This is a genomic window from Blastomonas sp. RAC04, from assembly GCF_001713435.1.
Taxonomy (GTDB): Bacteria; Pseudomonadota; Alphaproteobacteria; order Sphingomonadales; family Sphingomonadaceae; genus Blastomonas; species Blastomonas fulva.
The window spans coordinates 2,149,801-2,600,901 of the sequence record NZ_CP016460.1 but is presented as its reverse complement, the minus strand read 5'-3'; the positions used below and the strand labels follow the sequence as shown (position 1 = coordinate 2,600,901).

General features: G+C 64.1%; 437 protein-coding genes, 4 tRNA genes, 3 pseudogenes and 1 riboswitch (2 of these 445 cut by a window edge). Of the genes and pseudogenes, 228 read left to right on the top strand and 216 right to left on the bottom strand.

The window, feature by feature from the left end; translation table 11 throughout:
* Window positions 1–277, bottom strand: partial view of an MFS transporter gene (locus BSY18_RS13125; protein WP_054135507.1) — the 5' end (the start) only. It extends 1,001 nt beyond the left edge of the window; only the first 277 of its 1,278 coding nucleotides appear in the window; the start codon lies at window positions 275–277; the stop codon falls past the left edge of the window.
* A gap of 130 nt (window positions 278–407) precedes the next feature.
* Between BSY18_RS13125 and BSY18_RS13120 the strand changes: the two genes are divergently transcribed.
* From BSY18_RS13120 to BSY18_RS13110, 3 genes are read left to right on the top strand one after another with little or no spacing between them, the layout of a single operon-like run.
* Window positions 408–794, top strand: coding sequence for a nuclear transport factor 2 family protein (locus BSY18_RS13120; protein WP_054135506.1), 387 nt, complete (start codon window positions 408–410; stop codon window positions 792–794).
* A gap of 3 nt (window positions 795–797) precedes the next feature.
* Window positions 798–1,220, top strand: coding sequence for a limonene-1,2-epoxide hydrolase family protein (locus tag BSY18_RS13115; protein WP_054135505.1), 423 nt, complete (start codon window positions 798–800; stop codon window positions 1,218–1,220).
* An 11-nt stretch (window positions 1,221–1,231) separates the two neighbouring features.
* Window positions 1,232–2,884 (top strand): FAD-dependent oxidoreductase, encoded by a 1,653-nt coding sequence (locus BSY18_RS13110; protein ID WP_054135504.1) that lies wholly within the window; start codon window positions 1,232–1,234, stop codon window positions 2,882–2,884.
* A gap of 21 nt (window positions 2,885–2,905) precedes the next feature.
* Here BSY18_RS13110 and BSY18_RS13105 read toward each other — a convergent pair whose 3' ends face one another.
* From BSY18_RS13105 to BSY18_RS13075, 7 genes are read right to left on the bottom strand one after another with little or no spacing between them, the layout of a single operon-like run.
* Complete coding sequence (locus BSY18_RS13105; protein ID WP_054135503.1) at window positions 2,906–3,970, bottom strand: LLM class flavin-dependent oxidoreductase; 1,065 nt, start codon at window positions 3,968–3,970, stop codon at window positions 2,906–2,908.
* Complete coding sequence (locus BSY18_RS13100) at window positions 3,967–5,031, bottom strand: oxygenase (RefSeq protein ID WP_231683991.1); 1,065 nt, start codon at window positions 5,029–5,031, stop codon at window positions 3,967–3,969. The genes BSY18_RS13105 and BSY18_RS13100 overlap by 4 nt, the downstream gene beginning before the upstream one ends.
* A gap of 2 nt (window positions 5,032–5,033) precedes the next feature.
* The gene (locus tag BSY18_RS13095; protein WP_054135502.1) at window positions 5,034–5,993 is read right to left on the bottom strand and encodes a Rieske (2Fe-2S) protein; all 960 of its coding nucleotides are present in this window, start codon (window positions 5,991–5,993) and stop codon (window positions 5,034–5,036) included.
* Window positions 5,986–7,008, bottom strand: a complete 1,023-nt coding sequence (locus BSY18_RS13090) for an LLM class flavin-dependent oxidoreductase (protein WP_069050854.1) — start codon at window positions 7,006–7,008, stop codon at window positions 5,986–5,988. The genes BSY18_RS13095 and BSY18_RS13090 overlap by 8 nt, the downstream gene beginning before the upstream one ends.
* A gap of 2 nt (window positions 7,009–7,010) precedes the next feature.
* Window positions 7,011–7,388, bottom strand: a complete 378-nt coding sequence (locus tag BSY18_RS13085; protein WP_054135500.1) for a limonene-1,2-epoxide hydrolase family protein — start codon at window positions 7,386–7,388, stop codon at window positions 7,011–7,013.
* 2 nt (window positions 7,389–7,390) lie between these two features.
* Window positions 7,391–7,708, bottom strand: a complete 318-nt coding sequence (locus BSY18_RS13080) for a 2Fe-2S iron-sulfur cluster-binding protein (protein WP_054135794.1) — start codon at window positions 7,706–7,708, stop codon at window positions 7,391–7,393.
* 23 nt (window positions 7,709–7,731) lie between these two features.
* Window positions 7,732–9,003, bottom strand: coding sequence for a sulfotransferase family protein (locus BSY18_RS13075; RefSeq protein ID WP_054135499.1), 1,272 nt, complete (start codon window positions 9,001–9,003; stop codon window positions 7,732–7,734).
* A 136-nt stretch (window positions 9,004–9,139) separates the two neighbouring features.
* Between BSY18_RS13075 and BSY18_RS13070 the strand changes: the two genes are divergently transcribed.
* From BSY18_RS13070 to BSY18_RS13020, 11 genes are read left to right on the top strand one after another with little or no spacing between them, the layout of a single operon-like run.
* Window positions 9,140–9,913, top strand: coding sequence for an SDR family oxidoreductase (locus BSY18_RS13070; RefSeq protein WP_054135498.1), 774 nt, complete (start codon window positions 9,140–9,142; stop codon window positions 9,911–9,913).
* A 12-nt stretch (window positions 9,914–9,925) separates the two neighbouring features.
* Complete coding sequence (locus BSY18_RS13065) at window positions 9,926–10,429, top strand: VOC family protein (RefSeq protein ID WP_054135497.1); 504 nt, start codon at window positions 9,926–9,928, stop codon at window positions 10,427–10,429.
* Window positions 10,430–11,188 carry a tyrosine-protein phosphatase gene (locus BSY18_RS13060; protein WP_054135496.1) on the top strand — a complete coding sequence of 253 codons (759 nt, stop codon included), beginning with the start codon at window positions 10,430–10,432 and terminating at the stop codon, window positions 11,186–11,188.
* A gap of 14 nt (window positions 11,189–11,202) precedes the next feature.
* Window positions 11,203–12,060 (top strand): NAD(P)-dependent oxidoreductase, encoded by an 858-nt coding sequence (locus tag BSY18_RS13055; protein WP_054135793.1) that lies wholly within the window; start codon window positions 11,203–11,205, stop codon window positions 12,058–12,060.
* Between the two features lie 28 nt (window positions 12,061–12,088).
* Window positions 12,089–12,475, top strand: coding sequence for a carboxymuconolactone decarboxylase family protein (locus tag BSY18_RS13050; protein ID WP_054135495.1), 387 nt, complete (start codon window positions 12,089–12,091; stop codon window positions 12,473–12,475).
* A gap of 2 nt (window positions 12,476–12,477) precedes the next feature.
* Window positions 12,478–13,311 carry an SDR family NAD(P)-dependent oxidoreductase gene (locus BSY18_RS13045; protein ID WP_054135494.1) on the top strand — a complete coding sequence of 278 codons (834 nt, stop codon included), beginning with the start codon at window positions 12,478–12,480 and terminating at the stop codon, window positions 13,309–13,311.
* A complete protein-coding gene (locus tag BSY18_RS13040) occupies window positions 13,308–14,111 on the top strand; it encodes an SDR family NAD(P)-dependent oxidoreductase (protein WP_054135493.1) in 804 nt (267 codons plus the stop codon). The genes BSY18_RS13045 and BSY18_RS13040 overlap by 4 nt, the downstream gene beginning before the upstream one ends.
* A complete protein-coding gene (locus BSY18_RS13035; RefSeq protein WP_054135492.1) occupies window positions 14,108–15,277 on the top strand; it encodes a sulfotransferase family protein in 1,170 nt (389 codons plus the stop codon). Before BSY18_RS13040 ends, BSY18_RS13035 begins: the two co-directional genes overlap by 4 nt.
* Window positions 15,274–16,050 (top strand): SDR family NAD(P)-dependent oxidoreductase, encoded by a 777-nt coding sequence (locus BSY18_RS13030; RefSeq protein ID WP_054135491.1) that lies wholly within the window; start codon window positions 15,274–15,276, stop codon window positions 16,048–16,050. Before BSY18_RS13035 ends, BSY18_RS13030 begins: the two co-directional genes overlap by 4 nt.
* Window positions 16,047–17,300 (top strand): hypothetical protein, encoded by a 1,254-nt coding sequence (locus tag BSY18_RS13025; protein WP_054135490.1) that lies wholly within the window; start codon window positions 16,047–16,049, stop codon window positions 17,298–17,300. The genes BSY18_RS13030 and BSY18_RS13025 overlap by 4 nt, the downstream gene beginning before the upstream one ends.
* On the top strand, window positions 17,290–17,832 hold the full coding sequence (locus tag BSY18_RS13020; protein WP_236823364.1) for a VOC family protein: 543 nt from the start codon (window positions 17,290–17,292) through the stop codon (window positions 17,830–17,832). Before BSY18_RS13025 ends, BSY18_RS13020 begins: the two co-directional genes overlap by 11 nt.
* Here the strand turns inward: BSY18_RS13020 and BSY18_RS13015 are convergent.
* Window positions 17,829–18,644 carry an SDR family NAD(P)-dependent oxidoreductase gene (locus tag BSY18_RS13015; protein WP_054135489.1) on the bottom strand — a complete coding sequence of 272 codons (816 nt, stop codon included), beginning with the start codon at window positions 18,642–18,644 and terminating at the stop codon, window positions 17,829–17,831. The two genes, BSY18_RS13020 and BSY18_RS13015, sit on opposite strands and share 4 nt — an antisense overlap.
* A gap of 252 nt (window positions 18,645–18,896) precedes the next feature.
* Between BSY18_RS13015 and BSY18_RS13010 the strand changes: the two genes are divergently transcribed.
* Window positions 18,897–20,225, top strand: a complete 1,329-nt coding sequence (locus BSY18_RS13010) for a spinster family MFS transporter (protein WP_054135488.1) — start codon at window positions 18,897–18,899, stop codon at window positions 20,223–20,225.
* Window positions 20,222–21,088, top strand: coding sequence for an SDR family oxidoreductase (locus tag BSY18_RS13005; protein ID WP_054135487.1), 867 nt, complete (start codon window positions 20,222–20,224; stop codon window positions 21,086–21,088). Before BSY18_RS13010 ends, BSY18_RS13005 begins: the two co-directional genes overlap by 4 nt.
* Here BSY18_RS13005 and BSY18_RS13000 read toward each other — a convergent pair.
* Window positions 21,085–21,960 (bottom strand): alpha/beta hydrolase, encoded by an 876-nt coding sequence (locus BSY18_RS13000; RefSeq protein ID WP_171900234.1) that lies wholly within the window; start codon window positions 21,958–21,960, stop codon window positions 21,085–21,087. The genes BSY18_RS13005 and BSY18_RS13000 overlap by 4 nt on opposite strands.
* Window positions 21,961–22,087: 127 nt before the next feature.
* Between BSY18_RS13000 and BSY18_RS12995 the strand changes: the two genes are divergently transcribed.
* Together BSY18_RS12995 and BSY18_RS12990 are read left to right on the top strand one after the other, a co-directional pair.
* Window positions 22,088–23,275 carry a DUF1214 domain-containing protein gene (locus BSY18_RS12995; protein ID WP_054135485.1) on the top strand — a complete coding sequence of 396 codons (1,188 nt, stop codon included), beginning with the start codon at window positions 22,088–22,090 and terminating at the stop codon, window positions 23,273–23,275.
* Between the two features lie 12 nt (window positions 23,276–23,287).
* Window positions 23,288–24,517, top strand: a complete 1,230-nt coding sequence (locus tag BSY18_RS12990; protein ID WP_231683985.1) for a cytochrome P450 — start codon at window positions 23,288–23,290, stop codon at window positions 24,515–24,517.
* A gap of 3 nt (window positions 24,518–24,520) precedes the next feature.
* Here the strand turns inward: BSY18_RS12990 and BSY18_RS12985 are convergent, their stop codons facing one another.
* Window positions 24,521–24,967, bottom strand: coding sequence for a nuclear transport factor 2 family protein (locus BSY18_RS12985; RefSeq protein ID WP_054135791.1), 447 nt, complete (start codon window positions 24,965–24,967; stop codon window positions 24,521–24,523).
* 129 nt (window positions 24,968–25,096) lie between these two features.
* Between BSY18_RS12985 and BSY18_RS12980 the strand changes: the two genes are divergently transcribed.
* The 4 genes from BSY18_RS12980 to BSY18_RS12965 all read left to right on the top strand — a co-directional run bounded on the left by BSY18_RS12980 (window position 25,097) and on the right by BSY18_RS12965 (window position 29,113).
* Window positions 25,097–26,176, top strand: coding sequence for a TIGR03857 family LLM class F420-dependent oxidoreductase (locus BSY18_RS12980; RefSeq protein WP_054135483.1), 1,080 nt, complete (start codon window positions 25,097–25,099; stop codon window positions 26,174–26,176).
* Between the two features lie 3 nt (window positions 26,177–26,179).
* Window positions 26,180–27,310 carry a phosphotransferase family protein gene (locus tag BSY18_RS12975; RefSeq protein WP_054135482.1) on the top strand — a complete coding sequence of 377 codons (1,131 nt, stop codon included), beginning with the start codon at window positions 26,180–26,182 and terminating at the stop codon, window positions 27,308–27,310.
* Between the two features lie 67 nt (window positions 27,311–27,377).
* A complete protein-coding gene (locus BSY18_RS12970) occupies window positions 27,378–28,703 on the top strand; it encodes an MFS transporter (RefSeq protein WP_054135790.1) in 1,326 nt (441 codons plus the stop codon).
* A complete protein-coding gene (locus tag BSY18_RS12965; protein ID WP_054135481.1) occupies window positions 28,703–29,113 on the top strand; it encodes a VOC family protein in 411 nt (136 codons plus the stop codon). The genes BSY18_RS12970 and BSY18_RS12965 overlap by 1 nt, the downstream gene beginning before the upstream one ends.
* Here BSY18_RS12965 and BSY18_RS12960 read toward each other — a convergent pair.
* From BSY18_RS12960 to BSY18_RS12910, 12 genes and pseudogenes are all read right to left on the bottom strand, one after another.
* The gene (locus BSY18_RS12960; protein WP_054135480.1) at window positions 29,110–29,973 is read right to left on the bottom strand and encodes a MaoC/PaaZ C-terminal domain-containing protein; all 864 of its coding nucleotides are present in this window, start codon (window positions 29,971–29,973) and stop codon (window positions 29,110–29,112) included. The genes BSY18_RS12965 and BSY18_RS12960 overlap by 4 nt on opposite strands.
* Window positions 29,970–30,902, bottom strand: coding sequence for an alpha/beta hydrolase (locus BSY18_RS12955; protein WP_054135479.1), 933 nt, complete (start codon window positions 30,900–30,902; stop codon window positions 29,970–29,972). Before BSY18_RS12955 ends, BSY18_RS12960 begins: the two co-directional genes overlap by 4 nt.
* The gene (locus BSY18_RS12950) at window positions 30,902–32,059 is read right to left on the bottom strand and encodes an acyl-CoA dehydrogenase family protein (protein ID WP_054135478.1); all 1,158 of its coding nucleotides are present in this window, start codon (window positions 32,057–32,059) and stop codon (window positions 30,902–30,904) included. The genes BSY18_RS12955 and BSY18_RS12950 overlap by 1 nt, the downstream gene beginning before the upstream one ends.
* Window positions 32,060–32,074: 15 nt before the next feature.
* Window positions 32,075–34,201, bottom strand: a complete 2,127-nt coding sequence (locus BSY18_RS12945) for a 3-hydroxyacyl-CoA dehydrogenase NAD-binding domain-containing protein (protein ID WP_054135477.1) — start codon at window positions 34,199–34,201, stop codon at window positions 32,075–32,077.
* A gap of 27 nt (window positions 34,202–34,228) precedes the next feature.
* On the bottom strand, window positions 34,229–35,431 hold the full coding sequence (locus BSY18_RS12940; RefSeq protein ID WP_054135789.1) for an acetyl-CoA C-acetyltransferase: 1,203 nt from the start codon (window positions 35,429–35,431) through the stop codon (window positions 34,229–34,231).
* A gap of 221 nt (window positions 35,432–35,652) precedes the next feature.
* On the bottom strand, window positions 35,653–37,242 hold the full coding sequence (locus BSY18_RS12935; RefSeq protein WP_369814868.1) for a TonB-dependent receptor: 1,590 nt from the start codon (window positions 37,240–37,242) through the stop codon (window positions 35,653–35,655).
* 339 nt (window positions 37,243–37,581) lie between these two features.
* A pseudogene (locus tag BSY18_RS21665) lies at window positions 37,582–37,986 on the bottom strand (TonB-dependent receptor plug domain-containing protein); the annotation flags it as partial.
* 673 nt (window positions 37,987–38,659) lie between these two features.
* On the bottom strand, window positions 38,660–38,830 hold the full coding sequence (locus BSY18_RS21275) for a hypothetical protein (protein ID WP_156318146.1): 171 nt from the start codon (window positions 38,828–38,830) through the stop codon (window positions 38,660–38,662).
* A 135-nt stretch (window positions 38,831–38,965) separates the two neighbouring features.
* A complete protein-coding gene (locus BSY18_RS12925; protein WP_171900232.1) occupies window positions 38,966–39,235 on the bottom strand; it encodes a hypothetical protein in 270 nt (89 codons plus the stop codon).
* A gap of 55 nt (window positions 39,236–39,290) precedes the next feature.
* The gene (locus BSY18_RS12920) at window positions 39,291–41,870 is read right to left on the bottom strand and encodes a DEAD/DEAH box helicase (RefSeq protein ID WP_069050852.1); all 2,580 of its coding nucleotides are present in this window, start codon (window positions 41,868–41,870) and stop codon (window positions 39,291–39,293) included.
* Window positions 41,860–42,486 (bottom strand): hypothetical protein, encoded by a 627-nt coding sequence (locus BSY18_RS12915; RefSeq protein ID WP_150126288.1) that lies wholly within the window; start codon window positions 42,484–42,486, stop codon window positions 41,860–41,862. Before BSY18_RS12915 ends, BSY18_RS12920 begins: the two co-directional genes overlap by 11 nt.
* Window positions 42,483–43,214, bottom strand: a complete 732-nt coding sequence (locus BSY18_RS12910) for a tyrosine-type recombinase/integrase (RefSeq protein ID WP_054135471.1) — start codon at window positions 43,212–43,214, stop codon at window positions 42,483–42,485. The genes BSY18_RS12915 and BSY18_RS12910 overlap by 4 nt, the downstream gene beginning before the upstream one ends.
* A 1,284-nt stretch (window positions 43,215–44,498) precedes the next feature.
* On the opposite strand from BSY18_RS12910, the gene BSY18_RS12905 reads away from it, so the two are divergent.
* Complete coding sequence (locus BSY18_RS12905; protein ID WP_054135470.1) at window positions 44,499–45,293, top strand: site-specific integrase; 795 nt, start codon at window positions 44,499–44,501, stop codon at window positions 45,291–45,293.
* Window positions 45,290–46,093 (top strand): hypothetical protein, encoded by an 804-nt coding sequence (locus BSY18_RS21040; RefSeq protein ID WP_171900231.1) that lies wholly within the window; start codon window positions 45,290–45,292, stop codon window positions 46,091–46,093. The genes BSY18_RS12905 and BSY18_RS21040 overlap by 4 nt, the downstream gene beginning before the upstream one ends.
* 396 nt (window positions 46,094–46,489) lie before the next feature.
* Here BSY18_RS21040 and BSY18_RS12895 read toward each other — a convergent pair whose 3' ends face one another.
* The 5 genes from BSY18_RS12895 to BSY18_RS12875 form a co-directional block, all read right to left on the bottom strand.
* Window positions 46,490–47,281 carry an FkbM family methyltransferase gene (locus BSY18_RS12895; RefSeq protein ID WP_054135468.1) on the bottom strand — a complete coding sequence of 264 codons (792 nt, stop codon included), beginning with the start codon at window positions 47,279–47,281 and terminating at the stop codon, window positions 46,490–46,492.
* Window positions 47,265–48,485 carry a lipopolysaccharide biosynthesis protein gene (locus BSY18_RS12890; RefSeq protein ID WP_171900230.1) on the bottom strand — a complete coding sequence of 407 codons (1,221 nt, stop codon included), beginning with the start codon at window positions 48,483–48,485 and terminating at the stop codon, window positions 47,265–47,267. The genes BSY18_RS12895 and BSY18_RS12890 overlap by 17 nt, the downstream gene beginning before the upstream one ends.
* 95 nt (window positions 48,486–48,580) lie before the next feature.
* On the bottom strand, window positions 48,581–49,747 hold the full coding sequence (locus BSY18_RS12885; protein ID WP_082382359.1) for a hypothetical protein: 1,167 nt from the start codon (window positions 49,745–49,747) through the stop codon (window positions 48,581–48,583).
* A gap of 67 nt (window positions 49,748–49,814) precedes the next feature.
* Entirely contained in the window at window positions 49,815–50,474 is a 660-nt protein-coding gene (locus BSY18_RS12880; protein WP_069050850.1) for an HAD-IB family phosphatase, read from the bottom strand.
* A 44-nt stretch (window positions 50,475–50,518) separates the two neighbouring features.
* Window positions 50,519–51,394 carry an NTP transferase domain-containing protein gene (locus BSY18_RS12875; RefSeq protein ID WP_069051906.1) on the bottom strand — a complete coding sequence of 292 codons (876 nt, stop codon included), beginning with the start codon at window positions 51,392–51,394 and terminating at the stop codon, window positions 50,519–50,521.
* 58 nt (window positions 51,395–51,452) lie between these two features.
* Between BSY18_RS12875 and BSY18_RS12870 the strand changes: the two genes are divergently transcribed.
* A complete protein-coding gene (locus BSY18_RS12870) occupies window positions 51,453–52,295 on the top strand; it encodes a response regulator transcription factor (RefSeq protein ID WP_442856557.1) in 843 nt (280 codons plus the stop codon).
* Window positions 52,292–53,650, top strand: coding sequence for a sensor histidine kinase (locus BSY18_RS12865; protein WP_069050849.1), 1,359 nt, complete (start codon window positions 52,292–52,294; stop codon window positions 53,648–53,650). Before BSY18_RS12870 ends, BSY18_RS12865 begins: the two co-directional genes overlap by 4 nt.
* Before the next feature lie 681 nt (window positions 53,651–54,331).
* Here the strand turns inward: BSY18_RS12865 and BSY18_RS12860 are convergent.
* From BSY18_RS12860 to ybaL, 3 genes are all read right to left on the bottom strand, one after another.
* Window positions 54,332–55,351, bottom strand: coding sequence for an IS110 family transposase (locus BSY18_RS12860; protein ID WP_069050848.1), 1,020 nt, complete (start codon window positions 55,349–55,351; stop codon window positions 54,332–54,334).
* Between the two features lie 184 nt (window positions 55,352–55,535).
* Complete coding sequence (locus BSY18_RS12855; RefSeq protein ID WP_150126286.1) at window positions 55,536–55,859, bottom strand: hypothetical protein; 324 nt, start codon at window positions 55,857–55,859, stop codon at window positions 55,536–55,538.
* Window positions 55,860–55,940: 81 nt separating this feature from the next.
* Window positions 55,941–57,566, bottom strand: coding sequence for a YbaL family putative K(+) efflux transporter (ybaL, locus tag BSY18_RS12850; protein ID WP_069050846.1), 1,626 nt, complete (start codon window positions 57,564–57,566; stop codon window positions 55,941–55,943).
* Between the two features lie 947 nt (window positions 57,567–58,513).
* Here ybaL and BSY18_RS12845 point away from each other — a divergent pair.
* The 3 genes from BSY18_RS12845 to BSY18_RS12835 all read left to right on the top strand — a co-directional run bounded on the left by BSY18_RS12845 (window position 58,514) and on the right by BSY18_RS12835 (window position 61,373).
* On the top strand, window positions 58,514–59,293 hold the full coding sequence (locus BSY18_RS12845) for an NYN domain-containing protein (RefSeq protein WP_054135998.1): 780 nt from the start codon (window positions 58,514–58,516) through the stop codon (window positions 59,291–59,293).
* Window positions 59,294–59,745: 452 nt separating this feature from the next.
* Window positions 59,746–60,504, top strand: a complete 759-nt coding sequence (locus BSY18_RS12840; protein WP_150126285.1) for a hypothetical protein — start codon at window positions 59,746–59,748, stop codon at window positions 60,502–60,504.
* Between the two features lie 26 nt (window positions 60,505–60,530).
* Window positions 60,531–61,373, top strand: a complete 843-nt coding sequence (locus tag BSY18_RS12835) for a hypothetical protein (RefSeq protein ID WP_054136563.1) — start codon at window positions 60,531–60,533, stop codon at window positions 61,371–61,373.
* A 266-nt stretch (window positions 61,374–61,639) separates the two neighbouring features.
* On the opposite strand, the gene BSY18_RS21035 is transcribed toward BSY18_RS12835, so the two are convergent.
* From BSY18_RS21035 to BSY18_RS12810, 6 genes are all read right to left on the bottom strand, one after another.
* Window positions 61,640–61,804, bottom strand: coding sequence for a hypothetical protein (locus tag BSY18_RS21035; RefSeq protein WP_156318285.1), 165 nt, complete (start codon window positions 61,802–61,804; stop codon window positions 61,640–61,642).
* Window positions 61,805–62,109: 305 nt separating this feature from the next.
* Window positions 62,110–62,835: an alternative oxidase gene (locus BSY18_RS12830; protein ID WP_082382402.1), complete on the bottom strand. Its 726-nt coding sequence runs from the start codon at window positions 62,833–62,835 to the stop codon at window positions 62,110–62,112.
* A gap of 180 nt (window positions 62,836–63,015) precedes the next feature.
* The gene (locus BSY18_RS12825; RefSeq protein ID WP_054135839.1) at window positions 63,016–63,492 is read right to left on the bottom strand and encodes a globin domain-containing protein; all 477 of its coding nucleotides are present in this window, start codon (window positions 63,490–63,492) and stop codon (window positions 63,016–63,018) included.
* Window positions 63,493–63,556: 64 nt separating this feature from the next.
* Window positions 63,557–64,021, bottom strand: coding sequence for a hypothetical protein (locus tag BSY18_RS12820; protein ID WP_069050845.1), 465 nt, complete (start codon window positions 64,019–64,021; stop codon window positions 63,557–63,559).
* A complete protein-coding gene (locus tag BSY18_RS12815; RefSeq protein ID WP_054135841.1) occupies window positions 64,014–64,319 on the bottom strand; it encodes a DUF1971 domain-containing protein in 306 nt (101 codons plus the stop codon). The genes BSY18_RS12820 and BSY18_RS12815 overlap by 8 nt, the downstream gene beginning before the upstream one ends.
* Window positions 64,316–64,795, bottom strand: a complete 480-nt coding sequence (locus tag BSY18_RS12810; protein WP_054135842.1) for a group III truncated hemoglobin — start codon at window positions 64,793–64,795, stop codon at window positions 64,316–64,318. Before BSY18_RS12810 ends, BSY18_RS12815 begins: the two co-directional genes overlap by 4 nt.
* An 83-nt stretch (window positions 64,796–64,878) precedes the next feature.
* Here BSY18_RS12810 and BSY18_RS12805 point away from each other — a divergent pair, with 83 nt between their 5' ends.
* Window positions 64,879–65,304, top strand: coding sequence for an RrF2 family transcriptional regulator (locus tag BSY18_RS12805; protein WP_054135843.1), 426 nt, complete (start codon window positions 64,879–64,881; stop codon window positions 65,302–65,304).
* A gap of 77 nt (window positions 65,305–65,381) precedes the next feature.
* Here the strand turns inward: BSY18_RS12805 and BSY18_RS12800 are convergent, their stop codons facing one another.
* Genes BSY18_RS12800 through uraH form a run of 3 tightly spaced genes read right to left on the bottom strand, consistent with a single transcriptional unit; the run spans window position 65,382 to window position 67,254 of the window.
* Window positions 65,382–66,332, bottom strand: a complete 951-nt coding sequence (locus tag BSY18_RS12800; protein ID WP_069050844.1) for a DMT family transporter — start codon at window positions 66,330–66,332, stop codon at window positions 65,382–65,384.
* A gap of 47 nt (window positions 66,333–66,379) precedes the next feature.
* Window positions 66,380–66,853 (bottom strand): GlcG/HbpS family heme-binding protein, encoded by a 474-nt coding sequence (locus BSY18_RS20685; RefSeq protein ID WP_082382405.1) that lies wholly within the window; start codon window positions 66,851–66,853, stop codon window positions 66,380–66,382.
* A 2-nt stretch (window positions 66,854–66,855) separates the two neighbouring features.
* A complete protein-coding gene (gene uraH / locus BSY18_RS20680) occupies window positions 66,856–67,254 on the bottom strand; it encodes a hydroxyisourate hydrolase (protein ID WP_082382406.1) in 399 nt (132 codons plus the stop codon).
* Window positions 67,255–67,373: 119 nt separating this feature from the next.
* Between uraH and BSY18_RS12795 the strand changes: the two genes are divergently transcribed.
* The 6 genes from BSY18_RS12795 (at window position 67,374) to BSY18_RS21030 (ending at window position 72,015) form a co-directional block, all read left to right on the top strand.
* Window positions 67,374–67,955, top strand: a complete 582-nt coding sequence (locus tag BSY18_RS12795) for a LysR family transcriptional regulator (RefSeq protein WP_250637254.1) — start codon at window positions 67,374–67,376, stop codon at window positions 67,953–67,955.
* On the top strand, window positions 67,952–68,254 hold the full coding sequence (locus tag BSY18_RS21540) for a hypothetical protein (protein ID WP_250637253.1): 303 nt from the start codon (window positions 67,952–67,954) through the stop codon (window positions 68,252–68,254). Before BSY18_RS12795 ends, BSY18_RS21540 begins: the two co-directional genes overlap by 4 nt.
* 179 nt (window positions 68,255–68,433) lie before the next feature.
* The gene (locus BSY18_RS12790; protein ID WP_236823363.1) at window positions 68,434–69,288 is read left to right on the top strand and encodes an HPP family protein; all 855 of its coding nucleotides are present in this window, start codon (window positions 68,434–68,436) and stop codon (window positions 69,286–69,288) included.
* Window positions 69,289–69,553: 265 nt separating this feature from the next.
* On the top strand, window positions 69,554–69,964 hold the full coding sequence (gene rnk, locus BSY18_RS12785) for a nucleoside diphosphate kinase regulator (protein ID WP_054135847.1): 411 nt from the start codon (window positions 69,554–69,556) through the stop codon (window positions 69,962–69,964).
* A gap of 778 nt (window positions 69,965–70,742) precedes the next feature.
* Window positions 70,743–71,417, top strand: coding sequence for a hypothetical protein (locus BSY18_RS12780; protein WP_069050843.1), 675 nt, complete (start codon window positions 70,743–70,745; stop codon window positions 71,415–71,417).
* Between the two features lie 199 nt (window positions 71,418–71,616).
* Window positions 71,617–72,015 carry a hypothetical protein gene (locus BSY18_RS21030; RefSeq protein WP_150126284.1) on the top strand — a complete coding sequence of 133 codons (399 nt, stop codon included), beginning with the start codon at window positions 71,617–71,619 and terminating at the stop codon, window positions 72,013–72,015.
* A gap of 211 nt (window positions 72,016–72,226) precedes the next feature.
* Here the strand turns inward: BSY18_RS21030 and tnpC are convergent, their stop codons facing one another.
* The 5 genes from tnpC to BSY18_RS21025 form a co-directional block, all read right to left on the bottom strand.
* Window positions 72,227–73,870, bottom strand: a complete 1,644-nt coding sequence (gene tnpC, locus BSY18_RS12775; RefSeq protein ID WP_054135849.1) for an IS66 family transposase — start codon at window positions 73,868–73,870, stop codon at window positions 72,227–72,229.
* Window positions 73,871–73,931: 61 nt separating this feature from the next.
* Window positions 73,932–74,273, bottom strand: coding sequence for an IS66 family insertion sequence element accessory protein TnpB (gene tnpB / locus BSY18_RS12770; RefSeq protein WP_054135850.1), 342 nt, complete (start codon window positions 74,271–74,273; stop codon window positions 73,932–73,934).
* On the bottom strand, window positions 74,270–74,641 hold the full coding sequence (gene tnpA, locus BSY18_RS12765; protein WP_231684076.1) for an IS66-like element accessory protein TnpA: 372 nt from the start codon (window positions 74,639–74,641) through the stop codon (window positions 74,270–74,272). Before tnpA ends, tnpB begins: the two co-directional genes overlap by 4 nt.
* Window positions 74,642–74,804: 163 nt before the next feature.
* On the bottom strand, window positions 74,805–75,815 hold the full coding sequence (locus tag BSY18_RS12760; RefSeq protein WP_054135851.1) for a rod shape-determining protein: 1,011 nt from the start codon (window positions 75,813–75,815) through the stop codon (window positions 74,805–74,807).
* Between the two features lie 152 nt (window positions 75,816–75,967).
* Window positions 75,968–76,204, bottom strand: a complete 237-nt coding sequence (locus tag BSY18_RS21025) for a hypothetical protein (RefSeq protein ID WP_150126283.1) — start codon at window positions 76,202–76,204, stop codon at window positions 75,968–75,970.
* Between the two features lie 271 nt (window positions 76,205–76,475).
* On the opposite strand from BSY18_RS21025, the gene BSY18_RS12755 reads away from it, so the two are divergent.
* The 4 genes from BSY18_RS12755 (at window position 76,476) to BSY18_RS12740 (ending at window position 80,654) form a co-directional block, all read left to right on the top strand.
* Entirely contained in the window at window positions 76,476–77,108 is a 633-nt protein-coding gene (locus BSY18_RS12755) for a tyrosine-type recombinase/integrase (RefSeq protein WP_054135884.1), read from the top strand.
* 339 nt (window positions 77,109–77,447) lie between these two features.
* Window positions 77,448–78,953, top strand: coding sequence for a flavin-containing monooxygenase (locus tag BSY18_RS12750; RefSeq protein WP_054135852.1), 1,506 nt, complete (start codon window positions 77,448–77,450; stop codon window positions 78,951–78,953).
* A 58-nt stretch (window positions 78,954–79,011) separates the two neighbouring features.
* Window positions 79,012–79,923 carry an SDR family oxidoreductase gene (locus tag BSY18_RS12745; protein WP_069050842.1) on the top strand — a complete coding sequence of 304 codons (912 nt, stop codon included), beginning with the start codon at window positions 79,012–79,014 and terminating at the stop codon, window positions 79,921–79,923.
* Window positions 79,924–80,000: 77 nt separating this feature from the next.
* Window positions 80,001–80,654, top strand: coding sequence for a Crp/Fnr family transcriptional regulator (locus BSY18_RS12740; protein ID WP_054135854.1), 654 nt, complete (start codon window positions 80,001–80,003; stop codon window positions 80,652–80,654).
* A gap of 439 nt (window positions 80,655–81,093) precedes the next feature.
* Here the strand turns inward: BSY18_RS12740 and BSY18_RS20675 are convergent, their stop codons facing one another.
* Window positions 81,094–81,930, bottom strand: a complete 837-nt coding sequence (locus BSY18_RS20675) for a helix-turn-helix domain-containing protein (protein WP_083231648.1) — start codon at window positions 81,928–81,930, stop codon at window positions 81,094–81,096.
* Window positions 81,931–82,404: 474 nt separating this feature from the next.
* On the opposite strand from BSY18_RS20675, the gene BSY18_RS12730 reads away from it, so the two are divergent.
* The 5 genes from BSY18_RS12730 to BSY18_RS21015 all read left to right on the top strand — a co-directional run bounded on the left by BSY18_RS12730 (window position 82,405) and on the right by BSY18_RS21015 (window position 86,871).
* Entirely contained in the window at window positions 82,405–82,863 is a 459-nt protein-coding gene (locus tag BSY18_RS12730; protein WP_054135855.1) for a response regulator, read from the top strand.
* A gap of 298 nt (window positions 82,864–83,161) precedes the next feature.
* Entirely contained in the window at window positions 83,162–83,731 is a 570-nt protein-coding gene (locus tag BSY18_RS21020) for a hypothetical protein (protein WP_150126281.1), read from the top strand.
* Complete coding sequence (locus tag BSY18_RS12725; RefSeq protein ID WP_054135856.1) at window positions 83,731–85,107, top strand: 7-cyano-7-deazaguanine synthase; 1,377 nt, start codon at window positions 83,731–83,733, stop codon at window positions 85,105–85,107. Before BSY18_RS21020 ends, BSY18_RS12725 begins: the two co-directional genes overlap by 1 nt.
* On the top strand, window positions 85,104–86,285 hold the full coding sequence (locus BSY18_RS12720) for a helix-turn-helix domain-containing protein (RefSeq protein WP_054135857.1): 1,182 nt from the start codon (window positions 85,104–85,106) through the stop codon (window positions 86,283–86,285). Before BSY18_RS12725 ends, BSY18_RS12720 begins: the two co-directional genes overlap by 4 nt.
* Window positions 86,260–86,871 carry a hypothetical protein gene (locus BSY18_RS21015; protein WP_171900152.1) on the top strand — a complete coding sequence of 204 codons (612 nt, stop codon included), beginning with the start codon at window positions 86,260–86,262 and terminating at the stop codon, window positions 86,869–86,871. The genes BSY18_RS12720 and BSY18_RS21015 overlap by 26 nt, the downstream gene beginning before the upstream one ends.
* Here BSY18_RS21015 and BSY18_RS21660 read toward each other — a convergent pair.
* The 6 genes and pseudogenes from BSY18_RS21660 to BSY18_RS12700 all read right to left on the bottom strand — a co-directional run bounded on the left by BSY18_RS21660 (window position 86,801) and on the right by BSY18_RS12700 (window position 89,751).
* Complete coding sequence (locus BSY18_RS21660) at window positions 86,801–87,001, bottom strand: BsuBI/PstI family type II restriction endonuclease (RefSeq protein WP_054135858.1); 201 nt, start codon at window positions 86,999–87,001, stop codon at window positions 86,801–86,803. The two genes, BSY18_RS21015 and BSY18_RS21660, sit on opposite strands and share 71 nt — an antisense overlap.
* Before the next feature lie 26 nt (window positions 87,002–87,027).
* A pseudogene (locus tag BSY18_RS20670) lies at window positions 87,028–87,246 on the bottom strand (transposase); the annotation flags it as partial.
* A 98-nt stretch (window positions 87,247–87,344) separates the two neighbouring features.
* Complete coding sequence (locus tag BSY18_RS12710) at window positions 87,345–87,968, bottom strand: crossover junction endodeoxyribonuclease RuvC (RefSeq protein WP_171900229.1); 624 nt, start codon at window positions 87,966–87,968, stop codon at window positions 87,345–87,347.
* Complete coding sequence (locus tag BSY18_RS21655) at window positions 87,955–88,128, bottom strand: excisionase family DNA-binding protein (protein WP_353850131.1); 174 nt, start codon at window positions 88,126–88,128, stop codon at window positions 87,955–87,957. Before BSY18_RS21655 ends, BSY18_RS12710 begins: the two co-directional genes overlap by 14 nt.
* A 246-nt stretch (window positions 88,129–88,374) precedes the next feature.
* Entirely contained in the window at window positions 88,375–89,517 is a 1,143-nt protein-coding gene (locus tag BSY18_RS12705; RefSeq protein WP_054135860.1) for a tyrosine-type recombinase/integrase, read from the bottom strand.
* 141 nt (window positions 89,518–89,658) lie between these two features.
* A tRNA-Ser gene (locus BSY18_RS12700) sits at window positions 89,659–89,751 on the bottom strand.
* A 295-nt stretch (window positions 89,752–90,046) separates the two neighbouring features.
* Here BSY18_RS12700 and BSY18_RS12695 point away from each other — a divergent pair.
* Entirely contained in the window at window positions 90,047–90,835 is a 789-nt protein-coding gene (locus BSY18_RS12695) for a DUF1134 domain-containing protein (RefSeq protein WP_069050840.1), read from the top strand.
* A gap of 193 nt (window positions 90,836–91,028) precedes the next feature.
* Complete coding sequence (locus BSY18_RS12690) at window positions 91,029–92,204, top strand: amino acid aminotransferase (protein WP_069050839.1); 1,176 nt, start codon at window positions 91,029–91,031, stop codon at window positions 92,202–92,204.
* Between the two features lie 20 nt (window positions 92,205–92,224).
* On the opposite strand, the gene BSY18_RS12685 is transcribed toward BSY18_RS12690, so the two are convergent.
* Window positions 92,225–94,300, bottom strand: coding sequence for a protein-disulfide reductase DsbD family protein (locus tag BSY18_RS12685; RefSeq protein WP_069051904.1), 2,076 nt, complete (start codon window positions 94,298–94,300; stop codon window positions 92,225–92,227).
* 134 nt (window positions 94,301–94,434) lie between these two features.
* On the opposite strand from BSY18_RS12685, the gene BSY18_RS12680 reads away from it, so the two are divergent.
* A complete protein-coding gene (locus tag BSY18_RS12680) occupies window positions 94,435–95,505 on the top strand; it encodes a CNNM domain-containing protein (protein WP_069050838.1) in 1,071 nt (356 codons plus the stop codon).
* A 4-nt stretch (window positions 95,506–95,509) separates the two neighbouring features.
* On the opposite strand, the gene BSY18_RS12675 is transcribed toward BSY18_RS12680, so the two are convergent.
* From BSY18_RS12675 to BSY18_RS12650, 6 genes are all read right to left on the bottom strand, one after another.
* On the bottom strand, window positions 95,510–96,451 hold the full coding sequence (locus tag BSY18_RS12675; RefSeq protein ID WP_069050837.1) for a hypothetical protein: 942 nt from the start codon (window positions 96,449–96,451) through the stop codon (window positions 95,510–95,512).
* Between the two features lie 67 nt (window positions 96,452–96,518).
* Window positions 96,519–97,790 (bottom strand): cation:proton antiporter, encoded by a 1,272-nt coding sequence (locus BSY18_RS12670; protein WP_054135880.1) that lies wholly within the window; start codon window positions 97,788–97,790, stop codon window positions 96,519–96,521.
* A gap of 99 nt (window positions 97,791–97,889) precedes the next feature.
* Entirely contained in the window at window positions 97,890–100,487 is a 2,598-nt protein-coding gene (gene metH, locus BSY18_RS12665; protein ID WP_069050836.1) for a methionine synthase, read from the bottom strand.
* 144 nt (window positions 100,488–100,631) lie between these two features.
* The gene (locus BSY18_RS12660; RefSeq protein WP_069050835.1) at window positions 100,632–101,678 is read right to left on the bottom strand and encodes a homocysteine S-methyltransferase family protein; all 1,047 of its coding nucleotides are present in this window, start codon (window positions 101,676–101,678) and stop codon (window positions 100,632–100,634) included.
* A complete protein-coding gene (gene metF, locus BSY18_RS12655) occupies window positions 101,675–102,634 on the bottom strand; it encodes a methylenetetrahydrofolate reductase (protein WP_054133818.1) in 960 nt (319 codons plus the stop codon). The genes BSY18_RS12660 and metF overlap by 4 nt, the downstream gene beginning before the upstream one ends.
* Window positions 102,631–103,638, bottom strand: a complete 1,008-nt coding sequence (locus BSY18_RS12650) for an ArsR/SmtB family transcription factor (RefSeq protein WP_069050834.1) — start codon at window positions 103,636–103,638, stop codon at window positions 102,631–102,633. Before BSY18_RS12650 ends, metF begins: the two co-directional genes overlap by 4 nt.
* Before the next feature lie 217 nt (window positions 103,639–103,855).
* On the opposite strand from BSY18_RS12650, the gene BSY18_RS12645 reads away from it, so the two are divergent.
* The 8 genes from BSY18_RS12645 to BSY18_RS12610 all read left to right on the top strand — a co-directional run bounded on the left by BSY18_RS12645 (window position 103,856) and on the right by BSY18_RS12610 (window position 108,928).
* A complete protein-coding gene (locus BSY18_RS12645) occupies window positions 103,856–104,230 on the top strand; it encodes a hypothetical protein (protein ID WP_197275731.1) in 375 nt (124 codons plus the stop codon).
* A 24-nt stretch (window positions 104,231–104,254) separates the two neighbouring features.
* Window positions 104,255–104,458, top strand: coding sequence for a hypothetical protein (locus BSY18_RS12640; protein WP_117351469.1), 204 nt, complete (start codon window positions 104,255–104,257; stop codon window positions 104,456–104,458).
* A gap of 40 nt (window positions 104,459–104,498) precedes the next feature.
* Window positions 104,499–105,299 (top strand): tryptophan 2,3-dioxygenase, encoded by an 801-nt coding sequence (locus BSY18_RS12635; protein ID WP_069050832.1) that lies wholly within the window; start codon window positions 104,499–104,501, stop codon window positions 105,297–105,299.
* A gap of 181 nt (window positions 105,300–105,480) precedes the next feature.
* Window positions 105,481–106,389: a 4-hydroxybenzoate octaprenyltransferase gene (gene ubiA / locus BSY18_RS12630; protein ID WP_069050831.1), complete on the top strand. Its 909-nt coding sequence runs from the start codon at window positions 105,481–105,483 to the stop codon at window positions 106,387–106,389.
* A gap of 56 nt (window positions 106,390–106,445) precedes the next feature.
* Entirely contained in the window at window positions 106,446–107,243 is a 798-nt protein-coding gene (locus BSY18_RS12625) for a helix-turn-helix domain-containing protein (RefSeq protein ID WP_069050830.1), read from the top strand.
* A gap of 280 nt (window positions 107,244–107,523) precedes the next feature.
* Entirely contained in the window at window positions 107,524–107,769 is a 246-nt protein-coding gene (locus tag BSY18_RS12620; RefSeq protein ID WP_054133873.1) for a hypothetical protein, read from the top strand.
* 71 nt (window positions 107,770–107,840) lie between these two features.
* The gene (locus tag BSY18_RS12615; RefSeq protein WP_150126278.1) at window positions 107,841–108,668 is read left to right on the top strand and encodes an NUDIX domain-containing protein; all 828 of its coding nucleotides are present in this window, start codon (window positions 107,841–107,843) and stop codon (window positions 108,666–108,668) included.
* 92 nt (window positions 108,669–108,760) lie between these two features.
* Window positions 108,761–108,928, top strand: a complete 168-nt coding sequence (locus BSY18_RS12610; RefSeq protein ID WP_069050829.1) for a DUF1328 domain-containing protein — start codon at window positions 108,761–108,763, stop codon at window positions 108,926–108,928.
* A 79-nt stretch (window positions 108,929–109,007) separates the two neighbouring features.
* Here the strand turns inward: BSY18_RS12610 and BSY18_RS12605 are convergent, their stop codons facing one another.
* Complete coding sequence (locus BSY18_RS12605; RefSeq protein ID WP_054134317.1) at window positions 109,008–109,121, bottom strand: entericidin A/B family lipoprotein; 114 nt, start codon at window positions 109,119–109,121, stop codon at window positions 109,008–109,010.
* Window positions 109,122–109,380: 259 nt separating this feature from the next.
* On the opposite strand from BSY18_RS12605, the gene BSY18_RS12600 reads away from it, so the two are divergent.
* Both BSY18_RS12600 and BSY18_RS21270 read left to right on the top strand, forming a co-directional pair.
* Window positions 109,381–110,043: a sigma-70 family RNA polymerase sigma factor gene (locus BSY18_RS12600; protein WP_069050828.1), complete on the top strand. Its 663-nt coding sequence runs from the start codon at window positions 109,381–109,383 to the stop codon at window positions 110,041–110,043.
* Between the two features lie 169 nt (window positions 110,044–110,212).
* Window positions 110,213–110,374 (top strand): NepR family anti-sigma factor, encoded by a 162-nt coding sequence (locus BSY18_RS21270; RefSeq protein ID WP_156317951.1) that lies wholly within the window; start codon window positions 110,213–110,215, stop codon window positions 110,372–110,374.
* Between the two features lie 154 nt (window positions 110,375–110,528).
* Here BSY18_RS21270 and BSY18_RS12590 read toward each other — a convergent pair whose 3' ends face one another.
* A complete protein-coding gene (locus BSY18_RS12590; protein ID WP_054133874.1) occupies window positions 110,529–111,023 on the bottom strand; it encodes a Dps family protein in 495 nt (164 codons plus the stop codon).
* A gap of 191 nt (window positions 111,024–111,214) precedes the next feature.
* Here BSY18_RS12590 and BSY18_RS12585 point away from each other — a divergent pair, with 191 nt between their 5' ends.
* From BSY18_RS12585 to BSY18_RS12560, 6 genes are all read left to right on the top strand, one after another.
* A complete protein-coding gene (locus tag BSY18_RS12585; RefSeq protein ID WP_150126277.1) occupies window positions 111,215–111,550 on the top strand; it encodes a hypothetical protein in 336 nt (111 codons plus the stop codon).
* 55 nt (window positions 111,551–111,605) lie between these two features.
* Entirely contained in the window at window positions 111,606–112,034 is a 429-nt protein-coding gene (locus tag BSY18_RS12580; protein ID WP_069050825.1) for a hypothetical protein, read from the top strand.
* Between the two features lie 101 nt (window positions 112,035–112,135).
* On the top strand, window positions 112,136–114,271 hold the full coding sequence (locus tag BSY18_RS12575; protein WP_069050824.1) for a TonB-dependent receptor family protein: 2,136 nt from the start codon (window positions 112,136–112,138) through the stop codon (window positions 114,269–114,271).
* A 26-nt stretch (window positions 114,272–114,297) separates the two neighbouring features.
* A complete protein-coding gene (locus BSY18_RS12570) occupies window positions 114,298–115,836 on the top strand; it encodes a PepSY domain-containing protein (RefSeq protein WP_069050823.1) in 1,539 nt (512 codons plus the stop codon).
* 239 nt (window positions 115,837–116,075) lie between these two features.
* Complete coding sequence (locus BSY18_RS12565; protein ID WP_069050822.1) at window positions 116,076–116,681, top strand: hypothetical protein; 606 nt, start codon at window positions 116,076–116,078, stop codon at window positions 116,679–116,681.
* A gap of 119 nt (window positions 116,682–116,800) precedes the next feature.
* Window positions 116,801–119,251, top strand: coding sequence for a zinc-dependent metalloprotease (locus BSY18_RS12560; RefSeq protein WP_069050821.1), 2,451 nt, complete (start codon window positions 116,801–116,803; stop codon window positions 119,249–119,251).
* A gap of 44 nt (window positions 119,252–119,295) precedes the next feature.
* On the opposite strand, the gene BSY18_RS12555 is transcribed toward BSY18_RS12560, so the two are convergent.
* Window positions 119,296–119,745: a YaiI/YqxD family protein gene (locus tag BSY18_RS12555; protein WP_054133881.1), complete on the bottom strand. Its 450-nt coding sequence runs from the start codon at window positions 119,743–119,745 to the stop codon at window positions 119,296–119,298.
* A gap of 238 nt (window positions 119,746–119,983) precedes the next feature.
* Here BSY18_RS12555 and BSY18_RS12550 point away from each other — a divergent pair, with 238 nt between their 5' ends.
* Both BSY18_RS12550 and BSY18_RS12545 read left to right on the top strand, forming a co-directional pair.
* Window positions 119,984–120,166, top strand: a complete 183-nt coding sequence (locus tag BSY18_RS12550) for a hypothetical protein (protein WP_069050820.1) — start codon at window positions 119,984–119,986, stop codon at window positions 120,164–120,166.
* A 68-nt stretch (window positions 120,167–120,234) separates the two neighbouring features.
* Window positions 120,235–120,819, top strand: coding sequence for a hypothetical protein (locus BSY18_RS12545; protein WP_069050819.1), 585 nt, complete (start codon window positions 120,235–120,237; stop codon window positions 120,817–120,819).
* Window positions 120,820–120,919: 100 nt separating this feature from the next.
* Here BSY18_RS12545 and BSY18_RS12540 read toward each other — a convergent pair.
* A tRNA-Cys gene (locus BSY18_RS12540) sits at window positions 120,920–120,993 on the bottom strand.
* Window positions 120,994–121,263: 270 nt separating this feature from the next.
* Here BSY18_RS12540 and BSY18_RS12535 point away from each other — a divergent pair.
* From BSY18_RS12535 to BSY18_RS12505, 7 genes are all read left to right on the top strand, one after another.
* Window positions 121,264–121,935 (top strand): protein-L-isoaspartate O-methyltransferase family protein, encoded by a 672-nt coding sequence (locus BSY18_RS12535; RefSeq protein ID WP_069050818.1) that lies wholly within the window; start codon window positions 121,264–121,266, stop codon window positions 121,933–121,935.
* A gap of 52 nt (window positions 121,936–121,987) precedes the next feature.
* Complete coding sequence (locus BSY18_RS12530) at window positions 121,988–123,442, top strand: TolC family outer membrane protein (RefSeq protein ID WP_069050817.1); 1,455 nt, start codon at window positions 121,988–121,990, stop codon at window positions 123,440–123,442.
* 39 nt (window positions 123,443–123,481) lie between these two features.
* On the top strand, window positions 123,482–123,913 hold the full coding sequence (locus BSY18_RS12525) for a DUF2497 domain-containing protein (RefSeq protein WP_054133885.1): 432 nt from the start codon (window positions 123,482–123,484) through the stop codon (window positions 123,911–123,913).
* 61 nt (window positions 123,914–123,974) lie between these two features.
* Entirely contained in the window at window positions 123,975–126,035 is a 2,061-nt protein-coding gene (locus BSY18_RS12520) for a S9 family peptidase (RefSeq protein ID WP_069050816.1), read from the top strand.
* Between the two features lie 24 nt (window positions 126,036–126,059).
* Complete coding sequence (locus BSY18_RS12515) at window positions 126,060–128,861, top strand: valine--tRNA ligase (protein ID WP_069050815.1); 2,802 nt, start codon at window positions 126,060–126,062, stop codon at window positions 128,859–128,861.
* A gap of 39 nt (window positions 128,862–128,900) precedes the next feature.
* A complete protein-coding gene (locus BSY18_RS12510; protein WP_069050814.1) occupies window positions 128,901–130,142 on the top strand; it encodes a DUF2254 domain-containing protein in 1,242 nt (413 codons plus the stop codon).
* 265 nt (window positions 130,143–130,407) lie between these two features.
* A complete protein-coding gene (locus BSY18_RS12505; protein ID WP_069050813.1) occupies window positions 130,408–132,720 on the top strand; it encodes an ATP-dependent helicase in 2,313 nt (770 codons plus the stop codon).
* A 116-nt stretch (window positions 132,721–132,836) separates the two neighbouring features.
* Here the strand turns inward: BSY18_RS12505 and BSY18_RS12500 are convergent, their stop codons facing one another.
* On the bottom strand, window positions 132,837–133,043 hold the full coding sequence (locus BSY18_RS12500; RefSeq protein WP_069051901.1) for a hypothetical protein: 207 nt from the start codon (window positions 133,041–133,043) through the stop codon (window positions 132,837–132,839).
* A 183-nt stretch (window positions 133,044–133,226) separates the two neighbouring features.
* Between BSY18_RS12500 and BSY18_RS12495 the strand changes: the two genes are divergently transcribed.
* Complete coding sequence (locus BSY18_RS12495) at window positions 133,227–133,436, top strand: hypothetical protein (RefSeq protein WP_082382143.1); 210 nt, start codon at window positions 133,227–133,229, stop codon at window positions 133,434–133,436.
* 13 nt (window positions 133,437–133,449) lie between these two features.
* Here the strand turns inward: BSY18_RS12495 and BSY18_RS21005 are convergent, their stop codons facing one another.
* The gene (locus BSY18_RS21005) at window positions 133,450–133,722 is read right to left on the bottom strand and encodes a hypothetical protein (protein ID WP_150126276.1); all 273 of its coding nucleotides are present in this window, start codon (window positions 133,720–133,722) and stop codon (window positions 133,450–133,452) included.
* Between the two features lie 308 nt (window positions 133,723–134,030).
* Window positions 134,031–135,128 carry a DNA replication/repair protein RecF gene (recF, locus tag BSY18_RS12490; protein WP_069050812.1) on the bottom strand — a complete coding sequence of 366 codons (1,098 nt, stop codon included), beginning with the start codon at window positions 135,126–135,128 and terminating at the stop codon, window positions 134,031–134,033.
* Between the two features lie 255 nt (window positions 135,129–135,383).
* Between recF and BSY18_RS21560 the strand changes: the two genes are divergently transcribed.
* Window positions 135,384–135,512 (top strand): hypothetical protein, encoded by a 129-nt coding sequence (locus BSY18_RS21560; RefSeq protein WP_255352534.1) that lies wholly within the window; start codon window positions 135,384–135,386, stop codon window positions 135,510–135,512.
* 44 nt (window positions 135,513–135,556) lie between these two features.
* Window positions 135,557–135,745 (top strand): PspC domain-containing protein, encoded by a 189-nt coding sequence (locus tag BSY18_RS12485; RefSeq protein WP_054133892.1) that lies wholly within the window; start codon window positions 135,557–135,559, stop codon window positions 135,743–135,745.
* A gap of 22 nt (window positions 135,746–135,767) precedes the next feature.
* On the opposite strand, the gene BSY18_RS12480 is transcribed toward BSY18_RS12485, so the two are convergent.
* Window positions 135,768–136,520, bottom strand: coding sequence for a queuosine precursor transporter (locus tag BSY18_RS12480; RefSeq protein ID WP_236823360.1), 753 nt, complete (start codon window positions 136,518–136,520; stop codon window positions 135,768–135,770).
* Between the two features lie 83 nt (window positions 136,521–136,603).
* Between BSY18_RS12480 and BSY18_RS12475 the strand changes: the two genes are divergently transcribed.
* Window positions 136,604–136,680 (top strand) — tRNA-Arg (locus BSY18_RS12475).
* 159 nt (window positions 136,681–136,839) lie between these two features.
* Window positions 136,840–137,592 (top strand): ferredoxin--NADP reductase, encoded by a 753-nt coding sequence (locus tag BSY18_RS12470; protein WP_054133893.1) that lies wholly within the window; start codon window positions 136,840–136,842, stop codon window positions 137,590–137,592.
* A gap of 16 nt (window positions 137,593–137,608) precedes the next feature.
* Here the strand turns inward: BSY18_RS12470 and BSY18_RS12465 are convergent, their stop codons facing one another.
* The 6 genes from BSY18_RS12465 to BSY18_RS12440 all read right to left on the bottom strand — a co-directional run bounded on the left by BSY18_RS12465 (window position 137,609) and on the right by BSY18_RS12440 (window position 142,744).
* Window positions 137,609–138,043 (bottom strand): acyl-CoA thioesterase, encoded by a 435-nt coding sequence (locus tag BSY18_RS12465; protein ID WP_069050811.1) that lies wholly within the window; start codon window positions 138,041–138,043, stop codon window positions 137,609–137,611.
* Complete coding sequence (locus BSY18_RS12460; RefSeq protein ID WP_069050810.1) at window positions 138,040–139,584, bottom strand: hypothetical protein; 1,545 nt, start codon at window positions 139,582–139,584, stop codon at window positions 138,040–138,042. Before BSY18_RS12460 ends, BSY18_RS12465 begins: the two co-directional genes overlap by 4 nt.
* 217 nt (window positions 139,585–139,801) lie before the next feature.
* Window positions 139,802–140,524: a type II secretion system protein N gene (gspN, locus tag BSY18_RS12455; protein WP_069050809.1), complete on the bottom strand. Its 723-nt coding sequence runs from the start codon at window positions 140,522–140,524 to the stop codon at window positions 139,802–139,804.
* A gap of 7 nt (window positions 140,525–140,531) precedes the next feature.
* Window positions 140,532–141,011 carry a type II secretion system protein GspM gene (gene gspM / locus BSY18_RS21000; RefSeq protein WP_069050808.1) on the bottom strand — a complete coding sequence of 160 codons (480 nt, stop codon included), beginning with the start codon at window positions 141,009–141,011 and terminating at the stop codon, window positions 140,532–140,534.
* Window positions 141,008–142,120: a type II secretion system protein GspL gene (gene gspL, locus BSY18_RS20995; RefSeq protein WP_069050807.1), complete on the bottom strand. Its 1,113-nt coding sequence runs from the start codon at window positions 142,118–142,120 to the stop codon at window positions 141,008–141,010. Before gspL ends, gspM begins: the two co-directional genes overlap by 4 nt.
* A 93-nt stretch (window positions 142,121–142,213) precedes the next feature.
* A complete protein-coding gene (locus tag BSY18_RS12440) occupies window positions 142,214–142,744 on the bottom strand; it encodes a DUF4345 family protein (RefSeq protein WP_069050806.1) in 531 nt (176 codons plus the stop codon).
* A gap of 229 nt (window positions 142,745–142,973) precedes the next feature.
* On the opposite strand from BSY18_RS12440, the gene BSY18_RS12435 reads away from it, so the two are divergent.
* The 6 genes from BSY18_RS12435 (at window position 142,974) to BSY18_RS12410 (ending at window position 147,283) form a co-directional block, all read left to right on the top strand.
* Window positions 142,974–143,738, top strand: a complete 765-nt coding sequence (locus BSY18_RS12435) for an SDR family NAD(P)-dependent oxidoreductase (protein WP_069050805.1) — start codon at window positions 142,974–142,976, stop codon at window positions 143,736–143,738.
* 16 nt (window positions 143,739–143,754) lie between these two features.
* Window positions 143,755–144,393, top strand: coding sequence for a glutathione S-transferase family protein (locus BSY18_RS12430; protein WP_069050804.1), 639 nt, complete (start codon window positions 143,755–143,757; stop codon window positions 144,391–144,393).
* Complete coding sequence (locus BSY18_RS12425; protein WP_069050803.1) at window positions 144,393–145,364, top strand: thiamine pyrophosphate-dependent dehydrogenase E1 component subunit alpha; 972 nt, start codon at window positions 144,393–144,395, stop codon at window positions 145,362–145,364. The genes BSY18_RS12430 and BSY18_RS12425 overlap by 1 nt, the downstream gene beginning before the upstream one ends.
* Entirely contained in the window at window positions 145,361–146,398 is a 1,038-nt protein-coding gene (locus tag BSY18_RS12420; RefSeq protein ID WP_054133903.1) for an alpha-ketoacid dehydrogenase subunit beta, read from the top strand. The genes BSY18_RS12425 and BSY18_RS12420 overlap by 4 nt, the downstream gene beginning before the upstream one ends.
* Entirely contained in the window at window positions 146,386–146,628 is a 243-nt protein-coding gene (locus tag BSY18_RS12415) for a biotin/lipoyl-containing protein (protein ID WP_083231451.1), read from the top strand. Before BSY18_RS12420 ends, BSY18_RS12415 begins: the two co-directional genes overlap by 13 nt.
* A 235-nt stretch (window positions 146,629–146,863) precedes the next feature.
* Window positions 146,864–147,283 carry a hypothetical protein gene (locus tag BSY18_RS12410; protein ID WP_069050802.1) on the top strand — a complete coding sequence of 140 codons (420 nt, stop codon included), beginning with the start codon at window positions 146,864–146,866 and terminating at the stop codon, window positions 147,281–147,283.
* On the opposite strand, the gene crtY is transcribed toward BSY18_RS12410, so the two are convergent.
* Window positions 147,280–148,455: a lycopene beta-cyclase CrtY gene (gene crtY / locus BSY18_RS12405; protein ID WP_069050801.1), complete on the bottom strand. Its 1,176-nt coding sequence runs from the start codon at window positions 148,453–148,455 to the stop codon at window positions 147,280–147,282. The genes BSY18_RS12410 and crtY overlap by 4 nt on opposite strands.
* 88 nt (window positions 148,456–148,543) lie before the next feature.
* On the opposite strand from crtY, the gene BSY18_RS12400 reads away from it, so the two are divergent.
* The 5 genes from BSY18_RS12400 to BSY18_RS12380 all read left to right on the top strand — a co-directional run bounded on the left by BSY18_RS12400 (window position 148,544) and on the right by BSY18_RS12380 (window position 152,293).
* The gene (locus BSY18_RS12400) at window positions 148,544–149,335 is read left to right on the top strand and encodes a sterol desaturase family protein (RefSeq protein WP_054133907.1); all 792 of its coding nucleotides are present in this window, start codon (window positions 148,544–148,546) and stop codon (window positions 149,333–149,335) included.
* 1 nt (window position 149,336) lies between these two features.
* Window positions 149,337–149,774, top strand: coding sequence for a DUF2141 domain-containing protein (locus tag BSY18_RS12395; protein WP_069050800.1), 438 nt, complete (start codon window positions 149,337–149,339; stop codon window positions 149,772–149,774).
* A gap of 205 nt (window positions 149,775–149,979) precedes the next feature.
* Window positions 149,980–150,429: a GtrA family protein gene (locus BSY18_RS12390; protein WP_069050799.1), complete on the top strand. Its 450-nt coding sequence runs from the start codon at window positions 149,980–149,982 to the stop codon at window positions 150,427–150,429.
* A 23-nt stretch (window positions 150,430–150,452) separates the two neighbouring features.
* Window positions 150,453–151,748, top strand: a complete 1,296-nt coding sequence (locus tag BSY18_RS12385) for a glycosyltransferase family 87 protein (protein WP_069050798.1) — start codon at window positions 150,453–150,455, stop codon at window positions 151,746–151,748.
* A 95-nt stretch (window positions 151,749–151,843) separates the two neighbouring features.
* Window positions 151,844–152,293, top strand: a complete 450-nt coding sequence (locus tag BSY18_RS12380; protein WP_054133910.1) for a pyridoxamine 5'-phosphate oxidase family protein — start codon at window positions 151,844–151,846, stop codon at window positions 152,291–152,293.
* A gap of 188 nt (window positions 152,294–152,481) precedes the next feature.
* Here BSY18_RS12380 and BSY18_RS12375 read toward each other — a convergent pair whose 3' ends face one another.
* Both BSY18_RS12375 and BSY18_RS12370 read right to left on the bottom strand, forming a co-directional pair.
* Window positions 152,482–152,718: a hypothetical protein gene (locus BSY18_RS12375; protein WP_150126275.1), complete on the bottom strand. Its 237-nt coding sequence runs from the start codon at window positions 152,716–152,718 to the stop codon at window positions 152,482–152,484.
* A 121-nt stretch (window positions 152,719–152,839) separates the two neighbouring features.
* Window positions 152,840–153,259, bottom strand: a complete 420-nt coding sequence (locus BSY18_RS12370) for a hypothetical protein (RefSeq protein WP_150126274.1) — start codon at window positions 153,257–153,259, stop codon at window positions 152,840–152,842.
* Between the two features lie 289 nt (window positions 153,260–153,548).
* Here BSY18_RS12370 and BSY18_RS21420 point away from each other — a divergent pair, with 289 nt between their 5' ends.
* Both BSY18_RS21420 and BSY18_RS12365 read left to right on the top strand, forming a co-directional pair.
* Window positions 153,549–154,460 carry a DNA/RNA non-specific endonuclease gene (locus BSY18_RS21420; protein WP_236823359.1) on the top strand — a complete coding sequence of 304 codons (912 nt, stop codon included), beginning with the start codon at window positions 153,549–153,551 and terminating at the stop codon, window positions 154,458–154,460.
* Entirely contained in the window at window positions 154,457–154,879 is a 423-nt protein-coding gene (locus BSY18_RS12365) for a hypothetical protein (protein WP_150126273.1), read from the top strand. The genes BSY18_RS21420 and BSY18_RS12365 overlap by 4 nt, the downstream gene beginning before the upstream one ends.
* A 117-nt stretch (window positions 154,880–154,996) precedes the next feature.
* Here the strand turns inward: BSY18_RS12365 and BSY18_RS12360 are convergent, their stop codons facing one another.
* On the bottom strand, window positions 154,997–155,593 hold the full coding sequence (locus BSY18_RS12360; RefSeq protein ID WP_236823358.1) for a hypothetical protein: 597 nt from the start codon (window positions 155,591–155,593) through the stop codon (window positions 154,997–154,999).
* Window positions 155,586–157,490, bottom strand: a complete 1,905-nt coding sequence (gene thiC, locus BSY18_RS12355; protein WP_069050794.1) for a phosphomethylpyrimidine synthase ThiC — start codon at window positions 157,488–157,490, stop codon at window positions 155,586–155,588. The genes BSY18_RS12360 and thiC overlap by 8 nt, the downstream gene beginning before the upstream one ends.
* Before the next feature lie 46 nt (window positions 157,491–157,536).
* Window positions 157,537–157,642: riboswitch (TPP riboswitch) on the bottom strand.
* A 77-nt stretch (window positions 157,643–157,719) separates the two neighbouring features.
* On the opposite strand from thiC, the gene BSY18_RS12350 reads away from it, so the two are divergent.
* The 3 genes from BSY18_RS12350 to BSY18_RS12340 all read left to right on the top strand — a co-directional run bounded on the left by BSY18_RS12350 (window position 157,720) and on the right by BSY18_RS12340 (window position 160,647).
* Entirely contained in the window at window positions 157,720–158,355 is a 636-nt protein-coding gene (locus tag BSY18_RS12350; protein WP_069050793.1) for an ATP-binding cassette domain-containing protein, read from the top strand.
* Window positions 158,352–159,755, top strand: a complete 1,404-nt coding sequence (locus tag BSY18_RS12345) for a hypothetical protein (RefSeq protein WP_069050792.1) — start codon at window positions 158,352–158,354, stop codon at window positions 159,753–159,755. Before BSY18_RS12350 ends, BSY18_RS12345 begins: the two co-directional genes overlap by 4 nt.
* A 97-nt stretch (window positions 159,756–159,852) precedes the next feature.
* Complete coding sequence (locus BSY18_RS12340; protein ID WP_069050791.1) at window positions 159,853–160,647, top strand: TIGR00266 family protein; 795 nt, start codon at window positions 159,853–159,855, stop codon at window positions 160,645–160,647.
* A gap of 6 nt (window positions 160,648–160,653) precedes the next feature.
* On the opposite strand, the gene BSY18_RS12335 is transcribed toward BSY18_RS12340, so the two are convergent.
* Together BSY18_RS12335 and BSY18_RS12330 are read right to left on the bottom strand one after the other, a co-directional pair.
* Complete coding sequence (locus tag BSY18_RS12335; protein WP_069050790.1) at window positions 160,654–162,057, bottom strand: hypothetical protein; 1,404 nt, start codon at window positions 162,055–162,057, stop codon at window positions 160,654–160,656.
* Between the two features lie 65 nt (window positions 162,058–162,122).
* Window positions 162,123–163,112 (bottom strand): MipA/OmpV family protein, encoded by a 990-nt coding sequence (locus BSY18_RS12330; RefSeq protein ID WP_171900228.1) that lies wholly within the window; start codon window positions 163,110–163,112, stop codon window positions 162,123–162,125.
* Between the two features lie 295 nt (window positions 163,113–163,407).
* Here BSY18_RS12330 and BSY18_RS12325 point away from each other — a divergent pair, with 295 nt between their 5' ends.
* The 6 genes from BSY18_RS12325 to BSY18_RS12305 all read left to right on the top strand — a co-directional run bounded on the left by BSY18_RS12325 (window position 163,408) and on the right by BSY18_RS12305 (window position 169,553).
* Window positions 163,408–165,000: an isocitrate lyase gene (locus tag BSY18_RS12325; RefSeq protein ID WP_069050789.1), complete on the top strand. Its 1,593-nt coding sequence runs from the start codon at window positions 163,408–163,410 to the stop codon at window positions 164,998–165,000.
* A 145-nt stretch (window positions 165,001–165,145) separates the two neighbouring features.
* Window positions 165,146–165,532: a VOC family protein gene (locus tag BSY18_RS12320; protein ID WP_069050788.1), complete on the top strand. Its 387-nt coding sequence runs from the start codon at window positions 165,146–165,148 to the stop codon at window positions 165,530–165,532.
* Window positions 165,533–165,653: 121 nt separating this feature from the next.
* Window positions 165,654–166,472 (top strand): LytTR family DNA-binding domain-containing protein, encoded by an 819-nt coding sequence (locus tag BSY18_RS12315; RefSeq protein WP_069050787.1) that lies wholly within the window; start codon window positions 165,654–165,656, stop codon window positions 166,470–166,472.
* Between the two features lie 100 nt (window positions 166,473–166,572).
* A complete protein-coding gene (locus tag BSY18_RS12310; RefSeq protein ID WP_069050786.1) occupies window positions 166,573–168,732 on the top strand; it encodes a prolyl oligopeptidase family serine peptidase in 2,160 nt (719 codons plus the stop codon).
* A gap of 117 nt (window positions 168,733–168,849) precedes the next feature.
* Complete coding sequence (locus BSY18_RS21265) at window positions 168,850–169,020, top strand: hypothetical protein (RefSeq protein ID WP_156317954.1); 171 nt, start codon at window positions 168,850–168,852, stop codon at window positions 169,018–169,020.
* Window positions 169,021–169,148: 128 nt separating this feature from the next.
* Window positions 169,149–169,553 (top strand): DUF2177 family protein, encoded by a 405-nt coding sequence (locus BSY18_RS12305; protein WP_069050785.1) that lies wholly within the window; start codon window positions 169,149–169,151, stop codon window positions 169,551–169,553.
* Window positions 169,554–169,566: 13 nt separating this feature from the next.
* Here BSY18_RS12305 and BSY18_RS12300 read toward each other — a convergent pair whose 3' ends face one another.
* The gene (locus BSY18_RS12300) at window positions 169,567–170,550 is read right to left on the bottom strand and encodes a LacI family DNA-binding transcriptional regulator (protein ID WP_069050784.1); all 984 of its coding nucleotides are present in this window, start codon (window positions 170,548–170,550) and stop codon (window positions 169,567–169,569) included.
* A gap of 175 nt (window positions 170,551–170,725) precedes the next feature.
* Here BSY18_RS12300 and BSY18_RS12295 point away from each other — a divergent pair, with 175 nt between their 5' ends.
* The 3 genes from BSY18_RS12295 (at window position 170,726) to BSY18_RS12285 (ending at window position 172,983) form a co-directional block, all read left to right on the top strand.
* Window positions 170,726–171,490, top strand: coding sequence for a head GIN domain-containing protein (locus BSY18_RS12295; protein WP_171900227.1), 765 nt, complete (start codon window positions 170,726–170,728; stop codon window positions 171,488–171,490).
* Between the two features lie 108 nt (window positions 171,491–171,598).
* Window positions 171,599–172,255 (top strand): class I SAM-dependent methyltransferase, encoded by a 657-nt coding sequence (locus BSY18_RS12290; RefSeq protein WP_335617667.1) that lies wholly within the window; start codon window positions 171,599–171,601, stop codon window positions 172,253–172,255.
* Window positions 172,252–172,983: a GIN domain-containing protein gene (locus tag BSY18_RS12285; RefSeq protein WP_069050782.1), complete on the top strand. Its 732-nt coding sequence runs from the start codon at window positions 172,252–172,254 to the stop codon at window positions 172,981–172,983. The genes BSY18_RS12290 and BSY18_RS12285 overlap by 4 nt, the downstream gene beginning before the upstream one ends.
* A gap of 10 nt (window positions 172,984–172,993) precedes the next feature.
* On the opposite strand, the gene BSY18_RS12280 is transcribed toward BSY18_RS12285, so the two are convergent.
* Entirely contained in the window at window positions 172,994–175,087 is a 2,094-nt protein-coding gene (locus tag BSY18_RS12280) for a RelA/SpoT family protein (RefSeq protein ID WP_054134325.1), read from the bottom strand.
* Window positions 175,088–175,296: 209 nt separating this feature from the next.
* Window positions 175,297–175,635: a CC_3452 family protein gene (locus BSY18_RS12275; protein ID WP_054133929.1), complete on the bottom strand. Its 339-nt coding sequence runs from the start codon at window positions 175,633–175,635 to the stop codon at window positions 175,297–175,299.
* Window positions 175,636–175,807: 172 nt separating this feature from the next.
* On the opposite strand from BSY18_RS12275, the gene BSY18_RS12270 reads away from it, so the two are divergent.
* Window positions 175,808–176,338 (top strand): winged helix-turn-helix transcriptional regulator, encoded by a 531-nt coding sequence (locus tag BSY18_RS12270; protein WP_069051895.1) that lies wholly within the window; start codon window positions 175,808–175,810, stop codon window positions 176,336–176,338.
* 49 nt (window positions 176,339–176,387) lie between these two features.
* Here the strand turns inward: BSY18_RS12270 and BSY18_RS12265 are convergent, their stop codons facing one another.
* The 5 genes from BSY18_RS12265 to pheS form a co-directional block, all read right to left on the bottom strand.
* Window positions 176,388–177,191 carry a 3'(2'),5'-bisphosphate nucleotidase CysQ gene (locus tag BSY18_RS12265; protein ID WP_069050781.1) on the bottom strand — a complete coding sequence of 268 codons (804 nt, stop codon included), beginning with the start codon at window positions 177,189–177,191 and terminating at the stop codon, window positions 176,388–176,390.
* A 40-nt stretch (window positions 177,192–177,231) separates the two neighbouring features.
* Window positions 177,232–178,797 carry a peptide chain release factor 3 gene (locus tag BSY18_RS12260; RefSeq protein ID WP_054133931.1) on the bottom strand — a complete coding sequence of 522 codons (1,566 nt, stop codon included), beginning with the start codon at window positions 178,795–178,797 and terminating at the stop codon, window positions 177,232–177,234.
* Window positions 178,798–178,919: 122 nt separating this feature from the next.
* Window positions 178,920–179,801, bottom strand: coding sequence for an aldose 1-epimerase family protein (locus tag BSY18_RS12255; RefSeq protein ID WP_069050780.1), 882 nt, complete (start codon window positions 179,799–179,801; stop codon window positions 178,920–178,922).
* A complete protein-coding gene (pheT, locus tag BSY18_RS12250; protein WP_069050779.1) occupies window positions 179,794–182,205 on the bottom strand; it encodes a phenylalanine--tRNA ligase subunit beta in 2,412 nt (803 codons plus the stop codon). Before pheT ends, BSY18_RS12255 begins: the two co-directional genes overlap by 8 nt.
* Window positions 182,202–183,293, bottom strand: coding sequence for a phenylalanine--tRNA ligase subunit alpha (gene pheS, locus BSY18_RS12245; RefSeq protein ID WP_069050778.1), 1,092 nt, complete (start codon window positions 183,291–183,293; stop codon window positions 182,202–182,204). Before pheS ends, pheT begins: the two co-directional genes overlap by 4 nt.
* 168 nt (window positions 183,294–183,461) lie before the next feature.
* On the opposite strand from pheS, the gene BSY18_RS12240 reads away from it, so the two are divergent.
* From BSY18_RS12240 to BSY18_RS12195, 10 genes are all read left to right on the top strand, one after another.
* Window positions 183,462–183,842, top strand: coding sequence for a hypothetical protein (locus BSY18_RS12240; protein WP_054133935.1), 381 nt, complete (start codon window positions 183,462–183,464; stop codon window positions 183,840–183,842).
* A 10-nt stretch (window positions 183,843–183,852) separates the two neighbouring features.
* A complete protein-coding gene (locus BSY18_RS12235; protein ID WP_069050777.1) occupies window positions 183,853–184,794 on the top strand; it encodes a sterol desaturase family protein in 942 nt (313 codons plus the stop codon).
* A gap of 49 nt (window positions 184,795–184,843) precedes the next feature.
* Complete coding sequence (locus BSY18_RS12230) at window positions 184,844–186,466, top strand: GMC family oxidoreductase (protein WP_069050776.1); 1,623 nt, start codon at window positions 184,844–184,846, stop codon at window positions 186,464–186,466.
* A gap of 91 nt (window positions 186,467–186,557) precedes the next feature.
* Complete coding sequence (gene mutS, locus BSY18_RS12225) at window positions 186,558–189,170, top strand: DNA mismatch repair protein MutS (RefSeq protein WP_054133938.1); 2,613 nt, start codon at window positions 186,558–186,560, stop codon at window positions 189,168–189,170.
* Between the two features lie 84 nt (window positions 189,171–189,254).
* Window positions 189,255–191,552, top strand: coding sequence for a CHAT domain-containing protein (locus tag BSY18_RS12220; protein ID WP_069050775.1), 2,298 nt, complete (start codon window positions 189,255–189,257; stop codon window positions 191,550–191,552).
* Window positions 191,549–194,302, top strand: a complete 2,754-nt coding sequence (locus tag BSY18_RS12215) for a two-partner secretion domain-containing protein (protein WP_069050774.1) — start codon at window positions 191,549–191,551, stop codon at window positions 194,300–194,302. Before BSY18_RS12220 ends, BSY18_RS12215 begins: the two co-directional genes overlap by 4 nt.
* A complete protein-coding gene (locus BSY18_RS12210) occupies window positions 194,299–196,047 on the top strand; it encodes a ShlB/FhaC/HecB family hemolysin secretion/activation protein (protein WP_150126271.1) in 1,749 nt (582 codons plus the stop codon). Before BSY18_RS12215 ends, BSY18_RS12210 begins: the two co-directional genes overlap by 4 nt.
* Window positions 196,048–196,094: 47 nt before the next feature.
* Window positions 196,095–197,111, top strand: coding sequence for a threonine aldolase family protein (locus tag BSY18_RS12205; RefSeq protein ID WP_069050772.1), 1,017 nt, complete (start codon window positions 196,095–196,097; stop codon window positions 197,109–197,111).
* A complete protein-coding gene (locus BSY18_RS12200; protein WP_082382151.1) occupies window positions 197,111–198,067 on the top strand; it encodes a DMT family transporter in 957 nt (318 codons plus the stop codon). The genes BSY18_RS12205 and BSY18_RS12200 overlap by 1 nt, the downstream gene beginning before the upstream one ends.
* A gap of 152 nt (window positions 198,068–198,219) precedes the next feature.
* Window positions 198,220–198,510: a TFIIB-type zinc ribbon-containing protein gene (locus BSY18_RS12195; RefSeq protein ID WP_211337868.1), complete on the top strand. Its 291-nt coding sequence runs from the start codon at window positions 198,220–198,222 to the stop codon at window positions 198,508–198,510.
* Between the two features lie 76 nt (window positions 198,511–198,586).
* Here BSY18_RS12195 and BSY18_RS12190 read toward each other — a convergent pair.
* The 3 genes from BSY18_RS12190 to ygfZ all read right to left on the bottom strand — a co-directional run bounded on the left by BSY18_RS12190 (window position 198,587) and on the right by ygfZ (window position 200,217).
* Window positions 198,587–198,661 (bottom strand) — tRNA-Val (locus tag BSY18_RS12190).
* A gap of 83 nt (window positions 198,662–198,744) precedes the next feature.
* Entirely contained in the window at window positions 198,745–199,392 is a 648-nt protein-coding gene (locus BSY18_RS12185; protein ID WP_083231446.1) for a TetR/AcrR family transcriptional regulator, read from the bottom strand.
* 87 nt (window positions 199,393–199,479) lie between these two features.
* Window positions 199,480–200,217 carry a CAF17-like 4Fe-4S cluster assembly/insertion protein YgfZ gene (gene ygfZ, locus BSY18_RS12180; protein WP_069050770.1) on the bottom strand — a complete coding sequence of 246 codons (738 nt, stop codon included), beginning with the start codon at window positions 200,215–200,217 and terminating at the stop codon, window positions 199,480–199,482.
* A 47-nt stretch (window positions 200,218–200,264) separates the two neighbouring features.
* Here ygfZ and BSY18_RS12175 point away from each other — a divergent pair, with 47 nt between their 5' ends.
* Window positions 200,265–201,593, top strand: coding sequence for a dihydroorotase (locus BSY18_RS12175; protein WP_069050769.1), 1,329 nt, complete (start codon window positions 200,265–200,267; stop codon window positions 201,591–201,593).
* 90 nt (window positions 201,594–201,683) lie between these two features.
* Here BSY18_RS12175 and BSY18_RS12170 read toward each other — a convergent pair whose 3' ends face one another.
* Together BSY18_RS12170 and BSY18_RS12165 are read right to left on the bottom strand one after the other, a co-directional pair.
* Window positions 201,684–203,153 (bottom strand): ATP-binding protein, encoded by a 1,470-nt coding sequence (locus BSY18_RS12170; RefSeq protein WP_069050768.1) that lies wholly within the window; start codon window positions 203,151–203,153, stop codon window positions 201,684–201,686.
* A 158-nt stretch (window positions 203,154–203,311) separates the two neighbouring features.
* Complete coding sequence (locus tag BSY18_RS12165; RefSeq protein WP_054133948.1) at window positions 203,312–203,587, bottom strand: HU family DNA-binding protein; 276 nt, start codon at window positions 203,585–203,587, stop codon at window positions 203,312–203,314.
* Window positions 203,588–203,824: 237 nt separating this feature from the next.
* Between BSY18_RS12165 and BSY18_RS12160 the strand changes: the two genes are divergently transcribed.
* From BSY18_RS12160 to BSY18_RS12150, 3 genes are all read left to right on the top strand, one after another.
* A complete protein-coding gene (locus tag BSY18_RS12160) occupies window positions 203,825–204,250 on the top strand; it encodes a rubrerythrin family protein (RefSeq protein ID WP_054133949.1) in 426 nt (141 codons plus the stop codon).
* A gap of 229 nt (window positions 204,251–204,479) precedes the next feature.
* Window positions 204,480–205,823: a heterodisulfide reductase-related iron-sulfur binding cluster gene (locus tag BSY18_RS12155; RefSeq protein ID WP_069050767.1), complete on the top strand. Its 1,344-nt coding sequence runs from the start codon at window positions 204,480–204,482 to the stop codon at window positions 205,821–205,823.
* Between the two features lie 17 nt (window positions 205,824–205,840).
* On the top strand, window positions 205,841–206,434 hold the full coding sequence (locus BSY18_RS12150) for a DUF3501 family protein (protein WP_069051894.1): 594 nt from the start codon (window positions 205,841–205,843) through the stop codon (window positions 206,432–206,434).
* 24 nt (window positions 206,435–206,458) lie between these two features.
* On the opposite strand, the gene BSY18_RS21350 is transcribed toward BSY18_RS12150, so the two are convergent.
* Window positions 206,459–206,806 carry a hypothetical protein gene (locus tag BSY18_RS21350; protein ID WP_069050766.1) on the bottom strand — a complete coding sequence of 116 codons (348 nt, stop codon included), beginning with the start codon at window positions 206,804–206,806 and terminating at the stop codon, window positions 206,459–206,461.
* A 393-nt stretch (window positions 206,807–207,199) separates the two neighbouring features.
* Here BSY18_RS21350 and BSY18_RS12140 point away from each other — a divergent pair, with 393 nt between their 5' ends.
* From BSY18_RS12140 to BSY18_RS12100, 9 genes are all read left to right on the top strand, one after another.
* Window positions 207,200–208,597, top strand: coding sequence for a helix-turn-helix domain-containing protein (locus BSY18_RS12140; protein WP_069050765.1), 1,398 nt, complete (start codon window positions 207,200–207,202; stop codon window positions 208,595–208,597).
* Window positions 208,598–208,675: 78 nt separating this feature from the next.
* The gene (locus BSY18_RS12135) at window positions 208,676–208,975 is read left to right on the top strand and encodes a hypothetical protein (protein ID WP_236823357.1); all 300 of its coding nucleotides are present in this window, start codon (window positions 208,676–208,678) and stop codon (window positions 208,973–208,975) included.
* Window positions 208,976–209,154: 179 nt separating this feature from the next.
* Complete coding sequence (locus tag BSY18_RS12130; RefSeq protein WP_054133954.1) at window positions 209,155–210,540, top strand: TIGR03013 family XrtA/PEP-CTERM system glycosyltransferase; 1,386 nt, start codon at window positions 209,155–209,157, stop codon at window positions 210,538–210,540.
* Window positions 210,541–210,544: 4 nt separating this feature from the next.
* Window positions 210,545–212,665, top strand: a complete 2,121-nt coding sequence (prsK, locus tag BSY18_RS12125) for an XrtA/PEP-CTERM system histidine kinase PrsK (RefSeq protein ID WP_069050764.1) — start codon at window positions 210,545–210,547, stop codon at window positions 212,663–212,665.
* Window positions 212,666–212,667: 2 nt separating this feature from the next.
* On the top strand, window positions 212,668–214,077 hold the full coding sequence (prsR, locus tag BSY18_RS12120) for a PEP-CTERM-box response regulator transcription factor (protein WP_054133955.1): 1,410 nt from the start codon (window positions 212,668–212,670) through the stop codon (window positions 214,075–214,077).
* A complete protein-coding gene (locus BSY18_RS12115) occupies window positions 214,061–216,136 on the top strand; it encodes a tetratricopeptide repeat protein (protein WP_069050763.1) in 2,076 nt (691 codons plus the stop codon). Before prsR ends, BSY18_RS12115 begins: the two co-directional genes overlap by 17 nt.
* A 53-nt stretch (window positions 216,137–216,189) precedes the next feature.
* The gene (locus BSY18_RS12110) at window positions 216,190–218,235 is read left to right on the top strand and encodes a M3 family metallopeptidase (RefSeq protein ID WP_069051892.1); all 2,046 of its coding nucleotides are present in this window, start codon (window positions 216,190–216,192) and stop codon (window positions 218,233–218,235) included.
* On the top strand, window positions 218,232–219,314 hold the full coding sequence (locus BSY18_RS12105; protein WP_069050762.1) for a PLP-dependent cysteine synthase family protein: 1,083 nt from the start codon (window positions 218,232–218,234) through the stop codon (window positions 219,312–219,314). The genes BSY18_RS12110 and BSY18_RS12105 overlap by 4 nt, the downstream gene beginning before the upstream one ends.
* 2 nt (window positions 219,315–219,316) lie before the next feature.
* Window positions 219,317–219,643 (top strand): DUF423 domain-containing protein, encoded by a 327-nt coding sequence (locus BSY18_RS12100; protein ID WP_069051891.1) that lies wholly within the window; start codon window positions 219,317–219,319, stop codon window positions 219,641–219,643.
* A gap of 73 nt (window positions 219,644–219,716) precedes the next feature.
* On the opposite strand, the gene BSY18_RS12095 is transcribed toward BSY18_RS12100, so the two are convergent.
* From BSY18_RS12095 to BSY18_RS12080, 4 genes are all read right to left on the bottom strand, one after another.
* Complete coding sequence (locus tag BSY18_RS12095) at window positions 219,717–222,233, bottom strand: TonB-dependent receptor (protein ID WP_069050761.1); 2,517 nt, start codon at window positions 222,231–222,233, stop codon at window positions 219,717–219,719.
* 72 nt (window positions 222,234–222,305) lie between these two features.
* Window positions 222,306–222,704, bottom strand: coding sequence for a nuclear transport factor 2 family protein (locus BSY18_RS12090; protein WP_054133959.1), 399 nt, complete (start codon window positions 222,702–222,704; stop codon window positions 222,306–222,308).
* The gene (locus tag BSY18_RS12085; protein ID WP_069050760.1) at window positions 222,704–223,135 is read right to left on the bottom strand and encodes a nuclear transport factor 2 family protein; all 432 of its coding nucleotides are present in this window, start codon (window positions 223,133–223,135) and stop codon (window positions 222,704–222,706) included. The genes BSY18_RS12090 and BSY18_RS12085 overlap by 1 nt, the downstream gene beginning before the upstream one ends.
* Window positions 223,135–223,845, bottom strand: coding sequence for an aspartate/glutamate racemase family protein (locus BSY18_RS12080; RefSeq protein ID WP_236823356.1), 711 nt, complete (start codon window positions 223,843–223,845; stop codon window positions 223,135–223,137). Before BSY18_RS12080 ends, BSY18_RS12085 begins: the two co-directional genes overlap by 1 nt.
* 221 nt (window positions 223,846–224,066) lie before the next feature.
* Between BSY18_RS12080 and BSY18_RS12075 the strand changes: the two genes are divergently transcribed.
* Genes BSY18_RS12075 through BSY18_RS12055 form a run of 5 tightly spaced genes read left to right on the top strand, consistent with a single transcriptional unit; the run spans window position 224,067 to window position 230,933 of the window.
* Window positions 224,067–224,753, top strand: coding sequence for a GntR family transcriptional regulator (locus BSY18_RS12075; RefSeq protein WP_054133962.1), 687 nt, complete (start codon window positions 224,067–224,069; stop codon window positions 224,751–224,753).
* 53 nt (window positions 224,754–224,806) lie between these two features.
* Window positions 224,807–225,712, top strand: a complete 906-nt coding sequence (locus tag BSY18_RS12070; RefSeq protein ID WP_054133963.1) for a hydroxymethylglutaryl-CoA lyase — start codon at window positions 224,807–224,809, stop codon at window positions 225,710–225,712.
* Window positions 225,713–225,769: 57 nt separating this feature from the next.
* Entirely contained in the window at window positions 225,770–227,827 is a 2,058-nt protein-coding gene (locus BSY18_RS12065) for a hydantoinase/oxoprolinase family protein (protein ID WP_069050758.1), read from the top strand.
* A gap of 4 nt (window positions 227,828–227,831) precedes the next feature.
* On the top strand, window positions 227,832–229,709 hold the full coding sequence (locus BSY18_RS12060) for a hydantoinase B/oxoprolinase family protein (protein WP_069050757.1): 1,878 nt from the start codon (window positions 227,832–227,834) through the stop codon (window positions 229,707–229,709).
* 12 nt (window positions 229,710–229,721) lie between these two features.
* Window positions 229,722–230,933, top strand: a complete 1,212-nt coding sequence (locus BSY18_RS12055) for a CaiB/BaiF CoA transferase family protein (RefSeq protein WP_069050756.1) — start codon at window positions 229,722–229,724, stop codon at window positions 230,931–230,933.
* A 99-nt stretch (window positions 230,934–231,032) separates the two neighbouring features.
* Here BSY18_RS12055 and BSY18_RS12050 read toward each other — a convergent pair whose 3' ends face one another.
* From BSY18_RS12050 to ccoN, 12 genes are all read right to left on the bottom strand, one after another.
* Window positions 231,033–231,665, bottom strand: coding sequence for an isochorismatase family protein (locus BSY18_RS12050; protein ID WP_069050755.1), 633 nt, complete (start codon window positions 231,663–231,665; stop codon window positions 231,033–231,035).
* A gap of 65 nt (window positions 231,666–231,730) precedes the next feature.
* On the bottom strand, window positions 231,731–233,074 hold the full coding sequence (gene hemN, locus BSY18_RS12045; RefSeq protein WP_069050754.1) for an oxygen-independent coproporphyrinogen III oxidase: 1,344 nt from the start codon (window positions 233,072–233,074) through the stop codon (window positions 231,731–231,733).
* 131 nt (window positions 233,075–233,205) lie between these two features.
* Window positions 233,206–235,206 carry a putative bifunctional diguanylate cyclase/phosphodiesterase gene (locus BSY18_RS12040; protein WP_236823355.1) on the bottom strand — a complete coding sequence of 667 codons (2,001 nt, stop codon included), beginning with the start codon at window positions 235,204–235,206 and terminating at the stop codon, window positions 233,206–233,208.
* Window positions 235,207–235,315: 109 nt separating this feature from the next.
* Window positions 235,316–235,558 carry a hypothetical protein gene (locus BSY18_RS12035; RefSeq protein ID WP_069050753.1) on the bottom strand — a complete coding sequence of 81 codons (243 nt, stop codon included), beginning with the start codon at window positions 235,556–235,558 and terminating at the stop codon, window positions 235,316–235,318.
* Complete coding sequence (gene ccoS, locus BSY18_RS12030) at window positions 235,555–235,716, bottom strand: cbb3-type cytochrome oxidase assembly protein CcoS (RefSeq protein ID WP_054133970.1); 162 nt, start codon at window positions 235,714–235,716, stop codon at window positions 235,555–235,557. Before ccoS ends, BSY18_RS12035 begins: the two co-directional genes overlap by 4 nt.
* Entirely contained in the window at window positions 235,713–237,872 is a 2,160-nt protein-coding gene (locus BSY18_RS12025) for a heavy metal translocating P-type ATPase (protein ID WP_083231443.1), read from the bottom strand. Before BSY18_RS12025 ends, ccoS begins: the two co-directional genes overlap by 4 nt.
* Window positions 237,869–238,342 (bottom strand): FixH family protein, encoded by a 474-nt coding sequence (locus BSY18_RS12020; protein WP_236823354.1) that lies wholly within the window; start codon window positions 238,340–238,342, stop codon window positions 237,869–237,871. Before BSY18_RS12020 ends, BSY18_RS12025 begins: the two co-directional genes overlap by 4 nt.
* Window positions 238,339–239,793, bottom strand: a complete 1,455-nt coding sequence (gene ccoG, locus BSY18_RS12015) for a cytochrome c oxidase accessory protein CcoG (RefSeq protein ID WP_069050752.1) — start codon at window positions 239,791–239,793, stop codon at window positions 238,339–238,341. Before ccoG ends, BSY18_RS12020 begins: the two co-directional genes overlap by 4 nt.
* A complete protein-coding gene (ccoP, locus tag BSY18_RS12010; RefSeq protein ID WP_069050751.1) occupies window positions 239,786–240,733 on the bottom strand; it encodes a cytochrome-c oxidase, cbb3-type subunit III in 948 nt (315 codons plus the stop codon). The genes ccoG and ccoP overlap by 8 nt, the downstream gene beginning before the upstream one ends.
* Window positions 240,726–240,884 carry a cbb3-type cytochrome c oxidase subunit 3 gene (locus tag BSY18_RS12005; protein ID WP_069050750.1) on the bottom strand — a complete coding sequence of 53 codons (159 nt, stop codon included), beginning with the start codon at window positions 240,882–240,884 and terminating at the stop codon, window positions 240,726–240,728. Before BSY18_RS12005 ends, ccoP begins: the two co-directional genes overlap by 8 nt.
* A complete protein-coding gene (gene ccoO, locus BSY18_RS12000; RefSeq protein ID WP_054133974.1) occupies window positions 240,881–241,687 on the bottom strand; it encodes a cytochrome-c oxidase, cbb3-type subunit II in 807 nt (268 codons plus the stop codon). Before ccoO ends, BSY18_RS12005 begins: the two co-directional genes overlap by 4 nt.
* A gap of 2 nt (window positions 241,688–241,689) precedes the next feature.
* On the bottom strand, window positions 241,690–243,357 hold the full coding sequence (ccoN, locus tag BSY18_RS11995; RefSeq protein WP_069050749.1) for a cytochrome-c oxidase, cbb3-type subunit I: 1,668 nt from the start codon (window positions 243,355–243,357) through the stop codon (window positions 241,690–241,692).
* Window positions 243,358–243,530: 173 nt separating this feature from the next.
* Here ccoN and BSY18_RS11990 point away from each other — a divergent pair, with 173 nt between their 5' ends.
* Window positions 243,531–244,202, top strand: coding sequence for an OmpW/AlkL family protein (locus BSY18_RS11990; protein WP_054133976.1), 672 nt, complete (start codon window positions 243,531–243,533; stop codon window positions 244,200–244,202).
* A 104-nt stretch (window positions 244,203–244,306) separates the two neighbouring features.
* Here BSY18_RS11990 and BSY18_RS11985 read toward each other — a convergent pair whose 3' ends face one another.
* The 8 genes from BSY18_RS11985 to BSY18_RS11950 all read right to left on the bottom strand — a co-directional run bounded on the left by BSY18_RS11985 (window position 244,307) and on the right by BSY18_RS11950 (window position 250,839).
* The gene (locus BSY18_RS11985) at window positions 244,307–244,999 is read right to left on the bottom strand and encodes a Crp/Fnr family transcriptional regulator (protein ID WP_054133977.1); all 693 of its coding nucleotides are present in this window, start codon (window positions 244,997–244,999) and stop codon (window positions 244,307–244,309) included.
* Between the two features lie 56 nt (window positions 245,000–245,055).
* A complete protein-coding gene (locus BSY18_RS11980) occupies window positions 245,056–246,357 on the bottom strand; it encodes a M20/M25/M40 family metallo-hydrolase (protein WP_069050748.1) in 1,302 nt (433 codons plus the stop codon).
* A 51-nt stretch (window positions 246,358–246,408) separates the two neighbouring features.
* Window positions 246,409–247,182: a metallophosphoesterase family protein gene (locus BSY18_RS11975; RefSeq protein WP_069050747.1), complete on the bottom strand. Its 774-nt coding sequence runs from the start codon at window positions 247,180–247,182 to the stop codon at window positions 246,409–246,411.
* Window positions 247,183–247,327: 145 nt separating this feature from the next.
* Window positions 247,328–248,512, bottom strand: coding sequence for a saccharopine dehydrogenase family protein (locus BSY18_RS11970; protein WP_069050746.1), 1,185 nt, complete (start codon window positions 248,510–248,512; stop codon window positions 247,328–247,330).
* Window positions 248,513–248,553: 41 nt separating this feature from the next.
* Complete coding sequence (dcd, locus tag BSY18_RS11965; RefSeq protein ID WP_069050745.1) at window positions 248,554–249,108, bottom strand: dCTP deaminase; 555 nt, start codon at window positions 249,106–249,108, stop codon at window positions 248,554–248,556.
* Window positions 249,109–249,209: 101 nt separating this feature from the next.
* A complete protein-coding gene (locus BSY18_RS11960) occupies window positions 249,210–249,674 on the bottom strand; it encodes a cytidine deaminase (protein WP_335617689.1) in 465 nt (154 codons plus the stop codon).
* Window positions 249,653–250,345 carry a glycoside hydrolase family 25 protein gene (locus BSY18_RS11955; protein ID WP_069050743.1) on the bottom strand — a complete coding sequence of 231 codons (693 nt, stop codon included), beginning with the start codon at window positions 250,343–250,345 and terminating at the stop codon, window positions 249,653–249,655. The genes BSY18_RS11960 and BSY18_RS11955 overlap by 22 nt, the downstream gene beginning before the upstream one ends.
* 11 nt (window positions 250,346–250,356) lie before the next feature.
* The gene (locus BSY18_RS11950) at window positions 250,357–250,839 is read right to left on the bottom strand and encodes a UPF0262 family protein (protein ID WP_054133984.1); all 483 of its coding nucleotides are present in this window, start codon (window positions 250,837–250,839) and stop codon (window positions 250,357–250,359) included.
* A 136-nt stretch (window positions 250,840–250,975) separates the two neighbouring features.
* Between BSY18_RS11950 and BSY18_RS11945 the strand changes: the two genes are divergently transcribed.
* The gene (locus BSY18_RS11945) at window positions 250,976–252,538 is read left to right on the top strand and encodes a replicative DNA helicase (RefSeq protein WP_231683754.1); all 1,563 of its coding nucleotides are present in this window, start codon (window positions 250,976–250,978) and stop codon (window positions 252,536–252,538) included.
* Between the two features lie 82 nt (window positions 252,539–252,620).
* On the opposite strand, the gene BSY18_RS11940 is transcribed toward BSY18_RS11945, so the two are convergent.
* The 3 genes from BSY18_RS11940 to ubiG all read right to left on the bottom strand — a co-directional run bounded on the left by BSY18_RS11940 (window position 252,621) and on the right by ubiG (window position 254,337).
* On the bottom strand, window positions 252,621–253,022 hold the full coding sequence (locus BSY18_RS11940; protein ID WP_069050742.1) for a nuclear transport factor 2 family protein: 402 nt from the start codon (window positions 253,020–253,022) through the stop codon (window positions 252,621–252,623).
* Window positions 253,019–253,495, bottom strand: a complete 477-nt coding sequence (locus BSY18_RS11935; protein ID WP_171900226.1) for a nuclear transport factor 2 family protein — start codon at window positions 253,493–253,495, stop codon at window positions 253,019–253,021. The genes BSY18_RS11940 and BSY18_RS11935 overlap by 4 nt, the downstream gene beginning before the upstream one ends.
* Before the next feature lie 92 nt (window positions 253,496–253,587).
* A complete protein-coding gene (gene ubiG / locus BSY18_RS11930; RefSeq protein ID WP_069051888.1) occupies window positions 253,588–254,337 on the bottom strand; it encodes a bifunctional 2-polyprenyl-6-hydroxyphenol methylase/3-demethylubiquinol 3-O-methyltransferase UbiG in 750 nt (249 codons plus the stop codon).
* A 70-nt stretch (window positions 254,338–254,407) separates the two neighbouring features.
* Between ubiG and BSY18_RS11925 the strand changes: the two genes are divergently transcribed.
* Together BSY18_RS11925 and BSY18_RS11920 are read left to right on the top strand one after the other, a co-directional pair.
* Window positions 254,408–255,670, top strand: a complete 1,263-nt coding sequence (locus tag BSY18_RS11925) for an aspartate kinase (RefSeq protein WP_054133987.1) — start codon at window positions 254,408–254,410, stop codon at window positions 255,668–255,670.
* A gap of 110 nt (window positions 255,671–255,780) precedes the next feature.
* On the top strand, window positions 255,781–256,788 hold the full coding sequence (locus tag BSY18_RS11920) for an NAD(P)H-dependent flavin oxidoreductase (protein WP_069050741.1): 1,008 nt from the start codon (window positions 255,781–255,783) through the stop codon (window positions 256,786–256,788).
* A 60-nt stretch (window positions 256,789–256,848) separates the two neighbouring features.
* Here BSY18_RS11920 and BSY18_RS11915 read toward each other — a convergent pair whose 3' ends face one another.
* Both BSY18_RS11915 and BSY18_RS11910 read right to left on the bottom strand, forming a co-directional pair.
* The gene (locus BSY18_RS11915; protein ID WP_054133989.1) at window positions 256,849–257,067 is read right to left on the bottom strand and encodes a hypothetical protein; all 219 of its coding nucleotides are present in this window, start codon (window positions 257,065–257,067) and stop codon (window positions 256,849–256,851) included.
* Window positions 257,068–257,132: 65 nt separating this feature from the next.
* Window positions 257,133–257,735, bottom strand: a complete 603-nt coding sequence (locus tag BSY18_RS11910; RefSeq protein ID WP_236823353.1) for a LysE family translocator — start codon at window positions 257,733–257,735, stop codon at window positions 257,133–257,135.
* A gap of 96 nt (window positions 257,736–257,831) precedes the next feature.
* Between BSY18_RS11910 and BSY18_RS11905 the strand changes: the two genes are divergently transcribed.
* Window positions 257,832–258,320: a DUF2505 domain-containing protein gene (locus tag BSY18_RS11905; RefSeq protein ID WP_171900225.1), complete on the top strand. Its 489-nt coding sequence runs from the start codon at window positions 257,832–257,834 to the stop codon at window positions 258,318–258,320.
* A 37-nt stretch (window positions 258,321–258,357) separates the two neighbouring features.
* Window positions 258,358–258,762 carry a GFA family protein gene (locus tag BSY18_RS11900; protein WP_054133992.1) on the top strand — a complete coding sequence of 135 codons (405 nt, stop codon included), beginning with the start codon at window positions 258,358–258,360 and terminating at the stop codon, window positions 258,760–258,762.
* A 55-nt stretch (window positions 258,763–258,817) separates the two neighbouring features.
* On the opposite strand, the gene BSY18_RS11895 is transcribed toward BSY18_RS11900, so the two are convergent.
* Both BSY18_RS11895 and BSY18_RS11890 read right to left on the bottom strand, forming a co-directional pair.
* Entirely contained in the window at window positions 258,818–259,246 is a 429-nt protein-coding gene (locus BSY18_RS11895; RefSeq protein WP_069050738.1) for a cupin domain-containing protein, read from the bottom strand.
* Window positions 259,243–260,067, bottom strand: a complete 825-nt coding sequence (locus BSY18_RS11890; RefSeq protein ID WP_069050737.1) for an SDR family NAD(P)-dependent oxidoreductase — start codon at window positions 260,065–260,067, stop codon at window positions 259,243–259,245. The genes BSY18_RS11895 and BSY18_RS11890 overlap by 4 nt, the downstream gene beginning before the upstream one ends.
* A 156-nt stretch (window positions 260,068–260,223) precedes the next feature.
* On the opposite strand from BSY18_RS11890, the gene BSY18_RS11885 reads away from it, so the two are divergent.
* Both BSY18_RS11885 and BSY18_RS11880 read left to right on the top strand, forming a co-directional pair.
* Entirely contained in the window at window positions 260,224–261,363 is a 1,140-nt protein-coding gene (locus BSY18_RS11885; RefSeq protein WP_069050736.1) for a beta-ketoacyl-ACP synthase III, read from the top strand.
* A gap of 4 nt (window positions 261,364–261,367) precedes the next feature.
* The gene (locus BSY18_RS11880; RefSeq protein ID WP_069050735.1) at window positions 261,368–261,955 is read left to right on the top strand and encodes a GNAT family N-acetyltransferase; all 588 of its coding nucleotides are present in this window, start codon (window positions 261,368–261,370) and stop codon (window positions 261,953–261,955) included.
* A 110-nt stretch (window positions 261,956–262,065) separates the two neighbouring features.
* On the opposite strand, the gene BSY18_RS11875 is transcribed toward BSY18_RS11880, so the two are convergent.
* The 10 genes from BSY18_RS11875 to astD form a co-directional block, all read right to left on the bottom strand.
* Window positions 262,066–264,135 (bottom strand): amidohydrolase family protein, encoded by a 2,070-nt coding sequence (locus BSY18_RS11875; RefSeq protein ID WP_069050734.1) that lies wholly within the window; start codon window positions 264,133–264,135, stop codon window positions 262,066–262,068.
* Between the two features lie 125 nt (window positions 264,136–264,260).
* Window positions 264,261–264,731: a hypothetical protein gene (locus BSY18_RS11870; RefSeq protein ID WP_054133998.1), complete on the bottom strand. Its 471-nt coding sequence runs from the start codon at window positions 264,729–264,731 to the stop codon at window positions 264,261–264,263.
* Window positions 264,732–264,995: 264 nt separating this feature from the next.
* Window positions 264,996–265,403: a BLUF domain-containing protein gene (locus BSY18_RS11865; RefSeq protein WP_083231441.1), complete on the bottom strand. Its 408-nt coding sequence runs from the start codon at window positions 265,401–265,403 to the stop codon at window positions 264,996–264,998.
* Window positions 265,404–265,484: 81 nt separating this feature from the next.
* Window positions 265,485–266,318 carry a phosphoadenylyl-sulfate reductase gene (locus BSY18_RS11860; RefSeq protein WP_069050733.1) on the bottom strand — a complete coding sequence of 278 codons (834 nt, stop codon included), beginning with the start codon at window positions 266,316–266,318 and terminating at the stop codon, window positions 265,485–265,487.
* Complete coding sequence (locus tag BSY18_RS11855) at window positions 266,315–266,752, bottom strand: DUF934 domain-containing protein (RefSeq protein ID WP_069050732.1); 438 nt, start codon at window positions 266,750–266,752, stop codon at window positions 266,315–266,317. The genes BSY18_RS11860 and BSY18_RS11855 overlap by 4 nt, the downstream gene beginning before the upstream one ends.
* Window positions 266,745–268,379 (bottom strand): nitrite/sulfite reductase, encoded by a 1,635-nt coding sequence (locus BSY18_RS11850; protein ID WP_069050731.1) that lies wholly within the window; start codon window positions 268,377–268,379, stop codon window positions 266,745–266,747. Before BSY18_RS11850 ends, BSY18_RS11855 begins: the two co-directional genes overlap by 8 nt.
* Window positions 268,380–268,398: 19 nt before the next feature.
* Window positions 268,399–268,839, bottom strand: coding sequence for a hypothetical protein (locus tag BSY18_RS11845; protein ID WP_150126270.1), 441 nt, complete (start codon window positions 268,837–268,839; stop codon window positions 268,399–268,401).
* A gap of 24 nt (window positions 268,840–268,863) precedes the next feature.
* Complete coding sequence (locus tag BSY18_RS11840) at window positions 268,864–269,154, bottom strand: DUF2849 domain-containing protein (RefSeq protein WP_054134004.1); 291 nt, start codon at window positions 269,152–269,154, stop codon at window positions 268,864–268,866.
* On the bottom strand, window positions 269,151–269,960 hold the full coding sequence (cobA, locus tag BSY18_RS11835) for a uroporphyrinogen-III C-methyltransferase (RefSeq protein WP_069051886.1): 810 nt from the start codon (window positions 269,958–269,960) through the stop codon (window positions 269,151–269,153). Before cobA ends, BSY18_RS11840 begins: the two co-directional genes overlap by 4 nt.
* Window positions 269,961–270,072: 112 nt before the next feature.
* Window positions 270,073–271,482 (bottom strand): succinylglutamate-semialdehyde dehydrogenase, encoded by a 1,410-nt coding sequence (gene astD, locus BSY18_RS11830; RefSeq protein WP_069050729.1) that lies wholly within the window; start codon window positions 271,480–271,482, stop codon window positions 270,073–270,075.
* A gap of 250 nt (window positions 271,483–271,732) precedes the next feature.
* Between astD and BSY18_RS11825 the strand changes: the two genes are divergently transcribed.
* From BSY18_RS11825 to dut, 7 genes are all read left to right on the top strand, one after another.
* Window positions 271,733–276,274: a beta strand repeat-containing protein gene (locus tag BSY18_RS11825; RefSeq protein WP_083231440.1), complete on the top strand. Its 4,542-nt coding sequence runs from the start codon at window positions 271,733–271,735 to the stop codon at window positions 276,272–276,274.
* A gap of 95 nt (window positions 276,275–276,369) precedes the next feature.
* Window positions 276,370–276,831: a hypothetical protein gene (locus BSY18_RS11820; RefSeq protein ID WP_236823352.1), complete on the top strand. Its 462-nt coding sequence runs from the start codon at window positions 276,370–276,372 to the stop codon at window positions 276,829–276,831.
* An 82-nt stretch (window positions 276,832–276,913) separates the two neighbouring features.
* Window positions 276,914–278,122 carry a trans-sulfuration enzyme family protein gene (locus tag BSY18_RS11815; protein WP_069050726.1) on the top strand — a complete coding sequence of 403 codons (1,209 nt, stop codon included), beginning with the start codon at window positions 276,914–276,916 and terminating at the stop codon, window positions 278,120–278,122.
* A 147-nt stretch (window positions 278,123–278,269) separates the two neighbouring features.
* Window positions 278,270–278,692, top strand: a complete 423-nt coding sequence (locus BSY18_RS11810) for a hypothetical protein (RefSeq protein WP_069050725.1) — start codon at window positions 278,270–278,272, stop codon at window positions 278,690–278,692.
* A 67-nt stretch (window positions 278,693–278,759) separates the two neighbouring features.
* The gene (locus tag BSY18_RS11805; protein WP_150126269.1) at window positions 278,760–279,092 is read left to right on the top strand and encodes a hypothetical protein; all 333 of its coding nucleotides are present in this window, start codon (window positions 278,760–278,762) and stop codon (window positions 279,090–279,092) included.
* A 33-nt stretch (window positions 279,093–279,125) separates the two neighbouring features.
* The gene (gene coaBC, locus BSY18_RS11800; RefSeq protein WP_069050723.1) at window positions 279,126–280,340 is read left to right on the top strand and encodes a bifunctional phosphopantothenoylcysteine decarboxylase/phosphopantothenate--cysteine ligase CoaBC; all 1,215 of its coding nucleotides are present in this window, start codon (window positions 279,126–279,128) and stop codon (window positions 280,338–280,340) included.
* Entirely contained in the window at window positions 280,327–280,791 is a 465-nt protein-coding gene (gene dut, locus BSY18_RS11795) for a dUTP diphosphatase (RefSeq protein WP_069050722.1), read from the top strand. Before coaBC ends, dut begins: the two co-directional genes overlap by 14 nt.
* Before the next feature lie 57 nt (window positions 280,792–280,848).
* Here dut and BSY18_RS11790 read toward each other — a convergent pair whose 3' ends face one another.
* The 4 genes from BSY18_RS11790 to BSY18_RS11775 form a co-directional block, all read right to left on the bottom strand.
* Entirely contained in the window at window positions 280,849–281,550 is a 702-nt protein-coding gene (locus BSY18_RS11790; RefSeq protein ID WP_054134013.1) for a DUF4136 domain-containing protein, read from the bottom strand.
* Window positions 281,551–281,662: 112 nt separating this feature from the next.
* Window positions 281,663–282,667, bottom strand: a complete 1,005-nt coding sequence (gene trpS / locus BSY18_RS11785) for a tryptophan--tRNA ligase (protein WP_069050721.1) — start codon at window positions 282,665–282,667, stop codon at window positions 281,663–281,665.
* Between the two features lie 43 nt (window positions 282,668–282,710).
* Window positions 282,711–284,288 (bottom strand): murein biosynthesis integral membrane protein MurJ, encoded by a 1,578-nt coding sequence (gene murJ, locus BSY18_RS11780; RefSeq protein ID WP_069050720.1) that lies wholly within the window; start codon window positions 284,286–284,288, stop codon window positions 282,711–282,713.
* A gap of 28 nt (window positions 284,289–284,316) precedes the next feature.
* Window positions 284,317–284,823 (bottom strand): protein-export chaperone SecB, encoded by a 507-nt coding sequence (locus BSY18_RS11775; protein ID WP_069050719.1) that lies wholly within the window; start codon window positions 284,821–284,823, stop codon window positions 284,317–284,319.
* Between the two features lie 215 nt (window positions 284,824–285,038).
* Between BSY18_RS11775 and BSY18_RS11770 the strand changes: the two genes are divergently transcribed.
* The 3 genes from BSY18_RS11770 (at window position 285,039) to BSY18_RS21625 (ending at window position 287,671) form a co-directional block, all read left to right on the top strand.
* Window positions 285,039–285,701: a Tim44/TimA family putative adaptor protein gene (locus BSY18_RS11770; RefSeq protein ID WP_150126268.1), complete on the top strand. Its 663-nt coding sequence runs from the start codon at window positions 285,039–285,041 to the stop codon at window positions 285,699–285,701.
* Window positions 285,702–285,724: 23 nt separating this feature from the next.
* Complete coding sequence (gene mltA, locus BSY18_RS11765; protein ID WP_083231643.1) at window positions 285,725–287,038, top strand: murein transglycosylase A; 1,314 nt, start codon at window positions 285,725–285,727, stop codon at window positions 287,036–287,038.
* Between the two features lie 243 nt (window positions 287,039–287,281).
* Complete coding sequence (locus BSY18_RS21625; protein WP_335617666.1) at window positions 287,282–287,671, top strand: Smr/MutS family protein; 390 nt, start codon at window positions 287,282–287,284, stop codon at window positions 287,669–287,671.
* Window positions 287,672–287,722: 51 nt separating this feature from the next.
* Here BSY18_RS21625 and msrB read toward each other — a convergent pair whose 3' ends face one another.
* The 5 genes from msrB to BSY18_RS11735 form a co-directional block, all read right to left on the bottom strand.
* On the bottom strand, window positions 287,723–288,121 hold the full coding sequence (gene msrB / locus BSY18_RS11755; protein ID WP_054134018.1) for a peptide-methionine (R)-S-oxide reductase MsrB: 399 nt from the start codon (window positions 288,119–288,121) through the stop codon (window positions 287,723–287,725).
* A 46-nt stretch (window positions 288,122–288,167) separates the two neighbouring features.
* Window positions 288,168–289,205, bottom strand: coding sequence for a DNA polymerase III subunit delta (gene holA / locus BSY18_RS11750; RefSeq protein WP_069050717.1), 1,038 nt, complete (start codon window positions 289,203–289,205; stop codon window positions 288,168–288,170).
* A 13-nt stretch (window positions 289,206–289,218) separates the two neighbouring features.
* On the bottom strand, window positions 289,219–289,719 hold the full coding sequence (lptE, locus tag BSY18_RS11745; protein WP_054134020.1) for an LPS assembly lipoprotein LptE: 501 nt from the start codon (window positions 289,717–289,719) through the stop codon (window positions 289,219–289,221).
* Between the two features lie 154 nt (window positions 289,720–289,873).
* Window positions 289,874–292,387: a leucine--tRNA ligase gene (gene leuS / locus BSY18_RS11740; protein ID WP_069050716.1), complete on the bottom strand. Its 2,514-nt coding sequence runs from the start codon at window positions 292,385–292,387 to the stop codon at window positions 289,874–289,876.
* Window positions 292,388–292,411: 24 nt separating this feature from the next.
* Window positions 292,412–292,858 carry a DUF3576 domain-containing protein gene (locus BSY18_RS11735; protein WP_054134022.1) on the bottom strand — a complete coding sequence of 149 codons (447 nt, stop codon included), beginning with the start codon at window positions 292,856–292,858 and terminating at the stop codon, window positions 292,412–292,414.
* Between the two features lie 388 nt (window positions 292,859–293,246).
* Here BSY18_RS11735 and BSY18_RS11730 point away from each other — a divergent pair, with 388 nt between their 5' ends.
* Together BSY18_RS11730 and BSY18_RS11725 are read left to right on the top strand one after the other, a co-directional pair.
* The gene (locus BSY18_RS11730) at window positions 293,247–293,918 is read left to right on the top strand and encodes a hypothetical protein (protein WP_236823351.1); all 672 of its coding nucleotides are present in this window, start codon (window positions 293,247–293,249) and stop codon (window positions 293,916–293,918) included.
* 185 nt (window positions 293,919–294,103) lie between these two features.
* A complete protein-coding gene (locus BSY18_RS11725; RefSeq protein ID WP_054134024.1) occupies window positions 294,104–294,532 on the top strand; it encodes a hypothetical protein in 429 nt (142 codons plus the stop codon).
* A 63-nt stretch (window positions 294,533–294,595) separates the two neighbouring features.
* Here BSY18_RS11725 and BSY18_RS11720 read toward each other — a convergent pair whose 3' ends face one another.
* Complete coding sequence (locus tag BSY18_RS11720; protein ID WP_069050714.1) at window positions 294,596–295,153, bottom strand: thiamine phosphate synthase; 558 nt, start codon at window positions 295,151–295,153, stop codon at window positions 294,596–294,598.
* Between the two features lie 23 nt (window positions 295,154–295,176).
* Here BSY18_RS11720 and BSY18_RS11715 point away from each other — a divergent pair, with 23 nt between their 5' ends.
* The 7 genes from BSY18_RS11715 to BSY18_RS11685 all read left to right on the top strand — a co-directional run bounded on the left by BSY18_RS11715 (window position 295,177) and on the right by BSY18_RS11685 (window position 300,952).
* Complete coding sequence (locus tag BSY18_RS11715) at window positions 295,177–295,848, top strand: YggS family pyridoxal phosphate-dependent enzyme (RefSeq protein ID WP_069050713.1); 672 nt, start codon at window positions 295,177–295,179, stop codon at window positions 295,846–295,848.
* A 106-nt stretch (window positions 295,849–295,954) separates the two neighbouring features.
* A complete protein-coding gene (locus tag BSY18_RS11710; protein ID WP_069050712.1) occupies window positions 295,955–296,728 on the top strand; it encodes a hypothetical protein in 774 nt (257 codons plus the stop codon).
* A complete protein-coding gene (locus BSY18_RS11705) occupies window positions 296,725–297,930 on the top strand; it encodes a M48 family metallopeptidase (RefSeq protein ID WP_069050711.1) in 1,206 nt (401 codons plus the stop codon). Before BSY18_RS11710 ends, BSY18_RS11705 begins: the two co-directional genes overlap by 4 nt.
* Window positions 297,927–298,529: a hypothetical protein gene (locus tag BSY18_RS11700; protein ID WP_069050710.1), complete on the top strand. Its 603-nt coding sequence runs from the start codon at window positions 297,927–297,929 to the stop codon at window positions 298,527–298,529. Before BSY18_RS11705 ends, BSY18_RS11700 begins: the two co-directional genes overlap by 4 nt.
* A gap of 228 nt (window positions 298,530–298,757) precedes the next feature.
* Window positions 298,758–299,069, top strand: coding sequence for a hypothetical protein (locus tag BSY18_RS11695; protein WP_083231439.1), 312 nt, complete (start codon window positions 298,758–298,760; stop codon window positions 299,067–299,069).
* Between the two features lie 18 nt (window positions 299,070–299,087).
* On the top strand, window positions 299,088–300,683 hold the full coding sequence (locus BSY18_RS11690) for a PepSY-associated TM helix domain-containing protein (RefSeq protein ID WP_069050709.1): 1,596 nt from the start codon (window positions 299,088–299,090) through the stop codon (window positions 300,681–300,683).
* Window positions 300,680–300,952 (top strand): hypothetical protein, encoded by a 273-nt coding sequence (locus BSY18_RS11685; protein WP_069050708.1) that lies wholly within the window; start codon window positions 300,680–300,682, stop codon window positions 300,950–300,952. The genes BSY18_RS11690 and BSY18_RS11685 overlap by 4 nt, the downstream gene beginning before the upstream one ends.
* 19 nt (window positions 300,953–300,971) lie before the next feature.
* Here BSY18_RS11685 and BSY18_RS11680 read toward each other — a convergent pair whose 3' ends face one another.
* Window positions 300,972–301,484 carry a hypothetical protein gene (locus BSY18_RS11680; protein WP_069050707.1) on the bottom strand — a complete coding sequence of 171 codons (513 nt, stop codon included), beginning with the start codon at window positions 301,482–301,484 and terminating at the stop codon, window positions 300,972–300,974.
* 94 nt (window positions 301,485–301,578) lie between these two features.
* Here BSY18_RS11680 and BSY18_RS11675 point away from each other — a divergent pair, with 94 nt between their 5' ends.
* Window positions 301,579–302,352 carry a helix-turn-helix domain-containing protein gene (locus BSY18_RS11675; RefSeq protein ID WP_054134033.1) on the top strand — a complete coding sequence of 258 codons (774 nt, stop codon included), beginning with the start codon at window positions 301,579–301,581 and terminating at the stop codon, window positions 302,350–302,352.
* A 34-nt stretch (window positions 302,353–302,386) separates the two neighbouring features.
* Here the strand turns inward: BSY18_RS11675 and BSY18_RS11670 are convergent, their stop codons facing one another.
* A complete protein-coding gene (locus tag BSY18_RS11670) occupies window positions 302,387–303,139 on the bottom strand; it encodes a helix-turn-helix transcriptional regulator (RefSeq protein ID WP_082382160.1) in 753 nt (250 codons plus the stop codon).
* Window positions 303,140–303,392: 253 nt separating this feature from the next.
* Window positions 303,393–304,409 carry a tetratricopeptide repeat protein gene (locus BSY18_RS11665; protein ID WP_054134035.1) on the bottom strand — a complete coding sequence of 339 codons (1,017 nt, stop codon included), beginning with the start codon at window positions 304,407–304,409 and terminating at the stop codon, window positions 303,393–303,395.
* Between the two features lie 267 nt (window positions 304,410–304,676).
* Here BSY18_RS11665 and BSY18_RS11660 point away from each other — a divergent pair, with 267 nt between their 5' ends.
* From BSY18_RS11660 to BSY18_RS11535, 26 genes are all read left to right on the top strand, one after another.
* Window positions 304,677–307,232 carry a cyclic nucleotide-binding domain-containing protein gene (locus BSY18_RS11660; protein ID WP_069050706.1) on the top strand — a complete coding sequence of 852 codons (2,556 nt, stop codon included), beginning with the start codon at window positions 304,677–304,679 and terminating at the stop codon, window positions 307,230–307,232.
* Between the two features lie 3 nt (window positions 307,233–307,235).
* Window positions 307,236–308,147: a hypothetical protein gene (locus tag BSY18_RS11655; RefSeq protein WP_069050705.1), complete on the top strand. Its 912-nt coding sequence runs from the start codon at window positions 307,236–307,238 to the stop codon at window positions 308,145–308,147.
* A gap of 60 nt (window positions 308,148–308,207) precedes the next feature.
* A complete protein-coding gene (locus BSY18_RS11650) occupies window positions 308,208–310,097 on the top strand; it encodes a cytochrome c3 family protein (RefSeq protein WP_069050704.1) in 1,890 nt (629 codons plus the stop codon).
* A 26-nt stretch (window positions 310,098–310,123) separates the two neighbouring features.
* Window positions 310,124–310,972, top strand: a complete 849-nt coding sequence (locus tag BSY18_RS11645) for a phosphodiesterase (protein ID WP_054134039.1) — start codon at window positions 310,124–310,126, stop codon at window positions 310,970–310,972.
* A gap of 155 nt (window positions 310,973–311,127) precedes the next feature.
* Entirely contained in the window at window positions 311,128–313,302 is a 2,175-nt protein-coding gene (locus BSY18_RS11640) for a M3 family metallopeptidase (RefSeq protein WP_069051883.1), read from the top strand.
* 111 nt (window positions 313,303–313,413) lie between these two features.
* Window positions 313,414–314,403: a cysteine synthase A gene (locus tag BSY18_RS11635; RefSeq protein ID WP_069050703.1), complete on the top strand. Its 990-nt coding sequence runs from the start codon at window positions 313,414–313,416 to the stop codon at window positions 314,401–314,403.
* Window positions 314,404–314,472: 69 nt separating this feature from the next.
* Window positions 314,473–314,787: a hypothetical protein gene (locus tag BSY18_RS11630; RefSeq protein WP_156317958.1), complete on the top strand. Its 315-nt coding sequence runs from the start codon at window positions 314,473–314,475 to the stop codon at window positions 314,785–314,787.
* A complete protein-coding gene (locus BSY18_RS11625) occupies window positions 314,784–315,572 on the top strand; it encodes a Gldg family protein (protein ID WP_069050702.1) in 789 nt (262 codons plus the stop codon). The genes BSY18_RS11630 and BSY18_RS11625 overlap by 4 nt, the downstream gene beginning before the upstream one ends.
* Window positions 315,573–315,872: 300 nt before the next feature.
* Window positions 315,873–316,367: a division/cell wall cluster transcriptional repressor MraZ gene (locus BSY18_RS11620; protein WP_054134043.1), complete on the top strand. Its 495-nt coding sequence runs from the start codon at window positions 315,873–315,875 to the stop codon at window positions 316,365–316,367.
* Window positions 316,367–317,362: a 16S rRNA (cytosine(1402)-N(4))-methyltransferase RsmH gene (gene rsmH / locus BSY18_RS11615; RefSeq protein WP_069050701.1), complete on the top strand. Its 996-nt coding sequence runs from the start codon at window positions 316,367–316,369 to the stop codon at window positions 317,360–317,362. Before BSY18_RS11620 ends, rsmH begins: the two co-directional genes overlap by 1 nt.
* Entirely contained in the window at window positions 317,359–317,970 is a 612-nt protein-coding gene (locus BSY18_RS11610; protein ID WP_069050700.1) for a hypothetical protein, read from the top strand. The genes rsmH and BSY18_RS11610 overlap by 4 nt, the downstream gene beginning before the upstream one ends.
* Window positions 317,967–319,691: a peptidoglycan D,D-transpeptidase FtsI family protein gene (locus BSY18_RS11605; RefSeq protein ID WP_069050699.1), complete on the top strand. Its 1,725-nt coding sequence runs from the start codon at window positions 317,967–317,969 to the stop codon at window positions 319,689–319,691. Before BSY18_RS11610 ends, BSY18_RS11605 begins: the two co-directional genes overlap by 4 nt.
* A gap of 97 nt (window positions 319,692–319,788) precedes the next feature.
* On the top strand, window positions 319,789–321,216 hold the full coding sequence (locus BSY18_RS11600; RefSeq protein ID WP_069050698.1) for a UDP-N-acetylmuramoyl-L-alanyl-D-glutamate--2,6-diaminopimelate ligase: 1,428 nt from the start codon (window positions 319,789–319,791) through the stop codon (window positions 321,214–321,216).
* Window positions 321,213–322,634 (top strand): UDP-N-acetylmuramoyl-tripeptide--D-alanyl-D-alanine ligase, encoded by a 1,422-nt coding sequence (locus BSY18_RS11595; RefSeq protein ID WP_069050697.1) that lies wholly within the window; start codon window positions 321,213–321,215, stop codon window positions 322,632–322,634. Before BSY18_RS11600 ends, BSY18_RS11595 begins: the two co-directional genes overlap by 4 nt.
* Window positions 322,634–323,704 (top strand): phospho-N-acetylmuramoyl-pentapeptide-transferase, encoded by a 1,071-nt coding sequence (mraY, locus tag BSY18_RS11590; protein WP_054134048.1) that lies wholly within the window; start codon window positions 322,634–322,636, stop codon window positions 323,702–323,704. Before BSY18_RS11595 ends, mraY begins: the two co-directional genes overlap by 1 nt.
* Window positions 323,701–325,038: a UDP-N-acetylmuramoyl-L-alanine--D-glutamate ligase gene (gene murD / locus BSY18_RS11585; protein ID WP_069050696.1), complete on the top strand. Its 1,338-nt coding sequence runs from the start codon at window positions 323,701–323,703 to the stop codon at window positions 325,036–325,038. The genes mraY and murD overlap by 4 nt, the downstream gene beginning before the upstream one ends.
* Window positions 325,035–326,267: an FtsW/RodA/SpoVE family cell cycle protein gene (locus tag BSY18_RS11580; RefSeq protein ID WP_171900224.1), complete on the top strand. Its 1,233-nt coding sequence runs from the start codon at window positions 325,035–325,037 to the stop codon at window positions 326,265–326,267. Before murD ends, BSY18_RS11580 begins: the two co-directional genes overlap by 4 nt.
* A complete protein-coding gene (gene murG, locus BSY18_RS11575) occupies window positions 326,264–327,454 on the top strand; it encodes an undecaprenyldiphospho-muramoylpentapeptide beta-N-acetylglucosaminyltransferase (protein ID WP_054134050.1) in 1,191 nt (396 codons plus the stop codon). The genes BSY18_RS11580 and murG overlap by 4 nt, the downstream gene beginning before the upstream one ends.
* On the top strand, window positions 327,451–328,863 hold the full coding sequence (murC, locus tag BSY18_RS11570) for a UDP-N-acetylmuramate--L-alanine ligase (protein ID WP_069050695.1): 1,413 nt from the start codon (window positions 327,451–327,453) through the stop codon (window positions 328,861–328,863). Before murG ends, murC begins: the two co-directional genes overlap by 4 nt.
* Window positions 328,860–329,054 carry a hypothetical protein gene (locus BSY18_RS11565; protein WP_054134052.1) on the top strand — a complete coding sequence of 65 codons (195 nt, stop codon included), beginning with the start codon at window positions 328,860–328,862 and terminating at the stop codon, window positions 329,052–329,054. Before murC ends, BSY18_RS11565 begins: the two co-directional genes overlap by 4 nt.
* The gene (gene murB / locus BSY18_RS11560; RefSeq protein ID WP_171900223.1) at window positions 329,051–329,965 is read left to right on the top strand and encodes a UDP-N-acetylmuramate dehydrogenase; all 915 of its coding nucleotides are present in this window, start codon (window positions 329,051–329,053) and stop codon (window positions 329,963–329,965) included. Before BSY18_RS11565 ends, murB begins: the two co-directional genes overlap by 4 nt.
* Entirely contained in the window at window positions 329,962–330,912 is a 951-nt protein-coding gene (locus tag BSY18_RS11555; protein WP_069050693.1) for a D-alanine--D-alanine ligase, read from the top strand. Before murB ends, BSY18_RS11555 begins: the two co-directional genes overlap by 4 nt.
* Window positions 330,896–331,789: a cell division protein FtsQ/DivIB gene (locus BSY18_RS11550; protein ID WP_069050692.1), complete on the top strand. Its 894-nt coding sequence runs from the start codon at window positions 330,896–330,898 to the stop codon at window positions 331,787–331,789. The genes BSY18_RS11555 and BSY18_RS11550 overlap by 17 nt, the downstream gene beginning before the upstream one ends.
* Window positions 331,786–333,102 (top strand): cell division protein FtsA, encoded by a 1,317-nt coding sequence (gene ftsA / locus BSY18_RS11545; RefSeq protein ID WP_171900222.1) that lies wholly within the window; start codon window positions 331,786–331,788, stop codon window positions 333,100–333,102. The genes BSY18_RS11550 and ftsA overlap by 4 nt, the downstream gene beginning before the upstream one ends.
* A gap of 137 nt (window positions 333,103–333,239) precedes the next feature.
* Entirely contained in the window at window positions 333,240–334,685 is a 1,446-nt protein-coding gene (ftsZ, locus tag BSY18_RS11540; RefSeq protein WP_069050691.1) for a cell division protein FtsZ, read from the top strand.
* Window positions 334,686–334,823: 138 nt separating this feature from the next.
* Window positions 334,824–337,220, top strand: coding sequence for an SPOR domain-containing protein (locus BSY18_RS11535; RefSeq protein ID WP_069050690.1), 2,397 nt, complete (start codon window positions 334,824–334,826; stop codon window positions 337,218–337,220).
* Window positions 337,221–337,233: 13 nt separating this feature from the next.
* On the opposite strand, the gene BSY18_RS11530 is transcribed toward BSY18_RS11535, so the two are convergent.
* From BSY18_RS11530 to BSY18_RS11520, 3 genes are all read right to left on the bottom strand, one after another.
* Window positions 337,234–338,568, bottom strand: a complete 1,335-nt coding sequence (locus tag BSY18_RS11530) for an ABC1 kinase family protein (RefSeq protein WP_069050689.1) — start codon at window positions 338,566–338,568, stop codon at window positions 337,234–337,236.
* Window positions 338,569–338,644: 76 nt separating this feature from the next.
* Window positions 338,645–339,607, bottom strand: a complete 963-nt coding sequence (locus tag BSY18_RS11525) for a radical SAM protein (RefSeq protein WP_054134058.1) — start codon at window positions 339,605–339,607, stop codon at window positions 338,645–338,647.
* Between the two features lie 46 nt (window positions 339,608–339,653).
* Window positions 339,654–340,625 (bottom strand): bile acid:sodium symporter family protein, encoded by a 972-nt coding sequence (locus BSY18_RS11520; protein ID WP_069050688.1) that lies wholly within the window; start codon window positions 340,623–340,625, stop codon window positions 339,654–339,656.
* 99 nt (window positions 340,626–340,724) lie between these two features.
* Between BSY18_RS11520 and BSY18_RS11515 the strand changes: the two genes are divergently transcribed.
* Window positions 340,725–341,648, top strand: a complete 924-nt coding sequence (locus BSY18_RS11515; protein ID WP_069050687.1) for a glutaminase — start codon at window positions 340,725–340,727, stop codon at window positions 341,646–341,648.
* Between the two features lie 6 nt (window positions 341,649–341,654).
* Here the strand turns inward: BSY18_RS11515 and mazF are convergent, their stop codons facing one another.
* Entirely contained in the window at window positions 341,655–341,987 is a 333-nt protein-coding gene (mazF, locus tag BSY18_RS11510) for an endoribonuclease MazF (RefSeq protein WP_069050686.1), read from the bottom strand.
* A complete protein-coding gene (locus BSY18_RS11505) occupies window positions 341,987–342,229 on the bottom strand; it encodes an AbrB/MazE/SpoVT family DNA-binding domain-containing protein (RefSeq protein ID WP_069051881.1) in 243 nt (80 codons plus the stop codon). Before BSY18_RS11505 ends, mazF begins: the two co-directional genes overlap by 1 nt.
* A gap of 120 nt (window positions 342,230–342,349) precedes the next feature.
* Between BSY18_RS11505 and BSY18_RS11500 the strand changes: the two genes are divergently transcribed.
* Window positions 342,350–342,919 carry a hypothetical protein gene (locus BSY18_RS11500; protein WP_150126267.1) on the top strand — a complete coding sequence of 190 codons (570 nt, stop codon included), beginning with the start codon at window positions 342,350–342,352 and terminating at the stop codon, window positions 342,917–342,919.
* Here BSY18_RS11500 and BSY18_RS11495 read toward each other — a convergent pair.
* The gene (locus BSY18_RS11495; RefSeq protein ID WP_069050684.1) at window positions 342,882–343,931 is read right to left on the bottom strand and encodes a CaiB/BaiF CoA transferase family protein; all 1,050 of its coding nucleotides are present in this window, start codon (window positions 343,929–343,931) and stop codon (window positions 342,882–342,884) included. The genes BSY18_RS11500 and BSY18_RS11495 overlap by 38 nt on opposite strands.
* A gap of 390 nt (window positions 343,932–344,321) precedes the next feature.
* On the opposite strand from BSY18_RS11495, the gene BSY18_RS11490 reads away from it, so the two are divergent.
* The gene (locus BSY18_RS11490; RefSeq protein ID WP_171900221.1) at window positions 344,322–346,811 is read left to right on the top strand and encodes a TonB-dependent receptor; all 2,490 of its coding nucleotides are present in this window, start codon (window positions 344,322–344,324) and stop codon (window positions 346,809–346,811) included.
* Between the two features lie 134 nt (window positions 346,812–346,945).
* Here the strand turns inward: BSY18_RS11490 and BSY18_RS11485 are convergent, their stop codons facing one another.
* From BSY18_RS11485 to BSY18_RS11455, 7 genes are read right to left on the bottom strand one after another with little or no spacing between them, the layout of a single operon-like run.
* A complete protein-coding gene (locus BSY18_RS11485) occupies window positions 346,946–347,917 on the bottom strand; it encodes a type II secretion system F family protein (protein WP_054134064.1) in 972 nt (323 codons plus the stop codon).
* A gap of 45 nt (window positions 347,918–347,962) precedes the next feature.
* Window positions 347,963–348,934: a type II secretion system F family protein gene (locus BSY18_RS11480; protein WP_054134345.1), complete on the bottom strand. Its 972-nt coding sequence runs from the start codon at window positions 348,932–348,934 to the stop codon at window positions 347,963–347,965.
* A 57-nt stretch (window positions 348,935–348,991) separates the two neighbouring features.
* On the bottom strand, window positions 348,992–350,269 hold the full coding sequence (locus BSY18_RS11475) for an AAA family ATPase (protein ID WP_054134065.1): 1,278 nt from the start codon (window positions 350,267–350,269) through the stop codon (window positions 348,992–348,994).
* On the bottom strand, window positions 350,266–350,907 hold the full coding sequence (locus BSY18_RS11470) for a CpaD family pilus assembly protein (protein WP_069050682.1): 642 nt from the start codon (window positions 350,905–350,907) through the stop codon (window positions 350,266–350,268). Before BSY18_RS11470 ends, BSY18_RS11475 begins: the two co-directional genes overlap by 4 nt.
* Window positions 350,908–350,937: 30 nt before the next feature.
* A complete protein-coding gene (locus tag BSY18_RS11465; protein ID WP_054134067.1) occupies window positions 350,938–352,626 on the bottom strand; it encodes a type II and III secretion system protein family protein in 1,689 nt (562 codons plus the stop codon).
* A complete protein-coding gene (cpaB, locus tag BSY18_RS11460; protein ID WP_054134068.1) occupies window positions 352,623–353,654 on the bottom strand; it encodes a Flp pilus assembly protein CpaB in 1,032 nt (343 codons plus the stop codon). Before cpaB ends, BSY18_RS11465 begins: the two co-directional genes overlap by 4 nt.
* A gap of 41 nt (window positions 353,655–353,695) precedes the next feature.
* Window positions 353,696–354,169: an A24 family peptidase gene (locus BSY18_RS11455; RefSeq protein ID WP_054134069.1), complete on the bottom strand. Its 474-nt coding sequence runs from the start codon at window positions 354,167–354,169 to the stop codon at window positions 353,696–353,698.
* A gap of 21 nt (window positions 354,170–354,190) precedes the next feature.
* Here BSY18_RS11455 and BSY18_RS11450 point away from each other — a divergent pair, with 21 nt between their 5' ends.
* From BSY18_RS11450 to BSY18_RS11440, 3 genes are all read left to right on the top strand, one after another.
* The gene (locus BSY18_RS11450; protein ID WP_069050681.1) at window positions 354,191–355,174 is read left to right on the top strand and encodes an alpha/beta hydrolase; all 984 of its coding nucleotides are present in this window, start codon (window positions 354,191–354,193) and stop codon (window positions 355,172–355,174) included.
* The gene (locus BSY18_RS11445; RefSeq protein WP_054134071.1) at window positions 355,174–356,286 is read left to right on the top strand and encodes an NAD(P)/FAD-dependent oxidoreductase; all 1,113 of its coding nucleotides are present in this window, start codon (window positions 355,174–355,176) and stop codon (window positions 356,284–356,286) included. Before BSY18_RS11450 ends, BSY18_RS11445 begins: the two co-directional genes overlap by 1 nt.
* Before the next feature lie 62 nt (window positions 356,287–356,348).
* Window positions 356,349–356,525, top strand: coding sequence for a YegP family protein (locus tag BSY18_RS11440; protein WP_069050680.1), 177 nt, complete (start codon window positions 356,349–356,351; stop codon window positions 356,523–356,525).
* A gap of 135 nt (window positions 356,526–356,660) precedes the next feature.
* Here BSY18_RS11440 and rnhA read toward each other — a convergent pair whose 3' ends face one another.
* Genes rnhA through ispH form a run of 3 tightly spaced genes read right to left on the bottom strand, consistent with a single transcriptional unit; the run spans window position 356,661 to window position 359,123 of the window.
* Window positions 356,661–357,098, bottom strand: a complete 438-nt coding sequence (gene rnhA, locus BSY18_RS11435) for a ribonuclease HI (RefSeq protein WP_054134346.1) — start codon at window positions 357,096–357,098, stop codon at window positions 356,661–356,663.
* Window positions 357,099–357,156: 58 nt separating this feature from the next.
* Entirely contained in the window at window positions 357,157–358,128 is a 972-nt protein-coding gene (gene thrB, locus BSY18_RS11430) for a homoserine kinase (protein WP_069050679.1), read from the bottom strand.
* A complete protein-coding gene (ispH, locus tag BSY18_RS11425) occupies window positions 358,128–359,123 on the bottom strand; it encodes a 4-hydroxy-3-methylbut-2-enyl diphosphate reductase (protein WP_054134073.1) in 996 nt (331 codons plus the stop codon). Before ispH ends, thrB begins: the two co-directional genes overlap by 1 nt.
* A 163-nt stretch (window positions 359,124–359,286) precedes the next feature.
* Here ispH and BSY18_RS11420 point away from each other — a divergent pair, with 163 nt between their 5' ends.
* The 9 genes from BSY18_RS11420 to tatC all read left to right on the top strand — a co-directional run bounded on the left by BSY18_RS11420 (window position 359,287) and on the right by tatC (window position 366,592).
* Window positions 359,287–359,967 (top strand): hypothetical protein, encoded by a 681-nt coding sequence (locus tag BSY18_RS11420; protein ID WP_054134074.1) that lies wholly within the window; start codon window positions 359,287–359,289, stop codon window positions 359,965–359,967.
* 183 nt (window positions 359,968–360,150) lie between these two features.
* Window positions 360,151–361,872: an arginine--tRNA ligase gene (gene argS / locus BSY18_RS11415; RefSeq protein ID WP_069050678.1), complete on the top strand. Its 1,722-nt coding sequence runs from the start codon at window positions 360,151–360,153 to the stop codon at window positions 361,870–361,872.
* Between the two features lie 59 nt (window positions 361,873–361,931).
* Window positions 361,932–362,558: an SPOR domain-containing protein gene (locus tag BSY18_RS11410; RefSeq protein ID WP_069050677.1), complete on the top strand. Its 627-nt coding sequence runs from the start codon at window positions 361,932–361,934 to the stop codon at window positions 362,556–362,558.
* 31 nt (window positions 362,559–362,589) lie between these two features.
* Window positions 362,590–363,597: a beta-N-acetylhexosaminidase gene (gene nagZ, locus BSY18_RS11405; RefSeq protein ID WP_069050676.1), complete on the top strand. Its 1,008-nt coding sequence runs from the start codon at window positions 362,590–362,592 to the stop codon at window positions 363,595–363,597.
* Window positions 363,575–364,408: a segregation and condensation protein A gene (locus BSY18_RS11400; protein WP_083231437.1), complete on the top strand. Its 834-nt coding sequence runs from the start codon at window positions 363,575–363,577 to the stop codon at window positions 364,406–364,408. Before nagZ ends, BSY18_RS11400 begins: the two co-directional genes overlap by 23 nt.
* Window positions 364,405–365,028 (top strand): SMC-Scp complex subunit ScpB, encoded by a 624-nt coding sequence (scpB, locus tag BSY18_RS11395; RefSeq protein WP_054134078.1) that lies wholly within the window; start codon window positions 364,405–364,407, stop codon window positions 365,026–365,028. The genes BSY18_RS11400 and scpB overlap by 4 nt, the downstream gene beginning before the upstream one ends.
* Before the next feature lie 29 nt (window positions 365,029–365,057).
* A complete protein-coding gene (locus tag BSY18_RS11390; RefSeq protein WP_054134079.1) occupies window positions 365,058–365,306 on the top strand; it encodes a twin-arginine translocase TatA/TatE family subunit in 249 nt (82 codons plus the stop codon).
* 69 nt (window positions 365,307–365,375) lie between these two features.
* On the top strand, window positions 365,376–365,777 hold the full coding sequence (tatB, locus tag BSY18_RS21415) for a Sec-independent protein translocase protein TatB (protein ID WP_069050675.1): 402 nt from the start codon (window positions 365,376–365,378) through the stop codon (window positions 365,775–365,777).
* Window positions 365,774–366,592 (top strand): twin-arginine translocase subunit TatC, encoded by an 819-nt coding sequence (gene tatC / locus BSY18_RS11380; RefSeq protein ID WP_069050674.1) that lies wholly within the window; start codon window positions 365,774–365,776, stop codon window positions 366,590–366,592. Before tatB ends, tatC begins: the two co-directional genes overlap by 4 nt.
* A 112-nt stretch (window positions 366,593–366,704) precedes the next feature.
* Here the strand turns inward: tatC and BSY18_RS11375 are convergent, their stop codons facing one another.
* A complete protein-coding gene (locus BSY18_RS11375; protein ID WP_069050673.1) occupies window positions 366,705–367,046 on the bottom strand; it encodes a BufA1 family periplasmic bufferin-type metallophore in 342 nt (113 codons plus the stop codon).
* A gap of 106 nt (window positions 367,047–367,152) precedes the next feature.
* Between BSY18_RS11375 and tgt the strand changes: the two genes are divergently transcribed.
* Entirely contained in the window at window positions 367,153–368,295 is a 1,143-nt protein-coding gene (gene tgt, locus BSY18_RS11370; RefSeq protein ID WP_069050672.1) for a tRNA guanosine(34) transglycosylase Tgt, read from the top strand.
* Window positions 368,296–368,311: 16 nt separating this feature from the next.
* On the opposite strand, the gene BSY18_RS21610 is transcribed toward tgt, so the two are convergent.
* A complete protein-coding gene (locus BSY18_RS21610; protein WP_083231436.1) occupies window positions 368,312–369,907 on the bottom strand; it encodes a sensor histidine kinase in 1,596 nt (531 codons plus the stop codon).
* On the bottom strand, window positions 369,907–370,146 hold the full coding sequence (locus BSY18_RS11360; protein WP_069050670.1) for a NepR family anti-sigma factor: 240 nt from the start codon (window positions 370,144–370,146) through the stop codon (window positions 369,907–369,909). The genes BSY18_RS21610 and BSY18_RS11360 overlap by 1 nt, the downstream gene beginning before the upstream one ends.
* 252 nt (window positions 370,147–370,398) lie before the next feature.
* On the opposite strand from BSY18_RS11360, the gene BSY18_RS11355 reads away from it, so the two are divergent.
* Window positions 370,399–371,211 (top strand): response regulator, encoded by an 813-nt coding sequence (locus tag BSY18_RS11355; RefSeq protein WP_054134086.1) that lies wholly within the window; start codon window positions 370,399–370,401, stop codon window positions 371,209–371,211.
* A 189-nt stretch (window positions 371,212–371,400) separates the two neighbouring features.
* Window positions 371,401–373,365, top strand: a complete 1,965-nt coding sequence (locus tag BSY18_RS11350) for an alpha/beta hydrolase family protein (protein ID WP_069050669.1) — start codon at window positions 371,401–371,403, stop codon at window positions 373,363–373,365.
* A gap of 78 nt (window positions 373,366–373,443) precedes the next feature.
* Here BSY18_RS11350 and rpsD read toward each other — a convergent pair whose 3' ends face one another.
* Window positions 373,444–374,058: a 30S ribosomal protein S4 gene (rpsD, locus tag BSY18_RS11345; RefSeq protein WP_054134088.1), complete on the bottom strand. Its 615-nt coding sequence runs from the start codon at window positions 374,056–374,058 to the stop codon at window positions 373,444–373,446.
* A 228-nt stretch (window positions 374,059–374,286) separates the two neighbouring features.
* On the opposite strand from rpsD, the gene BSY18_RS11340 reads away from it, so the two are divergent.
* Window positions 374,287–374,598: a chorismate mutase gene (locus tag BSY18_RS11340; protein WP_054134089.1), complete on the top strand. Its 312-nt coding sequence runs from the start codon at window positions 374,287–374,289 to the stop codon at window positions 374,596–374,598.
* A gap of 30 nt (window positions 374,599–374,628) precedes the next feature.
* Window positions 374,629–375,141, top strand: coding sequence for a GNAT family N-acetyltransferase (locus BSY18_RS11335; protein ID WP_054134090.1), 513 nt, complete (start codon window positions 374,629–374,631; stop codon window positions 375,139–375,141).
* A gap of 34 nt (window positions 375,142–375,175) precedes the next feature.
* On the opposite strand, the gene BSY18_RS11330 is transcribed toward BSY18_RS11335, so the two are convergent.
* The 8 genes from BSY18_RS11330 to BSY18_RS11295 all read right to left on the bottom strand — a co-directional run bounded on the left by BSY18_RS11330 (window position 375,176) and on the right by BSY18_RS11295 (window position 382,102).
* A complete protein-coding gene (locus BSY18_RS11330; RefSeq protein WP_082382166.1) occupies window positions 375,176–376,243 on the bottom strand; it encodes a TrmH family RNA methyltransferase in 1,068 nt (355 codons plus the stop codon).
* On the bottom strand, window positions 376,243–376,704 hold the full coding sequence (nrdR, locus tag BSY18_RS11325; RefSeq protein ID WP_069050668.1) for a transcriptional regulator NrdR: 462 nt from the start codon (window positions 376,702–376,704) through the stop codon (window positions 376,243–376,245). Before nrdR ends, BSY18_RS11330 begins: the two co-directional genes overlap by 1 nt.
* 17 nt (window positions 376,705–376,721) lie before the next feature.
* A complete protein-coding gene (locus BSY18_RS11320; RefSeq protein ID WP_069050667.1) occupies window positions 376,722–376,946 on the bottom strand; it encodes a hypothetical protein in 225 nt (74 codons plus the stop codon).
* Window positions 376,947–376,949: 3 nt separating this feature from the next.
* Window positions 376,950–378,260 (bottom strand): serine hydroxymethyltransferase, encoded by a 1,311-nt coding sequence (glyA, locus tag BSY18_RS11315; protein ID WP_069051879.1) that lies wholly within the window; start codon window positions 378,258–378,260, stop codon window positions 376,950–376,952.
* Window positions 378,261–378,295: 35 nt separating this feature from the next.
* Entirely contained in the window at window positions 378,296–378,742 is a 447-nt protein-coding gene (gene rpiB, locus BSY18_RS11310) for a ribose 5-phosphate isomerase B (RefSeq protein WP_069050666.1), read from the bottom strand.
* A 189-nt stretch (window positions 378,743–378,931) separates the two neighbouring features.
* The gene (locus tag BSY18_RS11305) at window positions 378,932–380,389 is read right to left on the bottom strand and encodes a S41 family peptidase (protein WP_069050665.1); all 1,458 of its coding nucleotides are present in this window, start codon (window positions 380,387–380,389) and stop codon (window positions 378,932–378,934) included.
* A 55-nt stretch (window positions 380,390–380,444) separates the two neighbouring features.
* Window positions 380,445–381,002, bottom strand: a complete 558-nt coding sequence (locus BSY18_RS11300; RefSeq protein WP_069050664.1) for an isoprenylcysteine carboxyl methyltransferase family protein — start codon at window positions 381,000–381,002, stop codon at window positions 380,445–380,447.
* Window positions 380,999–382,102 carry a type III polyketide synthase gene (locus BSY18_RS11295; protein ID WP_083231434.1) on the bottom strand — a complete coding sequence of 368 codons (1,104 nt, stop codon included), beginning with the start codon at window positions 382,100–382,102 and terminating at the stop codon, window positions 380,999–381,001. The genes BSY18_RS11300 and BSY18_RS11295 overlap by 4 nt, the downstream gene beginning before the upstream one ends.
* 127 nt (window positions 382,103–382,229) lie before the next feature.
* Here BSY18_RS11295 and trxB point away from each other — a divergent pair, with 127 nt between their 5' ends.
* Together trxB and BSY18_RS11280 are read left to right on the top strand one after the other, a co-directional pair.
* Window positions 382,230–383,195: a thioredoxin-disulfide reductase gene (trxB, locus tag BSY18_RS11290; protein WP_069050663.1), complete on the top strand. Its 966-nt coding sequence runs from the start codon at window positions 382,230–382,232 to the stop codon at window positions 383,193–383,195.
* A gap of 278 nt (window positions 383,196–383,473) precedes the next feature.
* Complete coding sequence (locus BSY18_RS11280; protein ID WP_069050661.1) at window positions 383,474–384,559, top strand: phytanoyl-CoA dioxygenase family protein; 1,086 nt, start codon at window positions 383,474–383,476, stop codon at window positions 384,557–384,559.
* 63 nt (window positions 384,560–384,622) lie between these two features.
* Here the strand turns inward: BSY18_RS11280 and BSY18_RS11275 are convergent, their stop codons facing one another.
* From BSY18_RS11275 to BSY18_RS11260, 4 genes are read right to left on the bottom strand one after another with little or no spacing between them, the layout of a single operon-like run.
* A complete protein-coding gene (locus BSY18_RS11275) occupies window positions 384,623–385,444 on the bottom strand; it encodes a hydrolase 1, exosortase A system-associated (RefSeq protein ID WP_069050660.1) in 822 nt (273 codons plus the stop codon).
* Window positions 385,441–386,136, bottom strand: a complete 696-nt coding sequence (locus BSY18_RS11270) for a hypothetical protein (RefSeq protein WP_069050659.1) — start codon at window positions 386,134–386,136, stop codon at window positions 385,441–385,443. Before BSY18_RS11270 ends, BSY18_RS11275 begins: the two co-directional genes overlap by 4 nt.
* Window positions 386,133–386,417: an acyl carrier protein gene (locus tag BSY18_RS11265; RefSeq protein WP_069050658.1), complete on the bottom strand. Its 285-nt coding sequence runs from the start codon at window positions 386,415–386,417 to the stop codon at window positions 386,133–386,135. Before BSY18_RS11265 ends, BSY18_RS11270 begins: the two co-directional genes overlap by 4 nt.
* Window positions 386,418–386,471: 54 nt before the next feature.
* On the bottom strand, window positions 386,472–387,530 hold the full coding sequence (locus BSY18_RS11260) for a GNAT family N-acetyltransferase (RefSeq protein WP_083231641.1): 1,059 nt from the start codon (window positions 387,528–387,530) through the stop codon (window positions 386,472–386,474).
* 42 nt (window positions 387,531–387,572) lie between these two features.
* On the opposite strand from BSY18_RS11260, the gene BSY18_RS11255 reads away from it, so the two are divergent.
* Together BSY18_RS11255 and BSY18_RS11250 are read left to right on the top strand one after the other, a co-directional pair.
* Window positions 387,573–389,111, top strand: coding sequence for an acyl-CoA ligase (AMP-forming), exosortase A system-associated (locus BSY18_RS11255; RefSeq protein ID WP_069050657.1), 1,539 nt, complete (start codon window positions 387,573–387,575; stop codon window positions 389,109–389,111).
* Window positions 389,108–390,334: a pyridoxal-dependent decarboxylase, exosortase A system-associated gene (locus BSY18_RS11250; protein ID WP_069050656.1), complete on the top strand. Its 1,227-nt coding sequence runs from the start codon at window positions 389,108–389,110 to the stop codon at window positions 390,332–390,334. The genes BSY18_RS11255 and BSY18_RS11250 overlap by 4 nt, the downstream gene beginning before the upstream one ends.
* Window positions 390,335–390,350: 16 nt before the next feature.
* On the opposite strand, the gene eda is transcribed toward BSY18_RS11250, so the two are convergent.
* The 10 genes from eda to BSY18_RS11200 form a co-directional block, all read right to left on the bottom strand.
* The gene (gene eda, locus BSY18_RS11245; RefSeq protein WP_069050655.1) at window positions 390,351–390,971 is read right to left on the bottom strand and encodes a bifunctional 4-hydroxy-2-oxoglutarate aldolase/2-dehydro-3-deoxy-phosphogluconate aldolase; all 621 of its coding nucleotides are present in this window, start codon (window positions 390,969–390,971) and stop codon (window positions 390,351–390,353) included.
* A complete protein-coding gene (glk, locus tag BSY18_RS11240; protein WP_069050654.1) occupies window positions 390,968–391,936 on the bottom strand; it encodes a glucokinase in 969 nt (322 codons plus the stop codon). The genes eda and glk overlap by 4 nt, the downstream gene beginning before the upstream one ends.
* 128 nt (window positions 391,937–392,064) lie before the next feature.
* The gene (gene edd / locus BSY18_RS11235) at window positions 392,065–393,891 is read right to left on the bottom strand and encodes a phosphogluconate dehydratase (protein WP_069050653.1); all 1,827 of its coding nucleotides are present in this window, start codon (window positions 393,889–393,891) and stop codon (window positions 392,065–392,067) included.
* Between the two features lie 39 nt (window positions 393,892–393,930).
* Window positions 393,931–394,635 (bottom strand): 6-phosphogluconolactonase, encoded by a 705-nt coding sequence (pgl, locus tag BSY18_RS11230; protein WP_069050652.1) that lies wholly within the window; start codon window positions 394,633–394,635, stop codon window positions 393,931–393,933.
* Window positions 394,628–396,076 carry a glucose-6-phosphate dehydrogenase gene (gene zwf, locus BSY18_RS11225; RefSeq protein ID WP_069050651.1) on the bottom strand — a complete coding sequence of 483 codons (1,449 nt, stop codon included), beginning with the start codon at window positions 396,074–396,076 and terminating at the stop codon, window positions 394,628–394,630. Before zwf ends, pgl begins: the two co-directional genes overlap by 8 nt.
* Before the next feature lie 172 nt (window positions 396,077–396,248).
* A complete protein-coding gene (locus BSY18_RS11220) occupies window positions 396,249–397,100 on the bottom strand; it encodes a S1/P1 nuclease (RefSeq protein WP_069050650.1) in 852 nt (283 codons plus the stop codon).
* Window positions 397,097–397,504: a DUF3052 family protein gene (locus tag BSY18_RS11215; protein ID WP_054134110.1), complete on the bottom strand. Its 408-nt coding sequence runs from the start codon at window positions 397,502–397,504 to the stop codon at window positions 397,097–397,099. Before BSY18_RS11215 ends, BSY18_RS11220 begins: the two co-directional genes overlap by 4 nt.
* 156 nt (window positions 397,505–397,660) lie before the next feature.
* Complete coding sequence (gene purL, locus BSY18_RS11210) at window positions 397,661–399,886, bottom strand: phosphoribosylformylglycinamidine synthase subunit PurL (RefSeq protein ID WP_069050649.1); 2,226 nt, start codon at window positions 399,884–399,886, stop codon at window positions 397,661–397,663.
* 46 nt (window positions 399,887–399,932) lie between these two features.
* Window positions 399,933–400,355, bottom strand: coding sequence for a type II toxin-antitoxin system VapC family toxin (locus tag BSY18_RS11205; RefSeq protein WP_069050648.1), 423 nt, complete (start codon window positions 400,353–400,355; stop codon window positions 399,933–399,935).
* On the bottom strand, window positions 400,355–400,609 hold the full coding sequence (locus BSY18_RS11200) for a type II toxin-antitoxin system Phd/YefM family antitoxin (RefSeq protein ID WP_054134113.1): 255 nt from the start codon (window positions 400,607–400,609) through the stop codon (window positions 400,355–400,357). Before BSY18_RS11200 ends, BSY18_RS11205 begins: the two co-directional genes overlap by 1 nt.
* A gap of 98 nt (window positions 400,610–400,707) precedes the next feature.
* Between BSY18_RS11200 and BSY18_RS11195 the strand changes: the two genes are divergently transcribed.
* The 5 genes and pseudogenes from BSY18_RS11195 to queA all read left to right on the top strand — a co-directional run bounded on the left by BSY18_RS11195 (window position 400,708) and on the right by queA (window position 404,661).
* Complete coding sequence (locus BSY18_RS11195) at window positions 400,708–400,956, top strand: exodeoxyribonuclease VII small subunit (protein WP_054134114.1); 249 nt, start codon at window positions 400,708–400,710, stop codon at window positions 400,954–400,956.
* A 63-nt stretch (window positions 400,957–401,019) separates the two neighbouring features.
* Window positions 401,020–401,925 (top strand): polyprenyl synthetase family protein, encoded by a 906-nt coding sequence (locus BSY18_RS11190; RefSeq protein WP_117351304.1) that lies wholly within the window; start codon window positions 401,020–401,022, stop codon window positions 401,923–401,925.
* A 34-nt stretch (window positions 401,926–401,959) separates the two neighbouring features.
* Entirely contained in the window at window positions 401,960–402,460 is a 501-nt protein-coding gene (gene coaD, locus BSY18_RS11185) for a pantetheine-phosphate adenylyltransferase (protein WP_054134116.1), read from the top strand.
* A gap of 470 nt (window positions 402,461–402,930) precedes the next feature.
* Window positions 402,931–403,554: pseudogene (locus BSY18_RS21405) on the top strand (peptidylprolyl isomerase); the annotation flags it as partial.
* Between the two features lie 75 nt (window positions 403,555–403,629).
* A complete protein-coding gene (gene queA / locus BSY18_RS11175; RefSeq protein WP_069050647.1) occupies window positions 403,630–404,661 on the top strand; it encodes a tRNA preQ1(34) S-adenosylmethionine ribosyltransferase-isomerase QueA in 1,032 nt (343 codons plus the stop codon).
* 70 nt (window positions 404,662–404,731) lie between these two features.
* Here queA and BSY18_RS11170 read toward each other — a convergent pair whose 3' ends face one another.
* Both BSY18_RS11170 and BSY18_RS11165 read right to left on the bottom strand, forming a co-directional pair.
* A complete protein-coding gene (locus BSY18_RS11170) occupies window positions 404,732–406,402 on the bottom strand; it encodes an MFS transporter (protein ID WP_069051876.1) in 1,671 nt (556 codons plus the stop codon).
* 24 nt (window positions 406,403–406,426) lie between these two features.
* Complete coding sequence (locus BSY18_RS11165; RefSeq protein WP_069050646.1) at window positions 406,427–407,839, bottom strand: DcaP family trimeric outer membrane transporter; 1,413 nt, start codon at window positions 407,837–407,839, stop codon at window positions 406,427–406,429.
* Between the two features lie 193 nt (window positions 407,840–408,032).
* Between BSY18_RS11165 and acs the strand changes: the two genes are divergently transcribed.
* Window positions 408,033–409,988, top strand: a complete 1,956-nt coding sequence (gene acs, locus BSY18_RS11160) for an acetate--CoA ligase (protein WP_069050645.1) — start codon at window positions 408,033–408,035, stop codon at window positions 409,986–409,988.
* Window positions 409,985–410,605 carry a response regulator transcription factor gene (locus BSY18_RS11155; RefSeq protein ID WP_069051875.1) on the top strand — a complete coding sequence of 207 codons (621 nt, stop codon included), beginning with the start codon at window positions 409,985–409,987 and terminating at the stop codon, window positions 410,603–410,605. The genes acs and BSY18_RS11155 overlap by 4 nt, the downstream gene beginning before the upstream one ends.
* A gap of 7 nt (window positions 410,606–410,612) precedes the next feature.
* Here the strand turns inward: BSY18_RS11155 and BSY18_RS11150 are convergent, their stop codons facing one another.
* From BSY18_RS11150 to BSY18_RS11130, 5 genes are all read right to left on the bottom strand, one after another.
* Window positions 410,613–413,951 carry a hybrid sensor histidine kinase/response regulator gene (locus tag BSY18_RS11150; protein ID WP_069050644.1) on the bottom strand — a complete coding sequence of 1,113 codons (3,339 nt, stop codon included), beginning with the start codon at window positions 413,949–413,951 and terminating at the stop codon, window positions 410,613–410,615.
* Between the two features lie 130 nt (window positions 413,952–414,081).
* Window positions 414,082–415,749, bottom strand: coding sequence for a P-loop ATPase, Sll1717 family (locus BSY18_RS20975; RefSeq protein ID WP_150126265.1), 1,668 nt, complete (start codon window positions 415,747–415,749; stop codon window positions 414,082–414,084).
* Window positions 415,746–416,798, bottom strand: coding sequence for a ribonucleotide-diphosphate reductase subunit beta (locus BSY18_RS11140; protein WP_054134121.1), 1,053 nt, complete (start codon window positions 416,796–416,798; stop codon window positions 415,746–415,748). Before BSY18_RS11140 ends, BSY18_RS20975 begins: the two co-directional genes overlap by 4 nt.
* 117 nt (window positions 416,799–416,915) lie before the next feature.
* Entirely contained in the window at window positions 416,916–417,278 is a 363-nt protein-coding gene (locus tag BSY18_RS11135) for an endonuclease domain-containing protein (RefSeq protein WP_069050642.1), read from the bottom strand.
* A 74-nt stretch (window positions 417,279–417,352) separates the two neighbouring features.
* A complete protein-coding gene (locus BSY18_RS11130) occupies window positions 417,353–419,371 on the bottom strand; it encodes a ribonucleoside-diphosphate reductase subunit alpha (protein WP_069050641.1) in 2,019 nt (672 codons plus the stop codon).
* A 581-nt stretch (window positions 419,372–419,952) separates the two neighbouring features.
* Here BSY18_RS11130 and BSY18_RS11125 point away from each other — a divergent pair.
* Entirely contained in the window at window positions 419,953–421,476 is a 1,524-nt protein-coding gene (locus BSY18_RS11125; protein ID WP_069050640.1) for a fumarate hydratase, read from the top strand.
* A gap of 275 nt (window positions 421,477–421,751) precedes the next feature.
* On the opposite strand, the gene BSY18_RS11120 is transcribed toward BSY18_RS11125, so the two are convergent.
* A complete protein-coding gene (locus tag BSY18_RS11120; protein ID WP_069050639.1) occupies window positions 421,752–422,756 on the bottom strand; it encodes an MlaA family lipoprotein in 1,005 nt (334 codons plus the stop codon).
* Between the two features lie 216 nt (window positions 422,757–422,972).
* Here BSY18_RS11120 and recN point away from each other — a divergent pair, with 216 nt between their 5' ends.
* The 4 genes from recN (at window position 422,973) to BSY18_RS11100 (ending at window position 428,377) form a co-directional block, all read left to right on the top strand.
* Complete coding sequence (recN, locus tag BSY18_RS11115) at window positions 422,973–424,634, top strand: DNA repair protein RecN (protein WP_069050638.1); 1,662 nt, start codon at window positions 422,973–422,975, stop codon at window positions 424,632–424,634.
* The gene (gene ligA / locus BSY18_RS11110; RefSeq protein ID WP_069050637.1) at window positions 424,634–426,697 is read left to right on the top strand and encodes an NAD-dependent DNA ligase LigA; all 2,064 of its coding nucleotides are present in this window, start codon (window positions 424,634–424,636) and stop codon (window positions 426,695–426,697) included. The genes recN and ligA overlap by 1 nt, the downstream gene beginning before the upstream one ends.
* Window positions 426,698–426,776: 79 nt before the next feature.
* Window positions 426,777–427,145, top strand: a complete 369-nt coding sequence (locus BSY18_RS11105; RefSeq protein ID WP_236823350.1) for a YciI family protein — start codon at window positions 426,777–426,779, stop codon at window positions 427,143–427,145.
* The gene (locus BSY18_RS11100; protein ID WP_069050635.1) at window positions 427,145–428,377 is read left to right on the top strand and encodes an RNA polymerase sigma factor; all 1,233 of its coding nucleotides are present in this window, start codon (window positions 427,145–427,147) and stop codon (window positions 428,375–428,377) included. The genes BSY18_RS11105 and BSY18_RS11100 overlap by 1 nt, the downstream gene beginning before the upstream one ends.
* Here the strand turns inward: BSY18_RS11100 and BSY18_RS11095 are convergent.
* From BSY18_RS11095 to BSY18_RS11080, 4 genes are all read right to left on the bottom strand, one after another.
* Window positions 428,316–429,029: a TIGR02117 family protein gene (locus BSY18_RS11095; protein WP_171900220.1), complete on the bottom strand. Its 714-nt coding sequence runs from the start codon at window positions 429,027–429,029 to the stop codon at window positions 428,316–428,318. The two genes, BSY18_RS11100 and BSY18_RS11095, sit on opposite strands and share 62 nt — an antisense overlap.
* Window positions 429,030–429,168: 139 nt before the next feature.
* Entirely contained in the window at window positions 429,169–430,107 is a 939-nt protein-coding gene (locus BSY18_RS11090; RefSeq protein WP_054134130.1) for a 50S ribosomal protein L11 methyltransferase, read from the bottom strand.
* A gap of 103 nt (window positions 430,108–430,210) precedes the next feature.
* Entirely contained in the window at window positions 430,211–430,957 is a 747-nt protein-coding gene (locus BSY18_RS11085; RefSeq protein ID WP_054134354.1) for an SDR family NAD(P)-dependent oxidoreductase, read from the bottom strand.
* A 66-nt stretch (window positions 430,958–431,023) separates the two neighbouring features.
* Window positions 431,024–432,427, bottom strand: a complete 1,404-nt coding sequence (locus BSY18_RS11080) for a methyl-accepting chemotaxis protein (protein ID WP_069050634.1) — start codon at window positions 432,425–432,427, stop codon at window positions 431,024–431,026.
* A 215-nt stretch (window positions 432,428–432,642) separates the two neighbouring features.
* Here BSY18_RS11080 and sdhC point away from each other — a divergent pair, with 215 nt between their 5' ends.
* Genes sdhC through sdhA form a run of 3 tightly spaced genes read left to right on the top strand, consistent with a single transcriptional unit; the run spans window position 432,643 to window position 435,281 of the window.
* Window positions 432,643–433,032 carry a succinate dehydrogenase, cytochrome b556 subunit gene (sdhC, locus tag BSY18_RS11075; RefSeq protein ID WP_054134355.1) on the top strand — a complete coding sequence of 130 codons (390 nt, stop codon included), beginning with the start codon at window positions 432,643–432,645 and terminating at the stop codon, window positions 433,030–433,032.
* Between the two features lie 57 nt (window positions 433,033–433,089).
* On the top strand, window positions 433,090–433,479 hold the full coding sequence (gene sdhD, locus BSY18_RS11070) for a succinate dehydrogenase, hydrophobic membrane anchor protein (RefSeq protein WP_054134132.1): 390 nt from the start codon (window positions 433,090–433,092) through the stop codon (window positions 433,477–433,479).
* Entirely contained in the window at window positions 433,479–435,281 is a 1,803-nt protein-coding gene (gene sdhA, locus BSY18_RS11065; protein ID WP_069050633.1) for a succinate dehydrogenase flavoprotein subunit, read from the top strand. Before sdhD ends, sdhA begins: the two co-directional genes overlap by 1 nt.
* An 88-nt stretch (window positions 435,282–435,369) precedes the next feature.
* On the opposite strand, the gene BSY18_RS11060 is transcribed toward sdhA, so the two are convergent.
* The 13 genes from BSY18_RS11060 to rimP form a co-directional block, all read right to left on the bottom strand.
* On the bottom strand, window positions 435,370–435,765 hold the full coding sequence (locus BSY18_RS11060; RefSeq protein WP_082382170.1) for an endonuclease domain-containing protein: 396 nt from the start codon (window positions 435,763–435,765) through the stop codon (window positions 435,370–435,372).
* Between the two features lie 223 nt (window positions 435,766–435,988).
* Complete coding sequence (gene pnp, locus BSY18_RS11055) at window positions 435,989–438,334, bottom strand: polyribonucleotide nucleotidyltransferase (RefSeq protein WP_069050632.1); 2,346 nt, start codon at window positions 438,332–438,334, stop codon at window positions 435,989–435,991.
* A 211-nt stretch (window positions 438,335–438,545) separates the two neighbouring features.
* Window positions 438,546–438,815: a 30S ribosomal protein S15 gene (gene rpsO, locus BSY18_RS11050; RefSeq protein WP_054134136.1), complete on the bottom strand. Its 270-nt coding sequence runs from the start codon at window positions 438,813–438,815 to the stop codon at window positions 438,546–438,548.
* Between the two features lie 21 nt (window positions 438,816–438,836).
* Window positions 438,837–439,826, bottom strand: coding sequence for a tRNA pseudouridine(55) synthase TruB (truB, locus tag BSY18_RS11045; protein WP_069050631.1), 990 nt, complete (start codon window positions 439,824–439,826; stop codon window positions 438,837–438,839).
* Window positions 439,827–439,903: 77 nt separating this feature from the next.
* The gene (locus tag BSY18_RS11040) at window positions 439,904–440,449 is read right to left on the bottom strand and encodes a GNAT family N-acetyltransferase (RefSeq protein WP_054134138.1); all 546 of its coding nucleotides are present in this window, start codon (window positions 440,447–440,449) and stop codon (window positions 439,904–439,906) included.
* Window positions 440,446–441,021, bottom strand: coding sequence for a thymidine kinase (locus BSY18_RS11035; protein WP_054134139.1), 576 nt, complete (start codon window positions 441,019–441,021; stop codon window positions 440,446–440,448). Before BSY18_RS11035 ends, BSY18_RS11040 begins: the two co-directional genes overlap by 4 nt.
* A complete protein-coding gene (locus BSY18_RS20650; protein ID WP_083231431.1) occupies window positions 441,021–441,416 on the bottom strand; it encodes a PIN domain-containing protein in 396 nt (131 codons plus the stop codon). Before BSY18_RS20650 ends, BSY18_RS11035 begins: the two co-directional genes overlap by 1 nt.
* Window positions 441,413–441,739: an AbrB/MazE/SpoVT family DNA-binding domain-containing protein gene (locus tag BSY18_RS11025; RefSeq protein ID WP_150126264.1), complete on the bottom strand. Its 327-nt coding sequence runs from the start codon at window positions 441,737–441,739 to the stop codon at window positions 441,413–441,415. Before BSY18_RS11025 ends, BSY18_RS20650 begins: the two co-directional genes overlap by 4 nt.
* Entirely contained in the window at window positions 441,726–442,136 is a 411-nt protein-coding gene (rbfA, locus tag BSY18_RS11020) for a 30S ribosome-binding factor RbfA (RefSeq protein ID WP_069050628.1), read from the bottom strand. Before rbfA ends, BSY18_RS11025 begins: the two co-directional genes overlap by 14 nt.
* 54 nt (window positions 442,137–442,190) lie before the next feature.
* Complete coding sequence (infB, locus tag BSY18_RS11015) at window positions 442,191–444,758, bottom strand: translation initiation factor IF-2 (RefSeq protein WP_069050627.1); 2,568 nt, start codon at window positions 444,756–444,758, stop codon at window positions 442,191–442,193.
* Between the two features lie 93 nt (window positions 444,759–444,851).
* Complete coding sequence (locus tag BSY18_RS11010) at window positions 444,852–445,559, bottom strand: DUF448 domain-containing protein (RefSeq protein ID WP_069050626.1); 708 nt, start codon at window positions 445,557–445,559, stop codon at window positions 444,852–444,854.
* Window positions 445,540–447,159 (bottom strand): transcription termination factor NusA, encoded by a 1,620-nt coding sequence (nusA, locus tag BSY18_RS11005; protein WP_069050625.1) that lies wholly within the window; start codon window positions 447,157–447,159, stop codon window positions 445,540–445,542. Before nusA ends, BSY18_RS11010 begins: the two co-directional genes overlap by 20 nt.
* A 2-nt stretch (window positions 447,160–447,161) precedes the next feature.
* Window positions 447,162–447,731, bottom strand: a complete 570-nt coding sequence (gene rimP / locus BSY18_RS11000; protein WP_171900219.1) for a ribosome maturation protein RimP — start codon at window positions 447,729–447,731, stop codon at window positions 447,162–447,164.
* A gap of 331 nt (window positions 447,732–448,062) precedes the next feature.
* On the opposite strand from rimP, the gene BSY18_RS10995 reads away from it, so the two are divergent.
* Together BSY18_RS10995 and BSY18_RS10990 are read left to right on the top strand one after the other, a co-directional pair.
* Entirely contained in the window at window positions 448,063–448,746 is a 684-nt protein-coding gene (locus BSY18_RS10995) for a L,D-transpeptidase family protein (RefSeq protein ID WP_069051871.1), read from the top strand.
* Between the two features lie 100 nt (window positions 448,747–448,846).
* Window positions 448,847–449,194: a GntR family transcriptional regulator gene (locus BSY18_RS10990; protein ID WP_054134146.1), complete on the top strand. Its 348-nt coding sequence runs from the start codon at window positions 448,847–448,849 to the stop codon at window positions 449,192–449,194.
* A 16-nt stretch (window positions 449,195–449,210) separates the two neighbouring features.
* Here the strand turns inward: BSY18_RS10990 and BSY18_RS10985 are convergent, their stop codons facing one another.
* Window positions 449,211–450,548, bottom strand: a complete 1,338-nt coding sequence (locus BSY18_RS10985) for a dicarboxylate/amino acid:cation symporter (protein ID WP_069050624.1) — start codon at window positions 450,546–450,548, stop codon at window positions 449,211–449,213.
* A 136-nt stretch (window positions 450,549–450,684) separates the two neighbouring features.
* On the opposite strand from BSY18_RS10985, the gene BSY18_RS10980 reads away from it, so the two are divergent.
* A protein-coding gene (locus BSY18_RS10980; protein ID WP_054134148.1) for a hypothetical protein crosses the window boundary here: on the top strand, window positions 450,685–451,101 show its 5' portion. 174 nt of this gene lie beyond the right edge of the window; only the first 417 of its 591 coding nucleotides appear in the window; its start codon is at window positions 450,685–450,687; the stop codon falls past the right edge of the window.

Below are 451,101 nucleotides of genomic sequence, written 5' to 3'. Positions count from 1 at the left end.
CGCCGCTCCACGCCGCCAGCGCAAAGGTCATCAGCGCGGTGCGGTTCATGCGGTCGACCGCATAGCCGAACGGGATGGCAGCAATCGCGAACGGCACGCCATAGGCTACCCCGGCGAGCAACCCTAATTGCGCGCCTGACATCGAAAACTCTGCGCCCAGCGGCTTGAGGACCAGCCCGATGATCGCCCGGTCGATGCCATGGCAGGTCTGCGCCAGCGTCAGGACCGCGAGCACATACCAGCGATAAATGCCAGGCGGCGCGCTGGCCGTCGTCACGTCATTCCATCCTGCTCCCACCGACTAGTATCCGTCGAACATTGCACAGGTCTGCTGCAGGCAACCTGCCAGAGGAAAGGCGCGAAAGCGGCCCTGCTGCAGGACACTGCCCAGAAGGGAGAGGCAGGCGATGGGACAGGCAGATACCAACAAGGCGATCGTTCACCAGTTTCTGGGTGCGGTCGAGGCCGGAGATCTTGCAACTATCGAAGCTTTGCAGGCTTCTGATTGCACATGGTGGGTCGTAGGCGGCGGTGACATGACCCGCGCGGCCTATACCGAAGCGGTCAAGGGTATGCTGCTGACCGCTTCCGTGCGCCGCGTTACCATCATCGGCATGGTGGCAGAAGGCGACACCGTGGCCGCCGAGGTGCGATCCGAAATGCATTTCGGCGATCGCATCTACGCCAACGAATATCATGACCTCTTCGTCCTGCGCGACGGGCAGATTGTCCACGGGCGCGAATATTTCGACACCAGCAAGGTTGCGGCCTTTTTCGGCGCGCAGAAAGGTTGATCCATGCAGCATGAACAGACAGTGCGCGCGTTTCTGGCGCTGTTTCATACTAGCAACCTGGATGGCGCGGCGTTGCGATCGATGCTGGCACCCGATGCCCGTTACCAGCCGATCGTGCCGATCGCACCGGTGCGGATTGGCGCGGATGCCATCTGCGGGGAAATGGAGCGGCAGTATAAGCTCTATGCCGACTGTGCCTGCGATATACTTCACGTCGCGGTCAGCGGCGATACGGTGTTTACCGAACGGGTCGATACCGTCAGGCAACTCGCCAACGGTCAGGCGACGACCACGCACGTCGTGGGGGTGTTCGATCTCGATGGCGACGGCAAGATTGCGTGGTGGCGTGAATATTGGGATGCGCTCGATTGCGCGGGCCAGCTTGGCATCGATGATCGCGCGATGCGCGCGATCATGTGCGCGTGAGAGGTAGTGGGATGCAATATGATGTCGTCGTCATGGGATCGGGCGCGGCCGGACTGACCGCAGCCCTCGTTGCCGCCAAGGCGGGCCATTCGGTCGCGGTCCTGGAAAAGGCACCGCATTTCGGTGGCACAACCGCGATCTCCGGAGGCGGCATCTGGATTCCCGGTAGCCCGCAGGCCATCGCCGAGGGCGTTGACGACAGCATCGAAAAGGCCCGCGAATATGTGCTGGGTGTGGTCGGCAATCGTGCGGAACGCGACCTCATCGACGCCTATCTCGCCAATGGCCCTGAGATGGTCGCGTGGTTGGCCAGCATCAGCCATGTCGATTTTCAAATTTCTCCACCTTCTAGCGACTGGTATCCCGATGTTCCCGGCGCGGTCGACTTTGGCCGGTTGCTGGCGCCGGCGGAATATGTGGGAACCCAACTTGGCGAGAATTTTGAAAGGCTGCAAAAGCCGCGCGAGGAGTTCAATGCCCCTGGCGGGATGATGATCGACCTGTTCGATCTCGAATATATCGCAAGGCTGCCGTCTCCAGGGGCACTGTGGTACATGGCCAAGATCGCGGTGCGCTTTGCGCTCGACAAGCGCAAGCTTGGCCGCGGCTCGAGGCTCACGATGGGCAATGCGCTTGCGGGTCGGCTTTTGCATTCGTGCCTGGATGCAGGAATAGACCTGTTCGAGGCGAGCCCGGTGGAAGACCTCCTGACATCGGATGGCCGGGTGACAGGCGTTCGCGCCAAGATCAAGGGGGTGCCGACCGAAATCACTGCCCGGCAAGGCGTGGTTCTGGCCTCGGGCGGGTTCTCCGCCAATGCCGCGATGCGCAAGGCGTATATCCCGTTTGCCGAACAGCACGTCTCGATCCTGCCTTATGAAAACACGGGCGACGGGATCAATGCGGCAACCGCATCGGGCGCGGCGATGGGCGCGGAAAACCACGTCAACGCCGTCTGGGCGGTGGTATCTAAGCGCACCCGCGACGATGGCTATGTCGAGCGCTATGCGCATCTGATCGACATGTCCAAACCCGGCTGCATTGCCGTCAATGCCGCCGGGCAGCGCTTCGGCAACGAGGCCAGTGTCCATTTTGTCGAGGCGATGCACGCGACCGGCACGGTGCCGGCACACATCATCGCCAATGCGGCGTTCGTGAAGAAATACGGGATGGGGCTGGTGCTGCCCGGCGGCGGCAAGATCAAGCAGATGGTCGCCTGTGGATACATGAAAACCGGCGCAACGCTGGCCGAACTCGCAGGCAAGATCGGGATTGACGCAGCGGGGCTGGCCGCGACAGTCGCGAAGGTCAATGCCGATGCGGCCACCGGCAGGGACACGCAGTTCGGCAAGGGCGAGACCCAGATCGACATCGAGATCGGTGATCCCAAGCACAAGCCCAATGCCTGCTTCGGCCCGGTGGGCGAAGGGCCTTTTTATGCCATCGAAATCTTCCCCGGCGACGGGTCTACCACCGTGGGAGTCAAGATCGACGTCCAGTGCCGCGTGATCGGCCACGATGGCATGCCCATTGCCGGTCTTTGGGCCGCAGGGCTGGATGCCAATTCGATCTGGCAGGGCAAATCGCCTGCGCATGGCTGCAACATCGGCCCTGCGATGGTCACCGGCTATATTGCAGGCAAATCGGTGGCTGGCGCGGCCTGAGCTGTCTTGCCGGTTGACGTGTTACCCGGTCGCTTGGCGCCGCCGCGCTTCGGCCACCATCGCATATATCCCCATATTGTAGGCGGTGAGCTGGTCCATTGTCAGGTTGCGATACGGCGTCATCGGGCACAGCGAATCGACCACGTCCCAAAAGGGTTCGATCTGGTCGAGGACCTCATCGACCGGGCCGCATTTCACGAAGGCCTGCACCATCTCGTCGGAGACGTTGTCGATCACGCCTGCAACATCGCCATGCTCGCCCGCCGCCAGCTGGCATGCACGCGCAAGATCGCCAAAGCCGATCGCATCGAAGAACGGCTCGTATTCCTTGTAGCCGGCATAGCCCGCCACGGTGGCACGGCTGTCATCGATCGCCTGCTGCTTGTCGTCGTTGATCGCCACCCATGGCCAGGCGTTGACCTCGACATCCGAGCGCTTGCGGCCAAAGCGCGCCAACTCGCCCTCGATGAAAGGCTTCTTGCCCACGGTGTAATCCACCGTCCACAGCGCATGCACCATCAGCCCATCGCCGATCTCCAGTGCCATGCTGGTCAGCTTGTCCTTCAGCGCGGCAATCCAGATCGGAATATGCTCGCGCACCGGGGGCGCGGTCAGCATCATTTCGGTCCATTCGGCGTTGAAATATTCGCCATGGACCGGCTCCATGCCCTTGTGCGCGTTGGCGTTGACATAGCGCACCACCTTGACGACCTCGCGCAGATGGGTGAGCAGCTTGCGCTTGGGTTCGCCATAGATGCCGGACAGGGCGCTGTGCAGTGACGTGCCAAGCCCGAGGACAAAGCGGCCCTGGCTGATGGTGTCGAGTTCGATCGCGGCATAGGCGGTTTCCACCGGGCTGCGCGTACCGGCAACCGCGATTCCGGTCGAGACCTTGAGCGTCTCGGTCATCGCTGCGACGGCGGCCATCGGCACGAACGGCGGTCCGTAGATCTGCAGCGAAAAGCAACCTTCGAACCCTGCTGATTCCATCTGTTTTGCCATGCCGCCCATCACCGGAGCGGGCAGCACGGGCATGACGCCCCACCATTTGCGTTCGCCGCCGACGGCGTTGGTCAGGCCGCTCACTTGCCGTCGTACCCGATGATGGTGCTGCAATCGGCGCTGACATTGTCACGATAGGCAAAGTCGCCGCGCGCCTGCCTTTCTGCGAGCGCCAGCATCAGCACGCGGTATTTCTGCCCGGCCTCGTCAAGCGGCGAGTGCAGGTCCCTGCGGCTTTCGGGGTGCATGTAGCGCGGGCTTTGCGGGCTGGTCATCGAGCTGTCCTGCCGCGATACCTTGTAGCTGGCCTTGGGCATCATGTAGCGGAACGGGTTCGTCTTTTTGACGTTCGACGTGTTCATCGCATAATCCAGCCGGGTGCGGTCGCGGGTTTCGGGCACGCACGGATGGAACAGCTGCACATTGTCGCCCGGGCTGAAGCGTCCATAAGCAATTGCGGCATGGCTGCGCAGATAGATGCGGATGACCTGGCGAACCTGCTGCACATCGTCCTTCACCCCGCCGAACCATTTCATGATCGGGGCGACAGATTTGTTGGTGCACGTCCGCACCATGGTGATCGTCTCGGTGTCATAGAACACTTCGACCACTTCCTTGTCCATCTTCTCGTCTCCCACCACATCGGCATGCAGGAAATCTGAGTGGGTGAGGTCGATCAGGTTTTCCAGGCTGAGCGGCGCGCAGCAATCGAAGCGCACGGTGCCCAGCATGTGCCGCGGTAGGTTGCCGTTATCAGGCAGATAGGGAATGCTGGGCAGATGCGCCGGGTCGGCATTGGCAGGGTTGCCATACCATCCCCAGACATAGCCGTAATGTTCAAGCACGGGATAGCGGCCGCGCGCATCGCTGAACGCACTGCTATCGGCCCGGTCGGCATCATGGGGGTGACATTCGGCCGCAACCGCTTTCCCGTCTTCGCGCCACAGGAAAAACGGCTGCGAATAGACAGAGCGCCGGACAGGCCTTGCGGTGACGGCAAAGCTGTGGGCCAGCGGGAACCAGGCGTCTTTCAGTACAATGTCATGCGGGACCCAGCTGTTGACCGCCTTCTGGAAAGCGGCTGGCTGCATGGCTTCTGCCAAGCCATCATGGGCACTGGCGGCATTCTGGTCTGTATCGAGCATGGTCAATCTCCCGGATCAGTCTGCAATAATGCGGCGGAGCGCCGCTCAAGGATGTCCTGTCGCAAGGCTTCGGCGTGCACCGAAACCGAGGGCCGCAACACGCGCAAGGCGGCACCATCGACCGCCGGGCGGATGGAGAATGGGGCCCCTGCTCCCAACAGGCGGGCCATCATGCCCGCGCGCGATGGTGAAAGCCTTGCGCGCCAGCGAACCTGCGTCACCCCTCGTCCGGCAGGGACCGGGGCGACAATCACGCGCAGCAGTTCGTTGTAGGCGGCATCGCGCAGCACAAGCTCGCTCTCACCAGTGTCGGGTTGGGTCGCGATCCGCAGCGATACCGGAAATTCTGGCATGAACGGTGCCGGCCAGCGTGGTCCGGCCCACTGGCAGTTGCGTTCCATCACCAACAGGCCGTTCTGTTCCATCAGTTCGGTGGCAAGATACGGGGTGAAGCGGATGCCGCGGATGGCGATGACCAGCGATGGGTCATCGTAAAGCGCGTTGAGGAACTCGGTATGCGGTAGTGAAAGCTGGCTGGTGCCGCCGAGCGGCAGATCGATACTGCTGACAAGCTGCGGAGCGGTGGCCTCAGGGTTAGAGCTGATCCAGACAAAGCCACCGGCTTCAGCCACTGCAAAGGCCACCGCCCTGTACAATGGCGGGAATTTCTGCTGGCTCTTGAGGTTGGGAATGTCCTTGAGATGGCCCGTGGCACCATCGAATGTCCAGCCATGATAGCCGCACTGGATCATGCCGCTTCCCAGAATGCACCCCAGCGACAACGGAGCCCTGCGGTGCGGGCAGCGATCTTCCAGCGCCCGTGCTGTGCCTTGCGCATCGCGCCACAACACCACCGGCTGATTGCCGAGATCGACATTGATAGGCTTGGTCTGCGACAATTCTTCCGACCGCGCGACCGCCCACCACAACGCCGGTTGATCAGGGGCCCTGTCGTCAACCATAGAACAGATCCGCGATGCGCTGGCGATAGACGGCTGCCTTTTCGAGCGGCATGCCGAACTGGGGAACCACAGGGGTAATGGCATCGACCGAAACTGCCCGTTCCGCGACCAACTCGCGGACCTCGTCAGCGCTGCCCAGAATATTGATGACGCTGACCATCTCGTCGGGACAGGCTCTTGTCATTGCGTCAAAGTCCTGCACGGCAAAAGCTGCCTGGATGGCCCTGGCTTCCTTGTCGAAACCGATGCCCTCGAAATATCGAAGATACTGCGGGGACTGGGTGTAGAATGCCAGATTGGCCCGCGCATCGGCAATGGCCTCGGCGCGGTTCTCGTTGATCACGGTGAAGATCATCAGGTTGACCGTGACCGCTGATCGCGGGCGCCCCGCATTGGCCAGACCGGCCTCGAGATGGGGGATAACCTTCTCTGCAATCCATTGGGTGGTCCATAAAGGATGCCCCAGCAAGCCATCGGCAATTGCGCCGGCCTGTTCGCAGGCCTTTTCGAAGATCGCGGGCAGATACACCGGAATGGCTGAGCGGCGCGGCGGCGCGATAAGCCGGAAATGCGACAGATCGAGCGTGTGATAGTCTCCCTCCAGCCGCTGGAGCTGCCCTGTGTGCCCCTGCGCAATGACCGCACGCACCTGGGATACGACCTCGCGCATATGCGCGAGCGGCTTGCCATAGACCATGCCGAAGCTGCCCTCGATCTGGCTTTCTGCGCTGGAGCCGAGCCCGAGAACGACTCGCCCGTCGCTGATATGGTCCAGATCGATGGCGCTGCAGGCGGTCTCAAGCGGACTGCGGGTAAAGGCGAGCGCGATCCCGGTTCCCAGCTTGATGCGCCGGGTCACCGCTGCAGCAGCGGCAAGCGTGGCAAAGGGAGCACCGAAGATCTGGGGTGCCCACAGCCCTTCCACGCCAGCGTCCTCCCAGGCCTGCACCAAAGGCACCAATTCGCGTGCCGGCAGGACGGGCAATTCGGCCCAGACAGGAAGGGGTGCGTTCACGTTCAGAAGCCCTTGGCGGTGTCGAAATAGTCACGCCAGGCGACGATTTTGGGCCCGTCCATTTCGAATACCCCCATCAGCTTGACCGAGACGATCTGCCGCCCCATGGCATCAAAGAAATTGTCGGTACGTTCGGTCAGCACGATATTACCGTGCGCAGCGATGTGGTGGACGATCACCTCGGCGCTTTCGATCGGATACATTTGTGCAAATCCGTCCATGAACGCCTTGGCCTCGGCAAATCCGACGGTTTTTGAGAGACCAACATTCTCCCAGACTGTCTCGTTCGTGAAGCGGCGATCCATCGCTGCCAACATATCTGCCAGCGTCGGTCGCCATTCGGTGAAGAACGCCTGAACCTCGGCCAGCGCATCGGACATGATCAGTCTTCCTTGGCCAGCGTCACGGTGATGCCGTCGAGCGCTTCAGTCAGCGCGATCTGGCACGAGAGCCGACTGTTGGCGTTGCGATGCTCGGAACTGTCGAGCAGATCGTTTTCGTCCTCGCTCATCGCCGGGATCCGGGCGAGGAAGGCGTCATCGATATGGACATGGCACGTGGCACAGGAACAGCAGCCGCCGCACAACGCCAGCAATTCGTCGCAGCCATTGTCGCGGATCGCTTCCATCAGCGTCAGGTCGGTGCCTGCCTCGATGATCGATGCCGTGCCGTCGCGCGTGACCAGATTGATTTTGGGCATGAAATCTTGCTCCTTGGGCAAAGTTAGCGGACTTCGCGTTGTACCGGGAACCTGTCGAAGTAGAACTGGAAGTCCTGTCGTATCTCGTCGGCGGTGATCGCAAAATCCCGCTCGAGGTTGAAGACCACGCGGCCTTTCACGGCCGGGTCGTGGTCGGCATGGTATGCATGCAGCGTCGCCAGCGTCGCATCGTCGAGCGTAATCCCGGCCTTACGATAGATCTCGTGCAGGATAGCATCGGGATTCTTGATCCATTCGTGGAAATAGACATCGATAGTCTGCGCAGGGGGCAGGCAATCATGGTCGCGCACGCACCGCGACAGCAGGGTTTTGTAGCGATCAATCCAATATGCCTTGGGCTCTTGCGGATCGGTTTTTGTGCGCAGGATCCGTGCAGCATAAAGCCACATCGACAGCGTCGAGCGGATCGAGCCCACCGGATCCCGGTGGGTGATGACATAGGTCGCTTCGGGAAAGGTCTTTTGCAGCACCGGCAGCTGTTCCATGTGCTGCGGGCACTTGATGACCCAGCGGTTCGGGCCTTTCAGGAACGTAAGGACCTGCAGGCCTTTTTTCAGATAGGCGTAGGTGCCGGTCTGGTCGTGGCTCAGATAAAAATCGCGCCATCTCGGCGCGAGCACCATCCATTCGATCAGATAGGATGAAAAATCGAGCGCCTGCAGTTCGATATCCTCGCTGATGTGATCGGGCGAGAATTCGTGCATGTATTTGAACAGCGGCATCATCGCGTCCTGCTGCTGCCATCCGGCATCGGCGCGGGAGCGGCGGGGGTTGGTATCTGCAGGGTTGGGCGCATCCGCTTCGGTAGGTACAGGCGCGATCGCCTCCCACCATGGCAGCGAGCGCAGGCGGGTGTCCGCCGACAGCAGGCCGAGCAGATGGGTCGTTCCCGAGCGCGGCGGCCCGGCGACGATGATCGGGCGGTCGATTTGGATGTCCAGAATTTCGGGATGGCGCTTGCAGATATCCTCGACCCGCAACCGGTCCGACGCATAGCGCACGAACATCATCCACAGCGCCGCATGCGACACCGGCGACAGAAAGGCATCGTCCTTGACGCATTGGCACCACAGGTCGAGACGCTCGACGAAATCCATGGCGCCGAAATCGGAAAGGCCGGTCCCGGTCCGGGCAGCGTCCAATATCGCTTCCGACGTGAAGTCGAACTGCATCTGCGCCGCCTGCGTCAGCGCCGCCTGCTGCACCTCGCTGAGCACGGGTGCGTGCATGTCGACGATGTCGAACACCTCTCCTAGCCGTGCACTTTCGCCCATGCCTTGTTCCTTCCCTCAGCCTGCCCAGCCTAGACAGGGATAAATTCTGGTGTTGGCCTACCAAAAGATATGCCGCCTGATGCTGCGACAGGCGTAGCCCGGTGCCATAAGACATGTGTGAGGATGCAAGCGCGGCATGGCCGAAAATCTGTTCGATCTGACCGGCAAGGTGGCGCTGGTGACGGGTGCCAATTCGGGCCTGGGCTTCGGATTTGCCGAAGGCCTTGCCCGCGCCGGCAGCGACATCGTGCTTTGGGGTCGCCGCGCCGATGCCAACGCGCGTGCCATGGAAAAGCTGCGCGCACTGGGCGTGCGGGTGCATGCAGATTGCATCGATGTCACCGACGAGGCTGCTATCGTGGCGGGTGTCGAATCGGCGATCCGAGTCATGGGCAGGATCGACACGGTGGTCGCAAATGCAGGCATCGCCAGCCAGAAGCCGTTCATTGATATGGATGCCGATACCTATCACCAGTTGATCAACGTCAACCAGCATGGGGTGGTGTTTACCCTGCGCGAGGTGGCCCGGCACATGGTCGAACGCGGGGGTGGCGGATCAATGATCGTCTGCGGCAGCGGCTCTATCTTCCAGGGCGTGCCGACGATGACGCATTACGGCGCGGCCAAGGGCGCGCTTGCTGCCTTGGCGAAGGGGATCGCCGCAGAACTTGGCCCGCACGGCATCCGCTGCAACGTCATTGCGCCGGGGTTCATCATCACAGAAATGACAATGGCCGATCCGGCGATCGGCAACATGATCGCCGAGATTGTGGCGGCCAAGGCCCCGCTCGGCCGGGCCGGCAATCCCGACGATCTGTGGGGTGCCGCCGTCTATCTCGCCAGCGATCTTTCACGCTATCATACCGGCGATACGCTGGTCATCGATGGCGGCAAGATCATCAGCAACTAGGAGGATTGGACGGTGTTCGCGCGCCCCGATGCCCGGCATAGCCAGATTGCCTATGTCACCAGCGATCTTGACCAGGCGATGGCGCTGTGGCGCGATGCGTTCGACGTGCCCGCGTTCTTTGTCTTCGCCAACGATGCGCCGGGCATGGAGTGCTCGCACCCCTATCGCCTGCGGATTGCGCTGGCGAATGTCGGTGGCACCGAGATCGAGCTGATCGAGCCATTGGACGGCAATGCCATGTATGCCGAAAGCCTACCGGCCGACGGCAGCTTTGCCATGAAGTTTCACCATGTCTGCATCCGTGTCGAAGGTTTGCTCGCGGACTTCGATGCGCATATGGAGTCGATCGACCCGGAGCGGCATCCTGTGGTGTACCGCGGCGGCATGGGCGAGGTGATGCGCTTTGCCTATACCGACGAGCGAGCAACGCTGGGGCACTACGTCGAGCACGTCTGGTTTGATCCTGGTTTCTACACGCAGATGGCCGGTGCTATACCAGTCTACCCGGCCGCCTGAATGACGCGCCCGGCCATCAGCCTCAATTTTCGCGACCTGGGGGACCTCCCCGCGGCGGGCGGCCATGTGCGCTCTGGCCTTGTCTACCGCAGCGAGGGGCCACGCAACTTCACCTCGGCAGATTGCAGCTATCTTGCAGGGCTCGGTATTCGCACGATCGTCGATCTTCGTTCGGCAGGGGAGCGTGCCGAAGCGCCGCATGACTGGCATGGCGCACAGTGCACCTGGCTGGGTCTCGAGGTCGATGCCGATCTGCGCGTGTTCGGCGATGAGGGCCGCGAGCGGTTGCGCCAGGGGCCCGAGCCGGAGATCGCGATCGAGACGATGAAGGAAACCTACCGCTCGATTCCCGCAGCGCTCGCCCGCCACTGGACGCGCATTGCCGAGCCGCTGCTCGGCGACGGTGCGCCGATGATGGTCAACTGCACTGCAGGCAAGGACCGCACTGGGGTTGCCATTGCCTTCCTGCTCGAACTGGCGGAGGTGCCGCGCGAGGTCATCATGCAGGACTATCTGCTCTCGCGCGTCTTTGGCGAGACCATGTGGCGCGATGGTACGATCGAACCAGGGTTTATGGGCAGCTATGGTTTTTTGCCAAGCCGCGGACAGATCGATGCTCTTGTCGGTGTCCGACCGGATTATCTCGAGGCGGCGTGGGCGGAAGTCGATCGCAAATGGAATGGCATGGGCGCGTATTTTGAACAAGCCGGGCTGGACGGCAAAGCGCAATCTGCGCTGCGCGCAGCCCTTGTGGCATGAAGGGTGACACGCAGATGAAAACGGGTGGTGTAATCGGGCTGGGCGGCATCGGCGGCGGCGTGGCGCAATGCCTGCAGCGCGCCGGGCAGCTGGCGGCAATCTACGATGTGCGGGCAGAAGCAGCAGATGCTGTGCCTGGCGCACCTGCAATGTCGCCTACCCCACGCGATCTGGCGGCAGCGTCGGACTGCGTGCTGATCGCGGTGCTCAACGGTGCACAGACGGTCGCGGTGCTGTCCGGGCCGGATGGTGTTCTTGCGGCCGGCAAGCGGGGGCAGATGGTGATCCTGCTGTCCACGATATCGATGACCGACCTGGCGACGTCACAGCAACTGTGTGCCGATGCCGGCGTGACCCTGCTCGATTGCGGTGTTACCAACGGGCCGAAATCGGGCCAGAACGGCCTTATCTGCCTTGCCGGCGGAAGCGATGCAGACCTGGCTGCTGCCAAGCCGATCTTCGATGGCTTTGCCGGATCGGTCATCCACATGGGCGGGCCGGGCACCGGCATGGCAGCCAAGATCGCGCGCAACACCACCTATTTCGGATGCATGCGCGCCGGATACGAGGGCGCGGTCATTGCCCGCAACTACGGCGTCGATCTGACCCAGCTGCGCATGGCGCTGGCCGGTGACCCGAATGCCGGCGGCGGGCTGGAAGGCGCACTGTCGATGGTTCTGCGGCCCGATCCGGAGGGCGATGCGCAGGAAACCGGCATCCGCAACTACTTCATGTCGCTGATGGTCAAGGATCTTGAAGTTGCGATCGAGGAGGCTGCCAAATTTGGGGCGCGGCTGCCGATGGTCGAGATGATCTGCGCCAATGCGCGGTCCACATCCGGGCTGGAACATCCACTCGGCCAGCCGCTGTGATTTACCCGGGCCAACAAAGGACGAAGCCATGACAGAAAAGAACTGGGAAAAAGGGTTGGACGTGTTCGACGCGGTCTATGGGCCGGGTGCGTCGGAAATGGTCAAGCCGTTCAAGGATTCGCCGTTCAACCAGGAAATCGTCGGCAACCAGTTTGCCAACCTGTGGGGCAATGAAGCGTTCACCATCCGGGAGAAGCGGCTGATGGTGCTGGGGGCAACGGCGATGCTGGGGCGCCAAGACCTGGTCGAAATCCAGATGACCGGGGCGCTGGTCAACGGAGAGTTCACCGACGAGCAGCTCGAACAGATCCCGCTTTTCATGCTGTTTTATGCTGGTGCGGGCAATTGCACCGCACTGTTCCGCGGGATCGAGGCGGCGCGGGCGCGAGTGGCGGCCATGAAGAAGGCAGATTGACGGTGCAGTCGCTCGCCCGGCTGCCGCTTGATGCCGATGCATTCGCCCGGCGATACGGACCCTGGGCAGTGATTGCGGGGGCATCCGAAGGAACGGGTGCCTGCTATGCGCGGGCGCTCGCCGCGATGGGGTTCAACCTCTTGCTCGTCTCGCGACGCCTTCATGCGCTAAAGGCGCTGGGGGCCGAGCTGACTGCCGAATACGGTGTCGCTGTCCACCCGCTGGCGTTGGACCTGGCGGAGCTGGATGCAGGGCTCAAGATCGTGGAGGCTGCAGCCGGTCTGGATGTCGGCCTTTATGTCTCCAACGCTGGTGCCGACAATTTTGCCCGTTTCTTCGAGGATGAGACTGAAGGCGCCCATCGGCTGGTGCGAATGAACATCTCCACGTTGATCGATGCTGCCCATGGCTTTGGTCGGGGCTTTCTGGCCCGCGGCAGCGGCGGGATCATCGTGATGGCATCGGGCGCGGGGCTGGGCGGCCAGCCCAACCTGGCGTTGTATTCGGCGACCAAGGCGTTCGAGATCAACTTCGCCGAATCCCTGTGGGCAGAGTATAACGAGCGCGGAATCGACGTCATCGGCATCGCGGCCCCGCTGATGAAAACACCGATGCTGCTGCGCACCGTGCCTCAAGGCTTTGACCTGTCGGCAGCGTTCGATCCTGCCGATGTCGTGCACAATGCGCTCGCAGGGCTGCTCGCAGGCGAGCCGCTGCAGATTGTTCCCGACGGTCCGGGCAAGGAAAGCCAGCCGCAGGTCGAGGCGGCCCGCAAGGCGCGGCTGCAGGGGTTCGTAGAATTCAACAAGATGTTTACTGAAGGATCAGGGGCATGAAGCGTTTGGAGGGCAAGGTTGCCATCGTGACCGGCGGTGGCGGCGGTATCGGGTCGGCGGTTGCTCGGCGCATGGTGAGCGAAGGCGCACAGGTGGCCATTGCCGACGTCATCTTCGATTCCGCGCAGGCTGCTGCCGATCCGCTGGGCGATGCCGCGATTGCGATCCAGTTCGATGCCCTTGATCCCGCCTCGATCGAGGCGATGGTCGAGCGCACCGTCAGCCACTTTGGCCGGCTCGACATCCTCCACAACAACGCTGCGATGACCGATCCGGCCAAGCATCCGCTCGATACTGATGCGGTCAACATTCCGGTCGATATCTGGGACGAGATCATCGACATCAACCTGCGCGGCTATCTGCTCGGCTGCAAATACGCGATCCCGCACATGATCCGCGGCGGCGGCGGTTCGATCATCAACACGGCGTCAAACAGCGGCTCGGCAGGTGATCTGGCACGTATCGCCTATGGCGCGTCCAAAGGCGCGATCATCACCATGACCAAGTACGTAGCGACCCAGCACGGCCACCAGAACATCCGGTGCAACTCGGTCGCGCCCGGTGTCGTGCTGACCGCGGCGCTCGAGAAGACGGCGCCCGGGCTCAAGGAAATCATCAAGCGCCATGTCCTGACGCCCGAGTTCGGGACTCCCGATGATATTGCTGCGCTGGTCGCCTTTCTGGCCTCGGACGAAAGCCGGTACATCACTGGCGAGAACATTTCGATTTCGGGTGGCGGGCTGATCCACCAGCCGCACTACGCCGATCTGATGGACATGATGGCAAAGGCGATGGGGTGAGTGCGCCGCTGACCGTCGCCGGGCTGGAAGCCGCAGCGCGTCAGGCTACTGGACTGACCGATCTCGGTCCGGATACCGGCTGGCGCGACGGCTTCGAGCGGCTCGTCGTGGCGGTCGAGGCGATGAAGCCCAATGACCAACTGCGCCATCTGGCGACGCACAACATCGTCGGGCAGCTCAGCACCCGGCTGCGGTTCGTCGAGGATGACCGCCTCCACCCCGAAATTGCCGCGCAACCGATCGATCCGCCGCTCATCGTTGTTGGCCTGCCACGCACCGGAACGACCATCAGCTATGATCTGCTGTGCCTCGACCCTGCGGCGCGGGCGCCGCGCGAATGGGAATGGTACATTCCCTGGCCGCCGACCGAGACGGCGAGTTTCGATACCGACCCGCGCATCGCTGAAGTCACTGCGATGTACGAAAACTGGCTGCAGCACGCGCCGCAACTTCTCGACATCCAGCGTTTCGATTGCACCCAGCCAGGCGAATGCAACCACGGCATGCAATTCCACTTCGGCAGCACCAATTTTCCGGCCGAACTTGGTGTGCCCGATTATGCGCGCTGGCTGCGCGAAGGCCGGGTGGAGGGGCAGTATGTCTCGCACCGACGGTTGCTGCAGAATTTCCAGTGGAAGGGACCCAAAGGCCGCTGGACGCTCAAATCGCCGCAGCACCTGTTCGATCTTCCTGCCCTGCTCGAAGCCTATCCTGGCGCCATGCTGGTATGGACACACCGCGACCCGGCACTGACATTCTCGTCGCTCTCCAGCTTTATCGCCGGTTTTCTGGCGGCGTTCGGCGGAGACAAGGACAAGGCGGCCATCGGCCGCGATGTCGTGGACACATGGATTGCGGGGATGAACCGCGCGCTCGCCGCACGCGCCGATCCGGCCATCGAAAGCCGCATTATCGATCTGGCGCACAAGGATGTCGTTGCCGATCCGATGGGCGCGATCCGGCGGATCCACACGCGCTTCGGGCTGGATTTCAGCGAGGCCCACCAGCTGCGGATCGAACGGTTTCTTGCCGACAATCCTGCAGCCAAGCGCATCGGCAGGCATCAGCATTCGCCCGAACAATACGGCATCGATGTTGCCGAAGTCCGCGTGCGGATGAAAGATTACTACGACCGCTTTGGCAGTCTGCTGGGCAGGCCGCAATGAGCGTTCTCGATCGCTTCCGCCTCGATGGGCGCACTGCGGTGCTGACCGGAGTCGGCCCCGGCGTTGGTGAGCACGTCGCCAAGGCATACGCCGAACTCGGTGCCAATGTTGTCATTTCGGCACGATCGCAGGATCGGCTTGACCGCATCGCTGGCGAGATCAACGCGCTGAGTGGCGGACGGGCGCTAGCGGTTGTCGCTGACGCAGGCAGCAGGGCGGACCTCGACCGGCTCGTCACCCGCGCCCGTGCCGAGTTCGGTTCGATCCACATCGTGTTCAACAATGCCGCCGCCGGCGTGGTCTACGCCCATGATGGCGGGCTTTGGGCAAACACCGACGCGGTCTGGAAAACCGCGATGGATGTCAATGTCATGGCGACCTGGTGGCTGATCCAATTGACCGAAGCAGACATGCAGGCGCACGGTCGTGGCTCGATTATCTCGGTGCAGAGCTGCGGCGGGTTCACCCCGATTCCGCCTGCGGTGGCCTATGGCGTGAGCAAGGCGGCGCTGCTGTTTCTGGTGCGCGAGCTGGCCAAGACACAGGCGCCCCATACGCGCGTCAACTGCCTGTGTGTCGGCTCGATGAGCCCCGATGGCCAGGAGGCCGACATCCACAAGGGACTGGGCCTGGCGGAACGCAACGCGATCAAGCGCTTCGGCGCTGCCGACGAGGCGGTGGGGGCAGCGATCCTGCTGGCCTCCGACGCGTCGAGCTATACCACCGGAAGCACGGTCTTCGTCGAAGGTGGCCGCGTCGGGACGATCGCATGACCAACCCGCTGTATACCCGCGACCAGCAGGCCGCCGAGATGCTGGCACTGCGCCTGATTGAACGCGCCGATGTCCTCGCCGCGCGTGAGGCTGCAAGGCGGCACATGTTGGCCGATCCGGTCAGCCGGACCGGCGATGGTGCGCTTCGGCTGGACAACGCGCTCGATCAATGGGTGCTGGCGCTGGCGATGCGTGAGGCCAATGGCGATACCGCCGACCCGCGCGTCGTGTGGAACGTCTCCAATCCGCCGCGCCACTGGTTTGGACATGTCTATCACGGCGCGGCGGTCGCGGTGGACAATCCGGACAATTTCAACCGCGAAATTCCGATCGACGGCAGTGGACAGTACCAGATCGACATCCGCTTTTCGGCTGATCCGCCGCAGTTCAGCATCGTGATCGAGATGGAGCCCGAGCATCACGCCGGCCTTGGACACAATATCGGTGCGCTGACCCTGCAGCAGCTGCTGCCGCACTGCGATCCACACAATGCGGTGACGCTGACGGTCGGGCCGCAGCCGGGCGGGCCGCTGCATTTGCAAAGCCAGCCGGGTCGCATCCAGATCTATACCCGCGACAGCCAGGTCGACTGGAACCAGCGCCCGGCAGAGGTTGCCGTGCGGCGGCTGGATCCTCCGGCCGGATGGCAGCCGCGCAGCGAGGATGCCATAGCCGCGGCGATCATCGAGCACATGCCCGCCTGGGTCGCCTTCTGGAGCTGCTTCAAGGACGATTTTCTGGGCTATCCCGAGCCCAACCGGCTGGTCGGCCCCAATGGCCGCGATGGCAACTGGGGGTATCTGGCAGGGGGCCGCTTCCGCATTGGCGATAATGAAGCGATGCTGGTGACGCTTGACCCGGTGGGCAGCTATTACACCGGTTTCCAGATTACCGACCCCTGGACGATCGCGCCCGACCCGATGCTGCGACTGGCTAGCCTGAACAAAAGCCAGACATGCGCCAACGCTGATGGCACCGTCACTTATGCAATTGCGCTGGCCGACCCGGGAATTGCCAACTGGATCGACTGCTGCGGACTGCATGAAGGCTGGATGATGGCGCGTTGGCAGGGTGTGCCGTCGGATGCGCCGCTGGACGGCATGATCCGCAAGGTGACGCTGGTCGCGCTGGACGCCATTCCTCCCCATGTTCCAAGGATCGACCTTTCCGGTCGCCGGGCACAAGTCGCCGCGCGGGCAAAGGGGTTTGCAGAGCGAACAGATCCTCAAGGATGGGCTGATGCAGGCTGAAGGCGCGATCATCGAGCTGTGTCATGTCACCCGTGATCTGGACGCGGCATTGCGCCACTGGACGCGCGATCTGGGCGTGGGGCCGTTCTTCGTCTTCGATGTGCCGGTGTTGCCCGGTCAGCTCTATTATAGCGCGCCGACCGCCGTCTCGATGCGTGTTGGCTTCGGGTTCTCGGGCGGCCTGCTGATCGAACTGCTTGAGCAGACCAATGACGGTGCTTCGCCTTTCCGCGATTTTCTGGCCGAGCGGGGCGAGTGCCTCCATCATGTCATGCCGCGCTGCGATTTCGATGTGGGCCACGCCAGGCTATCGGCGGCCGGGCATCAAATCGCCTTTAGCGGCACGATGCCTTCGGGTGAGCGCTTCTGCCTGTTCGACACGCGCGCTGCAAACGGCGCCTATACCGAACTGATGGAGCTTTCGCCCGCCATGCTTGGTTCGCTGGCGCTGATGCACCAGGCGCACGTGAAATGGGATGGCATGACCGACCCAGTGCGCGGCATGGACCGGCTTGCCGAAATGTCCCTCTAAAGCTTGCCGCTTCCCATCTGCGCGAACAGCTTCTGGAAATCCGCATAACTTGCCTGATGCGCGGTAAAGCCGCCGTCCACCGGGATCGCTGCGCCGGTGATGAATCGGCTTTCGTCGGAGGCAAGGAAGGCGACGACATTGGCCACATCTTCCGGGCGGCCGAGCTCTGGCGTCAGATGGTGCGATGCCAGGATGTCCTTGACGATATCGGGAGTCGATTCGATTGCCATTTCGGTGAGCACGAAGCCGATCACCACGCAGTTCGAGCGGATGTTCTGGCGTCCGTACTGGGTTGCGACCATGCGGTTGAGCTGGATCAGCGCCGCTTTGGACGCGCCATAAGCGGTCAGCGTCGCTTCGCCCGCAACCCCGAAGCCCGATGCGCTGTGGATGATCGACCCGCCGCCAGAAGCGATCATGTGCGGGATCGCGTATTTGCACATCAGCATCGCTCCGCGCACATTGACGGACATCGCCATGTCCCAGGCGGCAGTGTCGAGATTGACGACATCGAGATCCTGCTGGCGTTGCGCCTCGCTCTGGATGGCAGCGTTGTTGTGCAGGATGTCGATACGGCCGAATTGCGCGGCGATGCTTTTGACCATAGCCTGCACATCGGCCTCGCTGGTGAGGTCGATCGCCATCGGCACAGCACCGGGCACTTTTGCGGCCTCCTGCGAAACGCGGCTCTTATCGATATCGGCCATCACCACTGTCGCGCCATCTGCAGCGAGACGCGCTGCGGTGGCAGCCCCGATTCCGCCCGCTGCGCCGGTGACGATTGCGATGCGATCTTGAAGCCTGCCTGCCATGAAACCCTCCGGAGTGCGCTTTTCTTGGTAATGTTGGAACGATGGCCAGCCACACAAATGCGGTCGCTCAACCTGCCCGAGGGCAGGTTGGTGGACCAACCCTGTCTGTATGACCGGGTTGTGATGCTGTGGTGTCTGCGCCCGGACCATGCAAGCGCGATCAGGGGTGCAAGACCTTCAGCGATTGTGCTGGCCGGACAGTCCAGCCGTGCTATCGCGCATAGATAAGGCTTGAACAACAAAGGCAGACGCATGAACCGCTTTTCCGGGCGTGACTGGTGGTTCATCCTCCTGTTCGGCACGATCTACATGTTCAACTTCATCGACCGCATGATCATCTCGGTGGTCGGGGAGCCGATCCGCCGCGAATTCGGCCTGTCAGACCTGCAGCTTGGCATCATGGGCGGGGTGGCGTTTGCGCTGTTCTACGGCGGCGTCGGCATCCCGCTGGCGCGGCTGGCAGAACGCATCAGCCGGGTCGGGATCGTTGCCACTGCGACCGCGGTGTGGTCGGTCATGACAATGCTGTCCGGTGTTGCGGGAAACTACACGCATCTGCTGCTGGCGCGGATGGGGGTGGGCATCGGCGAGGCCGGCTTCACACCGCCGGTCGTGTCGCTGATCGCCGACAGGTTCGTTCCTGAAAAGCGCGCCACGGTGTTCTCGCTGATCGCGGTGGGGGTTTCGGTGGGCGGCGCGGTCGGTGCACTGGGCGGTGGCTGGATCGCGCAGAACCATGGCTGGCGTGCGGCGTTCCTAGTGATGGGTGCTCCGGGATTGCTGCTCGCGCTGCTGCTGTGGCTGACGATCCGGGAACCTGTCCGACAGAACGCCGAAGCACGCGCACCCGGGTTCGCCGTGGTGCTGCGCCGAGTATCGGGCTCGCGCGCCTTTGTCACCTTCACGTTCGGCAGCGGCATCGTGGCCTTGGTCGGGTTCGGGCTGAACCTGTTTCTGATCCCCTTGCTGGTCCGGCGGTTCGGTTTCGACCTCAAGGAGGCGGCGATCACCTTTGCGCTGACGTTCAGTGCGGCAACGGCGCTGGGCGGTGTGGTCGGCGGCATTCTGGCAGACCGCTATGCCAGGGACGATCACCGCCGCTATGGGCTGCTCCCAATGCTGTCATCATCGCTGGCTCTCCCGCTGTTTCTGACGGCGATCTATCAGGATGACTGGCGGATCATGGCGGTGCTGCTGTTTGCCGCGACCTTCTGTCTCTATGCGTTTCTGCCGACAATCATGACGGTGACTCAAAGGCTGGTCGAACCCAGGATGCGCGCCACCGCAGCGGCGATCCACGCGTTCGGCCAGACGGTGTTTGGGCTCGGTCTTGGCTCGGTCTTCCTCGGCTGGATGAGCGATCGGCTGGCGAGCGGTCTTTACGGGCCGGGCTATGCGGCGGATTGCATCGGCATCCAGTCTGGCCCGCCGCCTGCGGCCTGTGCTGCGGCATCCGGAACCGGGCTGCAGCAGGCGCTGCTGGTGCTGGGGGTGTTCCTGTTGCTCGCGATTGCCAGCTACTGGTTTGCAGCAAAGTCAATTGCCGGGGAAATCTCGGCGCTTGAGGACAAGCCAGAATGAACGCATTCGATCCCCATCAGGCCGGACCTGAGTTACGGCCGGTCGCGGTGATCACCGGGGCAGCGGGCGGGATCGGAGCGGCCACCGCGCGGCTGCTCGGGCATACCCACCGTCTGGTGCTGACCGACGCGGACAGTGACCGGCTGCACGCGCTGCATACCATTCTGGCCGATGAGGGCCATCGCGCCGATTGCCTGCCCGGAGATCTGGCCGATGCCGATACCGCGCAGGCACTGGCTGAGCTTTGCGCCCGCACCGGGTCGATCCGGTCGATCGTCAACGCAGCAGGCCTCTCGCCGGTGCAGGCCGATTGGCGGGCGATCATCCGCGCCAACAGCATCGGGCCGATGCGACTGCTTGCAGCGCTCGAACCGTTGCTGGCACCGGGATCGGCGTGCGTCCTGATCGCGTCGGTCGCCGGGCATCTGGGGCCGCAGGATGCAGCGGTACAGACTTTACTCGATGATCCGCTTCAGCCCGACTTGTACGACAGCCTGCATCCGCACATTGCCGCAGTGGTAGCGGCGCATGGCGGGACGCTCGAAGGCCAGGCCTATTCGCTCTCTAAGCGCGGCATCATTCGCCTTTGCGAGAAGAGCGCTCCCGGCTGGGGCAGGCGTGGGGCGAGAATCGTCTCGCTGTCCCCTGGCGTGGTCTGGACGCCGATGGGACGCCGCGAAGCCGCGAGCGGCCACCGGGCGCAGGCGATGGTGGATGCGACTCCGTGCGGACGCTGGGGCACCGCGATGGACATCGCCACTGCGGCGCAGTTCCTGCTGTCGGATGCCGCCTCCTACATCACCGGATGCGACCTCAGGGTCGATGGCGGTGCCGCAGCGGCGCTACGCGGCACACAATTCTAGCGGTTCCGGTCGATCCATGCGTCCAGCGCTGCCCAGTGCAGGTGCCGGGTGCCGGCAAAGTTCTGGCAATGTGCAGCATCAGCTAAGATCTGCAGCTCTGTTTCGGGTGACGCGCTGAAATAGCCCGGTTCGCGCTCGGGCGACGGGCTGGTGTCGACCTCGCTCTGTACGACTAGCACCGGAACCGCGATCTTCGCTGCTGCTGCATGAACGATGCCCGGTGTCAGCGCCGCGCGGCCAAGGCAGGCTGGCGTTGTCGATCCATGCGCTTCATCGGCAGCGATCAGGCTTGCGGGCACATCAGGCGCATAGAAAAGCGCGCGCATCGGTTCTCGCGGTGTCGCCAGATAGCCGCCGGGAGCGAGCCCTGCGGTCAGTGTTGCGACGTCAGTATCGCCCAGCGTCATCGGCTCGTTGGCCCAGCCCAGGACCGCGACCCGCTCAAAGGCTGGAAATGCAGCGGCTTGGGTGATGATCATCATGCCCCCCATCGAATGGCCGATACCGGTGATGCTCAAAGGCCGGTCGAGCATTGCCACGACCTGTGCCAATGCATCGGCATGCGCTGCAGCAATGATCTCTGTGCTCAGACGCTGCTCGGGTTCGGGGGTGCTGCTGTCGCCCATGCCCAGCATGTCGATGGCGAGCAAGGCCTTCCCCCGGTCTGTGAACCAGTGGGCAAAGCTGTAGCTTTCATCGGCGAATGGGGGATGCCAGTAAAGCCGTCGGTAACCGCCGCCATGGATGGCGAAGATCAGGTGCAGTTGGCCGGTCGGCATATCATCGGGCAGGTGCAATGTAGCCGCGATCCGGGTCGGTTCATCCAGTCCCGCAGCCGAGGTTACATCGAGCATCATGTCTGTCGATTTCATGGACCGCCGATCGCTGTTGAGGCTTGCAGTCTGCGCGACAGCCATCACTCTTCACCTACCGGGCGAAAGGTTGCTTGGCGGGCAGCTTGGCAAAGACCACAACGACACACGGCTTGGAGCAGGATGGATGGAAGACGACGGCCTGGCATGGGAGGCGCTGATCGACGGGCTCCGTCCCTTGGGGCAGGCCATGCGCGCGCGGGTGCCTGAGCGGTTGCGGAACGACCCGCAGGTGATGGCCGAATCGATGCGCTTGCTGCTCGCCGGACTGGCGCGGGCCAGTTCGGACGCGCTGGTGGGCGACCGCCGGCACCCGATGTTCGTGCCGGAGCTCAACATCGCGCAGAACATCTTCCAGCCGAATGCGGACACGATCTACAAAAGCTGCCTGATCGAAAGAGGTGGCAGCTATCTGCTCAAGGGCGACCGCGGCAGCGTGCGCATGATCATCCTGGCGCAGATGGGGCCAGACACATTGCGCACCGGGAAGCACCATCCGTTGCTCGGCCAGATCGATTTCGACAGCCTGACGCTGGATAGCCACGGGCATTTCGAGTTGCTGCTGTCGCCCGAGCGGCCCGCTGATCATGCTGGCGACTGGTTCGCACTGGACCCGCAATGTGAAAAGCTGATGGTCCGAATCGTCGCATGCGACTGGGGCGCCGAGCGCGAGCCGCGTTTCGGTATTGTCCGGCTGGATGTGGATGAGGGCAGGGGGCGGCCTGCGACCGAAGAGCTGCACCGCAGGTTTGCCGAAATGCCCGGCATCACCGCCGTGTGCGCGCTGGCCTTCCCAACCCATGTTCAGGAACTGCGCGACGAGGGGTATCTCAACCGCCTGAAGGTGTTTGATGTCTCGCAGATGTCGGGCCTGGCCGGGCAGTTCTATTACGAAGGCGCTTACGAACTTGCGGACGACGAAGCCCTTATCACCGAGGTCAAGGTGCCGTCGCGCTGCCGGTACTGGTCGATCATCCTCACGAACGATCTGTATGAAACGACCGACTGGTACAACAATCAGTCGAGCCTGAACGACACGCAGGCCGTGGTGGACAGCGATGGCGTGTTCCGCACGGTGATCTCGGCGCGGGATCCCGGCGTTCACAACTGGCTCGATACCTCGGGCTATCGCAGCGGTGCCTTGCAGGGCCGCTGGTTCGAGGCGGATGAAAAGCCGATGCCGACCCTGCGCAAGGTGAAGCTGGCCGATGTCGTGTCCACCTTGCCGGGCGACACGACCCTTGTTTCACGCGCAGAACGCGCCGAGGCTTTGCGGCAACGCAGGCTGGCCGCGCACATGCGCACCATCTGGTAAAGGAACCGAACTGTGACCACCACTCTCCCGCCTCCAGCCACGCTTCCGACGCATGTCCCCGCCGACAAGGCCATGCGGCTGCCATTCTTTGCCCGCGAAGTCGTCAGGGATTGTCCCCAGGAAACGCTGATCCCGCAGATGCACAGCAGCCTGGGGCCAATCACCTATGTCACCAACATCTTCCCCGGCGACAAGCCGGGCTGGCTGCTCACCGGCTATGAAGACACCATGGCGATGCTGCGCAATGCCGATGACTTCACCAAGAACGGCATGGGCCAATGGGCACAAGGCATCGGCGAAGACTGGCTGGTCATCCCCACTGAGGTCGATCCGCCGATGCACACCGCGTATCGCAAGGCGCTGAACCCGCATTTTTCGCCGCAGAAGATGGCTGCGATGAAGGACGACCTGCGCAAGCGCGCGCGCGATCTGATCGACAAGTTCCAGGATCGTGGTAGCTGTGATTTCGTCAACGAGTTCTCCGAGCGCTACCCGATCTACATCGTGCTTGATCTGCTGGGTCTGCCGCAGGACCGGATGGCCGAGTTCCTGAAATGGGAAAAGGAGATGCTGCACACCAATGATTGGGAGGTGCGAAGCAACGCCGTGCGTGCGGTGAAGAACTATCTGGTCGAAGAGATCGCCGCCCGGCGGGCAAACCCGCAGGATGATTACATCACCCGTATCTTCGATTTCGAGGCAGAAGACGGCCGCAAGTGGAACGACCAGGAGGTGCTGGGCCACTGCTTCAACCTATATCTGGGCGGGCTGGATACGGTCACGACGATGCTGGGCAACAGCTTTGCCTGGCTGGCCCGGCATCCCGAGCAGCAGCAGGAACTGCGCGAAAACCCCGATCGCATCGTGCTGGCGGTCGAGGAGTTCCTGCGCATCTTCGGCCCCGTCACCGCGTTTCGCATCGCAACGCGCGAGATCGAGATCCACGGCCAGAAAATCATGCCGGGCGAATATGTATCCGTCTGCACGCCGGTGGCCAATCAGGACCCCAAGATACATGATCACCCCTCGCAGGTGCGTTTCGACCGCAAGGCCGCGCATATTGCGCTGGGCGGGGGCATTCACAAATGCCTGGGCATGCACCTTGCCCGGCTGGAATTGCAGGTCGCCTTGGAGGAAATGCTCAAGGCTGTGCCGCTGTTCCGTGTCCGCGACGGCTTCGATCTGGGCTATTTCGTCGGCAACATCACCTTCGTTCCCGCGCTCGAACTGCAATGGGACTGAAGGTCAATCCGCGTGCATGTCGACGTGGAAGCGGGTGAGCTTGAGCGCGGCGATCTTCCAGACGCCCCCTTCGCGCCGGTAGTGCTCGTGATACTGGCCATAGCCGGTGATCGAGCCGACACCGGCAAGCGGTGACGTGCCCGGTTTCCAGACAACGCGATCCTGCATCGCCCATAGCCCGGTGGCGGCGTCGGCGTCGGTCAGGGTGATTTCGGGCGAATGCACCTGATGGCTGGTGGCGGCATGGTCCACCGCGAACCTGATCTGGTCAATAATGGCGGCAACGCCCATCATGGGCGGGTTGCCGGTATCCTGCTCCACGTCCATCACCGCGTCGTCGGTGAACAAGGCGGCAAGTCCGTCCCAGTCCTTGGTGTCGAGCATCCGGCAATAGCGCGCCTTGACCAGCTTGATCGCTTCGGTGTCGAGCAGGCGGGCCAATGCGTCCATGACAATCTCCTTCAGACCTGACATCATCGCGGCAAAAGACGGGTGCAGTCCTGCCTTGCGACAGGTTGACAGCTCAGACGTTGCGACAATGTCTGGCCCAGGACGATCACAGAAAAATCAAGGAGCTGGATGATGGCGCAGGAACCCGGTGCACAGGCACTATTCGACAAATTCGGCACCTACATCCTCCCGGGCCGGGTGGACGATCCCCGGCGGGGCATCGAGGAGGCGCAGGAGGCCGAGCGCATCGGTCTGGGGGCGATCTGGATATCCGAGCGCTTTGCATTGAAAGAGCCTGCCGTGCTGGCAGGGGCCGTGAGCCAGGCGACGTCCAGTATCAGGATCAACGGTACGTTCTATGCCACGATGCGGCACCCCATCGTGACTGCCAGCGTGGCAAACCTGATGCAGGCGATGAGTGCGGACCGGTTCAGCATCATGTTCGCGCGCGCGGTGCCCGCCTATATGCAGATGCTGGGCGCGCCTGCCATCACCATGGAACGGCTTGCCGACTATATCTCGATCATGCGGCGGCTGTGGGACGGGGAGACGGTCAGCTACGAAGGTGTGCTCGGCAAATTCCCGATGCTGAAACTCACCGACATGCATGAGGGCAAAAAGCCACCGGTGATCTTTACCGCGATCGGCCCAAAATCTCTCGAGTTCGCCGGCACGCATTGTGACGGCGTGCTGCTGCATCCGTTCGTGTCCACCACCGGCGTTCGCAACAGCACCAAGATTGTCCGCGATGCCGCCGAAAAGGCAGGACGGGACCCGATGTCGGTGCGCATCTATCACAACATCATCGTGGCGCCCGACCTCCCCAAGGATGAAGAGGATGCGGTGGTACGCGGTCGCGCCATCACCTATTTCGAGCTGCCCGGCTTTGGCGATCTGATCGTCGAGATCAACGAGTGGGACAAATCGGTGCTCGACCTCATCCGCGCGCACCCGAAGATCGCCGCCCTCAACGGCAAACCCGCCGACCAGGCCTATACTCGGCAGGAACTGGTCGATGTCGGCGCCTTGCTGCCACAGCACTGGATCGATGATGGCGCGGCGGTCGGGACCGCGGCGCAGTGCGCCGATCAGCTGATGGCCTATCTGGATGCGGGCGCTGATGAAATCCTGCTGCACGGCGCGTCACCCAACGACATGGGTCCGCTGACGCAAGAGCTTCGGCGCGCGCTGGCTGCAAAGGGGCTATAAGCCGTGGCACTGTCGACGGCACAGGTGCAGGCGCGGCTTCGCGACTGGCTCGAGTCGCATGTCGCGGGCTGGCAGAACGTCAGGCTCCGTCCGCTGGAGGTGTCGCTCGGCTCGGGCTTTTCCGCCGAGATATTCTTTGTGGACGTCGAGTTCGAAACAGCCTCGGGCGCGCAGGCAAGGACCCTGGTGGTACGCCGGCAGCCGACCAGCTTCGAGGTGGTGCTGGGATCGAGCCTTGCACTGCAGGGCAACATGATGGCTGCGCTGGATCGGCTGAAGGTGACCCCGGTGCCTGAGTGGATCGGCATGGAGCTCGATCCCGAGGTACTCGGAATGCCTTTCCTGGTGATGGGCCGCGTCGATGGCCAGTCAGCGACCCAGCGGCCCAACTACAACACGACCGGTTGGCTGGTCGATATGCCACCACAGCAACGGGCCTCAACCTGGCAGAACGCAATCCAAGCCTTTGCCCAGATGAGCCAGATCGACTGGCAGAAAGACGGGTTCGCCTTTCTGGCCCGTTCGGAGTGGGGCACCCCCGGGCTCGACCAGTACCTGGGCCATCTGGAGGCCTGGTATCATGGATGCCGTAAGGACCGGGTGCTGCCCTATGTCGACGCGGCGATGACCTATATCCGCGATCACCAGCCGGCAGATACGACCGTCAACGTCCTGTGGGGCGACAGCACGCCTTCGAACGTGATGTTTTCGGGTGACGGCCGGGTCAACGCGCTGATCGACTGGGAACTGGCGGCGCTCGGTCCGTCAGAGCTCGACCTTGCCTGGTGGCTCTATTTCGACGACCTGTTCAGTCGCCGCTTTGGCGTGGCCCGTCTGGAGGGCCTGCCGACGCGCGAGGAAAGCATTGCCAGCTGGGAAGCGGCGGTCGGACGCACGGCGCAACATATGGCGTATTACGACGTCGTGGTCGCGCTGCGCATGGCACTGGTGGTGGTTGGAGCGTTTGATCGGCAGGTCGGCATCGGCAACATTGAAGCGGACAACAAATCGTTGAATGCCAATTTCATGACGCTGTATCTTGCCGAACGGCTTGGCATGGACCTGCCTGAACTTGGCCCTGACTTCTATGCCTTCATGCGCAACATGACCCCGGTCGACCAGAAGCAGGATTGACGACGATGGGGCGGGGCTCTTGGCCGGTGGTTCGGCGATGACTGATCACGAACATCCTTTGCCGCAAGTGGCTGAAAGAGCCGAATTGCCCACCCCGCAGAAGATCATCGATTCCGGGCGACTGGGCGGGTGGCAGATTGCCGCGATCGCCATGACAATCCTGCTCAACGCCCTCGACGGTTTCGATGTCATGTCGATCAGCTTTGCCGCCCCCGGCATCGCAAAGGAATGGGGCGTGGCGCGCGATGTGCTGGGCTGGGTGCTGTCGATGGAGCTGATAGGCATGGCGGCAGGCTCGCTGCTGCTGGGCGGGCTGGCTGACAGGATCGGTCGCAAGCCGACGATCATCGGCTGCCTTGTCGTGATGGCGGGCGGCATGCTGCTCGCCCCGCAATCGACCGATGTCTTGCAACTTTCGATATGGCGGCTGTTCACGGGGCTCGGCATTGGCGGCATGTTGGCCGCGCTCAATGCCTCGGTGGCTGAGTTCTCCAACGCCCGCTACCGCAATCTGGTGCTTCCGCTGATGGTGATCGGCTATCCTTTGGGCGCGTTCTTCGGCGGACTTGGGGTCAGCGCGCTGCTCGGCGGGGGAGACTGGCGCAGCGTCTTCTATCTGGGTGCGCTGCTGACTGCCGGCAGCATTCCGCTTGCGCTGTGGCTCATCCCGGAATCGCCCGGCTGGCTCTATGCCCGCCGACCGCCCAATGCGCTGGAGCGCATCAACCGGGTGCTGACCCGCTTTGGTCTCGCTCGCATGACCGCGCTTCCGGACGTCGTTCCCGGTGCGTCACGGGCGGCACTGCTCGAGATTTTCCGGCCAGCGCTCATCCGCACGACTCTTTTGCTGACCCTTGCCTATCTCACTCACGTCGCAGCGTATTATTACTTCGTCAAATGGGTGCCCAAGCTGATTGTCGACATGGGGTTCGATCCGGGGGCGGCTGCAGGCGTGCTGACCAACGCGATGCTCGGCGGAGCGGTCGGCGGCGGCGTACTGGGGCTGGTGGCCTTGAAGACCGGAATGCGCTGGGCCACAATTGGCGCGCTGGCCGGGGCTTTCGTCATGCTCAACATCTTCGGCATGGCACCTAGAGATCTGCAGGTGCTTGGATGGATTGCGGCGGGAACAGCATTTTTCTCGAACGCCGCTGCGGTCGGCTTCTACGCGCTGCTCGCCATGGCCTTCCCGCCGAACGTCAGGGCGACGGGCACAGGTTTTGGCATCGGCTTCGGGCGGGCCGGGGCCGTTATGGGGCCTGCAGTGGCCGGGATGCTTTTTGCAGGCGGCGTGGGGTTGCAGGGTGTCTCGCTGATCATTTCGGCAGGCTCGCTGCTGGCGATTGTGGCAATTTATTTGGTCCGGGCACCGGCGCAGGCGGAGGAACGCTGATGGGGATTTTCACGCACAACTGTGTGGGCACCAACGATGTGATTCAGGCCGGTCGCTTCTACGACGCGGCGCTGGCCCCGCTGGGCATCCGCAGACTGGGCGATTTCCTCGATCAGGGGCTGGCCTATGGCGCGCGCGCTGCAGAGTTTCTGGTGCTGAAACCGCTGGATGGTGCACCCGCCAGCCCGGGCAACGGCATTACGCTCGGCTTCAAGGCTCCGGATCGCGCTTCGGTCGATGCTTTCCATGCCGCAGGGCTGGCAGCGGGCGGTAGCGATGCCGGCACACCCGGTCCGCGCGGCGCAGTGCCTCATGCATATGGTGCCTATCTGTTTGATCCGGATGGCAACAAGATCTGCGCCTATTGCTTCAAGATGCCGCCTGCAGATGGTGCACAGCAAGACGGTTAGCCGACCAACAGTGCATTCCCATTGTCCGCAACCACGACCCCGCGTTCGTTCGCCGAGGTACGAAATCGCACCCGATCACCCTGCTGCCAGATGTGCGTGGCCAATGTGTCGCCGGGGTAGACCGGCGCGGTAAAACGCAGCGCGATTTCGCTTAAGGCTCGGGCTTCGCCACCGGCACAGGCATGGATCAACGCGCGGGCAATCACCCCCATGGTCGATAGCCCGTGCAGGATCGGGCGATCATAGCCTGCCTGTCGGGCTGCTTGGGAATCGATGTGCAACGGATTGCGGTCGCCCGACAGTCGGTAGGTTGCCGCTTGCACGACCGAGGTCGGCAAAGTGATAGCAAGGTCTGGTGTCCGATCGGGCACCGGGGGCAAAGCCTCACCGGGCAGATCGCGTTCCCCACCGAAGCCGCCCGCACCGCGCGCCACCCACGTCTCGGTCGCCTCGGCGATCAGGGTTCCGCCCAGTGTCCTGAGAATCTTGGTCGCGCGGATCAGCGCTGGCTTGCCAGGTCCTTTGTCGGCCACGTCGGTAATTCGCGTCTCGCCATGGACCATCCCTGCGGGATCGAGCGGCTGAAATAGCCGCAGATGCTGTTCTCCGTGCAGGATATTGGGCCAGTCGAGTCCGGATTGCGGGTCCATCGGCCAGAAGCCGGGCGTGCCCAGCACCAGCGCCATTGTCGGCAAAACCTCAAGGTGGCGCTCGAACAGAAAACGGGTCTCGTCGATGTCGGGACGCAGGCCCGCGCCTACCCCCAGCGCATAGATGATGCCATCGCGCGGATCATAGTCATCCCGCGCATCGGGCACCTTGTAGGCAAGCAGCCTGTCGAGATCGAGCGGGCGCGTCATGCAAACAGGGCGCGCCGCAGCGCGTAGACGTTATCCCGTTCCGCCCGCAAGGTGACCGGGGCGTCGCGCGCCATCTTGAAGCCGTGGCAGCAGCCCGGATAGACGATCAGCTCAACCGAAACGCCCGCGCGTGTCAGGCGAGCGGTGTAGCCGAGGCATTCGTCGACAAACAGATCGAGTGATCCCACCCCGATATAGGCTGGCGGCAGACCGCTCAGATCGTCGGCCCGCGCCGCCGAGGCGTAGGGCGACGGATCGCCGTTGCCCAGATAGGCTGCGCGGCAATAGGTGCTGTTTTCAGCCGTCCAGACGAATTCGCCGGTGAACGGGTTTGCAGGGTGGGGCAGCCTATCATCGAGGCGAGGCGCCTCAAGATGCTGGAATGCGATGGGAAATTCGCCGCGATCGCGAGCCATCAGGCAAAGACAGGCGGCCATGGCACCGCCAGCACTTGTCCCGCTGACAGCGATACGCGCCGGATCGATCCCCAGCATTTGCGCCTCTTCGTGCAACCACCCCAGCGCAGCATAGGCGTCGTCCATCGGGCCGGGAAAGGGGGTCTCGGGTGCTAGCCGATAGTCCACTGACAGTATCAGGCACCCAAGCTCGTTCGCCCAGCCCATCAGTTGCGCCAGATCCATTTCCGGTACGCCAAGCACATGGCCACCACCATGAAAATGCAGGATGGCGGGTGTAATCCCTGAGCGCTGTTCAGGCTGGATCTGCAGGCAGCGGATCGTGCGGCCATCCTCGCCGGAATCGATATGGACTTGGGCGACGGTGACCGGAAGATCGGGCAGCGGCTGGGCTGCGACCATCGCTGGCAGGGCCGCGCGGATCAGGGGCAGGGTCTCATCGGAGAGCACCATAGGAACGAAGTTGTCGATCAGTGGCAGCAGCTGCGGATCGACGAGGTGGCGGCTGCGCATCAGGCAAGCCTGCGATCATCAAGGCCCAAGCTGCGACCGATGATCTCCTTCATAATCTCCGAGGTGCCGGCAAAGATGCGGCTGATCCGCGCATCCTGGTACATCCTGCAGATGCGGTACTCTTCCATAAAGCCCGCGCCGCCGTGCAACTGTACGCACGCATCCATCACCTTGGCCTCCAGTTCGCTGGTCAGCAGCTTGGCCGCCGACGCATCCTCTGCACTCAGCGCGTCATCGTTCAGCAACAGCACCGACTGGTCAACATAGCATTGCAGCGCATCGATCTGCGCCTTCATCTCGGCCATCACGAAGCGGCTGTTCTGGAAGGTGCCGATCGGTCGGCCAAAGGCCTTGCGCTCTTTGACATAATCCAGCGTCAGATCGAACGCGACCTGCGTGTTGGCCATGAAGCCGATGGCCGCTACCAGACGTTCGGGAGCCAGAAAACGGGCGAGATATTTGAACCCCATCGTCGGCTCGCCCAGCACATTGGCCTTGGGTACCTTGACATCGTTGAAGAACAATTCAGCAGTATCCTGCGACTTCAACCCCATCTTCTCGAGCCTGCGACCGCGTTCGAAGCCAGGCATCCCGCGCTCGACCACGAACAAGCCGAGGCCGTGCCTGGCTTGCGGATCGGTGCGCGCTGCAACCACCACCACATCCGAAAGGATACCGTTTGAGATATAGGTCTTCGATCCATTGAGCAGCCAGTGATCGCCCATATCGACCGCATTGGTCTTCATTCCTGCAAGATCGCTGCCTGTACTTGGTTCGGTCATCGCGACAGCGAGGATCGTCTCGCCGGAAACGATGTCGGGCATGAACCGCGCCTTCTGCTCCTCATTGCCCAGGGTGGCGATATAGGGCGCGACCAGATCATTGTGCAGGTTGATGTAGAAGCCGATGTCGCCGTGGCGCATGTTCTCTTCGATGATGATCTGCTCGAAGCGGAAATCGTCGATACCGGCACCGCCATAGGCCTCGTCCGCCCAGGTGCACAAAAAGCCATTGGCGCCCGCCTTCAGGTAAGCCTCACGGTCGACCTGGCCCGCCTTGCGCCAGCGGTCTGCATGTGGGCCGATTTCTGTCTGCATGAATTTGCGGACAGAATCGCGGAACTGTTCGTGCTCGGGTTCGAAGATGGTACGGCGCATCGCAGTTCCTTTCGTTCAGTAAAAGCCCTGGCCGCTCGCAGCCCGCGCGCGCAACCAGGCCGACGGGGCAAACCGTGGTCCCAGCTGCTGCGCCAGCCGGTCGCACTCGCGCACGAAGGTCGCGGTTCCGACCGTGTCGATGTACGACAGCGTGCCCCCGGTCCAGGCTGGGAAGCCCCAGCCGTAGACGGCTCCCAGATCGCCGTCTTCGGATGTCTCGATCACGTTTTCCTCAAGGCAGCGCGCCGTCTCGATCGCCTGGGCATACAGGAAGCGCTGCTTCAGCTGCTCGACGTCATAGCTGGGGCTGGCCGGGAATATCTCGGCGAGCCCCTTCCAGAGGTGCTTGCCGCCCTCGGCCGGATAGTCATAAAAGCCCGCTGCCGCCTTCTTGCCCGAGCGGCCATGCTGCTTCATCGTGCGCAGCACCCCGACACCGGCCGGAAGCACATAGCTTTCCCCGACCTGTTCGATCGCCTGGTCGACGATCTTCAACGGCAGGTCGAAGGTCAGTTCATCCAGCAGCGCGAGCGGCCCGACCGGCATGCCGACCGCCTTTGCCGCATTCTCGATCACCGCCGGCGGGACGCCTTCGGCCAGCATCGCGGCACCTTCGTGGATCAGCGTCTGGAACACTCGGCTGGTGTAGAAACCGCGGCTGTCGTTGACGACGATCGGCGTCTTGCGCAACCTGGCGACGAAATCCAGCGCCACCGCCAGCGTCGCCGAGCTGGTTTTTTCTCCCTTGATGATTTCCACCAGGCCCATCCGCTCGACCGGCGAGAAGAAGTGCAGTCCGATAAACTGATCAGGCCGGGCCGATGCTTCAGCCAGGCCGGTGATCGGCAGCGTCGATGTGTTGGATGCATAGACGGCTGTTGCAGGCATCATCGCCTCCGCCTTGCGGGTGGTTTCCGCCTTGATGGTGATGTCCTCGAACACTGCCTCGATGATGAGGTCGCATCCCGCGAGATGCGCGAAGTCGTCGGTGGGGGTAATGCGTGCCAGTGTCCCGTCAGCCTTGTCCTGCGTCATCGATCCGCGTGCGACCAGCTTGCCAAGCGCGGTTTGCGAATAGGCCTTGCCCTTCGTCGCCGTTTCCACATCGCGGTCGATCAGGATAACGTCGCATCCGGCTTGCGCCGATACCAGGGCGATCCCAGCGCCCATCATGCCCGCACCCAGAACGCCGATCTTGCTGAATTCGGTCTTCGCGATCCCTTTGGGTCTGCGCGCGCCGCGTTCGGCTGCACCCTTCGACAGGAAAGTGGTGCGGATGATGTTGCGCGATACTGCATTGGTGAGCAGCTTGGCGAAATACTTCGATTCGACCGAAAGTGCCTTGTCGAACGGCAGGATCGACCCTTCGTAGATGCACGACAGGATCGCGACCGGGGCCGGCATGTTATAGCCCGCCTTTGTGATCGATCCGGCGGCGAACATCATGCTGGAAGAATATTCGGGCACGATCAGTCCGCGCGCCTCGGGCATCGCATAGCCTTTGACGTCCCACGGCTTGACCGGATCGGGGCTGGTGGTCAGCCAAGCGCGTGCCGTGCCTTCCATCCGGTCGGCCGCGACCACCGCATCGATGATGCCGAGCTTGAACGCCTCGCTGCCCGAAACCGCCCGCCCGCTGAGCAGCAGGTCCATCGAAGCCTGCACGCCGGCCAGCCGAAGCATCCGCTGGGTTCCGCCCGAGCCCGGCAGCAGCCCGACATTGACCTCAGGCAGACCGACCACGGCGCGCGGATCATCGACCAGAATGCGGTAATGGCAGGCCAGCGCCAGCTCAAAGCCACCGCCCAGCGCCAGACCGTTGATCACTGCCACCCAGGGCTTGCCGCAGGTTTCGATCGCGCGGTGCATGCCGCTGGCCTTTTGGCTGAAATCGAAGGCCTGTTTCAACGTCAGCGTCGCATGGCCCTGCACCAGTTGCTTGAGGTCCGCGCCCGCCATGAAGGCCGGCTTGCCCGACGTCAGGATGACGCCCTTGATCGTCTCGTCTGCGGTGATTTGCGCAATGGCGTCGAGCATTTCGGCGATGAAGGCATCGGAGACGAGGTTCATCGATTCATCGGCATTGTCCATGACAAGCGTGGCTAAGCCGTCATCGGCCCTGATGATCTTGAGATGTCGCATATCGGGTATCCTGAAAAAGGTAACGCGTCAGACGCGTTCGATGATGGTGGCGGTGCCCAGGCCGTTGGCGGCGCACAACGTGATCAGCCCGGTCTGCTTGCCGGTGCGCTCAAGTTCGTCGAGCACCGTGCCGGTGATCATCGCGCCGGTGGCTCCCAGCGGGTGGCCCATCGCGATCGCTCCGCCGCAAACGTTGACCTTGTCGTGCGGGATATCGAGCACCCGCATGTAGCGCAGCACGACGCTGGCAAACGCCTCGTTGAGTTCGAACAGGTCAATGTCCGCCACGCTCATCCCGGCGTTCTTCAACGCCTTCAAAGTTACGTCTGCAGGCGCGGTCAGCATGATCGTGGGTTCAGAACCCATCGATGCGTATGTCCGGATGCGCGCCCGTGGCTTCAGCCCGGCGCGCTCGCCGAACGCCTTCGATCCTACCATCACCACGCCCGATCCATCGACAATGCCAGAGCTGTTTCCGCCGTGGTGGACGTAATTCAGTTCCTCGATCTCGGGATAGCGCGTCTTGGCAATGTTGGCGAAGCCGCCCTTGCCCATGCCCTCGAACGCCGGCTTGAGCCGACCGAGGCTCTCTGCCGTGGTGCCAGGGCGCATGTGTTCGTCATGATCGAGCAGCACCTCGCCGATCCCATCCTTGACCGGAACGATCGCGCCAGCAAAGCGGCCTTCCTCCCAGCTCTGTGCGGCGCGGCGCTGGCTCTCGGCGGCATAGGCATCCACATCGCCGCGGCTGAAACCGTCGAGCGTCGCGATCATGTCGGCGCCGATACCCTGCGGGGCGTAGTAATTGTGATAGGCAACCGCCGGGTCCGACGTCCAGGCGCCGCTGTCATAGCCCATGACCGTACGGCTCATGCTCTCAACTCCGCCGCCGATCCCGGCTTCCATCACGCCTGCGTGCACCTGCGCTGCGATCAAGTTGACGGCATCAAGGCCAGATGCGCAGAAACGGTGTACCTGCTGTCCGCCAACCGACTGGGCATAATCGGCGTTGAGCACAGCGGCGCGGGCCAGAACCCCGCCCTGCTCGCCCACAGGCTGGGCGGTGCCAATGATGACATCGTCCAGCAGCGCCGTGTCCAAGCTGTTGCGTTCACGTACCGCCTCAAGCAATTGCGTGACCATCTCAACCGAGGTGACTTCGTGCAGCGCGCCGTCGGGACGGCCCTTGCCGCGTGGAGTGCGGACGTGATCGTAGATATAGGCTTCCATAAGCCGCTCCTTGCCAGTGACCTTCACAGTCGGGGACTGGCCCCTTCTCCGCAGCAATGACCCGCTGCGAACACCTATCTACGGGAAGGGAAGTGGCTGGCGTGCGGGGGTGGCATCAGGCCGCCGAGGCTTACGCTTGCGTAAACGAAAACAGGCCGGGCAAGCTGCCCGGCCTGTCTGGACCTGTAGTGTGATGTCGCCGATCTTGCGAGCGACCGGACTTACCAGCGGAACGTTGCAGTCATCCCATACGTTCCCGGTTCACCAGCGTTGGTGGCGGTAAAGCCCAGCTGGTTATAGCTGTTGAACAGGTTCTGTGCGTAGCGCGTACCGAAGATATTGCGTCCCCACAGCGCTATTTCGATATTCGGGTCTTCGATCTCGAACGTCAGGCGACCGTTGAAGATGCCATAGCCCGGCAGCGTACCGAACGCATTGGCAATGGCTGCATCGGCCAGTCTCGTCGTCCGCTGTGCCGCAGTCAGCGCAGGGTTGGTCAGATCCGCCGTTTCCTGGCCGAAGTTGCGGGCAGAAATATACGCATAATCAAGGTGCGCGACAAACTTGCCGATGCCGGTCTCGATTTCCTGGGTGGCCCCTGCGGTGAAGGTCCATTTCGGGGTCTGTGCCACCACTTCGTCGCTGCGATCGAACAGGCCATTGGTGCCGATATCGATGAAGCTGCCGTTCTGGTAGCTCGCCTTCAATCGCGACACCGATGCCATCAGCTCCATGCCCTGCCAGGGCCGTGCCTTGGTTTCAAGCTCAAGCCCGTAAGCCCGGATGTTGCCAGAGTTCTGCGCGAACTGGCTGATGCTGCCGTTGACGATCCCGTTGACGATATTCTGGGCACCATTGCGCCAGACATGGAAGACGGCGAGATTGGTCTGCAGCCGGTTATCGAGGAACTCAGCCTTCATGCCAGCTTCGATGTCGCGGACATCTTCTGGTGAAAAGGCTTCTGCCCCTACCGGCGTCGGACGTGTGTTGAAACCGCCGGAAAGCGAAGCTCCTCCAGTGCGCGCATAAAGCAGGATGTCGTCGTTTGCCTGGTAGTCGAGGCTGAACGTCCATGCAGGATAGCTGAAGCTTGCTTCTTGCGGGAAAGCGCAAGCGGCTGGTGGCGTTGTGCCTGCAGTCGTGCCAACTCGGCAGGTGTTGGGCTGGATGACAATAACCCGCCCGCCGGCAAACACCGGTTCAGGCACACCACGGATGTTGTTGACCCCGCGGCCGACCGCACTGCGCTTGTCCCAGGTGTAGCGGAAACCGGCAGTTGCCCTCAGCTTGTCGGTGATGTCGTAGTTGACCTGTGCGAACAGTGCCGTCGATTTGGAGACGAAATCGGTAAGGTTACGCCCCGATGGCGCAAGGTTGAGGCCGCCGAGCGCGGGTACGCTGTAAAGTGCAAACGAGTCCGAGCGCTCATTGCCTTCTTCCCGGAAATAATAGGCTCCGACGATCCAGTCGAGGTTGCCGATTGCACCCGAGAGCTGCAGTTCCTGGCTGAACTGGTCCTGCAGATAGGCAGAGTTGAAGGCGATGGCCCCTGCGGGGGTGCCATCAAGGTCGAGGGTGTTGGCCGAATCGGCCTTGCGATAGGCGGTAATCGACTTGAGATTGATTTCGCCGAGCTCGACATCGAGCGTTCCGGCAAAACCATAGGCCTTGTTGCGGTTCAGCGGCGTATCGATATTGGCATTGCCCGTGCGCGGGTTTCCGAAATTGTTATAGTAATTTTGCCTGTTCTGCAGAAAGTTGGGCGAGAACTGACCTGGGAACAATGTCGCCAGAGGGCCGGTCGGCTTCACGGCAATCAACGCGTTCAAGGTGCCGTTGTCGTTCGATTTCACGTAATCTGCTGACAGCGTTAGCGTCAGCGGCAGGCTAGTCGGAGCCCAGCGCAAGGTTGCGCGGGTCGCAACGTCCGACTCAAGGTCGCCAATTGGGCGGCCCGTGGGAACGTTGATCCCGAAGCCGCCGCGCTCAGCGTAGCGACCTGCGACACGCAACGAAAGCTCTTCACCTGCCAGCGGGATCGTGGCCGCTGCCTCAATCTGGCGGGCTTTATAGTTGCCGACCGTTCCCTTGACGTAGCCCGAGAATTCTCCGTCGGGCTGCGTGGTGGTGAACTGGACCGCGCCTCCGGTCGTGTTACGACCGAACAGCGTGCCCTGAGTTCCGCGCAGCACCTGGATATTGGCAACATCGAGAACGCCGACGTTGCTCGAGATCGGACGACCCAGATAGACGCCATCGACATAGATGCCGACCGCCGAGTCCGAGACCGAGTTCGGGCTGTTCTGCGCATTGCCGCGAATGGCAAACGTGACGATGGCCGAAGGTCCTGTACCCGCTCCACGCGTCAGCAGGCCGGGGGCAACGCGCTGAATGTCCTGTACCATCACGATCTGCTGGGTTTCGATCCCTTCGGCCGAAAGCGCCGTTACCGCCAGCGGCGTGGACTGAAGGTCCTCCTCGACTTTGCGGGCTGTCACCACAATCGTTTCGAAGCCTTGTGACGAAGCCTGTTCTTCCTGAGTGTCCTGCGCCATCGCGGGTGCTGCCAGGATTGGCAGCACTGAAGCAGAGCATGCGAGTGCCAGTCTGAAGCTAGAAATTTTCATGATCATCCTCCCCGTTATTTTTTCCGGTTGACCGTCTTTGCGGGTCCGGCCTTGATGTTTGTGCAATTATATAGGCGTTGGAGATCGCGTTCCTATCCAGCGATAGGCAGACGGGCTGGCTCCGCATTTTTGATCGGAAACACGTTCCACGTTGACTGCGTCGCGCTGGAGTTTGCTCATTCGATGAGAAAATGCTGGTGCCCCTGCTTCGGGCAACCAAACATCAGATAGCGGAACTGGCCTGTGCCGCCACATACACCGCGGTTGCAGCGGTCCTAATTGCAGATCGGTGACAATGCCACCAATTCCCTTGGACAACTCGGCAGGCCACTCTTGCGCTTTGATACGGTGGCGGCCGGGGAGCAGTCTATCTGTGCTGCTGACTGTTTCGCTAAAGCACGAAATCGAGCCCGGCCAGACTCACGCTTTAGAGGCATGGACTTTGGAATGGCCAAGCCTCATCCAATCGGTCTGGCTGGGCTCGACATCCGGGCATGGAAACAATGTGTCCATTCGCAACGCTTGGGCTAGGCTCAGGACCTATTGAAATACTTGCGGAAGGTATTTTTAGTTGATTCAATGGTAGGGCGAGGAGGCGTTGCTAAGTGTGATTTGATTTGGCTGTTGGAGGTGCAGATGCGCCGGCAGGCTTTCCCTCGTGCTTGATCCAGTGTGCCTCGCCGTCTTCCTCGCTGGCGGAGGCAATGATCGTCGCATCGACTAGTGTCACGGTCTTGACGGTGATCGCCTTGGCCTTCAACTGCACGGTCAAGCTCTTGAACATTAACCGATCCAGTCCTTGTGCAATCAGGGCTGCGCGGAAGCCGCCAAAGGCCTTGCGCTCAGGCGTGGCCTAGGTGCCGGAGAAGTCGCAAAACCGGCGGAACGAGGCGCGGTCACCAAGCGCTTAGGCCAGCTTTACATCCGACAGGTCATGCAAGATCGACAGCGGCAACGCCTTGAACATCACCAATTGCGGCAAAGTTGCTTCCCCCTTGGCATTGGCATGAATGCCCGCGAGTAGGACCGCAATCTCGGCCCAGTGGAGCGTTCCGGAAAGTCCATCGAGCGACGAAGCCGACTTCGCCTCCGATGTAAAACCAAGACGTTCCTGCCCAATCCGACGATGCGCCAATGTCACCTCCACCACAGCTGAAAAGTGCATTGGTTCGGGCATTTATGCCCTAGTCCAGACCCACCCTCGCACAGGTTTCCAAGGAAACCTTGGCCGATCAGGTCAGCTCTTGGATTGATCCTGTCACTGGATCCCAGGTGGATCGAGACCAATCTTCCCCACACGGTTCCACTTGGTCGTGGGCAACAAATGCCAAAACTCCAGCATCGCTTTCATATTGGTACATCAATTGTTCTCCAGCGCCTGTCGCAATCATTGCCGGCGCAAGAATTTTACGCTCTTCGAAGCTTCCGCGGACCCGTACCGATACAATGCTGCCCGGCGAAAAAATTTCGATTTCTCCTGTCTGGACCGCTGTTCCGGCTATGGTAGGCGATGCCAACCGAAGCTCAGCATGCCAGCGCATGAGTCGGTGCACCATATCGAGCGGCAGGAGCGCGTCACCTCCAACTTGCTCTGCTCCGACGCGCAGCCGGTCGAATATGAGCGGGAGGCTGGTGATCAACGGCTCTGTGAGTCTGAGACCGCCAACCACGTTATCGCAGATTACAACTGCGTCATTTGCCCGTCGTGTGCTTTCACGGTTCTGCAACGCGACGCCAATGTGGGCAGCACGAAGGTCCCGAACGGAAACCGTGGACGAGGAGCCGAGCATCGCCAACAGCGAGTCCGCGATAAGCCGCCGGCTGGCTACTTGATGATCCCCGTCGCCTGCGAACCAGGGTTCGTTGATCCGGATGAGTACGCCGGTAGTCGGAAAGCGCCGGGATTTCCGGCGGAGCCGGCGATCCCGCTGGCTGAGCTCGCTATATGGAAGCACCGTACTGCCGTACCGGTATCCTTCCACAGATTCGGTTAGATGAAGGTGGACTTCGGCGAGGCTACCACGATCCGATTCCAGATATCGTCCGTCAATTATGCCTTCGAGGTCGCAAGCTACGCTGACTTGTGTTTTCAACAGCGGCTGGGTTGGCTCAATGCTTCGCTGCGGGCGCAACTCGATCTCGTTACAATGACCGAATGAGCGCCAATTCTCGACGCGATACTCCTTCGTGTAGTGGTAATAGCTCGCGCCAGGATAGGCTTCGCGCAGAGCTTTCTCGTGGTCGATCGTGCCAATGGTCTCGCCTGTCACCGCATGACGCAAGAAGAACTGTTCCCCTGGCATCGACCGAAGCGAATAAGCGAGGTGAGGGCGCGTGCGACCGAACAGCGCCGTCTCCTCAAGCATTTTCGGGATCGCGGCCCCAGGCTGCGCGAGCGCAATCCTATCCACGAAAGCTGGTGGCCACCTGAGTTCTTGGTCGTCTTGCTTGGCAGCTTCCGCTGTGCCTTCTTCGAGCATGCATCGTGCGTGCTGGAAGTGAATGAAAGAGTTCTCCAGATACAGCGGGCTGCCTTCAACCGGTCCAGTGATGTAATCACGAAGCGAACTGCCGAGCTTCGTGAATGCGGCCGCCGGTGCAATGACCGCGAAAACGCCGCGCCGGGCGCGGCCTATCCGACCAATTCGTTGACGCAGTGATTTCCGGTTCGGCGGGACGCCAACGGTCAAGCCAACGCTAAACTGCGGCAAATCAATGCCCAGTTCCAAGGCCGATGTGGCGACCACGCCGCGCAACCGCTTCTCGCGCAGGAGCTTCTCGATCGCACGCCGATCTGTGGGCGTGTACCCGCTTCGATAAGGCAGGACGCTCTTCTTGCCCACCCGGCGGATGATCCTCTCTACGCCTTGCCGGCTGTCGGCAAAGGCGATGAGGGCTGCATCATCCTGCAGGCCGTCGGTGACTTGCTCGACCAAATCAGCGCAATGCCGCTCAGCCGGCGCGCCGACCTCGGGCCCCTCAAGATGGAGCACAGTTAGTCCGTAGCTCGGAGCTCCATTATCGTTCTCGTCGACACAAACGAACTCGCAGCCGGTCAGGGCCTTCAAATGCCCGGTCGGATCAGAAAGTGTCGCGGTGGTCGCTATGAGCTGAAAGCAGCCAGAAGTCCGCCGTGCAGAGCTTGTGACTGCGAGCTGCCGAGCAAGCCTCAACCTTCGGATGAACAACGACGCGTGCGAACCAAACACCGCTTCGAGCACGTGGGCCTCATCGAGAATCAGTAGATCTAGCTTGGCCAGAAAGCGGGCCACCGACGGAGCACTTCGCGCGGGCATCATCCATGCGTGAATGACGTCCGGCGTCGCCAAAATAATCCGAGATTTGTCCAGGACATGTTCGCGGTCTGTCACTGCAATATCGCCGTTGATCTCTGCGACTAGATCGGGTGAGAGCCCGGCATTTATCAGCTCCCGCCGCCACCGGCCAAGTTGATCGCTGCCAAGCGCCTTTTGTACGTAGAATACGAGCACACGAGAGTTGCCCGAAAGGATCTTTCTGATCGCGGCGGCCATAAAGACCAGCGATTTGCCAGACGCGGTCGCTGTGGAGACGACCACGTTCAAATCTTGCTCAACCGACGCGAGCGCCAATGCCTGATGCAGGTAGAGAAGATCCGTGCCCCCGAGACTGCGCTTCAGCCAGGCACCCAGTTTGCCATGGGCGAACTGGGGGGGCGCTTCGGCAAACCTGGCCTCCCGGGGCGGAATATCGATCTGCTCGACCACCGACTGTTGGAGAAGCGTATCGAGTGGGTTGATCGCCACGCAGGCGCGAACGGCCTCACTCCCCATCGAGCACCTGAGCGCAAATTTGAGTCAATTGTTGCCGCGTTACGCCGGTTTGGCAGGTTTCGAGTATTATGCCCATGCCGAAGGCGGCGGTTTCGATCGCTCGACCTTGCAAGCCCCGCAATTTGGCGGGGTATCCACTTTGGGCAGAAGGCAAGAGGGGGTTGTTGCGGCCGAGCCAGCCCACGACCCGCTGAGAAGTTGGTTCAGGGCAGTATATCGGGAGCGACAGTAGTACGGTCGCCATTCGGGCTGTGCCCATCGCAATGGCATTAGGTCCCGTTGCTGGTCCTTTACGGACCAAAAGCAGGGGGATATCGCGCTGCGAAAAGAACTCGAACACATCGTTTTTGAACTGACGTAAGCCGCTCTGGGATTCGGACTCGAGGTGTATGAATGTCGAATCCTTCGGCACCACTCGCAGATAGCGGCCGGTCCAGCTCAAAGTGACAATGCTCACGACGTTCACCGAAGGTACAGCGGCGGTGAGACGGAAGCTGAGCGGCTGCAATTGGCGCGGCCGGTTGTTCGAAATTAGCACCGCCCCCTGTACCCCATCGCCCGTGTACGGGGAGGGTTCGGTAGGCTCCCCCGGACTTGGAAAGACGGGCCCGATCAAGAGCCCAAGCTCCTGATGATCTGACCCATCTTGTCGGATGGTTCCAGATAGCACTCGGTCGAACCGATGCGTGCATGCCCCATGACGATCTGCAAGTCCCGCAGCGAACCTTGATGGGCCGGCAGCTGGCGCGCTACATCTGTCGCAAAGGTCCGGCGTCCGGAATGGCTAGAGCAGCCGAGCAGGCCGGCGTTCTTATAAAGCCTGTGAAACCAGTTGGTGACGCAACTTGCACTCTGGTGCCGTGGCTTGCCATCCCTTCCAACCGAAAAGGCAACCTGGGTGGCGGTCGGGTGGTCAGCAAGCAGCTGGGCGAGCGCCTCGCGAATCTCAGGGTGCATATCCACGTGGCGTGTCCGATTGCTGTAGCGCTGTTTGAGTGTTCGCACCTCGATTGTGTCTGAAATCGACCCATTTGAGCTCAGCATGTCTTCGACGCGCAATGCGGAGATCTCGCCTGCACGAAGGCCGCCCCGCAGGGACAGCCTGAACTTGAGCAAGTCGCTTCCGTGCGAGCGACTGTGCTCGGCGATGTAGGCCTCCGCCTTCTTGATCGACAGCTTGGTGAGCGTATTGGCACGCTTTGCTGCCGCCTTGCGCCGCCGGCGCTCTGCCTTCGAACCTGGCTGCAAAGTCGGAAGGGGGCCCAATTCTTGGAGCGCTGCAACGGCTCGCATAACCTCGGCCTTCAGCACGATCGGCTCGTTTGACAGCTGAACGCCATCCATTCGGACGGCCGACGCTTGATCGCTTGGGAAATGGAGCGTCGCCCCGTAACCGAAGGCGCTCGTTATTGGGCGATAGCAAGTGGCCTCTCTGTCAGTTATCGTGCCATGCGTGAAGTCTGTCATCTGTGATTGTTTCTCCTAACCAAGTTGCGATTCGGCTAGATTATACCAAGGAAAGGATTTCTTTCCAAGAGTAAAGAAAATGTTCGTTAAGGTTAATGGAAAAACTCCCAGAGTGACTTTGACCGTAGTTTAGATGTCTGCGTGTAATAAGACATGAGCGCCTCTCTAACGTTGGGTGGAATTGGTTGGAAAAGAATTGATGGACCTCAAAAGATAGCGCGAGGTTCACCGGTATTGATCGCCCTGCTGGGCGGAGAGGGCTCTGCCTAATTCTTCTGTCGGCAGGTCTGATTACGAGGCATTCTCGGCTGACCTTGCGAGGCCGTGCAAGCAGCTCGATCGGTGGTCTCTCACCGCCAGTTTACCTTTTTCTCCCGTCCACCGTTGGTTCGAAGCGGTGCGATCGGGGAGAGCTAAGTGACTGTTCCATCACTTCTTCCGCTTGCCAGGTCTACCGGAAGGGCAGGGGCTCAATCGGGCCGAAAGCGAGGAAACCGCAAAAGATAGAGAATGAAGGTTTTCTCACCTTTTTTCGTCACCTTATGGATTAAGGTTTCGTCGTTAACCAACTAAGCCGTTGAGTATAACATGTTCTTTCTGCCGCCATAAAATGGCTTCCGTCCATAATATGGATCGAGTGGCGGCCTCTCGTTTTTGGCTCTTAATTACCTGCGCCGCCGAATGGGTTAACAGGACGCCAGCAATGCATAAGGCGCGAAGCGCCACAGATCGCGCGCGGCAAGAGCAGCATGTATCACCGCGATTCAAAATGGCGGTCAGCCATACAATCTGTGAGCGCCCGACACCGCCGTCGCCAAGCTGCCCACCTGGAAAATTCGATGACCGAACACCGACGTGCTGCGCATTGGAACGATATCAGGCTGCATAGCGAAGCATAGCAAAGTCGTGGAAGTCATATGGAATTGCTTGCCGATCAAAATAATGAGCAGCATGTGTACACTAATGTGAATAAAATGACTCGAAGACTTGCGGTGTGCCTAATCATAAATCTAAATTAAGTCATGGAAAATTGGTAAAACTACTTATAGAATAAGTAATAGGCCAAACACCAACTTGGCTAAAGCGTATTTTTTATTGACGTTGGTTATTTTTGTCATAATCATTTGGCATGCCCCGAATCGGGAGCGGCTAAATAGAGGAATGATTATGCAATTTGATGAAATGCTCAGGGCTGTGTTCACAGCCTCTACGTCGGATCCGTCGGTGGGGAAGTTGACCGATATGAATAGGGATCCCTATCAGGCCGCAGCAGTGGAATTAGCGGATGCTGGTAACTATTGCGAACACAGTCAGCTTACCCCTGTGAAGCAGGGGCCGCTGTTGGCCTATGTTCGTCCGGGGGAGGGACCTGGGAAGAAGCGCGCCGGCAAGATTTACGGTGAACGCGAACTGGCCCACGTGTTGGCGCGGATCGACGCACTGAGTACCGTTCCTGAGAGCGACGCGGTCAAGGTGTTGGCTACTTATCGGGCGGGCTTGCGGCCGAGCGAGGTAGCCGGCCTCACGACCCGCACACTTCTCAATGCTGATGGCACTGTGGTCGATACCTTGGTTGTAACCGGTGCGACCTCGAAGTGGTGCAAGCGGCGCGAGATCCCGATGCACCCGCAGCTGAAGGCGGCGATTGAAAGATTGGTCGCCGCTTACCCTGATGCGGAACGTGTTGCGTTCAGGACGGTGAAGGATGGCAAATATCGCTACCAGACGGCGGACGCACTTTTCCTCTGGTATGCAGCGCTCTATCTCGGCGCGGGCTTTCGCGGTTGCACCGGCATGTCGGGTCGCCGCTCCTTCGCTACCGCCTTGGCGCAGTATGCACCCCTGCCACTTGTGCAGAAGTTACTGGGTCACGCCGGCCTCCACACCACTAGCCATTACGTGAACGAAGCCCACGGCGACGCCGGCGCAGCAATCCTCAAGCTTGGGAGCGAATGATGACTTTGACCTCAAACCATTTGTTTGGCGGGTATGCATTCACCTGCGATTTCGCCCCGGTCGGCCGGCCCCGTACCGACGGTATTCCTCCCGCACCGTCTGCGCCCGAAGATGAGTTCGATACTGCCGAACCGGTCAGTTCACCGGTGAGCCTTCCGTTGGTGGAGGCTCGCTCTAACGCCACCCTTCCTCGCGATTTCACGCGCGAAGCGACCAGTGCTCTGTTTGCCGAGCCCGCGCTCCACGCTCCTTTGGCGCACGAGCATCCTCCCTATCGCGAAACTACTTTGCCGTCATTGGCGGGCGATGCGGGTACGGAGGGCGCGAAATCGAACGACCCGCCGTCCGTTAAGCCTGCATCAAACCCAAAAAGGATTGTCGCCTGTGCGATGAGTGGCAACCTGTGCGCCGTCGCTACTCTTGAGCCTGCCGAATCGTCTTGGAAGGTGTCTCGCAAGCATTCGCGCCTGTTTCAGCTCACGGATACGTCTCAGCCCGGGATGCGTGGCTTTGCCGGTGAGCTGTTTCAGTTCTTGGACCCCCTCCGTGGGGCGGTCATGGTATCCTGCCCTACGAGGACGGGATCGGTATTGGCTGGTCTCGAAGACGAAGCTCGCATCGAGACCTTGCTGATGATGTTGCCAGAGTTGAAAGTCGAGCAGGTCGACAACGACGTCATTGCGAAGTGGGTCGTGTCAGCGAACCCGCCCTATCCCGAAAACATGCCGAGCGGTCGCAATACCTTTGCCCAGATCCGGGCCATCGAAACGGCACAGTACATCGCCCAGGGTATGGCCTGAGCGAAATGCATTCTCTCCCTCGCCGAACCGGTACGAAGTTCTTGGACCGTTAGACGGTCAGTGGGCCCCCTGCAGTCCCTTAAAATAATGGGGCGCAGATTTGCAATATTGACGGTTGATTGGCCGATGCCATCGGAACGCAGCGCCGGCAGAGGAGGGCGCGCACTGTCTTGATAATTACAACAGGCAGAGCGCTCATTGAAAGCGGTTGCCGCCAAACTTCTTGTAGCTGCCGACGCGAAAAGGCCGGGTATGGGACTTAGCTGCCGTTCGCATAGTTGCCTCGGAACGGCAGGGTTGCCCCATAACAGCCGTTCCCAATGAACCGAAACTGCCGCCAATGTAAGGCAACGCTTTATTTATGCGTAGATCACGTGTGCTGAGATAGGACGACTTCTACCGCTGGGCATAGACATCATAATGATGACCGCGACCATAGCGTCGAAAATTACGAAAGCCCGCTCTTTCAAGCTGGGATCGGATAGCCGTTGCATCGCTCCAGCGCTCGTCGATCTCATAGAAAATTCCCGAGACGGCGTGGAAGCTGCGAGCGCGCGCCAGTTCGGTGATGACCTGCTGTTCGAGTCCTTCGACGTCGATCTTGACGATACCTGGCCATTCGGTGCTGAGGATTTGATCGAGCACAGGCGCGTTGATGGTTTGGATGGTGATCTCCTCGCTGACGGCATAGCTCGACTGGTCGGCGAGGCTTGCCGTCCCAGAATGCGCCTGATTCACCTTGATGACGGTCCGCCCCGCCTCGGCTGCGATGGCCAGCTTGTGCAGATTGGCGCGGTCGGCAAGGTTGTTGATTGCGATGTTGCCGCGCAGCATGGCGAAGGTCGCGGGAACGGGCTCGAACGCGACGATCCGTCGGCAGCGCGAATTCATCCCTGCCAGCAGGCTGTAAAGCCCCTGGTTCGCGCCGATGTCGATGAACTGGAAATCCCGGTCCTGCGCGGCGAGAATGTCGGCAAGGTCGTTGCCATAAGTTGCGAACATGCAATAGCGGAACGTGCGGTCGCGCCAATTGCCCGTCATCTTCACCCCATAGCGGCTGACAAAGACGCCGGGATCCCGGTCGGTCGAACGATGCAGCGCAGCGTAAACGGGCGACATTGTCGCGGCCACTGCCTTGCGCCAGGTCTTGAGCACGCCATAGCGCCAGAAATCAGCAAGCCGTTGCATCTTTGGCCCCCTTGATGGTTGATGTAATCGCCTGCCGGGTGGCGAACCAGAGCAGTCCGGCAAAGGCCACTGCCTGGATCAGCGCATGGTAACCCGCGCCTTCAGTGCCGGCCATGCTGAGCAGCAGCGGCAGCAGCGGCAGCGTCAGCAGATTGCAGGCGAGATTGATCTGCAAGCTGCTGCCCGGTCGCTCCAGCGAGGTCAGCGCTGTGGACCAGAGCGGCGTGGCCGCAGCGACCGCTCTGGCCGCGAGAACCAGTACAAGCAGCATTGCCCCGGCAAGGAATTCGGGTCCTGCCACCAGTGCGAGGATCTGCCGCGCACCAATGCTCATGATTGCCGCGACCACTGTGCCCGCCAGCAGCACCAGCCAAGCCGCGCGATTGATGGTGCGTCGCGCACGGTCGATCTGCCCGGCGGCGACCTGCTCCTGAATGACCGAATAGGCTGCCTGTCCCAGTAGCTGGGGAGGCTGGGTCAGCACCGCCGCGATGCGAATCGCCAGCGCATAGAGTCCGGCTGTCGCTGCGCCGGAGACCCAGCCGATGATCAGCGGGATGGCCTTGGGTGCGAATTCGCGCAGGGTCTGGTCGAAGTTGGTAATCGTCAAGAAACGAAGAATTCCTGGGTTTTCAGCGATGGCCGAGCTCAGCGTCTCATAGCCGGGCAAAACGAGGCTGATGCCGCGGATGCGGCACACCCACCAGGCGATGGCCCACATCGACAAACCTTCTGCAACGGACGCCACCAGCCAGACGATCAGGAACGCTTGAAGCCCGCCACCTGCGGCCAGGATGAGTAGCGTTCCGGTGAGGCGCACCAGCGGCATCATCGCCTGATGTGCGGCGATCAAATCGAATCGGCCAGCAATCTGCAATAGCCCCCATGGCGTTGCGCGTACGGTTGCCAATATGGCCAGGCTGTACAGCGGCGCAAAGGCGATGGTGTCTGAGGACCATCCTAGCGCCAGACCGATCGGATAGGCAAACGCGGCCGTCGTGCTTATGGCAATCAGCGCAAGGGCGCATTCGAGCAGCGTCATGAACGCCAGCAACCGGCTGAGACGCGCCATGTCCTGCTCATGCAGCGCCTGGGTTCCGTAGGTAACTATCGGGTGAAAACCCGAAAAGGCAATCAGCGCGCCCATGAACGTCGCAAAGCCATGCACGAGATTGAGCACGCCATAGTCGGTCACGCCCAGCACGCGTGCTGACAGAGCGATATACACGAGGCTGATCAGCCCAGCGACCGTCTTGCCGGACATCAGCAGACCGAGATTGCGCGCGATCCGACCCATGATCAGCGGTTCGCTTCTGAGGCGAGAAATGCATCGATGGCACGCGCCGCCCTCACGGTGGAAGGTTCGGCAGAGACCGAAAACGTATCATCGACCAGGCGATATTGCTGCGCCCGGTATTCGGCTTTGCTTGCGAACGCTCGGTCAACCGCCTCAATCAGGCGGTCGGGGGTCTCGATGACCGGCCCGGCGGTCCAATGCAGATAATTGGGATCGTTCTGCCAAGCCACCTGGTGGCTGTTCAGGAACAGGCACGGGCGCGGGGAGCGCAGGAACTCGTAGACTTGGCTGCTGACATCGCCGAGATAGAGATCGGCGCGGTTGGTATAGGACATGTCGCTGCTGGCAGCGCTGCCAAGGTCCACATGGATATGCGGGCAAACCGATGCCGAAAGTCCGGGTGGCCGGACGCGCGCCACGGCGGGCGGATCGATGGTCACAGTCCATTCGCGGGCAAACAACATCACATGCGGTGCAAAGATTAGGTTGTAGCGGTCCTGACCGGCAAATGCGTCGAGCACGGCCTCCCCGTGGCGATGCCAGCTCGACAGTCTTGGCGACGGGTGCGGGTTATAGAGCACCACAGGTCGCTGAGGCGCGGGGAAGCTGTCGACAAAGCGGTTGTGTGCGCACAGATCGAACTTGGGATATCCGCAGATCACGATCCTGTCCGGCGCAAGCCCTGCCTCCCTGATGAGCCGCTGACGGATCTTCTCCCCTGGCACCAACACCAGATCGAACAGCGCGCTCTGCCGGTTGAACCCGATGGCGCGGTCCCCGGCTCCGTGCCGCGTATGGATGATCTTTGGGCGGTCGAGCCCATATCGCGTCTTGAGCAGCAGCGACGTTTTTTCGGAAACGACGAGCGCATCGAAGCTGCGGAAAAAGTCGAGATTGTCGCGATAGAGCAGCGCCTTCGTCGCAGGAACGGTGCGATCGAGCACCTTGGCCGCGAGGCGTGCGATCGACGATTTCACGCCCAGTCGGACCATGCTTGCCCCGGCCAGAGCGGCACCGCCCAGCCGCGCAAGTTCCTGGCCGATCACGTCGCTGGAATAGGCAAGCACGATTTGATGGTCACCCTGTGCCAGCATCTGCACCGCGATGGGTAGGCTGTGCGCGAGCTGGTGGGTCTGGTCGTGGTTAAACAGGAAGCAGATGCGTTTCACGGGCGAACTTGCCCCATGGCGCTCACCTGGGCCGGCGCGTTGCAACGAAAAGGCGACTTGCGATCCACTATTTGCCCCAGCCCACCTGCTGCCAGCGTGCGGATGGCCTGGCAAAGCGCCCCACCAGCACGCCCTGATCGGCAAAATCAAGGATCGGCGCATCGCTGGCATGATCCGTATACGCCGTGATCAATAGCTCACCGCGATCGAGGCCACTTTCGCGCAGCCAGTCTTCCGTCCGCCGGACCTTCTCAGCTCCATAATTGTTGCGGCCGTCGATCTCGGCCAGCAACGCGCCGCTGGCGGTGCGCTTGTGGCGTGTCGCGATACACACCGCGAAACCCAGCCGGTCAGCCATTGCAGCGGCGTAAATCTCTGGTGCGGCGGTCAACAGCACCAGCAGCACGCCCGACGCCCGGTCTCTGGCGATCTGCTGCAACGCTCCCGGACGGATATTGCGCGCCATCTGCCGATCCACAAAGGCATCGATCGATGGCTGCAAGCGCGGATTGCGAACCTCACCGCCAACCATCAGCCACAGACCGAAGCGCTTGAGGCCATCCCTGCCATATAGGCCAAGCTTGTAGCCCAGCATGGCCAGAAGCCAAAACGGCAGCATTGCCATCCTCCAGCCACCGTCGCGCGCGGCCATGTGCACCAGAAAGGGCGTGAAGGTCGGAGCCACCGTTACGGTGCGGTCCAGATCATAGAGCGCGATGGCCTTCACAGGCGGTCTTCCCCAGGGATTGGCAACATGGTGTCAGCGGATCATCAGGCCGGCACGCCGGACGGCCTCACGGTTCGCCCCGGCTGATCGGATGCGCCGTGCGCCATCTGTTCGGCCAGCAGCCTTTCGACAAGCGCATGATCCTCGGGCTTGTCAACATCGACGCCCATGCGTCCGTCGGTAAGCAACACAGGGCGGACATCCAGCCCCAACCGTTCTCCGGCCGCTGCCAAAGCAGACTGCAGGGACAGGCGACGCAGGAGAATCTTTATAAGCAGAACCGGGCCGAAGCGCGCGGCGAGCTTGAGCATAGATTTGCGGTCCCGCTCAGCGGTCTCCCAGAATCGCAGCAAAGAAGCGACCCGAGGCGAACCGAGTGCGAACAGGTTTGCTCCTGTAAACTCTCCGTCGGAAAAGCGCAGCCATGTGCGCTTGCTTTGGCCGCACATCGCCTCAAGCTTGGAACGCTCGACCAGTCCGATGCCAACGTCTTGCCCGGCCAGGCCGCGCATGAATTCGCATGCGGACCCAGGTGTTAACATGACGTTGTCAGCGGTGGTGACAAGGACCGGCCAGCGGACATCGCCTCTGCCGATGGCATCGAGCACGCTCCCGCTGATGGTTGAACCTGATCTGCAAGCCACCACGCGCGGATCTGACCTCAAGGTCAGCAACGCCGGATCAGCCATCTGCTCGTCAATGTCTTGCGCAAGCACCAGCACTCTCGCGATGCACGGTGTGTGGAGCATCGTGCGCAAGACGCGAAGCAGCATCGGCTCGCCGCTCACGGGCACAAGCGATTTCGTCCGCATGCCGAAATGGGCCGCAACCGGATCGAGACCTGGGCGCTGACCGGCTAGTACAAGGGCGGTCCATCCGGCCGTCGCGTCGTGACAACGTGCGCCTCCTTGGTCGGCCAAGTCAGATAAGAAGGTTGCGTGCATCCATCATTGCATGACGCATCCGCCTGATGCCACGATGTTTATAACATTTGTTTTTGCAAACGTTTGGGCAAAGGTTCGTCAACCGAGCCGGGTGCCTGCTCAGACAGGCGATGCCATCAGGAACATTGATGGTTTACACGGGCAGCAAACTGGTCTTGGCTGGACGGGCTGCGCATATCGGAACGATCAGACTGCAACCATGCACATACTCCTTGTCGAAGACGATAATGACGTCGCTAGCTACATCGCCTCCGGGCTTAAGGAACGCGGGCACGTCGTCGAATGGCAATCCGATGGCAAGGAGGCGTTGATTCGAGCGACCTGTGAGGTCTATGACCTGATCATCCTCGACCGCATGCTGCCATCGGTCGATGGCCTGAAAATCGTAAATGTCTTGCGGGCAACCGACGACCGAACGCCAGTGCTGCTGCTGAGTGCGCTCAGCGATGTGGACGAGAGAGTAAAGGGCCTTCAGGCAGGCGCGGACGACTATCTGTCCAAGCCCTTCGCCATGTCGGAGCTTCTGGCGCGGGTCGAGGCCCTGGTACGACGCGGTAGCGTAAGCGCGACCAGTGAGCAGACCCTGCTGCGGTTCGCGGATCTGGAAATCAATCTGATCGCACACACTGCGCAACGATCCAGCATGCGGATCGACCTCACCCAGCGGGAGTTCCGCTTTCTCGAATATTTGGTCCGCAATGCCGGGCGTGTGGTGACCCGGTCGATGCTGCTCGAAAATTTGTGGGACTATAATTTCGATCCACAGACCAACATCATCGACCAGCACGTAAGCCGTTTGCGCACCAAGCTGGAATCGGGCGGCAGATCACGTCTCATCCATACGCTGCGCGGCGTGGGCTATATCGTGCGGCAATGACCGGATATCTCCTCAAGAGCCTCTCGGTCCGTCTGACCATCCTTTACGCAGGGACATTCTGCTTCTCGGTCACGCTACTGGGCGCAGCTTATTATTGGATCAGCGTGCATCAACCGCGCCTGGCGATAAGGGTGCTGGCGGATCGTGATTTCGTGGCGATGCGGGCGATCGACGAAACCAGCGGTAGGGCTGCCCTGATCGATGCGCTGCGCACCCGTAAAAAGGGGGCAGGCGGGCGCGATCATTTCTTTGCGCTGGTCGGTCGCGACGGTCGGACGATAATAGCAAACCTGCCAAGTTGGCCGAGCAGGCAGGAGAGCCGGTGGCTTGAGGTCGAAGCCGATGATTTTGTCGAAGGAGAGGAGATCGATCATTACGCGATACTGAGGGACGGCGCGCTGGAAGATGGCGCCCGCCTGCTCACCGGTTGGGATGCCGATGAAGTGCTGGCGCGCGAGGAGCAGCTGCGGGCTGCTGCACTTTGGCTGATCGGTGGAACAATATTCCTGGGCATTTGCGGCGCGCTGCTGATGACTGCGGCCATCACCAAGCGGCTCGAGGCGATCAACCGCGCTGCGCTTACGGTGATGGATGGAGACCTGAGTCAGCGCGTGCCGATCAAGGGGACTGGTGACGATTTCGATCGGCTTGCCGGCACGCTGAACGTGATGCTCTCACGCATCGAAATGTTGTTCGAGGCGGTCAGGCGCGTATCCGACAGCGCTGCGCATGAGCTGCGAACACCGCTTACCCGGTTGATCGGTCATCTCGACCGCGTCGATCTGGACATGCTGGGGTCTGAACCGCGCAAATCATCGTTGTTCGCCGCCATGCAGGAAGCAGAACGGTTGAACCGCATCCTTGACGCGACGCTGCGAATCTCGCGGGTAGAAGGCCGACGGTATGAGGCCCGGATCAAGTCCGTCGATCTCGCGGTGCTGGCGGAGGATGTATACGACTATTACCGGCCCGAAGCAGATCGGCGCAGCATCGCCATCAACGTTTCGAGCCAAGGTGATGCGGCGATCGACGCGGACGCCGACCTGTTGTTCCAGGCGCTGTCCAACCTTGTCGATAACGCCATAAAGTTTGGCCATTCGCAGGGACGGGTAACGATTCTCTCCGGCACCGATCCGAACGGGACCTTTCTTTCCGTTTGCGATGACGGGCCGGGGCTGACGTCGGACGAAGCCGATTTTGTGACTGAAAGGTTTTTCCGCGGCGCTGCCGGACGCAACGCAGGCGGCGACGGTCTGGGCCTGAGCCTCGTCGCCGCTATCGCCGACTGGCATCGGTGCGACCTGGAGTTCGTGAACAGTGCGCCTGGGTTGGTCGTAACGCTTCGCTGGACATGAATAGGACGGTTCAGCGGCAGCAATGAAGCCATATACTCCTCACGGCCACCATTGACGCGGTGGACAAACCTGTCTCAAAGCAAACGCCCATTAAACCTCGAGCCACCCCAGCGTCAGCTTCTGTTGGAAGCGGACGATGACCTCCGCTTAACTCAGTGACTGATTTTGGGTCGACTGCTGCCGAATGCGAATGCCCGTTCGTGGGACTTTGCCGACCTGCCTGAGCGAAGTGTCGAACGGCAGATTATTGCCATAGCCGACGCCAAGTTACCATCTAACGGGTCACCCACAACGATAGCAACTAGGCCGCGTCTTGGCCGGCAGCTTTCAGGCTGGCCTGCGTCGTTTTGACGTGATGTCGTGGACGACTCCTGCACGAGCGTAGCTGTGCAATGATGGGCCGTTGTAGGTCCATGTGTGGACGACCCCTGTGGCGCAAGAGCTTTTGTTTAGCGATGAGCACCGGTCGGGTGCATCCATGTGTTCGGCCTGTTCGTGCAGCACCGCATGGCTGCTGGCCCTGATGAAGTCCGCAGGTTGGCTCCCTAATCACGTCATCGCGCTCGAAGCGCTGTGACCCCCTGGGTTTTGCCGACCCCCGGTCTGACCGGTTTGTCATCACTACTCAGCGACTCCTGCGCCATCCTGCTCCCGTGCGTAACACGGCAGCGCGGATGACGGTCACGCGGTTTCAGCCGCGTAGACTTCTTTGCGCGACATGACCGCCCAAGCGATGCGCGCTGTTTTGTTGGCGAGCGCGACTGTCGCGATCTTCGCAGGCTTGCGCTCCAGGAGCTGCGCCATCCAAGGCTGCCGATCAGCGTTTTTGCGCGTCATACGCATCACCGCTGTCGTGCCGACCACAAGCAGCCGTCGTAAGTAGCCGTCGCCCTGCTTGGTGATTCCGCCCAGCCGTTCCTTGCCGCCAGAGCTATTCGCTCGGGGCGTGAGCCCTAGCCATGCTGCGAACTGGCGTCCGGATCGGAACAGAGACGCATCTGGCACTGCGGCCGATATAGCTGACGCGGTGATCGGGCCGATGCCCGGGATCGTGGCGAGCCGCCTGCTCGTCTCGTCGGCGCGATGCCACGCGAGGATTTGCGCTTCCAGTCTATCGATCTCGCTGGTGAGCGCTCTCAGCTGAGCAGCGAGCCCGTGCAACGCAGAACGAGCATGGGCAGGCAGCTCTTCTTGTCGCTCATGCAGCGCCTTCAGCATCGCGGTTACGCCACCCGCACCAATACCCGTCACGATACCGTACTCAGCGAGGTGGCCCCGCAAGGCATTGATGAGCATGGTCCGCTGCCGCACCATCAGGTCGCGGCTCTTGTGGAGCATCAATACCGCCTGCTGTTCGACGGTCTTCACCGCAACAAACCGCATCGTCGGTCGCGTCACCGCCTCGCAGATCGCCTCGGCATCTGCTGCATCAGTCTTCCCACGCTTTACATAGGGCTTTACATAGGCGGGCGGCATCAGCCGGACCTCGTGGCCCAGTGCGATCAGCTCGCGAGCCCAATGATGGGCCGATGCACATGCTTCCATACCAACAAGGCAGCTTGGCAGATCGGTGAAGAAGCCGATTACCTCTGCGCGCCGAAGCTTGCGCCGGATGAGGACGGCGCCATCGCTCCCGATCGCGTGAACTTGAAAAACACTCTTCGCCAGATCCAAACCGACGGTAACAATCTCCTGCTTCATTTGCCGACTCCTAGACGTGGACCTACAACGGCCCATCATTGCACAGCTACGCTCGTGCAGGAGTCGTCCACGCCATCACGTCAGTTTCGGGTCGTTCGGCGAGTTGCCCTTTCTGGAGGGTTGATCTCCATAGATGTCGTTGGCAGCTCTAGATTCTATGAAAGCTTGTTGGCGATTTTGAACACTACCGACCAATGTCCCACAGCATTGAACAAGCCAATGCCGCGATGACAAAAACCACCAACAAAACGGCTATCTGCATCGGTGTTGTCCGAAACGCCTTTCGATGCTCATCCTCAAAGGCCGCGATCTTGTAGCGCACGGTCTCGTCGCCCTTTAGGCTACCGATATCCAACAACGGTCCATCGCTCAGGAATGCAAGTATTTCGGCGTTCTCGTCACGGCTGGTGTTTGGATACCGCTCCAGCAAGTGTTTGACCCTTGATTTATTTTTGTTGTCAAAATGTGCCTCGGTTCGTGATCCCGCAGCTTGCCTGTCATTGTTCATTGGTAATGACTTCCTGTGTATCAATTCAAAATTGGGGTGAGAGTGGCGCCTTGGTTGGTGTCGCCAGCTGGTATTGAAAACCTATGGTGTCCCGAGCAGAGCCAACATGCGCCGCGCGGTCTCTTCTTCGGCCAACACGATTTGCGTCAAACCCAGTTTTTTGAGGTGGTCATATTCATCGCGCGAATGCGCACGCGCGATCACCTTGATGTCCGAGTTCAGTGATCTCGACCGCTGGAAAATCGCTCCTGCTTCATAGCCTTCGGGGATGGCGATGATCAGCTGTGCTGCCTGATCGATGTCAGCCTTTTCCAGAACGCCGGCGTCCACCGCGTTTCCGCGAACGGTTTCCACCCCTTTGCGCACCGCTCCGGCTACCTTCTCCGGACTGTCCTCTATGACGATCAGGTCCGTGCCGCTCTCCAATAGGTCTGCCGCAACGTATTGGCCGACCCGGCCATAGCCGATCAGGACAATATGGCCTCGGTTGGTGTCTGCGGCTGGAGACGGGTCGCTTGCCTCGATTTTAGCGTAGGCCTTGCTGACCCACGTGAAGAGGAACGGGTTGATAAAGATCGAGATGATCGCCCCGGCCAAGATCAGATCGCGTGCTTCGTCTGGCAATACGCCAAGGCTTGTGCCCAGCGATGCCAGAATGAACGAGAACTCGCCGATCTGGGCGAGGCTCAGAGCAATCGTCAGACTTGTTTTGGTCGATTTCCGGAAGAGCCTGGCGATAGCGAACGCCGCCAATGATTTGCCTACGATGATGATTGCGACCGTGGCAAACAATGGCAGCGGCTGTTCGACGAGCACGTTCGGGTTAAACAGCATGCCAACAGATACGAAGAACAACACCGCAAACGCATCGCGCAGCGGCAAGGTCTCCTCGGCAGCCCGCCTGCTCAGTGCCGTTTCACCCAGGATCATGCCTGCGAAAAAGGCGCCCAGGGCAAATGACACCTCGAACACAAATGCCGCGCCAAAGGCAACGCCAAGGGCGATGGCCAGCACAGCCAGACGGAACAGCTCGCGCGATCCGGTATGCACCACCCAGTGAAGCACGCGCGGGATGATCCGGCGGCCAATCAGCAACATAAAGACGACAAAGCCCGTAACCTTGAACAAGGTTGCTGCCATGGGCTGGGCGACCATCATGAAATCGGCGCCGTCAGGGTTGGTTGCAATTCTCGCCAGCGGAGGCAGCATGACCAGTGCCAGCACCATCACGATATCTTCGACGATCAGCCAGCCGATGGCGATCTGGCCGCGCTCTGTCTCTACCAGATTGCGCACCTGAAGGGCACGCAACAGCACCACCGTACTAGCGACCGAAAGGGCGAGGCCGAAGATGAAGCCGGCAATCGGCGTCCAGCCCATGAACCACGAAAGCAACATGCCCAGCAGCGTAGCCACCGCGATCTGCACGATCGCGCCGGGCACAGCGATGTTCTTGACGGCCATCAGGTCGCGGAGCGAGAAGTGCAGCCCCACACCGAACATTAGCAAGATCACGCCGATTTCAGCGAGCTCATTGGCAATGCTGGCATCGGCAACGAAGCCTGGGGTGAACGGTCCAACCAATACGCCGGCGAGCAGATAGCCGGCTATGGGTGAAACCTTGAGGCGTTGGGCCAGCGCGCCCATCAGGAACGCGACGACAAGACCAGCGACGATCGTGCCGATCAAAGGGGTAGCATGATGCATATATTGTGCTCTCAGGATCGAGAGAAATCGAATGAGCCGTTAATTCGTGATGGCGGTACTAGTCCGGCTTGCACGCGACACAGCTCACATTTGAGAACGCATTGAAGAGGTCGTGCTGCTGGCTTCCACACCCGATGAGCTCATCGCACCCAGCGGCAGTTTAATCGTCAGGCATATTGCACTGCCGCTTCACGCAGAGTGCCTCAACAGCAGCAAAACGACGCTTCGCTTAAGCCTCTCCAGGCGGAGCACGAGGGCCACCTCCGGGCAATCGGCGTTCGCTTGCGGCATCGTCTTTGGCTGAGTGGACTAGTGGTGGCAGCATCGCCGCGAAAGCTGGAGCATTCGTCCAGGACAACGATGGCAACCCAGGGTCTGCGGTATCCATCGTACCGCCAAGGTCCATCGTGTCTGATCGCGTGCCTACTGCCGCAAGATTTGCAGTTTCCTCGGAATCGTTCCGCGCGAGTGCGACCTGGGTGGTCGCTGGATTAAATGCAGAGCCCACGGTCTGGGATGACGGCAAACTGCCAGGCAGCAGTGCGCTTGCCAGCGCCACGAACAGCGCAATGAAGGCCGCAAACACGACCCTGTGTTCGTGCAAAGGATGCGCGATTTCGTCAGTAGGCAGTGCAAGGCAATTGGAAGATTCCATTTGTTGCAGACTATCCGAAAGGATGGCCGAGGTAAACCGCCATGCCTCGAACGCCCGGCACTGGACCGCGTAGGTGATTATCCGATTTTCCCGTTCGGATCGGTATCACTGGCGCGTGAGGATTTCGAAGGCGGCGCCATAAAGGATGGGTTTTCGCGGACGTTCACAGTGAGGCGGGGCGGATGAACCGGGAATGGCCGGTTCTGGCAGTAGCGGCCATTTGCGCGTGTGAGGGTGAACGACTTAAGTTGGGTCGTAACAGGGCGTTAGGACAGATCAGCTAGCGTGTGTTATGGCCATCGAACTTGACCGCCCCCAGAGGCTCGCAATTCTGATCGACGCGGACAATGCATCCCCGCGAGCGGCTGCGGCGATCTTCGAGGAGATCGCGACCATAGGCGAGGCCAGCGCCCGGCGCATTTATGGCGACTTCTCCGGTGCGCGCCTCAAGGGTTGGTCCGAGGTGTTGGCCACTTACGCCATCATCCCCCAGCAGAATTTCGCCAATACGGTCGGGAAGAACGCGTCAGACATCGCCTTAGTCATTGATGCAATGGATCTTCTCCACAGCAGCAGGTTTGACGGATTCTGTCTGATATCGTCCGACAGCGACTTTACACGACTTGCCGCTCGCATCCGTGAGCAAGGCCTCGATGTCTATGGCTTCGGCGAACAGAAGACTCCTGAAAGCTTCCGCCGGGCGTGCAAGCGGTTTATTTATACTGAGAACCTGCTCCCCCAAGGCGATGGATCGGCGCTTTCTGGAACAGAGGCCGAGGGGAGCGCGTCGGCCGGTGGATTATCCAAAATGCCTCCGACTGCTGCGATACCGCTTATTCGAACCGCCCTCAGCCAGTTCGATGATGTCGACGGATGGCAATTTCTTGGGGCGGTCGGCACACGTATTGCCGCGCTGATGCCCGACTTCGACCCTCGCACCTACGGATGCCCAAAGCTGCTGACGCTCATTGAGAGGTCAGATGCCTTTGAAGTCAGGCGCGACAGCTTGAAGGTCTATATCCGGCCGAAGCAGACCGGGGCGCAGAAGCCAACGACAAACCGGCCCAGTTGACATGCGGCATAAATGCACAGGCGGGGCCGCTCTATCGAAAGCAGCGTGGCGGCTTCTGGCGGAACCGGACGTTTAGCTCGGCGCTCGTGAATGGCTGGGTCTGGGTCGAAAGGCGTCGCGCAATTGGGCTTGCCGAGCGTTCTCCAATCGGCCAACCCGGCCTTAGGCGTATGACTATGGAAGAGTCTACTGGCGACACCGCTGCTGCTAGACTGCAAGTCTGCGATACCGGACGTGCATCTGAGGCAAAGCGCGCCGTGAAACGGCGCAGTTGCCTAGCTTTTGTCCCAGATCCAACGATCGTAAAGGCGCGGCCACAACCGACTTCACGCAACGTCGCCTGACAATATAGCTGGAGCGTCAACCAAAACATTCAGCACGTTGACGGACTCGACCTAACGCGGCAAAACTTTGGCACAGCCTGTCGGGGGCGAAATGGCAAAATGCAGGGATTGGAATTCGTGGCACGCATAACAGATCGGAAATGGAAACGCTCGTTTATCGTGCTAAGCGCGACATCATGCCTGGTGGGACTGGCGTCGTCAGCGTCGGCATTGCAGCAGAAGTTCGATCTCGACAACTCGGCTGGTAAGCCTGCCATTCAGACACCTGCAACAGGTGAAGCGCTCTGGCCAGTACCGTCGCGCACCCAATGGGGGCAGATCATAACCCAGAAGGGTCCCAATGTCTGGCAGGACGCGGTGTTTACCGATCCCGAGGGGCGCTGGCAAATCGTCTATCCCGCAACGCTCACTGAACCGCATGGCGATGCTCTGGGGCGCGACCGCTGGTTCTCCTATCCCGGGCAGCCGCAGATTATTTGCGGTGCCATGCTGGTGCGTGGAGCCTTCAGGTCGCTCGGCGATAATGCGATAGTAGACGCACCCGCTGCGCTGGTGCGGGATCCCGGTGCCTATGTGTCGCAGGTTGCAGACGGCGCATCGCCGGTCCTGTCGCAAAAGGTTGTCGCGCTCGCTTCGCCCGGTGGGGTGAACGGCACGCCAGTTCAGGCGGTGACGTTCGACCAGCGGGGCAAGCTTTTCGAGCTGCTGGGGGTCGACCGCGAGGTTTTCGTTCGGCATGTGCTGGTTTCTGACGGCACGGACTTGCTGGATGTGTTCTGCGGTGCGCAACCGGGGCAGAAGGGTTGGGTGGAAAAGCAGGCACTGGCTGCGGTCCGCCTGACCACAGCAGCACGGACACCGCGGTGATTCGGAGCATTGCCGGGGCCGCTTGTGTGCTGGCGACGGCATGGCTCGGCAGCGCCGCACCGGCCCAGGCGCAGGCGCTGACCATCAAGGAGAAACTGGTTCTCGGCAGCTTCAATATGTGCTGGGAGGGCGAGGATCAGGGCAATCTTGCAACGCGTTTGCGGGAAAACGGCTTCCGGCTCGCGCCGAATTCCGAAACGCTGTACATGCGACAGGAGCAGAATACGACGATCCTGTTTACTGCCTATTACGGCAAGGATCCGGAGGGTGGGCCGGAAACCATGTGCCGCATCACAGCGCTGAAGCCGCAGATCGTCAGCCCGTGGACACCAAAAAGTCCGATTTTCGATGACTTTTCCGGTCTGCTCGAGCGGATCGTAGATGGCGCCGCAACTATGGGAAGTGGCTATCGCCTGACCGCAATGCGCGAAATGGAGCCCGGCAACCGCGATCTGCGCCGCACCAAGCTGTATCTCGACGAACGCGTCCGGGGTCGTTTGATCCATATCGAGGAAGCGCCGACCTATTACGAGTTTGTGTATATCAATTCGCTGCGCAGCCGGATCGCCAGCCCAGCGACCCTCTCAGAAATCATCCGGCCTGATGCGCGGGCCGCGATGCAGTTGATGGTGGATGACAGCTGGGAGGTGGCGTTTTGCCGTCTTAATCCGCAAAACTGTCTGACCGAAGAACAGCGGCTGCAGCAGGCCGAGATGGCCGCGCGCGCATCGCAGCGGCGCGAGCCCATTCCCATCCCATTTAGCGGCATTGGCGCCATCCGTTCAGGCGACAATCGCAGCAACGAACAGCGCCAGCGTGATCGGGCCTATTGGGATAATTATCACCGCTGCGGCAGCGGGCGCTGCTGACTCGGGATTTGTTTTCCCAGCTGTAGATCGAACCAGGCTTCGCTCGATTTTGCTGATAGCAATCGCCGCAAACTTCTTTTGATGTAGGCTGAAGCAGCTCCTTTTGTCCGCGAAATCTATCAACATCTTCTGGGGGCACGACCAGCGCGCTCTTCAAGCAATGACAGATTTGGCCTAATTTCGCCGTTCATCCTAGCGTTCATGAACGTTCGGGCTTGGGTCGGAAGCAGATTGCGAGCTGCCCCCGACCCACTATGAGCTTTCGATCAGAAGTCCATCGGCGAGGAGGCCGCAGTGCGGTCTTCCTTTGGCGCCTCGGTCACGATCGCTGCGGTGGTGATCAGCAGACCCGCAACAGACGCGGCATCCTGCAGCGCGGTGCGCACCACCTTAGCCGGGTCGATGACGCCCGCTGATACCAAGTACCTCATAGGTACCGGTATCCGATCGGCAGCTTCTGTCACAAGCGGACGTTTATGGTGGCTGGTCTGAACGGCCGATTGTGGGTCGGCAGCCGACGCCGACTTCAAGTGGGACAAAGCCGCCATTCGCCACTGCTAAAGGGAACGACCGGTTATGTTTAAACCGGCCATTTCCGAACGTTTGAAGATGTTGAGAGCAAGACAGGTTTGGGCGAGTTTAGAATGGAAGCCGTTGGCGATCCTCCCCTCGGGAAAGCGCATACATATGGACTTTAACAAGGTCTGGGTTGGATGCCGCTATCGCGTTTGGTTGCCTACGCCTGCAACCGAATGTCATCGGCGTGCGCAGGATAGGGTGCCGTCTTGCCCGGATCGAATGGCTTGCCGCCCAGCTTGCTGGCAAAGCCGTGGTTGACGTCGCGGTGGTGCGCCTCGTCCGCCCGGACGAGCAGGACGACATCGCGCAGCGTCGCATCGCCTGCCATCTTCCAGTAATGCTTGGCAATCGCAGGGGCAGGCACGTTGGGCGAGCGGCCTTCGTCGATCTCCTGAAGGTATAATGTGTAGCTGATCACCGCTTCTTGCTCGAAATAGCCCACGACGCGGTGCGCGGTGCGAGACGAAACCAGATAGAGGATCGAGAACAGCACCAGGAAAATCCACTGCGCCATCAGGATGACCAGCCGCTCGAACAAGGTCGGCTTGGCAATCTCGATAAACGTCATCAGGTGCATGCGCTCGTTCTCCGCTTCTTCCATCAGGGTGCGGATCCAGCCTTCATCATCCTTCATCGCGCGCAGGCTGGTCAGATGGGTGAACATGGCACCGACCATGCCGGGCACCGCGGCGACCGTCTCGAGCACGATGGCACGGTGCCCGTAGCGCTTGGCGAAAAAGGTGTCGGCCGTGAAGCGCAGCAGCTTGGTGAAGCCAAGCGCGAACCGGTCCGAAAGGCCCTCGGGGGCATGATGGATCACCGGCTGGGCATCATGCTCAGCGGCCAGCGCCTGCCGGTCGGGCGTAAGAATCGTGTTGACCATATTCGGTCCTTTCAGGACACGGAGGGTGCAATCGGGGAGGGAGTGCCTGTTCAGTCGCGTGATGTGCACGCAGCGCCAGCGGCAGAATTTCTGACGGCTATGACGAAACGTGGTGGGTGAATGCCCGATTGCAAGGCGATGCTGGGCGCCTTGCGACCAATCGAACGGGCAGGCTTGATGTTAGCGCGTTGACGCAATGCGTTCCAAAGCGTTGCTCTCGGCTTGCGCATACATAGCCGCTTCCTTGCCGATCAGGATCTCGGCCAGTGCCCAATACGCCTCGCCCCAGGCCGACAGGACCTCATCGGTGGCTGCGTCGCCCAGAATGTCGCGGATCGCAGGCAACAGGGCATTTGCGACCATTGGATAGTGCTCGGGCCTGACGCCTGTCTCAACGTGCCGCGCGGCCATACGCATTACCGGGGCCGTCAACGCTTCGAGCTTGTCGATGTTCTGCGCATAGGCGAGAATGGCTGCGGCAAGCCGGCGCGGCTGTTCGCCGCTTTCCTGCGCGGCCTCGTCAAACATTGCCTTGACCGCAGGATCGACGAACAACCGCTCGTACATCCGTTGGGTGATCGCCACGCCATGCTGTTGCAGCGCAGGCGCGGTCGAATTGACGATTGCCCTAGTCTCGGCGCTCAATATTCTGCTCATTTATTTCCTCCTCAGGAATAGCCAGTGTGACAGATTGGTGCTCACGGGCACGGGTGATGTCAGGTCAGAACAGACCGTGGCTGCCACCGACCGCGCCCCCCAGCGTGATCAGCGAAAGCATGATCAGGATGTGGTGGACGCGTTCCAATCGCGCGAAATCGGCTTGCGGGGTCCGCGATGTCGCGAGGCGGCGGTGTAGAAACAACGGCTCGATGATGAACAGCATCAGCGTGAACACCGCCCAAAGCGCGACCATTGCGTGCATCCACCAGAAGCTCGGATCGGCAAAACGGCTCCACATCTCGGCCCGGTGCACCATCCAGAAGCCGCTGGCCCCTGCGAGAAGGACCCAGATCTTGGCCTGCCCTGCGAAGCGCCCCTCGATCGCATGGAATTTACCAAGCCTGTCAGCAGGGGGTCCACTGTGCCGGATTGTCGGCATCACCACCCAGGTGACAAAGCCCACACCGCCGATCCAGAACAACACCGCCACGACATGGACGATGCGCGCGAGCGCAAAATCATCCACCGGACCGCTCGGACGTCAGGTCGCCGTCAACGACTGGTTCTGACCGGTAAAACTCGACCTGCATCGACATCTTGCCCAGAGGGACCACGGAATGCGTGGCCAGCGGTGCAATCGGTGCAGGCATACCCGGTGTGACCAGCACTTCGCGACGCGGGTCGGTGAAGATCAGCTGCACCTCGCCTTCCAGCACGCGCAAAAGACCCCAGGTCCCGTCCTTGGTTCGATGATCGTTGCGCAGTTTATCGGGCAGCGACTGCTCGTCGAAAACAGGCGAGGATGCATAAGGTGTCAGCGTCATGGTTTGGTCTCCAGGGGGACAGGCTCAGTCGTTCGGTTGCGCAGCGCCGCCAGCCCACCGCGTTCGGCCAGCACTCCGGTCAGCAGGCTGTCGGCAATCCGGTGGGCCGATGTTCGGAACCGTTCTGCTGCTGCTTGATCTCCGACGTCCTGCGCAACAGTGGCATCCCAGAGCGCCAGCCAGCGCTCGAAATGAGCCTTGGTCAAGATGCCCATCGCTATGTGCTTCTGCATCGGCCGGCCGTTGAAGCGGCCAGGTTCGATCATGATAGAGGCCCAGAAATCCTTCATTCGCGGCAGGTGATGCGACCAGTTGGCGACGTGTTGGGCAAAGATCGGCCCGAGCAGGTCATCGCGCTGGATGCGGGCATAGAAATGATCGACCAACTGGCCGATCAGGGTTTCGTCGATGCCAACCTTGGCAGCCTTTGCGCGTTGTTCCGCACGAACGCGCTCGGCATGTGCTGTTGCGTTCATCGCGCGCGTCCTGATAAGATGTATTGCATTTGCATCTTATATTGCGACTGGCGGCAAATAGCAATATTTGATATGCATGTTTAATGAGAATGTCGTTGCATGCCGATTACGCCCTGCGCACCTTGATGTATCTGGCGGTCCATGATGGCCACAGGTCGATCGGCGAGATCGCGCAGGCCTATGGGATATCCAAGAATCACCTGATGAAGGTGGCACAACGTTTGGTGGCGGAGGGTTTTCTTGAGGCCGTACGCGGGCGATCCGGTGGCCTTCGGCTGGCGCAGGCCGCAACTCAGATCAATGTCGGCCAAGTCGCGCGCAAGATGGAAGAAACCGGCAGCTTCGTGGAGTGCTTCGATCCCGCCACAAACAGCTGCGTAATCACGCCAGCATGCCGACTGCGCCACGCCCTGGCCGGCGCGCTTGAGGCATTCTTCCGGCACCTCGATCGCTATTCACTTGGCGATCTGGTCAAAGACCCCTTAGCACTGCAAGAGAGCCTGCTCTAAATGGGTTTGGTCGGTTATCTGGCAGATGGCCTGGTCAGCCTTGTTGATTGGGGACATACCGCAAGCAAGTCTCTCGGCTATGATCCTGGACCCGAGTTGTAAGTACGCGCGATAGCCTGACCGGATTTGCGAGCAGCGCTGACGATGCCGGCGCCGATTAACCCCATGCCAATGAAATGGTACCAGCCGATAGGCTCCATCAAGAACACAGCCGCAAGCAAGGCCCCGATGACGGGCATGATATTGAGATAGAGACTAGTTGCCGCCGATCCAAGCAGTTCGACTCCGCGATTAAAAAACAGATAGGCAATCAGTGAAGGAAACAGACTGACATAGGAGATAGCCAGCCAGCTTTCCGGCCGGTTTTCAATTAAGCGACCGCTTGCGATTTCGGCGATATAGAAGGGCGAGATCATCGCAATGCCGACCACGAAAGTTGCCGCCAGAAAGCTTAGCGGATGCACAGCGGGACGTTTACGCAGCAGCACAGAGTAGATCGACCAGACGACGACCGCCACACAGATCACAAGATCACCTGAATTGAACTCGAATCTGACGAGCGCAGACAAGTTACCACCAAGGATAATCATCAAAGCCCCGCTGATGGAAAGAACTATCCCTGCCAGCTGCGGAAGGCCGACCTGTTCGCGGAAAACTGCCGCTCCAAGCAGCAGGATCAAAACTGGCTGCATCGACTGCAACAAGAGACCATTGACCGCAGTGGTGGCCTGAAGGCCTGTGTAGAGCAGAGTGTTAAAGGTGCCGATGCCCAGTGTGCCCAGCACCAGCACCCACCTCCAGTTATTTCTCAGATCAACCAAATCACGCCTCAGATGGGGCCAAGCGAATGGCAGAAGCAGCGCGAGAGCCAGTGTCCACCGCCAGAACGCAAGTGCTACTGGAGGCATTACGTCTCGTGCAGCCCGTCCGACCAGGGAATTGCCTGCCCAAAAAAGCGCCGTGAAGGTCAAAAGCAGGTAAGGATGTGACCAGAACCAGCCAAACACACGTGCCCTGAGCGAAGGCATTCAACGCAAGTCCTGATTGTGTCCAGCCCTCGGCAGCCGCAAGGATGTCATTGTTGTGTGCCATGCGCTAGTGCAGCCATTGCGCATTGTTCATCACTTTCAGATCCGCCGGATCCAGCCACGCCGATCCCACCGATGACTTCCCCCTCATGAATAATCGGCAGGCCACCTCCAAGCAGCAGAAGTTCCGCGACACTGATAAGGTTCGCCGATGCCGGTTCGGTTGCAGCGCGTTGCGCCAATCTGGATGTGCTTGTCTTGGTCGAAAGTGCTGTAAACGCCTTGCGTTCGGCCGCATTTGTATTGTGCGGTCCGACCCCATCACCGCGCTGCAGGGCGATCAGATTGCCACCACGATCAACAATCGCCACTACCGCATCCCTGTTCATGGTGCGGCATGAAACCAGGGCCGCTTCGGCAATAGAATTGGCCATCTCGAGTGAAACAGACCGATGCTCGATGGGCAAAGGCGGTGGCATCAATGCAGCGAGACTGAAATAGGCGAGAAATGCGCTGCTCATTGTCAATTTCCGCGATAGGTCGAGTAGCCGTATGGGCTCACGACCACGGGAACATGGTAGTGACCGTCGGCATCAGTAACAGTGAATGTGATTGCGATCTCCGGAAAGAAGGGGCGTGTTGCAGCTTCTGAATAAGACGCCATGTCGAACTGGAGCCGGTAGACCCCCGGCACGAAATTTCTCTCGTTTCCGAAGCTTCGCACCCTACCATTTGCGTCGGTACGTGACTTCCCAACGACCACCCAGGTTCCGGCGGTATCTCGCTCCGACAGCGTTACAGGGACATCCTTCCCCCCAACGCCGCTCGCCAGGTCGAGCACATGAGTGGATATCTCGGCGGCTGCGACTGGGGTTGCAAAAAGACTGAGTGCAACTGGAGCAAGCAGACGGGTCGTATTCATCTGTTCAATCCTGATCTCGTGTTGAGCCGCTTATTGCGGTGATGGGTCCTGTTAGCGCCCAGATTTTCATTTGCGAATGAAATGATTGAATAAAAATCATTCATATATAGAATGTTAGTATGTTCGATCTCAAACTGCTGCAGGCCTTTGTTACCGTCGCTGATGCGGGCAGCTTTACCGCCGCTGCTCATCGCCTGAATTCGACCCAATCGACTGTCAGCCAACAGATCGGTCGACTGGACGACGTGGTCCGCAGGGCGTTGTTTGATCGTGGAGCTCGACCTGTTAAACTGACCCCGGCGGGAGAGCAGCTGATCGGCTATGCGAGGCGAATTCTTGCACTACAGCGTGAGGCCCTAGCACTTATGTCTGACCCTTCGGGCAGCAGGACAATCCGTGTTGGGGTGCCGGATGATCTGGTGACACCTGAAATGAGTCAGGAATTCGCCAGATTTTCAACCCGCTATTCTGAAATCCGTCTCGACGTGGCAACAGGGCTTAGCCGCGAGCTTTCGCGCCGATTTCGTGAGGGAGAGCTCGATGTGGCGATTGTGAAGGAACCCAGCGCCCAAGCTGATGCACATGCAAGCTTTCGTGAGCCACTGGCATGGGTCGAGGCTTCAAATCGGAGCCGACCATGGTTTTTTCGCCGATACCACTGGTCACCTTCCCGCCGGGAGGGCTATATCGTGACCAGATGATCGACAAGATCGAGGCTGCCGGGCTGCGGTGGTATCTTGCATTTACTGGAAACAGTCTGGTCAGCGTTCTGCGCGCTGTAGAAGCCGGACTTGGTGTGTCGATCCTCCCATCGGCGACGACCGGTTTCTATAACATCCGAAAATGTGAGCTTTTTGAAGCCGTCCCGGACATGGCATTGTCAATTTATGCCTGGGAGCAGGACGCGGCGACCACTGATCTTCTGGCTGCCATGAGCGAGATAGTAGCTAACAACTGCGCTGCTGATACGAGACCGCAACGTCAATATCCGGAGGCATAATTCCTGCGCCGGTGGGTTGATCTGCAAACCTCGCTCGCGGAAACCAACCTGCCAATTTTACCGCTGGCCAGGCCAAACACTGCTCTTTGCCGAATGACGAGCCCAGTTGGTTCATTGAATTTGGACGAGCTAGCGCACAGGCTGTGTCCCGCAGTCGTGGTGATTTCAAATCGGTCAACTTGGACCATTTGCAAGTCCCAAAGAATGCCCACGCAGCAGCCCCGCAAACGCCAGATCGCCGGTTTCTGTCTGTTCAAGGCGCTTGCCGCTTTCAGGCGCTATGGAAAAACTCGCTTGGCCGCAAAGGGCAAAGCTGCAAAGGCGACGCACCTTCAATCAGAGCGAAGCAAGTGCGATCGATTTTCATCCCTATCATGGCCGGGGCCTCGCTTAGTGACCGTCTGATCGCTTGCCTAGGGGGCACTGCGGGAATCGCGCTCACCGCTCTCGTGACCCAGTCGGCAATGGGCGCGTCCGCAGCTTGGGTCTGGCTTGTTGCACCGATGGGAGCATCTGCAGTTTTGATATTTGCTGTGCCAGCTAGTCCGCTGGCGCAGCCTTGGTCCGTCATCGGCGGAAATGTTGTATCTGCTCTGGTGGGCGTCGGGGTGGCGCTAATCGTGCCGTGGCCTGCTATTGCCAGCGGGATTGCGGTCGGCGGGGCCATCCTGGCGATGTCGCTGTTGCGTTGTCTGCATCCACCTGGCGGCGCTGCTGCACTGACTGCTGTCATTGGCGGACCTGCCGTGGTCTCGGCAGGTTGGCTATTCCCGCTGTTTCCCGTCGGGCTGAATGCGGTCATCCTCACCGCCACGGGTATCCTGTACCATTCGATATCGAAGCATTCCTACCCGCATCGTCCTGATCGACACGCCACGATTTCAATGAGAGATTCGGATGACCAGCCCTTCCATCCTGATGATCTGGATTCCGCGCTTGCTGACCTGGGTGAGACTTTCGATATCTCACCTGAAGACCTCGGCCAGCTGTTCAATCGCGTCCGCTACCACGCCGCAAAGCGCCGAAAAGTCTAGCGTTTGCTGAGCTTCCTCGGTTTCCAGGAACAGAGCATTCACCGTGCTTCGACCTAACTTGACTTACATCCAGAAGCTCGTAATCTTGCCGCCATGCAGGCGCAGTCCACATATTTGCGATTTGTCGACCATGGTGGACAACTCGCCGCGCGTTCTCAGCCCGGGCTCGCGTGGGCATAGCGCCACCTGAGCTCGGGCCTTATTCGATCTGAAATTTCAGGGCGAGCGATCTTCGTTCCCTGACTCGAATAAGCAGGACTATCCAATGGAAAATCTAGCAATCGCTGCGGCTGAACGGCCGGCGATTTACATGAGTGCGGCTGAGTGTGACGCGCTTTTTGAGCTTGCTCTGAGCACGGAGCGGAGCCAGCCAATGGTTTGCGCAATGTTGATGGCAGAACTTGATCGCGCGGAATTGCGGGACGCAGATGAATTGCCGGACCAGACCGTGGTGATGAACTCTTTCATTGATTTTGTTGATGAACGCACTGGCGCTCGTCGCATTGTGCAACTCGTCTACCCTCAAGATGCAGATATTGCCGACGGTCGAGTGTCAATTCTGACCCCGATTGGAGCAGGATTGATCGGAATGACAGCGGGATGTTCGATTTGTTGGCCAGACCGCAGTGGCGACGATCGTATCCTACGGATCATTAGTGTGGCGCCGCCCGGATAAGGCTGCAGTCGTGGCCGACAGCCCGAATGGCTTGAACAAACTTGCAGGACAAAGCTGCAGGCTAAAGCATCCAAAGCAGCCAGTGCTTGCGTGGTTTCGTCAGTCACGAAAATTTCTTGACGATCACCCATGTGCACTGGGGCGTTTCTTTTCCCGCCCATTTCCGGCCCGCTTTGCCCTGCCACTCCCGGTTTTCACAACCGCCTACCGTAAGGCAACTTCCTCGCTCTGAGGTCATGCGCCCTTCGTCCCAGAAAATGCCCACAGAAGGTTGAAGCATATGAACCAACTCCCCCCAACGCCGGATCAAGATATAAACGCTCTGCAATGTGTTCCGCCACGCCCCCCCGATATCGAATTGCCATGCCTGGAAATAGTCGCGCGTTCCACACTCAGTCTTTGCCAGCCCGTACCTGACTCTGTCCCCGCAGCTTGGCAAACAGCAACAATGCTACTGGCTCAACAATTTGGTTTCGACGTCCGGCAAGTGCCTAAGCGCCCTGCTTTGCGGATGAAGAAACTGATACAATGGGGGTCGGCAGCCAGTGCTCAGCCACCCGCACCGATGTTCGCGCCATGGCAGTGTGGGTTCCCTGAGGCCTTGCAACAACCCCGCCAATTGGCCCTGCCAAACGCTTCCTGGGTCAGCACATATGTTTTTGGCAAGCAGACTAGGGGGCGATGTTGGCGGAACGTGACCGACATAATGCTGATGTCTCCCCTTCCTGGCGGTTGCGCACCGGATGATCTGATACCGCAACCTAAGGTGCTTCAGGTGATGATCGAAGCTGCAAGACGTGAGAACCGCAGAAAGGTAACCATCGTAACAGATGCCCGACGTCGCAACGGGATCATCATGCATCTGCTTTTGCTCAAACTGACCGACGGTCGCGACAGGATTGCCATAGAAGTTTCGTCGATCGAAAACGTGTTGAGTGAGCTGGCCGATGATCCAGGGAGCGCAGATGCGATGGTGGTGTTGCCGGATATGCGCGGACTGGTTCTCGGTATTCTATCTGAGACCAGCGATAACATCGGACCGTGGCCAATGGTATGGCACGAGCGAGATGCCTGCCTGATCTCGTGCGAGGCGCTCGGCGATTTTTGTCACACGATACCGCTCAATGTCTCGCTGCTTGCTCAGGCCTTGGCGCTAGCTGCAAACAGGACGGGACTGATCAGCACTTCCGAACAACTAGCAAGAGCGGCGGCAACGCTTGGGGAGTGGGGAGACGTCAGGTTTGGCGACAGATTTGCAGAAGATGATCGGGTTAGGTTGTCCGATGAGGATTTAATCAAGACCTTGGGCCGCAATATCGCGTCCGGTGAGGGGGCTCATCCGATTTGGCAAGCCGTCAAACCACGCAGCACTTTGACCAAGCCTAACCGATCGCCTGGACTAAAGCTGGTGCATTCTTCCCCTGCCTCGGAAATCGGAATCCCTGCGCAGTGATTGGAGTCAATCATTTCGGCAAGCGAGGGTCGCGTAGTCACCAAGATACGCGATTCAATTTCCGGCAACCGGCTCCACCCATGGCCCGAATTCAGATGATTCTTTCACCATTCTGAGCCTGGCTTTCCTGCAATGTACTAAATTGCTGTACCGAAAGGAGTTTGAAATGCCTCCTAACTGTCCAACCGAACCTATAGCCGTGTTCGATCGATTGAAACCGAAGCCCGCATACCTAAAAACTAGTGATAGCAATCCGCGGCTGACGCATTGGCAAGCCCGTGAAAAGTTTATTGATCGAATTAATGAGGGGGCTGGCGTGGCGTTGGGTGCCGTGATGGATCACTGCATACCAGAGGGATGGAGATTGACGGGGCTGATGGTCGTTGGCGGAGCCATTAAAGTTGAACTGCGCGACAAAAATGAAAGCATCCTGACAAATCTGTTGCTAACTGATCAAGCATTGCCAGATATCCGCATTGACGCAGTTCCAGCTATTCTACAGGCTATTACTGTTGCGCTGGATACTCCAGAGGAAACGCGCCACAGCGTCCCGAACTTATTGCGCTCGACTAAGGTCAAACTAACGGGACGAAGATAAAGTTTAATAGAATCCCGGAGTGGGCCAACAAACCTTGGGGCACAGATGGAAAGCGAAGTTTATCGGCAGAACGCCAGCACGATGAGCACCGTCACACCGCCGCTCGCACCACGTGCCATAGCATTTGTATGCAACAATGGGACGACTGTTTGGAGGCTGCAAGGCAAATACCAAAGTATCCATCCGGTGAGACGCGCGGGCGGATCGGATTTTATGCTGCTATGGCGGCGTTTCGAGCGGCCCAGTTCCATGGCAGCAGCTCGTCGAGCTTGCTCATGGGGCAATCCGCGATGCGAGCGAGGACATCGGCGAGCCAGGCTTGCGGATCAACGTCGTTGAGCTTCGCGGTCTGGATCAGGGTGTAGATGATAGCGGCGCGTTGGCCGCCGCGATCCGAGCCGCAGAACAGCCATGCCTTGCGACCGAGCGGAATGCAGCGCAGCGCGCGCTCGGCGGCGTTGTTGGTGAGGCAGATGCGCCCGTCGTCGAGGAAGCGGGTGAACGCGTCCCAGCGCTTGAGCATGTAGAAGCAGGGCTTGGTCAGATCATGGCCGCGCGACAGCTTGGCGACCTGCTCGGTGAGCCAGGTGTGGAGCTCTGCCATCAGCGGCGCGCTGAGTTCCTGACGAATGGCGAGCCGCTCGGCGGGGCTTTTGCCATTGATGCCGCGCTCGATGTCGAACAGGGCATCGAGCCGCTGCACGGCTTCGAGCGCGATCGGATAGATCATTCTGCTGCGCTGGCCACGGCTCTTCTTGCGGGCCGAGCTTAGGACATCAGCGAGCTCGAAGAACTTGCGGCGCGCATGGGCGAAGCAGCCAGCTTCCAGCACAGGGCCAGGGTCGCGGCCCTCACGATAGAGCTCGCCATATCCGCTGTAGGCATCGGCCTGCAGGATCCCGAACCATGCGGCGAGATGGGTCTGCGGGTGCTCGCCGCGGCGGTTGCGTGAGTAGTGGAACAGGGCAGCTGGTGGATCGATCCCGGCAAAAGGGTGATCATCGCGCACGTAGACCCATAATCGGGCCGTATCAGTCTTGCCCTTCGCCATGACCGGCACGGTGGTATCATCGCCGTGCAATCGCTTGGCGGCCAGCACATGGGCTTTGATCAACTCGTGGAGCGGCATCAGCGCCAGGGCCGCCGCGCCAACCTGATCGGCAAGGGTTGAGACGCTGAGCGGCACGCCCTCGCGGGCAAACCGCTCGGCCTGTCGGTTGAGCGGTTGGTGCTGCCCATACTTCTCGAACAAGAGCATGGCGAGGAAGCTGGGACCGGCCCATCCGCGCGGCACGACGTGGAACGGTGCCGGGGCCTGTGCGATCTTCTCGCGGTCCCGGCACGAGAACTTCTCCCGAACCGTCTGGATCACCTTCCATGAGCGCGGGATCACCTCGAGCGTCTCAGTGACGTCCTCGCCAAGCTTGGAGAGCCGACCGCCGCCGCAGGCCGGGCAGGAACAGGGCGCAGGCACCACGACGCGCTCGCGCGGCAGGTGCTCGGGGAACGCCTTCCTTGCGGGCCGCTTGCGCTCGAAGGCGGTGACCGTGGTGGTCTTCGCTGCCGCTTCCTCAGCAATCAGATCGTCCTCGGCAGCGTCGGCCTCGAGATCTTCGAGCTGCAGCTCCATCTGATCGAGCAGGCGGCGGCTGCGCTCGGCGCTGGGGCCATACTGCTCGCGCTTCAGCTTGGCGATCTGCAGCTTGAGGTGGGCGATCAGCGCCTCAATGGCGCTCTCGCGGGCATGGGCGTTAGCCAGCTTGGCCTCTGCTTCGTCGGCCTTCTGGAGTGCGGAAACCAGCAGCGCCTTGAGCGCTTCAACGTCGTCCGGAAGGGGCGAAATGGCGGCTTCCATGGAGGAGAGTGAATCACGTGAGATGCCTTGCTGCAAGGGCAAAATACCCGCCTTGTGCCGATTATCCTGCGCTCTGTGGCCGCCACGTATACTGCGGGTTACGCCAGTCGATCCCCTCGAGCAGGCACGCCAGTTGCGAGGCGGTGAGCGACACTGTTCCCTCACTCGCCGAAGGCCATATGAACCGGCCCTTCTCGAGGCGCTTGGCATAGAGCGACATGCCGATCCCGTCGTGCCAGATGATCTTGATCAGCGAGCCTGCCCGGCCGCGGAACACGAACAAATCGCCACCATGCGGATTACGCTTGAGCCCCTGCTGCACCAGCAGCGCCAGGCCCTGCATGCCCTTCCTCATATCCGTGTGGCAAAGCGCGATCCACACCCGGGCGCCAGAAGGGATCATCGCAAGCCCTTCAGCGCGGCAGAAACCAGCGCCGGCGATGCCGCGGCGAAAACGCTCAGCCGCTTGCCACGCGGCAGATCGATGATCATCGCGGGGTGCTCGGCCCAGCTCGCAGCTGCCGCCAGATCGTCATCCATCACCGCTTCCACGAACACCGGCGTCGGCAGCGCCTCGGGCGCGCTGGCCTCCTGCGCCACACCTGCATCGAGCAACTTGCGCCGCCAAGTGTAGATCAACCCGGACGAGACGTCATGGCGGCGGCAGGCATCGGCAACCCGGGCACCCGGCGCGAACGCCTCGGCCACAATCTGCAGCCGTTCCTCATCACTCCACCGGCGCCGCCGCTCCGGCCCCGAAAATACCGTCACCTGACCCACCGACCGCTCCAAAGCACACTCTTAAGAGCACGCTTAAGAACGCTCGCTACCTATCCACGCAAGGCGGCCCACGCCGGATGGATACATACCAAATGGCACAGAGATTGAGCGCGCCCACATAGATTATCTGCCAAACATGGCATTATGGCCAGCCTCAGTTTTCGAGTAGATACTGGAGGCCCTTGGCGACGCAGCCAGATGCATCTCTGGCCAAAACTACAGAAACGCCGCACTCTCGCTCGATCGCTTTTGCCAGGAAGCGCTCAGAGATACCGCCACCAGTGGCTATGATCTGGCCATCGAGCAAATCCGCAGCCAGGTCTGGCGACAGCTCACCAAGCACCGTCCGAGTGGCTTCGGCAAATCTGGAAAAATGCTTCTCGAACACAGGATCGAAGGCCGAACATGGCAGGCTAAGCGTGCCAGGCAGCGCGGTCCGCAGGTCGCGCCCTTTCGCCTGAACGACATTTTCGGCCGGTGATGATTTGCTGGTGCGGTCTGAGAGTTCCTTTTTCAGGGTTTCCGCTGTCTGTCGACCAATCAGGAAATGATGTTTCGTCTGCAGGTATTCCGCAATTGCCTCGTCGAGATTCTGGCCGCCTATGCGAACCGAACGTGTCTTGCATTGGCCATCTATAGAAAATACCGCGATTTCTGTTGTGCCGGCACCGCATTCGACGATCATCGATGCGCGAGCTTCACCCACCGGTAATCCAGCCCCTATTGCAGCTGCAAAAGGTTCCCGGACAAGTTCGACCTGAGCGATCCCGGCATCATCTGCAGCGGCTAGTAGTGCATTTGCCTCCGCCTTCGTGGCGTCGGCAGGTAGACCGATCAAGACACGAGAACCATACCGTCTAACTCTCCCTGATATCGAGGTAAGACCGTGTTTCAGTAACTCGCTCGTCGCTTCTATGTCTTGCAGAACACCTCTTGCGAGTGGACGACGCACGCGCAGATTTTTGGGTGCTCGGTCCACCATCGCCTGGACGGCGGTACCTGCTGCAATGAATCGGGGACGCCCGCCGATATCCTCAAAACAGCAAAGCGAAGGCTCGTCGAATACGCAGCCAATGCCTTGGATAACCATGCGCATGTTGGCAGTCCCCAGATCGATAGCCAGATCGGGCTTCTGCGTGCGCGTGAAAAACGGGAAATAAGTCATTCCGGAAAGATAGCCTGTCAGAATGTGATTGTCGCTGCCATTTATGTCCCGCTCCTTTGTCTACCAGGCGAGCATTCACGACACTTGGGCGAGTGCAGAGCTGCATTTAGCGAGGGTCATTGCTGCTAAGTCGCGCAGGAAGTTGTTGCCGCTTAGGCGACGAACGGGCCATTATTTGATGCAGTGTCGCTGCCATCACCGGCATCGCGGAGCCGACCGCGGAGATTCGAGCCACGCGTGTCAGCCTGAGTAAACATATTGGCAGCGATGCCGTCGAAGACGGTCATCGGACTTTGGCGCACTCTGAAGATCATGACACGGTGGTCGTTGCCGTCGCAGTCCCGGTTCACTGTGCCATGGCCGAGGGCATCAACGGCGCTGTGCAGCACAACCTCGCCCGTGCCGATGCACGCGCGCTGACGGACTTGGCAGGTCCGCTGCCCCCGTCGCTGCATGCGCTTGTCGAGCGCGCTACGCGTGGCGCTGCTCGCTCGACTGCCGGGCAGGTTTCCTGATCTTTATCCGCCTCTGGGAGAACCAGACGTTTAATGCGGTGATCGTGAACGACCGCGTCTGGGTCGGTACGAGCCCGACTGAATCTACACCCTCCCACCTATGGACCGTTCTTCAGATGGCCAATCCGGCCATAGGAGAATGACCATGGAAATGACTGAACACCAAACCGTCGCGACCAAACATCAGGTCTGGAATGCGGGACGAACCGTCGGTGCGAAGCGTGCGCTCAAGCCAAAGCAAATATGGCAAATCCGATTTTACCTCAATCAGAACCGTCGCCTGCGAGATCGCGCACTGTTTGACCTTGCGATCGATAGCAAGCTTCGCGGCTGCGATTTGGTAAGAATGAAAATTGGAGACATTGTTAGCGGAGGACAGATCCGGACTCGCGCAATCGTGATGCAGCAGAAAACAAGTCGCCCAGTTCAGTTCGAATTGCTTGCGGACGCACGAGCGAGTTTGCTGGCATGGCTCGAACGCCGAGGCGGTACGGTAGACGACTATGTCTTTCCAAGCCGCGTTGATCGTGCTGGGCATCTCAGCACGCGCCAGTCTGCGCGACTTGTGGATGATTGGGTTACGGCGGTCGGCCTGATGCGAAGCGAGTATGGCACCCATTCACTTCGGCGAACGAAGGCGTCGATAATCTACAGGGCGACCGGTAATCTGCGCGCTGTCCAGATCCTTCTCGGTCACAGCAAGATCGAGAACACAGTACGCTATCTCGGGATCGACGTGGAAGACGCACTAGCCCTTGCCGAAAACACAGAAATTTGAATGATCAGCTCCTCGTCGCTGGCGGGGAGCTGTCCTTACGGCATTTTGGGACATTTCTGCCCTTCCTAAACCGCTTTGCAGATGACCGGCTTTACCAGAAGCCGACACTGCGATGATCAGAGCGCAAATGGCGGCTAATGCGAGAGCGCTTGCCGCTTGCCGCCATTCAGCAAGCGCCCCCCAAAGCGGCAACAACATCCTCTTCTGATTTGCCCACCTAGAGGGGAGGATAGCTCGCAATCCGATAGAATGCCCAAAGGCGACAGTCTTGCCTGCTAGCTCGGTCTAGCACGCCGCCAGGCTGGGGACAGGCCGCGCCCCAAAGGAGTGGAGAGGCAGATGGTGTCGGATCGGCAGAATATCGCAGCAGGCACGCAGCAACCCGAAAAGTTCGATGTGATCATCGTCGGCGCGGGCATTTCCGGGATCGGCAGCGCGACCCTCCTGCGCAAGCATTGCCCGGATCTGAGCTTTGCCATTCTCGAAGCGCTTGAGGGCCATGGCGGCACCTGGCTGATCCACAAATATCCCGGCACCCGGTCAGATAGCGACCTGTTCACCTTGGGCTACGGCTTCAAGCCGTGGACCGGGCAGCCGATCGCCTCGCGCGATCAGATCCTCGACTATCTGGGTGATGCGATTGCCGATGCGGGCCTTGGTCCCTTCATCCGATATGGCCACAGCGTCACGTCCGCCAACTGGTCCAACGAAACCGCCAGCTGGCAGCTGACGGTCGAACGCAAAGGGGCCGACGATGTCGTGCAGATGGAGGCGAGCTTTTTGTGGATGTGTCAGGGCTACTACCGGCATGAGAAAGGCTACACGCCCCAATGGCCGGGCATGGACAGGTTCAAGGGCCAGATCATCCACCCCCAGCACTGGCCAGAGGGTCTCGATTTGGCGGGTAAGAACGTAACTGTGATTGGTTCGGGTGCGACCGCGGCAACCCTGATCCCGGCGCTGGCCGACCGCTGCGCGCACGTGACCATGCTGCAACGCACGCCGACCTATTTTGCCGCTGGCCGCAATGCTGACGCGCTGGCCGAGGAATTGCGCAGGCTGGATGTGGACCCTACCTGGGTTCACGAGATCATGCGGCGCAAGGTGGTGCGCGACCGGGCCGATCTGCTCGACCGCGCGCATTCATCGCCTGACAAGCTGAAGGCGATGCTGATTGGCGGTGTTCAGGCGCTGCTTCCGCAAGGGTTCGATGTCGAACGGCATTTCACGCCGCCTTATCGCCCTTTGCAGCAGCGCGTGGCGTTTGTGCCGGACGGTGACCTGTTCAAGGCCATTTCGGCGGGCAAGGCGTCGGTCGTGACAGATACGATAAGCACCTTCGACGATACCGGGATCGTGCTTGATTCGGGCGAGCGGATCGATGCCGACGTGGTGATCACCGCCACCGGGTTCGATATGGCAGTGATGGGCGACATCCCGTTCAGCATCGACGGCGCGCCGGTCAACTTTGCGCAGACCATAACCTATCGCGGAATCATGTTCACCGGCATACCCAACATGGCTTGGGTCTATGGCTATGGCCATTACAGCTGGACCTTGCGCGCTGATCTTGTCGCGGGCTTCGTCTGCCGGCTGCTCGATCACATGCACAAAAGCGGCGCGCGCAGCGTGATGCCGGTGCTCAGGCCCGAAGATCAGGGCATGGAACTGAAGCCGTGGGTCGATACCGATTACCTGAACCCCGGCTATCTGCTGCGCAGCCTCGACCGGCTGCCCCGGCGCGGGGACACGCCTGAGTGGCAGCACAGTCAGGACTATTTCTACGAAAGCGAGGCGATCCCTGCGATCGATCTCACCGATCCGGTTTTCGCCTACAGTCATTGATGAAACCGGCGCACCTCGCGCCCGCATCATCCATCAGTAAAAAAGCAAGGAGTGCAGGATGAAGAACTTGAAGGGCGGTGTGGCCGTGGTCACTGGCGGGGCTTCGGGTCTTGGCAGGGCGATTGCCGAGGAGGCCGCGCGGCGCGGCATGAAGTTGGTGATCGCCGATGTCGAGGCTGGAGCGATGGAGCAGGCCGTTGCTGACCTGCGTGCAGGCGGCGCCGAGGCGATCGGCGTGTTGACCGATGTGACCAGTGCCGCTTCGGTCGAGGCACTGGCGGTCGCGACCGAACAGCATTTCGGGCCGGCCAACCTGCTGTTCAACAATGCCGGTGTCGCATCGGGCGGGCCGATCTGGGAAAGCACCGAAAAGGACTGGAAGTGGCTGTTCGGCGTGAATGTCGATGGCGTCGCCAACGGGGTGCGCAGCTTTACCCCGCGCATGCTCGCGGCAGCCGCTGCAGATCCGGGCTATGAAGGCTGCATCGTGAACACCGCATCCATGGCGGGTCTGGTGACCGCGCCGGGAATGGGCATCTACAGCGTTTCCAAGCACGCGGTGCTGGCTTTGTCCGAATGTCTCTACCACGATCTCGATCTGGTCGGGCCGCAGGTGCGGGCGGCGGTGCTGTGCCCGTTTTATGTGTCCACGAATATCAGCCAGTGCCACCGCAACCGCCCCGCTGATCTGGTCAATGACAGCGGGCCGACCCGCTCGCAGCTGGCCACGCAGGCGATCTCCGCCAAGGATCTTGCCAACGGCACGCTGACGCCCGAAGAGGTGGCTGCGATCACTTTCAAGGCGATCGAGGAAGACCGGTTCTACATCTACCCCAGCCCGGAACAGCTGCCGATCGTAAGAAGCCGTCTCGATCATCTGGGGAACGGCACCAATCCCGACATCCCCTACGACGACATTCCGATGTTCAAGGCGCGGCGGGACAGTCTGAAAGCTGCACTAGCGGGGTGAGTGGGTCGCGCTCTTGCCGTGTGCGCCGCTTGTTGTAATCACATGGCCGTTGCTTCAACGATCTGGCGGCGCGGAGGGTGTGCTTGGCCGAACCGGGAAAACTGGATGAGGAGCTCGATGCCCTACTGCGCCGCCATGCGCGGCAGCGCGTGCTAGCGCGAGGCGAAGCGCTTTACGGCCGCGGCTCGCCGCCCGATGCGCTGTTCTGCGTCGAGCGCGGAATCATTCGCCTGAGTGTCACCAGCCCTGTCGGCCGTGAAGCGGTGCTGGGTCTGGTGACGCCGGGGCACTGGTTCGGCGAGGCATCACTGTTCACCTGCGAGCCGCGCGGCAATGATGCGGTGGCCGCCGTTGACAGCACCGTGCTTATGGTCCCCGCTGCCACCCTGCACGCCTTGATCGACGACCGCTCCGATTATCTACGGCAGTTCCTCGCCATGATGGGCCAGCGTTACAAGGCGGTGCTGAGCCGGATGGACGACACCGTGCTGCTGCCTTTGCCTGAGCGCCTCGCGCGGATCATCGTGCAAATGATCGATGCAGGCGGCAAGGCGGGCGATGCGCCAGTGCTACGTTTCTCGCAGGAGGAGGCCGCTCATATGCTCGGTGCATCGCGGCAAACCGTCAATCGGGTGCTGAATGAGTGGGAGGCTGCCGGCATTGTGCGCCTGAGCTATCGCACGCTTACCCTGGCAGACCTCACGGCCATACGGCGGCTTTGCCGGGCATGAGCTGCATGGCGAGAGGTGGCAGATCGCAAGGGGGCAAGCCAGCCAATGAGGCTCGCAACGAAGTTAGGAAAGCCGCCATTCGCCTACCTATCCACCTCCGGCCATGAGCGGCACCAATGCGCGACCCCGACAGCCGTATGGCAGCATTCGGCGGAAGCAGACGTCGCAATTGATGGTCGGGAATGACTAAATCGGGTCGGCTGCCGCCGGTTGCCCCGAACAGTTCAAACTGGGGCTTTCATGTGCTCCCGGGGCTACATATCGAATGTCAGATCTTTCCTAGAACAGAAATCCAGCGTGTCGATCGGCGTCCAAACCTTGCAGCGGGGAATTCGTCGCTCAATCGCTTCACTAATTGAGCGGTAGCCCTCGCGGCTCGCACGGGCCGGAACGGCAGGACATGAGAACGCCCTTCCGCTGGATCCGGGCATTCTGCGTTTTAGCTAGTGCGGTTGAACGTCGTCCTTACAATGTCGGGCGTCCCTTCGGCGGCCCAGACGATCGTTTCGGTCATAGTCCGCCCGTCCTTCGCCGAGGTGTAGACACGTGTCGACACCCGCTTACCGTCCTTTGCGAGCGTCATCACCAGTGTGGTCGGCTCTGGTTGGCGCAGCGATATGCTGTCGATGAAACCCATATTCCCGGTCACGGGAACGGCCAGGCCGTCGAGACGGGCGGTGGATTCGGCTGTCATCCGCGAACCATCCGGCGCGACGATGTCCACCCGTGTGTTCCAATTCCCCTCCGCCGCCTCACGGAAGGCGATGGTCACTGCACGTGGGCGTTCTGCGGAGGGGATTTGCGCCACATCGAGCGACCAGGTGCCGACCAGAGGGGAGGCGCCCGCGGGGACCACCGCCTCGGAACCCGGTGCCCCGACATCTTCGAGCAGGCCAAGCGAGGTCATCAACAGCCCGGCGGCTACGAGCGGTAGGGCAATCAGCATCATCATCTTTCCTTTCGACCATGGGCCGTGCCTGTGCGGCGGCCTGTCCGGGCTATCGGTCGAGTGTGAATGTGATGACAGATCGATTTTTCTGTCCCAGATTTTCTGGGCGTCGAGCAGGCGGGCCAATTCGCGACTGCTGCCCACCCCGGTCTTGCGCCGCGCCTCGCGCAGGCGTTCGTTGATCGAGGCTTCCGAGCGGTTGAGTCCCGTCGCGATTGATTTCACGGTATGCCCTTCTGCCAGCAACCGCAGGATTTCGAGCTCCTTGGCGTTGAGCCTGGCAGGCTCAATCGCTGGCGTCACTTTCGTCGGGGGCGGGGCTGACATGAGCATTGCTCACCACAGGTCCGCAATAGCGTCCAGCACGATTTTTTTGGGAGGCGGCGGGCGGTCTTCGGAATGGTTGCGCGTCAGTGCGCCTTTTAGGACCGCCATGAGACGTCATTGCGTGGGAGCATCCCCTTGGATCTGGAACCTAAGGGCTCGGTGCGTCATCGGTGTTAGTATTCCAAAGACAAAATATAGGTCGCCCCGTGAACCGGAATGGATAGATAGGACCGAAGCTGGCCGACGTATTGAGACTATTCACAACGAACCAGCCTTGAATCCTAAGCGGGTCGGGGCTGGCGCCATCAATGTTCCACTGAGCAACCTTGCACGCTCCGGCCCGTAAGATGTTCAATCGAGCAGTCTGGAATTCTCCGATTAACTTTCGATCTTGTCCTCACTGCCCGCCGGTCCTTGGCTTTCACTCCCGTGAGCCGCTGACCGGCCAAGTTACCAACGAACAACGGAACGAGCATGATAATGCCGCAAAACAGGAAATCGCTCGGCACACTGATGATTGTTGAAGACGAAGCCATGGTGGCGCTTGTTCTCCAGAACGAACTCCAGGACGCGGGATACAAAATTCTTGATCTGACTGATCGGCAGGATGAAGCGCTGCGGGTCGCCGAGGCGGAAAGGCCCAATCTGGCTTTGGTCAATATCGGGCTTACCGGCGGCGACGATGGAATCGAGCTTTCGGAGCGTCTGAAAGCGATGGGGATACCGGTGCTATTGATCAGCGGACGGGCCAGCCGAGCCCGCTCGGCCAAGACCGTAGCTATCGGCTCGATGCCAAAGCCCTATCACGCCTCCGAAATGGTAGTCGCGGTGGCTTATCTGCTCTCGCGCCTGTCCGGATACTTAACACTGCCAAGGCCAGACCAGCTTGAGGTGTTCGATGACGAAGGTTTTAATATGGCGACGAATTCTTAGGGCATATGCTGAATTATCTGGTCTTCGGTGATAGCTGAACTCGCTCAAGCCGAGTTTCCTAAATGAAGGCGCAAAGCTGACTGGCCGCTGGGGGACATCCCATCGGCAGCTTCTGTCAGAAGCAGACGTCCACTGTGGCTGAACTGAACGACCGGGTGTGGGTCGAGAGAGCTTGGCCACGTTCCGTCCTCGCGACGTGCTGCAAAACGCATCCTTAAATCTGACATTGTCAGACACCTTTTTGTTAATCTTGACATTTAAGGGACTCGCTGGCAGATTAGTCTAATCGGAGACTTTCATGAGCGACGGACCTCATCGCAGCTTACCAATGGGTAGGCGCTGGAAAAAATTGGCAGAATGCTTGGATAACGGCTCGTTCTCGACCGACGATCTGTGCGAGCGAAGGGATTCAGCAATTCTGGGAGAATTTAAGCGTGAAGTCTCTGACTCACTCATGGCTGGCTTGCGTGACATTCTGTGCAGCTCGGACCAAGGATCGCTGTTTGGACCGTCAAGCGATGAAATTGAAAACCTCCGGATGCAAACCAGCGGATCGTCAGTGGGCAACCTGCTACTCGATTGTGCAATCGACGCCGTGAACTCCGGCGTAAGCGGCGAAGCCGCCCTCGCAGCTGCGTGCAACGAAACCGCAAACGAGATTTTTGATCGACATGGGCGTGGGATGGCCGAACACTATCAGCGTGAAACAGGCGCAAAACGGGCTTCCCATTTTCAGGCTAGGGTGTGGAGCGTTCAAGACGGTCGTTCGATGGACTCTCTAGTGAACCGGATCATTGAAGGTGGACGGGCAATGGTCATTCGTGCACCCACGCGGCACACCGGAATTGAAGACGGGGTGGGCTTCTGATGGCGAAGACCCCTACCAAGGAGCTGCCAAGGCTTAACGTAGTCGTCTCAGAGAAGCGCAAGCGCTCGGGCGGTCGCATTCATTGCGTGATCGGCGAACAAATCCAGTTCGATGAAAACCGACTGCTTTCTTACTGCTTTGCAGAGTGGAAACCGGTCGTGTTTGACATGCTTGTTGTCGCTGCTGCCGTTGAGTTCTGTGACCGGCTCCAAAGACGGCCGGTCATTGGCTGGAGCCGAGATATCCACCTTGAGATTCCAGTTCACGACAAGGAGCTTTGGGAGTCACAATCGGTAAAGGCTGCTCTTCTTGCGGCTCTTAGCTTCCTTACCGGCGATAAGTGGAACGTGATGTTCGTCGCCCGCAAGAAGGAAGAGATATCGCGCACGCAACCTAGCTTGTCGTTGCCGAGCGGGGCTCATGCCATCGTGCCATTCAGCGATGGAATGGACTCGCGCGCAGTGGCTGCTTTGTCTGCTCAAAGACTGAACTCCGCCCTGATCCGTGTCCGCCTGGGTAGCAAGCGACATGATCAGCCAATGATGGATGGGCGTGCCCAACCCTTCACGAATATTCCTTATAAGGTGAAATCGAGTGAGCGCAGGTTTGCGGAAAGCAGCAACCGTTCGCGAGGTTTCAAATTTTCGATGATCGCGGGGATCGCGGCGTATGTTGCTGATGTAAAGACGATCATCATTCCAGAAAGCGGGCAAGGAGCCTTGGGGCCTCCGTTGGTTCCTGTAGTTCAGGCCTATCCTGACTATCGAAACCATCCGCGCTTCACGGAGCGGATGGAGAAGCTTTTCGCCGCCCTTCTCAATCACAACGTCTCATATACGTTTCCCCGACTGTGGTTCACCAAAGGGGAAACGCTCAAGGAATTCGTGACGGAAACCTCCGTGGGCGGTGAATGGCAAGAGACGATTTCGTGCTGGCAGCAAAATCGGCACGTGCCGGTCGATGGACATAGGCGGCAGTGCGGCATCTGTGCCGCCTGCATGCTACGTCGCCTCAGTGTTCATGCTGCCGGTCTGACGGAGCCAAGTGATCAGTACGTGTGGGAAAACCTCAGTGCCTCAAATTTCGAGGACGGCGCGGCAGAAGGCTTTTCGAAAATCACTCCAGCTTTGCGGGAGTATGCCATCGCAGGCACCATGCACTTGGACCACCTTGCTGGCTTAGCGGACTCCCCACGCTTCGAATCAACGATCAGGCGCAATGCGGCTGAGATCGCAAAAGCCATGAACCTCACGAATGAAGATGCAGAAATGAAACTAACCTCCCTCCTTCTTCGTCATCGCGACGAATGGCAGGCCTTTGTAGAGTCGCTTGGGCCTGACTCGTTCATTCGTCAGTGGACGGTCAACGTGTCATGAGCACGATCCTAGACTCCTTCCCGCCCGATGATCTTGGCGAGCGGCTACGTCTGGCGCGTGAAGACAGAAAAATGACGCAAGCTGTCGCCGCAAGCGAAGCTGGCATGGCGCGCACGACGCTTGTAGCGATCGAGAAAGGTCAGCGCCGCGTGCGCCTTGACGAACTCCAGAATTTGACGGGCATATATCGCACGACGATCAACGAATTACTCCGTCAAGCACCTATTCAAATCAATCTTCTCCCGCAGTTTCGGAAGGTATCGGAATCCGAGGATGCAACCATAGAGCACGCTGTTTCTTTGCTCAACGATTTGGTGCGAGCGGAAGTTGAACTAGAGCAACTGCTCGGCATCTCGCGTTCTGTCGTCTATCCGCCAGAGACTCCCATCCTTCCAGGCAACGTCAAACTTCAAGCGGAGCAAGATGCACTAGACCTGCGCCAATGGCTCGGCCTTGGCCTCAACCCGATCAATGACATTGTCAGCTTGTTGGAATTGCAGCTCGGCGCGCGCGTCTATGTGCGTCGCCTACCAACCAACATCTCGGGTCTGTTCGCCTTCGATGATGCGGTCGGCCCGTGCATTCTGTTGAATGCAAATCATCCACGGGATCGTCGCGCAAACACGGCTGGACATGAAACGGGGCATTTCATGTCCACTAGGAAGTCAGCCGATGTGCTGGATGATGCAACCTCTGAAACCGCGCGAGAAGAGCGATACGCTAATGCGTTTGGCAGAGCCTTCTTGATGCCTGCTCGCGCTGTTAAGCAGAAATTTCAGGATGTGACGGCGGGTGCGTCATCGCTGAGTCGTCGTCATATCATCGTGCTCGCGAGCTATTTCGGCGTGTCGCGGGAGGCGTTGGTCCGGCGGCTTGAAGAGCTTGGCCTAATCAAGCGGGACAGTTGGGATTGGTTCGTTGAAAATGGTGGAATCACGAACGGGCAAGTGATTCAGGTTCTCGGTGAACTACCAAAAGACGACCACAAGGATGACGCGGATCGCCCGATCTCACTTCGCATGAGCATGATGGCGGACGAAGTCTGGCGGCGGGGCCTGCTTAGTGAAGGGCAGCTAGCGCGGTTGCTGCGGCTAGATCGCTTGGAATTGCGCGCAATGCTTGATGGCCTGGGCGATGAAGGGAGCGAGGCCGATGGGGCTCCCAAATTGCTTGCTTGATGCGTCGAATCCGCTCGTGCTGGACGCTAGTGTCGCGATAAATCTGAACGCGACCGGCAGTTGCGTTCGCATTCTTGATGCTATCCCCAATCCAGTCGTAATGCTCGATATTGTTTCGAGAGAATTGGAGGCTGGGCGGGCAAAAGGCCGAACTGACGCGGATGTTGTTGCTGCACTCGTAGCGTCAGGGCGCGTTGAGATCGCATCATTGTGCGCCGAATGCGAAGGCAATTTTCTTGCGATGGTTTGCGGCAGTGGTTCTGCCACGCTCGATGACGGCGAAGCCGCAACAATCGCTTGGGCCGTGGCTCACGGAAGCACGCCAATCATTGACGAAAAGAAGGGACTTTCGATCTGTCAGGATCGGTTTCCTTCTGTTCAGGCTGCGACCACGACAGACATATTCGCACATGATCGTGTCTTGGCAGAACTTGGGCGGGATGACCTAGGCGATGCGATTTTCAATGCGCTAATTGCAGCACGGATGCGTGTGCAAGAGCGCCACATTCCGTGGGTCATCGATATGATTGGCTCGTCGCGTGCGCAACTCTGCCACAGCCTTCCCCTAAGCGCCCGTCGCGTCTGATACTCAGCAGCAGCAGCTCGGGATCATATGGCCCAAGGAACCTGACGCCGTTGAAGTGGATCAGATGGGTCGGCGCATCGGCAACCCATACCTCGGTTTCCCAGGCGATGTCGGCGAGATATCTCGCCATGACGGCGCGGTTTGGAAATGCGGTAGCATACCCATGCAATAACCGATGATCAGCATCCGGATCATCAGCTCGGGATCAACCGAGGGTCGTCCGGTCGAGCTGTAGAAAGGCCGCAGATGTTTGCGAATGCCCGACAGGTCAACGAACCTATCAATCGAGCGCAGCAAATGATCCTACGGAACATGCCGCTCCAGGTTGAAGCTGTAAAATAGCGCATCTTGCGCCACCGTCCGTTCGCCCATCATCGGCCGCCTCCGCTTGCTCGCGAAGACATAGAATCAATACTCTAGCGCCATTGCAAGGGCGAGTTTTTCAACAGAATCGGGTCGTCTGCCGTCCTTCATTAGTCGAACAAGTTGGCCGCCAATCGAAATTGATCCGTTGTCAGCGCCGCCTTGATCGCAGCCAACGCATCTGCAGGGTGTTCTGCTACCTTTGCGACATTTCTCCCACGCCACGATAGTCCAAGTTTGTTTGTGCGGCTTGACGTCGGCCAATCGGCTGAACCCTGGCGGCTCTCTTCGAGTGCCCAAGCAATTATATCACGCTTTGTTGCTTGTCTAACGCCCGCGACCGCTTTGACTTCTCCAGGCAGCACTTGGATGAGAGGAGGCTCCAGAGAGGCGGCAATGCCCGTCATTACTCCAAAACTGAACGTCGGTTTGATGTGCCGGGTCGCAGCCGCCATCTCCATCGCGACAAACCTAACGTCATGTGTTTGGATGACGCGGCGGATGCCGCTAACGTGAACCCTTGCTCGGTCATAGCCGTCACTTGTCAGACGAACCTGCTTCAACTTTTGCCGCTCTGTTGCGATCACGCCCACTTCGATCACCGATAGAATTTTTGCGCTCATGATGTCGACGAGCGCAACCGCAAAACCGGTGAAGCTAAGCCCCGGATCCAAGCCCAGGAAAATTGCGGTCTTGGACGCAGTTGAGGATTGCAGGCCGCTAGCTCGCTCCATGGCTATTCCCCGGACCCCGGCCACGAGCGTTTTCGCTGCGACTGGCAATCTCAACAAGCCAAGCGTCGGCATCCGCGCGGGCTATTCGGGTAGACCGTCCGATCTTGGTGATGCGAAGCCGGCCGGCTTCAACCTCGCGATAGAAAGTGGTCTTCCCCATGCTGAAATTCTGCAGGAAATCCTGCACCGTCATCAATTCTGGCAAACTCATATATTCTCCATCGATATCGACGCAGATTCGCAAATCGGGCCGGCTCGACGGGGATAATACCCTCAATGACTATTGGTTTGTCAATACGTTCTGAAATAAAAACCATTCGATACACCGGTAATTACATGCAATTATCAAGATCAGTTGGGTGTATTGTAATTAATCATCAAATGAGTAGTTTGTTCGGTGTAGTCGTTAATCCACGACAAAGGTTGCCCATTCTTCCATAAGCTCGCGCCGCTGTTCTCGGCGATCGGAGCGAAGATAGGCGGCCTCGGTTTTGTCCGAGTTCACATGTGCAAGCGCCACCTCGGCGAGCTCGCTAGGAAACACGGTCTTTTCAGCGACCCAGTCCCGGAATGTGGATCTCAAGCCGTGAACGGTTTCGCTGCGGCCACAACTCCGCAGAACCTTAGTGAGCGTCATATCGCTAAGTGGTTTGCTACGGATTTGCCCAGGAAAAATGAGCGCTTGAGCATCTCGGCGGTAGGGCAGCATCTCTTCGAACGTCGCAACAGCAGCGGATGAGAGGGGCACAACGTGCTCGCGCCCGGCTTTCATTCGCTCAGCTGGAATCGTCCATGTCCTCAACTTGAGATCGACCTCGTTCCAGCGCGCTCCTCGGATTTCCCCAGAGCGACATGCGGTCAGGACTAGCGCACGAAGCGCTACCTTCCCTGTGCTGCCACTATCCATAAGCTTACGCATGAGGGCTGGCAGCTCCTTGTATGGCAAGGCGGCGTGGTGTTTCACGCGACCCCGTTGTTTGGGAAGCGCCTTGTCGATCACTGGCAGTGCTAAGCCAATCGGGCGATAGCCCTTCGCGACCGCCCAATCTACTACGGTGTTAATGCGTTGACGTAATCTGCGGGCCGTTTCGGGCTTTGCGAGCCAGATTTCCTCGAGCGCATCGCGGACCGCGTGCGCCTCGACCTGGGAAACGAGCATATCGCCGAAATGGGGAAAGGCATACGTCTCGAGTGTTGAAAGCCATTGCGCTTGATGCTTGCCGTTTTTCCACCCCTTTTTGTGCTCTGCATGAACCTGAATCGCGGCTTCCTGAAATGTTGGGACCCCGGTCTGCTTGCGGCGTTCAGCGATGGGATCCAAGCCAAGCTCGATCTGCTGGCGAATCAGGCTCGCACGGTCGCGCGCAAGCTTGAGCGGGACCTTGCTGGCGCTACCTACGCCGATGTCACGCCGCCGACCCGCCTTTTGAACGCGCACGATCCAGCTTTTTGATCCTGTCTTTCCCACAACGAGGAAAAGGCCATCGCCGTCACCATAACGACCAGGCTTTGAGGCGTTCCGAATCGCCAGCGCGCTCAAGCGCTTCAAGACTTAATTACCCACATTATTACCCACACCATAGCGCGAAACTGGGCGAATTGCAAGGAACCGTCACGATCAAACGACGGGAAGATTTGTCCTATTTGCAATGACTTAGGGGGCCTGAAGGGGCGCTGAGGAACTAGTGATTGGCGGAGACGGAGGGATTCGAACCCTCGGTGGGAGTAATCCCCCCACGACGGTTTAGCAAACCGTTGGTTTCAGCCACTCACCCACGTCTCCGCATGGCACGCATCTGAATGCGAGCAAGCCCCTGCCTTGGGGCCGGTCGATTGGCCAGAGCGCGCTATAGCGGCGCCTTGGGCGGGGATCAACCGGATAGTTGGCAGATGTGTTGATCGCCTGCAATTGACCCGAGTTTCCCGCCCGGGCTGCAGGCAAACCGCGGGTTTCCCACGATTTGGCGTGTTTTTGACTCGGGCTGCCGCACCATCGACTCGGGTCATCGCCGGTTCATTGTGCGCGCTGCACAAATGCGGGATTCGTGTAAGCCAGTGCATGAGCGGGAGGCAAATCTATGCGATCAGGGCTATTCAAGCACATTCTGGCGGCTGCCGGGGTGATGGCCATGGCGCTGGGCGGGCCTGTGGCCGGCATGGCCCATGCGCAAGTCACCACCGTCGATCCCAACGAGGCGATCGATTCCGACCTGGCACCGCCGCGGGCGCCCGAAACCAGTGCGCCGCTCGACCAGGGCTATGATTATGGCACCCCCGATTCGGGCGCGGCCAGCGGCGAGGTTTATGCGCCGCCGCCCGCCAGCGCGCCGCAGCCCGGTCTGGACACCCAGCCCGGCTTCGAGGCGCAGTCGGGAACTGCCGACAACGGCTATCAGAAGGATGACCTCATCGGCGCCGCCGAGGGCGTGTTCGGCAAGGGCGCCGAGGGCCTGGCCGGACTGATCGAGGATATCCTGCGCAAGCAGGGTGAGCCCAACGGCTATATCATCGGGCGCGAGGCTTCGGGCGCGTTCGTGGTCGGGCTGCGCTATGGCTCGGGTACGCTGCACCACAAGGTGGAGGGCGAGCGGCCGGTCTACTGGACCGGTCCGTCGATCGGGTTTGACGCCGGCGCCAATGCCGGCAACACCTTCGTGCTGGTCTACAACCTGTATGACAGCGAGGACCTCTACAAGCGCTTCGGCGCGGGCGAGGGCGCGGCCTATCTGGTCGGCGGTTTCCACACCAGCTACCTGCGCCGCGGCGATGTCGTGCTGATCCCGGTGCGCATGGGACTGGGCCTCAGGCTGGGGATCAACGCCGGCTACATGAAGTTCACCCGCAAACGAAATTTCGTTCCGTTCTGATGACTTAGCCCGCAGGGTCGCACTGCCAGAAATGGGCAAAGAAAGGCCGGTTGTCGCATTATCGTGGCAACCGGCCTTTTTGCCTTTTTGCCTTGCCCCGGCGTCAAGCTGGCGGCATGGAGGCACGCGCATTTTCCTGACGCCGGACGCTACGACTCCGGCAACATTATTGCTATTATTGGGGGATTGATCCGTGCTTGAACAATTGAAGGCGCAACCGGCCGACGCGCTGCTCGCGCTTATCAAGCTTTATGCCGCTGACGAACGCGCCGAGAAGATCGACCTTGGCGTTGGCGTCTATCGCACCGCCGATGGCGCCACGCCGGTATTCGCGGCGATCAAGGCGGCCGAGGCAAGGCTGCTCGCGGACCAGAACAGCAAGAGCTATCTCGGCCCCGAAGGCGATATGGGCTTTGTCCGCGCGATCATGCCGTGGATGCTGGGCGATTTCGACCCGGCCGGACGCATCGACGGGCTGCAGACCCCGGGCGGCACCGGCGCGGTGCGGCTTGCGGCGGACCTGCTGCTCAAGGCCGGCGTCCGTCGCATCTGGATGGGCACGCCCAGCTGGCCCAACCATGTGCAGATCCTCAATGCAGTGGGGCTTGCCTGCGAGACCTTCCGCCACATGGATGTCGCGACCCAGCGGCTGGATTTCAACGCGCTCGAAGCCGCGCTCGACAAGGCCGAGGCAGGCGATGCGGTGCTGCTGCACGGATGCTGCCACAACCCCACCGGCGCGGACTATAGCGAAACCCAGTGGAACGAGATTGCCGAGACGGTGGCGGCCAAGCGGCTGTTCCCGCTGATCGACCTTGCCTATCACGGCCTTGGCCATGGCTTCGAGGCGGACGGCTATGGCCTGCGTGCGGTGCTCTCGCGCGTGCCCGAGGCGCTGATTGCGTACAGCTGCGACAAGAATTTCGGCCTCTATCGCGAGCGCGTCGGCGCGCTGTATGTGATGACCGAAAGCCCCGCGCAGCAGGCATCGGTGCAATCGAACCTGGCCGCGCTCGCGCGCGCCAACTGGTCGATGCCGCCCGATCACGGCGCGGCATCGGTGCGGATCGTGCTGGAAGACGAAGGCCTCACCAAGATCTGGCTCGACGAGCTTGCATCGATGCGGGCGCGGATGCGCGGCGTGCGCGATGCGCTGGCGGCGCATCAGGCGATCGGGTCGGTCAATCTCGCCGCGGTCGGCCAGCAGAACGGACTGTTCTCGGTGCTGCAGCTGACCTCCGAACAGATTGCCGCACTGCGCGCCGACTATGGCGTGTACATGGCGGGATCGGGACGGATCAACATCGCCGGATTCACCGACGCCAATATCCCGCACTTCATCGAAGGGCTGCGCGCGGTCACCGCATAGGCGCACCCCCGATCGGGCGATCAGCCGACCAGTTCCGTCAGCGTCTCGACAGTGAGCACCTGCGGCAGGATGACCGGGTCGCTGCCGGGCTTGTACCACACATACAGTGGTACGCCCGAGCGGCCCTGCGCCTCGAGATAGCGGCTGATCGCGGCATCGCGGCGCGTCCAGTCGCCTTCCAGCACCACCACGCCCGCCTTGCTGAACGCGGCGGCGGTGGCCTCGCGCTGGATCGCGGCGGCTTCGTTGGCCTTGCAGGTGATGCACCAGTCGGCGGTGAAATAAGCGAATACCGGGGTCCCCGCAGCGCGCAGCTGCGCAAGCTTCGCCTCGCTGAACGGCTGGGCGGGAAGGGTGGCACCGGCAGAGGTGCCGGGCGAGGCTGCACTTCCTCCCGTCGGCAGCAGCAGCACGGCCGCGACCGCGCTGGCAAGCGCCGGGGCAAGCGGCAGCCAGCCGCTGCGTCCGGCCTTCTGCCGCGCGCCCAGCCACCACAGCAGCAACGCCAGCAGCATCGCGGCGGCAAGGCCGAAGAGCACGCCGGTGTTGCCCGTCTGCTGGCCCAGCAGCCAGACCAGCGCCAGCCCGGTCAGGAACATCGGCACCGCCATGATGCTGCGGAAGGTGCCCATCCAGGCGCCCGGTCGTGGCAGGCGGTGGCGCAGCGCGGGGATGAAGCCGATCGCGAGGAACGGCAGCGCAAGGCCCAGGCCCAGGCCTGCGAACACCAGCAGCGCGGCAGGCACCGGCAGCACAAGCGCGCTGCCCATCGCCGCGGCCATGAACGGCCCGGTGCAGGGTGTTGCGACGAAGGCCGCGAGCGCGCCGGTCCAGAACGAGCCTGCCGCACCGCCCCTGCCGATGAGGCTCGAGCCTGCAGAAATGCTGCCGAACTCGAACAGTCCGGCCAGGTTGAAGGAAATCGTGGTGACCAGCAGCAACAGGCCCAGGATGATGCGCGGGTCCTGCAGCTGGAATGCCCAGCCGACCTGCTCGCCGCCCGCGCGCAGGATCAGCAGCAGTCCGCCCAGCGCGACGCACACCAGCACGATGCCCGCAGTATAGGCCAGCGCATCGCGCCGCGCACCGCGCTCGTCGCCACCGGCCTTGGCAAGGCTGATCGCCTTCAGGCTGAGGATCGGGAAGACGCAGGGCATGATGTTGAGCAGCAGGCCGCCGAGCAGCGCGCCGCCCAGCGCGGCCGCGAGCAGCGCCAGCATGTCGCCCTCGGGCTCTTCCGCCGGAGCGGCATCGACCCGCGTGCCGCCGGGTGCCACCGCGCCCTTATCGGCCACCAGCTCGAGCCCGAGATGCTCACCGATGCGCAGCACGCCTGCCAGCGGTCCCGCCAATGCGCCGCTCGCCTCGGTCTCGATGATCAGCCGGTCGCCATCGCGGAAAAAAGCTTGGGGCGCGCTGTAGCGCACCACCCGTTCGGTGCTTGCGAAGAAATAGGGCGCCTCGATATCGCCCGCTGCGGGATAGGGGACGGCGATGCGCAGGATCTTGCCGTCGAGCTGATACGTCGCCTTCGATCCCAAAGGCGCAGGCAGGCGCTGGCGCCAGCCGTCGAACCGGGCGCGGGTGTCCTTGCTGGTCGCGCCATCGCCCACGATCAGGCTGGTCGATAGCGTCGCGCTTTCGGGCACGCAGATCTCGTCGGTGCAGGCCAGCCAGTCGGCCTTGACCGAGATTGGCAGGCGGGCGCCGGGGGCCAGGGACGGATCGATGGTCAGCGCCACCAGAGGCGCGTAGGCGCCCTCGAACACATGGTTCATCAGCCCGGCGATGATCAGCGTTTCGGGCACGGGATAGCGCAACTCGCCCGCGCTCACCCCCCTGGGCAGGTTCCAGGTCAGCGTCATGCCCAGCCCGGCATCGCCGGGGTTCAGCCAATAGCCGTGCCAGCCGGACTTGGGGGTCATCGCAAAGGCGAGATCGACGGTGCTTCCCGGCGCGGGCGCGGGGCTTTCGGCGACCAAAGATGCCGCGATGTTGTTGGGGCCGCGCTGCAGCGGTTGCGCGACAAGCTGTGTCGACGCGGCGAGCGGCAACAGGGTCAGCATCACCGCCAGCACGGCTTTCAGGAGGCGCATCGTCATTGGCGGCCGATGTAGTCGCTTTGCGAGCTTTCGCCAATGGGTCAACGGGCCCTTGCCGGGAACCGACCTTGTGGTCGAGGGGTACGCTCCTTGAGCGCTCGGCTTTTCCCCCACCCATTGGCAGATTCATGACCCTCTTGTTCATCTATGTTGGCAGCGCGCTGGGAATATCGTTCCTGTGCTCGCTGCTCGAAGCCTCTTTGCTCACCATCACACCGTCTGCGATCCAGACCGGCAAGACCAACGGCGCACGCTGGGCCGATGGCATGGAGGTGCTCAAGCGCGACGTCGATCGCCCGCTGGCGGCGATCCTGACGCTCAACACGGTGGCGCATACGATGGGCGCGGCAGGCGCAGGCGCCGAATATGCGCGGCTGTTCGGCAATTCGACTCAGGCGATCTTCGCCGCCGCGCTGACGGTGGCGGTGCTGGTCCTGACCGAGATCATCCCCAAGACCATCGGCGCGCGCTATGCGCTGCAGCTTGCGCCCTTTGTCGGGCGGGTGCTGCCGGTGATGATCCGCCTGCTCGCGCCCTTGGTCTGGTTTTCGCAGCAGCTGACCCGGCTGATCACCTTCGGCCAGGCCGCGCACGCTCCCAAGCACCGCGAAGAGCTGATGGCGGTCGCGCGGATGGGGAGCGATTCAGGCCAGCTGCACCGGCAGGAGAGCGAGGTGCTGCACAATCTGCTGCAGCTGGGTGAGGTCAAGACCTGGGACATCATGACCCCGCGCACGGTGGTGTTCGGGCTGCCGAAGACCACGCCGCTGGCCGAATTCGTGGGCGAGGTGCGCGACAAGCCTTTCACCCGCATCCCGATTTCGGATACCGACCCTGCCGATGTCATCGGCTTCGTCCTCAAGGGCGAGGTGCTGATGCACATCATCGAGCAGGGCGATCGGGCGCGGCAGGGTGAGGCCACGCTCGACAGCCTGATCCGGCCGATGACCAGCACGCTGGGCACGGTGCCCGTGGACCGGTTGTTTCAACGGTTCATCGAGGAGAACCACCACATCATGCTGGTGGTCGACGAATATGGTTCGGCGCAGGGCATCGTCACGCTGGAGGATGTGGTCGAGACCATCTTCGGGCTCGAGATCATCGACGAAGTCGACAAGATCCCCGACATGCAGGCCTATGCCCGCGACATGTGGAAGGCGCGCGCGAGGCGGATCGGGATCGACGCCACGGCAGACTGATGGGTCAGCGCTGGTCGTAGGGGCTCAGGCCCTTGCCTAGCCGGTTTTCGCCCAGCGGGATCGGATCGCGGCTCCAGTTGGCGACGAACCAGGTGTTGCGCTCGACGCCTGGCGCCAGGCTTGCGTCATTGCCGAAGATCTGCAGGCCAGCCGAGGAATAGCTGCGGCCCTCGGCGGCCACAGCGATGAACGCCGACCAGTTTTCCTTGCTCTGCCCCTGCACGAAGATGTTGCGGGTGATCTCGCCGCTCGCGCCGCCGGGCAGGTCGATCATGTAGTTGCTGCCATTGCCGCGGCTGTCGTCGAAGCTCGAATCGGTGATGCTGACGCGGGCTGCGCGGCTTTTGACATAGTGCCCGCCCTGGCCCTTTTCGAAGCGCGAGCGGGTGACGGTGAGCGAGCCGTAATCGCCGATATAGAGCGAATGCGCGCAGTCCGATGCGCACAGGCCGAGCCCCGAGAACGTGCTCTTGTCGATGACGATGCGGCCGCCGGGGTTTTGCGCCGAAAGGATGCCCTGCTGGCTGTCGCGGAACAGGCTGTTGACGACGGTCAGGTCACCCCATTCGAGCCGGATGCCTGCGCCGTTCTCGTCCGGCACGGCAATGTTCTGGAAGATCAGGCCCTCGACGCGCGCGCTGCGGCCGCGCAGCACCAGGGTCGCCTTGCCCTCGCACACGCCGCCATCGAAGATTGCACTGCCCGGCGTGACCGCGCGATAGGTGATGTTGCCCGCTTCCTGCACCACGCAGTCGCGCCAGATGCCGGGCTGTACCTCGATCGTCCCGGTGCCTCCGCCGATCTTGCCAACAGCATCGGCGAGCGAGCGATATGCCTTGCCGGTCTCGGCGATGCGATAGGGTGTGGGGCGTCCCTGCTGCGCGGAGAGCGGGACGGCGATGCTGGCGAGCAGCGCGACGAGCAGGAGGATGCGAAAGAAGGTCATGCCGCGGAAAATAGCACAGCGGCACAAAAACGCGCGGATTTAGAGGGTTAACGTAAGGCCCGTCCCGTCACGGGACAGGCCCGGGCGCATCCGTTACCGGCGCACTCTTGCGCTTGCGGCCGTAGACCAGATCGAACAGCGGCGATGCCATGAAGGTCGTGACGATCGCCATGATCACCAGCATCGAAAACAGCGCCGGACCGATGATGCCGCGCTGCAGGCCGATGTTGATGATGATCAGCTCCATCATGCCGCGCGCATTCATCAACGCGCCGATCGCCATGGCGGTCGCATTGTCCTGCCCGGTCAGCCGCGCGGCGACATAGCAGGCGACCCCCTTGGCGAGGATCGATGCGGCAAGGATCCCCATCGCGATCGCCAGCAGCTCGGCATTGTTGACCACGGTCAGCTGGGTGTTGAGCCCCGAATAGGCAAAGAACATCGGGATCAGCAGCACCATCACAATCGGCTCGAGCTGGCGCTGGACATCGTTGGCGAGCAGCCCGCGCGGCATGCAGATGCCCAGGATGAATCCGCCCAGCACCGCGTGGATGCCGATGAAGTCCATCGCGAATGCGGCCATCATGAACAGCACGAACACCACCGCCAGCATCGAATGCGTGACCTTGCCATCGCGCTCGGCGATCCGGCCCAGAGGCGCGAGCAGCCGCCGCCCGTAGATCAGCATGAACGCGGCAAACGCCGCGCCGCCGGCGATCGCCTTGATCGCGACGCCCGGGCCATCGCCGAAGCTCGCCAGCACGATGGCGAGCACCGTCCACGCGGCGGCATCGTCGATCGCGCCGGCTGACAGCGTCAGGCTGCCCAGCCGTGTATCGGTGAGCCCGCGTTCGTGAATGATCCGCGCGAGCATGGGAAAGGCGGTGATCGCGATGCACGCGCCCAGGAATAGCGTTGCCTGGAACTGGTTGACGTCGCTGGCGAACAGCCCGGGCACCCGTTGCAGCATCGGGGCGAGCACGACGGCGACCAGGAACGGGACCGCCATGCCGGTGAAGGATACCGCAGCGGCGCTGCCCATTTGCGCGCGGAAGTGATCAGAGCGAAAGCCCAGCCCGACGATGAACATGTACAGCCCGACGCCCAGCTGCGCGCAGACGAACAGCACGTCGCGGGTTTCTGCTGGGAACAGCGCGGCCTGCACGTCGGGAAGGACATATCCGAACAGCGAGGGGCCGAGCACCACGCCCGCCATCATCTCGCCGACCACCTGGGGCTGGCCCAGCCACCGGCGAACCGCATAGCCGATCACCCTGCAGGTGGCGATGATCAGCGCCATCTGCAGGAAGAAATACGCGCTGAGCTCCGATGGTGTCACGCGTTACAGGCCCCTTGGGGGACTGCCGCAGCGCCAGTCCCGGCGGGATGTTGCGGTTTAGTGCGCGGGAGTCAACACATCCGCACCGATCCCGACCGGTCAGTCCAGATTGGGACGCAGCCAGCGGCGGGCGGTGTCCATGTCGACCCCGCGCCTGTGGGCATAATCGGTGAGCTGATCCTCACCGATCCGCGCCACGCCGAAATAGGCCGAGTCCGGATGACCGAAATAGAAGCCGCTGACCGCCGCGGTCGGCAGCATCGCAAAGCTTTCGGTCAGCGTGATGCCGGTCGCATCGGTGGCCTTGAGCATCTCGAACAGCGCAGGCTTGGCGCTGTGGTCGGGGCAGGCGGGATAGCCCGGCGCGGGGCGGATGCCGCGATACTGCTCCTTGATCAGCGCCTCGTTGGTCAGCTGCTCGCCTGCCGCATAGCCCCACAGGGTGGTGCGCACGTGCTGGTGCAGGCGTTCGGCAAAGGCTTCGGCGAGGCGGTCGGCCAGCGCTTTCAGCAGGATGTCGTTGTAATCGTCGTGATTGGCCTGGAACTTTGCCAGCTGCTCGTCGATGCCATGCCCTGCGGTGACCGCAAAGCCGCCGATCCAGTCACCCGCGGTGTCGATGAAGTCTGCAAGGCACATGTTCGCCCGGCCCTCGCGCTTGGCAATCTGCTGGCGCAGGAACGGCATGCGGATTTCCTCGCCGCCGGCATGGATGAAGACATCGTCGCCATCGCGCTGGCACGGCCACAGCCCGACCACGCCCTTCGCGGTGAGCCATTTCTCTTCGATGATCTGGTCGAGCATCGCATTGGCATCGGCGAACAAGGACGTCGCGCTCTCGCCGACCACTTCGTCGGTGAGGATTGCGGGGAAGTTGCCCGCCAGCTCCCACGCACGGAAGAATGGCGTCCAGTCGATGCATTCGCGAAGGTCCGCAAGGTCCCAGTCCTCGAACACGTGGAGGCCAGGCTGCACCGGCGCAGGCGGCTTCTGGCTCATGTCGGCGACAAAGCCGTTGGCGCGCGCGACCTCGAGCGGGGCGAGCTCGTTCTGCCCCTTGTTGGCGCGGGCGATGCGGACGGCCTCGTATTCCTCGGCGACCTTGAGCACGAAGGGATCGCGGTTGGTCTGGCTGACCAGGTTCGAGGCGACGCCGACCGCGCGGCTGGCATCGAGCACGTGGATCACCGGGCCCTCATACGCTGGAGCGATCCTGAGCGCGGTGTGGACCTTGGAAGTGGTGGCCCCGCCGATCATCAGCGGCATGGTCATGCCCGCCTTCTGCATTTCCTCGGCCACGGTCACCATCTCGTCGAGCGAGGGGGTGATCAGGCCGGACAGGCCGATGATGTCGGCCTTGTTGTCGTTGGCGGCCTTGAGGATGTCGTGCCAGGGCACCATCACGCCCAGATCGACGACCTCATAGCCGTTGCACTGCAGCACTACGCCGACGATGTTCTTGCCGATATCGTGCACATCGCCCTTCACGGTCGCCATGATGATCCGGCCCTTGCCCTTGGCATTGGGGTCCTTCTCGGCCTCGATATAGGGGAACAGGTGCGCGACCGCCTTCTTCATCACGCGTGCGGATTTGACCACCTGCGGCAGGAACATCTTGCCCTCGCCGAACAGGTCGCCGACCACGTTCATCCCGTCCATCAGCGGACCTTCGATCACCTCGATCGGGCGGGTCGCTTCAAGCCGCGCTTCCTCGGTATCCTCGACGATATGCGCGTCGATGCCCTTGACGAGCGCATACTCCAGCCGCTTGACCACCGGCCAGCTGCGCCATTCGGCGGCCTGCTTCTCGGCGCGCTCGTCCTTGCCGCGGAAGGATTCGGCCAGCGTGATCAGCCGCTCGGTCGAATCCTCGCGCCTGTCCCAGATCACATCCTCGCACGCTTCGCGCAGCTCAGGATTGATGTCGTCATAGATGTCGAGCTGCCCTGCGTTGACGATGCCCATGTCCATGCCTGCCTTGATGGCGTGGTAGAGGAACACGCTGTGCATCGCGCGGCGCACCGGCTCGTTGCCACGGAAGCTGAACGACAGGTTGGAGACGCCGCCCGAGATATGGACATGCGGGCAACGCTTCTTAATCTCGGTGCACGCCTCGATGAAGTCGATGGCATAGCGGCGATGCTCGTCGATGCCGGTGGCGACCGCGAAGATGTTGGGGTCGAAGATGATGTCTTCGGGCGGAAAACCGATCCCGGTGAGCAACTTGTACGCGCGCTCGCAGATCTCGACCTTGCGCTCCTTGGTGTCGGCCTGCCCGACCTCGTCGAACGCCATCACGACCACGGCCGCGCCGTAATCCATGCAGATGCGCGCGTGGCGCAGGAACTCTTCCTCGCCTTCCTTCATGCTGATCGAGTTGACGATCGGCTTGCCCGAAACGCACTTCAGCCCCGCCTCGATCACCGACCATTTCGACGAATCGATCATGAACGGCACGCGCGCGATATCGGGCTCGGCGGCGATCAGCTTGAGATAGCGGGTCATCGCGGCGTGCGCGTCGAGCAAGCCTTCGTCCATGTTGATGTCGACGACCTGCGCGCCGTTCTCCACCTGCTGGCGCGCGACATCGACCGCCTCTTCATAGCGGTCTTCCATGATCAGCTTCTTGAACTTGGCAGAGCCGGTAACGTTGGTGCGCTCGCCGATGTTGACGAACTGGGCGGTGGACTGGGTCATTTTTTCTCAATTCTCTCCCCTCCCGCTTGCGGGAGGGGGTAGGGGGTGGGCGCGGCTACGAAACTTCGGGCAGGTTCAGGCCCACCCCGGCCTCGCCTGCGGCGCGGCCTACCCCTCCCGCAGGCGGGAGGGGAGAAGTCTGGATCAAGCCGCCATCGTGAACGGCTCCAGCCCGGCGAGGCGCGTCTGCACCGGCGGGGTGGGGATGGCACGCGGCTGCGCATCGGCAACCGCGCGCGCGATTGCGCCGATATGCGCAGGGGTGGTGCCGCAGCAGCCGCCGACGATGTTGATCAGGCCGTCGTCGAGCCACTGCTTGATCAGCTCTGCGGTCTGTTCGGGCAGCTCGTCATACTGGCCAAGATCATTGGGCAGCCCGGCATTGGGATAGGCCATCACCAAAGTATCGGCCTGCCGCGCCAGCGCCGCCAGATGCGGGCGCAGAAGGTCGGCGCCGAACGAGCAGTTGAGCCCGATGGTCAGCGGCTTGATGTGCCGCACCGCGTGCCAGAACGCCTCGACGGTGTGGCCGGACAGGTTGCGCCCGGCCATGTCGGTGATCGTCATCGAGATCATGATCGGCACTTCGCGCCCGGCAGCCTGCGCCGCATCGCGCGCGGCCATCGCGGCGGCCTTGGCGTTCAGCGTGTCGAAGATCGTCTCGATCAGGATGAAGTCGACCCCGCCTTCGACCAGCGCGTCGCACTGTTCGCGATAGACATCGCGCATGGTATCGAAATCGACCTCGCGATAGCCCGGATCGTTGACGTCCGGCGACAGCGACAGCGTCTTGTTCGTCGGGCCGATCGCACCTGCCACAAAGCGGGGCTTGCCGTCACGGGCATACGCCGCATTGGCTTCCTCGCGCGCGACACGGGCGGATTCTAGATTGATCTCGCGCACCAGATGTTCCGCGCCATAATCGGCCTGGCTGATGCGGTTGGCGCTGAAGGTGTTGGTCTCGATGATATCCGATCCTGCATCCAGATAGGCGCGGTGGATTCCCGCGATCACCGGAGGACAGGTGAGCGCGAGGATATCGTTGTTGCCCTTCTGGTCGTGCGTGAACTCCAGATTGCCCCGGAAATCCTGCTCGGTCAGCTTGGCCGCCTGGATTGCGGTGCCATAGCCGCCGTCGAGCATCATGATGCGGGTGGCGGCGATCGACTTGAGGTGTTCGGCGGGGGTCACGCGGCATTCTCCTGGAGAACCGGAGCCGCCTGTGCGTGCCGGTTGGCGCGCAGGCCAAGCAGGTGGCAGATCGCAAAGCTGAGCTCGGCCCGGTTGAGGGTGTAGAAATGGAAGTGGCGCACACCGCCCGAATAGAGCCGGCGGCACAGTTCGGCGGCCACCGTGGCAGCAACCAGCTGGCGGGTGGTGGGGTGATCGTCCAGCCCTTCGAACAGGTCGTTCATCCATTGCGGGATGGCGGTGCCGCACATTCCCGCGATCTTGCGGGTGGTGGCGACATTGCTGACCGGCAGGATGCCCGGCAGGATCGGCTTGGTAATGCCGGCCTTGGTATAGGCATCGCGAAAGCGGAAGAACGCTTCGGGCGAGAAGAAGAACTGGCTGATCGCCTGGTCCGCGCCCGCATCGATCTTGCGCTTGAGATTGTCGATGTCGCTGTCGGCACAATCGGCATCGGGATGGGTTTCAGGGTAAGCCGCGACCGAAATCTCGAACGGCGCGACTTTCTTGAGGCCGGTGACCAGCTCTGCGGCATTGGCATAGCCGCCCGGATGGGGGCTGAACTTCTCGCCCGCACGCGGCGGATCACCGCGCAGCGCGACGATGTGGCGCACGCCCGCGTTCCAGTAGTTCTGCGCGATCTCGTCGATCTCGTCTCGAGTCGCATCGACGCAGGTCAGATGCGCTGCGGCGGGAATCGCGGTTTCGGCCGCAATCCGCGCGACGGTGGCGTGGGTGCGCTCGCGGGTCGACCCGCCCGCGCCATAGGTCACCGAGACGAACTTGGGCTTGAGCGGCGCCAGCGTGGTCAGCGTGTCCCACAAGGTCTCTTCCATCTTCTCGGTCTTGGGCGGGAAGAACTCGAAGCTCACCTCGACATCGCCGGCCAGCCCTGCGAACAGCGGGGTACCAAGCGCCTCGCGCGCTTCAGCCAGTTGTTTGAGCGACAGGGTCATGCAGCAGCCTTTCTGGGCGTTTGTTGTTTTTGCGGGTGGAGGGAGGCGGGCGGCGCCTTGCCATGCCGCACCCCCAGCCAGATTTTCACGGTGAGCGCGCCGCCCGAAAGGCTGCGCGTCTCGATAAGGTCGATCCCGGCACCGGCAAGCATCGTGGCGATCTGGTCGTCGCCGAAGCCGAGCCGCGCATGCGCGTCCCGTTCGCGCAACTCCTCCAGCGCATGCGGGGCAAAATCGACGATGGCGATGCGCGCGCCGGGTGCTGCCACCCGGCCTGCCTCGTCGATCACCCCTTGCGGGTTCTGCGCATAATGCAGCACCTGGTGCAGCAGGATCGTGTCGAAGCCTTGGTCGATCAGCGGCAGCGCGTAGAAATCCGCCTGCACCAGATCGACCTGTTCGGTGGCGTGATGCTGCAGCTTGGCGCGCGCCAGCCGCAGCATTTCAGGGCTGCGATCGAGCGCGGTGCTGTGTTCGGCGCTGTCGGCGAACAGCTCGATCATCCGCCCGGTGCCGGTGCCGATATCTAGCAGACGCCCCAACGGCTGGTCGCGAATCATATCCGCCAGCGCGGCTTCGACATCGGCCTCGGGCAGGTGCAGCGACCGGATGGCATCCCATTGCCCGGCATGCTGCGCGAAGAAATCGGCCGCACGCTGCTCGCGGATGGCGCGAATCGCATCCAGCTGCGCCCGGTCGGCGGCGTGTTGCGCGCTCAGCACCGGACCGACGGCATCGTCGTGGCGCAGGAAGGCATCGAGCAGGCTGGCAGCCTTGTGGTTCAGCCGCGGCAGCGCAGGGCGCAGGAACACCCAGCTGCCTTCCTTGTGCCGCTCGGCAAGCCCAGCCTCTGCCAGAATGCGCACATGGCGAGAAACCCGCGGCTGGCTCTGGTCCAGCACTGCCGCAAGCTCCCCAACCGAAAGCTCCATCAGCTGCAACAGCAGCATGATGCGCAAACGGCTGTCGTCGGCCAAAGCCTTGAAGAGCAGCGTCATATCCATGAAAGGGCATATAAAGAATTCTTTATATGTGGTCAATGCGGCATATTGCCCGGCGTGGGCAGCTGCCGGAAAAGCCGCGTGGCCCGTGCGATTTGTAAGCTTGTGTCTCTGTTTGGCGACTTTCCCAACCAAAGTGATTGCAAAGGCGAAAAACTGGCGCTAGATGCGCCGGTCCGACAGTGGGGGCTTGTCTGAAGCTTGTCGGCACAATTGTGACGTGTTTAACTCCTTTTGGGCTGGTGATCAGCCAATTAGAACAGGACGGAAGTTCAAGATGAAGACCATTTTTTCGATCGCATCGGTTGCCGCTCTCTCGCTGGCCCTGGCTGCTTGCGGCGCAGAAAACACCGAAGAAGCTGCCACCGCAGAAGCAACCGCTGAAGAAGCTGCTGATGCCGGCATGGAAGCTGCTGAAGCTGCTGGCGACGCCGCTGCTGAAGCAACCGAAGCTGCTGGTGAAGCCACCGAAGCTGCTGCTGAAGGCGCTGTGAACGCTGCTGAAGCTGGCGCTGACGAAGCTGCTGCTGCTGCTGGCGAAGCCAAGGACGCTGCTGCGGCCGCTGGTGAAGCTGCCAAGAAGGCTGCTGAATAAGCCATGCATCGCTTCTTCGGAAGCATGCTGAAGATACTGGCCGTCAGCGTTAGCGCGCTGGCGGCCATGTCTTGTGGGGCAGCGGACAATGATCCGGGCCCCGGCGGTGTCACGGTGGGCGAGGCCCGCGCGCTGGACGAAGCCGCCGAAATGCTCGACGAGCGCAATGCCGATCCCGCTGCTGCCTCCGCGCAGCAAGGCGCAGCGCAGGACGCGCCCGCGCAATAGCAGGTTTCGCCTCGGTCGGCCTGCCGCTATCAAGCCGGGCATGACCGACACATCCTCCCCCATGACCTATGCGCGCTATCTCGCGCTCGATTCGCTGCTCGATTGCCAGCAGCCCCAGTCGTCCGAGGACGACGAGATGCTGTTCATCATCATCCACCAGACCAAGGAACTGTGGCTCAAGCAGATCATCCGCGAGCTGCGGATGGCGAATGCCCAGGTGGCTTCGGGCGCGCTGATCCCGGCGTACAAGGGGCTGGCACGGGTCAGCCGCATCCAGGCGGTGATGACGTTGAGCTGGGATATCCTCTCGACGATGACGCCAAGCGACTATACCCGCTTCCGCAACGTGCTGGGCCCCAGCTCGGGCTTCCAGTCGGACCAGTTCCGCACGGTCGAATATCTGCTCGGCCTCAAGGACAAGGCGTTCCTCAAGTTTCAGGACGACCGGCCCGAGGCGCAGGCGGCGATGGCCGAGGCGCTGGCCAGCCCCAGCCTGTGGGACAACGCGATCGCGGCCGCCGCGCGCGCCGGCTTTGCCATCCCGGCAGAGGTGCTGGAGCGCGATTTCAGCCAGGCCTATGCGCCGCATACCGCAGTCGAGGACGCCTTCGTCCAGGTCTATGCCGATCCCGAGCGCCACTGGGATCTGTACCAGCTTGCCGAGAAGCTGGTCGATCTCGACGATGCGATGGCCGCCTGGCGGCACAAGCACGTGCTGACCGTCGAGCGGATCATCGGCATGAAGCGCGGCACTGGCGGCACCGCGGGCGCGGCCTATCTGCACAGTACGCTGGGCAAGAAGGCGTTTCCGGAACTGTGGTCGCTGCGCACGCGGCTATAGCCTTAGCTTTGCGAATTCCTCTTTCGTCATTCCCGCGAACGCGGGAATACCGCTTTCTTGGCCGACGTCGACGCAGTAGCGGGACCCCCGCGTGCGCGGGGGTGACGAATCAGGAGGGCACGAGTGCAACTTGGCGGGACAGCGGGTTCCCTGGCGCTGCAAACCGCACTAGGGCTATGCCATGACCACCGCCCCGCTCCCCGATACCGAAACACGCGGCCTGCTGGCGCTGCTGCCCGCTGCGGCGCGACCCTATGCGCTGCTGGCGCGGTTCGACCGGCCGATCGGCTGGTGGCTGCTCTATTGGCCTTGCCCGTTCGCGCTGGCGCTGTCGGGCGGGCTGCGCACGCATTGGCCACTGGTGCTGTGGATGCTGCTCGGCGCGATCGCGATGCGCGGCGCAGGCTGCGTCTACAACGATATCGTCGACCGCGATCTCGACGCGCAGGTGGCGCGCACCCGCGGGCGCCCGCTGGCGAGCGGCGCGGTGAGCCTCAAGGCCGCCTGGGGCTGGCTGCTGGCGCTGTGCGCGATCGGGCTGGTGGTGCTGGTCCAGCTCAACCTGCTTTCGGCGCTGATCGCGATCGGCTCGCTGGCGCTGGTCGCGGCCTATCCGTTCATGAAGCGGATCACGTGGTGGCCGCAGGCCTGGCTCGGGCTGGTGTTCAGCTGGGGCGCGCTCGTCGCCTGGGCGGCGGTGGACGATGCGCTGCCGCTGCCTGCGTTCCTGCTCTATTTCGGCTGCGTCGCCTGGGTCATCGGCTATGACACCATCTACGCGCTGCAGGATGTCGAGGACGATGCACTGGTCGGCATCCGTTCGAGCGCGCGCGCAATGGGCGCTGCCGTCAGGCCTGGCGTCGCGCTGTTCTATGCGCTGACCCTGGGCCTGTGGGCAGCGGCGATCTGGCAGGTCCGCCCCGATGTGCTGGCGCTCGCCGCGCTGGCGCCCGTCGCGCTGCACCTTTGCTGGCAGGTCGTCGCGCTCAAGCCCGCCGATCCGCAGGACCCGCTGACCAAGTTCCGCAGCAACCGCGATGCCGGGCTGCTGGCCTTTCTGGCCTTTGCGACGGTGGGGCTGGCGGGGTAGCATCATGACCTGCAAGGTAATGGTTTAGCCTATCTCTCCCCGCTAGGATCGCGGCCATGCCACAGGATACCCGCACATCCGAGCCCGCCGGGCAACAGCTGCGCCAATGGCGCGAGCGCCGCCGCCTCAGCCAGTTGCAACTGGCGCTGGAGGTGGAGATGTCCACCCGGCATCTCAGTTTCGTCGAAACCGGGCGTGCCCAGCCCAGCCGCGACATGATCATCCGTCTCGCCGACTATCTCGATATCCCGCTGCGCGCGCGCAACCAGATCCTGCTGTCAGCAGGGCTGGCGCCCGAGTTCGAGGAGACAGGCCTTTCCGCGCCCGAAATGGCCGAGGCACTGGCGGCGGTCGAGCATCTGCTCAAGGCGCACGAGCCGTTTCCCGCGCTGGCGGTGGATCGGCACTGGAACATGGTGGCGGCCAATGGCGCGCTGGCGCTGCTGACCGAGCAGATCGCGCCGCACCTTCTGGTGCCGCCGGTCAACGTGCTGCGGCTGGCGCTCCACCCCGATGGTCTGGCGCCGCAGATCGTCAATTACGAGCAATGGCGCAGCTACATCCTCCACCGGCTCGACCGCGATATCGAGCTAACCGCCGATGCAGCGCTCAGCCTGCTGCGCGATGAGCTGGCGGGCTATCCGGGGTCGGCAAACGACAATGCCCCTGCCGGGCGCGCGCCGATCGCGCTGCCGCTGGTGATCGATACGGTGGCGGGCAGGCTGTCCTTCATGACCACGGTGACGATCTTCGGCACGCCGCGCGACATCACGCTGTCGGAACTCGCGCTTGAGACGTTCTTTCCCGCCGACGCGCGCACCATGCAGGTGCTGCGCTCGCTGGGTGGAGCCTGACATCAGCGGTGTTAGGGGGGAAGGGCAGGGCGGTGCGAGACCTGTGAAGCGACCGCCCTGCCTATCTTTGAAGACGACTGTGCTCTTGCCGATGCAGACCCTGTGCCAGTCCGATCATTGCAAGCGCTGTCATAGGGTTAGATGGTTAACGAAAGCTTCGAGTTGTAATCGGGTGTAAAATATCCCGACAAGGCGATCATGGTTAGCAAAACCCTAAATCTGCGCCGACCGCTGCCGTTCATGGTCTGGACCACGATATTCCAGCGAAGGAGTTGCAGCAATGATCGGATTACTGGCGCAAAAGGGACTTGGCCTGTTCACACGCAGCGCCGCGCAGCCTTCGCCGGACCGTGACCGGCTGATCGGACTGCTCGACATGCTGGTCGATCAATGCGACCGCGAGGCCGACCTGATCGACGATGCGACGCTGCTGCCCGATCGCTATTACTCTGTAGCCCGCGCCGCCGTGCAGGGGCATTACCGGATCGAGCCCGAGCGCATTGCCGAACGCCTGCTGCGCCACTGAGCGCAGGCCGCTTGCCCAGGCTATCGTTTTCGCGCTTGGCAGCACCGGTTTGATCGGCGATGACAGGGGCCATGGCTGACCAGATATCTCCGGCGTCCGAACGCGAAACCCCGACCATCGATCCGCGCACCGGCGAACCCCTGCCCGAGGCGACGCCTGCAGCAACCATCATCGTGTTCCGGCAATTGCCCGGGGGCGGGGCGCCTGAACTGCTGATGGTCGAACGCTCGGCGCAGATGGTGTTCGCAGGAGGCGCCGTGGTGTTTCCCGGCGGCCGGGTTGATCCCGACGACCACGCGCTCGCCGCCACGATGGACCATGCGCTCGAGCCCGACGATGCCGCCGCACGGATCGCGGCCATTCGCGAGACGATCGAGGAAACCGGGCTGGGCCTGGGCTTCGTAGATCCGCCCGAGCGCGATGCGCTGGCCAGCGCGCGCGCGGCGATGCACGGCGGCGCCGTGTTCTCGGACGTGGTGCGCACCGCCGGATGGCAGTTCGATCTGTCCGCGCTTACCCCGTTCACCCGCTGGCGGCCGCCGTTCAACAGGCACCGCGTTTTCGACACGCGATTCTTCATCGCGCAGTGCGATGGGCATGATCACATCATCGAAGTAGACGAGACCGAGAACCGGCACCTGTTCTGGGCAACTGCAGCCGAGGCGCTGGCCATGGCGCAAGAGGGCAAGGTCAAACTCATCTTCCCGACGCGGCGCAATCTGGAACGGCTGGCGCAGTTCGGCAGCATCGGCGAGGCGCTGGACCATATCGCCCGTTACCCATCGCAGATGATCATGCCCTATATCGAGGATCGCGACGGCCAGCCGCATCTGTGCATCGACGAGGATCTGGGCTATCCGGTGACCAGCGAGCCGATCACCAGCGCGATGCGCGGCTGATCCTTTTCCGGCGTGCCCGTAAAAAGCCGCGCGCAAGGGGAACCCCGGCGCGGCCGGCCGCGTAACCCGTTCATCCCAACCGGAGATGAACAATGTTGCAATATGCCCTTATCTTCCTGATCGTCGCGATTGTCGCCGGCGTTCTGGGTTTTGGCGGAATTGCCGGCGCGTCTGCCGGGATTGCCAAGATCCTGTTCTTCCTGTTCCTGCTGTTCCTGGTGATCAGCCTGGTCATGCATCTGGTGCGCGGTCGAGCGTAACGCCGCAGACGCAAGGCAGACACAAAAAAGGCCCGGAGCGATCCGGGCCTTTTTCGTATCGAAAGCCTGCGATGCACAATCAGTCGATGGCGCGCTCGGCAGCCTTGCCGACGGATTCGACGTCACGGCCGGCACCCTTGACGGTGTTGCAGGCAGACAGCAGCGTCACGACGAGTCCGGCGGCGACGATCATGCGATAGGAGCGGGTGCGATTCATGGTCGGTAATCCTTCGTTTTCAATAACCTGATGCCGTTTGCGGGCGGCATGACCCGGCTATCTACGCTGTGGCGGCCAGAAGGTTGCGCACAAATAAAACGGAACCATCCCGCAGGCGGCGGGTTGTTGGAAGAGTGGGATGCGGACAGGCGCGCTGAGACAATGCGCTGCCCGACACCCTTTTTCCACGGACCAATCACGCTGCTTTGGGGGCAGCTATCGAGAGGCGCAAGCGATGACAATCAAACCGGACCACAGCACGACTGACGAAACCGCCGAGCAGGTTGCTCCGGAGGCCATCGTGCCGTTGGACGATGCAACCTTCAAGCAGCGCCTTGCTGCCACCATTCCGCATCTTCGCGCTTTCGGTTACAGCCTGTGCGGCAAGATGGATCTGGCCGACGATCTGGTTCAGGACACGATGCTGAAGGCATGGGCAGCGCGTGCGAGGTTTCGTCCCGATACCTCGATGCGTGCCTGGACCTTCGTGATCCTGCGCAACTGCTATATCTCGCAGATGCGCCGCAACAAGTTCACCGCGCCTTATGATGAAGGTGTTGCCGAGCGCACCCTGACGTCCAACTCGGATCAGCAGGCGCCGCTCCACCTCGAAGACGTGCGCATGGCACTGATGCAGCTGGGTGCCGACCAGCGCGAGGCGATCATTCTCGTGGGCGCCGGCGGCTTCTCCTATGAGGAAGCGGCAGAAATCTGCGATTGCGCGGTCGGCACGATGAAGAGCCGGGTCTCGCGTGCGCGCGCCGCCCTGGTTGCGATGCTCGATGGAGATTCACCCATCGGCACGCGTCGCCAGCGCAATTCGGCTGATGAAGCGATGAGCGACATCCTGGGCACTCTCGACCGGTTGAGCGAGGGCGTTACGGCGCTTGCAGCTTGACCCTCTCGATCCGGCGCAGTGCCGGAACCCATCGTCGCGGCGGCGGTGGGAGGTTGCAACCAAGGACGCCGACAGGCGTCCTCTTTTTACAAAGCGGCCATACCGGCCGGAACGGGAAGTGAAGAAAGTGCGCGGTGTCAATTCCCTGGAACGTCTGGAGGAACCCGCCATGCATACATCTGGTTTTGATCCGCTCGTGATGCGCCAGGCGCGGATCGGTCGCAGCCTGCGCGAGGTCTATGACTGTGTCACCGACACCCCGCTGCCCGACCAGTTCGATGCGTTGCTCGCCCAGCTCGACAAGATAAACCTGGGCGGCGGATCTCGCTGAACCCAGCGTGCCGTCTGAAGAAATCACGACCGCCCGTCCTCGCCTGAGGTCGGGCGGTTTTTCGTGATCTCTCGCAGCGAATTTCGTGCGCAAAAAAAGGGCCGCGATCCGGTGTGGATCGCGGCCCTGTTTTGCGTGGCTCTGTGCAGGCTGATCAGCTGATCAGCGCACGCAGCATCCAGGCGTTTTCTTCGTGCTTACCTATGCGTGCGGTCAGCAAATCGGCGGTGAACACGTCGTCTGCGTCTTCGGCAACTTCCACAAAGTCGCGCATCCGCTTGGCGATCGCTTCATTGTCGGCGATCAGACCCTTGAGCATGGCGTCCGCCTGGTGCGGGGTTTCGCTCGAATCGACGATCGACAGCTTGGTGTAATCGCCGAACGAAGCAGGAGCGATCTCGCCCAGCGCGCGGACGCGCTCTGCGATCACGTCGGCAGCGGCGTGGAGGTCTTCATACTGCTCTTCGGTCAGCTTGTGCACGCTGTAGAACGCCGGGCCGACGATGTTCCAGTGAACGCCAAGCGTCTTGAGATAGAGCGAATAGGTATCGGCCAGGCCGTGCTGGAGCGCCTTGGCGACTTCCTTGCGGTCGTTGGCTTCAATGCCGGTGTTGACGGTGTCAGTCTTGGTCTTGGCTTTGGTCGCCATGTCATGTCCTCCTGTTGTGGATGCAGCAAAGGGCGGTCGCGCACAAAGACGTGACCTTTCCTGAGTGCCTACGCACTGCCCGACCCCCGGTTCCGCATACTTTGCCGGGATCTGCCGCCTGCAGGCAGGTGATCACGCGGACTCTTGACAGAAGGTTACAAATAGAAGCTAGATAGCGCAGGAGTGGGGCCATGAACGATGAACTGCAACCAACTGGCGTGAAACAGAAATCCGATCAGGCGCCGCCGCTTGCATTGGTTGGCTGGACGCATCTGGACATGCCGAACGGAATTGATCTGAGGGTGGAGTGCGCCAGGTCGCGCATCGCGCTCGACAATGATCTGATCGAGCAGCAGGATATCGTGATGACACGCAACCAGGCGTTGCTGCTGGCGCGCTATCTGCTCAAGGTCACCGGCCAGACGCTGCCCGAAGAGGCCAGGCCGACCTTCTGGGCGCGGGTCAAGTCGGTGCTCACCCCGGCAAAGGCGTCGGTACGCGGCACGCCGCGCCACTGGGCATCCTGAGGCCCACACCGTTCGCGCTTGAATTGCCCCCAACACCGATCTACCGGGCACAGCCATGGGACATCTGCGTATCCTTGTGAACCGCATCATGCCGGCCCTGCTGCTGGCGATGCTGTTCGGCGCGCTCGCGCCGCAGGGGTTCATGCCGCGCTTCGGGCCGGACGGGCTGACGATCGAACTGTGCTCGGGCCTTGGCAACAAGGCTGCGACCATTGCCCGCGATGATCCGCGCTATCAGGATTATCTGAAGCTGCACGCAGCAAGCAGCGCAGAGCCGGTCCACGATCAGGGCGACGAAGGCTACAATCCGATGCCGCCCTGCGCCTTTGCCGGCATCGCGATGCTGGCGGTTCCTGCCGAAGCGGCGGCGCTGCCGCTGATGCTCGCGACCCGAGATGTTCCGCCCGCGCTGCACCACAGCCTGCTGCGCGCTCGGCACCATGCCGGCACGCCGCCTGCCACCGGGCCTCCTTCGCTCACCTGAACCTCGCAAATCTGCTGCAGCGCTGAGCCAGCGCGCCGGATGACCCGGCGTGCCGATGGCGCTGCGGCTCATCCTTTCCCCGTTCAGGGACGATCATATCCATGAAAAACACTGCAATTCTGCGCGCTGCCCTGTTGGGCGGCGCCGCACTCGCCATCGTGTCTCCCGCCCTCGCGCAGGGGGTCGGCCAGCGCACCGATCCCGTCATCGTCGTCACTGCCAGCGCCACCGGCACGCCGACATCGCCCTCGGTCGAGGAGGCGCGGCAAAGGCTGGAGCGCATCCCCGGCGGCGTCGGGCTGGTCGAGGACAACGTGTTCGCCGAGGATTTCGCGCAAAGCATCGGCGATGTGCTGATCTTCACCCCCGGCGTGTTCGCCGATACCAGCGCGCAGCGCGAATCGCGCATCTCGATCCGCGGATCGGGGCTCAATTCGGGCTTCGAGCGACGCGGGCTTACCGTGCTGCGCGATGGCGTGCCGATCAGCCGCGCGAGCGGCGCGACGGAGTTCCAGGAGATCGATCCGCTCACCATCCGCTATCTCGAGGTGTTCAAGGGCGCCAACGGCCTGCAGTTCGGCGCGGCCTCGCTGGGCGGCGCGGTCAACATCGTCTCGCCCACCGGGCGCACCGCACGATCGAACTTTGCAGGGCGTATCGAGGGCGGCAGTTTCAACACCCTGCGCGGCAACGTCAGCGCTGCGGGAGTCTCGGGAAGTACCGATTATTACATCGGACTGACCGGCCTTCGCGACGATGGTTTCCGCGAGCACTCCGACGTTCGCAGCCTCTACGGCCATGGCAATATCGGCTTCAGGCTGAGCGATGCGGTCGAAACGCGGTTCTATGTCACCGCGCTCAGCGACAATTTCGAATTGAACGGATCGCTGCGGCTTGCCGATGCGCTCGCCAATCCGCGTGCTGCGGGGCGCCCGGTCACCGTTGGGCCCTTCCGTCCCGGCGGTCCGGTGACGGTGCTCGATCCCGGCCCGGTCGCCGATGACTGGGACCGCAACCTCGATGTCCTGCGCCTCTCCAACCTTACCGCGATCACTTTGGGCAGCAGCACGCTGGAGATTGGCGGCTGGTACACCCGGCGCAAGCTCGACCATGCGATCACCCGCTTTGCCGGGATCATCGACCAGAAAGAGGACGAGTTCGGCGTCTCGCTGCGCGCGCTGGGCGAGTTCACGCTGCTCGGCGATACGGTCAGCCGCTGGACGCTGGGCGGCAGCTACGCCAAGGCCAACAACCGCGCCCGCCGTCACCGCAACCGGAATGGCGAGCGCGCCGGGCTGACCAACGAATCCGATCAGGATTCCACCAACCTCACCGCCTTCGGCCAGCTCGACCTCGGCCTGACCCAGCGCCTGACAGCGGTGCTGGGTGGGCAATTTGTAAAGGTGGTGCGCGACGTCGACGCGATCCTCGCCGAAGTGTCAGGACGCGGCGAGTACGAGCAGTTCAGCCCGCGCTTCGGACTTCTCTATGCGCTGAGCGATACTGCGCAGCTCTATGCCAACATCAACCGCAGCTTCGAACCTGCGAGCCTTGCCGACCTGACCTCGGGCGGCTCGCGGCCCTTCGCCCCGCTCACGGAACAGCGCGCGACGACCTACGAGATCGGCAGCCGGGGGCAGGCGGACTTCGTCGCCTGGGACATCTCGCTGTATCGCAGCGAGGTGGAGAACGAGTTTCTCGACTTCGGCGTTCCGGGCACCAACGGCTTCGTCTCGTTCACCGACAATGCCGACAGGACCATTCATCAAGGTGTCGAGCTGGGTCTGGACGTTTATGTCGCGCGCGCGCAGCTGGCGGCGCGCGGGCAGGCGTTCACGCTGCGCGGGGCGTTCACGTTCAACGACTTCCGCTTCGATGATGATGTCACTTATGGCGACAACCGGCTCGCCGGCGTCCCGCGCTATCTCTTCGTCTCCGAAGCGCGGTTCGAGCAGAAGGACTCTTGGTACGTCTCGGCCAACCTGCGCTGGGTGTTCGATGGCCCCTGGGCGGACTTTGCCAACACCGAGCGAGCCCCGGGATACGAGCTGGTCGGGCTGACCGCGGGGGTCGACGTGCTGCCCGGGGTGCGATTGTTCGGATCGGTCGAGAACCTGTTCGACACCGTGTTCATCTCCAACGTCGCCACCAACGCCAACCAGTCGCTCGAGCGCGCCGCGATCTACACGCCCGGGGTCGGGCGCGCGATCTATGGCGGCATCACCGCCCAGTTTTGAGCGAAAAGACAAGGGAGAACAGCATCATGGCAAACCGTCCCAGGCTCGCACGCTGGTCGATGAGCAAACACCAATGGCTGGCGCTGATCGGCGGCATCAGCCTCTTAATCTGGGGGCTGTCAGGCATGGCGCATATCGCCATGGTGCTGTTCGGCCCGCAACAGGCCGAGTTCATGCCGCCGATGCGCGCCGTCGATATGTCGGCGGCGCAGCCGGTGGAAACGGTGCTGGCCAAGGCCGGGATCGCTAAAGCCACTGCGGTCAAGGTGGTGGTCGGCAAGGACGCCAACCTGCTGCAGGTGACGCAGACGCCCATGGCTGCGCGGCGCTATTTTGAACTTGGCACCGGGGCGGAGCTGGCAGGATACGACGCTCGCCAGGCCAAATTCATCGCGCGGCACTACCTCAAGGACACGCGCCCAGTGGCCGAGATTGTCCACCAGACCGCGTTCGATGCCGACTATCCCTGGGTCAACCGGCTGCTGCCGGTGTGGCGCGTGCGCTTTGCAGGCGATGATCGGCTGACGGCGTATGTCCACACCGAAACGGGAAGCCTCGCTGCGGTCAACAACCTCACCAAGGCGCGGTTGCAGACCGTGTTCCGCTGGCTGCACAGCTGGGAATGGGTGCCGCCGCAGCTCGAATGGCTGCGCGTCGTCGTCATCACGCTGATGGTCGGCAGCCTCGCCGCGCTGGCGGTCACCGGAATCCTGCTGCTCGTCGCAATCCGGCGCGGCAAGCGGCTGCCCGGATCGAAGGGGTGGCATCGCGCGATGGGCTATGTGCTGGCATTGCCCCTGCTGATGTTCTCGATCAGCGGCATCATCCATCTGGTGCAGTCGGCATGCGAACGCCCCACCAGCCAGATGCGGATGTCGCCCCCGGTGAATGTCGCAAGCGCACGCTACCCGATCGAACGCGACTGGGCGGAGGTCGCTGCCGGGCTCGAGGTTGCCAGCCTGTCGCTGGTCGAAGCCCCTGATGGCCGTCCACTCTATCGCCTTGGCCTCGCGCAATCCCGCGACGCGATGCCCAAAGGCGAGCACGATCATAGCGCGCATCAAGGACACACGATGCCGATGGGCGACACCGTGATCCGCAACGCGCGCTTCGACGGGATCAGCCCCACCGGCCCCGCGCTCTATGTCGATGCCGCCACCGGCAGGCCCTGGCCGCAGGGGGACAGGGCGCTCGCCAAGGCGCTGGGACGCAGGTTCAGCGGCGCGCCGGACAGCGCGATCACGTCGATGGAGGTCGTCACCCGCTTCGGCCCGGACTATGATTTCCGCAACAAGCGCCTGCCGGTGTGGCGGATCGATTATGGCGCGCCGGTGAATGCCACGCTGTTTGTCGACACAACCACCGGCGTCCTCGCCGACCGCACCGAGAACTGGCAGAAGCCCGAGCGCTATATCTTCAGCTTCATCCACAAATGGAACTTCCTGTTCCCGATCGGCCGGGTCGGGCTGAACGTGGTGGTCGGCGTGTTCGTGATCCTGCTGCTGGGCTTCATGGCGGGAATCGGTCTGGTGCTCGACCGCAGGCGCCGGAGAACGCGGACCTAGAGCAAGCCGAATGCGCCCTGGGTGCCGCAACCCAGGGCGTCGCCAGACAGCATGACGCAGATTCCTGAAAGGCATTAAAAGCACGCGATTGTGCGGGCTCCCCCCCGGTCGGTTTGAGCCCTGACCGGCATAGCCCCGATATGGCGTAAATGCCGTTTGACAGGCGTCCCGCCCAAGCGCATCGGCACCTAGCGACTTGAAAACGCAGGGGAAAATTAATGAAAAATTTAGCATATGCCATGTCATTAGCGCTGCTCACCGGAACGATTTCGGCACCGGTTGCAGCCCAGGAGGCGCTGGCAATCGGGGCCGATCAGCGTCCGACGCTGCGCGCCGGAACCTCGGTTCCGCTCAAGACGCTCACCGAACTGACCACCAAGGGCAAGAAGCTGCGGGTGGGCGACCGCTTCAATCTTGAGGTGTCGGAACCGGTCATGGTCAACGGCGTCACGGTCATACCGGTGGGCAGCCCGGCGATCGGCGAGATCACCAGCGTGCGCAACAAGGGCATGTGGGGCAAGTCCGGCGCGATCGAGGTGCGGATGCTCTATGCCACCGTCAACGGGCGCCAGATCCGGCTGTCGGGTGCCACCGACGACAAGGGCGTGACCGGGACGGCTGGGGTTGTCGGCGCCGTCGTGCTGCTGCCGATCGCAGGCTTCTTCCTCACCGGCACCAGCGCCGTCATTCCTGCCGGAAGCTCGATCACCGGCTTCGTCCAGGAAGACGTGCCGCTGTCCTTCGCCATGGCCGCCGAGCCTGCGCCGATGGTGGTCGGCACCGCTGCCGCTGCGGCGGTATCGGCGACCGAACAGCCTGTCGCGGCTCCCGAAGGTCCGCAATAGGCCGACCCTGTCAGGCACCGGGCCACCACCGGTCCGGTGCCTGACCGCAGGCGGTGCCAAAAGCCGCTTGCCCGCTGACGGCATTGGCCCCTAGTCTTCGATCAAACCTTGGGGGTCCGATGAACCGAACACTTGCACTTGCGCTGGGCCTTGCGGCTGCTCTTTCCACGCCGCAGGCCCATGCCGCGCCCTCGGCGTCGGCATCCGGCCCCTATGCGGGGACGGAAAAGCTCGATGGGCTCTATCCGGTACACGTCGACCGCAAGGGAGGGCGCATCCTGCTCTCGCTGCCCGCCGCCGGCGCGGACGGGGTGATGACGCGGATGCTGTATACCACCGCGCTGCGCACCGGCCTGGGCTCGGCGCCGATCGGCCTCGACCGCGCACAGCCCGGTCCGGCGCAGATCCTGCTGGTCCGCCGGATGGGCAAGAAGGTCTCGTTCGAGCTCGAAAACCCGCGCTTCCGCGCCAGCGCAGGCTCGGTGTCGGAACAGGCTGCCGCCGCCAATGCCTTTGCGACATCGATGCTGTGGCTGGGGGACGTGATCGATGCCCCCGATGGCCGTCTGCTGGTCGATATCGCCCCGTTTCTGGCGCGCGATACCCGCAATGTCATCGGCCAGCTCAACTCCAGCGGTGAGAAGGGCTGGCGGCTGGTCGATGCGCTGAGCGCCGCCGATCCGGCTGCCGTGCGCGCCTTTCCGCTGAACCTCGAGTTCGAGGCGCGGCAGACCTATGCTACCGATACGCCGGGGCCCGAGGTGCGCAACATCGCGCCCGATCCCCGCCAGGTGACGTTGGTGGTGCGCCACAGCTTCGTCGCGCTGCCCGAGCCGGGCTATGTCGCGCGCGCCTTCGATCCGCGCGGCGGCAGTTTTGCGACGCAGATCCTCGATTTCTCCGCGCCGCTCGATGGCGAGATCGTTCAGAACCTCGCCAACCGTTTCCGGCTCGAGCGGATCGACCCGACCGCGCCGCGTTCGCGGGTGCGCAAGCCGATCAAGTTCTACATCGATAACGCCGCGCCCGAGCCGATCCGCACCGCGTTGCTCGAAGGCGCGCGGTGGTGGCAGACCGCGTTCGAGGCGGCGGGCTATATCGATGCCTATCAGGTCGAGATCCTGCCCGAAGGCGCCGATCCGCTCGACATGCGCTATAACGTCGTCAACTGGGTCAACCGCGCGACACGCGGCTGGTCCTATGGCTATGCGGTCACCGATCCGCGCACCGGCGAAATATTGAAGGGCGCAGTGCTGCTGGGATCGCTGCGCGTGCGGCAGGACATGCTGATCTATGAAGCGCTGGTGGGAGCGGACAAGACCGGCACCGGCGGGCCCAACGATCCAGCGCAGGTGGCACTGGCGCGCATCCGCCAGTTGTCCGCGCACGAGATCGGCCATGCTCTGGGACTGCTCCACAATTTTGCGGGCAGCACGCAGGATCGCGCCTCGGTGATGGATTACCCCGCGCCGCGCATCGGCCTCAAGGATGGCGCGCCCGATCTGTCGGATGCCTATGGCGTCGGGCTGGGTCGCTGGGATGTCCATGCAATCGACTGGCTGTATGGCGATCCGGTCAGCGGAAACCCCGATGCTGCCGCCATGGCGAAGGCGAACGAGGCCGCGCGGCAGGGCCTGCGCTTTGTCGCGGACGAGAATGCGCGCAGCGCCTCGGCCAGCCAGCCCTGGGGCAGCCTGTGGGACGATGGCGCCGATCCGGTGGCAGAGCTTGACCGCATGATGCAGGTGCGCGCCGCAGCCGTCTCGCGCTTCGGGCCTGCGGCCTTGCAGCCGGGAGAACCGGTGGCCAATCTGCGGCGCAAGTTCGTGCCGGTCTGGCTGGTCCACCGCTATCAGGTCGAGGCTGCGGGTAAATTGCTGGGCGGACTGTATTCTGATTATGCCGTGGCGGGGCAGGGCGATGGCGCGGCGGTGGCGGTTGCGCCTGCCGAGCAATTGCGCGCGCTCGATTCGCTGCTGGCGACGCTCAGCCCGCAGGTGCTCGACGTGCCCTCATCGCTTGTGCTGCAGCTGTCCGCCGGGTTCTCGGGCGATGGCGACCGCCAGACCGAGATCGAGATCATGCCGATGGCAGGCGCGGCTGCGTTCGATCCGCTCGCCGCGTCCGCGGTCGCCGCGCAGGTGACGCTGAACGCGCTGCTCGCACCCGAGCGGCTGGCGCGGATGGCGCAGCAGCATCGCGCCGACCGCGCCAGTCCGGGGCCGCAGGTCATCGCGCAGCGTCTGCTGGCGCTCACCGATGCGCCTCTGGGCGATGCCCGGCTGGCGGCCGTGCGCCGCGCGCTGGGCACGCGGATCATCCTGTCGCTCGCCAGGGCATCGCGCGATGCCGATAGCGGCATCGAGGCATCCAGCCTGATCGACCAGGCGCTGACCGACTGGGCAGATGCGCAAGGCGGCCGTCGCTTTGCCGATCCCGCCGATCGCGCCTGGGCGCTTTCGACCGCGCGGTTGCTCGAGGATCGCGAGGCGCTGGGCGCTGCGCTGGCTGGGGAGGGGGCAGAGGTGCCGATCCCGCCCGGAATGCCGATCGGCAGCATGGATCACTAAGCCCGCCGGGCCAAAGCCTTTCAACAGGCCGGTCAGCAGGCGGGTCAGCCTGGGCGCTTCAGGCGCACCAGCGTCTCGTCCAGCACCTGCAGGAAGCGCGACCGGTCGGTCTTGCCGAACGGAGCCGGTCCGCCGACGATGTCGCCACCAGCGCGCAGATCGGCCATGATCGCGCGGGTCGCGATCGCGCTGCCGATCGAGTTGGCGGTGAACGGCTTGCCGGTGGGCGATATCACCACCGCGCCCTGCTTGATGCAGCGGTCGGCGAGCAGGATGTCGGAGGTGATCACCACCGTCCTGGCATCGGTGCGCTCGGCGATCCAGTCATCGGCCGCATCGAAGCCATCGCCCACCACCGTGCGTCCGATCAGCGGATGGTCGGGTATGCGGATCGGGCTGTTGCTGACGATCATCACCGCCACGCCATGGCGCAGCGCGACGCGGTAGATCTCGTCCTTCACCGGACAGGCATCGGCATCGACCAGGATCATCATCGGTACATCGCTCCTCTTGTGTCACGCGTTCGATGACCGGACATGCGTGCGTGTATCGATTGACCGTTGCGGCTGCCAGCCGGAAATCCGCCGCTTCGCCGGGCGGCCCTGTCCACGCGCGTCGTGGCGCGGCCCATTAACGCGGTTTGTCATCTATCGCGCAGGTCTTGTCACGGGCCATGGCAGGCCGCGCCGCTTATCCTCGCGCCAGTGACCAACCGGGGCAGGGGGCCGACGCATGACCCGCAACAACCAGCGCGACAACAATGTGATGACCGATGTGAAGCTGGCCGCGATCAGCGCGCTGGCCACCGCGCTCGTCATCCTGCTGGCCAATGCCTCCCCCGGCTGGGGCGCGGACGAACCGATGGCCGAAAGCGGGCCGATCATTGACGATAGCAGCGGGCTGATCGCGCCATAGCATTCGGCGCTGCACCTGCTGGCCTGGACGGTTGCTTTCGCGACCCCGCCGGGGCAGGGTTTGCAGGCATGTCCAACGATACAGATCTGGAAACTATCCTGCTGGGGCCTGTCCTGGAGAATCGTGACTGCGGCGCGTGCACCGCTTGCTGCAGCGTACTAACCGTCAACACCCCGGAATTCAGCAAGCCTGCCGGGACGCCGTGCAGGCATCTCGGCCCGATTCTCGGCGAGCATTCAGGCGCGCAAGGCTGCACCATCCACGCGGTCCGCCCGCCGATCTGCCGGACATGGTTCTGCGCGTGGCGCAGGGTGGCCGCCATGCCCGACGATGCCCGCCCGGACCGTTCGGGCCTGCTGGTTTCGCTCAACTTCGTGCGCGATCCGCGCAACTGCCTGGAGGCGGTGGCATTCAACGTGCGCGCCACAGGCGACGGCGACGGGTTCGACGAGGGTGTCGCGCGGACCATCATCGACAGCCTGTGCGACCAGCAGGTGGCGGTGTGGTTCACCGATGGGTCGAAGAAGATGCTGCTGCACCCCGAGAGCGACGTGGCCCGGCTGGTGATATCAGGCGAACCCGCGCCCGCACATCTGGCCGCCGAGGTCGCCGCCTGGCGCCAGCAATACGCCGCGTTCACGCAAGCCGACTGAACCGCACGGCGATTTTCGCGTGTCTGCCAAACCCTCGTCACACGACCGTACCTGACTCTCGACGGGGTCGGGGTGGAAGGGACAATCATGCGGGGGGAGTTGGAGGCCCGAGCCGGAATCGAACCGGCGTGCAAGGATTTGCAGTCCTCTGCGTAACCACTCCGCCATCGGGCCACCGGTGTGGAAGGACGCGGCATTGTGCCGCTTTGCAGCGAAAGTCAAGCCGCAAGCGCATGGCATGCCGCTCGAAACGGGCAGGGGGAAGCGGCAGTGCGCAAAGCTCTCGCGTTGGCGCAAATGCTGTATTGCCATAATAATACAGCCGTGCCATAACCAGCGATGCAGCGATATCGATTGCATTTTGCAACCGGAAGGCTATCAAAGCGGCACCGTTCGGACCGTTTGGGCTTGCATCGCTGGTCGCATATTCTAGGGCGCTTGGACATGACCGACACACACACTCTTGCTCCGCCAGATTTTGCCGCTGCCCGCAGGCACATGATCGAAAGCCAGCTGCGTCCCAGCGATGTCAGCGATCCCGTCGTCATCGCAGCGATGGCGGTGACCCGCCGCGAGGATTTCGTTCCCGCTGCCCAGCAGCATCTTGCCTATATCGATCGCGCCGTGCCGCTGTCGGGTGGCCGCGTGCTCAACCCGGCGCTGTCGAGCGGCCTGCTGCTTACCCGCGCCGAACTTTCGGGGAACGAAAAGGTGCTGCTGATCGGAGCAGGCACCGGTTATCTCGCCGCGCTTCTGGCTGGCATCGTCGCAAGGGTGGTCGCCGTCGAAGACAATCGTGCCTTGGTCGAACATGCCAGCTCCGCGCTGGGCGGCATGGCCAATGTCTCCGTCATCGAATCGGATCTGACACAAGGACATGCAGCCGACGCACCCTATGACCTGATCATCATTGACGGCGCGGTCCAACAGGTGCCCGATTCGCTGGTGGCCCAATTGGCCGAAGGGGGTCGTCTGCTCGCAGGTGTGGATGAAGCAGGTGTCTCGCGGCTGGCCATGGGCCGACGCCAGGCAGGTGCCTTTGCCCTCATTCCCTTTGCCGATACCGATATTGCCCCGCTTGCGGCCTTTGCCCGGCCAAAAAGCTATAGCTTCTGACGCATGACCATCGCCCGGCAACAGGGCGGGGGAAGATATGAGAACCGGATTGATGAAGACTTCGCATTGGCTGGCCGGTTGTGGTGCGGTATTCGTTCTGGGCGCAGCGCCGCTGCACGCGGAAACGCTGCGCGATGCGCTGGTCGCGGCCTATCAGACCAATCCCACGCTCAACGCGGCGCGCGCCCAGCAGCGCGCGACCGATGAAGGCGTGCCGATCGCGCTGGCCGATGGCCGCCCCAATTCTCAGGTCCAGGCGCAGTATTCGGAAAACTTCCTCAACCCGGCCAACGCGTTCACCGCGCCGGATCGGTCGGTCAACGGTACCATCAGCCTTAACGTGCCGATCTATTCTGGCGGCAGCGCGCGCAACGCGATCAACGCCGCCAAGGTTCGCGTCGGCGCCGGGCAGGCCGATCTGCGCGGCACCGAAGCAACGGTGTTCAGCAATGTCGTCGCGGCCTATATGGATGTCATCCGCGACGAGGCGATCGTGGGGCTGCAGCGGCAGAACGTGTCGGTGCTCGATGTCAACCTTCAGGCCTCGTCCGACCGGTTCGAGATCGGCGACCTGACCCGCACCGATGTCGCCCAGTCCGAAGCGCGGCTGGCGATCGCCCGCAGCGATCTGCAGACCGCCGAAGCCAATCTGATCCGCAGTAAGGAAACCTATATCCAGCTGGTCGGGACCGCGCCGGGCCAGCTCGAACCTCCGCCGCCGCTGCCCAACCTGCCCGAGGCGCCTGAGGCAGCAGTGTTCACCGCGCTCGACAATAACCCCGATCTGGAAGCGGCGCGCGAGCGCGTCGAGGCCGCCAATTTCGACGTCAAGGCCGCGCGCGGCACGCGGATGCCGCAGGTCAGCCTGTTCTCGCAGGGCAACTATCAGAACTTTCTCGGCACTCTGGGCAGCACGCTCATCCAGGGTAATTTCGTGCAGCAGCAGTCGAGTGCTGCCGCCGGCGTGCAGTTGACTGTCCCGGTCTATCAGGGCGGACGCCCTGGCGCGCAGATCCGGCGTGCGCAGGCGGTGTCGGGCCAGGCGATGGAGCAAGAAATCGCGGTCGAGCGCGGTATCATCGCGCAGGTCCGCGCGGCCTATGCCAGCTTCAATGCCTCGATGCAGGTGATCGACTCATCGCAAAAGGCCGTCGAATCGAACACGCTGGCGCTCGAAGGCGTGCGCGCCGAGAACAGCGTCGGCAACCGTACCATTCTCGACATTCTGGATGCCGAGCGCGAACTGCTCAATGCGCAGGTCCAGCTCGTCACCGCGCGGCGCAACGCCTATGTCGCGGGCTTTACCCTGCTCGCCGCTATGGGCCGGGCCGAAGCGCGCGATCTGGGGCTGGATGGCGGCGTGCTGTACGATCCCGACATCAATTACGAGCGTGTCCGCGACAAGATCAACGACTGGGATTCGGACAAGAACCCGGTGGCGCAATCGACGCGCACCGTTGACAGCCCCGCGCAAAATGCCGCAGTGGTGGGACCGCCCAACCAATAGGCCGGGCACAGGGGCGTTCTCGAATCAGGGGCTTGAACAATGACGCGCGATATCGGCGAGCCAAGCCTTGAAGAGATTCTCGCCTCGATCAAGAAGGTGATTGCCGAGGATGGCCGCAAACCGCGCCGTCCCGCGCCTTCGCGGCCCGCGCCCGCCCGGCAGGAAAAGCCCGCAGAAGACGTTCTCGAACTGACCGAAAGCGTCGAGCCCAGCGACCCGCTGGATGACGAGCCCCCGCTGGTCGGCCGCGCGGGCGAACAATCGATGCGCGAATCGCTGGCGGTGCTGGCGACGTTAACCGAACCGGGTGTCAGCCCGCAGATCGTGCGTTCGGGCGAGACCTCGCTCGAGGGCATGGTGCGCGAGATGCTGCGCCCGATGCTCGCCGAATGGCTTGACCGCAACCTGCCCGACATGGTCGAGGCGCTGGTCGCCAAGGAGATCGGCCGGATCACCGGTCGCAAGGGCTGAGCAGCTCTTCGCCCCCAAGGGGCTTTGCGCCGCGCGGCGCTTGCTGGTATCAGCTGAAACCATGAAAAACACCGTCATTGCTGCGCTGCTGGCCAGCGCCCTTTCGCCGTTGCTGCTTGCCGCTCCCGCCACCGCGCGACCGATGACCGAAAGCGATCTGGCCACATTTAACCGGCTGGGTGCGCCCGCCGCCTCGCCCGATGGCAAATGGGTCGCCTATCAGCTGACCACCACCGATCTGGCCGCCAACAAGCGCAGCACCGGGCTGTATCTGCTCGATATCGCCAGCCGCAATGCGCAGGCGATCGCAATCGCCGATTCTCCAGGGCACAACGAAAGCGCGCCGGTGTTCGCGCGCGATGGCCAGCACCTCTATTTCCTCTCCAACCGATCGGGCACTGCCCAAGTCTGGCGCGTGGCGCTGCCCACCGGCGAGCCGATGCAGGTCACCAGCTCTGCCACCGATATCAGCGGGTTCAGCCTGTCGCCCGACGGCGCGCGGCTTGCGGTCTGGGCCGATGTGAAGCAGGGCTGCTCGCTCGAAGGCTGCGCAGACAGCAAGGCCAAGCTGGCAGGCAGCGGCCGCGAGTACGACCGGCTGTTCGTGCGTCACTGGGACAGCTGGCGCGAACCAGGCACCTACAGCCGCATCTATGCCTATACGCTGGGCAGCGATGGCAAGGCCGCTGGCGCGCCGCGCAGCATCAGCGGCTCGATCGAGGGCGATGCGCCGAGCAAGCCGTTCGGCGGGGGCGAGGAGATCGCCTGGGCCGCGGACAGCAGCGCGATCGCCTTCACCATCCGCAAATCCGATGGCGACGAGCCGCGTTCGACCAATCTCGACATCGTCTGGCAGCCGCTGGCCGAAGGCGCAGCGGCGGTGAACCTGACGCAAGCCAACCAGGCGACCGATTCGCTGCCTGCGGCCTCGCCCGATGGCAAATGGCTGGCCTGGGCGGCGATGGCGCGCCCCGGCTATGAGTCCGACCGGATGGTCGTGCATCTGCGCGACATGAAGACCGGCAAGGTCTCCAAGCTCACCGAGGGCTGGGACCGCTCGGCAGGCTCGATCGCGTGGGGCATGGATTCGAAGAGCCTGCTGGTCACCGCGCAGGACACACTCGAGCACCCTGTGTTCCGCATCGATGTGCCGACCGGCAAGGTGACCCGGCTGACCGAGCGCGGCAATGTTGCCAATGTCGTGCCGCTCGCCGGTGGCGCCATGCTTTATACTGTCAACTCGATCGCCGCGCCCGACGATCTGGTGCTGATGGAGAAGAACGGCCAGACCCGCCGCCTGACCAACGTCAACGCCGACAAGCTCGCTGGGCTGGATCCTGTCGCTTACGAGAAGTTCAGCTTCAAGGGCGCCAACGGCGATCTCGTCCACGGCCAGATCGTCAAGCCGCAAGGGGCCGAGGGCAAGCTGCCGATCGCCTTGCTGGTGCACGGCGGGCCGCAGGGCAGCTTCGGCAACAGCTGGTCGTACCGCTGGAACCCCGCGGTGATGGCGTCGCAGGGATATGCCGCGGTGACGATCGATTTCCATGGATCGACCGGCTATGGCCAGGCCTTCACCGACAGCATCAACAAGGACTGGGGCGGCAAGCCGCTGCAGGATCTGAAACTGGGCATGGCGGCATTGTCCGGTATCGATGCTTCGCTCGATACGGCCAATGCCTGCGCGCTGGGCGGCAGCTATGGCGGCTACATGATGAACTGGATCGCGGGGCAGTGGCCCGATGGCTTCAAGTGCCTGGTAACGCATGCCGGCGTGTTCGATCTGCGCGCGATGGCCTTCGAGACCGAGGAACTGTGGTTCGACGAATGGGACCATGGCGGCCCGTGGTGGCAGCGCCAGGATGCCGAGAAGTGGAACCCGGTCAATCATGTGACCAACTGGAAGACGCCGACGCTGGTGATCCACGGAGAAAAGGACTTCCGCATTCCTTATTCGCAATCGCTCGCCGCGTTCACCGCGCTGCAGCGGCAAGGGATCGAATCGAAGCTGCTGATCTTCCCGGACGAGAACCATTGGGTGCTGAAAGCGCAGAACAGCGTCCAATGGCATCGCAACGTGTTCGACTGGCTGGAGCGCCATCTCAAAACGTCTGGAAAATAACGCATCCTGCGTTAAAGCGGCGGGATGACTAGCACCGACAAGCAAGAGCTGCCCAAGACATTCGATCCATCCGCGATCGAGGCGAAATGGTATCCGCATTGGGAGGAGACGAACGCGTTTCGTCCCGAGCGGCCCGATGCTGCGCCGTACACGATCGTCAACCCGCCGCCGAACGTCACCGGTAGCCTGCACATCGGCCATGCGCTCGACAACACGCTGCAGGACATCATGATCCGCTACGAGCGACTGCGCGGCAAGGACGCGCTCTGGGTGGTCGGCACCGACCACGCGGGCATCGCGACGCAGATGGTGGTCGAGCGCCAGCTCGAAGCGGCGCAGGACAAGCGCACCAACTACAGCCGCGAGGACTTCGTCAAAAAGGTCTGGGAGTGGAAGGAAGAGAGCGGCGGCCAGATCACCCGCCAGCTGCGCCGCCTTGGTTGCTCGATGGACTGGTCGCGCGAGCAGTTCACCATGGACCCGCATTTCAGCAAGGCGGTGCTCAAGGTGTTCGTCGACCTGTACAACCAGGGGCTGATCTATCGCGACAAGCGGCTGGTCAACTGGGACCCAAAGCTCAAGACCGCGATCAGCGATCTTGAGGTCGAGACGCGCGAAATGCAGGGCAGCTTCTGGCACTTCCGTTATCCCCTGGCCGATGGCGTTACCCTCGACGATGGCCGCGATCATATCGTGGTCGCGACGACGCGGCCCGAGACGATGCTCGCCGATATGGCGGTCGCGGTGAACGGCGAAGACCCGCGTTATGCCAGCGTCATCGGCAAATTCGTCGAGCTGCCGATCACCGGACGGCGTATCCCCATCGTCGCCGACGACCACGCCGACCCCGAGCTGGGATCGGGCGCGGTGAAGATCACGCCGGGGCATGATTTCAACGACTTCGAGGTCGGCAGGCGCGCAGGGATTGCAGCAAGCGACATGCTCAACATGTTCGACGCCGAGGCGAAGGTGGTGCAGACCGCCGATGGCCTGATCCCGGCAGAATTCGTCGGCGTGGATCGCTTCGATGCGCGCAAACTTGTGGTCGAGCAGATGAAGGCGCTGGGCCGTCTGGTCCCGCACACCGTGACCGCCAAGGATGGCGACGTCACCGAGCACGACGCCGAACCGCGCACGATCCAGACGCCTTATGGCGACCGCGGCGGCGTAGTCATCGAACCTTGGCTCACCGACCAATGGTATGTCGACGCCAAGACTTTGGCCCAGCCCGCGATCGAGGCGGTGAAGACCGGCGTGATCGAGATTGTGCCCAAGAGCTGGGAAAAGACGTTCTTCCACTGGATGGACAATATCCAGCCCTGGTGCGTCTCGCGCCAGCTCTGGTGGGGGCACCGGATCCCGGCGTGGTATGGCTCGGACGGCAAATGCTATGTCGCCGAGACCGAAGAGGAAGCGCGCGCGCTGGTAGGCGAAGGCGTCACGCTCGCCCGCGATTCCGACGTCCTCGACACCTGGTTCTCGTCTGCGCTCTGGCCGTTTGCGACTCTGGGTTGGCCGCAGGATGGTGCAGACGCGCCGCTGGTTGCCAAGCACTATCCCAACGACCTGCTCATCTCCGGCTTCGACATCCTGTTCTTCTGGGATGCGCGGATGGCGATGATGGGGACGCATTTCATGGGCGCTGCGCCGTGGAAGCAGCTGTATCTGCACGGCCTCGTCCGCGCTGCCGATGGCGCGAAGATGTCCAAGTCCAAGGGCAACACCGTCGATCCTTTGGGCCTGATCGACCAATATGGCGCCGATGCGCTGCGCTTCTTCATGGCGGCGATGGAAAGCCAGGGCCGCGACATCAAGATGGATGAGCGTCGCGTCGAGGGCTATCGCAACTTCGCCACCAAGCTATGGAACGCCGCGCGCTTCTGCCAGTCGAACGGCATCGGTGCGAGTGCATCGATCACGGCTCCACAGGCGACGCTCGCGGTCAACCGCTGGATCATCGGCGAAGTCGTGGACACAGTCGCGGCGCTCGACAAGGCGCTCGCCGACCTGCGCTTCGATGCGGCGGCGAACGCGATCTATCACTTCGTCTGGGATCAGTTCTGCGACTGGTATCTGGAGTTGATCAAGCCGGTGCTGTCCGCCGAGGGCGACACGGGCGAGGCCACAGAAACGCGGCGCGTTGCAGGTTGGGTGCTCGACCAGATCCTGGTGATGCTGCACCCGTTCATGCCGTTCATCACCGAAGAATTGTGGCATGCGCTGGGCGAGCGAGCGGGCGATCTGATCGTGGCGGAGTGGCCGCAGCCGGAAGCCAGCGTCGATGTCGAGGCGAAGGCGGAGACTGAGTGGATCATTGATCTTATTTCTCAAATTCGATCAGCGAGAAGCGACTCCGGTATTCCACCGGGCAAGGTGCTCAGCCTCTCAATGAATATTGAAGCTCTCGGCACAAAGCAGTCCTTTTATTTGGAACGTAACCGGCGCGCAGTAGAACGGGTGGCTCGCGTGTCATTTGACCGTGGCGTGTGGTTCCCACCAAATGCACCAACCGACCACCCCAGCTTTCTGAAAGCGATTGAACAAGTTAGCGAACAGATTCGGCATGGTTCGTTGAATATCGTTCTTGATGGTTTCGAGGCATTTGTATCCCTCGACGGCATCATCGACATCGCCGCAGAAAAGACGCGCCTGACCAAGGCGCTGGAGGCAGTCTCGAAGGAAGCCAAATCGCTCGAAGGTCGCCTGTCCAACCCGGCGTTTGTCGAGAAGGCCAAGCCCGAAGCGGTCGAAAAGGCCCGCGCCGACCATGCCGAGAAATCCGCCGAGGCCGAGCGGCTGGCAGCGGCGCTCGCGCGGCTTGGATAAGCGCCAACCGCTGCGCCCGCGGGGCGGGGAGTTGCCGCGATGAGCCTGTCCTATGCGCGGCTGCTCGCTCGGCGGGTGGTCCGCTCCCTGTGGTTCACACCCGCAGCCTATGCGGTGCTGGCAGTGGCGGTGCTGCTGTTGGCTCCGGCGGCGGCGGTGCTGTTGCCCGACGAGTTCAACAAGCTGATCGGGCTCGATGGCGTCGATGATCTGCTCGGCGTGCTGGCCAACACGCTGCTCGCGGTGGCGATCTTCTCGCTCGGCATCATGGTCTCGTCGCTGCAGGCAGCAGCCTCCGCGGCGACGCCGCGCGCGCGGCCGCTGCTGATGCAGGACCGCACCGCGCAGAACGCGATCTCGGTGTTCATCGGCGGGTTCATATTCGCGATCGTCGGCACCGTGGGACTTTCGACCAGCTATTTTGGCCCACCTGCACGGGTCATCCTGTTCATGACCACCTGTCTGGTCATCCTGTCGGTGATCTATGCGCTGATCCGCTGGATCGGGCGGCTGAGCAATCTGGGCGATGTCTCCGAAGTCGTCGACCAGCTCGAAGGCGCCGCCGACAAGGCGTTTGCCGAACTCGCCAGGCGGCCCTTGCTGGGCGGGGTGGAGATGATCGCGCTTCCCGAGCACGGCGTACCGCTGCGCGCCGACCGGTTCGGGTTTGTCCAGGCGATCGACGATGACCTGTTCGCGACGATCAGCGCCGAGCAGGATGTCGATTTCCATCTCGCCGTTCGCCCCGGCACCTATGTCGATTCGACCACCGTGCTGCTCAAGACATCGAAGGCACTGGACGAGGAGACGGCGCGGTCGGTGCACCGGGCTTTCGTCATCGGCGGCGATCGCACTTTCGAGGCCGATCCGCGCTATTGCCTGGTCGTGCTGTCCGAAACCGCGTCGAAGGCGCTGTCTCCCGGGGTGAACGATCCAGGGACCGCGATCGACGTGCTGGGCACCTCGCTGCGCGTGCTCGCAGGGTGGAGCAGCGCGACCAGGGAAACGCCCGCGCGCGTCACCTGCCCGCGGCTGCACGTGCCACGGGTCAGCGTCGAGGATTTGGTGGTCGACGCATTCCGCTGGATCGCGCGCGATGGCGCTGGCCAGCTTGAGGTGCAGATCCGGCTGCAAAAGGCGCTGGCGTCGCTCGCCGCGCATGATCCGGTGCTGTTCGGTGCGGCTGCCCGCGCGATGTCGCACGAGGCGTTCGCGCGCGCGAAGATCGGGCTGGCGCTGCCTGCGGATGTCGAGATTCTGGAGCGGTTCGTCCTCGATTGATGTCTTGATCATGCCATTCAAATCCTCCCCAAGCTTGCTGCGGGGTCGGGTGGAGGGACTGAACAACGTTCCCCGTTTTCCTTTCGGTCACCCTGAACTTGTTTCAGGGCCCATTTCTCCTAACAATGCTTCGGCTGCTGGGGCACGATGGGTCCTGAAACAAGTTCAGGATGACGGTGGTGGCGAGGTCTGCGCCTAGTCTACCCATCGCATCGCTGCCACCTGCCCCCTTGCCCCTTGGCCTCTCGTTCCCTAAACGTTCGTGGTGAACAGTCTCGCCCCCGCATCCGAATTCCCGCCGCCCTCGGCCAGTGACCCCGCTTATCTGCAGGGGCTCAACACGCCGCAGCGCGAGGCGGTGCTGTCGTCCGAAGGGCCGGTGCTGGTTCTGGCAGGCGCAGGGACCGGCAAGACCGCGGCGCTGACCGCGCGGCTGGCGCATCTGATCGCGACCCGGCGTGCATGGCCGTCCGAAATTCTCGCCGTCACTTTCACCAACAAGGCTGCGCGCGAGATGCGCGAGCGCGTCGGGCGGATCATCGGCGATGCGGTCGAAGGCATGCCGTGGCTGGGCACCTTCCACTCGATCGGCGCCAAGATGCTGCGCCGCCATGCCGAACTGGTCGGGCTGCAGAGCAACTTCACGATCATAGACACCGACGACCAGTTGCGGCTGCTCAAGCAATTGATCCAGGCCGCCGATATCGACGACAAGCGCTGGCCCGCGCGCCAGCTGGCAGGCTTCATCGACCGGTGGAAGAACAAGGGGCTGAACCCGCACGAGCTCGACGCGGCCGAGAGCGAGCTGTATGCCAACGGGCGGGGGCAGGAGCTGTACACCGCCTATCAGGACCGGCTGAAGGCCCTGAACGCGTGTGATTTCGGCGATTTGCTGCTGCACATGCTGACATTGCTCAAGACCGACCGCGCGGTGCTCGAGCAGTACCAGCAGCGGTTCAAGTACATCCTGGTCGACGAATATCAGGACACCAATTCGAGCCAGTATCTGTGGCTCCGGCTGCTCGCGCAGGCGCGCAAGAACATCTGCTGCGTCGGCGATGACGACCAGTCGATCTATTCGTGGCGCGGCGCGGAGGTCGCGAACATCCTGCGGTTCGAGAAGGATTTTCCCGGCGCGCGGATCATCCGGCTCGAGCAGAATTACCGCTCCACCCCGCACATTCTGGGCGCCGCATCCGGCCTGATCGCGTCGAACAGCGACCGGCTCGGCAAGACTTTGTGGACCGAGGTCGATGCCGGGCAGAAAGTGCGCGTGCTGGGCGTCTGGGACGGGCCGGAAGAGGCACGGCGGACCGGCGAGGAGCTCGAACGGATCACGCGCGAGGGCACCAGCCTCGACAAGACCGCGATCCTGGTGCGCGCCTCGTTCCAGACCCGCGAGTTCGAGGACCGGTTCATCGCCATCGGGATGCCCTACCGCATAGTCGGGGGCTTCCGCTTCTATGAGCGAGCCGAAATCCGCGATGCGCTCGCTTACCTGCGCGTCGTCAACCAGCCTGCGGACGATCTGGCGTTCGAGCGGATCGTCAACACGCCCAAGCGCGGCCTGGGCGACAAGGCGGTCGAGAAGGTGCACCGCGTCGCGCGCGCCACCGGGCTGCCGCTCAGCGCTGCCGCATTCCAGATCCTCGACAGCGACGAACTGCCCGCGCGTGCCCGCACGGCTTTGGCGGGGCTGATGCGCGGCATCGCGCGCTGGCGCGAGATGCTCACCACGATGAACCCTGCGGACCTCGTTCGCCAGATCATGGACGAATCGGGTTATACCCAGGTGCTGCAGGCGGAAAAGTCGGTCGAGGCATCGGGGCGGCTCGAGAACCTCTCCGAACTTGCCCGCGCGATGGAAGAGTATGAAAGCCTCGGCGACTTCCTCGAGCATGTCAGCCTGGTGATGGACAACGAGGCATCGGCCGACGAGGCCAAGGTCACGATGATGACCATCCACGGCGCCAAGGGGCTCGAGTTCGAGCACGTCTTCCTCGCCGGCTGGGAGGAGGGGGTGTTTCCCTCGCAGCGCTCGCTCGACGAGGGCGGGCTTGCCAGCCTCGAGGAAGAACGCCGCCTCGCTTATGTCGCGATTACGCGTGCGCGCAGCACCTGCACGATCATGCACGCCGCCAACCGGCGGATCTATGGCCAGTGGACCAGTTCGATCCCCTCGCGCTTCATCGGCGAATTGCCGGCAGAGCATATCGAGGAAGAAAGCTCGATGACCGGCGGGGCGTCCCTGTGGCGGGCAGGGCTGTCCGAGCGCGACGATCCGTTCGCGCACCTGGCGCGCGACCCCGAACGCGCGGCGCGGCGCGGGCCCGGCTGGCAGCGTGCGGCGCAGGTCCCCGGCGGGTTCAACACGGCGCCGCAGCGTGTCGCCGAAGCCCGTACCAGCGCGATCAGCCTGGGCAATGCCGGGCGCAGCGATGTCGATATCGGCACTCGCGTCTTCCACCAGAAATTCGGTTACGGGCTGGTGGCGGAGAAGGAAGGCAACAAGCTGGAGATCGATTTCGAGACTTCGGGTCGCAAGCGGGTGATCGACAGCTTTATCTCGCTGGCGTGACCACTTTCTGATCGTCACCCCCGCGAAGGCGGGGGTCCCGCTTTTACGCGAATGTCCTGAAAAGCGGGATTCCCGCGTGCGTGGAAATGACGAAGTGGGGCAGCGCGAGGCAGCCTTCAGCGTTTGCGGCTGTCCATGTACCACAGCGCACCGTGCAGCGCGAAGCCGCCGCCCAGGCCTGCCAGAAAGCCGATCGAGGGCTGGCCCATCAATCCGCCGATGATCGTGCCCGCCAGAGTTCCCAACGCCATGAACACGCCGCCACCGCGCACGGGGGGGCGGTCTTCACCGCGGGCAGGGGATTTGGAAGTGTCGTTCTGCATGCCTTCGCCCTTGCCACGGCTGGCGGCGATTTGCCAATGCGAAGTGAAGCAGGCGGCGGACATGAAATCCTAACACCGCGTTTACCACGCCGGTTGAGCCTTCTTCCATCGCCGCAGTCTATCCCTCGTCGAACCGCAGCCAGCAGGGGAGGCGGCAACGAGAATGGGGACACTACAGCGGACATGAACCTGCCTTATATCGGAACCCGCGAAGCCTATGACGACGCCTGCATGCTGCTCTCGCGCTTCGGCGAGACCGCCGGCCTCGAAGCCTCGGACCGCGCCGAAGCCGCCCGCGCGCGCGGCAACCACATCCACTTCTGCCACTGGCGCCAGATCGAACGGCTGCTGGTGATCATGACGATTGACCAGAGCATCGGGACGATTCACTGACGGGGTAGGATGCTCAATCGGTCGATTTTTGTCTGCCGGAAGACCACATCAGCATGAGCACTCCTGCCACGATTAGGCCCACCGAGACCCAACCAAGCACCTGTGCATCGCCTGTCAGCCGGTATGTGCAGTCGAAAGCGCAAGCAGGCGGGCCATCTGGATTTGCCGCCCTGCGAATGTTGTTTAATACCCATTTCTGCGCTTCCAGCGAATGAGCATGGTCACGGAGCGATAATCCTAACACTATGGCCAACACGCCAAGCGATGGTCGCCAGTATTTGATCATTCTCCAAGATTAGCGGGTAATGCAGAGGCTGCAAAGCCTAGGAAGTGATCTCATGCAATTGAACACCTTCCGCTCAGCCTGAGCCTGTCGAAGGCCCAGCGGTGTCGTTGGCCAGATCGAATTGCCGTTCTCCGGCGAAAGCCGGAGTCCCAGGGGTCGGATGGAGGTGCTTTCGTTATGGGTTCGGGCGTTCGCCGGAATGATGTTCAAGGGAGTCGCGGGCGCTTGGTGCGGGGCCTTCGACAGGCTCAGGCTGAGCGGGGGTGGTAAGGCACGATCGATAAGGCGGGGGCGTTTGGAGGTGCGACTTAGGACCCTCCCGCTCCAACACCACTCACCACCCCGCCGCTGACGCTCCAGTCGGCGCGGCCTGCCAGCGGCACGGCTTCGAACAGCGCCGCATCGGTACCGGTCATCCAGACCTGGCCCGATCGGTCGGCGAGTTGCTCGTACAGCGCCGCTCTGCGTGCGGGGTCCAAATGCGCGGCGATTTCGTCGAGCAGCAGGATCAGGCGGCTGCCGCGGCGCTCGGCGACCAGATCGGCATGCGCGAGGATGATTGCGATCAGCATCGCCTTCTGTTCGCCGGTGGAGCACAAAGCCGCTGGCTGGGCCTTCTGCCGCATGGTGACGATCAGGTCGTCCCGGTGCGGCCCGGCCAGAGCGCGTCCAGCGGCACGGTCGCGCGCGCGGCCCGATCGCAGTGCAGCAGCAAGCGCGCCGGCTTCCACAGGGCCTTTGCGTTCCAGCGCCAGCGTCGGTTGCGCGAACGGGCCATCGGCGAGCGCATCGATCTGCACCTCGAGCGCTTGAAGCGTATCGGCGCGCGCCTCGGCCATCGCGCCGCCATGCTCGGCCATTCGCGCTTCGAGCGCATCGATCCAGCCCGGATCGATCGCACGGGTTTCGCCCAGCAGCCGGTTGCGCTCGCGCATGGCAGCCTCGTAGCGCGCGGCGTGGCGCGCGTGCGCGGGGTGCAAGGCCAGCACAAGCCTGTCGAGAAACCGCCGCCTGCCGCCTGCGCCTTCCAGGAACAACCGGTCCATCGCCGGGGTCAGCCACACAACTGCCAGCCAGTCGGCAAGGCTTGTCGCCGCCGCCGCCGCACCGTTCACCCGCACCAGCCGCCGCGAGGGGGCATCCGCGTTGGTCCCGGTGCCGATCCTGACCTCTTCGCCTGCAAGGTCGGCCGAGATGGCAAAGCCTCCCGGCCCCTGCTGCCGCGCCATCTGGTCGATACTGGCGCGGCGCATTCCGCGACCGGGGGCAAGCAGCGAGATGGCTTCGAGGATGTTGGTCTTGCCGGCGCCATTGTCGCCCCAGATCACGTTGAACCGCGCGCCCGCCGCGATGCGGCTGGCCTCGTGGTTGCGAAACTGGCTGAGGGACAGGTTGGAGAGCGCCATGTGGGCAAGGCTATAGCGGCTTGTCCGGGCTATCGCGCGCAAAATCGCATGCCCGCATGCTGATCAGCAAGGCCGCTCGCCAAATTTTCGTGAATATTCCCAAACCTTCGCATTCAGCCTGCGGCAAGAATTGTCACTCCGCGTATAAGAAACTGAGTTTTCATGGTTTTTCAGTTTGGCACGGCGCGTGCAACGCTTCTGGCATCTCCCGACGGACAGCCCAGAGGGACCCACTCATCAGAAAGGAACCACTCCATGTTTTCGCTCTCGAACCTCAACAGCAACCTGCTCGCCGCCATCTGCGCTTTTGCCACCTCGGCACTCTTCATCGGCCTAAGCGTAGGTCCGGCAGAAATTGGCACCGTGTCGGCGATGATCGTCTGATCGGCCACCGCCTCCACTCATTCCGCTTTTAAGGGAAAGCCATCATGAAGAACCGCTCGTTCCATCTCGACAAGTCCAACGGCAAGCTGATGGGCGTGTGCTCGGGCATCGCCAATTATTTCGACTGGGATGCCAACATCATCCGCATCGCCTTCGTGCTGGCCGCCCTGTTCGGTGTCGGCGCTCCGGTGCTGATCTATCTGGTGATCGGGCTGATCGCCTCCGACCGGTAAAAGGACTTGAGCCTATGCAGGATCACACGCGGGTGCTGAACGGCGTGAAATCGGTGGCGGTATCGAAAACCTCCACGCCTTCGCGCCGTTTCAGCCAGCCGACGACCACATAGGTCACCGGGGTCAGCGCCGCTTCCCAGCTGACCTTGAGCAGCCAGTTGGTGATCATCACGGTGACCACCTGCGATGTTTCCCACTCCCCGTAAAAGGCGAGCGGATAGAAGATCAGGCTGTCGACGCCCTGGCCCACCACCGTCGATCCGATGGTGCGGGTCCACAGCATCTTCCCCGCAGTCCACACCTTCATCCGCGCCATGACATAGCTGTTGACGAATTCGCCCGCCCAGAAGGCGACGATCGAGGCGAGCACGATGCGCGGGACCTGTCCGAACACCGATTCATACGCCGCCTGGCCATCCCAGCCATCCGCCGGCGGCAGGCTCACGACAACCCAGCTCATGAAGGCCATGAACAGCAACGCGCCAAAGCCTGCCCAGATCACGCGGCGCGCGCGGGCATAACCATAGATCTCGGTCAGCACGTCGCCGATCACATAGCCCAGCGGGAAGAACAGGATCCCTGCGCCATAGACCCATTGTTCGCTGCCTAGCGTGATGAAGGTTGGTTTGGCCGCGCCGATGACGTTCGACAGCAGCAGCACGGTAACGAACGCCGCCATCACGAAGTCATAATAGCGGAACCGGTGCGTGGCGGGGTCGAAGCCGCTGCCGGTAGGCAGGGCTGAAGCGGCAGGGCTGGTGCTGTCAGGATGCATGGCTCCTTGCCATATCGCGGTTTACAGCCCCATGCAAAGCCCGCTATTGCGCCCCCGACATCCAATGCGATGTCAAAAGGCGCGCGCCCTTAGCTCAGCTGGATAGAGCGCGAGACTTCTAATCTTGAGGCCACAGGTTCGATTCCTGTAGGGCGCGCCAGTTTCGCCAGCCGGTAGGATCCTCCTTCTGGCCAAGAACCAGCCCCGGGTTGGATGCCGTCGCGCCGCAAGCTGGCGTTGGGCGGTGCAAAATTATGCTTCCTCTCCCTTGGCAGCCATTGCTGCTAACGGGCAGATCAGATTGATTGATTGGACGAAAATGGCTTTTACGAATGTCGAGGTTCTGACGACGCGCCAGTGGAATACCGGGCTGTTCTCCTTCACCGTGGCGCGACCCCCGTCGTTCCGCTTCGTGAGCGGGCAGTTCGTGATGCTGGGGCTGATGATCAACGGCAAGCCGCTGCTGCGCGCTTATTCGATCGTCTCGCCGGTGTGGGACGAGACGCTCGAATTCCTGAGCATCATCGTGCCCGATGGTCCCCTGACCAGCCACCTCTACAAGATCAAGCCCGGCGACGAGATCCTGCTGGGCGCCAAGCCCACCGGAACGCTGACGCTCGATGCGCTGCTCCCCGGCAAGCGCCTGCACCTGATCGGCACCGGAACCGGTCTTGCGCCGTGGATGTCGATCATCCGCGATCCCGAGGTCTACGAGCGGTTCGAGCAGATCACGGTTCAGCACACCGTGCGCGAGATCCAGGATCTGGCCTATCGCCGGGAGCTGGAAGGGCGGATGGAGCACGATCCGCTGGTCGGCGAAGAGGCTGTGACGCGGCTGATCTATGACAGCGCTGTGACCAAGTGCCCGACCTGGACCGGAGAAAGCCGCCGGATCACCACCAGGATCGAGGCGGGTGATTATCCGCTGAACCCCGAGACCGACCGTGTCATGCTGTGCGGCAGCATGGCGATGATCAAGGAAACCGGCGCGCTGCTCGAAAGCATGGGCTTTATCGAGGGCGCGCATTCGCACCCCGGCACCTATGTGCTCGAGCGCGCGTTCGTCGGCTGACTCCAGCTACTGATGTCTATCTGCGGATGGCCTCCAGCGCCGTCCGCAGACCGTCGGGCAGGGGCACCGGGCGGCGGCTTTCGCGCCCGACATAGACATGGGTGAAATGTCCCGCGGCGGCAGCATCTGCGTCGTCGTTGGCGAACAGCCCCACCCTATAGCGCACCGAGCTGGTGCCGACATGATCGACCCGAACGCCCGCATGGATGATGTCCGGGAACGCGGTCGGCGCGAAATACGCGCAGCCGGTTTCGACCACCAGACCGATGGTGTCTCCTGCATGGATATCGAGCGCTCCTGCACGGATCAGATATTCGTTCACCGCGGTGTCGAACCAGAAATAATAGACCGAATTGTTGACGTGCCCGTAGATGTCGTTGTCCGACCAGCGGGTGCTGATCGTGGTGAACGCGGCATAATCGGAACGAACGGGGCGCTGCGGTCGGCTCACGGGGCGACCGTAAAGCCGTTGACGCCATCGGCATGCGTGATGTGCACCGTGCGCCCGATGGGATCGCGCTCGGGATCGGTCAGCGCGGCGAAGGCTGCGTCCTTGTCGGCGTCGGCAGGGCGGGCGATCACCCGGCCCTGCGGGGTGCGCGCGACCACCACCGCACGCGCGGGCCGGCCCTTGGCATAGCCCACGGTGTAGCTTTCGATAACGCCGGTCGCGTCCTCCTCCAGCCTTGTCGGGGCGGGCTCGGAATCGATTTCGGCCTGCATCGGCGCGTGATCGACCGGTGCCCAGCTCTCGGGCGTTGTGGTGCTGTAGATGCCCACCGCTTCCTTGGAGAGGAACCCGCCATTGGCCAGCACCAGCCCGAAGCTGCCGGGGTCGGAGCGCAGCGTCTGCGCCATAGCGGCGATGCCGTGCATCGAATAATTGTTACCCGCACCGCCTGCAAACGGCAGCCCACCGGTCAGCGTCAGCGCGGTGTTGGCAGGATCGAGCCCAAGCGCCTCTGCCGCCAGCAGCACCGCGACGGGGAAGCAGCTGTAGATATCGTAATGCGCGATATCGCTCGCGGTCTTGCCCGCACTGTCGAGCGCCCCTGTCAGCGCTATCTCAATTGCGCGCGACCGCGACAGATCGGGGCGCAGGCTGACGGGCTTGTCCATCGCCTCGCCGCTGCCGTGCAGGAAGACCCACTGGTCGCGCGGTACACCCATTGCCTCGGCCTGGGCGACGCTGGTCAGGATCAGCGCCGCGCCCTGGTTCACCGCATCCTGTGCGACGTGCCATTTGAGATAGGGGTCGGCGACCGGGTAGTTGCTGTCCGATGGCGTCGCCAGATACTGCGCGCTCATCGCTTTGGGAAACTGCGCATAGGGGTTGGCCGCGGCGACCTCGCTGAAGCCAGCCCACAAGGACGACATCGCTGCGACATGCTCGGCGCGGCTGCGGCCCAGCCGGGCGCGCAGCGCATGCTCGAACAGCGGGTAGGTGAGGATCGGCGCGCCGACGCCGTTCTTCAACTCGTGCCGGTCGAGCAGCATGGGGCCAAGCCCGCGATCTTCCATTGCTCCGTCGATGCTCTCGTTCCAGTCGATCGCCACGCCCGCACGCGCGGCGGTCTTGGCGGCGGCAATCGCTTCGGATCCCGACAGCAGCACACAGCATGCCTCGCCCGCGTGGATCGCGGCGGCAAACTCGTTGACCAAAGACTGCGGAGTCTGCCCGCCGACGATAGAATAGATCGCGCGTGCAGGGGTGATGCCCAGCCGGTGAGCGAGGCCCAGCGGCGGCTTGTCGCAGCCGCCGGTGCCTTCGGGGACCATGCCGGGCGCGCTGTCGGCGAAATGGCGGACCACAGCGACGATATCGATCGCCGCGCGGACCGCGTCGGGGGCACCGCTATCGGCCAGCGCCGCTTCGCACGCGCGCTGCATCAGGCCTTGCGGGCTGGGCGCGGCGGCGGGATCGCTGCCGTCCCAGTGATCCACCGTCTGGCCGACGCCGATCAGCACCGGGGTATTGGGGGAAAGGGTCATGGCCTGCTCCTGCTATATGGTCTGCGGATGATGCTCAGTCCTCTCCCCGCCCGCTTGCGGGAGGGGCAGGTCCGGCACAGCCGGACCGGGGTGGGCATGAAAGACGTAGGTGACTGGCTCGGCTGCGCCTCGCGCCCACCCCGCCCTGCGGGCACCCCTCCCGCAGGCGGGAGGGGAGAAAATCGCGCGCAGCACCGTCCCTGAGCCAGTGCCACGATCAAAACCGTCCGTTGATCCTGATCGCCATGGCATCGCCTTGCTGGCGGAAGCCGAGGACCGAGAGCGCTGCGCCTGCACCGCCGGCGAGGCCTCCAAGCTTGAAATCGGCGGTGTAGCGGCCCTGGCCGGTGATGCGGATGTCCATCTGTTCGAGCCCCGACTGGCCTTTGAGCGGGATCAGCAGGTCGCCGCCATCGCAGCGCAGCGTGCCGCTGAGCCCGCGCTGCAGCGAGATGCCGAACAGGCTCTGTTCGATATTGACCCGGACCGCACCCGATGCCGCGCTGCACGTCCGCCCGGCAAAGGCGATGTTCGCGCCATCCAGCGTCACGCTGCGCAGCGGCAGCGGGGCGAACAGATCAGCCGTGGCGATATCGCCGCTGGCGTTACGCATCGCGATGCTGTCGCCGCTGCGTGCCAGGTCGAAGGCGAGCGGCGGCTGGCCCGGCGTGTCACCCGCGCGCGCCATCGCCAGCACCGTCTCGCCGCCCAGCAGCGCCAGGGGGGAAAGCGATGCATCCATGTCGCCCAGGCTCAGCCGTCCGATTCGCAGATCGCGCACGGTTCCCGACCATATGGTGCCCTCGACGTTGCGCGCGCTGACGCCCCTGCTGCCCAGCCCGCTCATGTCGAACGCGATCCTGAGCGGCAGCAGCACCAGCAGCGCCGCCAGCAGCACCAGTGCGATCAGGCCTGCGCGTTTCACTGTGAACCCCGTCATGCGCAGGTCATCCGCCAACCTTGGCCAGCCGCGCCGAGACCGAGACGGTGCCGTTGTCCATCCGCCGGATGATCAGCGTTTCAGGCACAACGCCGCGCCGCTCCAGATCGGCGAGCCAGCCGAGGAACGCGGTCGATCGGGCCGATCCGATCGCGATCTCGGCGCGGTCAGACCCTTGCGCGGTGTTGGCATCGAGCGTGAATCCGCGTTCCGCCGCTTCGCTGGCGAGCAGCAGGTTGAGTGCGGCAATCGCCTCTGCGGGGCGTGTGTCGGCGGGCATGGAGAGCGCCTGTGTCTTCGCCTCGATGCGCCCGGCCTGCATCGTCGCCTCGTAGAAGCTGCGCCGGGCATCGGTCGCAACATCATACAGCGGCCGATAGATGCCGTAAAAGCCGATGACGGCGAGCGCCAGCGCTGCGGCGAGGCCCACCATGATCTGCTCGCGCCGCGACAGCGCGATGAACCAGTTTTTCGCTGCCTCAGTCATGGTGCCAGCACCGTGATGTCGGCCACGGCCTGCCCGGTCGCATCGCTGCGGTTGGCGGCGGTGACGGTATAGCCGTTGTTCTGGAGCGCGATCAGCACGGCATTGAGGTCTTCGACGCGAGGCGCGGCGATCATCGCGCCGATCACGCCGCCGGGGCGGTAATCGGCCTGACGGATCGTGACGCCGGCTACAGGCTGCATCGCGGAGAGCAATCCGGCGAGCGGGACGGTGGCGATGGCGTTGCCCGCGCCCCGCGCGGCGAGCTTGCCGTCGAGCTGCTGTTCGGCCTGCGCAACGTCGGTGGCGCCGGGCACCAGCCGCTGCGCGCTGGCGAGCGCACGGCGCTCGGCAAGGTCCGCGCCCAGATAGTTCTTGCCGATCTCGATCAGCGGGATGGCGAGGCTGACCAGCAGCAGCGCGCCCAGCAGCCATGCCAGGGTGCGGCCCTGGCCGGGACCGAGCGCGAACATCGGCGTGCGGCGGGCAAAGTCGCCCTGGCGCAGGTTCAGCGGCGGATCGGCGAGCGCAGCAAGCATCGCGGCATCGCGCGCATCCTGGTCGAGCGCCAGCGCGGGTGTTTCACCCAGAAGCAATGCACCCAGTGCGTCATCCGGGGGGAGCATGACATCGCCGAGCCGTTCCGCGCCGAGATCGCCAAACACGGCGCTGACGGCCGCGTCGGTCGCAGGCAGCAGCAGTCCGACAGGCACCAGCACATCGGGGTCGAGCCCGCGCAGCGCGAGTTCGGCGAGATGATCGGCCAGACGCGCGCGCGAGATGGTCGCGCACAGCACCTGCATGCCGCCGCCGCCGTTGCCCAACGCGCGGACACCGACGAACAGGTCGCCGCCTATCGACAGATCAGCAGCGCGGTAGCGCGCGGCGGCCTCGGCTTGCGCGGCGCTCATCTCGCCCATGTCGAGGATGCGGATCACGGTGTCTGCTGCCGGGATCAGCGCCAGCGTAAGGCCCCGGTCGGTTCCTGGAGCAGCAGAAGGCGGGCTGAAATCCTGTCCGCGCGCGACAATATGGCCGTCTTCGGCACGCCACCAGTGCAGCGCGGCATCGGCGGACAGCGGACAGGTGACGATCAGGCCATCAAGTGCCATGGGTCAGGCAGTCCGGGCCGGGGGCTGCTGGAAGCGGGTCGAAGACAAGATCGCAAAACCCCCGAACGGCGACAGAATCGAATGGATACTGCCCTAGACAATCGGCTGGGCCAAGTCACGGTCCCTTTGCTGCTGGTCATCGTTTTGCGCCATCATGTCGTTCTGCTCGGCAGCCAGGCGTTCCTGCTCGGTGGCGAGCCGCTGGGTTTCGGCTTCTGCCGCCCTTTCTGCGGCCAGCGCTTCGCGGCGGCGCGGGTTGAGAATGCCGAAGGCGGCGACCAGCAGCGCGATCGTGATCGCCTCGATAATCATCGATTGCGCGATGTTGGCGGTCAGCCCGTCGCTGAGCAGTCCGATCGCACGTCCGGTGAACGCCAGCGCGACCATGCCGGCGGCGCCCAACAGCCATTGCCGCTTGCCCGGAAACAGTCCGATTAGCGCGGCGAGCGCGGTTCCGACGAAGAAGCCGCCCATGTCGGCGCGGATCGCGCTGGTGCCGGTCACACCCTGGCGGCCAAGCTCGAACTGGGTGATGATGCTCTGTGGATCCAGCATCGCGCGCACGCCGATGATAAGGAACAGCGCCGAAATCGCGGCGACGAGCAGACGAATGACCCAGGTCATGAAATGTGATCCTTCTCCGTTGGCCCTTTTGCCCCCTGTTATGGGCTCGCGGTAACCATGTCCAGCATTGCGCAGATACGGGCAGGGACCGCTTTCGATCCCGGTCGGCCTCGCGAGAAACGGCTTTGCCCGAGGCGTCTGCTGTCACTTTTGCTGGTTACGGGGGAAAGGTGATTCCGTTAGCGTGGAGGCCATAAAATCACGCGCGATAGGCAGCAGGAGAGCGGTTATGGATCTGGGTCTGGCAGGCAAGAAGGTCATCATGAATGGCGGTGCGCACGGGCTGGGCCTCGCTGCGCTCAGGCACTTCGCGCGCGAAGGCGCCGATGTCGCTTTCCTCTCGCGCGATCCGGCCAAGGTCGAGGCTGCGGTCAAGGAGATCGATGGCTGCGGCCCGGGCAAGGTGCACGGCACCGCGATCGACATCACCGGCGATCCGGAAGGCTACAAGGCCTGGCTGAACGGCTGTCTGGAAGCTTTGGGGGGCTGCGATATCTTCGTCCACACTGCCAGTGCCTCGGGCCAGGGCGCGACCGGCGACTGGCAGCGCTGCCTCGACATGGACATCATGAACGCGGTGCATGGCATGGAGGTGCTGACCCCCGCGCTCACCGAATCGGATTGCGGATCGGTCATCTTCATGTCGTCCACCGCCGCGCTGGAAACCTTCATCGCGCCCCAGGCCTTCAATGCGCTGAAGGCCGCGCTGATCACTTATGGCTCGCAGCTCTCCCAGGCGCTGGCCGGGCAGGGCATTCGCGTCAACTGCATCACCCCGGGCGCGGTCGAATATCCCGGCGGCAACTGGGAAATGATCAAGGGCGTCGTCCCCGCCTTGTACGAGGCCACATTGGCCAAGATGCCGATGGGTCGCTTCGGCGAGCCAGAAGAGGTGGCCAAGGCCATTGTCTTCGTCGCCAGCCCGGCATGCCCGTACATGACCGGGGCGAATGTCGTCATCGATGGCGGCTTCACCCAGCGCGTCCAGTTCTGATCCGGAGCCTTTGCAGATGAAACTCTACCAGTCGATCGGCCCCAATCCGCGCGTCGTCCTGATGTTCCTCGAAGAGAAGGGCGCGGCCATCGACCGTGCGTTCGTCGACATCATGACCGGCGAAAACCGCCAGCCCGCCTTCACCGCGCTCAATCCGTTCGGCCAGCTGCCTTTGCTGGAGATGGACGATGGCAGCCATCTGTCGGAAAGCACAGCGATCTGCGGATACATCGAGGAGAAATTCCCCACCCCACCGCTGATCGGCGCCACCGCAGAAGAGCGCGCGGTGACCAACATGCTGGTGCGCAGGCTCGATTATGATGTCGTAGCCCCGATGACCACTGCGTTCCGCGGCTCGGAGGGCTTGCCGATGTTCCAGAACCGGTTGCGCTGCCTGCCCGAGGCCGCCGATGGCCTGAAGGCCTGCGCGCGCGATGGGCTCGCCGCGTTCGACGCGCTGCTCAGCAACAAGACCTGGCTGGCGGGCGACCGATTCACGCTTGCGGATATCCTGCTCTATTGCCTCACCGAATTCGGCAAGATGGTCGGACAGCCGACGCCCGATGATCTCGCCAACCTCAAGGCCTGGTCGGAGCGGGTCGCCGCGCGCCCCAGCGCCACCGCCAGCCTCGACGCCAAAAAGGGGGTGGCGTAATGACCATCGACCGCGAAAAACTGCTGGATATCTACACCCGCACGATGAAGGTCGCGCGCTTCGACGAGAAGATGCGTTCGCTGCTGATGAGCGGCAAGCTTGCCACCATCTATTACACGATGCGCGGTCAGGAGCTGGTGACGTCGGCGATGATGGCGGCGCTCAACCAGGACGACTATCTCGTCACCACCTATCGCGGCCAGCATGATCAGATCGCCAAGGGGGTCCCGCTCGACCTGTTGATCGCCGAGATTGCTGGCCGCGTCACCGGCACCTGCAAGGGCAAGGGCGGGTCGATGCACATCACTCATCCCGCGACCGGCGTGATGGTCACGACAGGCGTGGTCGGATCGGGGCTGCCGATCGCCAACGGCCTCGCGCTCTCCAGCCAGAACCGCAAGGACGGCAAGGTTACCGTCACCTGCTTCGGCGATGGCGCGACCAATATCGGCGCGTTCCACGAGGCGATGAACATGGCGCAGCTCTACAGGTTGCCGGTGATCTTCCTGTGCCAGAACAACCGCTATGGCGAGCACACCGCCTTTGCCGATCACACCAAGGTGGACTCGATCGTCACCCGCGCCGCCGCGTACGGGATGAAGGGCGTGAAGGTCGACGGCAACGACGCGGTCGCGATGTATCAGGTCGCCAAGGAGGCCGTGGACCGGGCGCGGGCAGGCGAAGGGCCGACGCTGATCGAGGCGATGTGCTACCGGATGATGGGGCACTTCTTCGGCGCCGATTTCTCGTACATGCCGCCCGAGCATATCGAGGAGATGAAGGCTGAAGACCCGCTGCCCAAGTTGAACGCGCTGATGCTCGAGCACCAGTTCCAGCAAACCGAGCTCGACGCGATCGTCGCCGGCCTTGAGGCGGAGCTGGAAGCGGCGGTCGAGTTCGCGTTCGCCAGCGCCTATCCGGACGCCGACGAAATCCGCAAGGATGTATTCGAAGAGGAGATCGCGGCATGAGCGATGCAGCCACGCTGGACGCCAAGGCGGAGAAGAAGGCGAAGGTGAAGCAGATCACCGTCGTGCAAGGCCTGAACGCCGCGATCGACGAGGCGATGGCCGCGGATGAGGGCGTCATCCTGCTGGGCGAGGATGTCGGTGCCAAGCAGGGCGGCGGCGTGTTCAAGGTATCGTCCGGGCTCAGCGAGAAATATGGCGACCACCGCATCCGCGCGACGCCGATTTCCGAGCAGGCGATCATGGGCGCGTGCGTCGGCGCGGCATTGGCGGGGATGCGCCCGATCGCCGAAATCATGCTGATGAACTTTGTCACCGTGGCGATGGACCAGATCGTCAATCACGCGGCCAAGCTGAGATTCATGTCGGGTGGGCAGACAAATGTGCCGATGGTCATCCGCACCACCACCGGGGTCGGCGTCGGCTTTGGCGGGCAGCATTCGGACATGCTCGAAGCGTGGTTCGCGCATGTGCCGGGGCTGAAGATCGTCACGCCCTCGAACGCCGCAGACGCCAAGGGTCTGATGCGCAGCGCCATCGAGTGCAATGACCCGGTGATCTTCATCGAGAACATCCTGTGCTACGGGCTCAAGTCCGACGATCCTGGTGTCGATTACCGCGTGCCGCTGGGCAAGGCGGCAATCGCGCGCGAGGGCAGCGACGTCACGCTGATCACTTATGGTCGCACCGTACTTGATGCGCTGGAAGTGGCTGAGACGCTGGCCGGGGAGGGCGTGTCGGTCGAGGTTATCGATCTGCGCACCATCGCGCCCTATGACGAGGCGACCGTCACCGCATCGGTGCGCAAGACCGGCCGCGCGGTCGTGCTGCACGAGGCGGTGCGCGCCTATGGCACCGGCGCGGAAATCGCCTCGCGGCTACATGAGGCGCTGTTCAACGAGCTGAAGGCTCCGGTGCAACGCATCGGCGGCGCGTTCTCCGCGGTGCCGATGGCGAGCGTGCTTGAGCAGGCCTGGATCCCCAACAAGGACGAGATTGCAGGCGCAATCCGCACGACCATGGAATGGAAACGCTGATGCCGGCCGAAATCCGCATCCCCAAATTGGGCATGAGCGTCACCGAGGTCACTCTGATCGAATGGATGTTCGGTGACGGCGAGACGGTGGAAAAGGGCGACGTGCTCTACACCGTCGAGACCGACAAGAGCACCACCGAGATCGAGGCGCAGGAATCGGGCGTGCTGCGCGTCACCGGCGAGGAAGGCGAAGCCTACAAGATCGGCGATGTCATCGGGACAATCGGGTAGCCGCGCTGAGGCCCGTTTAGGATTCCGCGGGGCCAAGCCGCCCGTCCGTTCGCCGCGCTGTTGCGAAATAAGCTGTTGTCCACGCAACGACCCCATGGCTGCCATGCGCCGAGGGTGGTAGGCTCCGCGCCTCATCTAACCCGCCGCAAGGAGAAAGCCTCTGTCAGCCAGATCAGATCGCAAATCAATTTGTCAGGCGATTGCCGGAGTTGACGTCGGTCTGACTTACTTCGAGTTGGACGCAGAGCACATTATTGCTGGTCCGTTTGCGACCATGACGCCGTTTTGCTGGATTTTCATCCGGAAGATGCGGGACGAATATCGAATCGACTACGATACTGGCGTGATCGTCGCGCGCGGCAAGCACATGAACCTGGAACTTCTTCAACACGATATCGCGGAGGGCGATTTCCTGTGGAAGCACAACGTGTATCCAAAGGAATTTTCTCCGCTTTCCATCACAGACAAAAGGCTTCCGTCCGACAGCCTGGTCTCCAGAATTCGCAGCTTCCTGCTAGACCATTCGAAGTCGGAAAAAGAGGCTGAGGCGTTTGCGCGGGCGGGAAATACCGAGTTCCTCAAGGATTGTCGTCGGCTCAAGTCCACGGCTTACAACACCAAGCTGCTTGCAAGGCTGGCAGACCGCTCGCGTTAGCTGAACAGTCCCCGGATCGCGCGCCAGATCGGCATCGGCGGGCGCCCCGCCAGCACGCGGACCTTGTCGAACAGCGTCGACTTGCCCGAATAGAACCGCGCGATCAGCGCATCGGGCAGGGTGTAGAAGCGTTCCAGCACGCGATACCGCTCATCCGGGCCCGCCGCCTTGAACAGCATCTTGGTCAGCATCCGGTAGAAGCCGTCGGCCTGCCAGTGGTCGAGGCTGGTCTTGCGGCTCATCTCGGCCAGCGCCGAGCCCGACAGATCGGGCATCTCGGCGATGTGCGCGGCAAGCCGCACCGCATCGGGCAGCGAATAGCCGGTGAGGCCGTGGAACAGCGCCGCGCGCGTGCCTGCCTTGGCGACATCGCCGCCGGTCGATTGCCAGTATCCGCCGAAATCGCCGCCATAGACCACCGGCAGTGCGCCGGTCTCGGTGCGGCTGACGCGTTCGATCTGCCAGCCCTTGGCATCGGCATAGGCGCTGATCCGCGCCGACAGCGCCTGCGTGTCGAGGTCCGAAGTGTCGCTGTAATAGGTGTCCTCGACGAAAATCTCCATCGGGCTGATCGGCAGGCAATAGACGAAGCGATAGCCGTCCATCTGCTCGACCGTCGCGTCCATCACGATCGGGCGGGTGAGGCCGTGCGGTTCGCTAAGGTGCAGCATCTGCCCCATGAACTTCTGCCAGCCGCAGCGCAGATGGCGGACATTGCCGCCGCCGCGCGCATCGATCACGCCGCCGGCCTCGATCCGTGCGCCGTTTTCCAGCACGACATTGGTCTGGCTGGCCGCCAGCGCGCGGGTGCCGGTGACGATGTGATGCGCGGGCAGCGTTTCGCGCAGATACTCGTCGAACCGGTCGGACAGGATCGAATAATAGCTTTCTTCTAGCGCGCGCTCGTGCCCGGGAAACTTGACGTCGTAGCCGCGCCAGCCATGGCAGACCAAGGGCGCGACCAGCCAGCGATGCTTGTCCGCGACATCGGGTCCGAAGAACGACCAGATATGGTTGCCGCCCAGCGATGCGCTCTCCTCGATCAGCAGCACGTCGAGCTCGGGCCGCTTGCGGCGCAGCGCGAGCGCGATCAGCCCGCCGGCCAGCCCGCCACCGAGGATCGCCACATCGCATTTGAGAGTTTTGCTGGAGAGATTGCGCGGAGATTTCATGTCCCACCTGCCCTAGCGCAGCCAGCGGCGCAGGGGAAGGGTTCAGGGACCGCTTTGCAGCGCAGCATAACCACGCTACAGCGTGACGATGCTCGGTTCCTCTCACATCGCGCTGTCGGCGCTGGCGATGACGCTGATTGTCGGTGTGCGCTATCTGCTGACCAGCGGCCTGTTTGCGTGGCTGACCGACAAGGTCCGCCCGGGGCTGTACAAGGGTATGAAGCCGCAGATCGGCCGGGAAATCCGCTGGTCGCTGTACAGCGCGGCGATCTATGGCATCCCCACCGGCGTGGTCGCCTGGGGCTGGCAGAACCATGGTTGGACGCAGGTCTATACCGACTGGAGCGCCTATCCCTTGTGGTATCTGCCGGTTTCGGTGATCGCCTATCTTTTTGCGCACGATACCTGGTTTTACTGGACTCATCGCTGGATGCACCAGCCCAGATGGTTCCGCATCGCGCATGCGGTGCACCATGACAGCCGCCCGCCCACCGCCTGGGCGGCGATGAGCTTTCACCCGATCGAGGCGCTCACCGGGGCAATCGTGATCCCCGTGCTGGTGTTCGTCATCCCCATCCATGCCGCGATGCTGGGGCTGGTGCTGGGTATCATGACGCTGATGGGAGTGACCAACCATATGGGCTGGGAGCTGTTTCCGCGCTGGCTTGTTCACGGGCCGTTAGGCAAGGGACTGATAACCGCCAGCCACCATCAGCACCACCATGCGCGCTACACCTGCAATTACGGGCTTTATTTCCGTTTCTGGGACAGGCTATGCGGTACGGACAAGGGGCTGGGGGAGTTCCCTGCAACGGGATCGCACAAGGGGCAGGCAAATGCGGCGCTCGACGCCGCGCGTTCTGCACATTCTGGGAGTTGATATGGTGGCATTGCCCAAGACTCTGGCGCTCGGCCTGGCCGCGCTGTCTGTCCTGCCGGGGGCCGCTCCGCTGAGCGATATCGACATCACCGTCGATCATCTGCGCTCGTCCAAGGGACTGCTCCAGCTTTGCCTGACCGCCAACGAACGCAGCTTTCCCGATTGCGAGGACGATCCTGCGGCGCGCCGAATGACGGCGCGAGCAAAGGATGGCGTCGCGCGCTTCTCCAACCTGCCCGCAGGCCAGTATGCACTCGCCATCGTCCACGACGAGAACGGCAACAGCAAGCTCGACACCTTTGCCGGTATTCCCAAGGAAGGCATCGGCTTCTCGCGCAATCCCAGCTTCAGCTTCGGCCCGCCGCGCTTTTCGCAGGTGGTCTTCGTGGCCCAGGGCGCAGGCACCAGCCAGCGGGTGAAGATCAAATACTATCTGTAGGCATCAGGCTGTCGGCCACAGTCGGCGCCTTCATCGCCCGCCATCCGCGTTGCGTTAACGAAATCTAAGCCAGCCGATCCTATCCTCGCTCCAAAGCCCCCTGTCTGCATGTCGCGACGGGGGCGAAGATGGGGTGTTCGATGCCAGCTGCCGAGCGAAATCCTGGGGTTCAGCCGCACGCACTGGCGTTTGAAAGGGGTGCGCTGTGAGCAACCTGACCCTCGCGCTGCATTATGGCGCCTTCGCCATCCTTGCCACCACGGCCAATCTGGGCACGCAATCGGCGATCCTCGCCTTTGACGACCAGGCGCTGGTTTACTACCTCGCGCTCGCCGCCGGGACCGGAGTCGGGCTGGTGGTCAAGTACCTGCTCGACAAGCGCTGGATCTTTGCCGATCACAGCCGCGGTGTTGCCGCCCATGCGCAGAAATTCTCGCTCTACACGCTGATGGGCGTGGTCACGACGCTGATCTTCTGGGGTACCGAGACCTTGTTCTGGTTCACCTGGCACACGCACGACGCGCGCGTCGCGGGCGCGCTGCTGGGGCTCGGCATCGGCTATTTCGTGAAATATCAGCTCGACCGCCGCTTCGTGTTCAACACCAAGGCTGCGGGCGCCGCGCCCTATGCCGTGGCCGCCGCTCCGCCGGCCTGAGGCCCGCCGCGTCCGACCGATCCATGACCCAGGCCTATCTTCACCCGATCGCAACCAGCCGTCTGCTGCTCAAGGCCGCGCTGACCGTTGCCGCCATGCTGCTGACCTTCGCGGCGATATCCTATCAGACCCCGGTTCCGCCGGGCAGCGACAAGACGGTGGTCGATTTCCACGCCTTTTATGTCGCGGGGAAGCTGGGCCAGGAAGGCCGGGCCAACGACAGCTACAACATGGCGAAGATGGAGGTCGCGCAAAAGGACTTCACCGGGGTCAAGGTGTTCATGCCGTGGACCTATCCGCCGCCGTTCACCCTGTTCGTCACCGCGCTGGCCGCGCTGCCGCTGGGATGGGCCTATGGCCTGTTCGTGGGGCTGACTTTGGCCTTCTACATCACCGTGCTCAGGCGGATTGCGGGCGACCATCTGCCCGGCGTGATCGTCGCGATCCTGCCCGTGATCCTGCTCACCGTGATGACCGGACAGAACGGCTTTCTCACCGGCGCCCTGATCGGCACCTTCCTGCTCGCGCTGCAGCAGCGCAGCTCCCGGGCGGGCATTCCCCTGGGGCTGATGGTGATCAAGCCGCATCTGGCCGCGGCGATCTCGCTGCTCGCTCTGGTCGAGCGCCGCTGGCAGGCGATGTTCATCGCCGCCGGCATCGTCATCGCCGCGCTGGCGCTGCCCACCTTCGTCTTCGGCCTGTCGATCTGGCCGGCGTTCCTTGATGGCGTGCGCGAATCGAGCGCCTATCTGGCGCAGGGCAAATACCCGCTGTTCCGCATGACATCGATCTACGCCACCGCGCGCAGTGCCGGGCTGTCCTCGGACATGGCGTTTGCGGTGCACGCGGTGTGCGCCGCCGGAGTGATCGCGCTGCTGTTCTATGGCTGGTGGCGCAAGCTGCCGCCGCAGCTGCTCGCCGCGAGCGCATGTGCCGCATCGCTGTTCGTCAGCCCGTACAATTATGATTACGACCTGTGCATCCTGGGCGTGGGGCTGGCCTTCGTCCTGCCCGGGCTGCTCGAACGCACCCGCCCGATCGAACAGTTCGCGCTGCTCGCCTTGTGCTGGGTCGGCACCGGCTATGGCCTGTTCACCGCCTTTGCGCAGGAGCCCGAGATCGCCGGCGTCGGCCGCGATCCGCTCTCGCTGATGGCGCCCCCGCTGCTGCTGCTGATCGCGCTGGTGGCACTGGCGATGCGGCGCGCGGTACGCGTGCGCGGCAGCGACATTCCCGCAACCATCGCAACCGATGCCTCCGCGCCGACCGCTGCGCCCCGGGCCCAGGCGAGCGAGCCCCGGCAGATCGAACTGGCCTGATCCCGCTCACGGGTCAAACCGGTCCGCTGACAGCCGCCGCGGAACCTTCCGCCGGGTCGCGCGCATCCTTGGCACACCCGCCAGGAGACGCCCCAATGCCCGATACCACCCACGCCCAGCAGCTCACCCACATCGCCAAGGCCATGCGGGACATCGATTTCGCGATGCTCAACACCCATGCCGAAGGCGGCGCGATCGGCGGACGGCCGATGAGCAACAACCGCGAGGTCGACTACGACGGCGACAGCTATTACTTCACCTGGGAAGACTGCCGTATGGTCGACGACATCAAGCGCGATCCAAAAGTCGGCCTGTCGCTGCAGGGCAATACCTCGCTGTTCGGCAAGCCGGGCATCTTCATCGCGGTCGAGGGCACCGCCGACATCGTGCGCGACAAGGCGCAGTTCGCCAAGCACTGGAGCAAGGATCTCGAACGATGGTTCGAACAGGGCATCGACACCGAAGGCCTGGTCATGCTCCACGTCCGCGCGAGCCGGGTGGCGTATTGGGATGGCGAGGACGAGGGGGATTTCGTGGTCGGGTGACGGGGGCGCCTCGCACGGAGGTTCTCGCTCTTGAAGCACCTATCGCACCAACGCGATTCCCGACAAGCAGGCCCAGTTCAGCAGCAAAAAGACATCGGTCGCTATCTTCCATGCGCGCGATGCGCGCGACATGCCGCGCCTGAATGTCCAGTAGCGGACCATCACACTCACCACCGTCGAAAGCGCGACTATCGCGACGCCGATACGGGCAACGACAGCAGGAATGCCAGCGCGAAAAACTGGACCATCAGCGCGCTGACGAACCACACGATGGGCACAGCGCGATACGTCGCTTCCGGCAGGAAGCTGCCGATATCGGTCGAGCGAACGCCAATATCTTCGTCCGGCGTTCGAGGCACGCCTGGGTCGATTTCGCGCGTCATCCGGCCTGCCGGATTGGCGGGGCGGTCCTTGTCTCGAGTCATGATCCCCGAACCCGATGACCGTTTACCGGCAACCCCGTACCGGCACCTGCCCGAGGCGCACCTACAGAAGCAGGCCGCCCTGCAGAGCGGGGCTCCGGTGCGCGAATGCAAGCATCTGCGCTCACCAGATATTGAGGGTCATGTCGATCGTGGCTTCGCCCTCGCCCGAGCAGATGTAGACGATCTGAACCGGAACGATGCTTTTGCCGCGATATTTGGGTTCCACCACCAGGCGATCGATGGCCTTCAGGTCGATCAGCCCGCTGACCCGGTCGTTGGCAAAGTCGATCATCATCAGCGCGCCCGGAGGGACATAGCCGATGTTCTCCCTGTCAGCCCGCCCGCCGAACCTTTTGGGGAAGAAGCGTATCCTGACCAGCTCCCCACGCTTGACCAGGGCTTCGGCCTGCGCGCGGCTGGTGACATGGGAAAAGTCCATCGGCATGGCTTGAGAGTCCTTGGGCGCCATGGTCCACGCGGGCGGGGTCATGACCGAGGCGGCGGAAAGCGCCAGCGCCAAAGCTATTTTGATACGCCTCACTGTTTCGCCCCCGGCTCTTGCTGCAGCTTCGAGCCGCGAGAGTGAGCATAAACCAGCGACTCGATTAGAAGCACCCTCTGCAGCGCTATTGCATCCGAAACGGAGCAGATGGCCGGCGACAACCTGCAGCGAGCCTTATCCAGACCTAAGTTACTGAAACGGTGGGTATCCATTACTAGTCACGCAATGTCGTTTAGGGTTCCCCTGCTGAAGCTTTTCTACCGTCGATTGACTTGTTGGAAAATGTTGCTGATATGTTCTTGCCGGTTTCCCTTGATGGAGCGGCACTATGCAGGGTTCGTCCGATGGCACGCGCAATGGCTTTGCAATATGGTTGCGAACGGGGCGCTGGCCTGATCGGGGAACGATTCGCGCGATTGAGCGCAAGTTCAATCCCTGGCACGACCCGGAGAACGGTCGTTTCACCTTTGCCGGCACCGGGCGGCATTACGGGTCGGGCGGGCAGGGGCGTGCGGCACGACAGGCAAGCTCGCCGCCTCGTAGGCCTCCGCACCGGGTGGATGTTCAAGGCCATCCACCGCGCCGACCGGTTAGGGGCGATGGTTCCTTCGGTGGCGGGGGTGCCAGTGGTTCATGGGACGCGAGAGGATCAACTGGTGGTCAGGTCAAGCCCAAGCCAAAACCGATTCCTCGAAGCGCGCCTGCGCAGGCTACCATCCTTCCAGGACCGGTCAAACCGCGCCCATCGGTCAATCCTGCACTTGCGCGGCCCGTCAGGTCGCCAACCTGGCGGAAGGTCAAACGCAACGGCTATATCTACTGGCTGGATGAGAACAACGATCCACGCCAGATCGACGTCCCCGACCTTTCGATCGACGCCAGAACGCCGCGGTCAAGATCAGCGCAGCGCAATGCGGGCAAGCCTGACCGGTTGCCGACGGATGACGGTGGGCATTTCATCGCGCACCGGTTCAACGGTCCCAGAGATGCCTTCAACCATTTCGCGCAGGACGCATCGATCAATCGTGGCAAATATCGGGTGCTCGAACAAAAATGGTTCGATGCCAAGGCCCAGGGCAAGCCTGTGAGCCTGTCGATGACGATTATATATCCAAAAGGATCCCGACGGCCTGACCACCTAAACATTTGGTATAACATCGGTGGGAAAATGGAATATACGACAATTGAAAATCGCCCAAGTCCTAAAGGGCCTCGAAAGCCAAGAAGGAAACCGCAATGAGTGACTGGCAGGAGGAAATGGCAGATATTATTGCCGAGGTTGCTCGCAATCTGCTGGCCAAGCATGGCATGAACAACAGGGGAATTCTGCTTCTGAGTAGCCTTTCTCTTGATGGAGTGACCTACAACGTATTCATCGGGAAAGAAAGCACTATAGAATACTCCCTTGTCGTTGATGATGATATGGAAAATGTAGAACTTATGAGAGATTTCAAGTATACTGCCCCGACCAAGAATAGATGTGAGGCAGTAGAACTGTTCATTAAAGACGGCAAGGCTAGCACAAAATTGCTTTACAAGGGAGATATCGAACCTGAATATGAATTTGATCGTCGGGACGAAGTTGTCTTTTCGTATTTTGGGAAGCATCCCATTATTTACCCGCCAATGCCGTTTGGCACTTGGGATGTAGAGCTTTGATCAAATGCTTTAAGGCTGTTGAGCGGCTGATGCCATCCGGCATCCCATGGCGATGTCACGGTTAAGCCTTGCCCCGGTAGCTCGCGTCTGTCGTTGACCGCCAGCGCCACCCAACCCCTAAGCGCACCCCTCGACATACTCCAGCGTCGGCCTAACCCCGACGTGCACCAGGCTGACCTTGTCTTCGGCGTCGATCTCGAAGCGCAGCCTGGGATCATCGCCGGGCTGGGTCAGGTATTTGGCGGGGGCGTCGACGTATTTGTGGGGCTCGGCGACGAACGAGGGGAAGGCCTTGCGGACCTCGGCCTCGGTCGATCCGGGGCCGATGCCCTCGACCAGCTTCGCCTTCGACTCATCGCTCACCGTGATGCGGCGGACGACATTTTCCTCGACGATGGCATAAGCGCCGGGCCAATCGGGGGCGCTGAGCGTGGTGCAGCCATCGGAAATCTGCGCGCCGCGCGCGGCCCAGGGCGATCCTGCGGGCACCGGTTTGCCGATCGTCAGCCCGCCATAGCCCTCAAGCGTCAGCGTCCGCGCCGTCGCGATGGCGGGCGTCGGCTGCGCCGCGTCTGCCGCCTGAGGCGCATCTTCGACGACCGCAGCATCAGGCTTCGTCTCCGCCCGCTCGGCTGCGGGTTCGGACCCGCAGCCCGCGAGCAGCAGCACCGCGAGCGATGCGGCTGCCAGCGCGGCCTTCACCGGCTCAATCATGCTCGCGGTCGCCCGCGCCCAGATACAGTTCGCGGCCCATGTCCTCGTATAGCTGGCTCATCTCTGCCATGCCCTTGAGCGCGGCTTCGCGGCTTGCCGCTGCCGTTTCCGCCCCGCTCGGCCCGGTGGCGATGAAGCCCTCTACCCCCTGGTTCTGCTTGCTGGCGAAGTCGCGGACCTCCTGGCTGATCTGCATCGAGCAGAACTTGGGCCCGCACATCGAGCAGAAATGCGCGGTCTTTGCGCCTTCTGCGGGCAAGGTCTGGTCGTGATACTGCTCGGCGGTGTCGGGATCGAGGCTGAGGTGGAACTGGTCGCGCCAGCGGAACTCGAAGCGCGCCTTGCTCAGCGCATCATCGCGCACCTGCGCTGCCGGGTGGCCCTTGGCGAGATCGGCGGCGTGCGCGGCGAGCTTGTAGGTGACCACGCCGACCTTCACGTCGTCGCGATCGGGCAGGCCCAGATGCTCCTTGGGCGTGACGTAGCAGAGCATCGCGGTGCCGTACCAGCCGATCTGCGCCGCGCCGATGCCGCTGGTGATGTGGTCATATCCCGGCGCGATGTCGGTGGTGAGCGGGCCCAGGGTGTAGAACGGCGCCTCGCCGCACACCTCCAGCTGCTTTTCCATGTTCTCCTTGATCTTGTGCATCGGCACATGGCCGGGCCCTTCGATCATCACCTGCACGTCGGATTTCCACGCGCGGTGGGTCAGCTCGCCCAGCGTGTAGAGTTCGCTGAACTGCGCCTCGTCATTGGCATCGGCGATCGATCCGGGGCGCAGGCCATCGCCCAGCGAATAGGCGATGTCGTACGCCTTCATGATCTCGGTGATCTCGTCGAAATGCTCGTAGAGGAAGCTTTCCTTGTGATGCGCCAGGCACCATTTCGCCATGATCGAGCCGCCGCGCGAGACGATGCCGGTGACGCGCTTCGCCGCCATCGGGATGTACGCGAGCCGCACGCCTGCGTGGATCGTGAAATAGTCCACACCCTGTTCGGCCTGTTCGATCAAAGTATCGCGGAAGATCTCCCAGGTCAGCTCCTCGGCGACGCCGCCGACCTTTTCCAGCGCCTGATAGATCGGAACGGTGCCGATCGGCACGGGGCTGTTGCGCAGGATCCATTCGCGGGTGTCGTGGATGTTGCGGCCGGTGGAGAGGTCCATCACGGTGTCCGCGCCCCAGCGGATCGACCACACCATCTTGTCGACCTCGGAGGCTACGTTCGATGCGACCGCGCTGTTGCCGATATTGGCGTTGATCTTGACCAGGAAGTTGCGGCCGATCGCCATCGGCTCGCTTTCGGGGTGGTTGATGTTGCTGGGGATGATAGCACGGCCGCGCGCCAGCTCATCGCGAACAAACTCGGGGGTGACGTAGTCGGGGATCGAGGCGCCAAAGCTGTTGCCGTCGCGCTTGTATTCCGCGAGCCGTTCGCGGCCCAGGTTCTCGCGCTCGGCAACATATTCCATTTCCGGCGTGATGATGCCGCGGCGGGCATAATGCATCTGGCTGACGTTCATGCCGGGCTTCGCGCGGAGCACCTGCTTGCGGACGTTGGGGAAGGCGGGCACGCCGCCCGACCGATCGGGGCCGAGCTGGCCGTTGTCTTCGGGCTTGACCTCGCGCTGGTCGACCACCTCGACATCGCCGCGGTTCCAGATCCAGTCGCGGCGCAGCTCGGGCAGGCCTGCGGAAATGTCGATATGCGCTTCTGCGTCGGTGTACGGGCCCGAGGTGTCGTAGACGCGGACGGACGGCTCGCCACCGGCGAGATCGATCTCGCGCATCGCAACGCGGATGCCGCTGCCCGATTTGGTCGCGACATGCACCTTGCGGCTGCCGCGAATGGGGCCGGTGGTAACGCCGATTTCGGTGCGTGCGTGGATATCTGCCATGGGTAAACTCTCCTTGGACGACGGGAGAGCGGATGCGGGCGCCAAGGAAACAACGCCGCTCCCTCCCTCCGCCGGTATCAGCCGGTTCAGGTTCAACGGGTCGTGGGGCGCAACGCCCACCTCTCAGCCGCTCGGCTCCCCGGGGATGGGCGGGAGATTAGGGGGTCCGGTGCGGCTTGACCAGAGAAATCCGCTTGCGCGCACTGTATTACCGCTATAACACAGCGATATGCTGAAGTTGACACAGATATCACGATCCTATGGCCGCAAGACGGTGCTGGATGCGGTTTCCGCGAGCTTTCCGGTCGGGCTCACCCTGTTGGTCGGGCCGAGCGGGGCGGGCAAGTCCACGCTGTTGCGGCTGATCGCCACGGCGGAAAAGCCCAACAAGGGGGAAGTCGCCTGGGATGGCGCCGCGCTGCCGGGCGCACGGCAGGCGCTGCGCGCCACATTGGGCTATGCCCCGCAGGCGGTCGAACTGCCCGATGATCTGACCGCGCGCGAATTCGCGCTGCACATGGCCGCGCTGAAGGGGCTGGATGCGCGCGAGGCAGATGTGCAGTTCGGAGCGATCACCGAGCGGATCGGGCTGCACGCCGATATCAACAACCGCATCTCGACCTTCTCAGGCGGCATGCGGCGGCGGCTGATTTTCGCGCAGGCTATGCTGGGCGCACCCCGGCTGCTGGCGCTGGATGAACCCACGGCAGAACTGGACGGCGAGACTGCAGCGCGGCTGAGCGAGCTGATCGTCGAACGCGCCCGCGAGGCGGTGGTGGTGATGACCACGCACCTCGCCGATGCGCTGGCTCCGGCAGCGGTTCAGGTGCTGCGCGTCGATCAGGGCAGGGTCGTGCCGGCATGATTGCAGGGCCGCAAACCGGCGCGGTGCTCCGGTCGTCGCTCGTCACCAGCCTGATCCGCTATCAGCGCAGTTGGGGCCTGTGGCTGCTGCTGCTGATCGCGCCCGTGGGCGCGCGCTTCATGATATCGGATGAAAGCGGCAAGGGCATCGCGATTGCGGTGAACGATCAGCTTCCGGTGCTGACCTCGCCGGTGCTGGGCGTGTGGCTGGGCATCGTGGTGACGACGCTGCTGCTGCCCGCAGGCTATATCTATCTGCGCGCCAACACCAACCGCCGCCAGCCCTGGCAGGTGGAAGAGGTGACCGCCGCGCCGCGCGTTGCGATGCTGATGGGGCGATTTCTCGCTGATGCTGCGGTGCTGCTCGCGTCGCTGTGCACGCTGACCGTCGCAGGCTGGTTCCTGGGCTGGCTGATGGCCACGGGCCCCTGGCAGCCCTGGTTGATCGCCTATGCCCTGTGGCTGGTGGCGGCGCCCGCTTTGATCGGGCTAGCGGCCTTGCGCATCCTGTTCGATGCGGTGCCATGGCTGCGCGGTGCACTGGGTGACCTGTGCTATTTCTTCATCTGGATGTTTTCGCTCGTCGCGCCGATCATAACTGCGGACCAGCCATCCAGCCTAGCTGCCAACATGCTGGATTATGGCGGCTTTGTCCGTCCGCTTGTCGGTCCTCAGCCTGCGGACAACAGCAACATCATCATCGGCGCGCCCCGCGATCTCGGCGCGGGGCGGATTGCGCTGGACGTGATGGCCGGGCTGCATGCGCCCGGCTACGTCGCTGCGCGCCTGGGCTGGGTCGCCGTTGCGTTTGCCTTGGTGCTGCTCGCAGGTGGGATCTACCGCCCGCACCGGTCGAGACGCAGCCAGGCCCGGCAGGGGCGGATTGCCCGGCTGCTGTCTGCGGGGCCGCCAGCCCCGGCGCAGAGCGATGCACCCCCCGCAAAAGCTGCACGATCGCGCCTTGCGGGGCTGGTGATAGCAGAGGCCCGGCTGATCGGTGCGGGGCGGCTTTTCCTGCTGCTCGCCGCCGCCGCTGCGCTTGCAGGTCTGTACGGGGACTATCGCCATGTCGGCAGCCCGCTTGCGCTGTTGCTGCTCATCTTTGGCCTCAGCGCGCATGCCGGGCGCAGCGAGGCGCGCGGCCTGCTCAAGCTTGCGCTGACCACCCCGATGTCGCCTGCTGTCCGGCGCTTCGCCTTCGTGCTGGCAGGAACGGGCTGGTCGCTGCTGCTCGCGGTTCCTGCAGCAGCAGCGCGCGGATCGGCAGACCCGCTGCTGCTGGCGCTGGCGAGCGGAGGTGCCGCCTCGGTTGTTGCGATCGCGCTGGCGGCGCTGACGGGTTCGTCGTTCGCTCCGCGCGTCGTGCTGCTGATCGGCTGGTACGTCTATCTGTCCAGCTAGCGCCTGAACATTCGTCCTGGCCCTGTGACCCGATGCATTGCCGCTGTCACAGTCGCGCGATAATCTTCCGCCAACACCCACCATCAGGAGCCCAAACATGCCCGCGCACGAAATCGACTACGAAATCAAGGGACAGGAACTGCAGTTCGTCGAAATCGAGCTCGACCCCGGCGAGAGTGCGGTGGCCGAAGCAGGAGCGATGGTGTGGAAGGATGCCAGCATCGAGATGACCACGGTGTTCGGCGATGGCAGCGCCAACCAGGGTGGCGGCTTCATGGGGGCGCTGCTCGGCGCGGGCAAGCGTCTGGTCACCGGCGAAAGCCTGTTCACCACGGTGTTCACGCACACCGGATCGGGCAAGGCGCGCGTCGCCTTCGGCGCGCCTACCCCGGGCAACATCCTGCCGCTCGACCTCACGTGTTATGGCGGCAGGCTGATCTGCCAGAAGGACAGCTTTCTCGCGGCGGCAAAGGGCGTGTCGATCGGCATTCATTTCCAGAAGCGCATCCTCACCGGGCTGTTCGGCGGCGAGGGCTTCATCATGCAGAAGCTCGAAGGCGATGGCATGGTGTTTGTGCAGATGGGCGGAGCGCTGATCGAGCGCGAGCTGGCGCCCGGCGAAGAGCTGCATGTCGATACCGGCTGCGTTGCGGCGTTCACTTCGAGCGTGGACTTCGATCTGATCTCGGCCGGCGGAATCAAGTCGTCGCTGTTCGGCGGCGAGGGGCTGTTCTTCGCGCGGCTGCGCGGTCCGGGCCATGTGTGGATCCAGTCGCTGCCGTTCTCGCGGCTCGCCGGACGGATGTTGGCTGCGGCAGGCAGCCGGGGCGGGCCGAACCGCGGCGAGGGCTCGGCGCTCGGATCGCTGGGCGATCTGATCAGCGGCAACTGAGTCGCGTCAGGGCGCAGCCGGATCCATCCCCGCCTGGCGCAGCATCGTGTCGATCTGCCGGGCGGGGTCGGCCAGCTTCTGGCTGGTGATCGCGGTGATCGTGGCCAGCGTCGGCGCGCTGAGGCCAGTGCAGCGCGCGGCATCGAGAAAGCTGCGGCCGTTCCAGGGCGTGCCCGCGCGCACGGTGGCGAAGAAGCGGCGGTTGACGTCGTGCAGGCTCTTTGCCCCGCCCGATCCGCGCCGGACATCGGCGTCGATCGCCAGCGCGATCAGCATGCCGCACTGATAATGCAGATCGAACTTGCCCGCGCGCGACGCCGCGTTCAGCGCGACCTCGGTGAGCCCTGCAGCACAGGCCTTGCGCGCCTCGGCAATGCGCCGGGTGACATAGCTGCGTTCGGTGTCGCTGCGGCCGCGCATCACCAGCGCCGCCATTGCGTCGGCGCCGCCCTCATGGATCCACGCCTGCGAATCGGGGCCGATCACGTCGTTTGTCCCCGCGCGCTGGAAGAAATGCGCGGCCTCATGCGCGAAGAACCAGTCGAGCCACACCACATCGCCCAGCTTGATCGGCTTGCGCCAGCCATCGCCGTAGAGGTGGATAAACACCTGGCCGGGCAGCGTCCCGCCCTGGCTGGAGAGGCTGGTGCCCGATGGCGGCTTGGGATCGAGCGAGACATAGAGTTCGGGCGTGATCGACAGCGGGCCGTAGATGGCGGCGAAGTCGCGCATCGATTGCGGCAGCGATTCGAGCAGATGGTCGCGCAGCACAGGTTGCAGCGCCGGATCGACGATCGCGAGAAAGCCCGAGGTGGGGACCGGCTGGGCGCTGCCGATATAGACGTTCGTCCCTTCCTCGCGGCTGACAAAGGCGGCGGTGTTCGCGCTGCGCTTGCCGCCCACGCCGATCGTTTCGCCTTCGGCCGCGATGGACACGGCGAGTGGCTCGGTACCCTTGCAGGGAAGCGCAGGGCAGGCCTGGAAGTGCCCCGAATAAACCAGCACCCCGCCATCGCTGAACGGGGAAAACGGCGCATAGGCCTTTTCGAGCGCGCTGTAGCGCACGGGGATGTCGAGGCTAAGCCGCGCGAACGGCTTGCCGTCGGTGCGTTCGATCCGCTCGCCATCGCCCTCGCGCACCCAGCGGAATTCACCCGGCAGGCTCTTCCAGTCCCGTGCGCGATAGCCATCGAGCGGGGGCGCGAAATGCAGCGCGCGGGTCGGGCGGGCCAGCCGGTATTCGGCCTGAACGCTGTCGCCCGACGACCGGGTGATGTGCAGGCTGACCGGCGGCGTCCGCGCTGCGACGGACGCGGCGGGTCCCGCCGGGGCAGGCAGTGCAGAGCCGGACGTGCCGGTCAGCGCCAGCGCTGCAAACCCGGTCAGCGCGCGTGGTAATGTCCGGCCCATACATCCCCCCTCCTGGTCAGCGTGATCGGCCTGCCGCCAGGCTGACCAGAAGGGCTTCTAGGCGATCAGAAGGTGTAGGTCACGCCCATGCCGCCGAAGAACTGGTCTGCATCGCCGCGGATGGCGACGATCGGGCTGTCGGCGATGTCGCCCTGCAGCCGCGAATAGCTGCCCAGCACGAACACGCCCCAGCCGCCATCGAGCGCATTGCCCGAAAGGTCTAGGCCGACCAGTGCGCTGGTGCCGATCGACTTGAGGCCGCCGCCCGCGCGATAGCGGGGCAGGCCCGATGCCGCGCTGCCCGCGGCGTCGACGCTGAAGTAATAGTCGGCAAAATCGCCATCGACCAAATCGGCCGAGGCCGAGATGTTGACCACGCCCTTGGTGCCGAGCAGGCGGTTGTAGCTGACCTGCGGGGTGACGATTGCGCCCGAATGCGCGCCCGAAATGTCGAACACCGCATCAGCCTGGAAGGTCAGGCTGTCGAAGCGGTTGAAGATGCGGTTGATCTTGACCCCGCCGGTGGCACCGGTCTCGACCGCGATCGGGCGACTGCCGAGGCGCTTGACCACCGCGTCGCGGATGCGGTTGTTGCGCTCGATGCGCGCGCGGATCACGGGACCTGCGATATATTCGACCTTGGGCAGCACCGGGTCCTTGATCAGATCGACAAACAGTCCGGGGCCGCGCGCGCCGAAATTATAGCCCTTGTAGCTGCCCTGGACGACCGGCGCCGGGAAGAACACGTACTGGTTCGATCCCTCATAGCTGGGCACCATCCCGGCACCCAGGCCGACGGTCATGTAGAAATCCTGGGCGAAAACCGATTGCGACATGCGCGCGGCCTTGGCGAGCAGCCGGAGCTCCTCGGGTGTGGGGCCATAGGGCTTGGCTGCATCCGGAGCAGGCGATGGCGTCGCCTGGGCAAGATCGACAGGGCCCATGATGGCGGTGTCTGCTGTGGCATTCGGGGAAGGCTGGGCTGCGCTTTGTGCAAGGGCGGCGCTGCTGCCGCCGGCGACCAGGGCCAGGGCGGTAAGGGTCTTGAAGATCATTGAGGGCATCCTGTATTTAATTGCCCCCCGGCTGCTGTAAGCACCCGGGGAGGTGTCGTCGCAGCGCGTGCTGCATTGCAACAAATTGCGGCATGATTTGGGCCGACTTCCGATTTCCACAAGAGGCAGTCATTTGTAATTATATTTACATCATGACAGGCAGATTGGCGCTTTCTGATAGGGCAAGACACGAAATGTTGCACTGCACATTAGGATAGTCAGGGGTTCGGGCGTAATCCCGCATCATCAGATGTCAAGTTATGACACCTCGTGATTCGCAGAAGGAAGACGTCCCATGCCCTATACCGATCAAATCCGCGCAAGTGAGCAGCTTATCGGCTCCAAGCAGGGCCGCTGGACCGGCATCGATGCCGAGTCGGTCGCGCGCATGCAGCTGCAGAACCGTTTCCGCACCGGGCTCGACATTGCGCGTTACACCGCCAAGATCATGCGCGAGGACATGGCAGCCTATGATGCGGATTCGTCGCAGTACACCCAGTCGCTGGGCTGCTGGCACGGTTTCATCGCGCAGCAGAAGATGATCTCGATCAAGAAGCACTTCGGCACCACCAAGCGCAAGTACCTGTACCTGTCGGGCTGGATGGTCGCGGCGCTGCGCAGCGATTTCGGACCGCTGCCCGATCAGTCGATGCACGAGAAGACCAGCGTGCCTGCGCTGATCGAGGAGCTCTACACCTTCCTGCGTCAGGCCGATGCACGCGAACTCGACCTGCTGTTCACCGGCATCGACAAGGCGCGTGCCGCTGGCGACAGCGCAAAGGAAAAGGAGCTGCTCGCGCAGGTCGACAACTTCCAGACGCATGTCGTGCCGATCATCGCCGACATCGACGCCGGTTTCGGTAACGCCGAAGCCACCTATCTGCTCGCCAAGAAGATGATCGAAGCGGGTGCCTGCGCGCTGCAGATCGAAAATCAGGTGTCGGACGAAAAACAGTGCGGTCACCAGGACGGCAAGGTGACCGTGCCGCATGAGGACTTCCTCGCGAAGATCCGCGCGTGCCGTTATGCGTTCCTCGAACTGGGCGTCGAAGACGGCATCATCGTCACCCGCACCGACTCGCTGGGCGCGGGCCTCACCAAGCAGATTGCGGTGAGCAACGAGCCGGGCGATCTGGGCGACCAGTACAACAGCTTCCTCGATTGCGAGGAAATCGACCCCGCCACCGCGCGCAACGGCGATGTCATCATCAACCGCAACGGCAAGCTGCTGCGTCCCAAGCGTCTGCCTTCCAACCTGTTCCAGTTCCGCGAAGGCACCGGCGAGGACCGCTGCGTTCTCGACAGCATAACTTCGCTGCAGAACGGCGCCGACTTGCTGTGGATCGAGACCGAAAAGCCCCACGTCGAGCAGATCGCCGGCATGATGGACCGCGTCCGCGAGGTCATTCCCAACGCCAAGCTGGTCTACAACAACTCGCCGTCGTTCAACTGGACGCTGAACTTCCGCCAGCAGGTCTATGATGCGATGGTGTCCGAAGGTCTCGACGTGTCAGAGTACGACCGTGCCCAGCTGATGGACGCCAAGTATGACGATACCGAACTCGGCATCGCCGCCGACAAGCGCATCCGCACCTTCCAGGCCGATGGTGCCAAGCGCGCAGGCATCTTCCACCACCTGATCACGCTGCCGACCTATCACACCGCAGCGCTTTCGACCGACAACCTGGCCAAGGAATATTTCGGCGAGGCGGGCATGCTGGGTTACGTTCTGGGCGTGCAGCGCCAGGAACTGCGCCAGGGCATCGCCTGCGTGAAGCACCAGAACATGTCGGGCAGCGACATCGGCGATGCGCACAAGGAGTATTTCGCCGGGGAAGCCGCGCTGAAGGCTGGCGGCGTCAACAACACCATGAACCAGTTCGGCTAATCCGGATGGGTCAGAATAACCGATAGAGTTTTCCTGGGGAGGAAAAGGACCAACCCGCCGGTGGCAACGCCGGCGGGTTTTTCCTTGTGATGCGCAACTGCCCGCATGCTATGGTCGCCTTATACGGCAATCTTGGGGGGCGACGATGGCACGGGTTCTGGGACTGGGTGGTCTGTTCTTCAAGTCGGCGGATCCGGCGGCCACCTGCGCATGGTACCGCCGGGTGCTCGGGCTCGAGTTCGGTGAATGGGGCGGGGTGGTGTTCACGCCGGATGCCGCCGCCGCGCACCCGGGAGCCGGCACCGTCTTCTCGCCCTTCAGCGCTGACACCGACTATTTTTCGCCCTCGGACAAGGACTTCATGTTCAACCTGATGGTCGATGATCTCGACGGCATGCTCGCGCGCTGCGCGGCCGAGGGGGTGGAAACGGTGAAGCTGTTTCCGCCCGCACCCAATGGCCGCTTCGCACACATCATGGATCCCGACGGGCGCAAGATCGAACTGTGGCAACCGAGCCCGATGGAGGGTTGAGCGCGGCATTTCCCAACTAGTGTGAGAATCGCGCAGCATGGCGATTTCGCACAGTTGGCCACGCTGTGTTCGAGCGACCGCACCAGCTTGATCAAACCGGGGCGGATGATAGGCTCGCGCCATGCTGAAGCCACCGGACCCCGCGCCGCAACCCCAAACCCTGCTTCCGCCACCCAGTGCGCTGACGCTGTGGCTGTGCGGACTGGCAGGCGCGTGGCTGATGTATTTTGCGGTGTTCCTGCAGGTGCCCCAAGCCAGCCTGGGGTATGCCGCCATCAATGCGCTGGCCAATGTCGCGCCGCTCGCCTTGCTCGCCGCTGGAGCGCATCTGCTGATCAAGCGGCATGTGATGCGGCTGTCTGTCCCGGCTCAGATCATCAGCCATGTGCTGATCGGTTCGGCGTTCGCTGCGACATGGTTTGCGCTGGTCACGCTGACGCTGGCGCTGGTCGGCTATGTGCAACGCGGGCAATTCGACCTTTCCGGCTTCACCGGAGGCGCGTTCATCTGGCAGAACCTGCAAGGGCTGGTGCTCTACTGGGCGCTTGCCGCCACCACCTATGCGGTGCGTGGCGGGCGGTCCGCGGCGCCGGTCACCATCGTTTCCGTGCCCCCGCTTGAACGCTATCTGACCCGCAAGGGCGACGACATCGCGCCGGTCCATGTGCGCGATATCATCGTTATCGCGGGCGCGCAGGATTATGCCGAGGTCACCACGCTGACCGACACGCATCTGGTGCGCATGAGCCTGAGCGAGTTCGAGCAGCGGCTCGATCCGCAGCGCTTCATCAGGGTCCACCGCTCGCGGATCATTAACATCGACCACCTCGATTATGCCGAGCCCGCCGGGGCGGGGCGCCTGATCGCGCACATGACCGATGGCACCATTGTTCCGCTCAGCCGGACAGGCTCGCAAAGTTTGCGCGCATTGATCGTCTGACGGGTCCGTTCGCAGGATCGATCTGTCCGTTCACGGCAAAATTCCCGCGCGAAAGGGTGCCCGGCGCATTTGGAAGCTCCATCAACCTTGGAGCATCGCGATGATTCCTTTGTCCCCCACAGATATCGGCACGATAAGCTCTCTGGACCGGCGCGAACTGCTGCGCGGCCTGGCAGCGGTCGGCAGCTTGAGCGGTCTTGCCGGCCCGGTCTGGGCCGCGGCAGGTGAGACAGCGGCGACAGGCGGGCGCACCCGCATCATCCACGGCGTCACCCTGACCGACCCATTCGGCTGGCTGGACGATGCAGCGCTGGATGATCCGCAGGTGATCCGGCTGAGGGCTGAATTCGACGCCGCAGCCCATCAGGTGATGGCTCGGCTGGAAGCGCTCACCCGTCGGCTGCGCGCCGAGGCGGATGCCGCCAGCCCGCCCCCATCCGACCCTGCGCCCGTGCCCGACGACGCATACGGCTATTGGAGCGATTGGTCGCAAGGCCGCCGTCAGCTCTGGCGGATCCATCTTGCCAGCGGCGCCCGGCAATTGCTGCTCGATGCCGCAGAGACCGATGCCGACGGCAAGGCGATCGGCAATGTCGTGGCTTGGGGAATTTCGCCCGACGACGCAACCTTGGCGTTTGCCACAGTTGCCGTGCCCGAACATCATGACATCCGCTTCAAGCACATCGCGACGGGCCAGTTGCGGACCGAGGTGGTGCGCGATGTCGGAGTGCAGATCACCTCGGAGCGGCTGGTCTGGACCGCCGATGGCCGCGGGATCATCTATGGCGAGGTCGATGCGTCGGGGCGGCCGTGGCGGGCGCGCATCCATTGGCTGGGACGGCCGCAGGTCGGGGCGCCGATCATCCACGAGGAAGCCGACCCTGGATTCTTCATCGAAATCCGCCAGACCAGCTCGGGCCGCTTTGCCGTAATCCACTCGAGCTCGGTCGACACCACGGAAGCACGGCTTGTCGACCGCGAAAACACCGACTCTGTGCGACTGGTAAGCGCGCGGAGGGCCGGCAGGCTTTATGCCGTCGATCATGGCGGCGGCGATGCGCTCGATATTCTCACCAACGACACTCACCCCAATTTCCGCCTAGTGAACGCGCCACTGGGCCAGCCGGACCGGTGGAGCGAGCTGGTTCCGGCGCAGGATCGAACCGGCCTTGCATGGCATCAGGCATTCCGCCGTCATCTGGTCGTGGCGGAGCGCCATGAAGGGAACAGCCGGGTGCGGGTGTTCGACCGGGCCAGCGCCACATGGCGAATCGTCGACATTCCCGAGCCGGTGGCGGTGGTCGGCTTCGACCGCTGGACCGCCGGCCCCGAGGCCAATCGCGAGCCCGAGCCTGCACAGCTGCGGCTGGGGGTGGAGACATTTGCGCAGCCCAAGGCGCTGTATGAATACAGTTTTGCAGAAGGCGCGCTCAAGAAGCTGCAAGCGGGCACCGCAGCATCAGGCCTCTACCTTGCCGAGCGTCTGCAGGCGATTGCGCCCGATGGCACGATCATCCCGATGTCGATGATCCGCCCGCGCACAGGCCCCCTGCACGGGGCGGTGCTGTATGGCTACGGGGCCTACGGCGTCCCGTCCGATCCCGAGTTCGATACCCAGCGCTTCAGCCTGCTGACGCGCGGCGTGGCCTATGTGATTGCCCATGTCCGCGGCGGCGGCGATCTGGGCGGGGCATGGCACGATGCCGGGCGCGGGGAGGCGCGCGGCAAACCGGTCGATGACTTCATCGCCTGCGCCCGGGCATTGGTGGCGCAGGGCATCGTCCCGCCCGGCAAGGTCGTCAGCATGGGGCGATCCGCCGGGGGATGGCTGGTCGGCGCAGCTTTGAACCGCGCGCCGGATGTGTGGGCAGGGGTGATGGCCGACGTGCCCTATGTCGATGTCCTGAACGCGCTGCTCGACCCGGAGAGGCCGCTTTCCGCCACCGAAACCTCCGAAGTCGGCGATGTCATCCAGGATCCCGCGGCCTTCGCCCGGGTGCTGCGCCTGTGCGCCTATCAGAATGTCCCGGCGCGCAAGCTTCCGCCGGTCTATCTTACCGCCTCGCTCGCCGATGTGCGCATTCCATGGAGTGGGGTGCTGAAATATGTCGCCCGGCTGCGGGCGGCGCACCCGGACAACGCCGTTGCCCTCCGGCTCGATCGCGACGGCAACCACTGGGGCCCCGCCGATCGCGAAACGCGTGACCTATGGCGGGCCGAGCGCGTGGCCTTTGCGCTCAAGGCGCTCGATCTCGTCTAGCAACGTGCCGCAGCTATATGGTAGCGCCACAGGAACGATGGCCCCTGCGCCGCGTAGACTGACTGCGGCGCATTTCTGCCGCCGCGAGGGATTTTCCACATCGATACCAGAACGCTCATGGCCTATGGGCTGGCACTGCTGCTTGGCCTTGCCATTGCAGGCACCATCGCCTTTTTCCGTTACAATTCGGTGCGGCAGAAGCACCGCCGCGGGCGTGTGCAGGACCAGAAGCGCGAGCAGGCGCTCAGGGCGGATCTCCAGCAGCGGCGGACCGATCTCGACGCATGAGGTGATGCAAGCGGAGCGGCGATCTGCCGGTGGTGGGCGCGGCCCGGATGTGGCACTATCGCCATGACCCCGGACCAGGTCGCAGCAGGCCCGATGGCATCAGGCGACCGCAGCACGAAAGCCCATCCATGTTCCGCTACATCGTTGCCTATCTTGCCACCGGCTTTGCCTTTGCGCTGATCGACAGCGTGTGGCTGAAGACCATGGCGCCGCGGCTGTATCAGCCGATCCTGGGCGAGATGCTCGCGCCATCCTTCAGGCTGGCCCCGGCGGTGGTGTTCTATGTGCTGTATATCCTGGGAATCCAGATATTCGCGATCGGCCCGGCGCTGGCCGATGGCCGCTGGCAGACCGCGCTGGTCAACGGCGCGTTGCTCGGCTTCTTCTGCTACATGACCTATGACCTCACCAACCAGGCGACCCTGGCGGTGTGGAGCACCAAGATCACCGTGCTCGACATCATCTGGGGCACATTCCTCACCGGCTCATCGGCGCTGGCAGGGTTCATGGTGACCAGGGCGATCTTCAAATAGACCGCACGACAGCTCAGCTTGAGGCGCGCACGATCAGTTGCGGCTCGAGCTGGACCGATTCGCAGGTCTCGCCATCGATCTGGCGGAACAGCATGTCGACCAGCAGCCGCGCGCCTTTCTCCAGATCCTGCCGGATCGTGGTCAGCGGCGGGCTGGTGTGCGCGGCGAGCATGATGTCGTCATAGCCGATCACCGCGACATCGCCGGGCACGGCAAGGCCCCGTTCGGCAAGCGCGCGCAGCACGCTCATCGCCACCACGTCGGACGCGGCAAAGATGCCGTCTATGCCGGGATGGTCGTCCAGAAACGCGCTGGCGGCGGCATAGGCCGCCTCCGATGTCAGGTGGATCGGCAGGGTGTAGACATCGTCGGCCAACCCGGCTTCGGCGCTTGCCTGCAGGAACCCCTGCTGGCGCTGGCCAAACTCGGGCGGGCTGGGGTTGCCCAGGAACAGCAGCTTGCGCTTGCCGCGCGCGATCAGGTGACGCCCGGCGATCAGCCCGCCCAGCACATTGTCCGACCCCACCGACACGTGCTTCTGCCCCGGAACCTGCGCGCCCCACACCACCAGCCCGCGATGCCGCGCGGCTGCGGCATCGAGCACTGCGGTCTGGTCCGACTGGCCGATGACGATCGCGCCATCGACCCGTCCGGAATCGAGCAGGTCGTCGAGCCAGTCATCGCCCGAGGGGATGACCCGCGAGAGCAAAAGGTCGAAATTGCGGTCGGTGAGCGCATCGGCGAGATGGCCCAGCATGGTCATGAAGAACGGATCGGACGGGTGCTGGTCGATCTCGTGGCCCATCGGAATGACTACGCCGATCGCCTGCGCGCGGCGCAGCCGCAGGTTCTGCGCGGCCTGGTTGGGCTTGAAACCGTGCGCGCGCGCGAGTTCGACCACCCGCTCGCGTGTCTTGGCGTTGATAATCGTCTTGCCCGCCAGCGCGCGCGAAACGGTCGAAACCGATACCCCCGCCAGCTCGGCCAGTTCCTGCATCCCGATCTTGCTGATGACCTGCGCCTTTCCTGCCCGATGCGTGCGTCCCCGGAAGGAGTTTACGTCTAATCACAAGTGGCGCGCGCGTCGAGCCAAGAAGACGTGCCGGAACAGCTTGCATCCTGATGGCCGATGTGTATTAATACAGCAATACACATGCGATGGAGTCGCCGAAATGGCCGTGAACTGGAAGCCCGTTGTTGTCCTGATCGTCGGCGTCGTCGCCATCGGCGCATGGAAGATGTCGGATGCTGCCGAGTTCGATTTCATCGCCGACATGGAAGAATCGGCAGGCAAGGAATCGGACAGCGGCGACTGGGCGTCGAGCTGGTCGGGCGAACCGTTCGACCGGATCACGCTTGCCGGGCCCGATAACCTCACCTTTGTCACACAGGGCGAGCATGCAGTCAGCGCCACCGGAGACGCTCAGGCGCTCAAGACCTTGCAGTTCAAGGTGCGCGACGGTGAGCTGCGCATCCGCCGCAAGTCCTCCGGATGGACGCTGGGAGATTCCGGCGAGGCAATGATCGCGGTCAGCGCGCCGGCCTTGCGCGGGCTGGTGCTCGCCGGGTCGGGTTCGGCCAAGGTCGACCGGATGGAGGGCGATGAGGTCAAGCTCACTGTGGCAGGATCGGGCGATGCCGCGGTCGGGCGACTGACTGCGAAGGAACTCGATGGCTCGATCGCGGGGAGCGGATCGCTGCGGCTGGCGGGCAGCGCCGATTCGACCGATATCTCGATCGCAGGCTCGGGCAGCGTGAAGGGAGAGAATTTCCGCAGCGATGCCGTCGATGTATCGATCGCAGGATCGGGCGATGTGACGATGCAGTCCGATGGCGTGGTCGATGCCAGCCTGATGGGATCGGGCGATGTCACCATCAAGGGCAAGGCCAAGTGCACCAGCAGCACGATGGGTCCGGGCACGCTGACCTGCGGCTGATGCAGCAGCCCTGCGGCGCGCGTGCGCGAAAGCCGTTGCGCACGGTGCTGGCTTGCTAGAATGTCTCCCGCAGAGCGGTGTCGCAGGCGCCACGCCGGGGAGGTCGATTTGAGCGCATCGCAAGCCAGCAGCCAGCCACAGGCCGATCCCGGTTTCTGGGACCGGCACATCATGCCGCGGCTCATCACCTTCTGCTGCGGCCAACCAGCGGTTGCCAAGGCGCGCAGCCGCATCGTGCCGCGCGCGTCCGGCGAGGTGCTCGAACTGGGCTGTGGCGGCGGGATCAACCTCGATCATTATGACCGGTCGCGGATCACCCGGCTATCGGGCGTCGATCCCTCGCCGCAACTGCTCGACACCGCGCGGGCCAAGGCGCAGGCGCGCGGGTTCGACGTCGATTTCCGCCCCGGTATCGCCGAGGCATTGCCCTTCACGGATGCAAGTTTCGACACCGTGCTGACCACCTTCACCTTGTGTTCGGTGCAGGACCCACGCGCCGTGCTGGGCGAGATGCGCCGGGTGCTCAAGCCCGGCGGCACCATCCTGTTCCTGGAGCATGGCGCTGCGCCCGATGCGGGACCAGCGCGCTGGCAACAGCGCATCGAGCCGGCGTGGAAAAAGATCGCGGGCGGCTGCCATCTCACCCGGCCGGTCAGCGAGGCGTTCCGCGCGCAGGGGTTCCGCTTGAGCGACTGCCACAACCGCTATATGCCCAAGACTCCCCGTTTTCTGGGGTGGATCGAGATGGGGGAAGCGCGCGCATGAAGGGTCTTGTGATCGCGCTGGCGGTGCTGCCGGGCTGTCTCGCCGGGCTGGGCAGTGCCGAGGCGGCCGAACGGCGCTTCACGCTGTCGGGGTTTGACAAGGTCCGCATCGAGGGCGATGTCGCGGTCGAGATCAGCTCCGACGCCGCGCCCTTTGCGCTGGCCAGCGGCGATCCGCGCGCGCTGGAGGCGTTGAGCCTGAAGGTGCAGGGCGGCACGCTGTACATCCGTCGCGCACGGCGCAACGCCCCGGTGGAGGCGCGCAAGCGCGCGGCCTTGCCCGATGCGTTGCCGCTGGTGCGGCTGAGCGCACGCGCGGTGCAGTCACTGACCGTGCTGGGTCATGGCAGCGCGCGGATCGACCGGCTGGCAGGCGCGAGGCCCAGCGCGACGATGGATGGCAACGGATCGGTCGAGATCGGCTCGGTCAGCGCGGATGCGATGGCGATCAACGTCAACGGCAACGGCAGCCTCAAGGTCGGCGGCACCGCAGCGCGCGCACGTGCGGTGATGCTGGGTGAGGGATTGATCGAAGGCGGCGGGCTGACGCTCGGCGCGCTCGAATTCATCGGCGAGGGCCCGGTGCGCGCGCGGCTGACGGTAAACGGCCCGGCGCGGATCGCGGTGAAGGGCGATGCCGATATCCAGATCGGCGGCAAGCCCGATTGCACCGTACGCCAGACCGGCACGAACGCCATCAGCTGCGGCGGCGGTCTGGCCGTGCGCTAGATTCGGCTCGCTAGATGCGATCTGCGCGCGCTACCGATTCCGATGCGCGCAGCGCCATGATGATCTGCATCAGATGCGCGACATCGTGCACCTCAAGGTCGGATTCATAGGTGTGGAACGGCTGGTCGCGATTGGTCAGCTTGAGGTTTACGATGTTCGCCTTGTGGTGGCTGAAGATGCCCGCCATGTCGGCGAGCGTTCCGGGGCGGTTGTAGAGGATCGCGCGAATGCGCGCGGTCGCGCCTTCGGAATCGCTTTCCCATGACAGGTCGATCCAGTCGGCATCCACTCCGCTGACAAGGTTGAGGCAATCGATGGTGTGAACCTCGATATGCTCGCCCTGGCGGCGTAGCCCGACTATGCGGTCGCCCGGAACCGGGTGGCAGCATTCGGCCAGCTGGAAGGCGACGCCCGGGGTCAGCCCGCGGATCGAGATCGCGCGGTCCTGGCGCGGGAACTCGCGCAGCGCGGTCATCTCGTTGCTGCTGCCGGGGACCAGCGCGTCCATCAGATCCTGGTCGGTGATCTGGTTGGTGCCGATCGCGACGAGAAGATCGGTCTCGTCCTCCATCTCCAGCCGCTCGAGCGCCTGTTTGAGCGCCTTCTTGCCGATCTTTACCGGCAGCCGTCCGGCAATCTCGTCGAAGATCACCCGGCCCATCGCGGCGGTCTCTTCGCGCTCCTTGTCGCGGACATAGCGGCGGATCGCCGCACGCGCCTTGCCGGTGGTGACAAAGCCCAGCCAGCTGGTCTGCGGCTCCTGGCCTTCGGACTTGAGGATCTCGACGATATCGCCGTTGGACAGCGCGGTGCGCAGCGGAACGTTGCGTCCGTTGATCAGCACGCCCACCGCCTGATTGCCCAGATTGGTGTGCACCGCATAGGCAAAGTCCACCGCGGTCGCGCCCTTGGGCAGCTGGTGCAGCGCGCCCTTGGGGGTGAAGGCGAAGATGCGGTCCTGGTACATCGCCATGCGGGTATGCTCGAGCAGCTCGTCGGCATCCTGCGCGGTGTCGAGAATCTCGATCAGGTCGCGGATCCAGCCGGCCTGGCCATCTGGCCGGGTGCCGCCCTGCTTGTACGCCCAGTGTGCCGCCAGGCCGTATTCGCTCTGGCGGTGCATTTCATGCGTGCGGATCTGGATCTCGACCCGCATCGACCGGCCATGGATGATCGCGGTGTGCAGCGAGCGATAGCCGTTGCGCTTGGGGGTGGAGATATAGTCCTTGAACCGCCCGGGGATCATCTTCCACTTGCGGTGGATATGGCCGAGCGCGGCATAGCAATCGTCGATGCTGTCGACGAGCACCCGAAAGGCGATGATGTCGGTCATCTGCTCGAACGAGACGTGGCGTTCGGCCATCTTGCGCCAGATAGAATAAGGGTGCTTCTCGCGCCCGCTGACGTCCGCCGTCAGACCGTGTGCGCCAAGTTCGGTCTTGAGCGATTCTGCGATGCTTTCGACCTGGTTTTCGGCATTGGCCTTGATCTGGTCGAGGCGCCCGACGATCGTGTCATAGGCTTCGGGTTCGAGCTCGCGAAACGCCAGCATCTGCATCTCGCGCATATATTCGTACATGCCGACGCGCTCTGCCAGCGGGGCGAAGATATCCATCGTCTCGCGCGCGATGCGCTTGCGCTTGTCGACGCTTGAAATGAAATGCAGCGTGCGCATGTTGTGCAGCCGGTCGGCGAGCTTGACCAGCAGCACGCGCAGGTCGTTGGACATCGCGAGCAGGAACTTGCGCAGGTTCTCCGCGGCGCGCTCGTTTTCGGTCTGCGCCTCGATCTTGGAGAGCTTGGTTACGCCATCGACCATCTCGGCGACCTTCGGGCCGAACATGCGTTCGATCTCCTCGATCGTGGTCAGCGTGTCCTCGACCGTGTCGTGCAGCAGCGCGGTGATGATGGTTTCGACATCCATCTTCAGGTCGGTCATGAGACCTGCCACCTCGATGGGGTGGCTGAAATACGGGTCGCCGCTGGCGCGCTTCTGGCTGCCGTGCTTCTGGACCGAAAACACATAGGCGCGATTGATCAACGCCTCATCAGCATCGGGGTCGTACTCCTTGACCCGTTCGACCAGTTCATATTGTCTCAGCACCATTTGAATGTCGGTGCTTTGCCTTCAAATGCAACAGAAAAACGCGCCTGTGCAGGGTCATGCCCCGTTTCGCCGAAAGGCCGGGGGCAGGGCAAGCGGGCAGGGCCATCAAAGGGTCTGCACAGGCGCGCAAGGTTTGCCGGTCGGCGGACACCCAGGATGTGGGAGAACCGCGGGCGCCGCCGACCAGCTGGAAGAAAGCGGGCGGGTCAGCCCTTGGCGTTGCAGGCGGCCAGGTCTTCCTGGGCCATCGGCTCGCTGCGGGTTGTAAAGGCGGTCACCTCACCCATCTTGCGGGAGAGGCGGGTGCAGGCATTGACCGGGCGCGAGGTCGCCTTCGAACCCGAGCAGACCGTGCCTTCGCACTGCCACACCACGCCCTGGATGATCTTGGTGGTCTTTTCGACCGGAGCGGCAAGCTCCGCGCTGAAATAGCTGGCGCCGGGGGTCTGGGCGCTGGCGGTGCTGGCCTGCAGCATTACCATGCTGGAGAGCGACGCCGCGGCGATGAACACGATCTGGGTGAGGGCCTTGGTAAAACGGGGCATGAGGTTTGTCCTTTCAGCAATGTCCCGGGGGGAGGAAAACCGGGGGGTGTAATTTAGGTTGCGAATCACTACCTACATAAATAGGTTTCGAGTTGCAACTAGAAACTGAATTTTCATTGGCTTTGCTGCAATTTTGGATAAAGATGGCAGCCTGCAACGGATTTGAATGACCATGACCCAGACCCATCCTGCCAAACTGCGCGAACCGCTTGCCGAGATCGCTGCCTGTTGCAGCCTGCCGCAGGCGCTGGAGACGATGGGCGAGCGATGGTCGTTCATGATCCTGCGCGCCTCGTTCAACGGGCTGCACCATTTCGAGGAATTCCTCGAGGAGCTTGGCATCGCGCGCAACATCCTCTCCAACCGGCTGACCCGGCTGGTCGAAAGCGGCATCCTCAAGCGCGCCCCATGCGTCGATGACCGCCGCAAGATCGAATACCGGCTGACCGACAAGGGGCTGGACCTGCTGCCGACGATGATCGCGCTGCGTCAGTGGGGCGAGAAGTGGGAAAGCGGCGTGCCATCGAACCCGGTGCTGGTCGACGAGCGCGACCGCCGCGCGATCCAGCCAATTTCGATCCGCGCGCATGACGGCCGGGTGCTCACCCATCACGACCTGTGCTGGATCGACATCGGTGACCTGAACACCGGCGCGCTCGATGACGACCACGAAGGCGTGGTCAAGCGCATCGCGACGATCTGAGGGGCAAGCCCTCTCCCCTCCCGCCTGCGGGAGTGGAGAGAGTTTCGCTCTACCCCCCGCCTGCGGACAACCGCACCGCGCGTTCGCGCAACCGCTCGACCGCAGCGTCATGGATATCCGGCGCGCAGCACAGGACGCCGAAGGCATTGGCGCGCGGCTTGTTGAAGCGCAGTTCGCCGCCCAGCGCGTCGGTGACGCGGGCTCCGGCCTCCTCGGCGATGATCGCGGCAGCACCGATGTCCCATTCATAGCCCCAGCGCAGCGTCGCCAGCAGATCGGCGCGGTCGTCGGCGACCATCGCCATGCGCAGTGCGATGCTGTTGGGTTTTTCGACCACGGTCAGGTCGACATCCGCCTTGGGCAGGCTGTCGGTGGGTACGCGCGATCCCGCGAAGCTTTGACGCCGACTCGCCTTCAGCCTTTTGCCGTTGAGGAACGCGCCGCGACCGCGCGCGCCGATCCAGTATTCGCCCCGTGCAGGGGCGGCGAGCACGCCCATCACCACATGCCCATCCTCGACCAAAGCGACCGATATCGCCCAGCCGGTGCGGCCGCGCACGAAATCGCGGGTGCCGTCGATCGGATCGACCAGCCAGATCCGGCTGCAATCGAGCCGCGAGACGTCGTCGGCGGTCTCTTCCGACAGCCAGCCGGCATCGGGGACCAGCGCGCCGAGGCGATCACGCAGGAAATTGTCAACGGCAAGATCGGTCTCGCTCACCGGATCGCCAGGCATCTTGTCCCACACCTGCAGATCGCCCCCGGCGCGCGCAAACGCGGTGACGGCGATGGTACTCGCCTCTTCGACGATGTGCTTGATGGTGTCGGGAGAGACCTTGGTGCGCGACTGCATAGCCTGCTCTAGCGCGGAGCACGCCGTCGCAACAGTCCCCTCAACGCTCGCGGGTGGCGCTGAACGCGATGTCGGGATTCTTTTCCTGTTGATAGCCGATGTCCCAGGCCGAACGCGCCATGAACACCGGGTTTCCGTCGCGGTCCTTGGCCAGGTTGTTCATCGAGATCCGCTTGAACGCCTCGAGCGCATCGGCAGGGCCGGTGATCCAGCGCGCGGTATCGAACGGGGACATCTCGAGCACCGCCTCGACCTTGTATTCGGCCTCGAGACGGCTGATCAGCACCTCGAGCTGGAGCTGGCCGACCACGCCGACGATCCACTGGCTGCCGATCTCGGGGTAGAACACCTGGATCACGCCCTCTTCGGACAGGTCATCCAATGCCTTGCGCAATTGCTTGGTCTTGGTCGGATCCTTCAGCTGCACGCGGCGCAGGATTTCGGGAGCGAAATTGGGCAGGCCGGTGAACCGCACGTCGTTCTTTTCGGACAGGGTATCGCCCACCCGCAAGGTGCCGTGGTTGGGGATGCCGATGATGTCGCCGGGCAGCGCCTCATCGGCGAGCTCGCGGTCCTGCGCGAAGAACAGGATCGGCGAGTGCACCGCGATCGGCTTGCCGTGGCCCGAGGGGACCAATTTCATGCCGCGCTTGAACGTGCCCGAGACCAGTCGCATGAACGCGATGCGGTCGCGGTGCTGCGGGTCCATATTGGCCTGTACCTTGAAGATGAAACCGGTGACGTCCTTTCGAGTAGGCTCCACGGCTTCGGGCTGCGCAGGCTGGCTGCGCGGCGGCGGGGCGTGATCGGCGATGGCGTTGATCAGCTCCTCGATGCCGAAGCGCTTGAGCGCCGATCCGAAATAGACCGGGGTCAGGTCGCCATGGCGATAGGCCTCCAGATCGAAGCTGGCATAGCCGCCCTGGGCGAGCTCGGCCTCCTCGGTCAGCCGCGCGAGTGCCTGCGCCGACAGCACATCGGCGAGCTTCGGGTCGTCGATGCCGGTGAACTGCGCGGGCTTGTCGTCATATTCGCGGCTTGGCCCGCTGGGCTGCATCAGCTGGTTGCGCGCGAAGTCGTAAACCCCTTCGAACTGCCCGCCCATGCCGACCGGCCAGCTCATCGGGCACACGTCGAGCGCGAGCGCGTCTGCGACCTCGTCGAGCAATTCGAACGGATCCCGACCCTCGCGGTCGACCTTGTTGACGAAGGTGATGATCGGAACGCTGCGCAGCCGGCAGACCTCGAACAGTTTGCGCGTTTGAGGTTCAATACCCTTGGCGGCGTCGATCACCATGATCGCCGAATCGACTGCGGTCAGCGTGCGATAGGTGTCTTCGGAGAAGTCTTCATGCCCCGGCGTGTCGAGCAGGTTGAAGGTGATGCCCTTGCGCTCGAAGGTCATCACTGAGGAGGTGACCGAGATGCCGCGCTGCTGTTCGATCTTCATCCAGTCCGACCGGGCGCGTCGGGCAGCGCCGCGTGCCTTGACCTCGCCCGCCAGATGGATCGCGCCGCCGGTCAGCAGCAGCTTTTCAGTGAGCGTGGTCTTGCCCGCGTCAGGATGCGAGATGATGGCGAAGGTGCGGCGGTTGAGGGCGGTCATATCGGGGGCTTTGCTGATTATTACGGAAACCTGCGAAGCCGGGCGTCCGTGTTCTTATGGTTGCGTCTGGCGGGACGGTCCGGTGATGGGCCCCTGCCTTCGCAGGGGACCGTGGGGGACGGCTAGCTCTCTAGCAGCGTCACATCCATCCGCAAACGCTGCTGTGCGTTCGCGGCGAGCGTCATCACCCCGGGCTTTTGCGTGAAATCGCCAGCGAAACCGAGCGGGTCGGCAATCCCGGCCCAAGGTTCGATGCACAGATAGCGCGCACCGGGCTTCTGCCAGATTCCCAGCATCGGCGTATCGGGGAAATCGATGCGCAGGCGCGGCTCGCCGGGGACGCCATATATGAGCGATCGGCTGGCGAGCTGGTCCCAGATCAGCGCATCGGCTTCGAAATCGGAGTGAGTGGGCGCGTAGATGTTGCCCACCACCGGGCTGGGCTGCGTTTCGGGCAAGACCAGACCCGTCGCCAGATCCAGCCGCCGGATGGGCGCGGGCTCGTCGCGTTCGAACACCACGCGGTGATCCTCCGCCGCGCCGCCAAAAGGCAACGGCCAGGCGAAGGCGGGGTGATAGCCGAAGCTGAACGGCATCTCGGTATCGCCCAGATTGCTGACCGTCGCGGTCATCGCCAGCGTCGCGCCTTCGAGCGCAAAGTGCATGTCGAGCCGGAAATCGAACGGATAGTGCGCGCGCGTCGCCTCGCTGGCCTCCAGCCGGAACAGCGCGTTTTGCGCGTCCGCCTCGAGCAGCGCAAACTCCGACCGCCGGGCAAAGCCGTGCTTGGCCATCGCATAGGTCTGCCCGTCCAGCCGGTACCGGTCCCCTGCCAGCGCACCGACGATCGGGAACAGCAAGGGCGCACGTCCCGTCCAGAACGCCGGGTCCGCATCGGTCATCATCTGGCGGCCCTGCGCATCGGCCAGCGACCACAGCTCTGCGCCCAGCGGGGCGATGGTGGCGGTCAGCGTGTCCGAGCGGAGGGAAACCAGATCAGCCACGCAGCTCCGCCCCGAGTTTCGCCGCCGCCTTGACGATCGCGTCGGCAATGGCTTTCAGCTCCTCGTCAGCAAAGCTCTTGTCCACCGGCTGCAGCGTTACCTCGATCGCGAGTGAGAGCTTGCCTTCGGGCACGCCGGCGCCTGCGAAGCTGTCGAACACGCGGGCATCGGTGATGTGCTTCTTGTCCGCGCCCTTGACTGCGCGCACCAGATCACCCGCCGGCACGCCAGCATCGACGAGGAACGCGAAGTCGCGGGTCACGGCCTGCAGCGCGGGGGGCGCATAGGCCTCGCGCATCGCAGAACCACGCGGTTTGAGCGGGATGCCGTCGAGAAACAATTCGGCGACCATCACCGCCCCGTGCACCGGCTTGAAGCCGAAGGCTTTGGCGGTCCCGGGGTGCAGCGTGCCATAGGCGGCGAGCACGTTTTTGGGCCCAAGCCGCAGTGTCGCCGCCTGGCCGGGGTGATAGTGATCGCCCGGCCCTGCGCTATCGGGCGCGAAGTCCATCAGCTTGGCGGCTGGCGCGCCCGCCGCATCGAGCAGCGCGAGCACTTCGGCCTTGACGTCATGAGCGGTGAAGGCCTGCGCCTTGCCGCCACGCCAGTCGCGGCTGATCTTGTCGCCCGCAAGCACAATGCCGAGCGTCGCGCGCTCGATGCTGGTGCCGTCCTCTGCCTTGAAATAGCGCCGTCCGATCTCGAACAGCCGGACAGAACCCGCGCCGCGATCGAGGTTGCGCTTGGCAGCAGACAGCAAGCCGGGCAGCAGCGAGGGCCGCATGACCTTCAAGTCCTCGCTGATCGGGTTGGCGAGCGTCCAGTCGCCGCCGCCGAAGGGAGCTGCTTCCTTTTCCGAAATGAACGACCAGTTGACCGCCTCGTTGAGCCCGCGCGCCGCCGCCAGACGGCGCACGCGCCGCTCCTGCAGCTGCGCGGGGCTGGCGGTGGGCTTGGCGACACCGGGCAGGCGCGGCAGCGGGGTGGAGGGGATCGCATCGATCCCGGTGATCCGCACCACTTCCTCGACGATGTCCGCCTTGCCTGCGACATCGCGCCGCCATGTCGGGACGGTGATGGTCCACGGGGTAGCGCTGCTGTCGATACCGAAGCCCAGGCGCTCGAGGATCGCCTTCTGCTCGTCCGCCGCCACATCGATGCCGCCGAGCGCGGCGCAATAGGCCGGGTCGTAGGATACCGTGCGCGGCTCAGCCGGAGCAGCCCCGGCGCGGGTGATCTCGCTCGCCGTGCCGCCGCACAATTGCGTGACATAGGCGGTGGCAATCGCCAGCCCATCGTCGAGAAACGCAGGGTCCACCCCGCGCTCGAAACGCTGGCGCGCGTCAGAGGTCAGCATCAGCTTCTGCCCGGTGCGCGCGATATGCTCGGGGTCGAAATAGGCGCACTCGATGAGCACGTCGGTCGTGGTCTCGGCGACGCCCGAATGTTCGCCGCCCATGATCCCGCCGATATCGTGGACCTGGGCGTCGTCGGCGATCACGGTCATGCTGGCATCCAGCGTGTAGGTCTTGCCGTTGAGCGCGAGCACCTCTTCGCCGTCCTTCGCCTTGCGCGCGACCAGCCCACCCGAGAGCGTGCCTATGTCATAGACGTGAAGCGGTCGGCCCAGATCGATCATCACATAGTTGGTGATATCGACCAGCGTCGAGATCGGCTTCTGCCCAACGGCCTTCAGCCGCGCCTGCATCCAGTCGGGTGCGACGCCATTGGTGACACCCTTGACGGTGCAGCCGTAGAATGCCGGGCAACCGTCCGCATCCTCGGTGCGCACATCGGGCCCTGCGCCCACGCGCGCCACATCGGCGATAACCAAGGGCTTCAATGTGCCGATCCCCGACGCCGCAAGGTCACGCGCGATGCCGCGCACGCCCATGCAATCCTGCTTGTTGGGCGTCACCGAAACATCGATCACCGGATCGTCGAGTCCGGCGTAATCGGCAAAGCTGGTGCCGACCGGCGCGTCTTCGGGCAGTTCGATGATGCCGTCGTGATCCTCGCCCATTTCGAGCTCGCGGTACGAGCACATCATGCCGAAGCTTTCGACATCGCGGATCTTCGCGGGCTTCAATGTGAAGGCGGGGCCGGGGACATAGGTCCCGGGAGGCCCGAACACCCCGACGAGGCCCTGACGCGCATTGGGCGCGCCGCAGACGACCTGCCAGGGCGTGCCCGACCCGTCATCGACCTTGAGCAGCCGCAACTTGTCCGCATTGGGGTGCGGGCCTGCCTCGATGACGCGCGCGACCTTGAACGGGCGCAGCACGTCGGCGGGGTTCTCCACGCCTTCGAGCTCGAGCCCGATCGCGGTCAGCCGATCGGTGATTTCAGTCAGCGAAGCATCGGTATCGAGATGCTCCTTGAGCCAGGACAATGTGAACTTCATGCGCCGACTCCTCCGCTCAGCGTGGGGACATCGAGCGACGAGAAGCCGTAATGCTTCAGCCACCGCAGATCGCCGTCGAAGAACGCGCGCAGGTCATCCATGCCGTATTTCAGCATCGCCAGCCGGTCGATGCCGCAGCCAAAGGCAAAGCCCTGCCACTCGTCGGGGTCCAGCCCGCAATGCTCGATCACCTTGGGGTTGACCATGCCGCTGCCCAGGATCTCCATCCAGCCGCCATTGGGGCCTGTCGGATCACCACCGATCACCCGCTTGCCCTTTTCGACCGTGAAGCCGACATCGACCTCGGCGGAAGGCTCGGTGAACGGGAAATAGCTCGGGCGCAGCCGCAGCACGATGTCGTCGCGCTCGAAGAACGCCTTCACGAAGGTCTCGAGCGTCCATTTGAGGTGCGCCATGGTGATGTCCTTGTCGATGACGAGGCCTTCGACCTGATGGAACATCGGGGTGTGGGTCGCGTCCGAATCGCTGCGATAGGTGCGGCCCGGCGCGATGATACGGATCGGCGGCTTCTGCGCCATCATCGTGCGGATCTGCACCGGCGAGGTGTGCGTCCGCAGCAGCATCTCTTCGCCCGCAGCGTTGCGGTCGGGGAAGTAGAAGGTGTCGTGCATCGCGCGCGCCGGATGCGTCTCTGGCATGTTGAGCGCGGTGAAATTGTACCAGCCCGACTCGATCTCGGGTCCGGTGGCGACAGCAAAGCCGAGGTCGGCGAAGATCTCGGCAAGCTCGTCCATCACCTGGCTGACCGGGTGCACCGAACCCTGCGGCGTGGCGGCGGCGGGCAGTGTGAGGTCGATGGCTTCGGCGGCAAGGCGGGCGTTGAGCGCTGCGCTCTCAAGAGCGTCCTTGCGTGCGGCGATTGCGGTGGTCACCGCCTCGCGCGCGCCGTTGATCCGCGGGCCCTGTTCCTGCCGCTCCTCGGCGCTCATCGCCCCGAGCGTCTTGAGCAGCCCGGAGATCGCGCCCTGCTTGCCCAAAGCGGCGATGCGGATCTCTTCGAGGCCCGCAAGGTCTGCGCCGGCGATCTGCGCCAGATAGTCCTGCTGCAACTGTTCAACGTCGGCCACGGTGTGATTTTCCCATCTGTCAAATTCCGTGCGCGAGCCGTAGTCACGGGGCCCGCCACAAATCAACCCCTGCCGGTGCGTGGCGTGCTTTTCATGAGGCCGCGCAAGGTGCTATCATCGCGGCGAGGACCGGGCACAGACCCGGCCACGGTTGGGGGACGATCGCCGATGAACCTGATGCTGCTGTTCGCATCGCTGGCTGCAATCCTTGCGGTTGCAGGACTGGTCTGGCTGCTTCAACTGGGCGAGAACCGGATCGGCGACGTTGCCGACGCCGCGCGGATTGCCGAGGAGCAGATCGCGGGGTTCGAATCGGGGCCGGTGCTGATGTCAGGCGATGGCGAGGCAGCGCTGATCGAAGGCACCGACGGGCGCATCGTCCTGCTGAAGCGGCACGGCGCACATTGCGCCGGGCGGGTGCTCGCAAAGCCCTTGCGTGCGCACCGTTGCAGCGGGGGGTGGAAGGTGGAAACCGGCGATCCGCGCTTCGGACATGTTTCACTCAGCCTTTCGAAACAGGATGAAGACAAGCTGCTGACAATGATGTAAGCAGGCGTCCATGGCCGATCTGCCCAACCCGACCGAGCTCGCGATCCCGGCATTCGTGCTGCTGATCCTGATCGAGATATGGTGGGTGCGGCGGCGCGACCGCAGAGCCTATGAGCCGCGCGACACGCTGACATCGCTGGCGCTGGGGCTGGGCAGCACGGTCGCCGGTGCTCTGACCGGCGGGCTTGCGCTGCTGATCGCGTTTCAGGTTTACGAACACCGCATTTTCGACATCGGCTGGGTGTGGTGGGCGTGGCCGGTCGCGTTCGTGCTCGACGATTTCGCCTATTACTGGTCGCACCGGCTGGCTCACCGCGTCCGCTGGATGTGGGCGGCGCATGTCATCCACCATTCGAGCCAGCATTATAACCTTTCGACCGCGCTTCGGCAGACCTGGACCGGATTCTTCACCCCCGGATTGCTGATCGGACTGCCTTTGTTCTGGCTGGGTTTCCATCCTCTGATGGTGGCGTTCTGCGGCGGATTGAACCTCATCTATCAGTTCTGGATCCACACCGAGGCGGTCAAGCGGATGCCGGGCTGGTTCGAGGCGGTGATGAACACGCCCTCGCACCACCGCGTCCACCACGCGATCAACCCGCGCTATCTTGATTCGAACTACGCCGGGGTCTTCATCATCTGGGACAGGATGTTCGGCACCTTCGTGCCCGAGCGCGACGATGAGCCGATCCATTATGGCATCGTCAAGCAACTGGGCAGCTTCAACGTGCTGTGGGCGGCGTTCCATGAATGGATCGCCATCGCCCGCGACATGTGGAGCGCGCCGGGGATTGGCAACAAGCTCAATTATCTGCTGCGCCCGCCGGGCTGGAGTCATGATGGCAGCCGCGAGACCAGCGATACGATCAAATCGGCCTGGGCCGCGCGCCAGCAGCGGCGCAGCGATCCGGGCGAACCCTATCCCGGTGGGAGCCTGACCCCTGCCGAGTGAATGACCTGAATCGAGAGGGCCGACAAAAAAGAGCCCCAAAGGAGAGAGCATGAACGAATTTGACATCATCGTCATCGGTGGCGGGTCCGCCGGGTGCGCGGTTGCCGGACGGCTGAGCGAGGACGCTTCGCTGTCGGTCTGCCTGATCGAGGCTGGCGGTCGCAACAATGGGGTGCGGGTCAAGACCCCCGGGTTCATGCCTTTCCTCCCTGCCAACACCAACTGGAAGTTCGATACCGTCCCCCAGCCGGGCCTCAACGGGCGCACCGGCTATCAGCCGCGCGGGCGCGGGCTGGGCGGATCGTCGGCGATCAACGCGATGGTCTATATCCGCGGCAACGCCTGGGATTACGACAATTGGGAAACGCTGGGTGCAACCGGCTGGAGCCACAAGGATGTGCTGCCCTGGTTCCGCAAGTCCGAAGGCAATTCCCGCGCCGGGTCGTCCAAGGAGTTCGACGCGCATCATGGCGGGGATGGCCCGCTGTCGGTGGTCGACCAGAAATGGGCCAACCCCGGCAGCCACGCCTTTGTCGAGGCGGCGCGTCGGCTGCAGCTTCCGCTCAACTCCGATTTCAACGGGGCCAGGCAGGAAGGCTTCGGCATCTACCAGACCACGCAGAAGGATGGCGAACGCTGGAGCGCCTCGCGCGCTTATGTCGAGCCCGCCCGGGATCGCGCCAATCTGGACGTGCGAACCCACGCGCTGGTTCGCCGGATCATCATCCAGGATGGCCGCGCACGCGGAGTGGAATATGAGCGCGCCGGCAAGGTGGTGCAGGTGTTCGCGCGCGGCGCAGTCGTGCTGTCGGCCGGCGCTTTCGGGTCGCCGCAGATCCTGCAATTGTCGGGGATAGGCCCTGCGGCCATGCTCAGGCAGCACGGTATCCCGGTGCTCGCCGACCGCGCCGAGGTGGGCGCGAACCTGCAGGACCATATCGACTATGTCTCGGGCTTTGCCACCAAGTCGAACGACAGCTTTGGCAGCTCGCTCGCCGGGACGATGCGCATGGCACGCGCGGTGGTGGAACATCGCCGCAAGCGCACCGGCATCCTCACCACCTGCTGGGCCGAAGCCGGTGGCTTCTGGAAGGTGATGCCCGATGCGCCAGCGCCCGATGTGCAGTTCCACTTCGTCCCCGCAGTGCTCGAGGACCATGGCCGCGAGAATGTGAAGGGCCACGGCTTTTCGTGCCACGCCTGCGTGCTGCGCCCCGAGAGCAAGGGCACGGTGACGCTGAACAGCGCCGACCCCGCAGCCCCGCCGCGGATCGATCCCAATTTCCTCGCCGACGACCGCGACATGGCGGTACTGCGCGCAGGCGTTCGCTTCATGCACCGCATCTTCGAAACCCCGCCGATGTCGGATTACAACCCGGTCGATCGCCATCCGGTGGATCTGTATAACGACGCGGCGCTCGACACCCTGATCCGCAACCGCGCCGACACCGTCTATCACCCGGTCGGCACTTGCCGCATGGGTTCGGACGAGGCCAGCGTGGTCGATCCCAGGCTCAAGCTGCGCGGGGTCGAGGGGTTGTATGTCGCCGATGCCAGCATCATGCCCAAGATCGTCAGCGGCAACACCAACGCGCCCAGCATCATGATCGGCGAACGCTGCGCTGCGTTTGTCGCGGAGGATCTGAAGGTGGGGGCAATGGTGGCTGCGTAAGGCGATCAGATCCTCCCCCAGCTCGCTGGGGGAGGATTTAAAGAAGACTTCGCCCTTCCACCTGAACACCCTCTCGGCTAGTTGAACCGGGATGAGCCAACCTCCCTCCGACAGCGCCCCCACGCCGATGATGGCGCAATATCATGCGCTCAAGGCCGAGGCGCCCGATTGCCTGTTGTTCTATCGGATGGGCGATTTCTTCGAGCTTTTCTTCGATGATGCCAAGGCGGCGGCGGCAACGCTCGATATCGCGCTGACTTCGCGCGGGGCGCACGGCGGGGATCCGGTGCCGATGTGCGGTGTGCCCGTGCACAGCGCCGAGGGATACCTCGCACGGCTGATCAAGGCTGGCCACCGCGTCGCGATTGCCGAACAGACCGAAACGCCCGCCGAGGCCAAGGCACGTGCCGGATCGAAGGCTTTGGTCGCGCGCGCGATCGTCCGCTTCGTCACCGCTGGCACGCTGACCGAGGAATCCTTGCTCGATTCGCGCAGCGAAAACCGGCTGGTCGCATTGGCCAGCGCCGAGGGCGGCTATGGCCTGGCGATGTGCGATATCTCGACCGGCAGGTTCGAGCTGATGCAGGCGAGCGCCGACGATCTGTCCGCGGAGATCGCGCGGCTTTCCGCAAGCGAACTCATCCAGTCCGACCGCACCGACCCGTTCACCGATGATGCCATCCTGCGGCCCTCGGGCGCATTCAGCAGCATCGAAGGCGAACGGCGGCTCAAGGCACATTTCGGCGTCGCAACGCTCGATGGCTTCGGCAGCTTCAGCCGCGCGGAGCTCGCAGCAGCGGGCGGTCTGATGGCCTATCTCGAGCATGTCTCTCGCGGAAACATGCCGTTCCTTGCTCCGCCGCGGCGGCACGAGGTTGCGCAGCATATGGCGGTTGACGCGGCAACGCGCGAAAGCCTCGAGATTCTCACCAGCCAGCAGGGCGGGCGCGCAGGGTCGCTGGTGCATGCGATCGACCGCACCGTTACCGGCGCAGGCGCACGGCTGCTCGCCAGCGATCTGGGCGCGCCGCTCACCGATATCGCCGCGATCCGCGACCGGCTGGCGCTGGTGCAATGGTTTCACGAGGATTCGCTGCGCCGCGACGGCGTGCGCGATGCGTTGAAGGCGATTCCCGATCTGGCGCGCGCGCTGGGCCGGGTGGTGGCGGGACGCGGCTCCCCCCGCGATCTGGGCCAATTGCGCGATGGCCTGAGCGCCGCGCGGACGCTGCGCGAACGGCTGGCGCGCGGCGATGACCTGCCGCCGTTGCTCAAGGCACTGCTACCCGACATGCAGGGCCATGGCGCGCTGGTCGAGCATCTGCAGCGCGCTTTGGTCGAGAGCCCGCCGACCGAGCGCGGCCAGGGCGGCTATGTCGCACGCGGCTATGACGCGGCGCTCGATGCGCTGCGCGACACCTCGGGCAACGCTCGCCGCGCGATTGCCGCGCTCGAGGCGGACTACAAGGCGGCGACCGGCGTGCAGGCGCTCAAGATCCGCCACAACGCGGTGCTCGGCTATTTCATCGAGGTTCCCGCCGCGCGCGCGGATGCGCTGATGAAGCCCGACAGCGGCTTTGCCCACCGCCAGACGATGGCGGGCGCGGTGCGGTTCAATTCCCCCGCGCTGCACGACGAGGCGATGCGCATCGCGCAGGCGGGCGGTCATGCGCTGGCGGCAGAGGAAGCGCATTTCGAAGCGCTGTGCGAGGAGGTGGTCACATCCCGCGACGCGATTGCCCGCACCGCAGCCGCGCTTGCGCGGATCGATGTCGCAGCCGGCCACGCCGCGATGGCCGCAGAAGGCGATTATGCCTGCCCTGAACTGACGCAGGAACCGTGCATCGCGATCCAAGCCGGACGCCATCCTGTGGTCGAGGCGGCGTTGCGCAAGCAGGGCCAGGCGTTCGTCGCCAATGATTGCGCGCTGTCCGAGCGCGACCGGCTGTGGCTGGTCTCGGGACCGAACATGGGCGGCAAGTCGACCTTCCTGCGCCAAACCGCGCTGATCGTGCTGCTCGCGCAGGCAGGCGCGTTCGTTCCTGCGCGCTCGGCGCGGGTCGGTATCGTCGACCGACTGTTCAGCCGGGTGGGCGCATCGGACAATCTGGCGCGGGGGCGCTCCACCTTCATGGTCGAGATGGTCGAGACCGCCGCCATCCTCTCCCAGGCGACCGAACGCTCGTTCGTCATCCTCGACGAGGTCGGGCGCGGCACCTCGACTTACGATGGCCTCGCGCTCGCCTGGGCGATTGCCGAAGCGGTGCATGACACCAACCGCTGCCGCTGCCTGTTCGCGACGCACTATCACGAGCTCACCCGGCTGACCGACCGGCTCGACGCGCTGTCGCTGCACCATGTCCGCGCACGCGAGTGGAAGGGCGATCTGGTGCTGCTGCACGAGCTGGCCGATGGCCCTGCCGATCGCAGCTATGGCCTCGCCGTCGCCAAGCTGGCAGGCGTGCCACCGGTGGTAGTCGCGCGCGCAAAATCGGTGCTGGCCAAGCTTGAGGCCGGGCGTCAGGCGACCGGGGGGCTGGCCGCGGGGCTCGACGATCTGCCGCTGTTTGCCGCTGCTCTCGCCAAGGAGCCCGAACCGGTCGATGCGCTGCGCGAGGCGCTGGCGGGGATCGATGTCGACAATCTCAGCCCGCGCGATGCGCTGGAGGCGCTGTACCGGCTCAAGGGATTGCTTGGGTCATAAAGGCTGGCGCAGCCGCCGCGAAATTGGCCGTTCTCACCATTTGTAAAACCGGTTATTCTGCAACGGGTTGAGGGCACACGCGCGATGGCGATCTTGCAGACATGGATGATGGTGGCTGCGCTGGGCGGTGCGGGAGAGGTTGCGCCCTCCGTCCCGCAGGTGATCGCGCTGTGCGAGGCCGCAGCGCCTGCCGCCGGTGCTGCCCTTGCGTTGCCAGAGCAGACCGACCGGGCCCGAACGCTGATGCGCGGCGGCGCGGATGGCGCGGATGCGGCGCTCGCGCTGCTGCTCGGCGTTGCGGCGGATCCTTCAGCGCAGACCGCCCCCGACACCCGGCAGATCGCGGAATACTGCCTCGTCGCGGGCGAGGCGATGCGCCGCGCGCGCTCGGGCAGCCAGTCGCGCGCGCAGGATTTTCTGCGCACCGCGATGATGCTGGCGGACCGGGCCGGCGACGCTCCGCTCGCCGCGCGCGCCGCGTGGGAGGCAGCGCTGGCCCAGGCCGGTGGCGCGCCGCCCAGCCAGCCGGGCGTGCGCAAGCGCGGCGGCGCAATCCGGCGCGCGGGCGAGACACGGGCCGTGGCTGGATGCGGTGATCCTGCAGCAATTGGCGAGGCAGGCGGCCGCAGGCTGGAGGCCGCGTTTGCCTGTGCGCTCAACCGCGCCGTGCTGGCAGGCGATGCGCGGCTGACGGCGCTCTCCGCGCTGCGGCTGGCGCGGCTGGAAAAGGCGCGCAAGGCCGATGTTGCCGCGCATCTGGCGACGGGCCTCGGCTCGGCCGCCGGTATCGCGGACACATCCGAACGCGCTGCGCTGCTCCGCTCTCTGCTGATGCTGGCGTGCGATGCGGGGCTGTGCAACACCGATATGGTTCGTGATGGCGTACAATCATACGCCTATCTGGTACAGACAGGATCGGGTGATGCAGCCACGCTTGCCGCGCTGCAGGGGCGGATCGCGCTAGCGCACGGCGAGGGTGCGGCAGCCCGTGCGGCGCTACGCAAGGCGGTGTTTATCGAAAGCCAGCAGCCGCTGCCCCAGCATCTGCCGCAATACACGCTCACCCTCGCCGATGCCGAGCCCGAACGCGCAGGCGAGCATGTGCTCGCCGCGTATCGGGCCCTAGAGCGAGTGCGCACGGTGCTGATACCGGTCGATCCGCTGAGCGAGGAAAGCCGGTTCGACCTGGTGGTGCGCCCGGTGTTCGAGCGCGCGATCGCCACCACGCTCGCATTCGCGGGGGATGACGCAAACACGCTGGGGCAGGCGCAGCGGATCGCAGAGGCCTATCGCTCGGCCGAACTGCAGAACAGCCTGGGTGCCGAATGCGTGCCGCTGCGCAATCCGGTGACACCCGCCGATCTGCTGCCGGGCGAGATATTGCTCTATCCGCTGCTGCTCGAAGACCGGGTCGAGCTTATCTACGCCACCGGCGGTCAGAGCACGGGGGCGGGCGAGCGCGGCTATCGCCGGATGCCGCCCGATCGCAGCATCAACCGCGCCCAGATCACCGCGCTCGCGCAGCGGATGACGGCATCGCTGAGCGGCGAGAGCAGCGACTGGGAGGCGGCATCGCGCGCGCTTTATGCGGCGCTGATCGCTCCGATCGCAGACCAGTTGCAGCCTGGCGGCACGCTGGTGATCGTTCCCGATGGGGCGCTGCGCCAGATCAGCTTTGCCGCGCTGATGGATGCGAACGGCACCTTCCTGATGGAGCGGGTGCAGCTTGCCGTGGTTCCCGCGCTCAGCTTTGCCGCGCCCGGCAGGCGCGATGTCGGCCCGTCGATCATCGCAGCCTCGCTGGAAAAGGAGATGGAGCTTGCCGTCGGGCGGTTCAGCAGGCTGGAGGGCACCGCGGCGGAGGCGGCGATGGCGGCGGGCAGCGACGGCGTGCTGCTCACCGATTTCAACCGCGCATCGCTCGCAGGCGCGCTGGCGCGGCGTCCAGCGAGCGTGCTGCATCTGGCCACGCATGCCGCGTTCAACGGCCGCACCGAACGCTCGTTCATCGTCGCCAATGGCGAGGCGATCACGCTGCCGGATCTGCGCGCAATGCTGAGCGCCAACCAGCTGCGCGGCGAAGCGCTGCAGCTGCTGGTGCTCAGCGCATGCGAGACCGCTGTGGGAGATGACGACCAGGCGATGGGGCTGGCAGGCGCAGCGGTCGAGGCGGGCGCGTCGAGCGCGCTGGCATCGCTGTGGGAGGTCGATGATGCGGGGACTGCGGCGCTGATGGAGGCGTTCTACACGCATTATCGCGCGGGCGTCGGCCGCGCCCGTGCGCTGCAGATGGCGCAGGTCGATCTGGCGCGGGGGCTGGACGGGCAATGGGCCGATCCCGGCATCTGGAGCGCGTTCACTTTGGTGGGGAGCTGGCGATGAGACGCTGGCTGATCACTAGTACGGCGCTGGCGCTCGCGGCGGGCGCGATGCCCGTGGCGGCGCAGGACGCGTTGACCACGCAGACCGCGATCGCCCCCGATACGCTGCCCTCGCTCAGCACCGGCACGACCGCCACCACCGACGGGGCGACCACGACCATCGGCGGCGGGGTGCGGGCGGGCGACAACCTGTTCCACAGCTTTGCGCGCTTCAGCCTTGGCCCGGGCGACATCGCGCGCTGGACCGCGAGCGATTCAGCTACCATCCGCAATGTCATCAACCGCGTCACCGGCGGCGAGCGCTCCTTCATCGCGGGGACTATCGACGCGAGCGCGTTTGCGGGGGCGGACTTTTACTTCATCAACCCGGCGGGCATCGTCTTCGGCGATGGCGCGTTCGTCGATGTCGGCGGCACTGCGCATTTTTCGACCGCGCACCAGCTCGGTTTTGCAGACGGTACCGTGCTGGTATCAGGCACCGCATCGGGCTCGACCTTCAGCATGGCAGACCCTGCGCGCTTCGGTTTTCTGGGCGGAAACAACCAGCCGATCGCTTTCCTCGCCACCGGCGAACTGGGCGACGGGCTGGCGCGGGGGGTGGCGGCAAGCCGCCTGACGCTGAGCGCCAGCGACATCACATTTGCCAGCGCAAGCCTTGCCGCTAGCACGCTGGCGCTGCGCGCGGTGGGGCAGGGGCGGGGCAATGTCGGGATATCCGTAGCGCCCGACCAGGGCCTGCGCGGCGGACGCATCGATCTCGACGACAGCAGCATCTTCATCGACACCGGCGGCCATGTCGCGCTGGCCGCGGGCAGCCTGCGGCTCGACACGTTCAGCGAGATCGGCGTGATCACCAGCGCCAGCGGACGGCCCGCGATCGACGTGCGCGCCGACCTGGTTGATCTTGTCAGCGGTGAACTTCGCGCCAGCGGCGTGGCGGGGCTGGCCGAACGCGCCGGCGACATCCGGGTTCGCGCCAGCGATCTGATCGTGCGCCGCCAAGGCGCGATCCGAACCGAATCGATGTTGGCAGGCGGCGGGGGCACAATCCTGCTCGACGGCGATGTGGTGCATATCGATGGCGGCAGCGTCACCGCGACCGGCCTGTCCGCACCCGGCCAGTCGGTGGGGGATATCGTGGTCCGGTCGCGGCTGCTGAAGATCACCGAAATCGGCCTGCTGTCGACCACGCTGTTCCAGGCGACCGGCGACACCATGCCCACCGGCACGACGGGGAACATCGTGATAGACGCCGGCCGGATCGAGATCGACAGCACAGGGTTGATCCTCGCGCAGAGCCAGTCGAGCACCGCATCGGGGCCGGGCAGCATCACCATCCGCGCCGACAGCATGGCGATCGGTCTGGGGCTGGTTTCCACCGGCACCGCCAGCTCCACCGCCGCCGGATCGATCGACATCACGGTACGCGGCCTGCTCGAGTTAACCGGTTTCGGCGGCATCCAATCGGTCAGCCAGGGGCTGGGGGATGCAGGAGCGATCACCATCCGGGCCGGGGCGATCCGGATGATCGACGAGATGGGTGGGCCATCGATCTCCTCACAGACCGAGTTGCCGCGCGCGCAGGAATTCACCCGGCTGAACGACTATACCGGCTCTGCGGGCCGCATATCGATCAAGACGGACTCCCTCGAGATGATGGGTCGCAGCATAATCACGACCTCCAGCGCGAGCCTGGGCAATGCCGGAGACATCGCCATCACGGCCGGCAGGATATCGATGTCGGGCGAGGCGGAGATCACCTCTTCGGCCCAGGTGCTGCAGGTTCCGCCATCGCGCGAGGAATTCGAGGCCGATCCCGACCTCGATCCGGTGCTGAGGATCGTGCCGGGTCCGGGCAGGGCGGGGACCATCACGCTCGCCGTCGCCGACACGCTGACCATGGCGGGCGGCACCATCTCCACCGCCACCGAGGGCTTTGGCGACGCGGGAGCCGTCACCGTTGCCGCCGATCGCATCCTGCTCGGCGCCGGGAGCCGGATCAGCTCGGATGCGGGCGGCCTTGCGCCCGGCCAGGCGGGCACCGTGGTGCTCATCGCGAGGCAGATCGCGCTGGCGAACGGGGCGGAGGTCACCACCGGTTCGGCCAATGGCACCACCGCCGGCGGCGTCGCGCTGGTGGCGGAAGACAGCATCACCATCACAGGTATGGGCAGCCGGGTGGCGAGCACCAACAGCGCAGCCGGCGGCGGCGCAGCGGGCAACATCATGGTTTCCGCGCCGCGTATCACTCTGGGGCCGGGCGGGCTGATCACCACCAGCTCGCTGGCTGGCGCGGCGGGGCGGATCGACCTGCAGCTTCCCGACACCGGCATCCTGCGGCTCGCGGGTGGGGCGACCCCGGCGGGAATCGCGACGTCGTCGGGCCCCGGCACCGGCGGGCAGATCACGATCAGCCGCCCCTATGCGCTGATCGCGGATGGCGGGCGGATCGAGGCTTTGGGGCAGCAGCGCGGCGCGAACGTCCAGCTCGCAACCGATTTCTTCATCCGCTCGGCCGACAACAGCAACCTGTTGCTGGTCGATGGCGATCTGGTGGTCGACAGCCAGGTCGGCAATGTCAGCAGCGGTATCGACACGCCGGACATCAGCTTCGGCGATGCGGCAGGCGTGCTTGCGGGCCAGTGTCGCGCGGCGCGCAGCAGCGGATCGGTCAGCCGCCTTGCGATCGATGCCGTCGGCCCGCTGGCGCTGGAGGGTGCCGAGCCTTCCGCCGACGGAGGATGCCGTTGACCCTCGCGCTGGCGCTCGCGCTGCAGGCCGCGCAGCCTGTCGCACCGCCTTGCGATCCCGCAGCGGCAGCATCGGCCGCCGATGCAGGGATCGTCACCTTCTGCGCGGTCGAGGTGCATGCCGAGCCCGGCGCCATCGCCATTGCGACCACCGACAGCGATGGGCTCGACTTTGGCGGCTTTCAGGTCCGCTATCGCAAGGGCGATCGGCTTGACGGGCAATGGGTGCGCGAGCAGGTGATCGCCAACGGGCTGATCCAAACCCCGGCGCCGCTTGACCGAATCGCCGCCGCCGTCCAGCAGATCAGCCTGGCCTATGTCCGCAACGGTTTTGTCAATTCGGGCGTGCTGATCGACCCTGCGACCGATCCGACCGGTGCATCGCCGCTGGTGCTGCGGCTGGTGGCGGGGCGGTTGGGTGAGGCGGGCGTGGCCGTGGAGTGGCAGGACGGACGCCGGCGCGGACTGAGCGCGCGCTATGTGCTGGCGCGTATGCCCTCGGCGCGCGCCTGGCCGCTCAATGGCCTCGCCATCGAGCGCGATTTCCGCACGCTTGCCGCCGATGATGCGATCGCCACGGTGAAGGCCGATCTGCAGCCCGGCACCCGGCCCGGCGAGGCTCGATTGGCGCTGCTGGTCGATCCCGCCCCGCGCTTTGCGGTGCAGGCGAGCATCGCCAACAGCCGCTCGCCCGCGGTGGGGGGTCTGCGCTTCGGCACCGGGCTGGCGGTACGCAACGCGCTGATGCCCGGCGACCGGATCGCGTTCGATGCCGGGCTCACCGCCGGACGCCCCGATGTGCTGGCGGACTATTCCGCACCGTTCGTCCACCCTGCGCTCACGCTCGACGTGCGCGGCGGGTACAACCGCGCCGCGGTGGTCGATGCGCCGCTTCGCAACCTCAACATCCGCGCGCGCGACTGGTTCGTCGAAGGCGGCTTCGGGCTCACCGTGTGGCAGCGTCCGCTGTCGCCCGCCTCGATCGATGGCGGCGCGGAAACCAGCGCGCAGTCGCTGGTGCTGCGCGCAGGGCTGATCCACCGCGAGACCCGCACCTTCCTGCTCGGCCAGCCCTTTTCGTTCAGCCCCGGATCGGTGCGCGGTCTTGCGGAATACACCGCGCTGCGGCTGGGCGCGGAATGGACCCGGCGCAGCTCGGGCACCGTGTGGATCGCGCAGGCCCGCTTCACCCGGGGGATCGAGGGCAGCCGATCGGACGTCGTCGGCATCGTTGCTCCATCGCCAAGGTTTCGCAGCTGGTCGGGCCAGATCAGCCACGCCCGCCGTCTGGGCCGCAGCGGGTTCGAGCTGCGCGCGCGGCTCGCCGGGCAATATGGCGAAGGTGCGCTCTATGCCGGCGAGCGCTTCGTCGCTGGCGGCAGCCAGAGCGTGCGCGGTTATCGCGAGAGCCTGCTGCTCGCCGACCGGGGGTTAACCGGATCGGTGGAGCTGGCGAGGCCACTGATGCTGGGCTCGGGCGCGAGGGGTCCGCTGGGGCTGCGCTGGGGCAGCTTCACGCCCTCGATCTTTGCCGATGGCGCGCTGGCGCGCAATTCCGATGCCGCATTCCAGCCGGTTCCGCGCGAGCTCGCCAGCATCGGCGCCGCGCTCGCCTGGACCCCGGCGCCCTCGCTGACCGCGCGCGTAATCTATGGCCATGCGCTGATCGATGCGCCGGTCACTGGCAGCCGCGACATCCAGGACGATGGCCTGTCCTTTGCGCTCGCCTGGAACCTTGAGTTTTAGGGACCGGCGGCTTGACCTTGGCCTGCGGACCATTACCAGAGCGAGCCATGAAATTCTTTTCCGACAATGCCGCTGCGGTCCACCCGCAGGTGATGGACGCGATCATCGCTGCCAACCAGCTCGATTCGCCTTATGATGGCGACGCGCTCAGCCAGGCGCTCGACGACCGGTTCAGCCAGGTCTTCGGCACCCGCGTGCGCGCGCTCTGGGTTGCCACCGGCACCGCGGCCAACGCGCTCGCGCTGTCGGCGCTCTGCCCGCCGCACAAGGGCGTGATCTGCCACAAGATGGCGCATATCGAGCAGGACGAATGCGGCGCGCCCGGCTTCTTCATGCACGGTGCCAAGCTGATCCTGGCCGATGGCGAGGGAGCGAAGCTCGCGTCCGAAGACATTGCGCGGGTGCTGGGCAACATCCGCGACGACGTCCATCAGGTCCAGCCCGCCTGCGTCTCGATCACCAACGCCAGCGAATATGGCCTCGTCTACACGCCCAAGCAGGTCTCCGCGATCGGCGATCTTTGCAAGGCCAAGGGCCTCAAGCTGCACATGGACGGCGCGCGTTTTGCCAATGCGGTGGCCAGCACCGGCGCGCACCCTGCGGACATCACCTGGCGCGCAGGCGTCGACATGCTGAGCTTCGGCTGCGTCAAGAACGGCGGCATGAACGCCGAAGCGATCATCGTGTTCGAGCCGACACTGGCGCGCGAGCTGCCTTATTTGCGCAAGCGCGCAGGGCAGTTGCAGTCCAAGGGGCGGTTCCTCGCCGCGCAGCTGCTGGCGATGCTCGAGGACGATCTGTGGCTCGCAAACGCGGCTGCCGCCAATGCCGGCGCGCAGGCGATCGCGCAGGCCGCCGGCGACCGGCTGCTCTATCCGGTCGAGGCCAACGAGGTGTTCGTCCGGCTCACCGCTGGCGAGGCCGCGTCGCTGCGCACGCAGGGGTTTGAATTCTACGATTGGGGCGAGATGACCGAGGAGGGCGGCGAGGCCCGCTTCGTCACCGCCTGGGATCAGGACGCCGCTACCGTCGCGCCGCTCGCCGCCGCCATCGCTGCCCTGTAATGGCGAGCCCTGCCGCCGCCGCGCCCGAGATACGCGAAGAACCCTCGATGCTGTCGGCGAGGGTGCTGGTGCCGTTCCTGCTGGTGTCGCTGATCTGGGGATCGACCTGGCTGGTGATCAAGGACCAGATTTCCAGCGTTCCGCCGACCTGGTCGGTCAGCTACCGCTTCGGGGTAGCTGCGATCGGCATGTTCGCGCTCGCCTGGTGGCGCGGCGCGCCGCTCAAGCTCGACCGGCAGGGGCAGCTGATCGCGCTGGCGCTGGGGCTGTTCCAGTTCTCGGCCAATTTCAACTTCGTCTACCGATCCGAGATGTATATCACCTCAGGGCTGCTCGCGGTGCTGTTTGCGATGCTGATGGTGCCCAACGCGATTTTGTCGCGGGTGTTCCTGGGGCAGCGGATCGCGGGCGGATTCGTGCTCGGCACCGCGGTGGCGCTGGCGGGGATCGCGCTGCTGTTCGTGCAGGAATATCGCGCGATGCCCGCGGACCTTGGCGATGTCATGAAGGGGCTGGGCCTGGCGCTGTGCGCGATCCTGTCGGCCTCGATCGCCAATGTCATGCAATCGGCCGAGCGGGTGCGGCGCATGCCGATCCTCTCGCTGCTCGCCTGGGCGATGCTCTGGGGCGCGCTGGGCAATGCGGTGCTGGGCTGGGCGCTGTACGGCCCGCCTGTGATCGAGACCCGCACCGCGTATCTGGGCGGGATCGTCTATCTGGGGCTGCTGGGCTCGGTGGTGACCTTCCCGATGTATTTCGCGTTGATCCGCGACATCGGCCCGGCCCGCGCCGCGTATAGCAGCGTGCTCGTCCCGGTGGTGGCGATGATCCTCTCCACCCTGTTCGAAGGCTATGTCTGGAGCGCGCTGGCCGCTGGCGGTGCGGTGCTGGGCATGATCGGCCTGGTCATTGCTATGCGCGCGCGCAGCCCCAGGACGCCACGGCTGACCGGGTAGATCCGCGCGCGACATTGCCGTTGCCGAAAAGACCAGCGGCGCGGATGGGCGGGCCCACCCGTCGGCCCGCAGCTGTTTCGGCGGATCCTTGGTTGTCAGATCGATCGCCCGGCCTATCTTCTTGATGGACTGCCTTACAGGAGAACCCGACGATGAAAGACCACCAGACTGCCATGGCCTGCCCGCTCGACGGCACCACGCTGGTCATGAGCGAACGTTCGGGTATCGAGATCGACTATTGCCCGACCTGCCGCGGTGTATGGCTTGATCGTGGCGAGCTCGACAAGATCATCGAACGCAGTGCTCAGATTGCCCCTGTTGCCCCGCAACCAGCCCGCGCCGACCCTTATGCCCAACGCCAGCATCCCGGCAGCCACCACGGCAGCTCGCCTTATCCTGATCGTAAGCGCAAGAAATCGTTCTTCGAGGAATTGTTCGACTGAGGCGAACAGACGTAAAGTTGCCCGTCGCGCGGTTATCCCGATCGACGTGACCATCTGTTCCAGAGGATCGGAAAGATGGTGGGCGCGGCAGGGATTGAACCTGCGACCCCACCCGTGTGAAGGGTGTGCTCTACCACTGAGCTACGCGCCCGCCTGCGGCTCTGCCGGTTGCGGCGGCCAGTGCGGAGCGCCCCATTGCCAGAAGCGATGTCGATTGGCAAGGGGGCGAAGAGATCACGAAATCGCGCGCAGTGCGGTCACATTGGTAGCATCGGATGACGCTGCCTGATGGACGGCAAGCCCCTCGAACAATGTGTCGATGACAATCCGCAAATTGTCCGGGGTTGCGATGCGGATCATGTCCATCATCACCGTCGGGTTGCAGAACGGCTGGACCATCAGGTTGGTCAGCGACACGACATGGTCGAGATCGTAGCCCGGGAAATAGCCTTCGGCCATCGCTTCGCCCAGGATCATTGCCATATAATGGTCGGCCAGGTCGACATAGCCGCGGATGACCTCCCAGTGCTCTTCGCCCAGATCCATGTTCGCCTTGAACAGCGCCGGGTCTGCTTCAAACCGCGCGCGCTTGACCGCGACGCGGCGGGCAAAGAACTGGAACAGCTTTTCGCGCGGCGGCAGGTCCGATGCCACGACCTCTTCCATGATCTGGTTGAGCTCCTCGAACCAGCGCCCGGCGATCGCTTCGAAGAACGCCTCCTTCGAGAGGAAATAGCGATAGAAGCTGGATTGCGACATCCCGCAGGCCGCGGCGACCTCGCTCAGCGACAGGTTGATCGCGCCGCGCGCGCGAACCATTTCCTCGGCCGCATCCATGAGCTGGGCGCGGATGGCATCATGGTCATTGAGGGGGCGAGACATGGAATCAGCCTGACTGACTTATGGGGATAAGGCGGTTATACGATAAAATTCCAAGATTATCAAATGTTGCTTTATGCCGCGAAAGGGTCAGGCAAGCGCCGCGCGTTGCCATTGCGGCAGGTCGAGCGCGGCAAGATCCTCGGTCCGGCGGTGCTCGACCGACAGTCCCAGGTCCTCGTGCGCGATCTTCTGGCGCTTGGGGTCGGCCGCTGCGATCGGCAGCACGACGATCCGGCGGTTGACCTTCTGACGCCAGTTCATCCGCGCGGTGTTTTCCTGTCCGACATAGCAACCCTTGTCGAAGCTCACCCCGTTGAGTTCCACCGCATTGGTCTCCAGCCACAGGATATCGCCCAGCTCGCCTGCGCCTTCGGCAACGCCGAGCGCCAGCCGGTGCGCGCGCCAGCGTTCGTCCGCGCCTGTGTCACCCGACTCCGGGGCGAGCCAGCGCCAGCCCAGCGCGGCAAGCCTGGGGTCGGGGCTGGCGCCCTCGACCGGCTCGGGCGACCAGTGGACGCACAAGGTTTCTTCCCGGGCGATAGAAATCCTGCGACGCAGGCGATAGAGAGTGAGCCGTTTTGCAAGGTCACCTGCCGCATCGCGCGCACAATCGATCAGCACATCTGCCCCGTCATCCCACAGCAGAAAGTCGAACAGAGTCTTGCCCTGGGCGCTCAAAAGCGCGCCATATTGCGGGTTTCCGGGCAACACCCGCCGCATGTCCTGCGTCACCAGCCCCTGCAGAAAGCCGCGCACGTCTTCGGCCGGGTCGGTGGGGGAGAGGCGGACGAGCGCGCGCTGGGTCAATGTGCTATGGCTGGACATAGACAACTACATGCGTATCAACCGCAACTAATCAAGCGGAGACGGACATGACGGGAAGCTTCGACCTTATCATCAAGAACGGCACGGTGTACCTGCCGGGTGGCCCGGTGGCGGCGGATATCGGCGTCATCGGTGGCAAGATCGCCGCGATCGGGGCGTTCGCTGCCGATGCCGGCGAGGTCATCGACTGCACCGGCCTGCACGTTCTGCCCGGGGTGATCGACAGCCAGGTCCATTTCCGCGAGCCGGGGCTGGAGCACAAGGAAGACCTCGAATCGGGCAGCCGCGCCGCCGTCATGGGCGGGGTCACGGCGGTGTTCGAGATGCCCAATACCAAGCCCAACACCGATACCGCCGAACGGGTTGCCGACAAGCTGGCGCGCGCGCACCACCGGATGTGGTGCGACCATGCGTTCTATGTCGGTGCAACCAGCGCCAACGCACCGATGCTCGCCGAGCTGGAGCGGATCCCCGGCACGGCGGGGGTCAAGATTTTCATGGGTGCCTCGACCGGCGATCTGCTGGTGGCGGACGATGGCGCGCTTGCGCGCGTGCTCGCGAGCGGCAAGCGCCGCGTCGCGATCCATGCCGAAGACGAGTTCCGGATGAACGAGCGCGCCGGTTACCGCGTCACCGGCGACCCTTCGTCGCACCCGGTTTGGCGCGACGACGAAAGCGCGATGCTGGCGACAAAGCGCATCCTGAAGCTGGCGCGCGCGGCGAAGCGGCGGATCCATATCCTGCACATCACCACCCCGGCGGAGCTCGAACTGATCGCGCAGCACAAGGACATCGCCACCTGCGAGCTGACCCCGCAGCATCTGACGCTTGCGGGGGAAGAGGCCTATCCCCGGCTTGGCACCTATGCGCAGATGAACCCGCCGATCCGCAGCGGCGCGCACCGCGACGGGCTGTGGAACTGGCTGGCGCAGGGCGTTCCCGATGTCATCGGATCGGACCACGCTCCGCACACCATCGAGGAAAAGGCCAAGACCTATCCCGACACACCCAGCGGCATGCCCGGGGTGCAGACGCTGCTGCCGCTGCTGCTCGATCACATGCACCATGGGCGGCTGTCGATGCAGCGGCTGATCGATCTGACGTCTGCGGGCGCGCAGCGGATCTTCGGGCTGGTCGGCAAGGGACGGATCGCGGCGGGTTATGATGCCGATTTCACCATCGTCGATCTCAAGAAAAAGTGGACGGTGACCGAGGACTGGCTGCAATCGCGCTGCGGCTGGAGCCCGTTCACCGGCATGGAGCTCACCGGCAAGCCGATCGGAACGGTCATCCGTGGCAACCGGGTGATGTGGGAAGACACGCTGGCCGACAGCGCAATCGGCGAGCCGGTGCGGTTCGAGGCGACCGAGTTCTGATATCGCCGCCGGTCACCCTCACCCTTCCGGCGCTTCGCGCCTCCCTCCCTCTCCCACCGGGAGAGGGAAGGGTGAGGGTGACCAGCAGGCCTACTCCACCCCGGTGCTCAGCCCGAGCTCTGGAATCCCCACCGATCGCCGCCCGCCGAAATCGGCGCGCACGACGATGACGCCCTGCTTTTCCATGTAATCGATCAGCCGCCGGATGCGCCCCGGCGAGCTGGTGCCATAGGCGCGGCCCAGGGCGGCATCGTCGGGGCAGGGGTGGCCTTCCATCGCGGCGCGGGCGATCAGCAGGAAGGGGGCGTACATGTCCTGCGGAAGCCGCGCGGCGGCATCGATCGCGGGTGCCCAGGCGGGGTCGGCAGGATCGAATACGCCGCCACGTGCCAGCGCCAGCCGATGGCGGAAGCCTTCCAGATCGAGCGGCGCGCGCATCAGCCGCTGCATCCGGCAGCGGACCGAGAAATCCTGATAGAGCAGCGCATCGGGCTGGGTGGAGGCGCTGGCCTCGGCGAGCATATCGCGCAGGACCGCCACGATCACCGCCTCGCTGTCGATCGCGTCGGCGGCGTCCTCGGCCTCCTGGCGCGCGGTGAAGATCGCAGGCTGGGTGGTCGGCTCGGGTTCGGCGATCGCGCGGATCAGCTCGTCGGCCGCGATCGGCCGCGGGCGGGCCGGGCGGGCGGGGGGCAGGGCGTCGGCCTCCATCTCGGCGAACAGCATCGTGCGCATATCCTGCGGCTCGGCCTCGGGCATCGGCAGCAGCGTGTGGGTGCCGGTGCGCGACACGGTCTGAGTCGCACCGATGCGGATCGCCACCGGACGGCGCGAGATCGCAGGACCCAGCCCCAGGAAGCAGCCGCGCTGCAGGTCGCGGATGCGCTCGGCCTGGCGGCGCTCCATGCCAAGCAGATCGGCGGCGCGCGCCATGTCGATGTCGAGAAAGGTGCGCCCCATCAGGAAGTTGCTGGCCTCGGCGGCGACGTTCTTGGCGAGCTTGGCGAGACGCTGGGTGGCGATGGCGCCGGCGAGGCCGCGCTTGCGGCCGCGGCACATGAGGTTGGTCATCGCGCTGAGGCTGGCGCGGCGGACCGGATCGGGGACATCGCCCGCGACCGAAGGCGCGAACATCTGCGCTTCGTCGACCACCACCAGCGCCGGGTACCAGTGCTCGCGGGGGGCATCGAACAATGCGTTCAGGAACGCGGCGGCGCAGGTCATTTGCGCTTCGAGCTCGAGCTGTTCGAGGTTGAGGATCACCGAGGCGCGGTGTTCGCGGATTCGCGCGCCGATCCGCGCAATCTCGCGCTCGTTATAGTCGCCCGCATCGATCACGACATGGCTGTAGGCGTCGGCCAGGGTGACGAAATCGCCCTCGGGATCGATGATCACCTGCTGGACCAGCCCTGCGCTTTCCTCGAGCAGCCGGCGCAGCAGATGCGATTTGCCCGAGCCCGAATTGCCCTGCACCAGCAGCCGTGTCGCCAGCAGCTCTTCCATGTCGATGCAGACAGGCTGTCCTGTCTCATCCCGGCCAATGTCGATCGATGCGCCCACGCCTGCGGCCCTATCGCCATGCCCGGCGAGTTGCAACTGCACCGGCAAGCTGGCTGGGGATAGCCGGGCCGCCTTGCGGCTTTGGCGCGCTGCCCGGAACGACAAAGCCCCGCCGGTGAGGGCGGGGCTTTGCGTGAAATCCCAAGGGAACGGGCAGATTAGCCGTTCAGCTTGTCCTTCACCGCCTTTGCGGGGGTGAAGCCGAGCTTCTTGGATGCCTTGATGGTGATGGTCGCGCCGGTGCCGGGGTTGCGGCCTTCACGTTCCGGGGTCGACTTCACCTTGAACTTGCCAAAGCCGTTGATCGAGATTTCTTCGCCGGCAGCAGCTGCATCGGCGATGGCGGCGAACACGCCGTCAACCAGCTTGCGCGCGTCAGCCTTGGTGACGTTGTGGTCGGTGGCAATCTTCTCTGCAAGGTCAGCATTATTCATGGGTAACGTCCTTCTGATTGGATTCGGTGGCGGGGGTTTAGCGACAGATTTGCGGCTCGTCACGGGTATTGCGGGCAATTTCCTCCAAAATGACGACGATTGGTCGTAACTGAGAACTAATATCAATTACAGTGATCGATTTTCTCGATCAAGCTGTGCGATAAAATCACATGGAATAATGCCAAACCTGCCCGTAATCCTTGGGCTTCAGGCCAAAAACCAAGCTGAGGATGAACCATGGAACTCAAGGGATCGAAGACCGAACAGAGCCTCAAGGATGCGTTCGCCGGTGAAAGCCAGGCCAACCGCCGTTACCTGTATTTCGCCCAGAAGGCCGATATCGAAGGCCATAACGACGTCGCAGCGGTGTTCCGCTCGACCGCTGAAGGCGAAACCGGCCATGCGCATGGCCATCTCGAATTTCTCGAAGAGTGCGGCGATCCCGCCACGGGCGAGCCGATCGGCAGCACCGTCGACAATCTGAAGTCGGCGATCGCGGGTGAGACCCACGAATATACCGATATGTATCCGGGCATGGCCAAGACCGCCCGCGACGAAGGTTTCGACGAGATCGCAGACTGGTTCGAAACGCTCGCCAAGGCGGAAAAGAGCCACGCCGGCAAGTTCCAGAAGACGCTCGACGCGCTGCTGGCCGAAGCCTGAGTTTCAGTTGAACGACAACTCGGCCTGTCCGCTGCGTTCCGGCGCGGTGGGCAGGCCATTTTTCTGACTTCGTACATCCTCCCCGCACCGGGGAGGTGGCAGCGCGCAGCGCTGACGGAGGGGGATGCGATTTTCCCGCGGCGATCGTTCGTTCGTGCGATCCCGCTGCCCCTCCACCGCTTCGCGGTCCCCCTCCCCGTATCGGGGAGGATTTTGTGGGTGATAGCATATGGCAACCGGGTACAAGGAAGGCAGTCTGGACGCGCCGACGCGGCATGCTTTGCCGTGGCGCGAGGAGAGCTGGTACGACGAGGCCGCGCTTGATGCCGAGATGCGCCGGGTGTTCGACATCTGCCATGGCTGCCGCCGGTGCTTCAACCTGTGCGACAGCTTCCCCAAATTGTTCGACATGATCGACGAGAGCCCCAATGAAGAGGTCGAGGATCTCGACGCGGGGCAGATCGGCCAGGTCGTCGATGCCTGCACGTTGTGCGACATGTGCTTCATGGTCAAATGCCCCTATGTGCCGCCGCACGAGTTCGACCTTGATTTCCCGCACCTGATGCTGCGCTATCGCGCGGTCGAGCATCGCAAGGGGCTGACCTCGAAAGCCGACAGCCTGCTCGCCGAGACCGACCGCAACGGCAAACTGGGCAGCGTCTTTTCCGATGTCGCCAACTGGGCGGCCGATGGCGGCAACACCACGACACGCGGCATCATGCAATCGATGCTGGGGATCGATGCTCGCGCGCATCTGCCCGCATTTGCCGACATTCCGTTCACCAACCGCGCACCTGCTTTGGTGCGCGCGCCCAATCCCGATGCCCCCGGCTTCGGCCGCCGCGTCGCGCTGTATGCCAGCTGCTACGACCAGTTCAACGACCAGACCCCGGGTGAGGCCGCGGTCAAGGTGCTGGCGCATAATGGGGTGGAGGTGCGTATCGAGCATCCCGAATGCTGTGGCATGCCCAAGCTCGAGAACGGCGATATCCCCGCTGTCGCCAGCGCCGCCGCACGCGTCGCCGCGCATTTCGCGCCGCTGATCGACCAGGGCTATGACGTCGTCGCGATCACCGCGAGCTGCGCGCTGATGATGAAGTTCGAATGGCCGCTGATCGAGCCGGACAATGCCGACATCGCCAAGCTGTCGGCGGCCACCCACGACATCAGCGAATATATCGTCAAGCTCTCCAAGACCGCGGGGCTGACCCCGGTCGAGGCGATGGACGCCAGCATCGGCGTGCACTTCGCCTGCCATTCGCGCGCGCAGAACATGGGCCCCAAGGCGATGGAGATGCTCAAGCTCATCCCTGAAGCCAGGCCCGTGATGACCGAACGCTGCTCGGGCCATGGCGGCAAATGGGGCATCTATTCCCAGAATTTCGACACCGCGGTGAAGCTGGCGCGGCCCACGGTGCGCGCGCTCGAAAAGACCTCGCCCGACTATATGGTCAGCGAATGCCCGCTCGCCGGGGAGCATCTCAAGCAGACGATGGAGATGGGCGGCTCCAAGAAGGTGCCAGAACGGATCGGCCATCCCGTCGAGCTGATGGCCAAGGCCTACGGACTTTAAACCACATGGAAACAATCATGCCCAAGGATCGCCGTTCCATCACCCGTGACGACATCATGGATCTTGCCGACTATGAGCTGATCCGCAAGGACAAGCGCCAGGAGAGCATCCTTGCCAAGAAGTACTCGCGGCTGGCCATCGGCCCGCACGCGATGATTACCTTCGAAAGCTGGGACAGCATGTGGCTGCAGATCCAGGAAATGCTGCGGATTGAAAAGGGCGGCGATGAGCAGCTCGCCGACGAACTGGCTGCGTACAACCCGATGGTCCCCAATGGCAGCGAGCTGACCGCGACCTTGATGTTCGAGATCGAGAATCCCGAGCGGCGCGATGCGTTCCTGCGGACGATCGGCGGGGTGGAGAGCCACATCTTCCTGACCATCGGCAACGTGCGGATCGCCGCGCGCCCCGAACAGGATGTCGAGCGGACCAGCGCGTCGGGGAAGGCGAGCGCGGTGCACTTCCTGCACTTCGCGATGGACGACGCTGCGCTTGCCGCATGGCACGATGCAGGCAATGTCGCGATGGTGCAGATCACCCATCCCGCCTACGGCCATGCGGCGCTGATCGGACCTGAAACCCGCAATTACCTCACCCGCGCCTGCCTCTAGAATAAGCGGCGGCGGCGACGGCGTTCAGCGAGGGATGGGATAGGCGCGGCCAGGCTTTGCGTTGAATTGGCGCCCACCTCCGGCCTCCGCGCTGTCGGGAACGGCGGTGTTGACGGCGGGGTCGGCAAGGCCGGTTTCGACCGGCACGGCCTCGATCATCGGCGCGCCGAAGTCGACATCGCCGGTATCTTCCGGGAAGACCGCCGCAGGACGCGGGGCAGAGGCCACCGCTGCCGGGGGCGGCGGTGCGGCCACGGGTGCGGGTTGTGCAGGTGCGGCGGGCACAGGGCCGGTGCCGGTCGTCACCGATGAGGCAAATATCGCGGCAGCCAGCATGATGCCGCCCGATCCCAGCATGACCTCTTTGAGCATAAACCTGACCAAATCCCGATGATGTCGCAAACGGACCTCGGCATAGCAGGGTCCGGTTAACAGTCCGTAGCGATTGGCGGCGAGACTTCATGAAAATGCCGCCGGAGGCAGGGCCACCGGCGGCATGTCTTTCCTCCCCAGGAAAGCTCGGGCCCGGGCAAGGGCGGGCAAAGGGGCGGGCATCGCGGGGCCGGTCTGGGCAAGCAAGGGTGGCGGGGTTGCCCCGCTCACCCCCATCCTCTCCTGCTATGTCTTGGCCACCGCGTGTCTCGCCCAAACGCCTAGCCGTGCCCGCGCAAGGTGACACTACAAATTGACAGAAAAATCGCGAATATTGCGACCATATCCGGGTTTCAGCTTGTCATTTTGTCACGATTATTACACGCTTTGCGGATGGTCGATGCCTCCCTTCACGCGGGCCCCGCGCTCCGCCGTCTGCGCCGCAATGCCGGTCTCACCCAGGCCGCGATGGCCGAACGGCTGGACATCTCGCCCAGCTACCTCAACCTGCTCGAACGCAACCTGCGCCCAGTCAGCGCGCGGCTGATGCTGGCGCTGGCCGAGCGGTTCGATGTCGATCCGCGCGATCTCACCGGCGACGAGCCGGGCGGCGGTCTGGGGCCGATGCGGCGGCGGCTCGCCGACCCTGCCTTTGCCGATCTGGGGATAGAGCCTGGCGAGATCGAGGACTGGCTGGTGTCCTCGCCGGGCACCGCAGCCGCGTTCGCGCGGTTGTTCGACCGGGTGCAGGGCGGGGCTGGCGCCGGTCCCGTAGCGGGCGCGGTCGATGATCCGGTGGCGCGGGTGCGAAGCGAAATCGAACGCTGGCGCAACCATTTCGCCGATCTCGATCACGCCGCCGAGGAACTGGCCGATGCCCTGCGGCTGCAGAGCGGCGATCTGTATTCCGCGATCGCCGAGCGGCTGCGCACCAAGCACCAGCTGGCGATCCGCATCCTGCCCGAAAACGTGATGCCCGGGCGGCTGCGGCGGCTCGACCTGCATGCCCGGCAGCTGCAGTTGTCCGAAATGCTCGACATGGCCTCGCGCACTTTCCAGGCGGCCTATCTGCTCGGTCAGCTCGAATACCGCGCCGATGTCAATGCGCTGGTCGCAGGCGCGCAGTTCGGCGATCGCACCGCCGAGCGCCTCTACCAGCGGCATATCTTCAGCTATTTTGCCGCAGCGCTGATGATGCCCTATGGCCGGTTCCTGCGCGCGTGCGAGCAATCGGGCTATGACATGCTGCTGCTTCAGCGGCGCTTCGGCGCGGGGTTCGAGCATGTCGCGCACCGGCTGACCACGCTGCAGCGCGTCGGCCAGCGGGGCCTCGGCTTCTTCATGGTCCGGGTCGATCGCGCCGGCCAGGTCTCGAAGCGCTTTGGCGGCGCCAACCGCGCCCCGCTCGCCGATACGGAGGTGACCTGCCCCCTGTGGCACCTGCACCAGGCCTTTTCGCGCCCCAGCCAGGTGCAGGTGCAACTGGTCGAGCTGGAAGATGCCAGCCGCTGGCTGACGCTGGCGCGCAGCGTGCAGGGCGCGGGCTATGGCGCGGGCGGCACCACGGCGGAATTCGCGATCGGGCTGGGCGTCGCGATCGATCAGGCAGCGACGTTGTGCTACGCGCGCGGGCTGGACCTGAGCGCGGCCGGCGCGACGCGGATCGGACCGGGCTGCGCGATGTGCAAACGCGGCGATTGCCCGCAGCGCTCCAAGCCGCCGCTCGGGATCCGGCTCAAATTCGACGATCGCGAACGCGGGGTCACGCCCTTCGACTTCGTCACCGACTGACCGTCAGGCTCCGGCGGACGGAACCTACTGCTGTCCGGCACGTAAGCGCCCCACACATCACGTGTTTGGGGATATGCTATGACACCGACCGATCGCACCGAAACCATCGTGACCGAACAGCCCGCACTGGGCGCAGCGGCCCCCGCGCCGGCACAGACCCACACCACCGTCATCGAACGCCGCTCGGGTGGCGGATCGGGCATCATGATGGCGCTTGTGCTGCTGGTGCTGGTGGTAGGCGGGTTCTTCGCGTTCCAGTTCATGAAGCAGGGGGAAGTTCGCACCGATGCGGTGGCTGGCGCCGCCGGAGAGGTCGGCAACGCCGCGCAGAAGGTCGGCGATGCCGCGCAGGAAGCCGCGCAGAAGATCGGGGAATAAGCCGAATTCAGCCGTTGCGGGGGCACGGGCGCAGGCCCGTTCTCCTGCACGCCAGGCAACAGGTCCGGCGCAAAAGGCGTAAAGACCTTTGACACATTGACCGAAAACCAGCGGCGATGGCCCAGTTGCGGCTGTAAAATTAACCGACACTTCACGACTGACCGGCTATAGCCGCGGCCATGTTCAGGCTCTTCAAACATTATGTGCCGCATGCGGTGCTGTTGCTCGGCTTTTTCGACCTCGCGCTGCTGGGTCTCGCGGCCGAAATCGGCTGGGTTTGGCGCGCGCACGAGATCGGGATGGACATCGAGCCGCTCTCGCAGCGGCCGATGCCGATCATCACCTTCGCGCTGCTCGTCCACATGGCGATGATCGCGGTCGGGGTCTATGGACCCGATGCGCTGCAATCGATCCGCTTTGCCGCGGCGCGGCTGCTGGTGGCGGTCTCGCTGGGCGTGATCTTCCTCTCGGTCACCTATTTCATCCTGCCCGGAGCCACCCTGTGGCGATCGAACAGCCTGTACGCGATGGGTCTGTCGATCCTGTTCCTGATCGGCATTCGCATCCTGCTGGGCGGGTTGCTGGGCACCACCGCGTTCAAGCGCCGGTTGATGGTGCTGGGCGCAGGAAAGCGTGCGCAGCGGGTGCAGGATCTGGCCGACCGACCCGACGCCGGTTTCGTGCTGGTCGGCTTCGTCGCGATGAACGATGGCGCGCTGGTGGTCGAGGAAGCGATCAACCGCGATGCGATCAAGAACCTCGCCAAGCATGTCGAGAATCTCAACGTCACCGAGGTGGTGCTGGCGCTCGAGGAGCGGCGCAACGCGCTCCCGGTCAACGACCTGCTCAGGATCAAGACCACAGGCGTGCATGTCAACGATCTGTCGACGTTTCTGGAGCGCGAGACGGGCCGGGTCGATCTCGACACCGTCAATCCCAGCTGGCTGATCTTTTCCGACGGATTTTCCGCAGGACGGCGCATTTCGACGATCGCCAAGCGGCTGTTCGATCTGGTCGTCAGCTCCATCCTGCTCGCGCTGACCGCGCCGATCATCCTGCTCTTCGCGCTGCTGGTGAAGCTCGACAGCAAGGGGCCTGCGTTCTTCAAGCAGGAACGCGTCGGGCTCTATGGCCAGCCATTCGAAATCATCAAGCTGCGCTCTATGCGGATCGATGCCGAGGTCGATGGCGCGCAATGGGCGCAGAAGAACGATCCGCGCGTCACGCGATTGGGGCGTTTCATCCGCAAGGTGCGGATCGATGAGCTGCCCCAGGCGTGGAGCGTTCTCAAGGGCGACATGAGCTTTGTCGGCCCGCGCCCCGAGCGCCCCGAATTCGTCGCCAGTCTGGAAACCCAGATGCGCTATTACAACGAGCGGCACATGGTGAAGCCGGGCATCACCGGCTGGGCGCAGATCAATTATCCCTATGGCGCCTCGGTCGAGGATTCGCGGCACAAGCTCGAATACGACCTGTATTATGCCAAGAACTATACCCCGTTTCTCGATCTGCTGATCATCCTGCAGACGCTGCGGGTGGTGCTGTGGCCGGACGGCGCGCGTTGAGCAGATGGCCAACTGGCATGACATAGGGCTCTGGGGCCATTCCGCCGCAGCGGCGCTGACCATGCTGGTGGCGGCCTGGCTGTTGCGGCGCTGGGCGGGCCTGCGCGATACGCGCCCCTCGCTCGGTGATGCCGCGCTGCTGCTGGCGCTGCTGGCAACCAGCCTGTGGGCCTTTGCCGCAGCCAGCATGGGCGGCAACCACGCCATTGCCGGGCTGGGCGAGACGATGCGCAACCTTGCCTGGCTGGCGTTCCTGTTCCAGATGGTCCGCTCCGCCCGCGCGCAGCCGCGCACGGTCACGGCCGTTTACATGGTACTCGTCGTGGTGCTGGTCGCCCAGCCTCTGGTCGATGTCTGGCATGTCGCCAACCGGGGCGTGCCGCAGCTCGACGAGCTCGGCTATTCCGCCGCGATGCTGCTGCGGATGATCTTCGTCGTCGGCGCGCTGGTTCTGGCGAACAATCTCTATTCGGTCGCCGATGCCGAGACCCGCGCCAGCCTGCGCCTGCCGCTGACTGCGCTTGCCGCGATGTGGCTGTACGATCTCAACCTCTATACCGTGGGTTATCTGGGCCGCGCCCTGCCTGCGGATCTGGTGGCGCTGCGCGGAGTGATGATGATCCTGGCGGTGCCGTTCTTCGCGCTCGCGGCCAACCGCCCGGGCGGGTGGAAGCTCACCTTGTCGCGCAAGGTCGCCTATCGCTCGCTCTCGGTGTTCGCGATTCTGGGCTATCTGGTGACGATGATCGCGGTCGCGCAGATGCTGCGGTCGGTCGGCGGGACGGTGGCCTCGGGCGCCCAGCTGCTGCTGGTGCTGGGCATGTCGCTCGCTGCGCTGGCCTTGCTGCCGTCGGACCGTTTCCGCGCCTGGTTCAAGGTCAAGGCGACCAAGCATTTTTTCCAGCACCGTTATGATTACCGCGCCGAATGGATCCGCTTTACCGAAACCATCGGAAGGCCCGGCGATGGCACCGCGCCGTTCCACGAACGCGTGATCAAGGCGGCGGCCGATATCAGCGACAGCCCGGCGGGGCTGCTGCTCGCCCCCACCGAAGGCGGACGGCTGCAGCTGCAGGCGCGATTCAACTGGCCCACTGCCGATGTCCCTGCGCAGGCGTGCACCGCAGGCACGATCGGCTATTTCCAGGCGACGGGCCGCATCGTCGAGCTCGACGCGCTGCGCTCAGGCAAGGACACGCTGACCGACCGGCGCGCGATCCCCGACTGGGTGATCGCCGAAAGCAATGCGTGGGCGATCGTACCGCTGGTGCATTTCGACAGGCTGGCCGGGCTTGTGGTGCTATCGCGCCCGCTGATCGAGCGGCAGCTCGACTGGGAGGATCTCGATCTGCTGCGCCTCGTCGGGCGGCAGTTGGCGAGCTATCTTGCAGAGGCACGCAGCCAGGAAGCCTTGCGCGAGGCGGACCAGTTTGACGAGTTCAACCGCCGCATGGCCTTCGTGATGCACGACATCAAGAACTTGGTCAGCCAATTGAGCCTGGTCGCGCGCAATGCCGAGCGGCATGCCGACAACCCCGAATTCCGCGCCGACATGATTGCGACGCTGCAGAACTCGGTCGGCAAGATGAACACGCTGATCCGCCGCCTCACCGGCTATGCGCGATCGACCGGGGACGGCATCCGCGCGATCGATGCTGAACGCATCGTGCGCGCGGTCATCGCCGACAAGGCCCAGGGCCACAAGCTCGTCGCCAGCAGTGCGCCGCGCATGACGCTGATGGCCGATCCCGTCCAGCTCGAACAGGTGCTGGGCCATCTGATCCAGAACGCGATCGACGCCAGCGAACCTGACAGCCCGGTGTATGTCAGCCTGTCGCGCGACGGCCTCAACGGGGTGATCGAGATCGTCGACCATGGGGCGGGAATGTCTGCCGAGTTCGTCCGCGCCAAACTGTTCAAGCCGTTCATCTCGAGCAAGGCGGATGGCTTTGGCATCGGTGCCTATGAGGCGCGGCTGCTGGTGGAAGCGATGCATGGCCGGATCGAGGTGGAAAGCCGCGAAGGCGAGGGCAGCCGGTTCACCGTTCACCTGCCGCTCGCCACCCGGATAGAGAATGACCAGGGCGGGGCCGAAGAGCCGCACTTGGCTGCAAAGGTAATCTGACAATGAATGACCTCACCCCCAATCCAGCGCTCAACGGCGGCGGTAAGGGCCAGCCCAGGCTGCCGCGACTGCTGGTGGTAGAGGACGATGTCGGCCTGCAGCGCCAGCTCAAATGGGCGTTCGACGATTTCGAGGTGCTCTGCGCCAGTGATCGCGCAAGCGCGATCGACCTGCTGCGCTACGAGGAGCCCGATGTCGTCACGCTCGACCTCGGCCTGCCGCCCGATCCCGATGGCGTCAGCGAAGGCTTTGCCACGCTCGCGGAGATCCTGCGGCTCAAGCCCGACACCAAGGTGATCATCGCCTCGGGCCATGGCGAGCGGCAGAGCGCGCGCGATGCGATCGCGCAGGGGGCCTATGATTTCTATCGCAAGCCGGTGGAGATCGACGATCTCGCGCTGATCGTGCGCCGTGCGCTCAACGTCCAGCAGATCGAGCGCGAGAATGCGCGGCTCAGCCAGAAATCGGGCGACGACCATACCGTCTTGGGCGGCATGATCACCGCCGATGCGCAGATGGTTAAGGCCGCGCGGATGATCGAGCGTGTCGCCAACACCAATGTTTCGGTGATGCTGCTGGGTGCCAGCGGCACCGGCAAGGAGCTGTTCGCGCGCGGTCTGCACGAGAAGAGCAACCGCCGAGCCAAGGCCTTTGTCGCGATCAACTGCGCTGCGATTCCTGAAAACCTGCTCGAATCCGAACTGTTCGGGCATGAAAAGGGCGCGTTCACCGGCGCGATCAAGACCACCATCGGCAAGATCGAACAGGCCGAGGGCGGCACTTTGTTCCTCGACGAGGTCGGCGACATTCCGCTGCCGCTTCAGGTCAAGCTGCTGCGCTTCCTGCAGGAGCGCGTGATCGAGCGGGTCGGCGGGCGCAATGCGATTCCCGTCGACACCCGCGTGGTCTGTGCGACGCACCAGAACCTCGAAAAGATGATCGCCGAAGAGCGCTTTCGCGAGGACCTGTTCTACCGGCTGGCGGAGATCGTCGTGACCATCCCGGCGCTCGCCGAACGACCCGGCGATGCGGTGCTGCTCGCCAAGCATTTTCTGGGCAGGTTCGCCGCCGAGATGAACCCGGTGGTCAAGGGCTTTGCCCCCGATGCGCTCAAGATGCTCGATGCCTGGCACTGGCCGGGCAATGTGCGCGAGCTGGAAAACCGGGTGAAGCGGGCGGTGATCATGGCCGAAACCCGGCTGGTCCGCGCCGAGGACCTGGATCTGGAACGCGCCGAACCCGAAACGCCTGAATTCCTCAACCTCAAGGCGGTGCGCGAACTCGCCGACCGCAAGGCGATCCGCCATGCGCTGGCCCGGACCGAGGGCAATATCTCTGGCGCGGCCAAGCTGCTGGGCATCAGCCGGCCGACATTGTACGATCTGCTCAGGCAATATGACATCCAGAGCTGAACCTCGATCCGGTCCTGGCCGCCGGCTGACGCTGGCGCTGGTCGCCTGCGCGCTGGTGCTGGGCGGTCCGGCCACGCGCTTGCAGGCAGAAGACCTTGGCGCTGCGCGTCAGGCGATGGCGCGCGCCGAGGAGTATCGCGCGCGCGGCGACAACCGCGCCGCGCGGATCGAGCTGATGAACGCGATCAAGGCTGCGCCGCGCCTTCCTGCCGCGCGGATCGCGCAGGCGCGCGTCTTCCTGTCGCTGTTCGATGCCGCCGGCGCCGAAGCCGAGCTAGGCCGTGCGATCGAGCTGGGCGCCGATCGCAATATCGTGCGCGCGCCGATGGCCGAAGCCCTGCTGCTGCAGGGCCGCGCCGATGCCGCGCTCGCCTGGCTCAGCGAAGGCCCCGTGCCCGCGGGCGATGCGGGGTTTGCCGCGCGCACATCGGGCCGCGCGCATCTGGCGCTGGGCAACATGGATGCCGCGCGCGCCTCGTTCGACCGCGCACTGCAATTTGCGCCCGACGACAGCATGCTGTGGACCGATATCGCGCGCTTCCGCGTCGCTTCGGGCGATCAGGCGGGCGGGGTCGAGGCGGCCGATCATGCGGTCAAGCTGAATGGCGGCAATGTTCGTGCTTTGCAGCTGCGCGGCGAGCTGGTGCGCAGCCAGTATGGACTGGCCGCATCGCTGCCCTGGTTCGAGCGCGCGCTCAGCATCGATCCCAATGATGTGAGCGTGCTGGGCGAATATGCAGCGACGCTGGGTGACATGGGCCGGATGCGCGACATGCTGGCCGCCGCGCGGCAGATCGTGGCGCTGCAGCCGGACAATCCGCGCGGCTATTTCCTGCAGGCGGTGCTGGCCGCGCGCGCAGGCAAATACAGCCTGGCGCGCAATCTGATCCAGAAGACCGGCGGCGCGCTGGAGCGTGTGCCCGCGGTGATGCAGGTCGAAGGCGTGGTCGAGTTCCAGCTGGGCAATTATCGCCAGGCGATCGACCGGTTCGAGAAGCTCGCCGATGCCCAGCCGTACAACCGCCGCGCCTCTGAATTGCTGGCGCGCGCGCTTTATGCAGAAGGCGAGCACGAGACATTGCTCGCGCGCTTCCGTGGCGTGGCCAACCAGGGCGGCACCAGCGCCTATCTGCTGACATTGGTCGCGCGGTCGCTCGAGGCGATCGGCGAGGGGGCACAGGCGACCGACTATCTCGCGCGCGCTGCCCAGCCCGATACCGCGCCGATGGTGCGGCTGGCCGAGGCTGACGAGCCGTGGATGCTCGCCGATGCCGCGCGCGCGGCACCGCGCGATGCCCGCGCGGTGATCCCCTATGTCCGCATGCTGGTGGCCAATGGCGACTTTGTGCAGGCGGCCGAGTTTGCCGAGCCGCTGGCCGAGGCAAACCCCGGCGTGCCCGATGCGCAGATGCTGCTGGGGGATGTGCGCTTTGCTGCGGGCAATGCCGCAGCCGCGCTGCCGCTGTACCGGCGCGCGGCCGAAATCCGGCTGTCCGAACCCGTCGTCCGCCGCCTGTCGCTGGCGCTGCGCGAAACCGGCCGCGCCGATGAGGCCGATGCGCTGCTGGTGCGGTTCGTCGGCTACAGCCCCGCCAATACAGGTGGGCTGCGATTGCTCGCCAACGCCTATATCGATCGCGGCAACTGGCCCGGCGCGATCCTGACGCTGGGCGCGCTGCACGCGCGGCTGGGCAACAACCAGCCGCTGCTGCTCGCCGACCTGGCGCTGGCGCGGCTGCGCAGCGGCGATGGGGCCACCGCCGCGCATGACGCGCGGCTGGCCTATCGCGTCCAGCCCGCCAACACGCTTGCCACCCACATGCGCGGGCTGACGCTGACCGGGCAGGGCGGCCAGGCGATGGTCGCGGTCGAGATGCTCGAAAAGGCGGGCGCCAAGAATCCGCGCAATCCCTGGCTGCGCTATCATCTGGCGCAGGCCTATGCCGAGGCGGGCAAGACCGCGCAGGCGGTGGGCGCGCTCAGGGCGTCGCTGGCGCTTGGCGCGTTTCCGGAGCGGCCGCAGGCAGCAGCGATGCTGCGCGAGCTTCAGGACGGCTGACGAAACCCGATTTTTTTGCCTGACCGCCCGCCGATTTGGGCTATGGGGAAGGCATGATCGATAGCCCCAACCCCCTGCTCGATACGCGCGCGCTGCCGCGCTTTGCTGAAATCACCGCCGACCAGATCGCGCCTGCGCTCGACGAGGCGCTGGCGCGCCACGCCGCGACGGTGCAAACGCTGACGACCACGCAGCCTGCAGGCTTCGCCGATGCCTGGCTGCCGTTCGAGCGCGCCGAAGCCGAGCTCAGCGCGATCTGGGCGGCGGTGTCGCACCTTCATGCCGTGGCGGATTCTCCTGAATTGCGCGCCGCCTATCAGGAAGGCGAGCAGCGGCTGGTCACCAACGCGATCAAGGTCGGGCAGAATCGCGACCTGTTCGACGTGTTCACCGCGCTGTCGCAGACGGCCGAGTTTGCCGCCTTGGCCCAGGCCGATCGCGTGGCGGTCGAGCATGCGCTGCGCGATTTCCGGCTCTCGGGCGTCGCGCTGGAGGCCGATGCGCGGCAGCGGTTCGAGCAGATCTCGGTCGAGCTGTCGTCGCTGTCCAACACCTTCGGTAGCGCGGTGCTCGATGCGACCGACGCCTGGGGCGAACTGATCACCGACGAAGGCGAGCTTGCGGGTGTCTCGGACACCGACAAGGCGATGTTCGCCGCCGCTGCTGCCGCCAAGGGAGAGGCGGGCTGGCGGGTGACGCTGCAGATGCCATCCGTCAATGCGATCCTGACCTTCGCCGAAAACCGCGATTTGCGCGCGCGCGTCTACCGCGCCTTCGGCACCCGCGCCTCCGACCAGGGACCCAATGCGGGCGAGTTCGACAATTCCGAGCGCATCGCGCGGATCCTTGAGCTGCGGCGAGAGGCAGCACAGCTTTTGGGCTTTGCCGATCCGGTCGAATGGTCGCTCGCCACCAAGATGGCCTCGGACGGCGGCGCGGTGCTGAGCTTCCTGCGCGATCTTGCGGGCCGTGCACGCCCCGCCGCCCAGCGCGACCTCGACGAACTGCGGGCGTTCGCTGCCGAAAAGCTCGGCATCGCCGACCTGCAGCCCTGGGATGTCGGCTTTGCTTCGAACAGGCTGCGTCAGGCGCTGTACGCGGTCGACGAAGCCGAGGTGCGCGCCTATTTCCCGGTCGAACGCGTGATGGCGGGCTGGCAGGACCTGCTCGCCAGGCTGTTCGGCATCACGCTGGCCGAGCGTTCCGACGCCTCGCTCTATCACCCCGACGCGCGCTTCTTCGATGTCGTCGATGAAAGCGGGAGCGTGGTCGCGGGCCTGTATCTCGATCTGTTCGCAAGGCCCGGCAAGCGCGGCGGCGCGTGGATGGGCGAGGCACGACCGAGGCGCAGCGATGGCGATCTCAGTCAGGTTCCGGTCGCCTATATGGTGTGCAACTTCTCGCCCGCCGGGCCCGATGCGCCTTCGCTGCTCAGCCACAGCGACGTCGGCACGCTGCTGCACGAGACCGGCCATTGCCTGCATCTGCTGCTGACCCAGGTCGACCGGCCCAGCATCGCGGGCACCAACGGTTTCGAATGGGACGCGGTCGAATTGCCCAGCCAATTGATGGAGGACTTCGCCTGGGACCGCAGCGTGCTCACCGCGATGTCGGGCCACCACCGCACCGGCGAGCCCTTGCCCGGCGATCTGTTCGACCGGCTGGTCAAGGCGCGGCATTTCCAGGCGGGGCTGTTCCTGATCCGCCAGATCGAGTTCGCCTTGTTCGACATGCTGCTGCATCTGGGCACCATGGGCAGTGATCCGATCGAGGTGATCGAGGCTGTGCGCGACGAGGTGGCTGTTATCCGCCCGCCGGAATGGCACCGCTTCCCGCACGCGTTCAGCCACATCTTCGCCGGCGGCTATGCGGCGGGCTATTACAGCTATTTGTGGGCCGAACTGCTTGCGGCGGACGGCTTCATGGCATTTGCCGAAGCGGGCCTGCTCGACCGCGCTACCGGCGATCGCTTCCGCGCCGAGGTGCTGGCGCGCGGCGCGACCCGGCCTGCGGCGGAAAGCTTCCGCGCGTTCCGCGGCCGTGATCCGGATCCGGTGGCGATGCTGGTGCGGCACGGGCTGCAGGACGTTGCCGAATGAGCGATCTGTGCCCGCGCGGCTGGCTGGACGAGGCGGTACGGCGGATCGAAGCGGACTACAACCGCTCGGCCGACACGCACCTGATCCGGCTCGACCTGCCGCGCTATCCCGGCATCACATTGTATCTGAAGGACGAAAGCTCGCACCCCACCGGCAGCCTCAAGCACCGGCTGGCGCGCTCATTGTTCCTCTATGCCTTGTGCAACGAGTGGATCGGCCCCGAAAGCTGCGTGATCGAAGCGTCGTCGGGCTCGACCGCGGTGAGCGAGGCGTATTTCGCACGGATGCTGGGGCTGCGCTTCATCGCGGTGGTGCCCGCGACAACCGCCGCACCCAAGCTCGATGCGATCCGCTTCCAGGGCGGCGAGATCCACATGGTCGATGATCCGCGCACGGTCTACGATGTTGCGCACCGGCTGGCCGAGGAAACCGGGGGGCATTATCTCGACCAGTTCACCTACGCCGAGCGCGCGACCGACTGGCGCGGCAACAACAACATCGCCGAAAGCATCTTCGCGCAGATGGCGCAGGAGGAGCACTCCGTTCCCGACTGGATTGTCTGCGGCGCGGGCACCGGCGGCACATCGGCCACGATCGGCCGCTATCTGCGCTATCAGCGCTACCCCACGCGGCTATGCGTTGCAGATCCTGAGCATTCGGTATTCCACCGCCATTATTACGACCGATCGGCAACGGTGCTGCCCGAGGGCTGCGCCAGCAGGATCGAGGGCATCGGCCGCCCGCGCGTCGAGCCCAGCTTTATCCCGGGCGTGATCGACCGGATGATCGCGGTGGAAGACGCCGCCAGCATCGGCGCCATGCGCGCGCTTTCCGATCGGCTCGGACGGCGCGTGGGCGGATCGACCGGCACCAATCTCGTCGCCTGCGCTGCGCTGATCGAGGAGATGGCGGCCGCAGGCGAGACCGGAAGCATCGTCACCTTGCTGTGCGATGGCGGCGAGCGGTATGGAGGCACCTATTATGACGATGCGTGGTTGGCTGGCTGCGGCATCGACTGGCAGTCTTCGGCAGATCACGTCGCTGCGATGCTGCGTCCGAACGATAAGGGAATTCTGTGATGATGATCGCGGTTCTGGCTGCCGTGTCGGCAGCCCTTGCGGTGGCGGCGGGCGCGTTCGGCGCGCATGCCGCCGCGGGCGAGCAGCAGGCCGAATGGCTGCGCACCGGCGGCATGTATCAATTGGTCCACGCGGTCGCGGCGCTGGCGATCATGGGCGTGGCGCGGGGGCCTGCGCTCACCCTGCTGGCCGGCTCTGCGGTTTTTGCGGTGACTTTGTACCTGATGGCGCTGGGTGCGCCGCGCTGGCTGGGCGCGGTCACCCCGATCGGCGGCACTTTGCTGATCGCAGGCTGGCTCTGGGCGGCCTGGATCTACGCCAAGGCCTGACGGGCCGCCAATAAAGGGGAAGGCCACCGCCGCCTGCGCAAGCATGCGGGCAACGGTGGCCAGGAGCGTAGTGTCAGAACTTGTAGGCGACCTCGACCCCGAGGCGGCGCAGACCGCCCGGCGAGATGAACGATCCGCCGAATTCGGCCGCGGTGATCACCTCGTTGAGATAGCGCCGGTTGAGCACATTGTCGGCGAACATCGTCACGCGCCATTTTTCGCCCTCTAGCCCGGCGCGCACATCGAGCACACCGAATGCCTGGCGGCGGGTGACCGAATAGTCCGCATCGCCGACGAACGCGGGCAGCGCCAGCGCCGATCCCGGCAGCAGCCCGCTGAAGATGGTCGGCACGCTGTCTTCCTGTAGCGTGTGGAACCAGGTCGGGCCGGTGATGCGATAATCGGCGCGTGCGACCAGATCGAAGCTGCGCGAGATCGGAGCGACGATCTGGGTGCCCAGGTTGATGGTGTAATCCGCGGTCGAGGGCGACTTGTTGCCCACCGTCTGCGGACGCGAGGCATTGGCCTTGATCTCGCTTTCGGTGACGTTGAGCGCACCGAAGATCGTCCAGCCCGGGGTCACCTCTGCATTGAGGTTGAGCTCGGCGCCGTAGATCTGCACCTCGTCGATGTTCGACACCACGCGCAGCAGACCAAAGCCACCGACGAAGAACTCGAAGAACTGCATGTCATCGACATCGGTGTAATAGCCGGCCAGATCGAAGGTGACCTTGCCGTCGAACACCGATCCCTTGATACCGCCCTCGAACGCGCTCGACTTTTCCTTGCGGTAATTGTCGGTGATGCGGACGTTCGAGCCGATGAACTGGTTGAACGACTGGTCGATCACCGCTGCCGAGCCCGAGTTGTTGAAGCCGCCCGCCTTGAAGCCGATGCCCCAGTTGGCATAGAGGTTGACGTTGTCTGCCACCGCCCAGCGGAAGGTCAGCTTGGGCTGGAGCTGCTTGTAGCTGGCCGACTTGTCGGCAATCGGGCCGCGCGCCTGGCCGGGGTTGATCGGGCCGCCGGTGAACGGATCGGTGACCAGAGGCACGCGGTTGGACACGCTGCGATCCTCGATGTCATAGCGCAGCGCCAGGCCGATGTTGATGACATCGTTCCAGTTGTAGTCCGCCGATCCGAAAGCGGCATAGACGTCGGTGCTGAACCGGTCGAAATACAGCTGGGTGGTCGGGTTGGTCGTGTTGGGTGCGTTGTAGAGCTGGCGGATGATCCCCTGGCCCAGATCCGCGCCCAGGCTGACCCCGACGTCGCGGCTGATGTTCAGATAATAGCCGCCCAGCTGCCAGTTAAAGGGGCCATCGCCGTTCGACGACAGGCGGATTTCGCCGCTGAAATCCTCCTGTTGGCGGATCTGATACTGGGTGCCATCGCAGGTGGTCGGGCTGTACGGACCGAAGGTCGATCCGGTCGCGGGTGCGAAGATGAACGGCACCGGGGTTGCACCGATGAAGCCGGGCTGGTTGACCGGGAAGCCCCGCAGCTGTGCGGTGCTGGCAAAGCAGGCGTTGGAGGCCGCACGCGATGCCGCGGTCGCGCCCGGGAAGGTGAAGCGGGCAAAGTCTGCCGAGGTGCCATCGGCGGTCAGCGACTGGTCGACATCGCTGTACAGGCCCCACAGGGTCAGCTTGGCGAAATCGAACTCATGCTCGAGCTTGATCGAGGCATCGAACGTCGTCTGGTCGTTGGTCGGACGGATGTTGTTGTAGAAGTTGAACGGGTGCCGGTTCACATCCTCGAAGAACGCCGGGTTGGCACCCGCGAAATTGGGCAGGTGGAACGCCGCGTTGAAGTTGATCGAGGCGCCGGTCAGGTCCGAATAGCGCGCCTTGGCGTCGATCTCGGTGCGGTCGCCCAGTTGTGCGACGAAGCGGCCGTCGACCGACCAGATTTCCTGGTCGTCGATGGTCTTGGAGTTGTTCAGGAAGATGTTGCGATAAAAGCCATCGGTCTTGAAATACGATCCCGACAGCACGAACCCGGCGTTTTCGCCCAAGGGCACCGAGATGAAGGCGTTGCCGCGATAGGTCTGCTGCTCGGCGGCGCTCAATTCGATCCCCGCCTCGAGCGTGTCGCCGGGCTTCAGCGTCTGGATGACGATCGCGCCGGCTGCCGCGTTGCGGCCATACAGCGCGCCTTGCGGACCCTTAAGAATTTCGATCTGCCTCAATGTGCCCTGGTTCTGGTTGAGCTGCGCGGTGTTGGTCTTGAGGATGCCGTCGACGACCAGAGCCACCGAGCTCTCCGCGTCGCGCGCGCCGTTGATGCCGCGGATGTTGATCTGGGTGTCGCCGGCTTCCGCAGTACCGGTGACGATGGTGACGCCCGGGGTCAGCTGGACGAACTGGTCGGCGGTCTCGACCCCAGTCTTCTGGATCGAATCTGCAGTGAACACCGTGATCGAAGCCGGGACATCGGCCAGGCTTTCATTCTGGCGGCGCGCGGTGACGATGATGACCGAATCGTCCACCGCCTCGGTCTGGTCGCTGACCTGCGCGAAAGCAGGCGTCGCCAGCGCACTGGCAAGAACGGTGGCCGATGCTGCGGCAAAGAGGCTGGATAGGCGCATGCTGTGAACTCCCTGAAGTGCTTTGGTTCCCCCGAACCGGATGCTGTTTTGGCGGCTGTTCAAATGTGGTCGTCAGACCAGCACATTGGCTCCGCTCATATAGACATGGACTTCCTGGAACCTGCCGTCGCGCAGGCGCCAGAAATTGGTGTTGGTAAGGCTGGTCACGCTGCCATCGGCGGCGGTCAGATCGGCGATGAAACTCGCGGCTATCCGCCCGTTGGTCTCATCGACGGTGCAGGTGAAGTCGCGGTGGACGATCGTTTCCCATGCGCCGAAGAAATCGACGAACATCCGCTCGATCTCGGCCTTGCCGGCGTGGGTGGTAAAGCTGGTCTGGACGGTGAACAGCGCCTCGTCATGGAAACAGGCAAGCGTGGCGGCCATGTCCTTAGCATCGACGCTGGCAAAATAGGTCTGCGTGGCGAAGGTGATCAGCTCGTCACGGCTGAGTGTGGGTGCATATTGCATCAGGCGTCCCCTTCTTTCAGCAGGTTGTCGCCGCTCATGTAGACGTACACATCCTTGAACAGCCGGTCCTCGAGGTAGAAGCGGTTGCAGTTCTCGTAGCGGAGCTGCTCACCGCCATTGGGCGTGATCAGCACGGTGAACTGCGAGCACACAGCATTCGATACGGGGTCGGCGACATGCACGAAATTGCCGTGCCAGATCTGCTCGAAATCGGCGAAAAGCTTGATGAACATCGCGCGGATCGCTTCGCGACCCTGGTGCACGGTGTTCGAGGTGACTTCGGTCAGCGTGGCATCGGGTGCAAAGCAGTTGAGCACCTGGTCCATGTTCTTGTTGTCGACACCGTCGAAATAGCGCTTGGTGACGATGTCGATGTAAAACGGATACGGCAAAGGCGCTTGGCCTCCGCATCCGGGTGACCAGTCTGCCATCAGAACCAACCCTTCCTTATGTCTGCATCCTTGGGCACTTCCGGCATCGGAAACGCCTTTTTGCTGTGCGTCAGCCCGCATTCGATCAGGCTTTCGAGGAACTTCCACGCGATCTGGCCGGGGTTGATCACCGGGATCGGCAGATTTGCCGCAAGGAACGCCGCCGACTGGTGCATGGTGGTGGAGCCCAGCACGATGACATCTGCGCCGTCCTCCTCCATCGCGCGGGTCGCCTCTGCCTTCAATTTGTCGAAGATCACCTCTTCCTTGCCCGCGAGCAGTTCGGTGACATCGGGACGTGTGTTGATCGATCGCAGCGAGGCGACGCGGTCCCACAGGCCGTATTCGGTCAGCGTCTTCTGGTAGAGCGGAAACCATTCGGGCCACATGGTGAGCACGGTGAACTTCTTGCCCAGCATCATTGCGGCGGCAAAGGCTGCTTCGCCCGGGCCGATCACCGGGATGGTCAGCCGCGAGCGTAGCGCGCGCAGCCCCGAATCGCTCACCGTATCGATCAACACGCCGGAATAGCCCTCTTCCTCGGCGGTGATCCCGCTCTGGAACACGGTCCAGTCCATCAGCAGCATGTCGTGATAGCTGTCGCCCAACGCCGCGCCCCAAGGCACCGCGACGAACTCGGGGGTGAAGCCGGGGCGGACGAAATCGGCAGGAAGCTGCGCCACGCGCGAGGCTACGCCTGCAGCATCCATGGGGATGGGAACGATGACTTTGATTCGGCAATCGTCCGGCATGCAAACCCCTCTTCCCGGATCGTGAGCACCCCCTCATCGATCCATTACAGGTTGACGCTATTGTATACAAATGTCTATCGTCAATAGGCAAATTCAGTTGAAGCCCGCATGATGCAAAGTGGCAACAGCCCGGCGAGGGACCCTGACGAACGCCGGGCAAAGGGATGGGATTGAAAACAATGGAAAAAGCTGCGTCGCCGCGCGCTTCCGATATTGCCTATGACAAGATTCGCCAGTTCGTTCTGTCCGGACATGCAGAGCCTGGCGAGCAGCTGACCGAGGAGCAGCTGGCGCGAATCTCGGGCGTTTCGCGCACCCCGGTGCGCGAGGCGGTGCGCAGGCTTGAGAACGAGTTGTTGATCGTGCGCAGCGATTCCAAGCGGCTGTTCGTCGCCGACTGGTCGGCCGACGACATCGACGAGATGTTCGTGCTGCGCGGCATGCTGGAGGGGCATGCCGCCAGTCGCGCAGCGCGCAACATCACCGCGCGGCAGCTGGAAGAGATCGCCCGGATTTCGGATCTGCTGGATGAGGCGGTTTCAGCAAATCCCCCCGATGTGGCGGCGTTTCTGGCGCACAACCGCGCCTTTCACGACATCATCCTCGAGGCGGCGCGGTCGCCCCGGTTAAGCGCGATGCTGCCGATGCTTATCGAGCAGCCTGTGGTCAGCCGCACCGCCAAGCAATACCGGGTAGGGGAGCTGCTGCAGTCGGCGCGCGACCACCGCGAACTGATCGCGGCCTTCATCGCGCGCGATTCACACTGGGCGCGCGCGGTGATGACCAGCCACATCCGCCGCGCCTTCCATGCCTTCAGCATAACCGCCCTGCGGAGAAAAGAGCAGCAGCAGCGCGCAAACGACTGAACGCCAACTAACGTGGCTGGACGGGAAAAATCATTTTGTATACAAACTCCACGATGAGACACATTCAGATCGTTGAAGTCGGCCCACGGGACGGCCTGCAGAACGAGCCCGACATCGTATCGACGGCTGACAAGCTGGCGATGGTCGGCGCGATGATCGATGCCGGTGTGCGGCGGCTCGAGGTTGCAAGCTTCGTTCATCCGCAGCGCGTGCCGCAGATGGCGGACGCCGAAGCCGTCATCGCCGGGCTCCCCGACCGCGACGATGTTTCGTACATCGGCCTCACGCTCAACAAGCGCGGCGTGCTGCGCGCGTTGGCCACCCGCGAGGGCGGACGCCGCGGCGTCGACGAGATCGGCTGCGTCATCGTCGCCACCGACACCTTTGGCCAGAAGAACCAGGGGCAGACCGTCGCCGAGGGGATCGCCGAAGCCAGCGAGATGATCCGCTTCGCCAAGGCCGAAGGGCTGGTCGCGCAGGTGACGATTTCCGCGGCGTTCGGCTGTCCGTTCGAAGGCGATGTGCCGCCGCAGCGCATCGTCGATATCGCAAAAGCCGTTCTCGAGGCAGGGCCTGCGGAGATCGCGCTGGCGGACACAATCGGCGTCGGCGTGCCTGCACAGGTGACCGATCTGTATGGCCGGTTGCGCGAGTTCGTGCCGACCGATGTGCGGTTGCGCGCGCATTTCCACAACACGCGCGGCACCGGCATCGCCAATGCCTGGGCGGCGATCCAGGCGGGCGTGACCACGCTCGATGCCAGCCTGGGCGGGCTAGGCGGCTGCCCGTTCGCGCCCAAGGCCACCGGCAACATCGCCACCGAGGACCTGATCTATCTCGCGCAGCAATCGGGGATCGAACACGGCATGGATCTGGACGCGGTGATCGCCGCCAACCGCTGCATGGCAGAGGTATTGGGACGCGAACTCCCGTCACTGGTGGCACGCGCCGCAGCCTGACGGGCAACACATCAACCTGCCGCGGCGCGCTCGCCCGGCAAGCCAAGGGGTGAAGGAATGAGTTACAGGCTGGGCGTCGATGTCGGCGGGACTTTTACCGATCTGCTGCTGTTCGACGAACAAACAGGTGCCTTCTGGCGGCACAAGACTCCTTCCACCCCGCATGACAGTTCGGAAGGCATTCTTGTCGGCGTGCAGGCGATCTGCGGCAGCGCGGGGATCACGCCCGCCGATGTCGAGATATTCCTGCATGGAACGACGGTTGCCACCAATGCGGTGCTTGAGGGCAAGGGCGCGCGCGTCGGCCTGATCGTCACCGAGGGTTACCGCCAGGTGATGCAGATCGCGCGCAGCTTCGTCCCCGGAGGCCTTGCCGGCTGGATCGTGTGGCCCAAGCCGACGCCACTGGCTGCGCTCGAGGATACGGTCGAGGTCAAGGGCCGCATGTCGGCGCAAGGCGAAGAGGTGCGTGCCACCGACGATGCCGATATCCGCGCGGCGCTCGAGACGCTGAAGCGCCAAGGCGTCGAGGCACTGACCGTCAGCCTAATGAACGCGTATCTGAACGGTGCGCACGAACGCCGCGTCGCCGAGCTCGCCGCCGAGATCATGCCCGACGTGCCGATTTCGCTGAGCCATATCGTGCTGCCCGAAATGCAGGAATACGAACGCACGCTGACCACCGTCGCCAACGCTGCGGTGCGCCCGGTGGTCGGCCGCTATGTCCGCAACCTGCGCAGCCGCCTTCGCGATGCCGGGATGGCGGGCAAATTGGCGCTGCTGCGCTCCGACGGCGGGCTGATGTCGTCGGAAAAGTCCGAAGAGCATCCCGTGTCGCTGCTGATGTCGGGTCCTGCAGGCGGCGTTACCGGGGCGATCTGGGTCGGAAAGAACGCCGGGATCCGCAACATCCTGACATTGGATGTCGGCGGCACCTCGACCGATGTCGCGCTGATCGAGAACCTCGAGGCACGCCGCGTACGCACCACCGAGGTTGGGCATCTTTCGGTCCGTGCCTCGGCGCTGGACGTCAAGACCGTGGGCGCGGGCGGCGGATCGATCGCCTATGTGCCTGAATTGACCGGCGCGCTGCGTGTCGGCCCGCAATCGGCAGGCGCGGTGCCAGGGCCGGTGGCCTATGGCAAGGGCGGCGAGCTGCCCACCGTGACAGACGCCAATGTCGTGCTGGGCTATCTGCCCGAGGCGCTGCTCGGCGGGACCTTCAAGCTCGACCGCGAGGGCGCGAAAAAGGCGGTGCAGACCATCGCCGATGCGCTCAAGATCGATCTGTATGCCGCGGCGCGCGGCATCATCGATATCGTCAACGAGAACATGTTCGGCGCGCTGCGCATGATTTCGGTGCAGCAGGGATATGACCCGCGCGATTTCGCGCTGATGGGATTTGGCGGCGCGGGCCCGCTGCATGTCAACGCGGTCGCCCGGCTGATGGGAAGCTGGCCTGCGGTTTCGCCGGTGTCACCGGGCGTGCTGTGCGCGCTGGGCGATGCGACGACGCGGATGCGCACCGAAACCGCGCGCAGCTTCTCGCGGCTGGCATCGCAGACGACGCTGGAGGAACTGGGCGGCATCCTCGACGAGATGGCGACCCAGATCGGCGACGAATTGGTCTCTGAAGGCGTCGCCAGGGAGGACGTCACGATCACCTTCGAGGTCGATGTGCGCTATGCGGGGCAAGCATTCGAGGTGCCGATGGCGGTCACCCGCGACGACCTGCACACCCACGGCGTCGAATGGCTCACCGGGCGCTTCGACGAGGAACACCACCGGCTGTTCACCTTCAACATGGATAGCGAGCACGAGATCGTGAACCTGCGTGCCGTCGCTATGGGCCAGGCGCTCGACCTGCCCGCCGCGACGCTGGCTGAAGGCACCGGCGATCCGTCAGCGGCCAAGCTGCGCGACCACGAACTGTGGATGAACGGCGCGATGATGCCCGCTGTCATCTACGACCGATCGAAGCTGCTGGCAGGCGACGTGATCCCCGGGCCTGCGATCGTCATCGAGATGGATTCGACCACGCTGATCGAAGCGGACTGCACCGGCACGGTCGATGCGGTCGGCAATATCCTCATCACCCTCAAGACGGGGAACTGAACCCATGCCCGCAACGATCATCCAGACCAACGACACCCCGTTCGAGAAGCAGACCATCGATCCGGTCAGCCTCGACATCATCGAGAACGCGCTGCGCAACGCGCGCATCGAGATGGACGCGACCCTGGTGCGCACCGCGATGTCACCCGGCATTCGCGAGCAGGGCGATGCCTTTCCGCTGATCGCCGACCATCTTGGCCGCATGATTGTCGGCCAGTTCGGCAGCTTCATCGGCGGATTTCTCGAGGGCTATGACGGCACGCTCGAGGATGGCGACATGATCTTCCTGTCAGACCCCTATTCGGTCGGCGGCGCGATCAGCCATTGCAACGACTGGCTGGTACTGCTGCCGGTGTTCAAGGACGGCCGTCTGCTGGCTTATACCGCGATGTTCGGCCATCAGAGCGACATCGGCGGCAAGGTGCCCGGATCGATGCCGATCGATGCAACCAACATCTTCCAGGAAGGCGTGCGCATTCCCCCGGTCAAGATCTGGAAGAAGAGCGTTTACAACGAGGACCTCGTCAAGCTCGTGCTGCACCAGAGCCGCACGCCCGCGTGGTGCGCGGCGGACCTCAACGCTCTGATCGCCTCGTGCCGCGTCGCCGCGCGCCGGGTGATCGAGATGAGCGAGCGCTTCGGCGTCGATACCTATGTCTCGGCGACGCAGGAACTGCTGGCACGCAACCACCGCGCAATGAAGGTTCTGCTGTCCCAGGCGATCAGCGAGGAGCCGGTGAGCTTCGAGGACTATATCTGCGACGACGGCATGGGCTATGGCCCCTATAAGCTGAAATGCACGATGTGGCGCGATGGCGACAAGGTGGTGCTCGATTTCGACGGCACCGATCCGCAGAGCCAGGCCTCGATCAACTTCCTGCTCAACGAGAACATGTTCAAGATGTTCTTCGGCATTTACATGATCATGGTCTTCGATCCGCAGATCCTGTTCAACGACGGGTTCTACGACCTGATCGAGGTGCGCATTCCTGAAGGATCGCTGCTCAAGCCGCGCTATCCCGCAGCGCTCTCGGGCCGCACCCATGCGCTGGGCCGCATCTTCGATATCCTGGGCGGGTTGCTCGGCCAGAAGACCCCCGAGTTCCTCAACGCCGCCGGCTTCTCGTCGTCGCCGCATCTGTTCTATGCGGGCACCGACAGACAAGGCGAGTGGTTCCAGCTGTTCCAGATCGGCTTTGGCGGCATTCCGGGGCGGCCGATGGGCGATGGCCCCGATGGCCATTCGCTGTGGCCGGGCTTCACCAACGTGCCCAACGAGTTCCTCGAGCGGTACTTCCCGCTGGTCATCGAACGCTATGGAACCGTGCCCGACAGCGGCGGTGCAGGCCTGCATCGCGGCGGCAACGGTATCATCATGACCTATCGCTTCCTCGAGCCGGGCGTCATCGCCATCCATGACGATCGCTGGTTCGTTCCGCCCTGGGGAGTCAACGGCGGCAAGCCGGGGGCAAGGGCGCGCAAGATACTCGAAAAGCCCGATGGCACGCAGACCATCGTCGGCAACAAGGTCGAGGATCTGGCGATCGAGGCGGGCGACATCCTGCACTTCATCACCTGGGGCGGCGGCGGCTGGGGCGACCCGCTCGAGCGCGCACCCGAGCTGGTGGCCAAGGAAATCCGCCAGGGTCTGGTCACATCGGAAGGCGCCAAGGCCTATGGCGTCATCGCCGATGCCGATGGCGTGCTCGATGCGGCGGCGACCGAAGCCCTGCGCACCCAGATGCGCAGCGAACGGCCCGACCTGCCGCTGTTCGATTATGGCCCGAGCATCGAGCAGCTTCGCGCCAACTGCCTTGCCGAAACCGGGCTTCCCGCGCCGATCCAGCCGCGCTGGGCTCATCACGCCATCGCCGCAGAATAAGGGACACATTCGATGAGCGAAGAAAACCGGGGGGCTCTGGCGGGCATCCGTGTCGTCGAACTGGGCCAGCTCATCGCGGGACCGTTCTGCGGCCAGCTGCTGGGCGACATGGGCGCAGAAGTGATCAAGGTCGAACCGCCAGCCGAAGGCGGAAAGGCCGGCGGCGATCCGATGCGTGCCTGGGGCCATGGCGAGCACAAATTGTGGTGGGAGGTCGTCGCCCGCAACAAGAAATCGGTGAGCGCCAACCTGCGCATTCCGGCAGGCCAGGAGATCGTGCGCAAGCTGGCCGCGCAGGCCGATATCCTGATCGAGAACTTCAAGCCCGGCACGATCGAGAAATGGGGTCTGGGGCCTGACGCACTGCATGCGATCAACCCGCGGCTGATCATCGTGCGCGTTTCGGGCTATGGCCAGACCGGGCCGTATTCGTCGCGCGCGGGCTTTGGCGGCATCGGCGAGGCGATGGGCGGCTGGCGCGCTATCGTTGGCGATCCCGATCGTCCGCCCAGCCGCATGGGGGTTTCGATCGGCGACAGCCTGGCTGCGACCTATGGCTGCATGGGCGCGCTTGCCGCGCTGCATGCGCGCGAGCGCACCGGCAAGGGCCAGGTCGTCGACAGCGCGCTCTATGAGGCGGTGCTGCAGGTGATGGAAAGCCTGGTGCCCGAATATATGGTCGGTGGCCATGTTCGCCAGCGGACCGGATCGATCCTGGAAGGCGTCGCGCCCAGCAACGTCTATCAGTGCAGCGATGGCGAATATCTGATCGGCGCCAACCAGGATGCGGTGTTCGCACGGCTGTGCGCCGCGATGGGGCGGCCCGAACTTGCCACCGATCCGCGCTATGCCACGCATCTGGCGCGCGGCGAGCGGCAGACCGAGCTCGACGAGCTAATCGAGGCTTGGACCAGGACGCTGACCGTGGCGCAGGTCGAGGCGCTGATGATCGAATACAGTGTCCCCGCAGGCAAGATCTATGGCGCGGCGGACATGTTGCAGGACGAGCATTTCAAGGCGCGCGATGCGCTGGTCGAAGTGGACAGCCCGCGCTGGGGCAAGTTCGCGATGCAGAACAGCTTCCCCAAGCTCTCCGACACGCCCGGCAGCATCCGCACCCTCGCGCCGCAGACCATCGGCGAGCACAACGCGCAGGTCTATGGGGACCTACTGGGGCTGGACGAGGCCGCGATTGCCGAGTTGAAGGCTGCAGGCGCGGTGTAATCGTCATTCCCGCGAACGCGGGAATCCCGCTTTTGCCCAGACTTGGCAACGAAGCGGGACCCCCGCGTTCGCGGGGGTGACGACTGAAATGGTGAAGCGCTAGCCCTTCAGCCCAGCCAGATGCTCCAGCACCTCGACTTCGCTGACGACATCGGCGTATTTGGCGTTCATGTCGAACAGGTTGGCCTCATGCGGGGCCTGGTGACGATCGCCACAGGCATCGGCGACAACGATCGGGATGAAGCCGTGGCTGGAGGTGTCGACGCAGGTCGCGCGCACGCAGCCGCTGGTGGAAAGCCCGGTCAGGATCACGCTGTCCACGCCCATCGCGGTCAGCGTCGCCGCCAGCGAGGTGCCGAAGAACGCGCTGGGATATTGCTTGGAGATCACGAACTCGTCGGCGCTGGGCTCGAGCCCTTCTGGCCAGGCCCCCATCGGCGACCCCTCCACGAACACCTTGAGCAGCGGCGTCTTCTGCATGAAGCGCCCACCATCCAGCAGGCTCGGATGATAGACGACGTTGGTGTAGATGACCGGGATCCCCGCCGACCGTGCGGCGTCGCGCACCCGGATCGCGCTGGCCAGCGCATCCTCGACATCGGCATAGAGCACGCAATCGCGGTCGAAATAGGCCTGGACGAAATCGATCAGCAGCAAGGCGGGCCGCTGGCCAAAGCCGATGCGATTGCCGAACACGCCAGCATAATTGGACTGCGCCTCGGATGTCGTCATGGCTCGGCTCCCCCGGTTGGTTCAGGCAGGCGCGCGCGATTCGCGCCCGCGCTGCCTGCATAACCTCAACAGGCAGGAGCGGCGGAATGCAAGCTGACAGGTCCGCCACGCGGATGAATCGCGCCGCGATAGCCGTCGAACTGCGCCGCGATCACGCGGGCATAGGGTTCCGATCCGGGGTTGAGCACGAGCATGTCGGCATCCCAGAAAAGGAGCCCGCGCCGTTCGAACTCGGCAAGAGCGGCGCGGGCAGGAGGGAGCAGGTCATCGGCCAGACGCACGCGGCCCCGGCACAAGATGGCGTTGATGATCGCGGACCGGGCGCTGTCCTGCGCATCGGGCGCAACCCCGCGCGAGGCGGGCAGCTGCCCTGCGCCGACCAGCGCGCGATAGGGTCCGGCGTTCTTCTCGTTCTGCACGATCAGCCCGGGCAGGATGCTGATCGCGCTCGCCCCGAAGCCCAGCAGCGTCGATGCGCCGTCATGGGTGAACCCCTGGAAATTGCGGTTCACGCGGTTCTCCAGTGCGGCCACCGCCAGCGGATCCGATGGCAGCGCGAAATGATCGAACCCGACCGGGACATAGCCCGCATCGCGCAGCCGCAGGTAGCCGAACGCGGCCTGCTCGAAGCGTTGCCGGTCATCGGGCAGGTTGCTCGCATCGATCCGCTTCTGCCGCGGGATCATGGTGGGAAGATGCGCATAGCCGAACAGCGCGATACGGCTGGGGGCGAGGCGGATGGTCTGTTCCAGCGTGCCGTCGAGATCGTCGAGCGTCTGGCCAGGAAGGCCGTACATCAGATCGAAATTGATCGAATCGATGCCGCGCATCCGCAAGCTCATCACCGCCTGTTCGATATGCTCGAGCGGCTGCACTCGGCCGATTGCCGCCTGGATCCTCGGCGAGAAGGTCTGCACTCCCATGCTCACCCGGCTGACCTGCGACGAGGCCAGCACACGCGCCCATTCCAGCGTGAAGGTGCGCGGATCGACCTCGATCGATATCTCCGGGTCGCTGCAATCGAACACGGTCATGATCCGGTCGAGCAGGCGCACGAAATCGACAGGAGTGATCGCGTTGGGGCTGCCCCCGCCAAAGGCGATATGCTGAACGCGCCCACGTCCGCCCAGCCGCTTGGCGACCATCGCGATCTCGGCGCGCAGTGCGGTGAGATAGTCTGTCAGCCGGTGCTTGCGGTTGGCAGCTCCCGTGTTGCACCCGCAATACCAGCAGATCTGGTCGCAATAGGGGATGTGGACATACAGCGACAGCGGGGTCGCCGACGCCATTCCGGCAAGCGCACCTGCATATTGCTCCGCCCCCACCTCATCGACAAAATCCGCCGCCGTCGGGTAGCTGGTATACCGCGGCACGGGCCGGGCGAGCAGATCGGGGTGATAGGTCCACATGAGGCATGGTTTATGCCATCGGACGATGCCGGTCTTTGATGCGGGTCAAAATTGGCGGAAGCCGCAACGGGCCGTCGAAATCTGCATGATGACCTCGCGCGGCGCTGGTCTTTGCGTGCCTGGCGCCGTGATCAAAGTGCCCTGAGCGCCGGAGGGCCCTGACGCAGATCGCTCGTGCCCTGCGCGCACATGGCCCTGAGATCGGCGATCGGCATGGGCCGCCCGAACAGGAAGCCCTGCAGCCTGTCGCAACCCGCCGCGCGGAGCAAAGCTGCCTGTTCATGGGTTTCGACACCTTCGGCAGTGACTTCCATATCCAGCCCGCGCGCCAGGTTGATTGCCCCTGCAACCAGGAAGGATGCCTTGCTGCCGGGGCCCAGATCCACCAGCAGCGACTTGTCGATCTTCACATGGCTGAAGCCGTAGGTGCGCAGATAATGGATGCTGGTGAACCCGGTACCGAAGTCGTCGAGCGCGATCGACAAGCCCATGGCCTTGAACGACCGGATCGTGCGGATCGCCGTTTCGGGCTGGGACAGCAGATAGCCCTCGGTGATTTCCAGCTGCAGCCGCCCTGCAGGAAAGCGGGTCTGTTCCAGCACATGCGCGACCTGGCGCAGGAAGCCGGGGTCGCGAAACTGCGCGGGCGATACATTCACGCTCAGGCTGAGATCGCCCAGCGGCCCCACGTCCCTGCAGGCGCGCTCCAGCACGAACATGCCCAGCGGATGGATCTGTCCGGTGGCTTCGGCGATCTCGATGAACTGCTGCGGCACCAGCACGCCGGCTGCGCGCCGCGGCCAGCGGATCAGCGCCTCTGTCGCCACGATCTGCCCGGAATGCGCATCGATGACCGGCTGGTAGAAAACGTCGAACTCGCCTTTGTCGAGCCCCGTGCCGATTTCCGCCTCGATTTCCATCCGGCGCAGGCGGCCGCGGTCCAGCGCGGCGTCATAGACCGCGATCTTGCCCTTCTTACCGGTCTTGACGTGATACATCGCGGTATCGGCGCGCCGCAGCAGTTCGTGCGAGGTGCACGCGCCGTTGGCATTGGTGGCGATCCCGATACTCGCGCCGACCTGCAGAACGTGCCGGTCGACCAGGACGGGAAGCGCGATTTCGTTGCTGATGCGCTCTGCCATCGATGCCGCGACCGAGGCTGCCTGTGGTGTCTCGATCAGCACCACGAACTCGTCACCGCCAACCCGCGCGAGCATGGAATGCGGTGGGCAGATCTCGCGGATGCGCACGGAAAGGCTGCGGATCAGGCTGTCACCGGCCTGGTGGCCATGGGTGTCGTTGATGTCCTTGAAGCCATCCAGATCGATGAACAGAACGGCCAGATTGTCCAGTGCATCGACCGTCTGGTCATCAATGCGATCGAGATTGACCAGCAGCTGGCGGCGGTTCGGGAGGCCGCTGAGCGCATCGGTGAGCGCAATCCGGCGGTTCTCGTCGCTGAGCTTTTCGGTTTCGGCCTGGCGGTTGCGCAGATCGCGCTGGGACCGGATCAGCTTCGAGAAATCGAGATTGTAGCGGTGGGTGACGATCATCATCCCCAGCCCGACGCAGCCCAGCACCACGGCCTCGACCAGCATTCTGCTGTCATCGACCACGCTGAAGAAGATGACGAAGCACAATGTGCTCGATGCCGCGACGCGCATCGCTGCAGCCCGCATGGTCATCAGGCAGAATACCGTGCTGACCTGGGTCAGTGCGAGGAAGAAGGTCAGATGGCCGCGGGCATAGGCATCGCCGCTGCTGTAGATCCACATGCACCAGAACTCGAAAGCGAGCGTCATCACGACCGCCAGCATGCAGGTTCGCCGGTTGCTCTTGGCGATTTCCGCATCGGAAAACAGCTGCGCACCATCCTGCCGCCACCACCAGGCGGCACGCACGAGTGCGATCACGCAGATGCTTGCCGGAAGAACGAAGGTCTTGAAAATGAGATCGGGCTGAAAGAAAGCAACCATCACCGCGCTTGCGTTGCAAATGAGTATCAAATACAATAACGGCATCTGCTTGGAGAACGACAGGAACTGCGCGCGCGCCAGTTCGGCATCGTCGGTTTCCTGTGCAAACAGGTCGTGGACGACCTTTCTGGCCCTGACTGCCGCTGAAAGTTGCACAACGCCTGACATAACAGGCATGCCCATATGGGCAATTGCTTACAAAAGTCTGAAATGCGTGCGCCGCCAAGTCTCTGTAAAGGGGCAGGGGAGGGCCGAAGTGCCTGGCCTATCCCCGTTTCAGGCTCTTGCCCCGCCGCTCGCACATGCCATGGCATGCCTTGGCGCAGTCATTGCCGCCGCTTTTGCCCGGGGCGCTGTCGTCCTTCGGGATGACCAGCAGGCTCATGCCGCCGTTGCAGTTGCTCACCGCGATCATCTGCGCGTCTGCCCGGGCGAGCGGGGCGTGGATCATGGCGGTGGCGATCAGCAGTGCACAGATCGCGCGCAGGTCCCTTGCGAGCGGGTTCATGGCTGCACCGCCTTGTCCTCTTCGTCCTCGACAAAGATGCGCAGCGCGGCGCCATCCATGTCGTCGAACTGGCCGCGCTTGAGCGACCAGAAGAACGCCGCGAGCCCGAGCAGCCCGAGAAACAGCGCGATGGGGATGAGAACGAGGAGACCGTTCATTTCAAGGTCCTCTTGAGGCGCAAGGCGTTGCTGACCACGATCAGCGAAGATCCCGACATCGCGAGCGCGGCGACCAGCGGCGTCACCAGCCCGGCGAATGCCAGTGGCACCGCGATGACGTTGTAGCCGATGGCGAGCATGAAATTCTGCCGGACGATGGCTTGCGTCCGCCGCGCCATGCGGATGGTGTCGGCAACGGGCATCAGCCGGTCGCCAAGGAAGATGCAGTCGGAGGCGTTCTTGCCGACATCGCTGGCGCTGCCCGGCGCCATCGAGGCGTGGCCTGCGGCGAGCGCGGGGCCATCGTTGAGCCCGTCGCCGATCATCAGCACCTTGTGCCCGGCGCCGGTGTGGCGTGCGATCGCAGCGAGCTTTTCCTGCGGGCTCATGCCGGTGATCGCGGTGAGGCCCAGGGTGCGCGCGACTGGGGCAACCGCGGCGGCGCGATCTCCCGACAGGATCATCGCGTCGATGCCCTGCGCCTTCAGCGCGGCGATGGCATCGATAGCATCGGGGCGCAGCGCATCGGCAAAGCGCACCAACGCGACCGGCTGCATGTCGATGGCAAGCTCGGTGGCAAGCTCGGTGCCCGCATCGCCCTGCTGGGGGCGGCCCAAAGTGACGATATGGCCCTGCCATTGTGCCTCGACGCCAAAGCCCGGCGTTTCCTGCACGTGGGTGACTTCCGCCGCAGCAATTCCCTGCGCCCCCAGATCTCGGGTCAGCGCGGCGCTCAAGGGATGGCGGCTCGCGCGGGCCAGCGCGAGCAGCAGCGCGTGGTGCTCGGGCGCAATTTCGTAGAGGTTGCTCGCGACCGGGCGACCCAGGGTCAGCGTGCCGGTCTTGTCGATCAGCGCGCGGTCGACCTCGGCCAGTCGCTCGAGCGCGGAGCCATCCTTGATCAGCACGCCGACCTTCATCAACGCGCCTGCCGCCACGATCTGCGCGGCGGGAACGGCAAGGCCCAGCGCGCAGGGGCAGGTGATGATCAGCACCGCGACCGAGATCAGCAGCGCATCGTGCCAGCCTGCGCCAGCCAGCATCCAGCCGCCAAATGCCATCAGAGCAAGCGTGTGGACGGCAGGCGCATAGAGCCTTGCGGCGCGGTCAGCGATGCGGACATAGCGCGACTTGCCCTGCGATGCCTCGCCCATGAGTCGCGCGATATCGGCAATCGCGGTGTCGGTGCCCGCGGCGGTCACGCGCACCCGGATCGGAGTTTCCAGGTTGAGCGTTCCGGCATGCACGACATCGTCCATCCCCGCTTCCTGCGGCGCGCTCTCGCCGGTGAGCAGCGACAGGTCGATCCGGCTGGCGCCAGCAACGATCACGCCGTCGGCCGCCAGCCGCTCGCCTGCCGCGACCAGCATGACCATGCCGGGGTTGAGCGCTGTCGCATCGACCCAGCGGGTGGAGCCATCTGAATCGAACACCATTGCGCCGGTGCCCATGTTGCGCAGCAGCGCGGTCACGCCTCCACGCGCGCGGTCCCGCATCACGCTGTCGAGCCAGCGGCCGCACAGCAGGAAGAACAGCAGCATCACCGCGCTGTCGAAATAGGCATGCGGGCCGTGGGTCGCAGTCTCGTAGAGGCTGAGGGCGGTGGCCAGCGTGACGCCGATGCTGATCGGCACGTCCATGTTGGTGTGGCCATGCGCAAGCGCGCGCCAGGCCGAGCGGAAGAACGGGCGGCCTGCATAGGCGATGGTCGGCAGCGCGATCATCGCCGAGAGCCAGTGGAACAGGTCGCGGGTCACGCCAGCCGCCCCCGACCAGACCGAAACCGACAGCAGCATGATGTTCATCATCGCAAAGCCGGACACCGCGACCGCGCGCAGCAGTTCGCGGCTGTTTGCCGCATCGGGGTCGATGTCCTTCGGGCCATCGCCGATCGGATGCGCCTCGAACCCCAGTGAGGTGAACGCGCCCAGCAGATCGGGCATCTGCGCATCGGCGGTGCACGAGACGTGCACCCGCTTTTCGGTGAAGTTGACCCGCGCCGAATGAATGCGCGAGTCGCGCACCAGGCCCTGCTCAAGCTTGGATATGCAGCCCGCGCAGCGGATATCTGGCACGGCAAAGTCGCGCTCGATCAGCGCGGGCGGGGTTGCCGGCCGCGGGGCGGGGCGGGGGGCGAGGCTGGCGAACGCGTTCATCGCACGTCGCTCCGGTAGCGGGCTTCCTGCGCGTCGTGGCGGACGATCAGGTCCACCCGCCAGCGGCCCTGCTCCAGCGGGGCGGTGGAGATCATTCCGCCCTTGCCATCGCGCACCATCGTCAGCGTGCGCGAAGGCACGCTGCCCAGCGGGTGGCTGACCGTGGCGGTGGCGCTCGTAATCGCAAGCGGCCGGCCATCCTGCCCCAGTGTGATGCGCATGTGCCGGGTCCGATCGAGCCACACCGACTGGGTCCAGCCCATCTGGTCCTGTACCTCTGCGCGGGCGAGCAGATCGTTGTACTGCTGGCTGGCGACATAGCTGTTTTCGACCACCTTGCCGCCAAAGGTCGAATAGGCCAGCCGCGCCATGGTGAAGTTCACCGCCATGACGATGGCGAAGAACCCGACCAGGATTGCGGTCATGTGCCAGCCGGTGAACAGCTTCTTTGCGGGCAGGGTGCTCATCATTGTGCCTCCGGGCGATCGAACTGGATGGTGTCTTCATCGCCGCGCGGGTCGCCATCGCGGCCGATCGTGGCGATTGTGAAGTCCTGCCGCGCCGGGCCGTCGGACGGCGCTGCGACGAACAGGCGGACGCGGGTGACGCTGTCGGGCGAGATCGTCATCAAGACTCGCTGGCTGGCTTTTTCGCGCGATCCGTTCTCGGTCCACAATTGCGCGCCGGGCAGGCCGCTGACCGTGATCGCGACCTTGCGCGGGCGGGTTTCCATGTTGCGCAGCTTGAGCGTGTAGTTGTTGCGGATCATCCCGTCGGACAGCTGGACGAACAGCGGGCTGCGCTCGTGCTGGACGGCAAGATCTAGCCGGGTGCGTTCGCCCAGCGAGAACAGCATCGCCGCGCCGATCGCGCTCCAGATACCGAGATAGACCATCAGCCGCGGACGCAGCAGCGTCTTGAGCACCGGCGGAGCGGTGCCGCCCGCCTTTTCGACCGCGACATCATCGAGCGCGCAATAGTCGATCAGCCCGCGCGGGCGACCGACCTGCGCCATCACGGTGTCGCAGGCATCGATGCACAAGGCGCAGGTGATGCAGCCGATCTGCGGTCCTTCGCGGATGTCGATACCGGTGGGGCAGACCGCGACGCACTGGTTGCAATCGACGCAATCACCGACCGATCCAGGATGCGCCAGCGCCTTCTTGAGGCTGCCGCGCGGCTCGCCGCGCCAGTCCTTGTAGGTCACCAGCAGCGATTTTTCGTCCATCATCGCGGTCTGGATACGCGGCCAGGGGCACATATAGATGCACACCTGCTCGCGCATGAAGCCGCCGAGCACGAAGGTCGTCGCGGTCAGCGCGGCGACGGTGCCATAGGCAATGAACGCCGCATCGCCGGCCCAGAAATCGCGGGTCAGCGTCGGCGCGTCGGCGAAATACATGATCCACGCGCCGCCGGTCCAGAAAGCGATGGCAAGGTAGATCGCGTATTTGGCCGCGCGCCTCGCGATCTTTTCGGCGGTCCACGGGCCATTGGCGAGCCGGATCTGCGCGTTCCGATCGCCATCGACCAGCCGGTCGACATGCTGGAACAGATCGGTCCACACCGTCTGCGGGCAGGCATAGCCGCACCAGGCGCGGCCGACCGCGCTGGTGACGAGGAACAGCCCGATCCCCGCCATGATCAGCAGGCCCGCGACATAATAGAACTCATGCGGCCAGATCTCTATCTGAAACATGTAGAACCGCCGGTTGGCCAGATCGACCAGCACCGCCTGATCGGGCGCATAGGGGCCCCGGTCCCAGCGGATCCACGGCGTGCCGTAATAGATCGCCAGGGTGACCGCCATGATCACCCATTTCAGGCGGCGGAAGGTGCCGTCCACCTTCTTGGGGTAGACACCCTTGCGGGCGGCGTAGAGCGGGCCCTCGCTGCCTGCAAGCACGTCTGGATTAGCCATTGGCCGGGACCTTGTCGGGGACGGCGGCCGCTTCTGCAGCCGAAGGCGCGATCGGTGCGGGTGCATCCTCGCCGCCGCCCAGCGAGTGGACATAGGCCGCCAGCATGCGGATCGTCACCGCGTCCAGCTTGTCGTTCCAGCGCGGCATCACGCCGTTGCGGGGGTTGTGGATGGTCTTCGCGATGGCATCGCGGCTCCCGCCGTAAAGCCATACCGCATCGGTCAGCTTAGGCGCGCCGAGCTCGCGAATGCCTTCGCCACTGGTGCCATGGCACGCCACACAGTTGTTCTCGAACAATGCGGCGCCGCGCTCGGAAGCAGCGCTGGGTTTTTCCTGGCGGCTGATCACGCGGACATGGCTGACCAGATCGTTGATCGCGGCGCTGTCCAATATGCCGTCGCGGCCAAATGCGGGCATCACGTTGAGGCGGGTCTGGTCATGGTCCGGATTGCGGATGCCATGGATCAGCGTGGTCTCGATACTGGCAAGATCGCCGCCCCACAGCCAGTCGTCATCGGTCAGGCTGGGATAGAGGCCGACAACGCCTGCGCCGCCCGCGCCATGGCACTGCACGCAATGCACCTTGAACGCAGCGCTGCCGCCCTGGATCGCCGCTTCGAGCAGCTCGGGCTTTGAGGGCAGGGCGGAAATCGGCATGGAGGCGATGGCGCCCACGATCGGGGCGCGCCGCGCGGTGTGGCCCGCCATTTCCTTTTCCAGATCGCCGCGGCTGCTCCAGCCCAGCACGCCCTGCGTCGCGCTGTTGACCATCGGCCAGGCGGGATAGAGCACCACATAGACCGCTGCCCAGGCGATGCAGGCGTAGAAGGTCCATAGCCACCAGCGCGGCAGCGGGGTGTTGAGCTCCTCGATGCCGTCCCATTCATGGCCGACGGTGTGGGTGCCGGTGGGTTCGTCCAAGCGCGATTTGTCAGACATTGTCGTCGTCCCTGAAGATCATGTTTGCCGCGTCGTGGTTGTGCTGACGCGCGCCCTTGCGGAAGGGCCAGGCGATAAGGCCGAGGAACAGCACGGTCATGGCCAGCAGGCCCCAGCTGTCGGCGAAGTGGCGCAGCGCATCATAGCTCATGGCCGTGCCCCCTTTGCGGTCGCAGACGCTGCCGCAGCAGCGGCGGGTGCGGGCGCAGCGCCCTGGTCTTGCGGCGCAGCCTTTTCGACATCGACCAGAGTGCCCAGCATCTGCAAATAGGCGATCAGCGCATCCATCTCGGTGATCCGGGTCGGATCGCCGTCGAAGTCGCGGACCTGCGCCTTGGGATAGCGCGCCTGCAGCTCTGCCGCGCCATCGGCGTTCGGATCGGCCTGCGCCTTCAGATCGGCGTTGGCGGCGGCGATTGCGGCCTTGTCATAGGGTACCCCCACCCGCGACAGCGCGGTCAGGTCATTGGCCATGTCGCCTGCGTCCAGCTCGCGCTCGGCGAGGAAGGCATAAGGCGGCATGATCGATTCGCCGACCACGCTCCGCGGATCGATGAGATGCGCGCGGTGCCATTCGTCCGAATAGCGGTTGCCGACGCGCGCAAGGTCAGGCCCGGTGCGCTTGGATCCCCATTGGAACGGGTGGTCGTACATGCTTTCTGCGGCCAGGCTGTAATGGCCATAGCGTTCGACCTCGTCGCGGAACGGACGGATCATCTGGCTGTGGCAGGTATAGCAGCCCTCGCGCATGTAGATGTTGCGGCCCGACAGCTCGAGCGGGGTGTAGGGGCGCATGCCGTCCACCTTCTCGATGGTGTTGTCGATCCAGAACAAGGGCGCGATCTCGACGATGCCGCCGATGGCGACGGCGACCAGCGCGCCCAGCCCCAGCAGGGTGACGTTGCGTTCCAGCTTCTTGTGGCTGAAGCGCGGTTCGGCGTTGGTGTCGGCCATGATCAGGCTCCCTTGACGGCGGCGGCAGCGACCAGCGGACGGTCAGCAGCGGGGTTGTGGGGCGTCTCGGTCATCGGCTTTTCCTCGCGGATATGGCCCTTGATCGTGGCCCAGACGTTGACGATCATCACGATGAACCCGGCGAGATAGAGCAGGCCGCCCGCAGCTCGGATCAGGTACATCGGGTGCATCGCCGCGACGCTTTCGACGAAGCTGTAGACGAGGTATCCGTCGGCTCCGTATTCGCGCCACATCAGGCCCTGCATCATGCCGGCGACCCACATCGCGGCGGCGTAGAACACGATGCCCACGGTCGAGAGCCAGAAGTGCCAGTTGACCATGCGCAGGCTGTACAGGCGCGGACGGTTCCACAGGCGCGGCACCAGATAATAGACACAGGCAAAGGTGATCATGCCGTTCCAGCCCAAAGCGCCGGAGTGGACGTGGCCGATAGTCCAGTCGGTGTAGTGCGACATCGAGTTGACCCATTTGATCGACATCATCGGGCCTTCGAAGGTGCTCATGCCGTAGAAGGCGAGCGCCATCACCATCATGCGGATGATCGGATCGGTGCGGATCTTGTCCCAGGCGCCGTTGAGCGTCATCAGGCCATTGATCATCCCGCCCCAGCTGGGCATCCACAGCATGATCGAGAACACCATGCCCAGCGTCTGCGCCCAGTCGGGCAGCGCGGTGTAGTGAAGGTGGTGCGGGCCTGCCCAGATATACAGGAAGATCAGCGACCAGAAGTGGATGATCGACAGTCGATAGCTGTAGACCGGACGCTCGGCCTGCTTGGGGACAAAGTAATACATCATCGCCAGGAAGCCCGCGGTCAGGAAGAAGCCGACCGCGTTATGGCCGTACCACCACTGGGTCAGCGCATCCTGCACGCCTGCGAACGCCGAGTAGCTCTTCGATCCGAAGATGGAGGCGGGCATCGACAGGTTGTTGACCACGTGGAGCATGGCCACGGTGATGATGAAGGCGAGATAGAACCAGTTGGCGACATAGATGTGCGGCTCGCGGCGGCGCACGATGGTGCCGATGAAAACCGCGAGGTAGCACAGCCACACGACCGTCAGCCACAGATCGACATACCATTCGGGCTCGGCATATTCCTTGGCCTCGGTGACCCCCATAAGATAGCCGGTGGCGGCCAGCACGATGAACAGCTGATAGCCCCAGAACACGAAGCGGGCCATCGACGGGAAGGCGAGGCGCGCGCGGCAGGTGCGCTGGACGACATAGAAGCTGGTCGCGATCAGCGCATTGCCGCCGAACGCGAAGATCACCGCAGAGGTGTGCAGTGGCCGCAGCCGTCCGAAGGTGGTGTATTCGAAATTGAGGTTGAGCACGGGGAAGGCGAGCTGCAGCGCGATGAACAGCCCCGCGGCCATCCCGGCGACGCCCCAGAACAGCGTCGCAATGACACCCCAGCGGACCGGGTCGTCGTCATACTGGCCAAGATCGGCGGGCAGTTTCAGCATGCCCCGCGCCATCGCGCCATAGTCGGCGCGACTGATCGTGAACCACAATACCGCCAGGCAAGCGATCATCACGATCGTCATGTGCACCGCAAACGGCCAATCGACCGCCAGTATCGCCATCGCGAGTGCCAGCAAAGCCAGCCCCAGCCAGCCACCGGCCCTTAAAACCAAACCATCCATATACCTTGTCCCCGTGCGCGCAGACTCATCAGGATTTGCGCTTCCTTACGGCTGCTGATGGACCCGGCTGGCCCACAAAACATTGATCACGATCAACGAAATTTTTGCGCCGCATCAATGCGCTGGCCAGCATCCGGGGCCAGGGATGCGTTCACTCAAGGAGGAGTGATCACATGAAAAAATCTGTCGTACCGTTCGCCGTGCTTGCCGCGCTTCTGGCCGTTCCGGGCCAGGCGATGGCGCAAAGCGGTGAGGTGCATTTCAAGATCCTGGGCACGCTCGTCGCGCCCGACGGCAAGATCAGGGACGTCAAGCTGGACCGCATCGGCCTGCCCGCCGGAAGCCAGACCAAGGCCAACGACAATTTTGTCCCCACGGTGGCGATCGAATACTTCCTGGCCGATTCGATCTCGGTGGAGACGATCGCCGGAGTCACCCAGCATGATGTCGATGGACGCGGCGCGCTGGCGGGGGCTGGCCTGGTTTCCAACGCCAAGATCGTGCCCGCCACGGTCACGCTGAAATATCATTTCGGCAAGGCAGGCGGCATTCGGCCCTATGTCGGCGTGGGGCCCAGCTACTTCATCTTCATCAACGAAAAGCCCGGCGCCACGACACGAACGCTGGGCGCGACCAGCCAGAAGATCAACGATACCGTAGGTGCCGCACTGCAGGCGGGTGTCGATGTTCCGATCAACGACAAGGGCATGTTCGTCTCTGTCGATGCCAAGCGCTATTTCATGCGCCCGCTCGCCAGCTGGCGCGCCAACGGGGTCGAGGTTCTGCGTACCCGGCACGAGCTTGACCCCTGGGTGATCAGCGCAGGGCTCGGTTTCCGGTTCTGATGCGGTAGATCGAGTTGACACAGTATTGCCTGACCATGACGGAGCCGGGATGTGGCTCGCTGCCTGGCGGCAATCAGGGTGGGTCAATAGCGTGTCATGAGCGGCTAGCCGGCCAATTCCTCCATCGCGGCGCGATTGCGGATCACGATTTCGCGCCGTGATGGCAGGGCGAGCAGGCCATCCCCCTTCATCCGGGTGAGCTGGCGGCTGGTCGTCTCGATCGTCAGCCCCAATATGTCGGCGATCTGCTGGCGCCCGAAGGGAAGTTCGAAGCCGTTGAGCGAGCCATCGGCATTGCAGCCCTGGCCGGACAGCCGATCGGCCATCTCGAGCAGGAAGGATGCGACTTTCTCGGAAGCCGACTTGCGGCCAAGCAGCATCATCCAGTGCCGCGCCCGGTCGAGCTCGTCGAGCGTGCGGCGCAGCAGCTTCTGCTGCAGGTCCGGATGCTCGCTGGCGAAATCGTCAAAGCTGTTGCGGTTGAAGATGCACACTTCGGCATCGGTCATCGCGGTGACGCTATAGGGGCTTTCCTTGCCGAAGGGGCGGCCGATGAAGTCGGAGGGAAACACCACCCCGACAATCTGCTCGCGCCCGTCCGATGCGGACACGACCAGCTTCAATACGCCTTCGAGCACATTGGCGACGACAGGCGCGTCATCGCCTTCCCACAACAATGTGTGGCCAGACTTGACCTTCTGCCGCCGACCCATCTTGCCCAGGACCGCAAGTTCGTCCCCGGTCAGGCTGGCGCAGATCGCGCGATTTCGGACAATGCAGGATGAGCAATCGTTCATGCGGTCTCCCTACGCCTTCCCAGGCTCTATGAACAGGGCGCTGCGCCAGTGCGAAATTACCGGGGCGGCAGGCCCGCAAAGGTGATCGCGCTCTCCGCGCCGCTTTGCGATATTGCGGCCACCCCGGCAAAGTGATCGTCCACGATCACGCCGGGCAGGGTCATCTTGAAATCGGTGGTTTCTGCCGATTGTTCCCAGTCGCGGGCATCGGCCCTGCGCCAATAGACCTTGTAACGCGCAGCCCCCGGAACCTCGGCCCAGCTGACCTGGGTGTCGCTGCTCAGCGCCCCCCCCAGCATCGCGCTGGCGGGCGCCGCTGGCGCGCTGGCAAGCTCGCGGATCACCGCGACGTTGAGCGCGGTCACGCGTGCGAGATAGGGAAAGTCCATCTCGTCGATGGTGTCGCCGAACTTGCGGTCGCCCTCCAGGCGGATGTCCTGATGCTGGTGGTCGTAATTTTCCACGCCAACGGTGAAGCGGATCGCGGGATAGCCCAGCTCCAGCGCAGGAAGATGGTCGCCGCCGCGGCTGAAGCGGTCGGGCCTGCGCACTCCGAAGACTTCAAGGCCAAGGTCGCCGCGTGCCTTGCCGACACGCTGTGCGGCGCGCATCAGCGCACGCGACGGGCCGTCATCCTCGCCGCCGCTGCCGCGCCGGGCCATCGCCTCGGTCATCGATTCGGACGCGCGGATGCCTTCTGAGAACACCCGCACCCGGTCGCTGACCTTGCGGCCATCCTGACCCTCGGTGTTGCCGACGATGTCGTTGTTGAGCAGCGCGCGCACCCGCCAGCCGCGCGCGCGGGCGGTCTCCGCGATCAGCCGCCCACCCCACAGGCCCTGCTCTTCGCCCGAGAGCACCGCATAGATGATGGTGGGCGCGAATTTCTGCTTGCTCAGCACCCGCGCGGCCTCGAGCACCAGCGCGACACCCGATCCGTCGTCGTTCGCGCCGGGGGCATCGCTGGTGAAATCGGCGATGTCCGACACCCGGCTGTCGATATGTGCGGAGATGATGATCACGTCATCGGGATCGCCGCTGCCCTGCTGCACGCCCAGCACGTTGACCACATTCACCCCATTGGGTGCGCGCGGCCCGGTGAAACGCCGGTCGAGCTGCTCGATGGTGATGCAGCCGCCACAGGCCTTGCCGATCTTCGCGAATTCAGCCGCCGCCCAGCGCCGCGCCGCGCCGATTCCGCGAGTGGGATGGTCGGGCGAGGACAATGTGTGACGGGTGCCGAAGCTCACCAGTTTCTCGATATCCGCGCGCAGCCGCGCCGGGTCAGCCTCTACCTCGGCGTGCGCGGGGACAGTGAACAGGGCCAGGGCTGCGACCAGCGTTGTAATTTTGTGCATGCGGGCCAAGCTGGCCCAAGTTTCCGGCCAGCGCAAGCACCTTGAAGGCGGCTATTGTCCGGTCTTGAGATACCAGCGCTCACCGCCTTCAAGGCACAGCGCGGTGAGCATGCCGCTCATATAGGCACCGGTATCGATTCCGATGCGGTTGGGGCATTCCTCGACGTTGTCGGTGATGGTGTGGCCGTGCACGATCAGTTTGTCGTGCGGGGCTTCATCCATAATGAAATCCTCGCGGATCCAGCGCAGATCCTTGGGCCGCTGGTCCTCGATCGGCACGCCGGGGCGGACGCCTGCGTGGACAAAGGCATAATCGCCCATCACGATGCGATCCTTGAAACCCGACACGAAATCGACATGCCTGCGCGTCAACAGCGCTGGCATCCGCGCGGCGAGCTCTTCCATGCTCAGCTCGTTATAGTCCTGCGGCGTGATGTCATAGCTCAGGATCGTCTCGCGCCCGCCGATCTTGCAGAAGAAGCGCACCAGCTTCTCGTCGCCGCTGGCGGCGCCCAGATACACCTCTTCATGGTTGCCCATCAGGAAATGCGCGTTTTCGCCCAGCGATTGCGACACCTCGATGGCGCGATCGATCACGCCCGAGCTGTCTGGGCCGCGATCCATCAAGTCGCCAAGGAACACGATATGGGTGTCGGCGGCGCCGCGCGCGCGGTCGTCGGCGACGATCTGGTCGAGCAGCTGGTCGAGCAGGTCACGGCGACCGTGCACATCGCCGATCGCGTAGACACGCCGACCGTCAGGAAGTCTCGCGGTATCGATCGGGGCAGCCGGTTTCGGCTTTCTGCGCAGCAAGGCCTTGAGCATGATGCTTTCGATTCTTCAAATGATCAGTGTCGTGCGTCGCCCCAAGCGGCTGCTATATGCGCCAATTGGCGAAAAGTTCAACCATCTGTTGTTCGCAGCTGCAGCAATGGCATCAAACCCTCCCCCGAGGGGGAGGGTCTGTTGATCATTCCGCCGCGAAGCTCAGTCCGGCCTTTGCCACCAGCCGGGCGACCAGCTTGTCGCCCAGCACCGCGCCCGGGGTCACGATGCCGCCTTCGCCTGCGGGCACGTCCTGCACCAGGCACAGCGCGCTTTCGGCGATCATCTTGGAGGTCGAGCCATAGCCGGGGTCCTTGTCGCCCTTGACGCCATAGGTTTGAACCTGGCCATCGGGCATCTCGGCGATGAACAGCACGTCGTAGAAACCGTTTTCGCGCTCTTCCTTGCTGGGGCCTTCGCCGGGCTTGGGGCCGCCTTCGCCGCCCATCATGTCGGTGGTGGCGAGGTGCTTGGCGATCGCCTCGCCCTTTTCGCCCGGACCGGTGAGCATCATCTCGTCATAGACGAAATCCTGTCCATAGGGGTGACCCAGCAGCGCATTGGTGCGGTGGACGTTCTTGGTGTTGATCGGCGCCATGATGAACGGCGCGGCCCAGCTGCCGAGGGCCTCGTCGTGTTCGGGCTTGTTGCCCTTGGGCTGGGCAGGGCCTTCGAAGCCTCCTGCCAGGCTGAACGGGTTGACCAGATAGCCCAGCACCGCGGGATCCTTGGCAGCAGCAGCCATCGTCGCCTTGAGCGAGGCGGCGGTACCGCCCGAGAAGGTGCCCTGCATTGCCCGCACCCGGCCCTTGATCCGCGGGGCAGGCTTGCCGAAGCGGGTGACGCATTCCTTCTGCAGCATCAGCACGCCCAGATCGAAGGGAATCGAATCGAAACCCGTCGAAAACACGATGCGCGCACCGCTGGCCTTGGCGGCGGCGTCATACTTGTCGATCATCTGGCGCATCCAGGCAGGCTCGCCGCACAGGTCGACATAATCGGTGCCATTGGCAGCGCAGGCGGCGACCAGCGGCTCGCCATAGAGCTGGTACGGGCCGACCGTGGTCAGCACCACCTTGGTGCGCTTGGCCATCGCCTCGATCGTCTCGGGCGCGTCGGCATCGGCGACCACCACCGGCGTGTCGGCGGGAAGGCCCATCTCGGCAAGCACCGCTGCCATCTTGTCGGCCGAGCGCGCCGCGACCGCCCATTTGGGCGCATCGCCGCCCTGGCCGTAGGTGTTCTGCAGATATTCGGCGACCAGGCGCCCGGTAAAGCCACTGGCGCCATAGACGATCACATCGAATTCGCGGTTCTCTCTGGGCGACATCGGCTCTCTCCTGCTTGATTGTGGTTGCGGTGTTCTATGGATCACAGTTTCGGCAGCGTCACGCCGCGCTGGCCCATATATTTGCCCGCGCGGTCGGCATAGCTGATCTCGCACGGCTCGTTGCCCTTGAGGAACAGGAACTGGCATGCGCCTTCATTGGCGTAGATCCTCGCGGGCAGCGGGGTGGTGTTGCTGAACTCCAGCGTCACATGCCCCTCCCAGCCGGGCTCGAGCGGGGTGACGTTGACGATGATCCCGCAGCGCGCATAGGTCGATTTGCCCAGGCAGATCACCAGCACATCGCGTGGCACGCGGAAATACTCGACCGTACGCGCCAGCGCGAACGAGTTGGGCGGGATGATGCAGACATCGGTCTTGCGGTCGACAAAGCTGTCGGGATCGAACTGCTTGGGATCGACCACCGAGGAATTGACGTTGGTGAAGATCTTGAACTCGTCCGCCACCCGCGCGTCATAGCCATAGGACGAAAGCCCATAGGATATGCAGCCATCACGCCTCTGGGCCTCGACGAACGGCTCGATCATGTCGTGGTCGTGCGCCTGGGTGCGGATCCATTTGTCGGAAAGGATGGACACTTCGCGATCTCTCCATTTTCGTCATTCCCGGCAAAGCGGGAATCCCGCTGGCGGGTGCAAAGCGGGACCCCCGCGTTCGCGGGGGTGACGGGGTTAAGCTGTCATTCCAGATTGGCCGGGCCGAACGCGGCTGGCAAGAGCACCGAGAGCCGGTGCTCGATCCAGCCGGTGGCATGGCCCGAATAGACGACAGGATCGGTCCCGCCCAGTTGTGCAAGTTCGTTCATCACCTGGCGGCATCGGCCGCAGGGGGTCACCGGCGCAGCCGTCGGCGCGAGCGCGCCGTCATCACCCAAGGGGCCGCCCATGATCGCAACCTCGACCAGCCCGGTGCGGCGTCCCTGCAGGTTCGCGGCGATCGCCGCTGCCGTCTCGGCGCAGATGGCAAGGCCATAGCTTGCATTCTCGAAATTGCTGCCGGTGATCACGGTGCCATCGTCGAAGCGGAAGGCTGCGCCGACATGGAAGCCCGAATATGGCGCATAGGCGGTCAGCGCCGCGCCGCGCGCCGCCTCCAGCAGATCGCGGGTCGTCGTCTCGTCACTCATGGTCGCACCACATTCCAGCGCACGCCCTGCGGCGCGCCGTTTATCCGGTAAAAGCTGCTCGATTGCCACATCACCCAGCGCTTGGCGGCATAATCGGGGGGGACGAAATCGCCCAGCAGCCACACGGTGCGGGCAAGCCCGTCGCTGATCTGATAGGCGCTTTCGAAGTCCGATGAAATTCTCAGCAGCGCAGGCTTGCCGCTGTGGTTTTCGATCTGGTTCAAGAACGTGTTGAGCTCGCCCAGCAGCATCGCGCGGTCGGGACGGGACTTGCAGGCCTCGTCAAGCTCAAGGCTGACCACCGGCGGCAGCATCGCCGGGTCGCGCGGCACGGTGGTGATGAACAGCTCGGCCTGCTGCGCCTCGCCCGCGCACAGGCTGAATTCGTGCACCGGGCCAAAGCGCATTCCGCTGAGCCGCGCGCCCTTGATGTTGGCGGCAAAGCGCGGATCGCGGGTCGATCCCCCGGCGCTGGCGCGGACATAGGCGAAATCCGCACCCATTGCCGCGAGCGTCGGCCAGGCGAGATCGCCATCGCTGGCGCTGACGTACAGCCCCTGCACCGGATAGTCCTTGCGCGAGGGCGCCCATCCGGTGATGCCGCCCCAGATCAGCCCGCCCAGCACGGCGAGCAGCAGCGCGAGCAGCGCAAGGCCAATGGTCCAGCGTTTCAGGGTGGATGTCCGCATGGTTGTGCTGATCAGCCCTTGATGTGCAGCACGCAGATCAGCGTGAACAGCCGCCTTGCGGTGGGAAAATCGATCTCGATCTTGTCCTGCAGCCGCTCGACCAGCAGTTCCGCCGCCTCGTTGTGGACGCCGCGCCGTGCCATGTCGATCGTCTCGATCTCCTGCGCGGTCGCCTTGCGGATCGCCTGGTAATAGCTGTCGCAGATCGCGAAATATTCGCGGATCGGGCGGCGGAAGCGGCCCAGCGCCAGCACCAGTGTCTCAAGATGCGTGCCGTCCTCGCGTGCGATGGTGATCGCCAGCCGCCCCTCGAACACCGCAAGGCTCAGCCGGAAGGGGCCTGAATAATCATCGGGATAGGGCTTGAGCGGCTTGAAGAAATTGTCCTCGATCAGGTCGAAAATGGCGATGCGCCGTTCCTGCTCGATATCCGCGTTTCGCCACAGGATGGTCTGCTCGTCGAGCTCGACATGAATGATGCGCGGATCGGACATAAGCCGCAGTCTTTCGCCTATGCACCGGGGCTGGGCAAGCGGAAAAACCCGGCAGCCTCGCTGTCCGGCGCCTTGTCCACACGATTATTGGCCGCAGTGCCTTGCGCGCCACAGCGTCCGCAGCGAATATATGGGCATGGCCCAAGACACCCTGCTCCAGTCCGCTCCTCCTCCCGCGCTTCCGCCGCAGATCGCAGCCCCGATCGCGCGCGACACCCCCGAAGCCAAGCTGCCGCGCAATATCGAGGCAGAGGCCGCGTTTCTGGGCGCGCTGCTGATCGACAACCGGATCGCGGAAGAGGTTGGCGCGCGGCTCAAGGCGGAGCATTTCTTCGAAAGCGTCCACCAAAGGCTGTACGCGCAGATCATGCGGCTGATCGACAAGAACGTGACCGTGACCCCGGTGACGCTCAAGCCGTTCTTCGAAAGCGATGCAGGTCTCGCCGAGCTTGGCGGGATGCGCTATCTCGCGCGGCTGACCGGCGATGCCGGCGGCCTGATCGGCGCTCGCGACTTTGCCGAGCAAATCTATAACCTCGCGCTGCTGCGCGAGCTGATCCAGGTCGGGCGGACGCTGGTCGACAAGGCCATGGACACCAGCGAGGCGGTCGACCCGCTGGGCCAGATCGAGCAGGCGGAAGCCGCGCTCTACAATGTCGCGCAGGGAGAGGGCGACACCAGCGGCGCGGTGCATTTCAACGTTGCGGTCGGCGCTGCGCTCGGCATGGTCGAAAAGGCGCTCAACAGCGGTGGGCACGTCTCCGGCGTCACCACGGGGCTGACCGATCTCAACGCCAAGATCGGCGGCCTGCATCCGTCCGATCTTCTGATCCTCGCCGCGCGCCCCGGCATGGGCAAGACCTCGCTCGCCACCAACATTGCCTTCAACGCCGCCTCGCGCTGGCGGCTGGACAAGGCGGCGGGGATCGAGGACGACAAGAATGTCGGCGCAAAGACTGCGTTCTTCAGCCTCGAAATGTCATCCGACCAGCTGGCGACGCGTATCCTGGCCGAGCAATCGCGGATTAGCTCGGAAAAGCTGCGCATGGGGCAGATCGCGCGCAACGAATTCCAGCGGCTGGTGACAGCCTCGCAGGAGCTCGAAGACCTGCCGCTGTTCATCGACGATACGCCCGGCCTCACCATCGCCGCACTGCGCGCCCGCGCACGCAGGCTCAAGCGCAAGCACGATATCGGTTTCATCGTCGTCGATTATCTCCAGCTGCTGCAGGGCACGGGCCGCAACGAGGGCCGCGTCAACGAGATTTCGGAGATCAGCCGCGGTTTGAAGACGCTGGCCAAGGAACTGCAGGTGCCGGTGATGGCGCTGTCGCAGCTCAGCCGCGCGGTGGAAAGCCGCGAGGACAAGCGCCCGCAGCTTTCGGATTTGCGCGAGTCCGGCTCGATCGAGCAGGACGCCGATATCGTGCTGTTCATCTATCGCGAGGAATATTACCGGCTGATGGTCAAGCCCGATGGCCCGATCATGGACCCCAAGACCGCCGCGGACGAAGAGATCAATCAGAAATACCGCGAGTGGGAGGATAAGTTCAGCCCCACCGCCAACAAGGCGACCGTGATCGTCGCCAAGCAGCGCCATGGTTCGACCGGCAACGTCCAGCTGCGCTTCGAAAGCGAGATCACTAAGTTCAGCGACTTGGCCAGGGAGGATTATATGCCCGGCGGGTTCGACGAATAGGGAAAGGGTCGCCATATCGCACCAGCGTATGAGTGCTTCCGATTATCTGTAGGCCCCGGCCTGCGCAGGGGGCCGGACAGGTTCAAGCCTTCAGCGGGCGATACTCCCGGCGGAAGATGCCGGCGCGGATGCGGGTGTATTCATTGCCGACGAAATCATAGACGACGCAGCTGTTGATGTAATAGCGGTCGCCTTTCATCATCGGGCGCACCGCGAAGTCCGGCGCATCGCGCAGCGCGACGAATTCGGATTCAAGCTCGGCGGCCAGCACATTGCCATCGGCAAAACAGTTGCGGATCTCGATGGTGCGCTGCGCCGTCGCCTTGACCGTGGTGTAGAATTTGACGATGGCATCGCGTCCGATCAGCTCACGCCCGCTGCCGATCACCAGCCGTATATCGGGCGAATAATGCGGCACCAGATTGGCCCAGTCGCTGGCATTGAACGCTGCCATATACGCGCGAAAGCGGTCTTCCTGTGTCATGTCGGCTGACCCGGCTGCGAGCTGAACCGGGCCGAGCGCACCCGTGTGAAGCGCTCGCCCGCAATGTCGTACATCACGAAATTGATGCTCTGGCGGCGGTCGCCCGCCTTCATCGCCCCCGTCGGCATGTCGGGCCAGTCGCGACGTGCGACCAGGGTGGTTTGCAGCTCGGCAAGGCAGTTGTTGCCCGATGCTGCCCCTACGAAGGTGAGCAATTCCAGCTCCTCGTGCAGATAGCCATGGGCGTTGCGGTAGAAGTCGATCACCGCCTGACGCCCGGTCAAGGTCGCGGCTTGCCCGGCAAACTGCACGTCATCGGCATAGTAGCGCCCGAAAGCGTCAAAATCGGAACGGTTGAAGGCTGCAAGATAGGCTTCGAACCATTGGCGCATCTGAGCTTGAGCGGGCGTCCTGACGCCGGTTCCCGCCAGCGGTGCGGCCTTTGCAACGCTCGCGCCTGCTGGCAAGGCCATCGACCCGGCCAACCCGGTGAGAACCGCACCCGCGACGAAAGCACGGCGTGAGCCGTCTGTGCTCAACTTCTTATCGTTGCAATCTTCCATGTTCACGTCCGCACCACGGTCATCAGATAGTTCAACGCCACATTATCGCTCAGGTGCAGGCCCTTGATCGGGTCCCAGGCGATGCCGCGTGTATCGATCACGCTCAGCCCGGCGGCGCTCAGCAGGTCGCTCAGCTCCTCCGGCGTCAGGAACTTGTGCCAGTCGTGCGTGCCGCGGGGCACCTGGCCGATGCGTTCGGCAGCCTCGACCAGCATGATCCGCGACATCGTGGTGCGGTTGGGGGTGGACAGCAGCATCAGCCCGCCGGGGGCCAGCACGCGGCCCAAGGCGGCGATGAACGCGGCCGGATCGGTGACATGCTCGATCACTTCCATCGAGGTGACGAGGTCGAACTGTTCGCCCTCCAGCGTCTCGATATCGGCGCAGCGGTAATCGACCGTCAGGCCGACGGCAGATGCATGCGCAACTGCTGCCGCGACATTCTCCGCCGCCGCATCCAGCCCGGTGACCTTGGCGCCCAACCTGGCCAGCGGCTCTGTCAGCAGTCCCGCGCCGCAGCCCACATCGATCGCGCTTCTGTCCGCCAGCGGCTTGCGCGCAGCGCCGGCCTCGGTCCAGTGATGATCGATCGCATTGCGGATATAGGCCAGCCGCACGGGGTTGAGCCGATGCAGCATCGCCGATTCGCCCCTCGGGTCCCACCATTCCGCTGCCAGCCGACCGAAATGCGCGGCCTCTTTGGGGTCGATCGTTCCGTTACGGGCTTCTGCGGTTGCGGTGCTTGCGTTCATCATGGGGCCTCTCTATGGCAGCGCCCGACTATAGGGGCGAACTTCGCATAAGGGAAAGTACGAACGGGCAATGGCACGGATCGTCATGAAATTCGGCGGCACTTCGATGGCCGGGACAGAGCGCATCCGCAGGGTTGCGCGCATCGTCAAGCGTCAGCAGGACGCCGGGCACGAGGTTGCGGTGGTCGTCTCGGCGATGGCGGGCGAAACAGACCGTCTGGTCAATTTCTGCCGCGAGGCCAACCCATTGTATGACCCTGCCGAATACGACGTGGTTGTCGCCAGCGGCGAGCAGGTGACCAGCGGACTGCTGGCCATCGCGCTGCAGGCGCTTGGAGCCGAGGCGCGCAGCTGGCTGGGGTGGCAACTGCCGATCCGCACGGTCGAGGCGCACGCCAAGGCGCGGGTCGAGACGATCGATGCCGATGCGCTGATTGCCGAGATGCAGAAGGGCGTGATCGCGGTCATCCCGGGCTTTCAGGGCGTCAGCCATGACGGGCGGATCACCACCCTTGGGCGCGGCGGATCGGATACCTCGGCGGTCGCGGTGGCAGCGGCGGTCAAGGCCGACCGCTGCGACATCTACACCGATGTCGACGGGGTCTACACTACCGATCCGCGCATCGTCGCCAAGGCGCGCAAGCTTCGCCATGTGACCTATGAGGAAATGCTCGAACTGGCGAGCGTCGGCGCCAAGGTGCTGCAGACCCGCTCTGTCGGCCTGGCGATGAAGGAAGGGGTGCGCGTTCAGGTGCTCTCCTCGTTCATCGAAGACGATGCCCCTGCGGCTGACACGATCCCCGGCACGATGATCGTCAGCGATGAAGAACTGGAAGGAATGGACATGGAACGCCAGCTGATCACCGGCATTGCGCACGACAAGAACGAAGCCAAGATCACGCTGACCCGCGTGCCCGACAAGCCCGGCGCAGTGGCGAACATCTTCGGCCCGCTCGCGGAAGCTGCGATCAACGTCGACATGATCATCCAGAATGTCGGCCGCGACAAGGGCGAGACCGACGTGACCTTCACCGTGCCTGCCGCCGATCTGGCGCGCTCGATGGACCTGCTCGAGGCCGCAAAGGACCAGATCGGTTTCAACCGCATCATCCCCGATACCAATGTCGCCAAGATCTCGGTGGTCGGCGTCGGCATGAAGAGCCATGCCGGTGTCGCGGCGACGATGTTCAAGGCGCTCGCCGACCGCGGCGTCAACATCGTCGCGATCTCGACCAGCGAGATCAAGGTCAGCGTGCTGATCGAAGAGGATTATACCGAGCTTGCCGTGCGCGTGCTGCACACGGCCTATGGGCTGGATGCGGTAGAGGCTTGAAGGCTTCGGTCTCCTGCGAAGGCAGGAGCCCATCTCCTGCGTTTGCCTCGTATCGATAGCTCTGGAGATGGCCCCCTGCCTTCGCAAGGGAACCGGAACAGGATAGAATTATGACCAACCACCCCCTGACCGACACCGCCATGGCGCGTGGCACCGCGTTTCTCGGCAGCCAGACCGCGATCATGTGCGGGGCGATGAGCTGGGTGTCGGAGCGCAACCTGGTTTCGGCAATCTCCAACGCGGGCGGCTTTGGCGTGATCGCGTGCGGGGCGATGACCCCTGCGCTGCTCGATGCCGAGATCGCCGCGACCAAGGCTCTTGCCACCAAGCCGTTCGGCGTCAACCTGATCACCATGCACCCGCAGCTGATGGAGCTGATCGCGGTGTGTGCCTCGCACCAGGTCAGCCACATCGTGCTGGCAGGCGGGCTGCCGCCCAAGGGCAGCATCGAGGCGATCAAGGCCGCAGGCGCCAAGGTGGTGTGCTTCGCTCCGGCGTTGGCGCTGGCCAAGAAGTTCATCCGATCGGGCGTCGATGCGCTGGTGATCGAAGGCATGGAGGCGGGTGGCCATATCGGCCCGGTATCGACCAGCGTGCTGGCGCAGGAAATCCTGCCAGAGGTCGCGCACGAAGTGCCGGTGTTCGTTGCCGGCGGCATCGGCCGGGGCAGCGCGATCGCCGCCTATCTGGAAATGGGCGCATCGGGCGTGCAACTGGGCACGCGCTTTGTCTGCGCGCATGAATCGATCGCGCATCCGGCGTTCAAGAAGGCGTTTCTGCGCGGCAATGCGCGCGATGCCATCGCCAGCGTGCAGGTCGATCCCCGCCTGCCGGTGATCCCGGTGCGCGCGCTCAAGAACAAGGGCACCGAGGAATTCACCGCCAAGCAGCGCGAAGTCGCGGCGCTGCTCGATTCCGGCGGCATCGACATGAACGAGGCGCAGCTTCAGATCGAGCATTTCTGGGCAGGCGCGCTGCGCCGTGCTGTGATCGATGGCGATGTCGAGAACGGATCGGTGATGGCGGGCCAGTCGGTGGGCATGGTCAACGCCGAGGAAAGCGTCGACGATATCATCGCCACGCTGATGCAGGAAACCGAAACGGCGCTCGCCCGCTGATACGGGGAGCGCCGCTTGTTGGGTGGGCCATGGCTCAGACCGGCAGCGTCTTCAGACGGTTCAGTCGCCCTCGGGCTCTGCTGCCGGGTTTGCGGTGGCCTCTGCCGGGTTGGGCGTGGAGCCTTCAGGCGAGGTGGCCGCACCCGTAATCCAGATGATGCTGAGCGCGAGGATGGCAAGCGCGGTCGAGATCAGCAGCACATAGCGCACGATTCCCCGCTTCTGCCCGCCGCTGGCTTCTTCGGTGTTCATTTCAACTTCTTCGCCGTGTCTGATCATTGCCGACCTCCTCTTGGTAACAGACCATCACTACGCAAAATCCGCCGAAATGGTTCCCCTCGGCGCTATGCCGAAGGGCCGGTGGTGGTCAGCAGAAACCAGGCCGCGATTCCCGTCAGACCGATCGCCAACGCGTGCCGGGTTCGCTCCATGCGTCCCGGCTGGCTGAGCAGCGGATGCATCCTGGCAGCCAGCAGCACGATGGCCAGATGCACACTGGTCGCAACCGCCACGCTGATCGCGGTCAGCCCCAGACCGGTCGCCAAAGTGGGTCCGGTTTCGGGAAGAAAGCGCGGCACGATCGCGACATAGAACAGGGCCGCCTTGGGATTGAGGACGTTGGTGATCACCCCGCGGCTGAAATAGCGCGCCCCGGTGCGGCTGATAGATGCGGTGCCGGCGGGGGAGGTTTCGGTCTCTCCGCGCCAGGTCTCCCAAGCGAGATAAAGCAGATACAATCCGCCCGCCCAGCGCAGCGCTCCCCAGATCATCGGGCTCGCGGCAATCAGCGTGGCCAGCCCGGCGGCTGCGGCAATGCCGATCAGCGAAAGCCCGAGCGCGACACCTGCCACCGCCGCCAGCCCGGCCTTGCGCCCCGCCGCCAGCGTCAGCGCCGCCAGATAGGCCATGTTCGGCCCCGGCGTCAGTTCGATCACGAGAACTGTCATGACATAGCTTGCTAACATTGCGGCATAGCCTAGGCTGCTGACAGCCAAGCGCAATGCATCAGGATGCGGGCGCTGGATCAGGGAATGACAGGCGCGATGTTGAAGCGGCAGGAACGGCACGAATTTGCAAAACCGGTGGGGCTGGTGGTGGCCTGCTGGACCGACGAGGCGTTCCTGGTCGGCATGATGGAGGCGCAGGGCTCGCGCGATGTCAGCGTGGCCGTCGAGCGGCCCGAGCCCGGGCAGATCCATGTCGCGATCACGCGCCAGGTGCCGGTCAAGGCGCCCGCGCTGATTCGCTCGGTGATCGGGTCGTGGCTCAACCTGACGCAGAACGATATCTGGCAGCAGCACGCCGATGGCAGCTGGACCGCGGTGCGCAACGCCAAGCCCAAGGGCCTTGCGGCAGAGGGCGCCGCGCAAATCACGCTTGCGCCCCGCTCGGACGACGCCACGCAGTGCGAGGCGCAGATCAGCGTTTCCAGCCGCGCGCCGATGGTCGCCGACATGGTCGAGAAACTGATGCTCGAGGACAGCACCAAGCTGTTGCTGGAAGAATTTGCCTGGATCGACACGCACGGCTGAGGCGCGCGGACAGGCGTTGGCAAGGGGAGAGATACACATGACGATGACCGGAGGCTGCCTGTGCGGCGCCGTGCGCTACACCATCGAAGGCGACCCGCTGCTGAGCGCGGTGTGCCATTGCCGCAACTGCCAGAAGCAGGCGGGCAGCGCGATGTCGGTGCTGATCGGGGTGCGCGACACGCAGATGGAGATCACCGGCACGCTGACTACCTATCAGGACACCGGCGAGAGCGGTGACCCGGTCTATCGGCGTTTCTGCGGGATCTGCGGATCGCCGATCCTGTCCGACCTTCCCAGCCAGCAGGGGATGCACTTCGTCAAGGCGGGCACGCTCGACGATGTCAGCGGGCTCGACCCGAAGATGCACTTCTGGACCGCCAGCGCGCAGCCCTGGGTGCGGTATACCGAGGACGCGGTGAAGTTCGACAAGACGCCGGGCTAGGGAGCAACGGACATTGCTCCCCTCCCGCAGGCGGGCGGGGAGAGGGTCGTCAGGCTCACCCCGGCTCCCAGCCTGGCTCGGCCATCACGAAGCCGCTGAATTCGAACCCTGGCGATACCATGCAGCTGACCAGCGCCCAGCCATGGCGCGCGCGTGCGGCCTGCCAGTGGTGCGGGGGGATGACCAGTTGCGGTGATTGGCCTGCGGCAAAATCGTTGCCCAGCGCGTGCCACGCCACGGGCCCGTCGTCACCCGGAGCGGTGCCGACCTCGAGCGGGGACCCGCCATGCCAGCACCAGATTTCGGTCGCATCGACGGTGTGCCAGTGCGATTGCTGGCCCGCTTCGAGCAGGAAGTAGATCAGCGTTTCGCTGGCCCGGCCATGGGCGTCGGATGCGCCGCGCCAGGTCTCGCGGTACCAGCCGCCTTCCGGGTGCGGGGAAAGGGCGAGCCGGTCGATCAGCTCCCGAGGCGTTTGGCTCATTGCGCCGACGCTGCGTCGCGCTGCGCGGCGAGCTGGCCGCCCATCGCCGCAGCCGTACCGAACAGCTTATCAGGATCGCTGAACCGCAATTTGGCGAGCATGTCCTCCAGACCTTCCGCCACCACGATCTCCGGGTGGCCGGCAGCAATATCGGCAAGGATGCGCTGGGCGCAAACGGCGGGATCCATGCCATTGGCAATGGTACTGTCGGTCTTGCCGTGCAGGCTGCCATCGGCTGCGAGCGCATTGGCGGACACCTGCGTCCGGACCGATCCGGGCAGCACCGTATGCACCTTCAGCCCGTAATGCAGTTCGGTTTCCGCGCGCAGCGCATCGAGATAGCCGATCAGCCCGTGCTTGGCGGCGCAATAGGCTGTGCGCAGCGGCACGCCGGCGCGGCCCGCGACCGAGGATATGCCCACGATCATCCCCGATTTTCGGCCTGTCATGTGCGGTAGCAGCAGCTGGGTCAACCAGATCGGGGCGAGCAGATCGACCGCAATGATCCGGTCGTAGACCTCAAGCGCGGTGTCCACCGCAAGGGATCGCTGGCTGATCCCGGCATTGTTGACCAGGCCGTCGACATGGCCCTGCCAGGCAATCGCCTCCTCGACGATGCCGGGCAGCGCCTGCTTGTCGGTGGTCTCGAACGGGAGGACGAGGCTGGCCGTCGGCAGCCGGTCGGCAACCGCCTGTAACGCATCGCTGCGGCGGCCCGAAAGGATCAGCGATGCGCCCTGCGCGGCAAAAGCCTCGGCCAGGGCCTCGCCAATTCCCGATGATGCCCCGGTGATCCAGATGACCTTGCCCGAATATTCCATTTGCCTGTCTCTCCCGTTCTGGTTGGCGGCCATCAAAGAGCGCAGGCGCCCGCACGGCAAGCAAAAATGCGCGATCCGCGACGGCCCTTGCCATTGGCGTATTGCGGCAGTAAGACGCCCACCCGCTCCAGCTATAGTGCAGGACCCTACGGTTTCATGACTTCCGCCTATCCCACCGCCCGCCCGGTCATCTCCGCGACCGGCCTTTTTACCCCCGCCGACAGCATCAGCAACGATGAGCTGGTTGAGAGCTTCAACGCCTATGTTGCGCAGCATAATGCGCAGCATGCCGCCGCGATCGAGGCCGGGGAGATGACTGCGCTGCAGCCGTCGTCGGTCGAGTTCATCGAAAAGGCGAGCGGGATCAAGGCGCGCAAGGTTCTGTCCAAGGCGTCGATCCTCGACACCAACGTGATGTGCCCGCGCTTCGACGAGCGCCCGAACGAAGAGATTTCGGTGCTCGCCGAGATCGGCGTCGCCGCCGCGCGCGATGCGCTGGCACGCGCCGGGCGCGATGCCAAGGACGTGGATGCAGTGCTGGTCGCCTGCTCCAATCTGCAGCGCGCGTACCCGGCCATCGCGATCGAGGTGCAGGACGCGCTCGGGATCGAGGGCTTCGGATTCGACATGAACGTCGCCTGCTCGTCGGCGACCTTTGGCATCCAGACCGCTGCCGATTTCATCCGTGCAGGCAATGCCCGGTCGGTGCTGGTGGTCAGCCCGGAAATCTGTTCGGGCCACCTCAACTGGCGCGATCGCGACAGCCATTTCATCTTCGGCGATGTCGCCACAGCTGTACTGATCGAAGATGCCGACTTTGCCCCCGCAAGCCATTGGGACATCCTGGGCACCCAGCTCAAGACTCGGTTCTCGAACAACATCCGCAACAACTTCGGTTTCCTCAACCGCACCGCGCCCGAAAGCCGCGACGATGCCGACAAGCTGTTCGTCCAGGAGGGCCGCAAGGTGTTCAAGGAGGTGGTGCCGATGGTGGGCGAACTGATCACCGATCATATCGCCCGGCTTGGGATTGCCCCGTCCGACCTGCGCCGCCTGTGGCTGCACCAGGCCAATGCCGGGATGAACCGGCTGATTGCGCAGCGGGTGCTGGGGCATGAGGCGAGTGAGGACGAGAGCCCGACGGTGCTCGACACTTATGCCAACACCTCTTCTGCCGGGTCGATCATCGCCTTCCACCTGCACCATGACGACCTGAAGCCGGGCGACACCGGGCTGATCTGCTCGTTTGGCGCGGGCTATTCGGCAGGATCGGTGGTCATCCGCAAGGCGGGCTGAGCCGATGGCGGTGACGGTCGAGACGCTGCCTACCGCCCGCATCCATGCGGCGATCGACGCGCTTGCCGCCTTGCGCATCGCGGTGTTCCGCGAATGGCCGTATCTCTATGACGGCGATCTCGATTATGAGCGCGGCTATCTTGCCGAATTCGCTGCTGCGCCCGATGCGGTGTTGGTGATTGCGCGCGAGGGCGATACCATTGTCGGCGCGGCCACCGCATCGCCGCTGGCGGCGCAGAAGGAAGAGTTCCTGTCTCCCTTCATGGCGCATGGCTGGGATGTCGGCCGCACGTTCTATTTCGGGGAGTCGGTGCTGCTGCCGGGCTATCGCGGGCAAGGCATCGGCCATGCGTTCTTCGACCAGCGCGAGGCGGGGGCCAGGGCGGCAGGCGCGGACATCTCCACTTTCTGCGCGGTGCAGCGCCCCGCCGACCACCCGCTACGCCCGGCGGACTACCGCGCGCTCGACGCTTTCTGGATCAGCCGTGGCTATGGCAGGGTCCAGGGGCTGACCACCAGCTTCGACTGGCTCGACATCGGTGATGCGCAGGAGACGCCGCACCCGATGCAGTTCTGGGCGCGGGACCTGTAGCATTCCCCCCGTCATTCCCGCGAATGCGGGAATCCCGCTATGGCCGAAACGTCAGCGCAGAAGCGGGTCCCCCGCCTTCGCGGGGGTGACGGTGAAAAAGCAATGGGTCGTCAGCCCTCCTTGGGCATCTTCACCTTGGGCTTGGTCGCGAACGGCTTGATGCCGAACTCGGGATAGACGTCGCTGGGGTAATAGAACACGCCATCCTTGGCGACCATGCGGATCGCCTTGATCGCCTTGAGGTCCTTGGTGGGATCACCCTGGATCAGGAAGAAGTCCGCGTACTTGCCCTTTTCGATGCTGCCCAGCGACTGTTCCTGGTCGAGATACTCGGCCATGTCATAGGTCGCGCGGCGCAAAATCTGCGCGGGGGTCAGGCCGGCCTTCTGGTAGAGTTCGAGCTCGCGGTGATAGGTGAAGCTGCCGCCCATGTCGGTGCCGGGAATGAGGAAGATGCCCGCATCGTGCATCTTCTTGATCGTGGCAGTGATCTTGTCGAATGCGCCGCGATACGCCTTGTCGTCGGCGGGGCTTTCGATGTTCGACCACGCCTGCTTGGCGCTGCGCTGGACGCCTACCGGCATGTTGGCGACATAATCGACCATGCCCGGATTGATCGTGCCGTTGCGCGCCAGCAGCAGCGATTCATGGATCGCGAAGGTCGGGTCGATGGTGACCTTCTTTTCGACCATCGCGCCTATCGTCCTGTTCACCTTCTCGCTTTCGAGATCGAGGCTGGGCAGGCGCTTCAGGGCTGTCAGGCGCAACAGGGTGCGGGTATCCTCCTTGGGCTCGAGCACCCAGCCCAGCATCACCTGGTTGATATGGGTCATCTCGTCATAGCCTGCGGCGATCATCGCATCGGCGTTGGTGAAGGCGGGGACATGGCCCATGACGTGGAGGCCCAGCGTCTTGGCCTCTTTCACCAGCGTGGGGATCCACTCGGGGTTCATGCTGTTGTAGATCTTGATCGCCTGGAAATCGCGCGCGGCATAGAAGCGCGCGGCGTCGATCGCCTCCTGCTGGCTGTTGACGAGCTTGCCATTGTTCGAGCTGAAGGGACTCTTGCCCTCGATGAAGCCCGATTTGGTGATCCGCGGCCCGGCCAGCACGCCGCTGTCGATCCGTTCGATCAGGCCGTCGAGCACATCGATCTCGTTGCCCATATCGCGCACCGAGGTGATCCCGGCGAGGATGTTGAGCATTGCGTCTTCCTGGCCGATATGCCCGTGCATCTCGTAAAGGCCGGGGACCAGTGTACCGCCATTGCCGTCGATGGTAACCTCGCCCTCGGTGGTGGGACTGTTCACCGGCAGCACGGCGGAGATGTGCCGTCCGCTGACCACCACGCTCTTGGGCTCGGTGAGCTTCATGGTCACCGGATCGAACAGCCGAACGTTGGTGATGCGCACCGGCGCCTTGTAGCTGTTGGCCGCCTTGGCCTGCATCTTGACGAAGCGTTCAGTCGAATATTTGACCGCAAGGTCACGCAGCTTAAGGTCCTCGCCCTCGAAGCCCTTGCGCACGAACACTGCGCGCGGGGAAATCGCCGCAAACAGCGCGCCGGTGTCGTCGAGCAGGAAATAGCCGGGGTCGAGATCGTTGCCCGAAAGCGCATAGGAGGTGACGGTCATCGCACCGCCGGTGCCGGAGACCTGCACCTTTTCGAGCTCGGCAAGGCTGAGCGCGCCGCCGGGAAGCGCAGGCAGCGAACGGTCATCATCGGCAAGCAACGCGCGGGCATACATCCCAGCGGCCCAGGGGCTGCCTTCCTGCGCGACATAGATCGCCGGACCCTTGGGCTTGGCGCTGCCGCTGCCGGTCGAATCGGTCCACCGCGCGGTGCCACGCTGCATCGCGAAGCTCTCGTTGATCGCGTTGCCGAAGGTCGAGTTGCCGGTGATCTTCCAGGATGTCGGCATGCCCTTGGCATCAAGCCGCAGCTCTTCCTTCATCGTGGGGCCGCGGCCGTTGTTCTTGTAATCGTAATCGATCTTCACCGTGTCACCGCTGCGCACAACGTCGAGATGGCCGACGCGGGTGCCGCCGATGATGACGGTGAAATTCTCGCTGGTGGCAGTGCCTTGCGCGTGCGCGCCGAACAGCGGCGCGATGGCGAGCGCCAGCGCGACGGAACCGAATTTGCTGAATTTGCCGAATTTTTGCGTGCGAGCCGCCATGGCCTGTCCTTCCCTGAGAATTTTTTGTTGGGAAGACAGTGGGCTAGGCAGGCGGAGATGGCAAGCGGGAGGAGGATCAAAACGCCTCCCCCAGACGCGCTGGGGGAGGGTTTGTCAAAGTGGCATCAGCCCGCAGGATTGCCCTGGGCGATGCTCAGTTCGGCCATAAGTGCGTTGCGGTCTTCAGCCGCCACCGCGAGAACATGGCTGCGCACCTCGTCGGTGCGGCGGGCCAGCGCGGAGCTGACCTGTTCCTTGCCCTGCGCGCAGCGGCCATTGGTCGAGCCCTCGATCAGCTTGGTGGGCACCAGGGTGCGCACCACATGGCTGCCCTGGCCGGCAGGTGCCTGGAGGTGCCGTTCGACCGAGATTTCCGCTTTCCACATGCACCGCGCCGTGCTCGGGCGGTTGGGGGTCATGTTGCCCACCTGACGATAGCTCACCATGGTCTTGGGCTGGTAGACGGCCGTCACCTGGCGTTCGCCATGGGGGACCTCCACCTGATGGCGGATGTCCTGATAATCGGCGGCGACGGTGGGAGTAGCAAGTCCTGCAACTGACAATGCCGCTATGATTGCGGTCGTTGTGATTTTCATTTTTCTGTCCTTTCCAATGGATGATGCATTGGTCGGGATACGCAGGGTTAAAACGATCGAAAGACCGGGCCTGAAGCCCGGGATGGTTGCGCATCCCGTAGCGGTCCGACATCACGCCGAATGTGCAAGGCATCATTCGTCGCCAGAGGGGCCCGGCCCGCTATGTCCTACATATGGCAGCGCCGTGCTATGTCAACCATACGCGCGCGCAAATGCCGCAATATGCTGCGCAGCATAATGCGGTCCGGCGACCAGCTGCCGGTGTCAGATCTGGCGAGCGAAAGCGGTCAGTTCGGCCCTCAGGTTGGGGTTGGCATCGGCGACCTTGGCACAGATCGTCTCGTAAACCGCACCGCTGTCCTCGTGTGCGCCATCCCTGAAACCCATCGACCAGTCGCCGAACTCGCGTTGCGGGATCGTCTTGCGAGCCAGCAGAACCTGGCCTCGATGACGCGGATCGCGGCGGATGCGCTCGAAGGTAGCATCGATGGCCTCGCTCGGCCCTTCCAGCACCTGGAGAAACCTCTTGCCGTTGAACATCAGCAGTCCGGTAATGTCGTTCGCACTGTTGTTCCGCCGCGCAACTGCAAGAATTGCGTTGAGGTTCACCATTTCACTTGGCGACACCGTACTGATGTACAGGATCTGTTCGATGGGAGCCGCGCCGGTCATGAGCCGACATTGCCGCAGGCCGGTTAAGGGACCGTGAACGCGAGTTTGTACTTGCGACCAACCGATATCAGGTGAATTTCGTCAGAATATCGGGTCGTTTGCACCGTTGTCTTGACCGGTGCCAGGCAGTGGCGTGACATCGCTGTGGATGCCGCATTCGGTCTTGTCCCAGCCCTTCCAGCGGCCCGAGCGCGGGTCTTCGCCCGGCGCGACCTTGCTGGTGCACGGCGCACAGCCGATCGAGGGATAGCCCTGTGATTCCAGCGGATGGCGCGGCAGGTCATGCTCGGCGAAATACGCATCGAGCATGTCCTTGCCCCAGCTGGCGAGAGGGTTCAGCTTGAACCGGCCCTGCGCATCGCTGGTGTCGATCTCGAAGCGCGGCAGTCCCTGGCGGGTGGCGGACTGGAAGCCCTTGCGGCCGGTGATCGAGCCATCAAAGCGCAGCAGCGCCTTGGCGAGCGGCCGCACCTTGCGGATTTCGCAGCAGCCATCGGGGTCGTACGACCAGCGCAGGCCATTGGCATCCTGACCCGCGACCTCGTCAGCCTCGGGCGCGAGCAGGACGAGGTTGGTCAGCCCCAGCCGCTCGACCAGCGTATCGCGATAGGTCAGCGTCTCGGCGAAATGCTTCTGCGTGTCGAGGAACAGCACCGGAAGAGTCGGATCGACGCTCGCCACCATGTGCAGCAGCACCGCGCTCTCCGCGCCGAAGGAGGAGACCACCGCCAGATCACCGACCAACCCGTCGCGGATGACGACGCGCATCATCTCGGCGGTGTCGGTGCCGCGGAACATGTTGTTGAGCCGGATCGCGTCGCTTTCGGTGAAGCGCGGCTTGAGATCGATCTGGTCGCGCACGCGCTGGCCTGCCGAGGCCCGGGTGTCCGATGCCTGGGTTTGGGTCTGCTTCATGATGTCACCTGATGGCGCTTGGCCCAGATCGCGGCGACACCGTCGCTGGTCTTCTGGTAGAATTCTGGGAAGAAGCCCTCCGCCGCCTTCACATCGTCGGGGTTGAGCGGCTTGTTGGGCGCGAAGCTGTCGAACCCGCAGCGGCGCAGAAAGACGAACTGGTCGACCAGCACATCGCCGGTGGCCCGCAGCTCGCCCGCATAGCCCGCCTCGCGCAGGATCTGCGCCGAGGAGAAGCCGCGGCCATCGCCGAACGCTGGGAAGTTGACCTCCACCAGCTTGATCTGGCCCAGATGCGGCAACAGCGCGCGCGCATCGTCGCCCGGCTCGATCCGCACGGCGGCGCCATTCGATCCGGCGGTGAAGTCGGCGAGCGATACCGCCGGGTCGGTAACGGGGGGCGCATCGCGGTAGATGATCTGCGGCTCAGCCATAAAGCGCCTCCTTGAACGGTTCCATGCCGATGCGGCGATAGGTATCGACAAAGCGCTCGCCAGCCTGACGCGCGCCCAGATAGACGTTGGTCACGGTTTCGACTGCGTCGACCACACCGTCCTCGTCGAAGCCGGGGCCGACGATCTTTGCGATCGAAACGTCTTCTGCCGCCGATCCGCCAAGCAGCAGCTGGTAGTTCTCGACGCCCTTCTTATCGACCCCCAGGATGCCGATATGGCCGGCATGGTGGTGGCCGCAGGCGTTGATGCAGCCCGATATCTTGAGCTTGAGTTCGCCGAGCTCGCGCTGCCTGCCGGTGTCGGCGAAGCGTTCGGAAATCTTCTGCGCCACCGGGATCGAGCGCGCATTGGCCAGGCTGCAATAGTCGAGACCAGGGCAGGCGATCATGTCGCCGATCAGGTCGAGATTGGCGCTGGCGAGACCCGCAGCATCGAGCTGCTGCCAGATCGCATGCAGATCGGCCTTGCGGACATGCGCCAGCACGATGTTCTGCGTGTGGGTGACGCGCAGTTCGTCGAACGCATAGCGCTCTGCGAGGTCGGCCATCAGGTCGATCTGCTCGGCGGTGGCATCGCCGGGGATGCCGCCTGCGGGCTTCAGGCTGATGGTCACCGAGGCATAGCCCGGTGTCTTGTGCGCATGGGTGTTCTGGTCGACCCAGACCGCAAAGTCGGGGTCGGAACGGTCGATGTCATCGCTCAGGCCCTGCTCGAAGGCGGGGTCGGTGAAATAGGCGCTGATCCGCTCGAGCTCGGCCACCGGGGGATTGAGCCCCAGCGTCTTCATGTGCGCGAACTCTTCCTCGACCTGGCGGCGGTATTCGTCCGCACCGATTTCGTGGACGAGGATCTTGATCCGCGCCTTGTACTTGTTGTCGCGGCGGCCATAGCGGTTGTAGACGCGAAGGCACGCTTCGGAATAGCTGATCAGCTCTTCAGCCGGAACGAACTCGCGGATGCACGGCGCGATCATCGGGGTACGGCCCATGCCGCCGCCGACGAAGAACTTCGCGCCCAGCACGCCGTCTGCGTTCTTCACCAGCTCGATGCCGATATCGTGCAGCCGCATCGCGGCGCGATCGGTACCCGACGCGATCACCGCAATCTTGAACTTGCGCGGCAGCAGCTGGAATTCGGGATGGAAGGTCGACCACTGGCGCAGCAGCTCGGCCCAGGGGCGCGGATCGGCGATCTCGTCGGCGGCGGCGCCCGCGAAATGGTCAGAGCTGATGTTGCGGATGCAGTTGCCGCTGGTCTGGATGGCGTGCATCTCGACTGTCGCCAGATCGGCGAGGATGTCGGGTGTCTCGTCCAGCTTGATCCAGTTGTACTGGATGTTCTGCCGGGTGGTGAAATGGCCATAGCCCTTGTCGTACTTGCGCGCGATGTGCGCCAGCATGTGCATCTGCTTCGATGACAGCGTGCCGTAGGGGATCGCGACGCGCAGCATGTACGCGTGCAGCTGCAGGTACAGCCCGTTCTTCAGGCGCAGATGACGGAACTCGTCCTCGGGCAGGCTGCCATCGAGACGGCGGCGCACCTGATCGCGAAATTCCGCGACGCGCGCATCGACCATCGCCTGATCATATTTGTCGTATTGATACATGGCCTATCCTCAATAAACTTCAAACAGCGGCGGCAAAGCCGCGCACCGCGACCACATCGAGCCGCTGGCTGGAAACAATGCGGCCCAGTTGCGAGAGGCCTTCCCCGTCGATCGGCGTCACGACATGCGCCGCGCGGATCGCCTCGAAACCGGCGGATGTCGCCGGGTCGTCGTAACCAAGCGCGGTCGGATAGCCGACCGACATGGCGTAATCCCATTCTTCGAACCCTGACGCCGACCGGGCCAGCCAGAAGCCGGTGAACAACCCCTGATCGAGCGCCTGCTGGTCCATCACCAGCCAGTTCGCTGCCAGATACTGCCCCAACGCATCGGCCTTGCCAGGCAGCGCCTTGAGCAGCGTTTGCTCAACCACCACCGTGGAGCGCGCGGCGGCTGCAAAAGCAGGCGCGGCCAGCACTCCGCCGCCGAGCATGGCAAGGCTGGCAAGTCCTGCGGTCATGGTCTGGCGACGCGACGGCATGATTCAGGCCTTCAGGATCGGGATGCTGGTGTTGATGGCGAGGTCGGGGCGCACCGTGGGGCCGAATGCGCGGACGCGTTCCTTGATGTGCAGCGGCATGGGGCCCTGATCGGTCTGCCGGCCATCGACGATATAGGGCACGTTGACCCTCAATGCGGCTTCCTCGCGCGCCAGGATCGCGTCGGCCTCTGCGCCTGCATCGGCGCTGTCGGCCAGATGGCGCGACCAGCGGGTTTCGCCCGCCCACCAGATGACATCTCCGGTCTTCAGATCGTTGCCGGTGAGGATTTTCATGCCAAGGACTCCGAAAAAGGTGTCGGCTCCAGATGCTGGGCGAACAGAGTGGGCAGGCAATCGGTGGCGCGCGCGCGGGTCACCACGTCGCCGATCACGATCAGTGCCGGGCTCACAACGCTTTCGCGCGCGATCATCGGGCCGAGATCGGTTAGCAGCGTGCGCAAGGTGCGCATGTCGGCCCGCGTTCCCTTTTCGAGCACGGCAACCGGAGTATCGGGCGACAGGCCGTCGGCGATCAGCTTTTCGGCGATCGCATCGCCGGTGGCGACGCCCATATAGATAACGAGCGTGCGGCCCTTGCCCGCAAGGCCCGACCAGTCCTGCTCGGTCAGGCCCTTGCACTGGCCCGCGACGAAGGTGACCGCGCTCGAAAGATCACGGTGGGTGAGCGGCAACTGCGCGGCGGCAGCGCTGCCATTGGCGGCGCTGATCCCGGGGATGACCTCGACCGCGACACCTGCTGCGCGGCAGTCATCGACCTCTTCGCCGCCACGACCGAAGATGAAGGGATCGCCGCCCTTCAGCCTGACGACATCATGGCCCTTGCGAGCTTCGGCGATCAGCAGTGCGTTGATGTCGTCCTGCGGCAGCGTGTGACGCGCGCGCTTCTTGGCGACCGAAATCAGCCGGGCATCGGGGCGGGCGAGCGCCAGGATCGCATCGTGGACCAGCCCGTCGTGCACGATCAGCGATGCCTTCGCGATGATCCGCGCGGCCTTCACCGTCAGCAGGTCGGGGTCACCCGGACCTGCGCCGACAAGCCAGACAGTGCCGGTAGCACCAGGGGATTGCAGATGGGTCATGCCGTTGGTCCTTTCCAACGGTGCATCTGGTCGGTGCGCCCTGAAGTTGCAAAGCAGAACCCCTTTGGGCTCGCCTAGTTTTGCTTTTGCTGGGCGCAAAAGCTCAGCAAACTCAGTCCTGCTTGAGCCCGATGCCGATGGTGGCGCGCGGCTGCTCCATCTCGTTGGAGACCACCGGATAGGCGCAATAGTCCGCGGCATAATAGGCACTGGCGCGGTGGTTGCCCGACAGGCCGACGCCGCCGAACGGGGCCTTGGACGAGGCGCCGTTGGTCGGGCGGTTCCAGTTGACGATGCCTGCCTTGATGTTGGCCCAGAACTGCTTGTAGTGCTGCGGACTGCCCCCCACCAGAGCGGCAGACAGGCCGAAGCGGGTGTTGTTCGCCTCGTTGATCGCCTCTTCGAACGAGCTGACCTTGATTACCTGCAGCAGCGGGCCGAACAGCTCGATATCGGGGCGGTCCTTGATGTTGGTCACATCGATGATCGCGGGCGAAAGCAACGGCACCTTGTCGTCCAGCCGCACAAGATGCTTGATCACCCGGCCGCCATTGCTGAGGAAATACAGGAAGCTCTCTGTCAGGCCGTCGGCGGCCTGGTTGTCGATCACCGGGCCCATGAACGGCTGCGGGTCGTCGAACGGCCTGCCGACGATGATCCGGTCGGCCAGCTTCTTGGTCTCGGTGATCACCGCGTCATAGATGGTGTCGCGCACGATCAGGCGGCTGGCAGCGGAGCAGCGTTGGCCTGCGGAGGTGAAGGCGGACTGGATGATCAGCGTCGCGGCATCGGCGATGCACGGGGTGTCCCAGATCACCATCGGATTGTTGCCGCCCATTTCCAGCGCGACGATCTTGTCCGGGCGGCTGGCGAGCGTGCGGTTGATCGCGATGCCGGTGGTGGCAGAGCCGGTGAACAGGATGCCGTCGACATCCTCATGCGCCACCAGCGCCTTGCCTTCGTCCGCAGCGCCGATCAGTAGCCGCACCACGCCTTCGGGAATGCCCGCCTGATGCAGGCATTCGACCAGCATCGCGCCGACTGCCGGTGTCTTTTCGGACGGCTTGAACACCACCGCGTTGCCCGCGATCAGCGCGGGGATGATGTGGCCGTTGGGCAGGTGCGCGGGGAAGTTGTAGGGGCCCAGCACCGCCATCACGCCGTGCGGCTTGTGACGTAGCGCCATGGTGCCGCCCAGCGCGCTGTCCAGCTTGCGCTGCGCTGTGCGCTCGGCATAGGCGGATACCGAGATATCGACCTTGGCGATCACCGATTCCACTTCGGTGCGCGATTCCCACATGGGCTTGCCGGTTTCACGCGCGATCAGGCTGGCGAACTCTTCCTGGCGCGCACGGACCTGATTGGCAAAGCGGCGGCACAGCTCGATTCGCTTGGTAACCGCCATGGCAACCCATTCGGGAAAGGCGGCGCGTGCCTTGGCCACTTCGGTATCGACATCGCCATGCGCCCCAGCCCACAGTCGGGCGCCGGTCGCGGGTTCAAAGGAGACAAGTTCAGGCAAAAGTCACGCTTTCTGGCGGTCGTGAAGCGACGGGTATGGCCATCCGGCATCCGGATAGCAAGCTTTGGTCGAGACTGAAACTATTGAACATGCCTGTGACAAAATAACGGCCATTTCTGGGGCTTGCACATCGAGTAACCTATGTTAACGTCCGCCCCGGCTGGTTAACACCACTCGGCGAACAGGGTCGCATGAGTAAGTTTAAAGCCGGGGGCAACACCCGCCTTGTCAGTGAGCAAGGAGCGGACCCATGAAAACTTTCCCCAACAACGCAAAAGCGTTGCGAGCTACGCTTTTCCTGGCGTCCAGCGCCGCAGCCATCGCTATCGCAACCCCGGCCCATGCCGATGCAACCGCCCCGTGCAACGTGAACGCCGGGCCCGACGGCATTGCGGGCAATGCGGACGATGTGGCCGAGTCGACTGAATGCGGCGTGTCTTCGGTTGCCAGTGGCCCCGGTTCGACTGCAGTCGGCAACCAGACGACAGCCTCGGGAAGCTTCAGCACCGCTCTTGGTGCGCGGTCGGTTTCGTCTGGCTTGCAGGCGACCGCGGTGGGAGCAGCAGCAACGGCATCGGGCGGTTTTTCCACCGCCGTGGGCAATTTTGCAGTCGCATCGGGCCAGCAGGCACACGCATTCGGCGATTCTGCAAACGCGTCGGCCAATCTGGCTATTGCGATCGGAACGACCGCTGTCTCTTCTTCAACGGGCAGCGTCGCCATAGGCTCAGGATCTACGACCGCAACGCTGGGCAGCACGCCCTCGGGCGCGGCGTCGCTGGGCACCGCTGTTGCCATCGGGAACCAAGCCAGGGCAACGCAGGAAGATGCGGTCGCGCTGGGCGATCTTGCCAACGCCTCGGGCTTCCATGCAACCGCGATCGGCGGCCAGTCGGTTGCCTCGGGGGTCGGCAGCCAGGCGTTTGGCTGGGAGGCCAATGCTGCGGGGCGCACAGCAGTGGCGGTCGGTCATCAGGCCAATGCCGCAGGATTTGAAGCCACCTCGGTGGGCAAGAGCGCACAGGCAGCGGGCGCCAACGCCACCTCGCTGGGCAGCCGGGCCAATGCTTCGGGCATCAACTCCACCGCAATGGGCAATCTGGCGTCTTCGGCCGGCACCCAGTCGATCGCGGCAGGCTTCACCGCAACGGCTTCCGGGCTCAGTTCGGCAGCGTTCGGCTCGTTCGCCCGTGCCTCCGGGCTGCAGGGGGTTGCCGTGGGTGATGCGTCAATCGCGAGTGCCAACTTCACTGTCGCCATCGGTGCCAATTCCAACGCGGCAACCTCGGGCAGCGTCGCCATCGGCCAGAACTCCACCACGGTGACCACCGGTTCGACGCCTTCGGGGGCGGCCTCGCTGGGCACCGCCGTTGCCATCGGCAACGGCGCGCGCGCGACGCAGGAAGATGCCGTTGCTTTGGGCGATCTCGCCAACGCCTCGGGTTTCCATGCGACGGCCATCGGCGGCGAATCGGTGGCCTCGGGGGTCGGCAGCCAGGCCTTTGGCTGGCAGGCCAACGCTTCGGGACGTACGGCGGTCGCCGTCGGACATCAGGTGACCGCAGCAGGTTTTGAGGCGACCTCGGTCGGCAAGAGCACCAACGCAGGCGGCGCCAACGCCACTGCGGTCGGAAGCCGCGCGAGTGCGGCGGGTATCAGTTCGGTCGCAATCGGCAACAACGCGGTGACAGCCGACGGCACAACGCCCTCGGGCGCACCCTCCACCGGCACTGCGGTCGCGATCGGCAACGGCGCACGCGCGACGGCGGAGGACGCGGTGGCGCTGGGCGATCTCGCCAACGCCTCAGGCTTCCACGCGACCGCGATCGGCGGCGAATCGGTGGCCTCGGGGGTCGGCAGCCAGGCCTTTGGCTGGCAGGCCAACGCTTCGGGCCGCACCGCGGTGGCCGTGGGCCACCAGGCCAATGCCTCGGGGCTTGAAGCCACATCGATCGGAAAGAGCGCGCTGGCGGGCGGGGCCAACTCTGCATCGCTGGGCAGCCGTGCCAACGCCTCGGCGGATTTCAGCGTGGCCATCGGCAACGCCGCGCAGGCGACCGCGCTCAATTCGGTCGCCCTGGGCTCGGGATCGGTCGCCAACCGCGCCGGAACGGTGTCGGTCGGCACCGTCGGCGGGGAGCGCCAGATCGTCAACGTCGCGGCGGGCACTTCGCTCACCGATGCGGTGAACCTGGCGCAGCTCAACGCGGTGGCATCGACCACCACGGCCAATGCCTCGCGGCTCACCTATCTTGCGGTCAACAGCACCCAGGCAGGCGCCACCGCCACCGGTGCTTCGGCGATTTCGCTGGGGGATAACGCCACCGCAGATGGTGTCGATGCGCTCGCCATCGGTGGCGACGACGCCGGAACCGGTGCGCGCGCGATCGGCAACTCGACCGTCGCCATCGGCGGAGAGGCTGATGCCATCGGGCTGGCAGCAACCGCCTTTGGCTGGCGTTCCAACGCCAGTGCCGAACGCGCGCACGCTCTGGGCCATCTGGCCAACGCCACCGGCGTGCGTTCGCTTGCCGTGGGCGAGGCCGCCAATGCCACCGCGCTGACCACAGTTGCGGTCGGCAACCTCGCCAGCGCAACCGATGAAGATGCGGTTGCCGTGGGCGATCTCGCGCTGGCCTCGGGCTTTCACGCCACCGCCGTGGGCGGCGAATCGGTTGCATCGGGTCGCGGCGCGCAAAGCTTCGGCTGGCAGGCGGTCGCCTCGGGCGAGCTCTCGCTGGCATCGGGCCATCAGGCGCAGGCCACCGGCGTCCGCTCGACCGCCGTCGGCAAGAGCGCGGTCGCCTCGGCCATCAACTCGGTCGCCATCGGCAACCAGGCCACCACTAACAGCACCAATGCGGCGTCGCTGGGCACTTCGGTCGCGATCGGCAACCTTGCGAGCGCGGGCGACGAGGATTCGGTGGCGATCGGTGATCTCGCCAATGCCTCGGGCTTCCATGCCACCGCGGTCGGCGGTGAATCGGTCGCATCGGGCCGGGGATCGCAGACCTTCGGCTGGCAGGCGCGCGCCACGGGCGAGCTTTCGCTCGCGGTCGGGCACCAGGCGGTGGCAGGCGGTGTGCGCTCGCTCGCTTTGGGCAAGAGTGCGTCGGCCAGCGGCGATTTCGGCATCGCCATCGGCAACACCGCATCGGCCGGGTTCATGAACTCGATCGCGATCGGCAATGGCGCGGCGACGACCGTCGCCAACCAGATCGTGCTGGGCAGTGCCAACCACAGCTATCGCTTTGCAGGGCTGGGCGGCAACGTTCCGGCAGGCGCGCAGTTTTTCCTCACGGTGGATTCGGCGGGCAACATCATGGCGGTGGCGGTTGCCCCGGCAACGGCCTTTGCCGGGACCGGAACCAACAGCACGCAGGTCGGCAATGGCGCTGCGGCGTCGGCTCCTGACACCACCGCCGTCGGCAGCGGCGCGGTGGCGAGCGCCACCGATGCAACCGCGGTCGGCGAAGGCGCACGTGCGACGAGTGCAGGCGCAACCGCGGTTGGCGCGGGCGCGATCGCCTCGGGCTCGACCGCAGTGGGGGCAGGCGCGCAGGCGACCGGCCCGGGCTCGGCGGCTTATGGCTCCAACTCCCGGGCGACCGGCGCGCAGTCGATCGCGATCGGCGAAGATGGCGGCGATGCCGATGGGTTGGGTGCGGTGGCATCGGGGGTCGGCTCGATTGCCATCGGCAACGATGCGCTGTCGACCGGGGTCGAAGCGGTTGCAATGGGCCTCAGCGCTGTCGCCACGGCGCAGTCCACCACCGCAGTGGGCGGCCGCGCGCTGGCGACGGCGACGGCGGCAACCGCGTTCGGCTGGCGCGCAGAAGCGGTGGCGGAACGTGCCACGGCGCTGGGCCACCTTGCCAATGCATCGGGCGTGCGCTCGACCGCAGTGGGTGAGGCGGCCAACTCGTCGGGCGCGCTGAGCGTCGCGGTCGGTAATCTCTCGGTCGCCAGCGGCACCAATGCGATCGCCATCGGCAACACCGCAGTGGCAAGCGGCGGCGATGCGATCGCCATCGGTGGCAACCGCGACGGCACCTCGGGCCGTGCGACCCAGGCCACCGGCGCTTCGACCACCGCGGTGGGCGGACAGGCGCTGGCTACGGCCACGGCGGCCACGGCCTATGGTTGGCGGGCAGAAGCCACCGGCGAGCGGGCGACCGCGCTGGGTCATCTTGCAGTGGCATCGGGCGTGCGTTCGGTCTCGGTGGGTGAGGCGGCCGTCGCATCGGGCGCAGGCGCGATCGCGATCGGCAACCAGACCTCGGCGGCGTTCACCAACTCGGTGGCGATCGGCAACGGGGCGACCGCAAACCGCGCCGGGCAGATCAAGCTGGGTGGCACGGGAAGCTCGGTGACCATCGGCGATCTTGCCGCCAGCACAGCGGCGCAGAGCGGCACCACCTCGATCGTCACCACCGATGCCAGCGGCACACTGGGCGCGGGTCCGGCGGTCAACACCTTCGCCACCAACGGCCAGGTCAATGCGCTGACCGGCCAGGTCAACACGCTGTTCGACCTGACCGAAGTCAACCGGCGCGCTATCAACCGGGCAAACGAGGGCGTGGCGATGGCGCTCGCGATGGAATCGCCCGCGCTTCCGCCGGGGACCACCTTTGCACTGTCGGGCGGCGTGGGCTATTATGAGGACCAGGCATCCCTGACCACGGCGATCACCGCCCGCGTCGCCGAAAACGCTTCCGTGTCGGCCGGTATCGGTGTCGGCTTCAACAGCGGTTCGGTGGGCGCGCGCGGCGGTTTCCAGATCGCCTGGTAAGGCCAGCCCGCTTGGTAAGGAGCGTTATGCGATTATTGAACACTCGGCCGGGGCTTCTTGCCCCGGCCTTTTTGCTTTCCGCGCTGGCCTTTGCCATGCCGGTCCAGGCCCAGACCCAGGCCGCGCAACCGCCGATCTCGGTCGAACCGGTGCCCAGCGAGCTGGAACTGGCCAAGCTGCTGTGGTCGACGATGACCGCGGTGCACCATGCCAATCTGTCGGGCAATTATTCGGTGCTGCGCGACATCTCCTCGCCCGGGTTCCAGGTCAACAACAATGCCGCGCGGCTGGGCGAGATCTTCGCCAGCATCCGCCAAAGCCGGGTCGACCTGTCCAGCGCCCTGCTGCTCGCGCCGACCTATACCGAGCCGCCCTCGGTGGCAGAGCCGGGCGTGATCCGGGTGCGCGGCTATTTCGGCCTCCGCCCGACAGCCCTGTTCTTCGATTTCTTCTTCCAGTGGGTCGAGGGGCGCTGGCGTCTGCACGGCGTGTCGATCAGCCCGCAGGCGATCGCCTCGGACGAGGCGCCCGAGCGGGGCCGCAATTCGACGCGGTGAATTTCGCTTTTTCGGGCTTTCCCCTGGCGGAGGAGCGGCGCATATAGCGCGCGCTTTTGCATTCAAACTCAGGACCGCCCAGATGAAGCGTAACGCCGGACAAGACCCCGCCATCACCAGCCGCTGGCGCCCCGCCACCCGGGCGATCCGGGGGGGTACCGCGCGCAGCGAGTTCGGCGAGACCTCCGAGGCGTTGTTCCTGACTTCGGGCTATGCCTATGATTGCGCCGAAGATGCCGCCGCACGCTTCAACGGCGAGCAGGCGGGCATGACCTACAGCCGCTTGCAGAATCCGACTGTGGAAATGCTCGAAAAACGCATTTCGCTGATGGAGGGCGCAGAAGCCACGCGCTGCATGGCCAGCGGCATGGCGGCGATGACCGCAGCGTTATTGTGCCAGCTGCAGATGGGGGATCATGTCGTTGCCAGCCGCGCGCTGTTCGGATCGTGCCGCTGGCTGACCGACACGCTGCTGCCCAAATTCGGCATCGAGACCACGATCATCGACGGGCGCGAGCTCGATCAGTGGGAGGCCGCGATCCGTCCCAACACCCGTGTCTTCTTCTTCGAAACGCCCGCAAACCCGACGATGGACATCATCGACATGCAGGCGGTGTGCGACATCGCACGCGCGCGCGGCATCACCTCGGTGGTGGACAACGCCTTTGCCACCAACGTGCTGCAGCGGCCGATGGAATATGGCGCGGATGTCGTTGCCTATAGCGCCACCAAGATGATGGACGGCCAGGGCCGCGTGCTCGCAGGCGCAGTGTGCGGCACCGACGATTTCATCACCAACACGCTGCTGCCGTTTACCCGCAACACCGGCCCGACGCTGAGTGCGTTCAATGCCTGGGTGGTCTTGAAGGGGCTCGAGACACTCGATCTGCGCATCCGACGCCAGAGCGAGAATGCCATGAAGGTGGCGAGCTTCCTCGAAGGCCGGGTCGAGCGGGTGAACTATCCGGGCCTGCCCAGCCACCCGCAGCACAACCTCGCGATGGCGCAGATGGAGGCCGCAGGGCCGATCTTCTCTGTCTATGTCGGCGGTGGCCGCGCGCGCGCGCACGGCCTGCTCAACGCGCTCGAGCTGGTCGATATCTCGAACAACATCGGCGATTCGCGTTCGCTGATGACGCACCCCAGCTCGACCACGCACCACGGTCTTGGTGAAGAGGCGCGGCTGGCGGTGGGCATCACCGAGGACATGCTGCGGCTCAATGTCGGGCTGGAGGATGTCGACGATGTGATCGAGGATCTCGACCAGGCACTGCGAACGATCGGGCTCTGACGGCATCTCGGTGCTGCTGGCCGACACGCGCGCGGCGATCGTTCCCCGGCTTGCCAAGGCCGCGCAAACCCGCCACCCTGGGCGCCAGCGGGTCGCGCCGTATCAGCCACCTGGCCCGACAGGGTCCCTGCCATCGGACGTGAACCCATGACCCTGCCTGCATCCTTCCTCTCCGCGCGCTTCACGCGCATCGCTGCCTGCACCGCGCTGCTGGGCCTTGTCGCCGTGCCTGCCCAGGCGCAGTCGGCACTGTCCGACAAGGAGGGGCATGAAACGCTGCTCAGCTGCGCGGCATTCTTCTCAGCAGCCGCAGTTATTGCAGGCGACGACAAGAAGATGGCCAAGGATGCCACCGATCTTGCCACCGCGTTCATGACCGGTGCCGTGCTGCTGGCTCCGGGCGGCAACACCAGCAAGGCCGAGGCCGCTCTCGAGGAGCAGGCTGAGCTTTTCGCAGTCGCGATGCTCGATGAGAGCAGCAGCATGGCAAAGGATCTTGAGGGCCTCGCCGATTCGTGCGGGACGCTGGGCGAGAACTATCTGCCCGAGGTTCTGGCGCGCGCGCAGTAGGCGTTTTTCGCGCCATCCTGCGATCTGCCTCACAGCGCGCGGCCGCGCGCGGGTGTAGGCAGAGTGCATGATCCGTCATCCACTTCTCCACAAGGCCCGGGACCATCTGGCGGCGATGCTGGCAACGCTTGCCTGCGCGCATATCGTCGGGCTGCTCGGTCTGGCCGGTGCGGCGCGGTTCCTGCCGCATGGGGTGATCGCGCTGGACCCGTTGTCCGGGCAGCTGATCGGCGCAGCCTTGTGCGGCCTCACTTACGCGCTGGTCCTGACGTGGCTGGTGCGGCGGCGGCTGGTGGCAGGTCCGCTCTATCGTTGCGGCGAGAGCCGCCCGGATGCCGATTATGGCAAGAGCTTTGCGCCGGGCGATAGCCGGCTGCTCGATGGCTGGCAGTATCGTTGACCGCGACGCGCGCAGCATTTACCGCTGCTGGCCATGAAGACACCCCATATCCTGCTCGTCGTCGGCGGCGGCATTGCAGCCTACAAGGCGTGCGAGCTGATCCGGCTGATCCGCAAGGCGGGCATGACCGTGCGCTGCGTCCTGACCGACGGCGGCGCGCAGTTCATCACCCCGATGACATTGGCGGCGCTGAGCGAGAACGAGGTGTTCACCACGCTGTGGGATCTCAAGAACGAAACCGAGATGGGGCACATCCAGCTCAGCCGCGAGGCCGACCTGATCGTGGTGTGCCCGGCGACGGCCGATCTGCTCGCCAAGATGGCGGCGGGGATTTCGGACAGCCTTGCCACCACCGTGCTGCTCGCCACCGACACCCCGGTGCTGGTAGTCCCCGCGATGAACGTGCGCATGTGGCAGCACGCGGCAACCCAGCGCAACGTCGCGCAGCTGCGCGGCGACGGGGTGCAGGTGGTCGATCCCGATGACGGCGCAATGGCGTGCGGCGAGTACGGCCCGGGCAGATTGCCCGAGCCGGTGGCGATCATGGGCGAGATCGAGCGCGCTCTCGGCTCTGCATCGTCCTCGCCTCCCGCAGGCGGCAGGGGAGAGGCGTTGCACGGAAAACGCGTGCTGATCACCGCAGGCCCTACCCACGAACCGATCGATCCGGTCCGCTACATTGCCAACCGGTCGAGCGGGCGACAGGGCTTTGCGATCGCGGCTGCGGCGGCCGAAATGGGCGCCGAGGTTCACCTGATCGCAGGCCCGGTGCATCTGGCGACCCCGCCGGGGGTCACGCGGATCGATGTCGAGACCGCGCGCGAGATGGCCGCTGCGGTCGATGCCGCGCTGCCCGCCGATATCGCGATTCTGGTCGCCGCTGTCGCCGACTGGCGCACCGCCGATGCAGCCGACCAGAAGATCAAGAAAACCGGCGGCGCGCTGCCCGTGCTGCAGCTGGCGGAAAACCCCGATATCCTTGCCGGGCTTGCTAGCGATCCCCGTCGTCCGGCGCTGCTGATCGGCTTTGCCGCCGAAACCGAACAGGTCGTCGCGCATGCCCAGGCGAAGCTGGCGCGCAAGCGCTGCGACTGGATCGTCGCCAATGACGTGTCGGGTGACGTGATGGGCGGCCAGAACAACGCGGTGCACATCGTCACTGGGCAGGGCGTCGAAAGCTGGGCCGATCTGCCCAAGGATCAGGTCGCCCGCAAACTCATGGAGAAAATCACCGATGCCGTCCGCTGAACACCCGCTGCCGCCGATCACCATCCGGGTGAGGCGGCTGGCGCATGGCGACGGGCTGCCGCTGCCCGTTTATGCGACCGAGGGCGCAGCGGGTATGGACGTGGTCGCCGCCGAAGAGCTCGACCTGTTGCCGGGCCAGCGGCACGCGGTCGCCACGGGCTTCGCGATCGCCATCCCCGATGGCTATGAGGTGCAGGTGCGTCCGCGCTCGGGGCTAGCGCTCAAGCACGGCATCACCGTGCCCAACACCCCGGGCACGATCGACAGCGATTATCGCGGTGAATTGAAGGTCATCCTGATCAACCATGGCGATGCGCCCTTCCCGATCCGCAGGGGCGACCGCATCGCGCAGCTGGTGGCCGCTCCGGTGCAACGCGCCGGGTTCGTGGAAGTCGACGATCTCGATACAACCGCGCGCGGCGCAGGCGGCTTCGGCTCGACGGGGGTTTAGCAGTTTTCCCCTCCCGCAAGCGGGAGGGGAGGGGATATCCCAAACAGGCTTCCGAGGTTACCGACGTTCGCGGATCGGCTTGACCTTCTTGCCTTCGGGCGCGATCGAGATCTGGACGGTCTCGCCCGAGCGTCCCGGGAAATCGGTGAAGATCGCATCGACCAGGTTGGGCACCAGATATTGCAGGTTCTTGCTGCGCGACTGGGCTTCGGCCTTGCCTTCGAACAGACGCTGGTTGTCGGCCGCGCGGTCGATCTTCAGGTCTAGCGCGCTGGTGTAGACGGTGTAGCTGCGGACATCGTTGTTCCAGCCGGGACCGAAGATGAACGGATCGTAGAAGCCGAAGCCGAAGGCGCGCCGGCCGAAGCCGCCGCCCCAGGGGCCAAAGCCGGGACCGAAGCCGCCCCAGCCACCGCCAAAGCCGCCGCCGAAGCCGTCCGACACGACCTTTTCGCGGCCATTGTCGACGCCATAGGCAAAGCTGACCACCATGTCCGCACGGGCAGGGTCATTGGCGGGGACATAGCCCAGCTGCGTCATCTGCCGTGTGACCAGCCCTGCATATTGACCGAATTCGAGCCCGCCCTGCAGCCGCGGATCGGAGGCGGTGACGATGAAGCTTTGTCCCTGGGGAGCGGGCAAAGCCTGGAAGCGGGCGACATCGGCCTTGAACGGGGTGGCACAGGCGGAAAGTGCGAGCGCCAGCGCGGGCACGGCGAACAACGCGGCGCGGCGGGTAAAGCGGCTGCGAGCGGTCATTGTCTGATCTCCATCACGGGCCCGCGCGACCCTGCGCGACCCGAATATGGATATAAGCCTAGTTTGCCGCGAATGAACCCCGTTTGAACGCAAAATCGGTGCAAGCCCGGGTTCAGCGCATCAGCCCCAGCGCGTCATAGGCTGCATCAAGCGTCGGCTGCGCGACGGAGCGGGCCTTTTGCGCCCCCTTGGTCAGGATCGCATCGAGCGCGGTGTCGTCATCCTTGAGCGCGACGAAGCGCTGGCGAATCGGGCGCAGCGTCTCGACCAGCACCTCGGCGAGCGCGGGTTTGAACGCGCCGAAACCCTGGCCTGCAAACTGCGCGCACACCGCATCGGGGGTCTGTTCGGTCAGCGTGGCATAGATGCCGACAAGGTTGAGCGCCTCGGGGCGGCCTTCCAGAGCCGATGCCAGCTCGGGCAGCGGTTCGGGGTCGGTCTTGGCCTTGCGGATCTTCTGCGCGATCGCATCGTCGTCGTCGGTCAGGCTGATGCGGCTCATCTCCGAGGGGTCGGACTTGGACATCTTGGCGGTGCCATCGCGCAACGACATGATCCGTGCCGATTCCTTGGGGATGTACGGATCGGGCAGGGTGAACAGCTCGACCCCGAAATCGGTGTTGAACTTGGTCGCGATGTCGCGGGTCAGCTCCAGATGCTGCTTCTGGTCCTCGCCCACCGGGACGTGCGTCGCCTGATAAAGCAGGATGTCGGCGGCCTGCAGCACCGGATAGACGAACAGGCCGATGCTGGCGCCTTCGCGGTTCTTGCCGGCCTTGTCCTTGAACTGGGTCATGCGGTTGAGCCAGCCGATCCGCGCGGTGCCGTTGAGCAGCCAGGCGAGCTCGGCATGCGCGGGCACGCGGGCCTGGTTGAACAGCACGCTGCGGTCGGCATCGATCCCGCACGCGATCAGCGCCGCGGCCATCTCGCGCACGTTGCGGATGCGGGTTTCGCGCTCTTCGCTGACGGTGATCGAGTGCAGATCGGCGAGGAAGAAATAGCACGCGCTATTCGCATCCATCTCGTCCTGCATCTTCACCCAGTTGCGGATCGCGCCCAGATAGTTGCCCAGATGCAGATTGCCGGTCGGCTGGATGCCGGAAAGGACGCGCATGATGATCTTCTCTTTCGCTGGATGCGGGAGGTTTCGCGCTGCTTCACGCCTTGCGGCGCAGCATCGTCTTGATGTCGCCAAGCCGGTAGGTGCCCAGCGCCAGCGCCGCCAGCCCATACAACGCCCCGCCGCCGCCGCACAAGACGGCAAGTGCGGTGATCCGTTCGATCAGCCTGCCGTCCATGAAGCTGTCGGCCAGCCTGCTGCCCATCCACAGCGCCACGCCCATCACGGCAGCGGCGACCAGGATGCGCCATGCCTTGGCGATCAGCCGCGCGTCGGGCTGGATGTGGCCGCGCTTGTAGAGCACGCCGAAGAGCAGGCCGACATTGACCCACGCCGAAATCGCGGTGGCGACGCCCACGCCGACATGGCCCAGCGGCCAGATCAGGATGAGGTTGCCCACCAGATTGACCAGCATCGCGACCAGTGCCAGCCGCACCGGGGTCTTGGTATCGGCGCGGGCATAAAAGCCAGGGGTCAGCACCTTGATCAGCACATAGGCCGGAACGCCGCAGGCAAAGGCGGCCAGCACGCGCGCGGTCGCGACGGTATCGGCGGTGGTGAACGCACCGTACTGGAACACGCCGTGGATGATCGGCACCGCTGCCACGACCAGCGCGACCGCAGCGGGCAGCGCCAGGAACAGCGCCAGTTCGAGCGCGCGGTTCTGGGTGTTGTTGGCCGCATCCGGATTGCCGCTGCCGATCTGGCGCGAGAGTAATGGCAGGATCGCGGTGCCCACGCCGATGCCGATCAGGCCCAAGGGTAGCTGGTTCAGCCGGTCGGCGTAATAGATCCAGGACACCGAGCCTTCCCCCAGATAGCGCGCGGCGAGCGAGGTCGAGATCAGCAGGTTGAACTGGATCGCGCCCTGGCCGATCGCGGCGGGTGCGATCAGCACCAGCATCGCCTTGACGTCGGGCGACAGACGCGGGCGCGAGAGCTTGAGGCTAACCCCGCTCTGGCGGCAGGCGATGATCAGCCACAGCAGCTGCAGCACGCCCGATACGGTGACTGCAATCGCCTGTGTGACCGCGGTCTCCGCCTCGCTCTGCCCGCGAAACAGCAGCAAGGCTGCGATCATGCAGATGTTGAGCAATATCGGCGCTGCGGCGTTGACCCAGAAGCGGTTGATCGAATTGAGGATGCCGCCGAGCAGCGACACCAGCGATATCAGCCCCAGATATGGGAAGGTGATGATCGTCAGGTGCCGCGCCAGCGCGAACTTTTCAGGCCCGCCATCGGGAAAGCCGCCGGTCATCGCATAGACCACCGGCCCTGCGGCCAGCATCATGACCGCGGTAAACACGATCAGCACCGGCAACAGCACCGAAAGCACTTGGCCTGCAAAGGCGCGCGCCGCGACCATGCCGCTGCCGGGTTCGGCAGTGTCGGCCTCTGCAATCTTGCGGTTGAACATCGGCACGAAGACCGCGGCGAACGCGCCTTCGGCAAACAGCGCGCGGAACAGGTTGGGCAGCCGCCACGCGATCAGGAAGGCGTCCGAGGCCATGCCGGCCCCGACATAGCGCGCCATCAGCATGTCGCGCACCATGCCGAGCACCCGGCTTACCAGGGTCAGCCCGCCGATGGTCGATACGGCGCGGAGCAGGTTCATGCCGGGTGCGCCCTATCGCAGCCGGGCGTCAGGCGTTGCCTTCGGCAGGCGGCATCGCTGCGCCGAAATTGGGGTCCTGGCTCTGCTGTTCGTACAGGGTCGTGAAATCGATCGGCTCGAGCACCAGCGGCGGATAGCCCGCGTCACGGATGACGTTGCCCAGGATCAGGCGGATGGTGGGGAACACCATGCGCGGGGTGTCGGCAAACAGGAAGCGACGGACCTGCTCTTCATCCATGCCGCGGATGCCGACCAGCGCGCCATAGGCCAATTCGACCAGATAGGCGGTGCCCTGTTCGGCCTTGGCAGCGATCGTATAGGTGCAGATCATCTCGTGCACTTCTTCGCTCAGCTGGCGCGATTCGGCGCGGAACTGCACGTCGAACGCGAGCTGGCCCGGCCACTGATAGCTGTCGGGTGCATTGGGGTTTTCGACTGACAGGTCCTTCACGTATTGCGAGATCAGGCCCGCCTGCGGGCCGGAAGCGCCATTCAGCGCCGGATTTTGCGAGCTCACGGTGCCGTCTTCGGCCATGGATAGTCCCTTTCAATGCTAGGCGCAGCCAGCGCGTCTTGCGCGGCGCTCTAATCGTGCTTCCCGTGCGGTGCAAGCACCACGAAAGCACTGGGCGATGCAAGTTTTTGTCGGCCAAAGCAATTTGCATATTGGCCGACATGCCCTATGTTATGCATTCGCGCTGACCTTTTAGCAGCACAGTGGTTTAAGCGGGCGGGCAAACGGGAAGACTTGTGACGGTAGAAATCATCATCTTGGCCATGGTTGCAGCGTTTTTGGGCCTCCGCCTGTACTCGGTCCTGGGCAAACGCACCGGGCATGAGCAGGAACCGCTGACCCGCGGCATGGACACGCCCGTGGCCAAGCGCCCCACCGCGATCGAGCGGCCGCAGCTGGATGACAAGCCCGCTGCGATGACGCCGGGAACCTCGACCGTATTCGATATTGCCGCCGAGCCCGGCATCCGCCAGATGCTCGCCGCCGACCGCAGCTTCGACGTGGCGCGGTTCCGCGATGGCGCCAAGGCTGCCTATGGCATGATCCTCGAAGCATTCTGGGCGGGCAACCGCGAAGACCTTCGCACGCTGTGCGACGACGAGGTCTATGAAAGTTTCTCCAGCTCGATCGACCAGCGCACCGCGCGCGGCGAAACGCTGGAAAACCGCCTGGTGCGCATCGACGAGGCGCGCATCGTCGACGCCGAATATGACGCGCCCAATGCCCGCATCACCGTGCGGTTCGACGCTGATATCGCGGCTGTCGTTCGCGGCCCCGATGGCGAGCTTGTCGCCGGATCGCTGACCGACGCGGTAGCGACGCACGACCTGTGGACTTTTGCCCGCGACCTGCGCAGCAACGATCCCAACTGGATTCTGGTCGAAACCGATCAGGCCTGATGTCCGCGCGCCGGGGGATTGCCATGCGCCGGTTCGCGATCGGTCTGCTGACGCTGGCGCTCACCGCCTGTGCGGGTGTCGTGCCTTCGGGCGAGACCAGTTCGGCGCCGCCGCCCGCGCGGCTGCCCTACGAGAGCGCACCCCCCGCAACAGGTCCCGTGCGGCAAGCCCCCGCGCCTGCGCCGAGCGGCCCTGCATCCAGCTACGTCATTCCCCGCGCAACGCCTCTGCCCGCAATGTCCGGCGCGGCGATCACCGCCAGCGCCGATATCACCCAGGCTGCTGGCCAGGTGCTGCGCCGCGGCCCTGCCATCGCCAGCCTGCCGATCACCCAAGATGACGCTCGCGCCGCGCTGGTCGCTTTCCGGCTCACCTGTCCTGCGGTCACCAAACGCCAGGATGCCAGCGGCCTTACCCGTCCCGAAGACTGGCGCGCTCCGTGCGCAGCCGCTGCCGGATGGCCCGACACCGACGCGGTGCGGTTCTTCACAGAGCAGCTCGAAGCGGTTCAGGTGGGCGAGGGGGCAGGCTTTGCCACCGGCTATTTCGAACCCGAGATCGCCGGATCGCGCACCCGCTCTGCGGGGTTTGAAGTCCCCGTCTATGGCCGCCCGTCGGACCTGATCGATGTCGATCTGTCGCAATTCTCTCCCGAATGGGCGGGCAAGCGGGTGCGCGGCAAGCTCAAGGGCACCGATCTTGTCCCTTATGATGACCGCACCCAGATCGAACAGGGATCACTGGGTGGCCGCGCGCCGGTGATCGCCTGGGCGGCGGATGCGATCGATTTCTTCTTCCTGCAGGTACAGGGCTCTGGCCGGTTGCGCGCTCCCGATGGGTCGGTGGTGCGGATCGGGTATGCCAGCCAGAACGGCCGCGATTACACCGGCATCGGCGCGCTGATGCGCGACCGGGGCCTGCTCGCACCCGGCCAGGCGAGCATGCAGGGTATCGTCGCCTATCTGCGCGCCAACCCCGAAGAGGGCCGCAGCATCATGCGCGAAAACAAGAGCTTCGTCTTTTTCCGCGAACTGACCGGAGCCGGCCCGCTGGGCGCTTTGGGCTATCAGGTCGAGGCGGGCAGCAGCGTCGCCGCCGACCCCAAGTTCGTGCCTTTGGGCGCGCCGGTGTTTCTGGGCATGGACCGCGCCGAGCCCAACGGGTTGTGGGTGGCGCAGGATACCGGCGGCGCGATCAAGGGCGCGAACCGCTTCGATACCTTCTGGGGTGCGGGCGAGCAGGCCAAGGTGATTGCCGGCGGCATGTCCGCGCGCGGGCTTGCGCTGATCCTGCTGCCGCGCGGCAGTTACGACCGGCTGGCGCAGCAGGCGCGCTGAGCGATGAGCCGAAGGCCGCTTTCTGATGCGGAAGCGGCCCTGTGGAAGCGGGTGATCGCGACCGTCGAGCCGTTCAAGGACAAGGTGCAAACCTCTCCGCTCCCGCCTGCGGGAGCGGCAGGGATGTCCGGCAAGGCCGGGCAACCCGGGGGTGGGCCTGTAAAGCCTGGTCCTCCCATCTTGCCCACCCCCGGCGCAAAGCCTGCAGCTTTGGCCGACCCCGCCCGCCTGCGGGAGGGGAGAGTGAACAAACCCACCCCCTCCTGGACGTTCACGCAAGCGCCGCGGCCCTCGGTCGCGGGGAATCTCGACGGGCATTGGGATCGGCGGATGGCCAAGGGCGGGGTGCAGCCCGATGTCACGATCGATCTGCACGGGCACACGCTGGCGAGCGCCTATGCGCGGCTGGACATGGCGCTGGCCCAAGCCAAGGCGGCGGATATGCGGCTGATGCTGCTGATCACCGGCAAGGCGCGCGCACCCGACAGCGGACGCGGCGCGATCCGCGGAGCGGTGTCGGACTGGCTGGCCTCGTCACGCCATGCGAGCGAGATCGCCGCGGTGCGCAACGCCCATCCCCGGCATGGCGGGGATGGGGCGCTGTATATCGTGCTGAGGCGGCGGCGGGGATGAGGCCCCGATAGCTGGCTCGTTACCCCCGCGCAGGCTGGGGTGACGCAGTCCTCAATCCTCTTTAGGATCGAACTCCAGCGAGGCGCTGTTCATACAATAGCGCAGGCCTTCGGGGCCGGGACCATCGGGGAACACATGGCCCAGATGTCCGTCGCAGCGCGCGCAGCGCACTTCGGTACGGACCATGCCGTGGCTGGTGTCGACGATCTCGGCGACTGCCTCGCCTTCGACCGGGGTGGTGAAGCTCGGCCAGCCCGAGCCGCTGTTGTACTTGGCGTCGGATTCGAACAAAGGCGCGCCGCATCCGGCACAGCGGTACATGCCATCGCCCTTGTGGTCGTTGTACTTGCCGGTAAAGGCCCGCTCGGTGCCGCCTTCGCGCAGCACGTGATATTGCTCGGGGCTGAGCTTCGCGCGCCATTCGGTGTCGCTGATCTTGGTGTCTGCCATGTGTCTCTCCTGGGGAGATCACAACATGGGCCGACTGGAGATACAGTCAAGACGCGCGTGCGGCGACCCGGGCGATTTCGAGCAATTCCTGCTCCAGCAGCAGCGCAGGCCCCGGGGTAGCGCGCATCATCGCCTGTTGCAGGGCGAGCAGCCGCTCGATCAGCCGCGCCATGTGCTGCGGGCGGCCCCAGGCGCGCAGCTGCCGCGTCCAGTCCTGCGCGCTGCCGCCGCCCCAAAGCCTGCGGCTACGCATCTCTTGAGTTACCCAGCCGCCGATATCACGTGCACTGCCCATGCGCTGCGCTGCGGCGGCAAGCTGCATAACCTGGCGTTGCATCACGATCACCAGCCCGACCTCGGACACCGCCTGTTCGCGCATCCGCTTCAGTTCCTCGGGCAAGCGCCTGAGATCGCCCGACAGCGCCGCCGAGATGATCGGCTGCATCGCATCGTCCTCGGCATCGGCCCGCAGCGCGGTGATCGTTTCGCGGGTCACGGCCTTGGGGTCCTGCGGCGAGGCATCGAGGTAGAGCGAGAGCTTCTCGATCTCCTGCGCCGCCAGCCTGCGATCGGCCGCGGTGAAGCCCGCGATGACGTGCGCGAGATCGGGTTCGATGGTCAGTCCTGCCTCGCGCCCGAGCTCTGCGACGATCCGCGCCATGTCCTCGGGGCCGGGCAGCTTGGTCTGCACTGCCATGGCATTGGGCGCGGCGAGCGCCAGCTTGGCGATGCGCGATTTCTCGCTGATGCCGCTCGCCAGCATCACCACCGGGTTGATCGCCTTGTCCGCCGCGAGCAGCGCCTCGACCGCGGCAAGGCTTTCCTCTCCGCTGGTGGTGACGCGAATGTAGCGGGTGTCGCCGAACAGCGACATCGACGCGGCCTCGGCGGGGAGCAGCGAAGGGTCGCGCGACAGCTGCGATCCGTCGAGATCGGTGCGTTCGATGCCCTTGCCGAACCCCGCGATCAGCTCGCCCGCCAGCGCGGCGTTGCCGCCATCATCGGTGCCGAAGATCAGATACAGCCGGATATCGGGGCGAGGCTTGCGCGCCAGGGCTCGGATCGCTGCGGCGTCCGCCTTCATTGCGCCCTGAACCTCATTGCGCCTGCGATACCTCGCGCGCGAACAGCGACAGCCGGGTGACGATCTGGTCGGCGATCTCGAGCGACAGGTTTTCCAGCGCGCGGTTTTCCGCTGCGATCGTGGCATATTCGCTGCTGACGATATCCACGCCCGCATCCGATGCGGCGGTGGCATCGAGCACGATCTCGCCGGTGGCGGCCTCGACCAGCTGATAGCGCGCGCGCAGCGTGCGGCGTTCGCGCGTCACCTGGTCGTTGGCGAGCAGACCGAAGCCGGTGATCTTGTCGTCGAGCACCACCTGCAGCTGGAAGCGGCTGTTGCCGCCGCCCAGCGCGTCGAGCCGATCATCAAGCGCGTTCTTGACCAGCCAGCCGGCGCGGCCCTGGATCGGGGCAACGGTGACATCGCCCAGCGTCGTTGCAACCGCGCCCTGCGTGCCGGAGGAATAGAGCGGCTGCATGCCGCAGGCTGAAAGGCTTGCAGCTAGGGCGAGAGGGAGGAGAAGGCGGCGCATCAAATCGCTCCAGTGCAGGAAAGGGGGGCAACCTTACCAACCCCGTCATGCTGAACTTGTTTCAGCACCCATCGTGCCCCAGCAGCCGAAGCCGCGCGGGGATAAATGGGCCCTGAAACAAGTTCAGGGTGACGGAAAACGGTACGTGAAGCCATCACACCACCAGATTGACCAGCCGGTCAGGCACCACGATCACCTTGCGGATCGCGGCGCCGTCCAGGCTACGCTGCACCTTGTCCGATGCCAGCGCAAGGCGTTCGAGCTCCTCGTTGGGCAGACCCTTGGCGACGGTCAGCGTGTCGCGCAATTTGCCCTTGATCTGCACCGCGATGGTGACCTCGTCCTCGACCAGCAGCGCTGGATCGACTTCGGGCCAGCTTGCATCGGCGATCAGGCCATGGCCTTCCATCAGCTCCCAGGCCTCTTCGGCCAGATGCGGCACCATCGGCGCCACCAGCCTTGCCAGCGCACGAATCGCGATGTTGCGGCTGGCGGATTTCTCGGCCTTCTCGATCGCGTTGGTCAGCTCATAGATCCGCGCGACCGCCTTGTTGAAGGCGAGCGCCTCGATGTCCTTGCCGATCAGGTCCACGCTCTGGTGCAGCTTGCGTTCGAGCGGCTTGTCCTCGCCCTCGGCAGCCTCGACCGAGTTGAACACCCGCCACAGCCGCTGGACGAAACGCCAGCAGCCCTCGATGCCCGACTCACTCCACGGCAGGTCGCGCTCGGGCGGGCTGTCGGAGAGCATGAACCAGCGCACCGCGTCCGCACCGTACTGATCGACGATGGCATCGGGATCGACCACGTTCTTCTTGGACTTGGACATCTTCTCGACTCGCCCGGCAATTGCCGCCTCGCCGGTGTCGGTGATGATCCAGTCCTCGCCGCGCCTTTCAACCTGATCGGGGCCCAGCCATTTGCCGTTCGTGTCCTGCCAGGTCTGGTGCGTCACCATCCCTTGGGTGAACAGGCTCGCGAAGGGTTCGGTCACCTCGATCTTGCCGATGCGGGCAAGCGCGCGGGTCCAGAAGCGGGCATAGAGCAGGTGCAGGATCGCATGCTCGACCCCGCCGATATACTGGCCGACAGGCAGCCATTTGGCGATTTCCTGCGGGTCGAACGGCTTGTCGTCGGGCTGGCTGGCAAAGCGCAGGAAATACCAGCTCGAATCCACGAAGGTATCGAGCGTGTCGGTCTCTCGCACGGCGGGCTTGCCGCAGTTGGGGCAATCGACATGCTTCCAGGTCGGGTGGCGCACAAGCGGGTTGCCCGGAATCTCGAAGCTGACATCCTCGGGCAGCACAACGGGCAACTGGCCCTTGGGTACCGGAACGACGCCGCAATCCTCGCAATGGATGAACGGGATCGGCGTGCCCCAGTAGCGCTGGCGCGAAACGCCCCAGTCGCGCAGCCGCCACACGGTGGTGCCTTCGCCCCAGCCTTCCAATTCGGCGCGCGCGATTACCGCGGCCTTGGCCTCGTCGACGCCCATGCCGTCGAGGAACGAGGAATTGATGATCCGCCCGGGGCCGGTATAGGCCTCGGTCTGGATTGCGACATTCTCGTCACCTTCGGCGGCGACGACGCGCGGCACCGGCAGCATGTATTTGCGCGCGAAATCGAGGTCGCGCTGGTCGTGCGCAGGCACGCCCATCACTGCGCCGGTGCCATAGTCCATCAGCACGAAATTGGCGATGAACACCGGCAGTTCCCAGCTCGGGTCGAACGGATGGATCGCGCGCAGCCCGGTGTCGAAGCCCAATTTCTCCGCGGTCTCCAGCTCGGCCGCGGTGGTGCCGCCCGCCTTGCAGCGCTCGATGAACGCGGCGGCGTCGGCGTTGTCCGCAGCGATCTTCTGCGCGATCGGGTGATCGGCAGCGATGGCGACGAAGCTCGCGCCGAAGATCGTGTCGGGCCGGGTCGAATAGACGGGGATGGTGGTCGCGTCACCGCTGACGTTGAAGCTGAAGGTCAGTCCCTGCGACTTCCCGATCCAGTTCGCCTGCATCGAGCGGACCTTTTCGGGCCAGTCGGTCAGCGTATCCAGACCTTCGAGCAATTCGTCGGCGAAATCGGTGATCTTGAGGAACCACTGGCTCAGTTTGCGCCGTTCAACCTGCGCGCCCGAGCGCCAGCCCTTGCCGTCGATGACCTGTTCGTTGGCGAGCACGGTCTGGTCGACCGGGTCCCAGTTGACCGCGCTTTCCTTGCGATAGACCAGGCCAGCAGCATAGAGGTCGAGGAACAGGGCCTGTTCATGCCCGTAATATTCGGGCTCGCAGGTGGCGAGTTCGCGGCTCCAGTCGAGCGCGAAGCCGAGGCGCTTGAGCTGCTTGCGCATCGCGGCGATGTTGTCGCGGGTCCATCCGCCGGGGTGGACGCCCTTTTCCATCGCGGCGTTTTCGGCGGGCATGCCGAAGGCGTCCCAGCCCATCGGGTGCAGCACTTCAAAGCCCTGCATCCGGCGATAGCGCGCGATGACATCGCCCATGGTATAGTTGCGCACATGGCCGATATGGATGCGTCCCGATGGATAGGGAAACATCTCGAGCACATAGGCTTTTTTCTTGGGGCTGTTGCTGTCCGCCTTGAAGGACTGGCGTTCGTCCCACACCGATTGCCAGCGGGAATCGGCGGCCAGCGGATTGAACCGCGTCTTCTCGTTCATTGTATCGCCTCTGGAGGGGTCGGGTTATTCGCGAATGGCGGACTGGCGCAGATCGCGGGCCTTGGTGAGGATGATTTCTTCGAGCTTCTGCACCGTGGCAGCGCGGACCGGGGCATCGACCCACTGGCCGTTCTGGCTGAGCTGGCGGCTGGCGGCGACGCGCAGCGCATCGGCGCGCAAATCCTGATCGAGGATCGACACCGTCACCTTCATCCGCTCGCCCGGGGTCTGCGGGTTGGCGTACCAATCGGTCACGATCACGCCGCCGGCACTGTCTGCCTGCAGCAGCGGCATGAACGACAATGCGTCAAGCGAGGCGCGCCACAGATAGCTGTTCACGCCGATGGTTGTGACCTGGCTGGCGGCGATGTCCGCTTCGGGCCGCTCGCGATCGCCGCCACCGCATGCAGACAGCAGCGTCAGGGTGCCGACAGCGCAGATCGCGACGCGGGCGAAAGGAAGAACAGGCATGGCGGAATCCTTACACAACTGACGCATGAAACAGCGGCCTTCTATAGTTGCTTTGCGGGCGTGGGCAAGCACTTGCGCACGCCTGGAAGCGTTCATGCAGCAGCAAGTTTGCGCGCGCTAATCTGGCTCATGCCGAGTCCCGACCGGGGCGGGTGCGCATGCGCCACCATCAGGTCGAGATCGGCGTTGTGGCCAGGTCAATGCTGGCATTGTGGATTGTGTGCAACGGTTTCAGATTATTTTTGGGGTTCCTGACAATGGGCATTCAAGGGCCCGATTTTGTGGTAACGCTACAAGCAGGGACGAGGCGGGGTCGGAAATAGACATGAACGCGGGAGTTGTAAAAAAACTGACGATTTCGGGGCTTTTGCTCGGGACTGCGGCATTGGTGCCGTCGATTGCCCTGGCATTTTCCTCCGGTTTCGATTCGCGCCCGGTGTCGATCGATGCCCGCGGCGGGATCGGATCGTTCACGCCCGCTTCGGTTGACCCCCGTCTTGCTGAAAAGCTGAAATTCTCCGCGCTGCGCGGCGACAAGATGTTCCGCTTCACTCCCGCCGCTTCGGCGAACAGCGGCACCCGCGCGCTGACCATCGCGGTGCGCGTGCGCCCCGACTCGGCCAAGGCCATCAACATCCGTCCTGATCTTGCCAGCGACAGCGGCCAGGGCGCCGGTCTGGTCCAGATCACGCCGACTGCCTTCAGCCTGGGCGTCGCCAAGGGCTTCACCAAGTTTGCGCTGCCTTCCAGCATCCGCCAGCCCGATGAGGCGCTGCCTGATATCGCCCTGCTGGGTCGCGGCGACAGTGCGGCACGCAAAAGCCGCTTCAGCCCGCGGATCGAGGTGGACGATATCCAGGCGCCCACCACCCGTGCGGTTCGTCCGTTCAACGATCAGGGCAGCTATTCGCTCGATGTCGGCGGCGCTTACAAGGTCACTCGCAATCTCGACGTTACCGCAGGCATCCGCCTGCGCAGCGAACGCGACCGCCTGACCGGGCTCACCAACGAGCAGTATGACAGCCAGGCTGTCTATGTTGGAACCGAATTCCGCTTCTGACCTTCCGGGCGTTTGCTGACATCACCGTTATGACCCCATGCCTTGGCGTTGCGCCTCGGGCATCGGGCAAGCGATTGATCAATTGCAGGACGCTGACCTGACGCTCAGCCGCGAAGGGCCTTCGTCGAAACGCGCCTCGCCCCCAAGCCATTGAGCCGCCGGCCTTTTTACCTTATCATCGGTGCATGACATCGATGACACTGCCGATCCGGGCGATAGCCCTGTTCGCGCTCGCCGCTGCAGCGCCGCTGTGCGCCCAGGATTCGCGGAAGACCTCGATAGACGGTCGCTGCCAGTACCCCGAAAAGGTGGTGAAAAACCGCGCCGAGACCGTCTTGATCCTATGTGACACGGTGGAGATCGACCAGGGCTCGGCGCGTGCGACGCTCGATTTCGCCCAGCGCAGCTGGGGTTCGATGGCGCGGTTCACCGGGAGCATGTCCAGCGACACGATGGCCATATCGCAAGTGACGCTTCGCGACGGGCGGCGGCTGTCCGCGACAGGCACCTGCAGGATGCATCGCCGCAAGGATGGCGAGCTTGCCGTCATCAGCTGCCTGGCAAAGGCTGGCGCACGCACGTTCGCCGCGAATTTCGTTCCCTCTCGCGTTTGAAGCACCAACGGCTCAGGCGTCAGCAGTGGGCCAAAGCCGTCTTGGGGAAGCACAGGTCAGCGGCTACGCAGATAAACCGTCGATCGCAGCCCAGCTGATGGTGATTGCCGCAATCTGGAGCGACCGTCGCCGCGTCATGCCGCCCAAGGCCACGACCGGCAACCGTGACAGCCGCGCGAGGCTGGCGAACCTTGCGACGCCCAGCGCCATGCCGCCCGGATGCGTTCGCGTGGCAAACACCGGAGAGATCAGCGCTGCCGCCCGGTCCGCTGCAGAGGCATGGGCGTGGGCCAGTTCGCGCATGTCGTGCACCGTCAGCAGCCGTATCAAGCCGTTCGCTGCGCCGCCGCCAGGCGCTCCATAATATCCGTCCGCCCGCCAGCGCCGTGCCATCCGGGCATCGCCTGCCAGCACGATCACCCCGCCGCGCCTGCGGATCAGCTTTGCCAGCCGGTCGAACCGTGCGCGACGCGCTTCGGGCGGGAGGTGGTAATGGCGGAACACCAGCCCCGATCCGTGCGACAGCCTCGCGATCGACCGTTCCAGCTGCGCATCGTTGCGCGCATCGCTGATCAGCCAGATTCGCGGCAGGGCTGATTTTCCGGGCTGGCGGCGGCGCATGACCCGGCTTATAGCCCCGCCCCATGACCACGCATAGCCTTGCCGCAGACACCCCGCTCGCGACGATCCGCGCGAATATCGCCCAGTCCGAGAAGATCGCCGGACGCCCGACGGGAGCGACCACGCTGATTGCGATTTCCAAGACCAAACCGGTCGAGGCGATCGAGGACCTGATCGCGCAGGGGCAAAGGGTGTTCGGCGAAAACCGGGTGCAGGAGGCCGAGGCCAAATTCCCCGAACTGCGCGCGCGCTATCCCGATCTCGAACTGCACATGGTCGGCCAGCTGCAATCGAACAAGGCGGACGATGCCGTCGCGTTGTTCGATGTCATCCACTCGCTCGACCGCATGTCGCTCGCCAAGGCGCTCGCCACCGCGATGACCAAGGCGGGGCGGCAGGTGCCGTGCTTCATCCAGGTCAATATCGGCGAGGAGGAGCAGAAGGGCGGTTGCGCGCTTGCCGATCTGCCGCAGTTCCTCGAACAGGTGCGCGCGCTGGGCCTGCCGGTCGTCGGCCTGATGGCGGTGCCGCCCGCCGATGTCGAACCCTCGCCCTACTTCGCGCTGCTCGCCAAGCTGGCACGCGATCATGGGCTCGACCAGCTCAGCATGGGCATGTCGGGCGACTATGAGACCGCGGTCCGCATCGGCGCGACGCATGTGCGCATCGGCTCTGCTCTGTTCGGGGCACGCTGACAAGTATCGGATCGGCAATCTGCTCCAGATTGGATTTATCTGGACATCAATACTGGCACGCAGTCCAAACCTTAGTCTATAACTTGTCCCCGTTGCGGGGGCTACGATGCGAACATTTATTCTTCATATTCTTGCTGCGCTCTTGATCCTGTCGGTCGCCGGTGGTCCAATCCACGCTCAAGAGCGATCCGCAACCCGGCAGGGATTTGCCCTGCCAGCCAAAAGCGGCAAGAAGATCCTGCTGATGCGTCCCACGATGCGGGTTGGCGAACAGTCCACCGGAGGCATGTTCGAACCCAATTCAGATTGGACCGAGCAGGCCCGCGCCAATATCGGTATCGCGCTGGATGGGCTGCAACGCAGCCTGGGCAATGACGTCATCATCGCGCCGCCAGCCTATGGCGAGGACGCCCGCGCCTTGAACGAGCACATGGCGCTGTTTGCGGCGGTGTCGCAGGCGGTGATCCAGTACCAGTTCTTCGTCGGCAACCGCCTTCCAACCAAGAAGCGCGACAACAAGGCGGAGGTCTTTGACTGGTCGCTAGGCGAAGGCGTCGGGAACCTGCCCGGTGCTGAGGGCGCGGACTATGCGCTATTCATCTATAACCGTGATGTCTACGGATCGACCGGGCGCAAGATGCTGCAACTGGTTGGTGCGCTGGCCGGGGTCGGCGTCTCGTCGGGCGAGCATGTCGGCTATGCCGGGCTTGTCGACCTGAAGACCGGCGAACTGCTGTGGCTCAATGCCGACGCGCAGATGGGCGGCGATGTGCGCGAGAAGGACGGCGCCGAAAAGCGTATCCGGCAGTTGCTCGAGGATTTTCCGGGAAGCATGATCGCCGAAAGCGAAACTGCCCCCGATGCCGGACCCGGCAAATGATCACGCGGGCTTTCCTTGCAGCGTGTGTCGCGCTGGCGTGGCTCGCAGGGGCGGGTCAGGCAACCGCGCAACCTGCGCTTGTGCCACCCTATACCGGAGCCTATCAGCCGGTGGGCGTGGATGAAATCGGCTGGTGGCGCGAGATGGATGAGGAAGAAGCCATCCTCGCACAATCTGACCTCGTGATTCGCGAGGAGACGCTGAACGGCTATCTGCGCAAGGTGCTGTGCGATACGGTCGGGTCAGATCGCTGCAACGCGGTCCGCATCTACATCGTGCGCGCGCCATTTTTCAACGCCAGCATGACGGCTAACGGCACCATGCGTGTCTTCACCGGGCTGTTGCTGCGCGTGCAGAACGAGGCTGAACTGGGGACGGTGCTCGGTCATGAGTTCGGTCATTTCGAAAATCGGCATATCCTTGGGAAGTTCAAGGCACGGCGATCGGGCACCGATGTCCTCGCCTGGGCGGCGGTCCTGGGGAGCCTCGCTCCATCGTATGACGTCGTTCGGACGTACCGTAATCTCGAGTTCTCCATTTACGGCAACCTGTACCGCTATGGGCGAGATCAGGAACGTGAGGCAGACCGGCTCGCAATTGCCTATTTGAACAACAGCGCGTTGCGACCGCAGGCAGCTTCGCAAATGTGGGATAACCTGATGGCAGAGGCGGAGGCATCTGCGCGTGGCCGAGGACTGAAGAAGCCCAAGTTCGATGCCATCGCCTTTGCGGCCTCGCACCCGCCCCATGCCGAACGCGCCGGATATCTGGCCGAGCTCGCCCGCCCGGATGCCGTGACGCGCGACGATGGCGCTGAGCGCTATCGCGCGGCGCTTGCGCCGTGGCTGGGCATGTTCCTCGACGACCAGATCAAGCTCAACGATTTCGGTGCGAGCGAGTATCTGCTCCAGGCGCTGGCGCAGGGCGGCTGGACCGCGCAGCTGCACCATGCGCGCGGCGAGCTTTACCGGATGCGCGGCGCCCCGCGAGACCTGGTCAACGCCGCGCAATTCTATGCAGAGGCGATCGCGCTCGACCCCGCGCATGCAGAGGCGAACCGCGGTCTTGGTCTGTCGCTGCTCAAGACCGGGCAGGCCGGGGCAGGGCAGGCCGCGCTGCAACGCTATCTGGATCTCAAGCCCGATGCATCCGATGCGAAGCTGATCCGCATGATGATCCCCGACCAAGGAGCCGCACAATGAAGGACGCTCCGATTGGTCTGCTGGTCGGATGGCTGGCCGTAGCGCTGGCATCCGCTCCGTTTGCCGCCCATGCGCACAAGTTGCGCGAGCGTGGCGCGCCGGTAGCGGTTGCCGATACGCCGCTCACCGTCACGCCGTCGCGCGACTGGAACCGGCTCGATGTGCGCCTCGGCAAGAACACCGAGCACTGGACGGTCGATGGCGAGCAGCTCAATGATGTGACCTTCTTCGCTGCGATCACGCCGGGCCAGCCCTTGGTCCGTGAACGTAGCAAGAAGCGCGAGCCGCTGCCCAAGTTCACCACGGCCACCCTGCTGGTCGAAGTGCCCGAGCTGCTCGAGACCACTTGGCGCACCTACAAGCGCAGCGGATCGTTCCAGATGACAGGGATCGAACCGGGGCGGTTTCTGGGCGCGGACGGGGTGCATTTCACCTATGAGTTCGTCGATCAGGACGAATTGCCCCGCCGGGGCGAGGCGCGCGCGGCGATCATCGCGGGCAAGCTCTACATGATCAGCTTCGAGGCGCCGCGCCTGCATTATTTCGCAGCCGGCATCGAGGATTTCCGCAAGCTTGCCGACAGCGCGCGGTTGCCCTGAGCCAAGCGCCGCATTCGCCTTGCTGAACGATCGGACAGGTGCCTGGCAATTCTAGCTGTGACAGAGCCGGGTCCCCGCCGCTCGCGACGGTCTTGCGCATTCGAACACTGCGCCGGATCATATCATTATGAGAATCACTTGCATTAGCAATCCATGCGCTTTAGACCCTTGGCATCTCGGCGGCGCAAACCCATGCGCGCCACATCAGATCAAAAGAGGCGATGGCCGGTGCCGCAGGAAACAGTGCAACACAGCGGAACGGGTGCGGGCGGGATGCCTGCGCGCGATACTGTGCTGCGCTGGGTAATGGCGGGTCCGCTCGCGCTGATCGCTGCGGTCGTGACCATGGCCTCGATGCCGCTGTGGCTGCCCGGCGGCGCTGCCGGGATCGACAATCTGATCTGGCCGATCCTTCTCTTTCCGGCGCTATGGGCTGTCTATTTTCTCTACGCGCTGATCGAGGCGCGGCCGCTGCGCGGTACCGGGGTGATCACGGCGATCATCCTGGCCAATGCCGCGCTCATCTACAGCCGCTTCTGACCGCAAGGGATCGCGCACATGAGTCTCGTCAATCAGGCAACCTCCAAAAGGCTGCTCGCGGTGCATGGCTGGTCGGGCGTGCTGCTCGGTCTGTTCCTCTATGTCGTGGTGATCACCGGCACCGTGGCGGTGCTGTCGCAGGAGATCGGCGCCTGGTCGATCAGCGGCGCAAAGACGCAAGCGCCGTTGAGCCAGCCGCTTGATGCCAGGATCAGGCAGCTTGCGCAGACGGTCGAGCCGAAATATCGCGAGGACATCACGATCTATCCCAATGCGTCGGGGACGATGCTGGTGTTCTTCCACACCCATGGCGTGAACTCGGCGGGCAGGCCCGACGATGTCGGCGTGCGTTTCCTGCTTGAACCCGGCACGCTCAAGGTTGCCGCGCGCGACGAGGGTTATGGCAGCGAACTGCCCGAGGATCGCGACAGCGCGCTCGATTATTTCATCTCGATCCTGCACATCAGCCTGCACGCGCCCGACCCGGTGGGGCTGTATCTCACAGCGCTTGCGGGCTTCGTTATGCTGTTCGCGGTGATCTCCGGCATCATCCTCCACCGCCACCTGATCAAGGACCTGTTCGTCGCGCCGCGGCTGTCGAGCCGCCTGCTCAACCGGCGCGACCGGCACATTCTGGCGGGCAGCTGGAGCCTGCCGTTTGGATTTCTGCTTGCCTTTACCGGCACTTTCTTCAGCTTTGCGGGCGCCATCGGGCTGCCGATCGTGGCGATGGTAGCCTTTGGCGGCGACCAGGAAAAGATGACCGAAACGCTTGTCGGTGCACCCGAAACGGTGAGCGAGCGTCCGGCGGACATGGCCAATCTGGACTCTATGATCGCCCGATCGGTCGCGCGGACCGGGACGCAGCCCAGCTTCGTTTCGATCGCGCATTGGGGCACCGCCGATTCCAGGGCATATCTCTATCACCTGCCCTCGGGCCGCGCGGTCGAGGCCAGCACGCATGTCTATGACATGGCGAGCGGGCGCTACCACGGGGTGAAGCCCGACCTCGGTACCAGGCCTTCGTTCGGCAGCACGGTCTATGCCTGGATGGGGCCGCTGCACTTCGGTCATTTCGCCGGGTTGCTCTCCAAGCTGATCTGGGTCTCGCTGGGTCTGGCGGCGAGCTATGTCACGCTCACCGGGCTCAGGCTGTGGGTCGAGCGCAGGCCCGATATGCCTTCGGGCCGGGTGCTCGGGGTCGCGATTCCGATGGTGGGCTATGGCGTTCCGATCGGCCTGACCGGCGCGGCGCTGGGCTTTCTGCTCAATTATCCCGCGGGCGATCCGGTGTCCGGCACCGCGTTCGGTTTCGTCTGGGGTTGCGCCTTCGCGGTGCTGCTGGCGGGCGTGCTGATCCGTCGTGGCGATGCGAGCGCAGTGTTCATGGCGGTGCTCGGGCTGGCGATGGTCGCGCTGCCGCTGGTGCGGCTGGCGACCGGCGGGCAGGGCTGGCCGGATCTGGTGGGGGCCGGCCACGCCGTGGTGGTGATGATCGATCTGATGCTGCTGGCGTGCGGAGTGTTTGCGCTCCATCGCTCGCGGCGCGGCGATGCCATCGGCAGATCGGCGCGCGGCGAGGGGCAGGCCTCGGCAGCGGTGCCAGCCGAATGAGCACGCTGTCGCTGTTTGCCGCCGCTACCGCCATCAGCCTGCTGGCGGTCATCTATCTGCTGTATACCGACACCAAGCGCATCCGCGTCTTCCGCCTCAACCGTGCCCGCGCCTTGCCCCGCTACCGGCGCGCTGGCTGGGCGCTCGCCTTTGCTCCCGGCGCGGCGCTGCTCGCCCTGGGCGAACTCAGCGCCTTTCTCGCCTGGTGCGGTGCGATCACCGTGCTGGCCTGGCTCGTCGTCGCACGCACACCAGCAGACAATCGCTGAGATTGCGCGCAGGTGGTTGCTAGCCTGCGGGCATCCGATCGAGCCTCATCTCGAAGAACTTCATCCATTTCGATCCGCCATCGACCGAAGCTTCGCCAGTTTCGATCCAGCGATCGCCTGTCACTTCGCTGCGATAGCGGATCAGCCGGCCCGGCACCGTGATTGTCCACACCAGCCGGTTCGGGGTCTCCAGCACGGCGGGGAATGTTCCGGCCTGACCTTCGCGCGTATAGCTGCGCATGGTGAACTCGCCGGGTTTGCCGCTGGCGCTGAGCACGGCAAACGCTTCGAACACAGTCACGCCTGCATTGGCGGGATCGCTCCCGGTGCCCTCGATGGTGATGATGTTGCCATCGAGCCTCGAGGTGATCCGCTCGTGTTGGCGAAATTCCATGCGGCCTTGCCCCATGTCGACCCACCCTTCACCGGTCCATTCGCCCACCAGATAATTCAGCGGAGCGGCGGCATCCCTTGCATGCGTCGGCATGGTTGTTGCCAGGACTGCCAGCAGCGCGGCCGCCATGACCGTCATGGCTCGTTTAAGGTGTTTGATCGTAATCATTTTTCTGCTCCATCGCCAATACCCGTGTTTGACGCCAAGAATAGGAAGGCATTATGCTGCAGACTTGATCAAATCGGACATGCCTGTGCGCTACGAGGAATTTCCACCCGATCCGCCGCTGGCCCCCTTTGTCGAGGCCTTTTGGCAATTTTCGCTCGATCCGTCAGACCCTGACCGGATTGTCCACACCATCGTGCCCGACGGATCCGTCTCGCTGGCAGCGAGCTTCTGGAGCGGCAGGCTGGTTGGCGTCGAACTGGTCGGCGCCGCGGAGATCGCGCAGACGGTGCAGCTTGTCCAAGGGATGACGGTGGTCGGCGCGCGGCTGCGCCCCGGGGCATCACTGACGCTGATCGGCATCGCCCCGCTCCAGATCGCCGGCACCATGCAATCGCTGCCGCAGAGCCACTGGGCCTTTGCAGCCTTTGAGCGGGGGCTGGAAGGCCTCACCGCCGCGCTCGAGGCGCGGATCGGTGATTTGTCGCCACCGGATGCCGTCATCGCTGCTGCCGCCGAGGCGATGGACGCGGGACGTCCGGTGGCTGCGGTCGCAGCCGCACTGGGGCTCAGCCCGCGCCAACTGCAGCGCCGCTTCCTGGCCGCCACCGGTCTGGCGCCCAAGGCCTGGCAACGCGTTCGTCGTCAGCGGTTCGCTTGGATAAACCATGTCACTGGCGATGCCACCAATCTCACCCAGGCGGCGTACAGTGCCGGCTTTGCCGACAGCGCGCATTTCAGCCGCGAGACGCGGCGGAGCTTCCACCTTTCGGCGGGAGAGGTCGCCGCCTATCTTGCCACCATCGATCACGGCCCCCTGCAAACCCCGTCGGGTCGATGAGCGACAGGCAGGCGCTTACAAAGCCACGTGCGCCTCAGTCGGTCACGTCATCCAGCGTGAAATAGCCCTGTTTGAGCGCCTTGAGCACCAGCTGCGCGCGGTTGGCGACGGCGAGGCGGCGGCGGGCGTCGGTGAGATATTCGCTCACGGTCTGGTCGGATATCCCCAGTACGCTGGCGATTTCCCAGCTGGTCATGCCGCGCGCGACCAGCTTGATGCAGTCGACCTGGCGCGGGGACAACCGCTCGGCGAGGTCAGCTGCGGCGTCGGGATGGTGCGATTGCCACAGGCTGCGCGCCTGCTGACCGGCCGCCGTGCCCAGCAGGATCGCCACCATGAACAGGCGAGCGGGCAGCGGGCCATTGTCGGGGATCACGAAATGGGCGGACACCGTGGGCATGTCGGGCATGTGGCTCGCCACGGTGCAGCCCGAAGCCAGCCCCAGCTTGCGCGATTCTTCCAGATATTCGCGCTGGATGCGGGTGAGCGGGATAATCGATTCGAGGTCGGTCCAGCGGATCGCGCCCCCCCGGCGCTGGCAGGCGGCCAGGATCGGGCTCGACAGGCCATAGTCGCGGCGGTTGAACAGGTCCTTCCACGCCTGGGGATAGTTGCTCAGCACGTCGGGCCGCATCAGCCCGGACTGAACATGGACATGACGCGCGATGGCCGCATATCCGAAGCCCAGCGTGCGCGCGTGTTCCACGGTCACCCGCAGCACATCATCCAGCGTGGAAGCTGACTCGATCGCCCCCCAGGCGTGCTCGACATGATCCATATCCGGCATAGACTGTTCCGGCGCACCTTCGATAAAGTGATGGGTTCGGCGACAAAATGATGGGTGTGGCGATAAAATGATGGGTGTGGCGAAGGCGCGAGGGCCCCGCCGGCAGAATGGTCAATGGTTTGCAAACCATTGAGAGCAAACTATTTGCTCGCTGCTCAACAGGCAATGATTATACGGTTACATTGGTCCGGAACGGAGTCATCTCCCGGGTGTGGCCGGGGTTAAGGGGGGTGCCGGGGGTAGCCGGGGAGGCTCAGGCGCCCGGCACGCCCAGCGCGGCTGCTGCCTCGCGCACGCGGCGCTGATCGGCCGCCTTGTTCTTCAACGCTGCAGTCGCGTCGCGCAGAGCGGTCTGCGCCTTGCCGGTCTCGCCCAGCTGCATCCGGCTGCGCAGCAGCATGATCCAGCCATCGGTGTCACCCGGCTCGCGCTTGAGCCGGTCGGCAAGGCCATCTACCATCTGCGCGACCATCATGTCCTGCTGGCCCTGGGGCAGCGCGGCGGCAGCAGCCATCTGGTCGGGGCTGGGGCCGGGGATGCCGGCAGTGGCGGCCTGCGCGCCATCGGTCCGGAACCCGCCGCTGGCGGGCGCGAACTTCGCCGATGCGAGCCGCTTTTCCACCTCGATGCCGCGCTCCTTGCCGACGTTGCGGATCACGTCGCGAATGTCCTTGGCATAAGGCGCATCGGCGGGGGTTTCGGCGAGCAGGCCGAACCAGTCCTCGATCGCCTCGGCATGCTTGCCATCGATGTCCTTGGCCGCGGCGAGGAAATAGCGCGCGCGCGCATCCTTGGGGTCGATCTCGACAGCGCGCTTGAACGCGGCGCGGGCATCCGGGCTGATCGCCTCGTCCTTGCTCGCCATCACCAGCGCTTCGCCCAGCATCGAATGATATTCCGAATTGCCCGGTGCGAGCTGGATCGCGCGGCGCATGGCCGTGGCGGATTCGGCAAAGCGCCCGGTTTCGAAATAGCTCCAGCCCAGCATCCGCCAGCCCTCGGCATCACCGGGATTGTCCTGCAGCCGCGCTTCCAGCCCGGCGATCACCTCGTCGACCGAGGCGGGCTCGCCATTGGCCCCGACCGGCGCTGTCGGCGCTGCGGCACTCGGAGCCTGATCGGTATAGAGCTTGTAGCCCACCGCACCCGCCGCGATCAGCGCCGCGCACAGCAAAGCGATGCGCGCCGCGCCGAATCCGCCTTGCGGGCCTTCCACCGCAGCAGCCTGTGCAGGCAGCGGGGCCGGGGTTTGCTGGGTGCTCTCGGTCATCAGGGTGTCTCTTTGTCCGCGTGTCAGGCCATCATGCTAGCCGATCGGCCACAATTTCCAATTTCTAAGTGGTAAAGATCACATTCTTTGCTAGAAATATGGCCATAGGGTTCGCAACCGAATTTTGGGCAAGTTCTTGCGGCTGCGGAGCATTCTGGCGTTCGCCGTACCGATCGGGGAGATATCGGGCGGTGCAATGTCGGGCTGGTCTGCCTTAGCCATGCAAGCGTGGACGCTCGCGCGTCCGCAAATGGGGGACGCGAACCTGTGAGCGAGATTTTCCGCGTTGCGATCATCGGGTCAGGCCCGGCGGGCAAGAGCGCTGCCGGACGCGCCGCGAGCCTCGGGATGAGCCACATCCTGCTCGAAAAGACCGATCACCTCTCTGATACGATCTACAAATACCAGAAGGGCAAGCACGTGATGGCGACGCCATCGCAGCTGGTGTTGCGCTCCGACCAGGAGTTCGAGGCGGGCAAGCGCGAGGCGATCCTGGAAAAGTGGAACGCGCGCACCAGGGAACTGGGCGTCAACGTCAAGTTCAACGCTGAGGCCAAGGCGATCCGAGGAACCGGGCCTGCGATCGAGGGCAGCGTGCATGTCATCGAACAGCGCGGCCGCGATGGATCGATCACCAAGAAGGAAATCCAGCGCTACGCCCCTCCCTACGAGATCGTGCTGACCAACGGCGAGACAATCATGGCGGAAAACGTCGTGTTCGCTATCGGCACCCAGGGCAACCCCAACCGCATGCGCTGCCCGGGCGGCGATCTGCCGCATGTGCAGTATCAGCTCGACGATCCCACCGAATATGTCGACGAGCACATCGTCGTGATCGGCGCGGGCGATGCGGGAATCGAGAATGCGCGCGGTCTTGCCGAGGATTCGGCGCAGGGCAATGTCGTCACCATCGTCAGCCGCGGCCCCGAGGCACCCAGCCCCAAGGAGAGCTTCCCGACTGCAAAGGAGGCCAATGCGCTGGCGCTGCTGGGCGATCGCAATGCCGGCAAGCTCAACATCCGGTTCGAGACCGACACCGCCAGTGTCGAGCCGGGCTGGATCACCTTCAGCACCCGCGACGGCGAGGAACGGGTGCGCTGCGACCGGATCATCGCGCGTATTGGCTCCGCCCCTCCGCGCGCGTTTATCGAGGAGTGCGGCATCGCGTTCACCAGCGCCGACCGCCTTGCCTTCCCGCAATTGTCGCCGGTGTTCGAATCGACCGCGCCGGGAATCTTCGTCATCGGCGCGCTGGCAGGCTATCCGCTGATCAAGCATTGCATGAACCAGGGCTATGACGTCATCGAGTTCATCAACGGCAACACCGAGCTGAAACCCGCCGACGAGCCGATCCTCGAAGCCAAGTTCCGCGACCTTCCGGGCCGCAAGTCGGTGGCCGAATGGCTCGACCTTCTGCGCGAGAACGTGACGATCCTCAACGGCATGAACCCGCTGCAGATGCGCGAGTTCATGCTCGATTCCGATGCGAAATTCTATCGCAAGGGCGACGTGATCTTCGAACGCTCGGCGCCTGGATCCTCGCTGTTCGCGATCGCGCAAGGTTCGGTCGCGGTGCAGATCGACCCCAACGACACATCGAAGACCGTGCCGATCGGGCAGGGATCGATCTTCGGCGAGGTCGGGCTGATCTCGGGGCGCCGTCGCGGCGCGACCGTGATCGCCGCCGAGGACACGATCTGCGTCGAGATATCGCGCAATGCGGCGCTCAAGCTGCAAAGCCAGGTGCCCACCGCCAAGAAGGCGATCGAGCGCATCTCGACCGAGCGGCTACTGTTGCAGATGTTCGGATCGGGCCTCAAGCCCGACGATATCGCCGAGGTGGTGCAGACCAGCAAGATCCGCCAGATCAAGCCCGGCGAGGCGATCCTCAAGGAAGGCGACGAGGGCAACGAGATCTATGTGATCCGCGTCGGATCGATGATCGTCGAGAAGGAAATCGGCGGCAAGCCGGTGTTCCTGTCGTACCTTCCCGCAGGTTCGTATGTCGGCGAAATGGCGCTGATCGCGGGGGGCAGGCGCACCGCGACGGTCAAGGCGGCGATCAAGTCCGAGGTCATCCAGATCGATGGCGATGCGTTCAAGAAGGTGCTCGAGGCGCATCCCGAACTGCTCAAGCGCGCCAAGCGCGACATGGCCAGCCGCCAGGATATCAACGCGTTCATCGAGGCGAAAAAGGACAGCTTCTCGGGCGTGGTCGACATGTATTCGGGCGTCGCCAACTTCCTTGTCGAAAACGGCATCGGCGAGGCGACCGACGTGCTGCTCATCGACGAGACGCTGTGCGTCGGCTGCGACAATTGCGAAAAGGCATGCGCCGACAGCCATGACGGGCTCTCGCGGCTCGATCGCGAGGCGGGGCGCTCCTATGCGCACCTCCACGTTCCGACCAGCTGCCGCCACTGCGAGCATCCGCATTGCATGGCCGATTGCCCGCCCAACGCGATCAACCGCGGCCCCGATGGCGAGGTCTATATCAATGACACCTGCATCGGCTGCGGCAACTGCCAGCGCAACTGCCCTTACGGCGTGATCCGCATGGACAAGGTGCCGCCCAAGAAGCCCAGCCTGCTGTCGTGGCTGTTCTTCGGCTTTGGCCCCGGGCCTGGCGAACCGAGCAAGAAATGGGCGTATGCCAACAGCGATCCCGGCGTCGAAAAGCCCAAAAAGGCGATCAAGTGCGACATGTGCGCCGGCATCGAAGGGGGGCCGAGCTGCGTGCGCGCCTGCCCGACGGGGGCAGCGATCCGCGTCGCGCCCGACGAGTTCCTGACCGTCGCCCGGCTCGAGCAGGAGGAGGCTTAAGCCATGGCCACCCAAGCACAGCCTGCCGCGCCTGCGGTCCGCAAGAAGACCACAGGCCGTCAGCGCAATTCAATGCACGACGGGTTCCTTCGGCATCGCAACTTCCGCTGGATGAAGATCGCCACGGTGCTCAGCATCACATGCCTTGTGAGCTATTTCCTGGTCGATGTGCAGCCGCGCCACAATGGCGGGTCCTGGTATGGGTACACGCTCGGCACCATCGGGGCGTTGCTGATCCTCTGGCTGACCTGCCTTGGCTTGCGCAAGCGCGCGATCACGCCCGGGGGCTGGTCGCTGAAAGCCTGGACCAGCGCGCATGTGTATCTGGGCTTGAGCCTGATCGTCATTGGAACGCTGCACACCGGCTTCCAGCTTGGCTGGAACGTGCACACGCTGGCATGGTCGCTGATGATGATCGTGATCATTTCGGGGATCGTCGGCATCTATTTCTATGCGACGCTGCCCGACAATCTGTCGAACAACCGCGCCGACAACGACGGCGCGGTGACCGAGCGGATGATGATCGAGCAGTTGCGATCGCTCGACCGGCAGCTGCACGATGCAGCCCAGCCGCTCGATCCCGCGCAGGCGGCGCTGGTGCAGGCCTCGCTTGAGCAGGATCCGTTCGACGGCAATTTCTTCCAGCGCATCGGCAACAGCTATGGCGGCTGCGAGACCCGCGCGGCGATCGCCGAACTGCGCCGGATGCGCGCCTATCAGCCCAGGATGGGCGACGACCCGCTCGACAAGGTCGACGGGCTCTTGCAGCGCAAGGAATCGACGCTGGCACGGCTGCGCAAGCACCTTCAGATCAAGTCGATGCTGCAGGTGTGGCTGTTCGTGCATGTGCCGATGACCTTCGCGCTGCTCGCCGCGCTGTCGGCGCATATTTTCAGCGTGTTTTTCTATTGGTGATCGAAAGGTCCGGGGCAGGGGCCTGGCGGGCGGGTTTGTGACGGTTTTGGGGGCAGTTGAATGATGTTTATCGTCCGCCAGGTTGCCTTGAAGGCAGACGGCAGCGAGATTGTCCGCCAGACCGAGGTCGAAGGCGGCGAGATCTACATCGGTCGCAACGCCAGCAACGGCGTCCACCTGCCCGATCTGGCGGTGAACCCGGTACACGCGCGCATGGAACGGCGCGGCGGCGATCTGTTGGTCACCGCCCAGTCGCAGCAGCCGTTCGATGTCGATGGCCGTAGCGTCGAAAGTGCGACAATCGATATCGCGCGCGGTGCGGAGTTGCGCTTTGGCGGCCACATCATCGCGGTCGGCGTGGAAGGCGATGCGATCACGCTCACCATCCGCAGGGTCGAGGCGGTATCGGACAGCGCCGAGGACAAGGACGAGAGCGCGATCTATTCGCTCAAGGGGCTGCTGCCGGGCAAAAGGATGAGCGCCTGGGGCTTTGCGCTGCTGATCCTGATCGCCTGCCTTGCCTGGCCGATCTACACCTGGTCGAGCTACAAGGACCTGGCGTACAAGGAAAAGGTATCGCGCCCCGATGGCTTCCACGCCGACGGCCTGTGGTCATCGGGCAAGCTCAGCCTCGCGCACAAGACGCTCAAGGACGACTGCCAGTCGTGCCATGTCGATGCCTTTGTGTCCGTCCGAGACAATGCCTGCATGACCTGCCACGAAAAGGACGCAGGGCCGCATGCGCCGATGACGCGGCAGCTCACCGCGCGCGGCGACCCCACCGGATTTGCCGCCTTCACCCGATTCGTTGCGGCCAGTTTCAACAAACCTGCAGGACGCTGTGTCGAATGTCACACCGAGCATGAGGGGGCAGGTGCTATGCAGCCCACTCAGCAGCGATTCTGTGCTGAATGCCACGACGGGATGGACACGCGCTTGACCAACACCAAGCTCGATAACGCCGCCGATTTCGGCACCGCGCATCCGCAGTTCCAGCCTGCGGTGCTGTTGCGTCCGCTCGTCGGCGACGATGCCAAGGCGCCGCGCAAGCGCATATCGCTCGACCGCAAGCCGCGCGAGAACAACGGCCTGAAATTCCCGCACGACATGCACCTGAACAAGACCGGCGGCGTGGCCCAGATGGGGCGGCGGCTGGCGGGCAAATATGGCTTTGGCGATGCACTCGAATGCTCCGATTGCCATGAGGCGGACAAGAACAATGTCGGCTTTGTAGCAGTGGACATGGAGAAGAGCTGTGCGATGTGCCACAGCCTGGCCTTCGACAAGATCGGCAACACCTTCCGCACGCTGCGCCATGGCCAGCCCGAACAGGTCAAGGCCGATCTGCGCGCCTTCTATCGTTCGACCGCGCCGACCCGGCCGATCAACCTGGGCAGCCTGGCGCGCCAGCGGCCAGGCGTCGTCAATTCCAGGCGCACCGCCGCCGATTATGCGCGGGCGGTCAACTTCCGCGGTGGCCGTGCCGATCAGGCGATCCGCCAAGTCTTCAGCCGCGGCGGCGCGTGCTATGACTGCCATGTCGTGGTGCCGCCGTCCTCTTCGGGCGGGATGGACTACCGGATCGCACCGGTCGCGCAGACCAGCCGCTATCTCAACAAGGGCTGGTTCACGCACGATGCGCACGACAAGGAAGAGTGCACCAGCTGCCACCTTGCCGAAAAATCGAGCCAGGCGTCGGACCTGCTGCTGCCGGGGATCAAGGATTGCCGCACCTGCCACGTGGGTGAAACCGGCGAGTCGCTGATCAAGGTCAAGAAACCTGTCGAATCCACCTGTGCAATGTGCCACGATTACCACGCCGACAAGGGGGCCCCATGGCTGCTTCGCGAGCAAGACAAGAAGAAAAAGCGGCCAGAGATCACGGCGGCACTGGCGCATCCCGCAGCGGTCAGCGCCCGTCTCCGACAATCGCGCATGATGCCCAACTAACCCAGGCCCGAGGACCTTCACGTCGAATGCTGATTGCCCAGATCACCGATATCCATCTGGGCTTCGATCCGGACAATCCTGCCGAGTTCAATCGCAAGCGGCTGGATCAGGTCATCGGGATGCTGTGCGATCTCGATCCGCAGCCTGACATGCTGCTGGCCACCGGCGATCTGATCGACCGCGGCGACGAGGACAGCTATCGCAGGCTCAAGAACGCGCTCTCGGTCTGCCCGTTTCCGGTGCACATGTGCCTGGGCAACCATGACCAGCGCGACACCTTCGCCGCGCAGTTCCCCGATGTGCCGATGGTTGACGGCTTCGTGCAATATGAGGTCGAGGCCGGCCCGATCCGCCTGCTGGTGCTCGATACGCTTGAAGAAGGGCGCCATGGCGGTGCCTATTGCGAGGTGCGCGCAGGCTGGCTGCGCGATCGGCTCGCCGAACAGACCGACCGCCCGACACTGATCGTCCAGCACCACCCGCCGATCGAGGTGGGGATCGAATGGATGAACACCCATCCCGAAGAGCCCTGGGTAGAGCGGCTGCGCAGCTGCTTTGCGGGGCATTCCAACATCATCGGCATGGTGTGCGGCCATGTCCACCGCGCGATCGTCAGCAGCTGGAGCGGCTTTCCGGTCGCGATCTGCCCGTCGAGCGCGCCGCAGGTCGCGCTCGAACTGGCGCCGATCGACCCCGACACGCCCGATGGCCGCAACATGATCATCGCCGACCCGCCCGCCTTTGCGCTGCACTGGTGGAACGGGCGCGAGCTGATCACGCATTACGAGACTGCCGACGATCATGTGATGCTCGCGCGCTATGACGAGAAGATGCAGCCGCTGGTGCGCAGCCTGCTGGCCGAGCGCCCGGTCTAGTCGCACGCGGCTGGTCGCCTGCCGCTGGCATTTCACTATCGGACATGCCAACACGCTCCATCGGCATGGGGCGCGCAAGGCTTGCGTCTGCCCCTTGCGACCAAACCCGCGCGGCCCGGATCGGCTGCGGCGCGGCCAGGAACAAAGGGAACGACATGGTGAAGACAGTTCTGCTGATGGCAGTATCGGCACTTGCAATGGGTGTGGCAGCCCCCGCGATGGCGCAGCAGGCGGCGCCTGCCTCGGCGGACGCGCAGGCCAAGCTTATCTATCAGGATTGGACCGGGCCGTACGAAGGCGTTCCGCCCTGGGACAAGGTCAGCACCGAAGCGTTTCCGATGGCGATCCAGGCGGCGATGGACGAGTTGAAGGCCGAGTTCGAAGCAATTGCGACCGACAGCGCCGAGCCCAGCTTCCAGAACACCAACCTCGCGCTCGAGATGACCGGCGAAAAGATGGACCGGGTGTTCGCGATGTGGGGCGTCTATACCAGCAACCTCGCCGACAAGCAGGTCCGCGCGATGCAGGCCGAATGGGCGCCCAAGATCAGCAAGTTCTACAACCAGCTGACGCTCGACCCGCGTATCCTGGGGCGTATCAAGTCGGTCTATGATCGCCGCGAAACGCTGGGCCTCAACGCCCAGCAGAAGCGGCTGGTCGAGCGCGATTATGACGGTCTGGTGCGTGGTGGCGCGCTGCTCGACGATGCCGCCAAGGCCCAGCTGATCACGGTCAACGGCCAGCTTGCCGGACTCTATTCCACCTTCAACGAAAAGCTGCAGGCGGATGAGGAAAAGTACCTCGTGGTCACCGATCAGGCCGAGCTTGCCGGGCTGCCCGACAGTTTCGTCGCCTCGCTCAAGTCCGCGGCGCAAGAGCGCAAGGTCGATGGCTGGGTGCTGGTCAACACCCGCTCGGTGATGCAGCCGGTGCTCGAGAACGCCACCAACCGTGCGCTGCGCGAGAAGGTGTACCGCTCCTACGTCATGCGCGGCGACAACAACGACGCCAACGATACCAACGCCACGATCGCGCAGATCCTCAAGCTGCGCCAGCAGCGCGCCGAATTGCTCGGCTTCAAGACGCACGCGCATCTGCGGATGGACGATACCATGGCCAAGGATCCGGCGCGCGCGATGGACCTGATGATGAAGGTCTGGCCCGCTGCGGTCGCCCGGGTGAAGCAGGAGGTCGCCGACATGCAGGCGGTGGCTGATGCCGAAGGCGCCGGCCTCAAGATTGAGCCCTGGGACTATCGCTTCTACTCGGAGAAGGTCCGCAAGGCGAAGTACGATCTCGACCAGAACGAGATCAAGCCCTACTTCCAGCTGACCAAGATGATCCAGGGCATGTTCGATGCCGCGGGCAAATTGTATGATCTGGAGTTCAAGGAAAACACCGGCGAGGTTCCGGTATTCCACCCCGATGTCACCACCTATGTGGTCACCAACAAGCTGACCGGTGAAAATGTCGGGCTGTTCTACATGGATGCCTATGCGCGCACCGGCAAGCGTTCGGGTGCCTGGGCGACATCGTATCGCGCGCAGCAGCGGCTGGGCGGGGACCGCAACGTGCTCGCATCGAACAACAACAACTTCGTCAAGCCGGCGTCGGGCGAGCCTGCGCTGATCAGCCTCGACGATGCATCGACGCTGTTCCACGAATTCGGACATGCGCTGCATTCGCTGCTCACCGACATCGAATATCCGGGCCTGCGTGGCACGCCGCGTGATTTCGTCGAGTATCCCAGCCAGGTCAACGAGAACTGGCTGCTGACGCCGTATATCCTCGAGAACTATGCCACGCACTACAAGACCGGCAAGGCGATCCCCGCCGAACTGGTCAAGAAGATCAACGCCAGCGAGACCTTCAACCAGGGCTTTTCCACGGTCGAGTATCTGGCATCGGCGATCGTCGACATGAAGCTGCACTTCCGCACCGATCCGGTCGCCGATCCGCGCGCGTTCGAGAAGGCGACGCTGGACGAAATCGGCATGCCGTCGGAACTGGTGATGCGGCACCGCCTGCCGCAATTCGGCCACCTGTTCTCGTCGGACAGCTATTCGGCAGGTTATTACAGCTATCTTTGGTCCGAGACGATGGATGCCGATACCTGGGCGGCGTTCGAGGAATCGGGCGATGTGTGGAACCGCGAGATCGCGGACCGCTTCCGCAAGACCCTGCTGTCGACCGGCAACGAGACCGAACGGGTCGAGGCGTATCGTGCCTTCCGTGGCCGTGATCCGGACGTCAACGCGCTGCTCAAGCGGCGCGGTTTCCCGGTCACCACCGCTGCGGCATCTGCCCCCGTGGCGGCGGATCGCGACTGACCTTGCGCTGAAGCGAGGGGTCCGGCGCCGAGCAGCATGCCGGACCCCTTGCAGCGCACCTGTGCAGCAACTGGCTTGCCGCTGCGCGGACGCGGGCCTATCTACCCCGACATGACCACCACAGCCACCACCCTCGACCTGATCGGCAACACCCCGCTCGTTCGTCTTGCCGGCCCCAGCGAGGCCGCAGGCTGCGACATTTTCGGCAAATGCGAATATGCCAATCCCGGCGCTTCGGTAAAGGACCGCGCCGCGCTGTACATCGTGCGCGATGCAGAAGAGCGCGGCACATTGCTGCCCGGCGGCACGATCGTCGAAGGGACGGCGGGCAACACCGGCATCGGCATTGCGCTGGTGGCCAACGCAAAGGGCTACAAGACCATCATCGTCATGCCCGAGACCCAGTCCAAGGAAAAGATGGACACCTTGCGCGCGCTGGGGGCCGAGCTGGTTCTGGTGCCGGCCGCGCCCTATTCCAACCCCGGTCATTTCGTCCACACCTCGCGCCGTCTGGCCGAGGAAACGCCGGGCGCGGTGTGGGCGCAGCAGTTCGACAATATCGCCAACCGCCGCGCGCATATCGAGGGAACGGCAGAAGAAATCTGGGCGCAGATGGAAGGCCGCATCGACGGTTTCACCTGCGCGGCGGGCACCGGCGGCACGATCGCGGGCGTCGGCATGGGGCTCAAGGCCAAGGACGAGAAGGTGACCATCGCGCTCACCGATCCGCACGGCGCGGCGCTGTTCAATTATTACGCCAACGGCGAGCTCAAGGCCGAAGGTTCTTCGGTCGCAGAAGGCATCGGACAGGGCCGCATCACCGGCAACCTCGAAGATGCGCCGATCGACACCCAGTTCCGCATTTCGGACGAAGTCGGGCTGTACTGGGTGCAGCGGCTGCTCAAGGAAGAGGGGCTGTGCCTGGGGCTGTCGTCGGGGATCAATGTCGCAGGCGCGGTGGAACTTGGGCGGACGCTCGGGCCCGGATCGCGTGTTGTCACGATCCTGTGCGACACCGGCTTTCGCTATCTGTCGACGCTGTATAATCCCGAGTGGCTGCGCGCCAAGGGATTGCCGGTCTTCCCCTGGCTCGCGGATTGACCTATATTGCCCCGCATGGTCGCTGAAAAAGCCCGCAACATTGCACGTACCCCGGGGGGCAACCCCATCATGCACCGCCTGCAGATCGGCATTGCCGGAATCTTCGCGGTGCTGGTGATGGTCGCGCTCGCCGACATGCTGCTCCAGCGCGCAGGCGGCGAGGTTGCCGTCGAGGATGTCGCCGCGACCCCGCCGGGCACGCTTGAATCGGCCGCACCGCCTGTGGTGCAGGCGCCCGCCGCCAGCGAACCCTTGGTCGATCTGGGCGTGGTCCCCGATCTGCCCGCAGAGGGCGCGCAGCACAGCGTTGGCGGCCAGACCCCGGTGGTCGGCGAATTGCAGCCCAATCCCCAGTCCGGCACCGCGCCCGCACCCCAGCCGTGATCGCTCGCGCGCTCGCTGCATCCGCAGTCCTTGCGGTGGCGAGCGGCTGTTCGGCAGCCCCGGGCGGCGATGCCGACAATCCGCGCACCGCCGAACGAACGGCGGCGCTCGTTCCCGATGCGCCCAGGATGCGGGTCGTGCTGATGAGCAGCCTGCCGCTTGTCCATGGCGATGGCGTCGACATGCAGGCCATGCTCGCCGGGCAGAGCAGGCCGCACCCGCTGCACGATGCCCTCAAATCTGCGCACGATCTGGTGGTCGCCGATGCGCTGGACGACCAGACGCTGGAAAAGGCGGACCTCGTCGTGCTGGTGCAGCCGCGCGCCCTGCCGCCCGAAGCGCTGGTGGCGCTCGATGGCTATGTCCGCGGGGGTGGCAGGCTGTTGCTGTTTGCCGATCCGCTGCTGGAATGGCCCGGTGGCCAGGGCCTTGCCGATCCGCTGGGGCCGCAGCGCACCAGCCTGATCTCGCCGCTGCTCAGACACTGGGGGCTTGGCCTCGTCGACCTCGAAACCGAATCGGTTCGGTTGCAGCCCTCTGGGGCCGTTCTGGTGCATCCGGGGATTTTTGAGGTTTTGCCGGGGAAAATTGGGGACGCCGCCTGCCGCATCGATGCGCAGGGTCATGTCGCGCGGTGCCGGCCGGGCGAGGGGCGGGCGATACTGGTTGCCGATGCCGACCTGCTCGACCCTCGCATGATCAGCGATTCTGCCGAGTCGGGAGTTTTCAACCGTCGCTTCGTTGCCGGGCTGATCAGCGAGGTGTTGGCCAAGGACACGTCATGACAAGCCGGTCTGCGGTACCTTCGGCTCGTCCCGAAATTGAAGTATTGCCCCGCAATATGCCGCGCTAACCCCAAAAAAACCCTTCCATCCCCAAATCGCCCCTGTTATGGATATCCTTAATCGGGGTTCAAACCATTTGTCATGTCTGACCGGCCTGCAGCGCTCGTGCGCGGTGGGGGGAGGCGGCTTTACCCAGTTCCGGCTCGCCGGGCGGGGTCATGCATGTCGGACAGGCAGAACAAGACCCCCGAAACGGTCAGGGAAGACGCAACGGCGCGGCACAAGGGGTTCGATTAACAAGTGGCGGAAATCAGTGCCTTTCTCGGTTCTGCACTGACGACCATCGACCCCAAGGGCCGGATGGCCATTCCGGCCAACTTTCGAAACCCCCTGATCTACGGCAGCAAGGGCGAGAGCGTCGCCGTGCTCAGCTTCAACGCCGAAGGCCAGTGCCTGCAGGGCTGCGGCACCGCCCGCCTCGATTCGCTGCTCGCCCAGATGCAGCACCGCGAGCAGCTCGCCAGCGAACAGGGCGAGGAGTTTCGCACCGAGCTGTTCGGCGGACCGCGTTTCAACACCACTTTCCGCATTACCTTCGACGGCAGCGGTCGCCTGATCCTGCCCAAGTTGCTCGTCGCGATGGCGCGGATCGACAAGCACGTCTTCTTCAGCGGCAACGGCACTGATTTCAGCATCTGGGGTGTCGAGCATCTGCTGGCGATGGATGACCCCCGCCTGGCCTCGCAGCAGTATATCGCAAGGTTCATGATGGACGAGCTGGGGGGCAAGGCCTGATGGCGCGCCGTGAAACCCCTTCGGTCGAGACCAATGATGCTCCGCACGTCCCCGTGCTGCTCGCCGAGGTGCTCGAAGGCCTCGCGATTGCGCCGGGCGAAGTGCATGTCGATGCGACCTTCGGCGCGGGCGGATACAGCCGTGCCATGCTGGCCGCTGGCGCGACCGTCCATGGTCTTGACCGCGATCCCGATGCGGTCCCGGCAGGCGAGGCGCTGATTGCCGAAAGCGATGGCAAATTCGCGTTCCATGCGGCGCGCTTCTCGCAGCTCGCACAGGTGCTGCGCGCCGCAGGGGTGACCCAGGTCGATGGCATCGTGTTCGATATCGGCGTGTCGTCGATGCAGCTCGATCAGGCAGGCCGCGGCTTTTCGTTCCAGTCGGATGGCCCGCTCGACATGCGCATGGGGCAGGATGGCCTGAGCGCTGCCGATTTCATCAATACCGCCGACGAGGCGGACATCGCCGACATACTCTATCTGTATGGCGAGGAACGCCAGTCGCGCCGCATCGCCCGCGCGATCGTGGCTGCGCGTCCGCTCGAGCGCACGCTCGAACTGGCCGCGGTCGTCCGCAAGGCGCTGGGCTACCGGCCCGGCGCGCCCAAGGATCCTGCGACCCGCACCTTCCAGGCGATCCGCATCCACGTGAACGGCGAGCTTGACGAGCTGCGCGAGGGGCTTGTCGCTGCCGAGGCGATGCTTGCGCCGGGCGGACGTCTTGCCGTGGTCAGCTTCCACAGCCTCGAAGACCGCATCGTCAAGCGCTTCCTGAAGCTGCGCAGCGGCAGCGAGGGCGCCGGCTCGCGTCACCTTCCCGATCTGTCCGGCCAGCGCCGGGCCCCCAGTTTCGAAAAACCCGCCAGGCCGACCCGGGCGGGCGAGGCCGAATGCGCGCGTAACCCCCGCGCGCGTTCGGCCACCTTGCGGGTCGCGGTGCGCAGCGAGGCTCCGGCCTGGGGCGCGCACGATGATGCGGAAAGGCGTGCGGCATGATCCTGGCAGTCAAGCGCCTCAAGACTATCGGCTGGATCGCGCTGATTTTCATCGTCGCGATCGCACTGTATCCGCTGTCGCTGAGCGTCGCGACGCTGCGCAGCGACCTGACCCGCACCGAGCGCGAGATCCTGCGCACGCGCGCCGAGCTGCGCTATCTGGAAACCGAGTTCGCCACCCGCGCCAGCCTCAGCCAGCTGGCGATGTGGAACGACCTGGAATATGGCTATGAGGCGCCCAGCGCCGCGCAGTATCTGGATGGCGAGCGCGAGCTGGCCAATCTGGGCGACGAGATGCGCGAGCTCGACAAGCCGGTGCGCGTGGCGGCCATGACGATCAAGCCGCAGGCCGAGCCCGCCGCGATCAAGCCGGCACAGCTTGCCGCCGCCACCGTCAAGACTCCCGAGCCGCTGTCGGTCTCGGCGAGCGTCGCGATCATCAGTCCGGCGCGCGCGGCGACCGCAGCGACGACATCTCCCAAGGCCGCGCTTGGCGAGCCAGGCAAGGCCGAGAGCCGGACCCAAGGCCGCCGCCTGCTCGATGACAGGCTGCTCGACCGGATCAACAAGCAGGCGGACGCCGAACTCAAGAAGACGGGGGGCCAATGACCGCGCTCGCATCCGGCAGCCACAGGGTTCGCCTGGCCAGCAAGCGGCAGCACATGACGCTGACCGCGCAGGTGCGGCTGGTCGCGGTGCTCGCCCTGTTCGGTATCGGCGTCGGTGCGATCCTGCTGCGGCTGACCTTTATCGGCGTCTTCGGCGAACAGGCGCAGGCCGCCACGCGCTCTGCCCTGGTCGATCCGGGCCGGGGCGATATCGTCGACCGCAACGGCGTACCGCTCGCGCGCACGATCGATGGTTATGCCGTCCGTGTGGTGCCCGAACGGCTGATCGGCGACCGCAAGGTGCTGGCGGGCAAGCTGGCGCAGATCTTCCCCGATACCAGCGAGCAGCGCTTCCTCGATCTGCTCAGCCGCAACAAGCCGACCTATCTGCGTCACCGCGCGGTGCCCGAAGAGGTCAACCGCGTCCACGCGCTGGGCGAGGTCGGGATCGAATTTCCGCGCGAGAAGGAACGCTTCTATCCGCAGCTGCAGCTGGCAGCGCACGTGCTGGGCTATGTCCACCCCGATGGCCATGGCGTCTCCGGCATGGAGCGCGCGCTGGATGCCGAGCTGATCGATCCCAAGAAGCGGCTGACGCCTTCGGCGCTGTCTGTCGATATCCGGGTGCAGGCCGCGCTCGAGGACGAGCTTGGCCGCGCGATGAAATCCTATGATGCCAAGGCGGCCGCTGGCGTCGTGCTCGACGTGGAGACCGGCGAGGTGATGGCGATGACCTCGCTGCCCAGCTTCAACCCCAACCAGTTCGACGCCAGCAGCGCGGCGTTCGAGGCCAATCAGGTCACCTATCGCTTCTTCGAGCTGGGATCGACCTTCAAGCCGCTCACCGTCGCCGCTGCGATCGATGCGGGCACGGTGACCAACCTGTCGCGCCGCTACGATGCCAGCCGCCCGCTCAAGGTCGCAGGCTTCCAGATCCGCGACTCGCACTCGTCAGGCCGCTGGCTCAACGTCCCCGAAACGCTGGTGCACAGCTCGAACATCGTCACCGCGCAGATCGCTGACGAGCTGGGCCCCGAGCGGCTGCAGGCAGTGATGCGCAAGCTGCACTTCGACCGGCCCGCACAGATCAACCTGCGCGAAACCGTCAAGCCATTGTGGCCCGCAAGCTGGGGTCGGCTGACCAACATGACCGTCAGCTATGGCCATGGCATCGCGGTGAGCCCGCTGCACCTGGCCAGCGCTTATGCCGCAATGGTCAATGGTGGGGTCTATCGGCCCGCAACGCTGATGAAGCTGAAACCAAGCGACGTGCCGCGCGGCGAGCGGGTGTTCAAGGCATCGACCAGCGCGCGGATGAACCAGCTGCTGCGCATGATCGTGCGCGATGGCACCGGTCGCAAGGCCGAGGCTCCCGGCTTTCGCGTCGGCGGCAAGACAGGCTCCGCTGAAAAACCGGGTGCTGGCGGCTACAAGCGCAGTTCGGTGGTCGCGACCTTCGCGGCCGTCTTCCCGATGGATGCGCCGCGCTTCGTGGTGCTGATCATGATCGACGAGCCCGCGGGCAACTCGGCCTCCTCGTTCCAGCGCACCGCCGGCTGGACGGCAGCGCCGGTGGTGGCGCGGCTGGTCCCGCGGATCGGTCCGATGCTCGGGATCATCCCCGATGACCGGCGCGATGTCGATGTCTCCGAACTGATGCCGCTGCTGTGGAAGGCGCCGGTCAGGGCCGGGGCAAAGGGCGGGGCGGACGACCCGGCATAGGCAATTATACAATCCGGTGCGCAGCAGGGGTCTTGCATCTGCGCGGGGCAGACATAGAGGAGGCAGGAATTTACAGGGTCGAACAAAGGGCACGGAAATGAATTTGGGTGAACTGGCTCCCGGCCTGTCGGATCAGGATGCCGCGCAGACAGTCACCGGATTTGCCATCGATCACCGCAAGGTTGCCCCGGGCACCGTGTTCGGCGCCTTTGCCGGTGCGCGCTTCAACGGTGAGGATTTTATCGCCGATGCGGTCGCCGCCGGCGCCGTTGCCATCGTCGCCGCGCCCGATGCGGTCGTCAACGGCGCGATCCACATCGCCGATGCCCAGCCGCGCCGCGCCTTCGCGCAAATCGCCGCGCGCTTCTTCACCCCCGTTCCCGCGCACGTCGCCGCCGTCACCGGCACCAACGGCAAGACCTCGACGGCCGAGATGACCCGCCAGCTGTGGCGGATGGCAGGGCACAACGCCGCATCGATCGGCACTCTGGGGGTGACCACTTCGGTCGACCAGACGTCCACCGGGCTCACCACCCCCGATATCGTCACTTTTCTGGGCAACATGTCCGGCCTCGCGCGCGAGGGCGTGACGCATGCGATCTTCGAGGCATCAAGCCACGGCCTGTCGCAATACCGCACCGAAGGCCTGCCGGTGCAGGTCGGCGCCTTCACCAATCTCAGCCGCGATCACCTCGATTATCATGGCACGATGGAGGCCTATTTCGAGGCCAAGATGCGACTGATCGATGAGGTCGTGGCCGACAATGGCAGCTTTGTCGTCTGGGCAGACGACGAATGGTCGGCACGCGTGATCGACCGGGCAAAGGCGCGCGGGCTCGACCTGTTCACCGTGGGCAGCGCGGGCGAGGGTATCCGCCTTGTCAGCCGCACCCCGACCCAGCTTGGCCAGCTCCTCGTGCTTTCGCATGATGGCAAGGAAATGAAGGTCAACTTGCCGCTGATCGGCGCCTATCAGGCTGCCAATGCTCTGGTCTCGGCAGGCATCGTCATCGCCGCCGGTGGCGACCCCAGGCAGGTGTTCGATCATATGGGCCGGTTGCAGCCGGTGCGCGGCCGGCTCGAGCGCGCGGTAATCACCCGCGCGGGCGCTCCGGTCTATGTCGATTATGCCCACACCCCAGACGGCCTGCAAGCCGCGATCGAGGCGCTGCGTCCGCATGTCAGCGGCCGGCTGATCACATTGTTCGGCGCAGGCGGAGACCGCGACACCGGCAAGCGCCCGCAAATGGGCAAGGTGGCCAGCGACCTGTCCGATGTGGTAATCGTCACCGACGACAATCCGCGGTCCGAGGACCCGGCCACCATCCGCACCGCGATCATGGCGGCAGCACCCAATGCAACCGAGATCGGCGGACGCCGCGAGGCGATTGCCGCAGCGGTGGCGATGGCGGGCGCCGACGATATCGTGCTGCTCGCGGGCAAGGGCCACGAGCAGGGCCAGATCGTGGGAGACCGCGTGCTTCCATTCGACGATGTTCAGGTTGCGCGGGAGTGCGCGGCATGATGAGCCTCTGGACCTCATCCGAAATCGCAGCGGCGACCGGCGGCACGGCATCTGCCGACTTTGCCGTCACCGGCGTGGCGTTCGACTCGCGCGAGATCGTGCCGGGTGACCTGTTCATCGCGATGCGCGGCGAGGCAACCGACGGGCACAAGTTCATCGACCGCGCGGTGGCGGCTGGCGCTGCTGGCGTGATTACCGAGCAGCCGATCGACCACCCCCACGTGCTGGTGGCCGATAGCGCCGCCGCGCTCACCGCTTTGGGCCGCGCCGCGCGTGACCGCAGCCAGGCCATGATCATCGGCGTCACCGGCTCTGCGGGCAAGACCGGCACCAAGGAGGCGCTGTTCCACGCGCTCGATCGGATGGCGCCGGGCAGCGCGCATCGCTCGGTCAAGAGTTACAACAACCATGTCGGCGTCCCGTTGAGCCTCGCCCGGATGCCGCGCGACGCGCGCTTCGGCGTGTTCGAGATGGGGATGAACCATGCAGGCGAGCTCGCCGAGCTGACCCGGATCGTCCGCCCGCACATCGCGATCATCACAACCATCGCGCCTGCACACATCGGCAATTTCGCCAATGGCGAGGAAGGCATCGCCGATGCCAAGGCCGAGATCTTCCAGGGGCTGGAGCCGGGCGGCACCGCCATCCTGCCGCATGACAACCGCCATTTCGCGCGCCTGCATGCCGCAGCCCGCGCTTGCACCGACACGATCATCCGCTTCGGCAGCCAGCCCGACAGCGAAGCGCGGCTGATCGACAGCATCGCCGCGATCGAAGGCGGATCGCTGGTCACCGCCCAGATCGGCGAGGCCCGGCTGTGCTTCCGCATCGCTGCCCCCGGCGAGCACTGGGTGATGAATGCGCTGGCAGTGATGGCCGCGATCGAGGCCGCGGGCGGCGACCTTGCCATCGCCGGCCTGGCGCTCGCCAACCTGCCCGGGCTTGCAGGTCGTGGCGAACGGCTGACGATTGCGACTCCCGATGGCGGCGAAGCGCTGCTGATCGATGAGGCGTACAACGCCAATCCGGCATCGATGGCCGCCACGCTCGCGCAATTGGCCAAGGAGCCCGCGCCGCGCCGCATCGCGGTGCTCGGCGCGATGAAGGAGATGGGGGAAACGTCGGATCATTATCACGCCGCGCTCGCCGCGCCGGTGATCGCGGCCGATATCGCCTCGGTCATTCTGGTCGGCGATGAAATGGCACCCCTTGCCGATGCGCTCAGCAATTCGCTTGAGTGGCACGGAACAATCGCGCATGTGCCCGCCGCCGACGCGGCGCTTGCAGCGCTGCGGGCACAACTGGCCGATGGCGATGCCGTGCTCGTCAAGGGGTCCAATTCCGTGGGGTTATCTGCGCTGGTGCGCGCGCTGGCACAGCCGCCAGCAGGCGGCGCTTTGGCGCAGAAGGGGGTTTGATGCTGTATCTTCTCGCGCAATATCTGGATTTCGAGGGGCCGCTGAACCTCATCCGCTATCTGAGCTTCCGCTCTGGGGCGGCAATCGTCACCGCGCTGCTGATCGGGCTGATCATCGGTCCGCGCTTCATCCTGATGCTGCGCATGCGCCAGGGCAAGGGCCAGCCGATCCGCACCGACGGGCCGCAGACCCACCTCGCCAAGCGCGGCACGCCGACCATGGGCGGGCTGATGATCCTCATTTCGCTCAGCATTTCGGTGTTGCTGTGGATGGACCTCAGTAACGTGTTCGTCTGGGCGTGCCTTGCCGTGACGCTGGGTTTCGGCCTGATCGGGTTTCTCGATGACTTCGACAAGGTGCGCAAGGCCAGCCACAAGGGCGTATCGGGCCGGGTGCGGCTGCTGGGCGAATTCATCATCGCAGGCGTTGCCAGCTGGATTATCCTGCGTGAGACCGGAACGCTGCTCTACGTGCCGTTCATCAACTACCCGCCGTTCGACCTTGGCCTGTTCTATATCCCCTTTGCCGCGTTCACGATTGTCGCGTTCGGCAATGCGGTGAACCTCACCGACGGGCTCGACGGACTCGCGACCTTCCCGGTGATCATCGCCAGCCTCACCTTCCTGCTGATCGTCTATATGGTCGGCAACGCCAAGTTCGCCGCGTATCTGGGCATCCCGCATGTTCCGGGCGCGGGCGAACTGGCGATCTATTGCGGGTGCATCATCGGCGCGTGCCTTGCCTTCCTGTGGTTCAACGCTCCGCCCGCTGCCGTGTTCATGGGTGACACCGGATCGCTGGCACTGGGCGGAGCACTGGGCGCGATCGCGGTCGCATCGCACCACGAGATCGTGCTGGGCATCGTCGGCGGACTGTTCGTGGTCGAAGCCATGTCGGTGATCATCCAGGTGTTCTTCTTCAAGCGCACCGGCAAGCGCGTGTTCCGCATGGCGCCGATCCATCACCATTTCGAGCAATTGGGCTGGCCTGAATCGACCGTGGTGATCCGCTTCTGGATCATCGCTCTGGTGCTGGCGCTCGCCGGTCTTGCGACGTTGAAGATTCGTTGATCGTCTCTCCCGCCTTTGCCGCGAAACGCTATTGCATCCTCGGGCTGGCACGCTCGGGTCTGGCGACGCTCGATGCGCTGATGGCATCGGGCGCGCAGTGCACCGTGTGGGACAATCGCGAGGAAGCGCGCGAGACCGCGATCGCCAACCATCCCGATGTGGTGATCGGCGATCCGATGGAAATCGACCTGGCAGGGTTCGACGGCCTGATCGTTTCGCCCGGCGTGCCGCTGAACCGACACCCGGTGGCAGATCGTGCCCGCGCCGCCGATGTCCCGATCATCGGCGATATCGAGCTGTTCGCGCTTGCCCGTACTAGCCTGCCGCCGCACCGCGTGGTCGGCATCACCGGGACCAATGGCAAGTCGACCACCACCGCGCTGATCCACCACATCCTGCGCGAGGCGGGGGTGCCGACGATCATGGGCGGCAATATCGGCCTGCCGATCCTGTCGCAGCCGCCGCTCTCGCCCAATGAGGCTGGCACCGGGGTCTATGTGCTCGAGCTGTCGAGCTATCAGATCGACCTGACCTTCAGCCTCGATTGCGATGTCGCGGTGCTGCTCAACATCACCCCCGACCATCTCGATCGCTATGACGGCTTTGCCGGATATTGCGCCGCCAAGGCGCGGCTGTTCAGCATGCAGAGCGACGCCCATGTCGCGGTGATCGCCACCGATGACGAGCCGACGCGCGCGATCGCCGCCACGCTGGCAGCGCCGCTCGAGGTGCATGCGAGCGACATCCCGGCAGGTGATCAGGCCGCCTGGCCCAGCCTGCAGGGGCCGCACAATGCGCAGAACATTGCCGTCGCGCTGGGCGTGGCTCATGCGCTCGGGCTCGACGAGGCGCAGACGCGCCGCTCGCTCGCCACCTATTCCAGCCTGCCGCACCGCATGGAGCGCGTCGCCGAGCATCGCGGCGTGGTGTATGTCAACGACAGCAAGGCGACCAACCCGGCCTCCACCGCGCCTGCGCTGGGCGCATTCGCACGGATCCACTGGATCGTCGGCGGTCTGCCCAAGGGTGACAGCCTCGATGAATGCGCCGAGCATTTCGGCCATGTCGTCCACGCCTACACCATCGGCGAGGCGGGTCCGGTGTTTGCCGATCAGCTCGAAAAGGTGATGCCGGTGACCCGCGCCGAAATGATGGCCAATGCCGTGCGCAGCGCGATGGACAATGCGGCAGCGGGTGACGTCGTTCTGCTTTCCCCGGCCTGCGCCTCGTTCGACCAGTTCCGCGATTTCGAAGCGCGTGGCGACTGCTTCCGCCAGATCGTCGACGCGTTGATCGCCCAGGATGTCAACCAGCACAAGGATGTCGCGCAATGAGCGATCTGGCTGCAACCGCTCCCGCTGCCGCACAGGCAGGCCCGCGCGCCTACAAGTTGCCGCGCAATCTCAGCCGCCGCCTGGGCCGCAGCGACCGCTCGCAGCTGGCGATCTGGTTCTGGGAACTCGACCGCGTGCTGCTGGCGCTGATCATGATGCTGATCGCCATCGGGCTGATCGCGGTGCAGGCGGCATCGCCCGCCAGCGCGCGGCGGCTCTCGACCGCGACCGAAACGCTGAGCCCGCTCTATTTCTTCTATCGGCAATTGGGCTGGGTCATCGTCAGCCTGGGCTTCATGTTCGTGGTCTCAATGCTGCCCAAGCGCGAGGCGCGGCGGCTGGCGATCATCATGGCGTGCATCTGCTTCGTGCTGCTGATGCTGGTGCCGATCATGGGCAACACGGTCAACGGCGCCAAGCGCTGGATCGGTTACGGCATCGGCATCCAGCCCTCGGAATTCCTCAAGCCTGCCTATGCGGTGACCATGGGCTGGATCATCTCGCTGAGGGTCAAGGACCCCAGCCTGCCGGTGCTCAAGCTCTCGGCGGCGATCACGTTGTGCATCGCCATGCTGCTGATGCGCCAGCCGGATCTCGGCCAGACGATCATGTTCATCGGCATCTGGTTCACGCTGATGCTGCTGGCCGGGCTGCCGATGCAGGTGGTCGCTGGCGGCGTCGGGCTGGGCGCGGTCGGCATGACCGCCGCCTATTTCTTCTATCCGGTCGCCACCCAGCGCATCAACGGCTGGCTGTTCGGCGCGGGCGAATATGACCATGTCATGTTCGCCCACAAGACGCTCACCGGCGGCGGGCTCATCGGCACCGGCCCAGGGCTGGGCACGCACAAGTTCAACCTGCCCGAGGCGCACACCGACTATATCTTCTCCGTCATCGGCGAGGAATTCGGCCTGCTCGCCTGCGCGGCGATCGCGCTCGTCTATTTCGCGATCATCGCGCGCATCTGCATGCGGCTGCTCGAGGAACGCGACCTGTTCACCATCATGGCCGTGGCTGGCCTCACCGCGCAGCTGGGCGGTCAGGCGTTCATCAACATCGCGGTGAACCTGCAACTGTTCCCCTCCAAGGGCATGACGCTGCCGTTTATCAGCTATGGCGGATCGTCGATGATCGCGCTGGGCATCGGCGCGGGATTGCTGTTGTCGCTGACCCGGCGTAACCCGTTCGAAGACCGCACTTTGCTCGGTCAGGACTGGAGCCGAGGATGAATGTATCGCGCCATTATGTGCTGGCCGCAGGCGGCACCGGCGGACACCTGATCCCCGCCTTTGCGCTCGCGCGCGAGTTGCAGCAGCGCGGGCACCACATCGCGCTGGTGACCGATGAGCGCGGCGCGAAAATTCCGGGGATCTTCGAAGGCGATCAGGTGCACATCCTGCCGCCGGGCCGGATCGCGGGCGGGCCTTTGGGCTGGCTCAAGGGCATGAAGGGCATCTGGGCGGGGCGCAATATGGCGCTCAACCTGTTCGAGACCTTCCAGCCGACCGCGGTCGTGGGCTTTGGCGGCTATCCTGCGCTGCCCACGTTGCTGGCGGCGCAGAAGGCCGGGATCCCCACAGTGATCCACGAGCAGAACGCGGTGCTGGGCCGGGTCAACCGCTTCATGGCGGGGCGGGTCAACGCGATCGCCACCGCCTACAAGCAGGTCGACCGGCTCAACCCCAAACATGCCGACCGCGTGCATGTCGTGGGCAATCCGGTGCGCGAAGAGGTGCTGGAACTGCGTGGGCAGAACTATCCGCCGCTGCTCGAGGACGGCGTGTTCCGCGTGCTCGTCACCGGCGGAAGCCAGGGCGCGCGAGTGCTCTCCGAAGTGGTGCCCGACGGCCTTGCGATGCTGCCGGTCAATCTGCGCCGCCGCCTGCAGGTCGTCCAGCAGTGCCGCGAAGAGGACATCGAAGGCGTTCGCGCCAAATATGCCGAGCATGGCATCCCGGCCGAACTCGCCACCTATATGAACGACCTGCCCGAGAAATTGGGCTGGTCGCACCTGTTCATCGGCCGCGCCGGCGCCTCGACGATTGCCGAACTGACTGCGGCGGGCAGGCCAGCAATCCTGGTGCCGCTGCCGATCGCCACCGACGACCACCAGACCGCCAATGCGCGCGAGATGGTCAAGGCCGGCGGTGCGCGCTCGATCCGGCAGGAGGCGTTCACGCCCAAGGAGCTGGCCAAGCAGATCCAGAAGATGGCGCTTGACCCGCACGCGCTCGAGAACGCCGCGCTGGCCGCGCACAAATGCGGCTATCCGCACGCGGTGCGTGATCTGGCCGATCTGGTGGAAAGTTTTGGCGGTGCGCCATTGGTCGATGTGATCCGGGTGGCGCCTGCCGCCAAGGGACACGCGATCGGCGGCGAAGCACTCGCACGCGATACGGAAAGAGCAGAAGCATGAAGGGCGTCGGAGTCGACATCGGGACCATCCATTTCATCGGCATCGGCGGCATCGGCATGTCCGGGATCGCCGAAGTGATGCACAATCTGGGCTACAAGGTTCAAGGGTCCGACATCGCCGAGGGCTATGTCATCGAGGGCCTGCGCAAGCGCGGCATCAAGGTGATGATCGGCCACAAGGCGGAGAACCTGGGCGATGCTGCCGTGGTGGTCACCTCCACTGCGATCAAGCGCGGCAATCCCGAGGTCGATCTTGCGCTGGAAACGCGCGTCCCCGTGGTGCGCCGCGCGGAAATGCTCGCCGAGCTGATGCGGCTGAAATCCACCGTCGCGGTGGCGGGCACGCACGGCAAGACCACGACCACCTCGATGATCGCGGCCATGCTCGATGCGGGCGGCATCGACCCCACGGTGATCAACGGCGGCATCATCAACAGCTACGGCTCGAATGCCCGCCTGGGTGCGAGCGAGTGGATGGTGGTCGAGGCTGATGAAAGCGATGGCAGCTTCCTGCGGCTCGACGGCACGATCGCGGTGGTCACCAACATCGATCCCGAACATCTCGACCATTACGGCAGCTTCGACGCGGTCAAGGATGCGTTCGTCGAGTTCGTGCAGAACGTGCCGTTCTATGGCGCGGCGATCCTGTGCCTCGATCACCCCGAGGTCCAGGCGATCCTGCCGCGGGTCAAGGACCGGCGGATCGTGACCTACGGTTTTTCCGCGCAGGCCGATATTCGCGGCGACAATGTCGTCTCGATTCCCGGCGGCAACCGCTTCGACGTCACCGTGCGCGAGCGCGATGGATCGACCCGGCAGATCTCGGGCATCGAAATGCCGATGCCGGGCCGCCACAATGTTCAGAATGCGATCGCCGCAATCGCGGTCGGCTTGCAGATGGGCATGCAGGACAGCGACATCATCACCGGTTTTGCCCAGTTCGGCGGGGTCAAGCGGCGCTTCACCAATGTCGGCATCGTGGACGGCGTGACGATCATCGACGATTACGGCCACCACCCGGTCGAAATTCGCGCGGTGTTGGCCGCCGCGCGTGAGGGCGTGCAGAACCGGATCATCGCGGTGGTCCAGCCGCACCGCTATTCGCGGCTGGGCGATCTGATGGACGAGTTCCAGCAGGCGTTCAACGATGCCGACATCGTCTATGTCGCGCCGGTCTATGCGGCGGGCGAGGACCCGGTCGAGGGCGTCAGCGCCGAAGCGCTGGCAAGCGGCCTCAAGGCACGCGGCCACCGCCAGGCCCGCACGATCAGTGGCCCCGAAGAGTTGGCCGATCTGCTGGCCGCCGAGGCGCAGGATGGCGACATGGTCATCTGCCTGGGCGCGGGCGACATCACCAAATGGGCGGCAGGGCTCGCCGACGCGATCAGTGCGCGGAGAGTGGCAGCATGAGCACGCCGTTCGACTGGATGATCGACATGCAAAAGCAGATGATCGATGCCCAGCGCCAGCAGATGCAGGCGGGGCAGAAGGCGCTCGAGGCGTGGAAGAAGTCCGTGGATGGTGCCTCGGCGATGCGCGATGCCGCGAATGCGCAGCAGCGCGCGGTGAAGAGCTGGCTGTCGATCTGGGGCGTTAAATGACGGCAGCCGCCGCCTCGATAGAAACAATGCCGGCAGTGGCAGGCAGGCTGACGGCGCATGCGCCGCTGGCTCCATTGCTGTGGTTCAAGACCGGGGGCGCGGCCGACTGGCTGTTCGAACCGAAGGATGCCGATGATCTGGCCGAGTTTCTGGCAGCTCTCGACCCTTCCATCCCCGTGATGGCTTTGGGGCTGGGATCGAACCTGATCGTGCGCGATGGCGGCGTGCCCGGTGTCGTCGTGCGGCTGGGCAAGGCGTTTGCGCAGGTTCAGCGCACCGGCGACCTGACGCTGCGCTGCGGGGCAGGGGCCTCGGGCATCCTCGTCTCCTCCACCGCGCGTGATGGTGGCATCGGCGGGCTTGAATTCCTGCGCTCGATCCCCGGCACCGTCGGAGGCTTCGTGCGGATGAACGGCGGCGCCTATGGGCGCGAGGTCAAGGACATCCTGATCGATTGCGACGTGGTGCTGCGCGATGGTTCGCGGCGCACGCTGGCGCTCGCCGACTTGCATTATACCTATCGCCATTCGGAGCTTCCCGAAGGCGCGATCGTGATCGGCGCGACCTTCACCGGATCGCGCGCCGAGCCTGCCGCGATCCAGGCCGAGATGGACCGCATCGCCGCCTCGCGCGAGGCCAGCCAGCCGCTGCGTAGCAAGACCGGCGGGTCGACCTTCAAGAACCCCGAAGGCCACAAGGCTTGGCAGCTGGTCGATCAGGCTGGGTGCCGTGGCTTGCAGATCGGCGGCGCGCAGGTGAGCGAGAAGCACACCAACTTCCTGATCAACACCGGCACCGCCACCAGCGCCGACATCGAAGCGCTGGGCGAGGAAGTGCGCTCCCGCGTGAAGGCGCAATCGGGCGTCGAGCTGGAATGGGAAATCCAGCGGATAGGGAGCCCCGTAGCATGACTCTCCCCAAGCTCCATATCGCCGTGCTGATGGGCGGCTGGTCGGCCGAACGCGAGGTGTCGCTGATGAGCGGCGAGGGCGTCGCCAAGGCGCTGGAATCGCGCGGGCATACCGTGACCCGCGTCGACATGGATCGCAATGTCGCCGCGGTGCTCGCCGGCATCCGCCCCGATCTGGTGTTCAACGCGCTGCACGGTACACCGGGCGAGGATGGCAGCGTGCAGGGCATGCTCGATCTGATGCAGATCCCGTACACGCACTCTGGCATGGCCACCTCGGTGATCGCGATCGACAAGGTGCTGACCAAGCAGGCGCTGCTGCCGCACGGCATTCCGATGCCCGGCGGGCACATCGTACGCTCTGAAAGCCTCTACACCGGCGACCCGCTGCCGCGGCCTTATGTGCTCAAGCCCGTCAACGAAGGCTCGTCGGTCGGTGTCGCCATCGTCAAGGCGGACAGCAATTATGGTGACCCGATTGCGCGCGATGCCGTGGGACCATGGCAGGAATTCGACGAGCTGCTCGCCGAACCTTTCATCAAGGGCCGCGAGCTGACCACTGCCGTGCTGGGCGACCGGGCATTGGGCGTCACCGAGCTGCAGACCAAGTCGGGCTTCTACGACTATGATGCCAAGTATACCGACGGCCTGACGCTGCACATCTGCCCTGCCGACATCCCCGAGGATATCGCGGCGCTGTGCATGGACCTGGCACTGCGCGCGCACAACATCCTGGGATGCAAGGGCGCATCGCGCTCGGACTTCCGCTGGGATGACGAGAAGGGTGTGGACGGGCTGTTCCTGCTCGAAGTCAACACACAGCCGGGTATGACATCTCTCAGCCTGGTTCCCGAACAGGCGGCACATATCGGCATCAGCTATGCCGATCTGGTTGAGATTATCGTGGAAAGCGCATTGGGGGGCACCCGGCATGACGACACGGATTAAACGCGGCACATCGGCCAAACGGGGCGCGACCCGCGCCAAGCCGCGCACCGCGCAAAGATCGCGCACCAACGCCGCGCTGGCGCGGCTGCCGTTCAACGAAGACCAGCTGCAGAAGGCCGCGACCATCGGCGTGCTGGGGCTGCTGGCGCTGGCCGGGGTCATCACCGCGCAGTTCATGGGCCTGCCCGGCATGGTGCAGGAAGAGATGGCGCTGGCCGCCGGGCGCGCGGGCTTCGAGGTCAAGAAGGTCGAGGTGCGCAACGTCGACAAGATGAACGAGCTCAAGGTCTACGAAATCGTGCTGGCGCAGAAGGACCGGTCGATGCCGCAGGTCGATCTGGAAGAGCTCCGCCGCGAACTCACCCGGTTCAGCTGGATCGCCGATGCGCGAATCTCGCGCCAGCTGCCCGATACGCTGATCGTCGATATCGTCGAGCGCGAGCCACTGGCGGTGTGGGAGGATCGCGGCAAGGTGATGCTGGTCGATGCCGAAGGCGTCGCGCTCGAGCCAAGCCCCGGCCAGATCGATCCCAAAATGCTGCGGATCGTCGGCAAGCGCGCCAATGCGAAGATCGGCGACCTTACCGAACTGCTCGATGCAGCGCCCGCGCTGACCCCGCAGGTCAAGGAGGCCGAATGGGTCGGCAACCGCCGCTGGAACCTGACCTTCCACACGGGCGAGGTGCTGGCACTTCCCGAGGGCGAGGACCTGTCCGAAGCCGCGCTGATCAACTTTGCGCGGATGGATGGGGTCAACCGGCTGCTCGGCAAGGGCGTGACCTATTTCGATCTGCGCGATCCCGAACGCGCTTACTTGCGCAAACCCCGCAACCCCACCAAACCCGAAGGCGATGCGATCGCATCGGCAGCGCAATGAGCGGCGGCAAGCCCCGCAAGGGCGGCGCGGCCGTGCCCCGGATCGAAAAGACCTTCGGCGCGCTCGACATCGGCTCGTCCAAGGTCTGCGCGATGATCGTCGGGCGCACCGATGCGGGCGAGCTGCTGGTGCTGGGCACCGGGCAGAGGGCGAGCGATGGGGTCAAGCGCGGCTATATCACCGACATGCAGGCGACCGAGCTTGCAGTGCGCGAAGCGGTCGAGCAGGCCGAGCGGATCGCCGGGCTGAACATCGATCATGTTCATGTCAGCTGCACCTCGGGCGGGCTCACCAGTACGATCGCGCGGGTCGAGATAGATCTGGGCGGGGGCCGTATCGACGAGGATGACGTCGATCACCTGCTCGCCGCCGGGCGCGAAACGATCCAGCCGGGCGGGCGCATGGTGCTGCACGCGCAACCTGCGCTTTACACGCTCGACGGCGCGACCGGGGTCAAGAAGCCGATCGGGCTGCACGCCGAGCGGCTGGGCGTCGATATCCACGTGGTGTTCGCCGATGGGGCGCCGGTGCGCAACATCGACCAGACCGTGGCGGCGGCATATCTCGGCGTCAGCGGCATCGTTGCCGCGCCGATCGCGGCGGGCACCGCGTGCCTGGGCGAGGAAGAGCGCGAGCTGGGCGTCGCGCTGATCGAAATGGGCGCGGCGGTCACCAACATCTCGCTGTACGCCGGCGGCATGCTGGTCGGGCTGTTCACCATTCCCTTTGGCGGCGCGGACATCACCGATGCGATCGCGTCCGCCTTCGGGCTGCGCCGGGCCGAGGCCGAGCGGATCAAGTGCTTCCACGGCGCGGCTACGTCCTCGCCGCGCGACAACCACGACATGATCGACCTGCGCCTGCCCGAAGAGGACAGCAAGCTGGTGGGCGCAGGCGCCCGCGCGCCCGACGACAAGCATTCGATCAGCCGCGCGCAACTGGTATCGGTCATCCGCCAGCCACTCGATTATCTGATCGGAGAGATCACCAAGGGACTGAAGGAGCTGGGCTTTACCGGCGCGCAGGGGCAGCGGATCGTGCTCACCGGCGGGTGTGCGGAGCTGCGCGGGCTGGCCGATCACATGCAGGTGGCGCTGGGCCGCACGGTGCGGATCGGGCGGCCTTCGGGGCTGGCGGGTCTTCCGGACGCGCATGCGGGCCCTGCCTTTTCGACGCTGGCCGGGCTCGCGCTGTTCGCGGCTGACGAGCCGGTGGACATTCGCAGCATTGCGTCGAGCTATCAGCAGGTTCATCGCCATTCGGGTGCGGCGGTATTGCAGCGTCTGTGGCGGGCATTGGTCGGCAATTTCTGACGATGAGCGACCAATGGCGCAACGATACGCACGAAGTGGTGGAAAAACCCGATTTTTTACGTGAATTCGCGAATCAATCTGTGCAATGTGCACTTTGTAATTTGCTTCAAATTTATGAAGCAGGGGAGAATTAAGGCATGAGCATCACCATTGGACCGCCCACCGTCGATGAACTGCGTCCGCGGATCGCGGTGATCGGCATCGGCGGCGCAGGCGGCAACGCAATTGCCAACATGATCGCGGCGCATGTGGAAGGCGTCGACTTCATCGTCGCCAACACCGATGCGCAGGCGCTCAACTCGTCGACTGCCGAACAGCGCATCCAGCTTGGCCCCGATGTCACCCAGGGCCTGGGCGCCGGATCGCGTCCCGAAGTCGGCCGCGCGGCGGCGGAAGAAACCGTCGGCGACATCGAGGCGATCCTCGAGGGCACGCACATGTGCTTCATCGCTGCGGGCATGGGCGGCGGCACCGGCACCGGAGCAGCGCCGGTGGTGGCCAAGGCTGCGCGCGATCGCGGCATCCTCACCGTCGGCGTCGTCACCAAGCCGTTCACCTTCGAAGGCACGCGCCGCATGCGCGCCGCTGAAGCGGGTATCGCCGAGCTGCAGAAGAACGTCGACACGCTGATCGTCATCCCCAACCAGAACCTGTTCCTGGTCGCCAACCCCAACACCACCTTCAAGGAAGCCTTCCAGCTTGCCGACGAAGTGCTGCAGCAGGGCGTGCGCTCGATCACCGACCTGATCGTCAACCCCGGCCTCATCAACCTCGACTTTGCCGATATCCGTTCGGTGATGCGCGAGATGGGCAAGGCGATGATGGGCACCGGTGAAGCCGAGGGCGATGGTCGCGCTCTGGAAGCTGCCGAACGCGCAATCGCCAACCCGCTGCTCGACGGCGTTTCGATGAAGGGCGCCAAGGGCGTCATCGTCTCGATCACCGGCGGCGACGACATGCGCCTGATGGAAGTCGACGAAGCGGCCAACCACATCAAGGAACTGGTCGATCCGGACGCCAACATCATCTGGGGCAGCGCGTTCAACCCCGATCTGGAAGGCAAGATCCGCGTGTCGGTGGTTGCCACCGGAATCGATGGCGAGGCCCTGCACAACACTGAAGACTCGCGTCCGTTTTCGCTGGCTCAGGGCGGCACGCGCAGCTTCACCGCGCCGGTAGCGGCGCCTGCGCCCGCACCTGCTCCGGCCCCGGCTCCTGCGCCATCCTTTGCTGCAACGCCTGCTCCCGTGGCGGCCGATGCCGCCGAAACGCTGGATCTGGGCGTGGCCGCGCAGTCGCTCGATGATGCCGATGCCGCATCGGAGGGCGACGAACTGCTGCTCGATACCGCCAGCATGGATCCGGTGGACGAGTCGGCGCCCGTGGCTGCTGCTCCTGCTGCAGAAGCCGCTGCGCCTGCCGCCAAGGCTCCGCGCGTGGCAACCGGCGGCGGCACGCTGTTCGAGCGCATGTCGAGCCTGTCGCGCGGCGGCGCCCGCAGTGATGACGAGGATGGCGATGACGGCACCGATGCGCCGCCGCTGAACATCCCGCGCTTTCTGGGTCGCCAGAATAACCAGTAAGCCTGTCGGCCCGCCGCCCCTTTCCGGGCGGCGGGCCCAGGGTTCCCGCAAGCTGTCGAATACGCGCCACGCTCTGCCGTGTGGTGATGCGGGATGCGCTTGCAATCACTTGGTCAAGCGACGACTGACGGGATCAACATGGCATTGACCCGATTTTCCCACTGGCGTTTCCTCGGCTCGGCCGCGACCCTGCTGGCAGCGATGGTTGCCCTGGCACCTTTGCCCGTCCACGCGCAGGAAGAAGGCCCCGATGCGCCCGATGCCGGTGAAGCCGGCTATTCCTCGCTCAATGTCGCGCAGCCCAAGGGCACGCGCGAATTGCAGAACGCGCTGCAGCGGCTCGCGCTCAACCCTGCAGATATCGATGCGCTGATCGACGGGGGCAATGCGGCCTTGCTGCTGGGCGATCCGCAGGCGGCGATCGGCTTTTTCGCGCGCGCCGACGAGATGGCGCCGGGCAATGGCCGGGTGAAGGCGGGACTGGGATCGGGCCTGCTGCTCAACGAAAACCCCTATGAGGCGCTGCGCCTGTTCGAAGAGGCCAAGAAGCTGGGCGTGCCGGAATCGGTGTTCGCCTCGGACCGGGGGCTGGCCTATGATCTGGTCGGCAATTCCGATGCGGCGCAGGCCGATTACGAGCTGGCATTGCGGCGCGGCGGCGATGACGAGACGATCCGGCGCTATGCCCTCTCGCTGGGTATCTCGGGCGACCGCGCCGCTGCCGAGGCGCAGCTCGATCCGCTGCTGCGCAAGCGCGATGCCGCCGCGTGGCGCACCCGCGCGTTCGTGCTCGCGGTGACCGGCGACGCGCAGGGTGCAATCGAGATCGCCGATGCGACAATGCCCAAGCGGATGGCCGCATCGATCGAGCCGTTCTTCCGCTTCATGGGACGGCTGACCCCAGCCCAGCAGGCAGCCGCCGCGCATTTCGGCCAGTTCCCGCAAGCAGCGGCGATCGGCAAGGACGATCCGCGCAACCGCCAATATGCCTCGGCAGGGACCCCGCGGGTCCGCTCGGGCCGCGCCGATGCAGGCTTGATCCCCGCAGGCGAGCCTTTGGGGCCGGGGGCGGACAGCAAGTCGCGCAAGGTCGCCAAGGTAGACAAGTCGCAGCGGCGCAGGCCGGGCAAGCTTTCGAAGAAGGAGCGCGAGGCGATCGCGCTGGCGCAGGCTGAGGCAGCAGCCAGGCCCGTCGCCGTGCAGGCTCGCGCGCCGGGCCCGGTTCCGCCGCCCGATTTGCTGATCCCCGGGCGTGGTAGCCCGGCGCAGATTGCGTCCTCGCAGCCCGCACCGGGCACCGTCCAGCCGCTTCCCGGCCAGTCGCGCCAAGGCCAGTCGCGCCCGGCGCCCGGCACCGTGCAGCCCTTGCCCGGCCAGACGCGATCGGCATCGGCGTCGGCAACGGTCCAGCCGCTGCCCGATTCCTCGCGCGCGTCGTCCGATCCGGTCCAGCCCTCGGTTGCTACCCAGGCACCAGTCCGCGTGGCGCGGGCTCCCCGCACCAGCGGCGGGCAGACCAACGTGGTAGCTCAGGCCCCCCCGGCGCCGACGGCGGCCGATCCAGTTATACGGCAGCCGGCTACGGCCAGCGTGACGCCATCGCCCGTCACGTCGTCGCCCGCCACGCCGCCGCCGGTTGCATCCGGCACGCGGCCAGTGCTGATGGCAGGGATGACCGAACTGCCCAAGCCGGGGTTCAACTCGCTTCCTCCGGTCGGCACCTCCGGTCCGGCGGCGGCGCAGGCCAGTGTTGCCGCGCAGCCCCAGCGTCAGCCACGAGCAGCCGAGCCTTTACCGCCCGCGGTCCAGACCGTGCAAGCAACCCAACCCACTGCGCTTGCATCTGCAGGCAGCGGACAGGGGGGATTTGATCTGGCGCAGATCGGCCAGCAGCCGCGTGCCGCTGCGTCCACCCCTTCGCCGACGCCCGCACCAGCACCGACCCAGTCTGCACCGCCTGCCGCCAATCCGGTCGCGCTCGCGGCGGCGAGCCTGCCGCAAGGTGCCGGGTCGCAGCCAGCGACCCCTGCCGCTGCAGCGCCTGCTCCCGCGCGGGTCAGCCTGTCGTCGGTGATCGCAAGCATCTCAGTTCCGCCCGAAGAACTGGCCCCGGACGAGAACGCGGTCGACATCACCAAGATCAAGCCGCTGCCGCCCAAGGTCGACCCCAAGATCGCCGAGGCCAAGAAGCTGGCGGACAAGAAGGCCGAGGAAAAGAAGGCCGCGGCGAAAAAGGCCGCCGCCAAGCCCGCGCCGCCAAAGCATCCCAAGCGCTACTGGGTGCAGGTCGCAGGTGGCGCCAACCGCGCGGACCTCTCGAAGGAATGGAAGCGGCTGACCGGCGAGGCGCCTGCGCTGTTCAAGGGCAAGCAGGGCTGGTGGACGCCGCTCAACGCCACCAACCGACTGCTGACCGGGCCGTTCTCAGGCCCCAACGAGGCGCAGTCCTTCGTCAACACGCTGGCCAAGAACAAGCTCTCGGGCTTCAGCTTCACCAGCCCCGAAGGCCAGGAAGTCACCAAGCTGGGCGGCTGACCGCTGCAGCGCTCTAGAGCGCGTCGCGGATCAGCCGGTGGACGTTGAGGTTGGCCTTCAGGCGGCTGCCCAGCAGGAACACTCCGCCGATCTTGCGCTGGATGAACAGCGTGTCGACCGGGGGGATCTGCCAGAAGGTCCGTTCCTTGGCGAAGGCCATGCCCTCGTCGCGCAATTCCATCGTCATCTCGTTTGAGGTGAAGTCGAACGGCGCGTCGAGGCGAAGCGGTTCGAATGCGGTGTCGAACATGCCCAGCACCGCGACCTTGTGGTTCTCCGGAGCATCGGGATGCAGCATCCCGAGCGCCAGGCCCCCCTCGCGCATCTGGGCGAGGTCGCGGCCCAGCCCGCCGCGCAACAGGGTGCGGTAGCTGTCCGATACCCTGTCAGTCACCACCCGCGTCGCGCCGAAATCGAGCAGCACCAGCCGTCCGGTGGCCGGATCGAAGCGATAGTTGGCAAAATTGGGGTCGGTCTGCATCAGCCGGAAATCGAACAGCTCGCGCAGCAGCAGCTCGACCGCCAGCCGCACGATGCGGTCGCGGACTTCGCCATCCATGTCAGCGGTGTCCTCGATCGCGATGCTCTCGATATAGTCCATCGCCAGGATGTCGGGCGTGGTGAGGTCCGCATGCAGCGCGGGCACGTGGAAATCGGCGCTGCCGGCGAGCAGTTCGCCGAAGCGGGCAAGATGCGCGGCTTCGTGAGCATAGTCTGCCTCTTCGTGCAGCTGCGCCTTGGCATCGGCCAGCATCGGGTCGATGTAGATCCCCGGAGGCAGCAGCCCGGTGAGCTTGATCAGCGAGGCGACATTGTCGACATCGCTGTCGATGCTCTGGCGCACGCCGGGATACTGCACCTTGATCGCCAGATCGCGGCCGTCGAGCGTCCGCGCGCGGTGCACCTGGCCGATCGAGGCGGCGGCGATCGGCTTGAAATCGAAGCTCTTGAAGCGCTTTTCCCAGCCGCGGCCCCAGTTCTGGTTGAGCACGTTGCGCAACTGCCCCTGTGGCATGTGCTGCGCATCGGCGCGCAGGCGGCCCAGGATGTCGGCGAGCTCGGGCGGCAGGAAATCGCCGGTGTCCATCGACATCAACTGGCCGAGCTTCATCGCTGCGCCGCGCATAGTGGCGAGCTTGTCGGCAATCTTGCGCGCATTGGCGGGAGTCAGCAGCAGGTCGCCGACGCTGGGACGCTTGCCCTGCGCCCATTGCTTGGCGCCATCGACCAGCATCGTCCCCGCTATTCCGCCGGCCATGCTGCTGAAACCGGCGAACCGCGCGATGCGGCCGCTGGGTACGGCCTGTCCGGAAGATGAGGCGACGGAACGCGATTTGGGGGGAAGCATGCGGGGTGTTGACCTGTGGGCGTTGGCGGCATCGGGATAGAAGCGTCGCTTGGCTGCTATGTAGGTGGGCGCCCCCCTAGCTGCAACTCGCTCCGCCCAGAACGCAGAAGCGCGCGCAGTGCGGATGGTTGAGCGAGACGCTGCGCGACGCCTCGGCCAATGTCGCCCCCATGTCGAAGCCCGGATCATAGGGCAGCAATGTGCAGGCCGCCACGGTGGGGCGCTCTGCACCCCTGTGCTTCACCACCATCCGGCTGGTCGCGCACATCATCGCATCGGGGCTCTTGCCCAGAATGTCCCAGCATCCGGTGCTGATCTCGGCGATATCGGCGGATGCGTCCATCTCGGGGAACATCACGAAGCTCAGCGGATTGCCGACATCGACCGGCAGGCCGTGTTGCGCGAACAGTGCGGCAAAGCCGGCGCGCGCCCGGGCATCGCTCTCATGCGCCAGATGCCGTCCCGCGACCGCAATGGCAAAGCCGTTCGTCGCCAGCCATTGCAAGCCGTCGATCGCCTTGTCCCAGCTGTTGCCGCCGCGCTCGGCTTCGTGCACGCCCTGGGTGTAATGATCGAGGCTCACCCGGATGGTCAGCTGGCGGCCATAATGCGCATTCAGCGCCAGCAGCGCATCCTCATGCCGCCGCAACGGGCGCATCGCGTTGGACAGCACCAAAGTGGCAAATCCGCGCGACAGGCACAGCTCCAGGATCGCGATCATGTCCGGGTTCATGAACGGCTCGCCGCCGGTGAAGGCGATCTCGCGGGTGGGGAGCCCCGATGCGGCGATCTCGTCGAGATAGGCGGTGACCTCGGCAAGGCTGAGATAGACCAGCGCATCGTTACGCGGCGAGCTTTCGATATAGCAGCTCTTGCACGCGAGATTGCACAATGTGCCGGTGTTGAACCACAACGTCTCCAGCCCGGTCATCGCCACGCTGGCGCGCGGCTCGCCCTTGGCGGTGATCAGCGGATCGCGGAACTTTGCCGGGTCCAGCGGCGGAGCGTCGGCGATGGCAAAGGGGCTGGTGGGATCCATCGCCTATCTATCGCTGCGCTCTGGCCGCAGGAAAAGCAAAAAAGCGTCAGGCGTCGCGGGTTTTTGCCAGCCGTGATGCGATGGGTGCAGCAATGATCAGCTGAATCTGGTGATAGATCAGCGCAGGCAGGATCGCGAGGCCCGCCTGCGGCCCTGCGAAAAGGATCGCGGCGAGAGGCGCACCGGTGGCGATGCTTTTCTGCGACCCTGCGAACAACAGGCTGATCCGGTCCGCGCGGGGCAGGGCGATGACCCCGCCCAGCGCCCAGGCAGCGGCGATCGCGATGGCCATCATCACGCAGATGATCGCCGTGAGCGTGCCCAGCACGCCCCAGTCCAGCGCCTGCATCTGGCCGCCTGCGACCGCCGAGCTGAACGCGACATACACCGCAAGGACGATCGCGATCCGGTCGAGCACCGAAAGCAGCGCCTTGTTGCGGCCTGCCCAGGCTCCCAGCCAGCCTTGCGCCAGCTGACCCAGCGCGAAGGGCAGCAGCAGGATGGCCAGGATCCGCAGCACGGTATCGCTACCGATCGCCGCGCCCCCCCCTGCACCGATCAGCAGCGCGACCAGCAGCGGGGTCATGAAGATCCCGGCGAGATTGAGCAGCGCCGATGCCATCACCGATGCCGCGACATTGCCGCCTGCCAGCGACGAGTAGCTGATCGCCGACTGGACAGTCGATGGCAGGATGCCCAAGAACAGCAGCCCGACCACAAGCCCTTCGGGCAGCAGCCCGCCCTGCGCGCTGGCGGCGGCAAGGCCGAGGATCGGCATGAACACGAACACGAAGCCGAACATCACGCTCTGAAGCCGCCAGTTGCGCATCGCGATGACAACCTCTGCCCGCGGCAGGCGCAGGCCGTGCAGGAAGAACAGCAGAAAGATCGCCACCGAGACCGCGTGGCCGGCATACACTGCGGCCTGACCGGTGACCGGCAGCAAGGCGGCCGCCAGAATGGTCGCCATCAGCAACAGCACGAAACGGTCTGGAATGAGGCGCGCGATAATCGACATACAGACCCCCTGCTATTTTTCTGCCCCCCGTGCAACGACTTGCTTGGCAGGCTATCGGGTGCGACACAGTCGGCAGGCAGGCAGCATGGGGGCGGACGGATGGACTGGCAGGCGATCACGGCACGGATCGAGGCAGCGGTCGCGCCGCACATCGGCACCGGCAAGGTGGCGGACTATATCCCCGCGCTCGCCCGGGTGCACCCCGCCAGGTTCGGCATGGCGATCGTCCAGGGCAATGGCGAGATGATCACACTGGGCGACAGCCACGAACCGTTCTCGATCCAGTCGATCTCCAAGGTCTTCACGCTCTCGATGGCGCTCAGGCACTATGGCGAGGACGTGTGGAACCGGGTGGGACGCGAGCCGACCGGCAGCGCCTTCAATTCCATCGTGCAGCTGGAAAACGAGAAGGGCATTCCGCGCAATCCGCTGATCAATGCGGGCGCGATCGTCGTCACCGACATGCTGGTCGCCGCCAGCAACCGCGATGCGATGGTGCAGGAATTGCTGGCGCGGTTTCACCGGCTGTCGGGCGATGACACCATCGGCATCGACGAGGAGGTGGCGGAATCGGAATCGGCGACCGGATCGCGCAACCGCGCGCTGGCGCACTTCATGGCCGCGTTCGGCAACATGGCCAATCCCGTGGAAGACGCGCTGCACGCCTATTTCCGTCAATGCGCGGTGCGGATGAGCTGCCGCCAGCTGGCGCGCGCGGCTTTGTTCCTGGCGTTTGACGGCTGCGATCCGATCAACCGCGAACAGCTCGTCACCCGCGAGAACTGCCGCCGGATCAACGCGGTGATGATGACCTGCGGCCATTACGACAACAGCGGCGATTTCGCCTATCGCATCGGTCTGCCCGGCAAGAGCGGCGTCGGCGGCGGCATCCTGTGCATCGCGCCTGGCCATGGCGCGATCGCGGTCTGGTCACCGGGACTCAACGCCTCGGGCACATCGATGGTCGGCGCGATTGCGCTGGAGGAACTGGTGGAGGCGACGGGGTGGAGCGTGTTCGGGTGAGGGCCATCAAAGGCTGAGCAGCGCCTTCAGCTTGGCGCGGACGTCCAGAAGGGTCGCGACCGGTGCTTTCCCCTTGCGGGTGGCCTTGCGTGCCCGCCAGTCGACACTCTTGATCTGGTCCGCCAGAACCACGCTGCCAGTGGCATCGCCGACAGCCACTTCAAAAGCATAGCCCTTGCTGCGCGATGTCATCGGGCAGCAGATCATCATTCCGCGCTTTTCATTGTAGCTCGCGGGCGAAAGGACCAGAGCTGGTCGGTGTCCCGCCTGTTCATGTCCTGCTTGCGGATCGAACTGAAGCCAGACGATGTCACCGGCGTCCGGGACATAGGTAGCCACTACCAGATTTCCTCGCCGACCGGTGATCCGAAATCGATGTCGTCGGGAAAGGTTTCTGGTGCCATGGCGGCAAGCAGATCATCCAGATCGTAAGTGGGGACCGTCACCGGCTCGATGATGATCCGCCCGCCCTCCTCACGCATTTCGACCTCCTGATTGATCTGCATGGAAGCCGCTGCAAGTACCCTTGCGGGTATTCTAACAGACGCGCTGTTTCCCCATTTTTTGACTTGGCTCCGCATCGCTTTAACTCCGATTGAGGCTTCGAGGATAAATCGGTGCTGGTCGGGTGTCAACATATGTATCTACACGCTGATCTGCTGCGATGAACGAGACTTTAAACATTCCACAGCGATAACGTTGTGATGAATGCCATCACTCCGATAACGGCTGCCCAAGATGGCCAGCGGAAGGCTGCTGCTGTCCAGTCGTGGAACCAGCAGCGGAGTAAAATGATCGATACGTTCACCAGGTCGGAATTTGCAGTCACTCAAACGCTTCAGGTTCTAGCATCGATCGAAGGAAGAGGTGCCGGGATTAAACTCAATCCGAGCCTTCAAGGCAGATTTGCACAACTGCTCGAACTGTTCGCGCCTGCAGGTGCCTTCGCATCTGAGGGCAAAGCCATAGCCGCGCAGCTGCAGGCCGTTAGTGACAACATCGCTCTTCGCAACATGCTATGTCACGGGCGCCCCACGATGTACCACGACGATGCCGGACGTTGGATTGTTCGGCTGGAAATGCTGACTGTGGTCAAGGCGCACGCAGAGCCAAGAGAAACGCTGCTCACGCAGGAACAGGTGAAATTGACCCTTAAGGAGTTGAATTCCGTTTCAGCGATCTTGGTAAGCCGCCTCGAGCAATTGTGCAGGAATCTCGCAACTGCCAAAGGCCTCACCCCATCCGCACAGGTGGCGCCGGGGTCTCGCTGAACCGCGGGGCAGGGGCTGGTTGCAGCATCCCTGCCACTTCCACGAAGGTGCCGCGCTGCTTGTTGTGGGGATGTTCTGGCGCTTCGGTCAGGCTCAGCACCGGGGCGAAGCAGATGTCGGTGTATTCCATGATCGCGCACCATTCGTCGCGGGTCTTGGTGAGGAAAAGGGCGGTGAGCTTGTCCTTGAGCGAGACCCATTGGCGCGGGTCCATCTGGGCGTCGAACGCCGGATCGGTCAGCCCCGCCCTCTCGCGCAGCAGCGCATAGAATTGCGGCTCGATCGATCCGAGCGAGATGTATTTGCCATCGGCGCATTCATAGGTGTCATAGAAATGCGCGCCGGTATCGAGCAGGTTGACGCCGCGCTCGTCGCGCCATTGGCCGTTGGCAAGGAAGGTGTAGGTCATCGCGGAGAGTACCGCAGCGCCATCGGTCATCGCGCAATCAATCACCTGGCCCTTGCCGGTGCTGCGCGCCGACAGGATGCCTGCGAGCATGCCGAACGCCATCATCATGCCGCCGCCGCCGAAATCGCCGACCGCGTTGACCGGCGGCGTCGGCTTCTCGCCTGCGCGGCCATAACTGTGCAGCGCGCCCGACAGCGCGATATAGTTGATGTCGTGGCCCGCCAGCGGGGCGTAGGGACCCGTTTGCCCCCAGCCGGTCATCCGGCCATAGACAAGTGCGGGATTGTCGGCGAGCAGCACATCGGGGCCCAGCCCCAGCCGTTCCATAACCCCGGGACGAAAACCCTCGATCAGGCCGTCGGCCTCGCGGATCAGATCGCGCACCTGCGCAATCCCCTCGGGGCTTTTGAGATCGGCTGCGATCACCTCGCGGTTCCGGTTGAGGATATCGCGGTTGCCCGCATCGCCCACCGTGGAGCGGCTCGATGCGCGCTCGACGCGAACGACTCGGGCGCCATGATCGGCAAGCATCATCGCGGCGAACGGTCCCGGGCCGATGCCCGCCAGCTCGACGATGGTAATTCCCGAAAGCGCTCCGCCCATGTCTCTCACCCGTTTAATTAATCGATTAAAACGTCGCACGCTAACGCCCGTTTTCGGTATTGCAACCCCGATCTGCCGCGGCGTGGTGCTGCACCGCCGTAGCAAATACATCCATATGTGGCGCGAGCGCAACTTACCGTAACGTAAAGCGCCTGCTGCGCCGCAGCATAGCGAGAAATCGCAGTTTTCCGGGCATCCCAGAAACATGCAAAAAGCTGCAGATAGCATTAAAAAATTGCAATCCGGCACGCGTTGTGACAATTTTCTGACTGCACCTTGCATCGCCTGAAGAGCGGTGGGGGCAAAAGAGCAAGATCTACACTTTGCTTGTGGGAGAAGAGGATGCGCACTTTGTGGAAGCCCGTGATGGGCTTGCTTTGCACTGTCTCAATGACATCGATGGCTCAGGCGCAGGACGCGCAAGACTCCGATGCGCCTGAGCGGGAAGTCATTATTGTCACCGCCACGCTGCGCGCGGCCGACGTCCAGGACATCCCGATCGCGGTCACTGCGGTCAGCCCGGAACAGCTCGACCGGCAGAACGTTCAGGACATCAAGTCGCTGACCTCGATCTCGCCGAGCTTCAACGTCCAGTCTTCGCAGACCGAAAGCCAGGGCACCTCGATCCGCATTCGCGGCGTCGGCACCACCGGCAACAACACGGGCCTCGAAAGCTCGGTCGGCGTGTTCATCGATGGCGTGTACCAGTCGCGCCCCGGCATCGCGCTGGGCGATCTGCTCGATCTGGAGCGGCTCGAAATCCTGCGCGGGCCGCAGGGAACGCTGTTCGGCCGCAATACTTCGGCAGGTGCACTCAACCTGACCACCAAGCGTCCCAACCTGACCAAGGTGGAAGCATTCGGCAACTTCACCTACGGCAACTATGACTTCTTCAACGTGCAGGCCGGGGTCAGCGTCCCGCTGGTTAACGACCAGCTGGGTCTGCGGGTTTCGGGTGCCTATCGCAAGCGCGACGGCTTCCTGAACAGCGTCGGTGTCCCGGGCGCCGAAAGCAGCAACCGTGACCGCTATGTCATTCGCGGCCAGCTGCTGTGGGAGCCTTCATCCGATATCAGCATCCGCCTGATCGGTGACTATGCCAAGGCGACCGAGAATTGCTGCGACGCGGTGATCGTCCGCGAGACCGAGCTTCAGCCCTTCTTCGCGTTCCACGGCCTGCCCAATGACGGCGTCGCGGTGTTCGGCCAGTCGGCGCTCAACAACCTGCAGACCAACAGCCAGCAGTTCCTCAACAACACCGAGCAGTACGGCTTTTCGGGCGAGCTGAAATGGGATCTTGGCCCGGCGCAGATGACCTATATCGGGTCGTATCGTCACTTCGAGGCGGAGTCGGCGCAGGAATCCGACTTTGTCAGCCTCAACCTGTTCAGCACCGGCCGCGGCTCGACCGCAGCGGCTGGCTTCCCCCGGACCGGTGGCCCGATCAAGACCATGACGCATGAGCTGCGCTTCCAGGGCAGCGCCTTCAACGATGCGCTCGATTTCCTGATCGGGGCTTATTATTCGGACGAAAAGATCGACGAGGTCCAGTCGATGACGCTGGGCACCGACTATCAGCGTGCGGTCAGCGCCGGTAACTTCGGCAATCTGGCAGGCGTCAATCCGCTGTTCGCGCTCACCGCGCTGGGCAACGGCGGCGTTCCAGTCAATGCGGCGGGCAACTTCGCGGTCAACCGCTTCCGTCAGGATGCCGAGAGCTTCTCGATCTTCACCCACAACGTGTTCAACATCACCGACAATCTCAGCCTCACTTTGGGTGCGCGCTATGTCGATGAAAAGAAGCAGGGCAGCTTCGACCAGCTGGCGGCAAACTCGCCGGCCTGTCAGGCGATCGTCAACGGCGTGATCACCGGTGCTGTGCCCGCCGCCTTGCGCGGCGGCGCGCTGGGCGCGACCTGCTTCCCGTTCGCCACCTCTGTGGGGCTTACTGTCCCCGGTACCGGCGGCACCGTGCTGGCCAGCACCATCCCGGGCCTCCCGCTGCCGCGCGAGTTCAACCGGGTCTTCAAGGATGACGAGCTGACCTACACCGCGCAGATCGCGTACAACACCAACAACGGCTTCCTGGCGTATGCCGGCTTCAGCCACGGCTTCAAGTCGGGCGGCTTCAACCTCGACCCGGCAGCTGCCGCCAACGGAGCCAACCCGGCGTTCAACTCGGAAAAGGTCGATGCCTATGAGGCGGGGATCAAGACCGAGTTCGCCAATGGCCGCATCCGTGCCAACCTGGCGCTGTTCCATATGGACATGACCGACTTCCAGGTGCTCGAATTCACCGGCGTGCAGTTCCAGACGTTCAACGTGGCAGCCGCCAAGTCGACCGGTGCGGAACTGGAAATGTTCGGTCAGTTCGACTCGGGCATCTCGGTCAATCTGGCGGTCACCTATGCCGATGCGCGCTATCCTCGCAACTGTGCCAATGGCGTGGTGGGCAACGCCGCAACGCTGCAGACGGTGCGCAGCCTGTGCGGTGCGGATCTCACCAACGCGCCCAAGTTCACGGGCGTGGCCGGCATCACCTATGACAACCAAATCACCGATTCCGGTTGGAAGATGCTCGCCAACTTCAACATCAACTATTCGGACGATCGCCGCACCAGCACGTCGCCGCTGGATACCAACGGCCTTCCGATCCCGCTCGACATTCAGGAGAGCTATTTCAAGATGAACGCGCGGCTTGGTTTCACCACGCCCGATGACCGCTTCTCGTTCGAACTGTGGGGCACCAACCTCAACAACGAGATCACCCGCGGCATCACCGCCAACACCCCGCTGCGCGGTGGTGCAGGCACCCGCTCGCGCATCGGTTTTGTCGAGGAGCCGCGGATGTACGGCATCACGCTGCGGGCGAAGTACTGATTTGAGAGATTGATGGGGGACACTGGCTGACGGCAAGCCTGCAAGGGCAACACTTTCAGCCGGTGTACATCAGTGACCTGGGGCGATTCCGTTATGCGGGATCGCCCCTTTTTTATGTCACGCGATCGGCCGCGTCACTGCTTGGCGAAGGCGTCGGCGATCGAACAGGCTGCCGGACCCAGGATGACGACGAAGAGCGTCGGCAGGATGAACAGGATCAGCGGCACGGTCATGATCGCGGGCAGGCGGGCGGCCTTTTCCTCGGCGCGCATCATGCGCTCGTTGCGGAACTCGGCCGACAGCACACGCAGCGCGGACGCCAGTGGCGTGCCGTATTTTTCGGTCTGGATCATGGTGGTGACCACCCCGCGCACCGAGTCCAGTGCCACGCGATAGGCGAGGTTCTCGAACGCCTGGCGCCGTTCGGTGAGGAAGGCGAGCTCGATCGCGGTCAGCGCGAACTCGTCGCCGAGCTCGGGATAGGCGCGGCCCAGTTCCTTGGCGACGCGGTTGAATGCGGCATCGACGGTGAGACCGGCCTCGGCGCAGATCACCAGCAGATCGAGCGCGTCGGGCAGGCCCTTGCGGATGGCATCGGTGCGCTTGGAGATGATGTTCTGCACGAACAGGTCGGGCGCCTTGTAGCTCAGCAGCAGGATGGTCGCGAACAGGCCGAACTTCTTCATCGGCGTCCAGTCGGGGACCAGCACGCCCAGGCCATAGATCAGCAACGCGGCAAGCCCGCCCAGCGCGATCGGCAACACCATGCGGCCAAAGATGATTGCAACCGCGACGTCCTTTGAGCGGATACCTGCCTGCGCGAGCTTCTGCTGCGCCGATTTGAGCTGCTCGTCCTGGAGCACGCGCAGCGATTGCAGCGTGCTGCGCATCTTGTCGGTGGTGTCGCTCTTGTGGACAATGCGCGTGCGCTTCTTGGCGGTGGATGCGGTGATCCCTGCCTTCAGCTGCTCGCGCCGCTCGCTCAGCGCCTTGACCCGCTTGGCCATGGGATCGCGCACGGTGGTGGCGGCATAGATGGCAATCATCACGGCAAGCGTCGCAACCGCTGCAAGCAGCGTGGCGACAAAGATCACGTCGACCCCCATCAGGGTAGGATTGGCTGCGTCAGGCACGGTTCCCTCTTCCCCCGATCAGATTTCGAAACTGACCATTTTGGCCATAATGAAGACGCCGATGCTCATCCAGAGCAGCCCGCCGAGTCCGGCGATCATCAGCCGCTCTTCACTGAAGAAGCCGGCCAGATATTCGGGGTTCACCCACCAGATCATGATGAACACCAGGAACGGCAGCGATCCCACGATATAGGCCGACGCCTTGGATTCGGACGAAAGCGCGCGGATCTTGAGCTTCATCTGCGCACGCGAGCGCAGCACCGCGCCGAGGTTGGACAGCGTCTCGGCGAGGTTGCCGCCGGTCTCGCGCTGGATGGCGAGCGTGATGCAGAAGAAGTTGAATTCGGGCGTCTGCAGGCGGTTGGCGCTTTCCTGCAGCGCATCTTCCATCGAGCGGCCGATCTTGATCCGCTCGGTCACCAGCTTGAACTCCTCGCCCACCGGGCCGGGGATTTCCTTGGCGACGACCTGCAGCGTCTCGGTGACGGGCAGGCCCGAGCGCAGGCCGCGCACCAGCAGATCGATGGCATCGGGAAAGTGCTGGGTGAACTTATTGAGACGGCGCTTGATGAAATGGCCGACGACCATGTGCGGCAGGCCGAAGCCCAATGCCGATCCGATGAACAGGCTCATCATCAATTGACCCGACCGCATATAGATAAGCAGCGCCACGATCAGCCCAAGGCCGATCACGACCTGACCGAACTGGACGACGGTCCAGCTCTTGCCGGTCATCGCCAGCCTGCGAGCCAGCATCTGGACCTTGGTCAGATCCTCGCCGGCCTGGTTGAACCGCGGCTTGCGGTTGGCGATCGCCTTGCGCATCTGCGCCTCGACCTTGGCGCTGGCATTCTCGCTATAGCGTTCGCGCACGGCCAGAATGCGACGCTGCAGTTCCTTGCGGGCGTTGGGTCCGCCAAACGCCATCGCTATCAGCGCGATAACGCTCAGGAGGCCGCCGGCCAACAGCAATGTCTGCACCATGTTCATGCGCATTCCATCCGCATTGTGGGGCCGCAGCGTTCCTGAAGGACGCCGCGGGCCCGGTTACTTCTTGCCGGGCTTGCTCGGCAGCAGCGACTTGAAGTCGCCGAACTTGCCGAGCAGCGATTTCTTCGCTCCGCCGGTATCCTTCTCGGCAGCGACTTCTTCCTCGGCCATGCCCAGGCAGCGGTCGGTCAGCGACTTCATCACCGCGCCCGCCTTGGTCGACTTGCCCGCCTCACAAAAAGGCTGGCCCAGCTTGGCAGCCTGCGCCGCAGTCTTGGGGTCGGCGGGGATCAGGAAGTCGATCTTGCGTTCGATCGTGGTCTCGAAATCGGCGCGGCTGATCTCCAGCGCGGCCGGCTGCACCTTGTTGGCGACCACCAGCACCCGCGCTGCCGGCGCGTTGCTCTTGAGCCAGGCGAGCAGGCGGATCGCATCGCGTGCCGATGCCAGCGTCAACTCGGTGACCAGCACCGCGATGTTGGTTTCGGACACCAGATGCGGATAATCGATCAGCATCTGGCGCGGCAGATCGACCACGGTGTTTTCGAAGGCGTGGCGGAACTCTTCCTGCAGCTGGAAGAACGCGGTGCCATCGGTGATCAGCGGCGAGCTGATCGGCGCTTCGGCCGAGAGGATCGACAGTTTGTCGTTGGCCTTGATCATTGCGCGTTCGATGAACAGCCCGTCGATGCGGCTGGGATTGTCGATGGCGTCGGTCAGGCCGCGGCCCGGTTCCAGATCCATCGTCAGCGCGCCGGTGCCGAAGTGCAGGTCGAGATCGAGCAGCGCGGTGGTGTGCCCGGCATTCTTGCTGAGCTGCCAGGCGAGCGAGGTCGCGACAGTCGATGCCCCCACGCCGCCGCGGGTGCCGATGACCATGATGCCGACATGCGCGCGCTCGGCGGTGGCTTCACCGGCCTTGGGCGCGTTGAGCATGGCCTGCGCCTGCAGGATGGTGTCGCGGATATGGTCGGGGCCCACGGGCTTGAGCAGATAATCGTGCAGGCCGCTGGCGATGAGATCGCGGTACAGGCGCACGTCGTTGACCTGGCCCATGGCGATCACCACGGTGCCGGGCTCGCAGACTTCCGCCAGCGCGTTGATGTCGTTCAGCGGGTCGCCCGATTCGGACAGGTCGACCAGCAGGATGTTGGGGCTCGCGGTGATCGAGAGCGACTGCACCGCGTTGCGCAGGCCGCCCTTGTTGCACTTCTCAGGCGGCCAGCCCATGTTGATGGCCATCGCGCGGACTATGTCCAGCGTAGGCTCGTCGCAGATATAGGCGGCAAACTGGTCGCGGGTCGCGGCCATGCCAGGCTTCCACGGTGCGTTCACTGCGATCCTCCCTGCTGGGTAGAGCCCTGTTTCAATCCCTGCGCGCCGGTCGGCGGAGCTTCGCGATACTGCTTGATCGCAGCGTCGGAGCGCTGCGTGGCGACCGTGCCGCTGCCCGGCTCGCCGCGCACCAGATCTTCCTTGTTGGCGACCATCGATGCCATGTTGGCATTGACCGAACAGCCGTAGTTGCTGCTGGTCGCGTTGCGATAGTTCATCTCGAGCTTGGTCTGCCAGTCGGGGCAGCCGGTGACGCTGGCGGTGCTGCGGGTCACGACGACGCGGATGGTGCCGGGTGCGATCTCGCCGGTGGTGACCGGGGCGACATCATTCACCAGCAGGCCGTGGCGCGAGGCGGCAGCCTCGACCGCCGACTTGACCACGACGTTGCGGCCCGCCGGATCGTCAACCGCGACGCGATCGCCATAGCCCAGGTCCATCGCCTGGAACCATTCGGCGAGGCGCCTTTGTTCCTGCGTGGGCAGAGAGCCGCCCTGCGCGTTGAGATCGAGCGTGTAGTTCGATCGCGACACGATCGGCTGGTGGACGCTTTCCAGCGAACGGTTGCTGGCCATATTGCTACAGCCGGACAAGGTCAGGACGGCCGCTGCTGCGATGGCTGCATGATAAGCGCGCATTGATAGTCTCCTCAAGGGCGGTCGCTGGCCTTAGTCGAACGAAAATCCGGGGGTGGCGGCGGCGAGATCGCCGGGTTTGCCACCGTTGCGGGATGAAGCCTTGCCCGATTTGGCATCGCGCTGGGGCTTGGCTGCCGATGAAGGCAGAGCACGCGGCTGGCTGGGCAGGGCGCCGAATTCCGGTGCGCCGCTGCCGCCTTCGGCAGGCGCCACGCTCGGCTTGGGCCGGTCGCCGCCCGAAATGCCGTCCGACTGCTGGCTGTTGATCAACCGCTGCAGATCATCCGGCGTGCGGAAGGCATCGGTGGGCAGCTTGATGTCGTTGGCGTTGACGGGCTTGACCAGATACGGCGTCACCACGATGACCAGCTCGGTCTCGCCCTTGCGGAAGTTGGTGGACTTGAACAGGTTGCCCAGCACCGGAACGTCGCCCAGGCCCGGAGCCTTGTCGACGAGGTTCTGTGAGTTGTTGCTCAGCAGCCCGGCGATCATGAAGCTTTCGCCCGATCCCAGTTCGACCGTCGTTTCCGCGCGGCGGATGGTCAGTGCAGGCACCTGGAAGCCGTTGAGCGTGACCGAGCCTGCCGAAGACAGTTCGGACACTTCGGGCCGCACCCGCATCGAGATCCGGCCGTTGGCCAGCACCGTGGGCGTATAGGCCAGGCTGACACCGAAGTTCTTGTATTCGATCGTGGTGGTGCCCAGGCCCTGGTTGATCGGGATGGGGAATTCGCCACCCGCCAGGAAGTCTGCGGTTTCGCCCGAAAGCGCGGTCAGGTTCGGCTGCGACAGCGTGGTGATCAGACCGACCTGTTCGGCCAGATCGAATGCGCTGGCGATATCGACACCGAACAGCCGGCCTGCCGCCTGGATCGCGGTCTTGCCGTCAATGCCGTTGAGAAAGCCGGTGGTGCTGCCCCCGGTGACGAACTGGCCGGTGGCAGGGTTGAACGGCAGCGACAGGGTGCCCGCGGGCAGGCCGAACTGGCCCGACGCGTCGATCCGCGGCAGCGTCGTCACATCCAGCGTGTCGCGGATGCTGGCAAAGTTGCGGCTGGCGCGCGAAACGCCGAACTGGAAGCCGCCGGTGAGGTCACGGGTCAGCAGGTTGGCGCCGATTTCCTTGACCAGCGAACGGCTGACCTCGGCGATGCGCACCTGCAGGTTGACCTGCATCGGGGTGGCGGTCTGCAAGCGGCTGATGACCTTGACGTTGTCTCCGACGAACGCCTGGACAAGCCGTTCGGCCTCGGCGCTGTCGACGGGAGCACCGACGGTGCCGGTGAGCAGCACCACGCCGTTCAGCGTGCTCACGCGCACCTTGGCGTCGGGCATGGCCAGCGTCAGCATCTGGTCGATCGAGTCGAGGTTCGATCCGACCCGCACCGTGGCGGAATAGACCACCTGGCCTGCCGCGTTGCTGGCATAGAGCGTCGTTTCGCCGCCCGCCTTGCCGAACACATACAGCTGGCGGGAAGACTTCACCTGCACATCCGCGACGCCGGTATCGGCGACGAACAGATCGGTCATCGTTCCGGGAAGCTGGATCAGCTGGCCGCGCCCGATCGAGAGCACCAGCGTTTCAGCAGGGCGCTGCATCGCCGACTGGGCGTTGGCGGGGCTGCCGGTCATCGGCGCCAGGCCGGTGAGCGAACCCCCCACCGCGACCACGCCGCACAGCAGTGCACCCTTGAGGATATTGGAAAAACGCATGGTCATTTCCCTCCGACCGGAACAACGGTCACATCATTTCCACGCGCAACCCGCACGACCGGGCCCATGGGCACGGACGGGGCGGGGGCGCTGGCAGCAGGTGCACCGGCGGGTATGGGGCCGGCATATTCGGATTGACGACGACCGCTCGACATCGGCGGAACGCTGCGACGCTGGAAGCGCGAGACATCGCCGCCGGTGACATAGGTCACGTCGGTATCGACCGGGCGGGTGGCGAGCGCCTTGAGGAACTTGTTTTCGGTCTTGCGATCGGCGCCTTCGGGCACAGAGACATCGCCTGCCGCCATCGAGCGTTCGAGCTCGGCCTCGTTGTCCGCGATCGAGCGCAGCGAAAGGCTGAGTGTGCCGATGGTCTGTGCCACCGCGATCTTCTCGGCCAGCTTTGGCGTGGCTTCGACGGTGACGGTGGAGAAGGCGATCACCTCGGTGTTGCCTTCGGCGTTCTCGGCGTTGACGCGCTGGTCGGTGGCGAGGACGCGCAGGTTGCGGATGATGGTTTCGGACGCTTTCAGCGCCGGGCCGCCTTCGCCCTCGACCGACTGGGTCAGGACAAGGTCGACGCGGTCACCGGGAAACACGAAGCCGGCAACGCCGGTGCGGGCCGATACGGGCACGGTGACGGCGCGCATGCCGGGGCCGAGCGCTGCTGCCAGGAAGCCGCGATCGCCCGGCTTGACCAGCGATCCTTGCGTGACCGGCTGTCCGGCGGTGATCGCGTTGCGCACCACGGTGCCCAGCAGCGTTTCGATTTTGGCGCCGTCTTCCAGGAAATAGGCGTTGCTCACCAGCTTGGCGGGCCAGGGCTGGAAGGCGACGCTGTCGGGTGTGATGATGGTACCGACGGGCAGCGAACGATTCGCCACCAGGACGCGGGGGCCGTTGGGCTCTGCCACCTGCACGGCGGCCGTAACCTCCGGCGCGGCCGAGCCGGTGAAAAGGCTTCGGGCCAGAAATGCGGTGCAAAGCGCGACCAGTAGCGCGCCTGCCAGCAGGATGACTTTCCGTTTATCCATGACGTTGATGGCCCCCAAAGTCCTTCAGAATGCTGATCTTCTCAGGCAAAATGGTTAAAAAAGCGTTCGCCAACCGGCCAAAGCGCCGCAATTGCGATGGCAACGCCATATGGCACTTCGGGCTGACCCAGCTTTCGGTGCATTTTGTGTTCGATCAGGATGATGACGGTGAGCACCGCGCCGATCAGCGACATCGCGATCGCTACCTTTGCCATGACCCCCCAGGGGAACCACAGCGCGATCGCGCCCAGCAGCTTGACATCGCCGCCGCCCATCGCGCCCAGCGCGAACATCAGGGCAAAGAAGATGAACACGCCCGCGCCCAGCGCCAGCTGCATCGCCACATCGGGCCACAGCGAAAGACCGCAGGCCCACCAGAACAGCGGCGCGCCAAGCGCGATGGCGGCATTGAGCCAGTCCTCGATCTCGCGCCGCACGATGTCGGTATAAGCCGCGTGCAACAGCGCGATTGCCAACATGGCCAGCAGACCGTAGACGAAAGGCATGTTTTCCATGGGAACTGGCGTATAGCGGCGATGACTTACCAAAAAGTAACCATTGATCGGCGCGCCATTCCTGACGATGCGGTCGAAAGCAGCTGGACCGCGGCGGACGGCTGGAAGCTGCGCCGGATCGACATGATGGCACAGGGCCCTGCGCGCGGGTCGATCCTGTTCATGCCGGGCCGCGGCGATATCTACGAAAAATATATCGAGACGCTGGCGCACTGGCAGGCGCAGGGGTGGAACGTCACATCTGCCGACTGGCGCGGGCAGGGCGGCAGCGGTCGCATGTCCGATCACCAATATGTCGGGCATATCGAGGATTTCGCCCACTGGATCGATGACATTTCGGGCTTCTGGGCTGAATGGTCGGCCTCGCGCCCCGGCCCGCACGTCGTTGTCGGCCATTCGATGGGTGGGCATCTGATCGCGCGCGCGATCCAGGAAAAGCGGATCGATCCATTGGCCGCGGTGCTGAGCGCGCCGATGCTGGGGCTGAAGGGGCTGGGCCTGCCGATGTCCTTCGGGCACCTCGTCACCCGGATGATGCGCCGAATGGGACGTCCCGAGCGCCCCGCCTGGAAGGTGAGCGAAAAGCCCGCTTCGCCGCTCGCGATCCGCCAGACGCTGCTGACCCACGACAATGACCGCTATGCTGACGAGCTGTGGTGGTGGGGAGAGCGCCCCGAGCTGGTGATGGGACCGGCGAGCTGGCACTGGGTCGAGCGCGCGTATGAATCGAACATCCGCCTCAACGCGCCCGGCCAGTGGGAAAAGCTACGCATCCCGATGCTACTCATCGGCACCAGCGCGGACCAGCTGGTCGATAACAAGGCGACGCTGGCCGCCGCGGCGCGCATCCCCGGCGCCGAGTTGCTCGCCTTCGGGCGCGAGGCCAGGCACGAGGTGCTGCGCGAGGTGGATCCCATCCGCGATCAGGTGCTGCAGACGATTGACGACTTCCTGGAGCGCAAGGTGGCCGGGACCGCGACCGAAAGGGTCGGAGCAGCCGCCTGATGCCGGATTATGATGTCGTCATCATCGGCGCCGGGATCGCCGGGGCCAGCCTTGCTGCGGAAATCGCACCCCACTGCCGGGTGCTGATCGCCGAGGCAGAGGATCGCCCGGGTTATCATTCCACCGGCCGCTCGGCCGCCTTCTGGGCGGAAAGCTATGGCGGGCCGCAGGTGCAGCCGCTGACCACGGCGTCGGGCCCCTGGCTGCATTCGCCGCCGCCGGGCTATGGCGAGCGCAGTTTCCTTGGGCCGCGCGGATCGCTGACGCTGGCGCGCCGCGACGAGCTGGCGCTGCTCGATGCCTTCGAGGCCGAGTTCGCAGGCTCGGGCGTGCGGATGGAGCGCCGCGACAGGGCAGCGCTCGATGCGATGCTGCCCGGGCTCGCCGCCGATATCGTCGCGGGTACCTATGAGCCCGATTGCCAGGACATCGATGTCGGCGGGCTGCATCAGGCCTATCTGGCGGTCGCGCGCCGCGCGGGAGCGGCGATCGCTTTGCGCGCGCCGCTGGTCGGCGCGGTGCACGCGTCGGGCAGCTGGACGCTGACGCTGGGCGAGCAGCAGGTAACGGCGGCAAAGCTGGTCGATGCCGCCGGAGCCTGGGCCGATCCGGTGGCGGAACGCGCAGGCGTTCGACCGCTGGGCGTCCGACCCTATCGCCGTACCGTGATCCAACTGCGCACCGCGCCTGCTGCGTCTGCCGACCTGCCGCTGACGCTGGGCGTGCGCGGCGATTATTACTTCAAGCCCGAGGCCGGACGCCTGTGGCTCAGCCCGCATGACGAAACCCCCGAAGAGCCCGGCGACACCGCGCCCGACGAGCTGGACATGGCGCTCGCCATCGACCGTTTCGGCCAAGTGATGGACTGGCGGATCGAGGCGGTGGAGCATCGCTGGGCAGGCCAACGCAGCTTCGCGCCCGACAGGCTGCCGCTGATCGGCTTTGCCGCGGACAATCCCTGCTTCTTCTGGTTTGCAGGCCAGGGCGGCTTCGGCATCCAGACCGCGCCTGCCGCCGCCAAGCTGGCCGCCGCCATCCTGCTGGGTATCACTCCCGATGCGATGCTGCGCGCGGTGGATGCGCAATTGTATAATCCCGCACGGCTGGGGTGAGAATGCTGGCACGTGATTGACTTAGGTTATAATCTCTCACTCGGTTTGAGGGAGTCGAGTCGATGGCGCACAGTTTTGAGATCTACAAGGACAAGGGCGGCGAATTCCGGGTGCGGTTCAAGTACAATTCGGAAGTGATGTTCTCGACCGAAGGCTATGCCAGCAAGGTATCGGCCAAGAACGCGATCGAATCGATCAAGAAGAACGGGCCCGAAGCGCCGATCGAAGACAACAGCTGACGCGTCCGGTCATTCGCCGTGATCGTCATTCCCGCGAACACGGGAATCCCGCTTTTTTGCAGCGATCGTAGACAAGCGGGACCCCCGCGTGCGCGGGGGTGACGGCAGATTGAGCCTTGGATCAGTCCTGACCTGTCAGCGCCCGATGGCCATTGCCGCAGCGCTCGCCAGCTGGTCGGCGCGCTCATTTTCGGGGTGGCCGGCATGGCCCTTGACCCAGCGCCAGTCGATCTGGTGACGCGATACTGCGGCAATCAGCTCGTGCCACAGGTCCGCGTTGCGTACGGGCTTTTTCGAGGCGGTCTTCCAGCCGTTGCGCTGCCAGCCATCGACCCATTTGGTGATGCCGTCCTTCACATAGGTACTGTCGGTATAGAGGACGACCTTGCACGGCTCGATCAGCAGTTCGAGTGCGCGGATCGCGGCGGTCATCTCCATGCGATTGTTGGTGGTGTCCGGCTCGCCGCCCGAAAGCTCTTTTTCGTGCTTGCCATAGCGGATGATCGCCCCCCAGCCGCCGGGGCCGGGATTACCCTTGCACGCGCCGTCGGTAAAGATTTCGACCGTTTTCATGTCCATTCAACCATCGTCTCGATCTGCTCCGGACCCGTTCCATCCCACCCGGCGGCGATCAGGCAAACAGCCTGGCGTTGGCCGGGTCCGAATAGAATGCCAGCCGCCGGGCGAACGCCATGGGGTCCTTGCGGGTGACCAAGGCGTCGGCGGGGGTGTTGATCCAGTCATACGCGCGGCTCAATGTAAAACGCAACGCTGCGCCGCGTGCCAGAATGGGAAGCGCCGCAGTTTCGGCATCGTTGAGCGCAAGTCGGCTGCGATAGCCCTGCAGTAATGCGTCCGACAAGCCGGTGTCGAAATTGCGCCCGTCATTGCTGAAACACCACGCGCTGTGCGTGATCGCCAGATCATAGGCGCGCGCATCGGTACACGAGAAATAAAAGTCGATCAGCCCGCTGACCCGGTCGCCCAGCATCAGCACATTGTCGGGAAACAGATCCGCATGGATCACCGATTGCGGCAGATCGCTGGGCCAATGCGCTTCCAGATCGCTCAGCGCGGTGCTCACCAGCTGCTCGAGTCCGGGGTCGATCTGCTGCCATTGGCCGGCGCAGCGCTCGGCCAGATCGCGCCAGGCGGCCAGCCCCATGCTGTTGGGGCGGGTGCCGGAAAAATCCGCGACCGCCAGATGCAGGTCAGCAAGCGCGATGCCGGCAGCGCTCGCCTGCGCAGGCGTCGGCGCGCTGAGCGAAATGCCTTCGAGGAACTCGATCAGGCAGGCCGGGCGTCCGGCAAGCTCCCTGATCTGCACGCCCTGCCGGTCGGCAATCGCACGCGGCACGCGGCAGCCGCGCATCGCCAGATGATCGAGCAACGCCATGAAGAACGGCAGATCGCCCGGATCGACGCGCTTTTCATACAGCGTCAGGATAAAGCGGTGGAAATCGCGGCCGCCGCGGGTCTCGACCAGAAAGTTGCTGTTCTCGACGCCCTCGGCGATGCCCTTGAAACTGATCAGCTCGCCGGTGTCATAGTCGTCCAGAAAACGCGCCATCATCTCGGCGCTGACATGGGTATAGACAGCCATCAGGCAGCATCGGCCTCAGCTGCAAGCGCGCGGGGCAGCTTGAAGGTGATGCGCTCGTCCACGGTCTTGACGCGCTCCTCTTTGACATCGAAATGCCGCCCGAGCAGGTCGACGACCTCGCGCACCAGGATTTCCGGGGCAGAGGCACCTGCGGTGAGACCCAGGGTGTTCACCCCGTCGAACCAGCGCAGTTCGATTTCCTGCGCGCGCTGGATCAGCATGGCGCGGGTGCCCTCGCGCTCAGCAACCTCGACCAGCCGCAGCGAGTTCGAGCTGTTGGGCGCGCCAATGACCAGCACCAGATCGCAATCATCGGTCATCACCTTGACCGCTGCCTGGCGGTTGGAGGTGGCGTAGCAAATATCCTCGCCCTTGGGCCCGACGATCGCGGGGAAGCGCTGGTGCAATGCGGCGACGATTTCTGCGGTGTCATCGACCGACAGCGTGGTCTGGGTAAGGAACGCCAGCTTGGTCTCGTCGGCCACCTGCAAATTGGCGACATCCTCGACTGTCTCGACCAGCGTCATGTTGCCGGGCTCGACCTGGCCGAAAGTGCCGATCACCTCGGGATGACCCTTGTGGCCGACAAAGATGATGTGCCGTCCGGCCTCGACCTGGCGTTCGGCCTGGCGGTGAACCTTGGAGACCAGAGGGCAGGTGGCATCGAGATAGTTGAGGCCGCGCTCGGCGGCCTTGTGGGGGACCGCCTTGGGCACGCCATGCGCGGAAAACACCACCGGTACGCCATCGGGCACCTCGTCGAGTTCCTCGACGAACACCGCGCCCTTGGCCTTGAGGCTATCGACCACGAACTTGTTGTGGACGATCTCGTGCCGGACATAGACCGGTGCGCCATATTTGTGCAGCGACAGCTCGACGATCTCGATCGCGCGGTCGACCCCGGCGCAAAATCCGCGGGGAGAGGCGATCTTGATCAGCAGCGGCGGCTTGACCGCGGGAGAAGCATTGGCCGGGGTGGGGGCGGTTTCGGTCATGTTCAGATTGGCTTTCGTAATTCCGCATCTGTCTTAGGGGATGCGGGGCGCGGTGTGAAGCATATCCCGTGCGATCGGCAGGCGAAGAATCTGGTCGTTGCGCTGAAACCCAACGGCAGATAAGGAGCGATGCACTGTGGCCTCGAAGGATTTTTGTTTGAACATGCCCATTCTGCCCAAGAAATCGTCCCCCAAGGCATCCCTGGCTGCCGTTATGGGAACCGGGCTTGCGCTGCTCAGCCTTTCGGCCTGTGCGGAGAAGAACCAGCTGGTGGTGGATTCCGGCGTCGGCGTGGCATCGACGCTGAGCGCCTGCCCCAACACCGCAATCCCCGAGCACACCGGCGATGTCACCATCTTCAACCCCGCCAGCAGCCGCGATGCAAGCGCGATCGACGTGGTGGCAACGATCACCAATGTCCGCCCTGCGTGCGATGAAACCGGCGCGGAAATCTATGCGACCGCCAGCTTCGACGTCCAGGCGCGGCGCAGCGACAACCGCGGCCAGCGCACCGTGACGCTGCCCTATTTCTCCACCGTCATGCGCGGCGGCAACACCGTGGTCGCCAAGCGGCTGGGTTCGGTGACGCTGAACTTTGCCGATGGCTCCTATCGTGCCGAAGCCAAGGCATCGGGCGCGGGCTATATCAACAAGGCGGCAGCGACGCTGCCCGAGGACATCCGCGAGCGCATCACCCGCAAGCGCAAGTCGGGCGATCCCGATGCCGCGATCGATCCGCTGTCGGTTCCCGAAGTGCGCAGCGCGCTCCAGCGGACCAGCTTTGAACTGCTGATCGGCTTCCAGCTGACGCAGGACCAACTGCAGTACAACGCGACGCGATGAGGCTGCATTGACCCCTCTCCCTTCAGGGGAGAGGGGCAGCTTCACGCAGTGAAGCAGGCAGAGGGCTGGGAGCACGACCGGTGTCTGGCTTCCCCTCTCCAACTCCGCCTAGGCAGCAGGCTGCCAAGGCTTCGTATCCTCTCCCCTGAAGGGAGAGGAGTGATGCGATCAGGGCCAAAAATCATGACACTCTATACCCGTTTCATCCAACATCTGCACACCGCGCTCGACGCGCTGGAAGCCAGCGGCGTCCTGCCTGCGGGGCTGAACCGCGGCGCGCTGACCGTCGAGCCGCCGCGCGATCCTGCGCATGGCGATCTTGCAACCAACGCCGCGATGGTGCTCGCCAAGCCTGCGGGCACCAATCCGCGCGCGCTCGCTGAAGCGATCAGCGCCGAACTGGGCAAGGTGGACGAGGTCACCGCGGTCGAGATCGCCGGGCCCGGGTTCCTCAACCTGCGGCTCGCGCCCTCGGCCTGGATCGAGGAACTGCACGCCATCGCCGCAGCGGGCGCCGATTACGGCCGCTCGGAGCAGGGCAAGGGCATCACGGTCAACATCGAATATGTCTCTGCCAACCCGACCGGCCCCATGCACATGGGCCATTGCCGCGGCGCGGTGGTGGGCGATGCGCTGGCGACATTGCTCGAATATTCGGGCCACAAGGTCATCCGCGAATATTATGTCAACGATGCCGGTGGCCAGGTCGATACTTTGGCCCGGTCGGTGCACCTGCGCTATCGCGAGGCGCTCGGCGAGACGATCGAGATTCCCGAGGGGCTGTATCCTGGTGATTATCTGATCCCGCTTGGCCAGAAGCTGGCAGTGGAATTTGGAGACCGTTACGCTGCTGCGCCCGAGGCCGACTGGCTGGTGCTCTTCCGCACCCGCGCGGTTGCCGACATGATGGACATGATCCGTGCCGACCTGGCGCTGCTCGGCATCCATCACGACCTGTTCTCTTCGGAGGCTGCGGTGCTCGCTGCGGGCAAGCCCGAAGCGGCTGAAGCCGAACTGCGCGCGCGCGACCTGGTCTATGACGGGGTGCTTGAAGCGCCCAAGGGCAAGGTGATCGAGGACTGGGAGCCGGTGACGCTGCCGCTGTTCCGGTCGACCCGTTTCGGCGATGATCAGGACCGGCCGATCCGCAAGTCGGACGGCAGCTGGACCTATTTCGGCATCGATCTCGCCTATCACTTCCAGAAGCTGCAAAGCGCCGATGAGCTGATCGATATATGGGGTGCGGACCATGCCGGGACCGTCAAGCGGATCAAGGCGGCAGTCGCGGCGCTGACCAACGGCACCGGCACTTTCGACGTCAAGCTGGTGCAGATGGTCAAGCTTTTGCGCGATGGCGAGCCGGTCAAGATGTCGAAGCGGTCGGGCAGCTTTGTCACGATCGCCGATATGGTCGAAGAGGTCGGCAAGGATGCCGTTCGCTTCACCATGCTGACGCGCAAGGCAGACGCGCAGATGGACTTCGATTTCGCCAAGGTGGTCGAGGCGTCGAAGGACAATCCGGTGTTCTATGTGCAGTATGCGCATGCGCGGATCCACTCGATCATGCGCAAGGCGCATGCTGAAGGGCTCAGCGCGTCGCCGGAACATCTCGAACTGCTGGGCGCAGAAGAACATGCGCTGATCGCACTGGCGGCGCAGTTCCCGCGCATCGTCGAATCGGCGGCAGCGAACCGCGAGCCGCACCGCATCGCCTTTTATCTCGGCGATCTGGCCGCGGCTTTCCACGCCTTCTTCAACTTGGGCAATGACAGGCCAGACAAGCGTATCGTTATGACGCATGACGCCGCCACCAGTTCTGCAAGGCTTTTCATGGCCAGCAATATCGGGCAAGTCATTGCCAACGGTCTGGCGCTGATGGCGGTGGAGGCGGCTACGCAGATGTAGCCTGCCGGGGATGCCAGGGCAGACCTTACCGAACTGGCGTGTCTGATGGGGCGACAAGAATGAGCAATCGGCTGGATGATGGCATGGACGATACTCTGAGGGATCAGCCTTTGGGGCTGGATGCCGATGACGACCGGTTGCCCTGGCTTGAATCCGCCGATGACGCGCCGTCCGGCGATGGCTCGGCGGGCAAGATCATCGGCTTCGTGCTGCTCGGGCTGGTGGGTCTGTCGATCGTGCTGGCGGCGATCTACTGGATCGGCGGCGATGGCGGCGCACCCGAGGGCGACGGCAGCCTGATCGCCGCGCCGCAGGGCGACTACAAGGTCCGCCCCAAGGACAAGCAGGAGCAGCAGGTCGAAGGCACTGGCGATGCGAGCTTCGCGGTCAGCCAGGGCGAACAGCCGCAGGGCCAGCTGGCCGATGCGGCAGGCGCACCGCCGCCTGCGGGCAGCGCGCTGGTGCAACTGGGCGCCTATACCGACGAGGCCAGCGCGATCGCGGGATGGGCAACGCTCAGCCAGCGGCACGAGGTATTGAGCGGTCTCAACCGCCGGATTGTCCAGGCCACGGTGGATGGCGGCACGGTGTTCCGTCTGAGCGCGGTGCTCGACAGCCCCGGCAGCGCGGCCTCGGTGTGCGACCAGCTCAAGAAAGCTGGGCAAAACTGCCTGGTGGTGCGTTGATTTCACCGCCGCTTTTGGCGACACTGTTTCCATGAAACCCGTAATTTTCGGCCTGGCCGGTCTGACGATCGCGCCCGATGAACGCGCCTTTTTTGCCGAGAGCGTTCCTGCAGGCTATATCCTGTTCGGCCGCAACATCGACAATCGCGAGCAACTGCGCGCGCTGACCGACGATCTGCGCGCGCTTCACGGCGATGACCGGCTGCCGATCCTGATCGATCAGGAGGGCGGACGGGTCAGCCGCATGAAGCCGCCGCACTGGCTGTCCTTCCCGCCCGGCGCCGCGTTCGACCGGCTGTACGACATCGCGCCCGCAAGCGCGATCGAGGCCGCACGGATCAACGCCGAGGCGCTGGCGCTGGATCTGGCCGAGGTCGGCATCACCGTCGATTGCCTGCCTTTGCTCGATGTCGCGATCCCCGGCGGCACGCCTGCGATCGGCGACCGGGCGCTTGGCCAGGAGCCGATGCGCGTCGCAGCCTTGGGCCGCGCGGTGCTCGACGGGTTGAAGCGCGGCGGCGTGCTGGGGACGATCAAGCACATGCCCGGCCACGGCCGCGCAATGGTCGACAGCCATATGGAGCTGCCCCGCGTCACCGCCAGCGACGAAGAGCTCGAGCAGGACATCGCGCCGTTCCGCGCGCTCAAGAACGCCGAGATCGGGATGACCGGGCACATCCTGTTCGAAGCCTGGGATACCGAACGTTGCGCGACGCACTCGCCGTGGATCATCGAGAACATCATCCGCCAGCGGATCGGTTTCGAAGGGCTGCTGCTCAGCGATGATCTCGACATGAAGGCGCTGGCCGGAGACGTGCCCGATCGCGCCGCGCGCGCAGTTGCCGCCGGATGCGACATCGCGCTCAACTGTTGGGCGCGAATGGACGAGATGGTCGGCATCGCCAACGCGCTGCCTGACATTTCCGACGCGTCGCGCGCCCGGCTGGAGCGCGCCCGCGCCGCGATCAATCCGGCGAAGGACTGGTCGCACCAGGCGGAGCTGCTCGCCCGGCGCGATGCGCTGCTGGCGCTGGTGTGACGGGAGCGTGACCGCAGCGGACACCACGATCGCCCCCCCGGACGGCGATTACCTGTTCTTCAGCGAGCCCGTTCCCGCCGCGACCGCCGCGGCCGAGGCGCTGCTGATCGATGTCGATGGCTGGGAAGGCCCGCTCGATCTGCTGCTTGATCTGGCGCGGCGGCAGAAGGTCGATCTGAGGCAAATCTCGATCCTCGATCTCACCAACCAGTATCTGGGCTTCATCGAGAGCGCGACCAGCCTGAAGCTGGAGCTGGCGGCGGACTATCTGGTGATGGCGGCGTGGCTCGCCTATCTCAAATCCGCGCTGCTGCTGCCGGGCGACCCCGAGGTCGAGCCTTCGCCCGAGGAACTCGCGCTGCGGCTGCAATTGCGGCTGCAGCGGCTGGCGGCGATGCGCGAAGCGGCGGCGCGGCTGCTGGGGCGCGACCGGCTTGGGCGCGATGTCTTCGTGCACGGGCAGGGCGAGGGGCTGCGGCTGCTCACCAAGACGCGGCACGACTGCTCGCTGTTCGATCTGCTCACCGCTTATGGCCGGGTGAAGCAGCGCAGCGAGCCGGTGGTGCATATGGTCAAGTCGCGCCGGGTGATGACGCTGGAAGACGCGCTGGCGCGGCTGTCGTACATGCTGGGGACCGCGCTCGAGTGGACCGATCTGCGCAGCTTTCTGCCCGAAGGCGCACCTGCCGACCTCACCCGTTCGGCGACAGCATCGACCTTTCTGGCGCTGCTCGAACTGGCGCGGCAAGGGCGGGTCGAGCTCGCGCAGGAAGAGGCGTTCGCGCCGCTGAAGGTGCGCAGGGCGCCGTGAGCGAGGTCGACCCTGTCGTGCGCGCGGTCGAGGCAGCGCTGTTTGCAGCGCAGGAGCCGCAAAGCGCCGAGGATCTGGCTGCGCATATCGGCAGCGACGCCGACATTGCAGGCGCGCTCCAGGCGCTGCAGGCGGACTATGCCGGGCGGGGGATCGAACTCGTCGAGCGCGGCGGGCGCTGGCATTTCCAGACCGCACCCGATCTTGCCTGGCTGCTGCGCCGCGAGACCGAGCAGACCCGCAAGCTGTCGCGCGCGGCGACCGAGACGCTGGCGATCATCGCCTATCATGAGCCGGTCAGCCGCGCCGAGATCGAGGCGATCCGCGGCGTACAGGTCAGCAAAGGCACCATCGATGTGCTGATGGAGGAGGGCTGGATCACGCCGGCGGGCCGCCGCGAAGTCCCCGGAAGGCCGCTGATCTACGCCACCACCCCGGGCTTCCTCACCCATTTCGGGCTCACCAGCCGGCGCGATCTGCCGGGGCTGGAGGATCTGCGCGCAGCGGGCCTGCTTGACCCGGTCGATCTGGCGCTGGAAGGCGCGCTGGCGACGGATGACACCGACCACTCGTCGGATGAATCGGATTCATTGCTGGAAAACCATGAGGATCAGGCCTAGATAGCCCGCAGGCCTTCAGGAGATTTGCCATGGGATCCTTCTCCCTGATGCACTGGGTTATTGTGCTGATCATCATCGTCCTGCTGTTTGGCGGCGGACGGATTTCGTCAATAATGGGCGATGTCGCCAAGGGCATCAAGAGCTTCAAAAAGGGCATGGCCGAAGATGAAGAGCCGGTGCAGCCCAAGCGCCCCGTCGCGCAGATCGAAGCTCCGCCCGCGCGCACGATCGACGGAACTGCCACCACCACACCCAGCGAAGAGCGCAAGCCGGGCTGATCATGGCCTGTTGTCCCGATCGGGTTCAGCACGTGCCGATGGCAGACAGCGTAAAGGCGTGACCATGTCATGTTAGACATCGGATCGACCGAATTGCTGATGATCATCATCGTGGCGATCGTCGTGATCGGCCCGAAGGATCTGCCTCGCGCGCTGTACAAGGTCGGCCAGGTCATCGGCAAGGCCAAGGGCGTCGCGCGCCATTTCCGTACCGGCATCGATGCCATGGTCCGCGAGGTCGAGCTCGAGGAAATGGAGAAGAAGTGGAAGGCGGACAATGAGCGGATCATGCGCGAGCATGCCGCGCCGCAACCCGCTTCGGCCACGCCTGTAGCCGACCCTGCTGCGGTGATGCAGCCGCTCGCGGCTCCACACGTGCCTGAGGTGACAGCTGCATCCGATGCGCCGGTGGCCAGCGCAGATGTCCCTGCGACCGCGCAGGGCATGCCTGTGACGGAAGGCGAGCGATGAGCGAGCCCGAAGACGAGATCGACGCCTCGCGCGCACCCTTGCTCGATCACCTGATCGAGCTGCGCCAGCGTTTGGTGCGTTGCGTCGTGGCGCTGCTGCTGGCGTTCGGCGTCTGCTTCTATTTTTCAGAGCACATTTTCTCGTTCCTCGTCGTCCCGCTCAAGGAAGCGTTTGGTGACGGCAACGGGCGGCTGGTGTACACCAAGTTGTACGAGGCATTCTTCGTCCAGGTGAAGGTGTCGATCTTCGCCGCCTTCTGCGTGTCCTTCCCGATCATCGCCAACCAGATGTGGGCGTTCGTTGCGCCGGGGCTGTACCGGCAGGAAAAACGCGCGCTCTTGCCATTCATCCTCGCCACTCCGGTGCTGTTCACGGCCGGCGCGGCGCTGGCCTATTATGTCGTGATGCCGACCGCCTTCCATTTCTTTCTGCAGTTCCAGGGGGAATCGGGCGGGCTTGAGGTCGAGGCGCTGCCCAGCACCGATGCGTATCTTTCGCTGGTGATGCAGTTCATCCTGGCCTTCGGGATCAGCTTCCTGCTGCCGGTGCTGCTGATGCTGCTCAACCGCGCCGGGATAGTTTCGCGCGCGCAGCTGGTGAGCATGCGGCGCTACATGATCGTCGCCGCGTTCATCGTCGCTGCGGTGCTGACCCCGCCCGATGTGGTCTCGCAGCTGATGCTCGCTGTCCCGTTGATCCTGCTCTACGAGCTCAGCATCATCGCGATCTGGTTCACCGACCGCAAGGCCGCCAAGACTGCACCTGAAGAGGCGGAAGAAGCCCTGCCCGAAGCGCAATCGGAGCCGGCCGAGTAGGCTCCACTTCCGGCATTCCCGCGAACGCGGGAATGCCGCTTGTGCGCAAAGGTCACGACAATAGCGGGACCGCTGGGCGCGCGCGGGGTGACGGAAATGCGAAGTCTATGCTTCAGCCCTTGGCGGGCACCGGCGGATCGTTGTCCGCGACCTCGGTGAGCGATCCGCCCATCTTTTCGCATTCGCCCGCTTCGGTGAACTTCCAGGCATTGCCCTGATAATCGACCGACGAGGTGCCCGCACAGCTGGTGCCGGGGCCCGCTGCGCAATCATTTTGCTTGGCGAGCGCGATGCCATAGCATTTCTCCTGCGCGGCCAGTTCGGTCGCGGCCTTGTCGATCGCCTTGGCGCTGGTTTCTTCAGGTGTTGCCGGCTTGTCAACCGAGCATGCGGAAAGCGAGGCGGCGGCGATCAGCGCCGATGCAAGCGCGGTGAGCGGGAAATTCTGGGACATGAAGACAGGGCTCCTGCTGGCCGGATAGCAATGCCATCGCTCGCATAACCGCTGCGAATCGTCAAACCTTTGCCGATGCATATCAAACCGGCTAGAGCGCGCGGCCATGACGCAAACCGCCCCCAGATTCGCCTTTTCGATTTCCGCCCGCGACGGCAAGGCGCGGACGGGCGAGCTTGCCATGCAGCGCGGCACCATCCGCACGCCCGCCTTCATGCCGGTGGGTACGGCTGCTACGGTCAAGGGGATGAAGCCTGCCGAGGTGCGCGCGCTGGGTGCGGACATCATCCTGGGCAACACCTATCACCTGATGCTGCGTCCGGGCGCCGAGCGCGTGGCGCGGCTGGGCGGGCTGCACCGTTTCATGGACTGGCCGCACCCGATCCTCACCGATTCCGGCGGTTATCAGGTGATGAGCCTGTCCGCGCTCACCAAGACGACTGAAGAGGGCGTCGCCTTCCGCAGCCATCTCGATGGCTCGCGGCACATGCTTAGCCCGGAACGCTCGATGGAGATCCAGCGGTTGCTGGGATCGGACATCGTGATGGCATTCGACGAGCTCGTCCCCACCACCGCGACGCGCGAGGTTCAGGCCGCTGCGATGGAGCGCTCGATGCGCTGGGCGCGCCGCTCGCGCGAAGGGTTCGACAGCGGCACCGAGCACGCCGGGCGCGCCGCGTTGTTCGGTATCCAGCAGGGCTCGCTCGACGAGGGCCTGCGCCGGCAATCGGCCGATGCGCTGCGCGATATCGGATTCGACGGCTATGCAATCGGCGGACTTGCGGTGGGCGAGGGGCAGGAGGCGATGTTCGGTGTGCTCGATTACGCACCCGGCCAGCTGCCCGATGATCGCCCGCGCTATCTGATGGGGGTGGGTAAGCCCGACGATCTGGTCGGCGCGGTCGAACGCGGTGTCGACATGTTCGATTGCGTGCTGCCCACGAGATCAGGCCGCAACGGTCAGGCGTTCACCTGGGACGGGCCGGTCAATATCCGCAACGCGCGCCATGCGGAGGATCAGGCGCCGCTCGACGAGGCGTGCGGCTGCACCGCGTGCACGCGCTTCAGCCGGGCCTATCTCCACCATCTGGTGAAATCCGGCGAGATGCTGGGTGCGATGCTGATGACCGAGCACAATCTGCGCTTCTATCAGGATCTGATGGCCGGGATGCGGCTTGCGATTAGCGAAGGCCGCATGGCGGCGTTCGGCGAGGCGTTCCGCGCGCGCTATTACGCCAAGGGCACTTAACTGTCGGTCCCGCAGCTTACGACTTGGCCGGAACGAACACCGGGACGGCGATCGCGATGCTTTCGAACGCGGTGTCGCGCTCCAGCGGTGCGCGCAGCTGGCGGGCAAGACCGGTCATCACCCGGTCGATGCCATCGGCGAGCATCTCTTCGAGCAGCGGGTTGGGACCAAGCGCGGGCGAGGCGATGCGCAGCTTGATCCGCGTCGGGTCGTCGGGCAGCGGCTTGGCGGAAATCCGCACCGGAGCCTCGGGACGGGTAAGGTGGATAAGTTCGAGGATCTCGGTGAGCAGGAAGGCAATCGGAACGCCGACATCCTGGCTGACATGCATGTTGTCGATATCGACCACGATATCGGGACCATCGGCTGCAGCAGCGTTGCCCGCATGTTCGAAGCTGCCCGCCAGCTCGCCGACCAGCGCGCGCAGATTGATCCCCTCGTTGCGCTCGGTGCCCGCAAAATGGTTGCGATGCACAACCGCGAGCGCATCGACCCGGCGCTGGATCTTGCCATAGGCCAGCTTTGCCTGATCCGAATCGGCGGTGCGCGCGTGCAGGTTGATGAGGCTGGCGATGATCTGCAGGTTGTTCTTGACCCGGTGGTGGACCTCGCGGGTCAGCATGATCTGCTGCTTGAGCCCCTCATCGAGCGCTTCGCGATCAACCGAGACCTTGTGCGCAAGCGTCACGAAGCCTTGGTCCAGATCCTGGATCTCGCTGGCGTTGAACGCGGTGCGCGCCATCGGCACCAGCCGTTCGCCGGTTTCATACTGGCGAATCTTGCGTTGCAGCTGGGTCAGCGGCGCGATGAGCATGAAGTTCACCACCAGCCAGCCGATGCCTGCGGCCGCCAGCACGGTGATGAACGGAATGATCTGCGCGAGAAATTCCGGCGGGGTCTGCTTGGGGCGCACGAACCGCAGGTCGAGGTTCAGACCCGCGACGTCGCCCTGCGCGGTCATTACCGCGTTGAGCCTGCGCTCCCAGTTGGTGGGGATGCGGGTGAGCGGCAGCACCTGCTGGGGGCTGCGAAGATCGAATTGCGACAGCGGCACATCATCCACCGGGTCGGCCAGCTGCAGCATGCTTTCGGCAGGATAGAAGGCCAGCGCCCGCGCGACCGAAACGCGGCCCCGCGTCGCGAAGATCGCGCCGTTGGCCTGCGGCACCACAAGCGCGCCGGGGGTCGAGGCATCGCGCCCCGCCTGGCGCAGCGCCTGGGGGATCGCGCCGACCTGGCATGCAGGCGGGCTGGTGGTGCTGGAATAGAGCAGGGCTGCAAATCGGGTCTGTTGCGGACCCAGTTGCTCGCGCAGGTTGAGGCAGATCTTGGCGGGGTCTTCGCCCAGTGCGATCTGTGAGGCTGCCGCGCTCAGGATCGCCAGGTCGTTCTGGATGGCCGCACCCAGCCGCAACGCGGCATCGTCGACATTTTTCTGGAGCAGCCGGTTACGTTCTTCGGTTGCGGTTTCGGCAAGGCTGCGGTTGGCCACGACCGCGCCAAGCGCCAGCGGCAGCAGCGCCACCGCCATGATCAGGAACAGCCGGGTGCCGATCGACAACCGCGCCAGTGGAGCAAAAATCGGGAAGCTAGCCCTTGGGGTGCTGGCCATTACTTCAGCTGCTTGAGCAGATCCAGAAAATCGTCCGGAATGTCCTCTTCCAGCGTGCGCTGGTACACCGACTTGAGTGCGTCACCGATGACGTGCGATTTGCCGTCCTCGGGAGCGGGGGGGCTGTCTTCGCCATCCGACACGCCATCGGCAGCGCGCGGCTCGACCACATTTGGCCTGCCACCTTTGCCGGGCTGTTCGTCGCCGGACTGATCGTCATTGTCACGATGCACGAGCATCCCATCCCGCCTGTTGAATATCGTCCCGAAATGGGGCTTAGCAAGCCGTCCAACCCCTGCCAAGCCCGCAAAATTCTGCGGGATCACGCATAAACGTCTCAGAGGAGGAAACAAACTGCGGCGAGGATTGTTCCTTGCCTGAGGTTCTGTTTATCGCCTTTCCCTCACCGCTGTCATCGCGTCGACCCAATTTTGACACCGGGTGCCAAAGGCAATAGATACGAGCGCCATCCGATGAAGGAGTTTCAATACATGTCCCTGGGCCAGACGCTCGCTCCCCACCTTCCCCTCCTGCGGCGCTACAGCCGGGCTCTGGCTGGCGATCAGCACCATGGGGATGCCTATGTGAAGGCAACCCTGCAGGCGATCATCGCCGCGCCGGACCAGTTCCCCAGCGACGTCGATGCGCGGCTGGGCTTGTATCGCGTGTTCCAGGTGATCTGGAGTTCGACCCATGACGATCGGCTCGAATCGGACAGCTTCGATGCCTATCCCGATGCCGACGACGACGCCCGTCGCCTGCTGGCCGAGCAGCGGCTGGGTCGCATTCCGCCATTGTCGCGTCAGGCGCTGCTGCTCACCGCGATGGAAGGCTTCTCCAACGCTGACACCGCCTATCTGATGGGCCTGGACGACCGCACCGTCTCCGGGCTGGTCAACGAGGCGCTCAGCGAGATCGACAGCCAGATCAAGGCCAAGGTGCTGATCATCGAGGACGAGCCGATCATCGCGATGGACATCGAGACGATCGTGCGTGATCTGGGCCATGATGTCACCGGCATCGCGGTCACCCGCGACGAGGCGGTCGAGCAGGCGCGGCTGCACAAGCCCGGGCTGGTGCTCGCCGACATCCAGCTGGCCGATGACAGCTCGGGCATCGATGCGGTCGCCGACATCCTGCGCGAGATCGAGGTTCCGGTGATCTTCATCACCGCGTTTCCCGAGCGCCTGCTCACCGGCGAGCGCCCCGAACCTGCGTTCCTCATCACGAAGCCCTTCCACCGCAACACAGTGCGCGCAGCGATCAGCCAGGCACTGTTCTTCTTCGATGCGGAGACGGTGTAATATTCATCCCCCAAAAATAGGGGATTTATTTTCAACTCATCGAAAAGGCGGGCTTCGGCTCGCCTTTTTTATTGCCCTGCGACGACAAACCGGGACATCTTCTTGTCTGCTGCGATCACCACGCAAAGTGGGAAAAATTAGGGGGTGGATATGTCGACTGCGAACCGCGGAACATTGACTGGTGTTGCCATGGGAGCGGCTTTGGCCTGGCTCGGTGTGCCGACGATCGCCCAGGCGCAGGGCGCCGCCCCGGATCTTGCGCGAATCATGGGGTCGCGCCCCGAGGTCGAGGATGCCAGCCTGTCGCCCGATGGGACCAAGCTTGCCTATCTCGCGCCGGTCAACGGCCAGGGCTCTGTGCTGATGGTTGTCGACCTGTCCCGCGAGGATCGCCCGCAGCGCGCGGTGTTCAAGGCGGATGGCGAGCCCAACCGGATGACGTCGTGCAACTGGACGGGCAATACCCGTCTGCTGTGCAGCATCATCGCATCGGTGATGGTCGACAACCGCGCGACCTATGCCACCCGTATGGTCGCGGTGGATGCGATCGGCGGAGACGCCAAGGTGATCGACGTTCGCCGGGGCGGGGGCGAGCGGCTGGGGCTGGCCCTTTATGGCGGCGATGTCATCGACTGGAATCCTTCGGACGAAGGTCATGTGCTCATGGTCCGCGATTATGTGCCCGAAACCAGCATCGGCACCCGGCTGGCGCAGGAGAAGGAAGGGCTGGGTGTCGATCTGGTCAACACCCGCACGCTGGCCGCAAGGACGGTGGAGCAGCCCGATCTGGGGGCGATCGAGTTCATCTCTGACGGCTATGGCAAGGTCCGGATCAAGGGCTCGCGGTCCGTTCGCGATGGCTATGTGATGGAGGGCAGGCGCTATTTCTATCGCACCCCGGACAGCAAGGCCTGGGTCGCGATGAGCGTGGTGGATGCAAGCCGCGAAGGCTTCGACCCGCATGCCGTCGATGCCACCGCCAACCTGGCCTATGGCCTCAAGCGGCTCGATGGCCGGATGGCCGCCTATAGCATGGCGCTCGATGGTTCGGGCAAGGAGACGCTCGTCTTTGCTCATCCGCAGGTCGATGTCTCGGGCTTCATCCGCGTCGGGCGGCGCAACCGCGTCATCGGCGTGCGCTATGTCACCGATGTCGCGCAGGTGCATTATATCGATCCGGATATCGCCGCGATGACCAAGGCGTTGTCCGGCGCGGTGCCCGATCTGCCGCTGATCCGCGTGGTCGATACCTCAGAGGACGAGCGCAAGATGCTGATCTGGGCGGGCAGCGACACCAACCCCGGCGCCTATTTCCTGTTCGATCGCGATGCGCGGACGCTGGGCAATCTGCTCGCGGCGCGCAGCGCGCTCGATACCATTCCGCTCGCTAAGATGGAGCCGGTGCGCTACCGCGCGCGCGACGGCGTCGAGATCCCCGGATATCTCACTTTGCCGCCGGGCAAGGCCAGCGCTGCGGGGCTCCCCGCCATCGTGATGCCGCATGGCGGCCCCAGTGCGCGCGACGAATGGGGGTTTGACTGGCTGGTGCAGTTCTTCGCGCTGCGTGGCTATGCCGTGCTGCAGCCCAATTTCCGCGGATCGGCGGGCTATGGCAGCGACTGGTTCCAGCGCAACGGGTTCCAGAGCTGGCAGACCGCGGTCGGCGACATCAACGATGCCGGGCACTGGCTTGTCAGCAACGGGGCTGACGCCAGGCGGCTGGCGATCTTCGGCTGGTCCTATGGCGGTTATGCCGCACTCCAGTCCAACGTGATGGAGCCCGAGCTGTTCAAGGCAGTGGTGGCGGTTGCCCCGGTGACCGATCTGGAGAAACTGAAAGCGGACCGGCAGGGCTGGTCGGACTTTGTCCAGGTCAGCCGCTATGTCGGGTCGGGCCCGCACATCAAGGATGGTTCGCCCGCGCGCAATGCCGAAGCGTTCAAGGCGCCGGTGCTGATGTTTCACGGCGACATCGACCGAAATGTCGATGTGGGCCACGCGCGGCTGATGGATTCGCGGTTGCGCAGCGCGGGCAAATCGTCCGAGCTCCACATCTTCGAGGATCGCGACCACTATCTGGAAGACAGCGTCATCCGTTCGAAGATGCTCAGCACCAGCGCAGGGTTTCTGGAAAAGACCCTTGCGCTGCCCTGAGCACGAACGGCCCGACGACAAACAAAAAAGGCGGGCCGCTGTGGCCCGCCTTTTCGTGTTTCGGTCGGTTGAAACCGATCAGCGCGAATAGAATTCGACGACCAGATTGGGTTCCATCTTCACCGGATACGGCACTTCGTCCAGCGTCGGAACGCGGGTGAAGGTGATCTTGTCGGTGCCGTCGGGTGCGACGTAATCGGGGATGTCACGCTCGGCCAGGCCCTGCGCTTCGATGACCAGAGCCATTTCCTGCGCCTTCTTGCCCAGCGACACGACGTCGCCCGGCTTCACCTTGCGCGATGCGATGTTGCACTTCACGCCGTTGACGCGGATGTGGCCGTGGCTGACGATCTGGCGCGCCGAGAAGATGGTCGGTGCGAACTTGGCGCGATAGACGACCATGTCGAGGCGCTGTTCCAGCAGACCGATGAGGTTCTGGCTAGTATCGCCCTTCATGCGGCTGGCTTCGGTGTAGTTCTTCTTGAACTGCTTTTCGGTGATTTCACCGTAATAGCCCTTGAGCTTCTGCTTGGCGCGCAGCTGCAGACCGAAGTCCGAAACCTTGCCCTTGCGACGCTGGCCGTGTTGGCCGGGACCATATTCGCGCTTGTTGACGGGAGACTTGGGGCGGCCCCAGATGTTCTCGCCCATGCGGCGGTCAATTTTGTACTTCGAACTGTTACGCTTCGACACGTGTGTTTCTCCAATTTGCTGCCTGATCAATCAGGCGAGTCCGGCCAGCTTAGCGGCCAGGTTTGTCCCGGGTTCGCGCCATGGAGCCGAACATGCTCCATGCGGCCGCTGCTTCACCGGGGGTGCAGGGCCAATTGCGAAGCGCGGCCTATGGCGACATGGGTGCAAAGAGTCAACCCGCCGCTCACCGCCTCGACATGCCGAGTTCGGGCGATTATGCGGGGAGCCATGTCAGACACCATCACATCGCCCGAAGACTGCATGACCATGACCGACGTCCGCGCGGGCGTAGATGCGCTCGACCGGGAGCTGATCGCGCTGCTCGCCACCCGATTCGGCTATATGCGCGCGGCGGCCCGGATCAAGCCCGAACGCGGCATGGTGCGCGACGAAGCGCGCAAGGCGCAGGTCATCGCCCAGGCCAAGGCCGCCGCGTTCGACGCGGGCGTGCCCGTAGGGCTGGTCGCCGATTTCTGGGAGCGGCTGGTGGAAGCCTCGATCGCGTATGAGGGCGAGCACTGGGAGCTGCTGCGGCGGTAGGGGGCCAGAACCAGATGGGAGGATGACGGGATGATGTCGACTGTTCCCACACTGGAAACCGAACGCCTGATCCTGCGAGCACCGCGGGCATCGGACTTTTGCGTCTATCGCGACTTTTTCGCGGATGCCGAAGCTTCGGCAGCCTATGGCGGCCCGCTGGAGGCGGACCGTGCCTGGAGAGTGTTGGCGACCGATCTCGGCCACTGGCTGCTCAGGGGCTATGGACGATGGTCGGTGGTGGAAAAGGCGAGCGGCACAATGATTGGCGGCTGCGGGCTGTGGTGGCCAGAGGGCTATCCCCGTTCCGAGCTGACGTGGTGGATCATTCCCGAGGCGCGGCGGCACGGTTATGCTCTCGAGGCATCGAAGGTAGCGGTGCGCTTCGGCTATGAGGCATTGGGTTGGCCGTTGGTGGAAACCCATATGAACGACGATAATGTCGCAGCGCGCAAGCTTGCCGAAAAGCTGGGCGGCACCGTTATGGGCCGCGAACGGTTTCCCGATGGGCTGACCCGTAACATCTACGCCCTGCCAAGGCCTTGAGCGAGCCGCTACATCCTTTGGCGGCCAACAACCCCTAGACCGGCTTGCGCTTGTCCTTCGCCAGCGTGCTCAGCACGCCCCGGAATGTGCGCACCTCGTTGCTGTTCCATTGCGGCTTGGTCAGGAGGTTGCGCAGCGTCCGCCGCGTCATCGAGGCGCGGCCTTCGGGGAAGAAATAGTTCTTCGCCTCGAGCATGGCGCACAATTGCTCGAACATGCCGTCGAGCTCTTCCATCGGCGCGGGCGGGTCGAGCTCGACTTCGGTGGGGGATGACACCGCATCGCCGCCGCCGGTCTTGGACCATTCATACGCCACCAGGATCACCGCCTGCGCAAGGTTGAGCGACCCAAACTGCGGGTTGATCGGCACGGTGAGGATGGCCTGCGCGATGGCGACATCCTCGGTCTCCAGCCCCGAGCGCTCGGGTCCGAACAGAATCGCGCTGCGTCCCGGGGCGCTGACGATCTGGCTAGCGGCGACCGCGGGCGTCACCACCGGCTTGGTCACGCCGCGCTTGCGCACGGTGGTCGCATAGACATGGTTGCAGTCGGCGACCGCGTCGGCGACCGTCTCGAACACCTGCGCCTGTTCGAGCACGATGTCCGCTCCAGAGGCCGCCGGGCCCGCGCTGGGATTGGGCCAGCCATCGCGCGGGGCGACCAGCCGCATTTCGGTGAGCCCGAAATTGAGCATCGCGCGCGCGGCTTTGCCGATGTTCTCGCCCAGTTGCGGACGCACCAGAATGACGATGGGCTTGCGCAGGTCGCCTGGCGCCGCGTCCCTTGCAGACTGCAGGTTGCGTGCCGCCTTCGCCTTGCCCAGCAGCATCTTGCGCGCGCGTTCTGACAGCGCACCATAGTCCTGCCGGATCAGCGCCTCCTTCTTGGCGCGGCTCCAGCCCTTGATCTGCCTGTCGACCGCCTGCGCATTGTCGGCGGTGGCAAAATCCTCGCTCCACACCAGTTCGACCGGCTGGCGCGCCTTGGTGTAGCCGGGGACGGCACCTGCCTGATGCGCGGCGACATCGGCGTCCAGATTCTCGCCATGGCCGACGAAATACGATCCATCGCCGCAGCGCAGCATATAGGTGAAATAGGGCATCAGGCGCCGCCAACATCTTTCACGGTGCTGGCGAATTCCTCGAAGTCCTTGGCTTCGCTGAAATCGCGATAGACCGAGGCGAAGCGGATATAGGCGACGCTGTCGAGCATGCGCAGCCCATCCATCACCATCCCGCCGATATCGCGCGAATGCACCTCGTTCTCGCCCGATGTCTCGATCTGGCGCTGGATGCCCGAGACGAGCTGGTCGATGCGCTCCTGGTCGATCCCGCGCTTGCGGCAGGCGACCGCGACCGATTTCTCGATCTTGGCGCGGTTGAACGGCTCGCGGCGGTTCTCGCTCTTGACCACCATGATGTCGCGCAGCTGGATGCGCTCAAACGTCGTGAACCGCGCGCCGCAGCTTTCGCACTGCCGCCGACGGCGGATCGCCGCCCCGTCTTCGGTGGGGCGGCTATCCTTGACCTGACTGTTTTCGTGCGCGCAAAAGGGGCATCTCATCGGTCAGTCGATGCCCTTCAGGGACGCAGGCGCTTGTAGAGCATATAGCCTGCCCCGGCGACCAGGCCGATCGGCCAGCTCACTACGGGAAGCACCGCACCCGCCACCGCGCCGATAGCGCCCGCGGTCAGCACCGGCTTGGTCGAGGGGTGCGCCATGCCCTGCTTGGCCATGCCGACGATTTCCTCGCGGGCATCGGCGATCAGGTCGCCACCATTGTTGGGATCGTCAGGGTTCTGCATGGTTCAAAGCTCCGGATAGATGGGGAAACGGTCGCACAGCGCTTCGACGCGGATGCGCACCGCAGCTTCGACCTCGGGATCGCCATGTTCACCCTTCTGGCGCAGGCCATCGAGCACGTCGGCGATCATGTCGCCGATCTCGCGGAACTCGGCGACGCCGAAGCCGCGCGTCGTGCCTGCAGGGCTGCCGACGCGGATGCCGCTGGTCTTGGTCGGCGGCAGCGGATCGAACGGGATGCCGTTCTTGTTGCAGGTGATGCCTGCGCGCTCGAGCGCCTCGTCGGCGTCCTTGCCGGTAACGCCCAGCGGACGCAGATCGACGAGTGCCAGATGCGTGTCGGTGCCGCCAGCGACGAGGTCCGCGCCGCGCTCCTTGAGGCGGCTCGCCAGCGCCTTGGCGTTGTCGATCACCGCGCGCGAATAGCTCTTGAACTCAGGCGTCAGCGCTTCGCCGAACGCGACCGCCTTGGCAGCGATCACGTGCATCAGCGGACCGCCCTGCAGGCCCGGGAACACCGCCGAGTTGAGCTTCTTGGCGAGTGCCTCGTCATTGGTCAGGATCATGCCACCGCGCGGACCGCGCAGCGTCTTGTGGGTTGTCGTGGTGGCGACATGCGCATGCGGGAACGGCGAGGGGTGCACGCCTGCTGCGACGAGGCCGGCAAAGTGCGCCATGTCGACCTGGAAGAACGCGCCCACTTCGTCGGCGATCGCGCGGAACTTGGCGAAATCGATGTGCCGCGGATAGGCCGAGCCGCCGGCGAAGATCAGCTTGGGCTTGTGCTCGAGCGCCAGGCGGCGGACTTCGTCATAATCGATGAGGTGCGTGTCGGGGGTCACGCCATACTGGACGGCGTTGAACCACTTGCCCGACATCGCGGCGCGCGCGCCGTGTGTCAGATGGCCGCCGGCGTCGAGCGACATGCCAAGGATGGTATCACTCGGCTTGATCAGCGCCAGCAGCACCGCACCATTGGCCTGCGCGCCCGAATGCGGCTGGACGTTTGCATAGGCGCAATCGAACAATTTGCAGGCGCGCTCGATCGCCAGGCGCTCGACATCGTCCGAAGGCTCGCAGCCCTGATAGTAACGCTTGCCGGGATAGCCTTCGGCGTATTTGTTGGTGAACACCGAACCCTGCGCCTCGAGCACCGCCTTGGAGACGATATTTTCCGATGCGATCAGCTCGATCTGTTTCTTCTCGCGGCGCACTTCCTTGGCGATGGCAGCGGCCACGGCAGGATCGGTGAGCGCAAGGCCTTCGCTGAAAAAGCCGGAGGATCGGATTTCGTTGATCGCAGTGTTGGTGGACATGACAGGCTCCATCGGGGACTTGAATTGAGGGTATATCAGGCCGGGGTCAGCTTGGCGACGCGGCGTTCGTGACGGCCACCTTCGAACGGGGTGGCAAGAAAGGTGGCGAGACAATCCTTGGCGGTATCGATCCCGATCAGCCGCGCGCCCATCGCGATGACATTGGCGTTGTTGTGCTGGCGCGACAGGCTGGCCGAAAGATGATCGGAAACCAGTGCGCAGCGGCAGGCTGGATTGCGATTGACCGCGATCGAGATGCCGATGCCCGATCCGCACAAGGCGACGCCGAATTCGGAGCCGCCTGCGGCAACGTGATCGGCCAGCTTGAAGCCGTAATCGGGATAGTCGACGCTGTCGGCGGTGTCCGGCCCCAGATCGGTGACGCTGTGCCCCTGCTCGGTGAGCCATGCGGCCAGCTCTGCCTTCAGGCCGACGGCGGCATGATCGGAGGCGAGGGCGATAGTGCGGGGCGTTTGCGTCATCTTCAGGTGCGATCCGGATCAAGGCGTGATGGGGGCGATTCCCGTGATGGCCGCTATCTAGGCGAGCGTGCGGCACGATGCCACCAGTGATTGTGGTTGCGTGGCAGTTTTATGACGGGTGTGGAGGCCGATCGTCTTCCTGCAGTCCTCGCAGGGGAGCCAACAGAGAGGGGGCGGGAATGCACCCGCTCAAAACAGCCCGGGCACCTCGCGCTGCGCAGGTGTCGGCGCGGCGGGGATCAGCAGTTCGCGCTCGAAGGTGATCTGGCCGCCTTGCGATTGGCCGGTCAGCCCACCGGCAGCGCTGCTCTGCCCGATCGCGGTGCAGCTGCGCCCGGCGAGGAAATCGAGCGCGCCGCGGATCGAGGCTTCCTGCGGATCGCCCAGCGGCCGCGTCAGGTCGTCCGCCGCCTGGCAGCTGACATCGAGCGTGCTGGCAAGGCCGTTGAAGTAATCGCCTGCGCCGCGCACATTGACCGAGGTGAACGCCACGACGCGGACGCGGTCGTCACAGGCGCTGCGGTCCAGTGCGATCTGGCCGACCGGTTTGCCGAAGGTGTTGCTGCCGATCAGCGCCAGGTTGCGGTTGTAATAGGGCGCAAGGCTGTTGATCACCAGTTCGCTGGCGGACGCGCTGGCGCTGGTGCCGATAAACGCGATCTTGGCCGGGCTCACCGATTCCGCCCGCGGATTGAAGAAGGTGTTTTCGTTGCGCGAGGATTTGGAGGCGCGGAAGCGCACGCCCGAGAACAATTCGGCGCTGGTGCGGTTGCCGCCCAGCAGATCGCCCAGCAGCTCCGCGGTCGAGATCAGCCCGCCGCCATTGTAGCGGAAGTCGACGATGAACTCTGTGACACCCGCCGCGCGGAAGCTGCGGAACGCGTCGCGCAGCGGCGCGTCCGCTGCCGAGATGAAGGTGCGCAGGTTGAGATAGCCGATCTGGCGTCCGCCGTCCTGGATGATGCGCGCGCCATAGCGGCTGGAGACTGCTGGCAGATCGAAATCGGCCTTGGTGACGCTGACCTCGCGCGAAACCCCGCCGCGCGCCACGCGCAGCAGCCGGGTGGTTCCTGCGGTGCTGGGACCCAGCGCGGTGGTGATTCCGCCGGACCCTTCCGCCGCGAGGATGTCGCTGACGCTGCGCAGGTTGCTGCTGGCTGTGCCGATCGCGAGAATCTCGTCGCCGCGATCGATTCCGGCGGTCAGCCCCGGCGCACCTTCGAAGCTTTCGCTGATCAGTACGCGGCGCCCGGGGGTGTCGATCGAAAGGCGGATGCCGATCCCGGCGGTCGCGCCGGTGGTGTTGAAGGCGTTTTCCTCGGCGATCGAGGTGATGAAGGTGAAGAACCGGTCCTTGCCCTGCGCGCGCGCGGTGGCGGTGAGCGCGTCGATATAGCCTTGCACCGTGGTGAAGCTGGCCGGGTTGGCGCTGGTCACCAGCAGCTCGGGGAACAGATACCATTCGTTGAGCACGTCGCGCGCGAAGGCCTGGCGGTTTTCCAGCGAGCAGGTGGGGCTTGGCGCGGGCGTCGGAGTGGGGGCGCCAGCGACCGCAGTCGGGCCGGGTGTGGGCGAACTGCCGCCACCTCCGCCGCACGCGCTCAGCAACAGGGCGCAACTGGCCAGCAGGCCGGTGATATGGCGCATCAAAACCCTCTCATCGCGATCCGTCGAGCGCCCGATCCTAAGCGCATCGCCGCGATCAGGCGACAGGTTTTTGGCGCTCCCGGCGCGCCAGCGCGACGTTCTCGGTGCGGATGCGGATGAACAGGATGCCGAAGTTGAGCACGGTCCACAGCGCTGCGATCTGGACATGGCCGAAGATCAGCGGAATGGTCAGAATCTCGAGCGTCACCACCCAGTAATTGGGGTGCCGGACGAGGCGATAGGGGCCGCCGGAAATGCGCGGGAAATCGGGAGAGGAGATGATCCGCGTGGTCCAATAGGGGCCGAGCGTCGCCAGAACCCACAGCCGCGCGATCTGCAGCAGCGCAAACACGATGAGCAGCGGCCACAGCATCGGCGCATCGGGCGGGGTGCTCAGCCACAATGCGAGCAGGAAGCTTGCGTGGATGCCGACCATCAGCGGATAATGCGACCGGCCATGCTCGGTCGCGCCACGCGCGAGCAGCCTTTTGGTGTTGTGCTGAGCATAGACGAGCTCGAGCAGGCGCTGCGCGGTGAGCAGCGCGAGCACGACCCAGGCCGCGGCCCAGCCGGGTTGCCACATATAGGGTGCAAGCTCGCTCATCTGCATCATCGGTGCAACACTCCCATCGCGCCGGTAAAGCCCGGTCCCAGCGCGGTGAGAAGCAGCGGCCCGGACTCGCCCTTGGCCAGGATGCGCTCGAGCACGAAGTGGACCGTGGGCGAGGACATGTTGCCGTGATCGGCGAGCACCGCGCGGGTCTGGACAAGCCCGCCCGTCAGGTCATCGAAATACGCCTCGAGCGCATCGATCACCTTGCGTCCGCCGGGGTGGCACGCCGGTTCGGTCAGTGCCGCCTTCTCCAGCCCGGCTTGCGCGAGAAAGCCATCGACCACCGGCGCGAATTCGCTGGCGACGAACGCGGGCAGGTCGCGCGACAGGATCAGCCCCAGCCCCATAGTGTCGACATCCCAGCCCATCATCGCGCGGCTGTCGGGCCAGGTGTGCTGGGCGAAATGCCCCAGCGCAGGGCCATCGCCATCGGCGGTAAGCACGATCGCGCTGGCACCATCGGCGAACAGGGTCGAGGCGATGATGGCCTTCTTGGTGAGATCGCCAAAGCGGAAGGCGAGCGAGCACAGTTCGAGCGTCAGCAGTAGCACGCGCCGCCTGGGGTCCGCACGCACCAGATCGCCTGCGACCTGCAGCCCCAGCACACCGCCCGCGCAGCCATAGCCGAACAGCGGCAGGCACATCACATCGGCGCGAAACCCCATGGGGTTCAGCATCTGGCTCGCCATCGAAGGTGTCGCAATGCCGGTGGACGAGACGCAGACGATGGCATCAATCTGGTCGGGGGCCAGCCCGGCCTTTGCCAGCGCGGCGTTTGCTACCTCTTCGAGCAACTGCTGCCCGGCGGCGAGATACAGCGCGTTGCGCGCCCCGAAATCGGGTGGGCCGAGATACTCTTCGGGCGCCTGCACGATCGCGCGGCTGTTGACGCCCGTGCTGTCATAAATGGCCGCAATCCGCGACGGCAGCCCTTGCGGCAGCGCGCTGGCGACGAAATCGCGCACCTGGTGCTGGGTGATGGCAAAGGACGGGACGCCCGTGGCGATGGACTGAATGCGGGGAAGCATCGCGCCTAGGTGGCCACGGCCTGCCACCTTGGCAAGCGAATTGATGGGCAGCACCGGAATCATGCTTGGCATCGCCGCTGCAAATTGCTTTAGCCTCGGTCCAACATATTCTTGTGCGGCAGCCCGGCGCCGTGCCTCTTGCGGCCGGTGCAGCCGCAGGCCACATGCCGGGCTCGCAATTCATCAGAAGGCTCTTGCCATGACCAATACCGTCCAGACCCGCATGCTGATCCTCGGCTCAGGCCCCGCCGGCCTCTCCGCCGCGATCTATGGCGCGCGCGCAGGGCTCAAGCCCATCGTCGTACAGGGGCTGCAGCCGGGCGGGCAGCTCACCATCACCACCGATGTCGAGAACTATCCCGGCTTCCGCGACGTGGTGCAGGGGCCTTGGCTGATGCAGGAAATGCAGGCGCAGGCCGAGCATGTCGGCACCCAGATGATCTACGACACCGTCGTGTCGGTCGACCTGTCGCGCCGCCCGTTCCGGCTGATCGGCGATGGCGGCACCGTGTACGAGGCGGAAACTTTGGTGATCGCCACCGGCGCGCAGGCCAAGTGGCTGGGCGTCCCGGGCGAGCAGGAGCTGGGCGGCAAGGGCGTTTCTGCGTGTGCAACGTGTGATGGCTTCTTCTATCGCGGCAAGAAAGTCGCGGTGATCGGCGGCGGCAACACCGCGGTCGAGGAGGCGCTCTATCTCACCAACCATTCGGACAACGTGACCTTGATCCACCGCCGCGATTCGCTGCGCGCCGAAAAGATCCTGCAGGAGCGCCTGTTCGCCAACCCCAAGATCAGCGTTCTGTGGAACAAGGGCGTCGAACGCTTCGTCGGCGGCGGCCAGCCGCACGGGCTGGTCGGCATTGACCTGAAGGACACCGTGACCGGCGAGACCTCGCACCTCGCGGTCGACGGCGGCTTCGTCGCAATCGGCCACGCGCCTGCGACCGAACTGTTCAAGGGCCATCTCCCGCTCGACCGTGATGGCTATATCGAAGTGACCCCGGGCACGCCGTTCACCAGCGTCCCCGGCGTGTTCGCGTGCGGCGACGTGATGGACAAGGTCTACCGCCAGGCGGTCACTGCGGCCGGCACCGGCTGCATGGCCGCGCTGGATGTCGAACGGTTCCTGGCCGAAGCGGACTTCGAGGCGATTGCGGCGGAGTAAGCTGCTCTGCCTGCGGCCGTCCGAATCCCGCTTGTGCAATACCGTTGCGTAGCAGCGTCACCCCCCCGCTTTCGCGAGGGTGACGACATTGGCTGGTGGCGGGAACGGGATGGCATCGATCGCTGTGGAAATTTGCGCCTGATCATACCCGTTTAACGAGATGTAGAAGCTTGTGCGCCCATAGAACGGCCTGGCTCCAAATCCCCCGACACGGCCAAGCATGCATGTGATCGGCAAGGCCATCCGGGGAACCAGGGATCAAGGCAAGGCAGGCTCGCATGAAAGAATTCAGCGTTTCCAACGATACGTCCGCGTTCGAAGTCCCTGCGGTTCTCGATGAAAATGGCAGGCTCGCGGATCATTGCGCCCGCCAGGCCGTGACGATCATGGACACGCACGGCCTGGTCATCCTGACCGGCCTGCTTTCGGATGACGAAGCGGATGTCGGCCTCGAGCTGATCAGCCAGACCATCGAGGATCCCGATCGCAGCCAGTGCTCCTTCGCCAGCGAGACGGACAACCGGTATCTGCGCCGCGACTTCTGCTCGCTACCCTCGACCCCGCGTGTCACGAGCTTTGCCGCCACATTGTGCCAGCGTGTCGAGGGCGTTGTCTCGGAATATTGTGGTCGGTCGCGTCCGGTCCTCGAAATCGCGACATTCACCAGCTATCTGGGCTCATCGCATCAGTATATCCACCGCGACCCGGCCGGCGTGATCAGCCTTTTTGCTGCCGTGGAAGATGTCTCCGAGCAGCAGGGCGGAACCGTGTTCGTGCCCGGCACCCATATGTACGGCGGTGCCGACAACAACCATGATGGCAGGGCCTATGAGTGGATGGAGTTGTTCCGGACACAATGCAATTACCGGATCCTGTGGCACAATCTGAAAAAACTGTGGGGCATGCGCAAGGCCGATCGGGCCGCTCTTGCCCCCGGCGAATTTCGCGACCGGGTGTTTTCGATCAAATGGGATCAGCACCAGCCAAATCTGTTGCGCTTCGTCTTGGGGAAGAATTCCCAGTTCAGTCTTCGCATGCTCGGTCCGCGCAAATTGTGGAAGCTGTATCGCAACCGTGAGGCGCTCGATGACCTGTTCTCGCTGGTGCAGACCGCACCGCGCAAGGGGACGGTCATTCTCTATCGCAGCGATCTGCTACATGCAGGGCCCGACAACCGGTCGCCGCACGCGCGGCGGATCTTCGGCATGAGCATCGCGCGGGACATCATAGACCCCAAATACTGGCACGACGGGTATTCGCCGCACCCCAGCCTGACCGATCGGCCCCTGAGTTTTGGCGATCTGCTCGATTCCGCGCCGCTCCCGGCGCCGTCCCAAAGGGTGGAACACCGCCGGAGCGCATAGGCGGATTGACTGCCATGGCTATGCCTGCGGCTGAGCATCACGCACCCGGATGAACGGCGTTTTCTAGGTCAACGCTTCCAGGATCCGCTCGCGCAGCCACGCCTTGTCGCCGGCGGACGCGAAGCTGTGCGAGCCGCTGTCGAGGCGCGCCATCGTGATGCCGGCATTGGCGCGCGCGGCGGCGAAGGGGGCACTGTCCCAGTGCTCGAGGAACCACATCGCGGTGCGGTCATGTTCGGCGACGAGCAGCTTCGCCGGGACCGGCATCTCCGCCAGCGCTTGTCCCAGCTTTGCTGCCAGCCCGGTGACCTCGGTCTTCGCCGCGGCCTGACGCAGCCCGCGCACCAGCTTGCCGATGTCGACCCCGCCGCTTGCCAGCCGCCACAGTTCGCGCGGGTTTTTCAGCTTGGCGAGGTAGCGGCTGCGGATTGCGCCTGCGGTCATCGTGGCGGCCGCTTCGGCCTCGTCCGGCTCGTCGCTCTCACTCTCGAGCGTCCACATGTTGGCGAGCACCAGCGCGTCGATCCCCGCCGCCGGACCGTAAAGCGCCAGCGCGCTCGCGGCATCGCAATTGCCGAATGCCACCAGCCGGGCGAGCGACGGGACGCGGGTGCGCATCGCCTGCACGGCGGCGGCGATGTCGTCGGCGGTGGATTCAAAACCGGCGTTCTCGCCGGTGCTGTCGCCGATCCCGCGCCGGTCGTAGCGCATCACCGGGTGGCCCGCAGCCGCCACCGCGGCAGCCAGCGCCGCCATCCCGGCATGCGCGCCCGAGCGGATTTCGTTGCCGCCGCTGACGATCAGCAGCCCGGTGGTGCAGTCGGCTTTGTCGAGCGTCGCAGCCAGCGTTTCGCCTGCGCAATCGAAGGTGAAATGCTGCCTCATCCGCGCATCCACGCCGCTATGTCCTGTGCCATCGCCGCCGCCATCGCGGGATCATGCGCGGGTTCGGCGCGAAGCCACAGCGGCGCGCCTGTTATGCGGCCATCGGCGTCGAGCGGATCGTCGGCAAAGCGCACCAGCCGGATCGCGCTGCTCTCCGAAGGCGCGGCGCTGTCGAGTTCGCGGACCATGCAGGGCGACAGGCTGTTGCCTGCCAGTTCGATCCCCGATGTGCGCGCGGTTTCCATCAGCGCCTCGCTGCTGCTGTTGATTCCCGCCTCGCGGTCGGAGGCAATGCGCGTGCGGAGCATGGTGCGAAGCAATTGCCCGCCCTTGACCGGCGCCAGCCGCCAGCGGGGCAGATCGCCCAGAGCACCGTCAATCAAAGCGCCGCCGCGCAACGACGCGACGTGGGTGACGGGGCCAAGCTGCTCGGCACAGGTGATCAGCGCCGCCTGCCACAGACTGATGCTGGCGGTGTCGAGCGAAACCAGGCTTTCGTTGCAGCCGGGCAGGTCGGGTAGAAGGCTGGCAATGCCAAGGTCGCCGAGCAACCGCCCGAATTCTACCATCAGATGGCGCACGCGGTTGGCCTCGTCGAACAACGGCGGCAGGATCAGCAGCCTCGGCGCGTCATCCGGCCCGAAGCGCAGGCACAGTTCGTCGTTGCCGTCGAACCGATAGCTCGCGTTCACGCGGTGATCTTCGACCGCGCGAAATCGACGAGATTGCCGAAATTCTCGAACAGCTCGCCATCGACCTCGTCATCCTCGATCAGGATGTCGAGTCGGTCTTCCATTTCGGTGAGCAGCCCCGCCACCGCCATCGAATCCAGCTCGGGCAGCGCGCCGAACAATTCGGTATCGCGGTCGAACCCGCTCACCTGGTCTTCGGACAGGCCCAAAATGTCGCGCAGCACATTGCGTACCACGCGCTCGACGGCGTCGTTCTGACCGTTGGTCTGGATATCGCTCACATGTCCCTCGCTGGCCGTGCAACCCACGGCTCCCCCGGCCGCTGGTGTGCGGCCTTAGTCCTTCCCAAAACGGGCGGCAAGTCCCGCCATGCGATGCTTCGCCAGATAGGGCCACGCCAGAGGCGCCTTGGGCCACAGCATTTCAAGGCGATAGCGCGGGCGGACATCCTCCATCCAGTCCCGCTTGTAAGGGTCGCTGCCGGTGCCGAAATCGACCAGATCGACATGATCGGTGTCGATCACATGGCTAAACAGCGCATGGGTGAGCAGCGTGCCGGGCGAGGCCTGGATGTGCCGTTCGTCGTGCGCCAGCTTATGGATATAGGCGGTGCCGTTCTCGACCGTCCAGAACTGTGCCGCGACCGCCTGCCCGTCGATGCTGGCGATCCCCATGCGCAGCCGCCCTGCCTCCGCTTCGCGCGCCGCCAGCCAGCGCAGGAAATCGGGGTTGCCCTCTTCGGGCTTCCAGCTGCGCGCATAGATCGTCTCGTAGTCGAGCCAGCTGCCCGCGTTGAACACGGTCTCGATGCGCAGATCGACCACGCCCTTGTTGCCCTTGCGCTTGACGGTGGAGCGCAATTGCCCGGGGCGGGTTGCCCAGTATTCGTCGAAGCTGCGGCCATCGAGGTGGAGCACATGGTTCTCGTCGCAGGGGGTCTGGCTCACCAGCCATCCGGCGGCGGCAAAGGTCTCGGCGATCAGGCTGGCAGAGCCGTCCTCGTCGGGTACGGGCGACAGGACGATGCGATGCGTTTCGCGCGGCAGGCGGCGCGCGGTCCGCTCGAGCAGAGCGCGGCGGCGCGACGCATCGGGGTTGCCGCCAAACACCGGGCGCCAAATGAAACTGTACCAGTTGGCCATGGCCAGCATGCCGGCGCGCCCGTTGTCGATGAGGTAGAGCTTTACCGCGTCGCCATCCTCGGCGGCATAGGCGATGTGCGGTGCCTGCGCGGCAAGGCAGTGGCGGTGCAATCCGTCGAACCACAAGGCGCGGTCGAACAGCCCGGTGCGCCGGGCCGTGCGCTGGCCGGTGCGATCCGCATCACAGCCTCCAGAAACCCGGTGCGCTATGCCGGGCTTCGGGTTATCATGATATTCATCATTCAAAGTCATGAACCCCATGATATTGCATCTCTCTCTTGAACCAGGCCGTTCGTGATTTCTCTCGATCCCACTCCGCAACCGCTTGATCATCTCGTCCTGCGCGGCGTCGGCCGGGCCGATGCCCTGGTGCTGCGCGAGGAGACACTTAGCTACGACATCCTAAATTTGCGTATCGGTTTGCTTGCCCATTGGTTAACCGCGTTTCGGCTGGCCCATGGTGACCGGATCGCCACCTGGCTGCCCAAGAATGAGACCACCTGCCTGATGCCGCTGGCGGCGGCAAGGGCGGGTGTGGTCCACGTGCCGATCAACCCGGTGCTCAAGCGTACGCAGGTCGCGCATATCCTGGGCGACAGCGGCGCGCGGATGCTGATCACCAACCGCACCCGCATGAACTCGCTGCTGCCCGGCGACGTGCCCGAGGATTGCCTGGTCATGGAAGACGAGGAGGCGATGGAAAAGTGGAAGGAGGGGGAGATGAGCGCGCACCCCTCGCACCGCGATCCCTCCGATCTCGCCGCGATCCTCTATACTTCGGGCTCCACGGGCAAGCCCAAGGGGGTGATGCTGACCCACGCCAACATGTGGCTGGGGGCGCTGAGCGTCGCGCATTATCTCAAGCTCAAATTCTCCGACCGCACCTTGTGCGTGCTGCCCTTGAGCTTCGACTACGGGCAAAACCAGCTGCTTTCGACATGGGCTGCGGGCGGCGCTGCGGTGCCGCTCGACTATCTGATGGCACGCGACGTGATCAAGTCGTGCGCGCGGCACGCCATTACCACGCTGGCGGCAGTTCCGCCGCTGTGGACGCAACTGATCGACTACACCTGGCCCGAAGAGGCCGTCGCCAGCATGCGGCGGCTGACCAACAGCGGCGGAGCGCTCAGCCCGGCGCTGGTCAAGCGGCTGCGCGGCATTTTCCCCTCCACCGACATATACGCGATGTATGGCCTGACCGAGGCGTTCCGCTCGACCTATCTCGATCCCGATCTGATCGACGACAACCCGACCTCGATCGGCAAGGCGATCCCGTTCGCAGAGATCCTGGTGGTCAACGATGCCGGGCAGGATGCCGCCGATGGCGAGGAAGGCGAGCTGGTCCACGCAGGACCGCTGGTCGCTCAGGGCTATTGGCAGGACGAGGCGCGCACCCGCGAGCGGTTCAAGCGTGCGCCTGCATTCTCTCATTATGGCGGGATGGCGGTGTGGTCGGGCGACCGGGTGCGGCGCGATGCTGAGGGCCTTATGTATTTCGTCGGACGACGCGATGCGATGATCAAGTCCTCGGGCAACCGCATCAGCCCGGCGGAAATCGAGGATGCAGCGACATCGACCGGATTGGTGGCCGAAGCGGTTGCCCTGGGCGTCCCCGATCCGCAGCTCGGTCAGGCGATCCTGCTGCTGGCACGTCCGGCGCTGGTGCCTCGCCCTGAGGCGCTGGTCGACGACCTGCTCATCGCGCTGAAAAAGGAGCTGCCCGCGTTCATGCTGCCCAAGATCGTCGAACTGCGCGAGACCTTCCCCAAGAACCCCAACGGCAAGATCGACCGGGCGCTGCTAGTCGCCGAGATCGAGGAGCGTTTTTCATGAAGCCTTTGGGCCCGATTCCCGCTGGCTTTGCGAGCGTCGATGGCGAACTGGCGGTGCAGGGCATCGCGGCGAGCGACCTGGTCGAACGCGCCGGCGATACGCCGTGCTTCGTGTATTCGTCGGACATGCTGCGCGCGCGGGTCGCCTCGCTGCGCGCCGTGATGCCCGATCGGCTTTCGATCCATTACGCGATGAAGGCCAACCCGTTTGCGCCGGTGCTGGAGCTTATGGCCTCTCTGGTGGATGGCATCGACATCGCGTCTGCAGGTGAGCTTAAGCTCGCAACTTCAGCGGGCATGGACCCTGCCAACATCAGCTTTGCCGGACCCGGCAAGCGCGACCGCGATCTGGAAGCGGCGATCGCCGCCGGTGTCACGCTCAACCTCGAGTCCGAAGGCGAAGCGGATCGCGCGCTGGCGATCGGCGAACGTATCGGGGTGCAGCCACGGCTGGCGGTGCGGGTGAACCCGGACTTCGATCTGCGCGGATCGGGGATGCGGATGGGCGGCGGCGCCAAGCCGTTCGGGATCGATGCTGAGCGGGTGCCCGCGCTGGTGCGGCATATCCTGGCTGCGGGCGCGCATTGGCGCGGCTTTCACATCTTTGCCGGATCGCAGGCGCTCGATGCCGATGCGATCATCGAGACGCAGGGCAAGACGCTCGATCTGGCAGCCCAGCTGTCCGACGCGGTCGGGCACAGCCCTGAGCATCTCAACCTCGGCGGTGGCATGGGCATTCCCTATTTCCCGGGTGATGTGGCGGTCGATATCGCCAAGGTCGGCGCGGCGCTGGCCGAGCGGTTCGCCGATCTGCCCCCGGTGCTGGCCGACACCCATTTCGCGATGGAGCTTGGCCGCTGGCTGGTGGGTGAGGCGGGCGTGTACCTGACTCGCATCGTCGACAAGAAGACCAGTCACGGCGAGCTGTATCTGGTCACCGATGGCGGATTGCACCACCAGCTCGCCGCCAGCGGCAATTTCGGTACCGTGGTGCGGCGCAACTATCCGGTGGCGATCGCCAGCCGCTTCGATGCGCAAGCCTCGGAAGAGGCCAATGTCGTGGGCTGCCTGTGCACCCCGCTCGACCGGCTGGCGGACAAGGCGCTGCTGCCAGAGGCGCAGGTCGGCGATCTGGTCGCGGTGTTCTGTGCCGGAGCCTATGGTGCGACAGCGAGCCCGGCGGATTTTCTGGGCCATGGCAAGGCCCCCGAGCTGCTCGTCTGATTCAGGCTGATTTAATTTAGGCGAGCGCGTGCGCGGCAGAGGCATTGCGCTGGATCGCCGAGGCATCCAGCGGGCCCGCCGGAATCATCCAGCTGCCGCCAACGCACAGCACCGGATCGAGCGCGAGCCAGTTGCCCGCAGTCTCCAGAGTCACGCCGCCGGTGGGGCAGAACTTGCACTGACCGAAGGGTGCGCTCAGCGCCTTCAATGCGGGGATGCCGCCTGCCGCCATCGCCGGGAAGAACTTGAAATGGGTGAGCCCCATGTCGAGTCCGCGCATGATGTCGCCGGCATTGGCGGTGCCGGGAAGGAACGGGATTCCGCTTTCGATCGCCGCCTTGCCGAGCCGGTCGGTGAGGCCCGGCGAAACGATGAACTCAGATCCGGCCTTGAGCGCGGCATCGAGCGTGGCGGGATCGATGACCGTTCCAGCGCCGACGATGGCGCCTTCGACCTGCTTCATCAGGCTGATCGCTTCGAGCGCGGCGGGAGTGCGAAGCGTGACTTCGAGCACCTTGAGACCGCCTGCGACCAAAGCTTGCGCCATCGGTACCGCATCGGCGACGTCGTTGATCACGATCACCGGGATGACCGGCGCAGTCCGCATGATGGTCTCGATAGTGCGGTCTGCGGTCATACGGGGTTCTCCTGGGCAAAGGCAGCGGCGGCGCCGAACAGGCCGGGCTGGGGATGGTCGATCAGCTTGACCGGGATCGTCTCCATCAGCCGCTGGAAGCGGCCTTTGGCGAGAAAACGCTCCTCGAAGCCCGATTGCGGCAGGCGCGACGCGATCCGTTGACCAAGCCCGCCGGCGATTACCACTGCGCCCGCGCCCTGCGCCAGCGCAAAATCACCCGCCGCAGCGCCAAGGCTGAGGCAGAAGCGGTCGAACGCGGCGGCTGCGAGGCTGTCCTCGCCCGAGAGCGCCAGCTGCCACAGCACCTTGTCTTCCATGCTGACGACGGCGCGGCCCTCGATGCTGGCCAATGTCTCGTAGATCGCGGCCAGGCCGGGGCCCGAGCATACGCGTTCCACCGATACGCGGCGGTGCTGGCGGCGCAGGCGGGTGAGGATGGCGTCTTCGGTGGTGTCGAGCGGGGAATAATCGATATGCCCGCCCTCGGTCTCGATCGCGCGATAGCCATCGGGCCCGCGCACGACATAGGCGACACCCAGCCCGGTGCCGGGGCCGATGACGGTGATGACGCCGGTTTCGGGCAGGTCACCTTGCGGCCCGCACAGGTGCGAGAAACTGGCGGCATCGCAGTGCTGCACGGCATGCGCGACCGCGCCGAAATCGTTGACCAGAGTGTAGGAATCGACGTGCAGCTTTTCGCAGATCAGCGCCGGGCGGATGACCCAGGGGTTGTTGGTCATCTTGAGCACGTCGCCGCGGATCGGGGTGGCGAGCGCAATCGCTGCGGCGCGCGGCAGCGGTGCGCCTATCGCCTCCCCAAATGCTTCCCAGGCGGTCTGCAGGCTGGCGTATTCCGCGCATTTGAGCGTGACTGGCTCGCCCAGATGGGTGACGCGGCCATCCTCGATGGTCGCGAGCGCAAAGCGTGCATGGGTGCCACCGATATCGGCTGTGACGATCTGCATGGCTTAGCGTCCTGATACCATCTTCAACGTCATCCCCGCGAACGCGGGGATCCCGCTTCTCTGCGCCACCGTTGCGACACAGCGGGATTCCCGCGTTCGCGGGAATGACGGAAGTGCGCGAACCATCATCACAATCCCGCCATCGCCAGCATCGCGGACGCGCCGGCTTCGGCATTGTCGCTGGTGGCACGCATCATCGCGAACAGTTCGCGGCCCGTGCCCATCGGCTGTGCGGGCTGGGTGGCGGTGGGGCGCGATTCCCAGTCGGAGTTGTCGACCATCACGCTGATCGTGCCCGCAACCGCATCCAGCCTGACCACATCACCATCCCTGATCCGCGCGAGCGGGCCGCCGTCGCAGGCCTCGGGCCACAGATGGATTGCCGCAGGCACCTTGCCCGAAGCGCCCGACATGCGGCCATCGGTGACCAAGGCCACCTTGTACCCGCGATCCTGGAGCACCCCCAGCGACGGGGTAAGCTTGTGCAGCTCGGGCATGCCGTTGGCGCGCGGGCCCTGGAAACGGACGACCACCACCACGTCATGGTCGAGCTCACCCGCCTTGAATGCCGCGATCACCGCGTCCTGATCGTCGAAGACCCGTGCGGGCGCCTCGATCACCCACCGCGCCGGATCCACCGCACTGGTCTTGACGATGCCACGCCCCAGATTGCCCTCGACCAGCCGCATCCCGCCATCGGCCTGGAACGCGGTTGCGACCGGGCGCAGCATGCTGTCGTCGCGCGACACTTCGGGCGCGGGGGCGAACGCCAGCGTACCGGCATCGTCGAGCACCGGCTCCACCGCATAATCGAGCAGGGTGCCGCCAGCGACGGTCATGATGTCGGTGTGCAGCAGCCCATTGGCCGCCAGTTCGCGGATGATGAAGCCGATGCCGCCGGCGGCATGGAAATGGTTCACGTCGCCCGATCCGTTGGGATAGACCCGCGAAAGCAAGGGGATGATCGCCGACAGTTCGCTCAGATCCTGCCAGTCGATATGGATACCTGCGGCGCGCGCCATCGCGGGCAGGTGGATCGCGTGGTTGGTCGATCCGCCGGTGGCGAACAGGCCGATGCAGGCGTTGATGATCGCCTTTTCATCGACACAGTGGCCGAACGGGCGGTAATCATCGCCATCCCAGCCGATCTCGGCGACACGGTGGGTCGCGGCGCGGGTCAGTTCCTGCCGCAGCTTGGTGCCGGGGTTGATGAAGGCGGATGCGGGGATATGCAGCCCCATCATTTCCATCATCATCTGGTTGGAATTGGCGGTGCCATAGAAGGTGCAGGTGCCTGCGCCGTGATAGCTTGCGGCCTCGGCCTCGAGCAGCTCCTCGCGCCCGACCTTGCCCTCGGCATAGAGCTGGCGGACGCGCTGCTTTTCCTTGTTGGCGAGGCCCGAGGGCATCGGGCCTGCAGGCACCAGGATCGTCGGGATATGGCCAAAGCGCGCCGCTGCGATGAACAGTCCGGGGACGATCTTGTCGCAGATTCCCAGCAACAGCGCGCCTTCGAACATGCCGTGGCTCATCGCGATCGCGCTGCCCATGGCGATGTTGTCGCGGCTGAACAGCGACAGCTCCATGCCGAGCTGGCCCTGGGTCACGCCGTCGCACATCGCAGGGACCCCGCCAGCGACCTGCGCTGTTGCCCCCACTTCGCGGGCGAAGATCTTGATCTGCTCGGGGTAGCGGCCATAGGGCTGATGCGCCGAGAGCATGTCGTTGTACGCGGTGACGATGCCGATGTTCATCGCCTTGCCCGATCGGATCGCGGGCTTGTCCTCGCCCGATGCGGCAAAGCCGTGCGCCAGGTTGCCGCACGACAATGTCGGCCGGTGCACGCCCTTGTCGCGTTCGCGCGCGATGAAATCGAGATACGCCTGACGCTTTGGCCTCGAGCGTTCGATGATCCGCTGGGTGATCCGTTCAAGCTCGGGGTTGAGGGTGGTCATGGCATTCTCGTTTCAATGGATTTCGGGGCGGGGGGGGGCTCAGCCGGCCCAGTGGATGTCGACGGGGAGTTCGACGGCGGCAAGCACCTTGCCGATGGGGTAGGCCGAAGCCTCGCCCTGCTTGATCGCGGTTTCGAGTACCTTCTTCTTGTCCTTGCCGGTGACCGCGACCATCAGCGCGCGCGCAGAGGCGATAGCGGGAAGCGACAGGGTGACGCGTGCCACCGGTGCATCCTTGGGTAGCGGATCCGGCATAACGCCCAAAGCGCGCCGGTCGGCGGGCGCGGTCAGCGCCTCTTCCAGATCGGGTCCGGGGAAGATCGATGCGGTGTGTCCGTCCGCGCCCATTCCCAGCAGGCACAGATCCAGCGGCCAGTGGAAATCGGCGAGCCGGGCATTGGCGGCGTTACCGCACGCCTTGTAGTCGCTGGCGGCTTCGCTGATGATCGGGATCACGCGCGCGCCCTTGGGCAGGAAGGTCTTGGCGAGCATCGTCACGTTGGACAGAGCATCGCCCATCGGCACGATGCGGTCATCGGTGGGGATGATGGTGACCTTCTTCCAGTTGAGCTTGGCCTCGGCAAGCTTGGCATAAGCGGCCAGCGGCGTGCTGCCGCCGGCGAGCGCGATCACCGCGCTGCCGCGCGCATCGATCGCGCTTTCGATGATGAAGCCGATGTCGCCAGCCAGCGCGCCCGCCATTTCGGCGGCATCGTCATATTCCCACCATTCAATCTCAGTCATTCCAGCTTACTCCGTCGCGTTCGGTCAGCGCGATGGCCGCACTCGGCCCCCAGCTGCCCGAACCATAATTTTTGGGTTCGATGGCGTTGTCCGCCCAGGTCTTGCGGATGGCATCCACCCAGCGCCACTGTGCTTCCACCTCGTCGCGGCGGACGAACAGCGTCGGCTCGCCGTCGATGAGGTCAAGCAGCAAACGCTCATAGGCGATGCGGCGTTGCGACTTGGAGAAGGCATCGGTCAGGGACAGGTCGAGCGGCACCTCGCGCAGGGTGAGGCCGCCGCGGTCGAGCCCGGGCTCCTTGGCCATCACCAGCAGGCGGACATATTCCTCGGGCTGCAGCCGGATGACCAGCCGGTTGGCCGACAGCTTGCCCCCGCGCTGGGCGAAGATGTTGTGCGGCACCGGCTTGAACTGGATCACGATCTCGCTGCGGCGTTCGGACAGTCTTTTGCCGGTGCGCAGATAGAAGGGCACGCCCTGCCAGCGCCAGTTGTCGACATGCGCCTTGATCGCCACGAACGTTTCAGTGCCCGAGGGCTTGCCCAGATCGTCGGCATAGGAATGCACCGATTTGCCGCCGACCGCACCTTCGCCGTACTGGCCGCGCACCGTCTCGTTGGGCGCCACCGGACGCAGCGAGCGCAGAACCTTGACCTTCTCGTCGCGGATCGAGGTCGCGTCGAACTCGGCAGGGGGCTCCATCGCGATCAGCGCGAGCAATTGCAGCATGTGGTTCTGCACCATGTCGCGCAGCGCGCCGGTGTCGTCGTAAAAGCCGTGACGGCCCTCAAGCCCCACGGTTTCGGACACGGTGATCTGGATGTGCTCGATGCCGTTGGCGTTCCACAGCGGCTCGAACATCATGTTGGCAAAGCGCAACGCCATCAGGTTTTGCACGGTTTCCTTGCCAAGATAATGGTCGATCCGGAAGGTGCGGCTTTCGGGGAAGGCGTCGGCGACCGCATCGTTGATCGCGCACGATGAGGCCAGATCGTTGCCCAAAGGCTTTTCGAGCCCGATGCGGACCATCTCGCCCGCCAGCCCTGCGGATTTCAGCCCCTGGATCGTCGGCTTGAACAGGAACGGCGCGGTCGACAGGAAGATCGACATGCCGCCCGAAATGTCGCCGAGGCGCTCTGCAAGTGCGGCGAAGCCTTCGACCGTGGAGGCATCGAGCGGCTGGTAGCTGATCCGCTCGAGAAAGCTGGCGATCAGCGCATCGTCCTTGCGCGGTTCGGGCAGAAATTCGCTCAGCGCTTCGCCAACCATTTCGCGAAACGCGGCATCATCCAGCGCGCTGCGTGCGGTGCCCATGATCTTGAGATCGGGTGCAATCAGGCCGTCGGCGTGGAGCACGAACAGCGAGGGCAGCAGCATCCGCTTGGACAGATCGCCCGTCGCGCCGAAGAGCAGCAACGTCCGGGATTGCGCATTGGCCATCAGTTTTCCCTATCCATCAGTCTTGGCAGCTGCCTTGCGGGCCCGTGTTAAGGATGGCCTGCCTGCCTGTCCACCGCTGTTGCGGATGTATAGCTATGCAATCCAATGCAAACGATTGCAAGGCTTGTCCTCGGGCTGCTGCCGCTAGGGTTTCGGGTGCAAAATCATCGTGTCAGCCCAGCGCGCGCTCCAGCGCATCGGCCAGTCTCAGCCCGGCGCGCAGCACCTGCTGGCGCACGACGGGAACGAGCGTTTCGATGTCGCCGTCGTCATGCCGGGCGCGCTCGCCGGGCTTGAGCGCCGGGCCGCAGGCCGGGCCGTGCTGCGCGGTGGGGTAGGCTATATCGCGTGCGATGCTCCAGCTTTCGAGCGCCCAGTCCTCGACCGTCCCGGTGAGATAGGGGCTGCGTTCGGCGGCGGCATAGCGCCGCACCATCGGTTCGCCTTGGGTGATCGCGCGTTCGGCAACTGGCGTGTCCCACAGCCGGTGCAGGTTCATCCGACCCTCGACGATTCCGTAGGCTGCGCTCACCCGGTTGCCGCCAAGGTCACCGCGGTCGCCGCCGTGCATCGGCTGGTGCATGTCACCCATCGTGTGGACCAGCCACGCCAGCGCCTCGAGCCGGACATGCGCGGGCAGGCGTTTGTCGGCGAGCAGCTTTTCATTGCGCGCCACCTGCGCCCCGACGCAGTTGCCGTTGGCGCAATTCGCCTTGATGTCGAACGGCTTGCAGATGTCCATGTTGATATAGTGCCACGGCGCGGTGTAGCCCCAGCGCAGATCGTCGCGCCGGACGCAGTCCGCCCAGACGCTGGCATCGCCGATGTTGCGCAGCGGGCAATCCGGCGTCGCCAGCAGCTTTTCGGCACGGAACAGCGCATTCATTCGCGCCTTTGCCTTGGGCGAAATGTTGGCCTCGGCGATCTGGGCGATCGTGCGGTGGCCATAGTCGCCCCAGGCCAGAGCGGGGGTGGGCAGGGCGAGCAGCAGCGCCAGCCATGCCGCAAAAACGCGCATCGTCATCTCAATTCCTTGCGGATCATCAGTTTGAGGCCGGACCAGATTGTGTCGACCGCACACACCTTCACATCGACCAGACCGATCGGCAGCGCGATCTCGCGAATGGTGTCCTCTGTAATGTCGGTGGGCACCTTGGATGCCTTTTTGGGCCAGCTGACCCAGATGAAGCCATCGCGGTCCATCGCGGCCATCAGGACTGGCAGCTCGCGCTCCAGCACCGCGCGCTCGGTGGTGAAAAGATGTGCGGCAGCAAAACCCTCATCAGGGGAGGCGACGGGCACAATGCCTTCGACCTCAGCGTCAATCTCGGTCCGCACGGCTTGAGGCATGGCATCGAACCACACCGGCATGCCCGATTTCAGTCCCAGTTTGCGCGCTAAAGGCGTGCCGGAATACCCTGTCGTCATGAACGCCAACCTTTTTGCCGTGAGCTGACGCTAACCAAAGCGCATGCGTCCCTCGACTTCGCTCAGGAAAAACGGTCCGGGAGTACAAGCTTACCGAAAATCCCTCGCTAACCTCTCCGCGCTCCCGAGCGACATGAAGGGACGCTCGCGCGAACCTTAGCCTTCCATCCAGTCCTTGAAGAACGCGTGATTGGCATCGCGCAGGTCGGCGATGGCGACGCTGTTGCCCTTGCCAAACGCAATGGCATCGCCGCCGGTCCTGCCGATCACCGCCGCACCCACGCCTGCCACCTTCGCCGCCGCCAGCACTGCATCGGCATCGCCTGCGGTGACGACATAGCGCGCCTGGCCTTCGCCGAACCAGAACCCTGCGCCGCCTTCGGCGTTAAGCATCGCGCCGATGTCCGATGCCAGCGCCATTTCGGCCACCGCGACGCCCACGCCGCCGTCCGAGCAGTCGTGCACCGCGCTGACCGTACCGCTGGCAATCAACCCGGCGATGACACCGCCCGCCGCCAGCTCTGCCTGCAGATCGACCTGAGGCGGCGCACCTTCGCGGCGGCCATGGAGCACGTCGAGCCACAGCGTCTGGCCAAGCTCGTGCGCGTCATTGCCGCCGATGAGGATGATCGCCTCATCCGCTGACTTGAACGCCAGCGTGGTCATCGTCGCCAGATCGTCGATCAGGCCGATCGCGCCGATCGCAGGCGTCGGCAGGATGGCACGGGCGATGCCGTCGGGGCCGGTGGTTTCGTTGTAGAGGCTGACATTGCCGCTGACGATCGGCATGTCGAGCGCCTGGCAGGCCTTGCCCATGCCCTCGATGCAGCCGACGAACTGGCCCATGATCTCGGGCCGCTCGGGATTGCCGAAGTTCATGCAGTCGGTGGTCGCCAGCGGACGCGCGCCGGTGCTGACAAGGTTGCGATAGCATTCGGCGATCGCCTGCTTGCCGCCCTCGAACGGATCGGCAAAGCAATAGCGCGGGGTACAATCGGTGGTAATCGCAAGACCGCGGTTGGTGCCGTGGATGCGGACCACGCCGGCATCGCCACCGGGGATCTGCACCGTGTCGGCCATCACCATGTGATCGTACTGCTGCCAGATCCAGCTGCGGCTGGCGAGCGCGGGTGATGCCATCAGCGCGGTGAGGTCCGCGGCCAGATCGTCGCTCTTGGGCACGTTGGTGAGCGCCTTGGGCGGCGCGGTCGTGACATAGGGCCGGTTATAGGCAGGCGCATCGTCGGCGAGCGGGCCGAGCGGAATGTCGCACACCGTCTCGCCCTTGTGCTTGAGCACCATGTGTCCGGTCTCGGTGACATGGCCGATCACCGCGAAATCAAGCTCCCATTTGCGGAAGATCGCCTGCGCAAAATCCTCGCGGCCGGGCTTGAGCACCATCAGCATGCGCTCCTGCGATTCCGACAGCATCATCTCGTACGCCGTCATGTTGGTTTCGCGCTGCGGCACGTTGTCGAGGATCAGCTCGATGCCGACGCCGCCCTTGCTCGCCATTTCTACGCTGGAAGAGGTGAGGCCCGCTGCGCCCATGTCCTGGATCGCGACGATCGCGTCCGATGCCATCAGCTCGAGGCAGGCCTCGATCAGCAGCTTTTCGGTGAACGGATCGCCGACCTGCACGGTGGGGCGCTTTTCTTCGCTGTCCTCGCCGAACTCGGCCGAAGCCATGGTCGCGCCGTGGATGCCGTCGCGGCCGGTCTTGGAGCCGACATAGACGATGGAATTGCCCGCGCCCGATGCTGCGCTGTAGAAAATCTTGTCCTGCTCGGCGATGCCCACGGCCATCGCGTTGACCAGGATGTTGCCGTCATAGGCCGGGTCGAAATTGGTTTCACCGCCCACGGTGGGGACGCCGACGCAGTTGCCGTAGCCGCCGATACCTGCAACCACGCCCTGCACCAGATGCTTCATCTTGGGGTGATCGGGCCGCCCGAAGCGCAACGCGTTCATCAGCGCTACGGGCCGTGCGCCCATGGTGAACACATCGCGCAGGATGCCGCCCACACCGGTCGCAGCACCTTGATAGGGCTCGATATAGCTGGGGTGGTTGTGGCTCTCCATCTTGAAGATCGCCGCGAGTGGCTTGCCGTCCGCGCCGGGGCCGATATCGACCACGCCCGCATTCTCGCCGGGTCCGCAGATCACCTGCGGTCCGGTGGTGGGCAAGGTCTTCAGGTGCACGCGCGAGCTCTTGTAGCTGCAATGCTCGGACCACATCACCGAGAAGATGCCCAGCTCGACCAGATTGGGCTCACGCCCGAGCGCTGCCAATATGCGCTGATATTCGTCCGGCTTGAGGCCATGTTCGGCGACGATCTGCGGGGTGATGGTTGCCACGGGTGCTGTCTGGGTCTCGCTCATGGCCCCGCGCTTTACGCGGCTCAGCGCGATCGGGGAAGGGGGCAAATCAGGGGATTGTGGCGGGGATGTCGAAGTGTTGGGCTGCGACGAATTGAACACGGTCAAAAGTCGCGAGGGAGAGATTTAGTCGTGAGGCGATCGCGAGATGGAGCGCATCCGGACCACGCAAATTCAAATGCCAAAAAGCGCAGAACTCTGCAGCATCGTGAAAGTCACGGTCTGTAAGCGGCAGTACCATGAGCATGTTCTGCAGCATGTCTCCGAGCATGGCTCTGGCCCTGTCCGCGTCCGTTTCGGCGATTGAATGCGTTCTGAGCTTCAACGACAACGCGCTGGCAAATTCCACCAAGGTCCACTTGCTGATGGCAACTGGACCAGTCTCAGGCCTGTAAAGCCAAGTCAGGACATCCTCGCTTCGGGGTTCGCGACACAGCAGCGCAACCAGCACAAACGTGTCGAGATACTGCATCAATAGCGGTCTGTGTCGCGCATATGCCGGATGAACTCGCCAGCATCCTGCTGCTGCATGGGCATTTCCGCCAGATGCCGTCGAAGAGCCTCGATATCAACGCGCCCCTTGGGTGTATAAACCGGCGGCTCTGCCGGCACCAGCTTCGCGACCAGCTTTCCGTCGCGCAGGATGTCGATCGTTTCGCCAGCCTCTGCCCGGTCGACCAGCTCGCTCAAGCTCTTTTCGGCGTCGGTCAGGTTGAAGCCGTCCATCGGAAACTCCTTGGCTTGCGGTGCTTTCAAATTACCAGAACGCCCTGTGGGCAGCAACCGCCTTGACCGGGCGCGGGCCACAGGTCAAAGCTGTGCCGATGAGTGAAACTGCAGCCATTTCCGCCGATCTGTCTTTCGAAGAAGCCCTCAAGGAGCTGGAGGTTATTGTCCGCCAGCTCGAATCGGGGGATGTCCCGCTCGATGCATCGATCAGCCTTTACGAGCGCGGCGATCAGCTGCGCAGCCATTGCCAGAAGCGGCTCGACGTGGCGCAGGCGCGGATCGAGAAGATCCGCGTCGGGTCCGATGGTCAGGCGGCAGGGACCGTTCCGTTCGATGCGGACTGATGGCACAACGACAATGATTCAGGGTCAAACCGGCGACATGACCGGGGCAGGGGATTGACGACGATGACCACCGCGATAGGCGATGCTGCGCTTGCCGATGCCTTCCGCCAGATATCGAACGATGTCGATGCGTGCTTCGATGCGCTGCTGGTGGTGCCCGATGATCCGCGCGCGGTTCTGTACGAAGCGATGCGTCATGCGGCGATCGGCGGGGGCAAGCGGGTGCGTCCGCTGCTGCTGACCGCAACTGCGGGCATGTTCAACGTCGACCGTTCCCTGTCGGTGCGGGTGGCCTGCGCGGTGGAGGCGATCCATGTCTATTCGCTGATCCATGACGATCTGCCCTGCATGGACGACGACGACATGCGCCGCGGCAAGCCGACGGTGCACAAGGCCTTCAACGATGCGGTGGCGGTGCTGGCGGGCGATTCGCTGCACGCGCTGGCGTTCGAGATCCTCGCCGGCAGCCAGTCGCATCCCGACCCGTTCATCCGTGCAGAACTCATCATGACTTTGGCCGAGGCGAGCGGCCCCAACGGCATGGCGGGCGGCCAGATGATGGATCTCGAGGCGGAAAAGGCCAAGTTCGACCTGCCGACCGTCACCAAGCTGCAGCGGCTTAAGACGGGCGCGCTGATCGCGGCGTCGGTCGAGATGGGCGCGATCCTGGCCAATGTGCCCGCCGAGGGGCGCACGGCCCTGCGCGCCTATGCCCGCGACATCGGCCTTGCCTTCCAGATCGCCGACGACATCATGGACGAAGTCGGCGACGAGGCGCTGGCGGGCAAGGCGCTGCACAAGGATGCCGCCGCGGGCAAGGAGACTTTCCTGTCGCTTTTGGGTCTGGAGCGTGCGCGCGAGCAGGCCTTCTTCCTGGTCGATCAGGCGATCGGCCATCTCGCCAGCCATGGCCGCGAGGCGGATCTTCTGCGCGCGCTGGCGCGCTACATCGTCGAACGCGACAATTGACCGCACAAGCGGCGCGAAAAGGGGAAGCAGCATCATGCGCGTAGGCGTTTATCCGGGGACCTTCGATCCCATCACCCTGGGGCACATGGATATCCTGCGGCGCGGAGCCAAGCTGGTCGACCGGCTGGTGGTGGGGGTCACCACCAACCCGTCGAAGAACCCGATGTTCAGCGTGGAAGAGCGCATGGCGATGGTTCGCCGTGAAACCGCCGATATGGGCGATGCCATCCATGTCGTCTCGTTCAACTCGCTGCTGATGGACTTTGCCGAACGCGAAGGCGCGAGCATGATCGTGCGCGGGCTGCGCGCGGTCGCCGATTTCGAATATGAATACCAGATGGCGGGGATGAACCAGCAGCTCAACCACCGCATCGAGACGGTGTTCCTGATGGCGGACGTATCGCTCCAGCCCATCGCCTCGCGGCTGGTCAAGGAAATCGCCAGCTATGGCGGGCAGATCAACCGCTTCGTCACCGATGCGGTGCGGGTCGATGTCGAAAAGCGCGTACGCGAAATCGGCCTCAAGGGTGACTGACAGCATAGCGCTGCGCGTCGCCCAAGTTCATTCATGACACGCTCAGATGCTTTGGCTATAGCCATGCCCGAAACGGGACGGGGCCAAGCCTGCCGTCCCGCCTGAATGGAACAGGAATGTCCGGTTATATGCCCAATATCTTGAAATCGCTTGCTGCCCTGTCGTTCATCCCGATGCTGCTCGCCCCCATCACTGCCCAGGCGCAGGACTCCACGCCGACCGGCCAGTCCCAGCTTGAGGCTGACAGGGCAGCCGGCCTCGCCGCTCGCGAAGTCGAAAAGGAAGCGGCGAAGGTTCGCAAGCAACAGGAGGAGGAGGCCGAGAAGGCAGCCAAGGAAGCGCAGAAGGAAGAGGACAAGGCGGCCAAGGCTGCCGAAAAGGAAGCTCGCAAGGCCGCGAAGGCCGAAGCCGAGGCGTCTGAAGACAAGGACAAGCAAGCGCGCAAAGCCGCCCGCAATGCCGAAAAGGACGCGCAGGATAAGCGCGACAATAACGCCGCCGAAGCCTCGGTGCTTGCAGCGCCGCTGGTCGCCACGCCCGACAAGGCCGACCCCGACAACATCCTGTTTCTCGACCTGTCGACCGGCGGCCGGGTGACGATCCAGCTGTATCCCGAAATCGCGCCCAACCATGTCGAGCGGATCAAGACGCTGACCCGTCAGGGCTTCTACAACGGCATCGTGTTCCACCGCGTGATCGATGGCTTCATGGCGCAGACCGGCGACCCAACAGGCACCGGCACCGGCGGATCGGATCTTCCCGATGTCGCTGCGGAGTTCAACAAGTTCCCGCATCTTCGCGGCAGCGTCTCGATGGCGCGCGCGCAGGACCCGAACAGCGCCAATAGCCAGTTCTTCATCGTCTTCTACCCGCGCTTCTCGCTCGACAACAGCTACACCAATTTCGGCCGGGTGATTGCGGGCATGGAGCATGTCGATTCCATTCCGCGTGGTGAGCCGCCCGCGACACCGGCGCGCATCCTGCAGGCCTCGCTCAAGTCGCAGAACCTGCCAGAGCCCAATTATGCCGCTGCCGGCCAGCCTGCCGATCGCGCGATCTCGGTGGACGACCTGAACGCGCCGATCACCAACTGATCCGACCGGGCCCCATTGCAATCGATCGTCATTCCCGCGAAAGCGGGGTGACGATCAGGCTAGGCACAGGGCACCATGCGCGTTGACGATTTCGATTTCGAACTTCCCCCCGAACGCATAGCGCTGCGCCCCGTGCGCCCGCGCGATGCGGCAAAGATGCTGTGCGTGCGCGGCAGCGCGATGCGCGATGCGCAGGTCCGCGACCTGCCCGGATTGCTGAACCCCGGCGATTGCCTGGTGTTCAACGACACCCGTGTCATCCCGGCGCAGCTGGAAGGCGTGAAGCTGGGCGGGCAGGCGCGGATCGGCGCGACGCTGCACAAGCGGATCGACCTGCGGCGCTGGCAGGCCTTTGTCCGCAACTCGCGGCGGCTGCGGCTGGGCGATGTCATCGATTTCGGCGCGGATGTCTTCGCCACGGTCGAGGCGCGCGGCGCAGACGGGTCGATCACGCTGGCGTTTGAGGGGACCGAGCCGGTCGAGCTGCTGCTTGAACGCGCGGGTACGATGCCGCTGCCGCCCTATATCGCTGCCAAGCGCGACATCGACGAGGCCGACCGCGAGGACTATCAGACCCGTTTCGCCAGGGAAGACGGCGCTGTCGCTGCGCCCACGGCCTCGCTGCATTTCACCGACGAGCTGATGGCTGCGCTGGCGGCGGCGGGGATCGAACATGCCATGCTGACGCTGCATGTCGGCGCTGGCACCTTTCTTCCGGTCAAGGCCGACGACACCAAAGACCACCAGATGCACGCCGAATGGGGCCGCATCGATTCTGCTACTGCCGATCGTCTGAACGCGGTGCGCGCGCGCGGCAACCGGGTGATCGCGGTGGGCACCACGGTACTGCGGCTGATCGAAAGCGCCGCGCGCGAGGATGGCGTGATCGCACCGTTCGAGGGCGACACCGCGATCTTCATCACCCCCGGCTACCGTTTCAGGGGAATCGACGGGCTGATGACCAACTTCCACCTGCCGCGCTCGACGCTGTTCATGCTGGTCTCGGCGCTGATGGGGCTCGATGTTATGCGTGCGGCCTATGCGCATGCCATCGCGCATGACTATCGCTTCTATTCCTATGGCGATTCCTCGCTGCTGCTGCCCTGATCCCGAACGCAAAAGCGCCCCGCCGGTGAGGGCGGGGCGCTGATGAGGCAGGGCGATTCGCGCTGTTTGGTCAGTCGTCGATGTTGCGGCGGAAGGTCTCGGGCAGGAACAGCAGCCCGATGACCACCGTCGCTGCGGCGATCACCACCGGGTACCACAGGCCGTAATAGATGTTGCCGGTGGCAGCGACCATCGCGAACGCGGTGGTGGGCAGGAAGCCGCCGAACCAGCCGTTGCCGATGTGATAGGGCAGCGACATCGAGGTGTAGCGGATGCGGCTGGGGAAAAGCTCCACCAGCATCGCGGCGATCGGCCCGTAGACCATGGTCACCAGCATCGCCAACGCCCACAGGATGGCGACAACCGCCACCTTGTCGATCCGGGCATTGTCGGCCTTTTCGGGATAGCCCGCCGAGATCAGTTCCGCCTTGAGATCGTCCTGGAACGTCTTGATCGCGGCCTTCTTCGCCTCGGGGGTCATGCCGGCAGGGGCAGGCGCGGTGAACACCGCACGGCCGATGCTGACCGTGGCCGGCTTGCCCGGGGTTGCCTCGACATTGGCATAGCTGACCCCGGCCTTCGCGAGATAGGTCTTGGCGATATCGCAGCTCGAGGTATCGAAGGTGTTCTTGCCGATCGGATCGAACTGGAACGAGCACTCCTCCTGATGTGCGGCGATGGTGACCGGGGCAGCGGCCTGGGCTTCGGCGAGCGCCGGGTTGGCAGCCTGGGTCAGCGCAACGAACAGCGGGAAGTAGGTCATCGCCGCCAGCGCGCAGCCGCCCAGGATGATCGGCTTGCGGCCGATCTTGTCGGACAGCCAGCCGAAGAACACGAAGAACGGCGTGGCGAGCGCAAGCGCGATGGCGATCAGGATATTGGCGGTCGCGCCATCGACGCGCAGGGTCTTTTCGAGGAAGAACAATGCGTAGAACTGCCCGGCATACCAGACCACCGCCTGGCCCATCACCGCACCCAGCAGCGCGATAATCACCCAGCGCAGATTGCCCCATTTGGCGAAGGCTTCGGTGAGCGGTGCCTTGGAGGTCGTGCCCTCGTCCTTCATCTTCTGGAAGACCGGGCTTTCGTTGAGCTGCATGCGGATCCACATCGAGATGCCGAGCAGCACGATCGAGATCAGGAACGGCAGGCGCCATCCCCAGGCGGCGAACGCCTCTTCACCCAGTGCGAAGCGGAAGCCGATGACCACCAGCAGCGCTGCGAACAGCCCGAAGGTCGCCGTGGTCTGAATCCAGCTGGTGTAGAGCCCGCGCTTGCCCTCAGGCGCATGCTCGGCGACATAGGTGGCAGCGCCGCCATATTCGCCGCCCAGCGCCAGTCCCTGTGCAAGTCTGAGCGCGACCAGAATGATCGGCGCGGCCACGCCGATCGAGGCGTAGCTGGGAAGCAGCCCGACCGCGAAGGTCGACAGCCCCATGATGCCCATGGTCACCAGAAAGGTGTTCTTGCGCCCGACCAGATCGCCGATCCGCCCGAAGACCAGCGCGCCGAAGGGGCGGACCGCAAAGCCCGCGGCAAAGGCGGCGAGTGCGAAGATGAACCCGGTGGTCTCGTTGACGCCGGAGAAGAACTGCACCGAGATATAGGTCGCCAGCAGGCCGTACAGGTAGAAATCATACCATTCGAATACCGTGCCCAGGGACGAAGCGGCGATGACCATCTTCTCCCCCTGTGTCGCCTTGTGATGCTTTGGTAGCGCATCCTGTGGAACCGTAGCCATCATCCCCACTCCTTTTTGGTGTCTTCAGAACGTGTATTTCGCTGCCATCTCGAACCGGTCCATCTGGCCCTTCAATCCGCTCGCCACCTCGCGTCCGGCGTGGCGGACCTCAATGCCGATGTCGAGATTTTTGACCGGAGACCAGAACAGATTGGCGGCAACCGAATAGGCCGAAACATTGGCCAGCCCCGGGATCGCGATGCCATCGGGATAGTCGGCGTGCTGATAGCCCGCCGCGAAGGTCGAGCGCAGATTGGCGGTCCAGCCCAGCTTGAGCGAAGCGAACCCTGCGATGTTGTCGACATTGAGCAGCCGGTTGCCCAGCGCGGTGCGGTCGAACACCGCATCGGGCGCATAGCCCAGGCCCAGATAGCGGCCGATGCCGTTGCCATAAGTGGCGCTCAGCCGGATGTCGTGGCGGCCATCGGGGCCGAAGGCGAACTTGCCGCCGGCAGATAGGCCCCAGCCAAGCGAATCGTCGCCAGCGCCGCCGTCATGCACCGAGAGCTGGCGCACCAGCCCGGCCAAATGCAGGTCGAGGTTGGGCTTCTTGTAGACCAGCTTGGCGACCAGATCGGGCACGCGGTCCTGATCATTGTCGCTCAGCACCGGATTGATCGTGGTGACCGTCTCGGTCTGCGGGTTTTCCAGCGCGAGCAGCAGGTCGAGCCCCTGGCCCAGCGGCTGGCGGTACTGCACGATCATCTGGCGAACGAACACGGTGCCTTCGAGCGGGCCGACGAAATCCGTGCTTTCGGGCAGCAGCGCCGGGTTCTGGAAGGTGGTCCATTCCTGCCCGACCAGGAACCGGTCATAAGTCAGGAAGGCGCGGCGCAGCGTGGGCGTATAGGCGTTGGTGGCGCGCTGCGCGCCTGCAGGCGCTGTCGCCAGCGCAAAGTCGAATTCGATATGGCTCTTGAGCTCCTTGCCGCCCAACGGGGTGGAGCTGGTAAAGAACAGCCGCGTCTGGCGGGCATTGGCCATGAAATCACGCGTCGCAGCGCCGCCGACCGGGATCTGCTGCGGCAGGTAGAATTCCTTGCCCAAAGATCCGCCCGCGAGCATGCCGTCGTCGAACCGAGTCGCGCTGGCCACCGCCTTGACGTAGCCGCCGAGCTTGAAGGTCGTGCCACCGACACGAAAGCCTTCTGCGGGCGCGGCGGGTCTGCTTTCCAGCGTGGCGAGCTTGGTGGCGGTTTCCTCGCTGCGCGCGGCCGCCTGGCTGGCGGCGGCAGCCGTCTGCGCCTGCTCGCTGCGCGCCGCGCCCAGATCGGCGCGCAGTGCGGCCATCTCGGCTTCGAGCCTGAGCAGCCGCTCCTCGAGCGCCTGTTCGCGGGCAGTGGCGGTCTTGGCGTTCTGGGCATGCGCCAGGTTCGGCGCGACCAGCGCGCTTGCTCCCAGCAATATCAGCCATGAACGGCGCCTGGCCTTTGGCATCTCACCTCTCCTGATATCCCGCTCCGGCTTGTTCCCGGTAGTGGACGCAGTGTTCGCTCAATGCCGCTGGGTCGCCAGCCCGACCTTGGTCGTAGGCCTACGACCTTTGTCTAAGGTCCGGTGGCGGCCGCGCAGGGCTATCGTGCTGCCAGCAATGCGCCGCAGACGCATCCAGACGAGGAGAGAGACAATCATGGCCGAGAGCATCTATCCCGTACCCGCGGACTGGGCGGACAACGCGCTTGTCACCGCAGCGGTCTATGACGAGCGCTACCGCCTGTCGCTCGACGATCCCGACCGCTTCTGGCGCGAGGAGGCGACGCGGCTCGACTGGATCAAACCGTTCACGACCGTCAGGGATACGAGCTTCAACGAGGCCGATTTCGGAATCCAGTGGTTTGCCGATGGCACGCTCAACCTAGCGGCCAACTGCCTCGACCGGCATCTTGCCGAACGCGGCGACACCGTCGCGATCCTGTGGGAGCCCGACAGCCCCGATGAGGCGAGCCGCTCGATCACCTATCGCGAGCTCCACGAACAGGTCTGCCGCTTTGCCAACCTGCTCAAGGCGCACGGGGTTCGCAAGGGCGAGCGGGTGACGCTCTATCTGCCGATGGTGCCTGAAGCTGCCGTGTCGATGCTGGCCTGCGCGCGGATCGGGGCAATCCACTCGGTCGTGTTCGCAGGCTTCTCGCCCGAGGCTCTGGCAGGCCGCATCCAGGATTGCGACAGCCGCATCGTCGTTACCGCCGATGAAGGGCTGCGCGCGGGCAAGCATGTGCCGCTCAAGGCCAATGTCGATGCCGCGCTCGGTCTGCACGAAAGCGGCGTGCACACCGTCATCGTGCTCAAGCGCACCGACGCCGATGTGCCGATGGTCGAGGGTCGCGATATCGACTGGACTGACGGAGTCGCCGCGCAATCCGCGGACTGCCCGGCAGAGGAAGTGAACGCCGAAGACCCGCTGTTCATCCTTTATACCTCGGGCTCGACCGGCAAGCCCAAGGGCGTGCTGCACACCACCGGAGGCTATGCGGTCTGGGCAGCGATGACCTTCCAGTACGTCTTCGATTACCGCCCCGGCCAGATCTACTGGTGCGCCGCCGATGTCGGCTGGGTCACCGGACACAGCTATGTCGTCTATGCCCCGCTGATGATGGGCGCGACGACGGTGATGTTCGAAGGCGTGCCGACCTGGCCCGATGCTTCGCGCTTCTGGCAGATCGTCGACAAGTTCGGCGTCGAAATCTTCTACGGCGCACCCACCGCGCTGCGCGCGCTGATGCGCGAAGGCGACGACTGGGTGACAAGAACCAGCCGCAAATCGCTGCGCCTGCTGGGTTCGGTGGGCGAGCCGATCAATCCCGAAGCCTGGGAATGGTACCACCGCGTGGTCGGCGAGGGCCGCTGCCCGATCGTCGACACCTGGTGGCAGACCGAAACCGGCGCGTGCATGATGACCCCGCTGCCCGGCGCACACGCGCTCAAGCCCGGCTCGGCCGCGATGCCGATGTTCGGGGTCAAGCCGCTGCTGCTGACCCCGGAAGGCGAAGTGATCGAAGGCGCAGGCGAGGGGTGCCTGGCCATCGCCGACAGCTGGCCCGGTCAGATGCGCACCGTGTGGGGCGATCATGAGCGCTTCTTCCAGACCTATTTCACCACCTTCAAGGGCCTGTACTTCACCGGTGACGGCTGCAGGCGCGATGCGGACGGCTATTACTGGATCACCGGGCGGATCGATGATGTCATCAACGTCTCGGGCCACCGCATGGGCACCGCCGAGATCGAAAGCGCATTGGTCGCGCATCCCAAGGTGGCCGAGGCCGCTGTGGTCGGCATGCCGCACGACGTGAAGGGGCAGGGCATCTATGCCTTCGTCACCACCAATGTCGAGGTCGAGCCCAACGAGGCGCTGCGCCGTGAACTGGTGCAATGGGTGCGCCGCGAGATCGGGCCGATCGCCACGCCCGACATCATCCAGTTCACGCCCGCTCTGCCCAAGACCCGCTCGGGCAAGATCATGCGCCGCATCCTGCGCAAGATCGGCGAGAACGACCTCGCCAACCTCGGCGATACATCGACGCTTGCCGATCCTTCGGTTGTCGACCATCTTCTCGCCGAAAGACCGCAACCGGCAGACGCAACATAGAGACGATCCTGATCGCGGACGACCACCCGCTGTTCCGCCAGGCGCTGATCCTGGCGGTCGGCAGGGTGGCTCCGCAGGCACAGATTCTGGAATGTGGCACGCTCGCCGCGGCGGCGCGCGCGGCAGGCACAGCCGAAGGGCTGCGGCTGATCCTGCTTGATCTCAAGATGCCCGGCGCGGTGGGCTATTCCGGCATCGCGCTGCTGCATGCCGAACGCCCTGAGGTGCCGATCCTGGTCGTCTCGAGCGCCGAAGGGGCGGGCGTCGCCGACGAGGCGCGGCAGCTGGGCGCGGTGGGGTTCCTGTCCAAGGACAGCGACCTCGACATGATCGAACAGGCCATCGCGCGGGCGCTCGGGGGACGTGCCACCAAGCCCGTGCCCACTGGCCCGCAGGAAGAGGTGCAGCAGGAGATTGCCTCGCTCACCCCGACCCAGCTCAAGGTGTTGCTCGAGGTGCTGGACGGAAAGCTCAACAAGCAGATAGCGCACGATCTTGCGATGAGCGAGGCGACGGTAAAAGCGCACATGACCGTGATCATGCGCAAGCTGGGCGTGCAGAACCGCACCCAGGCGGCCTTGGTCGCGCGCTCGCTGGGGTTGAACCTAAAGCATTAGAGCGCATTCAGGGCGTGCCCGCTGCCTCTGCCAGAAACCCCGTAATGTCCGCCGCCGCCGCGGGCTTGGCGATCACCGGTACCCCCAGCGCGCCCGCGCGCCGCACCAGATCGGGCGATCCCTGCGCGGTCACCAGAGCGGCAGGCAGGCCGGGGTGCTGCAGCCGCAGCGCGGCGATCAGCGCCAGTCCGTCGGTCGCGGTGCCGAGATGGTAATCGACCAAAGCCGCATCGAACGACCCGGCAGCGGCCAGCGCCTGCCCGGGATCGGGAGCACCGGTTGCACGGTGGCCAAGGCTCGCCAGCATCGACAGCGTGCCCTCGACGATCATTGGATCGTTGTCGATCACCAGCACATGCAGCGTCCGCGTCGGGGCCAGCGCGGGGGTGATGCGTGCGGGCGCTGCCGTCTGTACCTGCGGCGCGCTCAGCGGCAGCGACAGACTGAACCTACTCCCCCTGCCGGGCACCGATCGCACCGAAATCTCGCCGCCCAGCAGCCGTGCGATCCGTTCGGCCAAAGCGAGGCCCAGCCCCAGTCCGTCGGCCTCGACCTCACCCAGCCGGGTGAACTCGGTAAAGATGCTCTGGATCTGCTCGGGCGCGATGCCGACGCCGGTGTCGTAGACATCGATCCGCACCCGGTTCCCGCGCCGCCGGCTGCCGATCAGCACGCCGCCGTCCTGCGTATAGCGCAGTGCATTGGAGAGGAAGTTCTGCAGGACAGAGCGCAGCAGCCCCGGATCGGTATGGACGTCTCCGGGCAGCGCGCCGATCCGCAAGGCCAACCCCTTGCTCTCCGCCATCGGCATGAAGCTCTGCGCCAGATCGGTGAGGAACGGCGCAAGCGCGACCGGCTCGGGGCTGGGCTCGACCCCGCCTGCATCCAGCCGGCTGATGTCGAGCAGCGCGCGGATCAGCCCGTCGGCGGCGCTGATCGCGCTGTCCACCCGGCCCGCGAGCATTTGCGTGTTGGGCGCGGCATCGCGCGCCAGCGCGGCGGTGAACAGCCGCGCGGCGTGCAGCGGCTGCAGCAGATCATGGCTGGCGGCGGCGAGGAACCGCGTCTTGTCGCGCGTCGCCTCGGCGAGCTGGCGGTTGGCGGCGCTCAGTTCGCCGGTGCGTTCGGCAACGCGCTGCTCGAGCTGCGCCAATGTGCGTTCCAGTTCGTCGCGCACCTCGGCCTCGTCGCTGATGTCGGTGAAGCTGGTGACATAGCCGCCGCCGGGCATCGGGCCGCCCACGGTCTTGATCACCCGGCCATCCTTGCGCTGCCGCTCGAAGCTGTGCGGCTGCCCGCGGCGCATGTGGTTCAGGCGCTTGCGGACATGGTGCTCGATGTCCTCGGATCCGAAATCGCCCAATCGCGCGTTGTAGCGGATCAGATCGGCGATCGGCGTGCCGACCCGGACCAGCCCCGGCGGATAGCCGAAGATGTCGAGATACTGGCTGTTCCACGCGACCAGGTTCATCTCGGAATCGACCACGCTGATCCCGGCATCGACATGCTCGAAGGTCGCCGCCAGCAATTCGCGCGAGAAGCGCAGCGACTGGCCGCGCTCGCCGAGCAGCCGCGTCACATCGGCGAGGCTCATCTGGCTCCCCGCCAGCGCCGATGCGACCAATGCGCGTGCCGAGGATGCCCCGACCACGCGCGCGATCAGGTCGCGCGCGCGCTGCGCGGCGGCGCGGGTGACCGGTACGCCGGGGGCGGCATCGGGGAACTCTGCGCGCGCGCGCTCCTGTCCGACAAAGCTCGCGGTCAGCCGGGCGAGGTCGTTGAGATCGCTGATCTTCTGCTGGCCGCGCAGCGTCCACGGCAGCGGCGGCGTCTGCACCTTGCGCGCGGCGACCACGCTGTAGGCCAGCAGGTTGCACCCCAGGCTCCACGCGACGCCGTGCACCAGAGGCGAGGCGTTGCCGATGCCGAACAGCCGCAGCGGATCGAACAGGCTGCCGCTCAGCACCTGCGCGACCATATCGGGCAGGATCGGCGGAATCGCCAGCGTGTAGAGCCACAGCGCAAAGCCGATGCTGAGGCTGACGCGCGCCGCCAGCGCATCGCGCCCGCTCGCCTGCGTTGCCAGGATCAGGTGCGGAGTGAACTGCGCCATCGCGGCAAAGGCGACCAGGCCGATCGATGCCAGAGTGTTTTTCGCGGGGATCAGCAGCGCCCAGGCGAGCGCGGCGACCACGATCCCCAGGATCGATAGCCGCCGCACCTGCAGCATCCTTTTGCCCAGCGCGCCTTCCGCTGCATCAGACTGACGGGATCGCAGCAGCGCGGGGAAGATGAGGTCGTTGGAGACCATGGTGGCGAGCGCAGTCGAATCGACGATCACCATCGATGCCGCCGCACTGATCCCGCCGATCAGCGCCAGCACCAGCACCGCGCCGCTGTCGCCCAAGGCTGGAACCTGGAGCACATAGAGGTCCGATCCCTCGCCCGGCTGCATCAGGCTGGCCCCGGCAAGCGCAATCGGCAGCGCCATGAGCGCCATGACGGCGAGATAGGCGGCGAGGCCAAAGCGCGCGCGGTCGAGCGATCCGGGCTCCTGCGCCTCGACCAGTCCCATATAGAACTGCCGCGGCAAGGCGATGATGGCCATGATCGAAATGAGGAAGATGACGCCAAAGTCGACCGACAGCCGCTCGGGGCGGAAGTTCGCCGCGAGCAGCGCCATGCCGCTATCGACTGATGCGCTATCGGCATTGATCAGCAGCACCACCGCGACGCCCGCGACCGCAGTGAGCGCGACGATCTTGATCACCGATTCAAGGCCGATGGCATAGACCAGCCCCTCGCTGCGCCCGGCGAGTTCATAGCGCCGCGCGCCGAACAGGATCGCGAACAGCGCCAGCAGCGCCGCCGCGCCGATCATCGTCGCATCGGAGATTGACTGGCCCGAGGCAAAGGCGAGCGCGCCGCCGATCGAGCGGAACTGCAGCGCGACATAAGGGATGGTGCCAACCAGCGCGATCAGCGTGACCAGCCGCGCCACGCCGCCATCATGGCCAAAGCGCGCGGCGATGAAATCGGACACCGTGGTCGCCTGCTCCTCGGCCACGGCATGGGCCAGCCGCCGCAAGAAGCGCGGCGCAAACAGCAACAGGCAGATCGGCGCGAGATAGATCGGCAGATACTGCCAGCCATCGCGCACGATGCTGCCCACCGCGCCGTAGAAGGTCCAGCTCGAGCAATAGACGCCGAGCGCGAGCGTATACGCGCCATGCCGCAGCCAGGGCCTGCGCACCGCGAGCCCCGCACGCCCCTCGACCACCGCTGCCACCGCAAACAGCAGCGCGATCATCGCAAGCCCGAACAATGCCGCCGACGGCAGGCTCATGCTGGTGTGTCCATCCCCCAAAGGCGCGAGCGCCAAGGTAGGAGGTTAGGGGAGGGGGCGGGAGGGGTGCAACTTATTCCTGTGGGGGGGGGGACGGGTTTCAGATCGTTGCCTTCAATTTTTACGAAGACTAATTCTCTGAATAAATATTTTTAACTTCGCCTCTCCGGCCTAACGTTTGCCAAAGCATCGGGTGAACAAGGCACCATGTATTTGGACCAATTTCGTCAATAGAAATAAAGGAGCTTGATATAAAAGAAAACTGCGTCCTTGAATTCTCTTGAGTCCTCAATCCAACAGCCCCTATTCTATACAGAATGGATATCATTTTGTACAAAAAGTTATTTCGGCTATTTTGATCGTGATCCTCAAAATGCGCTTTCGCAAACAGAGCGATAGGTAGATCTGAAGATTCGTTAGCGGCATAAAGCTTTGTAGCCGTTTCATCGACGGCATCATCTGAGACGGCGCCCAGTCGAAATGTCGCTGATAATTTTTTATGGCCTAAAAAGCCAATCAAATCATCGATGCAAGGGAATGCATCTCGCCATTCATCCACGAGAGCATGTCGCCGACCTTTTGAATAGTCTAGCTCGACTGATCGGATATCTTTAAGTGTAATCTTTGTGCGTCCACCAAAGCGATCAAATATCATATTGAAATAAGATAGTATATCACGCGGACGAAGCATGGTCCTGTCACACATGTACAGGAAGTTATCCTGCGCGATATTGGGTGCCTCAAATATATCATCCACGCAAACCGATGATCCTGTGTATTTTCGGGTAAATAGTTTTTCAATTCTTCTATTGATTATATCCTTTAGCTCGGATTGCTTCCAAGATAATCTTTGATGGTAATCTTGAAATTTATCTCTTTGAAAACCCGAGGTACTAGCCTGGCCTAAGACAATTCCCAATAGATCGTCACGCATACCGACAATAATTTTAACATTTTTAATTTTTCGGAATTTTGGAATAGCATTAATTAAAGCTTCAATTAGCTTTATTCTAATTCTATCATCAGCCCACTGTTGATCCAAATCGTCAATTACTAATATTACTCTTTTCATGCGGTCAGTGAATATATCTTCGTCCAGTATGTCAATTATTTTAGCAAGTTCTTGCATCTGAACAGAGCTGGTTATCTTCTGAGCTTTCGATACCAATTCTTTCGCTTCGTGGCGTCCGATCGTCTCGCCGCGACGATATTTGGTTTCCACGCCTTTGAATGCTGCGCCTGCCTCAGTTTCAACCTGTTTTTGAAATTCTTCAGTTATGTGGCGGATTCTTTCATCAGTATCAGACCAAAAGTCACCACCATACTTAGTGAGATATTCCATCGCTTTTTGTTTTCCGGAATTATCTTTAAACAAATTATTGAGTTTCGCTAAAAACGTCTTTGATTTATTGGCACTATCTAATTTTTCATAAAACCGTAGTAGTTCGACCACCAATACATGCCGCCAGAGCTGCTGATAAAATAGACTCAAGTCAAAGTTTTGGTCTGTTAGAAATTTTAGCAACCAGGAATCAGCAAGATAAGCTAACGATAAATTGTCAGGGTGCAGTTCGCAAACGTTGTCGTGTGTTTCTTTTATTCGTCTTATAATGGCGGATTTTCCACTGCCAGTTCGGCCAACTAGAACTGAGGTTGAGCTATTATTAGCTAAAATCCTATCAATTATTCCAGTATCAACGAAGCAGTCGGAAAAGTAATCATCATCATCTTCGGCGGCAGCCTTACCTAAATCAGCGTACCTCGGAATAACAATGTTCGCCATCGTCAGTTTACTCACTCCGCAGCGATCCCTGCCTGCTTGAACATGTCCTCGCCGTCGTCGATGACCGCGGCCTCGTTCGCCGCGCCCTTCTTCTGGCGCTTGTCGAAGGCGCTCCAGACGTCATTCCAGTTGCCGCGGGTCGCGCCCTTGGAATATTCGGTGGAGCGGGTTTCGAAGAAGTTGGCGTGTTCGACACCGTTGAGCAGAGGCGCCAACCATGGGAGCGGGTGGTCCTCAATCATGTACACCGGCGCAAAGCCCAATTGGCCCAGACGCCAGTCGGCGATGTAGCGGATGTAGCGCTTGATCTCCTTGGCGGTCATGCCGTGGACGGGGCCGTCCTGGAACGCCAGATCGATGAACGCATCTTCGAGCCGCACGGTCTTCTGGCAGCAGTCGATGATGTCCTCCTTCACCGCCTTGGTCAGGCAGTTGCGCTCGGCGCAGAAGGCGTGGAACAGCTTGGTGATGCCTTCGCAGTGCAGGCTTTCGTCGCGCACCGACCAGCTGACGATCTGCCCCATGCCCTTCATCTTGTTGAAGCGCGGGAAGTTCATCAGCATCGCGAACGATGCGAACAACTGAAGGCCTTCGGTGAAGCCGCCGAACATCGCGAGCGTGCGCGCGATATCCTCGTCATTGTCGACGCCGAACTCGGCGAGGTAATCGTGCTTGGCCTTCATTTCCTCGTACTCGAGGAACATGCCGTACTCGCTTTCGGGCATGCCGATGGTGTCGAGCAGATGGCTGTACGCGGCGATATGCACGGTTTCCATGTTCGAAAACGCGGTCAGCATCATCTTGACCTCGGTCGGCTTGAACACGCGGCCGTATTTGTCGTGATAGCAGTTCTGCACCTCGACATCGGCCTGGGTGAAGAAGCGGAAGATCTGCGTGAGCAAAGTGCGCTCATGCTCGGTCAGCTTCTGCGCCCAGTCGCGGCAATCCTCACCCAGAGGCACTTCCTCGGGCATCCAGTGAATCTGCTGCTGGCGCTTCCAGAAATCATAGGCCCAGGGATATTCGAAGGGCTTGTACTGGGTGCGGGCTTCGAGAAGGGACATGCGGTTGCTCCTTGAACCCCTCTCCCGTCGGGAGAGGGAGGGGCCCAGGCATAGCCTGGGAGGGTGAGGGTGATGCGGCTGAGTTCAGGTTGTCACCCTTGCCCTTCCGCGACTTCGTCATTCTTTCCCCGCCTCAAGGCAGAGGGATATTTCGTTCACGACACCTTCCGGATCGGGAAGAACATCGCTGTTCCAGAACCGGATGACACGATAGCCCTGCGCCTCGATAAAGCGCGTGCGGACGGCGTCATATTCGCTCTGTAGATCGTGCTGGCCGCCATCCACTTCAATCACCAGCTTCGCGCGGAAGCTGAGGAAATCGGCGTAGTACGGCCCGATCGGTACCTGTCTGCGAAACCGCGCAGCCGGGAAATTCTCGCGCAGTGCCAACCAAAGCGCGCGCTCTGCATCGGTGGCATCGCGGCGCAGCTGGCGAGCGCGGGAGACTGTGCCGGAAGGTTGACGGTGATAGGTGCGCATGATTGCTCCCTTGTAGCCCTCACCCTTCCGCCGCTGCGCGGCTCCCTCCCTCTCCCGCAGGGAGAGGGATTGAATCACTGACACGCCAGGCATTCGTCGTAGTCCGTCGTCTCGCCCAGTTCGAACTTGGGCGCTTCGATGGTGTTGTCGGCCTCGACGCCGCCGGCAAAGCCTGCGCGCTGAACCGACTTCGAGCGCAGGTAATAGAGCGACTTGATGCCCAGTTCCCAGGCGCGGAAGTGCAGCATCAAGAGGTCCCATTTGTCGACATCGGCCGGGATGAACAGGTTCAGCGACTGCGCCTGGTCGATATACGGCGTGCGGTCGGCTGCCAGTTCGAGCAGCCAGCGCTGGTCGATCTCGAAGCTGGTCTTGAACGCGTCCTTTTCTTCCGCGCTCAGGAAATCGAGATGCTGGACCGAGCCGCCCTTTTCCAGGATCGTGTTCCACACATTGGTCGAATCCTTCGACTTTTCCTTGAGCAGCTTTTCCAGATACGGGTTCTTGACCACGAAGCTGCCCGAGAGCGTCTTGTGGGTATAGATGTTTGCCGGGATCGGCTCGATGCACGCGCTGGTGCCGCCGCAGATGATCGAGATCGACGCGGTCGGCGCGATCGCCATCTTGCAGCTGAACCGCTCCATCACGCCCTGGTCGGCAGCATCGGGGCAGGGGCCGCGTTCGTGCGCCAGCATCATCGAAGCTTCCGAAGCCTTGGCCGCGATGTGCTTGAAGATCTTCATGTTCCATGATTTGGCGAGGGCGGATTCAAAGCCCAGGCCGCGTGCCTGCAGGAACGAGTGGAAGCCCATCACGCCCATGCCGACCGAACGCTCGCGCATCGCGCTGTAGCGGGCGCGCGCCATTTCGGGCGGAGCGCGATCGATATAGTCCTGCAGCACATTGTCGAGGAAGCGCATCACGTCCTCGATGAAGAGCTTGTCGTCGTGCCACTGGTCCCAGGTCTCGATGTTGAGCGACGACAGGCAGCACACCGCGGTGCGGTCGTTGCCCAGATGATCGCGGCCGGTGGGCAAGGTGATCTCGCTGCACAGGTTGGAGGTCGAGACCTTGAGGCCGAGCTCGCGGTGGTGCGCGGGCATCATCCGGTTCACGGTATCGTTGAACACGATGTACGGCTCGCCGGTGGCAAGACGCGTCTCGACCAGCTTCTGGAACAGAGCGCGCGCGTTCACCGTGTTGCGGACACTGCCGTCCTTGGGGCTGACCAGATCGAAGTCCGCGCCATCGCGCACCGCTTCCATGAACTTGTCGGTGAGCAGCACGCCGTGGTGGAGGTTCAGCGCCTTGCGGTTGAAGTCGCCGGATGCCTTGCGGATTTCGAGGAACTCCTCGATCTCGGGGTGCGAGACGTCGAGATAGCAAGCCGCCGAACCGCGCCGCAGCGAGCCCTGGCTGATCGCCAGCGTCAGCGAATCCATCACGCGGACGAACGGAATGATGCCTGAGGTCTTGCCGTTGAGGCCGACCGGTTCGCCGATGCCGCGGACATTGCCCCAATAGGTGCCGATGCCGCCGCCGCGCGAGGCGAGCCAGACGTTCTCGTTCCAGGTGTTGACGATGCCTTCAAGGCTGTCGTCGACGCTGTTGAGATAGCAGCTGATCGGCAGGCCGCGGCCCGTACCGCCGTTCGACAGCACCGGGGTTGCGGGCATGAACCACAGCTTGGAGATATAATCGTACAGCCGCTGCGCGTGTTCCTGATCGTCGGCATAGGCATCGGCCACGCGCGCGAACAGGTCCTGATAGTTTTCGCCGGGAAGCAGATAGCGGTCTTCCAGCGTTTCCTTGCCGAAATCGGTGAGCAGCGCATCGCGGCTGGTATCGGTGACAATGGTAAACCGGCGCGCTTCGACGGTCTTGCTGTCGCGCACGTCGGCGGGCAGCGCTGCGGCAGCCTGAGTCGCGGCCATCGCGATCAACGCCATTTCGGCAGCGCTGGATTCGCCTGTCGCCAGCGCGCCGGTCGGCGCTGCTGCAGCGGTTGCGGTTCCTGCCTTTTCGGCTGCTTCCAGTACATCTGATTCACCCATATCGCCTGCGTTGCCTTTGCCCGTATCTCTGAAATCCATGACGCCCCCATAATCTGTTGTGCGGCACTTTGTTCCGCTAATGTTCGACTCGGGGCGCAAGCGTCCCGTATAGCATCTTGTCGGGATCAGCGGGGGAAAACTTATCCCCAACAGAAGGCCGAAACAGGGTCAAAAACCCTTGACGCGAAGGCGCTTGTCTGCCCCCGCGATGCTTCTGTGTCCACTGCTATTGGTATGCCCCAGCTGCGTACCCCACTACCTATAGTGCCTCATCCTGAATCCCGCGCAAGAGGGTAAATGGTTAATTTGCATAACGGTTCGTCGTATCTGGGATTCGTTTCGTCGATGGCGGGACGGGCTGCGGACAGTGCGACGCGCGCTCCAAAGCCGCGCCAAAAAAGTGCAAGGGGGCAATTGCGGCTTCCCCACAATTTCCTCTCCACAGGCTTGTGCACGCCAAATTTCCGGCAGTGGAAAAACGCAGCGGGAGAATCGCCTGGCGATCGCCATCGCACATTCCCTTGGGGGCCACCTTGCGATAGCATCATCTGCACAATAGAGACGGTCGCACTTCATCCGACAGCGCCACAGCCGCGCCGCCAGTATCCGGGGGAATGCCAATGACCGTTACCATCCGCGCAGCCGATCTGATCGAGAGCGTTGCCGACGCGCTGCAGTTCATCAGCTATTACCACCCGATGGATTATATCCGCGCGCTGGGCGAAGCGTACGAGGCCGAGCAGTCGCCCGCGGCCAAGGATGCGATCGCGCAGATCCTCACCAACAGCCGGATGTGCGCCGAGGGGCATCGCCCGATCTGCCAGGACACCGGCATCGTGAATGTGTTCGTCAAATGGGGCATGGACTGCCGCATGGACGAGACATCGAAGTCGCTGCAGGAGATCGTCGACGAGGGCGTGCGCCGCGCCTATCTGCACCCCGAAAACAAGCTGCGCGCGTCGGTACTGGCCGACCCCGCCTTCACCCGCCGCAACACCAAGGACAATACTCCCTGTGTTTTGCACGTCGAAATGGTGCCGGGGCATCATGTGCACGTCGATGTCGCGGCCAAGGGCGGCGGCAGCGAGAACAAGTCAAAGTTCAAGATGATGAACCCCAGCGACAACATCGTCGACTGGGTGCTCGAGATGATCCCGCAGATGGGCGCCGGCTGGTGCCCGCCGGGCATGCTGGGCATCGGCATCGGCGGCACGGCGGAGCACGCGGTGCTGCTCGCCAAGAAGGCGCTGATGGACCCGATCGACATGGGCCCGTTGAAGGCACGCGGGCCCAAGACCGACGTGGAGGCGATGCGCATCGAGATCTTCGACAAGGTCAACGCGCTGGGCATCGGTGCGCAGGGGCTGGGCGGGCTTTCCACCATCCTCGACGTCAAGATCATGGACGCGCCGTGCCATGCCGCTGGCAAGCCGGTGGCGATGATCCCCAACTGCGCCGCGACTCGTCACGCGCACTTCTCGCTCGACGGATCGGGGCCTGCCTATCTCGAAGCGCCCAAGCTTGCCGAATGGCCCGACGTCAACTGGACGCCGGACAAGGCTGCGATCCGCGTCGATCTCGATAACCTGACGCCAGACGTGGTGCAGAGCTGGAAGCAGGGCGACCGGTTGCTGCTCAACGGCAAGATGCTCACCGGGCGCGATGCTGCGCACAAGCGCATCCAGGACATGCTCAGCAAGGGCGAGCCGCTTCCGGTCGAGTTCCGTGGCCGCGTGATCTATTATGTCGGCCCGGTCGATCCGGTAGGCGAGGAAATCGTCGGCCCCGCAGGGCCCACCACCGCCACGCGGATGGACAAGTTCACCCGGATGATGCTCGAACAGGGCCTGCTCGCGATGGTCGGCAAGGCCGAACGCGGACCCGCAGCGGTCGAGGCGATCCGCGATCACAAGAGCGCCTATCTGATGGCGGTCGGCGGTGCGGCCTATCTGGTCGCGCGCGCGATCAAGGGCTCGGAGGTCGTAGGCTTCCACGATCTGGGGATGGAGGCGATCTACGAGTTCGAGGTCAGCGATTTCCCGGTGACCGTCGCGGTGGATAGCGAAGGCAACAATGTCCACCAGCTCGCGCCGCTCGTGTGGAAAGAGCGGATCGCAAAGGAAGGGCTGTTGCAGGGGGCGTGAGAGCGAAGGGGGTGGAGATCGCGCAATCGCGAGTGACGCCCCACCTCCGCTCAGCCTGAGCCTGTCGAAGGCCCCGCACTGCCTTCCGAGACTGAAAACCCGTCACCCTGAACTTGTTTCAGGGCCCATTTCTCCCCACGCGGCTTCGGTCCTTGGGGCGCGATGGGTCCTGAAACAAGTTCAGGATGACGGTGGAGTGTCGGGCAAGCTTTGGCGCGTACCTCCGACAGACTCAGGCTGAACGGGCTTATTGGATGCCCGCCGCAGCCCTCGCTTCAGTACCCACCCACCGGCACGCAATTCACGCCAGGCGTCACTGGCACGATCGGCGTCATCGGCACCGGGCCGCCGGTGCCCGGGTTGACGAACGGAAGTTCGCCATCCGGATATTGCGTCCGTCCGCGCAGCGCGTCGATTTCGGCCTGGCGCCGCTTCAGATAGAAATCGCGCGCGTCGACATAGGGGTCGTTGCTGTAGGTGCGCAGCGCGTTCAGTTGTTCGTCGATCTGGATCCGGCCTTGCAACGCGCTCAGCGTCGCAGCGGGCAGGGTGAAATAGGGGTCGTTGAACGGTGCGCCCGCCACCGAGGGCAACAACATCCCGTCGATCGCACCGCCCACCAGATCGCGCACCGTAGTCGGGCCGATCAGCGGAAGGAACAGATAGGCGCCCGGCTTGACGCCGTAATAGCCAAGCGTGTTGGCAAAGCCGTTGCGGCGATAGGGCAGCTTGAAGGGATCGCGCTTGGCGACATCGAACAGCCCGCCGATGCCCAGCGTGGTATTCAGCGCGAACCGTCCGACGGTTTCCGCCGCCTTGCCGGGCTTGAGCTGGAGCATGAAGTTGAGCGCCACGATCGGCTCGGTGAGATTGCGCAGGAAATTGCGCAGGCCGTGCCGGATCGGCTTGGGGATCGCGTCCTTGTACGCCATCGCGACCGGCCCGACGAGCGCCTCGTCGACCTCCTGCACGACCTCATAGGATTGGGCGTTGAGCTGCACCATCGGGTCGCCCGGCTCCGAATCGGGGCGTGCGGTGACAACGATTGCGCCCTGTTCGGCCGGCACGGGCGCCTGTTCCCCGGGTGCGGGCGGGGCAGAGGGTAAGACGGCGCCCTGCGGGCAGGGCGGGAGCGTGGTCGGCGCAGGAGCAGGCACCTGGGGCTGCGGCGCAGCGGTGCTGGCCTGTTCCATGGCGACGATCTGCGGCAGGTCCGCGCTATCGGGAGCCAGCGGGGTGCCGATGAGCACGAACGCCAGCGATAGGCCTGCAAGGCTCATTTCAGGAATCCGCTGGATGCGCGGTGAGGGTACGTCATCATGTTCGCGCTGTCTTTCTTTGCACGTGCCGCCCCTGTTTTTCGGGAGCTATGGGCGGATCGAGGACAAGTCAATCACCGTCGCGTCAAATCTGCTGCGCCATGCAGCCGATCCCTGCAGGGCTGTGCTCCAAAAAGCTGTTCCCACCTGTCCACTGTATGTTCTAAAGCACGTCCCATGCTGCTGTCGCTTGCCATTCGTGACCTGGTGCTGATCGAGGCGCTCGACCTCGATTTCCATCGCGGTCTGGGCGTGCTCACCGGGGAGACCGGCGCGGGCAAATCCATCCTGCTCGATGCGCTGGGCCTCGCGATGGGCGCGCGCGCCGATAGCGGGCTGGTGCGGCAGGGGGCTGAGCGTGCGCTGGTGATCGCCGGGTTCGATGTCGCAGGCCATGCTGCCGTCGCGGCGTTGCTGGGCGACAACGATATCGCGCAGGAGCCGGGCGAGCCGTTGCTGATCCGGCGGCAAGTGCGCGCCGATGGCGGCAGCCGGGCCTTCGTCAACGACCAGCCGGTTTCGGCCGGGCTGCTGCGTGACCTTGGCGTGCTACTGGTCGAGATTCACGGCCAGCATGACGATCGCGGCCTCATCAACCCCAAGGGGCATCGCGATCTGCTCGACAGCTTCGGGCGATGCGATGTCGCAGGCGTCGCCGCCGCCTGGCGCGGCTGGCAGGCGGCAGAGCGCGCGTACGCCGATGCCAATGCCGCGATCGACACCGCGTTGCGCGACCGCGACCTCCTCGAGCACAATCTTGCCGAACTCACCGCGTTCATGCCGCAGCCGGGCGAAGAAGCCGAACTCGCGGGCGATCGCGCCGCGATGCAGAAGGGCGAGCGGCTGTCGGGCGACATCGCCGATCTGTTTGCGACCTTCGAAGGGTCGAAGGGCGCGCTGGCGCAGTTGCGCGGCGCGGCGCGCAAGCTCGACCGGATCGCCGAGGAGCATCCCTTGCTCAACGAGGCGTTGGAAGCGCTCGACCGCTCGGTGATCGAGGCTGACGATGCCGAGGCCAAATTGCGCGCGGCGTCCGAGGCGCTGACCTATGATTCGGTGCGGCTCGACGAGATGGAGCGCCGCCTGTTCGATCTGCGCGCGCTTGCCCGCAAGCACAATGTCGCAGGCGACGCGCTGCCCGATCTGCTCGCCCGGATGCAGGCGGACTGGGCTGCGCTCGAATCGGGCGGGGCGAATCTCACCGCGCTCGACAAGGCCCGCCATGCTGCCAAGGCCGCGTATGTGTCCGCAGCCGAGGCGCTGAGCTCCGAGCGCGCCAAGGCGGGCAAGGCGCTCGATGCGGCGGTGCAGGGCGAGCTGATCCCGCTCAAGCTTGATGCCGCGCGCTTCCGGACCCTGGTCGATCCCTTGGACGAAACGCGCTGGGGGCCATCAGGCATGGACCATGTCGAGTTCCTGATCTCGACCAACCCCGGCAGCGATTTTGCGCCGCTGATGAAGATCGCTTCCGGAGGCGAACTCTCGCGCTTCATCCTCGCCTTGAAGGTCGCGCTGGCCGAACAGGGCGGGGCCGAAACGATGATCTTCGACGAAATCGACCGCGGCGTCGGCGGCGCGGTGGCATCTGCGATTGGCGAGCGGCTGGCGCGTCTGGCGCGCACCACGCAATTGCTGGTCGTCACCCACTCGCCCCAGGTCGCCGCCCGCGGCGCGCACCACCTGCTGATCGCCAAGACCTCCGACGGCACCGTCGCGCGCACCGGCGTGCGCCTGCTCGATGATGCCGACCGCAAGGAGGAGATCGCGCGGATGCTCTCGGGCGCGGAAATCACGCCCGAGGCCAGGGCGCAGGCGGATCGGTTGCTGGAGAGAGTGTGATGAAAGAAGTATCGGCGCTCTCCGAAGCCGAAGCCGCGATCGAGCTGCAGCGGCTCGCCAAGAAGATCGCGCACCACAACCGGCTGTATCATGCCGAGGATTCGCCGGAGATTTCCGATGCGGATTACGATGCCTTGGCGCGCCGGAACAATGAGCTGGAAGCGGCTTTCCCGCATCTGATTCGCGCCGACAGTCCCAGCCGGATGGTGGGGGCGGCGGTGGAGGCATCGCCGCTCACCAAAGTTCGGCACGAGCAGCGGATGATGAGCCTCGACAACGGCTTTTCGGACGAGGACATCGCCGAGTTCGTCGTACGGGTGCGGCGCTATCTGGCGCTGCCCGAGGACGAGATGCTCGCGCTGACTGCCGAGGACAAGATCGACGGGCTGTCGCTCTCGCTGCGTTACGAGCAGGGCGTGCTCGTGCGCGCCGCGACGCGCGGCGATGGCGAGGTGGGCGAGGACGTCACCGCCAATGTGCGGATGATTGCGGATATTCCGGAGCGCCTTGCCGGAAAAGCGCCCGAAATCTTCGAAATTCGCGGCGAGGTCTACATGTCCAAGGCGGACTTCACCGCGCTCAACGCGGCGCAGGCCGAGCGGGACGAGAAACTGTTCGCCAATCCGCGCAATGCCGCCGCCGGATCGCTGCGGCAGAAGGACGCCAGGGTCACCGCCGCGCGTCCGCTGCGATTCCTCGCGCATGGCTGGGGCGTGGCGAGCGAGGTTCCGGGCGATACGCAGCACGAAGTGATGCAGGCGATTGCTGCGATGGGCGTGCCCGTCTCGCCGCTGTTGCATCGCGTCGAATCGCTCGAAGACCTTCTCGCGCATTACCGCAGCATCGAGGTGCAGCGCGCGGACCTGCCTTATGATATCGACGGCGTGGTCTACAAGGTTGACCGGCTCGACTGGCAGGCGCGGCTGGGCTTTGTTGCAAAGGCGCCGCGCTGGGCGCTGGCGCACAAGTTCCCGGCCGAGCGCGCCGAAACCACGCTGCAGGCGATCGATATCCAGGTCGGGCGCACCGGCAAGCTGACCCCGGTCGGCAGGCTCACCCCGGTGACAGTCGGTGGCGTCGTGGTCTCCAACGTCACCTTGCACAACCGCGACGAGATCGCGCGGCTGGGCGTGCGCCCCGGCGACCGGGTGGTCGTCCAGCGCGCGGGCGATGTCATTCCGCAGGTGGTCGAGAACCTGACCCGCGAGGAACCGCGCGGCCCTTATGCCTTCCCCGATCATTGCCCGGTGTGCGCCAGCGAGGCGGTCGCCGAGGAGGGCGAGGTCGATGTCCGCTGCACCGGCGGGCTGATCTGCCCTGCGCAACAGCGCGAGCGATTGAAGCATTTCGTCAGCCGCGCCGCGCTCGATATCGATGGGCTGGGTGAACGCACGATCGCCGAGTTCCTGGACGCAGGCTTCATCGAGAAACCGGGCGATATCTTTCGGCTTAAGCAGCACCGCTCCGCCATCCTCGCGCGCGAGGGCTGGCAGGAAAAGTCGGTCGACAACCTGCTCGCCAGCATCGAGGCGCGACGAGGGGCAGACCCGGGGAGATTCCTGTTCGCTCTGGGCATCCGTCATGTCGGATCGGTCACAGCGAAGGATCTGGTCAAGGCGTTCGGCAGCGTCGAGGCGGTGGGCACCATCGGCCACCGGCTGGCATCGGGCGATGCCGAAGCGGTGGCCGAGGTCACCGGAATCGACGGCATCGGTCCCGCGGTCGCCGAAGCCCTGGGCGATTTCTTCCACGAACCGCATAACGCAGCGGTGTTCGACGACCTGATCGCCGAGGTCCGCCCCGCCGCCTTCGTCTCGACCGCGCGCGAAACCGAGTGGAGCGGCAAGACCATCGTGTTCACCGGAAAGCTGGAGACGATGAGCCGCGACGAAGCCAAGGCGCAGGCCGAAAGGCTGGGGGCGAAATCGGCCGGTTCGGTCTCGGCCAAGACCGATCTGGTGGTGGCCGGGCCCGGCGCGGGATCAAAGCTCAAAAAGGCCGCAGAGCTCGGTGTGCGGGTGGTCGACGAGGCCGAATGGGCGGAAATCATGCGCAACGCCTGAACTGCGTGTCGAATCTGCGCGCGGCCGTTCGTCATGGGGTTGGAACGTCCCGGAGGCGGGGCGTTCGATCCAAGGAGACATGACGATGCAGTACATGCTGATGATCCACGAGGACGAGAGCGTCTATGCCGGTCCCGATGGCGAGGTGATCCTCGCTGACACGCTGGCGAGGCATATGGCGCTGGCAGAAGCCTGGGTCGCGGCCGGGGTGCCGTTTTCGGGCGAGCGGCTGAAGGCTGCCTCCACCGCGACCACCATCCGCTGGGACCATGGCAGCCACCAGATCCACGATGGCGCCTTTGCCGAAAGCCACGAGGAACTGGGCGGCTTCTACATCATCACCGTCGACAATCTCGATCAGGCGCTGGAATGGGCCAAGCGCATTCCCGTGCCCGGCAAGGGATCGGTCGAGGTGCGACCGATCTGGCCGATGGGCGCAGAGGGCTGATGGACGCGCGGGGCGGGGCAGGTGCGGCGATCATCGCGGCCCGCCCCGTTGTGGTCGCCGCGCTGGCGGCGCGGTTTCGCGATCTGGACCTGGCCGAAGACGGCTTTGCCGATGCCAGCGAACTCGCGCTGCGCCAGTTCAGCGATGATCCGCTACCTGCGAACATGGCCGCATGGCTGCACGTTGCGGCGCGGCGGCGGATCATCGATCGGCTGCGGCGCGACGCGCGGCTCGCCAAGCTGGTCGCCAGCCAATCGGCTTCGGAAGCGTTCGTGGCGGCAGAGCCGGAACTGCTGATGGGCGAACCGATCCCCGACGAGCGGCTGCGGCTGATCTTCATCTGCTGCCACCCGGCCATCGCGCCCGATGCGCGGGCGGCGCTGACGCTGCGCGTGGTCTGCGGCGTGCCGACCGAGCGCATTGCGGCGGCCTTCCTGATGGCGGTGCCCGCGATGTACCAGCGGCTGACCCGTGCCAAGGCCAAGATCCGCGAGGCACAGGTGCCCTTTGAAACGCCGGAGCCCCATCTGTGGGGCGAGCGGATGGCTGCGGTGCTGGCGACGCTGGAGATCGGCTATGCGCTGGCCTATCAGGATGCCGGCAGCAGCGAGCCGACCGCGGATCTGGGGCCCGAGGTGCTGCGGCTGGCGCGGATGCTGGCCGAACTTGTGCCGGGAGATCCCGAGGTGCTGGGGCTTGCCGCGCTGGTGCAACTCGCCGAATCGCGCCGTGGCGCGCGCGTGGATGAAACCGGCTGCATGGTGCCGCTGAGCGAACAGGATGCAGCACGCTGGGATGCCCCGCTGATCGCATCTGCAGCCAGGCTGATGGACCGGGCGGCGGCGCTGGGGCGCAGCGGCCCCTATCAGATCATGGCCGCGATCCATCTGACGCACGCCCGTCGCCGCGACGAAGGCTTCACCGACTGGCAGGCGATCGTGCGGCTGTATGATGTGCTGCTGGCGATGCGGCCCGGAGCGGTGGTGGCGATCAACCGCGCGCTTGCGCTCGGCAGGCTTGCAGGGGCCGAATCCGCGCTGGCTGCGCTCGACGCACTCGATGCGGCGGCGCTTGCAACCTATCGGCCCTGGCACGCCGCGCGCGCGCATCTTCAGGCGGCGACCGGCGATTTTGGCGCAGCACAGGCGAGCTACCGCGCGGCGCTCGCGCTCAATCCCCCGTGGGCCGAACGGCTGTATCTTGAGGCGCGGCTTGCGGGAACCAGCGCATGACGTGGTGCTCCGCCGGGGTCCACGCGCCAACTCTGACGCCGATCGCACGCAGGTGATTCCCGGTCCACACGTTGCAGCCGTTGACCAGCGAATAGCGGCCTCGCGCCCGATAGAACACATCGTCGCCGCCATAGCCTGGGATAGGCTCGAGCGGTCCTGTTTCGGGCAGCGCGATATCCTGCATCAGCCGCGCGGCGAGCGTCCGGTAGGCCGCGTGGCTGATCACCAGCCGCCTGGCGTAGCGCCCTTCGAGCGGGCGGGTCATGTGGTAGATGTGGACGAGCGTCGCATCGCTGCCGATCGCGGCGCGCGCCATGGTGGCAGGGTCCAGGTCCTGCCAGCGCGGGGTGGCGAGATAGAAATCGCGTTCGCCCCAGCTGATCGCGACATGATCGGTGGCGCCGGTGGCGTGGTAGCGCATGTCGCCAAGATCGGTCGGCGGGAACAGCGCGTGCCAGTCCATGCCTTCTGCCTGGGCGGGCAGGATGAACCCGGTGTGGAAGCCGTTGGTCTCGACATAGATGGTGATGCCGTCATCGGGTTCGCGCCAGTCGCGGTTGGTGCCGATCAGCCCCCCGGCTTCTCCCGCAAGAAAGGCAAGCCCCGCGACGAGCAGCAGCCAGCCGAGGATGGAGCGAAGACGCCGTATCACCAACCCGATTTCCGGCCTGGGCTGACTTTAATCCCGTCATTCCCGCGAATGCGGAAATCCCGCTTTTCGAGCGCCAGCCGTGGCAGAAGCGGGACCCCCGCGTGCGCGGGGGTGACGGGGAAATCTCTCGGGTGCGAGATTACGCCTTGCCCGTCCATCGTCCGCCCCGCTTGCGCAAGCGCAGCACGGTCCAGTCGCCCAGGTCCAGCCGCTCGGCAAGGCGAAAGCCGACCATCCGATAGGCGCGCGACACCGCGTCCGCCTGCGTGCCCAGCAGGCCGGAGAGCACCGCCTGTCCCTGCGGTGCGGTGACCGCAGCGATATCGCCCGCCAGTTCGATCAGCGGCCCGGCCAGGATGTTGGCGATGACAAGGTCATAGGGCGCGCGGCGCTGCAGATCGGCATCGTCCAGCCCCTCGGCGATGAACATCGCAAGCGCGCCGGGGCGCTGGCCCAGCGCAACGCCGTTGGCCTCGGCATTATCGACGACCGCCGGGCCGCAGACCGGATCGATATCGCTCGCGGTGGCAAAGCTGCGCGGCCACAGGTGCATCGCGGCAAAGGCGAGCAGGCCCGTGCCCGTGCCGATATCGATATGGCTGCGCACAACATGGCCGCGGCGCTTCATCGCATCGAGCATCATCAGACAGCCGCGCGTGGTGTTGTGGTGTCCGGTGCCAAACGCCAGGCTCGCCGGAATGCAGAAATTGGTGATGCCGGCTTCGGTCGACGCGGGCATCTCGGGGGTGTGGACGCAGAAGCGGCCGGCGCGGATCGGCTCCAGCCCGGACTGGCTCATGGTCACCCAGTCGTCCTCGGGCAGCCGCTCGGGCTTCAGCCTCAGACCATCGGCGCTGGGCACCAGATCGCGCAGGCGGCGGATCCACCGGGCATCGGGCTTCTGCGTGAAATAGCCATGGATCGCCCAGCTTCCAGGCATCTGGGGGTCGGCATAGGCATCGACCTCGCTCGCCACCAGGCTGGGACTGCCGAACGCGGCCTCGTCGATATCCTCGGCTTCGGTAACCGCCTGCGCCTCGGCCAGCGTGCAGGGAATGGTGACTTTCCAGTTGTCCAATGAGGGGGTCCTTCGTCGCTGTCGGATGCGCGGTTATGCCTGAGCAGCGTGCTCTAGTGTGACAAACGTCCGATTGCCAGCGCAAGGCGTATTGCGGGGCATCCTACCGCACAAAGCTTGCGCCGTTGACGTCGAGCACTGCGCCGGTCATCGACGGCGGGGCGTCGAGGGCGCAGAAAGCGGCCATGGTGGCGACCTCGTCGGGCATGGCGACTCGGCCCAGCGGAATGTCGGCGAGCAATTTGTCGCCGCCGCGACTGGAAAGATAATCCTCCGCCATGCCGGTCATCGTGAACCCCGGGCAGATCGCAAAGGCATAGATGCCTTGCGACGCGTAGGCGCGCGCGATCGACTTGGTCATCGCCACCATGCCGCCCTTGGAGGCCGCATAATGCCAGTGCGCGGGGCTGTCGCCGCGATAGGCGGCGCGGCTGGCGATGTTGACGATGCGCCCTTCCTGCCCCCCTGCCTGGAAATGCAGCACCGCAAGCCGGCACAGTTGCGCGCTGGCGGTGAGGTTGATCGTCATCGTCTCGTCCCACGCGGCAAGCCATTCGGCATCGCCTGAATCGATCGGGTTGGCAGCGAAGATGCCGGCGTTGTTGATCAGGACGTCGATCCGCCCGTCGAGCAGGTCAAGCGCTTCGGCCCACAGGCTGCCGGGACCGCGAAAATCACCGAAATCGGCATCGACCAGATCCCAGGCCGGGGCATCGGGGCTGTCGTCGGGAAACGGGCGGCTGGCATGGCCCACCACCCGGTGTCCGGCTTCATGCAGGGTGTCGGCGATAGCGCGGCCGATGCCGCGGCTGGAGCCGGTGACGAGGATGTTCTGTTCGACATGGATCATGCGCGCCAGCATAGCCCGCGCGTGCGATGCGGTCCATCGGCGCGGGCGGCAAAATCGATCGGTCGGTCAGGCGATCTTGGCGAGCCCGATTTCGTCGGCAAAGCTGTTGGAGCGCTGCTTGAGCTGGGTCAGCTGCGACTGCAGATGGCTGAAGCCCGCGCCCACCTTGTCCATCTCGCTGGCAAGCCCCTCGGTATCCATGCGGATGGTGCCGATGGTGTTCGACATCGAATCGGCGGCGAGCGCGGTCTCGTCGACAGCGGCGGTGATGATTGTCACGGTCTGGGCCTGGATTTCCATCGCCTGGCGAATCCGGTCGGCCGAAGTCTGCACTTCGCTGACCGTGGCGCGGACCGAATCGTTGGAGGCGACGGTGTCCCGCGTCGCTTGCTGGATGGCGGTGATCTTGTGCGCAATATCGTCGGTGGCGCGCGCGGTCTGGTTGGCGAGGCTTTTGACCTCCTGCGCCACCACCGCAAAGCCGCGTCCGGCATCGCCTGCGCGCGCGGCCTCGATCGTTGCGTTGAGCGCGAGCAGGTTGGTCTGGCCTGCGATATCGCGGATCAGGCTGAGGATCGATTCGATCGACTCGGCATGGGTCGACAGCGTCTGCGTGCTGGCGACCGCATGCCCCGCTTCGCGCGAGGCGCGTTCGGCGACGTCGGCGGCAACTTCCACTTCGCAGCGGGCATCCTCGATCGCGCGGATCAGGCCTGCGGCGGTCTGCGCCGCCTCGCGCATGGCGATGGCAGATTGTTCGGCGGCAGCGGCGACCTCGGACGAGCGGCCCAGCATCTGGCGCGCGGCCTCTGAGGCGGCAACCACCTGGCCCTGCAGCCCGGTTCCCAGATGCGATGCCTGCTGCAGCTCGCCATCGACCGTCTGCTTGAAACTGGAGGTCTGCTGCATGCGCGTGTGCTGCGCCTCGAGGCTGCTGACCGCATTGACCGCGAACGACATGATCTCGGCCTCGATCATCATCATCTTGGCCATGGCCCCTGCGAGGCTGAAATACAGCAGCGGCTGATCGCTCAGCTTGTTGTGCATGCGCTTGAGGGCAAAATCATAGGTCTGCGTCTGTGCGGCGAGGACCTGCCACAGCGGAATGCCCATGGCGCGGGCGTTGAGCGTGTTGGCAAACGCCTGCTCGACCCAGCCCTGTTCATCGAACCGCACGAATTTCTCAACCGTGTATTCTCGCACCGAACGGACAGTGGATTCGCGCACCTTGTCCAGATCGCGGACCCGCGACGCGATGTTACTGGCGGCGACATAAAAGTCCCAGAACGCGTTGGCGATCAGGTCTTCGTCGCCTTCCATATGCTCCCGGGCCTGACGGGCAAGCCCGGGCAGCTTGCCATCGGGATCGAACGCGGTCAGGCGGTCGCTGATCGACAGGTCGTGCATGACCAATGCGTACAGCGACCGGGCATCGGTCGGGCTGCCGGAATCGCGGTTGAACTCTGCCATGCCGTCCTCACATAAGCGGTGATATGCCAGTGACTTTAGGCCGACATGGTTAATGCGGAGTTAGGATGCTGCGCGAAGCGGGGCGGATGGAGCCCGTTGCGTGCGCCTGCCGAAACTGCGCCGCCGCAATCAGCAATTGCATCATGTGGGCAATCGGTTAAACAGGCGCGGGACGCATTTCAGTCGTTATTATGATCGATTTTACGGGGGATACCATGGGCAAACCATCGGGCAGGCCGCTCTCGCCGCACCTGTCAATCTGGCGCTGGGGACCGGCCATGCTGGTTTCCATCCTGCATCGCGCAACCGGCGATGGCATGGCAGTGATCGGCGGCGTTCTGCTGGTCGGCTGGCTGATGGCGCTTGCCAGCGGACCAGAAGGCTATGCCTGGTATGTCGGCTGGGCCACCAGCCCCATCGGCTATCTGCTGATGATCGGCCTGAGCTGGGCCTTCTTCCAGCACATGTGCTCGGGTCTGCGGCATTTCGTGCTGGATATCGGCGCGGGGTACGAGGTCGACGGCAACAACCGCTGGTCGGCCCTGCTGCCCGTTCTGGCGATCGCGCTGACCGCGATCTTGTGGACGATCATCTTTTTCGTCTGAGTCTTTTTGAATTTTTACGCTGCGCAGGACCATTGATGTCCGCGCGAGGAGGCGACCATGGGTAGTGGCACCAGAATTGGCAAAGTACGCGGACTGGGATCCGCCAAAACCGGGACCCACCACTGGGTCATGGCGCGCGTCACCGCGGTCAGCAACCTGATCCTGATGATCTGGTTCATTGCGTCGCTGGTCAGCCTGCCCGCGCTCGATCACGCCACGGTCACCGCCTGGCTGTCCTCGCCGCTGGCCGCCACCGCTATGATCCTGCTGCTGATCACCGTGTTCTATCACCTGCGGCTTGGCCTGCAGGTGATCGTCGAGGATTATGTGCATGATCATGGCACCAAGTTCGGCGTGATCCTGCTGCTCAACTTCTATGCCATCGCCGGGGCTGCCCTCGGCATCTTTTCTGTCGCACGCATTGCCTTTGCCGGAGCCGCAAGCTGATGTCTGAAGCCTACAAGATCATCGACCATGTATACGACACGGTTGTCGTCGGGGCAGGCGGATCGGGCCTGCGCGCCACCATGGGCAGCGCCGAAGCGGGCCTGAAGACCGCGTGCATCACCAAGGTGTTCCCCACCCGCAGCCACACCGTGGCGGCCCAGGGCGGCATCGCGGCGAGCCTGGGCAACAACTCGCCCGATCACTGGTCGTGGCACATGTACGATACCGTCAAGGGATCGGACTGGCTGGGCGACCAGGATGCGATCGAATACATGGTGCGCGAAGCACCAGCTGCGGTCTACGAGCTCGAGCATGCAGGCGTGCCGTTCAGCCGCAACGACAACGGCACGATCTACCAGCGTCCGTTCGGCGGCCACATGCAGAACATGGGCGAAGGCCCGCCGGTGCAGCGCACCTGCGCCGCGGCCGACCGTACCGGCCATGCCATGCTGCATGCGCTGTACCAGCAATCGTTAAAGTACGATTCCGACTTCTTCATCGAATATTTCGCCATCGACCTGATCATGGAAGACGGCGCGTGCCGTGGCGTGATCGCCTTGTGCATGGAAGACGGATCGATCCATCGCTTCCGCAGCCACGCCGTGGTGCTGGCAACCGGCGGTTCGGGCCGCTGCTATTTCTCGGCCACTTCGGCACACACCTGCACCGGTGACGGCGGGGCGATGGTGCTGCGTGCGGGCCTGCCGCTGCAGGACATGGAATTCGTCCAGTTCCACCCGACCGGCATCTATGGCGCGGGTGTGCTGATTACCGAAGGCGCGCGCGGCGAGGGCGGATACCTCACCAACTCCGAAGGCGAGCGCTTCATGGAGCGCTATGCTCCGTCCGCCAAGGATCTGGCCAGCCGTGACGTCGTCAGCCGCTCGATGGCTGCCGAAATCCGCGAAGGCCGCGGCGTCGGCAAGGAAAACGACCATATCTACCTGCATCTCGATCACATCGACGAGAAGGTGCTGGCCGAGCGCCTGCCGGGCATCACCGAGACCGGCAAGATCTTCGCCAATGTCGATCTGACCCGCCAGCCTCTGCCGGTGGTGCCGACCGTCCACTACAACATGGGCGGAATTCCCTGCAATTATCATGGCCAGGTCGTCACCATCAAGGATGGCGACCCCGATACCGTGGTCCCCGGCCTGTATGCCGTGGGCGAAGCCGCCTGCGTATCGGTGCACGGCGCCAACCGCCTGGGTTCGAACTCGCTGATCGATCTGGTCGTGTTCGGCCGTGCGACCGGTCACCACCTGCGCGATACCATCAAGCCGGGCAGCTCGCACAAGGCGCTGCCGCAGGATTCGGCGGATATGTCGCTCGCGCGTCTCGACCACTTCCGCAACGCCAAGGGCGGTTCGCCGACCGCGCAGATCCGCATGGACATGCAGAAGACGATGCAGAAGCATGCGGCGGTGTTCCGCGACACGCAGCTGCTGTCCGAAGGCACCGCGCTGATGCAGACGGTCAACCAGCGGATGCAGGACGTCCACGTTTCCGATCGCTCGCTGATCTGGAACACCGACCTGATCGAGACGCTGGAACTCGACAACCTGCTCAGCCAGGCGGTCTGCACCATCGAAAGCGCGCACAGCCGCAAGGAAAGCCGCGGCGCGCACATGCACGAAGATTACCCCGAGCGCGACGATGCCAACTTCATGAAGCACACCGTCAGCTGGTTCGAAGGCTGGGGCGGCAAGGGCGGCAAGGTCACCCTCGATTTCCGCCCGGTGCACGAATACACGCTGAGCGACGAGATCGAGTACATCAAGCCCAAGAAGCGGGTGTATTGATCGGATAGCTTTGCCGTCTGGCAAGGATGACACGAACGGGGTGGGATCGTGCTGTTAAAGCGTGATCCTGCCCCGATTTGTTTTCGGGTCAGGGTTTTTCCGTTCGGATGCGCGGCAGTCTCTTGCGCCCCTCCCTGGAAGGGAGGGGTTGGGGGTGGGTCCCGCCGAGGCACTCGGCGGTCCGCGCTAGCACTTCCTCTGCGACGGCTTCGGGGCTCTCCATCACCTCATGGTTCCAGAACCTCATCACCGTCCATCCGCGTGCCTCAAGATAGGTTGTTCGGACGACATCGTTCGGATTGTCGAGATGCTGCTCGCCATCAATTTCAACGATCAGCCTGGCGCGGCGGTTAGCGAGGTCCGCGATATAGGGTCCGATGACGAGCTGCCGTGTGAACCTTGGGCGATAGGCTGATAGCTGCCTCCAAAGCTTGTGCTCGGGCAGTGTCGCATTGTTGCGCAGTTCGCGAGCGTTGCGAGTCATAGCTGGCGGGACGCGTTGGGCCATGAAGCCGGATGTTACGGATGTTTCATCTGGACGCCTACCCACCCCCAGCCCCTCCCTTGAAGGGAGGGGAGCGTCCGTAGCGCGACCCTCTGAGCCTTACCGCCGCACCCAACAAAAAACCGGCCGGAAGCATGACGCTTCCAGCCGGTCTTTGTCGCATCACGAGCAAGCCCGCGACACTAGCAGCAAGCTGCTAAGCTCAGTTGTCGCCGGTGATGAAGTCGGGCAGTCCCGCATCGGGGGCCGAGCCGCCTTCTGCACGGCCGCGGCCACGGCCACCGCCGGAACGCTCGCCGCCGCGATCACCGCCGCCCGAACGTTCGCCACCACGGCCACCTTCGCGGCCACGCCCGCCATCGCCGTCACGACGGGGGCGACGGTCGCCGCGATCACCACGGTCGCCACGTTCACCGCGCTCGCGCGGTTCGCGGGCAGGGCGGGTGTCTTCCAGCTCTTCACCGGTTTCCTGATCAACGACGCGCATCGACAGGCGAACCTTGCCGCGCGGATCGATCTCGAGAACCTTGACCTTCACTTCCTGGCCTTCGGTCAGGACGTCGGTCACCTTCTCGACCCGCTCGTTGCGGATTTCAGACACGTGGACCAGGCCGTCCTTGCCGCCCATGAAGTTCACGAACGCGCCGAAATCGACCATGTTCACGACCTTGCCATTGTAGACCTTGCCGACTTCGGCTTCTTCCACAATGCCCAGGATCCACTTGCGCGCGGCTTCGATCTGGTTGATGTCGGACGAGCTGATCTTGATCAGGCCTTCATCATCGATGTCGACCTTGGCGCCGGTTTCAGCGACGATCTCGCGGATCACCTTGCCGCCGGTGCCGATGACTTCACGGATCTTCGACTTGTCGATCTGCAGCGTCTCGATACGCGGAGCATGCGCCGAAAGCTCGGTGCGGGTGCTGTCGAGCGCCTTGGCCATTTCGCCTAGGATGTGCGCACGGCCTTCCTTGGCCTGCGCCAGTGCCTGCGCCATGATCTCGCGGGTGATGCCGGCGATCTTGATGTCCATCTGCATCGTGGTGATGCCTTCGGACGTGCCAGCCACCTTGAAGTCCATGTCGCCGAGGTGATCTTCATCACCCAGGATGTCCGACAGGACAGCGAAATCGCTGCCTTCGAGGATCAGGCCCATCGCGATGCCCGACACCGGACGCTTGAGCGGAACGCCTGCGTCCATCATCGAGAGCGAACCGCCGCACACCGTTGCCATCGACGAAGAGCCGTTGGATTCGGTAATGTCGGACAGAACGCGGATCGTGTAGGGGAACTCGTCCTTGCTGGGCAGCACGGGGTGCAGCGCACGCCATGCCAGCTTGCCATGGCCCACTTCACGACGGCCGGGCGCGCCGAAGCGGCCGACTTCACCGACCGAATAGGGCGGGAAGTTGTAGTGCAGCATGAAGTTTTCATACGAGAGCCCGGTCAGGCCGTCGATCATCTGCTCGCTGTCCTTGGTGCCCAAGGTGGTGGTGCAGATCGACTGCGTTTCACCACGTGTGAACAGCGCCGAACCGTGGGTGCGGGGCAGGAAGCCGACCATCGCTTCGATCGGACGGATCTGCGTGGTGGTACGGCCATCGATGCGGCTGCCGTCCTTGAGGATGGCACCGCGGACGATTTCCGCTTCCAGCTTCTTCATGAGCTTGTTGGCGGCCATCTGGTCCTGCGGGGTGGCGTCGGCAAAGGCTGCCTTGGCCTTTGCGCGAGCTTCATTCAGCGCGTTCGAGCGGGCCGACTTGTCGGTCAGCTTGTAGGCGGCGGCAATGTCGCCACCGATCAGGTCGCGCAGCTTCTGCTTGGCAGCCGAGAGATCGGCCTGTGCAGCCATTTCCCAGGGATCCTTGGCAGCCTGCTCGGCCAGCTTGATGATCGCGCCGACAACCTGGCGGCAGGCATCATGCGCGAACTCGACAGCGCCGAGCATGATTTCTTCCGAAAGCTCCTTGGCTTCCGATTCGACCATCATCACGGCATCCTGGGTCGCGGCGACGACGAGATCGAGTTCGCCTTCCTTGACCTGATCCATCGACGGGTTGAGCTGGTATTCGCCATCTTGGTAGCCGACGCGGCACGCGCCGATCGGGCCCATGAAGGGGACGCCCGAAAGCGTCAGCGCAGCCGATGCTGCGATCATCGCCACCATATCGGGCTCGGATTCGCCGTCGAACGACAGAACCTGCGCGATCACGTTGATTTCGTTGTAGAAACCTTCGGGGAACAGCGGACGGACGGGACGGTCGATCAGGCGGCTGGTCAGCGTTTCCTTTTCGGTCGCGCCGCGCTCACGCTTGAAGAAGCCACCGGGGATGCGGCCTGCTGCGGAGAATTTTTCCTGATAGTGAACGGTCAGCGGGAAGAAATCCTGGCCTTCCTTCACGGACTTTGCGGCGGTTACGGCGCACAGCACCACGGTTTCGCCATAGGTGGCCAGCACAGCGCCGTCCGCCTGACGGGCAATGCGGCCCGTTTCGAGCTTGAGGGTCTTTCCGCCCAACTCGATTTCTACAGTCTTTACGTCAAACATGGATTTTCCTTATCGAACCCGATGCGCCCTATTGCGGACCGGGGCCTCTTCTGGTGCCAGGCTGACCGGCCTGGCGCGGTTCGGGGCTGTTCTGCTGCCCCGGCTGGCCTTTGTCCGCCTCATTGCGGAAAAGGTCCGTTGAGTGCCGCGCCCGGTATTTTCAGGGGCGCGGATAAACGAACGGCCCCGCTGGGGGGCCGTCCGAGAATTCTTACTTGCGAAGACCCAGCTTGGCGATCAGGTCGCTGTAGCGGGTGGCGTCCTTCTTCTTCAGATAGTCGAGCAGCGAGCGCCGCTTGTTCACCATCATCAGCAGGCCGCGACGCGAGTGGTTGTCCTTGTGGTGCGCCTTGAAGTGGTCGGTCAGGTTGTTGATGCGCTCGGTCAGGATGGCTACCTGGACCTCGGGCGAACCGGTATCACCGGCTTCGCGGGCATGTTCCTTGATAACTTCTTCTTTGCGTACTGCACTGATCGTCATGTTTCTTCGTCCTTCGAACATCTATCCAAGGTTGAAGCCGCGCACCACCCGGACCTCATGGTCCGAAAGCGAAACGAGAGCGAGTGGAGTGCCATCACTCCCCCGCGCCCAATATCGCCCATCGTGTGCGGCTATCCCGGTCACGACCTGCCCCATATGGAGCCGCCTTGCCTGATCGGGGGTGAGGTCAAGAGCCGGGATGTCGTCCAGCCCTGCCTCGAATGGCAAGATTATGTCTTCTGGGGCCGCGCCATGGCGGATTTGCTCCAGATTGTCCAGTGAAATCGCCCCCGCCAGGGTGAAGGGGCCCGCCTGCGTGCGGCGCAGCATCGTGACGTGCCCGACCGTTCCCAGCGCCTGCGCGATGTCGCGGGCGAGGCTGCGGATATAGGTTCCCTTCGAGACAGAAGCGGTGAGGGTGATACTTTCCAGCAACGGTCCCGCTGCGCTCTGATCGTCACCCTGAACTTGTTTCAGGGCCCATTTATCGTCTTGCGGCTTCGGCTTTTGGGGCACGGTGGGTCCTGAAACAAGTTCAGGATGACGGATCGTCAGCGTATGCACCGTCACCGCCCGGCTCGCCAGTTCCACCTCTTCGCCCGCTCGCGCCAGATCGTACGCGCGCTTGCCATCGACCTTGAGCGCTGAATATGCCGGTGGCACCTGGTCGATCGGCCCGGTAAAGCGCGGCAGCACCGCTTCGATCGCTTCCAGCGTCGGCCGCACATCGCTGTCAGCCACGGCAACACCCTCGACATCGAGCGTATCGGTCTGCACGCCGAAGGCTATCGTGAAATCATAGGTCTTGTCGCCGTTGAGCATCTGGCCGGTGAGTTTGGTCGCCTCGCCCAATGCAATCGGCAGCACGCCGGTCGCCAGCGGGTCGAGCGTGCCGCCATGGCCGACCTTGACCTTGCCATGCCCCCCGGCACGAAACGCGCGCTTCACCGCGGTCACCGCGTCGGTCGAGCCCATGCCATAAGGTTTGTCGAGAATGATCCATCCGTGCATCGCCAGCGCCGTTAGCACCGTTATCCGGCGCTACCAAACACTCCGGCAAACTCTCAGGCAAATCCTCAGGCAAACTCTCAGCCGCGGCCGCCGGACCATTCCGTCTTCAACAGGCCGAACATGCAGGTGTCGCGCACATAGCCGGTCCAGGTGATGCGGTTTCGGCGCAGCGTACCCTCGTGCATCGCGCCCAGCTTGCGCACCGCCGCCTGGCTGCGCAGGTTACGGCTATCGACTCGAAATTCGATCCGGGTGAAGCCGCAGGCAAAGGCGTGGTCGATCATCAGCCGTTTGATCGCAGAATTGACCCCGGCGCTGCCCCGTGCTGCGGGCTCGATATAGGTGCCGCCGATCTCCACGACATGGTTGCTTTCGTCGGGCGCGATATAGCAGGACATGCCGACCAGAACGCCGCGATGCAGCACCGCAAAACGAACCCAGTTGGTGGTGGCGTGGAAGTCTTCCATCGCGCGGTCAAAATGCTCGCCCAGCATCGAGACCGGATAAATCTCCCAGATATCGGGATCGCGCGCACACGCCGCGCGCAGCAATTCGATGTGGTGTGCGGCCAGCGGCTCCAGGCGGACATCACCATCGACCAGAACAGTCTCCAGCGCGCTCATGCCATTTTCGCCATGAAGTGCTTGCGGCACAGCGCGATATAGCGGTCATTACCACCGATCTCGGTCTGCGCGCCGGTCTTCACCGCCTGGCCGGTCTCATCGACCCGCAGGTTCATCGTTGCCTTCGCCCCGCATTCGCACACGGCCTTGAGCTCGACCAGATGATCGGCGATGGCGAGCAGCTGCGCGCTGCCGGGAAAAAGTTCGGCCTGGAAATCGGTGCGCAGGCCGTAGCACAGCACGGGAATCTTGAGCTCGTCGCAGATCCGCGCACACTGGAACACCTGCGCCTTGGTGAGGAACTGCGCCTCGTCGACCAGCACGCAATCCAGCGGCGCAGAGGCGAGGTCGAGCGCGACCGCAGCGAAGATGTCGGTGTCCGCTTCGAACAGATGCGCAGGCGCGTGGAGTCCGATGCGCGAGGTGATCTGCCCGGTGCCGAATCGATCGTCATGCGCCGCGGTCCACAGCATCGCCCGCATCCCCCGCTCGGCATAATTGAACGCCGCCTGCAACAGCGTGGAGGATTTGCCTGCATTCATCGAGGCGTAGTAGAAATAGAGCTTGGCCATCAGGGCAGCAGCGTTTGCACTGGGAGTGGCATATCCTGACCAGCTTGCTGCGCCAGTTTGCGATCAAATGTGCCAAATGCCACCGCGCGCGGGGAGCATGCCAGATGAAGCAAATCGGCCAAATCGGAAACAGCTGCAGCATGGCGGGTCAATGCCCAGCGGACGGCTTCAACATTGTCGATTTCAACCGCTGGAAACTCCAGAATGACAAGAAGTGCAGCAGCTATCATTTTGCGATCTAGTCGGTAAACGGAACGCAGCGCCCAACCAACCTCGACCAACACGGTTGGTGCAATGAAGCAGGGTTGTGCGATAAGTTGCTTCGCCACGGAAACTTGGTCAGGATCGTCGTTAAGAACCAGTCTGAGCAGAACATTGGTGTCGAGTGAGATCATGGCATCGGCGTGCCATATTTTTCCCGAAACATCTGGTCGATGCTGTCTCTGACCTCGTCGTCGGAAAAAACCGGACCGTCATATTTCACAACAGCTCGGAGCCTTTCCCAAGCCTCCTCAGCGGTTGCAGCCTTCTGAAATTTCGGCCGCTTCAACAACACGCCTTCGGGCATCTCGACCATTTCCACCACTGCGCCGTTCACAAAGAGATATCGGTCGCGAACATCCTTGGGGATGACGACCTGACCTTTAGCCGAAAATTTGACGTTCGCATTCATCGCGTCAACATACGTCTTACCCGGTAAGACGTCAATCTTGGGCATCGTCCTTGCCCAGATCCTGCGCCACCTTGGGCGCGCTGAGCAGCTTGTCGATATGGCTGCCGGTGTCGAAGCTGTCATCGGCGAGGAACTTGAGTTTCGCCGCATATTTGGTGCGGATGCGCGAGGCGACTTCCTTCTGAAAGAAGGCAGTGTTGGTGCGAAGTGCCTTGAGCACCACCTCCTCATCCTTGCCCAGCAAGGGCTTCACGAACACTGTGGCGTGCCGCAGGTCAGGAGACATGCGGACTTCGGTGATCGAGATGGTGGTCGCAGTCAGCACCTTGTCGTGCACCTCGCCGCGCGCGAGCAGCTCTGACAGAACGTGCCGCACCTGTTCGCCCACCCGCAGCACGCGGACGGAGCGCCCTTCGGGGCCGGTATCGTTATGCTTGGCCATAATGTCCTCTCACGACGCCCCGCCGCCTTCCGAAAAGGCGGCGGGGGTCACGAATTACAAGGTCCGGTCGCGCATTTCGACGTCGAACGTTTCAAGGATATCGCCCGGCTTGATGTCGTTCGTATCCTGCAGCACGACGCCGCATTCCAGGCCCGTGCGGACCTCGGCGACATCGTCCTTGAAACGGCGCAGCGAGGAGATGACCGTCTTGGAGACGATGACATCGTCGCGGGTGATGCGCGCGTGCAGGCCCTTGCGGATGAAGCCGTCGGTGACGAGCAGACCCGCCGCCTTGTCCTTCTTGCCTGCCGGGAAGATCTCCTTGATCTCTGCGCGGCCGACCACGGTTTCGATGCGCTCGGGGCCAAGAACCCCTGCCATCTCGCCGCGGATATCGTCGAGCAGGTCGTAGATGATGTCGAAATACTTGAACCGCACGCCATCACGCGTCGCCAGCGCCCGTGCCTGGGCATTGGCGCGGACATTGAAGCCGATGATCGGCGCGTTCGAGGCCTTGGCCAGGGTCACGTCGGACTCGGTGATGGCACCCACGCCAGCGTGCAGCACGCGGGCCTTGATGTCATCGGTCGAAATCTTGTTGAGCGCGGTAACGATCGCTTCGACCGAACCCTGCACATCGCCCTTGACCAGCACCGGATATTCCTTGGCGCGGTTGGCGGCGAGCGACGAGAACATCGTGTCGATGTTGGTCGGTGCCATCGTGGTGCGCTTTTCGAGCGCCTTCTGGCGGCGATAATCGGCGACTTCACGCGCCCGCTGTTCGTTCTCGACCACGGTCAGCTTGTCGCCCGCAGACGGCACGCCGGTAAGTCCGAGAACCTCGACGGGCTCGGAAGGCCCTGCAGAAGGAACCTGCTTGCCCTTGTCGTTGATCAGCGCACGGACCTTGCCCGACTGCTCGCCCACGACGAAGATATCGCCGCGCTTGAGCGTGCCGCGCTGCACCAGAACGGTGGCAACGGGGCCGCGGCCCTTGTCCAACTTGGCCTCGATCACGACAGCCTCGGCGGCGCGATCGGGGTTGGCCTTGAGCTCGAGCAATTCGGCCTGCAGCAGGATCTTGTCGACCAGGCCTTCAAGGTTGATCTTCTTGAGCGCGGAGACTTCCACGTCCTGCACTTCACCCGACATCGCTTCCACGATGACCTCGTGCTCGAGCAGGCGCTCGCGGATCTTCTGCGGATTGGCGCCTTCCTTGTCGACCTTGTTGATCGCCACGATCATCGGCACGCCGGCGGCCTTGGTGTGGTTGATCGCCTCGATCGTCTGCGGCATCAGGCCATCGTCGGCCGCCACCACCAGGATGACGATGTCGGTGACGTTGGCACCGCGCGCACGCATCTCGGTAAAGGCCGAGTGGCCCGGGGTGTCGAGGAAGGTGATCTTGTCGCCCGAGGGCACCTGCACCTGATAGGCGCCGATGTGCTGCGTGATGCCGCCCGCTTCGCCAGCGACCACATCGGTGCCGCGCAGGGCATCGAGCAGGCTGGTCTTGCCGTGGTCGACATGGCCCATGATGGTGACCACAGGCGCACGCGGCGACATGGTTTCATCGGCATCGACATCGGCGTCGTGGTCGATTTCGACATCGGAATCGGACACGCGGGTGATCTTGTGGCCGAATTCCTCGACCAGAAGTTCGGCGGTATCCTGATCGATCGCCTCGTTGATGGTGACCATCATGCCGAGCTTGAACAGCGACTTGACCAGATCGGAACCCTTTTCGGCCATGCGGTTGGCCAGTTCCTGGATGGTGATCACTTCGGGCACGACGACGTCGCGGACCTGCTTGGGCTGAGCATCGCGGCTCTGACCCGACATGTGCAGGCGGCGTTCCTTGTCGCGGGCGCGCTTGAGTGCGGCGAGGCTGCGCGCACGCGCACCGCCGTCACCTTCGTTCAGCGCCTTGCTGACGGTCAGCTTGCCCGACTGGCGGCGGTTGTCGACAACCTTGGCGCCGGTAGCCTTTTTGGGCTTGATCTCGGGCCGCGGCGGCGATGCCACCGGGGTAAAGCGACGCGGCGGCGGGGCCGCTGCGGGCTTGGCGTCTTCGGTCGCGGGGGCTGCGGCAGCAGCGGGTTCTGTCTTGGCTTCGACCGGCGCGGCCTGCGGGGCTTCGCTGGTCGGGGCGGGGGCAGGGGCGGCCTCTGCGGGCGTGGGCGCGGGCGCAGCAGGCTCGCTTTCGGCCTTCTTGGCTTCCTCGGTGCGGCGACGCGCTTCCTCGGCAGCGCGCAGCTTTTCCTCGGTCTCGCGGCGGCGTGCTTCTTCCAGCGATGCCAGGCGTGCTTCTTCTGCTTCGCGCAGCAGCTTTTCCTGGATCTCGCGGCGGCTCAGCATCGACGACTGGGTCGGGCGCGGCGGCGGGGGCGGGGCTGCCACCGGCGCCGGGGTGGGCGCAGGGGCGGGGGCAGGCGCTGCCACTGGCGCAGCAACGGGTGCTTCGCCGGGCTTGCCGACCAGCTTGCGGCGCTTGACTTCGACCACGACCTTGTTGGTGCGGCCATGGCTGAACGTCTGCTTGACTTCGCCAGCTTCGACAGAACGCTTCAGCCCCAGAGGCTTGCGACCCAGTGTCGGCTTGTTTTCGGTATCTTCACTCATCGAACAGACTCAATCCTCAATAAATACGTCACGTCGGGCGATGGGTTCAGCATCGCCGGTTCGCGTGGGGCGATCCACGCACGCCAATGCGCGCTAGATCGTCATTCCGGGGGCAGGTTCAGCCCCCTCCCCTTTGAAATGCAGCAATCGGCCAAGAAACTGGTCAATGCGCGCGGCGGCGCGATGATCGGTCAGCGCAACATGAACCGCGTTGTCGCGCCCCAATGCCACAGACAGGCGGGTGCGGTCTACAGGCAATACAATGCCCCTATCGCCGCTGCCCTCGGTCTCGCTGCCCACGCGCCAGGCCTGGTCGAGCTTGCCATTGCCATCGGCGGCGGCATCGCTGGCGTGCAGCAACATGGTGACTTTTCCGCGCCGTGCGGTCTCGGCAATCCGGTCGGAACCGGTGAGCAGGGTGCCCGATCGCGCCTCGAGCCCCAGCCGGTCGAGCAGGGCGCGGGTCAGCGCTTCCTCGATGGCTTGCGGCAGGTCTTCCGGAATGGTGATCGGGCCGGTCTTGAACGCACGGGCGAGCGCGCCCTTGAGCTTGCCCTTGGCGATCGCCTCTTCAAGGCCTGCGCGGTCCACCCCGATCCACGCGCCGCGTCCGGGCGCTTTGGCACGAACATCGGGTGCCACGACGCCGTCGGGGCTGATGGCAAGCCGGATCAGATGCGCGCGCTCGTCCCGCTCGCCGCTGAGGATACAGCGGCGAATGGGACCTTCTGCGGTGTCGGCAGAGGGGGTAGGCGCGTCGGCTGCTAGATCAGCAACCGTGTCATTGGGAAGTTTCCGCATTCGCGTCCTCCCCAACTGTGTCTTCGTCTTCGAACCAGTGGGCGCGGGCGGCCATGATGATCTCGTTGCCCTGCTCTTCGTTCAGGCCATAAGTTGCCAGCACGCCGCCCTTGTCTTCGGGGCGCTTGTTCGACGGAGCCGAATTGTCACGGCGCCGCTGCTCGACGCGCTTCTTGGCGATCAGCTCGTCGGTGGCGAGATCCGCCAGATCGTCGAGCGTCTTGATGCCTGCCTTGCCCAGGGTCACCAGCATTGCTTCGGTGAGGTGCGGCAGCTCGGCCAGCGCATCCTCGACGCCCAGGGCGCGGCGTTCGGCGCGCGAAGCTTCCTCGCGACGCTCGAGCGCTTCCTGCGCACGGTTCTGAAGCTCGGCGGCGAGCTCGTCGTCAAAGCCTTCGATGCTCGAAAGCTCGTCGGGCGAAACATACGCCACTTCTTCAAGCTCGCTGAAGCCTTCGGCGACCAGCAGCTGCGAGAGCGTTTCGTCGACGTCGAGCTCGTTCTGGAACAGCTCGGAGCGCTCGGTGAATTCCTTCTGGCGCTTCTCGCTCGATTCGGCCTCGGTCATGATGTCGATGGCAGAGCCGGTGAGCTGGCTGGCCAGACGCACGTTCTGGCCGCGACGACCGATGGCCAGCGAAAGCTGATCGTCGGGAACGACGACTTCGATGCGGCTTTCCTCCTCGTCGATCACCACGCGGCTGACGGTAGCGGGCTGGAGCGCGTTGACCACGAACGTCGCGGTGTCTTCCGACCAGGGGATGATGTCGATCTTCTCGCCCTGCATTTCCTGCACGACCGCCTGAACGCGGCTGCCCTTCATGCCGACGCAGGCGCCGACGGGATCGATCGAGCTGTCATAGCTGATCACGCCGATCTTGGCGCGGCTGCCGGGATCGCGCGCAGCGGCCTTGATCTGGATGATGCCGTCGTAGATTTCGGGCACTTCAAGTTCGAACAGCTTGCGCATGAAATCGGGGTGCGCACGGCTGAGGAAGATCTGCGGCCCGCGGTTTTCGCGACGGACGTTGAGGATGATCGCGCGGATGCGGTCGCCGACGCGGGCGACTTCGCGCGGGATCTGCTGTTCGCGGCGGATCACGCCTTCGGCGCGGCCGAGGTTGACGATGACATGGCCGAACTCGACCGACTTGACGACGCCGGTGATGATCTCGCCGACGCGGTCCTTGAACTCTTCATGCTGGCGCTCGCGCTCGGCATCGCGGACCTTCTGGAAGATCACCTGCTTGGCGGCCTGCGCATCGATGCGGCCCAGGTCCACGGCGGGAAGCGGATCGACGATGAAGTCGCCGACCACGGCCCCTGCCTGCAGCTTCTGCGCGGCCTTGACGTCGACCTGCTTGAAATAATCCTCGACGGTTTCGACCACCTCGACGACGCGCCACAGGCGAAGGTCGCCGGTGTTGCCGTCCAGCTTGGCGCGGATATCGTTCTCGGCGCCGTAACGGGCCCGGGCAGCGCGCTGGATCGCCTCTTCCATCGCTTCCAGCACGATGGATTTGTCGATCATCTTTTCGGTTGCCACCGAATTGGCGATGGCGAGAAGTTCAGCCTTGTTGGCGGAAATGGCGCTGGCCATGATCAGTCTTCCTGTTCTTCGAGGTCTGCGGTGTCGTCGATTTCTTCGATGTCATCCGCGCCGCTGGTGTCGAGCGGGCGGGTGGCAGCGATCAGTTTGTTGGTCAGCATCAGCTTTGCGCTGATCACGTTCGAATGCGGCACGGTGACCGCGCCGGTCTTCTTGTCCTGCACGGTGATCTGATCGCCTTCCAGGCTTAGCAGATCGCCGGTCAATTGCTTGCGACCCTGTGCAGGTTCATGCAGCACCAGCCGGGCTTCATGCCCCAGCCAGTTGCCAAAATCCTTGAGCCGGGTCAGCGGGCGATCGATGCCCGGCGAGCTGACCTCGAGCCGGTAGGACCCGGGGACCGGGTCCTTGCCCGCTTCTTCCAGCGCATCGAACACATCGGAGATCCGCCGCGACAGCGAGGCGCAATCGTCGATGTTGAGCTGGCCGGTGTCGGGGCGTTCGGCCATGATCTGCAGCGTCCGCTCGTCGCCCGCACCGAAAAGGTGCACGCGCACGAGATCGAATCCCAGCGCATTGGCTTCGGGCTCGATCAGGGCAGAGACGGCAGAAAGGTCGGTCAAGAACGGGCTCTCACAGGCTTGAATGTGGATATGGCGGCAAAAGCGGTATGGTGCCGGCCCCCAGTGGCGCCAGCCCGTCAAGCTTCAACAACCATGTCGGGATGGATCGCCATATAGGCGCGTGCCCGTGCAATGGCAAGAATTATGTCGGGCCGCAGCGCGCCCATGGTGCGCAGGTCCTGGGCCCTGGCGGGGCGTTAACCTGCACCCCTGGCACCGTCCCGCAGGGGGACGCAGCCGATCGCATGCTGGCGATTCGGCGCGGAGCGGGCTAGCATGCTGTCCAACGGCCGTGATGATGCGGCAAGGCGGGATCGACGGAGCAGATATCATGGCGGCAACCTTCAGGCCCAAGGCGCGGCAATTGGCAGGCGTCGGCATGCTGGCAGCGGCAGCGCTGCTGGTCACCGCGGTGGTCACCAGTGCTCCGGGCGATGCCGCGATCAAGTCTGCCGCTGTCGCGCCGCTTCCGGGCGCGGATGCCGGCGAACGCCCCGAGACTCGCGCACTCACCAAGGCAGAGGCTGCGGCGACCACGCCCGAGCAGATCGGCTATGCGATCAAGAGCGTGATGACCATCGACGGTCCGCTGGGCCATGGCAATTATTACTGGGACGAAAGCCGCGCGCCCGCCACCGGCCCGATGCTGATCACCGTCGATCTGGAAGCGCAGACGCTTTCGGTATTCCGCGATGGGCACGAGATCGGGGTTGCGGTGATCCTGTACGGCACACCCGAAAAGCCCACCCCGCTCGGCGCCTTCCCGATCACCCAGAAGGACGCCGACCATGTGTCCAACATCTATGATGCGCCGATGCCCTATATGCTGCGGCTAACCAACGATGGTGTTGCGGTGCACGGCAGCGATGTCGAATGGGGCTATGGCACGCGCGGCTGCATCGGCGTTCCCACCGCCTTCGCCAAGAAGCTGTTCGATCAGGTGAAACTGGGCGACATCGTCATCATCACCAATGGCGAGCGGATCAACGTCGGCGACGCGGTCACCGGCGTCTGAGCCGGTTCTTCCAGGTCCTGTGCGGGCACTTTTGTGCGCAACATGGGCGGCAGGCGAATGCGCTTGACCTGACACGCTGTATTATGGCAGTGAGGCAGTGATGGCAGACAACAGCAAACCCGTTTATCTCAAGCTGCGCGATATCATCGCAGCGTCGATCCTTGACGGCATCTATGCCGAAGGCGACATGCTCCCTTCGGTCCGCGCCTTTGCCGCCGAGCAACAGGCCAATCCGCTGACCGTCGCCAAGGCGTACCAGATGTTCCAGGATCAGGGTCTGGTCGAAGTGCAGCGCGGGGTGGGCATGTATGTCGCTCCCGGCGCCACCGAAAAGCTGCGCGACATGGAACGCGAGGATTTCCTCAAGCACATCTGGCCGCCGGTGCTGCGCCAGATGCAGCGCATCGGGCTTTCCCCCAACATCCTGCTGGCCGACGAAAAGGCCTGAGCGTTACCCCTGCGCTTCAGGCGCCGATGGCGCCTTCGGGCAGCTCTTCCACCGGCGGCAAGCGTCCCGCCAGCGCGGCATCGAACTGCGCCTTGTCCAGCCTGCCCTCCCATTTCGACACCACCACGGTCGCCACCGCATTGCCGATGAAATTGGTGAGGCTGCGGCATTCGGACATGAAGCGGTCGATCCCCAGGATCAGCGCCAGCCCCGCGACCGGCACCGAAGGAACGATCGACAGCGTCGCCGCCAGCGTGATGAAGCCTGCGCCGGTCACGCCCGCGGCGCCCTTGGAGGAGATCATCGCCACTCCCAGCAACAGCAGTTGCTCGCCGATCGACAGATCGACATTGCACGCCTGCGCGATGAACAAAGCCGCCAGCGTCATGTAGATGTTGGTGCCATCCAGATTGAAGCTGTAGCCGGTGGGCACGACCAGGCCGACGACGGTCTTGGGGCAGCCCGCGCGTTCCATCTTCTCGATCAGCGAGGGCAATGCGCTTTCCGACGATGACGTGCCCAGCACAAGCAGCAGTTCAGCCTTGAGATAGGCGATCAGCTTGAGGATCGAAAAACCGCACGCGCGCGCGACCAGCCCCAACACCACCAGCACGAACAGCAGCGAGGTAAGATAGAAGGTCGCAACCAGCGCGGCGAGATTGGCGAGCGTGCCGATGCCATATTCGCCGATGGTGAATGCCATCGCGCCGAAGGCGCCGACGGGGGCGGCCTTCATCACGATGCCGACCAGCTTGAAGAATGCGATCGAGGCATCCTCGAGCAGATCAAGCAGCCGCGCGCCCCTGTCGCCGATCATCGCCAGCGCAATGCCAAACAGGATCGAGACGAACAGCACCTGCAGCAGATTGCCATCGCTGAGCGAGGACAGGAAGGTATCGGGAACGATCGCGGTGAGGAACCCGGTGATCGAGCTGTCTTCGGCCTTGGCGGCAAATTCGCTGACCTTGGCCGTGTCGAGCGTCGCCGGATCGATGTTCAGCCCGTCGCCCGGGCGTACGACATTGGCGACGATCATCCCGATGATCAGCGCCAGCGTGGAGAAGAACAGGAAATAGGCAAAGGCCTTGCCCGCGACTCGCCCCACACTCGCAAGATCGCGCATCCCGGCGATCCCGGTGACAATGGTGAGGAAGATGACCGGCGCGATCACCATCTTGACCAGCTTGATGAACACATCGCCCAGCGGCTTCATCGCGGCGCCCGTTTCGGGTGCGAAATGCCCGAGCGTCACGCCTGCGACGATCGCGACCAGCACCTGCAGATACAGCTGCGCATACCAGCGTTTGTGCGGGGGGCTTGCCAGTGCGCCGGGAGATGAAGCGTCGATGATCATCGCATGGGCCTATCACCGACGCGGGGCGGGGCCAACCGCGCTGAGCGCTGTAACCTTTCGGGCCTGGCCAGCGCACCTGCGGCAACACAGCCATCTGCGGCATCGGCAGATGCAAGCTTCGGGGAAATCACACGTCATGACCAGATATCTGCAAGCCGTTCCTCTGGCCATGATCGTGCTCGTCGTCACCCAGCTTTCCTATGTCGTGCTGTCGAACAGCGGCTTCGAGATGCATCGCATGGTGATCTGGACCACCGAGGCGGTCGCGTTTCTGGGGATCACGGTGCTGGCACTGGTGGCGCTGGCGCAGAAGTCAAGGCTTGCGCCTGCCTGGGCGGCGATCGCTGTCAGCGGCGTGCTCAATGTCGTGCAGGTGGGTATGGGCCTTGCGATGTTCGGCCCGCTCAAAGACGCCGGAGAGGCGATGGCACCGGCCTATGAAGCTGTCGTCGCCGGTGCGTTCTTCCTCTATTTCGCGGGCAAATGGCTCTTCGGCCTCGCTGCGATCCTCGTCGGCGCCGCGATGCTGCGTGGAACCGGGCTGGCGAAGGCC

What these genes read in the sequence shown, in the direction of transcription:
- BSY18_RS13120 (WP_054135506.1), top strand. Translation starts at nt 408, where the DNA reads ATGGGACAGGCAGATACCAACAAGGCGATCGTTCACCAGTTTCTGGGT.
- BSY18_RS13115 (WP_054135505.1), top strand. Translation starts at nt 798, where the DNA reads ATGCAGCATGAACAGACAGTGCGCGCGTTTCTGGCGCTGTTTCATACT.
- BSY18_RS13110 (WP_054135504.1), top strand. Translation starts at nt 1,232, where the DNA reads ATGCAATATGATGTCGTCGTCATGGGATCGGGCGCGGCCGGACTGACC.
- BSY18_RS13100 (WP_231683991.1), bottom strand. Translation starts at nt 5,031, where the DNA reads ATGCTCGATACAGACCAGAATGCCGCCAGTGCCCATGATGGCTTGGCA.
- BSY18_RS13095 (WP_054135502.1), bottom strand. Translation starts at nt 5,993, where the DNA reads ATGGTTGACGACAGGGCCCCTGATCAACCGGCGTTGTGGTGGGCGGTC.
- BSY18_RS13085 (WP_054135500.1), bottom strand. Translation starts at nt 7,388, where the DNA reads ATGTCCGATGCGCTGGCCGAGGTTCAGGCGTTCTTCACCGAATGGCGA.
- BSY18_RS13080 (WP_054135794.1), bottom strand. Translation starts at nt 7,708, where the DNA reads ATGCCCAAAATCAATCTGGTCACGCGCGACGGCACGGCATCGATCATC.
- BSY18_RS13075 (WP_054135499.1), bottom strand. Translation starts at nt 9,003, where the DNA reads ATGGGCGAAAGTGCACGGCTAGGAGAGGTGTTCGACATCGTCGACATG.
- BSY18_RS13070 (WP_054135498.1), top strand. Translation starts at nt 9,140, where the DNA reads ATGGCCGAAAATCTGTTCGATCTGACCGGCAAGGTGGCGCTGGTGACG.
- BSY18_RS13060 (WP_054135496.1), top strand. Translation starts at nt 10,430, where the DNA reads ATGACGCGCCCGGCCATCAGCCTCAATTTTCGCGACCTGGGGGACCTC.
- BSY18_RS13055 (WP_054135793.1), top strand. Translation starts at nt 11,203, where the DNA reads ATGAAAACGGGTGGTGTAATCGGGCTGGGCGGCATCGGCGGCGGCGTG.
- BSY18_RS13050 (WP_054135495.1), top strand. Translation starts at nt 12,089, where the DNA reads ATGACAGAAAAGAACTGGGAAAAAGGGTTGGACGTGTTCGACGCGGTC.
- BSY18_RS13040 (WP_054135493.1), top strand. Translation starts at nt 13,308, where the DNA reads ATGAAGCGTTTGGAGGGCAAGGTTGCCATCGTGACCGGCGGTGGCGGC.
- BSY18_RS13030 (WP_054135491.1), top strand. Translation starts at nt 15,274, where the DNA reads ATGAGCGTTCTCGATCGCTTCCGCCTCGATGGGCGCACTGCGGTGCTG.
- BSY18_RS13025 (WP_054135490.1), top strand. Translation starts at nt 16,047, where the DNA reads ATGACCAACCCGCTGTATACCCGCGACCAGCAGGCCGCCGAGATGCTG.
- BSY18_RS13020 (WP_236823364.1), top strand. Translation starts at nt 17,290, where the DNA reads ATGCAGGCTGAAGGCGCGATCATCGAGCTGTGTCATGTCACCCGTGAT.
- BSY18_RS13015 (WP_054135489.1), bottom strand. Translation starts at nt 18,644, where the DNA reads ATGGCAGGCAGGCTTCAAGATCGCATCGCAATCGTCACCGGCGCAGCG.
- BSY18_RS13010 (WP_054135488.1), top strand. Translation starts at nt 18,897, where the DNA reads ATGAACCGCTTTTCCGGGCGTGACTGGTGGTTCATCCTCCTGTTCGGC.
- BSY18_RS13005 (WP_054135487.1), top strand. Translation starts at nt 20,222, where the DNA reads ATGAACGCATTCGATCCCCATCAGGCCGGACCTGAGTTACGGCCGGTC.
- BSY18_RS13000 (WP_171900234.1), bottom strand. Translation starts at nt 21,960, where the DNA reads ATGAAATCGACAGACATGATGCTCGATGTAACCTCGGCTGCGGGACTG.
- BSY18_RS12995 (WP_054135485.1), top strand. Translation starts at nt 22,088, where the DNA reads ATGGAAGACGACGGCCTGGCATGGGAGGCGCTGATCGACGGGCTCCGT.
- BSY18_RS12985 (WP_054135791.1), bottom strand. Translation starts at nt 24,967, where the DNA reads ATGGACGCATTGGCCCGCCTGCTCGACACCGAAGCGATCAAGCTGGTC.
- BSY18_RS12980 (WP_054135483.1), top strand. Translation starts at nt 25,097, where the DNA reads ATGATGGCGCAGGAACCCGGTGCACAGGCACTATTCGACAAATTCGGC.
- BSY18_RS12965 (WP_054135481.1), top strand. Translation starts at nt 28,703, where the DNA reads ATGGGGATTTTCACGCACAACTGTGTGGGCACCAACGATGTGATTCAG.
- BSY18_RS12960 (WP_054135480.1), bottom strand. Translation starts at nt 29,973, where the DNA reads ATGACGCGCCCGCTCGATCTCGACAGGCTGCTTGCCTACAAGGTGCCC.
- BSY18_RS12955 (WP_054135479.1), bottom strand. Translation starts at nt 30,902, where the DNA reads ATGCGCAGCCGCCACCTCGTCGATCCGCAGCTGCTGCCACTGATCGAC.
- BSY18_RS12950 (WP_054135478.1), bottom strand. Translation starts at nt 32,059, where the DNA reads ATGCGCCGTACCATCTTCGAACCCGAGCACGAACAGTTCCGCGATTCT.
- BSY18_RS12945 (WP_054135477.1), bottom strand. Translation starts at nt 34,201, where the DNA reads ATGCGACATCTCAAGATCATCAGGGCCGATGACGGCTTAGCCACGCTT.
- BSY18_RS12940 (WP_054135789.1), bottom strand. Translation starts at nt 35,431, where the DNA reads ATGGAAGCCTATATCTACGATCACGTCCGCACTCCACGCGGCAAGGGC.
- BSY18_RS12925 (WP_171900232.1), bottom strand. Translation starts at nt 39,235, where the DNA reads ATGCCCGAACCAATGCACTTTTCAGCTGTGGTGGAGGTGACATTGGCG.
- BSY18_RS12920 (WP_069050852.1), bottom strand. Translation starts at nt 41,870, where the DNA reads ATGGGGAGTGAGGCCGTTCGCGCCTGCGTGGCGATCAACCCACTCGAT.
- BSY18_RS12910 (WP_054135471.1), bottom strand. Translation starts at nt 43,214, where the DNA reads ATGGATGGCGTTCAGCTGTCAAACGAGCCGATCGTGCTGAAGGCCGAG.
- BSY18_RS12905 (WP_054135470.1), top strand. Translation starts at nt 44,499, where the DNA reads ATGATTATGCAATTTGATGAAATGCTCAGGGCTGTGTTCACAGCCTCT.
- BSY18_RS21040 (WP_171900231.1), top strand. Translation starts at nt 45,290, where the DNA reads ATGATGACTTTGACCTCAAACCATTTGTTTGGCGGGTATGCATTCACC.
- BSY18_RS12895 (WP_054135468.1), bottom strand. Translation starts at nt 47,281, where the DNA reads ATGCAACGGCTTGCTGATTTCTGGCGCTATGGCGTGCTCAAGACCTGG.
- BSY18_RS12870 (WP_442856557.1), top strand. Translation starts at nt 51,453, where the DNA reads ATGTTTATAACATTTGTTTTTGCAAACGTTTGGGCAAAGGTTCGTCAA.
- BSY18_RS12865 (WP_069050849.1), top strand. Translation starts at nt 52,292, where the DNA reads ATGACCGGATATCTCCTCAAGAGCCTCTCGGTCCGTCTGACCATCCTT.
- BSY18_RS12860 (WP_069050848.1), bottom strand. Translation starts at nt 55,351, where the DNA reads ATGAAGCAGGAGATTGTTACCGTCGGTTTGGATCTGGCGAAGAGTGTT.
- BSY18_RS12855 (WP_150126286.1), bottom strand. Translation starts at nt 55,859, where the DNA reads ATGAACAATGACAGGCAAGCTGCGGGATCACGAACCGAGGCACATTTT.
- ybaL (WP_069050846.1), bottom strand. Translation starts at nt 57,566, where the DNA reads ATGCATCATGCTACCCCTTTGATCGGCACGATCGTCGCTGGTCTTGTC.
- BSY18_RS12845 (WP_054135998.1), top strand. Translation starts at nt 58,514, where the DNA reads ATGGCCATCGAACTTGACCGCCCCCAGAGGCTCGCAATTCTGATCGAC.
- BSY18_RS21035 (WP_156318285.1), bottom strand. Translation starts at nt 61,804, where the DNA reads ATGAGGTACTTGGTATCAGCGGGCGTCATCGACCCGGCTAAGGTGGTG.
- BSY18_RS12830 (WP_082382402.1), bottom strand. Translation starts at nt 62,835, where the DNA reads ATGGTCAACACGATTCTTACGCCCGACCGGCAGGCGCTGGCCGCTGAG.
- BSY18_RS12825 (WP_054135839.1), bottom strand. Translation starts at nt 63,492, where the DNA reads ATGAGCAGAATATTGAGCGCCGAGACTAGGGCAATCGTCAATTCGACC.
- BSY18_RS12815 (WP_054135841.1), bottom strand. Translation starts at nt 64,319, where the DNA reads ATGACGCTGACACCTTATGCATCCTCGCCTGTTTTCGACGAGCAGTCG.
- BSY18_RS12810 (WP_054135842.1), bottom strand. Translation starts at nt 64,795, where the DNA reads ATGAACGCAACAGCACATGCCGAGCGCGTTCGTGCGGAACAACGCGCA.
- BSY18_RS12805 (WP_054135843.1), top strand. Translation starts at nt 64,879, where the DNA reads ATGAGAATGTCGTTGCATGCCGATTACGCCCTGCGCACCTTGATGTAT.
- BSY18_RS12800 (WP_069050844.1), bottom strand. Translation starts at nt 66,332, where the DNA reads ATGCCTTCGCTCAGGGCACGTGTGTTTGGCTGGTTCTGGTCACATCCT.
- BSY18_RS20685 (WP_082382405.1), bottom strand. Translation starts at nt 66,853, where the DNA reads ATGAGCAGCGCATTTCTCGCCTATTTCAGTCTCGCTGCATTGATGCCA.
- uraH (WP_082382406.1), bottom strand. Translation starts at nt 67,254, where the DNA reads ATGAATACGACCCGTCTGCTTGCTCCAGTTGCACTCAGTCTTTTTGCA.
- BSY18_RS12795 (WP_250637254.1), top strand. Translation starts at nt 67,374, where the DNA reads ATGTTCGATCTCAAACTGCTGCAGGCCTTTGTTACCGTCGCTGATGCG.
- BSY18_RS21540 (WP_250637253.1), top strand. Translation starts at nt 67,952, where the DNA reads ATGATCGACAAGATCGAGGCTGCCGGGCTGCGGTGGTATCTTGCATTT.
- rnk (WP_054135847.1), top strand. Translation starts at nt 69,554, where the DNA reads ATGGAAAATCTAGCAATCGCTGCGGCTGAACGGCCGGCGATTTACATG.
- BSY18_RS12780 (WP_069050843.1), top strand. Translation starts at nt 70,743, where the DNA reads ATGATCGAAGCTGCAAGACGTGAGAACCGCAGAAAGGTAACCATCGTA.
- tnpC (WP_054135849.1), bottom strand. Translation starts at nt 73,870, where the DNA reads ATGGAAGCCGCCATTTCGCCCCTTCCGGACGACGTTGAAGCGCTCAAG.
- tnpB (WP_054135850.1), bottom strand. Translation starts at nt 74,273, where the DNA reads ATGATCCCTTCTGGCGCCCGGGTGTGGATCGCGCTTTGCCACACGGAT.
- BSY18_RS12760 (WP_054135851.1), bottom strand. Translation starts at nt 75,815, where the DNA reads ATGACTTATTTCCCGTTTTTCACGCGCACGCAGAAGCCCGATCTGGCT.
- BSY18_RS12755 (WP_054135884.1), top strand. Translation starts at nt 76,476, where the DNA reads ATGGAAATGACTGAACACCAAACCGTCGCGACCAAACATCAGGTCTGG.
- BSY18_RS12750 (WP_054135852.1), top strand. Translation starts at nt 77,448, where the DNA reads ATGGTGTCGGATCGGCAGAATATCGCAGCAGGCACGCAGCAACCCGAA.
- BSY18_RS12745 (WP_069050842.1), top strand. Translation starts at nt 79,012, where the DNA reads ATGAAGAACTTGAAGGGCGGTGTGGCCGTGGTCACTGGCGGGGCTTCG.
- BSY18_RS20675 (WP_083231648.1), bottom strand. Translation starts at nt 81,930, where the DNA reads ATGTCAGCCCCGCCCCCGACGAAAGTGACGCCAGCGATTGAGCCTGCC.
- BSY18_RS12730 (WP_054135855.1), top strand. Translation starts at nt 82,405, where the DNA reads ATGATAATGCCGCAAAACAGGAAATCGCTCGGCACACTGATGATTGTT.
- BSY18_RS21020 (WP_150126281.1), top strand. Translation starts at nt 83,162, where the DNA reads ATGAGCGACGGACCTCATCGCAGCTTACCAATGGGTAGGCGCTGGAAA.
- BSY18_RS12725 (WP_054135856.1), top strand. Translation starts at nt 83,731, where the DNA reads ATGGCGAAGACCCCTACCAAGGAGCTGCCAAGGCTTAACGTAGTCGTC.
- BSY18_RS12720 (WP_054135857.1), top strand. Translation starts at nt 85,104, where the DNA reads ATGAGCACGATCCTAGACTCCTTCCCGCCCGATGATCTTGGCGAGCGG.
- BSY18_RS21015 (WP_171900152.1), top strand. Translation starts at nt 86,260, where the DNA reads ATGGGGCTCCCAAATTGCTTGCTTGATGCGTCGAATCCGCTCGTGCTG.
- BSY18_RS21660 (WP_054135858.1), bottom strand. Translation starts at nt 87,001, where the DNA reads ATGGCGAGATATCTCGCCGACATCGCCTGGGAAACCGAGGTATGGGTT.
- BSY18_RS12710 (WP_171900229.1), bottom strand. Translation starts at nt 87,968, where the DNA reads ATGGAGCGAGCTAGCGGCCTGCAATCCTCAACTGCGTCCAAGACCGCA.
- BSY18_RS21655 (WP_353850131.1), bottom strand. Translation starts at nt 88,128, where the DNA reads ATGGGGAAGACCACTTTCTATCGCGAGGTTGAAGCCGGCCGGCTTCGC.
- BSY18_RS12695 (WP_069050840.1), top strand. Translation starts at nt 90,047, where the DNA reads ATGCGATCAGGGCTATTCAAGCACATTCTGGCGGCTGCCGGGGTGATG.
- BSY18_RS12685 (WP_069051904.1), bottom strand. Translation starts at nt 94,300, where the DNA reads ATGCGCCTCCTGAAAGCCGTGCTGGCGGTGATGCTGACCCTGTTGCCG.
- BSY18_RS12680 (WP_069050838.1), top strand. Translation starts at nt 94,435, where the DNA reads ATGACCCTCTTGTTCATCTATGTTGGCAGCGCGCTGGGAATATCGTTC.
- BSY18_RS12675 (WP_069050837.1), bottom strand. Translation starts at nt 96,451, where the DNA reads ATGACCTTCTTTCGCATCCTCCTGCTCGTCGCGCTGCTCGCCAGCATC.
- metH (WP_069050836.1), bottom strand. Translation starts at nt 100,487, where the DNA reads ATGACCCAGTCCACCGCCCAGTTCGTCAACATCGGCGAGCGCACCAAC.
- metF (WP_054133818.1), bottom strand. Translation starts at nt 102,634, where the DNA reads ATGACCCTGTCGCTCAAACAACTGGCTGAAGCGCGCGAGGCGCTTGGT.
- BSY18_RS12650 (WP_069050834.1), bottom strand. Translation starts at nt 103,638, where the DNA reads ATGGATATGACGCTGCTCTTCAAGGCTTTGGCCGACGACAGCCGTTTG.
- BSY18_RS12640 (WP_117351469.1), top strand. Translation starts at nt 104,255, where the DNA reads ATGCTGAAGATACTGGCCGTCAGCGTTAGCGCGCTGGCGGCCATGTCT.
- BSY18_RS12635 (WP_069050832.1), top strand. Translation starts at nt 104,499, where the DNA reads ATGACCGACACATCCTCCCCCATGACCTATGCGCGCTATCTCGCGCTC.
- ubiA (WP_069050831.1), top strand. Translation starts at nt 105,481, where the DNA reads ATGACCACCGCCCCGCTCCCCGATACCGAAACACGCGGCCTGCTGGCG.
- BSY18_RS12625 (WP_069050830.1), top strand. Translation starts at nt 106,446, where the DNA reads ATGCCACAGGATACCCGCACATCCGAGCCCGCCGGGCAACAGCTGCGC.
- BSY18_RS12620 (WP_054133873.1), top strand. Translation starts at nt 107,524, where the DNA reads ATGATCGGATTACTGGCGCAAAAGGGACTTGGCCTGTTCACACGCAGC.
- BSY18_RS12615 (WP_150126278.1), top strand. Translation starts at nt 107,841, where the DNA reads ATGGCTGACCAGATATCTCCGGCGTCCGAACGCGAAACCCCGACCATC.
- BSY18_RS12610 (WP_069050829.1), top strand. Translation starts at nt 108,761, where the DNA reads ATGTTGCAATATGCCCTTATCTTCCTGATCGTCGCGATTGTCGCCGGC.
- BSY18_RS12605 (WP_054134317.1), bottom strand. Translation starts at nt 109,121, where the DNA reads ATGATCGTCGCCGCCGGACTCGTCGTGACGCTGCTGTCTGCCTGCAAC.
- BSY18_RS12600 (WP_069050828.1), top strand. Translation starts at nt 109,381, where the DNA reads ATGACAATCAAACCGGACCACAGCACGACTGACGAAACCGCCGAGCAG.
- BSY18_RS21270 (WP_156317951.1), top strand. Translation starts at nt 110,213, where the DNA reads ATGCATACATCTGGTTTTGATCCGCTCGTGATGCGCCAGGCGCGGATC.
- BSY18_RS12590 (WP_054133874.1), bottom strand. Translation starts at nt 111,023, where the DNA reads ATGGCGACCAAAGCCAAGACCAAGACTGACACCGTCAACACCGGCATT.
- BSY18_RS12585 (WP_150126277.1), top strand. Translation starts at nt 111,215, where the DNA reads ATGAACGATGAACTGCAACCAACTGGCGTGAAACAGAAATCCGATCAG.
- BSY18_RS12580 (WP_069050825.1), top strand. Translation starts at nt 111,606, where the DNA reads ATGGGACATCTGCGTATCCTTGTGAACCGCATCATGCCGGCCCTGCTG.
- BSY18_RS12575 (WP_069050824.1), top strand. Translation starts at nt 112,136, where the DNA reads ATGAAAAACACTGCAATTCTGCGCGCTGCCCTGTTGGGCGGCGCCGCA.
- BSY18_RS12570 (WP_069050823.1), top strand. Translation starts at nt 114,298, where the DNA reads ATGGCAAACCGTCCCAGGCTCGCACGCTGGTCGATGAGCAAACACCAA.
- BSY18_RS12565 (WP_069050822.1), top strand. Translation starts at nt 116,076, where the DNA reads ATGTCATTAGCGCTGCTCACCGGAACGATTTCGGCACCGGTTGCAGCC.
- BSY18_RS12560 (WP_069050821.1), top strand. Translation starts at nt 116,801, where the DNA reads ATGAACCGAACACTTGCACTTGCGCTGGGCCTTGCGGCTGCTCTTTCC.
- BSY18_RS12555 (WP_054133881.1), bottom strand. Translation starts at nt 119,745, where the DNA reads ATGATGATCCTGGTCGATGCCGATGCCTGTCCGGTGAAGGACGAGATC.
- BSY18_RS12550 (WP_069050820.1), top strand. Translation starts at nt 119,984, where the DNA reads ATGACCCGCAACAACCAGCGCGACAACAATGTGATGACCGATGTGAAG.
- BSY18_RS12545 (WP_069050819.1), top strand. Translation starts at nt 120,235, where the DNA reads ATGTCCAACGATACAGATCTGGAAACTATCCTGCTGGGGCCTGTCCTG.
- BSY18_RS12535 (WP_069050818.1), top strand. Translation starts at nt 121,264, where the DNA reads ATGACCGACACACACACTCTTGCTCCGCCAGATTTTGCCGCTGCCCGC.
- BSY18_RS12530 (WP_069050817.1), top strand. Translation starts at nt 121,988, where the DNA reads ATGAAGACTTCGCATTGGCTGGCCGGTTGTGGTGCGGTATTCGTTCTG.
- BSY18_RS12525 (WP_054133885.1), top strand. Translation starts at nt 123,482, where the DNA reads ATGACGCGCGATATCGGCGAGCCAAGCCTTGAAGAGATTCTCGCCTCG.
- BSY18_RS12520 (WP_069050816.1), top strand. Translation starts at nt 123,975, where the DNA reads ATGAAAAACACCGTCATTGCTGCGCTGCTGGCCAGCGCCCTTTCGCCG.
- BSY18_RS12515 (WP_069050815.1), top strand. Translation starts at nt 126,060, where the DNA reads ATGACTAGCACCGACAAGCAAGAGCTGCCCAAGACATTCGATCCATCC.
- BSY18_RS12510 (WP_069050814.1), top strand. Translation starts at nt 128,901, where the DNA reads ATGAGCCTGTCCTATGCGCGGCTGCTCGCTCGGCGGGTGGTCCGCTCC.
- BSY18_RS12500 (WP_069051901.1), bottom strand. Translation starts at nt 133,043, where the DNA reads ATGCAGAACGACACTTCCAAATCCCCTGCCCGCGGTGAAGACCGCCCC.
- BSY18_RS12495 (WP_082382143.1), top strand. Translation starts at nt 133,227, where the DNA reads ATGAACCTGCCTTATATCGGAACCCGCGAAGCCTATGACGACGCCTGC.
- BSY18_RS21005 (WP_150126276.1), bottom strand. Translation starts at nt 133,722, where the DNA reads ATGATCAAATACTGGCGACCATCGCTTGGCGTGTTGGCCATAGTGTTA.
- recF (WP_069050812.1), bottom strand. Translation starts at nt 135,128, where the DNA reads ATGGCGCTCTCCAACCTGTCCCTCAGCCAGTTTCGCAACCACGAGGCC.
- BSY18_RS21560 (WP_255352534.1), top strand. Translation starts at nt 135,384, where the DNA reads ATGTTTTCGCTCTCGAACCTCAACAGCAACCTGCTCGCCGCCATCTGC.
- BSY18_RS12485 (WP_054133892.1), top strand. Translation starts at nt 135,557, where the DNA reads ATGAAGAACCGCTCGTTCCATCTCGACAAGTCCAACGGCAAGCTGATG.
- BSY18_RS12480 (WP_236823360.1), bottom strand. Translation starts at nt 136,520, where the DNA reads ATGCATCCTGACAGCACCAGCCCTGCCGCTTCAGCCCTGCCTACCGGC.
- BSY18_RS12470 (WP_054133893.1), top strand. Translation starts at nt 136,840, where the DNA reads ATGGCTTTTACGAATGTCGAGGTTCTGACGACGCGCCAGTGGAATACC.
- BSY18_RS12460 (WP_069050810.1), bottom strand. Translation starts at nt 139,584, where the DNA reads ATGACCCTTTCCCCCAATACCCCGGTGCTGATCGGCGTCGGCCAGACG.
- gspN (WP_069050809.1), bottom strand. Translation starts at nt 140,524, where the DNA reads ATGACGGGGTTCACAGTGAAACGCGCAGGCCTGATCGCACTGGTGCTG.
- gspM (WP_069050808.1), bottom strand. Translation starts at nt 141,011, where the DNA reads ATGACTGAGGCAGCGAAAAACTGGTTCATCGCGCTGTCGCGGCGCGAG.
- gspL (WP_069050807.1), bottom strand. Translation starts at nt 142,120, where the DNA reads ATGGCACTTGATGGCCTGATCGTCACCTGTCCGCTGTCCGCCGATGCC.
- BSY18_RS12440 (WP_069050806.1), bottom strand. Translation starts at nt 142,744, where the DNA reads ATGACCTGGGTCATTCGTCTGCTCGTCGCCGCGATTTCGGCGCTGTTC.
- BSY18_RS12435 (WP_069050805.1), top strand. Translation starts at nt 142,974, where the DNA reads ATGGATCTGGGTCTGGCAGGCAAGAAGGTCATCATGAATGGCGGTGCG.
- BSY18_RS12430 (WP_069050804.1), top strand. Translation starts at nt 143,755, where the DNA reads ATGAAACTCTACCAGTCGATCGGCCCCAATCCGCGCGTCGTCCTGATG.
- BSY18_RS12425 (WP_069050803.1), top strand. Translation starts at nt 144,393, where the DNA reads ATGACCATCGACCGCGAAAAACTGCTGGATATCTACACCCGCACGATG.
- BSY18_RS12420 (WP_054133903.1), top strand. Translation starts at nt 145,361, where the DNA reads ATGAGCGATGCAGCCACGCTGGACGCCAAGGCGGAGAAGAAGGCGAAG.
- BSY18_RS12415 (WP_083231451.1), top strand. Translation starts at nt 146,386, where the DNA reads ATGGAAACGCTGATGCCGGCCGAAATCCGCATCCCCAAATTGGGCATG.
- crtY (WP_069050801.1), bottom strand. Translation starts at nt 148,455, where the DNA reads ATGAAATCTCCGCGCAATCTCTCCAGCAAAACTCTCAAATGCGATGTG.
- BSY18_RS12400 (WP_054133907.1), top strand. Translation starts at nt 148,544, where the DNA reads ATGCTCGGTTCCTCTCACATCGCGCTGTCGGCGCTGGCGATGACGCTG.
- BSY18_RS12395 (WP_069050800.1), top strand. Translation starts at nt 149,337, where the DNA reads ATGGTGGCATTGCCCAAGACTCTGGCGCTCGGCCTGGCCGCGCTGTCT.
- BSY18_RS12385 (WP_069050798.1), top strand. Translation starts at nt 150,453, where the DNA reads ATGACCCAGGCCTATCTTCACCCGATCGCAACCAGCCGTCTGCTGCTC.
- BSY18_RS12380 (WP_054133910.1), top strand. Translation starts at nt 151,844, where the DNA reads ATGCCCGATACCACCCACGCCCAGCAGCTCACCCACATCGCCAAGGCC.
- BSY18_RS12375 (WP_150126275.1), bottom strand. Translation starts at nt 152,718, where the DNA reads ATGACTCGAGACAAGGACCGCCCCGCCAATCCGGCAGGCCGGATGACG.
- BSY18_RS21420 (WP_236823359.1), top strand. Translation starts at nt 153,549, where the DNA reads ATGCAGGGTTCGTCCGATGGCACGCGCAATGGCTTTGCAATATGGTTG.
- BSY18_RS12365 (WP_150126273.1), top strand. Translation starts at nt 154,457, where the DNA reads ATGAGTGACTGGCAGGAGGAAATGGCAGATATTATTGCCGAGGTTGCT.
- BSY18_RS12360 (WP_236823358.1), bottom strand. Translation starts at nt 155,593, where the DNA reads ATGATTGAGCCGGTGAAGGCCGCGCTGGCAGCCGCATCGCTCGCGGTG.
- thiC (WP_069050794.1), bottom strand. Translation starts at nt 157,490, where the DNA reads ATGGCAGATATCCACGCACGCACCGAAATCGGCGTTACCACCGGCCCC.
- BSY18_RS12350 (WP_069050793.1), top strand. Translation starts at nt 157,720, where the DNA reads ATGCTGAAGTTGACACAGATATCACGATCCTATGGCCGCAAGACGGTG.
- BSY18_RS12345 (WP_069050792.1), top strand. Translation starts at nt 158,352, where the DNA reads ATGATTGCAGGGCCGCAAACCGGCGCGGTGCTCCGGTCGTCGCTCGTC.
- BSY18_RS12340 (WP_069050791.1), top strand. Translation starts at nt 159,853, where the DNA reads ATGCCCGCGCACGAAATCGACTACGAAATCAAGGGACAGGAACTGCAG.
- BSY18_RS12335 (WP_069050790.1), bottom strand. Translation starts at nt 162,057, where the DNA reads ATGGGCCGGACATTACCACGCGCGCTGACCGGGTTTGCAGCGCTGGCG.
- BSY18_RS12330 (WP_171900228.1), bottom strand. Translation starts at nt 163,112, where the DNA reads ATGATCTTCAAGACCCTTACCGCCCTGGCCCTGGTCGCCGGCGGCAGC.
- BSY18_RS12325 (WP_069050789.1), top strand. Translation starts at nt 163,408, where the DNA reads ATGCCCTATACCGATCAAATCCGCGCAAGTGAGCAGCTTATCGGCTCC.
- BSY18_RS12320 (WP_069050788.1), top strand. Translation starts at nt 165,146, where the DNA reads ATGGCACGGGTTCTGGGACTGGGTGGTCTGTTCTTCAAGTCGGCGGAT.
- BSY18_RS12315 (WP_069050787.1), top strand. Translation starts at nt 165,654, where the DNA reads ATGCTGAAGCCACCGGACCCCGCGCCGCAACCCCAAACCCTGCTTCCG.
- BSY18_RS12310 (WP_069050786.1), top strand. Translation starts at nt 166,573, where the DNA reads ATGATTCCTTTGTCCCCCACAGATATCGGCACGATAAGCTCTCTGGAC.
- BSY18_RS21265 (WP_156317954.1), top strand. Translation starts at nt 168,850, where the DNA reads ATGGCCTATGGGCTGGCACTGCTGCTTGGCCTTGCCATTGCAGGCACC.
- BSY18_RS12305 (WP_069050785.1), top strand. Translation starts at nt 169,149, where the DNA reads ATGTTCCGCTACATCGTTGCCTATCTTGCCACCGGCTTTGCCTTTGCG.
- BSY18_RS12300 (WP_069050784.1), bottom strand. Translation starts at nt 170,550, where the DNA reads ATGCAGGAACTGGCCGAGCTGGCGGGGGTATCGGTTTCGACCGTTTCG.
- BSY18_RS12295 (WP_171900227.1), top strand. Translation starts at nt 170,726, where the DNA reads ATGGCCGTGAACTGGAAGCCCGTTGTTGTCCTGATCGTCGGCGTCGTC.
- BSY18_RS12285 (WP_069050782.1), top strand. Translation starts at nt 172,252, where the DNA reads ATGAAGGGTCTTGTGATCGCGCTGGCGGTGCTGCCGGGCTGTCTCGCC.
- BSY18_RS12275 (WP_054133929.1), bottom strand. Translation starts at nt 175,635, where the DNA reads ATGCCCCGTTTTACCAAGGCCCTCACCCAGATCGTGTTCATCGCCGCG.
- BSY18_RS12270 (WP_069051895.1), top strand. Translation starts at nt 175,808, where the DNA reads ATGACCCAGACCCATCCTGCCAAACTGCGCGAACCGCTTGCCGAGATC.
- BSY18_RS12265 (WP_069050781.1), bottom strand. Translation starts at nt 177,191, where the DNA reads ATGCAGTCGCGCACCAAGGTCTCTCCCGACACCATCAAGCACATCGTC.
- BSY18_RS12260 (WP_054133931.1), bottom strand. Translation starts at nt 178,797, where the DNA reads ATGACCGCCCTCAACCGCCGCACCTTCGCCATCATCTCGCATCCTGAC.
- pheT (WP_069050779.1), bottom strand. Translation starts at nt 182,205, where the DNA reads ATGAAGTTCACATTGTCCTGGCTCAAGGAGCATCTCGATACCGATGCT.
- BSY18_RS12240 (WP_054133935.1), top strand. Translation starts at nt 183,462, where the DNA reads ATGAACCTGATGCTGCTGTTCGCATCGCTGGCTGCAATCCTTGCGGTT.
- BSY18_RS12235 (WP_069050777.1), top strand. Translation starts at nt 183,853, where the DNA reads ATGGCCGATCTGCCCAACCCGACCGAGCTCGCGATCCCGGCATTCGTG.
- BSY18_RS12230 (WP_069050776.1), top strand. Translation starts at nt 184,844, where the DNA reads ATGAACGAATTTGACATCATCGTCATCGGTGGCGGGTCCGCCGGGTGC.
- mutS (WP_054133938.1), top strand. Translation starts at nt 186,558, where the DNA reads ATGAGCCAACCTCCCTCCGACAGCGCCCCCACGCCGATGATGGCGCAA.
- BSY18_RS12220 (WP_069050775.1), top strand. Translation starts at nt 189,255, where the DNA reads ATGGCGATCTTGCAGACATGGATGATGGTGGCTGCGCTGGGCGGTGCG.
- BSY18_RS12215 (WP_069050774.1), top strand. Translation starts at nt 191,549, where the DNA reads ATGAGACGCTGGCTGATCACTAGTACGGCGCTGGCGCTCGCGGCGGGC.
- BSY18_RS12205 (WP_069050772.1), top strand. Translation starts at nt 196,095, where the DNA reads ATGAAATTCTTTTCCGACAATGCCGCTGCGGTCCACCCGCAGGTGATG.
- BSY18_RS12200 (WP_082382151.1), top strand. Translation starts at nt 197,111, where the DNA reads ATGGCGAGCCCTGCCGCCGCCGCGCCCGAGATACGCGAAGAACCCTCG.
- BSY18_RS12195 (WP_211337868.1), top strand. Translation starts at nt 198,220, where the DNA reads ATGAAAGACCACCAGACTGCCATGGCCTGCCCGCTCGACGGCACCACG.
- BSY18_RS12185 (WP_083231446.1), bottom strand. Translation starts at nt 199,392, where the DNA reads ATGTCTCGCCCCCTCAATGACCATGATGCCATCCGCGCCCAGCTCATG.
- ygfZ (WP_069050770.1), bottom strand. Translation starts at nt 200,217, where the DNA reads ATGTCCAGCCATAGCACATTGACCCAGCGCGCGCTCGTCCGCCTCTCC.
- BSY18_RS12175 (WP_069050769.1), top strand. Translation starts at nt 200,265, where the DNA reads ATGACGGGAAGCTTCGACCTTATCATCAAGAACGGCACGGTGTACCTG.
- BSY18_RS12165 (WP_054133948.1), bottom strand. Translation starts at nt 203,587, where the DNA reads ATGAATAATGCTGACCTTGCAGAGAAGATTGCCACCGACCACAACGTC.
- BSY18_RS12160 (WP_054133949.1), top strand. Translation starts at nt 203,825, where the DNA reads ATGGAACTCAAGGGATCGAAGACCGAACAGAGCCTCAAGGATGCGTTC.
- BSY18_RS12155 (WP_069050767.1), top strand. Translation starts at nt 204,480, where the DNA reads ATGGCAACCGGGTACAAGGAAGGCAGTCTGGACGCGCCGACGCGGCAT.
- BSY18_RS12150 (WP_069051894.1), top strand. Translation starts at nt 205,841, where the DNA reads ATGCCCAAGGATCGCCGTTCCATCACCCGTGACGACATCATGGATCTT.
- BSY18_RS21350 (WP_069050766.1), bottom strand. Translation starts at nt 206,806, where the DNA reads ATGCTCAAAGAGGTCATGCTGGGATCGGGCGGCATCATGCTGGCTGCC.
- BSY18_RS12140 (WP_069050765.1), top strand. Translation starts at nt 207,200, where the DNA reads ATGGTCGATGCCTCCCTTCACGCGGGCCCCGCGCTCCGCCGTCTGCGC.
- BSY18_RS12135 (WP_236823357.1), top strand. Translation starts at nt 208,676, where the DNA reads ATGACACCGACCGATCGCACCGAAACCATCGTGACCGAACAGCCCGCA.
- BSY18_RS12130 (WP_054133954.1), top strand. Translation starts at nt 209,155, where the DNA reads ATGTTCAGGCTCTTCAAACATTATGTGCCGCATGCGGTGCTGTTGCTC.
- prsK (WP_069050764.1), top strand. Translation starts at nt 210,545, where the DNA reads ATGGCCAACTGGCATGACATAGGGCTCTGGGGCCATTCCGCCGCAGCG.
- prsR (WP_054133955.1), top strand. Translation starts at nt 212,668, where the DNA reads ATGAATGACCTCACCCCCAATCCAGCGCTCAACGGCGGCGGTAAGGGC.
- BSY18_RS12115 (WP_069050763.1), top strand. Translation starts at nt 214,061, where the DNA reads ATGACATCCAGAGCTGAACCTCGATCCGGTCCTGGCCGCCGGCTGACG.
- BSY18_RS12110 (WP_069051892.1), top strand. Translation starts at nt 216,190, where the DNA reads ATGATCGATAGCCCCAACCCCCTGCTCGATACGCGCGCGCTGCCGCGC.
- BSY18_RS12105 (WP_069050762.1), top strand. Translation starts at nt 218,232, where the DNA reads ATGAGCGATCTGTGCCCGCGCGGCTGGCTGGACGAGGCGGTACGGCGG.
- BSY18_RS12100 (WP_069051891.1), top strand. Translation starts at nt 219,317, where the DNA reads ATGATCGCGGTTCTGGCTGCCGTGTCGGCAGCCCTTGCGGTGGCGGCG.
- BSY18_RS12095 (WP_069050761.1), bottom strand. Translation starts at nt 222,233, where the DNA reads ATGCGCCTATCCAGCCTCTTTGCCGCAGCATCGGCCACCGTTCTTGCC.
- BSY18_RS12090 (WP_054133959.1), bottom strand. Translation starts at nt 222,704, where the DNA reads ATGCAATATGCACCCACACTCAGCCGTGACGAGCTGATCACCTTCGCC.
- BSY18_RS12085 (WP_069050760.1), bottom strand. Translation starts at nt 223,135, where the DNA reads ATGGCAGACTGGTCACCCGGATGCGGAGGCCAAGCGCCTTTGCCGTAT.
- BSY18_RS12080 (WP_236823356.1), bottom strand. Translation starts at nt 223,845, where the DNA reads ATGGATGCTGCAGGCGTAGCCTCGCGCGTGGCGCAGCTTCCTGCCGAT.
- BSY18_RS12075 (WP_054133962.1), top strand. Translation starts at nt 224,067, where the DNA reads ATGGAAAAAGCTGCGTCGCCGCGCGCTTCCGATATTGCCTATGACAAG.
- BSY18_RS12070 (WP_054133963.1), top strand. Translation starts at nt 224,807, where the DNA reads ATGAGACACATTCAGATCGTTGAAGTCGGCCCACGGGACGGCCTGCAG.
- BSY18_RS12065 (WP_069050758.1), top strand. Translation starts at nt 225,770, where the DNA reads ATGAGTTACAGGCTGGGCGTCGATGTCGGCGGGACTTTTACCGATCTG.
- BSY18_RS12060 (WP_069050757.1), top strand. Translation starts at nt 227,832, where the DNA reads ATGCCCGCAACGATCATCCAGACCAACGACACCCCGTTCGAGAAGCAG.
- BSY18_RS12055 (WP_069050756.1), top strand. Translation starts at nt 229,722, where the DNA reads ATGAGCGAAGAAAACCGGGGGGCTCTGGCGGGCATCCGTGTCGTCGAA.
- BSY18_RS12050 (WP_069050755.1), bottom strand. Translation starts at nt 231,665, where the DNA reads ATGACGACATCCGAGGCGCAGTCCAATTATGCTGGCGTGTTCGGCAAT.
- hemN (WP_069050754.1), bottom strand. Translation starts at nt 233,074, where the DNA reads ATGTGGACCTATCACCCCGATCTGCTCGCCCGGCCCGTGCCGCGGTAT.
- BSY18_RS12035 (WP_069050753.1), bottom strand. Translation starts at nt 235,558, where the DNA reads ATGAACCCGCTCGCAAGGGACCTGCGCGCGATCTGTGCACTGCTGATC.
- ccoS (WP_054133970.1), bottom strand. Translation starts at nt 235,716, where the DNA reads ATGAACGGTCTCCTCGTTCTCATCCCCATCGCGCTGTTTCTCGGGCTG.
- BSY18_RS12025 (WP_083231443.1), bottom strand. Translation starts at nt 237,872, where the DNA reads ATGAACGCGTTCGCCAGCCTCGCCCCCCGCCCCGCCCCGCGGCCGGCA.
- BSY18_RS12020 (WP_236823354.1), bottom strand. Translation starts at nt 238,342, where the DNA reads ATGATGAGCACCCTGCCCGCAAAGAAGCTGTTCACCGGCTGGCACATG.
- ccoG (WP_069050752.1), bottom strand. Translation starts at nt 239,793, where the DNA reads ATGGCTAATCCAGACGTGCTTGCAGGCAGCGAGGGCCCGCTCTACGCC.
- ccoP (WP_069050751.1), bottom strand. Translation starts at nt 240,733, where the DNA reads ATGTCTGACAAATCGCGCTTGGACGAACCCACCGGCACCCACACCGTC.
- BSY18_RS12005 (WP_069050750.1), bottom strand. Translation starts at nt 240,884, where the DNA reads ATGAGCTATGATGCGCTGCGCCACTTCGCCGACAGCTGGGGCCTGCTG.
- ccoO (WP_054133974.1), bottom strand. Translation starts at nt 241,687, where the DNA reads ATGGCCGACACCAACGCCGAACCGCGCTTCAGCCACAAGAAGCTGGAA.
- ccoN (WP_069050749.1), bottom strand. Translation starts at nt 243,357, where the DNA reads ATGGATGGTTTGGTTTTAAGGGCCGGTGGCTGGCTGGGGCTGGCTTTG.
- BSY18_RS11990 (WP_054133976.1), top strand. Translation starts at nt 243,531, where the DNA reads ATGAAAAAATCTGTCGTACCGTTCGCCGTGCTTGCCGCGCTTCTGGCC.
- BSY18_RS11985 (WP_054133977.1), bottom strand. Translation starts at nt 244,999, where the DNA reads ATGAACGATTGCTCATCCTGCATTGTCCGAAATCGCGCGATCTGCGCC.
- BSY18_RS11980 (WP_069050748.1), bottom strand. Translation starts at nt 246,357, where the DNA reads ATGCACAAAATTACAACGCTGGTCGCAGCCCTGGCCCTGTTCACTGTC.
- BSY18_RS11975 (WP_069050747.1), bottom strand. Translation starts at nt 247,182, where the DNA reads ATGCTCAAGGCCTTGCTGCGCAGAAAGCCGAAACCGGCTGCCCCGATC.
- BSY18_RS11970 (WP_069050746.1), bottom strand. Translation starts at nt 248,512, where the DNA reads ATGTCGCCCAGAGAGAACCGCGAATTCGATGTGATCGTCTATGGCGCC.
- BSY18_RS11955 (WP_069050743.1), bottom strand. Translation starts at nt 250,345, where the DNA reads ATGCGGACATCCACCCTGAAACGCTGGACCATTGGCCTTGCGCTGCTC.
- BSY18_RS11950 (WP_054133984.1), bottom strand. Translation starts at nt 250,839, where the DNA reads ATGTCCGATCCGCGCATCATTCATGTCGAGCTCGACGAGCAGACCATC.
- BSY18_RS11945 (WP_231683754.1), top strand. Translation starts at nt 250,976, where the DNA reads ATGGCCCAAGACACCCTGCTCCAGTCCGCTCCTCCTCCCGCGCTTCCG.
- BSY18_RS11940 (WP_069050742.1), bottom strand. Translation starts at nt 253,022, where the DNA reads ATGACACAGGAAGACCGCTTTCGCGCGTATATGGCAGCGTTCAATGCC.
- BSY18_RS11935 (WP_171900226.1), bottom strand. Translation starts at nt 253,495, where the DNA reads ATGGCCTTGCCAGCAGGCGCGAGCGTTGCAAAGGCCGCACCGCTGGCG.
- ubiG (WP_069051888.1), bottom strand. Translation starts at nt 254,337, where the DNA reads ATGAACGCAAGCACCGCAACCGCAGAAGCCCGTAACGGAACGATCGAC.
- BSY18_RS11925 (WP_054133987.1), top strand. Translation starts at nt 254,408, where the DNA reads ATGGCACGGATCGTCATGAAATTCGGCGGCACTTCGATGGCCGGGACA.
- BSY18_RS11920 (WP_069050741.1), top strand. Translation starts at nt 255,781, where the DNA reads ATGACCAACCACCCCCTGACCGACACCGCCATGGCGCGTGGCACCGCG.
- BSY18_RS11915 (WP_054133989.1), bottom strand. Translation starts at nt 257,067, where the DNA reads ATGATCAGACACGGCGAAGAAGTTGAAATGAACACCGAAGAAGCCAGC.
- BSY18_RS11910 (WP_236823353.1), bottom strand. Translation starts at nt 257,735, where the DNA reads ATGACAGTTCTCGTGATCGAACTGACGCCGGGGCCGAACATGGCCTAT.
- BSY18_RS11905 (WP_171900225.1), top strand. Translation starts at nt 257,832, where the DNA reads ATGTTGAAGCGGCAGGAACGGCACGAATTTGCAAAACCGGTGGGGCTG.
- BSY18_RS11900 (WP_054133992.1), top strand. Translation starts at nt 258,358, where the DNA reads ATGACGATGACCGGAGGCTGCCTGTGCGGCGCCGTGCGCTACACCATC.
- BSY18_RS11895 (WP_069050738.1), bottom strand. Translation starts at nt 259,246, where the DNA reads ATGAGCCAAACGCCTCGGGAGCTGATCGACCGGCTCGCCCTTTCCCCG.
- BSY18_RS11890 (WP_069050737.1), bottom strand. Translation starts at nt 260,067, where the DNA reads ATGGAATATTCGGGCAAGGTCATCTGGATCACCGGGGCATCATCGGGA.
- BSY18_RS11885 (WP_069050736.1), top strand. Translation starts at nt 260,224, where the DNA reads ATGACTTCCGCCTATCCCACCGCCCGCCCGGTCATCTCCGCGACCGGC.
- BSY18_RS11880 (WP_069050735.1), top strand. Translation starts at nt 261,368, where the DNA reads ATGGCGGTGACGGTCGAGACGCTGCCTACCGCCCGCATCCATGCGGCG.
- BSY18_RS11875 (WP_069050734.1), bottom strand. Translation starts at nt 264,135, where the DNA reads ATGGCGGCTCGCACGCAAAAATTCGGCAAATTCAGCAAATTCGGTTCC.
- BSY18_RS11870 (WP_054133998.1), bottom strand. Translation starts at nt 264,731, where the DNA reads ATGAAAATCACAACGACCGCAATCATAGCGGCATTGTCAGTTGCAGGA.
- BSY18_RS11865 (WP_083231441.1), bottom strand. Translation starts at nt 265,403, where the DNA reads ATGACCGGCGCGGCTCCCATCGAACAGATCCTGTACATCAGTACGGTG.
- BSY18_RS11860 (WP_069050733.1), bottom strand. Translation starts at nt 266,318, where the DNA reads ATGAAGCAGACCCAAACCCAGGCATCGGACACCCGGGCCTCGGCAGGC.
- BSY18_RS11855 (WP_069050732.1), bottom strand. Translation starts at nt 266,752, where the DNA reads ATGGCTGAGCCGCAGATCATCTACCGCGATGCGCCCCCCGTTACCGAC.
- BSY18_RS11850 (WP_069050731.1), bottom strand. Translation starts at nt 268,379, where the DNA reads ATGTATCAATACGACAAATATGATCAGGCGATGGTCGATGCGCGCGTC.
- BSY18_RS11845 (WP_150126270.1), bottom strand. Translation starts at nt 268,839, where the DNA reads ATGACCGCAGGACTTGCCAGCCTTGCCATGCTCGGCGGCGGAGTGCTG.
- BSY18_RS11840 (WP_054134004.1), bottom strand. Translation starts at nt 269,154, where the DNA reads ATGAAAATCCTCACCGGCAACGATCTGAAGACCGGAGATGTCATCTGG.
- cobA (WP_069051886.1), bottom strand. Translation starts at nt 269,960, where the DNA reads ATGACCCATCTGCAATCCCCTGGTGCTACCGGCACTGTCTGGCTTGTC.
- BSY18_RS11825 (WP_083231440.1), top strand. Translation starts at nt 271,733, where the DNA reads ATGAAAACTTTCCCCAACAACGCAAAAGCGTTGCGAGCTACGCTTTTC.
- BSY18_RS11820 (WP_236823352.1), top strand. Translation starts at nt 276,370, where the DNA reads ATGCCGGTCCAGGCCCAGACCCAGGCCGCGCAACCGCCGATCTCGGTC.
- BSY18_RS11815 (WP_069050726.1), top strand. Translation starts at nt 276,914, where the DNA reads ATGAAGCGTAACGCCGGACAAGACCCCGCCATCACCAGCCGCTGGCGC.
- BSY18_RS11810 (WP_069050725.1), top strand. Translation starts at nt 278,270, where the DNA reads ATGACCCTGCCTGCATCCTTCCTCTCCGCGCGCTTCACGCGCATCGCT.
- BSY18_RS11805 (WP_150126269.1), top strand. Translation starts at nt 278,760, where the DNA reads ATGATCCGTCATCCACTTCTCCACAAGGCCCGGGACCATCTGGCGGCG.
- coaBC (WP_069050723.1), top strand. Translation starts at nt 279,126, where the DNA reads ATGAAGACACCCCATATCCTGCTCGTCGTCGGCGGCGGCATTGCAGCC.
- dut (WP_069050722.1), top strand. Translation starts at nt 280,327, where the DNA reads ATGCCGTCCGCTGAACACCCGCTGCCGCCGATCACCATCCGGGTGAGG.
- BSY18_RS11790 (WP_054134013.1), bottom strand. Translation starts at nt 281,550, where the DNA reads ATGACCGCTCGCAGCCGCTTTACCCGCCGCGCCGCGTTGTTCGCCGTG.
- trpS (WP_069050721.1), bottom strand. Translation starts at nt 282,667, where the DNA reads ATGCGCGTCCTTTCCGGCATCCAGCCGACCGGCAATCTGCATCTGGGC.
- murJ (WP_069050720.1), bottom strand. Translation starts at nt 284,288, where the DNA reads ATGAACCTGCTCCGCGCCGTATCGACCATCGGCGGGCTGACCCTGGTA.
- BSY18_RS11775 (WP_069050719.1), bottom strand. Translation starts at nt 284,823, where the DNA reads ATGGCCGAAGACGGCACCGTGAGCTCGCAAAATCCGGCGCTGAATGGC.
- mltA (WP_083231643.1), top strand. Translation starts at nt 285,725, where the DNA reads ATGCGCCGGTTCGCGATCGGTCTGCTGACGCTGGCGCTCACCGCCTGT.
- msrB (WP_054134018.1), bottom strand. Translation starts at nt 288,121, where the DNA reads ATGGCAGACACCAAGATCAGCGACACCGAATGGCGCGCGAAGCTCAGC.
- holA (WP_069050717.1), bottom strand. Translation starts at nt 289,205, where the DNA reads ATGAAGGCGGACGCCGCAGCGATCCGAGCCCTGGCGCGCAAGCCTCGC.
- lptE (WP_054134020.1), bottom strand. Translation starts at nt 289,719, where the DNA reads ATGCGCCGCCTTCTCCTCCCTCTCGCCCTAGCTGCAAGCCTTTCAGCC.
- leuS (WP_069050716.1), bottom strand. Translation starts at nt 292,387, where the DNA reads ATGAACGAGAAGACGCGGTTCAATCCGCTGGCCGCCGATTCCCGCTGG.
- BSY18_RS11735 (WP_054134022.1), bottom strand. Translation starts at nt 292,858, where the DNA reads ATGCCTGTTCTTCCTTTCGCCCGCGTCGCGATCTGCGCTGTCGGCACC.
- BSY18_RS11725 (WP_054134024.1), top strand. Translation starts at nt 294,104, where the DNA reads ATGACATCGATGACACTGCCGATCCGGGCGATAGCCCTGTTCGCGCTC.
- BSY18_RS11720 (WP_069050714.1), bottom strand. Translation starts at nt 295,153, where the DNA reads ATGCGCCGCCGCCAGCCCGGAAAATCAGCCCTGCCGCGAATCTGGCTG.
- BSY18_RS11715 (WP_069050713.1), top strand. Translation starts at nt 295,177, where the DNA reads ATGACCACGCATAGCCTTGCCGCAGACACCCCGCTCGCGACGATCCGC.
- BSY18_RS11710 (WP_069050712.1), top strand. Translation starts at nt 295,955, where the DNA reads ATGCGAACATTTATTCTTCATATTCTTGCTGCGCTCTTGATCCTGTCG.
- BSY18_RS11705 (WP_069050711.1), top strand. Translation starts at nt 296,725, where the DNA reads ATGATCACGCGGGCTTTCCTTGCAGCGTGTGTCGCGCTGGCGTGGCTC.
- BSY18_RS11700 (WP_069050710.1), top strand. Translation starts at nt 297,927, where the DNA reads ATGAAGGACGCTCCGATTGGTCTGCTGGTCGGATGGCTGGCCGTAGCG.
- BSY18_RS11690 (WP_069050709.1), top strand. Translation starts at nt 299,088, where the DNA reads ATGAGTCTCGTCAATCAGGCAACCTCCAAAAGGCTGCTCGCGGTGCAT.
- BSY18_RS11685 (WP_069050708.1), top strand. Translation starts at nt 300,680, where the DNA reads ATGAGCACGCTGTCGCTGTTTGCCGCCGCTACCGCCATCAGCCTGCTG.
- BSY18_RS11680 (WP_069050707.1), bottom strand. Translation starts at nt 301,484, where the DNA reads ATGACGGTCATGGCGGCCGCGCTGCTGGCAGTCCTGGCAACAACCATG.
- BSY18_RS11670 (WP_082382160.1), bottom strand. Translation starts at nt 303,139, where the DNA reads ATGCCGGATATGGATCATGTCGAGCACGCCTGGGGGGCGATCGAGTCA.
- BSY18_RS11665 (WP_054134035.1), bottom strand. Translation starts at nt 304,409, where the DNA reads ATGACCGAGAGCACCCAGCAAACCCCGGCCCCGCTGCCTGCACAGGCT.
- BSY18_RS11655 (WP_069050705.1), top strand. Translation starts at nt 307,236, where the DNA reads ATGGCCACCCAAGCACAGCCTGCCGCGCCTGCGGTCCGCAAGAAGACC.
- BSY18_RS11650 (WP_069050704.1), top strand. Translation starts at nt 308,208, where the DNA reads ATGATGTTTATCGTCCGCCAGGTTGCCTTGAAGGCAGACGGCAGCGAG.
- BSY18_RS11645 (WP_054134039.1), top strand. Translation starts at nt 310,124, where the DNA reads ATGCTGATTGCCCAGATCACCGATATCCATCTGGGCTTCGATCCGGAC.
- BSY18_RS11640 (WP_069051883.1), top strand. Translation starts at nt 311,128, where the DNA reads ATGGTGAAGACAGTTCTGCTGATGGCAGTATCGGCACTTGCAATGGGT.
- BSY18_RS11635 (WP_069050703.1), top strand. Translation starts at nt 313,414, where the DNA reads ATGACCACCACAGCCACCACCCTCGACCTGATCGGCAACACCCCGCTC.
- BSY18_RS11630 (WP_156317958.1), top strand. Translation starts at nt 314,473, where the DNA reads ATGCACCGCCTGCAGATCGGCATTGCCGGAATCTTCGCGGTGCTGGTG.
- rsmH (WP_069050701.1), top strand. Translation starts at nt 316,367, where the DNA reads ATGGCGCGCCGTGAAACCCCTTCGGTCGAGACCAATGATGCTCCGCAC.
- BSY18_RS11610 (WP_069050700.1), top strand. Translation starts at nt 317,359, where the DNA reads ATGATCCTGGCAGTCAAGCGCCTCAAGACTATCGGCTGGATCGCGCTG.
- BSY18_RS11605 (WP_069050699.1), top strand. Translation starts at nt 317,967, where the DNA reads ATGACCGCGCTCGCATCCGGCAGCCACAGGGTTCGCCTGGCCAGCAAG.
- BSY18_RS11600 (WP_069050698.1), top strand. Translation starts at nt 319,789, where the DNA reads ATGAATTTGGGTGAACTGGCTCCCGGCCTGTCGGATCAGGATGCCGCG.
- BSY18_RS11595 (WP_069050697.1), top strand. Translation starts at nt 321,213, where the DNA reads ATGATGAGCCTCTGGACCTCATCCGAAATCGCAGCGGCGACCGGCGGC.
- mraY (WP_054134048.1), top strand. Translation starts at nt 322,634, where the DNA reads ATGCTGTATCTTCTCGCGCAATATCTGGATTTCGAGGGGCCGCTGAAC.
- BSY18_RS11580 (WP_171900224.1), top strand. Translation starts at nt 325,035, where the DNA reads ATGAGCGATCTGGCTGCAACCGCTCCCGCTGCCGCACAGGCAGGCCCG.
- murG (WP_054134050.1), top strand. Translation starts at nt 326,264, where the DNA reads ATGAATGTATCGCGCCATTATGTGCTGGCCGCAGGCGGCACCGGCGGA.
- murC (WP_069050695.1), top strand. Translation starts at nt 327,451, where the DNA reads ATGAAGGGCGTCGGAGTCGACATCGGGACCATCCATTTCATCGGCATC.
- BSY18_RS11565 (WP_054134052.1), top strand. Translation starts at nt 328,860, where the DNA reads ATGAGCACGCCGTTCGACTGGATGATCGACATGCAAAAGCAGATGATC.
- murB (WP_171900223.1), top strand. Translation starts at nt 329,051, where the DNA reads ATGACGGCAGCCGCCGCCTCGATAGAAACAATGCCGGCAGTGGCAGGC.
- BSY18_RS11555 (WP_069050693.1), top strand. Translation starts at nt 329,962, where the DNA reads ATGACTCTCCCCAAGCTCCATATCGCCGTGCTGATGGGCGGCTGGTCG.
- BSY18_RS11550 (WP_069050692.1), top strand. Translation starts at nt 330,896, where the DNA reads ATGACGACACGGATTAAACGCGGCACATCGGCCAAACGGGGCGCGACC.
- ftsA (WP_171900222.1), top strand. Translation starts at nt 331,786, where the DNA reads ATGAGCGGCGGCAAGCCCCGCAAGGGCGGCGCGGCCGTGCCCCGGATC.
- ftsZ (WP_069050691.1), top strand. Translation starts at nt 333,240, where the DNA reads ATGAGCATCACCATTGGACCGCCCACCGTCGATGAACTGCGTCCGCGG.
- BSY18_RS11535 (WP_069050690.1), top strand. Translation starts at nt 334,824, where the DNA reads ATGGCATTGACCCGATTTTCCCACTGGCGTTTCCTCGGCTCGGCCGCG.
- BSY18_RS11530 (WP_069050689.1), bottom strand. Translation starts at nt 338,568, where the DNA reads ATGCTTCCCCCCAAATCGCGTTCCGTCGCCTCATCTTCCGGACAGGCC.
- BSY18_RS11525 (WP_054134058.1), bottom strand. Translation starts at nt 339,607, where the DNA reads ATGGATCCCACCAGCCCCTTTGCCATCGCCGACGCTCCGCCGCTGGAC.
- BSY18_RS11520 (WP_069050688.1), bottom strand. Translation starts at nt 340,625, where the DNA reads ATGTCGATTATCGCGCGCCTCATTCCAGACCGTTTCGTGCTGTTGCTG.
- BSY18_RS11515 (WP_069050687.1), top strand. Translation starts at nt 340,725, where the DNA reads ATGGACTGGCAGGCGATCACGGCACGGATCGAGGCAGCGGTCGCGCCG.
- BSY18_RS11505 (WP_069051881.1), bottom strand. Translation starts at nt 342,229, where the DNA reads ATGCGGAGCCAAGTCAAAAAATGGGGAAACAGCGCGTCTGTTAGAATA.
- BSY18_RS11495 (WP_069050684.1), bottom strand. Translation starts at nt 343,931, where the DNA reads ATGGGCGGAGCGCTTTCGGGAATTACCATCGTCGAGCTGGCGGGCATC.
- BSY18_RS11490 (WP_171900221.1), top strand. Translation starts at nt 344,322, where the DNA reads ATGACATCGATGGCTCAGGCGCAGGACGCGCAAGACTCCGATGCGCCT.
- BSY18_RS11485 (WP_054134064.1), bottom strand. Translation starts at nt 347,917, where the DNA reads ATGGGGGTCGACGTGATCTTTGTCGCCACGCTGCTTGCAGCGGTTGCG.
- BSY18_RS11480 (WP_054134345.1), bottom strand. Translation starts at nt 348,934, where the DNA reads ATGAACATGGTGCAGACATTGCTGTTGGCCGGCGGCCTCCTGAGCGTT.
- BSY18_RS11470 (WP_069050682.1), bottom strand. Translation starts at nt 350,907, where the DNA reads ATGCGCGCTTATCATGCAGCCATCGCAGCAGCGGCCGTCCTGACCTTG.
- BSY18_RS11465 (WP_054134067.1), bottom strand. Translation starts at nt 352,626, where the DNA reads ATGACCATGCGTTTTTCCAATATCCTCAAGGGTGCACTGCTGTGCGGC.
- cpaB (WP_054134068.1), bottom strand. Translation starts at nt 353,654, where the DNA reads ATGGATAAACGGAAAGTCATCCTGCTGGCAGGCGCGCTACTGGTCGCG.
- BSY18_RS11455 (WP_054134069.1), bottom strand. Translation starts at nt 354,169, where the DNA reads ATGGAAAACATGCCTTTCGTCTACGGTCTGCTGGCCATGTTGGCAATC.
- BSY18_RS11450 (WP_069050681.1), top strand. Translation starts at nt 354,191, where the DNA reads ATGACTTACCAAAAAGTAACCATTGATCGGCGCGCCATTCCTGACGAT.
- BSY18_RS11445 (WP_054134071.1), top strand. Translation starts at nt 355,174, where the DNA reads ATGCCGGATTATGATGTCGTCATCATCGGCGCCGGGATCGCCGGGGCC.
- BSY18_RS11440 (WP_069050680.1), top strand. Translation starts at nt 356,349, where the DNA reads ATGGCGCACAGTTTTGAGATCTACAAGGACAAGGGCGGCGAATTCCGG.
- rnhA (WP_054134346.1), bottom strand. Translation starts at nt 357,098, where the DNA reads ATGAAAACGGTCGAAATCTTTACCGACGGCGCGTGCAAGGGTAATCCC.
- thrB (WP_069050679.1), bottom strand. Translation starts at nt 358,128, where the DNA reads ATGGCTGTCTATACCCATGTCAGCGCCGAGATGATGGCGCGTTTTCTG.
- ispH (WP_054134073.1), bottom strand. Translation starts at nt 359,123, where the DNA reads ATGACCGAAACCGCCCCCACCCCGGCCAATGCTTCTCCCGCGGTCAAG.
- BSY18_RS11420 (WP_054134074.1), top strand. Translation starts at nt 359,287, where the DNA reads ATGCCCATTCTGCCCAAGAAATCGTCCCCCAAGGCATCCCTGGCTGCC.
- argS (WP_069050678.1), top strand. Translation starts at nt 360,151, where the DNA reads ATGACACTCTATACCCGTTTCATCCAACATCTGCACACCGCGCTCGAC.
- BSY18_RS11410 (WP_069050677.1), top strand. Translation starts at nt 361,932, where the DNA reads ATGAGCAATCGGCTGGATGATGGCATGGACGATACTCTGAGGGATCAG.
- nagZ (WP_069050676.1), top strand. Translation starts at nt 362,590, where the DNA reads ATGAAACCCGTAATTTTCGGCCTGGCCGGTCTGACGATCGCGCCCGAT.
- BSY18_RS11400 (WP_083231437.1), top strand. Translation starts at nt 363,575, where the DNA reads ATGCGCTGCTGGCGCTGGTGTGACGGGAGCGTGACCGCAGCGGACACC.
- BSY18_RS11390 (WP_054134079.1), top strand. Translation starts at nt 365,058, where the DNA reads ATGGGATCCTTCTCCCTGATGCACTGGGTTATTGTGCTGATCATCATC.
- tatB (WP_069050675.1), top strand. Translation starts at nt 365,376, where the DNA reads ATGTTAGACATCGGATCGACCGAATTGCTGATGATCATCATCGTGGCG.
- tatC (WP_069050674.1), top strand. Translation starts at nt 365,774, where the DNA reads ATGAGCGAGCCCGAAGACGAGATCGACGCCTCGCGCGCACCCTTGCTC.
- BSY18_RS11375 (WP_069050673.1), bottom strand. Translation starts at nt 367,046, where the DNA reads ATGTCCCAGAATTTCCCGCTCACCGCGCTTGCATCGGCGCTGATCGCC.
- tgt (WP_069050672.1), top strand. Translation starts at nt 367,153, where the DNA reads ATGACGCAAACCGCCCCCAGATTCGCCTTTTCGATTTCCGCCCGCGAC.
- BSY18_RS21610 (WP_083231436.1), bottom strand. Translation starts at nt 369,907, where the DNA reads ATGGCCAGCACCCCAAGGGCTAGCTTCCCGATTTTTGCTCCACTGGCG.
- BSY18_RS11360 (WP_069050670.1), bottom strand. Translation starts at nt 370,146, where the DNA reads ATGCTCGTGCATCGTGACAATGACGATCAGTCCGGCGACGAACAGCCC.
- BSY18_RS11355 (WP_054134086.1), top strand. Translation starts at nt 370,399, where the DNA reads ATGTCCCTGGGCCAGACGCTCGCTCCCCACCTTCCCCTCCTGCGGCGC.
- BSY18_RS11350 (WP_069050669.1), top strand. Translation starts at nt 371,401, where the DNA reads ATGGGAGCGGCTTTGGCCTGGCTCGGTGTGCCGACGATCGCCCAGGCG.
- BSY18_RS11340 (WP_054134089.1), top strand. Translation starts at nt 374,287, where the DNA reads ATGTCAGACACCATCACATCGCCCGAAGACTGCATGACCATGACCGAC.
- BSY18_RS11335 (WP_054134090.1), top strand. Translation starts at nt 374,629, where the DNA reads ATGATGTCGACTGTTCCCACACTGGAAACCGAACGCCTGATCCTGCGA.
- BSY18_RS11330 (WP_082382166.1), bottom strand. Translation starts at nt 376,243, where the DNA reads ATGCCCTATTTCACCTATATGCTGCGCTGCGGCGATGGATCGTATTTC.
- nrdR (WP_069050668.1), bottom strand. Translation starts at nt 376,704, where the DNA reads ATGAGATGCCCCTTTTGCGCGCACGAAAACAGTCAGGTCAAGGATAGC.
- BSY18_RS11320 (WP_069050667.1), bottom strand. Translation starts at nt 376,946, where the DNA reads ATGCAGAACCCTGACGATCCCAACAATGGTGGCGACCTGATCGCCGAT.
- glyA (WP_069051879.1), bottom strand. Translation starts at nt 378,260, where the DNA reads ATGTCCACCAACACTGCGATCAACGAAATCCGATCCTCCGGCTTTTTC.
- rpiB (WP_069050666.1), bottom strand. Translation starts at nt 378,742, where the DNA reads ATGACGCAAACGCCCCGCACTATCGCCCTCGCCTCCGATCATGCCGCC.
- BSY18_RS11305 (WP_069050665.1), bottom strand. Translation starts at nt 380,389, where the DNA reads ATGCGCCATATCACCGGCCTGCTGGCCAGTTGCGCCCTGTTGCTGAGC.
- BSY18_RS11300 (WP_069050664.1), bottom strand. Translation starts at nt 381,002, where the DNA reads ATGATGCAGATGAGCGAGCTTGCACCCTATATGTGGCAACCCGGCTGG.
- BSY18_RS11295 (WP_083231434.1), bottom strand. Translation starts at nt 382,102, where the DNA reads ATGCCAAGCATGATTCCGGTGCTGCCCATCAATTCGCTTGCCAAGGTG.
- trxB (WP_069050663.1), top strand. Translation starts at nt 382,230, where the DNA reads ATGACCAATACCGTCCAGACCCGCATGCTGATCCTCGGCTCAGGCCCC.
- BSY18_RS11280 (WP_069050661.1), top strand. Translation starts at nt 383,474, where the DNA reads ATGAAAGAATTCAGCGTTTCCAACGATACGTCCGCGTTCGAAGTCCCT.
- BSY18_RS11275 (WP_069050660.1), bottom strand. Translation starts at nt 385,444, where the DNA reads ATGAGGCAGCATTTCACCTTCGATTGCGCAGGCGAAACGCTGGCTGCG.
- BSY18_RS11260 (WP_083231641.1), bottom strand. Translation starts at nt 387,530, where the DNA reads ATGACTTTGAATGATGAATATCATGATAACCCGAAGCCCGGCATAGCG.
- BSY18_RS11250 (WP_069050656.1), top strand. Translation starts at nt 389,108, where the DNA reads ATGAAGCCTTTGGGCCCGATTCCCGCTGGCTTTGCGAGCGTCGATGGC.
- eda (WP_069050655.1), bottom strand. Translation starts at nt 390,971, where the DNA reads ATGACCGCAGACCGCACTATCGAGACCATCATGCGGACTGCGCCGGTC.
- glk (WP_069050654.1), bottom strand. Translation starts at nt 391,936, where the DNA reads ATGCAGATCGTCACAGCCGATATCGGTGGCACCCATGCACGCTTTGCG.
- edd (WP_069050653.1), bottom strand. Translation starts at nt 393,891, where the DNA reads ATGACCACCCTCAACCCCGAGCTTGAACGGATCACCCAGCGGATCATC.
- pgl (WP_069050652.1), bottom strand. Translation starts at nt 394,635, where the DNA reads ATGACTGAGATTGAATGGTGGGAATATGACGATGCCGCCGAAATGGCG.
- zwf (WP_069050651.1), bottom strand. Translation starts at nt 396,076, where the DNA reads ATGGCCAATGCGCAATCCCGGACGTTGCTGCTCTTCGGCGCGACGGGC.
- BSY18_RS11220 (WP_069050650.1), bottom strand. Translation starts at nt 397,100, where the DNA reads ATGACGATGCGCGTTTTTGCGGCATGGCTGGCGCTGCTGCTCGCCCTG.
- BSY18_RS11215 (WP_054134110.1), bottom strand. Translation starts at nt 397,504, where the DNA reads ATGACGACAGGGTATTCCGGCACGCCTTTAGCGCGCAAACTGGGACTG.
- purL (WP_069050649.1), bottom strand. Translation starts at nt 399,886, where the DNA reads ATGAGCGAGACCCAGACAGCACCCGTGGCAACCATCACCCCGCAGATC.
- BSY18_RS11205 (WP_069050648.1), bottom strand. Translation starts at nt 400,355, where the DNA reads ATGCAGTATCTCGACACGTTTGTGCTGGTTGCGCTGCTGTGTCGCGAA.
- BSY18_RS11200 (WP_054134113.1), bottom strand. Translation starts at nt 400,609, where the DNA reads ATGGACGGCTTCAACCTGACCGACGCCGAAAAGAGCTTGAGCGAGCTG.
- BSY18_RS11195 (WP_054134114.1), top strand. Translation starts at nt 400,708, where the DNA reads ATGAGTGAAACTGCAGCCATTTCCGCCGATCTGTCTTTCGAAGAAGCC.
- BSY18_RS11190 (WP_117351304.1), top strand. Translation starts at nt 401,020, where the DNA reads ATGACCACCGCGATAGGCGATGCTGCGCTTGCCGATGCCTTCCGCCAG.
- coaD (WP_054134116.1), top strand. Translation starts at nt 401,960, where the DNA reads ATGCGCGTAGGCGTTTATCCGGGGACCTTCGATCCCATCACCCTGGGG.
- queA (WP_069050647.1), top strand. Translation starts at nt 403,630, where the DNA reads ATGCGCGTTGACGATTTCGATTTCGAACTTCCCCCCGAACGCATAGCG.
- BSY18_RS11170 (WP_069051876.1), bottom strand. Translation starts at nt 406,402, where the DNA reads ATGGCTACGGTTCCACAGGATGCGCTACCAAAGCATCACAAGGCGACA.
- BSY18_RS11165 (WP_069050646.1), bottom strand. Translation starts at nt 407,839, where the DNA reads ATGCCAAAGGCCAGGCGCCGTTCATGGCTGATATTGCTGGGAGCAAGC.
- acs (WP_069050645.1), top strand. Translation starts at nt 408,033, where the DNA reads ATGGCCGAGAGCATCTATCCCGTACCCGCGGACTGGGCGGACAACGCG.
- BSY18_RS11150 (WP_069050644.1), bottom strand. Translation starts at nt 413,951, where the DNA reads ATGAGCCTGCCGTCGGCGGCATTGTTCGGGCTTGCGATGATCGCGCTG.
- BSY18_RS11140 (WP_054134121.1), bottom strand. Translation starts at nt 416,798, where the DNA reads ATGTCCCTTCTCGAAGCCCGCACCCAGTACAAGCCCTTCGAATATCCC.
- BSY18_RS11135 (WP_069050642.1), bottom strand. Translation starts at nt 417,278, where the DNA reads ATGCGCACCTATCACCGTCAACCTTCCGGCACAGTCTCCCGCGCTCGC.
- BSY18_RS11130 (WP_069050641.1), bottom strand. Translation starts at nt 419,371, where the DNA reads ATGGATTTCAGAGATACGGGCAAAGGCAACGCAGGCGATATGGGTGAA.
- BSY18_RS11125 (WP_069050640.1), top strand. Translation starts at nt 419,953, where the DNA reads ATGACCGTTACCATCCGCGCAGCCGATCTGATCGAGAGCGTTGCCGAC.
- BSY18_RS11120 (WP_069050639.1), bottom strand. Translation starts at nt 422,756, where the DNA reads ATGAGCCTTGCAGGCCTATCGCTGGCGTTCGTGCTCATCGGCACCCCG.
- recN (WP_069050638.1), top strand. Translation starts at nt 422,973, where the DNA reads ATGCTGCTGTCGCTTGCCATTCGTGACCTGGTGCTGATCGAGGCGCTC.
- ligA (WP_069050637.1), top strand. Translation starts at nt 424,634, where the DNA reads ATGAAAGAAGTATCGGCGCTCTCCGAAGCCGAAGCCGCGATCGAGCTG.
- BSY18_RS11105 (WP_236823350.1), top strand. Translation starts at nt 426,777, where the DNA reads ATGACGATGCAGTACATGCTGATGATCCACGAGGACGAGAGCGTCTAT.
- BSY18_RS11100 (WP_069050635.1), top strand. Translation starts at nt 427,145, where the DNA reads ATGGACGCGCGGGGCGGGGCAGGTGCGGCGATCATCGCGGCCCGCCCC.
- BSY18_RS11085 (WP_054134354.1), bottom strand. Translation starts at nt 430,957, where the DNA reads ATGATCCATGTCGAACAGAACATCCTCGTCACCGGCTCCAGCCGCGGC.
- BSY18_RS11080 (WP_069050634.1), bottom strand. Translation starts at nt 432,427, where the DNA reads ATGGCAGAGTTCAACCGCGATTCCGGCAGCCCGACCGATGCCCGGTCG.
- sdhC (WP_054134355.1), top strand. Translation starts at nt 432,643, where the DNA reads ATGGGCAAACCATCGGGCAGGCCGCTCTCGCCGCACCTGTCAATCTGG.
- sdhD (WP_054134132.1), top strand. Translation starts at nt 433,090, where the DNA reads ATGGGTAGTGGCACCAGAATTGGCAAAGTACGCGGACTGGGATCCGCC.
- sdhA (WP_069050633.1), top strand. Translation starts at nt 433,479, where the DNA reads ATGTCTGAAGCCTACAAGATCATCGACCATGTATACGACACGGTTGTC.
- BSY18_RS11060 (WP_082382170.1), bottom strand. Translation starts at nt 435,765, where the DNA reads ATGACTCGCAACGCTCGCGAACTGCGCAACAATGCGACACTGCCCGAG.
- pnp (WP_069050632.1), bottom strand. Translation starts at nt 438,334, where the DNA reads ATGTTTGACGTAAAGACTGTAGAAATCGAGTTGGGCGGAAAGACCCTC.
- rpsO (WP_054134136.1), bottom strand. Translation starts at nt 438,815, where the DNA reads ATGACGATCAGTGCAGTACGCAAAGAAGAAGTTATCAAGGAACATGCC.
- truB (WP_069050631.1), bottom strand. Translation starts at nt 439,826, where the DNA reads ATGCACGGATGGATCATTCTCGACAAACCTTATGGCATGGGCTCGACC.
- BSY18_RS11040 (WP_054134138.1), bottom strand. Translation starts at nt 440,449, where the DNA reads ATGAGCGCGCTGGAGACTGTTCTGGTCGATGGTGATGTCCGCCTGGAG.
- BSY18_RS11035 (WP_054134139.1), bottom strand. Translation starts at nt 441,021, where the DNA reads ATGGCCAAGCTCTATTTCTACTACGCCTCGATGAATGCAGGCAAATCC.
- BSY18_RS20650 (WP_083231431.1), bottom strand. Translation starts at nt 441,416, where the DNA reads ATGATCTCACTCGACACCAATGTTCTGCTCAGACTGGTTCTTAACGAC.
- BSY18_RS11025 (WP_150126264.1), bottom strand. Translation starts at nt 441,739, where the DNA reads ATGCCCAAGATTGACGTCTTACCGGGTAAGACGTATGTTGACGCGATG.
- rbfA (WP_069050628.1), bottom strand. Translation starts at nt 442,136, where the DNA reads ATGGCCAAGCATAACGATACCGGCCCCGAAGGGCGCTCCGTCCGCGTG.
- infB (WP_069050627.1), bottom strand. Translation starts at nt 444,758, where the DNA reads ATGAGTGAAGATACCGAAAACAAGCCGACACTGGGTCGCAAGCCTCTG.
- BSY18_RS11010 (WP_069050626.1), bottom strand. Translation starts at nt 445,559, where the DNA reads ATGCGGAAACTTCCCAATGACACGGTTGCTGATCTAGCAGCCGACGCG.
- nusA (WP_069050625.1), bottom strand. Translation starts at nt 447,159, where the DNA reads ATGGCCAGCGCCATTTCCGCCAACAAGGCTGAACTTCTCGCCATCGCC.
- BSY18_RS10995 (WP_069051871.1), top strand. Translation starts at nt 448,063, where the DNA reads ATGGCGGCAACCTTCAGGCCCAAGGCGCGGCAATTGGCAGGCGTCGGC.
- BSY18_RS10990 (WP_054134146.1), top strand. Translation starts at nt 448,847, where the DNA reads ATGGCAGACAACAGCAAACCCGTTTATCTCAAGCTGCGCGATATCATC.
- BSY18_RS10985 (WP_069050624.1), bottom strand. Translation starts at nt 450,548, where the DNA reads ATGATCATCGACGCTTCATCTCCCGGCGCACTGGCAAGCCCCCCGCAC.